Origin of the sequence: Skermanella stibiiresistens SB22, assembly GCF_000576635.1 — a bacterium.
Taxonomy (GTDB): Bacteria; Pseudomonadota; Alphaproteobacteria; order Azospirillales; family Azospirillaceae; genus Skermanella; species Skermanella stibiiresistens.
Genome location: NZ_AVFL01000001.1, coordinates 114349 through 575721, shown reverse-complemented (window position 1 = coordinate 575721; position 461373 = coordinate 114349). Strand labels below are relative to the sequence as shown.

Here is a 461373-nt window from a genome sequence, read left to right as displayed (position 1 = left end):
CAGCCCCGTCCAGGTCGACATGGCGAAATACGCCATGGTGCCGTTGACGCCGACGGTGACGAGGAAGAACGCGACGAAGATCCAGGGATACCACCATCCCGGCGCCCGCTTCCGCTCGGGGGCCCGCTGGGGCGAAGATCCGGTCGCGGCGCCGAGGGTTTGGGCATGTCGCTGGTCTAGGTTGGTCACGGTGCTCATGGCGTCCTTGTGACGGTTTGCCGATCGGGTGCCGGGGATTGGCCGGTCACTTGTCCGGCCCGATGAAGACGGAGTTGTAGTTCGCCTTGTCCGAGGTCCGCTTGTCGGTCAGCGTGAAGGTGACCGGGGTTGACGTCGCCTTGAGCGCGTCCGGATGGGTCCTGACATAGATGCGGTAGGTCGCCACCGTGTCGGGCTTGGCGGTCAATTCGATCCGCTCGAGCCGTTCCTCCTGGCCGATCACCGACAGCGTGGCGTCAGGCACTCCCGTCAATTGGAGGCTGTAGTCCTTGGCGTAACGCGTCATGTTGGAGATCTTGAAGGTATAGCCGTTCCGGATGTCGCCATCCGACAAGGCGACGAACAGCGGCGCCCGGTCGCGCAGCACGCTGATGTCCAGCTGGGGACGGAAGATCAGGCCGGCCGCCATCAATCCCATCAGCACCACGATGATCAGGCCGTAGATGATGGTGCGCGGCCGGATCAGCTTGACCCTGGTCTTCTCGCCGCAGGAGCGGGCGACCTGATTGTTGTGGGTGTCGAAGGTGACGAGGTTCAGCGGACGGTCGATCTTCGCCATGATATCGTTGCAGGCGTCGACGCACAGGCCGCAGCCGATGCACTCCATCTGCAGGCCGTCGCGGATGTCGATGCCGGTCGGGCAGACATGGACGCAGGCCTTGCAGTCGATGCAGTCGCCCCGGCCCTCCCAGGACTGGTCCTTGCGCTTGGCGCCCCGCGGCTCGCCCCGCCAGCCCTCGTAGGTGACGATCAGGCTGTCCTCGTCGATCATGGCGCTTTGGAAGCGCGGCCACGGGCACATATAGGTGCAGACCTGCTCCCGCGCCCAGCCGCCCAGCAGATAGGTGCTGCCGGTCAGGAAGCTGATGAAGAACAGCGACTGGCTGTCGAGGTCGAGCCGCAGGAGGCTGGAGACCAGGGTCGGCGCGTCGGTGAAGTACATCGCCCAGGCGCCGCCGGTCAGGAAGGCGATGACCAGCCAAGCCGAGTGCTTGGAGACCTTCTTGAGCAGCTTCTGTCCGGTCCAGGGCGCCTTGTCCAGGCGGATGCGCTCCGACCGGTCGCCCTCGATCTTGCGCTCGACCCACATGTACAGGTCGGTCCAGACGGTCTGGGGGCAGGCGTAACCGCACCAGATCCGGCCCGCCAGCGATGTCGCCAGGAACAGCCCAACGGCGGCCATGATCAGCAGGCCGGTCAGGTAATAGATCTCCTGCGGCCAAATCTCGATGAAGAAGAAGTACAGGCGTGGGCCGCTCATGTCGACCAGGACCGCTTGGTCCGGCGCGGTCGGTCCCCGGTCCCACCGGATCCAAGGGACGATGTAGTAGATGCCGAGCAGGACGACGACGGCCGCCCATTTGAGGTTTCGGAACTTGCCGGTGACCGATCGGGGATAGACTTTCTCACGCTCCTTGAAGAGCGACTTGGGAGCCTGCTCCTCCGCGGTGCCGTGGGTTTGGGTCGTCGTGCTCATTCCGTATGCCTCGGGGTCTGCGTAATCATCTCCGCCGGCGCGGGGGCCGCGGATGACATCGGCACTCTGCGCCGCCCCCGCCCCCCTCGGCATTGCGATACATCAAAGCCCGGCGGGGATATTCCGTAGCTCTCAGGGAGATGTGGGCGCCTCGGCCCACCACCCCCTCCGGAATCGACCCACTCCCCCTTTGAAGCCTACCTGCCTTCCCACACCGGCGGGCGCTTCGCCAGAAAGGCGTCGATGCCCTCCTCCGCGTCACGGGCCAGCATGTTCCTGGTCATGACGTCGCTGGCATAGGCGTAGGCGTCGTCCAGGGTCATCTCCAGCTGGCGGTAAAAGGCCTCCTTGCCGATCGCCAGGGTCAGCGGCGACTTGGACGCGATCTGGGTGGCGAGACCAAGGACGGTCGCGTCCAGATCGGCCTCCGGGACGATCTGATTGACCAGCCCGAACATAACGGCGTCACCGCCGCCGATCATGTCGCCGGTCAGCAGCATCTCCATCGCGTGCTTGCGCCCGACGGCGCGCGACAAGGCCACCATCGGCGTCGAACAGAACAAGCCGATGTTGACCCCCGGCGTCGCGAAGCGGGTGTTGTCCGCCGCGATCGCGAGGTCGCAGGTCGCGACCAGCTGGCATCCAGCCGCCGTGGCGATGCCATGGACGCGGGCGATCACCGGCTGGCGCAGGCGGGTGATCGTCAGCATCAGGCGGGAGCATTGCCGGAACAGCGCTTGGTAGATCTCCTGTCCGGGATTGGCGCGGATCTCCTTGAGGTCGTGCCCGGCGCAGAACGCCGGGCCGGCGCCGGCCAGCACCACCACCTTGATGGCGGGATCGGCGCCGATGTCCTCGAGTTCCTCGGTCAGCAGGGTCATCAGCTCCATGGAGAGCGCGTTGCGCGCCGCCGGCCGGTTCAGCGTCAGCGTCACCACGCCGTCGGCGACCTCGCGCAGCAGGATCGGCTCGGCGGTGGTTCCGGTGGGCTGGGCTGTCATGATGGCGTTCTCCCGGTGTCGTTATCCATTGAGCGTGACGCGCATGGGAAACCATGCGACACCAGGATTCAAGCCCGGCCTTTGAACAAAGACATGACGATGGGGAACGACCATGGGTCCATTGGAGAGTGACTCGGCGATCGCGGCGGCGGAACTGGAGACCTTGATCCGCGAGGGCGTGCCGCTGGTCGGCAGCTATGGCGTCGTGGTGGAAAGTGTCGGCGCCGGAACGATCCGGCTGCGGATGCCATACCGCGAGGATTTCGTGCGGCCCGGCGGCACCGTCACGGGGCCAGCATTGTTCGGACTGGCCGACGTGGCGCTCTACGGCGCTGTGCTCAGCCTGATCGGCCGGGTCGAACTGGCGGTCACAACCAGCATGACGATCAACTTCCTGCGCAGGCCCGGACAGCGCGCCGTGATCGCGGAGGCGCGGGTGCTCAAGCTGGGCAAGCGGCTGGCCTATGGCGACATCCTGCTCTATTCCGAGGGCGAGGATGATCCGGTCGCCCATGTGACCGGCACCTACAGCATCCCGCCCGACCGGAAGCCGGTGACGATGCTGGCCTGATCCCGCCATGAACGGGAACGAAATCGCGGTATCCGGATACCCGTGCGTGAAACCATTGGAAATTTCCGTTTTCCCACAAGGGGTTAACTGTCGCGGTATCATGATACCGCAGCGCTAAATCACTGCTATCACGACGCTTTTGCGGTTGACTCCCAGCACTCGCCCCCGTAGAACACCGGCCAACTTCGGCACGGGAGTCCCGCTCTCATGCCGTAACCGGTATTTCTTGAGAGAGTGGCAATGAAGACCCTGTCCCTGAAGCCGTCCGAAGTCGAGAAGAAGTGGTTCATCATCGACGCGGAAGGCCTCGTACTTGGCCGTATGGCCAGCATCATCGCGAACATCCTGCGCGGCAAGCATAAGCCGTTCTACACCCCGCACGTGGATTGTGGCGACAACATCATCGTCATCAACGCCGAGAAGGTCCGCCTGACCGGCAACAAGCGCAATGACGACATGTTCTACTGGCACACCGGCTATCCCGGCGGCATCAAGGGCCGTTCCAAGGGACAGATCCTGGATGGCAAGTATCCGGAGCGGGTGGTCATCAAGGCCGTCGAGCGCATGGTTCCGCGCGGTCCGCTGGGCCGCAAGCAGATGGGCAACCTGAAGGTCTATGGTGGCGGCGCCCATCCGCATGAAGCCCAGCAGCCGGAGGTGCTGGACGTCGGCGCCATGAACCCGAAGAACAAGAGGATCGCATAACCATGGCGCAGGTCACCACCACCCTTGCCGATCTGAAGAACCTGACCGGCGGCGCCTCCTCCTCGGTCACGGCTGTTTCCGCCGAAGCGGCGGCTCCCGAGCCGAAGATCGACGCGCAGGGCCGGGCCTATGCCACCGGCAAGCGCAAGAACGCGGTCGCCCGCGTCTGGATCAAGCCGGGTAGCGGCAAGGTCGTCGTCAACGGCCGCGACATCGGCGTCTATTTCGCCCGTCCCGTGCTGCGCATGCTGCTGAACCAGCCGTTCGAGATCGTCGCCCGCATCGACCAGTACGACGTGATGTGCACCGTCGCCGGCGGCGGCTTGTCCGGTCAGGCCGGTGCCGTCCGTCACGGCATCTCCAAGGCGCTGACCTACTACGAGCCGGCCCTCCGGTCGCCCTTGAAGGCCGCCGGCTTCCTGACCCGCGACGCCCGCGTCGTCGAGCGTAAGAAGTATGGCCGCGCCAAGGCCCGCCGTAGCTTCCAGTTCTCGAAGCGCTGATCGGCACCAAGGCTCGCATTTTCGGTTATACTGCGGCAGGGCGTCCCGATCGGGGCGCCCTGTTCGTTTTCATGCATATCCTGTTCCCCATCGTCCTTCCGTCTCCGTCCTTCGCGTTTGGGAGTTCGTACCATGCCCGAAACAATCGACCGGGTCCGTATCGCCATCCTGGGAGCCAGCGGTTATACCGGCGCCGAACTGGTCCGCATGCTGGCCCGCCACCCCGCGGCGGATCTCCGCGTGCTGACGGCGGAACGGCAGGCCGGCAAGCCGCTGTCGGACGTCTTCCCGCATCTGGGCTATCTCAAGATGCCGGATCTGGTCAAAGTCGACCAGGTCGACTGGTCGGAGATCGATTTCGTCTTCTGCGGCCTGCCCCACGGCACCACGCAGGAGATCATCGCCGCCCTGCCCCACACCCTGCGGATCGTCGACCTGTCGGCCGATTTCCGGCTGGCGGACGCCGCGACCTATGCCGAGTGGTACGGCCATGAGCACCGCGCGGTCGAGCTTCAGCGCGAGGCGGTCTACGGCTTGACCGAGTTCAACCGGCAGGGTGTCCGCGCCGCCCGGCTGGTGGCCAATCCCGGCTGCTACCCGACCGCGACGCTGATCCCGCTGCTGCCGCTGCTGCTGGACGGGTTGATCGAGAGCGAGGACATCATCGTCGACGCCAAGTCCGGCGTCAGCGGAGCTGGGCGCGACGCCAAGCAGCAGAACCTGTTCTGCGAGGTCAGCGAGGGCATGCACGCCTATGGCGTCGGCCACCATCGCCACATGCCGGAGATGGAGCAGGAACTGAGCTTGGCGGCCGGCAAGCCGGTGACGATGGCCTTCACCCCGCACCTGATCCCGATGAACCGCGGCGAGTTCGTCACGACCTATGTCAGGCTGGCCGGCGGCAACACGGCGGACGACCTGCGCGCCGCGCTGGCCGCCCGTTTCGAGAACGAACCCTTTGTCCAGGTGCTGGGCGCCGGCGTGGTGCCGCACACCAAGCACGTGCGCGGATCGAACCAGATCCACATCTCGGTCTTCCCGGACCGGCTGAAGGGCCGCGCCATCGTGCTGTCGGTGATCGACAATCTGGTCAAGGGCGCCTCCGGCCAAGCGATCCAGAACATGAACGTGATGCTGGGACTGATCGAGACGATGGGGTTGGAGCAGGCGCCGCTGTTCCCATAGCGTCGTCTGGGGCGCTCGGGGCTTGGAGGTCGGGGTGGGGCGAAGCGGCGCCCGACCCCCGTGGCCGACCCCCGTGGCCGACCCCCGTGGCCGACCCCCCCGTGGCCGACCCGTTAAGCGGCCTCAGCCCCGCCATTCCTCGCGTAGGATCGCGTAGAGCACGTGGTCGCGCCAAGCGCCGTCGATGCGGAGATAGCCGCGGGCGTAGCCTTCGTACTGGAATCCGACCTTCTCCAGCAAGCCGCGGCTTGGCGCGTTGGTCGGCAGGCAGGCTGCCTCTATGCGGTGGAGGCCAAGCTGGCCGAAGGCGAAGTCGAGGGTCAGGCGGGTCGCCTCGCCCATGTAGCCGCGCCGGGCATAGGTTTCGCCGACCCAGTAGCCGAGCGTCGCGGTCTGGGCGACGCCGCGCCGGATGTTGCTGAGACCAATGCCGCCTGCGACCCGGTCGGTGCGCCGTTCGACCGCGAGGAACCCATAGGCCTCGTCATCGCGCCACTCGATGATCTGGCGGCGCAGGCGGCGCAGATAGGCGGTGCGGGCCAGGGCGTCGGCCGGCCATGTCGGTTCCCAGGGTGTCAGGAAGGCGCGGCTGCGCTCACGCAGATCGGCCCACTCCTGCCAATCCCGCGCGAGCGGGGGACGGATCGACACCCTTTGCCCGTCCAGCCTGACCGCCGGCGGACTGATCAGACCGTTCCTCAGTAATCCGATCACGGCTTGGCGCCATCCCCCGGATGATTCTTCCATCGCCGCCGCACGGCGTCAGGACAGGCGCGCGGCGATCCGCTCATAATCCTCAAGCCCCTCCAGCGGCCCCAAAGCCGTGACCGTCGGAGCCTTCTGGCGCAAGCGTAGGGCGACCCGGCGGACGGCGGCGGCATCGACGGCGTCGATCTTCTCGACCATCTCGGGAACGGGGATCGGCCGATCGAAGATCACCATCTGCTGACCCAGCTGCTCGCAGCGGGACATGGTGCTTTCCAGCGCCATCAGCATGCCGGCCTTCAACTGGGCGCGGGCGCGTCGCACCTCGTCGTCCGTCACGTCCTCCGCGACCTTGCACAGTTCGTCGCACATCACCGGAACCAGTTCGCCGACCTTGTCGGGTCCCGTGCCGGCGTAGACGCCGAACAGCCCGCCATCCTCGTAGGCGCCGGAGAAGGTGTGGACGCTATAGGCCAGCCCGCGCTTCTCCCGGATCTCCTGGAACAGGCGGGACGACATGCCGCCGCCCAGCAGCGTCGAGAAGACGGAATGGGCGTAATAGTCCGGATCGTGGATGCCGACGCCATCGAAGCCCAACACGATGTGCAGCTGCTCCAGGTCGCGGTCCTCGCGGAAGTCGCCGCCGGTATAGCGCGCCGGGTCGAGCGCCGCCGGATCGACCGGGGGCGGAAGGTCGCGGAAGGTCTTCGACGCGGTCTCGACCAGCCAGTCGTGGTCGATCCGGCCCGAGGCCGCCAGCACCATGGTCCGGCCGGAATAGTTGCGGCCGATGTAATCCACCAGCGCGTCGCGCGGCAGCGCCCCGATGATCTCCGGCTGGCCTAGGACCGGGCGGCCGAGCGCCTGACCGGGGAAGGCGCAGGATTGGAAGTGGTCGAAGATGATGTCGTCGGGAGTGTCCTCGGCTTGGCCGATCTCCTGCAGCACGACGTCCCGCTCGCGGACCAGTTCGTCCTCGTCCAGCAGGCTGTGCTGGAGCATGTCGCCGATCACGTCGAGGGCGAGCGCTTGATCCTCCTTGAGCACCTTGGCGTAGTAAGCGGTATGCTCGCGGGTGGTGTAGGCGTTCATGTGGCCGCCGACCGCCTCGATCTGCTCCGAAATGTCGAAGGCGGTGCGGGTCGGCGTGCCCTTGAACACCATGTGCTCGACCAGATGGGCGACGCCGTTGACCTCGGCCCGCTCGTTGCGGGTGCCGACGCCGACCCAGACGCCCAGCGACGTCGTCTCCACATGCGGCATGGTGTCGGTGGCGACCCGCAGGCCATTGTCCAGTGTCGTGACCCGGATTGTGCTCATGCGACCCCCTGCCGGACGATCGTGCGGCGGACTTGGGATCGGACGAAGGATTGGACGGTCTTGAGATCGTTGGGCAGCACGGTAAGGCGCTCCTCGCGCTCGTAAAGGTCGGCCAGTCGGGGCGGCAGCGGCGGACGCACGCCGGTCGCCCGCTCGACCGCGTCGGGGAATTTGGCGGGATGGGCGCAGGCCAGCGTCACCAGGGGAACGGCGGGATCGAGATTGGGTTGCTCGGCCCGCGCGGCGGCGAGCCCCACGGCGGTGTGCGGATCGATCATCATGCCGCCGGTCAGGCGGCGGGTCTCCGTCATGGTCGCCTGGGTCAGGTCCTCGTCCACCTTGTGGCCGTTGAACAGCAGGCGGGCGCGGGACAGTTGCTCCGACGTCACGGCGAAGGAACCGCCAGCCCGGAACCGGGCCATGCAATCGGCCAAGGCAGCGCCGTCGCGGTCGTACAGGTCAAACAGCAGCCGCTCGAAGTTGCTGGAGATCTGGATGTCCATGCTCGGGCTGATGGTCGGTGTCACGGCCTGGGTCGACATGGTGCCGGTCGCGAAGAAGCGCGCCAGGATGTCGTTGGAGTTGGTCCCCACCACCAGCCGCTCGATCGGCAGGCCCATCGCCCGGGCGCCGTAGGCGGCGTAGACATTGCCGAAATTGCCGGTCGGCACCGCGAAGGACACCGGCCGATCCGGGGCGCCCAACTGGACGGCGGCGGCGAAGTAATAGACGATCTGGGCCATGATGCGGGCCCAGTTGATCGAGTTGACCGCCGACAGGTTCTGCTCGTCCCGGAAGGCGGTGTCGTTGAACATCGCCTTGACCAAGTCCTGGCAGTCGTCGAACGAGCCTTCCAGCGCGATGTTGTGGACGTTGGAGGAGAGCACCGTCGTCATCTGCCGGCGCTGGACCTCCGATGTGCGGCCCTTCGGGTGCAGGATGAAGATGTCGATCGCGTCGCGGTCGCGGCAGGCCTCGATCGCCGCCGAGCCGGTGTCGCCCGAGGTGGCGCCGACGATGGTGACGTGTTGCCCCTTCTTGGCCAGCACATGGTCGAACAGGCGGCCGAGCAGTTGCAGCGCCACGTCCTTGAAGGCCAGCGTCGGGCCATGGAACAGCTCCATCACCCAGGTGCTTTGGTCGAGCTGGACCAGCGGCGTCACCGCCGCGTGGTCGAATTCGGCGTAGGCCTCGCGTACCAGTTCGGCGAATTCCAGCTCGGTCAACCGGCCGCCGAGGAACGGCGCCATCACCCGAACCGCCAGTTCGGCATAGGGGAGCCCGCGCATGGCGCGCAACTCGTCGCGGGAGAAGGTCGGCCAAGTCTCGGGTACGTACAGCCCGCCGTCGCGCGCGAGCCCGGCCAGGAGGACCTCGTCGAAGGCGAGTGTCGGGGCGGCGCCCCGCGTGCTGATGTAGCGCAAGCTGTGAATTCTCCAAACCCGTGCCCGGCCAAGGTGCCTGGTACACTTGGCGCCCGGTACACTAGCGAGTGAGCCAGTCCCGGCGCAAGGGCCGGGGCCGTCTCCGTTGGACAGGTCAGCGAAACAAAAGACACATGGATCAGGTTGTTGCTGGGTATCCCGCCCCTATCCCAAGACCTGGAACCCGGCATGACTTATTACGAAACGACCCGCGACTCCACTGGCGGCTCCATCGGCTCCGGCATCGGCATGGATGCCGCCCAACGGGAGACCGAGGAGTTCCTGACGGTCCAGATGCCGTCGATCCTGTCGTCGGTCGAATACGACATGCCAAAGTTCGGCGAGGAGGCGCGGGTCCAGACCTTGGCCCATGTGACCAGGGCGCGGGTCGAAACCCGGCACGTGACCGGCACGTCGGACGCGGCGTACCTGATCCACGCGTTCGGCGAGGACCTGCTGATGAAAATGCAGCTGAACGTCCGCCGATTCGTGGTGCTGTATTCGATCCCGGTCCAGAAGCCGATCGGATCGAGCACCGTGGCGCCCCATTTCGAGCGATGGGCGACCGGGGCCAGCCACGCGGGATGGATGATCGGCTGGCGCGACGCGGCGGCCCCGACCGAACCGGACCAGCATTGGGTCGAGACCTATTGCTACGCCAACCTGGAACCCGACTTCCTGGTCAACGACCTGCACAAGCTGTACTGGCGGACCGACATCCTCCAGATGACCCGCTACTTCATGCTGGAGGCGATCCGGGCCAACGTACCGTTGTCGCCGATGCGGGCGGGCTATCGGATCTGAGGCGGATCACGGGAGACCGCGTCACAAACGGCCATCGACCACGCCACCGACCAGGTTGATGCCGAGCAGGCGCTCGCTGTCCAGCGCGTCGCCGGAGTCGGCTGGACGCAATGCCCGGCCTAGACCATCGAGCGCCGCGTTCCAGTCCCGCCGGATCCGGACGGCCTCGACGGCGTTCACGGCGGCGAAGCGGACTCTGTCACCCGGTCTCGCCTGGCCCAGCGACGCCAGATCCGGCGTGATGATGGTCGCGATCTTTGGATAGCCACCGGTCGGTTGGCGGTCGGACAGCAGCACGATCGGCTGGCGGGTGCCCGGCACCTGTACGCTGCCAGCGGCGATGCCGTCGGAGATGATGTTGAAGTCGCCCGTATGTTCGATCTCCGGCCCGCTCAGCCGATAGCCCATGCGGTCGGCGTCGCCAGTCACGGCGTAGGCGCCGCTCAGGAAGGTCTCGATGCCGGCTTGGGTGAAGTGATCATCCTGCGGCCCCAGCACCACCCGCAGGACCCCGCGCCGGGGCGGCAGGGCGGCGGGGTCCAGCGCCAGCGGCGGCCCCGCGGGTGGCGCGTCGGTCACCAGGGGCAATCGCGCGCCGGCGCGGAGCGCGGCACCATCGAGTCCGCCCAAGCCCGACCGGATATGGGTCGACAGGCTGCCGAGTTGCGGCCGGATGGCGAAGCCGCCGGACACCGCGAGGTAACCGCGCAGCGCGTCGGGTGCGGCGCCGATCCGCAGCCGCTGGCCCGGCGCCAGATCGAACCCCCGCCAGGGCGGTACGGGCTCGTCATCGAGGGTGAGCGGGAAGGAGCCGCCAGCGATGGCCAGCCGGAGCGTTCCGCCCTCGACCGCGTAGTCGCCACCCGACAGGGTGAACTCGATCGTCGCGGCACCGGGCGGATTGCCGACCAGCAGGTTGGCGGCGCGCAGCGATGGCACGTCCATGGCACCCGCCGCCGCGACGCCGAAGCGCTGCCAGCCGACCCGGCCGAGGTCCTGGAGCGTCGCCTGCGGGCCGGGCTGGATGACGATCAGGTCCGCCATCGGCTCAACTCCTTCCGCCGCTGGCGTGCGCTGCGTCCAGCCGGTCGAACTCGGCGGCGTCGATCCGGGTGAACCGGATGCGGTCGCCCGGCCGAAACAGGAACGGGTCCGCGCGATTAAGGTCGAACCCCCGGATCGGCGTGCGTCCCAGCAGGTGCCAGCCCGACGGGATCGGGGTCGAGCAGACCGCCGCCTGCATGCCGCCGATCGAGATGGTCCCGGCCGGAACCCTCATCCGGGGATCGCGCCGGCGTGGGGTGTGAAGCTCTGGCGGCAGCCCACCGAGATAGGCGAAGCCGGGAGCGAACCCGATCATGTAGACGCGGTAGTCGCCGGACAGGTGGAGCCTGACGACCTCCTCCGCCGTGACGCCGTGGTGGCGGGCGACATCCTCCAAGTCCGCGCCATGCTCGCCGCCATAGCAGACCGGGATGGTCCAGTCCCGACCGCCGGAGGCCTCTTTCACGTCTTGGGCGGCGGACCGATCCAGCCCCCCCAGCGCCCCGATCAGGTCGGCGTGGGTCAGGATATCCGGGTCGAACTGGATCAGCAGCGAGCGGTATGTCGGCACCGTCTCGACCACGCCGGGCATGGCGGCGGCGGTCAGGGCCGCGTCGAGCGCCAGCACCCGGGCGTTGATCCCGGCGTCGATCGCCTGCCCGAACTCGACCGTCAGCGCGGCGTCTCCTGCGGGCAGGAAGCGGGGCTCAGGCATAGCTCACCGGTTGGACATCTGGGTCGGCAGCCATGTCACGATGCCGGGAAACACCGTGATCAGGACGACGGCGAGCACCAGGATCAGGAAGAACGGCACGGCGGCCTTGGCGACGTAAAGGATGTCCCGGCCGGTCAATCCTTGCAACACGAACAGGTTGAAGCCCACCGGCGGCGTGATCTGCGCCATCTCGACCACCAGCACGATGTAGATGCCGAACCACAGCGTGTCGATACCGGCGGCCTGGACCATCGGCATCACCACCGAGGTCGTCAGGACGACCATCGAGATGCCGTCCAGGAAGCAGCCGAGCAACACGAAGAACACGGTCAGCGCCGCCAGCAGCGCCATCGGCGATAGGCCGAGGTCGTTGATGAACTGGGCCAAAGCCCTGGGTATGCCGGTGAAGCCCATGGCGACCGTGAGGAAGGCGGCGCCGGCCAGGATGAAGGCGATCATGCTGGACGTGACCATGGCGCCCATCAGGCTGTCGCGAAAACTGGTCCGCGTCAGCGTTCCCGATGCCGCCGACAGGATCAGCGCGCCGGCGACACCCAATGCCGCGGCTTCGGTCGCGGTGGCGATGCCGGCGTAGATCGAGCCGATCACGGCGGCGATCAGCGCCACCACCGGGATCAGCCGCTTCGACGCCCGCAGCTTTTCGCCGAACGCCATGTCCGGCCCGCCGGGTGGCGTGCGCGACGGGTTGAGCAGCGACCAGACCGCGACATAGCCCATGAACAGGGTGATCAGCAGGATGCCGGGCAGCACGCCGGCGATGAACAGCCGGCCGATCGAGACATCGGCCGCGACGCCGTAGACGATCATGATGATGGAGGGCGGGATCAGCAGTCCCAGCGTGCCGGAGCCGGCCAGCGAGCCGATGCTCATGCGGTCGTCGTAGCCGCGCCGCCTCAGCTCGGGCAGCGACATCCGGCCGATCGTGGCGCAGGTCGCGGCGGACGAGCCGGACACCGCCGCGAAGATCCCGCAGCCCACGATGTTGACATGCATCAGCCGGCCGGGCAGCCGGGCCATCCAGGGCGCCAACCCTTGGAACATGTCCTCGGACAGGCGGGTGCGGAACAGGATCTCGCCCATCCAGATGAAGAGCGGCAGGGCCGTCAGGGTCCAGCTCGCGCTGGCGCCCCAGACGGTCGTCGCCATGACCAGCCCGGACGGCGCCGAGGTGAAGAACACCATGGCGATCAGGCCGACCGCCAGCAGCGACAGCGCCACCCAGATGCCGCTGGCCAGCAGCAGCAGCAGTCCCGCGATCAGGACGGCGGAGAGGATCAGAGGGTCCAAGCGCGCGGCCTTCCCAAGTTAGGTCCCAGGGTTCAGGTGTCGGGGCCGGGAGAAGCCGTCGTCGCCAGCTTCTCGGACTCGAGCAACTCGCCCTCGGCGCCCTCGTAGCTGGGGTCGCCGCCCCGCGCCACCGCGACCAAATCGTCGACCAAGGCGACGCAGATCAGGACGAGGCCGATGGTCATGGTGCTCTGGGGTATCCAAAGCGGGATCGGCAACAGTCCCGGCGAGAGATCGCCGAAGGTGATGAACTCCCGGGTCATGTCGGCGCTGTAGAAGGCGAAGTAGCCGGTCAGCAGGCTGGCCGAGCCGAGGCACCACAACTCGGCCCAGCGGCGCGGTCGGCCATGCAACCGCTGGAGCACCAAGCTGACGCGGATGTGGCCGCCAACCCTGAGCGCGTAGGCCAGTCCCAGGAACGACGAAGCGGCCATGGCGAAGCCCGCCAAGTCGTCGGTCGAGGGGATCAGCACGCCGAACAGCCGGCCACCGATCTGGAGCAGGATCAGGACGCCGACGGCGACCAGGAAGAACGCCGCCAGCCAGCCGCACAGCTTGTAGAGGCCGTCCAGGAGGGTCCGCATCGACGCTTTCCCGCCGCTACTTCAACGCGTCCGCGATCTTGCGGCCGTCCGGACCGGCCTTTGTCACCCATTCCTCGATCATGGTGGAACCGACGGCGCGCACGTCCGTCATCAGGGCGTCGGACGGCTGGACGATGGTCAAGCCATTCTGGCCCATGGTCTTCTTGGTGTCCTCGGCGATCCGCTCGCTCTCCCGCCAGCCGCGCTCCTCGGCCTTGGCGGCGATCTCCAGCACGCGGGTCCTGACATCGTCCGGCAGGCGGCGCCACGCGCGCTCGCCGACCATCACGATGTTGCGCGGGTGCATCGCCGAGGTGTCGTAGTAGAACTTGGAGAACTCCCAAGCCTTGACGTCCACGCCGGTGGCCCCGGACGTGATCATGGCGTCGACCACGCCGGTCGCGAAGGCCTGCGGAACCTCGGCCTGCTGGACGGTGGTGGGAGCGGCGCCCAGCAACTCGGCCAGCCGCGCCGTCGCGGCGTTGTAGGCGCGGAACTTGATGCCGCGGAAGTCCGCGATCTTGGCGATCTCCCGCTTGGTGTAGATGCCCTGACCCGGCCACGCGACCGAATAGAGCAGCCTGATGCCCTGGTCGCCGAGGCGCTTCTCCAGCAACGGCTTCTGCGCCTCGTAGAGCTCGCGGGCCGCCGGATACCCCGCCGCGAGGAACGGGATGGCGTCGGCCTCGAATATTGGATCCTCGTTGCCATAGGCCGACAGCAGGATCTCCCCCGCCGGGACCTGGCCGGTCTGAACCGCCCGCTTGATCTCCGGCATCTTGAACAGCGAGGCGTTGCTGTGGAGCGTGATGTCGAGTTGCCCGTCGGTCGCTTTCCGGACCTCGTCGGCGAACCAGCGCAGCGTCTGGGTATGGAAGTTGCCATCGGGATAGGCGGTTGGCAAATCCCACTTGGTCTGCGCCCAAGCGGTCGCGGACATCATCAAGGTCGCGGCCATCGCGGCGGCGGTCACCAAACGTCGCATCAACACATCCCCTGTCGGTCTTCGTGAAGCCCTGATCCGCCTTTTTGGCCCTTGGGTGGGCTTCGGCGGTGCGGCATGATGCTCGCTTGTCGGGATGGGTCGGTCAAGGCCCTTGGGCCACGCCATCGGCTTCCGTCTTCCCTGGACGAATTACCTACAATAAATCGGACATACCGGATTTTGCCATTTCCGGATGGGCGTGGTAGTTCCCATCCAGCGGATCGCCAGCGGTTCGTTGGAGCGCGCCGGCGGAAATCCGGATGCTCCATGACACAAATGACCCCGTATATCGTTGAGCTTGATTGAAGCACCCAAGATATAGGGATTACCATACGGCTTGGGTCGGTCGCCCCTGTGGAGGCAAGATATGGACCATAAAACCCGTTTGATCGTCGCGGAGAATGATCCCCTGATCGCTTGGGCCGTGCGCTTCGGGCTGATGGACTTCGGCTACGAGGTCTGCGCCTGGGCCGACTCCGCCCCCGACGCGGTGCGGCTGGCGGAACTGCACCGCCCGGACGTGGCCTTGGTCGATGGCGGCCTGACGGCGCCCGGCGAGGGCGTCGACGCCGCCCGCGAGATCTCAGGCCGGCTCGGCATCACGGTGGTTGTCTGCCGCGGCAACGCGATCGACGGGATCATCGAGGCCGGCCGCGACGAGACGCCGGTCGGCTCATCAAGCTGGCTGACCAAGCCTTACCGGATCAGCGATCTGGATCGGCTGATCGCCGCCACGGCGCGGCATTAGGCAACCAAACCGTCCGCGATCAGCCGCTCCGCCTCGGCAAGGTCGTCGGGGCGGTTGGTGTTGAAGAAAGGATCGACCGGATCGGTGTCGAACTCGGCGACCGCCAGCCGATACCGCGCGGTCCAGACATCGACCTTGCGCAGGCCCTCCTCAACCATGGCGCGGCGCAGGTCGTGGCGCAGATGGACCGGCCACACCCCGAACACGGGGTGCTCCCGGCCATCCGAGCGGGCGCAGGCCATGTCGGCGCCGTCCCGCTCCACGGCGGCCAGCAGCCGTTCCACCAAGTCGGTCGGCTGGAAAGGCGCGTCGGTCGCGAAGCTGGCGACCCAGCGGGCGCCGGGCGCGTGCTCCGCCGCCCAGTCCAGCCCTGTCAGGACTCCCGCCAGCGGTCCGGCGTAGTCCGGCACCCCGTCGGCCACCACCTCCAGATTGCTCCCGGCGAAACGGGCGGGATCGCCGTTGGCGTTCAGGATCAGCGTCCCGACCTGCGGCCGGACGCGGTCGATCACCCGGTCGAGGATGGAGTGTCCCGCCAGGAGCCGGAGCGTCTTGTCGCCGCCGCCCATCCGGCGCGACAACCCGCCGGCCAGAAGCACCCCGATGACATCCGGTGTCCTAGTCGCGCTCATCGTCGCGGCTCCCCTTGCGGCGGTGGCTGGAGGGTTCGTCCTCCCCCGCCGTTGGAGCCAGATCGAACTCGATTCGATCCTCCCCGGCCAGGGCGACGAAGCGGCGGCCCCGCGCGCGGCCAATCAGGGTCAGGCCAGCCTCGCGCGCCAACTCGACGCCCCAGGCGGTGAAGCCGCTGCGCGACACCAGGATCGGGATCCCCATCTGGACGGTCTTGATCACCATCTCCGAGGTCAGGCGCCCGGTCGTGTAGAAGATCTTGTCCTCTGGCGTCAGGCCGTGGCGCCACATGTAGCCGGCGACCTTGTCCACGGCGTTGTGGCGGCCGACATCCTCCATGTAGACCAGCACCCTGTCCCCTTGCGCCAGCACGCAGCCATGGATGGCGCCGGCCTCCAGGTAGAGGCTGGGAGCGGTGTTGATCTTGCGCGTCAGGGTGGCGAGCCACGAGGTCTTGAGCCGCGCCGTGGTGGAAAGCCGGATATCGCCGAACTTCTCCATCAGGTCGCCGAACACGGTGCCTTGGGCACAACCCGAGGTCAGAGTCTTTTTCTTCAGCTTCTGTTCGAAATCGGTCGGCCGCTCGGTCCGGACCACCACTGTCTCGATCTCGTCGTCGTAGACGATGTCGGTGACGCGGTCGTCGGTCCGCAGCATGTTCTGGTTGAGAAGATAGCCCAGCGCCAAATATTCTGGATAGTCGCAGATCGTCATCATGGTGACGATCTCCTGTCCGTTGAGGAACAGGGTTAGGGGGCGTTCGACGGTGACGGAGGTCTCGATCGGGGCGCCGGTCTGGTCGATGCCGGTGACCCGCTTGGTCAGGCGCGGATCGGTCGGGTCCGGGCGGACCAGAAACTCTTCAAGGGGAGCATGTTCCATGGGGCGAGCCTAGTTCGGCCCCCCCCCTTCAGGCAAGCGCCACGCCGCCGTCGGCGTGGAAAATGGTCAGATGACGTCGAGCAGGAAGTGGGTCGCAACGCCGATCAGCGAAGCCGCGACCACGGCGATCGCGGTATACCGCTCGCCGACCGACCACCGTGCCCAATCCTTGCCGAAACTGTCCATCTTGGAAACCCCGTTACTCCCGCTCGACCGCCGTGCCATGACCATGCCCAAGAAAAACGTTGCCTGATGATAGATACATCAAATTCAGGCCAAGGTCGTTTCAACCAAAAGCCAGATGCTACACTTTCCCGTAACCTGGTGCCGCGTTGCAACATAGCCCATTCGGCTGACCCGTGACAGGGCGCAAGATGCCGCGGTGGCGCCTTGGTTCCTGTGACCCACATCACGGATCTATCCGGAAATGATGGATAATCGACCGAAAGTGACAGGATCGGGGTAGGCCGTGACGCGGCCGGCGGCGCTTGTGTGTCGACCCGAACATCTCTATTGAGTACTTCTGATAACAGGAACCCTTTGGCGGTCCCGCTTCGACGTGGGGCGCCCGGGGGTGCAACAGCGGATCGGCGCATGGGACTGAAGACTTCGCACATCATGATTCTGGCCGCCGCGGTCGTGGCGGCGGCCGGCTGTTCGAGCGCCGGTGGCGAGCCCTTGCCCATCCCCGGCACCAAGCCTCCTCCCGGTGCCGCCGACCAGTCCGCCCCGCTGACGCCCGATCCGATGGCGCAGGAAGCCGACTTCGCGACATGGCTGGCCGGTTTCCGGTCCGAGGCCCGCGCGGCCGGGATCAAGCAGGCGACCTTGGACGGCAGCCTGTCCGGGCTTCGCGTGCTGCCGGAGGTGCTGGCCTCCGATAGCAGCCAGCCGGAGTTCACCCGGCCGGTCTGGGCCTATCTCGACAGCGCGCTGAACGACACGCGGGTCAACCGGGGCCGTGACCAGTTGGGCGTCCAGCGCGGCCTGTTGGCGGGTGTCGAGAACGACTATGGCGTCCCGGCCGAAGTCGTCGTCGCGATCTGGGCGATGGAGAGCAATTTCGGCCAGAACATGGGTAGCTACAACGTGGTCGAGGCGCTGGCGACGCTGGCGTGGCACGGCCGCCGCGCCGATTTCTGGCGCGAGCAGTTGATCGAGGCGCTCCGCATCATCGACCGGGGCGACGCGCCGGGTGGCCGGCTGGTGGGGTCCTGGGCGGGAGCCATGGGCCATACCCAGTTCATTCCGACGACATACGCCAGCCACGCCGTCGACCGCGACGGCGACGGCCGGCGCGACCTGTGGACCAGCCTGCCCGACGTGTTCGGCTCGACCGCCGGATATCTCCACGACGTCGGCTGGCGCCCCGGCGAGGCGTGGGGAGCGGAGGCCGTGCTGCCACCGGGGTTCGATTATGAACAGGCGGACATGTCGGTCAGGAAGCCCATCGCGGAGTGGCGGAGGCTTGGCGTTCGGCAGGCTTCCGGGACGCGGCCCCTGCCCGATCAGGCCGACGCCTCGATCCTGTTGCCGGCCGGCAACCGGGGTGCCGCCTTCCTGGTGATGAACAACTTCCGCTCCATACTGCGCTACAACAACTCCAGCAGCTACGCGCTGGCGATCTCCTATCTCTCCGACCGGATGGCGGGCCGGCCCGGAATCCAGGGCGGCTGGCCGCGCGACGAACGCCCGCTCAGCCGCGACGAGCGGTTCGAGATGCAGCGCCTGCTGGGAGCGCGGGGCTTGCCGGTCGGCACGCCCGACGGCATCATCGGCGCCAACACCCGCTCGGCGATCCGGAGCTTCCAGAAATCCCAAAAGCTGCCAGCCGACGGCTTCGCGTCAAGCTCGCTGCTGGACCGCCTGCGGACCGCCGGTTCGGCGTCGTGATGACGGCGCCTTAGGGGATCAGCAGTTGCGCCTGCTGGGACGCTGAAGCGGGCGGCTGGGCGAACAGGGCGGCGCCGCGCAGGATGTCGAGCGCGCGGGTCAGCTGGTAGTCGACCGGCTTGGCTGGGTTCGCTTGGTCCGCGCCGCCCGTGGCGGATGACTGGACCGGCGTGACGCGGGCGGCGTCGACCAGCACGTCGGGCGTGATGCCGAGCGCCTGGATCGAGCGGCCCGACGGCGTGTAGTAGCGCGCCGTCGTCATCCGCGTCGCCCCGCGGTTCGACAGCGGCGTGATGGTCTGGACGGAACCCTTGCCGAAGGTCTGGCTGCCCAGGATCACCGCGCGCCGCTGATCCTGGAGCGCGCCGGCGACGATCTCCGACGCGGAGGCGCTGCGGCCATTGACGATCATGACGATCGGCTTGCCGCGGGCGAGATCGCCGGGGGTCGCCCAATAGTGCCGTTCCGATGGGGTGCTGCGGCCTCGGGTGGAGACGATCTCGCCCTGGTCGAGGAATGTGTCGCAGACCGAGATCGCCTGCTTGACCAAACCACCCGGATTGTCGCGCAGGTCGAGGACGTAGCCGGTCAGGCGGGGGCCCAGTTCCGCGTCCAGCGCCATCAACGCCTTTTCCAGGCCGGGCTGGGTCTGCTGGGTGAAGCCGCTGATCTTGATGTAGCCGACGTCGCCTTCACGGCGCCAGCGCACCGCTGGGCTCTTGACCAGTTCCCGCACCAGCGTCAGGTCGAAGGTCTTGCCCTCGGGACCGCGCTGGATGGTCAGCGACAGCGGCGTGCCGATGCCGCCGCGCATGCGGTCCATCGCCTCGGCCAGCGTGACGCCGCGCACCGGCTCGCCGTTGATGTGGGTGAACAGGTCGCCGGCCAGCACCCCGGCGCGGAAGGCAGGCGAGTCCTCGATCGGGGCCAGGACCTTCACCAACCCGTTCTCGACCGCCATCTCGACACCGACACCACCGAACTCGCCGTTGTTCTGCGCCTTGTTCTCGGTGTAGCGCTCGGCGTTGAGGTATTTGGAATGCGGGTCGAGCGAGGTCAGCAGGCCGTTGATCGCGGATTCGACCAGCTTTTCGGCGTCGACTTGATCGACAAAGCCACCGCGCAGCTGGGTGAACGCGGTCTTGAACAACTCCAGCGCCTTGGCCTGCGACGTCTCCTCGTCGGAGACGGAATTCGCCTCGACCGCCGCCTGCCCCCACGCTTGAAGCGGGGTGAACAGAAGCAGCGAGGCGCCGAGGGCGACGCGGGTCCGGCTCATGAGCGCATTCCTTATCCACGAGAACGCTGGGGCATGAGCCAAGCCTATCGAGCTTAAGGTTAAAATTTGGTGTGATATTGTGTCCGAGTCGTGATGGTTTCGTGGCGCGGTATTTCGGCCACGCGGGTGCGGGAGGCTCTGGAATTTTGATGGGTTGGAGCGGGTGGAGGCTCTTTCAACACAGATAAAGAGGATTGACTGGATGGACACAGATCGGACCATCCTGACGCACGCCTGCGAACCGGATCGGGATCGACGTCGTGGAATCCGTGTCCATCCTGTGAATCCTCTCCATCCGTGTTGAAGAATCTTTCACGGCGACGGCTGGAGCAAGGTCGATGCGTGAAGTCACTCCCGTCAAGTCCATGATCGCGTGATCCTTCTCCGGCGCTTGACCGCGGTCAAGTGGCCGGCCGCCAGCGCGGTCTAGGGTCCGCCAACCCAGCGGACAGCGGCGGATGAGGACGATTCCCGATCCCGACCCGCACCCGCTTACGGAAACGGCTTGATCCAGGAGTTCCCATGTTCTGTTACCAGTGCGAGCAGACCCAGCACATCGACGCCGTCGCGGGATGCCACTCCCTCAAGGGGACCTGCGGCAAGGACGCCGTCACCAGCGACCTTCAGGACATCCTGATCCACGCGGTGAAGGGGCTGGCGCAGGTCTCGCACAGGGCGCGCGCCCTGGGCGTGACCGATGCCGAGGTGGACGACTTCATCCACCACGCGCTGTTCACGACGTTGACCAACGTCAACTTCAATCCCGTGCGGATCGAACTGCTGATCCGTCAGGCCGTGGCGCTGCGCGACGGGCTGGGTGGCAAGGCCGCCGCGATGGCTCCCGTCGCCGTACCGCCCGGCCCCGCCCGCTACGAGCCGCCCGCCACCCACGCCGAGATGCTCGCGGAAGCCGCGTCCTTTGGGGTGCGCGCCGGGGTCGAGACGGTGGGCGAGGACGTGATCGGCTTGCGGGTGCTGGTGCTCTACGGGATGAAGGGAGTGGCGGCGTATTACCACCACGCCACCGTGCTGGGCTTCCGCGACCCCGCGATCGACGCCGGCATCGCGCGCATCCTGTCCGATCTAGCCGGCGACCCATCCGACATCGCGGAACTGCTGGCGCTGGCGCTCGACACCGGGACGCTGAACCTCAAGGTCATGGAGTTGCTGGACGCGGCCAACACCGGCACCTATGGCACACCGGAACCAACCGTCGTCCGCATGACGCCGGTCCCCGGCAAGGCGATCCTGGTCAGCGGCCACGATCTCGGCGATCTCGCCCGTATCCTGGAGCAGACCCGCGACACCGGCATCCTGGTCTATACCCATGGCGAACTGCTGCCGGCCAACGCCTATCCGGCGCTGAAGGCCCACCCGCATCTGGCCGGCAACTTCGGCGGCGCGTGGCAGGACCAGCAATCCGACTTCGCGGCCTTTCCCGGTCCGGTGGTGCTGACCTCAAACTGCCTGATCGAGCCGCAACGGTCGTACAAGGGCCGCGTCTTCACCGCCGGTCCGGTCGGCTGGCCCGGCGTGCGGCATATTGACAACGGGGATTTCTCTCCCGTCATCCAGGCGGCGAAGGCGTCGCCGGGTTTTGGCCAGAATGTCGGAGGTGGTGGTGATGGAGAGAGGACGATCACCATCGGCTTCGCCCGGGACGCCGTGATGGGTGTCGCCGGGACGGTAATCGACGCGGTCAAGAGCGGGGCGATCCGCCGCTTCTTCCTGATCGGCGGCTGCGATGGCGCCGCTCCCGGCCGCAACTATTACACCGAGGTGGCGGAGGCGGCCCCGGCGGACACCGTGATGCTGACGCTGGGCTGCGGCAAGTTCCGCATCAACGACCAGGATCATGGCACGATCGGCGGGACCGCTGACGGCATCCCGCGCCTGCTCGACCTGGGGCAATGCAACGACGCCTATTCCGCCATCAAGATCGCCATGGCGCTGGCGGACGCGTTCGAGTGCGGCGTCAACGACCTGCCGCTGTCGCTGATGGTCTCGTGGTTCGAGCAGAAGGCCACGGCCGTGCTGCTGACGATGCTGGCGCTGGGGATCAAGGGCATCCACCTGGGACCGACTCTGCCGGCGTTCCTGACGCCGACCCTGCTGGCGGTGCTCCAGGAGAGGCTCGATCTGCGCGCCAATGGCGAGGCGGCGGCCGATGTGGCCCGGGCGCTCGGACAGGCGGCCTGACATGAATGGGGCGAACGCGACGGTCGAATTCGGCGTGACCCTGAAGACGCGCGACGGCAGGTCCGTCGCGTTCGCCTGCGGTCCGGAAGAGCGCATGCTCGACGCGGCGGAGCGGCAGGATCTTTACCCGCCGGCGCAGTGCGGCGAGGGAAGCTGCGGTGCCTGCTTGGCCTATGTCGTGTCCGGCGAGGTCGAGCGGGAACCCAGCGGCCCCTCGGCCCTGCCCGACCGCGAGCGGGCGAAGGGCGGCGTGCTGCTGTGCCGCTGCCGTCCCCTGTCGGATGTGGAACTGAGCGCTCCCTATGACGCGGCGATGATCCGCTTCGAGCCGGAACCCGAGCGGGACGCGGTGATCGAGGCGATCGAGGTCTTGAGCGCGCCGATGCGCCGCCTCGTCCTGCGCCTGGGTCCGGGTCGCGATGGCGGAACGGGGGTGGACTTCGAGCCGGGCCAGTATCTGGAACTGACCGTTCCGGGCACCGACCTGACGCGGGCCTATTCCATCGCGTCCACGCCGAACTGGGATGGCCGGGTGGAACTGCTGATCCGGTTGCAGCCGGGCGGCCGCTTCGGCACTTGGCTGAACGAGACCGCGGCACCCGGCATGAGGCTCGTCGCGCGGGGACCTCGCGGCGCCTTCGTGCTGCGCGACCGCGGCCTCGATCCCCGCTGGTTCGTGGCGGGCGGCAGCGGGCTGGCTCCCGTCCTATCGATGCTGCGGCGGATGGCGGAATGGGGCGATCCGCAACCGGCGCGGCTGTTCTATGGCACATGGCGGCCCGACGAGCAGGTCTGCCAGGACGAGTTGACGACGCTCCAGTCCAGCCTGCCGGGATTGGAGATCGTCCGCACCGTCGCCAATCCGGGCACCGAACCGGGCGCCGAGCCGAACCCGTCATGGGCCGCCGGGACCGGCTCGGTGGTGAATGCGCTGAGCGCCTCGCTGGAGGCGGCGTCACGCCAAGGCGAACCTCTGCCCGACATCTATGTCTGCGGCTCGTCCGGAATGGTCGAGGCGATCCGCGCCGCCGCGGTCAAGGCAGGGCTGCCGGAAGACCGCGTATTCCATGAACAATGCGGTGGCGCGGTGGGATGAAGCCTTCCAGGTTTCCTTCGAAACGGATCGAACCAAACTGACGCACGGCCGCGTAGTGGATCGGGATCAACGTCGTGGAATCCGTGTCCATCCTGTGAATCCTCCTTATCCGTATTAAGAAAAACCTCGGCGGTTCCTCCACTCATGACCGCGGCTGGCCGGCGGCCAGATTTCACCACGGACGCGCCAAGTGGCGACCCTTTGGCCTCGTCCAGGCAACGGTCCGTATCCACCTGTTCACCAACCGTTGGAGTTTCATCCCGGAGCGTTGCCGAGATTATCAACACAACTTTCAGGATGTGACATTGGGACGATTGATTTACCTCTTCCATCTTCCTAAAAAGTGACACACATGAAGCGCGAACATGCGCCAACCGATTAGATTGCATTCACATGACAACCAAGTTGAACCAGGCTCTCATCGATGAGTTCACGACGCTCGTCGGCGACGACGGCATCCGGGACGTTTCGCATTGGACGCTGCCCAACGACGATATCCGCTTTGTGGAAGAAGTGGCACTGGCTGAGTTCGACGAACAGTTGGATGAAGCTTTCGCCGTCACCTCAACCGCCATCGATGGCATCGTCGGCGCGAAGAAGTGACACTGATGTTCGACGAGACGAATGACCTCGCCGAGTTGCCGGAGGATGACCAGCTTAAGCGGATCGTGCGTCGCTGCGCTTATCTTCAAGAGACATTTGAAAAATACAACTCCAGGCTCATCACCACGGGATTGACTGGCGCGACCATGAACAAGGTGCTGTTGATCAACTGTGTTGAAAGCTATTTTCTTGATATCAACCGATTAAAAGCTTTTCATGGAATGGAGCGCGCCGATCGCTTCAAGATCGCCGGCTATCTCCTGAAATGGCTCTGCAAAATCAAGCCGATCCAGATCGGTCCCCTTGGCGATCTTCCCGCCAACCTGCAGAAACGCGGACTTGTGGTGAATGAGAATTTCGCGCTGATCCATGCCCTGATCATCGCCAAAGTTGACAAGGCGAAGATCGAGCAGCGTCTCGTCACAAGCCTCCTTTACTCCGCTCATTATCGGGATCTCAATGGCGGCGTGATGGCCATGCAGATGGAAACGCTGGCGCGCGCTTATCCCCGCGCTTTTTAAGCCCGCCAATCACTCACGGAATGGCGAAGGCCCGTCACGGGAACGACGGCGGCTACCCCGGTCAGGCTGGCCGGGAGGGAACTTCCGCGCGGCGGGGGTGGTTGGGTCCGGCATGGAGCCCAAGGAACCCTTCGATATCGACGTGGTGTTCGAGCGGCTGCGGCGGGCGGTGGCTGGGTTGCCGCAGGCGGCGATGTTCGACCTGCGCGACCGGGGATACGGCACGCCATTCGAGCAGTTGGTCGGCAGCCTGATCTCAGCCCGGACCCGCGACGAGACGACCATCGAGGTCTGCTTGCGGCTGTTCGCGGAGGCTCGGACACCGGAGGATTTCGTCCGGTTGCCGGAGGATCGGCTGGTCACGCTGCTGTATGGCGCCACGTTCCCCGAGCCCAAGGCGCGCGACCTCAAGGCGATCGCCCAGCGCCTGATCGACGACCATCAGAGCCAAGTTCCCGACAACATGGCCGAATTGGTTTCATTTCGGGGAGTCGGCCCGAAGATCGCGGCGCTAACGCTGGCGGTGGGGTTTGGCCGGGCGGCGGTCGCGGTCGACGTCCATGTCCACCGCATCGCCAACCGCTGGGGCTACGTCGCCACGTCGGCACCGGAGCGCACCATGTCGGCGTTGGAAAAGTTGTTGCCGGAGCGCTACTGGATCGAGATCAACGAGCGGCTGGTGCCGTTCGGCAAGTCCGTCTGCGTGGCGGCGCGGCCCAAGTGCCCGACTTGCCTTCTGCTGTCGATGTGCCGACAGGTCGGCGTCGTCAATCCGCGCTGAGCGCTTCGTTGACGGCACTTTTCAGGTCCGCCCCGGTCAGCGGCTTGTGAAGCAGGCGGATGCCATCCCGCGCGGCGCGGAGGATCACGTCGGGTGCCGTATCCCCGGTCAGCAGGATGGCCGGGATCACCATGCGCCCGCGGATCTCCACGATGGCCTCGAACCCGTCGCCGTCGCCCAGGCGGTAATCCGAGATCACGAGATCGAACGCGGGCGGCTCGCCGCCGAAGCGGGCGCGAAGTTCCCGGAGACCGGAAACCTTGGTGACATCAAGGCCCCATTCCCGCATTTCGAGTTGCAACGCCGCCGCGATGATCGGATCGTCCTCGATCATCAGGACCGAACCGTGGCGCCGGCCTGGATTGTCCGGAGCGGACGTGTCCTCAAGCCTTTCCAGTCTGGCGGTGGCGGGCGCGCCGGGTACCCAGACCGAGAAGATCGAGCCATGGCCGACCCTGGAATTGACGCTGAGCCGATAGCCGAGCATGTCGGCGACCCGGCGGACCGTGGCGAGGCCGATGCCGAAGCCGGCGGTTGGAACGGTCGGATCGCCGCCCTGGTAATAATCCTCGAAGATGCGGCCGAATTGATCGGATGCGATGCCGCGGCCGGAGTCGTGGACGTCGATCCGGATCATGCCGGCGACGTCTCCGGTGGCTGGCTCCTCGACCACGTCCATCGAGACGCCACCGCGCGTCGTGAACTTGACGGCGTTTCCCATCAGGTTGCGGAGCACGACTTCCAGCAGCACGCGGTCGGTGAAGACCGCCACCTTTGTCGGTGGCACCAGAAGGCGGAGCCCCAGCGCCGTCACCTGGCCCTCGAACTCGCCGGATAGTCGTTGGAACAGATCGTCCAGCGCGAAAGCCGTCGGATTGGGCCGCACCACTCCGGCCTCCAGGCGCGCGATCTCCAGCAAGCCACCAAGCAGGCCGCGCAAGCCGTCCAGCGACAATCGAACCATGTCGGCCATCTCGATGGCGCCAGGATCGGTCAAGCGGCGGCTTAGCAAGTCCATGTACAGAAAGGCCGCGGTCACCGGCTGCCTCAGGTCGTGACTGGCTGTGGCGAGGAAGTGCGACTTGGCGCGATTGGCTTTCTCCGCCTCGTCGCGCGCGTGCCGCAGGACGTCCTCCGCATCCTTGAATGCGCTGACATCGGTGGAGGCGCCGCACCAAAGGGTTGAGCCGGTTGCCTCCTTGATCGGTAAGGCGCGGGTCTGGAACCAGCGGTAGCTCCCGTCGGAATGGCGCAGCCGGTGGGCGACCTCCAGGATGCCGCCGTCGGTGGCCCTGCTCCAAGCATCCTCGGTCGCCGCCTTGTCCTCGTCGTGGACGGGTTCCAGCCAGCCCCAAGCCAGCGCGTCATCCTCCCGCTGGCCTGTATAGGACAGCCACTGGCGGCTGGCCCAGGTCCAGTCGCCACCGTCGCGCGAGGTCCAGATCAATTGGGGGATCGCCTCGCTCAAGGCGCGGAAGCGGGCCTCGCTGGCTCGGAGCGCCGCTTCGGCCTTCTCACGCTCCGCCAGCCCGAACAAGGCTTGGGCATGGACCCGCTGGGCCAAATCCTTCGCCGCCGTCAACGACTCCAGGAGCCCAACCGCCCGAAGCGCCGTCGCGGCGGCGCGCGCCAGCGCCTCCAGCGCTGCGACCTCCCAATCCTCCGGATCGCGCCGTTCCGCCCAGTAGACGCCAATCGCGGCATCCGGGGCGTTCTGGCCAATCGGTACCATGACCAAGCTTTTGACGAAGGTGGATCGGTAGATGGACGAGGGTGTGCGGTCGTCATGTTGGACATCCGGCACGACGGCGGTTTGGCCGTGGAGCATCGCCCAACCCGAAACACACGTTTCCATGGGGAACGACTGGCCGCGCCACAGTGGGGCGATGGCGCGTTCGTCAACGTAGTCACACCGGTCGCCCTCGCGCATCACGATCGCGACGCCATCCGCGCCGCCGAGCGACCTGGCGGCGTCTCCCACCGCGTCCATCACGGCGTCGCGGGAACCGGCGGCCTGGATCCTCTCCATCGCACCGGCCAGATATCTCAGGCGGGCATTGCTTCTTTCCAGGCCATCCCCCTCCCTCGCGGTCATCCGCTCCCCACCGGTAATTTATCCGTTGGAGTCTTCAACAAGTGGGTGGCGAAAAAGGATCGGAAACAATCGGAGACTATTGTCAGCCAAATCGTGACGACTGGGAACTCAGTCGGCGTTCGCGAGCTTTTTCAAGGGGGCGAGCGGGTGGTGGTCGTTGATCACGCGCTTCAGCCGGTCGCCGACCACGTGGGTGTAGATCTGGGTGGTGGCGATGTCGGCGTGGCCCAGCATCTTCTGGACGCTGCGCAGATCGGCGCCGTGGTCCAACAGGTGGGTCGCGAAGGCGTGGCGCAGCACGTGAGGGCTGACCTTGCGCGGCTCGATCCCGGCATCGATCGCCAGTTCCTTGAGAAGCTGCGCGAAGCGCTGGCGGGTCAGATGGCCGTCCTCCGACGTGCGCGACGGGAACAGGAAACCCGCCTGCCGCTGCTCGCGTCCCGGCACCATAAAGGCCTTGCGCACCGGCAGATAGGCTGACAGGGCGTCGCGCGCCGGGTCGGACAACGGCACGATCCGCTCCTTGCCCCCCTTGCCCTTGACGATCAGGCAGCGGTTATCGCGGGCGATGCCTGTCAGCGGCAAGCCGACCAGCTCCGACACGCGGACGCCGGTGGCGTAGAGCACCTCCAGCAGCGCCACCAGCCGGATGCCGTCGGGGCCGTCGCGCCGCTGCGCCGCCGTCAGCAGGGTCTCGACCTCGACCTCGCTCAGGATCTTCGGCAGGGCGCGGCCCTGCTTGGGGCTGTCGATGGTCCCCGCCGGATCGTCGGCGCGCAGCCCTTCGGAGCACAGGAAGCGGTAGAACTGGCGCAACGCCGACAGGCGGCGGGCGATGGTGCGGACCGCCGTGCCGCCGTCGAGGGCGTTGAGGTGGTCGAAATAGCCGCGCAGGTCGTCCGTGCCGGCGCGGTCCAGCGAGGTTCCGCGGGTCGTGAGCCACGCGGCCGCGTCGATCAGGTCACGCTCGTAGGCCTGACGGGTGTTATGCGCGGCGCCCCGCTCCGCCACCAGCATGTCGAGGAAGGATTCGACGCGCGGCGAGGGAAGCGCCTTGGGTTTGCGGGGACGGCCGGGACGTGCCATGGGCATGCTTTCCGCTGGAATTAAGAAGAGCGCGGCAAATCAGCGCATGGGCGGCGGACCCGCCGATCAGCGCGGGAAGCGGTCGTCGGGAATGACGCGCTCCACCGTCTTCGAGGGGGCCGGCATATCCCATGTCGCGAGGAATGCGGCGCCGCCGACGACGACGATCAGGGCCAGGACGATGAGGACGCTGAGCAAGCGGGACATGATACCAGTCGAGGATGAGCCCGAGTATGGGCGATTGCGAGAACGAGCCACGGTGCTGTCAATCATTGATCTGGAGAAGATGAATTGCCTTGTGTTAAGGAGCACCATGGCCTTTTTTAGGCGCGTTCCCGACCCTTGGGCGGATGGGAATCCATGATGCGCTTACCACGAGAGGGCAACCGGATTTTACCCTGCCCAAAGGTTGAAGACACGATACTGTACCGATGGCATCGTCGCCGCGCAATATAACCTGTAGTCAATTCCAGCCGCGGAAGGTCGCGTCCGTTTCATGAACGCCCATCAGCCTGTCATCTCGTCGCGTTCGGCGGCGCCCCGTCTCGTGGTGCCAAGGACCGTGGTGCTGGTGGGCCTGATGGGGGCCGGCAAGACCAGCATCGGCCGCCGGCTGGCCGCGCGCCTGAACCTGCCGTTCCGCGACGCCGACAACGAGATCGAGACCGCCGCCGGCCGCACCATCGAGGAGATCTTCGAGCGGTTCGGCGAGGCCGAGTTCCGGGCCGGCGAGCGCCGGGTGATCGGCCGGCTGCTCCAGGATAACCCGCCCCACATCCTGGCGACCGGCGGCGGCGCCTATATGGACCCGGAGACGCGGGCCCTGATCCGCGATCACGGCATCTCGCTGTGGCTGCGCGCTGAGCTGGACGTGCTGCTGGCCCGGACGTCGCGGCGCAACAACAGGCCCCTGCTGAAGCAGGGCAACCCGCGCGAGATCCTGAGCCGGCTGATCGACCTGCGGCATCCCGTCTACGCCGAGGCCGACATCACGGTTGACAGCATCGACGCCCCGCCGGAGGAAACGGTCGAGCGCGTGCTGAGGGCGCTGGAGACCCATCCCGGCGTCCAAGTCACTGGCCGCGATTGAGCCGCCGCGGCATCCATTCCAAGGGGCCATTTCGTTTGAGGGATACTGACATCATGCGGGACATCGTCCGGGTCGACCTGGCCGAACGCGGCTATGACATCGTGATCGGTCCGGGAGTGATCGGCGAGGCCGGGGAACGCGTGTCCACCCTGATCGGCCGCCGGCCCGTCATCGTCGTGACCGACGACCGAGTGGCGCCACTGCATCTGGCGGCGCTGGAGGCCTCGCTGTCGGCGGCCGGCGTGCGGAGCAATGGACCAGCCATCGTCCTGCCGGCGGGGGAGAAGACCAAGAGCTTCGGCCAGCTTGAAGCCCTGCTGGATGACATCCTGGGGCGCGGCATCGAGCGCTCGACCGTGCTGGTGGCGCTGGGCGGCGGCGTGATCGGCGACCTGGTCGGCTTCGCCGCCGCCATCGCCCTGCGCGGTCTGGACTTCATCCAGGTGCCGACCACGCTGCTGGCGCAGGTCGACAGCTCGGTCGGTGGCAAGACCGGCATCAACACGCGCCATGGCAAGAACCTGGTCGGGTCGTTCCACCAGCCCCTGCTCGTGCTGGCCGACACGGCGGCGCTGTCCACCCTGCCGCCGCGCCACATGCTGGCGGGCTACGCCGAGGTGGTGAAGTACGGGCTGATCGACGACGCCGGTTTTTACCAGTGGCTGGAGGAGCACGGCGCCGCCGTCCGTTCCGGCGAGAGCGACGCGCTGGTCCGGGCCGTGACGGTGAGCTGCGCCGCCAAGGCCACCATCGTGGGTCAGGACGAGCGCGAGTCGGGGCGCAGGGCGCTGCTCAACTTCGGCCACACCTTCGGCCACGCGCTGGAGGCCGCCGTCGGTTATGACGACCGCCTGCTGCACGGCGAGGCGGTGGCGCTGGGCATGGGCATGGCGTTCGATCTGTCCGCCCGGCTGAAGCTGTGCGCGCCGGACGTTCCGGAGCGGGTGCGGGCCCACTTGGCGATGATCGGGCTGCCGACGCGGCTGGGCGATGTCGCCGGCGTCACCTGGGACACCGAGGAGTTGCTGGGCCATATGGCGAAGGACAAGAAGGTCGCGGACGGCAAGATCACCTTCGTGCTGGCGCGTGGGATCGGACAAGCCTTCACCGCGCGCGACATCGACGGCCATGAGGTGGCGGCGGTACTGGACGAGGCGCGCTGAAGGCGTTCCCAAAATGGTTAGACTTCGTAGTTTACGCAATTTTATGCCGAAAACTTGATTGAACGGCAAATCTTCCGAAATAGCGTGTATCGTCGGGAGCAACCTTCCGTCCCAGAGAGCCAATCCCGGAGCCATCCGGGAAAAGGACGCAAGGCGGTTGGCATCGCGACGAATTCAGACGCAGGTGGGGGAAGCATGCCGAAGCGCAGATTGATTCCGGGCGTGATCCGGGACCAGCACATCATTTCTTTCACACCAAGCGACACCGTTCGCGCGGCGGTCTCGACCATGGCCGAGCGCAAGGTCGGCGCGGTGCTCGTGATGGTCGATAGCGACCTGAAAGGGATCTTCACCGAACGCGACCTGTCGTTCCGCGTGGTCGCCAAGGATCTCGATCCGAACACGACGACGTTGTCGCAAGTGATGACCGCCGATCCGGACACCCTGCCACCGGACGCCATGGCGGCCGAGGCGCTCGACCTGATGCGCCAGCACAACTACCGCCACCTTCCGGTGGTCAGCGATGGGAAGCTCGTCGGCATCGTGTCGATCCGCGACCTCTACGCCGCCGTCCACGCCCAGTTGGAGCAGGAGATCCAGGAGCGGGACTTGTTCATCTTCGGTCAGGACTATTCGATCGGCGCCTGAGCCGGGGGCGGTCCGGATGCCGCATGCGACCTCCAGCCGCATGCGGCATCTTAGCGGACGTTTGACGCGGCGCCACCCAGCGCCACATACAGCTGTGACCCCCAAGGTTTCCCCCAGGGGGTGGCCCTCGCCAGCGCGGGGGAAGCTTCCGGAACAATAGAAGATTGGGTCACAGCCTTGTCGTCCGTCACTTATCCGGCGTCGCGGAACGCCGCGGCACCCGCCTTGGACGCGTCCCGGCAGCGGCACGCGCGCGCCATCGCCACGTGGCTGCTGATCTGCTGCGGCATGGTGTTCGCCATGGCGGTGATCGGCGCCGTCACCCGGCTGACAGAGTCGGGCCTCTCGATGGTCGAGTGGAAGCCACTGATCGGCATCCTGCCGCCCCTGACCGAGACCGAGTGGAACCGCGTGTTCGACCTGTACAGGGAGACGCCCGAATACCGCTACGTCAACGCCGGCATGGGGCTGGAGGAGTTCAAGCACATCTTCTTCTGGGAGTGGTTCCACCGCTTCTGGGGCCAGATGATCGGCTTCGTCTTCCTGCTGCCCTTCCTATGGTTCTGGGCGACCAAGCGGATCCCCAAGGGGCTGATGCCGACACTGGTCGGTCTGTTCCTGCTGGGCGGCCTGCAGGGTGGCATCGGCTGGTTCATGGTGGTCAGCGGGCTGGTCGACCGGCCGTCGGTCAGCCATTACCGGCTGGCGCTGCACCTGGGCGTCGCGTTCCTGATCTTCGCGCTGATGCTGTGGGTGGCGCTGGGCCTGCTCGATCCCAAGCCCGAGGGTAGCCGGTCCGCCGCGGCCCCGGCCTTGCGGCGCCACGCCGGACTGGCATTGGGTCTCGTGGCGGTGACGGCGGCCTGGGGCGCCTTCGTCGCGGGGCTGGACGCCGGCATGATCTACAACACTTGGCCGCTGATGGGTGGCCAGATCATCCCAAGCGACATGTGGTTCCTGAACCCGGCTCCGCTGAACTTCGTGGAGAACCACGCGGGCGTCCAGTTCACCCACCGCTGGCTGGCGATGGTGACCGGCCTGGTCGTGCTGGGGCTGTGGTGGCGCGCCGGCAAGGCGGATATCGGACCGCGAGGCCATAGGCTCGGCCAAGCGGTCGGCGTCATGGTGGTGGTCCAGATCGCCCTGGGCATAGCGACGCTGCTGACGGTGGTCGCGATCCCGCTGGCCGCGGTACATCAGGCGGGCGCCCTGACCCTGATCGCCCTGCTGGTCTGGTTCCGCCACGAGGTCAAGCGGAGTCGTTGGACTTCCCAAGGAAGCTGAGACGAAAGCGCGTTCCGCCGCCGGGGCCATCGCTGATCGTGACGGTCCCGGAATGCAGCTCCATCGTCTTGGCGACGATCGCGAGGCCCAGGCCGGCACTGCCGCGGGTCCGCGTGTCGCCTTGGGCGAAGCGTTCGAACAGGTCCTGACGCAAGGCCGGGTCGATGCCCGGTCCTTGGTCGCGGACTTCGATCACCGGCCCCGGACCGGCGGCGACGGTGACGACGGTGCCGGGCGGCGTGGCGCGCAGGGCATTGTCGACCAAGTTGCGGAGCGCGCTGGCGATGGCGTCGGCATGGCCTGGGATGATCACGCTTCCGCCAGGCTCGTAGTGGTTCTCGAACTCCAGTTCACGGCCCTGGTCCAGCGCCAGCGGAGCCAGCCGGCGCACCGTATCGCGCGCCGCCTCGGCCAGATCGACCGGAGCCGACGGCTCGGCGGCCAGTCCTTCCAGTTGGGCGACCCGCAGCAGCTGGTTGACCAGCCGCGACATCGATTGAACGTCGCGCTTGGCCGCCGCGGCGCCCGGCCCGCCCAACTCGTCCAAGTGAAGCGATAGGATCGCCAGCGGCGTCCGCAATTCGTGGGCGACGTTGGCGGTGAACTCTCGCTGGAACCTCAGGATCTCGTCGGCCCGGCCAAGCGCCGCGTTGATGGCGCTGACCAGCGCGTGGACCTCGCGCGGGAGCGATTCGCCGGCGTCGAGGCGAAGGCCGCCACGCCGCGCGTTCAGCTGGCGTGCCCGCTCGGCGGCGTGGGCCAGCGGTTTCAAGCCGCGCCGGACCGCGAAGACGTTGACCGCCAGCAGCAGCAGAGCCAACGGCGCCATGGGAACCACGACATGATCCACGACCTCGTGGGCCAGCACGCCCCAGGCGATATGGTCGGGATCGGCGGCGATGACGACGCAAATCAGGAGGTTCGGTTCGATCCGGTCGAAGCGCTGCGCAAGCACGCGGGTGTGGCCACCGGGGATGACGCGCCAGAACAAATCGGGCGCCGAGACCGGTTCGGGCAGCGGAACGGTGAACAGGCCGGCGTTCATCGCCCCGATCACCCTGCCGCCCCCATCGATCACTTGGAAGCCATAGGCGGTGGGATGGTTGCGGTAGCGGTCGGCGTGCTCGTCCGGCAGGGTCAGCGCGGGGCGGCCATCGGGACCGGGAGCGATGTGCTCGGCCAGCCGCTCCGCCTCGCGTGCCGCGACCCGGACGCCTAGACGGCTGCCGTCGAGGCCGTAATGCAGGGTGACCAGGATCAGCTGCGCCACCATCGCCAGCGCCGCGACGATGACCAGCCGCTTCGTGATCAGGTGGACGACGGAGCGACGCTGTCCCGACGGACCAAGCGCCAAGCGGCCGGTCATGATGGGCCAATCATGATGGGCCAATCATGATGGACGGTCATGAGGTGGGAACTCCGGGGCGCAGCAGGTAGCCGATGCCGCGGACGGTGTGGATCGCCACGTCGGCCCTGGCATCCACCAGCCGACGCCGGAGCCGCGAGACATGGGCCTCCAACGCGTTCGGCGTCACCTCGTCATCGAAGCCGTACAGGCTTTCCTCGAGGATGGACCGCGTGACCACCTGTCCCACCCGACGCAGCAGGATCTCGATCAGGTCGGCCTCCCGCCGGGGTGCGTCGAGCGGCTTGCCATCGACCGCGATCTGGCGCGTGGTGGTGTCGAACGAGACATTGCCCGCCGTCAGCACGGTGGACAGGCACGATCCGGGGCGGCGCAGCAGCGCCCGGCACCGGGCCAGCAACTCGTCCATCTCGAACGGCTTGACGAGGTAGTCGTCGGCGCCGGTGTCGAGCCCTGCGACGCGGTCGCTGAGGCCTCCGCGCGCGGTCGCCACCAGGACCGGGACGCCGCGGCTCCGGCGCCGGAAGTTCTTGAGCCACGCCATGCCGTCGCCATCTGGCAGGCCCAGGTCGAGCAGGATGAGGTCGTAGTCGGCGGCCGCCACGGCGGCGTCCGCCTCCTCCAGGCACGAGAAGGCGTCCACCGCGAAACCGGCGCGGGCCAGCCCGGCCGCCATCAAGGTGGATAACCTCTCATTATCCTCGACGAGGAGGAGCCTCATGCCCGTTTCCGGCCGGTGACCATGGACCACACCAGGTTCTCATGATGCCGCCGGCTTTCGTAAATCGCCGCGGCGGCGTGGAGCAACGCCAGCCATAGTATCGCATCGGCGGTGAATTCGTGAAGTTCCTCCACCCACTCGACACCCCAGAAGGCGTCCAGGGTCGCCATCCAGCCGGTGACGCTGACGGCGGCCAGCAACGCCATCAGCACCATCATCATGACCGCTGCGGCCGGATTATGACCCAATAGCCGGGGCTCCCGCCCCTGGACCAGGAGCTTGACGTAATCGGCCAGTTGGCGCACCCCCGGCACGAAGTCGGAAAAACGGGCATGGGGTGTTCCGACGAAGCCCCAGATCAGCCGGACAACCAGGACGGCCGCGACGGCGTAGCCAATCACCAAATGGGCCAAGTCGCCATCCTCGACGATGAAGAGGTTTGCGACGCAGCCCGCCGCCACCGTCCAGTGGAAGATCCGGACCACCGGATCCCACACCATGACGGTCGGTGGGGCCGCCGATGGGAGGGGTCCCGCCCGGTCCATCAGTCGATCTCCGCCTTGACGACCGCGGCGGTGACCGGGTTGAAATAGACCTCCGCCTTGTGGCCGTCCTTATCGTGGCCGTAGATCTCGTAGCAATTGCCGCTGGTGGTCTTGAAGGTCTTGATGTCCTTGTAGCCCAACTCCGCGATCTTTTGCTTCATGTCGGCTTCGGACAGCCACTTGTCCTTGGCCTCGCTGGTGCATTTAGGGCCGGCGAGCGCCGGGCCGGCGAGCAGCGCCAGCGTGAGCGCGGTGGTGGCGAGGAGGGTCTTGCTTGTCATGGTATCGCTCCGTTCCGAGGGGGCGGACCGGAGTGGTCCGCCGCCGTTGTTCGACGGATGCGACCTTAGGCGGCGGACCTGACGTCAATCTGACCAGTCTCAGCGGCCAGCCGAAATTCGTCAGTCCAATTGGACGTTGATGCCGAAGCCGATATATTCCAGCTTCCTGGAGTAGAACTGGCCGTTCGGGTTGGCGCCATTGTAGTACTCGGCCAGCAGCCGGATGCGCCGGGGTGCCAGGAGCGAGCTTTCGAGCTGGACGCCGGCTTGCAGCGACAGGTCCATGTCCCAGTCGGCCTCCTCGCGGAACTTCATGTCGGCCGCCGCCACCGGGCGGAGCAGGCCGCCGGCGTAGGTCTCGGAGCTCTCATATTCCAGCCCGGCCTGCGTTCCCCACGGCTCCAGGTCGGACGGTTCCTGGTCGAACAGGTAGCTGAGGCCGCCATAGACCCTGAACTCCTCGCCGATGTCGTAGGACACCAGCCCCTCGACCGCCTCGTAGCTGAGGTTGATCCGGCGTGAGCGGTCGATGCCCTCGCGCAGCAGGTACTCGTCGCCCAAATGCGAGCTTTGGTGATAGACGCGACCCAGGACCGAGAAGTCGCCGCGCCGGTAGGAGATCGGGATGCCGACGGTGTAGTCGGCGTTGATCAGGTCCATGCTCTCGCTGTTGAGGTCGAAGACCGAGAAGACGCTGGCCTGGAAGCCCACTTCCCACTGTCCGCCCAGCAGGCTGTTCCGATAGAGCGAGAACGTCTCGCCGAAGCTGACCGCTCCGGCGTGCTCGACATCGGGATCGTCAAGGTAATAGCGGTAAGCCGCCGCGAACCGCGGCCAGCGCGGATCGGCGATCAGGGGCTCGAACAGGTTGGAGCGAGGCAACACCTGTCCACCCTGGTCGGCCAGGACGGCGGTGGCGGGAGCCGCGGCCGCCGGAGGAGATCCCGCCACCGTCGCGGGTGGCGCCAGCCCTGGGGCCGCGACGGGAGGTGGCGGCACGCTGGCCTCGCGGACGGCGACGCCGGTGACACCGGGGATATCCGACAGCGCCGCGCGCAGGCGGGCACCCTCGGGCGTCGCCAACGTCTCGGCGTCGACCTGGACGACCCCACCCTTGACGGTGATCCTGGACGCGGAGACTCCGAATTCGCGCTGGAGCACCGCCGAGGCGTAGCCCGCGATGAACGCGTCGTCCGGAGCCTGCGCCTGGGCCGATGGCGGGATCGATAAGACCACCGTCAGTCCCCCGGTCAGTCCAAGGAAGGCGGCGAATCCTAGGGTGGACGCCGGGCGGCGGCGTCGGGCGGGGGTGTGGATCACGGGCTGTTCTTCTCCGGCTTCGGCGCGATCACCTTCCCGTCCTTGGAAGGCTTGTCGCGGCGGGGAAACGCGTGGCGAACCGGCTTGCTCCCGGCTATCCGGAAAAGTCACACGGAAAAATTCGGGGAGACGCGATCGGGGAAGGCATTACCGTCGCGCACGAAAAACGCCGCGATCCAGGGGATGCGGCGCTTTCGAGCGGACGTCGAAGGAACTGATCCGAGGCGTTCGATACTGGAACGCCTCGTGACGAGGCCTCAAGCGGCCTTTTTGACCTGGGCGGCTTCGCTGAACGCCTTGACCAACTGGTCGACGAAGGTCGGCAGTGTGTCGAGGCCATCGGCGGTGAGCAGGGCCTTGTCGATCGTCAGGGGCTCGTCGCTCCAAACGGCGCCGGCGGCCTCCAAGGCCTCGCGGACGGCCGGGGACGCGCTCACGGTGCGGCCCTTGATCTTCTGGGCGACGGCGATCAAGCTGACACCGTCATCGATCGCGGCGACCGGCTTGCCACCATCCATGAAGCCACCGATGATGCGGCGGACATGCGCGTTGCCGGCCAGTTTGGCGACGCTGCGCTCGCCACCCGGCAGGATCAGCATGTCGAAATCGGCCGCCAGAACCTCGACGACCTGCTGGTCGACCGGGAAGTAGTGCCCCCAGGCCTTGCCATGCCAACCGTTGACCAGACCCTGCTCCGGCGAGATCACCTTGAGAGTGGCACCGGTCTTGAGCAGGGCACGCTGGGGCTCGGTCATCTCGGTTTCCTCGAAACCGTTAGCCACCAGGATGGCGATGGTCTTTCCCGCGAGCGGCTGATCCATCAAAGCAATCCTCCATTGGTTGTGTCGTGTGTCATCCGGCGCCTTGGCCCTTCGCCAAGGGGGCGAGGGCAACCCGGCGGACCACCGTGGCAACCATGCGATCCGCGGCGAAGTCCGCTCTGAAGCGGCTCGATCCACCGGGCTCCTTTTCGAAACGGTTCGAAATTGGGCACGGCCAACGCGCGAGATGCGGATGCCTGTGAGACGGTCTCTCCCGAAGGGGGGGCGACCGTAGCCGGGGCGCGAAGGCACCGTCAAGCTTTTCGAAGCATGGAGGTTAAGTGGCGACTTTCCGGCCGCAAGTCAATGGCTAATTCCGCAGCGCAACCAAGCCGGCCGGAATGCATCGGCGGCGGTAGTGCCCCAATCCCGCCATGATCAACTGGTCCGCTTGGAACAGCGCCGTCTCCACCATGATTGACGGATTTGCTCCAGTGATTTCGCACATACGTGGTGCGCTCGCCGCGCATCCCTTTGAAGACGCTGACGCGGCGCGTCGGAGGGACCCAGTTCCCCGATCACCCCAAGGCTCGGCGGCGCCCCACGATATTTTCGAAAAATTTCTCTCAATATTGGCGCGACTTCCGCCTCAAGACTGATAATTTCCCACAAGTCACCCACCCAATATGCTTTATAAGGAAGCTGAACAGATTAGTCTCAATCGATAGTCCTGCTCATCAAGGCAGGTCCAAAATCAATCCCGCAACTTTTCCCAAATTTGTCCCACACGACAAAGTTTATTGGAAAAATGGCGATTATTCTGCAAAATTCCTCTTTGGAATGGATATGTCAATAACCACTTTGTGCCTTCTCTTGAGGCACGACAAATAAATTCTGGCGTTGCAGCATCCAATATGATCTTTGTTTGTTGATGACATCTGATGAAACCACGAACAGGAACCTGGCTCCGATGACGGTCCACGACAATCATGCCGCTCGACCCCTCGGTGTCGAGCGTTTCAACACCCCGTTCTACCGAATGCTGATGACGCTCGGCCTGTTCGGGCCCTCGCGCAAGGTCAACCGGTGGCTATACAGGGTCAAGACGCAGCGGCGCGCGTTGGCGGGACAAGGCTTGGTGCCGGAGCAGAAGCTGACGGCCAGCTATGTCGACGCCATCCAGCGCCTGCGCGAGTTGAACGGCGACAAGCCGATCGGCGACTATCTGGAATTCGGCGTCTGCTATGGCTCGTCCATGGCCTGCATGCACGATGCCCTGGTCCGCACCAAGACGGACGGTGTCCGCCAGTTCGGCTTCGACAGCTTCGAGGGCCTGCCCCCCGAGACCGACTTCCAAGACAACCAGATCTGGAGCAGCGGCCAGCTGGCCTCCTCGATCGAATTCGCCCACAAGCTGCTGACCCGCCGCGGCGTCGACTGGAAGAAGACCTTCCTGATCAAGGGCTGGTTCAAGGATACCCTGACGCCGGAACTGGTCCAGAAGCACGGCATGAACCATGTCGGCATCGCGATGATCGACTGCGACATCTACACGTCGGCCCGCGATTCGCTGACGTTCGTCGAGCCGCTGATCGGCGATCACGCCGTCTTCCTGTTCGATGACTGGCATGCTGGCGGCCTGGCCGAGCAGAACCTGGGCGAGAAGCGCGCCTTCGACGAGTTCCTGCGCCGCAACCCGGATATCAAGACGACCCAGCTTCCCGCCTACAACGAGAACTCGGCCGTCTTCCTGCTGTCGCGGGTCAAGGTCAGCCAAGACGCCTGATAAGCGGTCCGGCTGATCCAGCCGAGACTTTTTTCCATGACGCGCGCGGCGGCGATTTCGTGTAGATATCGCCGCCATGCGCGTCATCGTCCTTCTGGCCATAGTGGTCATCACCGTCCTGGGCAACTTCGCCCTCTGGTCGCTCCCCAATCGTCCCCAGCCGCTTGAGCCGCCGCCCGGCGGCAAGCTGCAAAGCGTGTCCTTCGCGCCGTTCCGCGATGGACAGAGTCCGCTGACCCGGGTCTATCCGACGCCGGAGCAAGTCGAGGAGGACTTGGCCCTCCTGAAGGACGAGGTCATGGCGGTCCGGACCTACACCAGCCGCGAAGGGCTGGAGAACGTCCCGCCGCTCGCCCGGAAATATGGCCTGAAGGTGATGCAGGGCTCGTGGATCGGCCCCAAGACCGACCTCAACGAGGAGGAGGTCTCGGAGCAGATCCGCCTCGCCAACACCTATCCCGACGTGATCGACAAAGTGATCGTCGGCAACGAGGTGCTGCTGCGCAACGACCGCACGGTCGACCAGCTGATCGAGTACATCCGCCGGGTCAAATCCCAGGTCAAGCAGCCGGTGACCTACGCCGATGTCTGGGAGTGGTGGTTGAAATACCCGCAGGTGGCGGACGAGGTCGACTTCATCACGATCCACCTGCTGCCTTACTGGGAGGACGTGCCGACCAGCGTCGAGGACGCCGAGCAACGGATCCTGGACGCCTATCGGGAAATCCACGAACGCTTCCCCGGCAAGCCGATCCTAGTCGGCGAGGTCGGCTGGCCAACCGCCGGCCGCTCGCGCGGGCCAGCCAAGACCGGCTTGGTCGACAAGGCGAAATTCATCAACCAGTTCGTCCGGATGGCCGAACGGGAAGGTTTTCAGTACAACATCGTCGAAGCCTTCGACCAGGGCTGGAAGTCGGCCAACGAAGGCACCGTCGGCGCCAACTGGGGCCTGTTCTCGACCGAACGGGAGCGAAAATTCGCGCTGGCCGGGCCGGTGGTCGAGAATCCTGACTGGCCGCGTCACTTCGTCCTGTCTAGCGGTCTGGCGATCCTGGCCCTGCTGGCGGTCGCCGTCAGAACACCGGGGCTGCTCGGCACCCTGCGGCCTGGACGGGCCTTGGTGCTGGCGGTCCTGACGCAAGGCATGGCCAGCGCCCTGGTGCTGGCGGCCCATGTCTGGTGGACGCAGACCTATTATCCGTTCGAAACGGTCCGCGCGGCGGCGCTGTTCGCGCTGGACGCCGTCCTGGCCGCCGCCATCACGGTGTCGGCGGCGCGGCTGCTGACCGACCCAGGCCGGACCAAGACCGGCGTGATGGCCGATGTCGGCGCCGCCGCCGCCTGGATCATGGCGGCGGTCGCCATCGCCGCGACGGCCCTGCTGGTGTTCGACGGACGCTATCGTGACTTTCCCGTTCCCGATTACCTGGTGCCCGGCGTCGCCCTGCCGGTGCTGGGAGTGATTCGCCTGCTGCTCCAGGGAGGCGGGCTGAGCGCCCTGACGGTGCGCGGCGCGCTCAGCGGCAAGGCGGGCTCGTCGGGCATGAGGCGGGCTGGGGCCAGCCGCGGCGCCACCGCCTTCGCCATTCTCCTGCCGCTGGGAGCGGTTGGACTCGTGATCACCGAGGGCGTCATCAACACCGAGGCGATGACCTGGGCGGGATTGCTGGTGTTAACGTCGATTCCCTTTGTCGCGGCGGCTTTGCTGCGTCGCAACGAAAAATCATTAACCAAAGGCATTTTATCAGCATCTCGTTAACCATATGAAAACCCGGCCCGCCCACCCTGTGCTCTCAACTTTGGAGTACAGGAGGGGCCGGGATGCCTCAGTGGATTACCTCGAAATTCCAGATCCGACCGATCGGCGCCCGGCTGCTCGCCGTCGCCATCGCCTTGGGTTGCACGGCCTCATCCCGGGCCGACCCCGTCACCGACCTCAACAGCGCCGTGCTGGCGGCGGGGCAGCAGACCCGCGCGGTGATCAACCGGTTGAACGACCTGCACGCCTCCCACGCCGGCGGAGCGCCCAATGGCGGCAACCGCGCCGAACGCCTCAGGCTGGAACTCGACGAGAAACAGGTGCCGCTGCCGGTGTTCTCCCGCTTCGTGCCGCCGGTCCTCCAGGATAGCCGCACGGGCCCCGTCGGCAGTTTCTTCAGCGGTAGCGCCCGATTGGCCCGGAAGGTCGGCCGTCACGAGCGCGGCGGCACCGTCCTGGAGACGCCGGGATTGACGGCGGGCGCCGACATGCGGATCGGCGAGAATGGCTCGATCGGCATTGCCGGCGGCTATGTCGCGACGGCGGAAAAGCTCTCGGGCCGCAGCCTCGCCCTCTACGGCGCCCACATGGTGAGTCCCGGCCTGACGCTGGACGCCATCGCCGGCACCGGCGACATGTCCTTCGCGACCGGCGGGGCGGACATGAAATTCGGCGGGATCGGCGCGCGGAAGGAGTTCGCGCTGGATGGCGGCGTCGTCCTGGCCGCCATGACCCGCTTCAACTACGCCGCCGCCGACGGTCGTTCCGCCAACGCGGACAGCGAGATGGTCACCGAGACCTTCGGCATGCAGGCCAGCTACCGCATCGACTATCTCTGGGGCAGCCTGATGCCGCGCGCCGGCATCGAGCACATCCAGGAATTGGGCGACGAGGCGATCCAACCGACGGAGACCAGCTTCCGCGTCGGCCTGACCGCCCAGCACCGCGACGGCGGCATCCTGACGATCGACCACTCCACCAACCAAGCCGGCTCCCACTCCTTCCGCGCGGCGCTGAAGGTCAAGTTCTGAGCGCCGTTCGATTGGGGGCGGTGAGTTTAACTGGATGGAACTTGGTTTGGAGAGTTCTCTTTAACACAGATAAAGAGGATTTACAGGATGGACACAGATTGGACTGAAGATGACCCAAGCACATGGATTTCAGATTAGCGTAAGATATGGATTATAATACTATTGCTAATATTATATATTCATCTATAGAAATGAACTATATCATATAACCAATTCTGAGAAATGTGCGGACGCTATTTTTTAATCTGTGTCCATCCTGTAAATCCTCTTTATCTGTGTTAAGAAAAACCTCCCCACACCTCAGCTTGCCGGGTGACGCACCCCCGATTGGGCGCGGCGGCATTCCGCCACGCCCGTCCTTCGACCATGCCGTCAGACCAGCGTGGCGGTCAGGGTGATCTCGGTCGCGGCGAGCGCCTTGGAGACGGGGCAGTTGGCTTTGGCGTCCTCCGCCTGGGCCTTGAAGCCTGCTTCGTCCAGGCCAGGGACCTCGGCTTCGCAGACGAGGTCGATCCTGCCGATGGCGAAGCCGCCCGGCGCCTTGTCCAGGTGGACCTTGGCCGTCGTCGAGACGCGTTCGGCCGGGTGGCCGGCGCTCGCCAGGGCGTTGGCCAGCGCCATCGAGAAGCAGCCGGCGTGGGCCGCCGCGATCAGTTCCTCGGGATTGGTGCCGGTATCCGATTCAAAGCGCGAGCGGAAGGAATAGGGGCCGTCCAGGGCGCCGCTCTCCGTCTTGATCCTGCCCGTGCCGTCCTTGAGGGCGCCGCGCCATTCCGCGTCCGCTGTCCGTACCGCCATGATGGTTCTCCGTTGAGGATGTTTTAGGGCTTCGCCCGTCCCTTGAAACACGCCGCGCGCGGATTGGGTCCGCGCCGTTTCATGATGTCGCGCCACACGATCCTCCTTGGCTGCGCGTCCTGGGAGGTTCATCCTCACGCCCTGTTCGTCCATCCGGGGCATCATGCGTCGCGGGCTGACCATCGCCTTTTATTTGGCGCAACTCCTGATCGCCACGATCTCACTGGCGCAGCCGGCGGGAGCGCAGAACGCCGCGCGGACGCTGATGCTGGTCAACGAGACCGATATCTATCCGCTGGGCCTGGACATGGAGGTGTTCGAGGACCCAAGCGGCCTGCTGACCATCGATCAGGTGGCGACGCCGGAATTCTCGCCGCGATTCGTGGCCGGGCGCGTGAACGAGCCGAACTTCGGCATGACCCGGTCGGCGGTCTGGGCGCGGGTCACCATCAACAGCATCCTGTCGGTCCACCGCGACTGGTTCCTGGTCTTCCGGCAGGCGATGGTCGATCGGGTGTCGGTCCACGTGCCGCGGCCCGATGGCGGCTGGACGGAGTTGAAGGGCGGCATCCTGGAACGGCGGAGCTATTTCCGCCTGCCCCACCGCTATCCCGTCTTTCCGCTGTCGATCCAGCCAGCCGACCAGCCGACGCTCTACATCAGGGTCGAGAACCGCAACACGCTGACGATCCCGCTGGTGATCCAGTCCGTCGGGTCGCTCTACGCCTACGACCGGTCGGAACAGCTGCTGTTCGGAACGCTGTTCGGGACGTTGATGACGGTGTGCGTCTATCTGTTCCTGATCTGGTGGGTGATGCGGGACCGCTCCCAGGTCCACCTGATCCTGCTGACGCTCTCGCTGACCCTCCACATCGCCTCGACCAGCGGGTTCCTGACCGAATACGTGACGCGCGGCCTGCCGTGGTGGACCAGCTATTCCCTGCCGTTGTCCGTGATCCTGACGATGATCACCGGCATCCTGTTCGCGCGCGACTTCCTGGCGGCCGACATCACCATGCCAGCGTTCGACACGGTGTCGCGCGTCCTACTCGCGGCGCTAACGGCGCTGGCCGCCGTGGCCGCGTTCGACCGGTTCCTGGCCAATTCGCTGCTGCCGTGGTGGGTGATCGGCATGGTGGCGGTATTGCCCATCGCCGGGTTCGGGGCGATCCGACGGAGGCTCGACGGCGCGCCGGTGTTCGTCACCGCCTTCGCCGCCCTGCTCGCGGGTGGCGTGGTCAACGCGGTGGTCGGTCTTGGGCTGGCGCCGGGCAATCCGCTGGCCTCCAGCCTGTTCGACATCGACGCCGCCGTATCCGCCATCATCCTCGCGATCGGCGTGGCCGTCCAATTCAAGGCGCGGCAGGAGGAGCGGGAGGGCGCGCTACGGCTCAGCAACGAGCGGTTCGCGCTGGCCGCCGAGGGAGCCAGCGCCGGCTTGTACGACTGGGACCTGGTGACCGGCACCGTCTATTACTCGCCGCGCATGGCCGGATTGTACGGCGGATCCGAGGATGACCTGGGATCGTCGGCCGACGCCTGGACGCGGCAGATCCATCCCAGCGACCAAGCGCGGGTGCTGCGGGCGTACCGCGCCTTCCTGAAGAGCCGATCGACCACGGTGTCCCTGGAATACCGCCTACTGACGCGCGACGGCAGCCAGCGCTGGGTGTCGACGACGGGGGCCGCCGTCCGCGATCCGCTGACCAACCGGGTGCTGAGGGTCGCGGGATCGACCGCCGACATCACGGGCAAGAAGCGCGCGGAGGAAAGCCTGCGGGCTTCGGAGAGCCTGAAGGCCGCCGTCATCACGTCCTCGCTGGACTGCATCATCACCAGCGACGCCACCGGCCGCATCATCGAGTTCAACCCGGCGGCGGAACAGACCTTCGGCCACAGCCGCGACGCCGTGATGGGCAAGCCGGTCGCCGAGATCATCATGCCGGGACCGCAGCGCGGCCGCCACGCCGCGGGCATCCGCGACTATCTCGACAAGGGACGGCGTCACCTGCTGGGCCGGCGGGTCGAGGTCGAGGCGATGCGCGCCGATGGCGGCGTGTTCCCGGTGGAACTGGCGATCAACGAGGTTCATTCCGGCGGACAGGCCGTCTTCACCGCCTTCATCCGCGACATCACCGACCGCCGGCGGGCCGAGGCGGCGCTGCGCGAGAGCCGGAGCGCCCTGGCGGAGAAAACCCGCTTCCTGGAGACCGTGCTCGACACCGTGGCCCAAGGGGTCAACGTGATGGACGACGACCTCAACCTGATGCTGGCCAACAACAGGTTCCTGGAGATGTATGGCCTGCCGGCGGCGCTGGGCACTCCCGGCACTCCCCTGGCCGCCCTGTTCCGCCACCAGATCGACCATCGGCCCGCCGGTTCGGGAGGGGCCGCCGAGGATCCGGACAAGCTCGTGGCGGAAGGTCTGGCCCATGTCCGGGGCTCCTCGGAGCGCCACCTGGAGGAGACCCGGCCGGACGGACGCGTGATCGAATTGTACCGCAGGCCGATGGAGGGCGGCGGTTTGGTGACGACCTATAGCGACATCACCCGGCTCAAGCGCGCCGAGCGGGAGGCCAAGGCCAGCGAGGCGCGGTTCCGCGCGATCCTGGAGGCGCACCCGGTGCCGGTCGTCATCACCTGGCTCGACGACGGCGGGCTGTTCTACGCCAGCCCGCGCACGCTGGAGATCTTCCGGCTGGCGGGAGGCGATGGGGACGCGGGAGAGGCGTGGCGCGCGGCGGATTTCCACGCCAGCGCCGCCGAACACGAGCGCGTCCGCGGTCATCTGCGCGAACACGGCCGGATCGAGTTGATGGAGGCCGCCATGCGCCGGCGGGACGGGCTGGTCTTCCCGGCGGCGATCTCCGCCCGGACCATCGAGTTCGAGGGCCGCATGGCCGCCGTCATGGGCATCCACGACCTGAGCGACAGCAAGCGGGCCGAGGCGGAGATCGAGCGCCAGCGCGAGGCGCTGGTCCAGTCCGAGAAGCTGGCGGCGCTGGGCTCGCTGCTGGCGGGCGTCGCCCACGAACTGAACAACCCGCTGTCGGTCGTGGTCGGTCAATCCGTCCTGCTGGAGGAGACCGCTCCGGATGAGGCTACGGAGATCCGGGCGCGCAAGATCCACCGCGCCGCCGACCGGTGCGCCCGCATCGTCAGGACGTTCCTGTCACTGGCCCGGCGCAGCCCGCCGGAACGGCAGCAAGTGGACTTGAACGAGATCGTCCAGGCGGCGGTCGAGTTGGTGACCTATTCGCTCCACGCGGATGGCGTCGAGCTGACGATGGACCTGCCGCGGGAACCGGCCCTGCTCTGGGGCGACGCCGACCAGTTGAACCAGGTGGTGACGAACCTGGTGGTCAACGCCCGGCAGGCGCTCCAGACGGCGCCCCGGCCCCGGCGGCTGGCGATCGCCGTCCGGCTGGACCGGGACGATCCGGAGGCGCCGACCATCCGCTTGAGCGTGGCCGACAACGGACCCGGCGTCCCGGCGGAAATCCGCACCCGCATCTTCGACCCCTTCTTCACCACCAAACCAGCCGGCATCGGCACCGGCGTCGGGTTGTCGATGTGCCACAACATCATCGACAGCCACGGCGGCACGGTGGAGTTGGACGAGACGCCGGGGGGCGGCGCCACCTTCGTGGTCACGCTAGCGGCCCACCGGTCGGCAACAGTCGGTTTCGCGGCGCCGGCCGGCGAGCTTCCGGCGGCGATGACGCCGCTGCGCCTGCTGATCGTCGACGACGATCCGGAGATCGCCCTGACGGTCGCCGAGATGTTGGCACCCGATGGCCACGACATCGCCATCGCCGAGAACGGCGCCGCCGCCCTGGCCCGGCTGGACGAGGAGCCGTGCGATCTGGTGATCAGCGATATCAGGATGCCGGAACTGGATGGGCCGGGCCTGTATCGCCAATTGGCGATCCGTCACCCGCGTCTGCTGAACAGGATCTGCTTCGTCACCGGCGACACCTTGAGCGAGGGCGTGCGCGACTTCCTGAACGAGACGGGCGTGCCCGTCCTGGAGAAACCCTATGAGCCGGCGGATCTCCGGGCCATGGTCGCCCGCCTGGTTGGGAAACTCGGTGAGTCTCAATAGATTCGGCGGGTCTCAATAGATGTTGAAGGGGAAGTAGCGGGCGTTGATGCGGAGGAAGGTGCCGTTGACCAGCAACTTGTCGATCACCCGGTCGATCCTCTCGACCAATTCGGTATCCTCCTGGCGGACCGCGATGCCGATTCCCTCATCCACGTAGACGGGATTGCCGGCCCAAGTGAAGCCTGCGCCGCGCGGCGTATTGAGGAAATGCCAGAGACCCAGACTGTCGCCCAGGACCAGGTCGAGCCCGCCGGAGATCAGGGCGTCGATCATCTCGCCTTGGGTCTCGAACAGGATCGGCGCCATGGCATGGCTGAAACCATGGAACAGGTGATCGACATGGGTGGTCCCGATGATGGCGCCGATCCGACGTCCCGCCAGCCCGGCGGCGTCGATCGTGACGGGCGCGTCGCGCGCCACCACGAACCGGATCGGGGTCGAGTAGTATTTGGTCGAGAACGCCACCAGCCGGCGACGCTCCGGCGTGATCGACAGGCTGCTCATGATGGCGTCGATCCTGCCCTCGCGCAGCGCCGGCATCAGGCGGCTGAACGGCAGGTCGACCCATTGGCAGGCGACCCCGAGATTGTCGCAGATCTGATTGCCCAGATCGACTTCGAACCCGGTGAGCCTACCTTCGGGCGTGAAATAGGTGAAGGGCGGGTAACGCGCGTCGGTGCCGATGCGGAGCGCTTCGCCCCACGCGGCACCGAAAGTCGTCGGCAAGAGGGGCAAGATGAGGCAGGCCAGCGAAGCCAGCCGGCGCCAGACCGGTCCCATCACCACGCGACGCCTCCGACAGGTTTCCACCGGATTGGTGCTGAGAAGCTTACCGATCGAAAGAGGTACCGTCAATCATGGCCACGACCTCCGCAGCACCTTCCTCTTCGCCTATCCCTGCCCCTCCAGTATCCCCATCAGCGCCTTCGCCGCGCCCTCGATGTCGGCCTTCAGCGCCGCCCGCGCCGCGACGCCGTCGCCGCGTAGCAGGGCGTCACGCATGGCGCGGTGTTCGACGTTGGATGCCCACCAGTTGCCGGTCGCGTTCAGCAAGTCGAAATAGGGGCCGATCCGCAGCCAGAGCGACTCGATGATCGACAGCATCGAATCCGACCCCGCCGCCCGGTAGATGATGAAGTGGAACTCCCGGTTGGCCGGCACGTAGCGCCGTCCGTCATAGGCGGCGTGGGCGGTCTCCATCTCGGTGATCAACTCACCCAGACGGTCCAGATCGGCGGCGGAGATCGAGCGCGCCGCCCATTCCGTGGCGACCCCCTCGATCTCGACCCGCACCCGCTTCAGATCCTCCAGCCGTTCGACGCTCAAGGGAGGAATGCCGACCGAACGGCCGGCCACCACCGTCAGCGCCTTCTCGGCGACCAGCCGGTGCATGGCCTCGCGAACGGGCATGGCGCTGACGCCGAAGGCGTCGGACAGGCTCTGGATGGTCACCGTCCGGCCCGGCTCGATGCCGCCGTTCAGGATCAGCTCCTTCAGTTCCCGATAGACGTGGTCCTGCACCGTTTCGCGGGAGACGGGCCGCAGGGGCAGGCTCTTGCCAACGGTCTTCGCGCTGGCAGCTCGCGTGGCGCCCTTTCGTGTGCTGGTCGTGACCGCCATGTCTTCGCTTTCGTCTCCTGAAGCCCGCGGGAGCCGCCTCCCCCAAAGCCTGATCACCATAGCTGTTCGGGGGAGGCGGTTGAAAGGGGCTTGCGTTGATCCGTGATCTTTGATTTATGATCAAAAGAACAAAACGGTCAACAACCGAACCAGCCGTCGATAGGGAGAAAACGACAATGACGCGTATCAGGAATTCGATCGCCGCGGCGTGCCTGGGCCTGCTGGCCACCGGCGCCGCCGTTTCGGCGCCGGGCGACGCCGCCGCCCAGGACAAGAAGCACAAGATCTTCCTGAGCATGAGCTACATCGGCAACGACTGGCAGGCCGAGGCGAGCAACATGATCAAGGCCATGGCCGCCCATCCCGACATGGCCGGCAAGGTCGATCTCCAGGTTCAGGTCTCCGGCCCCAACGCGCAGAAGCAGATCCAGCAGATCAACTCCATGGTCCAGGCCGGCGCGGAGGCCATCGTCGTCTATCCGATCTCGCCAACCGCGCTGAACCAGGTCGTCAAGAACGCCTGCGGCAAGGGTGTCGTCGTCATCGCCTATGACGCCGAGATCTCCGAGCCCTGCGCCTACAACGTCTCGATCGACCAGGAGGAGGCCGGCCGCGTCACGGCCGAATGGCTGGCCGAGAAGATGAATGGCAAGGGCAACATCATCGCCATCACCGGCGTCCCCGGAACCTCGGTCGACACGCTGCGCACCAAGGCGGCCAAGGCCGTGTTCTCCAAGCACCCGGACATGAAGATCGTCGCCGAGGCGCCCGGCATGTGGAGCCAGGCCGTCGCCCGCACCGAACTGTCCAAGATCCTCGCGACCCAGGGCTGGGACCGGATCGACGGGTTGTGGATGCAGGTCGGCTGCTTCACCGCCAACCAGATGCAACTGGAGGCCGGCATCCCCGAGGACAAGCTGAAGCCATGCGCCGGCGAGGGCTCCAACGGTGGCCGCGTCCAGATGCTGCCCGCCGGAACCGCGGTCGAGGGCGCCAACGGCGCCTACAAGCCGATGGGCGCTCCCCGCATCTCCTACGCGTCGCCGCCCTATTCCGGCGCCCTTGCCCTGAAGCTGGCGGTCAAGAAGCTGGAAGGCGGCGAGATCGCCAGGAACACGGTGCTGCCGCTGCCCGTCGTCACCAGCGAGACCGCCAAGCTGTGCGCCGAGGGCACCTGGACCGAGATGGCGAATGGCTGCAACGTCTTCCAGCCGTCCATCGTCAGCAACCCCGGCTGGTTCGCGTCGATCTTCTCGGCCGAGACGCCGGAAGTGGCCTTGCAGGCCGCCTTGGTCGGCCAGCCCGAAGCCAAGAAATAATCGATCCCACCCTTCTCCCCGCCCACAACCCCCCGGCACGGAGATCCCACGGATGACCGCAGCCATCGAGGCTTTGCGGATGGACAGGATCGTCAAGGCCTACGGCCCGACCGTGGCCCTTGACGGTGCCTCCATCAGCGTTCGATCGGGCGAGACCCACGCCCTGCTCGGCGAGAACGGCGCCGGCAAATCCACCACGGTCAAGCTGCTGTCCGGCCTGATCCGGCCGAACTCCGGGTCGATCCGGATCTTTGGCGACGAGGTCCACCTGAACCGCCCGACCGACGCGCATCATCATGGCGTCCAGACCGCGTTCCAGGAGATCAGCCTGGTGCGCGACCTGACCGTCGCCGAGAACCTGCTGCTGCCCAACGCGCCCACCGGCATCGCGGGGCTGCTCCGCCGCCGCCATGGCGAGGCGCTGGTCCGCGAGCACCTGGAACGGCTGGACCTGGGCGGCATCAATCCGCGCGCCGAGGTCGGCACGCTCGACCTACCGCAGCGGCAGAAGATCGAGATCGCCCGGGCCGTGTTCCGCCATCCCCGCGTGCTGCTGCTGGACGAGCCGACCTCAGCATTGTCCGGCCGCGACATCGACTGGCTCGGTGGCCTGATCGAGCGGCTGAAGGCGGACGGCGTCACCACCATCTTCATCTCGCACCGCATGGCCGAGGTCCGCCTGTTCTGCGACCGGTTGACCGTGCTGCGGAACGGCAAGGACGTCGGCTCCGGCGAGGTCTCCGAGATCAACGACGACGAGGTGATCCGCATGATCATCGGCCGTTCGCTGACCGCGACCTTCCCACCCAAGCCGCCGGTCAAGCCGCGCGACCCCGCCGCCGTCCCCGTCCTGAGCGGCCAGGGGCTGGCGACCGACGGCAAGCTGTCCGACGCCGGGTTCGACCTGATGCCGGGCGAGATCCTGGGCATCGCCGGCCTCCAGGGCATGGGCCAGCAGGACCTGTTCCAAGCCCTGTTCGGCGTCATTCCGCTGACGGCGGGCGAGATCAGGGTCGATGGCCGGCCGGTCACGCTGGCCTCGCCGCAGGATGCCATCCGGGCCAATATCGGCATCTCACTGGTGCCCGAGGACCGCAAGACCGAGGGGCTGTTCCTGCGGCTGGATGGCAAGTTCAACGTCTCGCTGCCGGTGCTCGACCGCTTCTCCCGCGCCGGCTTCATCGACGGCAAGGCGGAGAAGGCGGCGGTCGCCGAGGTGCTGGATCAGGTCGAGGTCCACCCCCGCGCGATCCACACCCCCAGCGGCGCCTTCAGCGGTGGCAACCAGCAGAAGATCGCCATCGCCAAGTGGCTGGTCGCCGGCAGCCGCACGCTCCTGATGTTCGACCCGACGCGCGGCGTCGACGTCGGCACCAAGCACCAGCTTTACGTGATGATGAGGAGCTTCGTCGAAGCCGGCGGTTCGGTCCTGTTCTATTCGACCGAGATCGCGGAACTGGTCAACCTGTGCGACCGCGTTCTGGTGATGTATGGCGGCCGCTTCGTGGACGAGTTGGAGGGCGAGGCGATCGAGGAGGAGCGGATCATGCATGGAGCCCTGGGCGGCTTGACCGGACGCGCGCGCGAGGTCGCGGCATGAGCGCCCAGACCCTCCACCACACTCCCACCCGACGCGGCGGCGGCATCGGCCCGGCGCTGACCCGCCACCGCGGCATCCTGATCGCCCTGGCCGTCTTCATCGCCCTGTTCCTGACGGTCGATCTGATCAGCCCCGGCCCGTTCAGCTATTTCGAATTCAGCTTCATGTCGGGCGGCGGCGCCACCTTGGCGCTGGCCGCCATGGGCCAGACCGTGGTCGTGCTGACCGGCGGCTTCGACCTGTCGGCCGGCGCCGTCATCGCCCTGGTCAACGTCGTGCTCGGCAACGGCATGGGGCCCGACATCACCTCGCAGATCCTGTTCGGCTTCGTGGCGCTCGGCATCGGCGCCGCCGTCGGCGCGGTCAACGGCTTCCTGGTTGCCTATCTGCGGATGCAGCCGATCGTCGTGACGCTGTCCACCATGTTCATCGTCCAGGGCATCACCCTGCTGCTGATGGACAAGCCGGGCGGAGCCATCGCGCCGGAATTCATGAGCTTCTTCGTCGGCGACGCGATCCCCGGCGTGCTGCCGGCCCCGGTCGTCTGGATCGCGGTCGCGGCGCTGGTCTGGACCCTGATCAAGTCGTCGCGCTTCGGCGTCGGCCTCTACGCCGTCGGCGGCGACGAGGAGGCGGCGCGCGCCGCCGGCTTGGCCACCGCCTGGGTCAAGTTCCGCGCCTATGTCGTCGCCGGCCTGTTCTACGGCGCCGCCGGAGCCTTCATCTCGGCCCAGACCGGCTCGGCGGACCCGCTGGTCGGCCGCTCCATGCTGCTGCCGATCTTCGCGGCCGTCGCCTTGGGCGGGACCGTACTGGGCGGCGGACGCGGCGGCGCCATCGGCTCGATCATCGGCGCCTATACCCTGATGATCGCGGTCAACATCCTGCTGGTGCTCAACGTCTCGGCCTATTACAGCTCGGTCGCGGAAGGCACCATCATCATCCTGGCGGTGCTGGCCGGCAGCCTCAACCGGCACTCGCCCCTGGCGACCTATATCCGCCTGGGCCTGCTGAAGCTGCGCGCCCGATCGAACGGCACGCTGGCCCGGGCCCATCCCGGCACCCCCAACCGTCCCCTGCTGCCCAAGGCGCGCAAGATGGACATGGGCGTGCCCGCCAGCTGGCTGGCGCGCCACCGCGACACGCTCCGCTTCATGGTGCCGGCCTGGATCGGCCTCGTCCTGGTCTTGGGTGTCACCCATCTGGTCTATGGCAACACGCTGACCAATCCCGGCTACTTCAACTCGCTGATCGTGCTGTCGTCGTTCCTGATCATCCTGGCCTTGGGGCAGGGAGCCGCGATCCTGACCGGTGGCCTGGACCTGTCGGTGCCCTGGATGATCACCCTGGTCGGCATCGTCGTGGCCGGACTGGTGCGCGGCGCCGACGACGCGGTCCTATGGGCGGTGCCGCTGGGACTGGCGCTGGGAACCGGCCTGGGAGCCCTGAACGGAGTTGGCATCGTCTTGTTCGGCCTGCCACCGATCGTCATGACGCTGGCCATGAACGGCATCCTGCAAGGCGCCGCCCTGGTCTATAGCGGCGGCACGCCGGATGGCTTCGCCTCGCCCGCCATGCGCTGGGTCATGACCGGCCATCTGTTGGGCGTCACACCCGCCGTCTGGCTGGTCGGCGTCTTCGTGATCGCCGCCGTCGTCCTGCTGGGCCGCACCACCTTCGGCCGCCGCATCTACGCCGTCGGCAACAGCCCGACCGTCGCCCGCCTCAGCGGCGTCGGCGTGGGAGGAACCCTGATCGGCGTCTATGCCCTGTCCGGTTTTTGCGCCGCCCTGGTCGGCATCCTGCTGGCCTGCTTCAGCGGCCAGGCCAGCCTGGGCATGGGCGACGAATACCTGCTGCCCTCGATCGCGGTCGTGGTGGTCGGCGGCGCCTTGATCACCGGGGGCCGCGGACATTATCTCGGCATGCTTGGCGGTGTCCTGCTGTTGATGGCCTTGTCGACGCTGCTCGCCGGCACCACGCTGCCGTCGTCGGTGCGCGACATCATCTTCGGCGCCGTCGTGCTGGGCGCCGTGCTAGCCCTCCGCGAGCGGTCGCACTGACCGCTCGCGGCCTAAACCAAGTCGAAGAAGAACAAAGTGGGGAGAAGACAATCATGACGGACTTCCGCGCCAACGGGCAGCGCGCCCTGGTCACCGCCGGAGCCTCCGGCATCGGCCTCGCGATCGCCAAGGCCCTGGTCGAGGCCGGCGCCAAGGTCCATGTCTGCGACGTGGACGAGGCGGCGCTGGCCCGCTGCCGCGAGACCCTTCCGGGCGTCACGGCCTCGGTCGCCGACGTGTCCGACGAGGCGGCGGTCGACCGCCTGTTCCAAGACCTGCGCGGCAGCCTGGGTGGCCTGGACATCCTGGTCAACAACGCCGGCATCGCCGGTCCAACGGCGGCGATCGAGGACATCGACCCGGCCGACTGGCGCCGCTGCATCGACATCGACCTGACCGGCCAGTTCCTGTGCGCGCGCCGCGCCGTTCCGCTGTTGAAGCAGGCGGGCGCCGGGGCCATCGTCAACATGTCGTCGGTCGCGGGCCGGCTCGGCTACGCCTTCCGCACTCCCTATTCAGCCGCCAAGTGGGGCGTCATCGGCCTGACCGAGAGCCTCGCCAAGGAGCTTGGGCCGTTCGGCATCTCGGTCAACGCGATCCTGCCCGGCATCGTCGCCGGTCCCCGAATCGAGAAGGTGATCGGCGCCCGCGCCGAGCAGGTCGGCGTTCCCTATGCCGAGATGGAACAGGAATACCTCCAGAAGGTGTCTCTGCGCCGCATGGTGACGGCGGAGGATGTCGCCGGGATGGTCGTCTTCCTGGCGTCGCCCGCCGGCCGCAACGTCTCCGGCCAGTCGCTCAGCGTCTGCGGCAATGTCGAGAACCTGTGAGGACATGACGATGAACCAACGGGCAACCATCCTGGGCTCCGGCCTGATCGGCCGTTCCTGGGCCATCACCTTCTCCCGCGCCGGCTGGCAAGTCGCGATGTGGGACCGCGAGGACGGCGCCGCCGAGGCCAGCCGCGCCATCCTGCTGACCCTGCTGGAGGATCTGGCGGCGGAGGACCTGCTGAACGGCCAGTCGGCCGCCGAGGTCGGCGCCCGCGTCCGTGTCACCAAGACCCTGGCGGAAGCGCTCGAAGGCACCTCCTGGGTCCAGGAGAACACGCCCGAGATCGTCGGGATCAAGCGGGAGGTCTGGGCCGAACTGGACGCCCTGGCACCGCCCGACGCGGTCTGCGCCAGCTCGACCTCCGGCATCGTCCCCTCCGCCTTCACCGAGGAGCTGCCTGGACGCGGCCGCTGCCTGGTCGCCCACCCGATCAATCCGCCCTACCTGATCCCCGCCGTCGAACTGGTTCCGGCTCCCTGGACCACGCCCGAGACGATGGCGAAGGCCGAGGAGGTCATGCGGGCCATCGGCCAATCGCCGATCGTGATGACCCGCGAGTTGGACGGCTTCGTGATGAACCGACTCCAGGGCGCCCTGCTGGAGGAGGCTTTCCGGCTGGTGGCCGACGGCTACTGCTCGGTCGAGGACGTCGATGTCGGCCTGCGCGAGGGGCTGGCGCTGCGCTGGTCGTTCATCGGTCCGTTCGAGACGATCGACCTCAACGCGCCCGGCGGCGTCCGCGACTACGTCACCCGCTATGGCGGCCTCTACGAGCGGCTGTACAAGTCGATGCAGCGCCGCGCCGACTGGACCGGTTCCGTGCTCGACACGGTCGAGGGCCAGCGCCGCGAGCGCGTTCCCAAGGAAGGCTTGGCCGACCGCCAGCGCTGGCGCGACCGGCGCCTGATGGCGCTGAGCCGGCACAAGCGCAAGGCCGCCCAGGATTTTGGCAATTAGGCTCATTCTGGAAACCGAGAAGAAAGCGACAGATATGGCAAAGGCCAACAAGGTCATCATCACCTGCGCCGTCACCGGCGCAATCCATACCCCGTCCATGTCGCCCCACCTGCCGGTGACGCCGGAGGAGATCGCGGATGCCGCGATCGGCGCCGCCGAGGCGGGAGCCGCGATCGTCCACCTGCACGCCCGCGACCCGGAGACCGGCAAGCCGGATCAGACGCCCGAGGCGTTCCTGCCGTTCCTCAAGGTGATCAAGCAGCGCACCGATTGCGTCATCAACCTGACGACCGGTGGTGCCCCCTACATGACGGTCCAGGAGCGGCTTCGCCCGGCGGCGGAACTTCAGCCGGAAGTGGCCTCGCTCAACATGGGCTCGATGAATTTCGGCCTGTACCCGATGCTGAACCGCTTCAAGGAGTTCCGCTTCGAGTGGGAGCGCCAGCACCTGGAGAACAGCCGCGACCTCGTGTTCAAGAACACCTTCAGCGACATCGAATACGTCATGAAGACCTGTTCCGAGAACGGCACCAGATTCGAGTTCGAGTGCTACGACGTCTCGCACCTCTATAACCTGGCCCATTTCCGGGATCGCGGGCTGGTAAAGGGTCCGCTGTTCGTCCAGACCGTGTTCGGCCTGCTGGGGGGCATCGGCCCGCATCCCGAGGACGTGCTGCACATGAAGCGCACGGCTGACCGCCTGTTCGGCGACGAATACCGCTGGTCCGTGCTGGGTGCCGGCCGCAACCAGATGCCGATCGCCGCGATGGCCGCCGCCATGGGCGCCAATGTCCGCGTCGGGCTCGAGGACAGCCTGTGGGACGGTCCCGGCAAGCTGGCCGAGAGCAACGCCATCCAGGTCAAGCGGGTGCGCGGCATCCTGGAAGGCTTGGGACTGGAGATCGCCACGGCCGCCGAGGCGCGCGAGATGCTGGCGCTCAAGGGCGGCGATCAGGTCGCGTTCTGAGGCCGGCGGCGAAAAATCGATCAAGGGGGAGGAAATCATGAGAATCGAAGTCGTGGTCGACGTCAAGACGACGCTCGGCGAGGGTCCGTTGTGGGACGTGGACGAGCAGCGCCTTTACTGGATCGACAGCAAGGATGGCCGGGTCTTCCGGGCGACCGAGGACGGCCGGGAGGTGCGCTGCTGGGACGTGCCGCAGAAGATCGGGTCGATGTGCCTCCGCAAGGGCGGCGGCGCCGTCGTCTCGCTCCAGCGGGGCTTCCACTTCCTGGACTTCAAGACCGGTGACGTCGAGCTGATCCACGACCCCGAGCCCGACAGCCCGAACAACCGGCTGAACGACGGCAAGGTGGACCGGATGGGCCGCTTCGTCGCGGGCTCGATGGACACCATGGAGGAGGGGCCGAACGCCAACCTCTACCGGCTCGACCCCGACCTCAAGGTCACCAAGCTGGACACCGGCATCATCGTCAGCAATGGCCCGTGCTGGAGCCCCGACGGCAAGATCTTCTACTTCGCCGACACGTGGTCGGAGGAGATCCGCGCCTATGACTACGACCAGGAGACCGGCGCCGTCTCCAACCGCCGCACCTTCACCTCGCTCAAGGGCCGGGGCGGCGGCGCCCCGGACGGCGCCACGGTCGACGCCGAGGGCTATGTCTGGTCGGCGCTGGTCTATGGCGGCAAGCTGCTGCGCTTCGCCCCCGACGGCTCGCTCGACCGCGAGATCGACATGCCGGTCAAGAAGGTCACCAGCGTGATGTTCGGCGGCCCCAACCTCGACATCCTCTACGTGACCTCGATGTCGAAGCAGCCGCTCCCCCGCTTCCCCGACGATCCCCAGCCCCGCGGCGCCCTCTTCGCGATCCACGACCTGGGCATCAAGGGCCTGCCGGAGTACCGCTTCGCCGGGTGATTGGTGGCTGGGCGAATGGCTCTGATGGCGCCGGACCGCGGCCCCGGTCCGGCGTTCTTCAACGAAGCTCCATTGGCCGTGTTTTGTTGGCGTGCTTGAAATGAGTGTCCATCCGTAGGTCGGATAAAGCGAGGCGGCATCCGACCTACGAAAACCTTGGATTCACCAATGCGGTTTGTGGCGTGTCGGCGCTTTTCGCTTTGGAAAAATCGGATTCCCGCGACATTTCAGGCGTGACGCGTCGGTGTTCCGCAGCGACGTGTATCGTGGCCGGCCTCCGGAGGAACGCTCCAGTGGAGTCACCTGACGTTCGTTGCCGTTGATACGAAAAAACTAGGGATCTTTAAAGTTTCCTGATTGAAGAAACAAATAACCTAGAAGCCGAATCAATCATTTCAAAACCGCACGTAATCGACATTATCGCCGCCCGTCCTCCTCATGATTGATATTTGTTAATTTTTTCCGAGACGAAGGTCGCTATTGGCGATCAGGTTTCGATCATTCTGGATGGTCTCGCATATAACATTGAACATCGCGCCTATGAGACAGGTCTTATTGTTTCGTGGAACATTAGGGTCTAATTGTAGGTAGTTCCGGTGGTTCTTTGATAATGCCACATCGGGGCGGTTCACCGCCCATCGACGCCCGCCCGGCAATCGATGGAGTCTTCACCAGACATCGCGGATTTTTCGAGCCGGGCCTCACCTCCAGCAAGTATGGGCCCATGAGCCGCGGCAACATCCTCTTCGCGGGACTTCTGGCATCCGCCGTCCTGTTGGGCTGCTCCACCACGGCCTCGCCAGCCTTCGCCAATGAGACGATCCGCATCGGCGGAACCGGGGCCGCGCTGGCTGCCATGCGCATCCTGGGCGCCGAGTTCGCGAAGCTGGATCCAACCGTCGAGGTCGAGGTGCTGCCGAGTCTCGGGACGGCGGGTGGCATCGAGGCGCTGGCCGAAGGCGTGATCGACATTGGACTGGCGGCCCGCGCTCTGAAGCCGGCGGAAGCCGCCAGAGGGATTGGGGAGGCCGCTTGCCTGACCACGGCACTGGTCTTCGTCGCGAACCACAAGCTCCGGGATCAGGATCCGCGGGACGGTATCAGGCGCGCCGATCTGCCCGCCTTGTTCCGGGACCCCCACGCCACTTGGCCGGATGGGGCTCCGTTGAAGATCATTCTCCGGGCGCGGTCCGGTTCGGAATATCCCTATCTCATCAAGGCCGTGCCTGGAATGGACGAGGCCTTGGACGACGCGCACCGGCGGCAAGGCATACCCGTCGGCGCCACCGATCAGGAGAATGTCGATATGGCGCTCCGGACCAAGGGGTCGCTGGCGATAACCTCGCTGCTTCAGGTCCGCGCGGAAAACCTGCCCCTGCGGCTGGTACGGCTCGATGGTGTCGCCCCCTCCGCCAAGACCCTGGCCGACGGCTCCTACCCATTTCCCTATCGGATCTGTCTGCTGCTGCCGGAACGGCCGTCGGCGGTTGGCCTGAAATTCGTCTCGTTCGTCACGTCACCCGCCGGACGGGAGGCGCTCGAAGCACTTGGGGGCGAGGAAGACAAGCCCTGATGGACGAGACGACCGTCTTCACCCAAATGGAGCGATCGGTCCGAAGACTGGCGCTCGTGCTTGGAATCATCATCGCGATCATCGTGCCGAGCGGCTACGGCCTGGTCGACTTTCGCGACCAAGTCGCTTACCGGCAGTTCCAGGCGCGCCTCGCGGCCCTCAAGCTGTCGGAATACGCGTATATACAAGGATCCGCGTGGCGCTTCGCCAAGAACCGCCTCGAGGAATTGATCGATTTCGTCATCCTGCCCGGCGACGACGTCCGTCAACTCGTCTTCGACCAGAAGGGAAACCTGATCTTCGCACGGGGAGAAAGCCCGCCCGGTCCAAAGCTGGTCCGTTCCCACGCCATCGTGATGGGGGCGGAGCCGGCCGGAACCCTGGTGGTGGAGGCCAGTCTGTATCCATTGATCAGCGAGGTGTCGATCCTGGCCCTCTTCGGCCTCGGCCTTGGCGCCGCCGTTTATCTGTCAGCCAATCTTTTGCCGTTGCGGGCCTTGCGGCGCGCGGTCGCCGAGCTGGAATCGACCCAGGAGAGCTTGCGCGGCCAGATCACCATCAATCAAGTAGCATTGACCACCGCGCGGGAGCAGACGATCGTCGCCGAGGAAACCGCGCAAGCCCTTGAAAGCGCGTTGCGGCAAGCCGAACTGGCGAATCGCACCAAGTCGGAATTCCTCGCCAACATGAGCCATGAACTGCGGACGCCGCTCAACGCCATCATCGGGTTTTCCGAAATGATGGTGGCACGGATCTTCGGACCGATCGGTGAATGCCACTATGCCGGATACGCCCAGGATATTCATGAGAGCGGAAAACTCCTACTGAACATCATCAACGACATCCTCGACCTCTCCAAGATCGAGGCGGGGCGGCTGGAACTGCGTCTCGAGAACATCGAACTCGGTGAGATCATCGAGCCCTGCCAGCGGCTGATCGCCGAGCGGGTCGAAATCGCCGACCTGCGGGTCGTCGTGGATGCCCAGGATTTGGAACGGCTCACCATCCACGCCGACCCGACGAAGCTGAAGCAGGTGTTACTGAACCTGCTGTCGAACGCCGTGAAGTTCACACCGCGCGGTGGCACCGTCACCGTGGCGGTAAGGCGCCTCAACGATGATTCGATTAGCTTGTCGGTCAGCGATACCGGCATTGGCATGACCGCGCATGATTTGGCGCTCGCGATGCAGCCATTCCGGCAGGTCGACAACTCGCACACGCGGAAATACCAAGGTACCGGTTTGGGGTTGCCGCTGGCCAAGGCCTTGGCCGAACTCCACGGCGGCCAATTGCGGGTCGCGAGCATGCCCGGGATCGGCACGACGGTGACGGTCCTGCTGCCCATCGCCGCCAAGGTGGCCGCCGCGGCATGACACCTTGGCCAGCCTCCCTCCTCAAGCTGTACGGCATCGCCCGGTCCGCCGTGATCTACCGGGCCAATCCCCTGCGCCACCGCGCCTCCAAGGCGTTCCACCGCCAGTTCCTGGGACCCGGCGACCTCGCCTTCGACATCGGCGCCCATTTGGGCGACCGGGTCGGGGCTTGGACCGCCTTGAGAGCGCGGGTCGTCGCGGTCGAGCCCCAGCCGCACCTCGCGGCGATCCTGCGCCGGCTCTACCAGCGCACCCCGGGCGTCACCATCCTGGCCGAGGCGGTGGGTGCCGCGCCCGGCACGGCGGAGTTGATGATCAACCGGCGCAACCCGACGCTGTCCACGCTGTCGGCCGACTGGGCCGCCGAGGTCGCGGCGTCGCCCCGCTTTCCCGGTGAGCGGTGGGACGAGCGGGTGACCGTCCCGGTCACCACGCTGGACGCGCTGATCGAGACCCATGGCGTGCCGCGATTCTGCAAGATCGATGTCGAGGGGTTCGAACGCGCCGTGCTCGACGGCTTGTCGCGCCCGATCGAATGCCTCTCGTTCGAGTTCATTCCCGAAACACCGGAGCGGGCACTCGCCTGCCTGGAGCGGCTGGCCGATCTTGGCGAGCACCGCTACAACGTGGCGCTGGGCGAGGAGCGGCGCTTGCTGTTCGAGGATTGGTGCGATCAGGCCGCGATCACGCGCTGGCTGGAGAGCCGCCGTCCCGCCGAGGGCTCGGGCGACATCTATGCCCGTCATGTTCCTTTTCGATCATCATGAGCGAAAAAATTTTCGTTTAACAACAATCCGAACTCAAAATTTTCGTTTGCAAAAGCACAAGCAGTCCGCATACCCTTCCCAAGACTAACGATAAGAACTCTCCGCACCCGGCGCAAAGCGGGGTCAAGGGGGAGTGGTCAGGGGAGGATGGTTGTCCATGTGCCGCCACGCGTGCGTTCCGGTTTACCACCGCCTTGGGTGGTGCCTTGATTGCCGGATCGGGCGCCCATGAGCCTCGTGCTGGACCGGATTTCCCGCGTCGTCGGCGGTGAGACCCATCTTCAAGATCTCTCGCTCACGCTCGAACCGGGCTCCCTCAACGTGTTGTTCGGTCCGACCTTGGCGGGCAAGACCTCGCTGATGCGGCTGATGGCCGGGTTGGACCGGCCGAGCGGCGGCAAGGTGCTGTGGCAGGGCACCGACGTCACTGGCCGCTCGGTGCGGACCCGCGACGTCGCGATGGTCTACCAGCAGTTCGTCAACTACCCGTCCTTCACCGTCTACGACAACATCGCCTCGCCGCTAAAGCTGGCCGGACTGCCCAAAGCGGAGATCGACCGCAAGGTGCGAGAATCCGCCGCCATCATGCATATCGATGGCTTGCTCGGCCGCCTTCCCGCCGAACTCAGCGGCGGCCAGCAGCAGCGCACCGCGATCGCCCGAGCGCTGGTCAAGGAGGCCGGCCTGCTGCTGCTCGACGAGCCGCTGGTCAACCTCGACTACAAGCTGCGCGAGGAGCTGCGCGCCGAGATGCGCGAGATCTTCAAGCGCCACCGCTCGATCGTCGTCTACGCCACGACCGAGCCTCTGGAAGCGCTGATGCTGGGCGGCACCATCGTCGTGCTCCACGAGGGCCGCGTCATCCAGACCGGACCGACGGTCGAGGTCTATCACCAGCCGGCCTCGCTGCGGGTCGGCCAAGTCTTCAGCGATCCACCCTTGAACCAAGTGGACGGCATGGTCGATGGCGCCGGTGTGCTGCTGGCCGATGGCATCCGGGTTCCCGCCGTCGGGCACTTGGCCGACCTGCCCCACGGTCGCTACCGCTTCGGCGCGCGCGCCAACCATCTCTCGGTCTTCCGCGCCCATGACGACGACATCCCGGTTCCCGGCACGGTCGAACTGGCGGAGATCAGCGGATCGGAGACCTTCATCCATGTCCACGGCAAGGGTTTCGCGTGGGTCGTCCAGCAGGAGGGCGTTCACTCCCTGGGACTGGGCGAGACGGTGACCGCTTGGATCAACCCGCGCCGGTTGTTCGCGTTCGGCGCCGACGGGCGGCTGGTCGCGGCCCCGCCGCGCCCGCGTCTCGGCATGGCGGCGGAATAGGGAAAGGGAGAGCCAGCATGGCACGCATCGAACTGCGCGGTCTCGCCCACGCCTACAGGCCGAATCCGAAAACCGGCGCCGACTACGCGCTGAAGCCGATGGAGCATGTCTGGGAGGACGGCGGCGCCTATGCCCTGCTGGGACCCAGCGGCTGCGGCAAGACGACCTTGCTCAATATCATCTCCGGCCTGCTTGTCCCCAGCGAGGGGCAGGTGCTGTTCGACGGCCGCGACGTGACCCGGCTGCCGCCGCAGGAGCGCAACATCGCGCAGGTGTTCCAGTTTCCGGTGATCTACGACACCATGTCGGTGTTCGACAACCTCGCCTTCCCCTTGCGCAACCGCAAGGTCGCCGAGAAGGAGGTCCGCGCCCGGGTCGAGGAGGTCGCGGACATGCTGGAGCTGTCGGCCGATCTCGGACGCCGGGCGCGCGGCCTGACCGCCGACCAGAAGCAGAAGATCTCGCTCGGCCGCGGGCTGGTGCGCAGCGACGTGGCGGCGATCCTGTTCGACGAGCCGCTGACCGTGATCGACCCGCAGCTGAAATGGCTGCTGCGCCGCAAGCTCAAGCAGATCCACGAGCGGTTCCGGCTCAGCCTGATCTACGTCACCCACGACCAGAACGAGGCGCTGACCTTCGCCCAGCAGGTGGTCGTCATGCATGACGGGCAGGTCATGCAGCTTGGCACGCCGCAGCAGCTGTTCGAGGTGCCGGCCCACACCTTCGTGGGATACTTCATCGGCAGTCCCGGCATGAACTTCCTGCCCTGCCGGTTCGAGGGCGGTTCGGCCGTGGTCGACGACATCCGCATTCCGCTCGCCCGCGAGGTGCTCGACCACGCGCCGCGGCACGGCGTGCCGCTTGAGATCGGCATCCGGCCCGAACACCTGCGCGTCAGCGCCTCCCAGGGCAACGGCGCGCTGCCGGCCGAGATCGCCTCGGTCGAGGATCTGGGCAACTTCAAGATCGTCACGGCCAAGCTCGGCCGCCACCGGCTCAAGGCCAAGCTGGACGAGGACGCGCCCGTCCCCGCCGAGCGCGGCTGGCTGACCTTCCCACCCGACCGCACCCGGCTCTACGCCGACGGCCGGCTGGTCGCGTGACGGAGGACAGGACACGATGGACAACCGCCCCCATGACAACAAGGCCTGGTTCCTGGTCCTGCCGGTCTTCCTGATCGTCGCGATCAGCGCGATCATCCCGCTGATGACGGTGGTCAACTACTCGGTCCAGGACATCCTGGGACCGTTCCAGCGGGTCTTCGTCGGGACCGAGTGGTTCGAGCAGGTCCTGAACGACGAGCGCCTGCACGGCGCCTTCCTGCGCCAGCTCGTCTTCTCCGGCTGCGTGCTGCTGATCCAGATCCCCCTGGGCATCGCCATCGCCCTGACCCTGCCGGCCAAGGGCTGGCGCTCGTCGCTCTGCCTCGTGCTGGTGGCGCTGCCGCTGCTGATCCCGTGGAACGTGGTTGGCACCATCTGGCAGCTCTACGCCCGGCCCGACATCGGCATGGCCGGCGTCGCGGTCAACGCCCTCGGCATTCCCTACAACTACACGTCCAACGCGTTCGACGCCTGGCTGACCGTGCTGATCATGGATGTCTGGCACTGGACGCCGCTGGTCATCCTGCTGTGCTTCGCCGGGCTGCGGTCGATCCCGGAGGCCTTCTACCAGGCGGCCAAGATCGACGGCGCCTCGGCCTGGGCGGTGTTCCGCCACATCCAGCTGCCCAAGATGCGCCGGGTCCTGACCATCGCGATCCTGCTGCGCTTCATGGACAGCTTCATGATCTACACCGAGCCGTTCGTCCTGACCGGCGGCGGTCCCGGCAACGCGACGACCTTCCTCAGCCAGTTCCTGGCGCAGATCGCGGTCGGGCAGTTCGACCTGGGTCCGGCGGCCGCCTTCTCGCTGATCTACTTCCTGGTGATCCTGCTGCTGTCGTGGGTCTTCTACACCTACATCACCCACACCGACCGGGAGGACGCGCGATGAACCCCACCGGAGTCGGCTTCAAGAAGCGCCACATTGGGCTGATCGCCTATTTCGTCTTCCTGCTGCTGCCGATCTATTGGCTGCTCGCCATGTCGGTCAAGCCCAACCAGGAGATCCTTGGCGGCTTCAGCCTGTTCCCCCAGACGATCACCTTCGCCAATTACGTGACGATCCTCACCGATCCGTCCTGGTACAACGGCTATCTCAACTCGATCCAGTACGTGGCGCTCAACACGGTGATCTCGCTGTCCGTGGCGCTGCCGGCCGCCTACGCCTTCTCGCGCTATCGCTTCCTGGGCGACAAGCACATGTTCTTCTGGCTGCTGACCAACCGGATGGCGCCGCCGGCGGTGTTCCTGCTGCCGTTCTTCCAGCTCTACTCCACCTTCGGCCTGATCGACACCCACATCGCCGTGGCGTTGGCCCACTGCCTGTTCAACGTGCCGCTGGCGGTCTGGATCCTGGAAGGCTTCATGTCCGGCGTCCCGCGCGAGATCGACGAGACCGCCTATATCGACGGCTACGGCTTTCCCCGGTTCTTCCTGACGATCTTCCTGCCGCTGATCCGGGCCGGCATCGGCGTCACCGCCTTCTTCTGCTTCATGTTCAGCTGGGTCGAGCTGCTGCTGGCCCGCACCCTGACCAGCGTCGACGCCAAGCCGATCGCCGCCACCATGACCCGCACCGTCAGCGCCGCCGGCATGGACTGGGGCCTGCTGGCCGCGGCCGGCGTGCTGACCATCGTGCCGGGCGCGCTGGTGATCTGGTTCGTCCGCAACTACATCGCCAAGGGCTTCGCCCTTGGCCGCGTCTGAGGAGGCGGCCCCATGGACATCGCCAGCGAACTCGCCACGGAGCTGGAGTGGATGGCCTGGACGGGTCCGACCGCCGCCTTCTTCGCCGGCATCGCGCTGATCCTGGCCGGCATGACGGTCTGGCAGACGGTGTCGCCCACGGTGGAGCGGCGGGGCTTCCTGCCGATGCCCACCACGCGCGGCGACCGGCTGTTCATCGGCCTGCTCGGCAGCGCCTATATCCACCTCGCCACCGTCGGCTTCACCGACCTGAACCTTTGGATCGCGTTCGGGCTGTCGCTGCTGTGGATGGCTGTGGTCATGAGGTTCGGGTGAACTCCCGTCCGGCTCACCCCGGGAGGTTCCGCCCGATCACGAGGACGATCACCACTGGACGATAACAACCAAGAACGGTTCGGAGGAAGCAATGTCGAAGACGGTGCGAACAAGCCTGATGGCCAGTACGGTGCTGGCGTCCTTTCTGACGCTCGCGGGAGCGCCCGCCTGGGCGCAGACCGCCGACCAGCTCAACGCCGCCCAAAAATGGATCGATCAGGAATTCCAGCCTTCCAGCCTCTCCAAGGAGGAGCAGCTGAAGGAGATGGAATGGTTCATGAAGGCTGCCGAACCGTTCAAGGGCATGGAGATCTCGGTCGTGTCCGAGACCATCACCACCCATGAGTACGAGTCGAAGACCCTGGCCCGCGCCTTCAGCGAGATCACCGGCATCAAGCTGAAGCACGACCTGATCCAGGAAGGCGACGTCATCGAGAAGCTGCAGACCCAGATGCAGTCGGGCCGCAGCGTCTACGACGCCTATGTCAACGACAGCGACCTGATCGGAACCCATTTCCGCTATGGCCAGGTGGTGGCGCTGACCGACTGGATGGCGGGCGAGGGCAAGGACGTCACCCTGCCGACCCTGGACGTCAACGACTTCATCGGCAAGAGCTTCACCACCGCGCCGGATGGCAAGCTCTACCAGCTGCCCGACCAGCAGTTCGCCAACCTCTATTGGTTCCGCGCCGACTGGTTCGCGCGGCCAGACCTCAAGGAGAAGTTCAAGGCCAAGTACGGCTATGACCTGGGCGTGCCGGTCAATTGGTCGGCCTACGAGGACATCGCCGACTTCTTCACCAACGACGTCAAGAACATCGACGGTGTGCGCGTCTACGGCCACATGGACTATGGTAAGAAGGACCCGTCGCTCGGCTGGCGCTTCACCGACGCGTGGCTGAGCATGGCGGGTGCGGGCGACAAGGGCATCCCCAACGGCTTGCCGGTCGACGAGTGGGGCATCCGGGTCGAGGGCTGCAACCCGGCCGGCTCCAGCGTCACGCGCGGCGGCGACACCAATGGCCCGGCCTCCGTCTACGCGCTGACCAAATACATCGACTGGCTGAAGAAATACGCGCCTCCCGAGGCCGGCGGCATGACGTTCTCCGAATCGGGCCCGGTCCCGGCGCAGGGAGCCATCGCCCAGCAGATCTTCTGGTACACCGCCTTCACCGCCGACATGACCAAGCCCGGATTGCCGGTGGTCAACGCCGACGGTACGCCCAAGTGGCGCATGGCTCCATCGCCCCACGGCGCCTATTGGGAGGAGGGGATGAAGCTGGGCTATCAGGATACCGGCTCCTGGACGCTGATGAAGAGCACCCCGCTGGAGCGGCGCAAGGCGGCTTGGCTCTACGCCCAGTTCACCGTCGCCAAGTCGACCTCGCTGAAGAAGACCATGGTCGGGTTGACCCCCATCCGCGAGTCGGATCTCCAGACCCAGGCGATGACCGACATGGCGCCCAAGCTGGGCGGTCTGGTCGAGTTCTACCGCAGCCCGGCCCGCGTGTCGTGGACGCCGACCGGCACCAACGTTCCCGACTATCCCAAGCTGGCGCAGCTGTGGTGGCAGAACGTCGCCGAGGCCGTGACGGGCGAGAAGACTCCGCAGCAGGCGATGGACAGCTTGGCCGAAGCCCAAGACGCCGTCCTGGCCCGGCTGGAGCGCGCCAACGTCCAGGGTGCGTGCGGTCCCAAGCTGAACAAGGTGCAGGACGCGCAATACTGGTTCGACCAGCCTGGCGCCCCGAAGCCGAAGCTATCCGACGAGAAGCCCAAGGGCGAGACCGTCGCCTACGACCAGCTTCTGTCGGCCTGGAAGCAGGGCAAGGTGCGGTAAGCGGTCGTCACAACACAACCACTCACGGGGCGGAGGGCGGACGGCGACGTCCGCCCTTTTCCGTTGGGAGGCCGATCGTCGCGGCTATCGCCGGAAATGGCCGAGCGCCATCAGCAGCCCACCGGCCACCAGCCCCCAGAACGCCGCGCCGATGCCGAAGAAGGCGACGCCTGACGCTGTCGTGACGAAGGTGACGATGGCCGGCAGCCGCTCATCCGTGTCGGCCAGCGCGCTGGTCAGGGCGCCAGCCAGGCTGCTCAGCAGCGCCAATCCAGCGACCGCCTGGATCAGCAGCGGAGGGGAGGCGGCGATGAAGGCCGCCGCGAAGGCGGCGAACAAGCCCAACAGGACATAGGCGACGCCGGCGGCGATGGGCGCCAGATAGCGCCGCGCGGGATCGGGATGCGCCTCGGGCCCGGCGCACAGCGCCGCCGTGATCGCCGCCAGATTGACCGCGTGACCGCCGAACAGGGCGGAGACCGCGCTGAACAGCCCGGTCGAAATGAAGATCGGGCCGACCTTGGGCTGATAGCCGTTGCCCCGCATCACCGCCAGTCCAGGCACGTTCTGCGACGCCATGGTCACGATGAACAGCGGCACGGCGATGCCGACGAGTGAGGCCAGGGTGAAGCTGGGCGCCACGAACACGGGGTTCGGCCAGATGTCGGCCAGCGCCTCCGCCGGGATCGGCGTCGCCACGAAGACGATCAGCGCCGTCACCACCACCGCCAGCGGCACCGCGTAGATCCTCGCGAAGCGCCAGCCCAGCGCCCAGGTGATGACGATCGGAAGCGCCAGTTCCGGCAATGCCCCGACCGCGCGGACGGGAGCCAGGCACAGGTCCAGCAGCACCCCCGCCAGCATGGCGCTCGCCAAGCTCATCGGGATCGAGACGACGGCGCGGCCGAACGGACGCCAGATGCCCGCCAGCGTGACCAGCAGCGCCGCGACGATGAAGGCTCCGACGGACACGGCGAAGCCGCCCTCCGGCACGCCGGTCGAGATCAGCAGGGCGGCGCCCGGAGTCGACCACGCCATGCTGACCGGCTGTCGGGTGACGATGCTGTGGACCGCTCCCAGCACGCCGGTCGCCAGACAAAGCGCCAGCAATCCCGACGCCGCCTGCGCCGGCGTGGCACCCACGCCCGCCAATCCCTGGAGGACGATCGGGAAGGAGCTGCCGAAGCCGACCACGGCGGCCAGCAGGCCGGCGGTCACGGGCTGTATCATCGACCGGCTGGCGATCATTTCCGACATGGCGGATATCCTCGGTCCGGCGGACAATGCCAGCCGATCAGGGTTGCGGTTCCAGGCCGGCCACCCTACCTGAAAATTGGATCCAATCAACATCTGGATATTGGATGAACCCACAGTCCGCTTTGGCCCCAGCCTCTTCCGATCTCGCCGACCTGATCGCGAGGACCCCGGCGCGCCACCGCACCGCCACCGGCTTCGTCGAGGCGACGCTGCGCGCGGCCATCCTGTCCGGCAGGCTGTCCGGGGGAACACCGCTTCGTCAGGAGGACTTGGCGGCGGCGTTCGGCGTCAGCCGCATGCCGGTGCGCGAGGCGCTGCGCCAATTGGAGGCCCAGGCCCTGATCGACTTCGTGCCGCACAAGGGTGCCGTGGTGACGGAGATCTCGGCGGCCGACGCGGCCGACACCTACGCGATCCGGCTGGCCCTGGAACCGGCGGCGCTGGCCCTGTCAATTCCGAACCTCACCGCCGACGACCTCGCCCGCGCCGCCGACCTGATCGCCGACATGGACGGCGAGCCGGATCCATCCCGGATGGGCGAGTTGAACCGGCGATTCCACATGTCGCTCTATGGCCGCGCCGGGCATCCCAAGCTGCTCGCGTTGGCCGAGTCGCAACTGGCGGCGTTCGATCGTTATCTCCGCTTCCACCTCGCCGCCAAGGGGCCGGAGCACCTGTCGCAGGAGGATCACCGCGCCATGCTGGCGGCCGCGGCCGAAGGCGACATCGGGCGGGCGACCGACGTGCTGCGGCGGCACATCGCGACCGCCGCCGACACGATCGCCCGCTTCTTCGCCGAGCGCTTGTCCGCCGAGAATCCGTTCGCGGCGCGCTGAAGGGCGCCTTATTCCGCCGCGATGTCGGCCCGCGCCGGCGGCAGGCTGATCCTGACCGTGGTGCCGGCGCCCTGGACGCTGTCCAAGGTCAGCGAGCCACCGTGCAGGTCGATGAACGACCGGGCCAGCGGCAGACCCAGGCCGGTGCCCTCGAACTTCCGATTGGTGGCGCCGTCGCCCCGGTGGAACGGCTCGAACACCCGCGTCAACTCCGACTCGGCGATGCCCAGCCCGGTATCGGTGATCTCGACCGCGAGGCCAGCGTCGCCCTCGCCGAGGTCGATGGGCGTCGCGGTCAGCCGGATGCTGCCGCCACGGGGAGTGAACTTGACGGCGTTTGACAGGATGTTCAGCAGCGCCTGCTTGACCAGGCGCTCGTCAGCCCACAAACGCGGCAGGGGTTCGCCCGAGACCACCATCTCGAACGCGATGTCGGCGGCGGCGGCGCGCGGTTCGATCAGCCGGACGACCGAGGACAGCAGCTGGCGGGTGTCGACCCAGTCGTGCGCCAGATGGATCCGCCCGGTCTCGACTTTGGCCACGTCCATGATGTCGGAGATGATCTGGAGCAGAAGCCGGCCACTGTCGTGGATATCGGTGGCGTATCCGACATAGCGCGCGCCGCTGATCGGGCCGCCGAGCGGACCGAAGGTCTGGTTCTGGAGCAGTTCGGAGAAGCCCAGGATCGCGTTCAGCGGCGTGCGAAGCTCATGGCTCATGGTCGCCAGGAACTCGGTCTTGGCCAGATCGGCGAACTCGGCGCGGTCCGCCCGATTGGTCGCTGCGCTCAGGTCGGCCGCCATCCGGTCGTTCCGTGCTTCCGACTCGAGGATCGCGGAGATCGCCGACTCGGTGCTGGAGAGCGCCTCCGCCGACAGGGGAGTGATGGCGCACACCAGGTCCAGGCCACCGTCGGCGATCCTGACATCCTGGCTGCCGGTGACGTCCATCAGGATCGCCAGCAGCGGCGCCAGCGCCTCGCCTGCCGGCTCGCCGCGCAGGGCGGCGCCCTGCGCGCGCGCGACGGCGGCCATGATGGTGTGATCGATGTTCCGGTCCGGTTCGCGTCTCACGGTCACGCGCGTTTCCGCCTTATCCCGGTTGGTTGTATCCCAGTTGGTCCTATCCGGCGGTTCGGCCGACCGGCGGCGCCCGAGATGCGAGCCCACCATCCGTCCGATCGCCCCAAGTTCGGCCGCCAGCCCAGCCAAGGGCAGCGCGGGATCGTGCCGAAGGCGCAGCCAGCCATGGTGCTGGCGGCCCGCCCGCAGGGGAACCAGATGCGTCCTTTCCTCGGTCGCGACCCAGCCCACGCCCGCGGTCGTTTCCAGTTTGCGCCAAATCTGAGAAGTAGTGTTGCCAAGCAGGAATTCGGCGCCGGACAATCCCGGTACACCGTCGAGCAAGGCCGCGATGGCGTTGAGCAGGGGTTCCGCGGTCGGCGAATCGTCCAATCCGCGCGCGACGCTCGAAATCCTGCTCAACGTCTGGGCGAAAACGACATCGCAAGTGGAAGCCGGCAGGGGCGCCGCAGTCGCGACGCGGGGTCGGCCAAGCCGCGCCAAGGATTCCTGCCTGAGAAATGCTCCCTGATGATCCTGGACATCCACTTCGTTTTGCACGCTGCCGTCTCCCAAGCTCGCCCCACGAAAGGACGATCAACCCGCCCGGATTAGATTATCGGTAAAAGTCTATTACCGCAGTCTTAACTGCGCACCATAGATTTGGATGAATTACTCGCCTATGAGCAAGCGATATTTTGGATTATCCCGCTAACGAAGCGCAGTATTATAAAGCTGGAATAATATGGTTCGATTTTCGCAAAAATTTCGTTCGAAAAACCTGTGGTTATCCTTACCGTGCCAAAGCGGTCCGCAGCCTGTTGGTCTGGTCATGGTCTCTGGCAAGTAAGGACAAGTCATCATGGAAGTTCCGCTGGAAATCGCCTTTCACAACCTCGACTCCTCAGCGAGCCTGGAGGCCCGCGTCCGCGAGCGTGTTGCCAAGTTGGAGAAGCTTTTTCCTCGCCTGATCGCCTGCCGGGTCGTCATCGAGGCGCCGCATAAACAGCACCAGAAGGGCAACATCGGTCGGGTCCGGATCGAGATGTCCGTACCGGGTAACGATCTGGTGGTCAGCAAGGAGCCGAACCGCGCGCGGGAGAAATTCGCCGATCCGGACATCCTCGCAGTGATGAAGGACGCTTTCGACACGGCCGAGCGGATGCTGAAGGACCATAAGGGAAAGATCTCGAACGACACCAAGACCCACGACACACCCATGCCTGGGCACATCATGAGGATCAACGCTCGAAGCGATTTCGGCTTCCTACGTAGCGCCGAGGGAACGCAACTCTGGTTCCACCGCAACTCCGTGATGAACGAGGACCTGGAGAACTTCTCGGAGGGCGATCCCGTCCATTATGTCGAGGTGATGGGTGAGACCGGCCCACAGGCCAGCAAGGTATGGCGCGTCACCAGCGAGCACCAACATGTCGGGCAAGATGGGGGTGGGGACGAACCGGCCTGAGCCCAACAACAAGCAGGGGCTTCCGGCCGGCCCCGTCTACTCTCCGCCCCAGCGGCCAGGGCCGAGATTAGTTGGAAGAGGCGCTCTGGTTCGAACCGGGCGCCTCGGCGACCTCGATCCGGACGCGGGCGGTGCCGTCGCTGGTCATGTCGAGCTTGTTGGCCGCCGCCTTGGAGAGATCGATCACCCGCTTGCCGGAATAGGGACCGCGGTCGTTGACCCGGACTTTGACGGTCTTGCCGTTGTCCAGGTTGGTCACCTTGACCACGGTATCCAGCGGCAGCGAGCGGTGGGCGGCGGTCAGCTTGTTCTGGTCGAAGCGGGTGCCGCTGGCGGTCTTCTTGCCATGGAAGCCGGGGCCGTACCAGGACGCGGTCCCGACCTGCCTGAACTTGTGCGACGGTTTTCCAGTCGAATGGGCGGTATCGAAAGTGAAGGGCAGGCAAACCGTAATGGCTAGCAGGGTGGCGATCAGGGTTTTCTTAAACGTCATCAGTCAATCCGACTATGGTTAATCCTGACAGACCAACAGTCGGCGCAGTCGATTTGTTCCAGTTATGGAAACTGTGGAACTTTGCCACGAATTGGACGTTTTGTGTCACTCACGTCCTGCTTTCGGAGCCAATCAATGCCCAACATCTTCGTCATCATCGGTGTCATCGTCGTCATCCTCGCGATCCTGTCCTTCCTGGGCCTGCGCTGAGCCCTGCGATGGCCGGGGGTACCGCCCAGGCGCCAAATCGAGCTGTTCCCCCGCGCCACGCAAGTGTCATTTGAGCCATTTCCACCACGGCCGGACTTGATCCCTGCCGCCTCCGCTCAAGGTGGGCGCCGCGTGACGCAGGCACCGTCCGTGGGAGGCGTGGCATCTGGGTAAGATCAGGTTCGCAACACCGAAACCATCCCCAATCAAGCCGAAAGCCGTCTCAGGTGCAGCGCCTTGAGGCAGCGGTCGATCCATTGGGCGGTCAGCTTCTCCTGGACTCCGTTCTGGCGCAGGCGTTCGTTAAGCCCAGCGAAGTCGACGCGGTCGAGGTCCTGGTCCTGTTTGAAGCAGGAGAACACCACCGTCTCGGCGCCGGTCACCGGGTCCTTGTGGGCCTGGAGGCATTGGGCGCAGATCTCCTTCATCATGCATTGCATGGGACTGTTGATCGAGCCGATCGCCACGTGGCCGGGCTTGAGATGGGGCGCCAGCACCGTGTGGCGGGCCAGCGCCACCGCGTGCATCATGCGGTCCGAGCCGATCGCGACGATGCGGTCGACCTCGTTCAGCGGGATGGCGGGAACACCCAGGCCGCCCTCGGCGTAGGCCTGGATGGCGCGGACGATGTTGCCGACGAAGCGGCGGTCGCCCGGACGTGTCGGCTCGAAGCCGGGAGCCTCGTCGGAGCACCAGACCACGAGGTCGGCCGCCGCTTCGATCTGATCGACCTTGTAGCGGTCGATCAGCTTCTTGTAGCCGGCGAAATAGACCACCCGGTTGCCCTTGGCCCGGCAGGCCTGTCCGATCGAGAACAGCACGGCGTTGCCCAACCCGCCGCCGACCAGACAGACGGTCTCGTTCTCGGGAATCTCCGTCGCGGTGCCGGTCGGTCCCATCAGGATCACCGGATCGCCGGCCTTCAGCAGCGCGCATAGGTCGGACGAGCCGCCCATCTCCAGCACGATGGTGGAGAGCAGGCCGTGCTCGCGGTCGACCGAGGCGCCGGTCAGCGCCAAGCCCTCCATCGCCAGCGTGGTGCCGTCCACCTGATGGGCCAGCGTCTCGAAGTTCTGCAGGCGGTAGAACTGGCCGGGCTGGAACCGGGCGGCGGCGCGCGGCGCCTTGACGACGACCTCGACGATGTTGGGTGTCAGGCGGACGACATGGTGGACGGTAGCGCGCAGGTCATGGTTGACCATGTCGATCACGGCGTCCGCCGGGACGGCGGTGGGCCGCAGGCGGGCCATCACGCGGGAGACCACCGGATAACCCTGCTTCGCCCCGCTCATGGCCTTGACCACGTTGCCGGCGAAGGAGGGGTGGAGGTCGCCGAAGAACGATACCGACCGGCCATCGGGATGCCGGCTCATCAATACGTGGACCGCTCCGGGCTTGCACGACCGCTCGGGCGTGACCGGGTGGCCGTCCTCGTCCAGCGCCTGGAAATAACGGCCATCCAGCTCGACCCAGTCCGGCTCCTCGCGCGCCAGCACCGTGTTGGGCTGGGTGCCCGCCGCGATCAGGATGGTGCGGGCCGGCAGCAGGACATCCTCGGTGGCGGGTGCCACCACGCCATCGGGTCCGGCGGCGTCATGGGTGACACGCAGCCCAGCGGCGTGGCCGAAGCGGTCGACCTCCACCGTGCGCGGGCTGACACATTCCAGGAAGCGGATGCCCTCGGCCAAGCCGTGCTCGACCTCCTCGTGGTTAAGGGTGTAGCTGGGCGCGTCGATCAGCCGGCGGCGATAGGCCACCGTGGCGCCGCCCCATTGGTCGAGCAGTTCCCGGATGCGGGGTGGATAGCCCTCGACGCGGGCGCGTTCGCGCTCGGCCCGGATGGCGCGGGCGTGGGCGATGAACTCGTCGGCGGTCAGGCCCTCCTCCTCCGACCAAGCCCGGCGGACGGCCTCCTCGCCGCGCTCGGCGGCCAGGGTCTCGAACCGGCGCAGGAACTTCTCGACCTGGACCGGGTAATAGGCCAGCGACTCGGTCGCCGTGTCGATCGCGGTCAAGCCGCCGCCGACCACCACGATCGGCAGGCGAACCTCCAGGTTGGCGATCGACTCCTCCTTGGCGGCCCCGGTCAGTTGGAGCCCCATCAGGAAGTCGGACGCCTGTCGGACGCCGCGCGCCAGACCGTTCCGCATCGGGATCACGGTCGGACGCCCGGCCCCGGCGCACAGCGCCACGTGGTCGAACCCGGCGGCGAAGGCGTCCTCGATCGTCAGGGTGCCGCCGAACCGGACGCCGCCGACCATGACGAACCGGCGCCGCCGCTCCAGCAGCAGCCGGATCATCTTCAGGAAGTTCTTGTCCCAGCGGACCGTGATGCCGTATTCGGCCACACCGCCGAACCCGGCCATGATCCGCTCGTCCAGATGGTCCTGGAGATGCTCGACGCGGTGGATCGGGCGGAACGGGACGCGGCGGCCCATCGGCAGCACGCCCGAGAGGTCGGCCGGCAGCGGCTCGATCTTCAACCCGTCGATGCCGACGACGGTGTGCCCGTCGTTCATCAGGTGATGCGCCAAGGTGAAGCCCGCCGGGCCAAGCCCGACCACCAGGACCTTGTAGCCGCTGTCGGGCCGCATATGGGGACGCCGGATGTCGAGCGGGTTCCAGCGGGTCAGCAGGCTATAGATCTCGAACCCCCACGGCAGTTCGAGCACGTCCTTAAGCGTCCGGGTCTCCGCCTGTGGGATATCGACCGGCTCCTGCTTCTGGTAGATGCAGGCCTTCATGCAGTCGTTGCAGATGCGATGCCCGGTCGCGGCGCATAGGGGATTGTCGACCACGATCATGGCCAGCGCGCCGATGGCGTGGCCCTGGGCCTTGACCGTGTGCGCCTCGGAGATCCTCTCCTCCAGCGGACAGCCGGTCAGGGTGACGCCGAACGGGCTGCGCTGGTACTGGCCGGTCTTGCGGTCGCGCAGCCCCTTGGAGCAGCTGTCCTTGTCCTGGGTGTGGCACAGGATGCAGTAATTGACTTCGTCCAGCGCGCCGATCAGGTCGGTGCCGGGATCGGTCAAGCCGAAACCCTGGCGCTGGCGCCGATGGTGCTCCGGCAGGCGCATCAGGGTGACGCCGCCGATCTCGGCCGCTTCCAACGGCACCAAGTGGTTGGGATCGGTCTTGCGCGGCACCTGGAACAGCACGCCATGGCCGTGCCGCGCCCTGCCCGCCTCCGAATGCAACGCCCACGCGGCATAGCGGGTGGCGAGGTCCAACTCGGCGGCGTGGGCCGGCTCGTCCTCGCTCCAAGCCATCACGGCCTTGGCGAAGGTCAGCTCGTCGAACTGGACGCCGATGCTGGCTTCCAGCGCCGCCGTCAGGGCGGCGCCATCGAACCCAGCCGCCTGTTCCGGTTTGTGCGCCTTGGCGGCGCGGCGCTGGACGAACAGCCGCTTGGCGGCGTAGAGGGGCGCCAGTTCGTGATGGCGGGCCGCGAGGTCGCCCAGAGCCCGCGAGATGCCGAACAGGCGGCCGATGAAATCGTCGACATGGGGCGCCAAGTCGATCAGCAGCGCGCTTTCCGTCGCTGGATCGAGACCGCCTGGACAAGCGCGCGCCGCCAACAGGCGGTCGCCCAGATAGCCGTCACCCTGGCCCAGATACTCGACGAACCGGCGGTCGAGCCTGACCAGCCCGGCATGCTCGTACAGATCGGAGAAGGTGAGGCCGAAGCCGAGGCTGAGTTCCGTCATGACTGGCGTGGCGCTCTTCCGCGCGGGCCGGCCGGTCATCCGGATCGGGACGCCGGCGGTATCCGGGGCAAGCCCACGTCCTCAAAGGAACCCGATACCCAATTTGTAACACGCCGCCGCGGTCACGCCACACCGAAAGCCAGGACCGAGTCAGGCCCGCGACGAGGGGACGCACCCGGTGGAGATCATTCGGCGACCATGCCCAGGAACTTGAATTGGGGGACGCGGAAGCGTCTTTCGGCGGTCCCGATGCCGCGGGGACCGCCGGCCCCGGTCAGAAGTTGCGGCGCGGGTCGCGGTTGAACTCCAGCTCCGCGGGCTCCAGCTGGAATCCCACGACGACGCCGTGGTTGGCGGCGGTGGCGCCTTCGGCCAGGGCTATGTGCTGCTGGAGATCCTCGACCGAGCCGCCGCGGCCGAGATTGGGGGAGAAGTCGATGGTGGTGTCGAACTCGCGCTTGGCCATGATCCGGCCGCTGGGGTCGGTGACCGCCACGAAATAGCGGTAGGCGCCCTGGGTGTCGCGGGTCGCGGGACCGCGCTCGGCCGCCAGCACCAGCTTGAGGTTGACGGTCACGCCGTCTGGGCCATATTCGCAGCCGCCGGAGTATTCGAGCACGGCGGCCCTGGACACGACGTCGGTCAGGTCGTGGCTTCCCCCCGCGCGGAAGCGGGTCACGTCGCGCGTCTGCTCCGGAATCGTGACGCGGGGGCAGGCCAGCGGAGGCGCCGTCGCCTCCGCGGTGGCGGGGGGCTTACCGCCGGCGCCCGAGCAGGCGGCCATCAGAGGTACGATGGCCGCCAGCGATACCGCGCGGGCTTTCCTGCCAAGCGTTCCTATATTACGGTCGGGTCCGAAAAACATCGCCACTTGATGACTCGCTTGTAGGTTTGTGCGGTGCGACTGTAGAGCATGGTATCGGCACCGCACAAGCCGGCCACACCATCCATCCCGCGACGGGGCGTCCCGGCGCGGGTTATCAGTGCAAGGTTGAATTATGTCCAGGCCTCTGACCATCCTGCTGGCCAGCCCGCGCGGCTTCTGCGCCGGAGTTGACCGCGCGATCCAGATCGTCGAAGTCGCGTTGGAGAAATACGGCGCACCGGTCTATGTCCGCCACGAGATCGTCCATAACCGCTTCGTGGTCGAAGGGCTCGAAGCGAAGGGCGCCATCTTCGTCGATGAGCTGGACGAGATCCCGGATGACGTGCCGGTCGTGTTCTCCGCCCACGGCGTGCCCAAATCGATCCCGGCCGAGGCCGAGCGGCGCAAGATGTTCTATCTGGACGCCACCTGCCCCCTGGTCAGCAAGGTCCACATCGAGGCCGAGCGCCACAGCGAGCAAGGCCGGCAGGTGATCCTGATCGGCCACGCCGGGCACCCGGAGGTCGTCGGCACCATGGGCCAATTGCCCAGCGGCGGCGTCGTGCTGGTCGAGAGCGTCGCCGACGTGGCGACGATCGAGGTCGAGGACCCAGGCAACCTCGCCTATGTCACCCAGACCACCCTGTCTGTCGATGACACCGCCGCCATCGTCGCCGCCTTGCAGGCCCGCTTCCCGGCCATCGCGAAGCCGCGCAAGGAGGACATCTGCTACGCCACCACCAACCGCCAGCAGGCGGTCAAGGCGGTGGCGCCGCGCGCCGACATGGTGCTGGTGGTCGGGGCGCCGAACTCGTCCAACTCGATGAGGCTGGTGGAGGTCGCCCGCAACCATGGCTGCGAGCGCGCCATGCTTGTCCAGCGCGCCGCCGACATCGACTGGGCGGCGCTGGAAGACGTCAAGGTGCTGGGTGTGACCGCCGGCGCCTCCGCGCCGGATATCCTGATCCAGGAGGTGCTTCAGGGTGCCCGCGACCGGTTCGACGTGACGATCGAGGAGATCACGCTGACCCGCGAGGATGTCGTGTTCAAACTGCCGAAGGTGCTGACCGCCGCCGCCGAGTGATCCCCCGGTCCGGATTTCCGCCCGATCGGGAGCGGAAATCCGGTGCCATCGGGACCAAAGCCCTAAAGCCCAGCGCCCTTCTGGGCGCCGCGGCGGAACAGGCGGGCCATGCCAAGGGATTCCAGGATGCCGCCGATGTCGAGGCGGGTTTGAGGCTCGGGCGGGTGGCCATTCGGGAACTCGGCCGCCTCGGCCCACAGATCGCCGACATAGGCCGCGTAATCCAGGGGCATCCGCCCGATCAGGCTGGACAGCACGGTGGCCGGAACGTTGGGCCCAGTCGCCAAGGTGATCCGCCGGCCCAGACCCATGATGAAGTCGTGATTCCCATCCGTGTCGAAATCCCCCGAACGCCCGATCCTCAACAGTTTGTCGACCTGATCGGAGATGTCGAGTTCGTCACCGGTGTCTTCGTTGACGAGAATCATGCGCCGCTACTCCAAGACTGACTAATTCACAGGAAGGATCGATATTTCACAACATACCACCGTTGAAAATCGGCACGCAGGAAACGCCTATATGTTAATTCCCCCCTTGTGACATTTCTCTATGCTTTCTGTGGACGTTTTCGCGTTGGCGGTAATCCGGAATGCGGCATCCACGCGGATGCCGAGGGAAAAGCCCTCAGACCCGCAGCCAGACATCTTCGATCACGATGTTCAGATCGCCCAAGCCCTTCAATCTTTGGATAAGCCGCGAGGTGAGCACTGTGCCCTCGGAAACCAGAACCAAGCCGGAGGGGACGGTGACATCGAGCGCGAGCACGCCGCCCGGCGCCACGTCGGTCAGCGCGATCCTGTACATGCCTCCATCCGGTGACGGTGGGGGTGACGGCGGCGGACGCACCGGCAAACCGCCTCTCGCCGGTGCCGGCTCATCGGCGCCGAACCGCGCGTCCACCATGGCGTACTCGCTCTCCGCGCGGATCGTTCGGACATCGTCGCCGAACACGCGGGCCAGACGCGAGGCCAAGGCTCCCTGGGAGACCGGCTTGACGATGAAGCCGTTGATGTCCAGGGCCATCGCCCGACTGACCAGTTCGATGTCGGAATGCCCGGTCAGCATCACGACGGGGAGATCGCGGCGGCAGCCATTGGCCCCCGACCGGATCTCCTTGAGCATCTCCAGCCCATTGACGCGCGGCATTTCGAGATCGGCGACGACCGCGTCGAAAGCCATGCGTCCACCCTCGAGCATCCAAAGGGCATCGGCGCCGTTCTCGGCCTGGAAGACGGCCTTGGCGCCGAGATAGCCAAGCAACCGCGCGACCAGCGCCCTGGTGAACCGCTCGTCGTCCACCACCAGGATCGATCGCTCCGCGAGGAGCGTGTTCGGTTTGACCGCCACGATCTTCACGCCATGTGAATGTAGCGGAGCACGAAGTCCTGGACGCCGAAAGCGGCGTCGCGCGCCTCGGCGTGGATCGCGTCGAGCCGGTCCCAATCGGCTTCCGGCGCGCCGCGCTCCAGCGTTTCCAGCAGCGACGCCAGCCCGGCGGCGGCGGCGTTGCGGGCGGCGCCCTTGGCGGCGTGGGCGACGGACTTGACCGCCTGCCGGTCGCGTTCCACCATCCGCTGGGCCAATCCGTCGAGCAGCGGCGGAAAGGTCTCGATGAAGAAGCCCAGCACCTCGCGCAGGATCTCCGGATCATCCAATCCGATGATCTCGGCGAGTTGCGCCAGATCCACGGCATCCCCCGCCGTGGGGCTCGGTGCCGGGGCGGAGGACGAGGTGGGGACCGGAGCCGGCGGATCGGAGGAAGGGGCGACATCGCCCAGGTCCAACGCCCAAAGACGGATGATCTCCGCCAGCTTCTCGATCCGCACCGGCTTGGCGGCGTAGTCGTCCATCCCGGCGTCCAGGCACTTGCGGGCGTCGCCTTGCAGGGCGTTGGCGGTCATCGCCACCACGGGCGTCCGGCGCCCCCGATCCTCCTCCCAGTCCCGCAAAGCGCGGGTGAAGGCGTAGCCGTCCATCTCGGGCATGTGGCAGTCGGTCAGGATCAGCGAATAACGCGTCGCCTTGGCGAGTTCGAACCCGATGGCGCCATTGTCGGCCAGATCGCAGTCGAGTCCAAGCTGGCGCAGTTGGCGCTGGGCCACCATCTGGTTCATCCGGGTATCGTCGATCACCAGGATGCGCAGCGTGGCGGCCCGTCCGGCCAAGCTGCCCGACAGCGCCCGCAGGTCCCTCACCGAACCATCCTCCGACGCCGCCTGTACGGCTTGGCCGGCCGCCGCGGCGACGCCATGGCGCAACTGGTCGCGGCGCGCCGGCTTGGGCAGGGACGCCACGAAGCCGGCGGCGTAGATCGCCCGGTTGAGGCGGGGGTCCAGCCGCGGCGTCATCAGCACCATGCGGGTGGACATCGGGTCGACCCGGCCGGTGAAGGCGCGCCATTGGTCCTCACCCGCCACCAGATCGATCAGGGCGACCTGGAAGGCGTGGCCCGCGCGCCGCGCCTCGGTGATGGCGGCGATGCCCTCCTCCACGCAATCGGCCAGTTCGACCTTGGCGCCGAAGTCGGTCAGCATGTGCGGCGCCGATCCCGCCGTCACGGCGTCATCGGTCACCACCAGCACCCGCAACCCCTCGGTGTCGACCGGTTCGGGTGGGATCGGCGGCCGCAGGATCTCGACGGGAATCGTGAACCAGAAGCAGGCCCCCTCCCCCGGCACGCCGTCGCATTCGATCGCACCGTCCATCATGTCGACCAGCTTGCGGCAGATCGCCAGCCCAAGTCCGGTGCCGCCGAACTTGCGCGTCGTGGTGCCATCCTCCTGGGTGAACGGCTCGAACAGCGAGGCCGCCTTTTCCGGAGCGAATCCGACGCCGGTGTCCGCCACCTCGAAGCGGAGCATCGGCTTGCCGTTCTCTTCGTCGAGGCGGCCGAGCGTCAGGGTGACGCCGCCCGTCTTGGTGAACTTGAGCGCGTTGCCGACGAGATTCATCAGGATCTGGCGCAGCCGCAGGGGATCGCCCAGCACACCAGCGGGAACCCGAGGGCCGACGGTCGCGGTCAGCCGCAAATCGCGCTGGCGAGCCTGGGACGAGAGCAGCGCCATCACGTCGCGGACGATCTGGACGGGCGAGACCTCGGTCTTCTCCACCTCCAGCTTGCCGGCCTCGATCTTGGAGAAGTCGAGCACATCGCCGATGATCTGGAGCAGCGTCTGGGCCGCCACGTCGGCGGAATGCAGCAACTCGCACTGCTCGACATCCACGTCGGTCAGCTTGAGCAATTCCAGGTTGCCGAGGATGCCATTGAGCGGCGTGCGGATCTCGTGGCTCATATTGGCCAGGAAAAAGCTCTTGGCGGCGTTGGCTCCCTCCGCCGCGCGCAGCGCCACATCCAGGTCGCGCCCCCGGCGCCGCGCCTGCTCGACCTGCCGCTTCATGTAGTCGATCGCGGTGCCGACCCCGGCATACCGTCCGTCCCGCGTTATGACGAAGCCGTTGATCAGCGTGTCCGGCGCCTCGGTGGCGATCCTCAGGCCGATTTCGTCCAGGCCAGCCTCGTGGTCGACCACCAGGGGGGCGCGCCACATCAGCGACTCGATAGGCCTGCGCTGGTAGAGATCGCGCATGAACGGCTTGGCGAGACTGGAGAGAAGGTCCGTCCTGCTGACCATGCCGACGACGCGCCGCTCCTCGTCGACGACGGCGAGCGCGGGCCACCGTGCGTCCTCCACCAGCCGCGTGACCACCGCCTCGCAAGCGGTCTTGCGGTGGATCGGTTCCAGCGACACCAGCACGTCCCCGGCCCGGAAGTCGCGCGGACGGGACTCGGGCTCCGGCATGGAACCGGGTTCGCCGTGGGAACTGGGCGGTTCGATCCGCGTATCCTGCCGTAGGTCTGGCAATTTCACTCTCTTTCGGGCGATCCCCATCGGAGGGTCGCGGGAGAAACCCGGAACATCACACTTTCGATTTTAGGCAAATCCGTTGCGCGTTCATGACATCAGCGTGAATTTCTTGAGCGGATATCCGGTCAAGGGGCATGCTTGACCGAAGGGGCATGCTTGACCCCCGTACCGAAAAGGGCTAGTTGCCGAACCGCCATGGCCGTCTACACCGAAGTCTCCGACGAAGACCTGAACGCCTTCATCGCCCAGTACCCACTGGGCGGGGTATTGTCCTGCAAGGGCATCGCGGAGGGGGTCGAGAACTCCAACTACCTGCTGGTGACGGAGACGGGGCCGTACATCCTGACCCTGTACGAGAAACGGGTGAACCGCGCCGACCTGCCGTTCTTCCTGGGCCTGATGGAGCATCTGTCGGCCAAGGGCGTCGGCTGTCCCGTTCCCCTGCATGGCCACGACGGCGAGGCGCTGCGCGAGTTGTGCGGCAGGCCCGCCGTGCTGGTGACCTTCCTCAACGGCATGTGGCCGCGGCGGATCGCCCCCTACCACTGCCAAGCCTTGGGCGAAGCCATGGCGGGGCTGCATCTGGCGGGTGCCGACTTCACCATGGCCCGGCCCAACAACCTGTCGGTCTCGGGCTGGCGCCCGCTTTTCGAGGCCTGCGCCGATCGCGCCCACGAGGTCAAGCCGGGGTTGGCCGAGGCGCTGGAGTCGGAGCTGGACCTGCTGGAGGCGCACTGGCCGTCAGCGACCGGTCCGGGCGCGCTGCCGTCGGGCGTGATCCACGCCGACCTGTTCCCCGACAACGTGTTCTTTCGGGGGCGGGCGCTGTCCGGCCTGATCGACTTCTATTTCGCCTGCACCGACCTGCTGGCCTATGACGTGGCGATCTGCCTGAACGCCTGGTGCTTCGAGCCGGATGGCGCCTTCAACGCGACCAAGGCGCGGCTGCTGCTGTCCAGTTACCGCAAGGTCCGGCCCCTGTCCGACTCCGAGTTGGAGGCGCTGCCCCTGCTGGCGCGCGGCGGCAGCCTGCGGTTCCTGCTGACCCGCCTCTATGATCTGCTGAACCATCCGCCCGGCGCCTTCGTGCAGCCGAAGAACCCGCTGGAATACTGGAACAAGCTGCGCTTCCACCAGCAGGTTCGCGGTCCCGGCGACTACGGACTGGAGTGAGTGGCATGACGGGAGAAGCGGGTGCCGAGGCCGGGGGACCCCAGGTGGTCGACATCTACACGGACGGCGCTTGCAGCGGCAATCCTGGACCGGGCGGCTGGGGCGCCATCCTGCGTTTCGGCGCGGTCGAGAAGGAGCTGTGCGGTGGCGAGCCGAACACCACCAACAACCGCATGGAGCTGATGGCAGCCATCCAGGCGCTGGAGGCGTTGAAGCGGCCGGTCAAGGTCCGCCTTCACACCGACAGCCAATACGTCAAGGACGGGATCACCAAGTGGATCCACAACTGGAAGGCCAGGGGCTGGCAGACCGCCGATCGGAAGCCGGTCAAGAATGTCGAACTGTGGCAGCGCCTGGACACCGCCAAGGCCGGCCATGACATCGAGTTCCACTGGGTGCGCGGCCACGCCGGCCACCCGGAGAACGAGCGCGCCGACGAATTGGCGCGGAAGGGTCTCCAGGAGGCGCGGCGGCGCTAGGGCGATGGCGCCCGGTGCGGATGGCGCGAGGCTGGCGGCCTAGTGTTTGGCCGGCTCCGCCTTGTCGTTTCTCATCATGTCGGCGATGGCCAAGGCACTGGGAACCCCAATGAGCACGAACGCGAACAGCAGTCCCATGATGTCACCCTTTCGATCAGGACAAGGTTTCAAGGCGGATAGCGCCCCACTATAACCTCGAATCGGCCGCGCGGTCTCGCCCAAGGCGACGGGATACCTCATTAAACCCCGGATTTTCCCGCCGTCAGAACTCCAGGTTGACCGCGATCAAGGCCACATAGCCGTCGCCGACCTCCGGGTCGTCGTCGTCGAAAAAGATCACCTCCGGGCCTATGGTCAGGCCGGGAGCCGGTTCGTAGGCGGCCCCGAGGCCGTAGATGTTTATCTTCCGGCCGGGCAAATCGACCTTCTGGTACTGCGCCGCCACACCCCAGTCGTCCGCCTCGTAGCTGACGCCGACGTTCCAGGATTTGGCATCGGGCTCGTCGGTCTCGATCAGGCTGTCGCCGTTGTCGTTATAGGCGCCCCCGATGGTGAAACCCTCGTAGCCGATCTGGGCGCCGGCACCCCAGGCGTCGAAATCCTCCGCGTCGGTCCCCTGGTTGGCGTCGCCATGGACATAACCGACACCCAGCACCAGCGACACCGGACCGATATCCCTCTTGTAGCCCGCGCCGGCCTCGATCAGGTCCTTGTAGAGGTTCTCGGCGTCCGGAGAGGTGGGCTTGAACCTGACGACGTCCTGCCCCTGGCTGTCGAACTGGGGCGTGTAGGAAACACCGGCTTGGAACCCGCCCAGCACGGGGCTCATATAGGTGATCTTGGTCGAGTCGGACGTGTCGGTCGGCAGCAGCAGGTCGTCGGTTTCGATCCCCGGCCCCGCGAAGTCGTACCAATCCTCCTCGATCTGGCCATTGCCGACGGTGGGCGCGTAGACGAACAACTGGTCGGAGGCGCCGTCGTGGTCGCCAAGCTCGATCCGTCCCCAAGTGCCGCCGACATAAACCGACGCCTCGTCGACGCTGATCCCTGCGCCAGCGCCGTCGCCGCCGTCGTTCTCGAACTCGATGTGGGCGCCGTACAGCAGGCCGTTGTCGGCCTTGCCATCGGCGCTGACATGGATCTCGACCTCGTTCTGGAATTCCCGGCTGGTGGCGCCGGGCGCGTCGCTGTCATATGTGGCCGCCCGGAACGTGGTGTAGCCGCCCAGCTTGACCGTCATCTGCGCCAGGGCGCCGTGGGAATGCGCCACCGCGAGAGCGGCCCCAGCCATCAACGCCGCTCTCAATGCCCTTGATCCCACTCTTGATCCACGCAGCATCCAACCACTCCGAATTTTTCGAAACTTTGATTTCACAAGTTCTGGAACGGAGTTTTGGCTACTGGTCAACGGCTGGCTAGAAGTGCAAAAGCCTAATTCAAGTTCTTCTCTACCCTGTGCCATATTGGCGACACGTTTCACGTTTCAGGCTTGGCGTTTTCCATGTCCTAGGGTGTCTCTGGAAAGGCGTTACTGTCACGCGATCGAAATATTCAATTTTCATCTTTGTCGTCATAATCCGACAAACGCTCAACACCGTACAAGCCACGGATTGTTGCTCCAACGTATCACATCGGAACTTCCCCACCGCCGCGGCGAAAAAGATGCGGCGCGGTTGGAAGGCTCTTGATATGAAAGAAAGGGTTACTTCTCGGGGAGTTCTGGAATGCGATTCGCGGGGCGTTGGCTGACGGGCTTGGGCGTGGCGGTCTGTACGTCCTTATCGGTCGCGGTGGTCGTTCCGGCACTGGCCGCCGATCCGACGGCGGCAGACGTGCAGTGGGCGCAAGGCATCCTCAAGGGCAAGGGCCTCTATTCCGGGCGCGCCAACGGCGACTTCAACGACCCGACCAAGGCGGCGTTGCGATCGTACCAGAAGTCGGCGGGCCTGAGGCAGACAGGGCAGCTGGATCAGGCGACCACGGCGCACATGCTGGCGGAACGGCAATCGGCGGCGTCACCGACCATGGGCAATCTCGCCGGACCGGGGGGCCGCCCCCAGCCGAGCAAGGTCAACCGCGACGCCGAGGCGCCGAAGCCGACGGCGGCTCCACGCATGGGTGTCGACACGCACGGTTCGCCGGAAGGCGAGCAGGCGCTTGGCGTGTTCGGCGGCCATGCCCCGGCGGGCGCGCCACGGGATAGGGCAAGGGATGGCGCAAGGGATGGGCCAAGGGAGGGATCTGGCGGGTCGGCCACGCGTGGAGCGTCCTCCGGAGAACCGGTGCCGCAAGCCGCTCCCCGCACCCGCGTCGACTCGGTCGGCCAGCCACCGCCCGACGGCATGACGGAGATGGCCGATCCGGCGGAAAGCGGAATCACCGTTCCCCCGTGGGTCCGCACCGGCGTGATCGGCGTGCTGGGCGCCAGCTTCGCCTTCGCCGGATTGAGCTTCTGGATGAGCGGGCGGCGACCGTCGCGAAAACAGCGGGGCAACTCGCCTGCCGAACCGATGGCCAGCCGGCGGGAACCCAGTTTCGACGGCGGCGGCGGTGCCGGCCGCGCTCCGGAATTGCGGGCGACGCGCCCGTCCTGACAGGCAGGCTCCCAGCGGCGGGACAAATCGCTGCACCGCAACATTTCCACTGGGTGGATTTGATGGGTGCGGCATAGCTTGCGGATGCATTCCGCAGTTGTGTCCGTTTGCCCGGGAACCAGCCTCCCCATGGAATTCTTGATCCTCTCGATCGCCGGCCTGCCCGCCGTGGCGCAGGTCATGCTGATGCTGTGCCTGGTCGCCGTGCTGGGTTTGACACTGGGCGAGGCGCGGATTGGCGGTGTCGGACTGGGGATCGGCGGCGTGCTGTTCGCCGGGATCGCCGGCGGCCATGCCGCGAAGCTGGCCGGTATCACGCTGGACGCGGCGATGCTGGATTTTGTCCGCGAGTTCGGCCTGATCCTGTTCGTCTACAGCATCGGCATCCAGGTCGGCCCCGGCTTCTTCTCGGCCCTCAAGCGGTCCGGACTGGCGCTCAACCTGATGGCGGCGGCCCTGGTGCTGATCAGCGTCCTGGTGGCGGTGGCGATCCACATGATCGGCGGATTGCCGCTGCCGGTCGTGCTTGGCCTGTTTTCCGGCGCGGTGACCAACACGCCGTCGCTGGGCGCCGCGCAGCAGGTGCTGAAGGAGGTCGGCGCCACGCCGGAGATGTTGGCGCTGCCGAGCCTGGGCTACGCGATGGCCTATCCCTTCGGCATCGCGGGCATCCTGATCACCATGCTGACGGTGAGGGCGCTGTTCAGACTGGACCCCGCCGCGGCGGCCAGCGCGTTCGAGGAACGGCGTCGGTCCGAGGTGGCGGCCTTGGAGACCATGAACGTCACCCTGCGCGACACCGGCCTGACCGGAAGGACGATCGGCTCGCTGACCGAGTTGGGCGTTTGCGGCGTGATCGTGTCGCGCATGATGCGGGATGGCAAGCTGCGGGTGCCACATGACGGCACCGCGCTCCGGCCAGGCGACATCCTGCATCTGGTCGGACCCAAGCCGGGACTGACGCGGATGCGGGCTATCCTGGGACCGGAGAGCGACCAGCCGCTCACCACCAAGGGAACCGACCTCTCCTGGGCCCGGGTGGTGGTGACCAATTCCGACGTCCTCGGAAAGTCGATCGCGGCGCTCAACATCCAGGACAGTTATGACGTGCGGATCTCGCGCGTGGTCAGGGCGGGTGTCGAACTGGTGCCGGACGCCGCCTTCCGGCTCCAGTTCGGCGACATCGTCAACGTGATCGGACGACCGGACGACATCCGGCGGGCCGCCGCCGCGTTCGGCAATTCCGAACGGCGGCTCCAGCAGGTCCATCTGGTGCCGATGTTCCTGGGCATCGTGGTGGGCATCCTGCTGGGCAGCGTGCCGCTGATGGTTCCGGGTCTGCCGGCGGCGCTGAAGCTGGGCTTGGCGGGAGGGCCGCTGATCGCCGCGATCGTGCTGTCCCGCGTTGGCCATGTCGGCCCGTTGGTCTGGTTCATGCCGCCGGTCGCCAACACGGCGCTGCGGGAGCTTGGCATCGTGCTGTTCCTGGCGGTGGTCGGGTTCCGGTCGGGCGACCGCTTCTTCGACATCCTGATCCATGGCGATGGCCTGACCTGGATGGCGTGCGGCGCGCTGATCACGATCATCCCACTGATGACGGTGGCCCTGTTCGCCCATCTCGTGAGACGGCTGAACTACCTGAGCCTGTGCGGCCTGCTGGCCGGGGCCATGACCGACCCGCCCGCCCTCGCCTTCGCGGGCGCCATGACACCGAGCGAGGCGCCCGCCCTGGCCTATGCCACGGTCTATCCGCTCGTGATGTGTCTCCGCATCCTGGCGCCCCAGGTGATGGTGCTGCTGCTCACCTGAGGGCGGTCACCGCAGTCCCTGGAAGAAGTCCATGATCGCCTCGCCGGTGCCGGGTGGCCACTGGTGGGGGTAGTGGCGGCCGCGCGAATTCAAGTCCTGGTGATGCGGACACCACAGCACCGGGTTCGAGGGGTCGTGATCGGCGAAACGCTCGCATTCGAACGAACCGACCTCGGCTGTTTCCGGCTCGTCGGCGCTTTGGCCGTTCTGCGCCACCAGGGTGTCGCGGGCGCGCTCACCCTCCGCGATCGGCACCAGCTCGTCAGCTGGATTGTGCAGCATCATCGCCGCGACGCCGCCATGGCACTGTGACGGCACGATCCCGCCGGCGACGCTCCCGACGCCCCGGATCCTGTCGCCCCGGGCACAGGCGAGGCTGTTGACGAACGACGCGCCCAGCGAGTGGCCCACCACGAAGACGCGGTCGGGGTTGACGCAGTAATCCCCGGCGAAGCGGGCGACGATGGCGTCGAACAGGGCGTAATCGCGGAGGCTCCCCGATTTGTCGCCCGGATCGGACCAGCTGAAGGTGCCGTCTGCTTGCCGCAATCCCAAGGGGTAGACGAAGATGGTTGGTTCGCCGCGCGCCTTCTCCAACCCGTAATAGCCCCTGACCTGGGCGTTGTCGTTGGTGCGGCCATGGAACGCCACGACCAGCCGGTTGGGTCGGTTGGGCAGGTAGTCCGCCGGAAGATCGACGATCAGGTCGCGCTGGCGGCCATTCACCTCGACATGCGCCGGTGCCTCCGCGGGGGGAGGACGTCCGCAACCGACCGAACCAGCCCCCTGGGCGCTGGCGCAGGCGCCCAACAGGAGGAAGAGGGGAAGCGCCAAGGGCAACGAGAAATGGCGGCGGGCCGGCATGGGCTGCTACTCCGGGGAGGCGGCGGAGCCCAGTTCATCGCCGAGCGAGCGGGCGATGTCCAGATGATCCCGCAGGGAGGCCAGATGATTGGCCGCGAAGGTCTTCAGCGACGCGTCGGCGCCCTCCTTCGCCTGCCGGTCGAACAGATCGATCAACGACCGCTGCGCGGCCATCTCGGCCTTGAGCCACGCCTTGTCGAAGGCGGCGCCGGACAGGGCCGACAGGTCTCCGGCGGGTTCGGACGGCGCTTCCAAGGTGGCCGTGTCGATGCCGGCGTCGCCGGCGAGCACGGACAGTTCCTCGTTGATCGGCCGCTGGTCCTCGATGATGCGCTCCGCGAGGATCCTGACGCGCCGATCGCCGGCCTTGGCGATAGCCCGCTCGGCCGTCTCGAGCCGCGCCAAGCCGGCGCGCGACACCTCCTCGACGAAGCGCGCGTCGCGCGCGGGATCGCCCGCCTCCGCCATGGCGGGGCCGGCCAAGAGCCAGCCGGTGAGCCAAACGGTCGATAGGAATGCCGCGGCGATGGGTTTCATGGTGCGAGGCTCATGGGGTGTAGGGCTCATGGGGTGCGGGGCTGATGGGGTGTGGGGGAACCAGTACGCTGAACAACGACGGCGTCCCATTGCTCCAATCCTCTCCCGGCAAGGGCGGATCCCCCCACGGAATTTTAATATTTACTGAGCAAACTATCCTTTCTGTCCATATGGTCTTTCCGCCCATTTGGATGCGTCTTTCACGACCGATTTTTGGTCAGCATGGGGAGATATGGTCGGCATGGGACCGCGTGACAGGTCCGGAGGCCAGCGCCGATCCACCGGCAAACGCTGGGCGGCCCAGGCTTTCGGAATGGCGATTTTTGGCCTGCTCAGTTTCATGCTCCTGTTCCAGATGCGCCAGGACCGCATGGCGGCTCTGACTACGGCCACGGCGACCGCCGACCGGCTCGCCCGCGTGCTGGAGGCGCACACCCGCGAAACGGTGTCCTCTGTTGGCGCCGTGCTGTCCACCACGGCACTCCACCTCGGCATGATGAACGACGCCGCGGCGCTCCAGCCGGAGCGGGTACTGGCCGTCCTGTCGGCCAATGTCCGCAGTTTGCCGTATCTCAAGGCGCTCACCTTCATCGGGGCGGATGCCCTGGTGGTCGCGTCGACGCATTCCAAGGTGGCCGATAAGATCGACGCCTCGTCGCGGGACTATTTCCAGAAGCACGCGGCCGGGGAGAGGGGCACCCTGATCGGGATCGCCACGCCCAGCCTGGTGACGCCACACCTGATCGTTCCGATCACCCAGCGGGTGGAAACGGCGGGCGGCGATTTCGCAGGCGTGCTGGTCGCGGTGATCGATTTCCGGTACTTCGAGGCGTTCTTCAAGACCCTGAGCGTCGGGGAGCGCGGGCTGGTGGCGCTCTACTCCGGCGACAACGCCATGATCCCGGAGACGCCCTTCAACGAGGCGAGGATCGATGCGGCCGTCCGGACCGACAGGCTGTTCGGCGCCGACGCGCTGGCCTCGGCGGTGGAGGGGACCTTCCGCGCGGAGACGCCGCTCGACGGCGTCGACCGGATCGTCGGCATCCGAGAAGTGGACGGACTGTTCCTCGGGGTGATGGTGGGATTGTCCGTCGACGAGGTGCTGGCCGGATGGCGCGATGGCACCCGGAGCCATGCCATCGTCTGGCTGGCGGCGGGCTGCGGCGTGGTCGGCCTGACCATCCTGCTGCTGGGACAGATGCACCGCCGCGATCGGGTAACCGAGGCCTTGCGGGCGGCCGGAGAGCGGCTCTGCCGTAACGAGCAGCATCTGACGCGGGCGCAGAACGTCTCCCGGATGGGCAGCTGGGAGCTGGATCCCGTGTCCGGGCAGCTCATCTGGTCGCCGATGATGTACAGGATCTTCGGCCAGCCCAAGTCATTCCGCCCGACCATCGGCGGGCTGTTCGACATCGTCGGCCCGAAGGCCCGCGATGGTCTCCAGTCGCTGCTGGACCGGGCCATCTCGGGCGTCGTCCCCTCGGCGCTCGAATTCGACGTGACGCGTCCAGACGGCGAGACGCGGCGGTGCCGCTGCAAGTGCGAGCCCGTGATCTCGACCGGAAACAAGACCGTCGCGATCGTCGGCACCCTCCAGGACGTCACCGAGCAGCGCCGCGCCGAGGCCGAACGGCTGGACTTGGAGCGGCAGCTGCAGCAGGCGCTCAAGATGGAGGCGCTGGGAACCCTGGCCGGCGGCATCGCCCACGACCTGAACAACGCGCTGGTGCCGGTCCTCGGCTTGACCGAATGCGTGATGGAGAACCTGCCGGCCGGCGGCGCCGAACGCGCCGATTTGGAACTGGTGATCGATGGCGCCACCCGTGCCCGCGACCTGGTCCGCCAGATACTCGCCTTCAGCCGCAAGGAGGCGCCGGAACGGGAGCCGGTCGACATCGCCAAGGTGGTGGATATGGGCTGGGAACTCCTGCTCCGCGCCCTGCCCTTCGGTGTCCGGATGGAACGCCGGTGCGCCGCCGGAGCCCTCGTCCTGGCCGACCACTCGCAGATCGATCAGGTCATCGTCAACCTGGTGACCAACGCCGTGCAGGCGATCGGCGACGGTCCCGGGACCGTGACGGTTTCGGTCACCGCCCAGCGGGACACAGCACCCGGAAAAGCGCGGTTGACCGTGGAGGACACCGGTCCTGGCATGGACGAGACGACCCGCTCGCGCGTCTTCGAGCCTTTCTTCACCACCAAACCGGTCGGGGAGGGCACCGGTCTGGGGCTGGCCGTCGTCCATGGCATCGTCACCAGCCATGGTGGCTCGATCGAATGCCGCAACCGCCCCGGCGGAGGCACGGTCTTCGACGTCTTCCTGCCGCTCTTCGAGACGGCTGTCGCCGAACCCATCCCCTGCGACTTCATCTAACCCGGACACCCCGTCCATCACACCGGCGGCGAAGCGCCGGTTTCCAAGAATGACACACGAACGCGAACCCAGCGAGGCGACATGACGACCAAGAAAATCCTCCTGATCGACGACGAGAAGCTGGTGCGCGTCACTCTGACCCGCATCCTGGTGCGGGCGGGCTACACCATCGTTGAGGCGGCCAACGGCGAGGAGGGGATCGCCGAGGTCGCGCGCTCCCACCCGGATCTCGTGATCTGCGATATCCTGATGCCGACAAAGGAGGGGATCGAGACGATCCGGGACCTCCGGCGCAGCCATCCGGATCTGCCGATCGTCGCGATCTCGGGCGGCGGCCGGCTTGGCTCCTGTGATTTCCTGCGCCACGCCGAGCAGTTCGGCGCGCGGGCGACGCTTCGGAAACCCTTCTCGCCCGAGGAAGTGCTGGGCGCGGTCGGCCGGCTGCTGGACGAGCCGGCCCCAGCTTTCAGCGAGGAGGCGTTCGCCGAAAAGGTCTCCGCTGGATAGCTCAGTTCAGCTTGAGGGCCTGCTTGACCGCCGGCAGGGCCGGTTCGCCGGCGCGCGTCGTGACGCCGTCGAGCCAGGCGGTGATCACCTGGGGATTGGCCGTCAGGTACTCGGTCGCGGCGACCGTCGCGTCCTGCTTCTTGCCTTCGATGCCCTCCATGATGGCGTTCTCCATCTCGGTGGTGAAGGCGAGCTGGCCGAACAGCTTGCCAGCGTTGGGGCACTGGCCGGCATAGCCCTTGCGCGACAGCGTGTTGATCGTGGTGCCGCCGTAATTCGCGCCGAAATACTCGTCGCCGCCGTCGAGATAGGCGATGTCGAATTTCTCGTTCATCGGGTGCGGCTCCCACGCCAGGAAGACGATCCAGTCATCGCGCCGGGCCTTGCGGGTGACCTGGGCCAGCATGCCCTGCTCGCTCGACGGCACCAGCGTCCAATCGCCCAGCCCAAAGGCCTTGGCCGCGATCATGCGGTCGATGTTCTGGTTGGCCGGAGCGCCGGGATCGATGCCGTAGATCTTGCGCTCGAACTTGTCCGGGAACTTGGCGAGATCGGCGAAGCTCTTGACGCCGCCGTCGGCGACGTATTTGGGCACGGCCAGCGTGAACTTGGCGTTCTCCAGGTTGGCGCGGACGAGGTCGGCGTCCTTGTTCTCCAGCAGCGGCCCCGCGAGATGGCTCTGCGCCGGCATCCAGTTGCCGAGGAAGACGTCGATCTGCCCCGTCTTCAAGCCCTGGAAGGTGATCGGCACGGCGATCGTCTCGACCTTCTGCTCGTAGCCGAGCGCCTTCAGCAGGATGCCGGCGACGGCGTTGGTCGCGGTGATGTCGGTCCAACCGGGATCGGACATGCGGACCACGCGGCAGCTGTCGGGATCGGCGGCCTTGGCCGTCGCCCAAGGCGCCGACGCCAGGAACCCGGTCAGCGCGACGCCGGCCGCCACCTGTGCCATCACTCGTAGTGCCTTCATCGATCGGTTCCTTTTCGCTTCTGTCATCGGGACAGGGGGTTGGTAAAGGCCCTCATCGGGGCCGGACCGGCGGAAAACGGGCCATAGCCTCCAGATCGTCGAGGTCGATATGGTTGCGCATGTATTGCTGGGACGCGTCGTCCACCGGCTGGTGATCCCAAGAGTGGCGGGCGCCCGCGCATAGGGCATCGTACACCAGCCGCCGCCGCCGCTGGCTCTCGACCACCTCGGCGCGCAGGGCGGCGAGATCCCAGCGTTCGGCCACCTCGGCTCGGTAGGCCGCCACCGCGTCCGCCAGTGCCGGCGCCTCGGCCAGGTTGACCAGTTCGTCGGGGTCTTCGGCGAGATCGTGGAACTGGTCGGGATCGACCGGCGAGTGGATGAACTTCTCCGTGCCGCGGCGGATCATGACGATCGGGGCGATGGCGCCCTCCGCCAGATACTCGCCGATCACCTCGTCGTGGCCTCCCGTGCCATTCAGGTGGGGCAGCAGGCTGCGGCCCTCGATCGGCGTGGCATAGGGAGGTGCGGTGCCGTCGTGGGCCAGTTCGACCAGCGTCGGCAGCAAGTCGATCGAGGAGACGGCATGCCGGACGCGGCGCGGCGCGAACCGTCCGGGAGCGTTGACGATCAGCGGGATGCGGCAGGCACCCTCGAAGAAGCTCATCTTGTACCAGAGCCCGCGCTCGCCCAGCATCTCGCCATGGTCGGACAGCAGGATGACGACGGTGTTCTCCGCTTGGCCGGAATCCCGCAACGCCGCCATCAGGATGCCGATCTGGTCGTCGATGAACGAGACGGCCCCGCAATAGGCCCGCCGCGCGGCGTGGACGTGGCGCTCCGTGATGCCCGAGTTGTCCATGTCGCAGACATGGCGCAGCCTGAGCGAATGCGGATCGAGCCGGTCGGGCGCCACGGCGACGCGCGGCGGCGTGATCTCGTCGTCGGTGTGGCGGTTCCAGTATTCCTCGGTGATGGCGTAGGGATCGTGGGGATGGGTCATCGACACGACCATGCAGAACGGCCGCTCGTCGCGTGCCCGCGCCATGTCGAACAGCTTGCGGCGGGCGGCGAACACGACCTCCTCGTCGAAGTCGAGCTGGTTGGTCCGGACGCAGGGGCCGGCCTCGGTGACCGAGCTCATGTTATGGTACCAGGACGGCCGATGCTGGAAGTCATCCCAGTCCGGTGTCCAGCCGTAATCGGCGGGATAGATGTCGGTGGTCAGCCGCTGTTCGAAACCATGGAGCTGGTCCGGTCCGCAGAAATGCATCTTGCCGGACAGAATGGTCTGATACCCGGCGTGACGCAGGTAATGCGCGAAGGTCGGGATGTCGGACGGGAAGTCGGCCGAGTTGTCGTAGGCGCCGATCGCAGACGGCAGGCGCCCGGACATGAAGACGTAGCGCGACGGCGCGCACAGCGGACTGTTGCAATAGGCACTGTCGAAGGTGACGCCACCGGCCGACAGCGCGTCGATGTTGGGCGTCCTCGCTGGCCCGCCGCCATAGGCCGCGAGCACGGCGGGGGTGAGCTGATCGGCCATGAGGATCAGTATGTTCGGCCGTCCCGCCATTCCCGCCACCATTCCAAAGATCTCCCTGTGCTGGACCCGTATCGGGTGTTAAGGCCGCGGCGGCGCCGATCGTTCCATCACGCTTCCCATCGCGCTTCCATTGAACCAACCGGAAGGGCAATCTGGCCAGCAGCCGCCCGGTCGCTAGAATTCCAGGCGAATGCGCTTCATGTGAAGCCCTGGTTTGATCATGATGGTATGAGGAGCGCTCATGTCGATCCGGCGTCCGCCGCTCCAGCCGCTGGCGTTCTTCGAGGCGGCCGGCCGCCACCTGAACTTCAGCGCCGCCGCGCGCGAGCTGGGCGTCACCCAGTCGGCGGTCAGCCATCAGGTCGCCTGGCTGGAGGCCGACCTGGGCGTGCCGCTGTTCCGCCGCCTGCATCGCGGCGTGGCCCTGACCTCCGAGGGCGCGCGCCTGTTCGAGGTGGTTCGGCGGGGCCTGGACGAGATCGACGGCGCGCTGAACGCCATCCGGGTCGGACGTGGCCGCCGGGTGCTGACGGTGGCGACCGACTTCGGCTTCGCGGCGTGGTGGCTGATGCCCCGGCTGGCGGAACTGCGCGAGCGGATGCCCGATCTGGAGGTTCGCATCGTGACCTCGCAGGACGCGATCGACATCCGGCGCGAGTCGATCGACGTCGCGGTGGCGTTCGGCACCGGGGTCTGGCCCGGCTGCGCCGCCCGCCGCCTGTTTCCCGAAACCGTGACCCCCATATGCGGCCCTGGCTTCCGCGACCGGATCGGAGAAACCGCCGACCCCGACCTGCTGGCTGGCCTGCCCCTGCTCCACCTGGAAAGCTCGGGCGGCGCCGCCTGGCTGTCGTGGCGCGACTGGTTCGCCCATCACGGCGTCAGCGGAAGGCGCCCCGCCGGACTGGACCTGACCTTCAACAACTACCCCCTGGTGTTGCAGGCGGCTTTGATGGGGCAAGGCGTGGCGCTGGGCTGGTCGCCCCTGGTCGACTCCCTGCTGCGCGGCGGTCAGTTGGTCGCGCTTGGACAGCCGCTGGAACGCGCCGACCGCGGCTACTTCATCGTCGAGGCCGGCGATGGCGCCGCCGTCTCCGGCCGCGGCGAACGCAACCGCGACCTATTCCGGAACTGGATCCTGGAGGAGGCGGCGCGGGAATGAGCGGCGGCCGGCTCCGGCGAATATCACGGATCAGACGGTCGGCTGTCCTTTGGGAACGAAACCATCGGACACACCGCCCCCATCGGCGGCCAGCGCGAGCCGGGCGAGGGCCGGGAGGGATTTGGCGCCCATCTTGCTCATGATCAGGGCGCGGTGGCTCTCGACCGTGCGCTGGCTGATGCCCAGATCGGCCGCGATGTTCTTGTTGGGGTGCCCCGCCAGCACCATCGCCATGATCTCGCGCTGGCGCGGCGTCAGGCTCGCCACGCGTTCGGCGGCGGCGGCCTTCCAAGCGGAGAGTTTGCTGGAGTCGCGGGCCTGCTCCAGCGCGTGCCCGACGCTGGCGAGCAGTTCGGCGGGCCCGACCGGCTTCCCGATGAAATCCGAGGCTCCGGCCTTCATGGCTTCGACCACCAGCGGTACGTCGCTGCCGCCGGTGATCATGATGGCGGGCAAACGGTCACCCCGGCCCATCAGCCGCCGAAGCAGGTCCAACCCCTTCATTCCGGGCAGGTAGGCGTCGATCAGGATGCAGCCGGGACGGCCGGGATGGTAGGCCTCGAGGAAGTCCTCGCTGCTCGGATAGTCCTCCACCGAATAGCCGCTCCTCTCCAGGACGTTCCGAAGGCTGTCGCGGACTTGGTCGTCGTCGTCCACGATGAAGATCACGGGTGCCCCGGAGGGCGCGGCGTGATGCACCTCGGCCGCCGCGGGAAGCCCGGCGAGCATGGTCTGGATGAGATGCGTCAACTCCAGCGGCTTGACCGGCTTGTGGAGCTTGACGCAGTTATTGACCGAGAAGTCGCGTAGCGTCTCCATCGATATGTCGCCGGTCAGGATCACGACGGGGATCTGTCCATGAAGCCTCTCCCGCAACAGCGCCGCGACCCGCAATCCCGTCTGTCCAGGCAGATTGTAGTCAGCCAGGATGAGGTCCGGCCGAGCCGATCCCCGCGTCACCAAGTCCAGCGCCTCGTCGCCATCGGCGGCCGTCGCCACGCCATATCCTTCGTCCCTCAGAAGGGTGCCGAGCAGGTCGCGCAGTTCGTCGTCGTCCTCGACCACCAGGATTGTGCCGCCACGGCGGCTGTTGACGGTGCCGGAACCGGGGTTTCGCCAGGGCGGGTCTCGCGGTGCCTTCGCCGCGGCTTTCGTGATCCCGACCTCGATGCCGAAGACCGAACCATGGCCGGGACGCGACCGGACGGTCACCCGGTGGCCGAGCAGCTTGCCCAATCGCTGGACGATGGACAGCCCGAGGCCCAGCCCGCGGCTTCGGTCGCGCGCCGGGTTGTCGATCTGATGATACTCATCGAAGATGGCTTCCAGCTGATCGGCCGGAATGCCGATCCCGGTATCCCAAATCTCGATCCGAAGGGTTCCGCCATGGCGGCGGCACCCGAGCAGCACCTTGCCCCGCTCCGTGTACTTGAACGCGTTGGTCAGCAGGTTGCGGATCATCCGCTCCAGCAGATGGGGATCGCCATGGATCGAGGCGCCACAGCGCACCACGCGGAGGCCGAGCGAGCGGTCATGGGCGAGGTAGCCGAACTCATCCCGCATCCGGTCGAGCAGATCGTTGATCCGGAAATCCGTGATCTCGGGTTGGATCGTGCCGGCGTCGATCTGGTTGACGTTCAGCAAGGCGTTGAGCATGCCGGTCATCGCGACCAGCGTCTGGTCCATCTGGGCCACGAGCTCCGTCGCCCGTCCACCCTCGACGCGCTTGGCCAGAAGTCCTTGAAGCAGGGCCAGCGTTTGCAGCGGCTGGCGCAGATCATGGCTGGCGGCGGCGAGGAAACGCGACTTCGCCACCGTCGCCTGTTCCGCCTGCCGCTTGGCGACGCCCAGGGCATCGGCCACCCGCCGCCGTTCACTGATGTCGACGAAGGTGATGACGACGCCCTCCACACCCTGGTCCCGTGTCCGATAGGGCAGGATGCGCCTTACGTACCAAACGTCGCCGGGCGCCTCCACCTCGCACTCGACCGGGATCAGCGTCCGCAGCACCGAACGGGCGTCATCGAGAAGGGCGTCGTCCTTGGCCAGCGACTTGAGATCGGCGAGCGGCCGCCCGACATCGCCGGGAATGACGCTGAACAGGGCCTTGGTTCCGGGGGTGAAGAAGCGGATGTTGAGGCCGCTGTCCAGGAACAGCGTCGCGACGTCGGAGCTGTACAACACGTTCTGCAAGTCGTTGGAGGTCGTCCTCTGCCGTTCCAGCGTCTCGTGGAGCTGTCCGTTCAAGGCGGTCAGCTCCTCGTTGAGCGATTGCAACTCCTCCTTCGACGTCAGCAATTCCTCGTTGGTGGACTGATACTCCTCGTTGACGGACAGCGCCTCCTCGTTGATCGCCTTCTGCTCCTCGCCCAGCATTTCGAGGTTGTGGATGGCTCCCTGGAGTTCCGACCGCGTGGTTTCCAGCTCGCGCTCGAGCTCGGCGACCCGGCCAGCGTCGGGCGGGACGCCGGAGTCGGTTTTTTCGTCCGCCCGCTTCGGCCCGTCGACGAAGCAGATCAACAGCAGATCCTCGCCCTCGCACGCGACCGGCCGCACGTCGACACTGAACGAATAAGTGGCGCCATCACGCTCGATTCGGCCGTCCCCCACGATGACGCGCGTGTTTTCCAGCCAAGCCCGCTGGACCGCGGCCCGCAGCTTTATCCGGACCCCCTCGCGCGCCATCGCCAGCACATCATGGAGGGGACGGCCCGGAGCCACCCTCAGGTAATGGTCGGTCCGGCCCAGGAAATACAGGCACTCGTACTTGCGATTGATCAGCACCGCCGCCGGCGCGTAGGCCTCCAGGACCAGTTTGCGGCAAAGCTCGGCGTGGACGTCCTGGCGATGGGGCGGCTGTCCCGCGACCGGACGGATCAACGACCTGACACCATCGCCGCCGCCCGCCGAAAAACGCAATTCCCCTGGACCGGCGCGTCCGACGCGGCGATAAAGGCGCTCCTGTTTGACGATCACCTCGAACCGGCCGCTGGTGTTGCCGATCGTCTCGGAACCGCCCAGCAGGAGGACGCCATTCTCCCGCAGGGCGAAGTGGAACAGGGCCACCACCTTGGCTTGGGCCTCGGGACCCAAATAGATCAGCAGATTGCGGCACGAAACCAGATCGAGGCGGGAGAACGGTGGATCCGCGAGGATGTCCTGCACCGTGAAGACGACTGCGCCACGCAATTCCGGCACCACGCGATAGCCGAAATCCTCCTTCGTGAAGAAGCGGGCGAGCCGCGCCGGCGACACGTCGGCCTCGATCGTCAGCGGATACAGGCCTTCCCTGGCGATGAAGATCGCGTCCGCGTCGACGTCGGAGGCGAAGACCTGGAGTTTCAGGTCCTTCCTGGTCTCAGCGATCCGTTCCAGGAAGAGCATGGCCAGGGAATAGGGCTCCTCCCCCGAACTGCATCCGGCGACCCAGACCCGCAGCGGATGGCCGAGCGCCTGGGCGTCGACCATCTCGGGTATGGTCTTCTCGGCCAGCAGGTCGAAGACCTTGGGATCGCGGAAAAATCCGGTGACGTTGATCAGCAGGTCCTTGGAGAGCAGATCGATCTCGCGGTGGTCGTTCCTCAGGATTTCCAAATACTGGTCCACGGCCCCGGCCTCGATCGGGGCCATCGCCATGCGCCGTTCGGTCCGCCGCCGAAGCGTGCCGTGCTTGTAGAGGGAGAAGTCATGGGCGGTTTTCGCCCGCAGGAGATCGATCACCGCCGGCAGCCAATCCTGGTTCCCGTCCGGCGATTCGCCCTCGGCCCTGTCGTGGGTGAGCGCCATCCCGTAGTCGAACCTCAGAAGCGCCTCGGGTATTCGGGCTGCTGGCAGGACGAGGTCCACCAGCCCCGTCAACATGGCGTTGCGCGGCATGCCGTCGAACTCCGCCTCGTCGGGATGCTGGACGACGACGAGGCCACCCCTCTCCCTGATGTCCTTGATCCCATTGCTGCCATCGGCCCCGGTACCGGAGAGGATGACGCAGATGGCGCGGTCGCGGCACTCGTCGGCCAGCGAACTCATCAGGAAATCGATCGGCAGGCGGGCGCCATGGCGGGCGGTCGGCTGTGATAGCCGCAGCGTGCCGTTCCGCACGGAAAGATAGGTGCCGGGAGGAATGACGTAGAGGTGATCCCGCTCGATCGCCATGCCATCGGCCGCCTGCATCACGGCCATCGATGTATGGTTTGCCAGCAGATCCACCATCATGCTCTCGTGGTTGGGATCGAGATGCTGCACCAGGATGAAGGCCATGCCGGTGGCGTCGGGCAGGGCGTCGAGCAATTTACCGCAGGCGTCGAGGCCCCCGGCCGAGGCTCCGATCCCGACGATGGAGAACCCCATCGGTGAAGTACCGGCCGGCGTGGAATCGGTTGGGGACTCGTTCTGAAGCGCTGGTGGCGGCGCTGGCCTGTCACCGCGTTCCGGAAAAGCCGGACCAGCTTGTGGACCGGATATCGCTGGCATTCCATCTCCGCTTGGCGAGTGCCGTCGCGGCTTGGACGACGACGATCATCGTCATCCCCCAACCCACTGTCACGATCGGCCCACGGTAGCTGGCTTATGGGATCCAATGATAGTCAATATGATCACCATAAGCATATGACTAGGTATAATCCGAACCTCCTTACGCGCGATCACGACCGGCTATCGTGCTTATGGGCGCTGTCTCGATGATCGCCCGATTGACGGATCACGTAATCGTAGGGGATGGAGAAGCAAAATGGAAAACGCCTCCTCGAGCGGCCTCCAAGTGCTCCTGGTGGAGGATGAGGCCGTGATCGCCATGCTCCTCGCCGAGGTCTTGTATGGAATGGGGCACCATGTCTGTGCGACCGCCACCACCGAGGCGGCGGCCGTGGCGGCGGCGGCCCGGCACAAGCCTGACTTGATGATCGTCGATGAGAAGCTGACCATCGGGAGCGGCTCCAGCGCCGTGGCCGAGATCATGCGGCATATTCAGGTTCCATACGTGTTCGTCAGTGGCGCCTTGCTGAGGAACGAGACCCTGAACCCGATGGCGGTGATCCTCCAGAAGCCTTTCACCGTCAACGAACTCGTCGGAGCGATCAAACGCGCCGTCGCCACGGCGGCTCCACCGCATCCCTGAAACGGACCGTTCCGGAGTCCGCCTCAGCGGCGCACCGGAAATGGCTCCGCCGTGGAATAGAAGCGTTCGTCGTATTTGACGGCGTGGTTGTAGGGGCGGAATAGGCGCATCGCGAGGTTTTCCATCACGCGCATCCTCAGCGAATGGGCGGCGATGGGATACCGCTTGTCGGCGTTGGCGGGGATCTCGATGGTGATGTCGCCCGTCTCCCTCCGGCCCGAAATCCTCCAGCCGACCTTGGGGAGGTCCAGGTCGTAGTCGGCGACCTCGACCGGCAAGGATCGCGCCGCGGCGTTCCAGAACGGTGAGTCCGGTGGCTGCACATACGCCATCACGAGCGAACGCAGGCCCCAGTGACAGCTGCCGGTGCCGGAATAGGGATCCAGGAAGCGGAGGTCGTCGCCGTAATAGCCTTGGGTCAACTGACCGTCGGCCAAGGCTCCCCTCTCCACGAAATGCCGCCACACCGCGTCGAGCGCCCGTCGCGCCAATCCCGGATCGACATGCCCGCCCGCCGCCGAGGCTTCGGCGACGATGGGGGCGGGGACCGCGGTTCGGTAGCAGACGCTGCGCCCCATGATCGGGATGCCCTTGGGGCTGATCAGGTGCAGGATGTTCGACGTGGAGGCTTCGAGCGCCTGGCCGATGAAATCGGCGTCGAAGGCGGGATCGATCATCCTGATCCAGGCCAGTTCGTAGCTGACGCCCCAGGCGTTGTAATAATCGATGCCTTCCGGGTTGTCGAAGAACCAGCCATGCCCCCGGTAGTGGGCGATGAAATCCTGGTAATGCCGGGTCGGGACCTCGACACCCTGGACACCCAGGTCCTTCAGCACCATTCCCACGATCAGGGGAAAGAAGTGCCAGTTGTTGTCGCGCACCTTGACCGTGATGAATCCGGCGAGCCACGCGCCGATCTGGTCCCGCTCGGCATCGGACAGCCGGTCCCAGATGGCGCTTCGGGTCAGCCAAAGGATGCGGGCGATGTCGGCGGCCTCGACGGTGCGCTGGTTGAAATTGGCGGGCTCGCCCCAAAAGACCTCGCTTTCCGGATCCGTTCCGGCCAGCAGCCCATCGCGCACCGTCCGAACCAAGTCGACGTCGCCGAACTCGCCGCCCAAGGACACCACGGGGTCGCGCCCGGAATGGATCCACGCGGCGAACAGGATGGCGGTCCTGGCGTAGCCTTCGAGACCATTGATCTCATAGCCGGCGGCGCTCGGCGCGCCGGGGTACTGGACCCGCTCCCCGGCATCCGAGACGTTTTCCATGTATCCCCTGAGGAAATACCGGAACAAGGCGTCATAGCGTTCTTCGACCGAGGCGTCGCCGTTCAGGAACGCCGTCCTCACCGCCAGATCGCGCGAGGTTGGCTCCTGATCGGCGTCCTCATAGCTCATCCAGCCGGATGTGGAATAGATATTCAGGAATGCGACATACAATCCAAAAAAAGCCACAAAGACGATGGTCGACAAGACAAACAAGGACTTCCTTGAAATTCGCCACTTCATGAGAGTGATAACCTTGATGACTCGACAAATTGGTCATCGGCATGAAATGCCAGGACGCATCCTGTCGATGACACGTCGAAGATTACACGTGGAGGCGGTCAGTCGCCTGTGAACACGGTTACAGCTGGGTGATAAATTGAAGGCGATATTGGGCGTGGCGGAGGATCCGAGAGAAGCTCGTTACCGATCCACCACCACGTCGCTGGTCGGCTTCGAGCAGCACAGCAGCACCTGACCTGCGTCGATCTCGCGCTGGCGGATGCCGCCGGCGTGCTTCATGTCGACCGCGCCGGAGACCAGCTTGCTCTTGCAGGTGCCGCACAGGCCCTTAGTGCAGGACGACGGCAGGCGCATGCCGGCTGTCCTGGCGGCGGTCAGGATGTTGGTGTCGGCGGCGCACTCGATGACGCGTCCGGTCTTGGCGAACTCGACGCGGAAGGTGCGGGTGGCCGGCATGGCGGTTTGAACCGGTGGGATCTGCGCCGGGGGCGGCACTGGCACGATGGCCGAGGCGGCGGCGGCGTCCGGCTGCGCTTCGGCCAGTTCCTCGAAGTTGAAGCTCTCCTCGTGATATCGGCCCATGTCGAAGCCGGCCTCGCGCAGCATGGCTCGCACCGCCGCCATGTAGGGGGAGGGACCGCAGGTCAGGATCGTCCTGTCCATCAGGTCGGGTGCGATCAGGCGCAGCATTGGCAGGGTCAGCCGGCCGCGGAAGCCGCTCCAGGTCCGCTCGCCCTCGGTCGTCTCGCAGACATGGGCGACCGAGAAACGCGGCAGGTTGCGCGCCATCAGGTCCAGCTCGGTCCGGAAGATGATGTCTGCGGGGCTGCGGGCGCTGTGGACGAACACGATGTCCCGATCCTGGGCCAAGTCGTGATACGTGCGGGCCATCGACATCAGCGGCGTGACGCCGCTGCCGCCGGACAGGAACAGGAACTTTGGCGCCGGATGGTCGAAGGCGGTGAAGTCGCCGAGCGGGCCGACCGCCCGCAATTCCATCCCAGGTTTGAGGGTGTCGTGCAGCCAGTTGGAAACCGTGCCACCCGGCACCCGCTTGACCGTGATCGAGATCAGGTGGCCACGCGTCGGGGCGGATGAGATCGTGTAGCAGCGGTTGATCACCTGTCCGCCGATCGGCAGGTCGAGGGTGATGAACTGGCCTGGCTTGTAGCGGAACAGCCGCGGCTCCCGCGCCGAGAAGACGAAGGTCTTGACGTCGTGGGTCTCGTCGCGGACTTGGCGGCAGACCAGGACATCGTCGATCTCCGCATCCCAGCCCGGCAGTTCCCGCGTCACCTGGGACGCGAGGGTGTCCTCCAGGGACTTCTGGAGAGTGGGAGCCTCGGTCGTCATCAGCATCACCCGTTTCCCTTGCCTTCCCCGTTAGGCGGCTGCGTTGTGGGCCGACATGCGGCCGACGTACCAATTCACGAATTTCTCGACCAGCATCTCTGTGTGCACCGAATAGGGGCCGGGCTCATAGGCGGGGCTGCGGGCTCCCGCTTGGGCGTAGCCGACCAACTCGCCGTCCTGGTTGTTGGTCGCGACCCAGACCGAGATGAGGTTGCGCAGGTCATAATCGACGCCCTCGACCGCGTCCTTGTGGACCAGCCACTTGGTCCGCAGCAGCGTGCGCTCCGGGCTGAGCGGCAGGACCGAGAAGGTCACGATGTGGTCGCTCATGAAGTGGTGCCACGAGTTCGGCTGGGTCCAGACCGACAGGCCGCCGAGCTTGGAGTCCTTGAGGTCGCCAAGCAGCTTCTTGCAGGCGACCTGCGTGTTCATGGTCTGGGATTCGCCATGCTGGTCGATCGGCAGGCGCTGCGCCCTGTAGCCGGTGACGCGGTCGTCCAGGTGGTCGATCTCGCGCGCCGCCATGCCGTTGGCCTCGCAACGCGCCTCCAGTTCGCATACCAAGCCGTCGTAGCGGGCGATCTGCTCGCGGCCGAGATCGTCGACCCCATCCGGCGAATAGCCGAAGCCATAGGCGAACAGCGGGATCGTCAGTTCGGGATGGTTGGCCGAGCAGTGGTAGCATTCACGATTGTTCTCCATCGTGAGCTTCCAGTTGCCCTCCTCGATCAGGTCGATCTGCTGGACCACCTTGGTGTTGGCGATGTCATGGGGCGCGATATAGGGCTCCAGGTCACGCGCCATGTCCTCGATGTCGGCGGGTGGTTCGTCGGCGAGGCAGATGAAGATCAATCCAGCGACGTTGCGCAGGTGGACCTTCTTCAGGCCATGGCACGCCGTCTCGAAGTCCGGGCCCATGTGCTCGGCGAACAGCAGCGAGCCATCCAGGCCATAGGTCCACTGGTGATAACGGCAGACGATGTTGCCGACCGTCGTCTTCTCGTCGTGGACCAGCCGGGCGCCGCGGTGGCGGCAGACGTTGTGGAAGGCGCGCAGCCCCATGTCGTCGTCGCGGGCGATGATGACGGAGGCGCGGTCGATGTCGATCACCATGCAGTCGCCCGGCTCCGGCACGTCGGGCTCGACGCCGACATAGATCCAGTGCCGCCGGAAGACGATGTCGAGATCCGCTTCGAAGATCTCCGGACTGGTGTAGAACGGCGCCTCCAGGCTGTGGCCCGGCTTCCGCCGCCGCAGCAGGCTCTCCAACGAGGCGGCAACCATAGTCGACATGGCAAAGGCTCTCCCACCGAATGGCCCGGATATCGAGGGGTCGGATCGTCTCCCCCGGCTATGGTTCGATGGTGCGATGGACGGCCTGTTCCCGCTTCCACAAATGCGTCATGTTTCTCTCAAACCGCGACATCCCGTGAATGACGGTATCCCTTGTATGACGACACGGCGGGACGAGACGATGATCGTTCGCGAGATCGACTGGCGTGATCCCGTCGCGGGTTTCGCGCCCTGGGCGGGCGAACCCTTCGCGGCCCTGCTCGACAGCGCCGCCGAGGGCGACGCGCGGAGCCGGTGGAGCTATCTGGCGGTCGAGCCGTTCCGCACCATCGTGGCCGGCCCCGATGGCGTCTCGGTGGACGGCGCCGTTGTGGACGGTGATCCCTTCACCGTGCTGGAACGGGAGCTGGCGCGGACCGGCGCGCCGCGGACGGCGGGACCGGCGCCGTTCGGCGGCGGGGCGGTCGGCTTCCTGGGATACGGGTTGGGCCGCCACCTGGAGCGGCTGCCATGCCGGCATGCCAACGACCTCGGCATTCCAGAGATGGCGTTCGGCCTGTACGACGTGGTGGTGACCTTCGACCACCGGGAGCGCCGGGGTTGGATCACATCGCTCGGCGGGGTGGCCCGGCTGGAGATGGTGGCGCAACGGCTGGGGACGGCATCTCTGGTGCCGCCGACCCAGGCGAATGGCACGTGGCGGGCCGACCTGACGCGCGCCGAGTACGAGCGGCGCGTCGGGCAGGTGCTCGATTACATCCAGGCCGGCGACATCTTCCAGGCCAATTTCACCGGCCGCTTCATCGCGGAGCGGCCCGCGGGTGTGAGCGGCTTCGATCTGTACCGGCGCCTGCGGGCGTTGAGTCCCGCCCCCTTCGCGGCCTATGCCGCGTGCGGCCCCCGATTGACCCTGGCGAGCGCCTCGCCCGAGCGGTTCCTGAGGCTATCCGCCGATGGCGCGGTCGAGACGCGGCCGATCAAGGGCACCCTGCCGCGCGGCGCCACCGCCGAGGAGGACGCGGCGAACGCGGCGGCGCTGGCGTCGAGCGTCAAGGACAGGGCCGAGAACCTGATGATCGTCGACCTGATGCGGAACGATCTGGGCCGCGTCGCCCGCACTGGCAGCGTGACGGTGCCGAGCCTGTGCGCGGTCGAGAGCTTCGCCAGCGTCCATCACCTGGTGTCGGTGGTCGAGGCGGAACTGCGCCCCGCCGTGGGCCCGGTCGACCTGCTGCGCGCCACGTTTCCCGGCGGCTCGATCACCGGGGCGCCGAAGATCCGCGCCATGGAGATCATCGACGAGCTGGAGGCCTGCCAGCGTGGCCCCTATTGCGGGGCGCTCGCCTGGATCGGCTTCGATGGCGCGATGGACAGCGCGATCCTGATCCGAACGCTGGTGGTGACGCCGGAGCGGATCGCCGCCCACGCCGGCGGCGGCATCGTCTCCGACAGCGTTCCGGCCTTGGAGTACGAGGAGATGCTGGTGAAGGTGGCGCCGCTCCTGGGAACCCTGGACTCGGGAGGAATGCCGTCGTGAAGGTCTGGCTGAACGGCGCGCTGGTCGCCGCCGCCGACGCCCGGATCGATCCGGCCGACCGGGGTTTCACGCTGGGCGATGGTTTGTTCGAGACGATCCGGGTGGCGGGAGGTCGGCCATGCCACCTGGAGCGTCATCTGGCGCGGCTGGCCGAAGGGGCGGCCACGCTGGGCATTCCCCTGCCCCATTCAACCGCTGAAATCGCCGCTGGCTTGGGGAGGCTGCTGGAGGGCAACGGCTTGGCGGAGGGGTCGATCCGGCTGACCCTGACTCGCGGCGCCGGGCCGCGTGGATTGCTTCCGCCCGCGGCGCCCAGCCCAACGCTGCTGGCGACCGCGGCGCCGGCCGCGCCATCGCCACCGCCCGCCCGCGCCGTGATCGCCAGCGTGACCCGGCGGAACGAACACTCGCCGTTGTCGCGGCTCAAGAGCCTGAACTACCTCGACAACATCCTGGCGCGGCGCGAGGCCGCCGACCGGGGCGCCGACGAGGCGTTGATGTTGAACACCCAGGGGCGCTTGGCCGAGGCGACCGTCGGCAATGTCTTCGTGATGCTGGACGGCGCGCTGATCACGCCGCCCGTCTCGGAAGGGGCCCTGCCGGGCATCGCGCGCGGGCTGGTGATCGAGCGGTTACAGGTTCTGGAACGTCCGGTGACCGTGGAGGAGCTTCATCGAACGGCCGAGATCGTCATCACCAACAGTCTAGCCGTCCGGGGAGTGGCGTCGCTCGAAGGGAAGCCCCTCATCATCGGCTCCCCCCTCATGACGGTGCTTGAAGCAACCAAACGGTGAAGTAGCGATACAGAGTTAAAACAAATATTGAAAATTAGATAAGGCTGTAAAACTCTTACATAGCACCCAATCAGTCATGATATGAATATAAAGTTCAACCTCAGTCGAACTCCCTAGTATTCGTCATGCCATAGTTGAATATGTGAACTAAGGTGAACACAGGGTGATTTGCTGGGCGCGGTTCTCGCGACGATTCCTTATTGAATAGGATTTCATAAATGACCGAAAAGCTTCCTGGCACCGATCTGGTTGGGTGGACCTATGATGTGTTCGGCGAATGTAGCGAACCGACATCGCGGCTGAAATGCGTCGTTCCAGTCATGGCGGCCTTCGAGGGCGCCTCGTATGACGCGGCGTCCGACAAGACGGTCACGATCGAGGGGTCGACATACTATTACCCGAGCATTTGCAGCTTCCTGCATGTCGACCAGTCCACCGTCTCGGTCGACTACGCCAGTTCATCGGCCGACATCGAGTTCGAGCTTGCGGCCAAACTGCATATCAAGGCGAAGCGCGGCGCCTTCTCGGGCACCATGTCCGCCAAATACTCCAAGGAGGAGTCGCGTCAGAGCGAAACGCAATACATCCTGATCACCGACAACTTCGATCATGGGCATATCGAATTGCCCAACCTGTCGCAGGCCAGCTTCGACCCGGCGTTCTGGACGGCGCTGAACGACACTTCGGTGTCGGCGAAAACGTTGTTCAAGACCTATGGCACCCACATCGTCACCGGATTGATCATCGGTGGCCATTTCCTCGCGAGCTTCCACGCCAGCAAGTCCGACTCGTATTCCGAGAGCACCTTCACCGCCGACGCCCAGATCAAGTACAACAGCTTGGCCGGCAGCGTCCGGGTCGGCGGTTCGATGGACACCTCGTCGTCGAGCACCATTGGCAAGGTCAACGTCTCCGACGAGATCAGCATCATCGGCGGCGACACGACCCAGACCGACTGGGACACTTGGTCGAAGACGGTCGCCGGCGACCCGGTCGCCGTCACGTTCACCTCGAACGGACTCACCCCGATTTGGAATTACTGCTCGAGTTCCTCGCGCGCCCAGGATCTCTCGACTCAGTTCGACGACCTCTACCGCCTGGTGCATTCCGGCGCCTCGACACGGGACTACGCGCCGCAATCCGACCACGCGACCAGCGGCAATACCTTTCTCGGCTGGGGCCTCGCCGATGTCCCGACGACCCAACTCCAGGCGGGCGACAGCACGGAATCGCTGGCGCTGACGGGCTTCGGCTGCCGCATCAACAGCAGCAGGCACGTCACGCGGATCGGCATCGAAATGACGGACATCATGTCCGGCAACAAGTATTACTTCGCCAAGGGTGACACGACGACCTTCAACATCAACGATTACGAAACCTTCGACACGGTGCCCAGCGGCACCGTCATGACCGGCATCGCCTTGCGCGAGGCCAACGAGAGACTGAACAACATGGCGCTTCACTATCAGGCGCTTGGCTTCATCGACTATGGATCGTCCAGCGAGGACAGCCATGTCGGCGACGTCGTCTCCATCCGGTACAAGAGCCACTCGGGCAGCACCGCCAGCTTCTCCGGCTGGGAACAAAACTACGTTCCCACCAATCCATCGGCCGGCTATGTCCTGACCGGCCTGGAGGTGGCGAGTTCGGACAAACATGGCGGCTTCTGCACATTGAACGTCCTGCGGACCAAGCTATCGCGCAAGATCGATCTCTGACGCGGGCTCGAACGGAGGCGGGGATGGGCGGCCATATGATGGCATGGCCGCCCGGACCTTCCTTCAGCCGGCCTTCATCTGGCCGGTGACCCAGTAGTTGATCCGCTCGGGGTTCTTGGCGATGTAGTTGTCGACCGCCTTCTCATAGCTGCTGCCCTGCGCCTCGAACATGATCGCCTCGACGTCGGCCAGCGGCAGCACCATGCGGCCGAGGAACTCGAACGCTTCCGGCTGATCCTGGTAGAAGCCCTTGCGGACCAGCTTGTTGACGCTCTCCAGGCCGCCCAGCGAGCCCTTGGGATCGTCCAGGTAGCGCAGTTCCGACTTGGCGAACATCCAGTGCGGGCTCCAGCTGGTGGCGACGATCCACTCCTTGCGGCGCTCCGCCCGCTCGACGCCGGCGAGCATGGCGGCGTCGCTGGCCGAGATCAGCTGATAGTCGGTCAGGCCGTAGTCCTTCAAGGCCTTCTCGGAGGCCTGCATCAGTCCGGCGCCTGGATCGATGCCCTGGATCTTGCTTCCGAGCTGCTTCTTGACCTCGGGCTTCTTGAGGTCCTCGATGCTCTTCAGCTCGGACTCGGGGATGTAGGCCGGAACCACCCAGCCGAGCTTGGCCCGGGTGTACATCGGGCCGAGATCGACCAGATCCTTGCCGACCTTGTCCAGGTAGGGCTTGTGGGTCAGCGGCTGCCACGACATCAGCATGGCGTCGAGCTTGCCGGTGGCGATGCCCTGATATTGGATGCCGATATCGGCCATGGTCATTTCGACCTTGTAGCCCATGCGGTCTTCCAGGACCTTCTTCGCCAGCTTGGTGACGGCCTCGGCGTCGGACCAGGCGGTCCAGCCGATGTTGATCTTCTTGTCGGCGGCGTGGGCCGGCGCCGACAGCGTCACGGCGGCGATGGCCGCGGCGAGGCACGAGGCCGTGGCGAGGTTCAGTGTCTTGGAGAAAAAGCCCATAGTCCGTAAGCCTCCTGTGTGTCTTCTGTTTCTTCTATTTTTCCCGGCGCTCAGCGCGTCGGGTTCGTGCCGGCTGCTTGGTTGGTGCCGCTTGGGGCCGGCATCACGCGCCGCAGGAAAGCCGGCATCGCGAACCGGCTCTTGGACGGTGCCGCCGCCCTGGCGCCGAAGCTCTGGGTGATGCGGTCGAGGATGATCGCGAGCAGCACGACGGCGAGCCCGCTCTTGAAGCCAAGTCCGATGTCGAGCCGCTGGATGCCCTGGAGCACCACGTTGCCGAGACCGCCGGCGCCGATCATCGACGCGATGACGACCATCGACAGCGCCAGCATCATGGTCTGGTTGATGCCCGCCATGATCGACGGACGGGCGTTGGGAAGCTGGACGCGGAACAGCAGCTGACGGTCGGTGCAGCCGAAGGCGCGGGCGGCCTCGACGATCTCGACCGGGACCTGCTGGATGCCGAGCGCCGTCAGGCGGACCGCCGGCGGCATCGCGAAGATGATGGTGGCGATGATGCCGGGAACCCGGCCCAGACCGAAGAACATGACCGCCGGGATCAGGTAGACGAAGGCCGGCATCGTCTGCATGAAGTCGAGTGTGGTCTTGGAGATGCTCTCGACCATCTTGCTGCGCGCCATCCAGACACCCAGCGGGATGCCGAGGATCAGGCTGAGCAGGGTCGAGGCCAGCACGAGGCCCAATGTCGAGACCGTCTCGGTCCACAGGTTCATCGACACGATCAGCAGCAGCGACACCAGCGTGAAGATGCCGAAGCGGATGCTGACCCGCCAGCCGGAGAACGCCGTCAGCAGGATCACCGCCAGCCAGACCGGCAAGGCTAGCAAGGCCCCGTCGATGGTGGCGCCGAAGCCGTCGACCACGGCGGCGATGCCGTCCAGGAAGGGCTGGAAGTTGTCGAGGATGTAGTTGACGATGTTCTCGACCCAGATATCGAGGGGGATCTGGAAGTCCATGGTCTCAGCCTTCCCGGTCCAGGGTTTTCAGCAGGGTCGAGGGCGAGATGACGCCGACATACTTGTTGTCGTCGTCGACCACCGGCACGGGGCACTCGGTCGAGGCCACGGTCCGCATCACGTCGTGCAGCGGCGCCTCGGCGTGGACGGGATCGACGTCGGGCAGGAAGGCGTGGATGAAGCGCGGTTGCCCCTCCTCGGTGATGGCGCGCTCCAGCGAGCTGCGCGACACGGTGCCCTGGTACTTGTGCTCGTGGTCGCGGACATAGCCGTATTCGTGGTTGCCCTCGTTCAGCTGCTCCAGCGCCGGCTGGAGCACGCCCGGCACCCGCATGACCGTGTTCTCCTCGTGGAAGCGCGCGACATCGCCGGCGCGCAGCACGCGCGACACGTCGACATTGCGGAAGAACGAGCGGACATAATCGTCGGCCGGGTTGCGCAGGATCTCGAACGGGGTGCCGACCTGGACGATGCTGCCGCCTTCCATGATCGCGATCCGGTCGCCGATCCGCATCGCCTCGTCCAAATCGTGGGAGATGAAGATGATGGTGCGCTTGCTCTCGCGCTGGAGCCGCAGCAGCTCGTCCTGCATCTCGGTGCGGATCAGGGGATCGAGGGCGGAGAACGCCTCGTCCATCAGCATGATGGTCGGGTTGTTGGCGAGCGCGCGGGCCAAGCCGACGCGCTGCTGCATGCCGCCCGACATCTCGCGCGGATAGCGGCCATGGTATTGGCCGAGCCCGACCTGCTCCAGGGCCTCCATCGCCGCCTCGTGACGCTTGGGCTTGGGCACCCCCGCGATCTCCAGCCCGAAGGCGGCGTTGTCCAGCGCCGTCAGGTGGGGCATCAGCGCGAAGGACTGGAACACCATGCTCATGTCCTTGCGGCGGACATCGATCAGTTCCTTTCGCGACATCTGGACAAGGTCACGGCCATCGAACACGATCTTGCCGGCGCTGGGTTCGATCAAACGGTTGAGCAGGCGGATCATGGTCGACTTGCCGGAGCCGGACAGGCCCATGATCACGAAGATCTCGCCAGCGCGGACCTGGAAGCTGGCGTCCTTGACACCGACCGTGACGCCCAGTTTCTTGAAGATCTCGTCCTTGGTGGCGCCCGCGTTCAACATGTCGAGCGCCGGCTTGGGATTGTCGGAGAAGATCTTGTAGACGTTGGAGACGTCGAGACGGACCTCCCCAGCCTCCGCCTGAGACTTCGCGTTCACCGGTCTGGTCGCCGGCCGGGGAGGCGGCGCCACTCCATTGGCTTTGGGAAATGATGGCAGCGGAGCCGTCGGTACGGGGTCTTGGCTATCGATGCCCTCGAACGCTGCTTTCATCACGTGATCCTCTTCCCTGTTTTTACATCGGTTACCTGCGACTCTACGCGTCTGCTTGGTTCGTTCAACTAATCATTCCCTGTTCGACCAGGCGCTCATGGCCAGGCTATCGTAGATGGCAGCCGCCGCCTCTTCCGGTGAAGGCTGGATCATCACCCTGCCTTGCCCCGATCGGGTTTCGGTCGCCGCTTTCATGCGGTCCAGCGCCGAGCCGCCGCGCCGGACGGCCATCAGCTTGGGTCGCGCCCGCCAAGGACGCGCGGCGCACTCCGTCAGGAACGCGTCGCCGATCGTTTCCAGCCCGCCAGAGGGCCGGACATCGATAACGCCCCGCCGGGCGCGGGCGAAGGCGCTTTGCCGGGCGGCTGGCGCCGAACCATGCAAGGTCGCGACCAGGGACGGCCCGGCGGAAACCAAGCGGCGGCCGCCGCGCGGCAGCGCCTGGGTGAGATCCACGCCATCGCCGGAAAACTCCAGTGCCACGATGTCCGGGACCAGCGGCCGTTCCAGGGCTTGTGCCACCAGATAAGGCACCATGCCACTGTCCTCGCCACTCTCGGCGACGGCGCCGGCCAGGATGATGGCGGGCGCCGTCGCGCGGAGACGCTGGATCAACGCTGGCACCGGGTCGACGCCGGGGGCCGTCTCCAGCACCTCCAGACGCTCGAGCCCCATGCCGAGATAGTCCCGGAGTGTCGGATCAGCCGGATCGCCGGCGTGGATCGCGTGGACGCCACGGGCGACGCCAGCCTCGACCAGCCGCAACGCCATTTCCAAGGCCTGGGCGTCGAGTGGCGCCCGGCGGGCGCGGCCCGAGGCCGGATGGCGGCCGATCGAGAGCAGGACGGTGACCTCGACCATCAGCGGTCCCCTCCGGTGCCGCGGCGTTCCCGCGCGTGGCGGATCAGCGCCGGGATGACGGCCTGGGCATCGGCGACGATGGCGAGATCGGCGCGCTTGATCATCTCGGCGTGAAGATCGGTGTTGACGGCGATGACGTGCTTGACCTCCGTGATGCCTTGCAGATGCTGGGGCGCTCCAGCGATCCCCAACGCGAAATAACACCGCGCCGTCACCAGGGTGCCCGAGGCACCGATCTGGCGTTCGCGCGGCAGGTGGCCCGCGTCGCAAACCACGCGGCTACCGCCGCGGGTCGCTCCAAGAACCTCCGCCAAATCGGCGAAGGCGGTCCAATCGGTCACGCCGTTGCCAGCGCCGAGAATGAAATCGGCCTCGGCCAGCGACAGCCGGTCGGGATCGATTTCCAAAGGGCGGGCGGACCGGATGCCCGGAAACGCCGATGGGATCGGCGCCGGTGCCGGAATCGGCCGCGCCTCGTGGCGGACCTCCTCCAGTGGCGGAACGGCGTCGGGTGCGATGGACATCAGCCGCGCCGGGGTCCGGCTGAACTCGGATGATCCACCACGGGCGCGCCGGCCCGCCTGGGTCGGGGTCAGTGTCTGAACACCCGGAAAAAGACGCTCGCCAGTTGCGGCCGCCACGCGGCGCGCCAGATCGGCGCCGCCGGAACCACTCTCGGCAAACAGCACGTGCCGCGGATCGAGAGCTTCCACCGCGGCCAGCACGCCAGCCGCGCGCCGCTCGGGGGAATAGCCGCGGAATAGTTCGAAGTCAACCTTCAACACCCGATCGGCTCCGGCGGCGTCCAAGCCGGAGGTGGCGGGGGCATCCGCCGCGAGCGCCACGACCGCCCCACCGCCGGCCCCTCCACCGGCATCCGCGAGGATGCGGCCGGCGGCGATCAGCTGCCGATCATGAGCGGTGATCTCGCCATCGGGCTGATCCAGGACGACCAGCACGAGAAAGGCCGGATCGTCGATCACGCGGATCGCGGGCCCCGTCTCGCCGATGGTTTCCGCTCGGCCCTGGTGGGCTTGGTGGGCCAGCGCCGCACCGCTCCAGTCGAAACGGCGGCGGGCTCCCACCTGGATCGCCGCCGCGGCGCGTTCGGCACGGGGGTCGCGGCGACGCCCGCCGCTAGCGGGGGCGGTCGGGGCGGCGCCGCGCGCGATCCGGCGCCGCGGCTGGTCCGACAGGGTCTGGGCCCGAAGCTCGGCCCGGGGATCGCGGCGCGTTCGACCCTTGGGCGGCGTCATCGGACCGACTCCGTCGCGGCCAGCACCAATTCGGCGATCTCGGCCACAATGGGGCGCGGCCCCACCACGCCTTCGAGCATCAGCGCGCAGTTGGGACAGGCGACGGCGACAATCGCGGCACCCGTGGCGCGGGCGTGGTCCATCCGGACATCGGGGATCCGCCTTTCGCCCGCGACATCGGTCAGCGGCGCCCCTCCCCCGCCGCCGCAACAGCTCGACCGCATACCCGAGCGTTCCATTTCCACGCGGGTGACTCCGATGGCGTCGAGCAAGGCGCGCGGCGCGTCGATCTCGCCATTGTAGCGGCCGAGATAACAGGGATCGTGGTAGGTGACGCCGCCCGCCGCTTGGGAAACCGCTTCGAGGCGGCCGTCCCGCAGCAGGTCGAGCAGGAAGGCTGTGTGGTGGATGACGGGAGCATCCAGGCCGAATGGCTTGTACTCGTTCCGCAGCGTGTGGAGCGCGTGCGGATCCGCCGTGACGATGTGGTTGAAACGATAACGGCGCAACGTGGTGACGTTGCGCCGTGCCAGATCCTGGAATGTCGCCTCGTCCCCCAGGCGCCGGGCGACATCGCCGCAGTCCAGTTCCTCCGCGCCCAGCACGGCGAAATCGACACCGGCGCGGCGGAGAAGCTGGACCAGCGCCCGCAGCGACCGCTGGGTCCGCAGTTCGAAGGCGCCATCACCGAGCCACAGCAACACGTCGCATTCCCGAACCTCGGCGAGCACGGGCAGATCGAGATCGACCGCCCAGTCCACCCGGCGCGACAACGGCCTGCCGCCAGGGTTGTCGGTGGCGCGAAGCTCGTCGAGGACACCGGCGGCCTTGCCCGGCGTGGCGCCCAACTCGAGGGTCTGGAACCGGCGCAAGTCGATGACCGCGTCGACGTGCTCGATCATCATCGGGCATTCCTGGACGCAGGCGCGGCAGGTGGTGCAGGCCCAGAGTGTGTCGGGATGGATCAACCCGCCGATGACCGGCTCGGCCGGTCCGCCATGGGCGGTGCCGATCGGGCGTCCGGGATGGCCGTGACCCGCGTAGGAAAGATCGGTGGCGCCGCTTTCCAACCCGGTCACGAGATCCTGGATCAGCTTCTTCGGGTTGAGCGGCAGGCCGGCGGCGTAGGCGGGGCAAGCGGTCTCGCACCGGCCGCACTGGACGCAGGCGTCGAACCCCAGCAGCCGGTTCCACGCGAAATCGACCGGCCGCTCGGCCCCCAGGTGCTGCGCCTCCAGGTCCAGCGGCTTGAGGGCGCTGTCGCGGCCGGCGCCATCGTGGAAACGGCTCGGCCGGGGATGGGCGACCAGATGGAGGGCGCCGTGGACCGCGTGCTTCAGGGGACCTTTCCAGACGCCAAGCACCAGTTCGGCGCAGCCCCAGGCCCCGACCAGCACCAGCGCCAAGGCCAGCCAGGACGGCAGGACGCCTCCGGCCGCCTGATCGAGCGCCACCACCAGGAAAGCCGTGGCGTAGGCCAGCAGGGCGAAAGGCAGCCGGCTGAACCGGCCGCCGGACAGTTCCGCCGGTTGTTTCACCCGGCGGCGCCAGCCAACCATCAGGCCACCCGCCAGCATGGCGGCGAGCGCCAGACTGAGAAGGCCCCAGACCGTCCAATGCCGCAATGCTGGCACCCCCAGCAGCACGATCAGCGGCAGCGAGGCGAGGAAACCGCCCGCCGTCAGCGCGTGGAACCGGGAATTGAACCGGTCGCGGGCGACCACCGCGTGGACATCGACCAGATAGCGGCGCGGCAGGGCCCTCAGCCCCGCCATCACGTCGACCGCCGCCGGCCGCCCCGCCCGCCAGCGCCGGGCCTGGATCAGGGCCAGCGCCAGGCCGGAGGCCAGCGTGGCGATCACGATGAGGGAGAGCGTCGTCGCGATCATGCCGGCGCTCACAAGTCCTTGCACAGGCGGGCGGCGTCATAGATCGCCGCATGGATGTTGCGGCCGGCGACGCCGTCGCCGATGCGGTAAAGGGCGGCGTGACCGTTGCCGCGGTGCGGCTGAGGTCGGCCTTCGACCAAGGCCCGCAAATCCATCTCGCCCCGGTTGGCCGAGCGCTCCTTGAGGTCGAGGAACAGGCCCTCGTTGGGCAGGGTGCCGAACTCGACCACGACCTGATCGACCAGCCGCTCCTCCTCCTCGTGGGTGAACTCGTTGCGCAGCACCGCGACCAGTTTGTTGCCTTCCCGATAGATCTCGGTCAGCTGCAGGTTGGGCGACATGACGACGCCCAGCTTGTACAGCTCGCGCAGGTGGATCGGCTGGTTGGTGGCCCCGACCTCCTCCGCGATCATGCGGTCGGCGGTCGCGATCTCGACCAGGGCGCCGCGCTTCGCCAGGAATTCGGCGCAGGACGAGGCGTGGTGCTGGCCGGTGCCGTCATAGAGCAGGATGTTGTCGGCCGGCTCCACGGCGCCGGTCAGCATGTCCCAGGTGGTGGCGGCCAGTTCGGCGCCCTTGACGTCGCCGTGGCTGGGATGGCCGCCGGTCGCCAGGATGACGACGTCGGGCTTCTCCGCCTCGATCATCGCGGGGGTGGCCTCGACGCCCAGGCGCAGGTCGGCTCCCAGCTTGGTCGCCTGCTGGGTCAGCCAGCGGGTGATGCCGGTCAGCGCCTCCCGCCATGTCGCCTTGGCGGCGATGGAGATCTGGCCGCCGGTCGCGGCGTTCCTCTCGAACAGGACGACGGAGTGGCCCCGTTCGGCGCAGACGCGCGCCGCCTCAAGCCCGCCGGGACCGCCGCCGACGACCACGACGCGCTTCCTCTCCGCCGCCTTCGGGATGACGTGCGGCATGGTGCGCTCGCGGCCGGTCGCGGCGTTCTGGATGCACAGCGCGTCGCCGCCGGCATAAATCCTGTCGATGCAATAGCCGGCGCCGACGCACTGGCGAATGTCGTCCATCCGGCCTTCCATCAGCTTTCGCACCAGATGCGGATCGGCGATGTGGGCGCGGGTCATGGCAACCATGTCGACATGGCCCTCCGCGACCGCGCGGCCGGCCGTGTTGAGGTCGGTGACGCGCTGGGCGTGGAAGACGGGGATGTCGACCTCGCGCTTGATGGCGCTGGGCAGGTATAGGAAGGGCGCCACCGGGAAAGACATGTTGGGCAGGATGATCGCGTGGGCCAGATGGTCGCGCGCCTGCCCGCCCAGGATGTTGGCGAAATCGATCAGCCCCCGCTCGGCGTAGGTCCGGGCGATGGTGACGCAGTCCTCGTGGGTCAGGCCGTCGTCGATCAGCTCGTCGCCGGACATCCGGATGCCGATGACATAGTCGTCGCCCACCGCCTCCCGGCACGCCTCGAACACCTCGATGCCGAAGCGCATGCGGTTTTCCAGGCTGCCGCCGTATTTGTCGGTGCGCTTGTTGACCGATGGACTCCAGAACTGGTCGATCAGGTGGCCGTGCGCCGCCGACAGCTCGAACCCGTCCAGCCCGCCCTCCTTGCAGCGGCGCGCGGCCGCGGCGTAGTCGGCGACGATCCGCCGGATGTCGGTGTCCTCCATCTCCTTCGGGATGGTCCGGCTGGCCGGCTCCCGCTTGGGCGAGGCGGACATGGTCGGCAGCCAGTTCTCGGTATCCCACTTGGTGCGCCGGCCCATGTGGGTTAGCTGGATCATCAGCGCCGCGCCATGGGCGTGGACGCGATCGGCGAACTCCTGGAAGAACGGCACCACGCTGTCGTCGGCGACCGAGATCTGGTTCCACGGCGCCGCCGGACTGTCGAGCGCCACCGACGAGGAGCCGCCGAACATGGTCAGGCCGATACCACCCTTGGCCTTTTCCGCGTGATAGAGCTGATAACGCTCCTTGGGCTTGCCGTCCGAGCCGTAGGATGGCGCGTGCGACGTGCTCATCACGCGGTTGCGGATGGTCAGGTGCTTGATTTTCAAGGGGCGGAGAAGCGCTTCGACGGGAGACATTTGCCTCGGTTCCCCATCATTGTTACAGTCTTGAGAATTCGCCGCGGCGGCCATCGCCACATGCCCTAGCGCGACAAATTTCCGTCAAGTTGCGACAAGGTGTCCAATGCCCCAGCCGCGACGTTGACGCGCTTGAGAAAACTGGCACCACGGCATACCAGCGCATGCTGGACAATCAGGCGCGGACACCACCCTTATGAATGATGACGACGAGGACGGTGGACGGCGTCTGATCAAGCGTCACGACCAGTTCGCCAAGTACCTGCTGGACCAGCCCGGTATCGCCGACGCCTTCCTTCGGGAAAGACTACCGGCGGCGGTATCGGCCAACCTGTCCGACGCGGTGGCGGTGGATCGGTCGGAGAGCTTCGTTGACGCCGCCTTGCGCGAGCGGCGCGGCGACAGGGTCTACAGCCTGGGCACCCGCGCCGGCGATCCGTTGCTGGCCTGGGCGGTGGTCGAGCACAAGAGCCAGCCCGATGGCAACGCGCTACCCCAGCTCCTCACCCATGTGAGCGGCGCCGCCGTCAAGGGCGCCGTCCGGCGCGTCTTGCCGGATGGCGGCGTCTGGATGGTTCCCATTCCCGTGTTCGCGATCATCCTGTACCATGGCACGCGGAAATGGTCGCTGCCGACCCGGCTCCTAGACGCCTATGGTGTGCCCGAGGGGATGACGGAGGCGGGGCTGCTCGATTTCCGCTATGTCCTGATCGACCTGGAGACGATTGCCGACGACGACTTGTCCCGGCATCCCGATCTTCAGGCCGGCCTGCTGGTGCTGAAATACGCGGGCCACGACGCCGACCCGCGCGAGACGCTGGAGCGTTTGCTGACCATCGGAGCGGGTGCCGGCCTGATGGTGGTCATGGCTTTGGTGAGATACTTGTTCCTGGCCGCGGACAGCCTGGACCGCGCGCATCTGAAGATGGTTCTGGGCCGCATCGTGCCGGAGGAGAGTGAAATGATCATGTCCAACGCGCTCCGCGAATACATGGCGGAGGCCCGTGCCGAAGGTGTCCTCGTGGGCGAGGCCAAAGGAAAGGCTGAAGGGAAAGCGGAGATGCTCCTCCGCCTGCTTGGTCGGCGCTTCGGTCCACTGCCGCCGGAGACGGCCAATCGGATACGGGCGGCTTCGATCGAGGAACTGGACCGATGGGCGGAAACGATTTTCGACGCGCGGACACTGGATGCGGTTTTCGCGGAAGTCCGTCAGCCAAACCATTGACCGCCAAGTAGCCGCTCGGCGTGACGGAAGCTTCGGACCGCATCGTGCCAGAGGAGAGTGAGATGATCATGTCCAATGCGCTCCGCGAATACATGGCGGAGGCCCGCGCCGAAGGTGTCACCCTCGGCAAGGCCGAAGGCAAAGCTGAGATGCTCCTCCGCCAGCTCAACCGGCGCTTCGGCCCGCCGTCATCGGAGGCGACGCTACGGGTGCAGGCGGCTTCGGTCGAGGAATTGGACCGATGGGCCGACACCATCATCGACGCGCCATCACTCGACGCGGTGTTCGACGACCTTCATTGACCGATGATCCCGCTTGGCGGAAAGCGGCGCGGGGGTTCCCGCGCCGCCGGATCTCACTCCGCCGCGGCGGCCAGGGCTACGTCCGCGTAGATCGGGAAGCGGGCGCACAGGGCTTGGACGCGCTCGCGCACCTGGGCCTCGACGGCGGTGTTGTCACCGGAGTTGCTGGCCGCCAGACCGTCCAGCACCTGGGTGATCATCTCGCCGACCTGGGTGAACTCCGCGACGCCGAAGCCACGCGTGGTCGCCGCCGGGGTGCCGAGCCGGACGCCGGAGGTCACCATCGGCTTTTCCGGGTCGAACGGGATGCCGTTCTTGTTGCAGGTCATGCCGGCCCGCTCCAGGCTCGCCTCGGCGGCCTTGCCGGTCAGGCCCTTGGGCCGCAGGTCGACCAGCACGATATGGCTGTCGGTGCCGCCCGAGACGATATCGACCCCCCCCTCGACCAGCCGGGAGGCCAGCGCCCGCGCGTTGTCCACGACCGAGCGGGCGTAGTCCTTGAACTCCGGCCGCAGGGCCTCGCCGAACGACACGGCCTTGGCGGCGATGACATGCATCAGCGGCCCGCCCTGGAGACCGGGGAAGACGGCCGAGTTGATCTTCTTGCCCAGGTCGGCGTCGTTGGACAGGACCATGCCGCCGCGCGGCCCGCGCAACGTCTTGTGCGTCGTCGTCGTGGTGACGTGGGCGTGCGGCACCGGGTTGGGGTAGACGCCGCCCGCGATCAGGCCGGCGTAGTGCGCCATGTCGACCATCAGCCAAGCCCCGACCTCGTCCGCGATCGTGCGGAACGCGGCGAAGTCGATGACGCGCGGATAGGCGGAGCCGCCGGCCACGATCAGCTTCGGCTTGTGCTCGCGCGCGAGGTCCCGCACTTGGTCGTAATCGATCAGCGCGGTGTCGCGGCGAACGCCGTACTGAACGGCGTTGAACCATTTGCCGGACTGGTTGACCGAGGCGCCATGGGTCAGGTGACCGCCCGCCGCCAGCGACATGCCGAGGATGGTGTCGCCCGGCTGGAGCAGCGCCATGAACACGGCCTGGTTGGCCTGCGCGCCGGAATGCGGCTGGACGTTGGCGTAGGAGCAGCCGAACAGCGCCTTGGCCCGGTTGATCGCGATCCGTTCCGCGACGTCGACGAACTCGCAGCCGCCGTAATAGCGCCGGCCGGGATAGCCCTCGGCGTATTTGTTGGTCAGGACGGAGCCCTGGGCCTCCAGCACGGCCGAGGAGACGATGTTCTCCGACGCGATCAGCTCGATCTGGTCCTGCTGGCGCCGGAGTTCATGGGCGAGCGAGGCGGCCAGTTCGGGGTCGCTGTCGGCGAGGGAGGTCTGGAAGAACCTTTGGACGGTGTCGGTCATTCGGCGGGGCCTTTCAGCATTCGATGAAGTTGACGGCGAGGCCGCCAAGCGAGGTTTCCTTATATTTCGTCTGCATGTCGGCGCCGGTCTCGCGCATGGTGCGGATCACCTTGTCCAGCGAGACGTGGTGCTGGCCGTCGCTGCGGAGCGCCAGTCTGGCGGCGTTGATCGCCTTGATGGCGCCGATCGCGTTGCGCTCTATGCAGGGGATCTGGACCAACCCGCCGATGGGATCGCAGGTCAGGCCCAAATTGTGCTCCATGCCGATCTCGGCGGCGTTCTCGATCTGCTCGGGCGTGCCGCCCTGCGCCGCGGCCAAGCCCGCCGCCGCCATGGAACAGGCGACGCCGACCTCTCCCTGGCAGCCGACCTCCGCGCCGGAGATCGAGGCGTTCCGCTTGTACAGCCCGCCGATGGCGCCGGCGGTCAGCAGGAAGGTGAAGATGCCCTCCTCGCTGCGGCCAAAGCAGAAGCGGTCGTAATAGTGCAGCACCGCCGGGATCAGCCCGGCCGCCCCGTTGGTCGGCGCCGTGACGACACGGCCCCCGGCGGCGTTCTCCTCGTTGACCGCGATGGCGTAGAGGCTGACCCAGTCCATGATCGCCATGGGATCGCGGAGTGAGGCTTCGGCCCTGCCGTTCAACTCGCGATGAAGCGCCGCGGCCCGGCGGCGGACCTCGAGCCCGCCCGGCAGCTTGCCCTCCTGCGCCGTGCCGCGGGCGACGCAGGCCTGCATGGCGTCCCAGACGCGGCGGAGCCCAGCGTCGATCTCGGCGTCGGTACGCAGAACCCGCTCGTTCTCCCGCATCATCGCGGCGATACCGAGACCCGAGTTCCGCGCCGCCGCCAGCATCTGGCTGCCGCTGACGAAGTCGTAGGGCACCGTGGGCGTGTCGGCGAGCCGCTCGTTGCGGAACATCTCCTCCTCGGTCACGACGAAACCGCCGCCGATCGAGTAGAAGATCCGCGTGTCGATCAACTCCCCCGCCGCATCCAGCGCGGTGAAGCGCATGCCATTGGGATGGCCGGGCAGCGTCTCGTCACGGTGGAGCGTCAGGTCGGTCGCCTCGTCGAACCCGATGGCGTGCCCGATGGCTTGGCGATCCCTCAGGGTGATCCGGCGGCCGGACTTGATGCCCTCCAGGATGCCAGGAATCCGGTCGGGATCGATGGTGTCGGGTTCGGCGCCGGACAATCCCAGCAGCACGGCGCGGTCGGTGCCGTGACCGACACCCGTCAGCGCCAGCGAGCCGAACAGTTCGGCGGTGACGCGGTGTGTCGCGTCGAGGACACCGCGATCGTCCAGCGCCGCGATGAAGGCGGCCGCCGCCTTCATCGGTCCGACGGTGTGGGAGCTGGATGGCCCGATGCCGATCTTGAAGATGTCGAAAACGCTGACCGACATGACCGCCTCCCCCTTGTTTGTTGGTAAAGTCCGTTAGCGCTGGTACTCCGCCATGGCGTCGCTCAGCCACATCCAGGTGTATTCGCTGAACGAGCGGCGCGGGTAGACGTCGTAGGTCGGGGTGTCGTCGATCTGGTGCAGGATGATCCCGGAGCGCGCCAGCAGGGTCTGGGCGCATTGGCCCGGCTTGAAGCTGGCGGGATGCAGATCCAGGGCACATCCCTTCATCAGGGTCTCGCGGGCGTTCGGACCGGAGAGCCTGAGCCGCGTCCTGTTGCCGGTCACATCCGTGACTGCGGCGTGCAGGTCGCCAAGCGCCTCGCGGAGACGGGCGACCAGGGCGGTCTCCACCCCGGGTGGCGTCACCAGCAGCCACTCGTCCGGCCCGAGCCACAGCACGGTGACATCGGCCGCCGAGGTCACCGTATTGGCGCTGAGCGGCAGGACGCAGCCGAGCACGCCGCCGACGGTGCGGACGAACTTGGGATCGGACGGCCGACCGCGCAGGTTGATCTGGCCAGGCGGCGTCAACTCGGCCAGCCGCGGACCGGCCGCCGGTGACAACGCCGCGACGGCCTGGGTGAAGCGCTCGGCGCCGCCGCGTCGGAGCAGGGTGTCAGCCATGGAGACGCACTCCCTCGGGATCGTAGAACACGGGCTTGGTGACGGCGCAGGAGACGGTCTTGCCACCCCCCAGCGGCGCGAAGATGGTCTGGCCCATCCGGTTGAAGCCGTCCGACACCAGGGCCAAGGCGATCGAGCGGCCCAGCGTGTCGCTGAAATAGCTCGACGTGACGTGGCCCAGCATCGGCACCGGCGCGTGGCCGTCGGCGATGGCGGTCAACTGGGTTCCTTCCGGCAGGACCTCGTTGGGGTCGTCGGTCAGCAATCCAACCAATTGCTTGCGGTCGCTCCGCGCCGTGTCCTTCCTGGTGTACGAACGCTTGCCGATGAAGTCGGCCTTCTGCTTCGACACCACCCAACCCATGCCGAGGTCCTGCGGCGTCACCGTCGCGTCGGTCTCCTGACCGACGATGATGTAGCCCTTCTCGGCGCGCAGCACGTGCATCGTCTCGGTGCCATAGGGCGTGATGCCGTGCTTTTCACCGGCCCGCATGATGTTCTCCCACAGGTGGAGGCCATGCTGGGCCGGCACGTTGATCTCATAGGAGAGCTCGCCGGTGAAGCTGATGCGGAAGATCCGCGCCGGGACGCCCGCGACCACCGCCTCGCGGTACGACATGTAGGGGAACGCCTCCGGGCTCAGGTCCAGGTCGGGCGCCAGTTCGGCCACCACCTCGCGGGCCTTGGGACCGGCGATCGAAGCGGTCGCCCAATGCTCGGTGACGGAGGTCAGGAAGACGCGGAGGTCGGGCCACTCGGTCTGGATATAGTCCTCCAGCCACTCCAGCACCTTGGCGGCGTTGCCGGTCGTGGTGGTCATCAGGAAGTGGTTGGGGCCGAGCCGCGTGGTGACGCCGTCGTCCATCACCATGCCGTCCTCCTTGCACATGACGCCGTAGCGGCACTTGCCGATATCGAGCTTCAGGAAGGCGTTGGTGTAGACGCGGTTGAGCAGTTGGGCCGCGTCGGGACCCTGGATGTCGATCTTGCCCAAGGTCGAGGCGTCGAGCACGCCGACCCCGTTCCGCACCGCGCGGCACTCGCGCCGGACGGCCGCGTGCATGTCCTCGGTCCCTTGGGCGTCCCCCTTCGGAAAGTACCAGGGCCGCTTCCACTGGCCGACATCCTCGAACGCCGCCCCGTGGGCGACGTGCCAGGAATGCATCGGCGTGACGCGGGCGGCGTCGGCCAGCTCCCCGACATCGCGGCCGGCCAGCACGCCATAGGTGGTCGGCGTGTAGGGCGGGCGGAAGGTGGTGGTGCCGACTTGAGGAATGGGGGAGGCCAGCGACTTCGCCAGGATCGCCAGGGCGTTGACGTTGGAGGTCTTGCCCTGGTCGGTGCCCATACCGGTGGTGGTGTAGCGCTTGAGGTGCTCGACCGACTGATAGCCCTCGCGGGACGCCAGCAGCACATCGGCGGCGGACACGTCGTTTTGGAAATCGACGAAGTGCTTGGCCTTGCCGTGACCGACCGGCGTGGTCGTCGGCACGATCCAGAGCGGGCGCAGCGGCTGCGGCGCCACCGAGGTGGCGGCGGGAACCGCCGGCGCCACACCATCGCCGTGACCGGCGGCCAGGGCCGCCTGGGCGCCGGTCGCGGCGCCCTCCGCCAGACACGCCGGAAGGTCGAAGGTGCCCTTGCACGATCCGGCCGACCGCTCGGCCTGGACCGAGACACCCGGAACGAAACACGAGAGTTCGTCGTCGTAGCGCAGCTTGCCGGTCGATTGCGAGAACAGGTGGACCGCCGGGTTCCAGCCGCCCGACATGGCGACCAGGTCGCAATCGATCCGGGTCGGAGCGCCGATGACGTCCTCGCCGGGACCGTTCATCATCATGACGTCGACGCCGGTGACCCGCTTCGACCCATGGGTCGCGGTGATCGCCGTGTTGGTCAGGACGCGGAAGCCGCGCCGCTTGGCCTCGGCCGCCAAGGGGCCGCCGGCGTGGCCGCGCAGGTCGACGATGGCGGCGATCTCGATGCCGGCGTCGTTCATGTCGAGCGCCGCGGCGTAGGCGCTGTCGTTGTTGGTCAGCACCACGGCGCGCCGGCCCGGCAGGGCGGCGAAGCGGTTGACATAGGTCCGGACGGCACCGGCCAGCATGATGCCGGGACGGTCGTTGTCGGCGAACACCAGCGGGCGCTCGTGCGAGCCGGTCGCCAGCACGACCTGCTTGGCCCGGACCTTCCACAGGCGTTGGCGCGAGATTTTCGGCGCGGAACCGCGCGGCAGGTGGTCGGTCCTGCGCTCCGCCAGGATCAGGTAGTTGTGGTCGTAATAGCCGGTCACCGTGGTGCGCGGCAGCAAACGGACCTCGGGGAAGGCCCTCAGTTCCTCGACCGCGGCGGCGACCCAGTCGGCGGCGGGACGGCCGTCGATCATCTCGCGGGTGCCCAGAAGGGAGCCGCCGAACTCGTTCTGCTCGTCGGCCAGGATGACGCGGGCTCCCGTCCGGGCGGCGGCCAGGGCCGCCATCAGTCCGGCTGGGCCGGAACCGACGATCAGCACGTCGGAATGGACATGCATCTTGTCATAGAAGTCGGGATCGGGCTCGGCCGGAGCCTTGCCCAGGCCGGCGGCGCGGCGGATCACCGGCTCGTAGACCTTCATCCAGAAGCTCTGGGGATGCATGAAGGTCTTGTAGTAGAAGCCGGCGACGAAGACCTTGGACAAGACGTTGTTGATCGAGCCGACATCGGTCTCGACGCTGGGCCAGGCGTTCTGGCTGCTGGCGGCCAGACCCTCGTGGATCTCGATCTGGGTGGCGCGCAGGTTCGGTTCGGTGCGGTTGCCGCGCTCCAGTTGGATCAGCGCGTTGCTCTCCTCCGACCCGGCGGACAGGATGCCACGCGGCCGGTGGTACTTGAAACTGCGGCCAACCAGATGGACGCCGTTGGCGAGCAGGGCGGAGGCCAGCGTGTCGCCCTGGTAGCCGCGATAAGTCCGGCCGTTGAAGGTGAAGGTGACGGGCCGGCTCCGGTCGATCCGGCCGCCGGTGGCGCCGCGGAAAGCGTCCTTTGTCATGACCGGCTCCCCTGCTTGGGTTCCTTGGCCTCGATCGCCTGTTCGGCGGCGGGCGTCGCGATCTCGGTGCCGCCCACTTGGCCACCCATCGGATAAACCCGCGTGATCTGGTTGGTCACGGTGTGGCGCTCGACGTTGAACCAGCGGCGGCAGCCGTGGCTGTGGACCCAACGTTCGCGGTGGGCGCCCTTCGGGTTGGTCCTCATGAACAGGAATTCGGCCCATTCGATGTCGCTGGTGCCGGAGGGGTCGGCCGGGCGGGTGCGGTGGGCCTCGCCGCCATAGCCGAACTCGGTCTCGTCGCGTGGGCCGCACCAGGGGCAGTTGATCAGGAGCATCGGGTGATCCTCTAGGCTCAGTGGGCCACGGCGGCGGCGCCGTGCTCGTCGATGAGATGGCCGGTGTTGAAGCGTTCCAGGCCGAACGGCGCGTTCAGCGCGTGCGGCTCGCCCCGGGCGATCGTGTGGGCGAAGACGAAGCCGGACCCCGGCGTCGCCTTGAAGCCGCCGGTTCCCCAGCCGCAATTGATGAACAGGTTGTCGACCGGCGTCTTCGAGATGATCGGGCTGGCGTCGGGGCAGACATCGACGATGCCGGCCCATTGGCGCAGCATCCGCAGCCGGCTGAAGATCGGGAACAACTCCAGCAGCGCGCCCATCTGGTGCTCGATCACGTGGAAGCTGCCGCGCTGGCCGTATCCCGTGTAGGCGTCGATGCCGGCACCCATCACCAGCTCGCCCTTGTCGGACTGGCTGACATAGACGTGGACGGTGTTGGACATCACGACGCAATCGATCACCGGCTTGACCGGCTCCGACACCAGGGCCTGCAGCGGGTGGCTCTCGACCGGCAACCGCAGGTCGGCCATGCCGGCCACGACGCTGGAGTGACCGGCGGCGACAATGCCGACCTTGCCGGCCTTGACGAAGCCCATCGAAGTGTCGACGCCGACCACCTTGCCGTTCTCGCGGCGGATGCCGGTGACCTCGCAGTTCTGGATGATGTCGACACCCCGGGCGCTGGCGGCGCGGGCGAAGCCCCAGGCGACCGCGTCGTGCCGGGCGGTGCCGGCGCGGCGCTGCAGGGTGCCGCCCATGATCGGGTAGCGGACATCCTTGGAGATGTTGATGATCGGGCAGAATTCCTTGACCTGCTCGGCCGTCATCCACTCGCTGTCGACACCGTTGAGGCGGAGCGCGTTGACCCGGCGCATGCCCTCCCGCACGTCGCCCAGGTTATGGGCGAGGTTGAGCACGCCGCGCTGGCTGAACATGATGTTGTAGTTCAGCTCCTGGCTCAGCCCCTCGTAGAGCTGGAGCGACTTCTCGTAGAGGGCGGCGCTCTCGTCCCACAGGTAGTTAGACCGGATGATGGTGGTGTTGCGGCCGGTGTTGCCGCCACCCAGCCAGCTTCGCTCGATCACGGCGACATTGGTGATGCCGTGCTCCTTGGCGAGGTAATAGGCCGTCGCCAGCCCATGCCCACCGCCGCCGATGATGACGACGTCGTAGCCGTCCGGTTTCGGCCGGTTGTCGCGCCACGCGCGGTCCCAATTCTGGTGATGGGACGCCGCGTTCCTAAGGAGGGAGAAAATCGAGTACTTCGCCATGCCATCCTCACCCTGTACCGTGGCGTGACCCTATCGCGGAAACGCGCCGGACCGCTAGAATGCGGCGGCCAATTCGGCATAACGAATGCGACACCACCCCGTTCAAGCCCGTCGGAAATCCATAGTAGAAACCGAAGATGACATCGACCACCACCCTCGCCCCGCCCGTACGGGCCGCCACCGGCCGGGCCACCCTGATCGGCGTTTCCGCCATCCTGATGTGGGCCCTGCTGGCGCCGCTGACCGCGCTGACCGGCACCCTGCCCCCGTTCCAGACGGTGGCGGTCGCCTTCGCGATCGGGGGACTGACCGGCATCTGCGGCACGCTGGCGGGCGGACGCTCGCCGCTCCGCGCGATGCGCCAGCCGCTGGCCGCTTGGGGCCTGAGCGTCGGTGGGCTGTTCGGCTTCCACTTCCTCTACTTCCTGTCGCTGAAATCCGCCCCTCCGGTCGAGGCGAACCTGATCAATTACCTGTGGCCGCTGTTCATCGTGCTGTTCTCGGCCCTGCTGCCGGGCGAGCGCCTGCGCTGGTGGCACGTCGCCGGCGCCATGGCGGGCTTGGCCGGCACGGTGCTGCTGGTGACGCGCGGCGGCGGCGTCGCGATCGAGCGCGCCTACGTGGCGGGATATGTCGCGGCCCTGGGGAGCGCCCTGATCTGGACCACCTACTCGCTGCTGAACCGCCGCTTCGGTCAGGTGCCGACCGACGCCGTCGCGGGCTTCTGCCTGGCGACGGCGGCTCTGGCGCTGCTCTGCCATCTGGCGTGGGAGGTGACGGTCTGGCCCGACGGCATCGTCGGGTGGCTCGCCCTCGTCGGCCTCGGCATCGGCCCGGTCGGTGCCGCGTTCTTCGCCTGGGACCACGGCGTCAAGCGCGGCGACATCCGGGCGCTTGGCGCCATCTCCTACGCCTCGCCGCTGCTATCGACGCTGCTGCTGATCGGCTTCGGACTGGCGCCGGGACATTGGACGGTTTGGGCGGCGTGCGGGCTGATCGTGGGAGGCGCGGTTCTGGCGAGTTGGGAGGTGTTCAGGCGGGGGTGAGGGGCGCAGCCATTTTCCCCGTCATTTCCGAAGGTCGATAGGTGCCATTCCCAACGGTCCCTCCCCCGGATCGCGCCTCAGGCCGCGAAGCGGATCGTTGACGATATTTCGTCGAGTGGCATGGAGAGTTGGCCCGATTGATCCCTCTCAAGAAGGCCAAGTTCCTCAAGCGCCACGACATCCTCGTGGACCCGTTTGACATCCCGGCCAAGTTCCCGTGCCAGCGCTCGGATACCGGCTACCGGTGCGCGCCGCAGGTGGCGCAGCAACTCGTAGCGCTTCGGCGTCAGAACCGCGCAAAGAGCGCTCCAATCCTCGAAATATAGCTTATCGGTCACCTCGATATCCCGCCCGGCCTCGGCGGCTTTCCAGGCATTGGCGACTTCGGACGCGGCCAGTTCCAGAGCGCCTTCCGTGACACGAATTTCCCGCTTGCCGCCATTAGTCTCCGACATTTTTCTTCCTCCACTCAGTCACGGCCGCCAGAAAGTCGCCAATCAAACCATCCACTCCCATGAGCTTACTAAACTAATAGTTGTACAATCACGCAATTTACCAATTCCCTAAACCGCTTTGGTAGTCCCAAGCGCGCTTGGCTCAGTACTCAATGCCCATGGTCGCACTTTTCTCGTTCATTGTTCAAGCTGACGGCACGCTACCCGCCTCACTCGAACAATCTTCGGTCCGGCGGCACCAGATCGCGGTCCAGCGCCAGCGCCGTCACGGCGCTCAGGCCCTCCGCCATCGCGGGAGGGCCCGGCGGCGGACCGTCGCGGCGCAGCCCGCTGGGGCTGACGCCGTAGACACCGCGGAATTGGCGCGAGAAGTGGGCGCAGTCGGAGAAGCCGGTCTCCTGCGCGATGTCGGTCACCGATCGGGTCGAGTTGCGCAGCAGCCAGTGACCGTAGCGCAGGCGCAGGATGCGGTAGAAGCTGTTCGGGCTCATGCCGGTCGCCTCGCGGAACAGCCGCTCGAACTGGCGGGTGCTGACGCTGAGCCGACTGGAGATTTGCTCGACCGTCAGCGGCGTGGTCAGGTTCTGCTCCATCAGGAGCAGGGCCCGGCGGACGCGGTCGTTGACGATCGCAGGCCCGCCCTCGACCGCCGTGGGCGGCTGGGGCTGCGACTGTCCGGCTGGCCGGGCCTTGTCGATCAGCATGATGTGCATGGTCTTCTGGGCGCAGGCGGAGCCCAGGTGCCGCTCGATAAGGAAGGCGGCGAGGTCGGCGACGCCCGCCCCTCCGGCGCAGGTGATACGGTCGCGATCGACCACGTAGAGCTGTTCCGCGACCGGCTGATGGTCGGGGAACTCCTCCAGATAGTCGCGGTAATGGTACCAGCTGACGCAGCAACGCCGATTGCGCATCAGCCCGGCGCGGCTGAGCACGAAGCTGCCGGTGCAGACCCCCACCAGGCCGACGCCCTGGGCGGCCGCCGTCCGCAGATACTCGACCGCCTGGGCGTCCAGTTGCGGACCGGCGTGGAGCAGCCCTCCGACCACCACGAGATAGTCGAACTGGCGTGGGTCCTGGAAAGCTTCCCAGCGCGCGACCGGGATGCCGCAGCTGGATTTGACCGGCTCGGGCGACGATCCCATGATGGTCCAGCGGCAGCGGATCTGGCGGCTGCCATCGCCGTCGTCGGCCGCCAGCCTCAGCGCGTCCATGAAGGTGGCGAGGGCCGTCAGCGTGAAGTTGTTTGTCAGGATGAAACCAACGGACAAGCCGCTCCGTCCGGGGGCGCCGGTCATTTCACGCCCGGTCATCTCACGGTGGCGTGCTGGCGCGCTGGATCGGTCAGCGGACGCAAGCGATGGCCGCTCTGGTCGTCACGCGGCGCCACGCCGAAGTAGTCGCGGTAGCATTTGCTGAAATGGGTGGCGGAGACGAAGCCGCAGCTGATCGCCACCTCCATCACCGACATCCGGGTCTGGAACAGCAGTTGGCGCGCCCGCTTGAGTCGAAGTCCCAGATAATACCGGGCGGGCGAGCAGTTCATGAACTTGCGGAACAGCCGCTCGACGTTGCGGCGCGACTGGCCGAGCTGATTGGACAGCGTCAGCAGGTCCAGCGGCTCCTCGATATTGGCCATCATCAGCTTGACCGCCGCGGCCAACTCCTCCCGCTCGATGCCGGGATCGGGCTGTATCGCCTCGCGCTGGCGGACCGAGCCCTGGCGGATCTTCTCGTGCAGCAGTTGTTCGGCGATGCCGACCGCCAGCTTGTCGCCATGGGCCGACGCCACGCGGTGGAGCATCATGTCCATCGCCGCCGTGCCGCCGGCGCAGGTGAAGCGATTGCGGTCGATGTTGAACAGCTCGCCGGTGGCGTCGATCTCCGGATAGGTTTCCGAGAACCCCGCCAGATTTTCCCAATGGATGGTGCAGCGATAGCCGTTGAGCAGGCCGGCCCGGGCCAGGATGTGGCTGGCGGTGCAGAGCGAGCCGAACTCGACGCCCCGCGTGGCGCGCCGGCGCAGCCAGGACAGCACGGTGCGATCGTCGTACCAGTGTCCATCGATGCCACTGCACACGATGATGGTGGGAAGCTCCGGCGCCGCGTCGATGCCGTGATCGACCGCGATGCGGAGCCCGCAGCTGGCTTGGCCGGACGCGCCATCGGGCGAGAGCAGCACCCAGCGGTACAGCTCCCGCCCGCTGATGTGATTGGCGAGGCGCAGGGGTTCCAAGGCCGCCGTGAACGCGATCAGCGAGAATTGGGGGATCAGCAGAAATCCCACTGTCTCAGGCGTGCTCACGACATGGCCCATAACGGGGAGACCTCTCAGGACGCGTGGATCACCGACTCATATGCGAAACAGGACATTCACCCCTGCGACAATCCCGAGGCAAGAGGCGCCGCGTGGATCATCCTAAAGCGTCCGACATCCCCGGCGCACCTCACCCCGCCGTCCGCCCGGCGGCCCATCCGGCCGTCCGCTCGGCGGCCCATCCGGCCGTCCGGTAGCTGGACGGCGCGTCCCGGTTGGCGGGAGCCCGTCGGACCGGCAGGTCGCCCGCCACATGGTACGGCACATCGGCTTGGGGCAGCGGCATCCGGCCCCGGATCACGTCGGCCAGCTTCTCGGCCATCATGATCGTCGGCGCGTTGAGGTTGCCGGTGGTGATCTGGGGCATGATCGAGGCGTCGATGACACGCAGCGCCTCGACGCCATGCACCCTGCCCTCGCCATCGACCACCGCCATGTCGTCGGTGCCCATCCGGCACGAGCACGATGGATGATACGCCGTCTCGCCGTGGTGGCGGATGAAAGCGTCCAATTCGGCATCCGACTGGCATTGCAGGCCGGGGCTGATCTCCCGTCCGCGGTAGGGGTCCAGCGCCGGCTGCGAGATGATCTCGCGGGTGATCCTGATCGCGTCGCGGAACTCGCGCCAGTCCTGCTCCGTGGACATGTAGTTGAACAGGATGCTGGGCGCCTCGCGGGGGTCGCGCGATTTGGCGTGGATACGGCCCCGGCTGGGCGAGCGCATGGACCCGACATGGGCCTGGAAGCCATGGGCGTCGACCGCGTTGGTGCCGTTGTAGTTTATCGCGACCGGCAGGAAGTGGTACTGGATGTTCGGCCACGCGAAGCTGGGATCGGAGCGGATGAAGCCTCCCGCCTCGAACTGGTTGCTGGCGCCGGTGCCGGTGCCCATGAACAGCCATTCGGCACCGATCGCCGGCTGGTTCCACCATTTCAGCGCCGGATAGAGCGAGACCGGCTGGGTGCACTCGTACTGGAGGTACATTTCCAGGTGATCCTGAAGGTTGGCGCCGACGCCGGGGATCTCGGCCACCAGCGGCACGTCCAGCTCCCGCAGCAGGGCGGCGGGGCCAAGGCCGGACCGCTGCAGCAATGCTGGCGAGGCGATGGCGCCGGCGCAGACCAGCACCTCGCGCCGGGCGCGCGCGGTGACCGGCTTGCCGTTCCGCAGATAGGCGACACCGACCGCGCGCTTGCCGTCGAATAGGACGCGGTCGCTCAGCGCGTGGGTCCCGATGGTCAGGCCGGGCCTGCCCTTCGCCATGTCCAGGTAACCCCGCGCGGTGCTGGCCCGGCGGCCTTCCGGCGTCACCGTCCTGTCCATCGGGCCGAAGCCCTCCTGCTGGTAGCCGTTCAGGTCGTCGGTGCGCGGATAGCCGGCCTGCACGCCCGCCTCGATCATCGCGTGGTACAGCGGGTTGTTGTGGGTCTTCGGCGTCGCGACCGACACCGGGCCGTCGCCGCCATGATACTCGTTGGGGCCGATGTCGCGGCTCTCCGCCTTCCGGAAATAGGGCAGGCAGTCGCGATAGCCCCAGCCATCCAAGTCGAACTGGTCGCGCCAAGTATCGAAATCCAGCGCGTTGCCGCGGATGTAGCACATGCCGTTGATCAGGGAGGACCCGCCCAGCCCCTTGCCCCGGCCGCATTCCATGCGCCGATTGTCCATGTGGGGCTCGGGCTCGGTCAGATAGGCCCAGTTGTAGCGCTTGCCCTGGAGCGGGAAGGCCAGCGCCGCCGGCATCTGGGTGCGGAAGTCCATGCGGTGATCGGGACCGCCCGCCTCCAGCAGCAGGACGCTGACGCCCTCGTCCTCCGTCAGGCGGGCGGCCAGCACGTTCCCGGCGGAACCGGCGCCGACGATGATGTAGTCGAACTCCTTGATCTCAGGCATCGTTCAGGTCCCTTCTGGACAGAGGGCGTATCGGGGATTTCCGGCGGACATTGGCCGGGTGTCAGAACACGGAGCCGTAGGCGCCCAGTTCGACCTGGATCGACTTGATCCTCGTATAGTGTTCGAGCGTGCCGAGGCCGTTCTCGCGGCCGATGCCCGATTGCTTGTAGCCGCCGACCGGCATTTCCGCCGGCGACTCGCCCCAGCCGTTGATCCAGCAGATGCCGGCCTCGAGTTGGTGGATGACGCGGTGCGCCGTGTTCAGGCTCTCGGTGACGACGCCGGCTGCCAGCCCATAGGACGTGGCGTTGGCGCGGCGGATCACCTCCTCCTCCGTCTCGAAGCCCAGCAGGCTCATGACGGGACCGAAGATCTCCTCGCGCACGATCGCCATGTCGTCGCGGCAATCGCTGAAAACCGTGGGCTCGACGAAGGCGCCCTTGTCGAACGGCGCCCCGGTGACGCGCGAGCCGCCCGCCAGCAGGGTGGCGCCCTCCCGGCGGCCCAGCTCGATGTAGCGGAGCACCTTGTCCAGATGGGCGAAGCTGGACAGCGGGCCGAAATTGGTGTCCGGGTCGAGCGGATCGCCCAACCGGACGCGGCGGACCCGCTCCAGCAGGCGGGCTTGGAAGTCCGCCATCACCGAGGCGTGGACGAAGACCCGCGTGCCGTTGGTGCAGACCTGACCGGAGCTGTAGAAGTTGGCCATCATCGCGATGTCGGCGGCGCGGTCCAGGTCGGCATCGGGGAACACGATCAGCGGCGACTTGCCGCCCAGTTCCATCGTCACCTCCTTCAGCGAGGAGCCACCGGCGGCCGCCATCACCTTGCGGCCGGTCTCGACGCCCCCGGTGAAGGAGATCTTCTCGATGCCGGGATGCTCGGCCAACAGGGCGCCGACACGTCCATCGCCTTGGACGACATTGAACACGCCGTCGGGCAAGCCGGCCTCGGTGTAGATCCCGGCCAGCTTGAGCGCGCTCAGCGGCGTGACCTCGCTGGGCTTGAAGATCATCGCGTTGCCGGCGGCCAGCGCCGGGGCGGATTTCCACAGCGCGATCTGGATCGGATAGTTCCAGGCGCCGATGCCGGCGACCACGCCCAGCGGCTCGCGCCGGGTATAGACGAAGGACGAGGCGCGGAGGGGGATCTGCTGGCCCTCGATCGCGGGGACGAGGCCGGCGTAATACTCCAGCACGTCGGCGCCGGTTACGATGTCGACGGCGCTGGTCTCGCTGAGCGGTTTGCCGGTGTCGAGCGTCTCCAACTCGGCCAGCGAGTCGTTGCGCTCGCGCAGGATCTCCACCGCGCGGCGGAGGACGCGGGAGCGCGCCATCGCCGTCATCGCCGCCCAGTCCCGCTGGCCCTCACGGGCGCTGGCGACCGCGCGGTCGATGTCGGCGGCCGACGCCATCTGGATCTCGGCGAGGATCTCGCCAGTCGCCGGATTGACGGAGGTGAAGGCGGCGCCGCTTTCGGCCGGGGTCGGACGACCGTGGATGTAAAGCTGCTGCTGTCCGAACCTCGCCATGGCGCTCTCCCCGTATCGCTTATACCGACCGTTCCAATTTCGATGAGTCCGATGTAATGGTTTTATATTGAACGTTCAACCAAAAAAGAATCCGGTATGGGGAAGGCCGCTTTGAACCGCGTGGCTGTCGAGGGGACCGGGATTCTCAGCCTTCTGTTTCCCTTACGGAAATAGCGCAAAATTCGAATGAATATCCCCGTCATCTTTCACGGATCCGGCGATCCCTTCATCGCGCGCAATGATTCCCGGAGAGTCCCGATCCTTCGGTATCAAGCCGTTAAACTTTGAGTCCCATAGTGGCTCGGCATCACGTCGGGTTACTTCATGTCCTTTTTCGACATCCTTTTCTCCCTCGCGCAGAGCGCCGGTCTGCTCGGTCTGATATTGGCGGTCCATACCAGCGTCCTGAGACGATTCGCGAAACAGCGTCGTCTCCAGTCCATGGCTTGCGGCCTGCTGTTCGGCTGTGGCGCCGTTTTGGCGATGATGGCGCCGATCCATTTCCTTCCCGGCGTCATGATCGACGCGCGAACCATCATGCTGGGCTTGGCCGCTCCCTTCGGAGGTATCCCCGCCGCGGTCTTGGCGGCCTCGATGGCCGGCGCCCACCGCTATTTCTGGACCGGCGGCGTCGGCGCCATGGCCGGGACCACCGGCATCATGGTCGCGGCCTTGGCGGGAATCGCGTTCACCCTGCTGTTCCGGACCTCGCTCGACAGGCTCCGGACGGGCCATTTCCTGATCCTTGGCCTGATGGTGTCGACCTATCTTCTCAGCGCCCTGCTGCTGCCATCCTGGCAGGACGGACTGCACACGGTCATGACGGCGGGCCCGCCCGTCGCGATCATGACGACGGGGGGCATCCTCCTGTTCGGCACCCTGCTGTCGCGGGAGCGGGAACGGCTGGGCAGCATCGAGGCGCTGAGAACCAGCGAGGCCAAGTACAGGGCGATCTTCGATTCTGCGGTGGACGCCATCACCATCATTGATCCGGAAGGAAGGCTGGTCGCGTTCAACCCGGCGGCGGAACGGATGTTCGGCCACGCCGCCGCCGACATGCTGGGGCGGGACATCGGCATCCTGATGCCCGGCCCCGAGGGCGCCCATCCTGGCGTCACGAGCTTTCGCGCCGGCATGAGCCGGGAGATCGAGGGACGGCGCCGGGACGGCGCGGTCTTCCCGCTCGACCTGTCCATCGCGGAGTGGGACTGCGGCGGCGAGCGACGGCACCTGACCGTGATCATGCGGGACGTCTCGGAACGCAACCGGATCGCCGCCGAACTCCAGCGCGCCAAGGAGGCCGCCGAACAGGCCAACCAAGCGAAAAGCGAATTCCTGGCGGGTCTCAGCCATGAACTGCGCAGCCCGCTCAACGCCATCATCGGCTTCGCCGACATGACCCGCAATCAGGTGGCCGGCCCCTTGGGCGACAAATGCTATCAGGAATGGGCGAGCGACATCTGCGAGAGCGGCCAGCACCTGCTGGAATTGATCAACGAGATCCTCGACCACGCCAAGGCGGAGGCCGGCAAGTTGACCCTCAACGAGGAGGATGTCGACCTGCACCGCGCCGTCGATTTCTGCACGCGCATGATGGAACCCAGAACCCGGAGGGCGGGTATCGACCTGTCCACCTCGCTGGCGTCGGACGCCCGCTTCGTCCGCGGCGACGAGAAGCGGATCCGGCAAATCCTGCTCAACCTGATTTCCAACGCCGTCAAATACACGCCGTCGGGCGGGCGGGTGACCGTGATCACCGACCTGGATTCGTTCGGCGGCGTGACGCTGTCGGTCACCGATACCGGGATCGGCATCGCCGAGAGCAACCTCAACCACATGTTCGAGTCGTTCTGGCGCGCCGACAACGTCAACCACCGCGATGTCGAGGGAACCGGCCTCGGCCTGCCGCTGACCCGGCGGCTGGTCGAGCTACACGGCGGCGTCATCAACCTCAGCAGTATTTTGGGCAAGGGCACAACCGCCACGGTCCGCCTGCCCCACCACCGCGTCGTGACCCGCCAAGCGGTCAACAGCCCCGCGCTCGTCTCGACGCGCCCGCTGACGATCCTGGTGGTGGAGGACGACGCCATCATCCGTCTGGCCACCAAGTCGCTGCTGGCGGAGTGGGGACACACCGTCGTGACGGCGGCCAACGCCAACGAGGCGCTGGTGGTGCTGCGGAGCGAACAGCCGATCGACCTGCTGTTCAGCGACATCGTCATGCCGCCCGGCATGAACGGCGCCGAATTGGCGTGGCTGACCGAGCGCCTGCGTCCCGGCATCGCCATCCTGCTGACCTCCGGCTTCGCCGGCCACGCCGTCGCCGACGAGGACGCGACCGGCCGCGGCTACACCATGGTCGCCAAACCCTATTCCACCGCCGAACTGCGGAAGAAGCTGACCCAGGCGATGCGTGAGAAGGACAGGAACCGGGAGGGTGACCGGGACGCCGCGCGCGGCGGGATCAGGAGCTTGGAGACCGGCGACGGCGGACCGGATTTGATGACGGCTTGAGAGCGCGCGGCTCCACTCGAACGCGCCCGTCCTCCGCGGGAAAGACCGCCGACCGCTACGCCACGGTCTCCGCCGCCGTTCCCAGTTGCGCCGCCAGATAGCCGCGCACGATGGTCCGGGCGGTCGCGGGATTCTCGGCGCCGTCCAGCGAGGCGCGCAGCCACAAGCCGTCGATCAAGGCGGCGAGACCCGTCGCGGCCTCCTCCGCCCTGCCGTTGGGCAGCAGGCGGCGGAGATCGTAGAGCAGATTGGAGCGCAGGCGGCGGGCGTTGACGCGCTGGAGCCGGGCCAGTTCGGGCACGTGCGGGACTTGCGCCCAGAAGGCCAGCCACGCGACGATGACTGGCCGGTCGAACTGGGCGTCGGCGAAATTACCGTCGATGATGGCCGCCAGGCGTTGTTCCGGCGTCGAGGCCGCCGACAGGCGCTCCACCACGTCACGGCGCAACTGTTGCAAAAGAGTTCGCATGGTCGCCTCAAGAAGGTCGTCCTTGCTGCCAAAATAATGATGTATGATGCCAGTGGATACGCCCGCTTCCTTGCTGATCCGCGATATGGTAGCGTCAGCGAAACCGTACCGGCTGATCGACGTGATCGTCGCTTCGATCAACTGTTGTCGGCGTATCGGCTCCATACCGACTTTCGGCATGAGTAACTCCCCAACTTTCGGCTTTATCCGAAGGTGAACTTAGCTTTTTTTAATTGGACGTTCAATCGAAATAAGGTAGATCTGTTCGGCATCACGGGCATAACCTGCGGGAGTTACCTGATGCCGACTAGCCCTCACAATCAAAAGTTTGGTTTCGCCGCGCGCGGCTTGACGCGCGCCTTGGTGTTGGCATTCACCGTCTCCACCGTGGCGCTGACGGCCGCCGCCCCCGCACCGGTCCTGGCGGCCGAGGCGGCCCAATGCAAGACGGTCCGGTTCGGCGATGTCGGGTGGAGCGATATCGCGGCCACCACGGGAACGGCGTCGGTCGTGCTCCAGGGGCTGGGCTACCAGACCAAGACGCAGATCGCGTCGGTGCCGGTCGTGTTCCTCGGGTTGAAGAAGAAGGACATCGACGTCTTCCTCGGCAATTGGATGCCGACCATGGAGACCTTCATCAAGCCCTATGTCGACGACAAGTCGATCGAGGTCGTGCGCGCCAACCTGGAAGGCGCCAAGTACACGCTGGCGGTGCCAACCTACGCGGCGGAGGGCGGGTTGCGGTCGTTCGCCGACATCGCCAAGTTCAAGGACAAGCTGGACGGCAAGATCTATGGCATCGAGGCCGGCAACGACGGCAACGTCATCATCGACAACATGATCAAGGGCGATGCCTTCGGCCTGAAGGACTTCCGGCTGGTCGAGTCGAGCGAGGCCGGCATGTTGAGCCAGATCAAGCGGGCGGCCCGCTCGAAGCAATGGGCAGTGTTCCTGGGGTGGGAACCGCACCCGATGAACAAGGCGATCGACATGACCTATCTGACGGGCGGCGACGATTGGTTCGGGCCGAACCTGGGCGGCGCCACCGTCTACACCAACGTGCCGACCGGCTATCGCCAGACCTGCCCCAACGTCGGCAAGTTCCTGGAAAATCTCGTGTTCGACCTGAACATGGAGAACGAGATCATGACCGCGATCATCGACGATCACCAGCAGCCGGAGGCCGCGGCGACGGCGTGGCTCAAGAACAACCCGAAGGTGCTGGAAACCTGGCTCGCCGGTGTCACCACCGCCGATGGCAAGGACGGGCTGGCGGCGGTCAGGAAGCACCTGAAGCTGACCTGAACACCGCGGCGGGCTTTGGGTCGGAGCCAAGAGGATCGACAAGGCATGGGATTTGTCGCAAAAAGGCAGGTCAAGCCTTGTGCGGGCGCCTAAACTTTAGTCGTTTGGGCGCTTAGCCAATCCTCTCCCGTCGCCATTGGATGCCGAGCCATGGACACCCGGTTCAACCCGACCCCGATCGAAACAGCGCCGCCCTCCCTGGAGAACGCCTGCGTGATCCTGCTGGGCGGCGGCCTCGCCGATTGGGTCGGCATGGCGGATTGGATGGCTTTGGCGGGCCAGGTCGGGCGTCAGCGCCCCGTGGTGATCGTTCCGACCGGCGGCCCCTTCGTGGACACGGTGCGCGAGGCGGAGGACATGTGGCGCCTGCAGCCCGGCGTCGTGCGCCGGATGACGCTGCTGGCGATGGACAGCTTCGCCCTGATGCTGCACGGCATCCATCCCGAGATCGCGACCGCCTTGAACGCGTCAGAGATGCGGGTCAACGCGTCCGCCGGACGGGCCAGCGTCTGGCTTCCGTCATCGCTGGCGGCGGCGCGGCCGGACCTGATCGAGGATTGGGACGCCACCTCGGACAGTCTCGCGGCTTGGCTCGCGGTGGACGTGAAGGCCGAGCGGCTGATCCTGGTCAAGGCGGGAGCCTGCCCGTGCCACGGTCCGGGAAACCCGTTCGCGAGCGGCGGGCCGGATACCACGGCGATGGTTCGCGATGGCCTGCTCGGACCCGACTTCCCGGCGTGGCGGAGGCGGTTCCAGGGTGCCGTGTGGTGTGTCGAACGGGAGCGGGTCGAGGAAGTCGCGGCGGCGCTGGAGCGGGGCAACGGCTTGGGATGCCCCTTGGCGGCGACTCCGTGGCGGAGCACTGACCAAGGGACGGGCCAAGGGATGACTTGAGGTCGGTCAGGTGGTGCGGCGATTCCGGGTCAGCTTGCGGCCGATGGCCCGGGCCAGCAGTCCCAGCACCCAGACGCCGAGCGCCACCGCGACGCTGACCGCCGTGACGAAGATCCATTGAGCCTGCCCGAAGCCGCAGTTGCAGACGTTGAGCAAGTACGCGAAGACCGCCCCGCCGCACAGCAGGGCGAAGATTGCGTTGATCAAGGCTGGTTCTCCGTCGCTCAGGCGTGGGCCGCGAGGGCGTAGACGCGAGCCTCGGTCTCGGCCAGCACCCAGCCTTCGACCGTGACGGTCCTGCCCGCCGCGAAATCCTCACGGACCCGGCCGCGCAGCCAGCCATGGACCTCGGCATCGCCGGAGGCAGCGAGGCGATCCCGCTCGCCGCCGAAGATCGCGTCGATCAAACCGGCCCGCGTCTGGGCCGGGGACTGGCACACCGCGGTGTCGCCGTGACAAGCCGCTCCCACCCGACGCACGTCGCGCGGGCTGGAGAACAGGCGGAGAGCGCTGTCCGCCAGATCGCGGTCGCCCGCGCGCTCCGGCAGGGCGAAGGCGCCGGCGGGCGCCGTCACGGCGGCGAGACCGCCGACGGCGGCGAGGCTCGCCAGGGCGGAACGGCGGGTAAGCTCGATGCGGTTGCTCATGCTGTCAACAGCCCCTTCAAATGTCCGGCCAAGCGGACGGAGAGCGACGTGATGGTGAAGGTCGGGTTCGATGTGCCGACGGTCGTGAAGACGGAATTGCCGACGACGTAGAGGTTGTCGACGCTGTGGACCTTGCAGTTGGCGTCGACCACGCCGTCGCGCGGGTCGGCGCTCATCCGGGTCGTGCCGGCGTGGTGGAAACCCCAGGTGTCGAAGCGCGACCAGACATTGGGATCGTCCGCCATCTCGATCCGCATCCGGCCGATGCCCAGGCGCCCCAGTTCCTCGCCCATGATCTCCATCGAGCGGACGACGCTGTGCTTCTCGATCTCGCTGGTTTCCCAGTGCAGGTTGATCCGACGCAGTCCCAGATTGTCGACTTGGTCGTTCAGGGTGATGCGGCTGTCGGGGTTGGGGACCTGCTCGACCTCCATCTTCAGCAGCCAGACGCTCGTCTTCGCCTCGGAGCCGGTGATCCGCCGCGCGAGGTTGCCGGCGACGTAGTCGATGTCGCAGATGACGTTGCCGACATGGACGTTGAAGTCGCGAACCCAGCCGCCACCGGAGATGAACTTCTTCAGCCCGTCACGGATCGCGGCCAGCGACCGGTCGCCCTGGGTGCGGATGCCGTCATAGGGCTCCATGCTGAACTGCGCGTTGCAGATCCGCTCGGCCCGGATGGTCGGCTCGCTCAGGTGCAGCGAACCTTCCACGTACTCGCCGGTCGGCATGCCGTTCCGCTGATAGAAGCTGAGGTCGGACGAGCCGTCGGATACCAGGATCATGCCCGGGCTCGACACCCGGTGCTCCATGAAATAGCGCCCGACATTGTCGTGCTCGTTGCCGATGCCCTTGTTGCGCACCTTGTTGGCGTTGAGCAGCATCCGCGGGTTCTCCATCCCGCCGCAGGCCAGCACGAAGTGGCGGGCGCGGAAGGTGGAGCGGTTGCCGGCGGCGTTGACGACCGTGACCTCCTTGAGGAGGTCGTCGGTCTCGCCCATCACCATGTCGACGACGCTGCTGTTGAGATAGCAGGTGACGTTGGGCGAGGCCTTGACGGCGTCGCGGTGGACCTCGCCGAAGCGGGTGCCATGGATCTGGGTGGCGCCGGTGTGGAACTTGTCGGGGTCGAACGGCAGCATGGGCAGGCCGGCGGTCTTGGACCAATGCTGGCCGTCGAACAAGGCGGGATGCAAGCCGATGATCTCGGCGGCGCGCGGGAAATGCGCCTTGACGTCATCCAGCGTGATCGGCCAGCCGCTGTGCGGGATCCAATCGCGCTTCTCGTAGTCGATCGGGTCGAGACTGCGGCAATAGCCGCCCCAATGGTTGGTGGTTCCCCCGAAATAACGCAGACGGCACGCGTCCAGATCGGCATACTCGATGCCGGACTGGGTGCCTTCGTAGTTGGGCTGGCCGTTTTCCGGATAGTCGAAGCCGCCCGCCTCGATGATGGCGACGCGGAAGGGAGCGCCGGTCAATTCCAGCGCCATCGTGATGCCGGCGGCGCCGGCCCCGATGATGCAGATCTCGGTCTCGATAACTTCGCCGGCGGGTATTTCGGCGCCTTCTAGGATCATATCTCTCAGTCCCTGGTCACGGCGAGCGGGAGCCTAGGTTTTCACCCTGGACGCGGACAATCGAGCAGGGTTGGTACTCCAAACGCCACAAATCAAAGGTAGAGCAACCGGCTCGGCCACCAACGTGTTTCCCCGGCACCGACGATTCAAGGAGACCCTCATGGCCCACATGGATACCGCCTTCGTGTTCGATCTGGACGGCACCCTGATCGACAGCGTCTACCAGCACGTGCTGGCTTGGCAGGAAGCTCTGGACGCGGAGGGGATCGAGCTTTCCGCTTGGCGCATCCACCGCAAGATCGGCATGAGCGGCGGACTGTTCACGAACATGCTGGTCCGCGAGACCCAGTTAGACATCAACCCCGAGTTGCTCGGTCGGCTGCGGAAGAGGCACGCCGAGGCCTACCACCGCCAAGCCGGCAAGCTGCGGGCCCTGCCCGGCGCCAAGGAGCTGCTGGCGCACCTGACCGGCGCCGGCATCCCTTGGACGATCGCCACCAGCGGCAGGATGGAGACGGCGGCGCCCGCCCTCGAGATCCTGGGCGTCGACCTGGAGCGGGTGAAGGTGGTGACGCGCGATCAGGTCAAATACGCCAAGCCGGATCCCGACCTGTTCTTGACCGCCGCCGAGCGATTGGGAGTCGACATCCAATCGACCATCGTGGTCGGAGACAGCATCTGGGACACCCTGGCGGCCCAGCGCGCCCGTGCCCTGAGCGTCGGTTTGCTATGCGGTGGCTATGGCGAGGACGAGCTTCAGAGGGCGGGAGCCTTCCGGGTCTACGAGGATCCGGCCGACCTGCTGAGGCACTTGGACGAGGTCGGCGGACGGCGCTGAGGGAAGGCGCGGGCGGCGGGAACAAGGAATGCCGACAATGCGTTCTTTCGGCCATGGAAAACTCCTATCCGTTGCCGCGCGAGACGCGGCGCCCGGCGCGGGCCAGGATCGCCCGCCAGCCGCTTGCCGCGAAGCTCCAGTCCCGTCCGCCGCGTGGCTTCGGCGCGCTTGACCTCGCCATCCGGAAATACTGCCTGGAAGACCCCGGCCCGATCGCCAACGCGGTCAAGATCGCCGGCCGCTACGGCATCAAGCGCCATGTCCTGATCCCGGGGTTCGCCCTGTGCTGGGTGGCCGGACGCAAGGCCGACCTGCCGGAGTTGGAGCGCGCCGGCAAGATCGGGCTGACCGGCGTGGTGGCGACGGCCCTGGTCGCCGAGGTGATCAAGCGGAGCCTGTGCCGCGCCCGTCCCTGCGATTGTGGCGACTCCGCCGAATGGGGCACCAAGGGCGCCCGTTCCTTCCCGTCGGGCCACGCCGGCAGCGCCTTCGCGGCGGCCACCGCCATCGCCTGCGTGGTGGAGGACCGCCGTGTCGGCGCTGGCGCGCTGGTGGCGGCGGGCGTGCTGGCGGGAGGCCGGGTTATCGCCGACCGGCACTGGGCCTCCGACGTGCTGGCCGGCGCCGCGCTCGGCACGGCGGTGACCGCGCTGGGAGCGTGGTGGATCACGCGGAAGGATATCGGCAGGTAGGGGGAAAAGTGGGGGGAGATGGTGTCCGCGGCGGGATTCGAACCCACGGCCCCAGGATTCATGCCACTTCGGCTTTCGCCGCCGCCGGGATCCCGAAAGCTCCCGGCGTTCGTGGTCTGGACTGTCCCTTCACCATGGGCCGAAGCCGACAGGTGCCGCCCGTCCAGTCTCTACACCTTCCCAGGCCTTTCGGCCGGGGCTTGGCTCGGGATTGGCAAGGTGTGCTGTGACACCGGAGCTTTCCCCGACTTTGAGCGGTTCCGCCGCGCGGTTTCCCATCGCGACGCCCAATTGAACTTAGGAATCCTGTGCTCTATCCTGCTGAGCTACGCGGACATTATCTCCCGCCGTCTGTCTAGCGGTTTTCACCCCCTGCGGCAACCGGCAAATCACCCGCTTCGTATCGACCGGGGGCGGTGGTCGTGCTATGTCGTTGACCATGAGCGACACCACGCAAACCGACCCCGTCCAGACGGTTTCCGATCAGCCGGAACCCGCGGCGAAGACCGTAGATGGCCTCTACCTCGTGGATGGCTCCGGCTTCATCTTTCGCGCCTTCCACGCCATCCCGCCCCTGACGCGGAGCGACGGCACGCCGGTCAACGCGGTGATGGGCTTCACCAACATGCTGATGAAGCTGCTGGCGGACCATCACGCCGAGGCGGTGGCGGTGATCTTCGACAGCAAGCGGCTGAACTTCCGCAACGAGTTCTACGCCGACTACAAGGCCCATCGGCCAGAGCCGCCCGAGGAGTTGAAGCCGCAGTTCGGCATCATCCGCGAGGCGGTCGAGGCGTTCTGCGTGCCGTCGATCGAGCTGGAGGGCTATGAGGCGGACGACCTGATCGCGACCTACGCGCGTTTGGCGCGCGAACAGGGGCGGCAGGTGACGATCGTCTCGTCCGACAAGGACCTGATGCAGCTGGTCACCGACGGTGTCGCCATGCTCGACCCGATGAAGAACAAGGTGATCGGGTTCGAGGAGGTCTTCGAGAAGTTCGGCGTGACGCCCGACAAGGTGGTGGATGTCCAGGCCCTGGCCGGCGATCCGGTCGACAACGTGCCCGGCGTGCCCGGCATCGGCATCAAGACCGCCGCCCAGCTGATCGGCGAATATGGCGACCTGGAAACGCTGCTGGAGCGGGCCGGCGAGATCAAGCAGCCGAAGCGCCGTCAAGCGCTGATCGACAACGCGGAACTGGCGCGCGTCTCCAAGCGGCTGGTCCAGTTGGACGATCAGGCGCCGGTGCCGACGCCACTCGATGATCTGAAGGTCCGCGAGCCCGACCATGAAAAGCTGCTGAATTTCCTGCGCCAGCAAGGCTTTCGATCGATCATCACTCGGGTCGAGAACGAGATTCGGGCCGACGGCAGGCTGGTCGATGGCGCCGCGGCGCCCTCCGGATCGACGCCCACCTCGGCATCCGCCACCGCTTTGCCAACCTCCGCGCCGGAGGTCAGGGCCAGCGCGCGCTTCGACGGCAAGGGCACCTACGAGTTGGTCCAGACGGTCGAGGCGCTGGACCGCTGGATCGCGGCCGCCCATGCGGCGGGTACGGTGGCGGTCGATACCGAGACCGACTCGCTCCACGCCTGCAGTTGCAAGATGGTTGGCATCTCGCTGGCGGTCGAACAAGGTGCGGCCTGCTACATCCCGGTTGGCCATGTCGGTCCCGACGGGGTGCCTGCGGAAGGATCGCTCGACCTCGCCCCCAGCGACGCGCCGCCGCAACTGCCGGTCGAAGAGGTTGTGGCGCGGCTGAAGCCGCTGCTGGAGGACCCGGCCATCCTGAAGGTCGGGCATAACCTGAAGTTCGATATCCAAGTGTTCGGCGGCCACGGCATCCGGCTGGCCCCGATCGACGACACCATGTTGATCAGCTACGTGCTGGAGACGGGCCTGCATGGCCACGGCATGGACGAGCTGTCGAAGCTGCACTGCGACTACACCCCGATCACCTACGATCAAGTGACCGGCACCGGCAAGTCGCGCGTGACCTTCGACCGAGTGGCGCTGGACAAGGCGACCGAGTACGCGGCGGAGGACGCCGACGTGACACTGCGCCTGTATCAGGCGCTGAAGCCGCGGCTGGTCCCGGAACGGCTGACCACCCTGTACGAGACGATCGAGCGGCCCCTGGTGCCGATCATCGCCGACATGGAGGCGGAGGGCATCCTGGTCGATTGCGATGTGCTGAAGGAGCTGTCAAAGGATCTGGCCTCCCGCTTGGCCGAGCTCGAGATAGAGATCCACCGCGTCGCGGGCCACACCTTCAACGTCGGCTCGCCCAAGCAATTGGGCGACGTGCTGTTCGGCGAGATGGGCCTGCAAGGCGGCAAGAAGGGCAAGACGGGGGCGTATTCGACCGACAGCGCGACGCTTGAGCCCTTGGCCGAGCAGGGCCACGACATAGTCCAGAAGGTGCTGGACTGGCGCCAGTTCTCCAAGCTGAAGAGCACCTACACCGATAGTCTGCAGCAGCAGATCGACGCCAAGACGGGCCGGGTCCACACCTCGTTCTCGCTGGCGATCACCACCACCGGCCGCCTGTCGTCCAATGATCCCAACCTCCAAAACATCCCGATCCGGACTGAGGAGGGCCGCAAGATCCGCCGCGCCTTCATCGCCAAGCCGGGCCACACGCTGCTGTCGGTCGACTATTCGCAGATCGAGCTGCGGCTGGTGGCGGAAATGGCCGGGATCGAGGCGCTGAAGCACGCGTTCCGCGAGGGCATCGACATTCACGCGATGACCGCCAGCCAGGTCTTCGGCGTGCCGCTGGACCAGATGACCGGCGACATCCGGCGCAAGGCCAAGGCGATCAACTTCGGCATCATCTATGGCATCAGCGGCTTCGGCCTGGGCCGCCAGCTCGGCATCTCGGCCGGCGAGGCGAACTCCTTCATCAAGACCTATCTGGAGCGATTCTCGGAACTGGCCGCCTTCATGGACAAGACCAAGGAGTTCTGCCGCAAGAACGGCTATGTGACGACCCTGTTCGGCCGGCGCTGCCACATCCAGGGGATCGCCGAGCGGAACCCGGCGCGCCGACAGTTCGCCGAGCGACAGGCGATCAACGCGCCGATCCAGGGCACCGCCGCCGATATCATCAAGCGCGCCATGGTCCGCATCCCGTCAGCGCTGGAGGCCGCCGGGCTGACCGGCCGCATGCTGCTCCAGGTGCATGACGAGTTGATCTTCGAGGTGCCGGAAGCCGAGGCTGCTGAAACCTCGGAGGTCGTGCGCCGGGTCATGGAAGGTGCGGCGAGCCTCGGCGTCCCGCTGGTCGCCGAGGCTGGCACCGGCCACAGCTGGGCCGACGCGCACTGATCGCCAGCGCGGGGGCCACGCGGTCCCCCGCGGGACGGCTCAGTTCGGCTTGGGACCGGTGAAAACCGCCTCGGCACTCGCCGCGTCCAGGATGCCGTCAGCCCAGGCGTTGAGTTCCGCGTCGCTGGCACCGAGCACACGATCGGCCATTGCGGGAGGCACCGGGCCGAAACGACGCCGCAACTGGCGCAGCAGGATGTCCGCCTTGCCTTGAGCCCTGCCCTCCGCCTTGCCTTCGGCTTTCCATTCCTCCGCCGCGATCGACATGATCCTCATCTCCTGGCCTGGAACGATCTCCCTCAAGGCGTCGCGCAGTATGGCGGCGTTGACCTCGTTGGGTTCGGTGAGAAGGTAGCGCACGACGGCCACCAAGTCATCAAAGCTGATCGCCAGGGCCGCGCGGCCCAACAGGACCAGCGTGTCGAACAGGTCGCCTTGGCGGGAGCCATGCTTGAGCACCAGCAAACCGGCTCGCAGCACCTTCTCGCGCGAGAGGCTGGCATCGTCGTCGCGGCCGATATCGGCCAGGAAGTATCGGAAATCCAGCAGATAGGGGCGGAGCGACTCGTCTCCCAAATCCATGCCGGCGGCGAAGTTCAAGGGTATCCGCCACTCGGCGTCGCCGTGGTAGACGACCAGCGGCAGGATCGGCGGCAGGGGCAGGAGGTTGCCGTCGGCGTCCTTGCCTTCCCGCTTATCCCACCACTGCCAGATGTTGGTTTGATAGCCGAGCAGCTGTAGCCTGATCCGAAGCGGAGGCCAGGACTTGTGCTCGATCAGCGTGTAAATGAAAGCCGCCCCACCATGGATGGTGCGGGCGCGGTAGAGCAGATCCGTCCTGTACTCGCGAAGCTCCCGGTCCACGAAGGTGCCGGGCTCCAGGACCGGATCGTCCTTCGTGAGAAGTCGGGCCACATCGGCGGGAAACCGCTCGCGGATCAAGGCTCCCGCGGTTTCCGGCCGTTCGAGCAGGCGTTTGAAGAATTGGTCATGGCGCTGGATCAGGCGCGTGGTCATGGGATGGGACCGCCGGTCGGGAGAGGAACATGCGGGAGTAGTCGCATGCCCGACCGGCGCCCTCCCAGCGAAGCCTCACCCGGCCCGCCGCGTCAAAAACGCTCTCAGGCCGCGACCGTGAACTCGGCCTCGGTCTTGGCCTTGATGTCCTCGACAGTCACGCCGGGGGCGATCTCGATCAGGGTCAGGCCACCGCCATTCTCATCGACCGAGAAGACGCCCATGTCGGTGATGATCATGTCGACCACGGCGGCACCGGTCAGCGGCAGGTTGCACTGCTTGAGGATCTTCGGCTCGCCGTCCTTGGAGGCGTGCTCCATCACGACGACGACCTTCTTGACGCCGGCGACCAGATCCATGGCGCCGCCCATGCCCTTGACCATCTTGCCCGGGATCATCCAGTTGGCGAGATCGCCATTGGCCGCCACCTGCATGGCGCCGAGGATCGACAGGTCGATGTGGCCGCCGCGGATCATGCCGAAGCTGTCGGCGCTGCTGAAGTAGCTGGTCTTGGGCAGCTGGGTGATCGTCTGCTTGCCGGCGTTGATCAGGTCGGGGTCCTCCTCGCCCTCAAAGGGGAAGGGGCCCATGCCGAGCATGCCGTTCTCGCTCTGGAGCGTGACCTCGATGCCGTCGGGAATGTAGTTGGCGACCAGGGTCGGGATGCCGATGCCCAGGTTGACGTAGAAGCCGTCGCGCAACTCCTTGGCCGCGCGCGCCGCCATCTCCTCACGGGTCCATGCCATTGTCTTGTTCCTCCCCTTGATCCGAATTCAGGCGCGCTTGCGGACGGTGCGCTGCTCGATGCGCTTGCCGGCGTCGGCCACGTTGATGATGCGCTTGACGAAGATGCCGGGCGTGATGATGTGGTCCGGATCGAGCTCGCCGGGTTGGACCAGGGTCTCGACCTCGGCCACCGTGACCTTGGCCGCCGACGCCATCATCGGGTTGAAGTTACGCGCGGTCTTGCGATAGACGAGGTTACCCTCGGTGTCGCCCTTCCAGGCGTGGACGACGGATAGGTCGGCGAACAGCCCCCGCTCCATCACATAGGTCTCGCCGTCGAACTCGCGGACCTCCTTGCCCTCGGCGACCAGGGTGCCGACACCAGTCTTCGTGAAGAAGGCCGGGATGCCGGCGCCACCGGCGCGGATGCGCTCGGCCAGCGTGCCCTGCGGGTTGAACTCGATCTCGAGCTCGCCGCCCAGGTACTGCTTGGCGAAGGTCTTGTTCTCGCCGACATAGGAGGAGATCATCTTGCGGATCTGGCGGGTCTCCAGCAGCACGCCGAGACCGACATTGTCGATGCCCGCGTTGTTGGAGATAACGGTCAGGCCCTTGACGCCCGAATCACGGATCGCCTCGATCAGGACCTCCGGAATGCCGCACAGGCCGAAACCGCCGGCCATGATCGTCATGTCGTCGAACAGCAGCCCCTCGAGGGCGCTCTTGGCGTCGGCGTAGACCTTCTTCATCCCTTTATCCTTGTCGATTATCGTTGTAAGCCCATCGCACCGGACCAGGGTCCGCTCGGCGCGCTTGCCCAGCGATCCCAGCGTCGATACGTTCGGCACCGTTGCCTCCAGGGGCCGTTGCTGCAAGGGATAGTGCGGTGCCGCATGCCCTGTCAATCCAGCGCATGCCGCGGCGGCACCCTCGCGGCGCCCTTTTCCCTTTATCGCGGCTCCCGATCCCCCGTCCCATACGTTCAAGGCGAGACCGGACACCATGCGTGAAAAATGCTCGATCTCGCGTTGACCTCAGCCGTGGCCTTGCTGGTGACGATCGATCCGATCGGCACCGGACCGGTCTTCGCGGCGCTGACCCGTGGATCGGATGACGCCCACCGCCGGCTGATGGCGGTCAAGGGGGTCCTGATCGCGGCCTGCATCCTGTTCGTCTTCGCCTTCGCCGGCAATTTCCTGCTGCGGGCCCTGGGCATCGGCCTTCCCGCGTTCCGGATCGCCGGGGGCATCCTGCTGCTGCTGCTCGCCATCGACATGGCCTTCGCGCGGCCGAGCGGGCTACGCAGCACGACCGAGCCGGAACAGGCGGAAGCCAGCCTGAAGGATGACATCTCGGTCTTCCCACTCGCCATACCGCTGATCGCGGGACCGGGAGCCCTGACCTCGCTCCTGCTGTTGATGGGCAGGACGGAGGGCGACATCCTGGGCCAAGCCGTGGTGCTGGGCGTCCTGGCGCTGGTCCTGCTGACCAACCTCGGCGTGCTGCTGGCGGCGGCCAAGGTCACCAAGCTGATGGGTGTCACGGGGGTCAACGTGGTCAATCGGATCCTCGGTATCCTGCTGGCGGCGCTGGCCTGCCAGTTCGTCATCGACGGAATCATGCAAAGCGGGATCGTCCGGACATGAATATTGCCCCCGACCATCATCCAGGCTCCTGGACCATCGGGTTCGACGGCGACGACACGCTGTGGCACAACGAGTCGATCTTCTCCATGACGCAGGAGCGGTTCCGGACCATCCTGGGCGGCATCGACGCCGCCGAGGTCGACCGCCGGCTGCTGGAGGCGGAGCGCCGCAACCTCGGCCTGTTCGGCTATGGCATCAAGGGCTTCGTCCTGTCGATGATCGAGACGGCGATCGAGGTGACCGGCGGCGAGGTCGACGCGCGCGACATCCAGACGCTGATCGATTGCGGCAAGTCTATGCTGGCACATCCGGTCGAACTGCTCGACGGCGTCGCCGAAACGGTCGAATACCTCGCCAACAGCCACCGGCTGGTGCTGATCACCAAGGGCGACCTGTTCGACCAGGAGAGCAAGATCGCGAGATCCGGCTTGGCGGACCTATTCGACCGGATCGAGATCGTGTCGGAGAAGGACCCGGAAACCTATCGCCGGGTGCTGGCGCGCCACGACATCGAGCCCGAGCGCTTCCTGATGGTCGGCAACTCCGTCCGCTCCGATATCCTGCCGGTGCTGGAGATCGGCGGCCAAGCCGTCCATGTGCCCTACCATATCACCTGGGCCCATGAGCACGTCGAGCCACCGGCGGAAGGCTATCGCCGGATCGAGGGCATGGCCGAATTGACCGGCGTGATCGCGGCGCTATGAACCGCGACGAGGATGGCCTTCCCGATCCCCGTCTGACGGGGCTGACCGCCGGCTTCGTGGCGGAGGTCCGCTCCCGCCTGGATGACGGCGATGTCGACCGGATTCGGGACTTGGCGGAACCGCTGGGTCACGCCGATCTGGCCGATTTGTTGGAATCGCTCGACACGCGCGAGCGGGGCCGGCTGGTCCAGGCGATCCGCGGCACATTCGATCCGACGGTCCTGACCGAGTTGGACGACAGCGTCCGGCTGGAGGTGGTCGAGCAATTCGACACGGTGGAACTGGCGGCCGCCATCGCCAACCTGGAGAGCGACGACGCGCTTTACCTGATCGAGACGCTGGACGACGTTCACCGGATCGCCGTGATGCAGGCGATGCCGGCGGCCTTCCGCGCGATCCTGGAACAGGGTCTGGCCTATCCGGAGTCCAGCGCCGGCCGCCTGATGCAGCGCGACGTGGTGGCGGTTCCAGGTTTCTGGACGGTCGGCGAGACGATCGACTTCCTGCGCCGCAGCCAAGGGCTGCCCGACGACTTCTACGATCTGTTCGTGGTCGATCCCGCCCATCGTCCCATCGGCACGGTCCCGACCAGCCGCGTGCTGCGCAACCCGCGCGAGACGCGGATCGCCGACATCATGGAGGATAGGGGCCTCGGCGTTCCCGCCGACATGGACCAGGAACAGGTGGCCGACATCTTCCGGCGCAACGACCTGGTCAGCGTGCCCGTGGTCGACGCCGCCGGGCGGTTGGTCGGCGCGATCACCGTGGACGACATCGTCGACGTGATCGACGAGGAGGCGGAGGAGGACCTGCTGGGACTGGCGCGGACCGGCGAGCGCGACATCTATGCCTCGCCGCTCCGCACGGCGCGGCGGCGCCAGAGCTGGCTGCTGATCACCCTGGTCAACACCATCCTCGCCTCGATCGTGATCTCCCGCTTCGAGGGGGCGATCCAGGAGATCGTGGCGCTGGCCGTCCTGATGCCGATCGTCGCCGCGATGGGCGGCAACGCCGGCATGCAGGTCATCACCGTGATGGTGCGGGCGCTGGCGGCGCGCGATCTGGTGGCCGGCGGCACGTGGCGCGTGATCGGCAAGGAGGTCGTCGTCGGCGTCATGAACGGTCTCGTCTTCGCGACCGTGATGGGCACCATCGCGACCCTGTGGTTCGGCGATCTGAGCCTGGGACTGGTGCTGGCCAGCGCCATGATGTTCAACATGGTCTGGGCCGGGCTCGCCGGGACGGTGATTCCCCTGACGCTGGACCGCTTCGACATCGACCCCGCCGTGGCGGCCGGTCCGTTCCTGACGACCACCACCGACGTGCTGGGCTTCTTCGTCTTCCTGGGGTTGGCCAGCACCTTCCTGCTGTGAGCCGCCGTCGGGGACCGGCGGCCTTCGCTACACGATGACCTTGTTGCGCAGCAGGGCCAGCATCGGGACGTCGCTCGGCCGGTTGCCGTATCCCCAGGTCTCGGCGAAGGGGCCGTGGTGGTTGAGATAGGCCGACACCCGCTGCGCCTTGATCGCGCGCACGCAGTTGCCGCCCTTCATGTGACCGGTGAGTACGCCATCCACCTCCTCCAGTCCGGTCGCGAGCAGATCGTCGACCCCAAGGTCCCGCAACAGCACCGGCATGTAGAGGTCGAGGGCGCCGGTCGCCACGACGACGCGGCGGCCGGCGTCCTGATGCGCCTTGAGCGCGTCCAGGATCGGGTTGTTCCAGCGGACCCATCCCGCCAGCCGTTCCGCCGCGGCCATCGCCTCGGCGACCGGCACACCCGCAAGGGTCTGGCGCAGCAGGATCGCCTTGGTCGATGTGCGGATGTCGGAGCCGAGTTGCCGTTTCATCGCGTGGAGTTGGATGGCGCCGTGCACGGCGCGCGCCAGCGACAGTCGGGCGCGGCGGCTCCCCACGATCTGCGACAGGAAAGGCAGCAGGCTGTCGCCGCGCACCAGGGTGCCATCGAAGTCGAAGAACGCCACCTCCCGGCGATCGTCTCCCGCATCCCGATTGGGACTTGGGGACGACGGCTCGCCGAACGCGGTCGGCCGAAGGAGGGCTTTGCCGGTGCTCACGGATCGGATCTCGGTCAAGGGGGAAATTCCCGGTCGATCAAATACTCCACTCTCCCAGATGGCTCAACCCCCACGGATCCGAACCACGATTAAGGATGGTCCGCACGATTATGGTAAACGACATGCAATCTTTGGTGACGCCGATTGTTGATGGAATACCCCGGTTTCGCGAACGTGAGTTGGCGAGGGGCGACCGGGAGAGAGAGGGAGGATCAAAGCCATGCGAATTCTCATCGTCGAGGACGAGGCGATCATCGCACTTTGCATCGGGATGACGTTGCGGGAAGCCGGGCATGACGTGATGGGGCCCGTGTCGTCCCTGAGCGCCTGCGCCAAACTGGCTGGTGACACGATGCCGGACCTGGCGTTGGTGGACATCAACCTGGAAAGCGGTGGCAGCGGCGTCGACGTGGCGCGGATGCTGATGGAACGCTGGGGCGTCATGTCGATCTTCGTCAGCGCCCAAGAGGTCGTGGCCCGACGCGCCCGCGACGCGGCGGTCGCCCATTTGAACAAGCCGTTCGACACCAAGACCCTGCTCGCCAGCGTGGATATCGCGGAGACCCTTCTCCAAGGCGTGATGCCGACCCGGGTGCCATTCGGGCTGGAACTGTTCGTCCAGCCGGGTGACCTGCGCCCGCTGCACTGAACGTGGCTGGCGTGGCTACGGAATTGGAAGACGGGGGAGCATGCCGATGGCGCGGTCGATGAGACGGGTCTACCAGACATTGCCGGTCGCTTGCCTCGCGGGTGGCGGGGCCTTGGTGATGGCGGGCGTGACGAAGGGCCGCTTGGCTGGAACGTTGATGCTGGCGGCGGGTGTGACATTGGCCGGCTTCGGGCTGTTCGGGATCAGGGCGCGCCAGGGCTGGCGCGAGGCCGATCGAATCCCCGATGTTGGCCGACTGGCGAATTTCGGACCCTTGCGTCCGACCGGCGAGATGGTCGATCCGACGGAGTCCAAGCGTTTCGCGGCGTTCGGCGACGGGGAACCAGTACCCGAGGGTTCCGGTGCAGGTTACGGAACGGTTAGATCCGCCGGACCGGAGAGTTTGCGCGACCGTGACCCGCGTCCGTGGGACAAGGTCGACGAGGGGCTGGACGAGACGTTTCCCGCCAGCGATCCCCCGGCCTACTCGCCCGGTACCGCCTGAACCGGTCCGGTCTGGGTGCCCGCGGCCGTGTCGAGGGATGTCCAGCGCTCCGTCTCCGCGTTGAGAACGGCTCCGAACAGCACGGCATAAGCCAGCATGTAGAGCCAGATCATCAAAGTGAGCACCGCGCCGGCCATTCCGAATGCCGTCTCGTAATGGGCGATCCGGCGGACATAGAGCGAGAACCCCACCGAGATCAGCATCCACAGGACCGACGCCGCGATGGCTCCCCAGCCGACCCAGCGCCACTTGGGGGAGGACCGGCTGGGCGCCACGCGGTAGCAGACCGACAAGGCGGCGACGATGATGACGCCGACGATGGGCCAGCGCCCGATCATCGCGGCGGTCATCCAGAGCGGTTGGTCGCCATTGGAGCCCAGGAGTTCCGGTCCGACGGTCATGATTCCGATCGAGGCCACCACCAGCACCGACGCCCCCAGTCCCAGCAGCAGGGCCAAGCCATTGAGCTTGAGGAATCCGCGCGTCTCGACCTCGTCATAGGCGTGGTTGAGCGCCGCGATCAGGGCGCGCATGCCGAACAAGGCGCTCCACAGCAGCATCACGATGGTGCCGGCCAGTCCCCATCCGAACCGATCCCCCGAGCCTCGGGCGGTCGCCATCAGGTCACCGAACAGCGTCCTCATCGCCTCGTCCGGCAGGATGACCTCCAACTGGCTCATGCGATGCTGGACATCGCCACCACCCCCCAGCAGGCCAAAGCTGATCACCAGCAACGCCAGCAGGGGAACCAGCGTGTAGAAGCCGAAGAAGGCGACACCCGCGGCCGACACCCAGATGGCCTTGTCCACCAGCCGGTACCACACGCGCTTCAAGATGCCCCACCAGCCCGCGTCCGGGATCGCGGCGGGATGGTCGGCGTGCTCACCCGGCCGGCCGGGAATGGGAATTTCAGTCATGGAATGAACATCGGCGGGAAATCGATAAGCGTCGCCCCATATCTATCCTCGACTTCCGTGAACTCAACGCCGCGGGTCATGGAGTTCCGCGAAGCGCGGACAGAAGATGACTTTCGAGCGGCGGCTGGAACAGTTTACGCCGATCTTGATTTCCCCTGGTTCGCGAAAATACGGGGATGTCGGTCGGTCTTCGCTGTTACTGGAAGCGGATAACCATTCAGGAGACAACAATGGCTGATCTTACGGGTATTCTCGGCACGATGCTCGCCACCGGCATGGGCGGCCACAGCCGCCGCGGTCCCTCGTTCTCGGCCTCTCCCTTCGGGATGGGCGGTGGGCTTGGTGGCCTGGGCGGCGGCGGAATGCGCGCCGGTGCCGGTGGCATGGATTTCAAGAACGTGGCGGGTCTCGGCGCCCTGGGTTACTTGGCCTACAAGGCGTTCCAGGAGCGTCAGGCCAATATGGGCCAGCAGGGTGGAAGCCACCAAAGCGGAGGGCGGCAGGGCGGCGGTTCCGGCGGGATCGGCGACATCATCGGCGGCATTTTCGGCGGCGGCCAATCCGGAGGCGCCACGGGTGGCGGACAGGGCGGCTCCCTCGCCGACAAGCTTGGCGGCATGTTCGGTCAGCCGCGTCAGGAACCCGCTCCGGAGGCGGGACAGGGCTATGGTCGCCCGCCCAGTCAGATCCCCTCGGGTGGCGGCGTGGAGCCGGCGAGCGCCTATCCCGATGTCGCGATGGACGACAACCGGGCGCTCCTGTTGATCCGCGCGATGATCGCCGCGGCCAACGCCGACGGCGAGATCAGCGCGCAGGAACGGCAGGGCATCATGGCGAAGCTGGACGAGGCCGGCGCCGGTCCGGACGAACGGGCCGTGGTGGAGCGTGAATTGGCCTCTCCCATATCGATGGACGCCCTGGTCCGCGAGGTCCGCGATCCCGAAACGGCCGAACAGGTCTATCTGGCGTCGGCCCTGGCGATCGAGCCGGATACCCAGGCGGAGAAGTCCTACCTGCAATACCTCGCCGCCCGCCTCAACCTCGACCCCCAACGGGCCGAGCAGTTGCACCAAGTCGCCTGACGCGGTCTTGTCGATTCGGGGAGGTCCGCCAACGGGCGGACCTCCCCCACTGAAACAACCAAGTGGTAGAGGCGACCATTGATGACCTCATTCCGGATGATGTTGCTCGCGGGTGTATTGGCCGTGACGGCGTGCGCCAACACGGCCGATAGCGACTTGGATGACGGACCGGAGATCGAGATCCCCGTGGGTGGCGAGACGGTCGAGTGACGGCTCCACCAATCATCCGGTGGCGCGTCGCTTGTGGGGTGCCGGGGCGGCGGCTAGTGTCAGTGCCGATACAGTGAAGAAGTCCATCATGAGGCAAAGCGTGACGCCCCGGCCCATCATAATCGACACCGACCCGGGACAGGACGACGCGGTCGCCCTCCTGCTCGCCCTCGCCGCCCCCGAGGAGCTTGAGATCCTGGGAATCACCGTCGTGGCCGGCAACGTGCCGCTGCCCCTGACGGTCAGGAACACGCTCAAGATCTGCGAACTGGCGGGTAAGCCGGAAATCCCCGTTTACGCCGGCTGCGCCCGGCCGATGATGCGCCGGAGCGTCACGGCGGAGCAGGTCCACGGCAAGACCGGCCTGGACGGCCCCGATCTGCCGGAACCGGTGATGCGCGTCAGGCCGGGGCATGGCGTCGACTTCATGGTCGATACGCTGATGGCGGCCCATGACGCCTCGGTCACCCTGTGCATGCTCGGGCCCCTGACGAATTTGGGCATGGCGCTGGTCAAGGAGCCGGCGATAGTCACCAAGATTCGGGAGGTCGTGCTGATGGGGGGCGCCTGGATGGAGGTCGGCAACGTCACGCCGGCGTCCGAGTTCAACATCCACGTCGATCCCCACGCGGCGCACAACGTGTTCGCCTCGGGCGTGCCGATCACGGTGATGCCGCTCGACGTGACCCACAAGGCGCTGACGACGCGCGAGCGGGTCGCCCGCTTCCGGGCGCTGGGCACGCCGGTGGGAACCGCCGTGGCCGACCTGCTGGGGTTCTTCGAACGGTTCGACGAGGCGAAGTACGGAACCGACGGCGCGCCTCTTCACGATCCTTGCGTGATCGCGTGGCTGCTGCGGCCCGACCTGTTCCAGGGCCGCCGCGTCGCCGTCGAGATCGAGACGGGGTCGGAGCGCACCATGGGCATGACCGTGGTGGACTGGTGGGGCGTCTCGGGCCAACCGGCCAACGCGCTGGTGATCAACCAGATCGACTCCGACGGCTTCTTCGATCTGCTGACCACGCGGCTGGCGTCGCTCTGAATCGGAAGGCCGTCAGCCCGCCGCCAGCGCCATGTCGGCCTGGACCGCGCGGCGCCGCACCGATTCCTGCCGGCTCAACTCGCGGCGGCGGATCACCTCGTAGAAGACGGCGCCCAGGATGGTCAGCCCGATCATGATGACCGATAGCGCGTTGACGGCGGGTGTCAGGCCTGTGCGGACCTTGGAGGCGATGTAGACGGTCAGCGTCGTGTCCAAGCCGCGCACGAAGATGGTCGTGTTGTAGTTCTCGAAGCTCTGCAGGAACGCGATGAAGGCCGCCGACAGGATGGCTGGCATCAGGTAGGGCAGCGTGATCCGGCGGAACACCTGGAGATGGCTGGCGCCGAGGTCGAGCGCCGCCTCCTCCTGCGTCAGGTCGAATCGTTGCAGGCGCGCCATGAACATCAGCATCGCATAGGCCGCGATGAAGCTGGATTGGGCGATCACGGTCAGGAAGATACCACCCTTGACGTCGAGCCAGCGGTCCCAGAACACCAGCGTCGAGATCCCGATGATGACGCCCGGTGTCAGCAAGGGCGATACCATGACGGCGTAGAGGACCGTCCGCGCCCGGCTGTGGAGCCGGTAAAGCAGGAGCGCCGCCGCGAGTCCGATCGGGACCGCCAGAGCGATCACTCCCAAAGCTATCAGGAAACTTGTCCACAGGGCTGTCCACATGGCCCCGTCGTTCCAAAGCACCTTGAACCAGTCCAAGGTGAAGCCAAGCCACGGAGCCACCGTGGGAAAGCGGCTGGTGTTGAAAGTCGCGGCCGTCATGATGATCAGCGGCAAGAACAGATAGCTGAAGAACAAAACGAGATAGAGGATGACGAGCGATGAGCGGATCCGATCGGCGGTCATGCCACGCTCTCCCGAACGATAATCCACATTTTTCCACACCTTCTCCAAACGACCCGGAACGGTCTTGGCCAAACCGCCGGTCACCGATATTCCCCGACGGCCAGCGCTGGATGGAAGCCTATCCGACCCGCTGTCCACAGGCTCCTTGGAACCGGACGAATACGGTTGTGACTAACCTTCGATAGCTACAATATATTGAAGCCATGGGCGCGCGTCTTTACCAAATGTTGAAGGTCATACCTATTATAACGCTTCCAACACCTTGGTGAAACTTGCATAATCCGGCCCTACCATTATCGACCGGTTGATTCCAGGCGGAGTATAGAATGCCGTTGCCCGAACTTCCGCATTATCCGGATGTCGTCAGCCTTATTCCGAACAGTGGCGTTCAGTTCCTGGATTTTGGTTTCAGCCTGATCGACGGCGAGGGCAAGAAGAACGCCAAGGCCCCGGCCGACTGGGGATTCTACGATCCCCATCCCGACACGCGGGTGAGCGCCCAGGAGCTGCCGATCCTGCTGCGGCGCGGCGCCGAGGAGATGACGCCCGGCCGCGAGGACTACGCGATCGACACCAAGCGGCTGCTCCAATTCGTCGAGCGGACATGGCTGCCGATCCCGCTGTTCCGGGAGGAGCCCGGCCGCTCCTTCCACCAGGGGCCGGTCAACTGGGCGCGGGCCTACTTGGTCCGGCTTGGCGAGCGCGACAAGGGAGGCAACGAGTTCCGCCTGGTGGTGGCGCTGGACACTGGCTTGATGGACGAATACGCCGACAGCGGCTATCTCGCCCCGTCGTCCGATGACGCCCGCAATGGCCGGCGCTTCTCGCTACCGGGGAAGACTGATTTCTATAACTTCCTGCTCAACCAGCCTTGGCTTCGCGATTGGCTGAACGAGCTGTTCAAGACCATGGTCGAGCAGGAGGAGAGCCGCCGGGCAAACCGGCGCGAGGTGGTGCTGTCTCCGGAGGAGATCCTGGACCGCATGAGCGGACCGAACGAGCCGCTGGCGCGCTACGTGGCGTTTATCGACCTGCTCAACCAGTTGGATTTCCTACCCAAGCTGCTGTTCAGCGATACGGTGACCGCCGCCAAGCAGGTCTTCGTCGATGTCGACATGGTGCTCGACCTCGGCAACTCCCGCACCTGCGGCTTGCTGGTGGAGGCGGAGCCCGACAGCAGGGGTGCCGACATCAACCGGGCGTTCCGCCTGGAACTCCGGGATTTGTCGCGGCCGGAGCAGATCTACGTCGACCCGTTCGATAGCCGGTTCGAATTCGCGATAGCGCGGTTCGGGCTCAACCACCACTCGCACCGCAGCGGCCGGGCCGACGCGTTCTCGTGGGCCACGATCGTGCGGGTGGGTCCCGAGGCCGTCCGCATGGCGGGATCCCGGCGCGGCAGCGAGGGCCGCACCGGCATGTCCAGCCCCAAGCGCTACCTCTGGGACGAGGAGCCGAGCCAGCAATCCTGGCGCTTCAACGGCCAGACGCTGGACGACGAATGGGAGGGCTTCGCGGCGCAGGGCGTCTTCGCCGGTCTGGTCAACGACGCCGGCAAGCCCCTGCACGCGGTGACAGCGGGGGAGGACGACCTGCCGACCCTGCTGGCGCGCTATTCCCGCTCCAACCTCGTCAGCTTCGCCTTGGCCGAGATCCTGCTCCAGGCGCTGGTGATGATCAACGCGCCGGCCCAAAGGCTACGCCGGCGCAACGCCGATCTGCCGCGCCGGCTGCGCCGCCTGATCCTGACGATGCCGACCGCCTTGTCACTGGCCGAGCGCGAATTGCTGCGGAGCAAGGCGGAAGCCGCGCGCGACCTACTCTATCTTTGCCTGGGACGGGCGGAGCGGCAGTTCGGCGACGAGCCGGGCAAGCTGGAGTGGATCGAGGGTCCGCCGCCGGAGATCATCCTCAAATGGGACGAGGCCAGCGCCACGCAGGTGGTCTACCTGTACAGCCAGATCGCGCTGGCCTTCTCCGGTGACGCCCGCGCCTTCATCCGCGCCGTGCGGGGAAACGGTCCCGCGGACGCCCAAGGGCACGGTTCGGAGGATGGCGACAGCCTGCGGGTGGCGACGCTGGATATCGGCGGCGGCACCACGGATCTGGTGATCACGGCGCTGCGGGCCGATGGCAAGGGCAGCAACGTCACGATCTTCCCCAAGCAGCTTTTCCGCGAGAGCTTCTCGCTGGCCGGTGACGACATCGTGCAGATGCTGGCGCGTGAGGTCGCGGTTTCGGCGCTGTCCCGCACGATCCAGCAGTCGATCGGCCGCGAGCGGGCGGAGGCGCTGGTCCAGGAGTTGTTCGGCGGCAACCGCGGCGACATGACCGCCGAGGAGCAGTTGCGCCGCCAGCAATTCGCCATGCAGATCGCGGCCCCCGTCGCGGTCGCCCTGCTGGGCGAGTACGAAGGATACGACCCGATCAACCCGCCCGCCGTCGAGACCCGCGTGCTGGGCGACTTCTTCCGCCCCGACGCGCCGCCGCCTCCCGGTCTGGTAACGTCGCTGGAGCGCGCGGTGACCGAGGCCGGGGCATCCGGGTTCCGGCTGATGGACGTGCCGATCCCGGTCGACCTTACCGAGGTGGACCGAATCGTCCGCAGCTTGGTCGGCGACATGGTCCGGGCGCTGACCGAGGTGGTCTGGCATTACCGGGTCGACGTGATGCTGCTGTCGGGCCGTCCGTCCCGCTTCCCCGCGATCAAGGACTCGATCATGGAGACCGGCGCCCTGCCGGCGCACCGGGTGATCGCGATGCACGAGTTCCGGGTCGGGCAATGGTACCCGTTCCGGAACCGGGAGGCGCGCATCTCCGATCCCAAGACGACGGCGGCGGTCGGCGGCATGATCTGCCTGCTGGCGGAGGGGCACCTGCACAACTTCAACTTCCGCAGCGACGATCTCTACGCCCGCTCGGTCGCGCGGTTCGTCGGCAAGGTCGAGGCCAACAACTCCAACAACCGGCTCCAGGCCCAGGACGTCTATCTGGCGGATCTGGACTTCGAGACGATCGAGGACCTGCCCGACGCCAAGTTCGAGTTCCGCGGCCCCTTGTTGCTGGGTGTCCGGCAATTCCCCAACCAGTGGTGGCCAGCGAGCCTGCTCTACATGATCGACTTCGCCGACGAGGAGGCGCGGACCCGGGCGATGCGCCGGACGCCGCTGCGGGTCCAGCTAAAGCTGGAAAGCACCAAGCGGCCGCGCGTCAAGCCGAACGAGCCGCCGGAGAAGGTCGTCAACGACCGGCTCGCCATCGGCGAGGTCGAGGACTGCGACGGCGGCGTGCTGAGCGGGCGGCAGCAGCCCCTGCGCATGCGGCTTCAGACACTGCGCAACCGCGACGGATACTGGCTCGACACCGGCATCCTGATCGACGTCTGAGAGCGGATCCCGGGGAAAAGACATGGACGACCAACAGATCCGCTTGAAACACGCCGCCGACCAGATCGCCGACACCGCCCGCGCGAGCAGGACATGGGTGGCGGAGACGCGCGGCGTTTCCGTCTCGGTCGCAAACGAGGCCGACAGCCTGATCACCGAGGCCAGACGGGTGGAAAGCGTCGCGCGCAAGCTGTCGCGCGCGGCGGAGCGCCGCATGTGCGTCGGCGTCTATGGCGCCAGCCAGCAGGGCAAGTCCTATCTGGTCTCGGTGCTGGCCCGGCCGCCAGGCAAGACGGGATTGCTGGCACGGTTCGGCTCGGACAAGCTGGACTTCATCACCGAGATCAATCCGTCCGGCGGCAAGGAATCCACCGGGCTGGTCACCCGCTTCACGGTACATCCCCCAGATGGTCCCGCCGACGCCGATTTTCCGGTCGATGTCCGGCTGCTGACCGAGACCGACATCGTCAAGATCCTGTCGAACGCCTTCCAGAGCGACTTCGACCAGAACAACCTGAAGATCGAACGGCCCCAGGGCGAGGCGGTGCGGAAGCTGGTCGCGGCCTGCGAGGGATTGCGCAAGGGCCAGCCCGTGGCCCGCCACCTGGACGACATCACGCTGTTCGACATCGGCGAGTATTTCGGCAAGAACTTCAGCAACCGCTGGCAGGAGCTTCAGCCGCTGGGATATTGGGAGCGGCTGGTCGAACTGGCGCCATTCCTGGACATCGCCGGACGCGCCAAGCTGTTCAGCGTGCTGTGGGGCGGCATCGACGACCTGACCGAGCTGTTCAAGACGCTGGTCGCGGCGCTGGACAAGCTGGGCCACGCCGCCGACGCGGTGACCCAGTTGACGGCGCTGCAACCACGCAATACCAGCATCATCGACGTGGCCGCGTTGAAGCGGCTGGGTCAGCCGGGCGATGCCAAGGATTTGCTGCGCCTTCGAGGGGTCACCGCCGGCAAGCTGGGCGAGGTGGTCGAGCTGCCGCGCGCCGTGGTGACCACGCTGGTCGCGGAGCTTCGGATAACGATCGACGAGCTGCCGTGGCCGATGAACGCCCACACCGACCTGCTCGACTTTCCCGGCGCCCGGTCGCGCTACAAGCTGGCACAACTGCCGGAGCGCGGCGCCACGGTGGGGGGCGCGGCAAGCGGACCCAAGGGGGCCGAGGAGGAGAGCCGCGAGGGTCTGGTGCTGGAACTGCTGTTGCGCGGCAAGATCGCGTACCTATTCCAGCGCTATTCCGAGGAGCGCGAGCTGACCGCCATGCTCCTGTGCATGGGCAACAAGCCAAACGAGGTCAAGGACCTGGGCTTCCTGGTGCGCCACTGGATCGACCTGACCCACGGCGCCACCCCCGAACAGCGTGCCCGCGCGACGACCTCGCTGTTCCTCGTCCTGACCATGATCGACCTCGAGTTCCAGGCCAAGGCCGGCGAGGACATCGACCAGAAATGGCAGATCCGGCTGCATACCTCGCTGCTGGAGCCGTACAAATACGACGGCTGGGTCGACAACTTCAACGGCAAGCCGTTCGACAACACGCTGCTGCTGCGCAACCCCAATTTCGATCAGGAATGGCTGGTCGAGTACAAGACCAAGCCCGGCTCGCCGGAACCGGAACGGCCGCTGGTCGAAGCGGCGCTGTCGCGGCGGAACGAGGCCCACCGCCAGAAGCTGGAGGATTCGTTCTTCGCCTCCGGTCAGGTCCAGCGCCATGTCCGCGACCCACGCGACGCCTGGGACGCGATCCTGAAGCTGAACGACGGCGGCGTCACCCACATCGTGGAGAGGCTGACCGCCGTGTCGGACCCGGCGCTGAAGAACGGTCAGGTCGAGCAGCGCCTGCGCGAGGGCGTGGCGCAGCTGCGGAACTCCCTGAAACGCTTCTATCACGGGGTCGACGAGGAGGCCCGGCGCGAGAAGGAGGAGGCTTTGCGGGCGCTGCGGAAGGTGCTGGTGACCGCCTTCCAGCGCAAGAAGTTCCGGGCATTCCCGCGGTTCCTGTCGTATCTGATGGTGAGCGAGCGGGATCTGCGCGAGATCGCCATCAACGTCGCGATGATGAAGGTCGAGCAGGTCGAGGAGGCACCGACCGAGGAGTTCGACATCTTCGGGAGCCCGGTCGCGGCGGCTCCGGTCCGCGTGGTGCTGGACGACCGTCCCGCCTTGTTCGCCCGCGAGCTTCATCGCCACTGGGTCGCCCGCCTGCGGCACCTGCCCCAGGAGGAGCCGCTTCTCCAGCATTTCGGGTTGGAGGCGGCCTCGGTTGGCGACTTGGTCGACCAACTGGTGATCGCCGCCGACCGCGTCGGAATGATCAACAAGGTGGCGGCCGCCATCCGGGCGGAGACGGCGCTGGCCGCGATGCGCTGGGACGAGATCGCCGACCGGCTGGTGACGATCGCGTCCAACGCGTTCAACGTCTTCGTCGCCGAGATCGGCTTCCACGACGTGCCCGTGGCCCAGCGCCCCGGCGTGCCGGAAGGCTCGCCCACGCCCAACCACAGGGTCTTCGAGCCGGCCCCGCCCGTCACGGGCGCCCTGCCCGTCCTGGGCACCGAGCCCCTGCCGCTGGAACAGCGCTATTTCATCGATTGGGGTGTGGCGTTTCTCCAGGCCGGCTTGGCCAACCTCAGTTATGGTGGCGGCCGCGAACTGGACGAGGCGACGAACCGGCGATTGGGCGATATCCTGTCACACCTCTCCGTCGACCGGCTGCTCGCGGGCCCGGTCAGGCCAGCATGACCCGCGCGAGGATTTTAGACCATGGCCGTTGACGTCACCCAACCGGCGGGCTCGGCGCCGGGCGCCGCCCTGATCCAGATCACCGGACGCGGCGCGATCGATCCCGGAAGCGTCCAACTCGCCATCGCCCAGCCCAACGGGCAGAAGTTCCTGCAGGACTATGGCGCCGGCGATCCCTGGGGGACGACCCGGATGTGGCTGTCCCCCGCCGGGGCGGAACTGGACGACAAGGGCATCCTCCGCATCCGGGTGGACGAACGGCTGACCTGGAACCTGCAGGCCAACGTGACCTACCTGCTGGCGCTGCGCGACAGGAACGGCGAGGCGCCGGGGGAGGAACGGCTGCGCTGGAAGGCGATCCGGCTGCCGTCGGAAGCGCCAAGCAAACCGGTGATCGAGGAGACGCCAATCCCTCCCCCGGTGGTGGAACCAGAACCTGTCGTGGTCGAGCCAATTCCTCCGGTGGTCGATGATCCGGTGATCGCCCGGCGCGAGACGCCGGTCGAGCCGGAGCCGCGCAACTGGCTGGTCCCCGCCTTGGCGGGCATCATCGCCCTGCTCGCGGTGGGCGGCGGCGCCTGGTGGTTCATGGCCGGCCAGCCGTCGGACCCCCTGGAACCGCCAATCGCGGAAGCCCCGCCGGAGACACCGCCGGCACCCACACCCACACCCACACCGGCGGCCCCGCTGACCACCGCCACCGCCACGGCTTTCCTGCGGACGACCCCCGATCCCGCCGGGGCGCTGGCCGAGGCGACGAAGTACATGGCGGAGGGCTCGCGCGACGCGGTCCAGGGCGCCCTGCTGCTGTACCGGCGGGCGGCGGACGGTGGCCAGCCGGAGGCGGCGACGGCGATAGGCGCCATGTACGACCCGGAAACCTTCTCGCCGGAGCGCAGCGCCGTACCGGCGCCGGATGCCGAGAAGGCTCAACTCTGGTACGAGAAGGCGGCGGACGCCAACGACGCCGAGGGGCTGTACCGGCTGGGCAAGCTGTATGTCAGTGGCCGTGTCGAGGGGCCGGGTATCTCGCCGGAGGCCGGCGTGCGGTCGCTTCAGAAGGCGGCCGGGCTCGGCCACGCCGGAGCCAAGACAGAATTGGAAAAACTGGGGCAGCCGCAATGATGCCGCGTTCGAAGGTGCTTTCCCGTGCGCGCGGCGTAGCGGCCTGTGCGCTGGCGATGGTCATCGGCTCCGCCACCGCGGCGCTGGCCTGCTCGCCGGCTCCCCTGTTGCAGCCGGGCAAGACGCAACTACTCGACCGCGTGCTGACGCGCCCCGGCGGCAAGCTCACGCCGGATGGGGGCGCGGAGAAGCAGGTGCCGGGCTTCAGCGTCCTCTATGTCTACGAGCGGGCTTCCGATGGGTCCAAGGTAAGGGTCGGCGCCAGCGCCGCCTGCAAGCCGGAAGGCTGGATGCCGGCGGAAGCGGTGGTGCCGTGGCGGCATACGCTGGTCGCCGCCTTCGCCAACCGCACCGGACGCGACCGGGTGCTTTTCTTCGGCGCGGAGGATGGCCTGCGCGGCCTGGTCGCGGCGAAGGACGCGGCGGCCCAGGCGGCCAAACTGACGGAAGCCGCCAAGACGGCGGGTCCCGGCCAGGGAGCCGCCGGTCCGCTGGTGTCGATCGAGCCGGAAACCGCCGTCGACATCAACAAGCAATTCTACCTGCTGCCGATCCTGGAGGCGAAGAGCCAGCGTTTCCCGACCGGCCGGCCCGTTCGCATGGTCAAGGTCGCCGCCGTGACGTCGCGCGACCAGGGGACGCCAACCGCCAATCCAACCGCGCCGGCCACCCAACCCGCGGCCCCGGCTCCGGCGATCCGGCAGAACTTCCGCACCGCCATCGTCTTCGTGGTCGACGCCTCCAACTCGATGCAGAAATACATCGATCGCACACGCGAGGCGGTCAACCGGATCTATGACGGCATCAAGGGTGCCCAACTGCAGGAGCAGGTGCGGTTCGGCCTGATCGGCTACCGGGACGATCCCAAGGCGGTCAAGGGCATCGAATACCTGACCAAGGTGTTCGTCGACCCCAACAAGGTCGAGACCCGCGAGGAATTCGACAAGGCGGCCGCCGGCTTGGCCGCCTCCAAGGTCTCCACCCGCGCCGTCGCCGAGGATGGCTACGCCGGGCTGGACGCCGCCCTCAACGCGATCGACTGGACGCCGTTCGGCGGTCGCTTCGTCGTTCTGGTCACCGACGCCAGTTCCCGAGATCCGAAAAGCGGCCTTTCGACCACCGGGCTCGACGCCAAGGCGCTGTCGATCACCCTGCTGGAGAAGCGGATCGCCACCATGGCGCTGCACCTGCTGACCCCCGAGGGCAAGGCCGACCACGACAAGGGGGCGGCTCAATACCGCGAGTTGACCACGTACCCAGGCCGGAAGCCGCTCTATTATCCGGTCGAGGCCGGCGACGTGGAGAAGTTCGGCGCGCGCGTCGACAGCCTCGCCGCCAGTCTGGTGACCCTGGTCCAGGCGGCGGAAGCCGGCGACGGCCTGACCGCCCCACCCCCGCCATCCAAGACCGCCGCTCCCAACAAGCCGGCCGACCCGATGGCGGAGGATATCGCGGCGATCGGGCACGCCATGCGGCTGGCCTATCTGGGCAGCGTCAAGGGCACCGCCGCCCCGCCGATGTTCGAGGCCTGGGCGGCGGACCGCGATTTCGCCAACGATACCGTGGCGAGCCTGGACGTGCGGGTGCTGCTGTCCAAGTCGCAGCTGTCCGACCTCCAGGCGACCGTGGGCGCCCTCTCCGAGGCCTACTCCAAGGGCCAAAGCGACCCCAGCGACCTGTTCAACCAGTTGCGGAGCGCCGCGGCCACGCTCAGCCGCGATCCAGGCAAGGTCGGCACCACCGACAACCGCGCGCTCAACCAGGCGCTGCTGGGCGAATACCTGGAGGGGCTGCCCTATACCAGCCGGGTGATGGCGATCGACCAGGACGCTTGGCTTGGCATGAACCCGGGCGAGCAGCAGGCACTGATCGACGATCTCCAGATCAAGGCCCGTCTCTACCGCCGGTTCCACGACGATGTCGGCAATTGGGTGACGCTGGCCGCCGGTGCTCCGCCGGAGGACGCGGTCTATCCCGTGCCACTGACGGCGCTGCCGTGACCGGCCCCCCCCTGCTTCTGCTCAACGGCGTCGAACGGACGCACCGGGCGTCCGATGGCGGCTTCCTGCTGTCGGTGCCCGAGTTGAGCGTGGCGGCGGGCGAGCGGGTCGTGGTGCTGGGGCCGAGCGGATCGGGCAAGAGCACGCTGCTCGACCTGCTGGCGTTCCTGGCGGCGCCAGACCGGGCGGAGACATTCCGGTTCAGCCCAGCTGGCGAGGACCATGACATCAAGGCGTTGTGGCGAAAGGGCGACCGCGCGGCGCTGACCCGGCTGCGCGCGGCCCACATGGGCTATGTCCTCCAGACCGGCGGGCTGCTGCCCTATCTGACCGTCCGCGAGAACCTGTTGCTGGCCCGCCGCCTGCTGGGACTGGAGGTGCCCGGCCCGGCCGACCGGCTGGCCGAGGCGGTCGGCGTCGGCGAATTGCTCCACCGGATGCCGGCCCAACTGTCGATCGGCCAGCGCCAGCGGGTGGCGGTCATCCGCGCGCTGGCCCACATTCCCCGCCTGATCCTGGCCGACGAACCAACCGCGGCGCTGGATACCGGCCTTGGCGAGCGGGTGATCGACACGCTGGTCGCCGTCACCGGCGCCATCGGCGCCGCCCTGATCCTGGTCACCCACGACGAGGAACTGGCCGGGCGCGCCCAGGGCAGGATCGTACGCTGCCGCGCCCTGCGGGATGCGGAGACACCCGGCAGCGTGGTGGCGGCGTGACCGACGAGACCCCCGCCTCCTCCCCTGTCCGGGCAAGCCGCATGGCGGGTCAGATGGTCCGGCTGGTGGTTTCCGACATGCGGCGGGACTGGGCCATGGCGGTCTGTCAGGTCTTCGCGCTGGCGGCGGTGCTGACGCCGCTGCTCGTCCTGTTCGGGTTGCAGCAGGGTGTCCTGGGCCAGATGCTACGCGACCTGCGGGACAATCCCGCCATGCGGGAGATCGTGCCGCGCGTGACAGGCGCCAACAGGTTCGATGCCGCTTGGCTGGAAGCGGCGCGACGGCGGCCGGATGTCGCCTTCGCGGTCGGCGACGCCCGCACCCTGGCGGCGGAAGTCGAGGCCACTCCCTTGGCCCGCCCCCTGGCCGAAGCCGTGCTGGGCGTGCTGGTTCCAACGGGACCGGGCGATCCGCTGGCGGCGGTCGCGGGTGAGCCTTGGGCCGCAGGGCTGGATCGCGTGGTGCTGTCGTTCGGCGCGGCGCGGGCGCTCCAGGCGAAGGCGGGCGACAAGATCCAGCTTCTGGTGCCGCGGCGCCGCGATGGGATGGACGAGACCCAGACCCATGTGGTCACCGTCGCCACGGTGCTGCCACCGGACCGGATGGCGGAGACGCGGAAGGCGATCCTGGTCGATGACCGGCTGGTGCTCCACGTCCAGCGCTACCGCGACGGCTACGCGGTGCCCGAATTAGGCTGGCCCGGCTTGGCGGCTCCGGCCGAGGCGCCGCGGTTCGAACGATTCAGGCTCTACGCCCGGACGATCGACGACGTGGCGCCGCTGACCGCGTGGCTGCGCGCCGATGGCGTCGAGCCGGTAAGCCGGCTGGACGACATAGCGCCGATCCAGGCGCTCAACACCAACCTGACCATGATCCTGACCGTGATCAGCGCCTTCGCGGCGGCCGGCTCGATCGTGGCGCTGGCGGCGACCCAGTGGAGCGGCGTGGAGCGCAAGCGGCGCGAATTGGCCCTGCTGACGCTGATCGGCTATGGCAGGGGGTGGCTGATCAGCCTGCCGCTGGTCCAGGCGCTTCTGCTGGCGGTGCTGGGATCCGGCGTCGCGGTGGGACTTTTCACCGCCGCCGCCGGCGTCATCAATTCCCGCTTTCCGGCGATCGGATCGGTGGCCGCCGCCTGCCGCCTCCAACCGGATCAACTGCTGTTGGCGGCGGCCATCACCTGCCTGCTCGCCATGGGAGCCGCCGTGCTGGCGGCGGCCCGCGTCACCCGGATCGAACCAGCCGCCGCCTTGCGGGACACCTGAACCATGAAGAAGCCAGCCATTTCCCTCCTCCCCCTGGCTGCGGCGCTGCTGTCGCTCTGGACCGCATCCGCCCTCGCGGCGGACACGCCTTGGCCGGAGGATCTGTACAACCCCGTTCCGGCCAAGGACGACCTGGTCCTGCCGATGCCGTGCGGCGGGGCCATGGCGTTCCGGCCAGTGGTCGTCCCGGCCAAGGACCTGCTGGACGACCGCCGGATCGCGGTCGGCGGCACGGCGGACAGCGTGGGCTACAAGGAGAACCAGCGGGCGGACTTCATCGCGGGCGGCTTCAGCGACCCGAAGGAAAAGGGCAAGCGCACCTATTACGTCGGCAAGTACGAGGTGACCAAGCTCCAACTGGCGGCCGCCAATGGACAATGCGCCGCTCCGGATGGCGATTCGCGCCTGCCCGCCGTTTCGGTGACATGGCGGGAGGCGGCGGATTTCGGCGACGCCTACACCGTCTGGCTGTTGGCGAACGCCAGGAAGGACATGCCGAAGGAGGCGGGACAGGCGGGCTTCGTCCGTCTGCCGACCGAGACCGAGTGGGAATACGCGGCGCGTGGAGGCGCCCAGGTCTCGGAAGCGGACTTCGCGGCGCCGCTGTTCCCGATGACCGACGCGTTGTCGGCCTACGCCTATTATGGCGGCGCGGAGTCCTCGAACAACGAGTTGCAGTGGATCGGCCTGCTCCAGCCCAATCCATTGGGCTTGCATGACATCCTGGGCAACGCGTCGGAACTGACGGCGGAGCTGTTCCGGCTCAATCGCCTGTCCCGCCTGCACGGCCAAGCCGGTGGCTATGTCGTGCGCGGCGGCGATTTCCTGACTAATGGCAACGCCATCCGCAGTTCGGCGCGCGACGAGTTCCCGCCCTATGACGAGCGGGGGCCGAGGCGTCAGAAGACGGTGGGCTTCCGGGTCGTCTTCGTGCCACCCGTCCTGCCCTCGCCCGAGCGGGTGCGCGAGGTCCAGAGCGTTTGGAGCAAGCTGCCGGAGACTACGGGAACCGGCACCCTGTCGGAACCGGTCCAGGACGATCCCCTGAAGGAGATCGCCACCCTCGCCGGCGCCGTGCAGGACCCGCAGGTCAAGCAGCGGCTGAAGGGACTGGAGGCGGTGGTCGCCGCCAACATCAAGACCCGCAACGACCAGCGCGACCGGGCGGCCCGAGCCAGCCTCAACCTCGCCACGTGGCTGGCCGGCAACCTACGGGTCGATACCCGCAAGATCCTGGGCCTGGAGGAGACGGCGGCTTTGGGCAACGACGCCGTCAGGGCACGGATCCCGAACGACATCAAGGCGTTGCGGGGCACGATCGGCTACTACCGCGACACTTTGCGCTACCTGCTGAACGACTATCCCAGAACCGTCCGCGAGGAGCAGGCCCGCGTCCTCCGCCAGGAGTTGGAGGCGCGCCAAGCGGCCGGACAAGCGGCCCTGGTCGCGGCCGTGACACGGGACAGCGAGGAATATCAACGTGCCGGCGATCTGCAGGCCGACCAAGTGGAGGGACAGCTTCGAAGGGAACTCTGCGCCGGTGAGGTCAACGCGCTGTTCCCAAGTGCCTGCCGGCCATTTCGCCGGTAACTTCAAGTAAACCCGGATGGCTCATTGTCGCTCCCGTTACAGCACCAACAAGAACCAGCCCATCCTAATTGGGCTCGCCAGAGACAGAGGCTCACATGAGGACCACCATCCGGTTGATCGCGCTCGCGGTTTCGCTCAGCCTCGCCGTGGCCGGCTGCGCCACGACGTCGGGCGGGACCGGCGGCCAGACGACCAGCGTCAGTTGCGACGACCCAGGCTTGTCCGGGGCAGAGAAGCAACTCTGCCTCGACAATAAGGAGTTCAACAACACCGTCCTGGGCGGCGCCCTGATGGGGGGCGCGATCGGTGGCGGCGCAGCGACGCTGGGCTGCTTGGCCGCGCGCGAGAGCCCGCTGAAATGCGCCTTGATCGGCATCGCGGTCGGAGCCGTCATCGGCGCCGCCGACGGATACGCCACGGCCAAGACGCAGGAGGCATCGAAGCAGAATGTCCGCACCATCGATCTGGTCACCGAGGACATCAGCCGCGACAATGAAAAGATGGCCTCGGCGCTGAAGAACAGCGAAGCCGTCATGCGCGAGAACCAGAACCGGCTGGCGGCGGCCGAACAGCAGCTGAAAACCGGCAGGATATCACTCAAGCAGGCGCAGGCCGAGAAGGCCAAGGCCGAATCGGGCAAGAAGCAGATCGAGACCATGCTCGCATCCATGGAGGAAGCCAGGAAGACCTATGGCGAAGCCCAGCAGAAGACTGGCCAGACCTCGCCCGCCTTCTCCAAGGAAATGCGCGACATGGAAAAGCAGATCGCCCAGATGCGTCAGCAGCGTGACGCGCTGAATCAGGCTATCACCACCAGCCGCATCGGTTGAGGGAGCGTCCCATGAAGACTTTGACCAAAAGCCTCGCGCACGGCCTCCTTCTGCTGTCGCTGGGGGGCTGCGCCGCCATGGAGACCTATGTCGGCCAACGCCAGGACAAATTCCAGGGTGGACCGGAGGCGCGGGTGCAGGCGGCGGAAAGCCGGCAGGCGGGAGTGCGCGCCACCAACACCTCGCTCCAGAAGCAGTTGGCCGATCTCCAGCAGCAACAGGCGTCGCTGAACCAGGATCTCCAGGCCACCAAATCCCAACTGGGTGACCTCAACAAGAAGCTTGCCAGCACCAAATCGGCCACGGCGGCGCAAAAACGCGATTACGACAAGCTGGTCGCCCGCGAGAAGCAGCTTCGCGCCGAACGGGACGCCTTGGCGAACCAGCCACCGCCCGACTCGGCGGTGGATGCCGCGGCGCAGTCCCTGAAGCTCCAGCAGATGCGGGACGAGCAGGAAGCGCTGCAACGTCAGATCAACGCCCTGCAGCAGGCGCTGTCCTAAAGACAGCCGATAGAGACCGAAGAGGCAAGGACCGGAATGAGAACTGGCACCGTACTGCTCCAGCGATCCACCGAGGGGTTGGAGCCGTATGGCGCCTTCAACCAGCCGGTCCACAAGAGCCACAGCCAGATCCGGACGGCCCTGCTCAACGAGTTGGGCCCCCTCTACGCCGACTACTTCCCCCGGCCTGACGCCGACCCAGATGGCCGGCGGATTGGCTGGCTGTCCCAGAAGGAAGGCAAGGCCGTCCGCTGGATCGACATGTCGCCCGAGGAGCAGGCCCGGCTCCAGCCGATCAAGAACCAAGTGCTGGACGGGCTGTCCGCCTATGTCGCGAAGCTGCGCGACACGCCCGGCAACTCGTCGCGCAACAACTTCTCCCTGGTGCTGGAGAAGGCGCAGGAGGCTCCCGGGCCAGAGTACCTGTACTTCGTCGGCGACCAGCCGATGCTGGCGTTCTGGGGCTTCAAGGGAGTGGGCCAACCCCACGGTGTCAATCCGCTGCGGCTGGCGCCGACCATGGTCCGGTTCGAGCCCACCGTACCGCCGCCGGTGATCCCGCCGGTGACGGGGGGCACGGGCATTCCGGCGGGTACGCCGCCCGCGGCCGTCGGCTGGCCCTGGTGGAAGTGGCTGCTGGTGGGGCTGGGCGCGCTGCTGTTCCTCCTGCTGCTGCTCTGGCTGCTGTGGTGGCTGTTCGCCCCGCGCTTCGGATTGCCGTCGATCCCGTTCATTCCAGGTCTGCAACAAGAGGAACCCACGCGCGATCCCCTGGTCCCCTTGGAAGAGGTTCCGGTGATGCCAGGCGTGCCCGGCGTCGTGGTTCCCGGTGCGCCGGGTGTGACGATTCCAGGCGTCGGCGTTCCGGGGGGCGAGATACCGGCACCCGGAGGAACAATTCCGGAAGGCACCAACCCGGTGCTTCCCGAAACCACACCTCCCATCGAACCGCCAGTGGCACCCCCAACCGAGCCGCCTAGTGACCCCACCGGGGGACAGATTCCACCGAACCTGCCGGAACTGCCTCCCCAGGGTGCGCCGGCCGGCACTCCCGGCACGCCGCTCGCCCTACCCGATGGCACCAATGTCGCGCCGGGTCCGGCCACGTTCATGCAAGGTGTCTGGCGCAGCCGGTCCGGCCTCCGCGATGGGCAGGGCCGCCCCTTGGAACAGCTCTACCGCTTCGACCAGAACGGCAAGGGCGAGGTGACCGTGCGTGGCCCTGGCGGCACCGCCTGCAAGGCCCCGGCCGAGGCTGTCGTCACAGCGGGCAAGGATTTGTCGATCCGCGAGGGTCAGACGCTGACCTGCGCCGATGGCACGACCATGAGCGGCGCGGAGACCAATTGCGGCAAGCGCCCGGATCAGACCGTCGGATGCTCCGGCAAGAACAAGGCGGACGGCAGCGAATTCGATGTCCGCATGGAAAAAGTGAAGTAGTGGGCATGGGGAGAACCAGGGCGTGACCGAACAGATCCTGGCGCGCGGTCAACTGTCCGACCATTCCGGTCTGGCTGTCTTCAACAAGCCCGTGTTCGAAAGCCACGCGCGACTGGTCGAGACGGTGCGCCAGCAATTGGGACAGCGCTACGCCGCGATCTTCGCGCGGCCCGATGTCCGACCTGATGGCGAGGTCGTCTGGTGGACCAGCCAGGAGGGGCCGATCCGGCGCTGGACCGAGCTTGGCGCGGAGGAACGCGCCCGGCTGGACCCGGCGCGCCTGGAGATCGGCGGCGCGCTGGAAAAGCTGGCGGCGGATCTCGGGCGGTCGGGCATCAATACCCGGCTTGGCAACATGTCCCAGATCCTGGCCGCCGCCCCGGAGATCCCCAGCATCGAGCACCTGTATGTCGTCGGCGACCAGTTCGCGCTGGCCTTCTGGGGTTTTCGAAGTGGTGCCGGCCCGATCAACGCCTTTGGACGCATCCCCGAACCCGTCGTTCCACCCCCGCCACCCCCCCTTGTCGCCCCCGTCGTGGCACAGGGCTTTCCATGGCTGAGACTGTTGCTGGGCGCATTGCTGCTGGCCCTGCTCGCGGCACTGTTGTGGTGGTGGTTCCTGGGGCGGACTCCCGAACCGGTGCCGGAACCCGTGGCACCTCCCGTCGTCCAGGAGCCGCCGCCTCCGGAGCCCGTTCCGCCACCACCCACGCCCGAGCCCGTTCCGGAGCCGACACCACCGCCACCGCCCGAGCCGGAGCCCGTCCCGCCCCCGCCCCCGGAACCCGAGCCAGCGCCGCCACCCGCCGAGCCACCTCACGCGGTCGTTCCGCTTGAGAAACCGAAGCCGCCGGCACCTCCGCCCGCACCCCAGGAGGCCGCCCTGCCGAAATGCCCGCAGGGGGTCAAGCCGAGCGACCAGCGGCACCTCGTCGTGGTGTTCGACCTGTCGCTCAGCATGAGCTTTCCGGCCGATGTCGATCCAAACCGGCTGAACAGGCTGGCCGAGCGGATCGAGCGCGGCGATCTGCTGGCCCGGTTCGAATTCGCCCAGCTTCAGGCGCAGTCCCGCGTGTCGCGGATCGACGTGGCGCGTTCCGCCATGGATGGATTGATCACGGGGCTGGAGCCGAATGTCGATGTCGGCTTGGTGACCGTCGGTACCTGTCCCTCCGCCGACATCGTCGGCGTCTATCCGCCCAACCAGCGCCAGCGCCTGCGCTCGATCATCCAGAACGCCGAACTGGTGCCGGAGACGCCCTTGGCGGATGGTCTGCGAAAGGCTGGCGAGTTGATCCAGCGGGGCGGAGGCACCGGCCTGATCGTCGTGATCTCCGACGGCGAGGACAGCTGCGGCCAGGACCCCTGCGCCACGGCGCGGCAACTCGCCCAGACGATTCCGGGGGTCAAGATCAACTTGGTGGATGTCTTCGGCTCGGGCGAGCGGAGCTGCATCGTCGGTCCATCGGGCGGCCGGATGTTCTCGCCAAAGTCGGTCAACCAGTTGGACGACCTGTTGGAAACGGCCACCAAGGAGGTCGACACCGCCAGCTGCCGCCCCTGACAGGATCACCGACGGGGGGCGGCGGTGGACGCCGCGTTACTTGGCGACGTCGGTCAATCCCACCTTGAAGAGCCTCATCATGCCCAGGATGAAGCCGACGCACAGCACCAGCAGGATGAAGGCGTAGGCGGCACCCTGGTTCCAGTTGCCGCCCTCGAAGAACCAGTTGTAGATGATTTCGGTGAACCAGCGGCTGCTGGGGCCGCCGAGCAGGGCCGGCACGGCGTAGCTTCCCGCCGCCAGCATGAAGGTCATGATGCAGCCGACCGCGATGCCTGGTTTCGCATGCGGAATGACGATGCGCCGGTGGATGCGCAGCCAGCCGCTCCCCAGGTCGCGCGCCGCCTCGATCTGGTTGCGGTCGAGCGATTCGATGGCGTTGTAGAGCGGGAACACCATGAACAGGATGTAGACATAGACCATGCCGACGATCACGCCGGCCGGGCTGCCCAGGAAGCGGATCGGCTGGTCGATCAGGCCAAGGCCGACCAGAGCCTGGTTCAGCGGTCCATTGAAGGCCAGGATGATGTACCAGGCGAAGGTCCGCAGCAGCTCGTTGATCCAGAATGGGATGACCAGCAGCAGGATCATCAGCGGCAACGTCTTCGGCTTCGCCACCTGCGCCATGAAATAGGCCACGGGATAGCACACCGCGAAGGTCAGCGCCGTCACCAGCGCGCTCGCCCAGATGGTCTGGAGGAAGATGCTCCGGTGGATGGTGTTGTTCCACAGGGTCACGTAGTTCTGGACCGTGTAGACATCGTCCGGACCGCCGACGCGGGACGGCGGCAGGCTTGGCCGCAGCGAGAAATCGATCATCAGCAACTGGGGCAGCACCACCAGCATGACCACCCAGAAGGCGCACAGCGCCACGATGACGGCGGTCAATACGGGACCGTAACGACGCAGCACCTCGCTCATGGCGCCCTCACTCGATATCGTCGGACGGTGGCAGGACGACGGCGTCCTCCGGGCGGAAGCTGACCCGCGCGGCCGCACCCTCCTCCCAGCCGGGGCCATTGCCCGCGTTGGCCGTCTGGAACACGATCGGACGGCCCTGGACCGGCTCCAGGAAGATGTTGACGAAAGCGCCCTCGAACTCCTGATGGCTGACCCGGCTGTCGATCACGTTGTTCTCCGCCGCGCCGTCGGCGGCCCGCACCCGCTCGGGCCGGACGAACAGGATGGCTTGATCGCCCTCCCTCAGGTCGCGCGGGTTGCGTCCTATCATCTTGCCGGCCGGCGTGTCGATCGCGGCCCTGCCGCCGGTCGCCGCGATGACGCGTCCGGTGAAGCGGTTCGTCTCGCCCACGAAGGAGGCGACGAAGGCGCTGGCGGGGTCGTCGTAGACCGCCCGTCCGTCGCCCACCTGCTGGAGCACGCCACGTGACATCACACCGATCCGGTCGGACATGGTCAGCGCCTCACCCTGGTCATGGGTGATGTAGATGAAGGTGACGCCGGTGCGCTTCTGGATGTCGCGCAGTTCGGACCGCATGTGCTGGCGCAACTTGAGGTCCAACGCCGACAGCGGCTCGTCCAGCAACAGGACCGCCGGCTCCACCGCCAACGCGCGGGCGATGGCGATCCGCTGGCGCTGGCCGCCGGACAGCTCCGTCACCTTCTTGTCCGCCGTGTCCGGCAGCGCCACCAGCTCCAGCAGCTGCTTGACCCGCTTGCGCCGGTCGGTTGACGCGACGCCGCGCACCTCCAGCCCGAAGCCGATGTTCTCCGCGACCGTCATCAGTGGGAACAGCGCGAGGTTCTGGAAGATCAGGGCGGTCGGGCGCTTGTTGGGGCCGATGCCGGCCATGTCCTTGCCGCCGATCCGGATGGCGCCGGAGGTCGGTTCCATGAAACCGGACACCATCCGCAGGATCGTGGTCTTTCCGCAGCCGGATGGCCCGAGAAAGCTGAAGAATTCCCCCGCCGGAATGGTCAGGTTGACGTCGGAGACCGCCGTCAGCGCGCCGAAACGCATGGTGACGTGGTCGAGTTCGATATCCTGGCTCATGGAACCTCGTACTTGGGAATCCCGCCCCGGCGCTTGTCATAAACGCCGGGGCGGGCTCCGGTCTTCACGCCGCCAGGAAGCGGTCCTGGTACTCGTTGCGGATCGAGACGTACCACGCCTCCTGGATCGGCCACCACCACAGCTTGTCCAAGGCGTCGCCCGGATAGGCCGCCGCGAAGAACGCCTTGTTGAAGTCGCTGAGATGGGCCTCGGCGCCCTTGGAGGTCGTGTTGATGCTGGTGTGGTTGGAGTACATGGCGCCGGCTTCCGGCGTGTAGTACCAGTTGATCCATTCATAGGCCTGCGCGAGGTTCTTGGCGCCCTTGGTGACGCAGAAGCCTTCCATCCAGGCCAGCGCCCCTTCCTTGGGAGCCAGGAACTTGACCGGCAGCTTCTCCTTGCCGAGGCTGGCGGCGGAACTGTCCCAGGTCTGGCCGATGACGCAGCCATTGGTCCGGAAGGCGCCCTGCGCCTCGTTCTCGTTGGACCAGAACTGGCCGACCGACGCCTTGTTCTCGCTGGCCACCTTGATGATGGCGTCGAAGTTGGCGCGCGCCTTCTTCTCCTCGGTGAACTGCTCGCGCACCGGATGGGGCAGCTTGCCCTGGGATTCCAGCCACAGCGCGATGCCGATCAGGCTGGAATGGCCACGCACGGTGACCCGGCCCTTGTATTCCGGCTTCCACAGGTCGCCATAGCTGGCCTCGCCGTATTTCAGGTTGGCGGCGGAGCCGTCATAGGCGATCGCCTCGGTTCCCCAGTCGCTGGGCGCCAGATAGCGCTTGCCGGCGACCACGCCGCCCATCCCGGCTGAACCCTTGACCGCCGAATCGATGCAGCCGTCGAACTTGACCTTGGACTCGTCGAGCGGCTGGACCAGTTCGTACTCGACATAGTTGGGCACGCGGTCGACGGTCGGCATGATGATGTCGAAGCCGGCCCCGCCCGACGCGCGCAGCTGGTTGAGCAACTCGTCGTTGGTGGCGTATTCGGTGAGGCTCGGCTTGATGCCGGTCTTCTTCTCGAAATCGGCCAGCATCTCGGGCGAGATGTAGCCGGACCACGCGAACACCTTGAGCTCGCCCGACGCCGCCCGGGCGATGAACGGACCGGCCGCCGCGAGGGTACCCGCCGCGGCGGCGCCCTTCAGCAGGGTACGGCGGGTGAAGGCCTTGGCGGCAAGCTGGGTCGCCCGGCTGGACATTTTTTCCAATGCGTCAGTCATGTCTCTTGTTCTCCCAGAGCGGTTCTCGCCACGTCGTTCCTGATCCGTGGCCGCCGGACTATGCGCCCAGTGGCACTCGGGCGGCAATTTCAGACGCCGTGGTTTAGTAAATTTTCATCAATGTGTCATGGCTTCCCGCTGGCGCGCAAGCCACTGAAAGGCAATCATATCAGACCCTTTCGACTGTTCCGGGAACTGCCGATGGCCGTCCGTCCGCTCCGCAATGTCCTGTTGATCGTCGCCGACCAGTGGCGCGGCGACTGCTTGTCGGCACTGGGTCACCCTTGCGCGCGAACGCCCAACCTGGACGCGCTGGCATCCGAAGGGACGCTGTTCCGCCGCCATTATGGGCAAGCCAGTCCTTGCGGTCCGGCGCGCGCCTCGCTGCTGACGGGCATGTACCTGCAAAACCACCGCTCCGTCGCCAATGGCACGCCCCTGGACGCCCGCCACACCAATCTGGCGCTGGAGGCTCGGCGGTTCGGCCACGCTCCCGCCCTGTTCGGCTACACCGACACCTCGCCCGACCCGCGCGGCCGCGATCCGGGAGATCCCGCCTTGCGGAGCTACGAGGGAGTGATGGCGGGCTTCGATCCCGTCTGCTCGCTGACCGAATCGATCGAGCCCTGGGCCGAGCATCTGCGCGCCCGGGGGTACCTGGTTCCCGAGCCGGCGCGGGCGATTTATCGCGCGGCGGAGCCGTTTGGCCCGGCGGCGTACCGGGCGGAGGACAGCGACACGGCCTTCCTCGCCGATCGCCTGATCGGATGGCTGAAAGGCGGCGAGGGGAAGCCGTGGTTCGCGCTGGCCGCCTTCATCCGGCCGCATCCGCCCTGGGTGGCGCCCGCTCCGTACCACGACCTGATCGACCCCGCGACCACGCCGCCCGCGGCGCGGGCGGTGGATTGGACGGCCGAAGGAAAACAGCACCCGTGGCTGGCGTGGCACCTCGCCCGTCAGAAGACGGATTGCTGGATGGAGGGGGAGGCGGTGGACCCGCGCGTCCTCGACGCCGCGACCCTGGCCCGCCTGCGGGCCACATATCATGGTCTGATCGCCGAGTTGGACACCCAAATCGGCCGGATCATCGATCACCTGAGACAAACCGGCGCGTTGGACGACACTCTGGTGATCGTCACCTCCGACCACGGCGAGATGCTGGGCGAGCACTGGATGCTGGGCAAGAGTGGCTATTTCGACGAGGCCTATCATGTGCCCCTGATCATCCGCGACCCGGATCGGCTGGGCGGCGGCGTGATCGACGCCTTCACCGAGCATGTCGACCTGATGCCGACCATCCTGGACTGGCTGGACGGAACGTCACCCACCCATCCGCCCGCCCAGTGCGATGGCCGGTCGCTGGCGCCGCTGTTGTCGGGGGCTGTCCCGGCGGACTGGCGGAGCCACGCCCATTGGGAATTCGATTTCCGCGACGTCATCGGCGGGGAAACCGAACGCGCCCTGGGACTGCGGCCGGGGCAGTGCGTCCTGAACGTGCTGCGTGGCGAACGGTATAAGTATGTCCACTTCGCGGCGCTGCCGCCGCTGTTCTTCGATCTGGCGGAGGACCCGGGACAGTTCCGGGATCTCGCCGCCGATCCAGCCCACGCGGCACTGGTCCGCGACCACGCGCAGGCGCTGCTGTCATGGCGGATGGAGAACGATGAACGGGTTCTGGCGAATACCCTGCTGACCGCCGATGGAGTCTTCAGCCGCGGGGAGACCCGAGGTCCGGACATGCCAAAGGGGGCCGAAAGCCCCCTTTGATAGTTTGATCTCCGACGCAGTCCGCGTGAGCGGCACGACCCCATTAAGTGGCCTCGGCATCGAAGTGCCAGAGGTTTAGACCGGTCCCTGGACGGCGTCAAGAGGGTTTCGACATAACCCCATCAACCCGCTGGCCCCGATCTCCGACCTCAGATGTAGTACTGGGCCAGCGGCGTGAAGCCGTTGAAATTGACCGAGGCGTAGGTCGTGGTGTAGGCGCCCGCCGCGTGGATGCGGATGCGGTCGCCGATCGCCAGATCGACCGGCAACCGATAATCCGACTTCTCGTAGAGCACGTCGGCGCTGTCGCAGGTCGGCCCGGCCAGGATCACCGAATCGGTCTCGCCGTCGCCATCGCGGTTGGTGACGATCGGATACTGGATCGCCTCGTCCATCGTCTCGGCCAAACCGCCGAACTTGCCGATGTCCAGGTAGACCCAGCGGCGGTTGTCGTTGGCCGACTTGGTCGAGATCAGCACGACCTCGCTCTCGATCACGCCGGCGTTGCCGACCATGCTGCGGCCCGGCTCCACGATCGTCTCGGGGATGCGGTTGCCGAAATGTCGTCGCAGCGAGTCCAGGATGGCGTTGCCATAGGCCTCCGCTTCGGGCACGTCCGTCCGGTAGCGGGTGGCGAAACCACCGCCCAGGTTGACCATGCTCAGCGTGATGCCCAGCGCTTCCAGGTCATGGAACATCTCGGCCACGGTGCGCAGCGCGGTGTCCCACTGGGTCGGGTCCTTCTGCTGGCTGCCGACGTGGAACGACACGCCATAGGGGACGAGACCCTTGCCGGCGGCGGCGATCAGCAGGGCGCGCGCCATGTGCGGGTCGCAGCCGAACTTCCGCGACAGCGGCCATTCGGCGCCCTCGCCCGAGGTCAGGATGCGGCAGAACACGCGGCTGCCGGGAGCGGACTGGGCGATCTTGTCCAGCTCGCCGATGCTGTCGAAGGCGAACAGGCGGACACCCAGCTCGAAGGCCCGGGCGACGTCGCGCTGCTTCTTGATCGTGTTGCCGTACGAGATGCGGTCCGGCGTGACGCCGGCGGCCAGCACCATCTCGATCTCGGGAACGCTCGCGGTGTCGAACGACGAACCGCGCGCGGCGAGCAGCGACAGGATCTCGGGCGCGGGATTGGCCTTCACCGCGTAATAGATCTTCGCGTCGGGCAAGGCTGCCGTGAGCGACGTGAAATTCTCATCCACGATGTCGAGGTCAACCACCAGGCACGGAGTTGCAGGCTGCCGCTCCGCGAAAAAACGAGCAATCTTCTCGCTCATCTCAGTCTCCCGAGAACCAGAAAGGAGTTATGTGATGGGGTTTTGCAGTTCGGTCGGGCCGCCGTCCGCGTCACGCGCGGACCAAGCCCTCAGACCTGTTTAGGGCCTGTACACGATCGACCGGAAGTCGTGGGATGAGACGGATGGGCGTGCGGCCCACCGACAACAACATGAAACATCGTATCCTCCAAGACGCCGCCTTGCTTAAGGGACGGTCGGGGGTTACACGTTCGTCGTTGCATAACCCCACTTGGAAGAACCGTGGGGGCCAGGGGCACGTGCTAGCGCGGAGCGATCTGATACACCGAAACCTCCCCGCGCAAAAGGATAAAATCAACCATCGGGGAAAAAAGTTTCAGGGGCGTATCATCTCCGCCCCCGAGGTCGATTTAAGCAGGCCCGGCGCGGCTTTCAAGCCGAGCGGGCGTGGGCCGCGATCCGCTTGGCGGCCTCCTCGATCAGCCTATCGGATGCCGCCAGGGAGATTCTAAGGTGTCCGACGGCGCTTGGACCAAAGCCATCGCTGGGCAGGACCGCGACTCCATGCCGCTCCAGCAGTCCTTGGGCGAACTCGTCCGACGCTTGGCCGGTCCCCCGGACGTCGAGCAGCACGAACATGCCGCCTTCCGGACGCGACGCCCGCAGGCCGGGAACGCTTTCCAACAGGGAAACCATGATGTCGGCCCGGCGCTGGTAGGCCGCCGCCATCGCCGTCACCTCCGGGCACTCGTTGGTCAATGCCGCCAGGGCTCCGGCCTGGATGAAGGGAGGTCCGCCATAGAGCATGCACAGGACCAGCCGGGTCAGGTGCTTGGCCAGTTCGGGCGGTCCGACGATCCAGCCGAAGCGGAAGCCCGGCACGGCATGCGACTTGGACAGGCTGGAGACGACCACGGTCCGCTCCGCCATGCCCGGCAGGCTTCGTGGACTGACATGCGGCCCGGCATAGGCGAGATCGGCGTAGACCTCGTCCGACAGCAGCCATAGGTCGTGACGCCGGCAGAAATCGGCGGTGGCCTCGACCTCGGCGCGGGTCATGACGGCGCCGGTCGGATTGTGCGGGCTGTTCAACCACAGCACACGCGTACGTGGCGTCACCACGCGTTCCAAATCGTCCAGATCAAGGTGGAAGCCGCGCTCGGGACGCAGCGCCACATTGACGACGGTGGCTCCAGCCGCACCCGCGACCGCCTCGTAGGTGGCGTACATCGGCTCCGGGACGATCACCTCGTCGCCGGGACCCGCCAAGCACCGCATCGCGCAGTAGAGCCCCGCCTGGGCACCGGGCACGACGACGACATCGTCGGCTTCCGTCGGGGTGCCGGTCCGCGCTTGGTGGCGCGCGGCGATGGCGGCGCGGACATCCGGATGGCCCGCGATGGGGGAGTACGTCGTCTCTCCCGCCCGGAGCGACGCGACCGCCGCGTCGATCACGATGGCGGGTGGCGGCAGGTCGGGGTCGCCGACGGTCAGCATGATGACGTCCCGCCCCTGCCGCACCAGCTCGCGGGCGCGCCAGTGGATGCTCCAGGCGTCGGAGCCCTTGCCGGAGATCCGGTCGACCAGGGGAGAGAACCGCATCGTTACCGCTCCTTCGCGGAAAAATAAACTGGGAGGTCTGGCGGCGACTCATAGCGGCACGCCGGCTCGCTTGCCAAGCCCGACCGGAAGCGGGACACTCCGCGCCCGGACTTCGATCCGGCAAATCAACCCGACGACAACCCAAGCCGTAAGGCGGTCGGACAGGAGAAGGCTTCGTGACGCTGGACCCCAATAAATCGAGGAATCGCCCTCTGGAAACCCCCGCCGGATACCGTGCCCTGGACGATGTTGGTCTACCGGCCTATCTGGCGGCGATTCCAAACGTCGCCGACAAGCTGGGAGGCGCCCCGGCGGAATGGCAGGTCCGCGAAGTCGGCGACGGCAACCTGAACCTGGTCTTCATCGTGACCGGCCCCCGGGGCGGAGTCGCGGTCAAGCAGGCGCTGCCCTATGTCAGGCTGGTGGGCGAGAGCTGGCCGCTGCCGCTCAGCCGGGCCTTCTTCGAGCACGAGGCGCTGGTGGCCCAAGCCGCCGCGGCGCCGGCCCAGACACCGGCGATCCACCATCACGATGCCGAGATGGCGCTGACGGTGATGGAGTTGCTGCGACCCCACGTGATCATGCGGAAGGGTCTGGCGGCCGGCATCCGCTATCCGAAATTCGCCCATGACGTCGCCCATTTCATGGCGCACACGCTGTTCCACACCTCCGACTTGGCGCTGCCCGCGGCGGAGAAGAAGCGCCGGATCGCGGTGTTCTGCGGCAATACCGCATTGTGCAAGATCACCGAGGACCTGATCTTCACCGATCCCTATCGCGTGGCGGAGCTGAACCACTGGACCTCCCCCCAGCTCGACGGGATCGCGGCGGAGTTCCGCGCCGATACGGCGGCCAAGGCGGCGGTGTCGGAGTTGAAGGGACGGTTCCTGATCCACGCCGAGGCGATGATCCATGGCGACCTGCACACGGGGTCGATCATGGTGACGGCGACGGAAACCAAGGTGATCGACCCGGAGTTCGCCTTCTACGGCCCCATGGGGTTCGACATCGGGGCGGTGATCGGCAACCTGCTGCTGGCCTTTTTCGCCCAGCCGGGCCACGCGACAGCCGCCGACCCGCGGGAGGATTACGGCCGCTGGATCCTCGATCAGGTCACTCAGGTCTGGACCAAGTTCGAGGGCATCTTCCTGGGACTGTGGCGCGATGACGCGACCGGCGACCTCTACCCCGCCGACCTGTTCGCCGATCCGGCGGGACAGGCGGCGCTCCGCCGGGTCAAGGCGGATTACATGGAGCGCCTGTTCTCCGACTCGATAGGATTCGCCGCCGCCAAGATGATCCGGCGCATCCTGGGCCTCGCCCATATCGAAGAGCTGGAGACCATCGCCGACGCCGACCTGCGGGCCGATTGCGAGATGCGGGCGTTGCGGCTGGCGCGCGACATGCTGGTCAACCGGGGCGCATATCGCAGGATCGGCGACCTCACCGCCGCGGCCGCGACGCATGGAAGGGGTGGATACGGGAAAAAGTAGTACCCCTTCGGAGAAGAAACCTGTTGCCGCCGCGTAACTCCCTCAGCGGAAACGAATTTCTCCGCACGGGCCGGGCCGGGTGCCGGGGTGGCATGGTCAAGCCCTTGGCGTGACATCTAATTTCCGCCACTTTCGACACCTATATCAGACCCATGCGAAGGGCCCCTACAGCGCGGCCACACAAGGCCGACGATCAGCCCTTCACACTGGCGTTCCCCATTCAGGGAGCGTCACCAGCCTGGCCCCGGCTGGATCTACCGGCCACCGCATGAGCCCCCTGCGGTGGCCGTTTTCTTTTCCGCGACACGCTCCGCCGAAATTGCTTGTTGGTTCGAAGTTCCATACATTGGACCCCTCAATGTATGAAACTCTGGTCATCACGCATGCGCCTCTCGACCGTGTTGGGCACCGATGAGCTGGAAAGCCTGGGCAGGCTCGGCCGAACGGTCCGTCTGGCCCGTCTCCGACGCAACCTGTCGCAGGATGACCTCGCGTCGCGCATGGGCGTCAGCCGGGCCTCCGTGGTGGCGCTCGAGAAAGGGACGCCCGGCGTCGCCTTGGGAATCCTGCTCAAGGCCCTGACCGTGCTCGGCTACACCGAACGCCTCGGCGAGTTGCTGGCCAATGACCCCCTGGGCGAGGAGATGGAGTTGGTCACCGGACGGAAGCGCGCGGGAGCGAAGGACGATGTGGCGGACTTCTAGGGCCGTAGCCTGGCCGTGATCAGGCCACGGGCGGCCGGGCCGCGGCGATGAAGCGGCGGGCCAGCGCGTGATAGAGCGGGACGGGGCAGACCATGCGGGAGACGCCATAGGCGATCATCGCCGACGCCATCAGCGGCACGACCATGCCATGGTTACCGGTCATCTCCATCACGATCACGAAGGCGGTCATCGGTGACTGGGTGACGCCCGCGAAATAGCCGACCATGCCAAGCATCACCATCGCGGCCACCGGCACATGCTCCATCAGCGGCGTCAGCGCCGAGCCGATGCCGGCGCCGACCGACAGGCTGGGGGCGAACAGCCCGCCGGGGATGCCGCTGACCGAGGAGACCGCCGTGGCCGCCAGCTTGGCCGGCGCGTACCACCAGGGCAAGTCGGCGGTGCCATCGATCGCCATGCGGGCGGCGTGGTAGCCGGTGCCGAAGGTCAACCCTCCGGCGGCCACGCCGATCACCGCGATGATCAGGCCGCAAGTGGCGGCGAAGGCCACGGGCCGGCGCGTCGCGACCCCCTTCAGCCAGACCGGCAGCAGCCGGCCGGCCTCGATCACGGCGCGACTGAACAGCCCGCCGGCCAAGCCGCCGACGACACCGCAGGCGAGGACGCCGATCCAGGCTCCCGGCTCGTCCAAGGTCACCAGGGTGTGGCCGAAATATTCATAGTTGCCGGTCACCGCCAGCGACGAGATGCCGGCCAGGATCACCGCGACCATCACCAAACCGCTGGCCCGGCTCTCGTAGCCGCGCGCCATCTCCTCGATCGCGAAGACGATGCCGGCGAGCGGGGTGTTGAACGCCGCCGACACGCCCGCCGCCGATCCCGCCAGCACGAGGCCGCGCTGGCCAGCCAGTCCCGCTACAGTGCCGCAGGCGACCATCAGGGCGGCGCCGACCTGGACGGTCGGACCCTCGCGTCCGATCGAGCCGCCCCCCGCCAATCCCAGCAACGTCAGCAGGATCTTGCCGATCATCGTGCGGGGCGCCAGCAGCTTGCGGCGGCTCTCGGGATCGGTCAGGTGGCGGGCGGCGATGGCTTGGGGAATGCCGCTCCCCTGCGAATTGGGAAACCAGCGGACCGTCGCCCAGGCCGACAGGCCGAACATCAGCGGCGAGAGCGCCAGCGGCAGATAGGGCCAGCGCCCGACCACGGCGTCGAAGGCTTCCTGGACATGGTCGGCGGCCAGGGCGAAGCCGACCGCGACGAGGCCGATCACCAGAGCGCCCAGCCAGAAGACGAGACGCTGCCGCCAGGACGTCGCCGATAGCCAGACATGGCGGGCGCGGCGGGAACGGATCTTCACCATGACATCAAATTACAGCCGCGTTCAGACATCCAGGTCGATCAGCACCGGAACGTGGTCCGACGGCTTCGGTTCCCAGCCGCGCGCCTCGCGCAGCACCTTGTGATCGCGCAAGGCTCCGGCCAGTGGGGGAGTGACCCAGATATGGTCGAGCCGGCGGCCGCGGTCGGCGACCGACCAGTCCTTGGCCCGGTAGCTCCACCAGGTATAGAGCTTCTGGCCTTCCGGCACGAAATGGCGGACCGCGTCGACCCAGCCGATCGAGTCCCGCATCGCGTTGAGCCGGTCGATCTCGGCCGGCGTGTGGGAGACGACGCCGAGCATCTGCTTGTGCGACCAGACATCGTGTTCGAGTGGCGCCACGTTGAAGTCACCGACCATGACCATTGGCCGATCCGCCGTCCGCTCCGCCGGCCACCACGCCGTCATCTCGTCCAGGAAGCGCAGCTTGTGCTCGAACTTGACGTTGACGGCGGGGTCCGGGACATCGCCGCCCGACGGGATGTAGACGCTGTGGATCTCGATGCCGCCGACCTCGGCGATGGCGTGGCGGCAGTCCTGTTTCTCGCACCAATGCTGGACGCATTGGCCGGAGATCGGGCGGAGCGACAGGATCGCGACGCCGTTGTAGCCCTTCATGCCATGGATCAGGGTGTGGACGTATCCCCGTTCCGCCAGCGGCGCCAGCGGGAAGGTCTCGTCGACCGTCTTGGTTTCCTGGAGGCAGATCACGTCGGGGCGGTGCTCGTCGATCAGCCGCAGCAGGAGATCCAGCCGCAGCCGGACGGAGTTGATGTTCCAGGTGGCGATACGCACGGGAGACTCGGGGATGGTTCGAGGGTGAGGGCGGATGGCGCCGCACCATACATCATGGAGGCATTCGCGGGAAAGCGCCGGTGCCGACGTGAAATCCCTTGAATGACCATCCATCCCTACCATCTACCATCCATGTGGATGGTTAGAGGATGGAAGAGAGATGGCAGGCAACGTACAGGACATCAGGTCCAAGCAGACCGACAGCGAGAAGATCACGATCAATCTCGGCTATGTCGACCTGGGACACGTCGATCTGCTGGTGCGTGAGGGGTTCTACTCGAACCGCACCGATTTCATCCGGACGGCCATCCGCAATCAAATCGAGCGGCACTCCGATGTCGTCCGGCAGGCGGTGACGCGATCGAGCGTGGATCTCGGCCTTCGGCACTTCAGCCGGGAGGACCTGGAAGCGGCGCGGGACGCTGGTCAGGTGCTCGAGATCCGCGTCCTGGGCCTCGCCACCATAGCGAACGACGTCACGCCGGAACTGGCGCTGGCCACCATCTCCTCGCTCACCGTGCTGGGAGCGCTGCACGCCAGCGCCGCCGTCAAGGCGGCCCTGGCCGACCGAATCAAATGACGTCCCCCTTCTTCAAAGCCCAGAAAGCCAAAGACATGACCAACCTACTGTCCCCCGGCATGGCCGAGGCGATGCGCTTGACCAGTGCCGGTCAGCTCACCGAGGCGACCGCCCTGATCCAGCGCCTGCTCCAGGGCGGTGACGCTCCCGCTCCGGAGTCCGACGGCGCCAAGCCCAATCCCCCGACGGGTCCGGGTTCCGGACCGGGCACCATCATCGACATGGAGCCGGTGTCTCCCGGCGCGGCGGCGTTCCGGTTCGACGCCAAGCCGGCGAGCCGCCCGCGCTCTCCCCACCGCGCCGTTCCGCTGACCGGCCTGGGCGAAACCCTGCGCGGCCTCGCCGCGCGGTCGATGCCGTCCGGTTTGAATTTGGGTGGGATGGGTCTCGATGGCCTCAACTTGGGTGGGATGGGCCTACGCCCCGCCTCGGCTCCCCTGCCCGACGGCGCGTCGTTCGAGACGCTGTCCCACACCAACGCCGCCGGTACCCGCTCCTATAAACTGTACATTCCGGCCAAGCGGGCGGCGGAGCCGATGCCGCTGATCGTGATGTTGCACGGCTGCACCCAGTCGCCCGACGATTTCGCCGCCGGCACCCGGATGAACGAACTCGCCGAGGAACATGGTTTTCTGGTGGCCTACCCGGCCCAGCCGTCATCGGCCAACCCCCAGAAATGCTGGAACTGGTTCAAGCCGGAAGACCAGCGGCGCGACCACGGGGAGCCCTCGCTGCTCGCCGGCATCGCCCGCCAGATCATCGGCGACCACCCGGTCGACCCCAGCCGCGTCTATGTCGCGGGGTTGTCGGCCGGTGCCGCCACCGCCGCCATCCTGGGTGCGACATATCCCGACGTGTTCGCGGCGGTCGGCGTGCATTCCGGCCTTCCAGTGGGTGCCGCGCGGGATATCCCATCCGCCTTCGCCGCCATGGGGCAAGGCGGTTCGGGAGGCGGCGCCGTCACTCGCTTGGTTCCGACGATCGTCTTCCATGGCGACAAGGACATGACGGTCAATCCGCGCAACGGCGACGCGGTGGTCGCCCAGTCGACGGCGGCGGCCAAGGGACTGAAGTCGACCGTTGAGCGGGGCAACACGCCGAACGGCCGTGCCCACGACCGTACGGTCCTGACCGACGGCTACGGCAGGACGGTGTCCGAGCTGTGGACGATCCACGGCGCCGGTCACGCCTGGGCGGGCGGCAGCGCGTCCGGCACCTACACCGATCCGAAGGGACCGGACGCCTCGCGCGAGATGCTGCGGTTCTTCCTGGAGCACCGCGTCACCGCCGCCTGACGGGGCCGCCTGATTGTTGGAGTCGCCTGACCGGACCGGGTCAGGCGACCAGGCGAAGGGCGACGATGGTCACGTCGTCCTTGAACGGCACGCCGCCCGCGAAACCGGCGGCGTCCTCGCGCAGGGTCGAGCTGATGAGGGCGGCCGGTGCCGCGATCAAGGCGTCGAGCGCAACTTTCAGCCGCTGTTCGCCATAGGCGCCGCCGCCGGCATCCGTCGCCTCGACCAAGCCGCGCGTGTGGACCACCAGTCCGTCGCCGGGTTGCAACGACACCTGACCGCCTACCGGTCCTTCGAAGGAAGCATCACCGGTCAGCGGCGGCCCGCGCTTGCCGGCGAGCGGCAAGACTCCCAGCATCTGGCTCAACACCACCGGTGTAGGCATGCCGGCGTTGGCGTGACGCAGGGGTCCGCCAGCCTGAAGGACGCCGATGAACAGTGCGATGGACCGGCCATCTTCGCTCCCCTCGGCCGGATCGGACGCCAGTTCGGCACCGATTTGGGTGATCAAGGCCGCCGGATCGAGCGGAGCGCCACCAGACGGATCGAAGCGGTCGGCCAAGACGCGGACCAATGCCCGCACCCGCGCCACCGTCAGCAGTGCCGCGATGCCCGTTCCCGCCACGGTGCCGACCACAAAGCCGGTGCCGCCGCCCAGCACGGGAAAGACGTCATGGAAGTCGCGGCCTTGCCCGCCGCCCCGCGACGCCTCCGACAGCACGGCGCCCTCCGCCGGAAATCCGGGCCCGGACCGTGGGAATGCCGGCAGCGCCAAGGCCGCCCGCAATCCAAGCGCCGCCGACTCGTCCAGGGCGTCGCGCCGCTTGGTGGCGGCCGACTCCCGGCGGAGGCGCTGGCGTTCCAGACAGGCGTCGACCCGCTGCTGCAACTGCATGACGTTGAACGGCTTAGCCAGATAGTCGCTGGCCCCCATTTCAATACACTGGATCGTGTCCTCCATGTTGGTGATGGCGGAGATCACGACCACGGGAGTGTTGGCAAGCAAACCTTCCTTCTTCAAGCGGCGAACCACCTCGGTGCCGCCGATGCGCGGCAGGCCCAGGTCAAGCAGGATCAGGTCGAACGTGTTGGCCTTGGCGAGGTCGAGCGCCTGCCGGCCATCGTTGGCCACGGTCAGTTCGGTGAATCCGGCCTTCCGCAGGTAAAGCTCGATCAACTGCTGGCTGAACTCGTCGTCCTCTACGACCAGCAGGCGCTCGGGCCGGGTGGCGGCTATGGGCTGGGCCATGAATGTGAACCTCGATGGGGTGGCATGACCGGCGTCCCTGACGTCCACCGCGTGGGGCGGCACGCCGCGGCTCCGGAGATGATAAAGGGAAAATTCAATATGTCATGCAACCATACAAGATTATCTGGATAGTCACACAACCCAAGTTACTCAGAATTCTAAGTGATATTCCGTATAGGATCAACCATCATGACAAAAACTCTTCCCAATCGATACTTCCCATGGAATGCAACCATGATAAAGGTTCGCCATACGGTGGGGCGGTCAGGTGGTTGACGCCGTTCCGGAAGAGCTGGAAAGGGGATACGAGCGATGAAGCGACTGAGATTGGGAATCGCGACGCTGGCGAAGGCCGTTGGCATGTCCGCCGGCGTTGGGGCCGGCGTGATGGCGGGCGCCATGGCTGGCATCTTGATCGGAACGACGGTGGGCACCACCGCCGCGATGGCTGGAACCGTGCTCGAACGAAGCCTGCCATCGCCCACGCTGGGCCGCGATTACCGCTTCACGGTCTATTTGCCAGATGGCTACGGTGAATCTTGCCTGTCCTATCCGGTGCTCTACCTGCTGCATGGCGCCAATGGCGACGAGCATGACTGGCTGAACAAGGGCAAGATCAAGCCGACCCTCGATCGGCTGATCAACGACGACGCCATCACTCCGATGATCGTCGTGATGCCGGGACACAAGCAGATGTGGTGGGTGGACGCCAACGCGGAGAAAGCCGGCACCGTGCTGATGAAGGAACTCCTGCCCAGGATCGAACAGGATTTCCGCATCGTGGAAGGCCGCGCCGGCCGGATGGTGGCGGGCCTCTCGGCCGGCGGGCAGGCGGCTGTCCGGCTGGCCTTCGAGCATCCGGAGATGTTCGCCGCCGCCGCGGCACTGAGCCCGGCGGTCTACGAGCCCCTTCCCCCGTCCAACTCGTCGGCGATGAAGGACCCGCCGTTCCAGAAGGATGGCAAATTCGACGGCGAGGCTTGGGCGAAACTGAGCTGGCGCCCCCTGTTCGAAACGTACCGCGCCCAGCCGGTGGTGGTGCCGTTCTACATCAACAGCGGTGACATCGACCGATTCGAGATCCCGTATCACGCGGCCGCCCTGTTCCGCGAGCTTCACCGTCACCAGCCGGGCAACGCGATCTTCCGCGTGGTCGCCGGCGATCACGAGTGGCCGGTTTGGGCCAGCACGATCGGCGACGCGCTTGAATACATGTCGCCCCACGCCCGAACACCCATCGAGGCCGATCCGGCGCGGTGTGGCGCGGCCAAATGATGGGATCAGCGACTCGCGCGCGGGGGTGAGAGCGTCGGTGGCGGCGTCACGGGAAGGGAGACGCCGCCACCTCGCCTTCTACGATCGCCCATGGCGCCGCCCTGAACCTCATCGACGGTCAACCATCCCGCTTTGTCGCCAAGCCGGCTCGCGTCGGGACGTAAGACAGCGGGAGCGCTGGAAGCAACATTTTCCGTTCCCGCATGAACGCCCCTATAGGCACGCGTTAGGAGAGTATTTCCCCACCACCAACACCGAAAATCTCACTCCTCAAATCGGTAAGTTTACTATTTAGATAAAATCACTCTTTATTAACACGTCTAATCCCTCGTCGCGATTGGGCATCCGCGTCGAATTTCGCCTCTGGACACCGCCCGCACCCGAGCGGATCCGGGACGAGGAGCGGAAACGCCGGCAGCGCACCGCGAACACATATAGATCCAGCAAGGAACCGCCATGTCCGATTTTTTCACCCGGGCCCGCCATCATGCGCTGTACCAGATCCTGTCCACACCGGTACGCGCGTGGCCTCACCAGCACCTGTTCATCGAGGATGTGTTCCCCAAGGAGTTCTACGCCGAACTCCGCCGCCTGATGCCCGCTCCCGAAGCGTACGAATCCCTCTCCAAGACCGGCAAGGTCGCGGAAGGGGATTACGACATGCGCGTGGGCTTCCTATTGAAGGATGACCATCTGGCCCGCGTGCCGACGGATGTCGCGGCTTTCTGGACCAATCTGTTCAACGAGGTTTTCAACAAGGAGTTCGCCGACGCGCTGCTGGCACGGCACGCGCCGGACATCGCGGCCCGTTTGACGCGGGAAGGGGCGGCGTGGCCCGATCCGATCCGCAGGGACATGATCCTGGTGCGGGATTCCAGCTCGGACGGCGTCAAGATCCACACGTCCGATCCGTCGAACCTGCTGACGCTTCTGTTCTATCTGCCGGAAGACGACCGCCACGTCGAGTGCGGCACCACGCTTTACCTGCCCAAGGACCGCGGCTTCCACTGCTGGGGCGGCCCCCATCATGACTTCGAGGGCTTCGATCGCGTCGCGACGATGCCTTACAAGGCCAACTCGCTATTCATGTTCCTCAAGACAGACGACTCATTTCACGGGGTCGAGCCGATCCGCATTCCCGACCTGCGCCGGGATCTGCTGCTCTTCTACATCAAACGCTGATCCGGCTAGCCAAAGGGCCAGCCGGCGTTTCGACGCCGGCTGGCCCGATGACATGCCCGAGAGGCGGTCAGTTCTCCAGGACGGCGTCGGCCGGAGCCGTCACGCCATGCTTGCCGGCGGCCGCCTTGGAGATGAAGAACTTCGGAGTTGGCAGCACGACGGGCAGGCTGCCGGCGTTGCCGCCTTGCAGCACCTTGGCGACCAGTTCCGCGGACGCGATGCCCATGTCGGCGACCGCCGGGGTGTAAGCCGCCAGCCAGCCAGCCTTGACAAAGGTCTGGGTACCGCCGAACAGCGGAACGGTGGCACCGACCGCGGTCTGGATCTCACCCGCGACGGAGGCGAGGAAGTTGTCGGCACCGGCATAGACGGCATCGACCTTGACCTTGCCCGAAGTGATCTCCGCCAGCACGTCCTGGAGGGAGGTGTTGCCGGGGGTGACGCGCCGCGAGGTGACGTTGACGCCGTGCTTCTCGGCCCAGGACCGCACTTCGTTCTCGATCAGGTTGGAGTTCGGCTCGCGCGAGTTGAACAGGACGAGCAGGGTGCGGATCGGCTTCAGCTTGGTGAAGGCGTCGAACTGATCGGCCATCGGCACGCCGTTGGTCACGCCGGTGATCGAGCCGCCGGGCTCCTTCAGCGATTTGACCAGCTTGGCCCCGACCGGATCGAACACGATGTCGAAGACGACCGGGATGCGGTCGCGGATCACGCCGGTGGCGACCTGGGTGGCGACGGTCCCATAGGAATAGGCTACGTCGAAGGATTTGCCCGCGATATCCGCTTCGAGACCCTGCATGCCCGCCGCGAGCGTGCCGCGGTCCTGGTTGGCGTTGATCTCGCGGTAGGTCGCCTTGATACCCAACTCTGCGAGCTTGGCCTGGAACGCCTTCTCGGAGTCGGTGATGCCCTTCCACAATACAAGCAGCACATTCTTGTCCTGAGCCGCCGCGGGAGCGACGGAGAGAGGCAGGGCGACAGCCGCGGCCAAGAGGGCGGCAAACAGGAGTCTCGCCTTCATAACGCAACCTCCAACATCATATAGTTGTATTTACTTTTACCATAAGTCGCATCGACTGTAACTGTGTTGCTATTATGGAGCAATTCAAAAATGCTCTTCTCGAAAAAAAGGTTGTAAGTTATAAAATTATATTCTAAATTTAACTTAGAATTTTGCGCGATAGAAGTCCTTCTTGGTTGTGCAACTCATGCATCCGTCCAATTCTTCGAGCGACACGACCGAAAATCCTCCACCTGCGAATGCTGATTCCGATACGCGGATGGATCGAGTCTCCCCGGCTGGAAGAAGAAACCATGAACTCCGCATGATACGCGCGGCGTTCTTCCTCTTCATCGCCGCGGACGCCTTTTCCAGCGCCTTCCTGCCGGTCCACGCGCGCGGCCTGTCGGCGGCATCGCCCATGATCATCTCCGGGATATCGCAAGGTTTCGCGAGCGGCGCCCCCATTTCGGCCTTCTGGTTGATGGTCGCGGCGGCGCAGTTGACGGCGGGTTTCTGGGAACGGGGGCGGGATCATAGAACGCTGCTGTTGGGCGCCATGCTGATGTCGAGCGCGGCGCTCGCCATGGCGGGAATCGCCGGCACCATCGAAGGACTGATCCTCTGGCGCGCCATGGGCGGCTTCGGCTATGGCGTCGCGATGATGCTGGTCCAGGACCGCATCCTGCGAACGATGGGTCCCAAGGCGAGAACCCAGGCTTCGGGCAATTACCTGAGCGCCTTTTTCGCCGGAACCATCTGCGGGACCTTCGCGGGGAGTGAGATCGCCGGTTTGATTGGATACTCCGGAACTTTCCTGGCGGCGGCGGCGGTCAGCGGCTGCGCCGTCGTTCTCGCCACGTTCGTGAGCGCCCATCGCGAAACCAAGGCCCGGCAGCCGTTTCAGCCCCTTGTTTTGCTGCGAAACCCGGCTTTCCTGGCGCTGGCGGTGCTGGCCGCCGTTCCGTCGCGTCTGCTGATCGCGGGATTCCTCTATTTCCTGGTGCCGCTCCACCTGCATGACGCCGGTCTGAGCCCGGCGGAAACCGCCCGGGTCGTCATGATCTACTCCTTGATCCTGGCGACGACGACGCTGGCATGGTCACGCCTGATCGACCGCATGGGCAGGCCCCTGCTGTTCACCGTTCTGGGATTGGCGGCGTCGGCCGCCGCCATGCTTGTGATCCCGATCGGGCCGCCGGGCATCTGGGGCGCGATCGCCGCCGTGGCCCTGCTGGGGATGTCGCAGGCGATGGGCATGTCGCCACAGGTGACGGTGCTGTTCCAAGTCGCCCGATCGGAGATGGACCGTTTCGGCGCCACGCCGGTGCTCGGCATCTACCGGGTGTGCGAGCGGGTCGGCCTGTTCGCCGGTCCGCTGGTGGCGGCTTGGCTGATGGGCGATCACGGCTATGAGGGGACGATGGTGGTGCTGGGCGCCATGGCGGCGATTTCCGTATTCGCGCTGCTCGCCGCCTTCGCCATCGCGGGAGCCCTCCATCCACCACCAGACCCCGACGAGCGCGGCGCCCAGGTGGCGCCAGAACAGGAGACGGTCGCATGATTTCCGGTATCGACGATCCTCTCGCGGTCATTCCCAGCGGTTCCGGCTCGGACACCGGCTCCTCCCTCATGTCATGGGGCGACGCCATGACATGGGAGGAATACGAGTTGCTGGCCCTCCGCACGGCGGCTCCGTTCGAGGGCAAGTTCGACCTATGCTACTTCAACTACATCCACCCCAAGCGACTGCAGGGCCATTGGCCGGCGCATCAGGTCAAGGACACGCCGATCCGAGTCGCCTACACCGACTGGGGCGATCCGGACGGTCCGCTGGTGATCTGCGTGGGCGGCATCGCCAACACGGCCCGGCGCATGGATTATCTGGCGCTGGACCTTTCCCGTCACTTCCATGTCGTCTGCCTGGACTGGGTCGGGCGCGGCATGAGCGGCTGGATGCCGACCCAGGGCGACTACACGCTGGAGACGAACGTCGAGTCGATGATCCAGCTGCTCGACCATTTGGACTGTTCACGCGCCAGCATCATCGGCTCCTCGCTGGGCGGCAGCGTCGCGATGGCCTTGGCAGCGCGCCATCCCGAAATGGTCGAGAGACTGGTGCTCAACGACATCGGCTTCCACATGCCGGCCGAACGGCGCCGGCGCCGGGCCGAGGCGGTCGCCCGCCACTACGCCTTCAAGCGCCCGGCCGACCTGTACCGGCGGCTCGGCGCGTCGGCCAAGAACGAGGGGCCGGTGACCGAGGACGAATTGCTGCACAACACCTATTTCCAGACCCAATGGTCCGACGGCCACGGCGGCCGGATCTACCGCCACGACCCCCGCGCCTTGCAGGCCTACGCCGAGGACGCGCAGGTCAGCCTGGACCAGCGGGAGGATTGGGACAAGCTGTCGCTGCCCATCCTGGTGCTGCGGGGCATGGTGTCCGACGCGCTGCTGCCCGAGACGGTGGAGGAGATGATCACCAAGCCGGACGTGACGGCGGTGTTCGTCCCCAACACCGGGCACACGCCGTCGCTGAGCGATGCCAACCAGATCCACTTCCTGCGCGAATGGCTGCTGGGACGGGGACCGGACGCGCACTTCACCTGCCTGAACCCTCCTTCGACGCCGCGCCACCTGTTCGGCGCGGCGCCACCGCCGCCTCCACCGCCGCCTCCCCCACCGGCGCCCGGAGCCTGACCACGTGGGAGCGCGGGCGGCCCCCTACCAGACCGCGCGGGCCGACGCCGAGCGGCCGGCCGCCCTGGATTCCGGCGGCCAGGGCGAGGTCTCCGGCGTCGAGGGGCTGCGGCTCAAGATCGACTCGGTGCTGGGCAACCTGCCCGGCCACGACCTGACGGTCGAGAGCGATACTCCGGTCGAGCGGATCGAGGAGCTGTTCGCCGCCCACACCACCCTGCCCGGCATCCTGCTCAGCCGCGGCGGACGCCACGCCGGCATGGTGCCGCGCGGCCGGTTCACCGAATGCCTGGCGCGGCCGCTGGGCCGCGAGTTCTACGCGGGCCGCCCGATCTCGCAGCTGGTCAGCACCGAGCGGATCCAGACGTTGCGCATGGACAGCAACGACCGGCTGGAGATGGCGGCCCAGATCGCGCTGCTGCGCCCGGCGGGCCAAGCCTACGAGCCGGTCGTCGTGGCCTTTCCGGACGGTCGGCACTGCGTGCTCGACATGCAGGTGATCCTGCTCCAGCTGGCCCGCTTCTACGATATCGCGACGACCCAGAACCGGGGCCTGCTGGAGAACGTCCAAGCCTATGCCGGGCGCCTGGAAAGCACGCTGGACGACCTGCGGCGGACCGAGGAACGGCTGGTCCTGGACATCCAGGTGCGCGAGCGGACCGAGCAGCATCTGCGCGACAACCGCATCCGCCTGCTGCGCCAGACCACGGCGCTGCAGGAGATCGCCAAACTGGACGCGATGCGGCTGTCCGACTTCGACCGCGCGATGACCAACATCACGGGCGTCATCGCCATGACGCTGCGGATCGACAGCGTCGGCATCTGGATGATGGACGAGACGCCCGACGGTCCAGCCCTCACCAAGGTGGCCCAACACCACGCGTGCCGGGCGGCGGCGGGCGACGAGACGGGCGCCGGCACGCTGCCGCTGAACGACTATCCGCTCTACCGCACGGCGCTGATGCGCGACCGCTCGCTGGTCGTGGCCGACGTCGAATCCGACATCCGCGTCGCGGAGTTGCTGGACCCGGTGCTGCACCCCTCGGGCGTCACCTCGCTGATGCATGTCTGCGTCCAGGTCGAGCAGCGGCAAGTCGGCGTGGTGCGCTGCGAGCACCGCGGCAAGCCGCGCACCTGGGCCGACGACGAGGTCAACTTCGTCGAAGCCGCGATCAACTTCGTGGCGCTGGTCACCGTCGGGCGCGAACGCAAGCAGGCCGTGCAGGCGCTGCACGACAGCGAGCTGCGCCTGCTGCACCTGCTGGAGACCAGTCCCGTCGGCGTCTGCATCATCGATCGCCAGGGCCGCATCCACTTCTCCAATCCCAGCCTGTGCGCCCTGTTCGGCCGCTCGCGCGACGCCCTGTTGACGACCGACTTCGCGGGATTGTACCTGGATCCGGAACGGCACGGCGAATGCCTGGAGATCTTCGACGCCGCCGCCTGCGTGCGGGGCGTCGAGACGGCGTTCCGGCGGTCGGATGGCGAGATCCGCTGGACCATCATGTCGTGGGAGCCGTCGGTGCTGGACGGTCGCGGCGTCATCGTCGTGTGGCTGTTCGAGATCACCGGCCTGAAGGAGGCCGAGGACGACCTGCGTCAGGCGAAGGAGGAGGCCGAGGCCGCGACCCGCGCCAAGTCGACCTTCCTCGCCACCATGAGCCACGAGATCCGCACGCCGATGAACGGCGTGCTGGGCATGCTCGACATCCTCAGCCGCAGCAAGCTGGACAGCGACCAGCGGCGCTCCGTCGCGGTGATCCGCGAGAGCGGCGTGTCGCTGCTGAGCATCATCGACGACATCCTGGACTTCTCCAAGGTCGAGGCCGGACGCCTGGACCTGGAGCAGGTGCCGATGACGCTGACCGACACGGTCGAGGGAGTCGCCGCCACCCTGACCCCGGCGGCTTGGCAAAAGGGATTGCGGATCGTCACCTTCATCGATCCGGCCATCCCCCGCTGGCTGATCGGCGATCCCATGCGGCTGCGCCAGATCCTGTTCAATCTGGTCGGCAACGCCATCAAATTCACCGCCACCGGCTCGGTCACCCTGAGGATCGACCTGATCGCGATCCGCGACGGCCGCGCCGAAATCCGCGTGCGCGTGATCGACACCGGCATCGGCTTGACCGATGAACAGGCCGCGCGGCTGTTCCAGCCGTTCACCCAGGCGGAAAGCTCGACCACGCGTCGGTTCGGCGGCACCGGACTGGGGCTGTCGATCTGCCGCCTCCTGGCCCAGCTGATGGGCGGCGGCATCGGGGTGGACAGCGTGTCCGGCAGGGGCAGCAGCTTCCGGGTCGAGTTGTCGCTGCCGGTGGTCGAGGGGGCCTGGACCGAACACTCCATGGGCTTGGTCGACCTCACGGGGATCACCGTGGCGCTGGTCGTGCCCGAGGAGGACGAGCGCGAGGTCGTGACCCGCTACCTGGAAGCTGACGGTGCCGTCGTCGCCGGGTTCGGCGACGCGGCGGGCGCCACCGCCTGGATGCGCGCCAAGCCGCATTCCCCGGCCCCTTTCCAGGGCATCGCCAAGTTCCACGCCGGCCAGCCGACCGTCGCCTTGCTCGACGCTTCCGTGGCGCCCGCGGCGTTCCCCTTCCCGGCGGTGCCGCGCGTCAAGCTGGCGGTCGACGCCCGTCCGTTCCGGCGCGGCGGGCTCAACCGGATGGTCGCGATCGCGGCCGGCCGGCTGGACGAGAACGGCGGCGACCAGCCCGACGCGGGGATGCTCGACCATCCGGTGCTGCTGGATCCGGGCGGTCCGATCCTGGTCGCCGACGACCACCCGATCAACCGCGAGGTGATCGTGCTCCAGTTGGCCCAACTCGGCTGCGAGGCCGACGCGGTCAACGACGGTGCGGAGGCCCTGATGGCGATGGGACGGCGGGAGTACGTTCTGTTGCTGACCGACTGCGACATGCCGGTGCTGGACGGATTGCAGCTGACCATGGCGATCCGCGCCCAGGAGGCGACGGAGGCCGGAGCCTTCCGCCGCCGCCTGCCGATCGTCGGCATCACCGCCAACGCCCACGCCGGCGACGTGGAGCGCTGCATCTCCGGCGGCATGGACGACTGCCTGACCAAGCCGGTCGAGACCGCCCGGCTGGGCCGCGCGCTCGCCCGCTGGCTGCCGGAGGCGGAACCCAGGGAGGAGGACGGCGGGGGTGGCGCCGGCGGAATCGCCGATGGGGTCGGGAAAGCCGGGGGTGACGCCCATGGTTCGCCGGCCGACGCGGCGACGGAGCCGCCGGCCGGAACCCCGGAGGAACCGCCGATCGACACGCGCGGCTTCCGTGAACTGCTGGGCGACGATCTCGAGGCGATCGGCGGCCTGCTCAAGCGATACCTCCAGGCCAGCGCCCCGGTCCATGACGAGCTGGCGGCGGCGATCGCGTCGGGCCAGCCGGCCGATGTGGTCAAGCGGCACGCCCATAAGCTGAAGGGCGCCTCCGGCATGGTCGGCGCCGCGACGCTGGCGGGAGTTTGCCAGGACCTGGAGAGTGCCGGAGCGGCCGACGACAGGGCGGCCATCGCGGCGGCGGGCTCGCGGCTCGACGCCGAATGGAACCGAGTCGCCGATTTCATCGAACGCTTCTGATTTCCAGCGAAGGAGACACCGGATGGCCGATCACGGCGCCGAAGAGACCACCACCGCCGCGGGCGTCCTGCTGTTCATGCGGCACGGGGAGACCGAATACAACCGGCGCAAGGTGCGTTGCGGCGGCGATGTCGACATCCCGCTCACGGAGCTGGGCGAGGCCCAGGCCCTCGAGGCCGGCTTGTCGCTGCGCGCATCCGGCGTATCGATCGACACGATCATCGCCAGTCCACTCATCCGCGCGAGGCGCACCGCCGAGATCGTCCGGGACGCCGCCGGCCTGGCTTGCCCGATCGCCTTCCACGACGGCTTGATCGAGCGCCGGCTGGGCGACTGGAATGGAATGGATATCGGGGCGACCCAGCCGATGCTGGACGCCGGCGAGCGGCCGCCCGGCGGCGAGGACGAACCGGAGTTCCGTCGGCGCATCGGCCTGACCCTGGCCGAAATCCTGGAATGGGGACACGCACTGCCGTTGCTGGTCGGCAGCAAGGGCGTGGCGCGCGTCCTGTCGCTGGCCCTTGCGGCGGATCAGCGCGGCCCGGCGCGCAACGCGGAGGTCATGCGCCTCGGCCCTCCGGCCGAAGGCTGGCGTGATCTGCTTGGAATCTGATGGAATCCAGCGGCGAGGCGCGGCGGAAATGAGGCTGAGCCATGCGTTACACGGACCGTCTAATAATTGAAACATTCAATTTGTTATATTAAAATTTCATTCGCAGTTTCATGTTTATGTTCTCCCAGGAGACGTCACAGGCCGCCGCAGCGCGTCCGGCGAGCAAAAGGATTGATGGAATGCTGGGCTTCTACAATCGCAGTTTGACGGTCAAGGTGATCGTGCCGATCATCATACTGCTGACGGTGATCGCGCTCGGCACCATGGTGGGCGTCGCCTTCATGAACATGACCAAGGCGCATGGCGCCCTTTCCGAACGGGCCCAGATGGTGACCAAGGTCCTGGTTGGCGGAGCCGGCGAGGCCGTGTGGAACATGGATGTCGGCGCCGCGGAGGCCACACTCGCGGCTCTCGAGTCGGATCCCGACTATGTCGGCAGCACGATCTCGGACAAGGACGGACGGGTCTTCGCCAGCCATGGCGTCACGGATGGCGAAGCCGGTGACAACATCGTCCAGCGCGCCAACATCGTCCGCGGCTCTGGCGACCGCGAGGAGACGATCGGCTCGGTCGAGGTCAGGCTGTCCCAGCAGCGGATCTACGACGATATCCGGAACCAAACGCTGATCATCGCCGCCGTCTGCGCCATGGCGCTGATCGTGGTATGCGGCGTCCTGGTGCTGATCGTGCGCGGAGTGACCCTGCCGATCGTGGAGATGACCTCGGTCATGACACGGCTGGCTTCGGGACATACCGAGGTCGAAGTGCCCGCGACATCACGCCGCGACGAGATGGGCCGGATGGCGGCCGCCGTCGTGACCTTCCGGGAGAACGCGATCGAGAAGGCCCGCCTGGAGGCGGATCAGGTCCGGTTGCGCGCCGAGGCGGAGGTCGAACGCCGGCGGGCTCTGGCTTCGGTCGCGGAAAGCTTCGACGCCGATGTCGGGCAACTGTTGGCGCGGGTCAACAAGACGGCGGGCGAGATGAGCGCCTCGGTCGGCGATGTCGCCGCCAGCGCCGGGGACAACGCCGGCTTGAGCCGGGAGGCGGCCTCCGCCGCGACGGAGGTCACGGCCAACGTGGAGACGGTGGCCGCCGCGGTCGAGGAGTTGGCGGCGTCGATCAGCGAGATCTCGTCGCAGGCCCACGCCTCGAACAACGTCTCGGGCGGCGCCAACGAGCGCGTCACGGGCACCGTCGAACGGATGCGGAGGCTGGTGGAGGACGCCAACCAGATCGGCAACGTGCTGACTCTGATTTCAGATATTGCCGGACGGACGAACCTGCTGGCGCTCAACGCCACGATCGAGGCGGCGCGGGCGGGCGAGGCCGGCAAGGGCTTCGCCGTCGTCGCCACCGAGGTCAAGAATCTGGCCGGCCAGACCGCCAAGGCGACGGACGAGATATCCAAGCTGGTCGGGGCGATCCAGGCGTCGACCGGTCACGCCGCGCGGGAGATCGACGGCATCGCCGGGGTGATCGTCAGCATCAGCGAGATCAGCGCCTCGATCGCCGGCGCCGTCGAGGAGCAGAACGCCGCGACCGAGGAAATCAGCCGTGCGGTGCAGCAGGCCGCGGGAGGCACCCAGCGGTTGCGCAACCACATGGAAGGGGTGGCACAGTCCGCCCAGCGGAACGGTCAGGCGGCCAAGGTGCTCCATGACGGCATCCGCAGCCTGGAAAGCGGTTTCCACGGGGTCCAGACACAGGTCGACCACTTCGTCGACCGGCTCAAGGCGGGCTGATAACGACTGATCGTCGAAGTCGGGAAATCCGCGACGGAGACGCCCGGCCAGGGGGCGGCCGGGCGCTGAAGCTCCGTTGCGGGAGCCCGGATGCGGCAGGGGAGACCGAGGACCGGGCGATTGCCTCCAGGGGAAGAGGCCTCACTTCCACCAGCAAGGTGGCCGAAGGGCGGCTCCCGACCAATGCGCCATAGGCTTGTCTGCCATGCTTTTTTGGCAAGCCTTACCCCTGCGACATGGTAGTGGTTGCAAGGCGCGTACAAGGTGGGATACGAGGACGCGATCACCCTCATATTTTAGGGATATCCAATCAGCCGTACCCAGGGGCGAATCATAGGGCTGGCGTCGGGTTTCGGTTCGGGATCCGGGGACGCATCGCCGCCTTGACGCGCCAATAGCCAAATCGAGGGAGCGAACTTGCCTGACACCGCGAGAGAACAAGTCCTGAAGCGCCCGCGCGCACGGGACAACCGCCAGCCGAAGCTTGCCCTTGGTTTGCTGCCGGAACTGGTCGGCTATAACCTGCGCAAGGCTCAAATCGCCGTTTTTCAGAACTTCCAGAACGCGGTGGCGCCCCATGACATCACCCCGGGGCAGTTCGGCGTCCTGATCCTGATCCGCGAGAACCACGGGTTGAGCCAGTCCGAATTGGGCAACGCGGTCGGCATCGACCGCTCGACCATGGTCGCGGTGATCGACCGGTTGGAAAGCCGCGGCTGGGTGGTGCGGGCCCCCTCGCCCAACGACCGCCGGTCCTACGCGCTCGAACTGAGCCCCGCTGGCAGCGTGCTGATCGAGGACCTGATTCCCCGTGTCCGCGCCCACGAGCGCGCCATGGCGAAGGACCTGAACAAGGCGGAGCAGGCGACCCTGATCGACCTGCTGAACCGGGTCGCCAAGGCGGTCTGACCGTCCGGCCGCCTCAAAGGGCGGCGCGGCTGGCGGCCCGATCGGCGCACGCCGTCCCGAACGCTCGGAAGATCGCGGAGCTGTCGGCGCATTCCCAGAAGCGCCATTCCGGATGCCATTGGATGGCGAGAGCGAAGCTGGCGGCTCCCGTGACGCTGACCGCCTCGACCAGCCCGTCGGGCGCCACCGCCTCGACGCTCAAGCCGTCGGCCACGCGGTCGATCGCCTGGGCGTGGATCGAGTTCACCCGGATCTCCGCGGCACCCGTGATCCGGGCGAGAACACCGCCAGGCGTAAGGCTGACCGGGTGGACCTTGGCGTATTGCTCTTCGACCGGCCGTTCATCGTCGGCCCGGTGGTCGAGCTTACCGGGCAGTTCCTGGACCCGCTGATGCAGCGTGCCGCCTAACGCCACATTCAATTCCTGGATGCCGCGGCAGATCGCCAGCAGCGGAACGCCGGCCGACACCGCCGCCCGGATCAGCGGCAGGGTGGTGTCGTCACGCTCCGGATCGTGCAGGGTTCCGGCCACGCTGGAGGGTCCGCCATAGCGCGCCGGCTCCACGTTCGACGGGCTGCCGGTGATCAGCAGTCCATCGAGCCGCCCCAGCAGGTCGCCGATGTCGAGCGAGGCGCCGAGCGCCGGGATCACCAGGGGCAGCGCGCCGGCACCCTCGGAGACGGCGCGGACATATTTATCGCCGGCGATGTGGAAAGGATGCGCGCCCATTCGGCGGACACACGCTGGTATGCCGACGAGCGGGGTCGGCCCGGTCTTGGCGATCATGGGAAACTCTCCTGGGACAACGGTCCTGCATGGGAGCCGTCGACGCACGCGACTCGGAAATGGCACATTACCGGATCATAACGCGAACAGGGTCCGAATCAGGAACCAAAACGGAATGACCGGTCCGTCACGTCCGCATGTTCAGCAAGTCGCGCGTCATCTCGTCGGTGGTCCGGACAACCGACAGGTTGGCCGAGTAGGCACGCGACCCCAGGATCTGCTGGGACACCTCGGCGCCGTAGTCGACGTTCGGCACCCCCACCATCCCCTGGGAGTTGGCGTCGGACGACGACGGGTCATATTCGGCGACGATCGGCGAGGACAGCGGCTTGACGCCGGAGCGCACTCCGGCCCCTTGACCGTCCCCCGTCCGGACATCGCCCTGCGTGGCGGCGACCGGCACATAGGGCGCCCGTCCCTCCGTGACCCCACCCTTGCCGGGGAGCGCGCCGGTGACGCGCGCGTTCGCGACGTTTGACGCGCTCGCGTCGATCCGCCGGGTTTCCGCCGCCAAGCCCGAGAATGCGATACCAAGAGTGCCGTTCATCGCCGCCACCAATTCAAACCTTATCGATGATACGCCCGAACCAGACCTTGCCACAAGATCGGGCCACAAGATCAGGCTGGCCCGGAAATCCTCAGGCGCGCGGCAGGCTGACGGTGAAGACCGCGCCGCGCCCATGGTCGCCGTCACTCCGGTTGCGCGCGAAGATCTCGCCGCCATGGGCGTCGACGATCTGCTTGGAGATGCTCAGGCCCAGGCCGGAATGGGTCCCGAACTTCTCGCCGGCCGGGCGTTCGGTGTAGAAGCGGTCGAAGATCGCGTCCAGCTTGGTTTCCGGGATACCGGGACCGTCGTCCCCCACCGTCACCTCGACCCGGTCGCCCGTCACGGCGGCGCTGACCGTGACGACCCCATCGGGTGGCGAGAACGACACGGCGTTGGCCATCACGTTCTGGAACACCTGCACCAGACGACTCTCCAGGCCGGGCACGGTCAGGTCGCCGCCAGCGGGCAGTTCGAGCTTGATGCGGGGAGCCGAACGTTCCGCCGCCGTGGTCTGGTGGATGTCCGCCAGCATCCGCAGCATCCGCCCGATATCCACCGGCTCCGACTCGGCCCGACTCAGTTCGGCGTCCAACCGGGACGCGTTGGAGATGTCGCTGATCAGCCGGTCCATCCGGTGGATGTCATCCTCGATGATCGACATCAGCCGGCGCTGCTGGTCGGGATCGCGCACCCGGGCGACGGTCTCGACGGCGCTCCGCAGGCTGGTCAGCGGGTTCTTGATCTCGTGCGCGACATCGGCCGCGAAACTCTCGATCGCGTCCATCCGCTGCCACAGCGCCGCCGTCATGTCGCGCAACGCGCCCGACAGGTCGCCGATCTCGTCGCCGCGGCGGCTGAAGTCGGGGATCTCGTGATGCCGGCCATGACCGCGCCGGACATGGTCGGCCGCCACCGCCAGCTTGCGGATCGGCCGCGCGATCGTTCCCGCCAGATAGAACGACAGCAGCACGGTGACCGCCAGCGCCACCGCGAACACCTTGAGGATGTCGAGCCGGACCGAGCGGATCGCCGCGTCGATCTGGGCGCCGCCGCGCGACAGCATGACCGCTCCCAGCACCTGCTTGAACCGCTGCACGGGGACCGCCACCGTCAGCATCATGCCGTGGTCGGGCGTGGTCCAGACGCTGGCGCCGATATCCCCGGCCAGCGCCCTGACGACGTCGGCGTAGCGGTTGGCCTCCTGGACGGGGCCCTCGCGGAACACCGGGAACTTGTCGCGCGACGGCAGCGCGTTGACGATCTTGTCGTACAGGTCGATCGCGAAGCGGGCGATCGGTCCTCCTTGAATAGGCGGCGGCAGTTCCTCGATCTGGACGACGCCGCCGGGGCCGATCAGCACCCGGCTATCGGCCACCAGCATGCCGGACGGATCGAACAGGCGGGTCCGCGTGTCGGTCGTCTCGACCAGCCGCCGGACCATCTGGCGCGCCAGATCGTGCGACAGCTCGTTGGTCTCGTCGCCGCCCCGCGTGATCGCCGCCTCGCCGATGGCGCCGGCGAAGATCCGCGCCTCGGTGCTGAGCGCCTCCAACTCGCTTTCGATCAGCCTGTCCTGATAGCGGCCGAGATAGAGCAGCCCTCCCACCAGGATCGCCAACGCCAGCACGTTGACCGCCAGGATCCGGAGCGTCAGCGGCGACAGCGCGCGGCGAAAGCGGCGCACCGTCAGACCGTCGCCGGAACGCCCCCCCTCCCGGCTGGCTGCATCCACCGCCGGTCGCGCCGGCCCCTTCGGCTGGGACCGGAAAACCGAGCCGCCTTCAGGCATCACGGTATCGATAGCCGACGCCGTACAGGGTTTCGATCTGGCCGAAATCGTCGTCGATCGCCTTGAATTTCTTGCGCAGCCGCTTGATGTGGCTGTCGATCGTGCGGTCGTCGACGTAGATGTGCTCGCCATAGGCGGCGTCCATCAGTTGGTCGCGGCTCTTGACGTGTCCGGGACGCACCGCCAGCGCCTTGACCAGCAGGAACTCGGTGACGGTCAGCTCGATCGTTTGACCCTTCCAGGTGCAGGCGTGGCGCGCCGGGTCCAGCACAAGATCGCCGCGGGTGATCACGGCGCTCGGCTCACCGCCGGTCTTGTCCTGCCGCATCTGCTCCCGGCGCAACAGCGCCCGGATGCGCTCGATCAGCAGGCGCTGGCTGAACGGCTTCTTGATGTAGTCGTCGGCGCCCATGCGCAGTCCCAGCACCTCGTCGACCTCGTCGTCCTTGGATGTCAGGAAGATGATGGGCAGGCCGCTGACCTGCCGCAGGCGCGACAGCAGTTCCATGCCGTCCATGCGCGGCATCTTGATGTCCAGCACGGCCAGATCGACCGGCTTGGCGGTCATCCCGCGCAACGCCTCGTCGCCGTCGGCATAGGTTCGGACCTCGAAGCCCTCGGCTTCCAGCGCGATCGACACCGACGTCAGAATGTTGCGGTCGTCGTCAACCAGCGCGATCGTTTGCGGCAACGCGCGTCTCCTCTACACCTCGAAGTGGAGCATCCGTCGGGATGCGGAAAATCCCTCTTCCGCTCCCGCACTGTGGTTTGCCAATATGGCACTATTGCGGCGCGAAAAAGGGTGTTCGAGCCCTGGAAAATGGTGGGTGTCCTCGATGAATACCAGTTCCGGGAATGCCGCCATCCCAGCCCGGGGGCCGAACCCGGGTCCAACCCCGGCCGAAGTGGCGCGCCGCGTGATGCGGTCGGCCGACCGCGCGACCCTGTCGACCGCCCAGCGCGACGCGGGTGGCTGGCCGTATCCCTCGCTGGTGCTGGCGGCGCTCGACCTGGACGGCTCACCCCTGCTGCTGATCTCGGACTTGGCCGACCACACGGCCAACATCAAGGCCGACCCGCGCGTCGGGCTGCTGTTCGACGGGACCCAGGGATTGGCGGAGCCGCTGACCGGCCCGCGCGTGTCGGTGCTGGGCCGGGCGGAGCGCAGCGAGGACCCGCGTCATCGTGTCCGTTTCCTGGCGCGGCATGAGAGCGCATCCTTCTACGCGGGATTCGGCGACTTCTCCATCTACCGGATCGCGGTGGAGCGGGCGCATCTGGTGGCCGGTTTCGGCCGCATTCACTGGATCGCCGGCGAGGACCTCCTTTTTCGCCTCCCAGATATCGAGACACTGGCATTACGGGAGCCGGATATCGTAGAGCATATGAACGAGGACCACGCCGACGCGGTCGCGCTGTACGCGACCGCGCTGCTTGGGCAGGGCGAGGGCGGCTGGAAGCTGACCGGCGTCGACCCCGACGGATGCGACCTGCGTCTGGAGGGGAGGACGGCCCGGTTGGCCTTCGATCGTCCCGTGTTCGACGCCGAAAGCGTTCGGGCGGAACTCGTGAGGCTGGTCAAGCGGGCGCGCGACCGGCGAGGGGAAACGCCGGGCTGACCCATACGGGTCAGACGCACCGGCCAAAACGTAAACCCGGTCCGCCGGATAGAAAAAATAATGTGGAGAGAATCACCGTGAAGCAATTCGGACCGACCATCAGCAGCAATGGCCTCGACTATCTGGGCCTGGCCGGCTTGAAGGCCGCGCATTGGAATTACAGCGTCGCCTCCCTCTATGAGCAGGCGCTGACCCGGGGCGAGGCGACTCTCGCCAAGGGTGGGCCGCTGGTGGCCATCACCGGTCAGCACACGGGCCGTTCGCCCAACGACAAGTTCATCGTCCAGGAAAGCTCGACCAGCGGCGACATCTGGTGGGGCAACGTCAACAAGCCGATCACCGAGGAGCAGTTCGACCGCCTGCATGGCCGGGTCGCGGCCTATCTCCAGGGCCGCGAGGTGTTCGTCCAGGACCTGTACGCCGGCGCCGATCCGGAATACCGCCTGCCGGTCCGCATCGTCACCCAGCACGCCTGGCACAACCTGTTCGCCCAGAACATGTTCATCCGCCCGTCCGCCCAGGACCGGAAGGATTTCGCGCCGGAGTTCACCGTCCTCCAGGTGCCCGACTTCAAGGCCGTGCCGGAGCGCGACGGCACCCGCTCCGACGTCTTCGTCCTGTGCAACTTCGCGAAGCGCCTGATCCTGGTCGGCGGCAGCTCCTATGCCGGCGAGATCAAGAAGGGCATCTTCAGCGTCATGAACTACCTGCTGCCGGCCAAGGGCGTGCTGCCGATGCACTGCTCCGCCAACATCGGTCCGAAGGGCGACACCGCCGTGTTCTTCGGCCTGTCCGGCACCGGCAAGACCACCCTGTCGGCCGACGGCAGCCGCACCCTGATCGGCGACGACGAGCACGGCTGGTCGGAAACCTCGGTCTTCAACTTCGAGGGCGGCTGCTACGCCAAGGTCATCAAGTTGAGCGAGAAGGCCGAGCCCGAGATCTACGCGACCACCCAGCGGTTCGGCACGATCCTGGAAAACGTCGTGATGGACCCGGAGACGCGCGTGCTCGACTTGGACGACGGGCGCTACACCGAGAACACCCGCGCCTCCTATCCGCTCGACTTCATCCCGAACGTCAGCGACACCGGCATCGGCGGCATTCCCCAGAACATCGTGATGCTGACCGCCGATGCCTTCGGCGTGCTGCCCCCGATCAGCAAGCTGACGCCCGATCAGGCGATGTACCATTTCCTGTCCGGCTACACCGCGCGCGTCGCCGGCACGGAAAAGGGCGTCACGGAGCCGCAGGCGACCTTCTCGACCTGCTTCGGCGCCCCCTTCATGCCGCGTCACCCGGCGGTGTACGCCAAGCTGCTGGGCGAGAAGATCGCCAAGCACGGCTCCAACGTCTGGCTGGTCAACACCGGCTGGACGGGCGGCGCGTACGGCACCGGCAAGCGGATGTCGATCGGCCACACCCGCTCGCTGATTCGCGCGGCGCTGGAAGGCGGCCTGGCCGACTCGCCGCACCAGCCCGACCCCAACTTCGGCCTGTTCGTCCCCGAGGCCTGCCCGGACGTTCCGCCGGACGTGCTCCAGCCGAAGAACACCTGGAGCGACAAGCGGGCCTATGACGAGACCGCGCAGGAGGTCGCCAAGCGCTTCGAAGCCAACTTCAAGCAGTTCGCCGACGAGGTGACCCCCGGCGTCCGCGACGCCGGCATCAAGGCGGCGGCGTGACCCCAGCCGGGTGACCGGCTGAGCGACCGACCATCGTGGCAAGGAACAGGGCCGGGGAGCGTCGCTTCCCGGCCTTCCTCTATGACTAAAGTCGCCAGCCGCGCAGGGTGCCCATCCGCTCTCGACCTACGGCTACGCCTACAATTCCGCCAGTTGGTCTCGTCATAACTTTCCTGGCAGCTCCTTCCTGTCCTAACCCCAGCGGAGTGTCTGGAGTTTTTGCCATGAGCATGCTGACGATACATTTGGAAGACGATACCGCGGAGCGGCTGACGACATTGGCACATGCCCGAGGAGTCAGTCTAAACAGCCTCATCGAGGAAATGAGCCTCCAGGCATTGGCGGCCTGGAATACGGAACAGCGTTTCCATGAGACCGCGGCGACCGGGAACATCCAACAAGCGCTGTCGATCCATGACCGTCTTGACGGACGATCGGCCGAATAGCCGACCATACACGGCGGAACAAAATACAGCCGGCACGTGTTCGTGGAGCAATGCAAACAATTCCGAAGGTTGCTCCATGTTTTCCATGACCGGTTCCACTCTTCGACGCGTCGCCCTGGGTACGTTCCTGGTGCTGGGTGTTCCGGCACTCGCGGCCTGCGATAACGAAGGTCCGGCGGAACGCGCCGGCGAGTCGATCGACAACAGCGTCAGCAACGCGGCCAAGCAGACCGGCCAGGCGATGGAGAATGTCGGCAACGCCATCCAGGACAAGAGCCGGGAAGTGCGCGACGGCAACTGATCGGCTTCCGCCAGCTAGCTCTGGCTAGCCGGCCCAGGCCCCAAAAACGTGAAAGCCCGCCATACGGCGGGCTTTCTTGCGTTGGGGCTCCGGCGTGTTCGCCCGCCGGGCCCTTGATACGGTCAACGCGTCATTTGGGAGCCAGGACCATGATCATCTGACGGCCTTCGAGCTTGGGCATCTGCTCGACCTTGGCCATCTCCAGGAGATCGTCGCGCACCTTGACCAGCACGTTCATGCCAAGATCCTGGTGAGCCATCTCACGACCGCGGAAGCGCATGGTGACCTTCACCTTGTCGCCCTCCTCAAGGAACCGACGGGCGCTGCGCATCTTGACGTCGTAATCGTTGTCATCAATGTTCGGCCTCATCTTGATCTCCTTGACCTCGATGATCTTCTGCTTCTTGCGCGCCTCGTTGGCCCGCTTCTGCGCCTCGTACTTGAACTTGCCATAGTCGAGGATCTTGCACACCGGCGGGTCCGCATTCGGGGAAACCTCGACAAGGTCGAGCCCGGCCTCTTCCGCGGCGATCAGGGCGTCGCGAATGGACACGACTCCAACCATTTCGCCGGCGGCATCCACCAAGCGGACGGAGCGAACATTGATTTCCCGATTGACCCGCGGCCCATCACGGGACGGTGTGGAGTCGGCATTTGGTCTGGCTATGGAATAGTCTCCCTCGTTGTGACCGGCGCCTGGTGCCTCGGTGGTTTCCCGGGCGGGTGCTCAAAACCCACCCGGGACCAGGCGTCCGGAGTTGTCTTCGATCCCGGCCGCGAACGGCCGGCCCTGAATCGCTCCAGGGTTAGAATGGTGATTCCGGGGCAAGATCGCCAAGAGGCGACCTCGCTTCGGCCACAATTGTATTGACAGCGGCGTCGAGAGCAAGAACTTCCTGATCCTTGCCGCCGAGACGACGTAATGCCACAGCCCGCTCCTCCGCCTCGCGCTTGCCGACGACGACCATCAGCGGGACCTTGGCGAGGCTGTGTTCTCGGACCTTGAAGTTGATCTTCTCGTTCCGCGTGTCAAGCTCGACCCTGATCCCGGCGCGGCGAAGTTCGTTCGCCACCTCGGCGGCGTAGCCGTCCGCCTCGTTGGTGATGGTCGCGACCACCGCCTGCAGCGGCGCCAGCCACAGCGGGAACTTGCCGGCGTAATGCTCGATCAGCATGCCGATGAAGCGTTCCATCGAGCCCAGGATGGCCCGGTGGAGCATCACCGGCCGATGACGCGCGCCATCCTCGCCGACATATTCCGCGTCCAGCCGCTCCGGCAGCACGAAATCGACCTGCAAGGTGCCGCACTGCCAATCGCGGCCGATCGCGTCGCGCAGCACGAACTCCAGCTTCGGGCCATAGAAGGCGCCCTCGCCGGGGTTCATGGTGTACGGCAGACCAGCCGCCTCGATCGCCTCGCGAAGCGCGGCCTCGGCCCGATCCCAGACGTCGTCGGTGCCAGCGCGGGTGGCCGGACGGTCGGAGAACTTGACCGACACGTCGGTGAAGCCGAGGTCCTTGTAGACGCTCAGCAGCAGGTCGCAGAACGCGATGCTCTCCGCCGTGATCTGGTCCGGCGTGCAGAAGATGTGGGCGTCATCCTGGGTGAACGCCCGCACCCGCATGATACCATGTAGGCTGCCCGACGGCTCATTGCGATGGCAGGAGCCGAATTCGGCCATCCGCAGCGGTAGGTCGCGGTAGCTGGTGATGCCCTGCTTGTAGATCTGGACATGGGCCGGGCAGTTCATCGGCTTCAGCGCCAGGACCTTCTCGTCGTCGGCGTTGGCCGTGAACATGGCCTCCCGGAACTTCTCCCAGTGGCCCGACGCGACCCACAGGGCACGGTCGATCAGCTGCGGCGTCTTGACCTCGATGTAGCCGGACCGCTGCAAGCGGGAGCGGACGTAGTTCTCCAAAGTCCGCCACAGGGTATAGCCCTTGTCGTGCCAGAACACGCTGCCGACCGCCTCCTCCTGGAGGTGGAACAGATCCATCTCCCGGCCGAGCCGGCGGTGGTCGCGCTTCTCGGCCTCCTCCAGCTGGTGGAGGTGGGCCTTCAGCTCCTTCTCGTCGCGCCACGCCGTGCCGTAGATGCGCTGGAGCATGGCGTTGCGGTGGTCGCCGCGCCAATAGGCTCCCGCCACCTTCATCAGCTTGAAGCCCTGGCCCAGCCTGCCGGTGGACGGCATGTGAGGCCCGCGGCACAGGTCGAGCCACTCGCCCTGGCGGTAGACGGAGATGTCCTCCGTTCCGGGCAGGTCGCGAATCAGCTCGGCCTTGTACTTCTCGCCCCGGTCCTCGAAGAAGCGGATCGCCTCGTCGCGGTCCCAGACCTCGCGCTCGAACCGGGCGTCGCGCCCGACAATCTCGCGCATCCGCGCCTCGATCTTCTCGAGGTCGTCAGGCGTGAACGGCTCGTCGCGCGCGAAGTCGTAATAGAATCCGTTGGCGATCGCCGGGCCAATCGTGACCTGCGTGCCGGGATAGAGCGACTGGACGGCTTCGGCCATGACATGGGCGGCGTCATGGCGAATCAGGCCGAGGGCATCCACGTGGTCGCGGGTGACGATCTCGACGGCCGCATCCGCGGTGATGCCGGTAGTGAGGTCGCGCAGATCGCCGTCGACCTTGACGGCGATCGCGTCCTTGGCCAGCCGCTTGCCGATCGACTCGGCAATCTGCAAGCCCGTCACCGGGGCATCATAATCGCGCACGCTGCCATCCGGCAGGGTGACGGCGACTTTCTGGATTTGTTCAGCCGTCTGCATCGTAAAAAGCAATCATCCGAAGGAAGAGAGCGCACTCTATGCGCATTGCCGGTCGAGTCAAGCTTGGCGGGCCTTTCCGCTGGCCGAAGGGCCTATTCCCCGCCTGCCGGCCCTGGCTCCCCACGACTGGCCTGACGTTCCGCCAGCAACTCGCCATAGACCGCCAGAGTGTCCCGGCACATGCGATCGCGGGTGAAGCGGCTGTTGACATAGGCCATGGCGCGCTCGCCCAGGATCTCCCGCTGCCCGGCGTCGAGCGACAGCGCGTCGCCCAGGGCGTCGGCCAGCGCGTCCGGGTCGTTGGGCGGCACCACCCAGGCGGTCTCCCCGGCCACCACGGTCTCACGCACGGCGCCGTGGTTGGTGACGATCACCGGCCGGCCCATGGCCTGCGCCTCGACGATGACCCGGCCGAACGCCTCCGGGTCGCTGGACGCGGAAACCACCACGTCGGCCAGCATATAGGCCGCCGCCATGTCGTCGCAGTGATCGACCAGCCGGACGACGCTCCCCAAACCCAGCCGCTTGGCTTGCGCCTCCAACTCCTGGCTGTATCCCGTGCGGCCCTGGTCGGAGCCGACCATCAGACAGCAGACATCCTGGCGGCCCAGCTTGGCGAGCGCGTCGATCAGGACGGTCTGCCCCTTCCAGCGGGTCAGCCGGCCCGGCAGCATGATCACCTGATGGCCGTCGGGCAGCCGCCACGCGCGCGCCAGCTGGATCACCCGCTCCGGACTGACCTTGTCGGGGGAGAAGCTGTTGGTGTCGATGCCGCGGTGGATGACCCGGATGGTGTCGGGATCGATCTGGTAGCTGGCGAGGATATGGTCGCGGATGAATTCCGAGATGGCGATCACCCGGTCGCCGCGCGCCATCACCGAGTTGTAGAACCGCTTCGACTCGCCCTTGAAGTTATAGGGCGCGTGGAAGGTGGTCATGAACGGCACCCCCGTCCGCCGCGCCGCCGCCAGCGCGCTCCAGGCCGGCGCCCGGCTGCGGGCATGGACGATGTCGACGCCGTGCTCGCGGATGATCCGGCTCAGCCGGTTGACGTTGCGCCACATGACGAGCGGGTTCTTGCTGTCGAGCGGCAGCGTGATGTGCGGCACGCGCCAGCGCTCCAACTCTCGCGCCATGGGACCGCCGGCCGACGCCACCAGCGGCGTTCCCCCCGCGTTGCGGAGCGCCGCCGCCACGTCGATGGCGCCCCGCTCCGCCCCGCCCGTCACCAGCGCCGGCAGCACCTGGAGCACGACCGGACGCCCGGGAGCCTTGGCCGGCGCGGATACCGGCGCGTCCCGATCCGGCCCGAGGTTCCGGCTCGAATCCGCCCCCAGGTCCAGGTTGCCGTCGTGGCCCGCCGTGGTAGTGTTCTTTGCCCCGCTCATGGAATCTTTCGATATGACCGATCTGACCGCATCGCCTGAAAATACCTTGGCGCGTGAAGGCGCCACCATAGCCTATCGACGCGTGGAAGGAAGCACTCCCGGCGTCATCTTCATGGGAGGCTTCAAATCCGACATGACGGGGACCAAGGCGGTTGCCCTGGAAAGCTTCTGCCGCGACCGCGGCGCGGCCTTCGTCCGGTTCGACTATCAGGGCCATGGGACGTCGAGCGGCCGGTTCGACGAGGGCTCGATCGGGTTGTGGGCGGCCGACGCCCTGGCGGTGTTCGACCAACTGACGAGCGGCCCGCAGATCGTGGTCGGTTCCTCCATGGGCGGCTGGATCATGCTGCTGACGGCCTTGGCCCGCCCCGACCGCGTCGCGGGACTGGTCGGCATCGCGGCGGCCCCCGACTTCACCGAGGACCTGATCTGGTCCACACTGGACGAGGACGACCGCGCTACCCTGCTGGAAACCGGCGCGCTGCTGAAGCCCTCGGACTATGGCGACCCTTATCCCTACACCCGCCGCCTGATCGAGGATGGCCGTGACCATCTCCTGCTGCGCGCGCCGATCCCGCTGACCTGCCCCACCCGCCTGCTGCACGGCATGCGCGACGCCGACGTGCCGTGGCGGACCAGCCAGCGGATCGCCGAGCGCCTGGCGGGCGACGATGTCAGGATCACGCTGATCAAGGACGGCGACCACCGCCTGTCGCGCGACCAGGACATCGCGCTGTTGTGCCGCACCGTCGGCGATCTGCTGGACGGCGTCAGAAGCGGGAGTGGTTGTGGGAGCGGGACCGCGAGCCGGAGTGGGAGCCGGAGCGCCTGATCGACCCCAGCGCCAGCAGGACGATCCCCGGCACCGCCAGGACCAACGCCGCCGGCCACAGCAGGATGGTGACCAGCGCCGGGTCCCACAGGCTGGGCGACAGGTAGCGCTGCACCACCGCCTGCGTCAGGTTGAGGCTGCCGGGATGCAGGCCGTACCACAGCTCCCCGGCGGCGGTCAGATGAAGGCCGCCCTCGACCCCGGCGATCTGGCTCCACCGCCACAGATCCCACCCCAGCGCCGCCAGCCCCGCCACCAGCAGGACCGCGCCAATCACCCTCAAGACGACCACTCCACCCTCACGCCTGATTGTCACCACCAACCAACATGCGCCGCCGCCCCGCCGGACGCAACGGAGCCCCCGTTCACATTAGTGGGAGCCGACGTGAACGAATCACTTGAATCCTCCCCCGCGCTTCAGTATCTATCGCCGCCTTACGGAGGGGTGGCCGAGTGGTTGAAGGCGCACGCCTGGAAAGTGTGTATACCAGAAATGGTATCGCGGGTTCGAATCCCGCTCCCTCCGCCATGAGCCCTAGCGCCTTCTAAAATGCTGATTTGTAAGGGTTCTTAAAAGGGCTTTTCGGGGGCTGGGGTGACACGTTTCCCTCTGCCTCTATCGCCTTCAGCACCATCATGTCGCGCTGGGCACGACTTACCGAACACGAGAAAGCCCATCATGCACCCGAGGGGAGCCGGGAACATGACAAGCTTCTTTTTTCATGTCTCTGATTGCGCTGGTGACGTTGAGTGGTAAGAGCACCTATCATAACCCTAGCCGCCAACATCTAAGCAGTTGATTTTATTGCGTGAACGCAGGTTATGTTAGACGCTCTAAGTGCCGCCTTGACTAGACTGACTTTCTAGATCGTGAGACGCTGCAAGGGTCGGGCTTGAGAGCAAACAAGACAGTTGGACAGCTGTATCCAGAGCAGTTGCGACTTGACCTAGCGCCCGCATCCTCGTTGAAACTTCAGCGCCTCCAGTCCCGCGCGCCCCCATCCCGCAGGATGGCGTTCACCGAATCCAGCACCGTATCCTCGGTGACCGGTTTGATCAGGATGTCCGTGGCGTATTCGCGGCCTTCCAGCGGCGCCCGCTGGTAATTGCCGGTGATGAAGATGACGGGCACGCCGATCGGACCCAGTTCGGCGGCGACCGAGATGCCATCGATGATGCCGCCAAGGTCGATGTCGATCAGGGCCAGGCTGGGCAGGTCCTGATAGGCCAGTTCCAGCGCCTTCTCCGCGGTGTAGGCGGGGCCGACCACCTCGTAGCCGGCGTCGATCAGCATCTCCGTCCACCCCATGGCGATCAGGGGATCGTCCTCGCAAACCAGGATGCGAGGGCTCGCGGTGCGTTCCGCGCTGGGTGCGGCCTTCAAGGCGGCGGACATGGGCGGCTCATCCTGCAAATCGTTTCCAGGATGGTGACATAAACTTGATTAAGGAATTACTGAGGTCAGGCCAATTCGGGAACGGATGGCTCCGGCACGGATGGCGATCTCGCGCGTTCACCGCTGGACCTCTCCCAGCCAGCCGGAGACAACCCCACCAGAGACATCGCCGCCGCCATGAAGCTGAACCCCATGATCGTGGTCGGAGCCATCCTGCTGAAAGCCGACGGCGCCGTCGCCGAGGTGGTTCCGATGCGGCTCCGCGTGCTGAACGGCATCTGCCGCCAGCTGATGGCTCCCGGCTTGTACCGCAATCAGGAGGCCGATGGCCGCCGGCTCCTCCAGAGATTGCTGGCCCGCGACGGCAAGGCCTTCGTCCTGGAGGTCGTCACCGGCGTCCTGCTGACGGCGCGGCTGTGCGATCAGGAGATCAAGCCCACCACCGGAGCGGTCATCGCGGTGGTGGGTCCTGGAGGCGCCGACGAGGCGGCTCGCGTCAGGATCTTCGCCGCCCCGTTCGACCACGATCTGGAAAACGAGGATGAATTGGCGGCACTGGTCGCCAGCATCCCGCCGATCGTTGACCCCGCGGTGGCTAGGACGCCGAAAATCCCTGACGGCTAGGTCAGTTCTCGGGCACCTTCGCCAGGAACGCTCCCAGCTCGTCCGCGTAGAACCGCGCCATGGCGGTCGTGCCATGGCCGCGCGTCTCGTCGCTGGCGGGAATCAGGAACAGGCGGCCGTTCTTGACATGGGTCATCGCCAGTTCGGTGACGCCGGTCTCCGGCGGATTGCGCTCGTCGTCGGCGGCGTTGATGAAGAGCAACGGGGCGGTGATGCGCTCCAGCAACTGGGTGGGGTTGTAGCCGCCCGAGGACTCCCAGGCGTAGATGAAGTCGTTGGCGTCGGCGTTGAAATTGACCGCCAGCCGGTCCTCGACCATCTTGTCCGCCATCGCGCGGGTCGGGGCGAGCATCTGATAGGCCAGCGTGCCGCCGCTGGTGGCCGTGGCGTAGAAGACATTGGCCAGCCTCATCGATTTCGGCTGCTCGGCGTAGTCGCCGTTGGCATAGCCGGGGTCCTGCCGGATCATCTCGATCATCAGCCGCCGCAGCATCCAGTTGCGGGCCGCCATCTCGGTCGGCTGCGAGGCCATCGGCACCAGCGCGTCCATCGCGTCGGGATACTTGCCGCCCCAGATCCACGTGTGCATGCCGCCCATCGAATTGCCCATGACGAGGCGCACACGCTTCAGCCCCAGTCCCTCGGTGATCAGCCGGTACTGCCCGTCGACCATGTCCTCGGAACTGTATTTGGGGAACTTGGCCCGCAGCCCGTCCGATGGCTTGGAGGATTTGCCGTGCCCGATCGCGTCGGGCAGGATGATGAAGTATTTGCGCGCGTCCAGCGGCTGGCCGGCGCCGAACAACTCGCCGGCGAAGTCGGGCGTCAGCATGCTGGCGCCGGAGCCTCCCGTGCCGTGCAGCATCACGACCGGCTGGCCGGTGGGCTCGCCGATCGTCCGGTAGTGCAGCCGCAGTTCCGGCATCACCTCGCCGGTGTGGAACCGGAAATCCTTGACGACGTAGGTGGCTTCCTTCGGCGCCGGATAGTCGGCGGCGTGGGCGGTGGTGAACAGCGCGGTGAACAACAGTGCCGCCGCCGCGGCACCCATCAACGTTCTCAGGCTTGTCATGGCGTCCTCCCTTTTTTCCCGATGCGGGTTTTTTCTGCCGCGGAACCGGACTGGAAATTGCCCGGTTCCGCGGCGGCCCATCATCGTCTGGCGGGGAGGACCGCACAAGCCGGTCCGTCAGGTCGCTACGTCAGGGCTTGCCTGGGTGGGGCGGGTTCCGACACCGAGGCGAGCGTTGGCATGGCGCGCGGTTCGGATGGGGTCCCGAAGTCCCTGGCCATGCCCCGTGCCGCCTGGATGCCCTTCGGGAATCCCGAGCGGTCGCGGTAGGAGCGCCGTTCGCCCCGACCATACTCATGCCTGGAGCCCAACGCCCGCGCGCCGATCACGTCGAGCGCCGTCACGCCGAGCACCATGGCCAGCGCCAGTTGGACATTGTCCCGCTTCGGGTTGTCCCGCCCCATCGCCGCCGTCAGGGTGGCGATGTCGAGGGCGTCGCCGGCCACGCGGCTCCACAGCCCCAGCCGTTTGTCCACCGACAGCGAGACGATGCCGGTGCCGATCTCCCGGGCGCCGAACGCCCGCACGATGGCCTCTTGCCCCTCCATGCCGAGCGAGCGGGTGATGCGCCTTGGCGCGATCAGTCCGGCGAGACCAAGGCCTATGCTGAACCAACCGAGCCCCTTGGCCAAGCGGTCGGAGGAGCCCAGCGAACTGGGACCGGAGCGGATGACCTTGGGGTCGCCCTCGGACCGGGCGATGTTGGAAAGATAATTCATGACCTTACTCCCAAATCTCATGGTCCGGATCTCAGGGTTTCAGGACGACCTTGACGCAGCTGTCCTGCTTGTCGCGGAAGACCTTGTACATCTCGGGGCCCTCCTCCAGGCTGACGGTGTGCGTGATGACGAAGGACGGATCGATCTGCCCCTCCTCGATGCGGCGCAGGAGGTCGTCGGTCCAGCGGTTGACGTGGGTCTGGCCGGTGCGGATGGTCAATCCCTTGTTCATCAGCTGCCCCATCGGGATCTTGTCGACCAGCCCACCGTAGACACCGGGGATCGAGATCACCCCGGCTGGCCGGCAGACATAGATCATCTCGCGCAGCACGTGCGGCCGGTCGCTCTCCATTCCCACCATCTGCTTGGCCCGGTCATAGACCGTGTCGGGCAGCGAGGGCGTCACATGCGCTTCCAGTCCCACGGCGTCGATGCACTTCTCCGGCCCCTCGCCGCCGGTCAGCTCGTTGAGGCGTTCGACGACGCTCTCCTCGTCGAAGTTGATGGTGATGGCACCGCCGGCTTCGGCCATTTCCAGGCGCTCGGGCACGCGGTCGATCGCGACGACCCGCTGGGCGCCCAGCAGGACGGCGCTTCGGATCGCCATCTGCCCGACGGGACCACAGCCCCAGATCGCCACGGTGTCGGTCGGCTGGATGTCGCATTGGACGGCCGCCTGCCAGCCCGTCGGGAAGATGTCTCCCAGGAACAGCAGCTTCTCGTCCGGGATGCCGTCGGGCACCTTGATGTGCGTGGCGTCGGCGAAGGGAACGCGGAGGTATTCGGCCTGTCCTCCGGGATAGCCGCCGGTCAGGTGGGTATAGCCGAACAGACCGGCGGTGGCGTGGCCAAACACCTTGTCGGCCAAGTGCTTCTTGCGGTTGGAGTTCTGGCAGACCGAGAAATTGCCGCGCTTGCACTGGTCGCACTCGCCGCAGATGATCGTGAACGGCACGACGACCCGGTCGCCCTTCTTGAGATGGCCGTTGACGCCACTCCCGACCTCGACGACCTCGCCCATCATCTCGTGGCCCATGATGTCGCCGGGCATCATCGCCGGGATGAAGTTGTGGAACAGGTGCAGGTCGGAGCCGCAGATCGCGCAGCTGGTCACCTTGACGATGGCGTCGCGCGGATGCTCGATCTCGGGGTCCGAGACGGTGTCGTAGCGGATGTCCTCCTTGCCGTGCCAGACCAGGGCCTTCATGACTTTGCCTCCCTATCGATGTGGATGCGGTGAACTTGGCCTCGGAGCCGCCGGAAGGCCCCGAGTCCCCTCCCCGTCCCATGGGAAACACCCTCAACGGGCCCACTCACCCATCATCCCCCCACTCGATGGGTATAAACCTTCCGGTCGGAAGGGCCGGAGCAAGGCTTTGGTACGGATGTCGATCGAATGAGCATTCGCCAGTGATTTCAGGCTCGGTTACGATGTGACCGTAAGTGGCAAAACAAGAACAGTCCCAATGGGAGGAATCGAGCCATGAGCAGTCCGTTATCGGCCATCCGCGGGGTGGCCGCGGCCTTGGTCGTCGCGTCCATCACCTTGTGCGGCGTCACGTCCATTTCCCAGGCGCAAGAAAAGGTCAGGGTCGCGTTCCTGGTCAAGAACCTGGGCAACCGCTTCTTCGACGCCGTCCGCGACGGCGGGACCGAGGCCGCCAAGGAGCTTGGCAATGTCGAGATCATCTATGTCGGGCCGACCTCCGCCACCGCCGAGGGGCAGATCGAGATCATCAACTCGCTGATCGCCCAGCGGGTCGACGCCATCGCCATCTCGGCCAACGACACCAACGCCCTGATCCCCGCCACCAAGCGAGCCATGCAGCGCGGCATCCGCGTCGTCTCTTTCGACAGCGCGATAGCGCCCGAGGGCCGCATCATCCAGGTCGATCCTTCCGAGACCAAGCTGATCGGCGCCAAGCAGGTCCAGATGATGGCCGACGCCATGGGCGGAGAGGGCGAGTTCGCCATCCTCAGCGCGGCATCCACCATGACGAACCAGAACAACTGGATCGCCGCCATGAAGGACGAGTTGAAGGACCCGAAATACGCCAAGATGAAACTGGTCACCACCGCCTATGGAGATGACCAGTCCGACAAGAGCTATCGCGAGACGCTGGGCCTGTTCAAATCCTATCCCAACCTGAAGGGCATCATCTCGCCGACCTCGATCGGCATCGTCGCCGCCGCCAAGGCGGTGACCGACCAGAACCTGGTCGGCAAGGTCCACGTGACGGGATTGGGGCTGCCATCCGAGATGAAGGCCGCCGTCGAGGCCGGGGCCACCAAGTCCTTCGCGATCTGGAACCCGATCGACCTCGGCTACACGACCACCCAGATCGCGTACAATCTGGTCAAAGGCACCGTCAAGGGCGTGCCGGGCGACGAGGTTCCCACCGGCCGCATGGGCAAGGTCAAAGTCGGGGAGAACGGCGTCGTCGTCATGTCGGAGCCCTTCACCTTCGACAAGTCGAACGTCGCCGAATACGCCAAGGTGTTCTAGGTGCCAGGATACTTGGAGTGACGGAGATGCTGGCGCTGGCCGGGGTCTCCAAGAGCTTCCCCGGTGTCAAGGCGCTCGACGATGTCCGCCTGGAGCTGCGGGCCGGCGAGGTCATGGCGCTGGTCGGGGAGAACGGGGCCGGCAAGTCGACATTGGTCAAGATCCTGACCGGGATCGAGAGGCCGGACGCGGGCGGGATCACCATCGATGGTTCCCCGGTCTCGTTCGGCTCGCCCCACGACGCCTGGCTGGCGGGCATCACCGCGATCCATCAGGAGACGGTGATGTTCGACGACCTGACCGTCGCCGAGAACATCCACATGGGCCACCACCCGACCCTGGGGCGTGGCCCGTTCCGCCGGTTCGTCGACTGGCGGGCCATGAAGGCTCGGACCCGCGCCGTCCTGGCCCGGCTGGAGGTGGACATCCAGCCCGACACCGTGCTGCGCGACCTGACCGTGGCGCGCAAGCACATCGTCGGCATCGCCAAGGCGCTGTCGCACGACGCCCGCATCGTCATCATGGACGAACCGACGGCGGCCCTGTCGCAGCACGAGATCGCCGAGCTTTACAAGATCGTCGGCCAGCTCAAGGCGGCGGGCAAGGCGATCCTGTTCATCAGCCACAAGTTCGACGAGATCTTCGCCATCGCCGACCGCTGGACCGTGCTGCGCGACGGGCGGTTCATCGGGGCGGGCGCCATCGGCGAGGTCACGCGCGACGAGCTGGTGACCATGATGGTCGGCCGCCGGTTGGATCAGGTTTTCCCCAAGATCACGGTCCCGTTGGGCGAGACGGTGCTGGAGGTCAACGACCTGTCCCACCCGACCGAGTTCGACGGCATCGGTTTCAAACTCCGCCGGGGCGAGATCCTGGGCTTCTACGGGCTGGTCGGCGCCGGGCGCAGCGAAGCGATGCAAGCCTTGTTCGGCATCACCAAGCCAAGCCGCGGCCGGGTCAGGATCGCCGGCCGCGACGTGGTGGTGCGCAACCCGTCGGACGCGATCCGCGCCGGCATCGCCTATGTGCCGGAGGACAGGCAGGTCCAGGGCGCCATCCTGCCCATGGGCATCACCGAGAACATCACCCTGCCGGTGGTCGACCGGGTCAACGGCGGTCCCGTGCTGCGTCCGGCCCGGGAGCGCGCGGTCGCCCGCCGGTTCGGCGAGCGGCTGGCGGTCAAGGCGACCCATTGGGACCAGCCGGTCGGCACCCTGTCGGGCGGCAACCAGCAGAAGGTGCTGATCGCCAAATGGCTGGCGACCAACCCCGCCGTGATCATCCTGGACGAGCCGACCAAGGGCATCGACGTCGGGTCCAAGGCCGCCGTCCACGAGTTCATGGGCGAGTTGGTCCGGAGCGGACTGGCGGTGATCCTGGTGTCGTCGGAACTGCCGGAGATCATGGGCATGTCGGACACCATCATCGTCATGCACGAGGGCCGCATCCGCCGCCGGTTCAGCCGGGCTGAGGCGACCGCCGAGGCGATCGTCACGGCGGCGACGGGAGGCGGCTGACCATGAACCCATCCACGCACTCCTCAAGGCCATCCCTGGCCAGCCTCGCCAAGCGCCGCGAGATCGTGCTCCTGGTGCTGATCGTGGCGCTGCTGGCGGCGGTCGGCGCCCGGGCGCCGGTGTTCCTGACGCCCTCGAGCCTGGCCGACGTGCTGACCGACACCGCCATCCTGCTGATGCTGGCCTGCGGCCAGATGGCGGTGATCCTGACGCGCGGCATCGACCTGTCGGTGGCGTCGAACATGGCCTTCACCGGCATGTGCACCGCCCTGCTGTCGAAATACCACCCGGAGCTTCCCATCGTCGTCACCCTGGCGCTGGCACCCCTGATCGGGTTCTGCCTGGGCGCCATCAACGGCGCACTGATCGCCTGGGTCAAGATACCGCCGATCGTGGTGACGCTGGGAACCTTGAGCGCCTATCGCGGCATGATCTTCGTGCTGAGCGGCGGCGCCTCCGTCGTGACGCACGAGTTCAGCCGGCCGTACCTGGATTTCCCCCGCCAAACCCTGTTCGGCGTGCCGGCCCTGCTGTGGATCGCGGCGCTGGTCTGCGCCGGCATGGCGGTGTTCCTCACCCTCGCCCGGACAGGACGATCCCTCTACGCCGTCGGCGGCAACCCGCTGGCGGCGCGCTATGTCGGCATCGGGATCGAACGCTGCCAGTTCCTGGTCTACTGCCTGTCCGGGACGATCGCCGGACTGTGCGGCTATCTCTGGGTCTCCCGCTACGCCATCGCCTTCACCGAGGTGGCGTTCGGCTATGAGCTGACGGTGATCGCCGCCTGCGTGATCGGCGGCGTCAGCGTCGCGGGCGGCATCGGCACGGTGTCGGGATGCCTGCTGGGCGGCTTGTTCCTGGGCATCATCGGCAACGCCCTGCCGGTTATCCAGGTCTCGCCGTTCTGGCAGATGGCGATCTCCGGTCTCGTCATCCTGTGCGCCGTCATCGTCAATTCGCGCGGCGAGGCCCGCAAGGGCAAGTTGATCCTGCGGGACCGCTCCCCCAGCGAGCCCCAAATCCGGCCGGAGACCGCCTGATGACATCGCTCCGCTACGAGGTCGCCGACCGCAAGAGACCGGCCGCCCTGGATTTCTGGCTGCGTTGGGAAGTCCTCCTGCTGGTCTTGCTGGCGGCGGTGATGGTGGTCAACAGCCGGCTGTCGCCGTGGTTTCTCGACTACTACAACCTGATGGATTCAACCTTTAACTTCAGCGAGAAGGCGATCATGGCGCTGGCCATGACGCTGATCATCGTGACGCGCGACATCGACCTGTCGGTCGCCTCGATCATCGCGCTGGCCTCGGTCCTCATGGGGTTGGCGGCGCAGGCTGGCGCCGGCATCCCGCTGCTGGTCGTGATCGGGCTGGCGACCGGGTTGCTGGCCGGATTGGCGAACGGGCTGATCATCACCCGGTTCCAGATTCCCGCCATCGTGGTGACCATCGGCACCATGTCGCTGTTTCGCGGCATCGCCTATGTCGTGCTGGGCGACACGGCGATCACGGCCTATCCGGCGGGCTTTTCGTGGTTCGGCCAGAGCTACCTGATGTGGTCGATCCCATTCGAGTTCGCGCTGTTCCTGGGGCTGACCGCCGTATTCGGCTTCGTGCTGCACTTCACCACGACGGGGCGGCGGATCTTCGCCATCGGCAACAACCCGACGGCGGCGCGCTTCTCCGGCATTCCGGTCGACCGCTACCGGCTGGCGCTGTTCGCGCTCAACGGTCTGATCGCCGGCTTGGCCGCGATCCTGCTGACGTCGCGGATCGGCAGCACGCGGCCCAACATCGCGGCGGGCTGGGAGTTGGAGGTGATCACCATGGTGGTGCTCGGCGGCGTCAGCATCGTGGGCGGCTCGGGCACCATCTCCGGCGTGTTCATCGCCGTGTTCGTGCTGGGCATGATGACGTTCGGCTTGTCGCTGATGAACGTACCGGGCATCGTGATGAGCGTCTTCGTCGGAACCCTGCTGATCGCCTCCATCGCGGTGCCGATCCTGATCCGGCGGGCGCTGCGGCGCTGAGTTAATCAAGAAGCGCCAACAAACAATCGGAGGAAACCAATGAACCCGACGGCGACGCGGCGGCTGGGCCGCACCGATGTCCAGGTGACCCAGTTCGGCTTCGGGACCGCCCCGCTGGGCGACCTGTTCACCCGGGTGACGGACGAACAGGCGGCGACCGTCCTGGAAACGGCGTGGGACAGCGGCATCCGATATTTCGACACGGCGCCCTGGTATGGCCGCGGACAGAGCGAACACCGGGTCGGGCGGTTCCTGTACAGCCGTCCGCGCGACCAATTCGTCCTGTCGACCAAGGTCGGACGGGTGTTCAAGGCGCCGCGCCGGCGTGAGGCTTTCGACACCGGTTTCTGGGCCGGCGGGCTACCGTTCGATCATGTCTTCGACTACTCGTATGACGGCGTCATGCGGTCGTTCGAGGACAGCCTGCAACGGCTGGGGATGAACCGGATCGATCTGGCGATCATCCACGACCTCGACTTCCGGCATCATGTCCACGCCGAGAAGGTCTCGGCATACATGGCCCAGCTCGCCACCGGCGGCTGGCGCGCGCTGGAGGAGTTGCGCGACGCCGGCGTGATCCAGGGCATCGGCTGCGGCATCAACGAGCTTGGCATGATGCCGCGCTTCCTCGATCTGTTCGACCTGGACTTCTTCCTGGTGGCGCTCCGCTACACCTTGGCCGACCAGGACACGCTGGAGCGTGAACTGCCCTATTGCGTCGAGCGGAACGTCGGCGTCGTGATCGGCGGCGTCTTCAATTCCGGCATCCTGGCAAGCGGGGCGGTTCCCGGCGCCAAGTACGATTACGAGGACGCGACACCGGAACAGATGGACCGCGTCAGCCGGCTCGACGCGGTGTGCCGACGCCATGGCGTGCCGCTGGCCGCAGCTGCCCTCCAGTTCCCCCTGGGACATCCGGCGGTGGCCTCGGTGATCCCCGGCGCCGTGGCGCCGGAACAGGTCACCGCCAACCTCAAGCATTTCCAGCATCCGATCCCCGCCGACCTCTGGGCCGAGCTGAAGCACGGGAAACTCCTGCGCGGGGACGCGCCGGTGACCTGCATTGCGTGAACAACAACCCCCGCCCGGTGGTTTGCGGCCGATGATGGCCATACCTTAGCTGTCCAGTATGTCCCCCATCACGGCCCCCGAATCACGGTCAAGGATCCGAACCCATGGAATATCGTCAGCTCGGCCGATCCGGTCTGAAGGTGTCGGCGTTGACGCTCGGCACGATGACCTTCGGCGGCAAGGGCAACTTCGCCAAGACCGGCAACACCGATATCGCCGGCGCCAAGCGCCAAGTCGACATGTGCCTGGATGCCGGGGTCAACTTCTACGACACGGCGGACGTCTACTCCAACGGCGTATCCGAGGAGATCCTGGGCGAGGCTGTTGCTGGCAAGCGCGACCGGCTGCTGATCACCACCAAGGCGCGTTTCCCGATGGGCAAGGGGCCGAACGACCGCGGATCGTCGCGCCATCACCTGATCGAGGCCTGCGAGGCCAGCCTGAAGCGGCTGCGCACCGACCACATCGACCTCTACCAGCTTCACGAGTGGGATGGGCTGACCCCGCTGGAGGAAACGCTGGCGGCACTGGACGATCTCGTCCGCGCCGGCAAGGTGCGCTATGTCGGCGTGTCGAACTTCTCGGGCTGGCACCTGATGAAGGCGCTGGGAATCACCGAGCGGGACAAGCTGGTCCGCCCGATCTCGCAGCAGATCCATTACACGCTCCAGGCGCGCGAGGCGGAATACGAGCTGGCGCCGATCGCGGTCGACCAAGGCGTCGGCATCCTGGTCTGGTCTCCCCTGGCCGGCGGGCTGCTGTCCGGCAAGTATCGGCGCGGCCAGCCAGAACCCGAGGGCACGCGGCGGGCCAACGAATGGACCGAGCCACCCGTGCGCGACATCGAGACGCTATACGACATCGTCGAGGTTCTGGTGGCGGTCGCCGAGGCGCGCGGCGTGACGGCGGCCCAGGTGGCGCTGGCCTGGCTGCTCGGCCGGCCCGGCGTCGCGTCCGCCGTGATCGGCGCCCGCACCGACGAGCAATTGGCGGATAACCTCAAGGCCGCCGACCTGACCTTGTCCCAGGAGGAGCGCTCCCGGCTGGACGAGGTCAGCCTGCCTCCCCTGCTCTACCCGTACTGGCACCAGGCCCGCACGGCATCCGATCGCCTATCCCCGGCCGATCGCGTCCTCATCGCGCCGCACTTGAAGGCATGAGCGCCGCCACTTCCGCGGCGGAGGGCGCCGGCGGCCTGTCGCCGGCGCTGACCGTCGCCTGCGCCGTGACCAGCGGCGCCATGGTCGCCAACCTCTACTACGCCCAACCGCTGATCGACCTGATCGCCCCGGAACTGGGGTTGAGCGAGAACCTGTCCGGCTTGATCGTGACGCTGACGCAATTGGGCTATGGCGCCGGGTTGATGCTGATCGTCTCGTTGGCCGACCGGGTCGACAACCGGCGCCTGATCCTGACCACGCTGGTCTGCGTCGCGGCGGCGCTGGCGGGGGTGGCGCTCTCGGCGTCGACGCCGGTCTTCCTCGCCACCGCCGTCGCGGTCGGTTTCTGCTCGTCCGGCGCCCAAGTCGTGGTGCCCTTCGCGGCGTCGCTGGCGCCAGAGGCGAGGCGGGGGCGCACCATCGGCAACATCATGGCGGGGCTGCTCGCCGGCATCATGCTCGCCCGCCCTTTCTCCAGCATGATCGCCGACATATTCGGCTGGCGGGCGGTGTTTTGGGTCTCGGCCGGGTTGATGGTGGCGCTGACCCTCTGGCTGTACAAGGCGCTTCCCTCGGGCGGCCCAGCCCAAGGGCGTCAGAAGAGGGCCACCAGTTATCTCGGCAACCTGCTGTCGATGGGCCGCATCCTCGCCACGACGCCGGCGCTCCAGCGCCGGGCGGCCTACCAGGGCGTCCTCTTCGCGGTCTTCAATGTCTTCTGGACGGCGGCCCCGGTGATGCTGGCGCGCGATTTCGGCTTCAGCCAGCGCGGCATCGCCCTGTTCGCCCTGGCCGGAGCCGGGGGAGCCCTGGCGGCGCCTCTGGCCGGACGGCTGGGTGACAGGGGTCACGTCTGGGCCGGCACGGCGGTGGCGCTGGTCACCGTCATCCTCAGCTGCGTGCTGTCCGGCTGGGCCGCCGCGATCCACTCGGTGGTGGCGCTGGCCATCTTCGCGGTGACGCTCGACGCCGCCGTCCAAGTCAACCAAGTGCTCGGGCAGCGGGTGATCTATTCACTGGCCGGCGAGGCGCGCGGGCGGATGAACGCCCTCTACATGACGATCGTCTTCCTGCTGGGCGCGGGTGGATCGTCGCTGGCGACGCTGACCTACCACCACGGCGGCTGGTGGACCACGATGCTGGCGGGAGCCATCCTGACCCTGGCAGCCTTGGCGTTCTTCGCCACCGAGCGGCGCCGTCCGGCATAGATCCCGGCGATGGCGCCATTCCAGCGCCATCGCCGACCCAATCATGGTTCCGCCATATCACCCGATTATAAACGCGCGTTAACCATTGTCGGGTATTCATCTGATCGGCAGTGAATTCGTAAGGTAAACAAGGCAATTCGTGAATGCGGCAAGATCAGCCACGCGCGCCCAAGCGGCTCCCTCCCCTCGCCCATCTCCTCGTCTGGGTCTTCCTGTCCTGGATAACGCTGGCTCCAGCCTTCGCCCAGACCCCCGCTCCCCCTCCGGACGACGCGCTCAACGCTTACACCGCCGATCTGGAGCGGGTGCAATCCAGCGTCGAGGCGGTGGGACAGGACGACGCCGCCTTGGCGAACCTGCGCGCCGAGACCCTCCGCATCCAGGACGCCACCGAACTGCTGGCGCAGGAGCAGACGCCGCATTTGACGGCCGTCGATGCCCGCCTGAAGGAATTGGGGCCCGAACCAGGCGCCGACGTCCCTCCGGAAAGTCCGGAGGTCCAGGCCGAGCGGGCCAACCTGTCGCGCGAACGGGGTGAGATCGACGCCCGGATCAAGCGCGCGCGCCTCCTGTCGGTTGGAGCATCCCAAGCCGGCGACCAGATCACCGCCAAGCGGCGGGCCTTGTTCGACGACAAGCTCTGGCAACGGACCAACACGGTGCTGGCTCCGAGCTTCTGGATGGACCTGAACAGGAGCCTGCCGCGCGACACCGCGCGGGTCCAGGACTTCTGGAACGCCAATGTCAGGTCCTTCGTCGAGGTCGCCACCCCCCGCAACATCGCCGTGCTCGGCGGGGCGTTGGTCCTGGCCGTGATCCTGATGGTGCCGGCGCGGCGCTGGCTGGAGGCATCCGCCCGGCAGCTCGCGATCGGCCAGATGCCGGCGAACCGGCTCAGGCGCTCGGCGCTGGCGATATGGTTCGTGGTCACCACGGTGCTGGCTCCTTCGCTGGCGGCGATCATCCTCTACGCCGCCTTCAAGTCGGTGGGGGCGCTGACCGACGACGCCGAGCAGCTCGCCTGGATCGCGGCCACCATGGTGTTCGTCGTCTCGTACATCACGGGTCTGGGACGCGCCATCCTGATGGACCGCGGGTCCTGGCGCCTGGCGCCGGTTTCCGACGAGACCGTCCAGCGCATCCGCCATTTCCCGTTCCTGATCGGCCTGGTCGCCGGATCGGGCACGCTGCTGGAGCAGTTGAACACCCTGATCGGCGCCAGCCTGGCGACGACCATAGCCGGGAACGCCCTGATCTCGCTGGTCACCGCGCTGACGATCGGCGCCATGATGTGGACGCTCACCCGCATCCGGCGGAAGGCGCTGGAGGCGCAGGAGGGCGAGGCGCCGCCGCAGGCGCTGTTCTGGGGCCTGGTCACCGTCGCGGTCTGGCTGATGCTGGCGGCCACATTCGTCTTCTCGCTGGGTGGCTATGTCGCCTTGGGCGCCTTCATCGTCCGTCAGATCACCTGGCTGGCGATCATCGGCGCCAGCGTCTACCTGCTGATGCAGTTCGCCGACGACTTCTTCACCAGCGTCTTCAGCGGCGATGGTCCGATCGGCCGGTTCGCCCACACCATGATCGGCATCAACCGCGGCGCCGTCGATCAGGTTGGCCTGCTGCTGTCGGGCCTGACCCGCATCGTCATCCTGTTCCTGGCGGTCGCGGCGACCTTGGCGCCATTCGGCGCCGGGACCGGCGGGCTGCCGGGACGGTTCAACACGGCGGCGGCCGGCTTCAAGGTCGGCGAGGTCACCATATCGCCGGGCGCCATCCTGGGCGCCGTCGCCATCTTCATCCTGGGCATCACCATCGTCCGGGGCGTCCACGGCTGGCTGACCGACAAGTTCCTGCCCAAGACGGCGCTGGACGTGGCGGTGCGGACCTCCGTCAGCACGACGTTCCGCTACATCGGCCTGATCGTGTCGGCGGCGGCGGCGCTCGGCTACGCCGGGCTGAACCTGGGCAACGTGGCGCTGATCGCCAGCGCCCTGTCGGTCGGTATCGGTTTCGGCCTCCAAGCGATCGTGCAGAACTTCATCTCCGGCCTGATCCTGCTGGCGGAGCGGCCGATCAAGATCGGCGACTGGATCACCGTTGGCGACGCCGAGGGCGATGTCCGCAACATCAACGTGCGGGCGACGCAGATCGAGTTGACCGACCGCTCGACCCTGATCGTCCCGAATTCCGAGCTGATCACCAAATCGGTCCGCAACAAGACGCTGACCAACTCGATCGCGCGGCTTCAGATGAAGTTCTCCGTTCCCTCCGACCATGATCCGGTGGCGGTCCGCGACCTGCTGCTGTCCGCGATGCGGGCGCACCAGAACGTGCTGGGCGATCCCGGTCCCGCCGTCTTCATCGATGGGGTGGACGACGGCAAGGTCCTCTACAACGCCATCGCCTTCGTCTCGTCGCCGCGCGGCGTCTACTCGACCCGCAGCGCCTTGTGGTTCGACGTGTTGGCACGGCTGCGGGCGTCGGGCATGCGGCTGTCGGCGTGATCGGTCGTTCGCCAATGGCAACTTTATTGCGCCAATGACATCCTGAGGTTAATATAGTAAAAACCTGAGGTGGACAAACCAGGCTTGGGATGATGTTCGGTAAACTGGAGCTATCCCGCGTCTATGGCATCGATGAGGCGACCGTGACGGATGACACGGTCTTTCTCACGCCCAAGGTGGCTTCCCTTTACGCGTGGTGGCGTCAACTGGCGGTGGACCGGCTGCCGCTCCGCCGCGAGTTCGACGTGCTCGACCACTGGCATTTGATACGCGAGCTGTTTCTCGTGGAAGCGCTGGCGGACGGGCAGTTCCTGATGGCGCTGGAAGGCGAAAGGGTGATCCAGTTGTTCGGCGTCAACAACTCCGGCCAGTTGATTTCCGAGGCCACCGGTCTTGGAAATTTCGGCCACGCGATCCACGACTACTACACGGGGCTGGTCAGGGACCGCGTTTGCCGGCGCTGCGTCGGAAACCTGGAACGCGTCAACAACCGGGGCTGGATCGAGTTCGAATCGATCGATTGTCCGCTGTCGCGCGATGGCGACCGGGTCGATTTCATCATCGGCGTGATCGACGTGGTCGACCAATCGGCGATCCCCGATCCCGCGAAAATCAACTCCAAGGAAGTCACCCGTCGGGAGGGAGGAACCTGGCTCGGCAAAACCGGTTGATCCACAAACAACTTAGTGGAGATCGCCATGAGCCTGGGCACCATTCTGCTGATAGTCCTGATCCTGATGCTCGTCGGTGCGCTGCCCTCATGGAACCACAGCCGTTCCTGGGGCTATTTCCCATCGGGCGCCCTGGGCGTGGTCGTCATCGTGATCATCATCCTCCTCGTGCTGGGCCGTATCTGACCCGGCCCACGGCAAATCGAAGCCGCGGGACTGGGATGCGTTGACGGGCTGGAACTTCCAGGGTGCCTCGCACCATTTGCGAAGGGCCAGCCCGTGATTCCACGCCGACGAGAACCTCAAATCGTCACGTGGAAGCCTAGGGACTGCCAGTGGATTGAACCCTGATCAGGACCTCCCGTAGTGACCGAGCAGCTTTCGGCATCCGAGGCGAACACCTCCCGCGGCACCTTCCTCTCGATCTACCCGTCGATCATCCTGCCGATGTTCCTGGCGGTGATGGACCAGACGATCATCTCGGCCGCCCTGCCGGAGATCGCGGCGTCGCTCGGGCACGTCCAGTACATATCGTGGGTCGTCGTCGCCTATCTCGTGGCGAACACGATCGCTGCGCCGGTCTATGGCCGGTTGGGCGACCTGTTCGGACGGCGGAAGCTGATGCTCGGCGCCCTGATCCTCTTCACCGGAGCCTCCGTCCTCTGCGCCTTGGCGCCCCGGATGGAGTTGCTGGTCATGGCGAGGCTGCTCCAGGGACTGGGCGGCGGCGGATTGATGACCCTGACGCAGGCGCTGGTCGGCGAGGCGGTCCCGCCACGCGAGCGCGCCCGGTTCCAGGGCTATCTGGCGGCGGTCGCCGTCTCGGCCAACGCGCTGGGACCGGTGGCCGGCGGTTATCTGACCCAGCACCTGGGCTGGCAGTCGATCTTCCTGATCAACCTTCCGCTCGGCGCCCTGGCGTTCCTCCTGGTCCTGCGGCTCAAGCCAAACCCCGGTCTCGGCGGGAAGCGGCCGTTCGACGTCAGGGGACTGCTCTACCTGTCGATCTTCGCGTCCTCGACCCTGATCGGCTTCAGCCAGGCGCAGGACTTGACCGCCGGGGCCGGTGTGGAGTTTTCCGTCCTGATGGTGACCGCGGTTATCGCCTTGATCCTGCTGATCCGGCACGAGGACAAGGCCGAATATCCGCTGCTGCCGATCAAGCTGCTGCGGAAGCCCACGATCTGGCGGACCGACGCCCTGGCGGCTTGTCATGGCGCCACCTTCGTCGCCCTGATCACCTTCATCCCCCTCTACCTCAGGGTGGTGCGGGGTGTCACCGTCGGCGAGATCGGCTTGCTGGTGCTGCCGTTGAGCGTCGGCGTGGGGCTCGGCTCGCTGTTGACCGGGCGGGCGGTCAGCCGAACCGGACGGACCGCCATCTTCCCCTCGATCGGACTTTCCTTGGCGACCATGGCGCTGGTCGTCCTGGCCATCGCCGGCGACAAGGTGGGGACCACGGCTCTGTCATGCCTTTTGGGGCTGATCGCCGTCTTCATGGGCACGGTCATGGGTGTCGTGCAGGTGACGGTGCAGGGAGCGGCAGGTCCCCGCGTGCTGGGCGCGGCGGCGGCCTCGGTCCAACTGTCCCGCTCGATCGGCGCCGCCTTCGGAACCGGCATCGTCAGCCTCGTGCTGTTCGCAGCCATCGCGGCGCACGACACCGAGATCGCCCGGCTGTTCCATGAGTTGATCCAACGTGGTCCCGACATGCTGGCGACCCTGCCCCCCGCCGTGCGGATCCACCTTCAGGAGGAGATCCGGGGCGCGTTCTTCGCCGCCTTCCTGACCATCGCGGGCTTCGCGGCGCTGGGCACCGCGCTGGCCTGGTCGATTCCCGTCCGGCGGCTGTCGGAGTGATCCCGGACGATCGGCGTCAGACGGCCAAGCGGTCGCGGTGCCGTGACAGGACCTCCTCCGGGACAATGCCCCGGCTGGTCAGGTCCTCCACCGACTTGAAGGGGCGGCTGTCCAGGATGCGCTTGGCCCGTGCCTTGCCGACATGCTTGAGGCTGACCAGTTCGGCGAAGGACGCCTTGTTGACGTTGATCGTGTCGGTCGACGCCGCCAGGGCCTTCCGCGTGGCTTTGGCTTGCGTGCCTGTCGGCTTGGTCCGCTTGGCCGCCGGCTTGACGTCGCTGTCCTCGGAATCGCCGCCCAGCGTGTTGTAGGCGACGGCGGCACCGATCGCGCCCACGGCGACGGCGGCGACCGCCCCGATCACGGTTTTCTTGTCCAATTCCATTTTTCATCGCTCCTGATGGCTTTAACAACCATAACAAGATTGATGGATGGAAAGTTCCACACTGGGTTCGCCATAACCCTCAAGCGGGTGCTAAACTTGGCTGGCGTTGGAATTGGATGGCCGCCCGCTTGACGAAGTCGACCACGCGCCGCTCGAACTCGAAGCCTTCGCGGGTGAAGCAATACCTTGGCAGGTGCCAGACATAGCCCTCGCGGGGATAGTGGATATCCATGACAGTGACCCTCGGGTCATCGATGGTCGCGGAAGGGATGATCTCCGCCCCATGGGGCCACGTCCTGAGGCAGACCATCAGCTTGTCGTCGACGCTCCAGCGCGACTTGACGGCATTCCAGAGTTGGGTGATGTGCTGGCCGGTCGACGCCGTCGGGGATCGGCTGTGAAACACCAGGACGGTCGGCGCTTCCGAGGCCATGACGGCGCGGAACTGCTTGAGGCGGCGGGTGTAGATATCAATCAAGGGTTGGAAGCCGTCTTCCGTGTAGGTGGGGCCGGTCTCGTGGTTGAAGCTGACCTTGACCTTGTGGTTGCTGATGAAGTTGTATTTCTCGACGAATCCGAGGTTTTCGGGATCGAGATAGCCCTCGAAGTCGGTCTGGAAAAGCTTGATCGTGCTGGTGATCGGGTGGACCGACAGGTCGAACGGGCCGGATTTCTCCCCCAGTTTGGCGAAGGGCTTGACGCCCCACTGCGTCAGGATGGTCCGGCTGAAGCAATCCTCGCCGATCGAGACGAACTGGATGCCTTGGAAGTCCTTCAGGTTCCTCCTCCGCTCCCCGACCTGCTCGAGCATCATGTCGAAATAGTCCCGGACCAGCGCCGCAGCGCCATCCCCGGCGTCCCGAACGACGTCCTCGTCGGCTGGCGAGACCGAAAAACTCTCGCGCGCAGTGAGGGCGAAGAAGTGCTGCAATGACCGCTTGAGGTTCGCGTCAACATAATCGTTGGAGAACTTCTCATTCCTGTAGTCATTCAAGTCCATTCTTTATCTCCATATTAGGAGTAAATCAGTACACCGCCACCCATTCCAGATAGCTTGAAAAGTAAATGCGTAGTTCGTTGTAATCGAATGCGTTAAAAATTTGTTTAACGCATGAGCTTTGACGCCGAACCCGACCGCGCTCCATGACGGATGACATGGACGGCGCCGAAGGCGACCATCAACGCCAAGCCGTACCAAGTGACCGCGTAGACCAAGTGATTGTTGTGGAAGGCGATTACCGTCATGCCGCCGACCGGCTGTTCCGGTCCGCTGGTCGCCGCGTCGGCGTCGATGAAATAGGGTGCCACAGCGGTCAGGCCGCGCGCCGCCGCGATGGCGGCGACATCGCGCGAGTACCAGCGGTCGGCCGCGGGATCGTTCGACCGCAGCGCCGTCCCGCCCGGTTCGGAGATCCGGAGCAGGCCGGTGACCGTCACCTCCCCAACCGGCTCCCCCGCCCTCCGCGTGGCGGGGTCGCGCCGATCCTGCGGCACGAAGCCGCGGTTGACCAGCACCAGCGTACCATCCAAGGCGCGTAGCGGCGTCAGCACCCAATAGCCGGCGCCAAGAGCCGTGGAGGCCACCACCTGGGCCTCGAGGTCATGCAGGAAGACGCCGGTCACGCGAACGTGCCGGTATTCATGGCCTGCCGCCGTGACCAGCGGCCACTCCAGACGGTCGGGTGCCGCCACGGCGGAGGCGTGGACCCGCGCCTCGACCCGCTCGATCAGGTCGAGCTTCCACGACCGGCGCTCGACCTGCCAAGTGCCCAGCGCCGCCAGCACGCCGAACACCAGCGCCGCCGCGACGCCGATGCCGATCAGCGACGCGGTCGAACGCCGTCGCCCGGGCGCGCCATCCCCCTCGGACACGACGGCCCGTCAGGGCATGTTGCGCATGTGCTCCGGCGACATCGGCATCATGTTGGCGTCCAGGTGGGACATCACCCACAGCGAACCGGCCAGGGTGATGACCACCAGGATGGCGGTGAAGATCAGCGCCAGCACCGTCCAGCCACCTTCCGACTTCGAGTTCATGTGCAGGAAGTAGACCATGTGGACGACGATCTGCACGAAGGCGAAGATCAGGATGACGACGGCGCCGACCTTTGGGTTGCGGAAGACGTCGTAGATCACGATCCAGAACGGGATGGCCGTCAGCACCGCCGCGAGGACGAAACCGATCAGGTAATCCTTGAAAGTCCCGTGACGGCTGCCGGAATGGGTGTGCTCGTCCGCGTCGTGATGCTCGCTTTCGGCCTGCGCGCTCATGCCAGAAGGACTCCCATCAGATAGACAAAGGTGAACACGCCGATCCAGATCACATCCAGGAAGTGCCAGAACATGCCCAGGCACATCAGGCGGCGGTGGTTTTCCGGTATGAACCCATGCATCGGCAACTGGAACATCAGCGTGACCAGCCAGATGATGCCGAAGGTGACGTGCAAGCCGTGGGTGCCCACCAGCGCGAAGAACGCGGACAGGAAGGCGCTGCGCCACGGCCCGGCGCCTTCCGAGATCATGTGGTGGAACTCGTAGAGCTCGATCCCCAGGAACGCCAGGCCGAACACCCCGGTCAGCCCAAGCCAGAACAGCGTCAGCCCCATCCGCCGCTTCTCCGCCTCCAGCATCGCCACGCCATAGGTGATGGAGGAGAACAGGAGCAGCGCCGTGTTGAGCGCCACCAGCGGCAGGTCGAACAGGTCGGCCGGCGAGGGACCGGCGGCGTAGCGGCGGCTGAGCACGCCGTATGTCGCGAACAGGACCGCGAAGATGAGCGCGTCGCTCATCAGGTAGATCCAGAATCCCAGCATGGTCCCGCTCTCGGGATGGTGACCATGCTCGTCCGTGTCGTAGAAGACCGGGGCTTCCGCCCCGGCATCCAATTCGGCCGGCCTGTTCTCCGCCAGTCGGTTTTCGGTATGTGCCGTCATGATCCCGCCTACTCCGCCGCGGCCATCGCGCGGGCGCGTCTGGTCTCGGTCCTCATGACCTCCTCGGCCGGGATGTAGTAGTCCCGCTTGTAGTTGAAGGTGTGCGCGATCGAGGTCACCAGCAGCCCGATCGCCGCGACGGCGGCGAGCCACCAGATGTACCAGATCAGGGCGAAGGCCAGGACGGTGCTGAACCCGGCGAGGATCACCCCGGTGGGGGTGTTCCTCGGCATGTGGATCGGCCGGTAGCCATCCCTCGGCGCGGCGTGGCCGCGGCGCTTCATGTCCCACCAGGCGTCCAGGTCGTGGATGACGGGGGTGAACGCGAAGTTGTAGGCGGGCGGCGGCGACGACGTCGCCCATTCCAGCGTCCGCCCCTGCCAAGGGTCACCCGTCACGTCGCGCAGCTGGTCGCGCCGCAGGATGCTGACGACGATCTGCACGATGAAGCTGGCGATGCCCAGCGCGATCAGGCAGGCGCCGAGGGTCGAGATGATGAACCAGATCTGGAGCGACGGGTCGTCGAAGTGGTTCAGCCGGCGCGTGACGCCCATCAGGCCCAGCACATACATCGGCATGAAGGTGACGTAGAACCCGATCAGCCAGAACCAGAACGACGTCTTGCCCCAGAAACTGTCGAGCTTGAAGCCGAAGGCCTTGGGCCACCAGTAATTGATGCCGGCCAGCAGGCCGAAGACCACGCCGCCGATGATGACGTTGTGGAAGTGGGCGATCAGGAACAGCCCGTTGTGCAGCACGAAGTCGGCCGGCGGCACCGCCAGCAGCACGCCCGTCATGCCGCCGATCACGAAGGTCACCATGAAGCCGATCGTCCACAGCATGGGCACCTCGAACCGGATGCGGCCCCGGTACATGGTGAACAGCCAGTTGAAGATCTTGGCGCCGGTCGGGATCGAGATGATCATCGTCGTGATGCCGAAGAAGGCGTTGACGCTGGCTCCCGAGCCCATCGTGAAGAAGTGGTGCAGCCAGACCAGATAGGACAGGATCGTGATGACCACCGTCGCGTAGACCATGGAGGCGTAGCCGAACAGGCGCTTGCCGCTGAACGTCGAGACGACTTCCGAGAAGATGCCGAAGGCGGGCAGGATCAGGATGTAGACCTCGGGATGGCCCCAGATCCAGATCAGGTTGATGTACATCATCGGGTTGCCGCCGAGATCGTTCGTGAAGAAGTGCGTCCCCACGTAACGGTCGAGCGTCAGCAGCGCCAGGGTGGCGGTAAGGACCGGGAACGCCGCGACGATCAGGACGTTGGCGCACAGCGTGGTCCAGGTGAAGACGGGCATCTTCATCATGGTCATGCCCGGAGCCCGCATCTTGACGATGGTGGCGATCAGGTTGATCCCGGATAGCGTCGTGCCGACACCGGCGACCTGCAATCCCCAGATGTAGTAATCGACCCCCACGCCTGGGCTGTAGTCGGCGCCGGACAGCGGCGGATAGGCCAGCCAGCCAGTCCGGGCGAACTCGCCGACGAACAGCGAGAGCATGGTGATCGCGGCGCCGCCGGCGGTCATCCAGAAGCTGAGATTGTTGAGGAAGGGGAACGCCACGTCGCGGGCGCCGATCTGGAGCGGCATGATCAGGTTCATCACGGCCGTGATCAACGGCATCGCGAAGAAGAAGATCATGATCACGCCATGGGCGGTGAAGACCTGATCGAAGTGGTGCGGCGGCAGATAGCCCTCGTTCGGGCCGAACGCGATGGCCTTCTGGGTCAGCATCATGATCGCGTCGGCGAAGCCCCGCAGCAGCATGATGATCGCCAGGATGCCGTACATGATCCCGATCTTCTTGTGATCGACGCTCGTGAACCACTCGTTCCAGAGATAGCCCCACTTGCCGAACCACGTCACGGCACCCATCAGCGCGATGCCGCCCAAGGCGACGGCGATGAAGGTCGCGATCAGGATCGGCTCGTGATAGGGGATGGCTTCCCAGGTCAGCCGGCCGAAGAGGATCTGAGCCAGATCAGGATTTGAGAACATTCAATCCACTCGTTCCGAGGATCGCGGGGCGGGAATGGCGGGCCATTCGTCGCCGGCGCTATTCGTTGGTCTTGTTGTTCAACTGCGCGGGCGCCGAGCCATCGGGCGCGTTCGGCATGGCGTGGCCTTGATGCGCGTCGGGTCCGGGCTGGGGCTGGTTGGTCTCCGGCGCGTTCGACTTGGGGCTCATGCCTTCGGGCTGGACATCGTTGTCGCGCGGCGCACGGCCCGACGCGGGATAGGTGGCGCCCGGAGCCTCATGACCTTCCTGCATGCGGAGGTTGTCGTACTGCAGGCGCTCGCGGTTCCCGTGGCTTTCCAGGCCGGCTCCGCCCATGGCGTCGATGTGGTGCATCTCGCTCATGCACATCTTGCCCGGCGTCACGCACATGTTGAGGACGGCGTCGTAGAGCCCGTTCTCGACCGACGCGAAGTGCTGGACGGGTGTCCGCTCGCTCGGCTTTTCAAGCTCCAGGTAGCCGGCCCGGTCGAGCGGCTTGCCGCCCTCCTTGACCTTGGCGACCCATTGGTCGAAGCCCTGCTGGGACATGCCGTGGAAGGCGAAGTTCATCCGCGAGAAGCCGGCGCCGCTGTAGTTGGCCGAGAAGCCGTTGTAGACGCCTTCCCGGTTGATCACGGCGTGGAGCTGAGTCTGCATCCCGGCCATGGCGTAGACCTGCCCCGCCAGCGCCGGAATGAAGAAGGAGTTCATCACGGTCGCCGACGTGATCTTGAACGAGACCGGCACATCCACCGGCGCCACCAGTTCGTTGACGGTCGCGATGCCCTGCTCCGGGTAGAAGAACAGCCATTTCCAATCGAGCGCCACCACCTGGATGTCCAGGTGCTTGACGTCCGGTGGCAAGGGCCGCGAGGCGTCGAGCCGCGTCAGCGGCCGGTAGGGATCGAGCGTGTGGGTGGCGAGCCAGGTTATGGCACCCAGCGCTATGATGATCGCCAGCGGGGCCGACCAGATCACCACCTCCAATTGGGTGGAGTGGTGCCAGTCCGGGTCGTACACCGCGTCCTTGTTGTCCGCGCGATAGCGCCGCGCGAAGACCAGGGTCAGCACGATGACGGGCACGATGATCAGCAGCATCAGCACCGTGGACATGATGATGAGGTTGCGCTGCTGTATCGCCACGTCGCCGGACGGGTTCATGAGCACGGTGCCGCACCCGCTCAGCAGGATCGGCAGAAGCAGGGCCGCCACCGCTCGGAGCGGAGCCGCTGATCGCCGCCCGGCTGAATCTCGGTTGGCCGGGTTTCGGTTGTTAAATCCTTGACGCATTCCGCTATCCAGGGGCACCTCGGCGCTCCAACTGCGTTTCGTTCGGTATTCGTCCGGCGAGAAGACCTCGAGCCTTGCTTTTAACGGCTTCAACGGGCGGTGACGGTCAAGGATCCGCTGGAAACTCCCGCCTGGGATCGATTTTCCACCGGTTGAACCAGGGAAACCAAGCCTTGTCCTCTCGCGTCCCCAATCGGCGTCCCGAGGCTTGACCTTGACGCCTTTGACGAAGGACGACGGCGTGATAGCATATTAGCGTATGCTGGGCCAGCGTCGAGATTCATTCCGCACTGGCGAAGGAGGGAGTTTAGCGGTTTCCATGAGTGTTAATAACGGCGTGTCCAACTCGGCACCGCTCGAGCGAGACGCTCGCCTGGTGTCGACAGACCACAAAGTCGCGCCCGAGGAGATCGCGCTCGGCGTCGTGATCGGGCGCACGGCGGAGTTCTTCGACTTCTTCGTCTACGGCATCGGCTCGGTCCTGGTCTTCCCCAGCCTGTTCTTCCCGTTCGTCGATCCGCTGACGGGAACCATTTATTCGTTCATGGTCTTCTCGCTGGCGTTCATCGCCAGGCCGATCGGCTCGATGATCTTCATGACGGTCGACCGCCTGCACGGGCGCGGCGTCAAGCTGACCGCGGCCATGCTGATGCTGGGTTTCTCCACGGCGGTGATCAGTTTCCTGCCCGGCTACGACCAGATCGGCGCCGCCAGCATCTTCCTGCTGGGCGTATGCCGCGTCGGCCAGGGATTGGCGCTTGGCGGCGCCTGGGACGGCCTCTCCTCGCTGCTGTCGTTGAACGCGCCGCGCGGCCGCCGCGGCTGGTACGCCATGATGCCGCAATTGGGGGCCCCGCTGGGCTTCCTGCTGGCGAGTGGCTTGTTCGCCTATTTCGTCATCAACCTGACGGCCGAGGACTTCCTCGGCTGGGGCTGGCGCTATCCCTTCTACGTCGCCTTCACGATCAACGTCGTGGCATTGTTCGCCCGGCTGCGGCTGGTCGCCACGGACGAATTCGTGCGGCAGCTTGAATCCCGCGAGCTGATGCCGGTCAGCGTCGCCGACATGTTCGCGGCCCAGGGGCGGTTCGTGCTGATCGGCGCCTTCGTGCCGCTCGCCAGCTTCGCCCTGTTCCATCTGGTGACGATCTTCCCGCTGAGCTGGGTGACGCTGTTCTCCGACCGGTCGAGCGGCGGCTTCCTGCTGGTGCAGTGCGCCGGGGCGGCGGTCGGCGCCGTCGCGATCGTCATGTCGGGCATCATCGCCGACCGCATCGGCCGCCGCCCCCTGCTGGCGATCTGCGCCGCGCTGATCGCCGTGTTCAGCGCGGTGACGCCGTGGCTGCTGGGGGGTGGCTCGACCGGCCAGACCGCATTCATCGTGCTGGGCTTCGGCTTGCTGGGCCTGTCGTTCGGCCAAGCGTCGGGCGCCGTCACCTCCAACTTCTCCAGCCAGTACCGCTACACCGGGGCCGCCTTGACGTCGGACCTGTCCTGGCTGATCGGCGCCGGCTTCGCGCCGCTGGTGGCGCTTGGCTTTTCCAGCCGCTTCGGGCTGGGGTGGGTCAGCGTCTACCTGCTCTCGGGAGCGGTCTGCACCCTGGCCTCGCTCCTGTTCAACAAGCTGGAGACGCAGGAGTCGTCGTCGGGCCAGCGGGTCCGTCCAGCATCCCGCTGATCCCGGCAATCAGGCCGGCACGGTCCGCCGCGTCTCGTCCAGCCGACGGGCCAGCTGTTCGGCGAACTTGGCGGTGGCGACAGGCAGGGTGCGGCCCCTCTGCTGCCCCAGGACCAGCGGACCATGGGCCAAGTCGATGTCGCTCAGCGGCAGCACGGCGAGGCCCGGGTCCGTCTCCTCGACCGGAGCGCCGATCTCGATCTGGAACGTCACCACCTCGCCCGAGCGGGCGAGGTTCCGGAGCATCTCGAACGAGTTCGATTCAAGCTCGACCGAGAGCTTGGTCGAACTGACGGCCAGCAGGTCGTCCAGGATGGCGCGGGTGCCGAAGCTGCCATCCGGCAAGGCGATCGGGTACTGGGCGCAATCGCGCAGGCGCAGGACGCTCTTGCCCACCAGCGGGTGATCGGCTGCGACGATCGCCACGATCCGCTGCCCCAGGGTCACCAGCGGCTGGAATTCCGCCGCCTTGCGCGGGCTGAAGATGATCGCGAGGTCGGTCTCGAAGTCGCGCAGCATCCGGATCGCAGAGCCCTGGTCGACCACCGTGATCTGGAAGCTGACCAGCGGGAAGCGCGCGCGGAACGCCGATATCTCCTTCGGCAGGAAGGAGTTGACCAGCGCTTGGCTGCACGCGATCCGGACATGGCCGCGCCTCATTCCCGACAGGTCCTCGATATGGGAGCGGACCCGCTCCAGGTCGGCCGCCTGGGTCCGAACCCAGCGGATGAAGCTTTCCCCGGCGGCGGTCAGCCGGATGCCGTGGGCCGAGCGTTCGAAGATCGCGGCGCCCAGATCCTCCTCGACATCCTGGATGCGGCGCTGGAGCGCCGACGGCGTGACGTTCAAGTGCTCGGCCGCCTTGCGGAGCGAGCCGAACCGCGCCGCCTCCTCGACATAGCGCCAAATCCGCATGTGCCTCATGGAGCCATTCCCTAGTGTGTATACTTTCCGGCATCACCATAGCGAGAAAACGGCGTTTGAGGTGAATCGCCAAGCCTCCTAGCCTCTCCGGCAGATCAGGATCCTTCTTCAGGAGAGACAGGCCCATGCGTGACACCCTCGCCAGATGGCCCATCGTTTTCGCGGCGGCCTTGGCCGCGACCTTCGCGATGGCCGGAGCCGCCCAGGCGCAAACCCCGGTAAAGCTGGTTCTCAACTGGAAGTACCAGGGACCGCAGGCGCTGTTCTTCATCGCCGAGGACAAGGGCTACTTCAAGGCCGAGGGGTTGGACGTCACGGTCGACCAGGGCGAGGGTTCGGCGGCGTCGATCACCAAGGTCGCGACCGGCGCCTACGAGTTCGGCTTCGGCGACGTCAACGCCTTGATCACATTGGCCTCCAAGTCGCCGGACGAGGCGCCGCTGACCGTCTACATGATGTACAACACGCCGCCCTTCACCATCGCGGTCAAGTCCGACAGCCCGATCAAGACCGCCAAGGACCTGGAGGGCAAGACACTGGGCGGCCCCGCCAACGACGGCGCGCTGAAGCTGTTCCCGGCCTTCACCCAGGTGGCGGGGATCGACGCCTCGAAGGTCGAGATCACCAACATGCAGGCGAACCTGCGTGAGCAGATGCTGACGCGCGGCCAGGTTGACGGCGTGTTCGGTTATGTCAACACGATCGCCTTCAGCGCCAAGAGCGCCGGGATGAACCCGGACAAGGACTTTCGCTTCATCAATTACGGCGACTACGGGATGGACCTGTATTCCAACGCGATCGTCGTCTCCAAGCCCTTCGCCAAGGCCAATCCCGAGGCGGTCAAGGGCTTCGTCCGCGCCATCAACAAGGCCACCAAGGACATGATCGCCGATCCCGCCGGCTCGGTGGACGCCGTGATGAAGCGCGAGCCGCTGCTGAACAAGCAGGTCGAGATCGAGCGCACCATCGCCACCCTCAAGATGGAGATGAACCATCCCGAGATCGCCAAGGTCGGCCTGGGCGACGTCGACCCCGAGCGCCTGAGGCGGGCGATCGACATGGTGGTCAAGGCCAACGGGCTGGAGCGGACGCCGGACGCCGCGACCATCTTCACCGACGCCTATCTGCCGCCGCTATCCGAGCGCCCGACCAAAGTCGTCAACTGAGAAACGCGGAAACCAGCATCATGGAACTCGGTTTGCGGGGACGCGCCGTCATCATCACGGGTCCCGCCAAGGGAATGGGCGAGGCCGTCACCATGGCCTTCGCCGGCGAGGGCTGCCGGCTGGCGCTGATCGGGCGCGACACCGCCGCGATCGAGCCGGTCGCCGAACGGGCCCGCGCCCTGGGCGTCGAGGCGATCGTCATCGCCTGCGACATCACGGACGAGGTCCAATGCGCCGCCGCCGCCGAGCGCACCGTCGGCGCCTTCGGACGGATCGACGTGCTGGTCAACGTGGCGGGCGGCTCCGGCCCGGTCGGCAAGACCGGGTGGGAGACCACGCGCGACGAGTTCGACGAGATCGTCGAGCTGAACATGACCGGTTGCTTCAACACCATGAGCGCCGTGATGCCGACCCTGATCCGCCAGCGTTACGGCAAGATCGTCAATGTCGGGGGCACCTTCGGCATGCGCGGCCGGGCCGGACGGATGGCCTATTCAGCGTCCAAATGGGGCCTGCGCGGCATCACCAAGTCCTTCGCGCTGGAGGCCGGTCCCCACAACGTCAACGTCAACTGCGTGGCGCCCGGCATGGTCGAGGGGCCACGCTTCCGCGGCAAGGTGGTGCCGGAGATGGCCCGCCGGCTCGGCATCACCGAGGACGAGGCGGCCGAGCGCCACGCCGCCGATTACGCCCTGAGACGGGTCTCCACCGGGGAGGACGTGGCCCAGGCCTGCCTCTTCCTCGCCAGCGACGCGGCCCGCCAGATCACCGGCGTCGATCTGCCGGTCGATGGCGGCTGGGCATCCCTCTAAGCGAGAAGAAACAAGACCATGGAACCGAACCGCACCCCCACCCCCGCCTCCTCGCCGGTCGATCTCGTCATCACGGGCGGCACCATCGTCACCGACCAGACCAGCTTCAAGGGCGCCGTGGCGATCCGTGACGGCAAGGTCGTCGCCGTCGGCTCCGACGACACGATGCCCGAGGCCCGCGAGACCTTCGACGCCACCGGCCTGCACCTGCTGCCCGGCGCCATCGACGCGCATGTCCACTACCGCGAGCCCGGCTACACCCATAAGGAGGACTGGCGCACCGGGACGGCGGCGGCCGCGATGGGCGGCGTGACCACGGTGTTCGAGATGCCCAACACCAACCCGCCGACCGCCACCGTCGAGGCGTTGCGGCTGAAGCAGAAGGCGGCGGAGAAGGCCTATGTCGATTTCGGCCTCTACGGCCTGCTGGCCGAGGACAACCTGGACCAGTTGGAGGCCCTGATCGAGGGCGGGGTCGCCGCCTTCAAATGCTTCATGGGCAACACGTTTGGCAACCTGCCCTCCCCGTCCACCGGCGCCATGCTGGAAGGCTTCGAGATCATCGCGCGCCATGGCCTGCGCATCTCGCTGCACGCCGAGACCGCGTCGATCATGGCGCTTCGTCAGAAGAAGCTGATGGAGGCCGGCCGCACGGACCCGCTGGCACATCTGGCGTCGCGCCCGGCCGTGGTCGCGACCGAGGCGGTTTCCCGCGCCGCCGTCCTGGCGGAATGGACGGGTGCCCGCATCCACATCCTGCACATCTCGTCGGGCGACGAGCTGCGCCCGCTGCGCGACGCCAAGGCGCGCGGCGTCGACATCACCGGCGAGACCTGCCCGCACTACCTGCTGTTCGACGAGAACGCCTACACCGATCTGGGCCCGATCATCCGCGTCAACCCGCCGGTCCGCGAGAAACATCATCAGCGGGCGCTGTGGGAAGGATTGAAGGACGGCACGATCGACATGATCGCGACCGACCACGCGCCGCACGACCCCGAGGAGAAGACCCGCGAGGTCATCTGGCGCGCCGATTGCGGCTTCCCCGGCGTCGAGACCCAGATGGCGCTGATGCTGACCCAGGTGAACGCCGGATCGCTGTCGCTGACCGACTATGTCCGCCTGTCCTCGACGGCTCCCGCCAAGGCGTTCGGCCTGTTCCCGCACAAGGGCGCGCTGGTCCCCGGCTCCGACGCCGACATCGCCATCGTGGATCTGGGACGACGCGAGACCATCCGGGCCGAGGCGCTGCACTCGCGCGGCAAGATCACGCCGTTCGAGGGCTTCGAGGTCGTCGGAGTCCCGGTCCACACCCTGGTGCGCGGCCGCTTCGTGATGCGTGACCGAAAGCTGATCGAGGAGGCCACCGGCTGGGGCCTGTCGGTTACCCGGGTCCAGGCGATGCCCAAGCCGGAGCCGCGCCATGTCGACGAGACCACGGCGGCGATCACGGGCGGGAAATCGGGACAAGCCGGCTCGTCCACCCAGGAGGCCGCATGACGACCAACCCCGTCCCCTTCGCCCGCGTGGCGCCCATCCCAACGGCTCCTCCGGCGCCGCCGCCTCCCGAGCCCCAGCGGAAGCTGTTCATCGAGTTGGAGAAGGTCACCGTCTCCTATGGCAAGGGCGAGACCGCGACCCAGGCGCTGGCCGAGGTCTCGCTGCGCGCCGGCGAGGGTGATTTCATAGCCCTGGTCGGCCCTTCCGGCTGCGGCAAGTCCACCATCCTCAAGCTGGTCGGCGACCTGCTGAAGGCCACGAGCGGCAATGTCTTCGTTGCGGGCCGCGAGGTCGGCGCCCAGGACGTGCGGATCGGCATGGCCTTCCAGAACCCGACTCTGCTGCCCTGGCTGACCATCCGCGACAACGTCATGCTGCCGCTCAAGATCGTCCAGCCGTTCCGGGCGGACTGGCGCCAGAAGCGGAAGACCGAGTACCGCGACCGGGCGGAAGCCCTGCTCGCCAAGGTCGGCCTGAAGGATTTCGGGTCCAAGTTCCCGTGGCAGCTGTCGGGCGGCATGCAGCAGCGGGCGTCGCTGTGCCGCGCGCTGATCCACGATCCCAACCTGCTGTTGCTGGATGAGCCGTTCGGCGCCCTGGACCAGTTCACCCGCGAGGAGCTGTGGGGCATCCTCCAGACCTTGTGGATCGACACCAAGCCGACCGTGCTGCTGGTCACCCATGACCTGCGGGAAAGCGCCTTCCTCGCCAACCGCATCGTGGTGATGAGCGCCAGGCCCGGCCGCATCCTGGTGGACGAACCGGTGGCGTTCGCCCGACCGCGCACGATCGACACCACCTACGAGCCCGGTTTCACCAACCTGACCCACAAGCTGCGCACGCTGATCGTCGAAGCGCGTGGCGCGGCGGGAGCGACGTGATGACCAGCGTCAAGACCGAGAAAATCGCCTCCGCCGCCCTGATCGTCGGCGTCTTCATCGTCTGGGAGATCGCCTGCCTCGTCTTCGGCATCAGCGAGTTCGTCCTGCCCCGGCCGACCCAGATCATCTTCACGCTGGTCGACCGCTGGCCGGCGCTGATGCCGCACGCGGTCCAGACGCTCTACACCACGCTGGTGGGATTCGCTCTGGGTGTCTCGGCGGGCGTGCTGATCGGGATGCTGATCGGTTCGTCCCGGCTGGCCTACAACGTCGCTTTCCCGCTGCTGGTGGGCTTCTCGTCCATCCCCAAGGTCGCGGTGGTGCCGATTTTCGTGCTGTGGTTCGGGTCCGGCACGGTGCCGGCGATCCTGACCTCGATGATCATCTCGGTGTTCCCGGTCGTGGTCAACATGGCGACCGGCCTCGCCACGACCGAGCCGGAGCTGGAGGACGTGCTGCGCACGATGAAGGCGACCAAGCGGGATATCCTGCTGAATATCGGCCTGCCCCGGGCGATGCCCTACCTGTTCGCCTCGCTCAAGGTCGCGGTGACGCTGTCCTTCGTCGGCACCGTGATCTCCGAGACGGTCGCGTCCAACAAGGGCATCGGCAACATGATGCTGATCGCGTCGTCCAACTTCAACGTCCCGCTGGTCTTCGCCGGGCTGTTCATCCTGGCGGGGCTGGGCATCGCCCTCTACGTGATCTTCTCGCTGATCGAGCGCCGCGTCACCGGCTGGGCCAACCGCAAGACCGAATTCGCGATGGGCTGAGGCCCCGCACACCCTTTGGAGACTCCCTCATGCTGAACCTTACCCGCCGGGCGGCGCTCCTGGCTGGATTCGTCCTGGCCGCGGCCCCCCTGTCCATCGCGGTCTCCACCCCGGTTTCCGCCCAGGACCGGACGCCGATCCGCTTCACCCTGGATTGGAAGTACCAGGGCATCCATTCCTGGTACTTCGTGGCCCAGGACAAGGGCTATTTCCGCGACGAGGGCCTGGACGTCACGATCGACCAGGGCGAAGGCTCCGCCGCGACCATCACCCGAATCATGTCGGGCGCCTATGACGCCGGGTTCGGCGACATCAACGCGGTGATCCAGCAGGCGGCGCAAAAGCCGGCCGACGCCCCGGTCATGGTCTACCAGCTCTACAACAGGCCGCCCTTCTCGGTGCTGACCAAGGCCGACAGCGGCATCGCCACCATCAAGGACCTGGCCGGCAAGAAGGTCGGCGGACCGGCGGGCAGCGCCGCGACCCGCCTGCTCCCGGCCCTGCTGGACCGGAACGGCGTCCCGGCCGCGTCGGTCGAGGTGCTGAACATGCAGCCGAACCTGCAGGAGCAGATGCTGATCCGGGGCGAGGTCGCGGCGTCGCTGGTCTTCAACGTGACCAGCTACGTCAACCTGATCCAGCAGGGACAGGACCCCGACAAGGGATTCCGCTGGATCGACTACGCCGACAACGGGCTCGACCTCTATTCCAACGGCGTGATGGTCTCCCAGAAGCTGGCGCGCGAGAAGCCGGATGCCGTCAAGGGCCTGGTGCGGGCGATCAACCGCGCCGTCAAGGACGTGATGGCCGACCCGGCTACGGGCGTCAAGGCGGTGACGGCGGTGGAACCGCTGATCGACGGCAAGAGCGAACAGCGCCGCATCCTGTTCGCGATGGACCGGCTGATCGTCTCGCCGGAGACGAGGGCGATCGGCCTTGGCGACGTGGACGACGCCCGGCTCGCGCGCTCGATCGACGTGATGGCCCAGGCTTACGAGTTGTCCAGCAAGCCCGTCCCCGGCAAGGTGTTCGACCGCTCGTTCCTGCCGCCGCTCGACGACCGCCGCGTGCCCGCGGCGACCAACTGAGGACCACCATGAGCCCCCCTCCGCCCAGCCGCCTGATCGACTGCGCCAGCATCCTCGAAGGTCCCGACCACAAGCCCGCGGGGTCGCGGCGGCTAACGCTGGCGGGCGGTCGGATCGCAGGAGTGGACGCGTCGCCAGCCGGTGCCGGCGATCCGCTGTTCGCCTTGCCCGTCCTGGTCAACGCCCACGACCACGCCCGTCCGGTGCGGTCGAGCTCCTTCGGCGCCGCCGGCAAGCCGCTGGAACTGTGGCTCCAATACCTGGCGCTACTGCCCGCCGTCGACCCCCACCTCGCCGCCGCCGCCTCGCTGGGCCGGAGCGTGCTGGGGGGAGCCGGCGCGGTCATGGTCCACCACACGCGGACCCAGGGGCTGACCGCCTTGCCGGAGGAGGCCGCCGAGGTGGCCCGCGCCGCGCGGGAGATCGGTGTCCGGATCGGCTTCGCGGTGGCGATGAAGGACAGGAACCCCCTGGTCTACGGCCCGTCCGAGGATCTGCTGGCGCTTATGCCGGAACCCGCGCGCGGCGAGATCGCCCGGCGCGCCGGGACCACTCCGATGCCGGTCGCCGACCAGATTCGGCTGGTGGACGAGGTCGCCGCCGCGGCCGCTGGCGAGTTGGTCGATGTCCAATACGGTCCCACCGGCGTCCAGTGGTGCTCGCCCGACCTGCTCCGGGCGGTGGCGGAGGCCTCGGGTGCCAGCGGACGGCGCGTCCACATGCATTGCCTGGAGACGCGATACCAGCGGGATTGGGCGGACGCTCATTTCCCCGGCGGGATGTTCCGGTTCCTCAAGGAGATCGGCCTGTTGTCGCCCCGCCTGACCCTGGCCCACTGCACCTGGGCGCGGCCGGACGAGCTGGAGCTGATCGCGGAATCCGGCGCCACCATCGCCGTCAACTCCGGCTCCAACCTGGGCATCCGATCCGGCATCGCCCCGGTCGCCGAGATGGTGGCGCGCGGCTGCAAGGTCGCGATGGGCCTGGACGGCTTGACGCTGAACGAGGACGACGACGCGCTGTGCGAGATGCGCCTGACCAACGCGCTGCATCGCGGCTGGGGCTTCGAGACAGCAATGACCGAGCGACAAATGCTCCGGGTGGCCGTCCTCAACGGACGCGCCGCCGTGACCGGCCGCGACGATGGCGGAGTGATCGAGCCGGGCCAGCCGGCCGACCTGCTGCTGCTCGACACCGGCGCGCTGGATGACGACCGGCTGGTGCCGGACCTGTGCCCGAGCGGGTTGCTGTTCGCGCGGGCCGGCGCCCGGCACATCGCCGAAGTGATCGTCGCCGGCAAGACGATCGCCCGGCGCGGCGAGGTGCTGGGCATCGACCACGACGGCGTCCAAGCGGAGCTGCTGGCGCGCCTGCGCCATGGCATGGGGAACAGCGCGGCCCTCCAGGCGGCCCTGCCGGAATTGGACCGGGCGATGTCCCGCCACTTCTCGGCGCCGCCATGCTGCTGACCTAGACCATCACACCCTCGCCCCGGAAAAGATCATGACATCAGCACCCACTCCCATGGTCGCCGTCCATCGCGTGGCGGCCTCCGGTCCCGACGACGTGTCGGGGCTGACCCGGCTGGTCGACAGCGGCGCCTTGGACCCCGCCGGCATCGTCGCCATCCTGGGCAAGACGGAAGGCAACGGCTGCGTCAACGACTTCAGCCGCGGCTTCGCCACCCAGAGCCTCGGCCTGTTCCTGCGCGACCATGTCGGGGCCGAGGCCGCCGCCGAGGTCTGCCTCGTCATGTCGGGCGGCACGGAGGGTGCCCTGTCGCCCCACTGGATCGTGTTCGAGCGGAAGTCGGCCGGTCAACTTTCCTCAAGCGGTTCCGCCCTCGCCCCATCACTCGCCATGGGAAGCGCCATCACCCCGCCCCTGCCTCCCGAGCATCTGGGTCGGCTGGCGCAGGTCGGGATGGTCGCCCAAGGTGTCCGCGACGCGATGGGACGGGCGCGGATCAACGATCCCTCGGCCGTGCATTTCGTGCAGATCAAGTGCCCGCTGCTGACCTCCGCCCGGGTCGCCGAGGCGGAGGCGCGCGGTCACGCCACCACCACGCGCGACACGCTGAAGTCGATGGGCCTGTCGCGCGGGGCCAGCGCCCTGGGCGTCGCGGTCGCCTTGGGCGAACTGCCGCTGGATGTCATCTCGGAAACCGCCATCGGCACCGACATGGGCCTGTGGTCGGGCCGCGCCAGCACCTCGTCGGGTATCGAGATCATGGGCCACGAGATCCTGGTGCTGGGGATGAGCCCGGACTGGACCGGCCCCTTGGCGATCGACCACGCCGTCATGGCCGACGCCGCCGATGTCGAGCCGGTCCGCGCGGCCTTGGACCGGCTGGGCCTAGGCCAGCCCGGACAGCTCGACGCGGCGGCGCGGGGCCGCGTCAGGACCGTGCTCGCCAAGGCGGAGGCGTCCCGCACCGGCACCGTGCGGGGGCTGCGCCACACGATGCTGGACGACAGCGACATCTCCGCGACCCGCCACGCCCGCGCCTTCGTCGCCGGCGTGCTGGCCGGGGCGACAGGCATGACCGACCTGTTCGTGTCGGGCGGCGCCGAGCACCAGGGTCCCGATGGCGGCGGTCCGGTGGCGATCATCGTGGAGCGTGCCTGAGGCGCGGCGCCATGCTAAGGACTGGGCCCAGTCACCCATGACCAATAACGGAGGAAGAAAAGACATGGAAAACTTGAAGGTCATCGTCAACAAGGACATCGTCTTCGACGCCCGCCTGGAATTGGCGGCGGCGCCCAAGACCTGCGAGGCGTTCATCAAGCGCCTGCCCTTCAATTCGCAGATCGTCCATGTCCGCTGGAGCGGCGAAGGCGTCTGGATCCCGCTCGGCGACTATGATTTCGGCGTCGGCTACGAGAACCACACCAGCTATCCCGCTCCCGGCCAGATCCTGCTCTATCCCGGCGGCATCAGCGAGACCGAGATCCTGCTGGCCTATGGCGGCGTCCAGTTCGCCAGCAAGATGGGCCAGCTCGCCGGCAACCACTTCATCACGCTGACCTCCGGCCTGGAGCGCCTGCCCGAGATCGGCAAGCTGGCCCTGTGGAAGGGTGCCCAGAGCATCACCTTCGAACAGGCCTGAAGCCTCGGGCGATCACCGCAACTCCACGGTGACGTGCGCCAATTCGTGGACGGGGGCCAGCCGTGACCGGATGACCTCGCCATCGGTGGCTCCCGAGCCCGTGACGCTGACGATGGCGGCGTGGGCTTCCGGTCCCACCCGCCAGACATGCAGGTCGGTGATCCGCACGTCGCCCGGCGCCTCGACATGCTGGCGAACCTCCGCCTCAAGCTCGGGATCGGTGGTGTCGAGCAGCACGGCCGCCGTGTCGCGCATCAGGCTGAAGGACCAGCGGGCGATCACGACCGCGCCGACGATCCCCATCAGCGGGTCGAGCCAGACCCAGTCCAGGTAGCGTCCCGCGATCAGCGCGACGATCGCCAGGACCGAGGTCAGGGCGTCGGCCAGGACGTGGACATAGGCGGAGCGCAGGTTGTTGTCCTGGTGCCGGGCACCGGCCCCGTGGTGGTCATGGCCGTGATCATGCCTATGGTGATGCCCGTGATGGTGGCCGCCCGACAGGAGCAGCGCGCTGGCGATGTTGACCGCCAGCCCGAGAACCGCCACCAGGGTCGCCTGACCGAAGGCGACGGTCGTCGGTTCCAGCAGCCGGACGACGGACTCGAAGGCGATGCCGACCGCCACCAACCCCAGCACCAGGGCCGAGGCGAACCCCGCCAGATCGCCGACCTTGCCGGTGCCGAAGCTGAAGCGGCGGCTGGTCGCGTGCCGCTTGGCGTAGGAATAGGCACCCGCCGCCACCGCCAGGGCACCCGCGTGCGTCGCCATGTGGAAGCCGTCCGCCAGCAGCGCCATCGAGCCGAACACGGCGCCCGCGACGATCTCCCCGACCATCATGACGGCCGTCAGGCCGACCACCCACAGGGTGCGCCTCGCGTTCTCGTCGTGCGCGCCGCCCAGGAAAACGTGGTCGTGGGTCAGGCCTTCGGTCCCGGATCCCATGCTCATCGCTCAGCCCATCCATCGTGTCATTTGTTGTAGCGGCGGATCACGGCGACCAGTTCCTCCGCCCCGGCGGCCCGCTGTTCGTCGGTCAGGCCGGGCTTCGCCACGTGCTCGCGCAGGTGGTCCTCGACGATCTCGTCCATCAGCCCATTGATGGCGCCCCGCGCGGCGGCGACGCGCTGGAGCGTGACCGAGCAATCGGCCTCCTCCATCAAAGACCGTTCGATCGCCTCGACCTGCCCGGCGATCCGCCGGACCCGATTGATCAGTTGCTGCTTGTTCGCGGTGGTGTGTCCCATACCCTACCCCAGTATAGTATATGGGACGTCCTGACCAGGGGAAATCCAATCCGGCGGATTGGTCTCACACCGACAGGTGATGCAGCGGCAGCGCCGTCTCGTACCGGACCTGCTTCAGCGCGAAGCTCGACTTGATGCTGGAGACGCCGGCCACCCGGGTCAGGTGGGTCTTGAGGAAATACTCGTACGCCGCCAGATCCGGCACGACGACGCGCAGCAGGTAATCGGCCTCTCCGGTCATAAGGTAGCATTCCACCACCTCGGGCCGATGCCGGATCGCCTCCTCGAAGGCGTCGAGCCGTTCCTCGATCTGCTTCTCCAGGGTGACGCTGACGAAGACGTTGACCGGCAGATCGACCGTCGCGGGATCGACCAGCGCCACATAGGTCCGGATCACGCCGCTGTCCTCCAGCGCCTTGACCCGGCGCAGGCAGGGCGAGGGCGACAGGCCCACGTCGGCGGCGAGATCGTTGTTGGCGATCCGCCCATCCTTCTGGAGCCGCGCCAGGATCTTGCGGTCGATCAGGTCCAGCCGGTGCTTTGGCATTCGGTTGCTCCATCAGCCTCATTCCCGGCAGATCATGCCACAAATCGCGCGGTGGCGCGGCCACTTCGCAACCAACTGCCGGGCGGCGGATGTTAACGTCGCAGCCTGTCCCCATACTGGAAGCGAAAACGACAATGGTTGACACAACGACCATCACCACCGGAACCATCGGGAACCGCGCCGACATCGACACCGTGGATTACCTGCGCGCGCTGGAGCGCAAGATCCTCTGGCTGGCCTCGTGGACGATCCACAACGCCAACCATGTCAGGCCCAACCTCGACGGTCTCAAGGTAGGCGGCCACCAGGCGTCGTCCGCTTCCATGGCGACCATCATGACCGCGCTGTACCTCTCCGCCTTGCGGCCGGAGGACAGGGTCGCGGTCAAGCCGCACGCCAGCCCGATCTTCCACGCGATCCAGTACCTGATGGGCAACCAGACGCGCGAGAAGCTGGAGAACTTCCGGAGCTTCAAGGGCGCCCAGAGCTATCCGTCGCGGACCAAGGATATCGACGACGTCGATTTCTCCACCGGGTCGGTCGGCATGGGCGTCGCCCAGACGCTGTTCTCGTCGCTGGTCCAGGATTACCTGAAGGCCCACGACTGGGCCACCGACCTCCCCGAGGGCCGCATGGTCGCCTTGCTCGGCGACGCCGAGATGGACGAGGGCAACATCTTCGAGGCCTTGCTGGAGGGTTGGAAGCATGGCCTCCGCAACACCTGGTGGGTGGTCGACTACAACAGGCAGAGCCTGGACGCGGTGATCCGCGAGGGCTTGTGGGAGCGGCTGGAAGGCATCTTCCGCAACTTCGGCTGGGATGTCGTGATCCTGAAGCACGGCGAGCTGATGCTGGAGGCCTTCAAGGAGCCCGGCGGCGAGACGCTGCGGGCCTGGATCGACAGCTGCCCCAACCAGCTCTATTCGGCGCTGACCTTCCAGGGTGGCGCCGCGTGGCGGAAGCGCCTGCTCGACGATCTGGGCGACCAGGGTCCCGTGTCGCGCCTGATCGAGAGCCGGTCGGACGACGAGTTGGCGCGTCTGATGGGCAACCTGGGCGGCCACGACTTGCCGTCGCTGCTGGCCGCCTTCGAGAACGCCCGCAAGCACGACCGGCCGGTCTGCTTCATCGCCTATACCGTCAAGGGCTTCGGCCTGCCGCTGGCGGGCCACAAGGACAACCACTCGGGACTGCTGACGCCCGCTCAGATGGACGCGTTCCGCGCCGCGCAGAACATCCGGCAGGGCCACGAGTGGGACCGCTTCGAGGGCTTGGGCATCGGTGAGGACCAGCTGGCGGCCTTCCTGGACACCGTCCCGTTCTTCCAGAAAGGCCGCCGCCGCTACACGGCACCGACCATCCCGGTGCCGGACACGCTGGTCGTGCCGTCGCAGCGGTCGCTGTCCACGCAGGCTGGCTTCGGCCTGATCATGAACGAGCTTGGACGCGACGGCGGCGGCTTGGCCGACCGCATCGTCACGACGGCGCCGGATGTCACGGTCTCGACCAACCTCGGATCGTGGGTCAACCGGCGCGGGCTGTTCGCCAAGGAGGCGATGGCCGACCTGTTCAAGAAGGAGCGGATCCCCTCGACCTATAGCTGGGAGTTCTCCCCCGACGGCCAGCATTTCGAACTGGGCATCGCCGAAGCCAACCTGTTCACCATGCTGTCGGCGCTCGGCCTGTCCCACTCGATCTTCGGCGAGCGGCTGCTGCCGATCGGCACCGTCTACGACCCCTTCATCTACCGGGGCGCCGACGCGATGAACTACGCCTGCTATCAGGATGCCCGCTTCATGCTGGTGGCGACGCCGGCCGGCGTGACGCTGGCTCCGGAAGGCGGCGCCCACCAGTCGATCGGCACGCCCCTGGTCGGCATGGCGCAGGACGGTCTCGCCTATTTCGAGCCGGCCTTCGTGGACGAGCTGGGCGTCATCATGCGGTGGGCCTTCGACTACATGCAGCGCGACGGCGAGGGACAGCCGGACGAGCGGAACTGGCTGCGCGACGAGACCGGCGGGTCCGTCTACCTGCGCCTGTCATCGCGGACGGTCGAGCAGCCGAACCGGACGATGACTCCCGACTTCGCCCACGACATCATCGACGGCGCCTATTGGCTGCGCCCGCCGGGGCCGAACTGCCAAGTCGTCGTGGCCTACACCGGCGCCGTGGCGTCCGAGGCGATCGAGGCGGTCGGCTTGATGGCCGAGGACCGGCGCGATGTCGGACTGCTCGCCATCACCTCCGCCGACCGGCTGCACGGCGGCTGGAGCGCCGCCCAGCGGGCGCGGGAGCGCGGCCAGACCAACGCCGTGTCCCATGTCGAGCGGCTGCTCGGCGGCGTGCCGCCCCATTGCGGCATCGTCACGGTGATCGACGGCCACCCCGCCACGCTGGCGTGGCTGGGATCCGTCCAGGGACATCGGACGCGGGCGCTGGGCGTCGAGCATTTCGGCCAGACCGGCACCATCGCCGACCTGTACCGGCATTTCGGCATCGACGCGCAGGGCATCGTGCTGGCGGGACAGGCCTTGGCGGCGGGTAGGCCGATCCGGCACCTGCACACCATAACCGCCTGATCCGACCAACGTCGGGTCAGCGTCAGGACGGCGCGTCGGCCAGCAGATCGGCCAGACGCGCCGCCGCCGGGATCATGCCGAACACAAGGGCGGGTTCGATGGTTTGGGTCCTGCCTTCCGCGACGAACGGCAGATTTCGCCACAGCGGGTTGCAGTCCAGCGTCGATTTGGCGCCCGGCGGCACCGGCTCGATCACCACCAATCGGGCGTCGGGCGTCTCGGCCAGCGCCTCGATGCCGACGGTGGCGAACCCCCACGCGTTGGTCGGTCCCGTCCAGGCGCTCCGCAGCCCGCCGCGCTCCAGCACCTCCTTGGGCAGGCTGCCGTCGCCATAGACGCGGACGTGCCGCGCGTCCATGAAGCTGACGACAAGGACGGGAAGCTCCGAGCCGCCGCCCATTTCGGACCCGACGCGGGAGAACGCCGCCTCGGCGTCCGCGACCAGCTCCTCGCCCGCCGCCTCGCGGCCGAGCAGGCGGGCGAGGTCGCGGGTGGCTTTGAGCGCGTTGTCCCACGGCCTCCTGTCCGCCGTGAAGGTCGTGAAGTTGACCGTCGGGGCGATCCGCTCCAGCCGGGCGCGCAATTTCTCCTGCTCGTCGGCGATCAGGATCAGGTCGGGCGCAAGGGCGCTCAGCAGTTCCAGGTTCGGCTCCATCCGCAAGCCGATATTGACCACATCCGGATCGAGCGGCGGCCCGCCGACATACCGGTCGTAGACGGTGGCCTCCGGCACCGCGATCGGGGGCACGCCCAGCGCGATCAGGGTATCGACCAGCCCCCAGTTGAGCGCCACGATCCGGCGCGGCGGCTGGTCGGCCGCCGCCACCGATACGGACCACGCGGCGAGGATCAGCGCCGCGACGATCCCGGCGACCCGGCTCACCAGCGGTACCGCACGCTGCCGATCACCGTTCGGCCGGCGTCGCGATAGCAATAGGCCGACGAACAGGTGACCTTGGTCTCGTCCAGCAGGTTGGTGGCGTTGACCTGGAGCCGAACCCCCTCCAGCTTCGGGCTGACCGCGTCGAGATCGTAGTGGACCGCCAGATCGACCAGGGTCCGCGCCTCGTTGTCGATGGTGTTCCGGTCGTCGCCATAGCTGGACCCGGTGTAGCGCACGCCGGCTCCAAGCCCGAATCCCTCGGCGAAGCCCGACATCACCTTGTAGTCGGCCCAGATCGACGCCGTGTGGAACGGGGTGCTGGACAGGGTCTTGCCCGTGGTCCCGGCGGCGCCCTCCTCGATCTCCAGATCGGTGTAGGCGTAGGAGGCGATCAGGTTGATCCCGTTGTCGAGTGTCGCCGTTCCCTCCAGCTCGAACCCGCGCGAGCGCAACCGGCCGCGCTGGACCTCGGTGTTGACGCCGTCGACCACCTCGAAGAACACGCCGTTCTCCTGCTCGATGTCGAACAGCGACGCCGTGATCATGGCGTTGCGGTTGGGCACCTGGAACTTGACGCCGATCTCCTTCTGCTCCGCCGTGGTCGCCTTGAACGCGGCGCCGTCGGGCCCGGTGCCGACATTGGGGGTGAACGAGGTCGAATAGCTGACATAGGGCGCCAGCCCGAAGCCCGTCTGGTACGACAGCCCGGCGCGGCCGGTGAATTCGTGGTCCGACTGGTCGCGCGTCGAGCGGCCCCCGGTCGTGAAATCGGGCGAGGTCGTCTCGGTCGAGACCCAATCCTGGCGGGCGCCCAGTGTCAGCGACCAGCCGCCGAGCTTCAGCTGATCCTGGAGATAGACGCCGGTCAGCCACTGCTTCTGCCCGCCGGAGAAACTGGCGTCGGGCGAGGCGATCGCCTGCGCCCCGTAGTTCCGGGTGACGGCGTCCAGATCGGGCGCTAAGCCGAAGCCGCTGCTCTGGTCGTATTTGACATAGCCGACATCGACCCCGGCCAGCAGCGTGTGGCGAACCGGCCCGGTCGAGAAATCCGCCTGCCCCTGGGTGTCGACCACGACCGTGTCGACATCCTCATAGCCGAGCCCGGTGGCGCGGCCGAAGACATCGCCCTCCCGCCCGGTGATGTAGACGTATTGCTGCTTGGTATCGAGATGGCCGTAGCGGAAGTTCTGGCGGACGGTGAAGGTCTCGTCGAACCGGTGCTCGAACTCGTAGCCGATCCGATGCTGGCGCTGCTCGAAATCGTTGAACCGGGGGTCGCCACCGAAGTAATCGGTGATGCCGTTGGCGTCGTTGTAATAGGCCGCGGTGCCGCCGGTCGTGGCGTCCATGAACTCGCCGAGCAGCGTCAGCGTGGTGTCGTCACCCGGCTTCCACGTCAGGGCGGGCGCCAGATAGACGCGGTCGTCGGGTACCGCGGCAAGCTCGGTGTCGCTGTCGCGCAGCAGGCCGGTCATCCGGAACAGCAGGTCGCCCTTGGCGGTCACCGGGCCGGAGAAGTCGAAATTGGTCTGATAGCGGTCGTGGTTGCCGGCCTGGACCTCGATCTCGTTCAGCGCCGTCTCGGTCGGCCGCTTGGTGATCAGGTCCACCAGTCCGCCGCCATTGCTGGCGCCGTACAGCATGGACGCCGGACCCTTCAGGATGGTGATGCCCTCCAGTCCATAGGGTTCCGTCCGGAAGATGCCCGACGGACTGTTGTACTGGCGCAGCCCGTCGCGGAAGATGCCGTTATAGGTGGCGGGAAAGCCCCGGACGAAGAACGCGTCGTAGCGCGGGTCGAAGCCATAGGCGCCGATCCGGGTGCCGGGCGTGTAGTTCAACGCGTCGGACAGGCTCTGCGGATTGCGGTCGTCGAGCTGTTGCTGGGTGATCGTCGAGATCGATTGCGGCACCTCCATCAGCGGGGTGTCGGTCTTGGTCGCCGTCCTGCTGGACTTCGCCACGTATCCGTCGCTGTCGATGACCTCGCCACCGGCGCCTTGCCGTTCGATCACGATCGGAGGCAGGGTGACCGCCGCCGGATCCTCGGTCGTCTGGGCCCCCGCCGGATGGGCCGCCGAGACCATCAGCAGCGGTACCGTCAGAAACCTCCTCATCGACCCATCCAAGCCCGCATGGCACTTCCCCCGTCCCTGTCACCCCATCAAAGCCGGCGCATCCGCGCCAGCGCGTTCGGGCAACTCTTAGAGGGCGAACCCAGTTAATGCAAATCATTATCAATCGCATTGTCGGGTTAACCCGGTGGGAAAAGCTTTCCGCGGCCCTGGCACGGCTAGTTCCTCATCAGCTTTATGGCGACGGTCAAACTCCTCCTCGACCTCGGCGATGCGCTGGAGGGTGACGCCGTGGGTGGAAGCCGTTCCACGCCGGTCCTGGACGCCTTTTTACGCTGGCTCTAGACGCCTTTTTACGCCAAGCCATTCACTTTGGCGGCAAGCCAATGACGATACGGTCAACAGCTATCTCGACATCCTGACCAAGCCCGGCATCGTCCAACTCCTCGGTGCCTGGACATCTACGAGCACTCGACTTCGGCGATCCGTTCTCAACCGTAGGTCGGGTAGAGCGAAGCGGCACCCAACAAGCAGGCGAGTTGGTGTCGGGTGCCGCTTCGCTCTACCCGACCTACGGCCACTATTCCGTCAGCTTGTTTTTTTCATAGACGAGAAAGGCAGGGAAATCGACATCGTCGCCCAAGCCCCCCGAACCGCGTTCTCGTTCGTCGTCTATCTCGGGGAGCGTCTTCTATCCTTTGGCCCCAACCGCATAGCGCTGCCGTTGTCGATGTTCTGGTCGTTCCCGACGTGAAGACAGATGGTTTGGCGTCGCCCCGACAAGGATCGCGCGGATCGGCAAAACCGGAGAACCTGTCAGCGCCCTCGGACTTTGTGACGCCGGTTGAATTCCTCCTCGACCTCGGCGGTTCGCTGGAGGATGACGCCGTACCAGCCGAGCCCCCGATAGGTCTCGTATCCGGGTGTCAGGGCGAAAGCGACGATCGTGCCGTCGTCGGCCTCGTAGTGGCCCATGTCGCGCCCCTCGGTCCGCAACGGATAGCTGCCCTGGAGGATGTAGCGATCGTCGGAGGCGGCGATGATCCGGTGTTGGGCGTTCAGGATCAGGCACTTGGTCCGACCCTCGCGCTGTTCGTCCGCGGTCAGGCGGATGCCGTTGACCACGCTCCGGGCCTGCGCTTCCCAGTCGAAGAAGATCCCCAGCACGCCAAGGGGACGGCCATTCTCCTCCCCTCCCTCGCGGACGGCCGCGGCGTAGATCGCCACCGCGCTGCCGCCGAGCTGGTCGGACCGCGCGATGTCCGCGACCGTGAACTCCGTCCCGTCGCGCGTCGCCAGCGCATCCTTGAACCATGCCTGTGACGCCACCGAGGTGCCGACGACGCCAGGATAGCGTTCAGGCCTGCCATTGGCGACCACACGCCCGGTGGCGTCGGCGATCCAGAGGTCGAGATAGACCGTGTAGGAGGACAGGATGACACCCAGCCTCTTGGAGGCGAAGGCGCTCCGCCCGGACCCGGAGCCCCGATCGGTGCCGGCCAAGCAATCGACCACGGCGCTGTCGGTCGCCCACCACCGGACATCGCAGGAGCGTTCGTAGAGATTGCGGTCGATGATGTCGATCATGTTCAGGGCGAGATCGGCCAACCGGTTGCCCCGCATGGACGAGACAAGCCCCTCGCCCAGCGACTTCAGGCGAGTGGCGCTGGTGACCAGCTGCTCGCGGAACTCCTGGGTGACGCCCTCGATCTGATGGCTGATCGCCTGGACCTCCGACGCCACGACGCCGAAGCTGCGGCCGGCGTCCCCCGCGCGGGCCGCCTCGATCTTGGCGTTCAGGGCCAGGATCTTGGTGCGGCTGGTGATGCCGGCGATGACCCGGGTCTTCTCCGTCGCGATCTGCGACACCTCACCCGCCAATTGGATGATGGTTTCGGGCGACGTCTCATCGGCTTCGTCGGGACCAGAGGAAGTGGTGAGCGTTTTCCCTGTCATTTCCGGTCCGATCCTCGATACGCGCGGTAAGTGCTCTCGAGGAACGGATCATCAAGGGAAAAGCTGAACCATCAATTAAATCACAATTAATAAAAAGACTTAAGCCAATGAGGATAGGAATGGAGCGGTTGTGAAACCAGTGCCGGGAACTGGCGGGGATCGCGCGACCCCCGCCAATCCACTCAAACCGGCGTCATTGCTTCGGCAAGGCGTAAGCGATGACGCTGTCTCCCGCCTTGGTGCCTAGCGAGCCGTGGCCACCGGCGACGACCAGCAGGTATTGTCGGCCATCATCGCCCAGATAGGTCATCGGCGTCGCCTGACCGCCCGCCGGAAGGCGGCTTTCCCACAGCTGCTCACCGGTGGTGACGTCGTACCCCCGCACGTAATAGTCGATCGTGCCGGACAGGAAGGCGACGCCGCCCGCGGTCGTGATCGGCCCCCCAAGGTTGGGCACGCCCATCCGGAACGGCAGCGGCAAGGGCGAGGCGTCGCGCACCGTGCCGTTCTTGTGCTTCCAGAACAGCTTGCCCGTGGTCAGGTCGGCCGCGGCGACATAACCCCAGGGCGGCGCCTGGCACGGCAGCCCGAGGGCGGAGACGAACGGGCCGAGCTTGATCGCGAACGGCGCGCCGAAATTCTCGTTCAGCGACGGCAGGCCGTGTTCCGGCGCGCTTCCACCCTGCACATAGGTGGTGGTGTCGTCCGCCCGGGGGATCAGCTGGGAGACGAAAGCCAGATATGTCGGCGTGGTGAAGGCGATCTGGCGCTGGGGATCGACCGCGACGCTTCCCCAGTTGAACACGCCGAAGTTTCCGGGATAGACCAACGAACCCTGGAGTGACGGCGGCGTGTATCGGCCCTCGTAGCGCAGCCGCTTCAAGGAGACGCGGCAGGCCAGTTGGTCGAACATGGTGGCGCCCCACATGTCCTTGCCGGTCAGGGGCGGCGGATCATAGGACAGGGCGGAGACCGGCTGGGTCGGCGCGGTGTGGTCGCCCTCGGCGGCACCTTGGGGAGCGGGCTTCTCGGTCACGGGCAGGACGGGCTCGCCGGTGCGGCGGTCGAGCACGAACAGTTCGCCCTGCTTGGTCGGCTGGACCAATGCCGGGACCGTCCGGCCGTTGACCGTCAGGTCGATCAGGCTGGGCTGCGCCGGGACGTCGTAGTCCCACAAATCGTGGTGGACGGTCTGGAAGTTCCAGCGCACTTGCCCGGTCGCGATGTCGAGCGCCACGACCGAGGACGAGTATTTCTCCACCGCCGGGCTGCGCTTGCCGCCCCATTGGTCGGGCGGCTGGTTGCCGAGCGGCACGTAGACCATGCCGAGGTTCTCGTCCACGGCGGAGATCGACCAGCTGTTCGGCGAGTTCGGCGTGTAGCTCTCGCCCGGCCCGATCGGGGCCGTGGCGTCCGGATTGCCCGAGTCCCAATTCCACACCAGCGCGCCGGTCTTGATGTCGAAGGCGCGGATGACGCCCGAGGTCTCGTTGACCGAGACGTTGTCCAGCACGGTGCCGCCGACGATGATCAGGCCGCGGGCGACGACGACCGGCGAGGTCGAGTAGTACGAGCCTGGGTTGACGTTCGGCATGTTGGTCCAGAGGTTGATCTGGCCCGTGCCGCCGCCGAACCCGCCGCAGACGGCGCCGCTGTCGGGGTTCAGCGCGATGATGCGGCCGTCCGCCGTCGGCATGAACAGCATGGCCGGGCAGTCCGCCGTCGTGGCGGCGCCGGACGACGCCGCGACCGGCAGGTCCAGCTTGGTCGAGCCGCCGGGCGCCGCCGTGGTGCCGGGAGCGGCTTGGTCGACGGTTTCCCCGGTGATGGGAGTGTTGGCGGGAGCGGCCTGCGCGGCCGCGGCGTCCCCGGCCGTCACCTGATGATAGGACAGGCCGCGGCAGGTCAGGTGCTGAAGCGCCAACTCGCCCCGGATCTTCGGATCGTAGCGCCAGATCTCGCGTCCCGTCGTCGCGTCCAACGCGATCACGTTCTGGTGCGGCGTGCAGAGGAACAGCCGATTGCCGATCTTGAGCGGCGTCACCTCGAAGGTGGTTTCCTCCGGGTCGCCGGGACGGCCGCGCATGTCGCCGGTCTGGTAGGTCCAGGCGGTCTCCAGGCGGGAAACATTGGCCGGCGTGATCTGGTCCAGCGGCGAATAGCGTTGGGCGTGGCCGGTGCGGCCATAGGCGTGCCACTCGCCAGCCGGGATGCTGGCCGGGTCCGTGTCGACCGCGGCGCTGGCGGGGGCCGGGACGGTGCCATCGATCCGGTGGGGATCGGTGAACCACGAGACCGCGGCGACCCCGAAGCCCACGACCAGCACCGCCGTCAGGGCCAAGCCGGACCCGCGCAGGGCGGAAACGCCGCGGGAATTGCTCCGAACATCGCTTCGGCCGTCCCCCAGGCGGCGGGTGACCCACGGGGTCAGCAGGATCAAGCCGACCACGAAGATGACGGCGCCGCGCGCCGCCAGCGGCCACCAGTCGAACCCAACCTCCCAGAGCGACCAAGCCAGCGTGCCGGCCACCAGCAGGGCGTAGACCAGCAAGGACGCCGGCCGCGCCCTCAGGAGCAGGACGCCGGTCAGCAGCAGGGCCAACGCCGCGATGGCGTAGTACCAGGAACCGCCCAGGGCGATCAGCCAGACGCCGCCGACCGCCAGGGCCAAGCCCATCAGGATATTGAGGATTCCCGCCCCGATCAGGACGGGGCCCCGCCGTTTGCCATGCATGGTGTCACCTCGGAACTTCGAAAACCGTTCCGGTAACCCGCCGGGCGGCGCGTTGGTTTCGCCCGATGCTGTTTGGCTGCCATGCGGCATGAGCGTGCGGGAACAAAAAAAAGCGGGACCCCGAAGGGCCCCGCCAGTTGGTGGTTGTTAGGATTTCCGAGTGGATCAGGGTCCGACGTTGAAGGTGAGCTTGCCGTTGGTGAGGAAAGCATCCCAATTGTTCACCGTGTCCACGCCCGCCAGGATGATGATGTTCTGCGTGACGACCGCCGTCGCGTCGGAGTCATACATCACCATCGTGCTGCCGTTCGTGATGCCATCGGTACTCTGGTCGCCAACGGTGAACTTGCCGCTGACCGCGTCGTATTGGCCGGTGACCAACTCGATCGTGTTGTCGTCGAGATTGTTGTCACCGTTTGCGAGCGACAAGGTCATCGAGGAGAAGTCCAGGTTATCGAACTGGTCCAAATCCAGGATGGTTTCGCCATAGAACTCGTCACCCTGGGAGGGGTTGGTGCTGAGCCCTTCGGAAAAGCCCCGGGTGAAGATCGAAGCGTCCCCGGCCAGGTAGACGAACGTGTCCTCGTCATCGCCGCCTGACAGGATATCGGCTTCGACACCGCCCGTGATGATATCGTCGCCGTCACTGCCAAAGATGTGATCGACGCCGGCCGATCCCACGATGGTGTCGGCCAGCACGCTGCCGTTGATCGCCTCGATGCCGGTCAGATCCGCGCCGGAGAAGTCGACCGAGCCAGCTTCGCTCAACGTCAGTGCGTCGTTGACGCCGGCGGTGCCGGTGAAGCTGGTGAAGCTGTTGAGCTGCGCCGCCGTCGCCGTCACCTGATTGCCCAATATGGCATTGGAGAGCTGCAAGGTCTCGAAGCCGGAGATGTCGATCCCGGACAGGTCGACCGCCCCGGTCTCGGTGATGTGGAGGATGTCTCCAACGTTGACCGATCCGTTGATGCCTTCCAGACCAGTGGTGGTTCCGATGTTGACGGTGCCGGCCGTGGAGAGCGTCAGGGTGTCGTTCGTTCCTCCCAAGCCGGTCAGTTCCAGTCCAACCGCCTGTGCGCCCGTCAGGGTCACTTGGTTGCCAAGGCCGGTATTCGCGAACTCAAGTGTCTCGAAGCCCGTGAAGTTCACGCTCGATAGGTCGACCGAGCCAGCCTCGGTGATCTTGAGGGTATCCCCGGCGAGGATGGAACCGGTGATCGTCTCCAGCGCGGCGACGTTGGACAGGTTGACCGTGCCGGCCGTGGAGAGGGTCAGGCTATCGGCCGTCCCACCCAAGCCGGTCAGTTCGAGGGCGGTCGCCTGGGCGCCCGTCAGGGTCACCTGACTGCCAAGGCCGGTGTCGGCGAACTTCAGTGTCTCCACGTTGGAGATCGTGACGGTCGACAGATCCACCACGCCAGCGGCACCAAGAGCGATGGTGTCGTTGTCGGCACCGCCGTCGATGGTTTCGGCCAAGCCCGAGATGTGGGCCAGGGTCGAGACGCGGAACGTGTCATCACCTGCACCGCCCGACAGGATGTCCGCGTCGGCGCCGCCGTCGATGACGTCATTGCCGGAGCTGCCGGTGATGGTGTCGACACCGGACGAGCCGCCGATGGCCTCGATGCCCGTCAGGGTCTTGCCAGCGAAGCTCACCGTGCCGGCCGCCGACATCGTCAGCGTGTCGTTGGTGCCGCCAAGGCCGGTGAAGGAGGTGAAGCCGTTGAGCTGGGCCACCGTCGCCGTCACTTGGTTGCCGGTGCCGTTGTTGACCAAGGTCAGCGTCTCGACGCTGGTGATGGTCGCCAGCGACAGGTCGACTGCGCCAATCGTGTTGATGACGATGCTGTCGGTGCCGGTGCCGCCGTCGACGGTTTCCGCCAGACCCGAGATGTCGGCCACCGACATCGAGAACTGGTCGTTGCCATCGCCGCCGGACAGGATGTCCGCCGACAAGCCACCGGTGATCGTGTCGTTGCCATCGCTGCCGCTGATGGTGTCGACGCCGCTCGTGCCGGTGATGGTGTCGTCGCCCAACGAGCCGTTGATCGCCTCGATGCCGGTCAAGGTCTTGCCGGCGAAGCTGATCGTCCCGGCCGCCGCCATCGTCAGGGTGTCGTTGGACCCGTTGCCGGTGATGGTCGTGAACCCGTCGAGCTGGCTCACGGTCGCCGTCACCTGGTTGCCGGTGACGCCGCCGGCCAGCGTCAGCGTCTCGACGCTGCTGATGGTCGCCAGCGAGAGGTCGAGGGCGCCAGCCTCGTTGACGACGATGCTGTCGGTTCCGCTGTTGCCGTAGATCTGCTCGGCCAAGCCCGAGATGTCGGACACCGCCGCCATCACGAACTGGTCGTTGCCGTCGCCGCCGGTCAGGTTATCCGTGCCGGCACCGCCGGTGATCGTGTCGTTGCCCGCACCGGCGTCGACCGTGTCGTTGCCCGCCCCGGCGTTGATCGTGTTGCTGAAGGTGCCGAACGCGGTGATCGTGTCGTCGCCGCCCAGCGTCGTGATGCTGGAACCGTTGGTCGTCGTGACCGTCACGTCGATATCGACCGCCGCATCCATCGGGGTGTAGTTGTAGGTGGTGATGGTGAGGTCGCTCGTCTCGCCCGCCGTGGCTCCCTGGACCGTCAGCTTGCCGCCCGAGAACTGGACTTGACCGTAGGTCGCGTCGGTGCTCCCCACCGCCATCGTGAAGGCGCCGGTCACGTTGCCGAAGTCGACCGCCACGCTATCGACGCCGGTCTGGAAGCTGTCGATGAAGTCCTCGTTGGCCGAGCCGACGTCGGTGACCATCGAGTACCGGAACCGATCGGCACCGGCACCACCGTACAGGGTATCTTGGCCGCCAGCACCGGTGATGACATCGTCACCATTGCCGCCGCTGATCTCGTCGGCACCGCCGCCGCCGGTCAGTTGGTCGTTGGCGCTGCCGCCGGTGATATCGACCGCGCGGTTCGGATCGATGCTGTCGAGGGCGATGACCACCGAGGCGGTCATGTTGGCGGCCCAGAGCTCCGTCCGTCCATTGGCGATCAGGTTGGGAGCGCCGATGCCGGTCAGGCTGACCGATTGGTTGCCGGAGAGATAGACGTGCTCGAAACCGGAGAAGGTGTTGTTGTCGACCACCAGCGAGTAGGGCGCGGCGTTGTTGTTCAGCACCAGGAAGTCGTCGCCATCGCCGCCGACCAGGGTGTCGCCGTTGGACAAATTGGCGACGGTCCCGGTGATCGTCTCGTCGCGGAGCGAACCGGTGATGATGTCGGCACCGGAGGTCAGGGTCATCGAGGTCGGATAGATGACGAAGTCGGACTGGTCGAGCGTGTAGGTGCCGTCCAGCACGATCCGGTGGTTGATCGTGTCGTCGATCGCCTGTTCGATGCCGACGATCGTCTTGCCGGCCAGGCTGCTCGTGTCGATCGTGACCCGCTCACCGAAGGCCTGCAGCAGGTTGGCCAGGGTGACGGTGTTGATGCCGGCCAGTTCGGTCGCCCTCGTCATCAGCAGGTCGCTGATGTCGATCTTGTCGGTGCCGCGGACGAAATCGGTGATCACGTCGGCGGTGACCGCCTGCGACCCCGTGTCGCCGATCGCGACCACGAAGACGTCGACGCCAGCGCCGCCGGTCATGGTGTCGGCGCCGGTGCCGCCGGTGATCAGGTCGTTGCCGGCCCCACCGTTCAGCGTGTCGTTGCCCACGCCGCCGAAGATCTCGTCGCTGCCGACACCGCCAGTCAATGTGTCGGCTCCATCGCCGCCCCTCATCTGGCCGCGGCTGTAGTCGGTGCCTTCATAGACCAGGGTGGCGTTGATCGCGCCGTCGAAGGCGTTCTCGTCGTCGTTGGAGGCCGAGGCGTTGATGTACTGGACCGCGCTGGTCAGGCCGGTGATGTTGACCTGATCCGTGGCGAGACCGATGCCGGCGCCGTCGGAGATCTCGATGGTGACTCCCGAGCCAGAGATGTTGCTGGCGTCGAGCGTCGTCGTGATCGCCGTGAGCGAGGTGCTGTCGACGTCGAAGCGCAGCATCTCCACCGAGTCGATCGTCGGCGCGATGGTCGCCCCGTCCAGCAGGTTGGCCCGCAGCGTGTCCGAGTTGGAACCACCGGTGATGACGTCGCCAGCCCCAAGCGTGCTGGTCGTGCCGTTCGCGGTGTCGAACAGGAAGGCGGTGTTGCCCCAGTAGCCGCCGGTCACTTCGACCTCGTTCGCCGCGTCCAATTCCACCGTCAGCGTGCCGTCGTAGCTTTCCGCGTCGATCGTGGTGACCGAGGCGCCCAAGCCGGTGAGCGTCGTCGTGCCGTCGCCATCGAGGGTGATGGTGTCGAGCGACGAGATGTTGGAGGCGTCGAAGGTCGAGGTGTTGCCGACGCCCATCAGGGAGAAGACCTCGATGTTGGTCAGGGTCGGATTGACCAGACCAGCCGCGAGATCGGCCATGACGGTGTCGTTGCCAGCGCCGCCGTCGATGTTGTCGCCGTTGCCCAGGGTGGTGCCGAAGCGGAAGGTGTCGTCGCCCTCGCCGCCAACGACGTTGATCGAGCTGGTGACGTTGGCGAAGTTGGCGTCGAGATCACCGGTCAGGCTGCCGGCGTTCAGGCTGGTGAGATTGGCGCCGTTCTCGAAGTCGGTGATCGTGAGGTTGGCGACGCCATTGATCGTCAGCGATTGGATGCCGGTGCTGGCGTCGAGGTCGATGACGCTGTCCGTACCGGACGCCGTCAGGGTGACGTCCTCGATACCGGTGATCCGGAGATCGCCGCCTTCCGCCGACAGGTGGTTGTCCGTCAGGACGGGCGAGGCCACCGAGAAGGTGTTGGAGCCGTTGGCGACCGCCGTGATCGTGACCTGGCTGCCGCTGGCCGAGGCGTTGACATCGACGAGCGCGTCGATCGCCGCGGCCACCGCCGTCGCGATCTGGGTCGAGGTCATGCCCGCCGTCAGGGTGACGAGGATCGGCACGCCAGCGACCGTCAGGCCGAAGGTATCACCCGCTGAGGTCGCGACCGCCGGGTTGTAGAAGCTCAGCGTGCGGATGTGCGGAGCGCTGCCACTGCCCGTCTGGGAGACGTTGTTGATGTAGGCCAGCGGAGTGTCCGACGTGGCGATCAGCCCGGAGACGGTGGCGCTGAGCTGGTCGGTGCCGGCACCGCCCGCGATGACGTCACGCTCGTCGATCGTACCGGTGATCGTGAAGCTGTCGTCGCCGCCGGCGGTGGCGAGGTTCAGGCCGTCGTCCGTCAGGCTGCCGGCGGTGACGCTGACGTTGCCGGTCACGGCGGTGGCGACCAGATCACCGGTCAGGCCGGTCACCGCGTAATCGGCGGCGCCGGTCAGGGTCAGCGTCGACGTGGCGGCGAGCGCGGTCGCGTTGACCGTCACGGTGTCGTTGGCACCGAGCGAGTCGATCGTGGTGGCGGCGGAGCCCGTCGCGAGGGAGACGGCGCTGTCGACGGTGTTGTCCGCGACCGTGACCGTCAGGGTGCCGGTCAGCTTGGCGGCGTCAAGATCACCCGTCAGGTCGGTGACGACCAGGTTGGAGGCGCTGGGGTTGGCGATCGTCAGGAGGGTGTCGTCGGCCAGCGTCGTGGCATCGACCGTGACCGTGTCACCGACCTGATCGGCGGTCAGGCTGAGCGCGCCGGAGCCGGTCGTGATGGTGACGTCGTTGTCCACGCCGTTGTTGGCGGTCGTGACCGACACCGTTCCTGTCGAGCCGGAAGCGTCGAGATCGGCGGTGAGGCCAGTGACCGTGAAGCTGGACGAACCGGACAGTTCGACGGCCGTGTCGTTCGCCGCGAGGGCGGCGGCCACGGTGACGGTGCGGCCCGAGCTGGTGACGCTGGTTTCCCCCGCACCGGCGGTGACGGTCAGGGCGCCGGTGCCGGCCGTCGTCAGGGTCAGATCGCCAAGACCGGTCAGGGCGCTGGCGTCGACCGTGGTGACGCCGGTTCCGACGTTGAGCAGGGAGGTGTCGTTGGTGCCGGTCAGCGTGACCTGAACGCCGGTGCCGGTGACGTTCGCCATGTTGACGCTGGCGCCGTCGGTGGTGGTGGTGAACCCGATGTTCTCGACATCGGTGATGCTGGCGGGGGCGATGGAGCCCGCTCCGAGCGTCGCCGACAAGCTGTCGGTCCCGGCACCGCCGGTGACGCTGTCACCATCGCTCAGGCTACCGGACGCGAAGGTGAAGCTGTCGGCTCCCTCGCCGCCGGTCAGGGCGATGTCGTTGTTGGTGGTGATCGTCACGTTGATGGCGCCGGCGACACCAGCGGCGTTGATCGCCTTGATGTCGGCGTCGTCGATGTTGGAGACGGTCAGGATCTCGCCAGCGTCGACCGCGTCGACGTTGATGGTGATGTCGTTGCCATCGTCCGCGTCGGTCGGGCCGCTGGAGACGCTGATCGCGTTGAAGGTCGCGGAGGCGCCCGTCGCCAGTTCGAGATTGATCGTCTCGACGTCGGTGATCGTGGCGCTCACGTCGACACCGTCGACGATCGCAAGGGCATTGAACACGTCGAGGCCGGCGTTGCCGTCGATGGCGTCGCCGTTGCTTAGGGTGCCGGCGGTGAAGGTCACCGTGTCGGCCTCTTCGCCGCCGTTGACGGTCATGCTGTTGGCCGCGGTGACCGTCAGGTCGATGGCGCCGGCCACGCCGGTCGCGTCGACCGCCATGATGTCGGTGTCGGTGACATTGGTGATCGTCAGCGTCTCGCCAGCCGAAACCGCGTCCACGTTGATGGTGGCGTTGCCGCTGCTGGTGACGTTGGCGGCGCTGAAGGTCGCCGAGGCGCCGATCGCCAGTTCGAGATTGATGGTCTCGACATCGGTGATCGTGGCCGCGATGGTCGCACCATCGGCGATCTGACGGGCGTTGACGGTGTCGAGACCGGCGGCGCCATTGATGACGTCGTCGGAGCTGAGCGTGCCGCTGTTGAAGGAGACCGTGTCGTCGCCAAGCCCACCGGTGACGGTGAGGCCGTTGACGGCCGCGGCGGTCAGGTTGATGGCGCCGGCGACACCGCTGGCGTCGACCGTCTTGATGTCGGCGTCTTCCAGGCCCGTCAGGGTCAGGGTGTTGGCGGCGGTGACGGTGTCGATGTTGATGGTGATGTCATCGCCGTCGTCGGCGTCGGTCGCGCCGGCCGTGACGTTGGACAGGCTCAGCGACTGGCTGAGGCCGGCCTTCAGGTTGATCTGCTCGATGTTGGCGAGCGCCGGCGCGTCACCGGAGTCGGTCGGGTCGAGGACCGCGAACAGGTAGTCGCGGCCGCCGCCGCCGTTGAGGCTGTCGGCGCCATCCAGCGTTCCGACCTTGGTCGGTGAGACCAGTTCATAGTCGACCGAGTCGCCGAACACGTCGATCCGGTTGCCGACCGGTGGGGTGCTGTCCAGGGTGTAGGCGTGGACGTCCGCGACACCACTCGGCAGATCGATGTTGGTCAGCTCGGTGATGGAGCCGACGACGCTGATGACGACCTGGGCCGTGGCGGAGTTGTGGCCGTCCGCCGTGGTGAAGCTGTAGTCGACCGTGCGGCTGCCGTCGGGCTGCTCGACGCTGTTGTCGACGTCGAAGGTGATGCCGTGAAGCACCGCTTCGACATAGGCCTCGGTCACGTCGGCGTTGTCGTCGAACGTGATCGTCAGGGGCTGGCCCAGGGTGCCGCCGCTGACGCTGCCGATGACGCGCTCGACACCGCCCACCGTCACCGACAGGAAGTTGCCGAAGCGGGTGACCGCGCCACCACCGAAGCCGAAGGTGATGTCGGAGGATTCGCCGTTGGTGATTTCGACCGTCAGCGTCGAACCGCGGACGGAGGTGCTGCCCAGGGTCAGGCCAGCGGCGGTGCCGACATCCAGCAGGACGGCGGGAGCGGCGGCGCTGAGCAGGCGGTCGTCGGCGGTGCCGAGGCCGGTGATCTCCAACGCCGACTCGGTGACGATGGCGTCGAAGGTCTGGGTCGTGGTGGCGCCATCTCCGTCGTTCAACGCGACAGTGATGACGCGGTCGGTGGCGGCGGCGGCGCCGTCAAGGCTGACCTCGACATGCTTGATCAGTTCGGCCATCCGGGCCGCGGTGGCGTTGGCGTTGAGCGAGATCGCCAGCGGCTGGCCAGCGCCGTCCGATGTCCAGGTGCCGACGACGACGTCGCTGACGCCCTCGGTCATCACGACATAGCGGCCGGCGAAGCGGACGCCCGAGGTGAGCAGGAGGCTGTCGGTGGCGGTATCGGAGGAGATGGTCAGCGAACCGCCGTCGAAGTTGGCGCTGTCGCTGTCGGTCACGGTGACCGCAGTGCCCTGGTCGATCCGCGCGACGCCACCGAACCCGGCGACGGCGATGCCGTCCAGGTTGGCGAAGACCGGAGCGTCGTTGGTGTCATCGACGTCGGTGACGCCGACGGTCAGGGCCTGGACCGCCGATGTGACGCCGTCGCTGACGCCGACCTGGAGGGCGTAGCTGGTGACGGTCTCGTAGTCGAGGTTGGCGGCACCGGCCGCCGTCAGGGTGACGACACCGGTCGCCGCGTCGATCGCGAAGTAGCCGGCGTCGTTGCCGGACAGGAACGAGTAGCTGACAGGGCCCTGGGCGTCGCTGCCGGCCACGGTGGCGACGATGGCGCCTTCCAGCGCGTCCTCGGCAACGGTGCCGTTGCCAGTCGCGGCGACCGTCGGGGCCTCGTAGTTCAGGAAGGCGTTGCCGTTGAAGGCGCCGCGGACGTTCAGCAAGTTGATCTCGGTGCCGTTGGCCAGCGTGACCAGCGTGTCGTTGCCCGAGCCGATGTTGTCGAGATCGACGCCGCTCTGGATCTGGACGTTGCCGGAGCGCAGTTCGGCCTCGACTTGGGCCGCCGTCAGCACGAGCCCACCCGCGCCGGTCAGGGAGATGTGGTCGGTGCCGACGACGAAGTCGGTGATCGTGTCGGCGCCATCGTTGGCGGCGCTGTCGACCGAATAGTTGAACACGTCGACGCCGTCGCCGCCCGTCAGCAGGTCGTTGCCGGCACCGCCCTCGATGATGTCGTCGCCAAAACCGCCGCGGATGATGTCGTCGCCGTCGCCGCCGATCAGCGTGTCGTTGCCGGCACCACCGGCGATGTCATCGGAGCCGCCGCTGCCATAGATGGTGTCGTTGCCGTTGTTGCCCTGAAGCACGTTGCGGACACCCGGAACACCGTCCACGTCACCGCGCTCGTCGATGATGTCATCGCCGTCGCCGCCCGAGATGACGTCGGCGCCAGCGCCACCGTAGATGGTGTCATTGCCTGAACCACCGTAGATGCGGTCGTTACCGTCACCGCCGCTCAGGATGTTGGCGTTGAGCGGGTTCGTGTCACCGCGCTCGTCGATGATGTCGTTCCCGGCATCACCATAGATGGTGTCGCTGCCGAGATAACCCGATAGCGTATCGTCCCCGTCGTCACCATGGATCGTATCGGCGCCAGCGCTGCCGTACACGCGGTCGTTGCCTGAACCACCATAGATTATGTTGATGCTCGAAGTGGCGGTATCACCACGTTCGTCGATGATGTCGTTTCCGGCGTCACCGAAAATGGTGTCGTTGCCGAGGAAACCAGCGAGGATGTCGTTACCGTCGCCGCCTTGGATCGAGTCGGTCCCGCCACTACCGTAGATGCGATCGTTGCCGGCGCCACCGGTCAGAAGGTTGACGCTCGAAATCGAGGTATCGCGGCGCTCGTCAATGTTGTCGTCACCGTCGCCACCATGGATCTCGTCGTTGCCAAACCCGCCAAGGATCGCGTCGTTGCCTTCGTCGCCATAGATGATGTCGTCGCCGTCGCTGTCGAAGATCTTATCGTTGCCAGCGCCGCCGTGTATGACGTTGCGGCTCGACGAGGAGGTGTCGCCACGCTCGACGATCGTGTCGTCACCGGCGCCACCAAAGATTTCGTCGTCGCCCAAGCCGCCGAACAGGTTGTCGTCACCGTCGTCGCCATGGATGGCGTCGTTGCCGGCGCCGCCGTAGATGCGGTCATTGCCTTGACCACCCCGCAACGTGTTGCGGCTCGCCGCCGACGTGTCGGTGCGCTCGTCGATCAGGTCATTGCCGGCGCCGCCGGAGATGATGTCGTTGCCGAGGCCGCCCAACAGCGTGTCGTCCCCTTGGCCACCCAAGACGGTGTCGTTGCCGGCCTGACCCAATATCCGGTCGTTTCCGGTGGTCCCGCCGAGCAGATCGCCTTGGGCCGAACCTTCCAGCCGTGACAGGGGCGCGTCGCCCGTGGTGACCCGATTATCGCCGAAACGAATGATGCCGAATTGGGTGTCGTGCTGAATCAGCGTGTTGACCGATCCAACAGCGCCGAACGACAGGGCTTCGAGAGTCGCGCCGCTGATGGTGAGCGACTTGGAGCCGACCGTGATCCTAACATCCGCACCATCTTCGACGATGGTCAGATCCGACGGTTTGATCGGGTTCGCTTCCGAATTGGAAACGAAGTCCAGCTCAAGCGGATCCGACGTAAGTGAGAGGTACGGGATCGTTGTGCCGCTAACAAGAGAACTGAGTTTACGTGCCATACCTATCTCCAAGCTCCGCTATATGGGAGCTTCCAGGTGTCGAGAAGTTCTTGTTAGGTGGAGAGCCTGCTAGCAGAACGCCGCAAACGCTCTTGCATTTCGCTAAGTATCTGCGTTGAGCCAGTCAGTAACGTTGGAGCAACAAAGCACATACTTATTAAGAAAATCCTTCTGAACCGTTGGATTTTTCTAATGATTTTCCAGCTTTTTGAAGCATATGACATTCGTACTAGCAGATGGTACTTGCCAGTGTTTCTCGCCTTTTTTGACCATAGCGAGCATTGAAGCATTCATTTTAGCGATGGGGCCAATGGCGCCCGCGAAGGGCGGGAAGAGCCCGCCGAGCTTCGGCACGGAAAGTCCGTTCCACATCGATCCGATTTCCACTGCGTTTCCCCGTAAGAATTAACTCTAAATGGGTAACGATCCCCGGTATACCAGAGTATGGTGCCCCGGTGTCAAGAACTTTCCGCGTTGGATGATTTTTTCCTAAACGGCAACAATAGCGACTCCAGCCTCTCGCGTGGAAGTACCAAGCATTTGATATAAAATGTTTTTTTGACGAATGTGGGTTTGCTGTCCGGAATTCGCGAGGGGCCATCGAACTAGAGGATACCCGCTAGCGCGGCCGTCATGATGCCCATGCAATTGTATGGATAGATGCTTTCGCTGTTGTCGATGCGGCGGGTTGGCTGGCGCACCTCCTATCGTCAATTCCTTGTTAACCTTAATTTGTGATTATGCGGCTGTTCATTTGCGCCTCTTCTTCGAGGAGGGCAGTCACGGCGCGCTGTCGATCCAATAGAGCCATTCATGCGCGCATGCCCGCGCTCAGGATCGAAACCGCTGGGGGAGAACAACTAGTTGATGCGGGAGAGACGGATGATCACGAAGATACTTGTCGCCAGCGATTTCTTGATGACGAAAGAGAGGGAGCAGTATTCCAATCGGCGTTGGTTGCGGGACATACTCACCCGCCCCGTCGAAAGAGCGACAGGCATCAAGCCCGCGAGCGTGTCATCCTCCTTGACGCAACCTGATCTAATTTCCCGTGCCAGTTTCTTTGAGCACAGTGGCATTGAATTAGATGCCGATGCATTGCAGTTTTGGTACGACTGCGACTTAGTAAATGAAGAATCCGTTAATTATCTTAAAAATTTCATTAAAGAAGATTCCCTGATCATAGGTTATGAGCTTTCGCTTCAGACAAGGACAGTTTTGACGCGGATGGGTGTCACTTACATTGACATGTGGCTTCATCCGATCCGCTTCATGGACGATATTTTGTTTGCCTTCAATACGAACAATGAGGCGATCAGAAACCGGCTGCAAAGATACAATTTGTCAGAAGACCATTTTCATCTGTACGCGGATCGCCTACGCATCCAATCCTATAAAGGCTTCAAACGGTCTGAGCCGGAACTGCCTCCTGGAACAGCGCTCTTCGTCGGTCAGCTGATGGAGGACAAAGCGGTTTGCCGCGATGGAACCATGCTGAACCTGCTCAGTTTTAAGGAACAGTTCGAAACATTGCTGAACGACCATCCTCGGGTACTTTACAGCCGCCATCCACACCTTAAGAAAGGTGACGAGGAAATCGTCGCGTACCTAAAGGGCCAACGCAAGGTGCGGATCAGTGATATCCCCGCCTATGATCTGCTGGCTAGCCCACGCGTCACCAAAGTGATGGGTATTTCAAGCTCCGTCATTCTCGAAGCGAAGTACTTTGGGAAGCAAATCGAATTTTTGTTTAAGCCAATCATCAGTATCTCAGACACTATTGGAGAAGAAAACTACGCCAGTGTTTACCAGGAGTTCGTCAGTCCCAGCTTTTGGGCCGACATCTTGGAGCCGGTCATGGAGACGCAAAATTGTCCACGGGTCACCTTCCTCGATTCGAAGGACAAGGTTCGCGACATGCTCAATTTCTACTGGAGCTATCGCGAGATTGACAAGGTCGAGGCGATGCGCCAACGACAAGTTCAGTTGCAGCAGCAGGTCAGCGGCTTGGTCAAGAACATGCCCAAGGTGAGCCCAGCGGCGACGTCCAAGCCAGTCTCGGCTCTCGCGAAGGCGACGACCGGGGCGGTCAAGAAGACGACGCCAGCCAAGCCCCGGCTTGAGGTGCTCGGCGTTCAGGCAGATCTCGATAAGTTGGTGGCCAAGATGGCCGACCATGATGTCATCTCCTTCGACCTTTTCGACACGCTGGTGGAGCGTCCGCTGGAGCGCGCCGATGACATTTTCGTCCTAATGGCCCCGAAGGTGGCCGCGATGACGGGTGGGGTCATCGACGATTTCGTCGAGGCTCGAAAAATGGCTCGCGACATGGCTAAAAAGGACGCGGTCGGCGAGGAGGTGCCGCTGGACTTGCGCTACCGGGCACTTGCCTCGGCTCGAGGGCTCGACATGGAAATGGCCGAACGAATGCTGGCCCTGGAAGAGGAGACGGAACTGGCGGTCTGTGGGCCCAAGGCATTCGGACAACTCGCCTACGAGGCGGCACTCCGCCTTGACAAGAAGGTCGTGATCATCACCGACACCTTCTTCTCACAATCATTCATCGATCGCCTACTGGAGGCGAGCGGCTACACGAGACACCAAAAAGTCTACGTGAGTTCCACGATTGGCCTGCTGAAGCATACCGGCTCGCTATTCAAACACGTCATCGATGACCTAGCGGTCGTTCCAGGCAAAGTGCTGCACATTGGAGACAACCCGAGAGCGGACATCAAGATGGCCGAGTCGCATGGCATCATCGCGTTCCACGTGCCGGCGACGCCGCAAATCTACAGTTCGGAGTCGCCCACGGCGCCAGCCATGCGCTTCGCCGACCGCATGACACAGGGTTGCCTCCGAGGCCTCGCCGGACAGGCCTGGGCCCGCCTCGACCGTCCGTTGTCACGTAGCCACACCTTCGGCGATCCCCGGCTTTTCGGCTTTGCGGTCGCGGGTCCCCTCTTCATGGGCTTCGCCCATTGGGTACTGGATCAGGCGAAACGTGACGGCGTGGAGACGATCCATTTCTTGTCTCGCGACGGCGCCATCGTCAAGCGATGCTATGACCTGCTTGCAGCCCATGACAAGGAAGCGCCGACCGCCAAATACACCTACGCCTCGCGGCGCGCGATTCATACGGCGTCATGGAGAACCCCCGACGATCTGGTCGCGGCATTGGGAACCAACTTCTCCCCGACTTCCTTGGAAACCCTGCTGACGAACCGCTTCGGCATCCAGCCCGATGACCTGCCGACGGCGGTGTGGGGTGAACATGGCATGGCGGGACCAGGTGCCCGTATCAGCTTCGTTGGCGACCAGGAGAAACTGGCGGCGTTTTTCAGCGATCCGCGGGTGGCCGATCCCATCCTGGCGAATGCCGCTGAGGAACGTGAAGCCTTGCTGGCCTACTACGGAAACCAAGGTCTCAAGGAAGGCGGTAAAACGGCCATCGTCGATATCGGTCATTTCGGAACGCTGCAGAAAGGAATGGCGAAACTTCTCGACCGGGATCTGGGAGGATACTACTTCACAACCTTCAAGGGAGCCTCTGAAGGGTTGGCCAAGGTGGGACTCACCGCCCGCGGCTATGTTGGGGAGGACCTGGACCCGGCGGACAAGACGCATCCGTATGCGCGCGACATCCTGATGTTCGAACTGCTGTTCCTCAACGATCATGGTAGCCTGCTCCGGATGCGTCAGGGCGACGAACACCTTGAACCGGTGTTCCTTCCCACCGATGGCGAGGAGAAGCGGATTGGTCTGGCGCTCGCCGTCCATGAGGGCGCTGTTGATTTCGTCCGCGTCGCGTGCGCCAAGTTTGGCGACGACGTGCGAAGGATCTCCCCTTCCGGTCCAGAGGCCATCGCCGCCTACGCCTCGCTGATCAAGTCCCCAGCCCGACAGGACGCGATGCTGTTCGAAGGCGTGGCGTTCGAGAACAAGTGGAGCGCTCGTAATGTCCAGTACATCATCGCGCCGGTCGAAGAAAAAAATGGACGCGTGGCGGCGAGCCTCTGGGCGGATGGGCTACAAGCGCTTGGTTCGGATATTCCGACGGAGCTTGAACTCCCGCGTTGGTGGGAACCCACGCTGATGAGGTTCCTTGGTGAACGAAAGTACCGGAAGTTTCGGCGATCCCCTGAAAAGTTCTTCGAAGACAGCCACTGGCCGCTGGCACGGCGATTGGGAAAATTGGTAACCCGCCAACTCGTCCATTCCTGACTCAACGCGCTCGGCCCCCGCGGATCTTGTTAACGTTTTATTTACCATGATTATCCATTGATGGGTCCCACCTCGCTCTTCAGTCGCGACGGCACTCCGCGAACAGTGGACGGAATGATCGGTTACGACTTTTCGAGGCTATGTGAAGGCGGCGGATCACGAGGACGATCATGGTGCTGGTCGATGGATAATCAGCAGGGATTGGCTAAGAATGAAGCCTGAGACGAAGGCACAGCTGGAAACATTGGGCGTTTCCTTCAGCGGCACCACGGGAGCGGATGTTCATTTCGGATTTGGAGCGACAAGGTCCTTGTTGCTCGAGGCGCCCTGTCAACTACGCCCCGGCAAATTCGACGTTGACCGGATCGGTGCCTACACCTACCTGGGTGGCGGCGCGACGGTTTTTCGGCACATGGCGACGATAGGCAGGTTTTGCTCAATCGCCAGCAACATCATCACGGGCCAAGTCGAGCACCCTCCATATTTCCTGTCGGCCCACCCCATGTTTCAAGGCGGTTGGGAGACGACCTGGCCTGAGATCAATGGCTTCTATCAGGACAACGCTGACACCATTCAGAAGTCCAGTTCGACCTATCTCGACGAACAGCAGAATAGGTTTGGTAAGATCCGCGTCGGCAACGACGTCTGGATTGGCGAAGGCGTTTTCCTGCGTCGTGGGATCAAGATCGGTGACGGCGCCATCATCGCCTCACGATCCGTCGTCGTCAGTGACGTCCCACCTTTCTCGATCTTCGGAGGCATTCCGGCGAAGCTGATCCGTCTACGCTTCGATGTGGAAATCGTGGTGGAGTTGAAGCGGCTCCGGTGGTGGGACTACGGGTTGTCGGCACTTGCCGGGGTGGATTTCACGGATATTGAGCAAGCCGTCCAACGCATTGATGACAACATTCGGACCGGTAGGGCGGAACCTATGATTCCAAGGCTGGTCCGTGTTCACGCCGATGGGTCGGTGACCCGTGAATCGGAGACGGGCGAGACAGTCCCCATGGCCAACACGAGCCCGCCAACACCCACAATGGCTGACAACATCGCACGGCTTCCGGAGAAGGCGCTCTGAGCGGCGTCGGAAAGTCGCTCGGCCGACCCCCGGAAGTCTACTCCCCGCGATCAAGCCAGATCCGCCGACGAGCGCTGCTTCTCGCCGTCACCGCGGCGTTCTGCGTCGGTGCGTTGCCTCACTTTCCAGAAGCGGCCGGGCTCTCGGTCACAGCCACGCTTGACGATCTCCGCGCAATCGATCCAGCCGATACCACGGCGGTTTGGGTGTTGGGACATGGCCGGACCGGCGACGGTGGTGCCGGCCTGTTCACTTGGGACGCAGTCCTGTCGGAACCGGATGATAATGGCATGATCATCCTCTCCCGGAAGGCCGCTAGCGGTCGCTGGCGCCGATCCAATGGGGGACCGTCGATCGAGGCGGCTTGGTTTGGGGCAAAAGGGGACGGCGCGACCAACGACACGGTGGCCCTCAAAGCCGCGCTTGGCGCGGCTAGACGGAGTGGCGGACAAGTCAGGCTTGGGCCAGGTATTTTCAAGCTCAACCAGACATTAGAGATCAGTTCCAGGGTATCGCTTGTGGGCGCGGGACGCGGCATCACCACGCTTGGGTTGATGCCGAATAGCGATTGCGATGTCGTGGCGACGGTGGATTTCAAGCGGCGATCCAAAACATCGGGGCTGTCCGAAGCCCCGTGGGGCTTCGCCATAAAGGACCTTACCATCGACGGTGGCTATCTGGACGGTAACTGGAACGCCAGTGAGGCGAACGTCACCAATCGGGTGGGGTCTGGACTCAAGATATTCGGGCGTTCTTTCGAGATCGACGTCGAAGTCAACAATGTTGCGGAACACGCGCTTCACTGCGAAGGGTATGGGCCACGTGGCGCCTCGGACGTTCGGTCCGTGATCCGATTGAATGGGCGCGTCGCCGGACGCGAGGGTGTGATCTTCCGGGGACCGGGAGACATCGCCATCGAGGAACTGGTATTCGGCCTATGCGGCATCCTTCCCAGACCCCGGGCGGATAAGGAGGCCGTTCCGTCGACCCAGTTCCCCGGGGAGCAAGTCGACGGCTTGGTGATCGATGGTTCGAAGCCGTTCGAAGGAAACGTCGAACTGGGCCGCGTTCACATCTACGCGTGCTTCGGCGGCACCGGCTTCCGCACCAGAGGTGGCTGCAGGATCGAGGCGCGGCACGTAACCTCGGAGAGTAACTTGGGCGGCGTGTCGCTTTCGTCATCGACCCATGGCTTCATCAGCGGCTTGGCCGTTAGAAACAATGGTCGCCATCATCCGAACCGCACGGGAACTCCCCCTGCGCCCCTACCCGGTGCGAGGATCGACTGCCGAAATGGCTTCATGATCAGTGCCTGCGGTATTTTTCGCTCGATCGTCCGCGAGTCCCTCGAAGGCTGGCCTGGACTGCTGATCACCGGCACGGGTAATTCGATAACAGTCCACCATCAGAATAGCACCAATCCCAAGACCGGGACCGCCTACTCCGGGCCGGCTATCGTCGTGGAAGGCGATCTCAACACCGTGAGCGGTACGATTCATGACGTCGTGGGCGATGCGGCGATCATCCGCGGCAATCTCAATACCATCACGTTGGTGGTGAACGGATGCACCGGCGCCGCGCTGAGGCGCGAGGCCCGCCGGGACGGCGACTTGAGCAGAGGTGAAGGCAATAACCTCGAAGCCGTCTTCTCCCGGTGCGGCACAGGGTTTCAGTCCGATGGATCCGCTCGTGTCGAGCGCGTGGCGCTGGTGACGACCGATAGGATGCGCCAAGCCGACGCCTTTAAAGGGTCCCCAGCCAGCAGCGCCGGGCAGAAGTGGGAGTTGACCGACACACCTCCCTGACATCCCTCGATGCGAGGATAGGCTCCCGTTCAGCGAAGCCAGCCGCGCGCCTCGATCAGTTCCTCGGTGCGGCGGACCACCGTTTCCATGTCGGCACCCTCGGCCCGCCACGCGTCCCGCGCGCGGGACAGTTCGTCCAGATGGTCTTCCCAATCGGGCTGGAACAGGTTCTCGAGATAGCGGCGCAGGCGTTGCGCCAGACCGGGGCTCCTGCCGCCGGTCGAGATCGACAGCAGCAGGTCGCCGCGCCGCACCTGGGACGGCGTGTGGAAGTCGCACAGGTGCTTGACGTCCTCGACATTGACCAAGCGGCCAAGCGCCCTGGACCGCGCCGCGATGTCGGCGGCGGTCGTGGGATCGAGATCGACGACGTAGATCACCTGGAACGCCGCGAGATCCTCGTCGGTCGGCAGCCGGCGCAGCAGCCGCTCTCCCGCCAGCGCCGCCAGCGCCGGATCCGGCTTGTCGGAGAAGACCGTCAGCCGGTTCGCCCTGGCTTGGTCGAACTGCGCCAGCCGCTTGATCGTCAGTTTCCCGGTACCGACCAGAGCGACCGAAACATTGTCCAGATCCAGGACGATTGGAAACACTAGTCAGCCTCCACCAGCGCGGACGCGTCTCCCTGCGAAACAGGGGCGTCGGGCTTGACCAGCGCCGTCGCCCGCTCCAAGCCGAGACGGTTGAGGAAATCGCCGAAACCCTCGCCCTGGTCCCGCTGGGCCGCGAATTCCGCGAACAGCGGTGCCAGGGTCTCGGGCACGTCGTCCTCTGGAACACGGTCGAGCAGCTTCCAGTTCAACCGGGTACACTCGAAATCACCGCCGACATAGAGCGAGAAGTGGCCAGGCATGCGGCCGACCAGTCCGATGTCGCCGGCATAGGGCCGGGCGCAGCCGTTGGGGCAGCCGGTGATGCGGATGCTCAGGCGTTCCTGCGCCAGGCCATAGCGCGCCATCACCTCGGCGATGCTGTCGATCATCGGGGTGCGGATGCGCTCGGCCTCGGTCAGCGCCAGACCGCAGGTCGGCAGCGCCGGGCAGGCCAGCGACCAGCGGTGGACCGGCAACAGCTCCTCCGGGAACTGGACGCCGGCGGCGCGGAGCGTCCGCTCGATCTCAGCGCGATCCGCGTCCTTGACGTCGGCCAGGATCAGATCCTGTGTCGGCATCAGGACCAGGGCGGGCTGGAAGCGGCCGACCACGTCATGCAGCGCCGTCCGCAGCTTGACGGTGTCGGTGTCCTGGATGCGGCCGCTCGGCACCGGCAGGCCCAGATACCACAAGCCGTCGCCCTGCTCATGCCAGCCAAGGTGATCGGCGACCTGGAACGGTGGCATCGGGCGCGGATCCTCCAGGACCCGGCCGAACACGCGGTCCATCTCAGACTTGAACCAGGGCAGGCCACGGTCGTCGATGGTGTATTTCAGGCGGGCATGACGACGGTTGGTCCGGTCGCCGTGATCGCGCTGGACGATCACGACGGCCTCGACCGCCTTGATCAGGTCGTCCGGCTCGACGAAGGCGACGAAGCTGGCCAGCCGGGGATAGGTCTTCGGCTTGTTGTGGGTCATGCCCAGGCCGCCGCCGACCGCCAGATTGTAACCGGTCAGGGTGTCGCCGTCGAACAGCGCCACGATGCCCAGGTCGTTGGTCAGCACGTCGACCGAGTTGTCCTCGGGCACGCCCAGGCCGATCTTGAATTTACGCGGCAGGTACGTGGTTCCGTAGATCGGCTCGACCTCGGGCTCGCCCAGCACCTTCTCGCCGTCCAGCCAGATCTCGTGATAGGCCCTGGTATGCGGCAGGAGATGGTCCGATATGCGCTTGGCGTCGGCCGCCAGCCGCTCGTTGATCGGGCTCCGCACGGGAGCCGGCAGGGAGGTGACGTTCCGGACCACGTCGCCGCAAGCACCCAGCGTGGTGATCATGGTCTGGTTGATGTCGGCGATGGCGCCCTTCAGGTCCGACTTGACGACGCCATGGAACTGGATCGCCTGCCGGGTCGTGATGCGCAGGGTGTGGTTGGCCCGCCGCCCCGCAAGATCGTCGAGATCGAGATACTGTTGGGCGGTCAGGCGGCCCGCCGGGATCCGGGCGCGGACCATGAATTCCCACTTCTTCTCCGCCTTCGCCTGCTTCAGCTCGGTCGCGGAGTCGCGGTCGTATCCCTGGTAGGTCCCGTGGAATTTCAGGAGGTTGTATTCGTCCTCGGTGAACTTGACCAGATCGCTGTTCAGCGTCTCGGCGATGCTGCCGCGCAACAGCGCGCTCTCCTGCTTGACGTCCTCGACGTGGGCAAGCTTGGGAGCGGCGGGGACTTTTGCCTTGGGGAGCTCTGGAGACTGTGACATGGCGACTGACGCTTTAATCCATGCGTGAGAGAGGGCACGGGGGAAGCGGTCTCCGTGCGGTTCGAGGATATAAGGTGTAATAATTTCCCAATTCAACACAGAATTTCCGTGTGGATAGTATGAATGACTCATTGTCGCATGTTAAAACCGTTGCGGGATTTCCGCAGGTTCGCTAATGTGCAATAGCGAGCTTAAATACAATAACGTTTTGTGGATTGAGTTTCGGACATGGACGGATTGGCGACATCCCACATTGTGAACGACCTCGACGCGTTGCGGGAGCGGTACGCGGGTCTTTCCGGCGCGGACCTGCTGCGGCCGCTCATGACGACCGAATTCCGCGGGCGCGTGGCGCTGGTCTCGTCCTTCGGAACCGAGGCCGCCGTCCTGCTGGCGCTGGCCGCCGAGGTCGATCCCGGCATCCCGGTGATCTTCCTGGACACCGGCAAGTTGTTCGGCGAGACCCTGCGCTATCGCGATACCCTGATCAAGCGCCTTGGCCTGACCGATGTCCGCACGATCGAGCCGGACGCCGTCGAGCTGAAGGCCGCCGATCCGGAGGGGTTGTTGTGGCAAACCCAGCCCGACGCCTGCTGCCATGTCCGCAAGACCGTTCCACTGAACCGCGCGCTGGCTGGATTCGACGCCTGGATCACCGGGCGCAAGCGATTCCAGGCGACCACCCGCGCGGCGCTGGCCGATATCGAGCTGGACGTCGATGGCCGTCACAAGATCAACCCGCTGGCGTCCTGGACACCGGAGATGATCAAGGCCGAGTTCGAGCGGCGCGATTTGCCGCGCCATCCGCTGGAGGCCGACGGCTTCCTGTCGATCGGATGCATGCCCTGCACCGACCGCGTGGCGCCCGGCGAGGACGCCCGTTCCGGCCGCTGGGCGGGCTTGGGCAAGACGGAATGCGGCATCCACCTGAGCGCGGTGCCGCGTCAGGTCTCGATCGCCTGAACTCCACCCCCATCACATACGCCAGCCCCCTGAAACACCTATCATGACACGGTGGAACTTCGGACGATGACGACCGACCTCGACCAACTGGAAAGCCAGAGCGTCTACATCCTGCGCGAGGCGTTCAACAAGATCGACCGACTGGCCGTGCTGTGGTCCATCGGCAAGGACAGCAACGTCCTGCTGTGGCTGGCGCGCAAGGCGTTCTTCGGCAAGGTGCCTTTCCCCGTGGTGCAGCTCGACACCGGCATGGAACTGCCGGAGGTCTACGAGTTCCGCGACATGGTGACCCGCGATTGGAACCTCGACCTGCTGGTCGAGCAGTGCCCGCCGGAAAGCGAGATGGACCCGACCCTGCCGCCGGCGACCCGCGCCGCCGCGCGCAAGACCGAGGGCCTGAAGGCGCTGCTGCGCCGCGAGCAGTTCCAGGGCATCATGGTCGGCATCCGCCGCGACGAGCAGGCGACCCGCGCCAAGGAGCGGGTGTTCAGCCCGCGCGCGCTGGACGGCGCCTGGGACTTCAAGGACCAGCCGGCGGAGTTCTGGGACCACTACAAGACCCGCTTCGCCGAAGGCACCCATGTCCGCATCCACCCCCTGCTGCACTGGACCGAGCTGGACATCTGGCGCTATTCCAAGCGCGAGGGCATTCCGATCGTGCCGCTGTACTTCGCCCGCGAGGGCAAGCGCTACCGGTCGCTGGGCGAGAAGAACATCACCTTCCCGGTCGACAGCCACGCCGCCAACATCGACGAGATCATCTCCGAGCTGGAGGTGACCCGCGTGTCGGAACGCGCCGGCCGCTCCATGGACAATGAGACCGAGGACGCCTTCGAGCGCCTGCGCAGCTCCGGATACATGTGAGATGCCGGCCAACAGCGAGATTTCAGACGTGATCACCGCAGCCCAGCGCCGCCAGGCGCGCATCGTCATCGTCGGCCACGTCGACCATGGCAAGTCCACCCTGATTGGCCGCCTGCTCAACGACACCCAGAGCCTGCCCGACGGCAAGGTCGAGGCCGTGCGCGAGATGAGCCGTCGGCGCGGCATGCCGTTCGAATGGTCGTTCGTGATGGACGCGCTCCAGGCCGAGCGCGACCAGGGCATCACCATCGACACGACCCAGATCCACTTCAAGACGGCGCGCCGGCCCTATGTGATCATCGACGCGCCGGGCCACACCGAGTTCCTGAAGAACATGGTGACCGGCGCCGCCAACGCCGACGCGGCCCTGCTGGTGATCGACGCCGGCGAGGGCGCCTTGGAGCAGTCGCGGCGTCACGCCTATCTGCTGCATCTGCTGGGCGTCAAGCAGGTCGCCGTGATCGTCAACAAGATGGACATGGTCGACTTCTCGCGAGAGCGGTTCGATCAGGTCGCGGCCGAGATCAAGGCCTACCTCGCCGACATCGGCGTGGCGCCCGGCGTGATCCTGCCGATCTCCGCCCGTCATGGCGACAACATCGCGTCGCGCAGCGAGAACTTGGCGTGGTTCGACGGCCCGACCGTGATCGAGGCGCTGGACGGCTTCCTGCCGGCCGCACCCGAGGACGAGCTGCCGTTGCGCCTGCCGATCCAGGACGTCTACAAGCCGGACGAGCGCCGCATCCTGGCGGGCCGGATCGAGACCGGGCGGCTGCGTGTCGGCGACACGCTGCACTTCTCGCCGATCAACAAGACCGCCAAGGTGGTCACGATCGAGGCGTGGAACGCCGCGACGCCGATCACCGCCTCGGCCGGCCAGTCCATCGGCATCACGCTGGACCAGCGCATCTTCGTCGAGCGCGGCCACGTCGCCAGCCTCGCCTCCGAGCGCCCGATCGAGGCGCACCGCCTGACGGTACGGCTGTTCTGGCTGGCCTCCCAGCCGTTGCAGACCGGCAAGGCCTATACCCTCAAGCTGGCGACCGCCGAGCACCGCGTGACGGTCGAGCGGATCGTCGAGGTCGTCAACATCGACGACCTCAGCGTCCGGGCCGCCGATACGGTCGGCCGCAACGAGATCGCCAACGTGGTGCTGCACAGCCGCAGCCTCGTCGCGGTCGATCCCGCCGTCGACCTGCCGCGCACCGGCCGGGGCCAGTTGCTCGACGGGCACGACGTGGTTGGTGGCTTCATCGTAACCCAGGCCGACGCGGTCGCGGAGCGGAACCTGCACAAGGTCGAGCACGCGGTGACGCCGGACGAGCGCGCCTTCGCCAACGGCCATCGCGGCGCCGTGCTGTGGCTGACCGGCTTGTCCGGAGCCGGCAAGTCGACCCTGGCGATGGGGCTGGAGCGCATCCTGTTCGAGCGCGGCCGGCAGGTCTACGTGCTGGACGGCGACGGCGTGCGCCAAGGGCTGAACGGCGATCTCGGCTTCTCGCCGACCGACCGGTCGGAGAACATCCGCCGCGTCGCCGAGGCCGCCCGGCTGTTCGCCGAGGCCGGCATGATCGTGGTGACGGCGCTGATCTCGCCGACCCGCCAGGACCGCGCCAAGGCGCGCGCCATCGCCGGCGACCTGTTCAACGAGGTCCACGTCAAGGCCGACCTGGACACCTGCGAGGCCCGCGACCCCAAGGGTCTCTACCGCCGCGCCCGCGCCGGCGAGATCAAGGAGTTCACCGGCGTCTCCGCCCCCTACGAGGAGCCGGAAGCGGCCGAACTGGTGGTCGATACGGCGGAGCTGGGCATCGAGGAGGCGGTCGCCGAACTGGTCCGCCACGCCGAACGCGTCACCGCCCTGAAGCACCCGAGCGACGCCGTCCAGGGACGGGGCGACGGGATTTAATGAAGCGCTGGCCTAATGGATCCATATCTCTAATACCGATCCATTCTCCACAAGTTAAAACGTAGTCACTTGTAGGTCGGATAGAGCGCAGCGGCAGCCGACATCACTCCCGAAGCGCCTGTTTGTCGGCTTCCGCTGCGCTCTAGCCGACCTACGGCAAAGTGATTACTGTTCAGCCGAACATGCGGCCGAAGCGGGTGAGCGGCGCCAGATCGACGCCGGTCGGGCGCAAGGCCGCCAGGGTGCCGATGGCGGTCGAGTCGAGCGTGGGGATGCCGGTTTCCCGCTCCAGCTCCGCCATCAGCCCAAAGCCCGGCAGGTTGGTGCTCCAGAACAGCACGGCGTCCGGCTTGGCCGCCGCGACGGCTTCGAGCGCCAGTCTCCGCAACTGATCCGGCGGGACCAGGGCCGCCTGGAAGTTGTCGGTGATGCCAAGGGTCGGTCCCGTCACCACCGTGATCCCCTCGGCGCCGAAGCGATCGGCGATCCGCTCCCCTTCGGCGGCGCTCCCCTGGGACAGCAGGGCGATCCGCTCCAGTCCCAGCGACCTCAGCAGTTCCAGCGTCGCCAGCGCCGTCGTCGTGGCGGGTAGACCGGTCCGCTCGGTGATCATGCCGCATAGCCGGCGGTCCGGCTCGAAGCCGAGGCCGGCGCCGCGCGTGGCGTTCCAGCAGATTGATCGGACCCTCGCCTGGGACAGCATGACCGCGGCGGCCTCGAAGGGCGGCAAGTCGTAGCCATCCGCCGGATGACCGCCATAGGGTACCCGGGTGAAGCAGGCGTCCACTTCGGACAGGACGGCGAGCATGGCCAGGGTGACCCGCTCGACCACGCGGTTGGACGAGGGCAGCATGATGCCGATGGCATGGGCGGCGGGGGTGATGCCGTGGGTTGACGTCGTCATTGGCCGCGTACCACCAGAGTGCGCTCGGACGCCCAGCGAGCGGTCCAGACCTCCCCCGGCTGGGGGTTCGATTGGACCGTGTCCTCGATCGGCAGGGACGCCACGAACTCTCCACCGTCAGGCATGGCGATCCAGACCGACAGCAATTGTCCCTTGAAGACGGTGCGCAGGACCGGCCCGCTGATCGCGTTGGCCTCCCCCGCCGGGACGGCGCCGGGGGATAGCCTGACGCTTTCCGGGCGGATGGCGACCATCACGGCGTCCTTCGCCGTCAGGTCGTTCGGGACGGCGCTGGCGAACAGCCGTCCGTCGGCACCCTGCAGCAGGGTCAACCCGCCGCTCTCGCCGCTGATGACCGCCGGCAGGAAGTTGGAGGTGCCGATGAAATCGGCGACGAAGCGCGAGGTCGGCCGTTCGTAGACGGTGCGGGCCGGCGCCGCCTGCTCGATCCGACCATCCCGCATGACGGCGATCTGGTCGGCCAGCACCAGCGCCTCCTCCTGGTCGTGGGTCACCAGGATGGTGGTCAGTCCCAGGCTGTTGCACAGCTGGCGCAGTTCGATCTGCATCTCCTCCCGCAGCTTCTTGTCCAGCGCGCCGAACGGTTCGTCGAGCAGCAGCACGCGCGGGCGGTACACGATGGCGCGCGCCATCGCCACCCGTTGCTGCTGGCCGCCCGACAGCGCCGCCGGCATGCGGTCCTCGAAATTGCCCAGACGGGTCAGCCGCAGGGCCTCCCGCGCCCGCTCCGACGTTTCCGCCTTCGAAACGCCGCGCATGGCCAAGCCGAAGGCGACGTTCTCCAGGACGGTCAGGTGAGGGAACAGAGCGTAGTTCTGGAACAGCATGCCCAGGTTGCGCTTGTGGACCGGCAGCCCGACGACCGACCGGCCGTCGATGGTGATGTCGCCCGAGGACGGTGCCACCAGCCCCGCGATCATCCGCAGCGTCGTGGTCTTGCCGCAGCCCGACGGCCCCAGCAGCGCCAGGATCTCGCCGCCGGACGCCGTCAGGTCGACGTCGTTGACGACGGTGAGATCGCCGTATCTCCGGGTGATCCGGCTCAGCCGAACCTCGGCTCCGCGGAATTCCGGATCTTTCGCGAATGTGGCCGCCAACGCCGTCATGCGAATGCCTCCCTCAAACTGTTGATCGACTGGTTCAGACGGCGAAGATGCCGTTCATCTTCTCGGTCCAGGCGGAGCGGTTGGCGTTGATGAATTCCCAGTCCGGGGTGAACAAGCCGCGCTTGTCCATCTCCTCGACCGGATAGGCCAGGTACTTCAGCGTCTCGTTCGAGAACTCGATGCCGGAGACCGGCGGCGCCGTGAAGGCGTATTCCGAGAAGGCCTTCTGCACGGCGGGCTCCAGCATGCGGTTCATGAAGGCGACCGCCAGATCCTGGTTGGGGCCGTTCTTGACCAGCACTTGGCAGTTGTTGCCGGCGAAGCTGCCCTCCTTCGGGAAGCTCATGGTCACGGGAGCGCCCTTGGCGGTGTAGGGATAGACGTATTTGGACAGTTCCAGCAGGCCGATATCCGCCTGCCCCTGCGCCACCTCGTTGGCGGCCTGCGGGCCGTTGTCGAACAGGTTCTGCACGTTGGCCTTGATCTCGGCCACCTTGTCGAAGGCGCCGTCGATCTGGTACTGCGCCTCGGCGAAGGGCTTGCCGGTCTTCAGCGCCGCCGCGACGATCAGGAAGAAGACCGACGGCGTGTTCTTGGGACTGACCAGCTTCAGCTTGCCGGCGTATTCGGGGCCCCACAGGGCGGCGTAGCTGTCGGGCGGCGTCACCTCGGTGTTGTGGAACAGGCCGGCGACCGAGATCGCCAGGGCCGAGCCCCAGCCGTCGAAGCCGAAGCGCGGATACAGGTTGGCGAGGGCCGGCATGTCGGACTTGGGCAGTTCGGCGATCAGGCCCTCCTGCTTGCAGATCGGGATCGCCACGTCGTCGATGAACATCACCGAGAACTTCGGATTGTCCTTGGTCGCCCGCATCTTGCCGACATTGGCGAGGGTGAAGCCCTCCTCCGCGACGATGCGGCAATCGAAGTCCTTCTCGAAGGCTGGGATGATCCGCTTCTTGACGAACTCGCCCTGCGATCCGCCCCAGATGCCGATCTGGATCTGCTTGCCCGCCGCCCAGGAATTGCGGCTGTACACCAGGGGAGCCGCCAGCCCCGCGGCGCCAAGGGTCAGCTTGCCGAAGGTCCGGCGTGTCATCACGGTCATGGGGGTGCTCCTGGGAATGGGGGGGAGGAAGTTCAGCTCGCGAGCCGGGCCAGGCTGATGCCGAAGACCTTCTCGATGACGAGCACGAGGAGAAGCGCGAAGAGGATCATCAGGGACGAGATCGCCGCGATGGATGGGTCGAACGACCGCTCGATCACGGTGTAGAGGTACAGCGGCACCGGGAAGTGGTCGCCGTCGGCCAACCACATGGAGATCGGGTAATCGTCGAACGAGACGATGAAGGAGAAGATCGCTCCCGCCAGGATGCCCGGCCGGACCTGCGGCCAGATCACCCGGGTCGCGACCACGTGGGGCGGCGCTCCCATGATCGCGGCGGCGTCCTCCAGGTTCCGGTCGACCAGCACGAAGCTGGCCGACACCGACCGGATCACATAGGGCAGGCAGATCACCGTGTGGCCGATGATCAGTTGCGCGAAGGTCGCCCGCGAACCCAGCAGCGAGAACAGCTGGAGCAAGGCGACGCCGGTGACGATCAGCGGCACGATCAGCGGCGACAGGATCAGGCCGAGGATGGCGTCCTGTCCCGGCAGCCGATAGCGGGTCAGGCCGGCGGCGCAGGGGATGCCAAGCGCCAGCGAGATCGCCGTCACGATGGCCGCCAGTTCCAGCGAGAACAGGAAGCTGCCGCGCGCCTCCGGGTTGGCCAGGACCTCGCCGTACCATTTCAGCGTGAAGCCGCGCGGCGGGAAGACGATGTAGGCGGTATCGGAGATCGACATCAGCAGCGGCACGACCAAGGGGGCCACCACGATCAGCAGGATCACGCCGACGATCGCCTTGAGCCAGGGGCTGACGGTCGCGGTCATCGGGCACCTCCCGCCCAGCGCGCGAAGCGCCGGTTGACGATCTTGAGGAAGACGAGGTTGGTGATCAGGACCATGGCGATCAGCAGCGTCGAGATCGCGGCGCCGAACGGCCAGTCGTTCAACGTCAGGATCTGCTGTTCGATCAGCGTGCCGAGCAGCGGCGAGAAGTTGCCGCCCAGGATCTGCGGCGTCACATAGGCGGCGGCGCTCAGCGAGAAGACCAGCGACACGCCGACCGCCAGTCCAGGCAGGCTGAGCGGCAGGACGATCCTCAGGAAGCAGGACAGCCGCGAGGCGCCCGCCACCCGCGCCGCCTCCTCCACCGAGCCGTCGATCCTGCCGATGGCCGAGGCCAGCGGCATCACCATGAAGGGCAGATAGACGTGGACGCAGGCGATCAGCACCGCCCATTCCGTATAGAGCAGCACGGGCGGGCTGGCGACGCCGACCGACTTCAGCAGGTAGGCCAGCGCTCCCGTCTTGTTCAGGATGGTCTGCCAGCCATAGGAGCGCACCACCACGTTGACCAACAGCGGAGCGATGATGGTGATCGTCACGACACGGGCCATCGTCGGGCCACCCCGCGCGATGGCTATCGCCAGCGGATAGGCGAACAGCGCCCCGATCAGGCTGGTCAGCACGGCGATGCGGATGGTCCGGATCAGGATGCGAAAATACAGGTCGGTCGAGAACAGCCGGACATAGTTCTCGAGGGTGAAGCCCTCGACCATCACTCCGTCGACGCTCCGCGACGTCAGGCTGAGCGTCACCATCGACAGCACCGGCCAGAGGAACCAGACAGCCAGGAACAGGACGGTCGGTGCCACCAGCAGATAACCAGTCAGCCGCCCTCCGGTAATCGCGGCCCACAGGCGCGCCATCCCCGTGTCGTCGGGCGCCGCCGTCAGGGCCGGGTTGACGGCTTCCAAACCAGGCATCCGGATGTCCTCCCCTCGAAGGTGAAGCGTTCGGTCATGCGGATGATCCGGTTGTTCGGCATTGCCGTCCAGCGCAGCTTGGGCAATTAATCATTCGAGAAATTAGAATGGAGGCTCCGATGCGCGGCTCGCTGGTCCCGGCCTCGCTCCGCTACGCCGATCAGGTCGCCCGCTCCGGCTCGATCCAACGGGCGGCCAAGGAGCTGAACATCGCCGCCTCGGCGATCGACCGGCAGATCCTGCTGCTGGAGCAGGACCTCGGCGTCGCCCTGTTCGAGCGCATGCCGCGTGGCATGCGGCTGACCCCCGCCGGCGACGCCCTGATCACGCTGGCGCGGCGCTGGCGGGCGGACGAGCGGCGCGCGGCGGCGGAACTCCAGCAGCTCCAGGGCATCAACCAGGGCAACGTGCGGCTGGTCGCGATGGACAGCCATGTCAACGGCTACCTGCCCAGCTTCATCAATCGGCTGGCCGAGGAGCACCCCCGCATTTCGCTGGAGGTCGAGATCGCCAGCCCGGACGACGCGTTGACCGAATTGCTGGCCGGCAACGTCGCGGTCGCCGCCGTCTTCAACCTGTCGCCACGCCGCGACATCCACATCCTGTGGAGCGCCGAGCTGCCGTTCGGCTGCGTGGTGGCGCCCGGCCACGAACTCGCGGGCGCCGGAACGATCAGCCTCCAGCAGGCGGTGGCCTATCCGATCGCCCTGCAGAGCAAGGCTCTCCAGATCCGCCGCTATCTGGACGCCCGCTACGGCTGGCTGTTCACCGACACCCAGAAGAGCGTCGTCACCAATTCGCTCCAGCTGGTCAAGATGCTGGCCAAGGGCGGCCGACACATCGCCTTCACGTCGGAACTGGACGCCGCACCCGAGCTGATCGAGGGGTCGCTGGTCTTCCTGCCGGTCCGCGACAAGGGGGCGGAGCCGCAGACCGTCAGCATCGCGATCGACGCGCGGAAACCGCTGTCCAGGATCTCCCGCATCGTCGCCGACGCCTTGACCGAGAGCATCCGGCGGTGTCTGGAGGAGGCGCGGCGCGGCGCCGGGACTTGAGGCGATCGGCGACTACCGCGCCCGCCAGCGTTGGGTGACGCGGAGCAGACCACCGGTGGCGGTGGCGTGGATCAGCTTCACCGCGGCGGAGGTGTAGACGATCATCATCGCCATCGCGGCGGCCGGGGCGATGTCGCCGGCGTCGTCCATGTTGAGCACCGCGATCGACGCCAACGTCGTGTCGGGCGAATAGAGGAACACGACGCCGGAAACCGTTGTCATGGCGTTGATGAACAGATAGATGCTGATACCCAGGATCGCCGGCAGGCAGACCGGCACCGTCACGCGGAGAAAGGTGGTGTAAGCGGGAATCTTGAGCGAGGCGGAGACGCTCTCGAACTCCGGATCGATCTGCTTCAGCGCGGTCACCGCCGTCAGGTGGCTCACGGTATAGAAGTGGGCGATGCTGTTCATCACCAGGATCGCCAGCGTGCCGTACAGGAAGCTCAAGGGATTGCCGGCGGGATTGAAAAAGAAGATGTAGGCCAGACCCAGCACCAGTCCCGGCACCGCCATCGGCAGCATGGCGAGCAGATGGCAGGCGGTGCGCAGCGGCCCGGCGCCGCGGCTCTTCTCGATCATCCAGGCGCCGGTGAAGATCACGGCGGTGCCGATCACCGCCGTCCAGCTGGCCATTTTCAGACTGTTCCAATAGGAGCCCCAACCGCCGCCGTCCATCAGGTCGAAGCTGTAGTGGCGAAGGCCCAGTTCCAGATTGTAGGGCCAGAACTTGACCAGCGACGCGAAACCGGCCATCCCGAGCATCGCCAGCAGGACGAGGGCGACCGCGGCGCAGACCGCGAACAGGGTCCAGTCGCGCAGCGGTTCGGCGCTCGGCCGAAAACTCACGGCCCGGCCGCCGAGCTGCGAGACCTGCCGGCGCTGGATGATGCGATCGACGGCGAAGGCCAGGATGGCCGGGATCAGCAGCACGGCGCTGACGACGGCGCCCATTTGGAAGTTCTGCTGCCCGACGACCTGCTTGTAGACATCGGTCGCCAGCACGTCGTAGGAACCGCCGATCACCTTCGGCACGCCGAAATCCGTCATCACCAGGGTGAACACGACGAAGCCGGCGCTGACCAGCCCATAGCGGGCACCCGGCAGGGTGACGGTCATGAACCGGCGGAACCGCGTGGCGCCCAGGCAGTCCGCCGCCTCGTAGAGCCGCTGGTCGGCGACCGCCAGGGCCGTGGTCAGGATCATCAGCGCGTGGGGGAACGTGTAGAAGACCTCGCCCATCACGATCCCGATCGGACCGTATACAGACCAGCCCATCAGCCAGTCGCGGATGACGCCCTGGTTGCCGAACAGGTAGATCAGCGAGATCGCGGGCAGCAGCGACGGCGCCAGCAGGGGAATCATCGCCACCGCGCGGAATAGCCCGCGGCCCGGCATGCGGCTGCGGGTCAATCCATAGGCGTAGACGAAGGCCAGCGCCAGCGTGATGGCGGTGGTGACGCCGGCCACCGTCAGGCTGTTCAGGATGGACCGCACCAGCACCGGATTGGACGCGTAGGCGCTGTAGTTGGCCAGTCCGACGAAGGCGCCGGAATGGTCCTCCAAGCTTTTGGACAGCATCGACCACAAGGGCAGCACGATCGTGATCGCCAGATAGAGCCCCAGCACCACCAGCCCGGCCCGCATCACCCAATCGTCCCATCCGGCCTTCTGCCGGACGATCCCGACCGGCGCCGACACCACCAGATCGGTTCGCGTCATCCCCTGCCCGGTCACGGGGACGCCCCTTGGACGAAGACCCGGATCCGCTCCGGCGGGACCGCCACCATCAACTCGGCCCCCCGCGCGACGTCGAGGTCGCGGACGGCGTTGGACGAGAGATCGGCGCGCAGCTCCAGCGCCGGACCGGCGCCCATAGAGCGTTCCGTCAGCGCCGCGCGCCAGATGCCGCCCAGGAACTCCAGTTCGCCGACATGGGCGCTGAAGACGTTCGCGGCGTGCCCACCGATATCCCGCACCTGGATGTCCTCCGGCCGAACGCCCAATGTCACCGGCGTGCCGGGCGGCAGGTCGTCCAGCTCGCCGGTTTCCAGTTCCAGCGCGCCGACGCGGACCCGGCCCGGACCGGCTGTCAGGGCCGGGATGAAATTCATGTGGCCGATGAAGTCGGCGACGAAGCGGCTTGCCGGATGGCGGTAGATGGTCAGCGGCGTGCCGACCTGTTCGATGCCGCCCTGGTTCATCACCACGATGCGATCGGCCATGGTCAGCGCCTCCTCCTGATCGTGCGTGACCATGATGGTGGTGACGCCCAGCCGCCGGTGCAGCCGCACGATCTCGGTCCGCAGGCGCTGGCGCACGCGGGCGTCCAGCGCCGACAGCGGTTCGTCGAGCAGCAGCAGGCCGGGACCGATCGCCAGGGCGCGCGCCAAGGCCACGCGCTGCTGCTGTCCACCCGACAGCTGCCCGGGGAATTTCGGCCCGGCGTCCGGCAGCCCGACCAGTTCCAGCAGGTCGGCGACCCGGCGGGTCCGCTCGTCCCGAGGAATCTTACGGCTTTCCAGCCCATAGCCGACGTTGCGGGCGACTGTCAGGTTCGGGAACAGCGCGTAGGATTGGAAGACGATGCCGAAATCGCGGGCGCTGGCCGGCAAATCCGACACGTCGCGGCCACCCTGCTCGATCCTGCCGCTGGTCTGGACGTCCAGGCCGGCGATGGCGCGCAGCAGGGTGGTCTTGCCACAGCCCGACGGACCCAGGAAACAGACGAACTCGCCGCGGAAGATCTCCAGCGACACATCCTTTAGCGCCTGGAATGGACCAAACGACTTGGTGATCCGCTCCAGGCGCAGATAGGGCTCGGCGTCCGTCATGACGGCCGCCTCCCCGCTCAGCTCTTGGGCTCCGTCTTGCCATCGAACCGCTTCTGCCATTCCGCCAACAGACGCTCGCGGTTGGCGGAGACCCAGGTGAAGTCGTTCTTGATCATCGACTGGATCAGCCCCTCGGGATAGCCGGCGATCGGCTTGGCGACACCCGGAAGCGCCACGACCGAATAGGCCTTGGCGTAGATCTCGTTGGCTTCCCGGCTGACCGACCAGTCGGCCAGCGCCTTGGCGGCTTCCATCGACTTGGTGCCCTTGACGATGCCGAACGACTCCAGGTCCCAGCCGGAACCCTCGCTCATCACCAGCACCTCGACCGGCGCCCCATCGGCCTTGACCTTGGCGCCGCGATAGTCGAACGAGATGCCGATCGCGTATTCCCCGGCACCCGCTTGGCGGCACGGCTTGGAACCGGAATGGGTGTAGGTCGCGATGTTATCGTGCAGCCGGGTCATGTAGTCCCAGGCCTTCGCCTCGCCCATGGTCTGGACCCAGGCCGAGACCGACAGGAAGCCGGTGCCCGACGAATTGGGGTTCGGCATGGCGATCTGGCCCTTGTACACGGGGTCCGCCAGATCCGCCCAGCTCCTCGGGACCGGCAGGCCGCGCTTCTTGGCTTCCACCGTGTTGAAGCACACCGCCGAGATCCAGACCCGCTGGCCGATCCAGGCCGGCGGTTCGGCCGGATCGCGCAAGGCCTTGTCGATCTGGTCCAGACCCTTCGGCGCGTAGGGGGTCAACATGCCGTCGTCGGCCAGCAGCTTCAGGCTGGTGGCGGCCAGGCCCCACACGATGTCGGCCCGCGGGTTGTCCTTCTCCGCCAGGAGCTTGGCGGTGATGATGCCGGTCGAATCGCGGACCCACTTGATCTCGATCTCGGGGTTCCTCGCCTCGAACGCCTGCTTGAAGCCGGCCAGTTCGTCCGCCTCGACGGCGGTGTAAACGGTCAGGGCGGTCTTGGCCTGGGCCGGAGCGTCGGCGAGCGCCGTGAGGAGAAAGGCCATGCCGAGCGTGGCGGCGCTGAAAAGACGCGTCATGGTGAAGGGGCGGCCCATGGTCCGGGAACTCCCTGGCTGGCTGAGAGGGTGTATGAGCTTGTTTTTTTCTTGCCCCGACGATTGTTTCGCCGCGACCGTTGGAGCCGACACTAGCGGTTTCGCGTTACGGTTTAATGATACGGGCCGACTCTTCAGGCTCGGATTCAAACGGATTTAGCCGCTTCTCTTTGCCGGTTCGTCGGTGCAGAGTGCGGCGCGGGGCTTCTGCCTGGCCATGGAGGAAATGACCGCATGATGACTAAGCCCTATGACGGACCGGTTCGCGCGGTCATCTTGGATTGGGCCGGCACGGTGGTGGATTTCGGTAGCCGCGCGCCGATGGGCGTCTTCGTCCAGGCCTTCGGCACGGTTGGCGTCACCATCTCGGTCGCGGAGGCGCGGGTTCCCATGGGACTGCCCAAGTGGGATCACATCAAGGCGGTCGGCGCGCTGCCGGAGGTGGCGAAGCGCTGGGAAGGCGTCCATGGCCGCCCGATGACCGACGCCGACGTCGACGACCTCTACGCCCGCTTCCTGCCGATGAACGTCGCGGTGGTCGCCGACCACGCCGATCTGGTGCCGGGCGCCCGGACGACCATCGCCGATCTCCGCGCGCGGGGCGTCAAGATCGGCTCGACCACCGGCTATTCCAGGCCGATCATGGACGCGCTGATCCCGGCCGCCGCCGCCCGGGGCTACGAGCCGGACTGCGTCGTCTGCGCCGGGGACCTGCCGGCCGGGCGCCCGACCCCGCTGATGTGCTATCAGAACATGATCCAGCTGAACGTCTGGCCGTCGGCGGCATGCGTCAAGGTGGACGACACGGCACCCGGCATCGAGGAGGGCCGCAACGCCGGCATGTGGACCGTCGCGGTCGCCCTGACCGGCAACGAGATGGGTCTGGCGGTCGAGGAATTGACGGCCTTGTCGGAAGACGAGTTGAAGGTCAGGCGGACCGCCGCGTATGATCGGTTGCGCGCCGCTGGCGCCCATTACGTCATCGACGGGATCGGCCAGCTGATCCCAGTGATCGAGGACATCGAACGCCGGCTCGCCCTTGGAGCCGTTCCGTGACTGGGGCCATGACCGACACCGTTTCAGAGATCCTCGACCTGTTCCGCGCCTCCGGTGGCCAAGCCTATTTCGGCGAAGCCATCAGCCAGACCGAGCACGCGCTCCAGACCGCCGCGATGGCGGAACAGTTCGGCGCCCCACCCCATCTGGTGGCGGCGGCGCTGCTGCACGATGTCGGCCATCTGCTGCATGGACTGGGCGAGACCATCGCCGACGAGGACATCGACGGCCGGCACGAGGCGATCGGCGCCCGCTGGCTGGCCGACCGCTTCCCCGAGGATGTCTGCGCGCCGGTCCGCCTGCACGTCGCCGCCAAGCGCTACCTGTGCGCGGTCGACCCCGCCTACGCCGCGGCACTGTCCCCCGCGTCCAGGCGGAGCCTGGAGCTGCAAGGCGGGCCCCTCACCGAGGATCAGGCCGCCCGCTTCATCCTGGGCCGCTTCGGACCCGACGCGGTCCTGGTGCGGCGCTGGGACGACAAGGCCAAGGTGGTGGGCGCCGTGACGCCGGGGCTGGATTTCTTCAGGCCCTATCTGGCCGCCTGCGCGATGCGGCGTGATTGAGGCTGGGGTGACGATCACCCTTGCGGATCGAGGCGGTGTGTAACCAAGCGCCTGACCGGTCACCGCTCAGACATCGACGACCCTGACCCCATCGCCGACCCGCAACCCCAGCGCCGCGTCGGCCCGCCCTTGGTTGACCGCGATCTCGGCAAGACCGTTGGAGTTCTCGTACCAGAGCGGTTCGCCGACCGGCACCGAGCCGAAGGTGCGGCCGCGCGCGACCCGGCGGCCCGCGACCTCCAGCACGGCGTCCGATGCCAGCATCGAGGCGCGGAGACCGGTCATGACGTTGCCATAGACGTCGATGTAGACGACGCGGGCGAGGTCGTCGGGCCAGTCGGGGCGGCGGACACCCTTCGGCGCGACGGGTGTTCCAGGCACCGGTTCGCCGCGCGCCAGTCTGGCGGCGACCGGGGCGAACAGGTCGCGGCCGTGGAAGCTGGCCGACAGCCGCTCCGGACGCCAGTCGATCGTCCACACCTCCACCGGGGCCTCAATCTCCGCCGCGACGGCGCGGCGCATGACCAGTTCGAACAGCCCGTTGCCGGGCCCGACGAACCAGCGGCCATCCGCCCGGACGACCAGGGGCGGACGATCGGTTCCCACGCCCGGATCGACCACGCCCAGCAGCACGCCGCCCCGTGGCACGGCCTCGCGGTAGGCCCCCAGCAGATAGGCGCCGAGGAAGGGGTCGAAGGCCGGCGCGTCGGCGAACAGGTCGATCACCGGGACGCCCGGAGCCTGGGCCGCCAGCACCGCCTTCATCTGCCCGGTGTAGGGGCCGGCCAGCCCGAAGTCGGTGAACAATAAGATCATCGCGTCAGCATCCTTCTGGATCATACGAAGAGATATGCTTGTAAAAGGAAAAGCACACGGCATATCACTTAACAAGGATTGCGAGTTTTCAAATAAATAAAGGGACATGTCAATATGAACACCTGTTCAATGTCCAACATCCCAAGGGAATACCGGCCATGAAGCGGGTTCTCTTCGGATGGTTTTTTCTGGCGGCGACACTTTTGGTGGCGCTTCCGCATCCTGTCCGTGCCGCCACTCCGTTCACGGTGGTCACGACAACCTCCCAGGTCGCCGATTTGGCACGCGCCATCGCCGGCGACCGCGCCGAGGTGGGCAGCCTGATGGGCGAGGGCGTCGATCCCCATACCTACAAGCTGACCCGCTCCGACGTGGCGCGGATCGCCGGGGCCGATATCGTCCTGTACAGCGGCCTGCATCTGGAGGGGAAGATCACCGACGCGTTGACCCGCATCGCCGGGTCCGGCAAGCCGGTCCACGCCGTCGCGGAAGCGATCCCGTCCGACCTGCTGTTGACACCCGCGGGCTTCGACGGCAACCCCGACCCGCATGTCTGGATGGACGTCAAGCTGTGGACCCGCGCGCTGGACGCGGCGCTGGAGGCCCTGGTGGCGTTCGATCCCGCCGGAGCCGACCATTACCGCGCCAACGCCGCCGGCTTGGCCGAGCGGTTCGGTCGACTCGACGCCTATGCCCGATCGGCGCTGGCCAGCATCCCCGAACAGACGCGGGTCCTGGTCACCGCCCACGACGCCTTCAACTATCTGGGCCGCGCCTATGGCCTGGAGGTGCGCGGCATCCAGGGAATCAGCACGGAGTCGGAGGCTGGCCTCCGCGAGATCGAGGCGCTGGTCGACCTACTGGTCTCCCGCCGGATCGCGGCCGTGTTCGTCGAGACCAGCGTTTCCGAGCGCAACATCCGGGCCTTGATCGAAGGTGCCGCCGCGCGCGGCCACCGGGTCGAGATCGGCGGCGCGCTCTATTCGGACGCGATGGGCGCGCCCGGCACCCATGAGGGGACCTATGTCGGCATGATCGACCACAACGTCACGACCATCGCGCGCGCCCTGGGCGGCGATCCCCCATCCGGCGGCTTCGAGGGCCGGCTGACGGCTGCCTCTGCGGATGTGGGGGAGAAGTGAGCGCCATGCTTTTCCCCCACTCCGCCCCATCCATCGCCGAAACCGCCGCGACCCCGCCGCTGGAGGTGCGCGGGCTGACCGTCGCCTACAACAGGAAGCCGGTTCTATGGTCGGCCGACTACACGGCGCCGGCGCGTGGCCTGATCGCCATCGTCGGACCCAACGGCGCCGGCAAGTCGACCTTCATCAAGGCGTGCCTGGGGTTGGTCCCGGCGGTCTCGGGCACCGTCAAGGTCCATGGCGGACCGGTCGCCAAGCGGCGCGCCCTGATCGGCTACGTGCCGCAGCGGGAAACCGTCGATTGGGACTTCCCGGCCTCGGCGCTGGATGTCGTGGCGATGGGCCGCTACGCCATGATCGGCTGGTGCCGCCCCGTCGGCCGGGCCCACAAGGAGGCGGCGCGGGCCTGCCTGGACCGGGTTGGCATGGCCGACTTCGCCGACCGGCAGATCGGCCAGCTATCCGGCGGACAGCAGCAGCGCGTCTTCCTGGCCCGGGCGCTGGCGCAGGAGGCGCGGGTCTATTTCATGGACGAGCCGTTCGCCGGGGTCGACGCCGCGACCGAGCGGGCGGTGATCCAGGTGCTGCGCGATCTCGACCACGCCGGCCGCACGGTGATCTGCGTCCATCACGACCTCCAGACCGTGGCCGACTACTTCGACCACGTCCTGCTGCTCAACACCCGGGTGGTCGCCGCCGGACCCGTCGCCACCACGCTGAACGCCGAGACCCTGCGCCAGACCTATGGTGGCCGGCTGGGACCGGGGGACGTTCCCATGGCCGGGCGGGACCGCGCGCCCGATCCAGGGCGGGACCTCGCTCCACTCGAGCGGGGCGTGGCATGAACCCAGCCGATGTCATCGCGACCCTGACGCTCCAGGCTGGCTTCAACTCGGCCGTGGTGGTCGCCGGCACCGCCTGCCTGGGGGTGGCGGCCGGCGCCATCGGCGGCTTCATGCTGCTGCGGAAACGGGCGCTGGTCAGCGACGCCCTCAGCCACGCGACCCTGCCCGGCATCGCCCTGGCGTTCCTGATCGCGACAGGACTGGGGCTGGAAGGCCGCAGCCTGCCGGTCCTGCTGACGGGAGCCCTGGTCAGCGGCTTGGCCGGCGTGCTGGCGATCCAGGCCATCACGCGCCACACCCGCCTGCCCGAGGACGCCGCGATCGGCGCCGTGCTCAGCGTCTTCTTCGGCGTCGGCGTGGTGCTGCTCAGCCATATCCAGACGCTGGCGACCGGCAACCAGGCGGGGCTGAAGACCTTCATCCTGGGCCAGACCGCCGCGATGAACCAGGGCGAGGCCTTGGCGCTCGGCGCGCTGGCGCTGGCGGCGCTCGCCGCCGCCGGCCTGCTGTTCAAGGAATTCCGGCTGCTCTGCTTCGACCCCGATTTCGCGGCCGGGCAAGGCTGGCCGACCCGGCGGATCGATCTGGCGCTTATGGGCCTGACCACGCTGGTGACGGTGATTGGCCTCCAAACCGTCGGGCTGATCCTGATCGTGGCGCTGCTGATCGTGCCCGCCGCCGCGGCCCGGTTCTGGACCGAGAGGCTATGGGTCATGGTGCTGGTCGCGGCGGCGCTGGGAGGGGCGAGCGGCTGGATCGGCGCCAGCCTGTCCGCCCTGGTGCCGCGCCTGCCGGCGGGCGCCGTGATCGTGCTGGTGGCCGGCGCGCTGTTCCTCGTCAGCTTCCTGGCCGCCCCGGCGCGCGGAGTCGTCGCGACCGCGCTGCGCCAAGCCCGCCTGCGGCTGGCATACGCCGAACAAGCGGCGCTGGCGGCCCATGAAGCGGGCCATCCACTCGATGCGTCACCCGCGATCATGGCGTGGCTGCGGCTGCGCGGACTGGCGGCGGATGGCGTCCTGACCGAGCGCGGCCGGGCCGCCGCCAGCGCCGCCGACCGGAACCGCCGGCTGTGGGAGCGCTTCCTGATCCGCTACCCGACCCTGATCCCGGGCCAAGCCAATTGGGGCATCGATCCAATCGACCGCGTGCTGCCCGCCGACATGGTGCGCGACTTGGAAACCGGCCCGGCCGGGATGGCGCATCGGGAGATCGCGGGATGATCACCACCCAGGAATTCCTCCAGATCGACCTGCCCGCCATGACGGCCGCCGTGTTGGCCTGCGTCTGCTGCGCGCTGGTCGGCAATTTTCTGGTGCTGCGGCGCCAGAGCCTACTGGGCGACGCCATCAGCCACGCGATCCTGCCCGGCATCGTCGCGGGTTTCCTGATCACCGGCACGCGCGCCGGCCTGCCGGTGATCCTGGGCGCCCTGGCGGCGGCGGTCATCGCGGGCGTGCTGATCGAGGCGGTGCGCCGGTTCGGCCGGCTGGACGGCGGGGCGGCGATGGGTGTCGTCTTCACCGTTATGTTCGCCGGGGGCGTCGTCCTGATCGAGCAGGGCGCGGCCCGCGCGGTCGATCTGGACGCCGACTGCGTGCTCTATGGCCAGTTGGAGGCGATCCTGTGGCTGGCGCCCCAAACCTGGGCCGACTTGGCCGATCCGGCGGTCTGGGCCGACCTGCCGCGTCAAGTGGTGACGCTGGCGCTGGTGACGCTGCTGTGCGTCGTCTGTGTCGTGGCCTTCGCAAAGGAGCTGGCGATCACCTCGTTCGATCCGGCGCTCGCGACCACGCTGGGGATTCCGGCCGGCCTGTTCCACCACGCGGTCGTCGTGCTGGTCGCCATCGCGGCGATCGCCTCGTTCGAGGCGGTCGGCTCCATCCTGGTGGTCGCCATGCTGATCTGCCCGGCGGCCACCGCGCGGTTGCTGACCGACAGGCTGCCGGTCCAGCTCTGGCTCAGCGTCGCGATCGGCGGACTGACGGGAGCCGGTGGCTATCTGCTGGGTGCCTTTGGTCCTTCGATCCTGGCCGGTGGCCCCGCCGACGCGCTGAACGCGGCCGGCATGATCGCCACGCTGGCGGGAGTGCTGCTGACGGCGGCGATCCTGTTCGCCCCGCGCCATGGCGTCCTGGCGCGGAACAGGCCGCGGCATCGAGGCGCCGCTGGTCACCAAATGGGCAAGGATGTTGTCTCGGATGCGGTGACCCATTAGGGTGAGGGCGCCGGTGATCCGGTGGCGACACACCGGGCGAACTATGACCAGGAAAGCAGCCGAGCAGACCCCGCACCCTGACCCGCCCGCTGGTCGGCATCCCAAAAGGATGCGGCGGTTCGCGGTGCAGATCACCGCCATCGTGACGCTGACGCTTGGGGCGACCCTGCCGCCATCGAGCGCCGGCATGGGCATGGTGGCGATCAAGATCGTCTGCGCCGCCGCCCTGATCGGGCTGGTCGTGGAACGGCTGGCCGCCAGCGAGCGCCGGGTCAGGGTGGCGCGGGCGGCGGAACGGCGGACCGACGCCGCCCGGCGGATGCTGGCCGACGCGATCGAGGCCTTGCCACAGGGCTTCGCGATCTTCGATCAGGCCGACCGGCTGGTCATGTCGAACCGGCGTTACCGGGAATCGGCCTTGCCCGCCCAGGGGATGCCGCACCAGTCGACCGGGTCCGCCCCACCGGGGGAGCCCCCATCCCTGGTCGAAGGCGTCCCCTCCTTGGCCGAGTCGCCCGATCCGGATCTCGACGGTGGCCACCCACTTCCCGACGGACGCTGGCTCAGGATCGATGGCCGGCGAATCGACGGCGGCTATCGGGTGGCGGTCAGTGTCGACGTGACCGAGGCCAAGCGCCGTCAGGCCGAGCTGGGACGGCGCATCCGGCTGCTCGACGCCGTCCTCAACGCCTTGCCGCAGGGGATCTGCCTGTGGAGCCCCGAGGCGCGGCTGATCGGCTGGAACGCGAAGCTGGGCGAACTGCTCGACCTGCCTCCGGATTTGCCATTGGCTGGCCTGCACCTGGCGGAGTTCACGGCACTCCTGTCGAGCCGGGGTGAAGCGGAGCTGGACGGCGTTTCCCAGGCCCCCGATGGCCTACCCGCCAGCCGGGAGACATCGCGGCGCGATCATGTGCGGCATGACGGCCATGTGCTCGACGTCGTTTCCGTGCCCATGGTGGATGGCGGGTGGCTGGTCGGCTACGTCGACGTGACGGCGATCCGCCGCGCCGAGCGCGACCTCGCCGACCGGGAGGAGCGCTTCCGCCGGTTGTCCGGCGCGACGTCGGAAGCCGTGCTGATCCATGACGGCGGCGTCGTGATCGACGCCAATGACGCGGCGGCCGTCCTGTTCGGCCAAGCCGTGGGAGAATTGATCGGCTGCCCGATGGACCGGCTGGTGGCGCCCAAGGACTGGGTCGGATCGCGCGATGGGCTGGATAATGGCCCCCCGGCGGAAGCCGGACCGAGCGCCGCGGAAGCCGGACCGAGCGCCGCGGAAGCCGGACCGAGCGCCGCGGAAGCCGGACCAAGAGCCACGGAAGCCGGACCGGGCGCCGCGGAACCGGAACGTCGGCGCGCTTGGTTCCTGCGTCACGGCGGCGACCGGATCCTGTGCGAGGTTTCCCGGCGCGAGGTGCCCTGGCGTGATCGGGCCGCCAGCGCCTTGACGTTGCGCGACATCACCGAGTGGCACGACATCGCGGGCCAGTTGCGGGTGGCCAAGGCGAAGTCGGAGGAGCGGAGCCGCGCCTTGTCGGATTACCTCGCCGCGATCGGCCGCGAGATCAGGCCGGCGCTGAACGGCGCGCTGGTGATGGCGGGGACATTAACGGAAAGCCGACTGGCTGAACCCCAGCGCTCCCAGGCCCTGGCGATCCGGGAAACGGTCGAGGCGCAGGTGGCGGCCTTGAGCGGTATCCTGGATCTCGCCCGGCTGGAGGATGGCCGCCTCCGGCTCGAGGATCAAGCCTTCGACCTGGTCGAAATGGTGGAAGGCGTGGTCGACACGCTGGCCGGGGTCGCCGCGGCGAAGGGAATCGACGTGGTGACCAGCGTTCCCTCCACCCTGCCCGCGACCTTGCGCGGCGATCCGCAGCGGCTGCGCCGGATCCTGGCGACGCTGGTGGGTAACGCGGTCAAGTTCACCGAGCAAGGTGGCGTCTCGCTGACCATCATGGCGCTGGAGAGTGGGCCGGCGACGGTGGCGTTGCGCTTCGAGGTGGCCGACAGCGGCATCGGGATACCGGCCGTCGCCCAGGCCCAGGTGTTCGATGGATTCAGCCATGGTGGCACGGGCCCACCCCGCCGCCATGGCGGTGGCGGTTTGGAACTGGCGGTCGCCAATCGTCTCGTCACGCTCATGGGCGGCACCATGGGATTCGAGAGCGCGGCCGGGATCGGCAGCCGGTTCTGGTTCGCGGTGCGGTTGACGCGCCAAGCCGACGGCGGGCGATCGCCCGTCGCCGCCGCGCCCCTGGCGGGAAGGCGCATCCTGCTGATCGAACCCAATGGCGTCAGCCGCGAGGTGCTGACCCGGCAATTCACCGCCTGGGGAGCCTTGGTCCGGGGAACGGCGGCTGCCCGCACCGCGCTGGAACTGATCGAAGCGTCCAGGGCCAGCCCTCCCTTCGACACCACCGTGGTCGATGCCGCCGTGACCGACCTGCCGATCACGACGCTTGCCCGTCGGCTGCGCGACGCCGGCGTGGTCCGCTTCATCCTGCTGGCGGGGATTGAGCGCCCAGGACGCCCAATCCCCACCTCCTGGCCCGCTTGCGAGGCGGCGGGTTTCTCGGCGGCGCTGCGCAAGCCAGCGCGCCAAGCCTCCCTCCTCGCGGCATTGGCTGGCGAGACGGTGATCGAACTGCCTCAATCCGATGGGAAGGCCGTCCCGGCCGTTCCCTCCATCGGAAGCGGCGAGGCCGATGGGGTTGACGGGACATCCGGCCTGGAAGGCGACACGTTGCCGCCCGACGCGCCGCGCCTGCTGCTTGTCGAGGACAGCGTGACCAACCAGCTGGTCGCCAGCACCCTTCTCAAGGTCGCGGGCTACCGGGTGGATATCGCGTCCAACGGGCTGGAGGCGGTGGCCACCGTCCGGCGCGCGCCATACCTGCTGGTCCTGATGGATATCGCCATGCCGGAGATGGACGGCATCGCGGCGACGCGGGCGATCCGCGCCCTGCCGGCGCCCGTCGGCGATATCCCGATCATCGCGATGACCGCCAACGCCATGGTGGGAGACCGCGAGCGTTTCCTCGATGCCGGCATGAACGACTATGTGCCCAAACCGATCGAACGCCTCCACCTGCTGGAGACGATCGCCCGCTGGCTACCCGCCGCCTCGCCCGAAGCAACCAGCACCGGCTCCGGCGCCGATGGCGACTTGGGAAGAAGGGATCGGCGGGGGCATGAGCCGGGCCGTGCGCTCCCGCCGGATCTGCTGGACCTTGGCGTGCTCGATCAGTTGAAGAACGACTTGGACGAAACCATCCTGCCCGACCTGATCCACGCCTTCCTGTCGGAGGCCCGCGGCCGTGTCGAGCGGATCCTTGAAGGCCCCCTGCCCGTGGTGGCGCGGGAGGCCCATACGCTGAAAAGCTCCGCCGGCACCTTCGGCGCCGCCCGCTTGGCCGAAACGATCCGGGCGATCGAGCGCGCCTGCCACGCCGACGACGGCGATACCGTCCACCGTCTGAGCGCCGAGGTCCCGGCATTGCTGGAAGCCACCGCCGACGCCTATGACGCCCTCGGCCTGACCTCCCGGACCTGACAACCCGGATTTGACGGTCCAAACCGAGTCGGTGGGCCTTGTAGGCCAGACCGGAGACATACCCCTTTCGACATCTTTCGAATTGCGGAAAGTCGGAGCCATCCTAACCCTTTGAAAGGCAGATGGCTCGGATTTTATAAGTTATTGTCCAAATTCACTTCAACGAACACTTTGGATGCTTGGATCCGCGCGTCTTTGTCTTATCGATCGCGCTGCCAAATCCTTAACGAAAAGTAACTTTTACTATGAATCTCTCCCCCGAAATCCTGATGAAGGCGCTCGACGCCAGCGATCTCGCCCACACCATCAGTTCGTTGAAGGGGGACATGCCGCTGATTCACGCCAACAGGGCCTTCATGGAGTTGACGGGCTACCGGCGTGACGAGGTGATCGGCCGGAACTGCCGTTTTCTCCAGGGCCCGTTGACCGAGCCCGGCGCGGTGGCCCGGATCCGGCGCGGCATCGCCGCTCGCGAGACCTTCCAGGTCAACCTGCTGAACTATAGGAAGGACGGCGCGACCTTCGTCAATCATCTCTACATGGCGCCGGTTTTCGACGCCGCGGGCGAGGCCACGGCTTACATCGGCATTCAGTCCAACGTCACCCGCCTGCGTCAGCGGCTCCAACTCGAGCATGAGCGGGAGAAGCTGGCGACGCTCGGCCGTCTGACCGCCGGGTTCAGCCACGAGATCAAGAACGCGCTCCAGCCGATCCGGCTGATGACCGAGGTGCTGGAGGATTGGGAGAGCCTCGGTCCGGAGAACATCCGGCGATCCCTGGCGACCCTGCGGACCAACCTCGACATCGCCCTTCAATTGACCACCGACGTGCTCGGCATCGCCCGCAACGCCCCGCATCAGCCCGGCGCCATCCCTTTCGAACCCGCTCCCGTGTCGGCCCTGATCGAGGAAACCGCCGAATTCATCGCCGGAATCATTCCCGACGCGATCCGCCTACGTATCAACCCGAACTTCGGCGATGACCGAGCGGACGACGCGGCGTTGCTCGGGATCGCTCCCCGCCACTTCAGGCAGGTGGTCGGCAATCTCGTGGCCAACGCGGTCGACGCCATGGATGGCCGCGGCGATCTGGACATCGACTGGGGTCGCGCCGTGGTCGGTCCCCACGAGGCCGAGACCCTTGGCTTGGCGCCAGGCGACTACCTGCGGATCGATGTCAGGGACACGGGCCGCGGCATGGACGAGGACCGTCTCGGCGAGTTGTTCGAAACCTTCTTCACGACCAAGCCGCGCGATCAGGGGAACGGCCTCGGACTGGCCGTCAGCCTGTCGATCGCGCGGGAAGCCGGCGGGACGATCACGGCGTCCAGCCGGCTCGGCCTTGGCAGCGTCTTCTCGATCCACCTTCCGATCATCCAGACATCATAGGGATTCCGATGGCTCACATATTGCTGATCGAGGACATGGCGGGCGTCCGGGACGCCCTGGATGTCGTCCTGACCTTCGCGGGGCACAGGATCGACACCGCGCGCGATGGCGAGGAGGGCCTGGCGAAGGTCAAGGCCGGTTCCCACGACCTCGTCATCTGCGACATCGTCATGCCCCGCAAGGATGGCACGACGGTGATCATCGAAGCCAAGGCGGCGCGGCCGGCCTTGCCGATCCTCGCGGTTTCCGGCGGCGCCGGCGGCGTCACCGCCAAGCAAGCCCTCCTGGTCGCCGCCGCGACGGCGGACCGCACGCTCGAAAAGCCCTTCTCCCGCGACGACCTGCTGACGGCGGTTCGCGAACTCCTGCCCTCCAACACCTGACCCCCAACATCTGACTCAAGGGACCGGCGCCATGCCCGACTTCATCCGCGGCCTCAAGATCGGCTTCCGCATCCACACCCTCACCGCGCTATCGCTGGGATTCCTGTGCGTCGTCTCTCTCGTCAGCCTGACCAGCATGGTCAGGATCGGCCACGAACTGACCCAGGTCGCCGACCGGGACATGCCGATCAGCGACCTGCTGCGCCAGATCACGACCCACCAACTGGAGCAGGCCGTCCTATTCGAGCGGATGCTGCGCGAGGGCGAGGTCAGCGTCGCGGAGAACCGGCTGGAGCAGGTGGTGGCCCAGTTCGAAGCCCTGTCCCACAAGACGGACGAGGAGTTCATCAAGCTGGAGACGATGATCGCGGACGCGCGGTCGACAGCCGAGGGCACCGCCGCGATGAACGCCCTGGTCGCCCGCGTCGCGTTCATCAAGGAGAGGCACGAAGCCTATGAGAAGGGAGCGGAGGCGATCCTGGCCCGCATCCGGGAGCAGGGCGTCCGGACGGCGCCGACCACCATCACCGCGCTGATGACGGCGGCGGAGGAGCTCGAGAGGAACCAAACCGACCTGGACGAGGCGATCATCGATCTGCTCGAAACCGTCTCGGTCTCGACGGACGAATCGGTGACGCGCGCCCGCGACGACGAGGCCCGGGCGACCACGATCATCGCGGTCCTCTCCGGCGTCATCCTGGCACTGGCCGCGACCCTGTCGATCCTGATCGCGCGCGGCATCACCCGGCCGGTCGGCAAGCTGACCCACGCCATGACCGATCTCGCCAACGGTAATCTCGAGACGGAAATCGTGACGCCGTACTTCCGCGACGAGATCCAGGAGATGTCGGCGACCATGAAGGTGTTCCGGGCCGGGATGGCGAGGGCCCGCGAGCTGGAGGAGATCCAGCGGGTGGAGCGGGCCAAGCGCCAGCGCCAGGCCGAGGAGCTGAGCCAGCTCGTCGGCATCTTCGGCGCCAGCATCGGTGCCGTCTTCAGCCGGATCGTCTCCTCCTCGACCGCCATGGTCGACGAGGCCACCGTCATGACCCGCCAGAGCGGCGACACCCTCGGCATGGCGGACGAGGTCGCCAGCGAAGCCACCCGATCGTCGGAGAGCGCCGGCACCCTGGCCAGCGCGTCGGAGGAGATGCTGGTCAGCGCCCAGGAGATCGCCCGGCAGATCGAGAAATCCGCCGACGTGGTCAACAGGGCGGTCGCCGCCGCCGGCAACGCGCGCGACGAGGTCGGCCGCCTCCAGGAGACGGCGGAACAGATCGAGCAGGTCGTCGAGCTGATCCGCAACATCTCCAAGCAGACCAACCTGCTGGCGCTGAACGCCACCATCGAGGCCAGCCGCGCGGGTGACGCCGGCAAGGGGTTCGCCGTTGTCGCGGCCGAGGTCAAGCAACTGGCGACCCAGACGACCAAGGCTACCGAGGAGATCGGGGCCAGGATCAGCGGCGTCCGCAAGGTGTCGACCTCGTCGGCCGGCGCCATCACCGAGATCACCGACTTGATCGGCGAGGTCAACAGCTACATCTCGGGCATCGTGTCGGCTGTCCAGGAACAGGACGCGACCCTGCACGAGATGGTCCGCAACATCGACTTCGTGGCGCGCAGTTCCGGAGCCGTGTCCGGCAGCGTCGTCGGCATCAAGGAACAGGCGACGACGGTCGGCGAGAGCGCCGGCGGCGTCAGGCGCTTCGCGACCGACCTCAAGGATGAATCGTCGAGCCTCAGCCGCGAGGTCGAGACCTTCCTGAAGGCGATGCGCGGCACCAACACCGACGACGACACCTTCGCCACCCATGCGATCGACCGTCAGGCCGAAGCGACCGGCGGCGACGGGTCGGGAGCGGTGGCATGGCGGGGACGGGTGAGCGAGATATCCAGCGCCCACGCCCTGTTGTCACCCGCCCTGCGCGGCACGCCGGGCGAGTTGATCAGGATCAGCATCGACGGCTTGCCGCGTGATCTGCTGGCCCGCGTCGCGCTGAGCAAGGATGGCGGGACGGTGATCCAGTTCCCCCTGGACCTGGATCACCTGCAACGGATGCGTTCCCATATCGCGGGCATCGCGGCGACCGGCATCGCGGCGCGGAAACCGGCGGCGTGACCTTGGGTGTGGGGACCCGGCGAATTTCCCCGGGTTGAAATGAAGGGAGGAGGAAGACCGTCGCCTTCCTCCTCCCTTTCACGATCCTGAAGATCGATTCCTTGAAGTGACGCCGGGACGATCAGTCCACCAGACTGATGTTGACCGCGGCTTCCTTGCCATTATTGCCGCGCGCCAGTTCATAGCTGACCTTCTGGCCCTCGTTGAGGCCACGGATACCGGAGCGTTCCAGCGCGGAGATGTGGACGAAGACATCCTTCACGCCGTTCTCGGGAGCGATGAATCCATAACCTTTGGTAGAATTGAACCATTTAACCGTGCCAGTCGCCATGACTGTGACTCCTTGGTCGTCCTAGGCTAACGCGGTCGGCAATCCCTGGTGATGCAGACCTTGGTGCCGGGCCGGAACCCGGTGTCGTGATCGATGGTGAAGTAGTCCGCCCCCGGCATTTGTTGCGACGCAGCGAAGACCCGAACCATGGATTACTTGAAAATACGCTAACGAGTCGGATTGTTTGGCACAAGCACAGAGTTCATGGATATGTCATTTTCCCGAATAGGGTACGGGTTGGCATGATTTACCCGTGCCGAAAGGACATGACTTCACACCAACGAGGAACCAACTACCGTTGCCCCCTTCGATTTCAACAATACCGGAAAAATGAGGATTCGAAGATTTGACGGGGCTGGGGTTAGGCCCGGCCTTCGGCTTCCCAAGCCATCCGCTTGCGGTAGATGGTCGAGGCGCTGATGCCGAGTTGCGCCGCGGCCCGCGGGATATTGCCGTCGCAAGCCGCGATGGCTTCCTCGATCGCCTCCTTCTCGACCAGCCACAAGGGCCTGATCGGACGCGGCCCCGGAGACACGGGATAGGCATCGGCCACATGCGCCACCACCGGCTCCTCGATCGAGGCGGGCTGATACCGGTGCGACGGCTGGGGCTGGAGGGCCAAATGCTGGTTCAGCGGTGACGGCAGCATCGCCGCCGTGACCTCCTCGCCGTCGTGGAGCACGACGACGTTGCGGATCACATTCTGAAGTTGCCGCACGTTGCCGGGCCAGTGATAATCGCGCAGCACCTGCTCCACCGCCGGGTGGAAGCGCCTGAACCCCTTGCCCTCCTCCGCGGCGTAGTCGCTGAGGAACTGGCGGGCGATGTCCAGGACGTCGTCCTCCCGGTCTCGGAGCGGCGGCAGGTGGACCGGAATGACATGGAGGCGGTAGTAGAGATCCTCACGGAAACGGCCATCCTCGACCTCCCGCAGGGGATCGCGGTTGGTGGCGCACAGGATGCGCAGATCGACCTTCTCGAGCCGCGTGCCGCCGACCTTCTGGAACGTTCCGGTCTGGATGAAGCGCAGCAGCTTGGTCTGGAGGCCAAGCTCCATCTCGCAGATCTCGTCCAGGAACAGCGTGCCTCCATCGGCCCGCGCGGCGGCGCCCTCGCGGTCGGCCACGGCCCCCGTGAAGGATCCCTTCACATGGCCGAAGATCTCGCTCTCCATCAGCTCCTTGGGAATGGCGCCGCAATTGATCGCCACGAAGGGCTTGTCCTTGCGCGGGCTTTGCCGGTGGATCGCCTCGGCGCAGACCTCCTTGCCGGTGCCGGACTCGCCCGTGATGAACACGGTGGCGCGGCTGGCGGCGGCGCTGTCGATGATCCGGTAGACCGCCTGCATCGGGAACGAGGCCCCGATGAAGCCGTGGTACTTGCCGCGCGCCAGCTCGTCGGTGAAGGTGTCGACCAGCTGCGCCAGACGCAGCCGCTCGACCGCGTTCCGAACCGTGACCAGCAGCCGGTCGGCGGTGAAGGGCTTGACGACGAAGTCATAGGCGCCGTACCGCATCGCCTCGACCGCCAGGTTGACCGAGGCGTGGGCGGTGATGACGACGACCGCCGTGGGGATCTGCTGACCCGAGACATGCTTCAGGATCTCCATCCCGTTCATGTCGGGCAGCTGGAGATCGAGCAGGACGACCTGGGGGGCCGACTCCCGAATCGCTTCGAGAGCCGCGGCACCCGTCTCCACGACCTTGACCGTGAAGGCGGCCTTCTTCAGATATTCGGCGTAGACACGAGCCAGGGAGGGAGTGTCTTCGACCAGCAGAACCTTGGCGTTGACGATGATTTTCCTGTCCCGAATGTAACATTGATACAATCCATCCTACCCGATGTCGCCAAACCGGAGCAACTTTCCGGTGGTGCGACAGGATGAACAGCACGACCATGGGGGTGACCCGAACGGGAGGCGGCACCCCGGCCGTCGATCGGACGCGGTCGGACAAGCCGCCGCGACGGTCGTGAAAAACGCCGATTCACAAGGCGAACCAGGAGGAAAAATGCGTCTATCCAATAAAGTGGCGATCATCACCGGCTCCGGATCCGGCTTCGGCGAGGGCATCGCCCGGACTTTCGCCCGCGAGGGCGCGAAGGTCGTGATCAACGATCTGGAGGAGGATCGGGGCCGGCGGGTGGCCGACTCGATCTCCGACGGGCATGACGGCGCCGCCTTCTTCTTCAAGGCCGACGTCACCGACGATGGCGCCGTCGCGGCCATGGTCGCCGCCGCCGTGGACCGCTTCGGCGGGCTCGACATCATGGTCAACAACGCCGGCTACACCCACCGCAACAAGCCGATGCTGGAGGTGACCGAGGCCGAGTTCGACCGCGTCTACGCCGTCAACGTCAAGGCGCTGTTCCTGGCGGCCCGCCATGTCGTCCCGGTGATGGAACGGCGCGGCGGCGGCGTCATCATCACGACCGCCTCGACCGCCGGCCTGCGGCCCCGCCCGGGCCTGACCTGGTACAACAGCTCCAAGGGCGCCGCGATCGTCGCCACCAAATCCATGGCGGTCGAATTGGCGCCCTTGAAAATACGGGTCAACGCGCTGTGCCCCGTGATCGGCGACACCGGCATGGTGGCGGACTTCATGGGCGAGGACACGCCGGAGCGGCGGCGGCAGTTCGTGGCCTCGATCCCGCTGGGCCGGATGAGCCGGCCCGACGACATCGCCAACGCGGCGCTCTATCTGGCGTCCGACGAGGCGGAATTCATCACCGGGGTGGCACTGGAGGTCGACGGCGGACGTTGCGTATGACGATGCCCCACCTCTCGTCCGCCCCCAGGAGAACGGATCGGTGACTTCCGACACCGCCAAAGACGCGGGAATACGCCGGATCGCCGAGCTGGAGGAGGCGCTGCGGCTGGAAACCGCGGCGCGCCTCCAGGCGGAGCGGTCGTCCGACGAGTGGCGCAACCGCTATGACGCCGCCGTCATGGCGGCCGGCCACGTGTTCTACGATTGGGACACCCGGACCGACGCGATGGCGTGGGGCGGCGGCTGCGAGGCGGCCTTGGGCTGGACGCCGGCGGAGTTGGGGGAAGGAGGGCTCGCCCACACGGTCGAGCTGATCCACCCCGACGACCGCGAGGCGTTCAGGCTCGAGCTGGAGCGGGTCAGGGCCACCCGGGCATCCTTCCACATGGAGTACAGGTTCCGTCACAAGGACGGCCACTGGGTCATCGTGCAGGACGATGGCAGCTTCTTCTTCAACGACAGGGGCGAGCCGATCCGCATGCTGGGGTTCCTGGTCGACATGACCGAGCGGAAGGCGACCGAGGCGGCGCTGCTGGGCCAGACGGCCGCGCTCGACGCGGTCATCGAGAGCATTCCCGACGCCGTCTATGTCGGCACCGCCACCGGTATCGTCCGGTGCAACCGGCGGGGGCTCGAGATGCTGGGCCTCGACAGCGTCGAGCAGCTCAACCACCCCGTCCCCGAACTGGCGGCGATGATCCAGGTCCGCGACGCCCGAAGCGGCGAACCGCTGCCCGTGGAGGAACAGGCCTTCGTGAGGGCCCTGGCCGGGGAGCGCACGATCCGCGACGTGCTGGTCCGCAACGCCAAGACCGGGCGGGACGTGGCGCTGCGCTCCGCCGCGGCGCCGATTCGGCTGGGTGATGTCCTGCTCGGCGCCGTCGCGATCAACACCGACGTGACGCAGGCCAGCGAGGACCGGCGACGGTTGCTGGAAAGCGAGCTGCGGCTTCGGCTGGCGGTGGAGGCGGCCGACCTCGGCACCTGGGTGATCGACCCCGAGACCAGATCGGTGGTGGCGTCCGACCGCTGCAAGGCCATGCTGGGACTAACGCCGGACGCTCCGCTCGTCATCAACGCCAAGTTGGAACTGATCCACCCCGAACACCGCAAGGCGGTGGCCGCGGCCCTCAAGCGGGCGTGCGATCCGAACGGCGACGGCCTCTTCGACATGGAATTCCGGGCGCTCTGGCCGGATGGTTCGGTCCGCTGGATCGCGTCGCGGGGCCGCAGCCAGTTCGGCGAACTCGGCGGCGTCCGCAAGGCGGTGCGAATCGATGGCACCGTGCGCGACGTGACGCGGCGGCGGCGGGCCGACGAACATCAGCAGACCTTGCTGGCGGAGCTGAGCCATAGGGTCAAGAACACGCTGGCGATCGTCCAGGCGATCGCGTCGCAGACGCTGCGGCGCAGTTCGACCATGGACGACTTCGTCCAGTCCTTCACCGGCCGACTGGGCGCGCTGTCGCGGGCGCATAGCCTGCTGACCGACCAGAACTGGGAGGCCGCCCACCTGCCCGATCTGGTCGCCCAGACCCTGGAGCCCTATCGCGCCAACGGCACGGCGATCCGGCTGGACCTCCAGCCCGTGGCGCTCAATCCGGCGGGTGCCGTGGCGCTCGCCATGGTGTTCCACGAACTGACCACCAACGCCGCCAAACATGGCGCGCTGTCGGACGCCAGCGGCGCCTTGTCGGTCGAATGCGGCGTCGAGATCTGGCCAGCGGGCCGCCGGCTGGTCGCGCGCTGGGAGGAGACGACCGTCCGGCGGGACGATCCGCCAACGGGACGCGGATTCGGCATGACCTTGATCGAACGGACGATCGTCGGACAACTGGAGGGTGGGATCGAATTCGACTGGCGTCCCAACGGCCTGTCCTGCCGGATGTGGCTCCCCTGGGAAGCAGTCGCCGGTCCTTGACGGACGCCAGGGAGCAGTGGTTTTCCGCCTACAGCCAGCCCTTGCGGCGGAAATACAGCAGCGGCAGGATGGCGGAGATGACCATCAGGATCAGCGCCAGCGGGTAGCCCCAGGGCTTGTCCAGCTCCGGCATGGACTCGAAGTTCATGCCATAGACGCTGGCGATCAGCGTCGGCGGCAGGAAGACCACGGCGACCACCGAGAAGATCTTGATGATGGCGTTCTGTTCGATGTTGATGACGCCCAGCGTCGCGTCGAGCAGGAAGTTCGTCTGCTGGCCGAGATAGCCCGCGTGCTCGCCCAGCGAGCGCAGGTCGCGGTTCAAGCTCTTCAGCAGGGCCCGCTGCTCCTTGTTGAGCCGGCCGACGCCGACCGTCGCGAGATAGGCCACCAGCCGGTCGAGACCGGCCAGGCTCTCCCGCACCTTGTTGGTGACATCGCCGATCCGGCCGATGTCGCGCATCACCTCGCGGAGCGCGTCCGGCTTGCGGGCCGCCTCCTTCGACTTGGCCGGCAGCGGATCGTCGAACACGCGGCGCCCGATCCCGTCGACGCGCGAGCCGATCAGTTCCAGCACATCGGCCGCTCGGCCAACCACGGCGTCGAGCAGGCCAAGCAGCGCGTTCTCCGGCCCGGCCAGCAGCTCCGGCTGGCGCTGGAGGCGACCCGCGAAGGTGTCGACGCTCTTGGGTTCGACATAGCGCACCGTGACCAGATGCGTCGGCGTCAGGATGAACGTCAGGACGCCCAGCCCGGGATGCTCGGTATCCGACTTGGTGATCACCGGCGTGGTCATATAGGCGCTGCCGTTCTCGAAGTACAGGCGGCTGGAGACCTCGATCTCCCGCATCTCCTCATGGGTCGGCAGGTCGATCTTGAGGAAGCGGGCAATCTCGCCGCGCTCCTCCTCGGTCGGGTGCAGCAGGTCGATCCACACGGCTTCGTCCGGCAGCCCCATGCCGAGTTCCAGCGGTACCCGGAAGCAGCCGGTCCCGCCCCGGCCATAGGCGATGATCATGGTGCCGCCGTGTCCGCCTCCGGTACCGATCCGGGCAGCGGCACGCCGTTCTGGCGGCAGGTCGCGGTCAGGGTGTTCAGCAGCAGGCAGGCGATCGTCATCGGTCCGACACCGCCCGGTACCGGCGTGATGGCGCCCGCCACCGTCATCGCCTCGGCGAAATGGACATCGCCGACCAGCCGCGTCCTGCCCTCGGCGGCGGCGGCCGGATCGGCATGGGGCACCCGGTTGATGCCGACGTCGATCACGGTGGCGCCCGGCTTGATCCAGTCGCCGCGCACCATCTCGGGCCGCCCGACTGCCGCCACCAGGATATCGGCGCGGCGGCACTCCTCGGGAAGGTCCTGGGTGCGCGAATGGGCGATCGTGACGGTGCAGTCGGCCGCCAGCAGCAGGCTCGCCATCGGGCGGCCGACGATGGTCGACCGGCCGAGCACCAGGGCGCGCTTGCCCCGGAGGTCGTCGCCCAGCACGTCCCTCAGCAGCATCATGCAGCCGAGTGGCGTGCAAGGCACCATGCCGGGCAGGCCCAGCGCCAGCCGGCCGGCGTTCTCGACATGGAAGCCGTCGACATCCTTGGCCGGATCGATGGTGGCGATCACGACGGCGGGGTCGATCTGGGCCGGCAGCGGCAATTGCACCAGGATGCCATTGACGGCGGGATCGCGGTTCAGCTTTTCCACCAACGCCACCAGGGTCGCCTGATCGGTGGTGTCCGGCAGCTTGTGCTCGAACGAGCGCATCCCGGCGGCGACCGTCGCCTGCCCCTTGCTGCGGACATAGACTTGGCTGGCCGGGTTCTCGCCGACGAGGACCACCGCGAGACCAGGCACCAAGTCCTGGCCGCCCTTGGCGCCGGTGGACCGGAGGTCGGCGACCTGGAGGGCGAGACGGTCGCGCAGGTTTTGGGCGAAGGCCTTGCCGTCGATGATGCGTGCCTGGCTCATGATTCGGATCTTCCAGACGGGTCGTTTTGGATCGGCGGGGATGGCGCCGGCGAGTTCAGCCGTGCCATCAGGTCGGCGGTATCCCCGGCGACATGGAGAACCTTGTTCCGGTCCGTGGCCCCGGCAACCAGGGTGATGGAGGATTTCGCCACCTTCCACTCCTTCGCCAGCAGCTTGACCAGCGCCTCGTTGGCGCGGCCCGCCTCGGGAACCGCGGTGACCATCACCTTCAGCGCGGCCTGTGGCTGCCCGGCGGCGTCGAGTCCCGCGGCGATCCCACCCACGGCGTTCCTCGAAGCCTTCGGCGTCAGGCGGATCGCGACCGTGATCCCGCCAGCCGCCGGCTTGAATGGGGTCACACCAGGAACGCGTACTCGCGCAGCAGGTTGCGGATGAAGAAGATCAGCAGGATCAGGATGATCGGCGAGAGGTCCAGCCCGCCCAGGTTGGGCAGGACGCGACGGATAGGCCCCAGCACCGGCTCGGTCACGCGGTACAGGAAGTCACCGATCACATAGACCGCGCGGTTGCGGGTATTGACCACGTTGAAGGCGACCAGCCAGCTCAAGATCGCGGATGCGATCAGGATCCAGACGTAGAGCCCCAGGATGGTGTCGATCAGCAGGAATAAAGATTGCATGGTCTACCGGGCCGCAGGACAAAAAAATGCGCTGCACCCTACCCTTACGCCCCCCGACAGGCAAGCGCCGCAAGCCGCGTGTCGGGACTTCATATTTCCTTTCGCCTCCCGAGATGATCCAACGACGTCGGTTGACGCGATTTTTCCAACCGCCGCGGCCGGTCGCGGACACCGCCATATCTCCCGAGCGGGCCGTTGGGAGAACCGCCAAACCTCGGCGAGACCCGCACCCGTCAACAAGGCGGAAAAATGCTCCAAAGACAGCCCCAACCACGCCCGAGGCTTCGCCTCGCCATCCAGTGGATCGGTCGTGGCGTCCACGCCAGCACCTCTCGCCACTCGGAGCGAACCTCGCGCGACGCCAGCTCCGTGAAGGAAAACCCTTGGCAATCTGACCCAAACCGAGCGGGTAGAATGCCGCACTTGACAAAAAACACCCATTGGTGTTAATCAAAAAGTCTGGAATATGTATAAAATTACCTAACTCTAAAATGTGCGTCTTTGAAGTCGCCGCCAACTGTCATGACGATGAGAAGGATGTTTTATGTCTTACGCGCGCGCCCATCTTGATGAGGCTGTGTCGATCGCCCAGCAATTGAATTCTGAAGACATTGAAAAGATCGCCGATCTCCTGTCCGATGTCCGCCAATCCGGCGGACGGTTGTTCTTTTTAGGCGTCGGCGGCAGCGCTGGCAACTGCGGCCACGCAGTCAATGACTTCCGTAAAATCGTCGGGATCGAGTCCTACGCGCCCACCGACAATGTCTCGGAACTGACGGCGCGGACCAACGACGAGGGCTGGGATAGTGTTTTCGTCGAATGGTTGAAAGTCAGCCGCCTGAAACCCGTCGACGCCTTGTTCATACTGTCCGTGGGTGGCGGCAACCTCGAAAAGAATGTCAGCCCGAACCTGGTCTCCGCCTTGAAGTACGCGAAGGAGGTCGGCGCGCGCGTGGTCGGCATCGTATCACGCGATGGCGGCTATACCGCCCAGTGCGCCGATGCCTGCATCGTGATTCCCGTGGTCAATCCCGAGACGATCACGCCTCACGCCGAGGCTTTCCAGGCCGTCATCTGGCATTTGCTGGTGTCACATCCGAAGCTGAAGGCCAAGCAGACGAAGTGGGAATCGGTGCGGTGACCTCCGATCTTCGGAGTCAGGCATCCTGTCCGAGACGGACAGCCGTGTTCCTGGACCGTGACGGGGTCCTCAACAAGGTCCGCATGAAAGGTGATGTGCCTTGCCCTCCAGCGGATCTGAGCGACCTGGAAATACTCCCCAATGTCCCGGAGGCATTGCTCTCCCTTCGGCAGGCAGGGTTCCGCCTGATCGTCGTAACCAACCAGCCCGATGTCGCTCGCGGAACAACGCCTCGTGAATCCGTGGAAGCCATCAACCAGTACCTGCTTTCACACCTCCCGTTGGATTCGGTCGAGGTTTGCTACCACGACGATGCCGACCACTGCGATTGCCGCAAACCCCGACCTGGCATGCTCACCGGTGCCGCAGAGCGATATGGCATCGACGTGACAAGCAGCTTCATGGTCGGTGATCGGTGGCGCGACATGGAGGCCGGTCGCTTGGCCGGGTGTTCGACCATCCTTGTCGGCGTCGGTTACAAGGAGGGCGTGCGCGGCGAACCCGACAAGGCCGCAAGTTCTCTGCTGGAGGCCGCCCAGTGGATCATTCAGCAGCATACCAGTAGGAACATTCGATCATGAAGACCGTTGCCGATTTGAGCGTGGAGATTTTTGCCGATGGTGCCGAGAAGGCAGGCATGCTGGAAATGTACGCGAAGCCCCATATCAAGGGTTTCACGACCAACCCCACGCTGATGCGCAAAGTCGGAATTTCTGATTATAAGGCGTTCGCTCTCGATATTCTGTCCGCGATCCCAGACAGGCCAATTTCGTTCGAGGTCTTTTCGGATGAATTCGATGAGATGGAACGACAGGCTCGGGAGATCGCCTCCTGGGGCAAGACCGTCAACGTCAAGATCCCGGTCACCAACACCTGCGGCGAACCCTGTTATCCGTTGATTCGGCGCCTGACCGATTCCGGTGTCTCGCTGAACGTCACGGCCTTGACGACTCTGTCGCAAGTGCGTGACGTGGTTGCAGCTGTCACAGGCGGGGCCCCCTGCTATATCTCCGTGTTCGCTGGTCGCGTGGCCGACACGGGCGTCGATCCCGTGCCGATGATGGCCGCCGCCGTCGAAATCCTGAAGACCGCTCCCAATACCCAGCTGATTTGGGCAAGCCCGCGCGAACTGCTCAACGTGTATCAGGCGGACGCCGTCGGCTGCCATGTGATCACGGTGACTAATGACATTCTCAAGAAGCTGTCACTGGTCGGCAAGGACCTTCAACAGTACTCCCTTGAAACCGTCAAGATGTTCCACGATGACGCGTTGGCCGCCAACTTCAAGATCTGAATTGACGCGAGTGCCTTCGGAGCTTCGCCGACGTTCATAAATCCAAGGCACCCCTGGAAAAGCCAGGGGTGCCTTGGCGTGGGCCGCAAGGCTCAGCCCAGGATTGATCGCCGTCCTTCCTCGGTGGCGACCAAGGTCACATCGCCTCCTTCGAAGGCGAGCTTAGCCCAGCCTCGTGCCTTCAGTACTTGAGCCGCGGCGTCGCCCATGACATGAAACGGCGCCTCACCATCATAGTCGGTGACGACGGTACGCATCAGATCTTCTGGCCGGCGCCCGCCGAGGGCGGCGGACAGATCACGGCGAACCTGTTCGATCTCATCGGCACTATCGGGATGGCACTGGGCTTGGGCCATGTTCAACTCTCCGTTCAGCTTCTTACGCTCGTTTGGGTGTAAAAAAGTATAATCGAAGCGAAGACCCTGAAGTTTCGCTAATAAGTATTAATTAACATGGATTAAAACTTAATGCATAGTCCCTTGATCTTCGCCTGTGGGATCCTCTGTTGAATACCGGAATTGAACTCCTGAGGTTTCAGCTTCCAGCACCATTTGCGGGTTCTAGCAGGGTGCGCTAAAGCCGTCATCCGACAGATTCAATTCGCCCCAGCTTCCTGGGCCAAGGATTGAACCGCTTGCTGGGTGCACCCCGCTGGAGGACCACATTTCCGCCCACCATGAGTGTTATGGGGGTGTGATGGGCAAGCATCAGCCGAAAGCCAAGATGGCCACTGAAGGTGACGCCGCTCCGAAGTGGCCGCAGTTGTGTGTTTGTTTCCCGATACGGGAGGATCGGAATGAGACCGGAGATCAACAGGCTCTCCCGATCCCCGCTTCGCGATCGCGACCAGTGCGGGGTCGCGATCGGCTGTGGGTTCACAGAATTGGTCTGTCTTCAGGCCGACAACGCCGGCAGCGCCCGGCCAGTGCCACCGCCCGGCTTCCAGGCGATAACTCCATAATCCTGAGGTCCATAGAAGAAATAGTTGAACTCGTTCAGGATGGGCTGTTCGTAGTATCGATTGACGTTCGGATGCGGATGCAGGTTCTTGACCTCGGTACGGACGAAGCCGCGCGCTTCGAGCATGCTTTCGACCATCGCGCTAGGCATTGGTTTCAGATGAGTTGGATCGGAATAGAACGAGTTCGTCGCCACGAGGATGTTGGCCGGATTCGGCGTTTCGAACAACAGCATGCCGCCCGGCTTGAGCACCCTCAACGCCTCGTCAACCAGCGCGATGAAGCTTCGGAATGGCAGATGTTCGATGACGTGGAATGCGGTGATGGCCGATAGGCTGGAACTCTTCATCTCCCGAAGATACTCAAGTCCATCCGTCTGCCTGATATTCAGGTCAAGGCTCTTGCAGAAACTCACCATCGCCTCGTTCAGGTCGACGCCAATCGCTTGAATTTGATGTTCTTCCAGGAGTCGAAGCCATTCACCGCGCCCGCAGCCGATATCCAACACCGGCGCGTGAGCGGTCTGCACCACGGCGCGCAGCACCTCAGGGATGTAGACTCCCAAACGAGCCTGAACATCCTCACGCGTGCCGCGGAACCGGTCCTCGAAGTTCAGGTAGACGGTATCCAGCATATGGTCGCCAGCGGCGGCAAGTTTCTGAAGCTGATTCTCGTCGAATGGTTCGGGCAATCGGCGCCGGGCCTCGTCCAGCAGCATGGTGAGGCGTCGCTCCTGGTCCAGAAGGCTGATCCGGTAGCGCGCGAACTGAGATCCCATCTCGTTGACATCGGTCCGGGTTTCGCTCAGCAGCTTGAGATCCGCTTTCGAGTCGATCCGAGCCGCCTGCTCCGCTTGACGGCTGGCGACTTCGGCCACAGCATCCCCACGCGCGGCCTCGCGGTCGAGCTTGGTCACGAGATCGGCCAACTCGGAAACAAAGGCACCGATCCTGCGTTCGAATTCGGCATGCTCTGATTTCGTGAAGCTCGCCGTCTCGCTCGCCTGCAACTTGCCGCCGATATCCAACGCATGGGCGGCAAAGCTCTCCGACAACTTGGCCACCCGGTCCCGGTGATCGTTGTCGATTTCCAAGAGCCGACCCGAGAGCGTCTCGTCCAGATGGTTGACCCTATCCTGAATAGCCCGTTGGCCCGACTCGGCATGCCGGCCGACCGCTTCCAAGCCATCACGGTGGTTGGCATCGATCAGTGCCAACTTGTCGGCGAGATCGCTTGACACCCCGTTCAAGAGGTTTCTGTATCCCGTATCGAGTTCGGCCAAGCGGTCGACGAACGCGGTCGACAACGCTTCGAGCCGGTCACGCAGTTCCGTGTCGCGTTGAGCCAATTCGATCCTGAGGCCGCTGTCGAGATCGGTGATGCCGTCCTTGAGAAGCACCTGGTCATTGCGCACGAACTCGTCCATTTCCGCCAGCGCCGCCAAGCGGCTATTGGTTTCGGCCGCCCATGAGGCGACTTGGTCGCGCAGCATCCCATGTTCGTCGCCGAGCCGCCGCAGGGCAGCCAAGGAAAGGGCCAATTCGCTGCCGAAGTCCGTCCTAAGGTTGGCCAGCCGGTCTTGATGCTCGGCATTCAATAGGGCGATCTGCTTGTGGAAGACATCCTCGAGATCGGCGACGCAGTCCTCCAGGACCTTATGATCATTCCGGGCGAGTTGGTCAGCGTGGACCAAGGCCGATAGCTGGTCCACCGTTTCAGACGACAAGGTCCCGACTTGGATTCGCAATGATTCATGCGCTTCTTGAGCTTGCCGCGCCGCCATGGCGAACAGCACCAACTCGCGGCCGAGGTTTTCCTCGAATACGGACATGCGCTCCCGGCAAACGGCGTCCAGTTCGGTGATTTTCCGACGGAGGCCATCCTCCAGGTCGCTTAGGTTTTTCTCGAGTACGGACAGCCGCCCCCTATGAAGGGCATCCAAGTCGCAGATCTTCTGATGGAAACCATCCTCAAGGCCGCCCATGCGATCCTCAAGGATCATCTGGTCATTGCGAACGAGTTGGTCGGCATGGGCCAGGGCCGACAGCCGGCCATCCGCTTCAGACCACCAAGCATGCGATTGGTCCCGCAATGCCGACAGATGGTCGGCGACTTGGGACGACCATTCACCAAATTGCTTCTGAAGTTGTCCATGCTCGCCCGCCGCGATTCGGGCGGCCGTATCCAGGGAGGTCAACCGTTCCGCGAATGCGGCGTGATCGGCCCGGATCGCGTCGAGCTTCTCGGACCACAAGGGAAGTTCCTCGGACTGTGCGGCGATCCTCGCTTGGAGGATCGCGACCTCATCCTTGCCCGCCTTGGCACCATCGACTTCCACCAGAACAGCTTTGAGACTTGAGATTTCGTCAAGGATCGCGCGCCTATCCTCGTCGATCCGGCGGCCCTGCGCGGCCAATTCGCCCCTAAGCGAAGCAATCCCATTCTGGTGATCCGAACTCACCGCCTTCATCGATTCGATGGATCGCTGTAGCTTGTCCAAGTCGGCGTCAATCTTGCGCAAGACGGCGCCAACCTCCTCACCAACCATTTCCTGAAGCCCTAGGACATCGAGAACGGAATGGCGCACATGGGCGTCAAGCCGCTGTAGCACCTGGGCGATCTTGGGAAGGTAAAAAACGGAGATGAACAGCCTTGCGGCGTAGCCGATCACCGGCACCTTGTAAATTTGACTTGCCGCTGAACGGAACCAAAGGCCCTGTATCTTCACATGGGGACTCTGAGATTTATACTTTTGTCTCAGAGTGATCACGACATCGGTTCTGCTTGCCGCACCACAGCGCAGAAGCTCGAGAAAGTGTTCCACCACCGCCGCGTCCGGTTCCGCCTGGGATAGGGCACGGCAGGCGTTCAAAACGAAGTCGATATCATCATGTTCCAGGAGCTCGGCGAGGCGGTACCGATCCTTGATGACCAAGTCAGGCTTGCGGAGAGGCCGTCGCACCGAAGGAGGAATTGCAAGTGGCTGTCGCATCATGGGCTCCAACGTCATTGCGGTCGAGCCGGTTTGGACGTGATCGCCTGACTTCGGAATGACCAGGGGAGTGCTCCCGGTTGCTTCTGTTTCAGCATCATGAAGATCGAGCATGTCCATTCCTGAGGCGTGCGTGGCAATGAAAAACCTGATTCAGACGGGGGTGGCTTCGGCGATGCGTCTCTGGAAATAGGTCTTCATGAAGGTACTGGCGCCGTCGTCCAGCCCTTCGAACCGCATCTCCGCTCCTCGATGCGCCATGCCGGCCGAGGTGGCGTTGGCGTCGGCGCGCCGTTGGACAGCGGCGTCGATATACCGGGCCGCGACGACGTCGGGCATACAATGCTTGATCGCATATTCGCGGGCGGCTTGGCCGAGCGTGGACCTATGGGCTTCATCATCGGCCAATCGGAGCAGGGCCTGCTCCAACTCCTCGGCTTCGCCGATCCCCACGCCGATCTTGTGGACGACGTTGTCCGGAAGTTCCGAGAACCAGGCATGATTGGAGACGATCGAAGGTATGCCGTAGGACATCGCCTGGATCAGGGTCGCGGATGTCTCTCCCATGCTTGGGAACCGCAGGTTCACCAGTATGTCGATTGATCTAAGCAGGCGATTGAAACCGTTCTCATCCACAAAACCGGTCAGTATGACGTTGTCCCCTACGCCCCACCTGTTGATCTCGGAATGAACATCGCCGCCTTCACCGACAATGAGGAGTTTGAAACGATTGCTCCGCCTGGAGAGGCGCTTCAAGGCATCGAACACAATCGGCATGCGCTTTGGAGGACCAATGAAACCGAATGAACCGATCAGTATGTCATCCGGCTTCACGCCCAGCTCCGCTCGAACCGTCAAAGGATCGATTCGCAGGGTTGCTTCGACCATGTCGGGATACATGAGGAGCGGAGCCACGGTCACGTGGTTTCGGAAGCCGGCGGCACGAACGATGGCGGCCGTTGTTTCGCTATGGACGATCACCGACTTCGCCGAGTCCAGCACACGCCGCAGCATCGGATAGCGTTCCGGCTGATCATAACGCAGCACGTTGAAATCCACGCTCTCCCGCTCGATCGCGAAAAACTCGGACATTCGTGTCGCACCATAATTGTACATGAATTCCCGCAGCATTCCGCCGCGATCCAAACCAGCAATCAAGTAATAAAGCACGGCATCATGCAGTACGACCGTACCAGAAACTTGAATCAACGCTTTGTAAATACTGAGATGATAATATGGATTGTTTCCCAGATGATAAATCACATTATCGTAACCTGGCAGGGTTAGCAAAAGTTCTGGTCGAGCCACATAGTCGAAAACCCGCTGGGGAAAAATGGGAGATTGGCTGGGCGGCGGATCGAACAGATCGACGCCAGCCTGCCTCGCCAAAGCCGGCACCAAATGGTGCGAATAAGTGGCGATACCCGTTTGCTTGGGCAGCAGCGGAGAAAAATAGGCGAGTTTCACGCGAGCAGCCTTTCGATGACGATATCCCAATTGATGGCCAACGCATCGATGGTGTGCCGGCCAGCGGCTCCCAGCGCGCGCGCGCGCCTCGGCTCCCTGGCGAGGGTACGGATGGCGTCGGCGATCGCCAGCGGGTCGGGAGGTATGATCAGGCCATTCTCGCCGTGCTGGACGAATTCCAGCGGTCCACCCGAGTCCGGGTGCGTGATCACCGCCTTGCCCGCCAGAAACGCTTCCAGCGTGACATAACCGTAATCCTCGTCGTACACGCCGTTGTAGACGGCGAGACAGTTGGCGAACAGGTCGATCTTCTCGGCCTCCGTGACGACGCCACGAACGACCACCCGGTCTCCGCCGATGCGCTTCGCGGTTTCGACCATCTGGTGCCCATAGGCGCTGTCGGTCGAGCCGATCAGCACAAGCTTGACCGAGGGAGGCAGATGCTCGAAGGCGTCGATGATGAGGTGCTGGCGCTTGATCTGGTCGAACCGCCCCGGCGCGAGGACATAGGGCTCGAAGCTCCCACACCGAAACCGCTCCGCATTGGCCGGCGGGTGATAGAGAACCTCCGACTCGATCCCGTTGTAATGGCGAAGCCGATCGGTCACCTTCCGGGCGATGGTATATATGGCATCGTGGGCCGGCAGGAGTCGCTCGTCCCAACGTTGGATCTCGCCGGCGACCATACGCCCCTCGGCATCATGATGGAGGTCGCCGAAGGGCGTTTCGAACAGGTCATAGGCTTGGCGATGCTGATGCAGCACCCAAGCCACCTTGCTCCGGTGCTCGACATGGTAGGCTGGGAACTTGAGGGTCACGACACGGTCGATCGGCATGCCGTTGACCTCGGAAAGGTCGACCATGCGCGCCATCAGCATGTGGTCGAGGATGCGTGTCGGCGGATACCATTTGAAGGGGATGCTGACGATCTCCGCGTCGATCCCCCGCGCCACCAGCTCCCCCCGCAGACTTTCGGCCAGAATTTCGGCGCCACCCCTGATGAACGGCACCTGCACCGTGGCGATCGCGACCTTCATGCCAGTTCCTCGAAAACGGGCGCGAGGGCGTTTATGAAAAGGTCGGCCGTCACCGGCTTGGTGAAGCGGCTTAGGACATTGCGCCGTCCCTTGGCGATGACGTTCCGGCGGAGGCGCTCGTTCGTGCATACGTCATGAATCATGCGTGCGAAGAACGCATAATCCTGAAAGGAGCGAGGTGGGTCGAGCAGGATCTGCCCAAGACCGGCGGTCTCGCCAATCGCGGTGGAATTCACGGAAACGACCGGCAGCCCGCTCGCCTGGGCTTCTATGATGGGTACGCAGAACCCCTCATGCTCGCTGGTACAGAGAAAAAGGCTGGAATCGGCGAACAATCCGCGCAGGGTTTCGGGGCTCACCTGTTCGAGGAACTCGATATGGTCCAGCACGCCCAGCTCGGCGGCATGATTGACAATTCGCTCCCGGTACCCGAGCAGGTTCTCATCCTGGCCGCCGACGATCCTCAGCTTGATGCCAGGCCCGATCGTCAGCAGATACGCATGAATGGTGTTGATCAGTATCATATGTCCCTTGTTCGGCGCGATCCGCCCCACGAACAACACGGTATAAGGAACTGCCGGCAAGGGTCTGGCCGCATGATCGCTCATCATGGTGTTGACATGGGTGAAGGGTGGCACGATGGTGATCCGCTCGGGATTGGCGCCAGCTTCAACCAGTTCCGTCGCGTTGAAAATCGAGTCCGCCATGAAGCGATGCGGGCGATCGAACAAGGCGACCAGCCGCGCCGTCTGCTCACGTCCAGTGGCGCACATCGACCAATAATTCGGGGAATAATCGGCGAAAAAATCCGCAGGCGTTATATTATGGTACTTCATAAGCAAACGGGAAGGAGATAGGCGAAGCAAAGTCTCGCCTTTCTCCCAGATGATGCTGTGATGATAGATCAATATCGCGAAGTCGTGCCATTTTATCGCTTCGTCCACAGTCATCGTGCGCCCCTTCGCGAGGGTCACGTCATCGAAGTGTTCCCCAATCAGGACAACTTCAAAGCCACATTCCGTCAAAACATCGAACATACCGTGGATGTCATGGCCAATCGCATCACGGGCAATGATGTTACGGTGACAAATTCCAATTTTCATAGCGTTACCCGACAACGGATTGGATGACAAATCAGCTGAATATGTAAATCTTCAACGCCTATATTTTTCGACAAGCGTAATATTGAATATACGACTCCTCGACCCAAGATACTATTGGACTCCCCAGCACGAAGTCCTCATAAGAAAAAATGCCGGTTCTCGCCGTCGTGGGCATATGGCACACCCCATACCGATGCACGATCTCGAAACCGGAGGTGGTTAGCAGGGACGCCAGATGATCCGGATCATACTCGATGAAGTGTTCCGGATGGATGAACTTCAACCCGGCTGTCGCGGCATGAATATTGGTGATCCGGCCATTCGGTGTATCGAGGCAGAACATTCCGCCTGGTTTGAGGACCCTGTTCACCTCGGCGCACATGCGCTGTCCGTCGGCTTCACTGACATGCTCGATGCTCTGGCCGGACCATACCAAATCAAGACTTCCGTCGGGGATCGTGGTCAGGTTCACCATGCTGCCATAATGGACAACCACCTCACCCGGCCCGGAATAGGCTTGCACCTTGATTTGCCCATACGCGGTATGACGCTGCTCATCCGGCAGATCGACCATGACGAGCCGATCGAACTTATGCGGATATCCCATATGATAGATGGGAGCGTTGGCGCCACCCAGGTCCCCGATCTCCGCGGCGGGAGGCAGGTGAGTTCGAATGAGCTTACAACGCGCCTGATGTATATAGTACAAATGGTCCTTGGCTGCCCGCGTCACGGAACGCTGGAGAAATTCCTGTGACAACATCAGAGACCTGAGCAAGTCCTCGATCCACCTCTGACCAAGAGCGACCTTCATCTCGGCTTGGCGAATCGCTTCCGGTTCAGGCAGTCGCCCCAAGGTCGCTAGATATACAGTCTCGATCTTCTCACGGGCACTGGCTCCGAAATGATTCTTCGTTCCAAATGGTCCAACCATGGTCCTTCGCCTGTCCAGTTCATCCGCGGGCAACCACCCAGATGGACCTAGACCATATAGCCTAGGTTTACCTAATTTGATAGAGGTCGATTTCGGTGTTGACTTGGCTCCGCACTCTTAACTTCAGGCTCCGCACCTGCTCGGAAGCGAACGCTATGAGCGTCGTAACCAAACGTCATCGTGGTGGCATAGATCGAAAGATTTACCGACAGATCGAACATGGGCAAAGTTAGTAAAAATTTTATGAAGATTTTTTTTCCATGCCTGTCGCTTCCCAACTGGGGTTCCAAGCTGATGCCTAACGACCTGATCGGGGTCGCGTCACGGTATGGATTTCAATACAGCGGTTTCCGGGCCTTTCGCCGACTCCGGTTGGCTCGGGATCGCAGGCATCTCACCACAATATTTCATTGCATATCTTTGACAGTTGCACACTCTCATATCCAGTGCTAAAGATATATGCTTAATGGTCTAAACGTGCGTGATTTAGGTAACTTGATAGGTAGATCGCCTGACTTCGAACGGATTTATGACATGGGGGCCGACAGCCTCGGGAGTTACTTGCCAATGCCTCTCATTAATCTTAGAATGCCGCGCTCATATTTTAAAATAATCTTCGCAATTGCACTGATTTTTGGAGTATCATTTCTCCATATATTTTGGAGCGGTGCACCAATTAATGGCCCATTCATTTTCGGTGATGAAGCTAGTTATTTTGAGATTTCAAGAAATATATATGAAAAATTTTCCTTCTTCCCAGACGATCAATATAATCCTTTATACCCGGCTCTGATAGCCCCATTATTCTCTCTAGGCAATACCGCTGATGCCTATGAGCTAATCAGAGTAATAAACGCGGTGGTTTTTTCAAGTATTTGCATCCCGGTTTATCTATTCTGTCGGGCGTTAGATTTTAGCGAACTTAACAGTCTTGCGATGTCAGCGCTGACCGTAATCTTGCCTGCTTCGGCTTATGCGCATCTGGTGTGGGCAGATCCGCTGTTCTATCTCCTCACTGCCATGTGCATGTTGTTTACCCTGAAGTTCTTTCAGACCACTTCCGCGGCATCGGCGGCACTCGCGGGTTTGTCACTCGGCCTGCTGTTCCTGGCAAAACAATATGGATTGTTCTTCAATGCTAGCGCCATCGTGACAACGATGATCGCCATCGCGACAGTCCATCATAAGCGGCCCGCCTATGTCCGAGGATTGGCCCTCCTCATCCTCGGCATGGCGCTTACGATAGGGCCGCTGCTGATCCGCAACATCATCGCACATCAAGCGAACCCCCTGGGCTACAGGTCACATTTCGATACATATCTCCAGACAATAATGACCCTCGGGTGGGATGGCGGCGCCAAAGCCTTGGTCAATACTGGCTTCTATCAGATTTCCGGATTGATCTTCGGCACCTACGGTTTGCTTCTGTATATGCTACTCGGTGCGCTTTTCCGCAGCCGCGGTTTCTCTCGCGGCGTCAATTTGATCAGCGCCTTTCTGGCTATAGCCACAGGGGGAATCCTGATCATTTCGACCGTCCATATGCTGAGCTACGATCTGGCGCATTTTCCGAATGGCCGATATTTCGCCTCCTTCACCCCGTTCATCATTATCCTGGGATTTCGAATGTTGACTTGGCCCGGCGGACGGGAGATCGCCCCCTCGTGGGTGATCGTCGGTGGGGTGCTTGGGTTGACGGGCCTGCTCTACGCCTACACCCCACTGAGGGCATTGGTGGCTTTGAGTTTGGTCAACAATGCCGAATTGTCGTTCCTGAACTGGTTCATCAACGGTGTCGGTTGGTTGTGGGTTATGGACGCGTCAGCGACCGAAGCTCAGCGCGTGATCGTGGCCGCGTTGCTTTTCTTCCTCATGCTTGTCTTCGGATTGGCCAGGCGTCAGGTCCAGCCGGTCGCTTTGGCGGTTCTAATGGGTTTGGCTCTGTTCCAGAATTACCACTCACACAGGTTGATCGGATTGCTCTCGTCATCCCAGTGGTCGCACAACGACATTTTCCGGTTTGTGGTTGGAGCTCGTGATCAAGGCCTGATCACTCGGTTCGACAACGATCTGAAGGGTTCCAATCTTTCGTTCCACAGTCGATTCTGGCTGGGCGCGCCTGAACCCATCTTCATTGATCCCGCCGCCGCCATGCCGTTGACCAAGATAGAATTCGGCAGGCGATCGGGGAGTTCGGCGACCGACACCGTTGTCAGCCTGCTGGGTGGTGGTGGTGGAGATGCCGTTGAGGTCGAGACCGCGAACATCAACGGCCTGAAAGCCCCAGGATCGGATGAGCTTGGCCGCTGTCTGACGGAGGATACCATGCCCTTTGTGGCTACAGGCTCCACAACGGCGCACTTCTCGTTTCCCGTAATCCCAGGCAGCTACATGATCACCGTCCAGCCTGGGACGACCACCGAATGCGCGCAAGGTCCCGTGAAATTCCAAACTTTTGTGGATGGCGCGAAATTTGGCGGCGTGGCGCCTTGGAACATAAATTCGGGAGGATTGAAGGCCGAAGTCCAAGCCCATTCAGAAATGATTTCGATTGATCTTGCCCCAGCGTTTGGAGCCGTTTGGGCGGCCGCGGCGATAGAGATAAGGCGCCTCGACCCACCAGCGATATCAGCAGGGGAATCGGCCGACCTATTTGTGACACGACGTAAACTACCATTGGAGATCGCCACACGATCGGCTGATCTGTTCGTCTACAGAGTCGAGGCAGGAAAAACGGCAACCCGCTCCGAGAAACCCTCATCCTTCCATCGGTCGAGCGGTAACCCCTGATTGGCGCCATAAGAAAGGTTTGGTTAAGCCATTTGATATATGCATCCGCCAGTCCATTGGTCCCACCGCGGTCTCGTGGTCACTTCCATCATCTTTCCAGGATACCATGCCCTTCCTCCTCCTCCGCCCAGCCGTCGTGGCATTCCTGGCATTCGCCGTCTCCGTCACGATGATGGCGCTCTTTCTGGGCGGCGAGGCGAGGGGTCGAATGGAATGGCACGTGATGCCAGCCCAAGCATGGGGAGTTCCCGCGGAACTGGCGGCCCGAGGCATTGTCCCGCTTTACCATCGGGACGGCGAAGTCGGATGGGATGGCCAGTTCTATTATTATATGTCGAATGATCTTCTCGCCACAACCGACGCTTCCCTGCATATCGATACGCCACCTTATCGTTACCAGCGGGTCGGTCTCTCGCTGACGGCCTATGCCTTGTCGATCCTGACTATCCAGGACTGGGTGTCGCCCTTCACCTACTATCTCGCGAACCTCCTGCTGGTGGTGACCGCGACATATGTGCTCGCCGCTTTCCTTGTCGGCCGCCGTCTGCCGGTCTGGCCAGCCCTGCTGTGGAGCCTCTCCGCCGGCGTCCAGGTCACCTTGTTGAACGGACTGCCGGACGCGGCCGCCGATGCGTACATGATCATGGCGATCGTCGCGTTTCTCAGCGGCCGATGGCTGCTTTATGGCTTGGCTATCAGCATGGCCGCCCTGTCCCGCGAGATCTATGTCTCGGTGGCCTTCGTTCTGTTCGTCCACTTCGTCATGTCGACGGGAACGGTGACCGGCTGGCGCGTTTGGTTGAAGGCCAACTGGGAGAAGTTCCTGTTCCTCGCCCTGCCCGGCGCGGTCTTCATCTTCTGGCAAGCCTATGTCACGAACCGCTTCGGCATCGCTCCGCACAAAGCCGCGGGGACCGTGCTGGCCCCGCCGTTGGAGCAGGCTTGGTTCATGCTGCGGACGGCCCTCAGCGGCGAACATCCAATGTATGGCACGTCGTACCGCGAAGCGGCTGGCATCGTTTTCTTCCTGGGCATCCTCTTCGCCTATGCGGTGACCGCGATACGCATGATCGCCCGAAGGACTGGAGGAGCGGCGAGTCCCTTGTTCGCCGTGGTCATCGCGTTCATCCCGGCCACGCTCCTGTACCTATGCTTCGATGAAGTCGTGATGAAGCATTACAGCGGTTATATGAAACCCGCATCGATATTCCTTGTCCTGATCCCGCTTCTTTTTCTGCTGACCCAGAACAAGATGCCGGCCTTCATGAGCATGTTCCTGATCGCCTCGATCGCCCTATCTATGAACATCTTTCTCAGGGACCGCATACTACACGGGCCGTCGACGCTGGCTGAAAATTCCATCTATTCGGCCGCCCAAACGGTTCCCGCCCAAGCGGCATGCCTGCCATCACCAGCGGATTACCAATCCAGCCTCAAGTTGATCGGCATCGAAAGCTTCCATGGTCAGGACATCTTTCGCCGTATCGCCGGCAATCCCCGTGTCATGACGCTGATTCTCGATGTCACGAACCGGAGCACGCACGCGCTTCCAGTCTCCCAAGGCCTTGGTTCGGTCAGGCTGTCTTATCACTGGCTATCGAAGGACGGCAGCACCGTGGTCAGGGACGGCCTGCGCAGCGTGCTGCAAACCGCGCTGGAGCCAGGTGAAACCCGGACCCTGAAGATCAATGTCGAATTCACCGAAGGTTCCCCGGATGCGATCCTGCGCTTGTCGCTGGTTCAAGAGGGGTGCGCGTGGTTCTATCTGGCTGGCGATCCTGGTTTCATCGACATTAAGTTCCTGCGTTTCCAAGGGCTTTCCGACAAACACCAAGTTGCGGCGCTACCGCAAGCGAATCAGTGATGCCGGGTGAGCTTCAGGATCGATGTTTGGATTGACGGACAATATCAACCTGATCTTTCCCTATCCCGTTTTTGCAAATGGGAAACTCAACAAAACGAGATACGCAAGCGATAGCAGTTATTGATAATCACAATCCATATAGAAACATACGTCCTGCTCCGTAAATTTTGCGGTAATTTCATTTACTCCGGATTGTCGAATTCTCAACTTCTCTATGATTATCGCAGGCGACACAATGAAGATAATCACAATCGCAACAAGTTCATATTTTCGGCATGTCCAGAGACTTTGTCTTTCACTTGCCAAAACAAACAAATCCCGCGGTGTGACCATCTTCTGTGACGACGTCGACGCCATGGCTGACTTGGCGAAGCTCGACCAAGTCAGCGTCGAAGCCTTGGACGCCATCAAGACCCTGGGCGTCAAACGCGCCAAGTTCGAGGCTTACGCCCGGGCGGCGGCGCGGGGGGCGTTCCTGTATCTGGACGCGGACATCGTCGTGCTGGATGACATTTCCGAACTGGCTGGAGTCGATAGGATCGCGGTCTGCCCCGACGATCTTTCGGGATGCCAAGGGATCCAGAACAAGCGGTTCCCGTGGCGTGGCAACCCGGCGCTGGAACGGACCTCCTACTTCAACTCGGGGGTCATCGCGGTGCCGGCCGGCAAGGCCGCCTTGTTCGCCGACATCCATCAGGCGAGCCTGGATGAGGAATGCTGGCAAGCCCACATCGAACCAGGGGTTCTCTACGACAACCACTTCCTGGTGGCGCGGCTGCTGTTGCGGGATGAGCCCCTGTTCGAGCTGGATGCCGAAATCTACAACTGGCAGGGCCTGCGTGACAACGACTTCACTCCAGTGGTCGAACGCCGGGGCAAGCGACTGGTGAACCGCGCCAATCCGGCGAAGTGGCTGAAGATAGCTCATTTCGCCGGAGTCGCGGAACCTGACGATTTCCTGTTCGCGATCGATCCCGCGATCGGCAGCGCCATCGCCCAGGCCGCGACCGAGCCGGCCCGCTCGTCGGTCGAGTCCCCCCTCGTCATGCTGCTGGCCGGCCTCGCTCCCCATTTCGACGAGCCGCTGCCCGATCCCCACACCAGCGTCCTGGCCCGACATCTCATCGCCGAACTGCGGGAATTGACCCGCACCGGCCTCGCCAAACCCTACGAGGGTCGCGGTTCCTATCTGCTGGACCGCACGGCGATGCTGTCGCTCGCCTACTCCGTTCCCACCAGCAAGGTCCGCTGGAACGGCCTCCAGTGTGGTGGCGCCTATTTGACAGGACCGGAATACGCCTTCATCGAGGATATCGTCCAGCGCCATGGTATCCGCACCGTCATCGAGATCGGCGCGGGCGAAACCTCGATCCTGTTCAAGCGTCTGGGGGTCGATGCCCTGTCGATCGACGCCACCGAGGGACCGTGGCTCTGGCGCGCCCAAGAGGCTGGATGCCGCGCCATGCGGATCGGATTCGACACGAGCGAGCGCCTGTTCGACGGTGAGGCGCTGGAGCGGGCCATCGGCGGCTTCTCCCGCGAGGTCGACCTCGTCTTCGTGGATTCCCCGGTCGGCACCCTCAACCGCGCGGGTGTTCTGGATCAGATCCTCAGCCACGTCTCGACCAAGCGGGTTCTCTTCCACGACGCGATGCGGGATGGCGTCAACCTGTTCCGCCACATGAACAGGTACGGCTTGAGCGTCGCCGGCATGCTGGAGTCCGATCGCGGCATGGTGCTCTGCTCGACCGGCGGCGAGATCGCGGCGGTCCCCAACGGGCATCCCGCCGACATCATCATCGACCAGCCGGATTTCCGCCTGACCACGACGGACCTGATGATCGCCGTGGCCCCCGGACAATCCTTCGAGATTGCCGTGGAACTCGTCAACCAGAGTCCGCGGACGTTGTCGAGCGATTTTGTCCACCCCGTCATGCTCTCCTATCACTGGCTCAACGCCGACGGGACGATCCACCTGTTCGACGCGCCGCGCACGCGGCTGCCCTTCGATCTGCGCCGGGGCGGGAGGGCGAGCATTCCCATGACCATTGTCGCCCCGACACAATCCAGCATGTTCCGCCTGGAGATCGACATGGTGCAGGAAGGGGTTGCCTGGCTGGGTGAGCGCCATCCGGCCGGCAAATGCCAAGTCAAATGTCTGGTGGACCCCAATGCCGCTTCGGCGGCCCAGGGAAGGCTGCCACACTTCGTCGAGTCCGAATTCGCGGATCTCTGGTCCAGGTTCCGCGATCGGACCATGGTCCCGTGGAGCGTGCTCTATTCGGCCTATCGGGCGGCGCGCCACGTGGCGGAGGCCGGCATCCCGGGCGATATCGTGGAATGCGGCGTGTGGCGTGGTGGTTGCGCCGCCGTCATGGCGGAAGCCTTGGCACTCGCCGGCGTCACGGATCGACGGGTGCTGCTGTTCGACACCTTCGCCGGCATGACGGAACCTGACGAGCGCGATTGGATGGTGGGGGCGCCGGAGAAGCAGGCGGCGCCGATCTATCGGGCCCGCCGCCAGGAGGGTTTCACCGATTGGGCATTCGCCACCCGCGACGAGGCCGTCGCGACCCTGCGGGAAACCTCATACCCGTTCCACAACTTCGTCCTCATCAAGGGCGCCGTCGAGGAAACCATCCCCACCAAAGTACCGGACCTCGGCGATATCGCCGTTTTGCGCCTCGACACCGATTTCCATCAATCGACCAAACATGAGCTTGAGCATTTCTACCCGCGTCTGGTTTCCGGCGGCGTGCTGATCTGCGACGACTATGGCTGGTGGAACGGCGCGCGCCTGGCGTTCGACGAATACATGGCCGACAACAAGCTGCGGCTGCTGCTGTCGATCGATCCGTATTCCGGCGCGGCGCTCGCCATCAAGCCCTGAAACCTGTCATACCGCCGCCGCCGCGCGCAGGAAGTCCTCCGTCTCCTTCAGCCCTTCGTGGGAGCCGATCTCGTAGAAGCGCTGCTGAACCTCGTACCCCGCGAGCAGGCCCTGGTCGCAGAGCGCGCCGTAGACATCCGCCAGATCGAAGGCCTCTCCCTCGGCGTGGTCCATCAGCACCGCCGCGTCCATCACCCCCAGTCCATAATCGATATGGGCCATCTCGGGAACACGGGCCTTCTTGCTGTACAGCGCGATCCGCCCATCGGAGAAGACCACGTTGCTGGTGTCCCATCGGCTTTCGTTCCGATAGACCGTCATCAGCGCCGGCATGCCGGATGCGTCGAGGGCGGCGGCGACCGGCGCGAATGGAATGTCCAGGTAGCTGTCGCCGTACATGACGAGGAACCGCTCGCCCAGCAGCGGGAGCGCCTTTCGCAGCGCGCCCCCAGTCCCCAGCAGTTCCGGCCAGTCCACCGAGTATGAGACGGCGAGACCGAAGGCGGCGCCATCGCCGACGAAGTCGACGATCCGCTCCGACAGGAAGCCGGTACAGATCACGACCCGCGAGACGCCCTCACGCCGAAGCAAGCGAAGCTGATGGGCTATGAAGGGCTCGCCGGCGACTTCGACCATCGCCTTCGGAACCGTATGCGTGATCGGCCGCAAGCGGGTCGCGAGTCCGCCAGCCAGCAATGCCACCGGAGGCATCGCGCACCCCGTCGAAGCGCCGGGCGTCATTGGATGACGACCTTGCTGCCTTCGAAGTCGAAGCGGAAACGGACCTCGGACAGTCCAGCCCCGAGCATCGCGTGGCGCAAGCGCACCTTCTCCTCGGTGTAGAACATCAGAAAGCCGCCGCCGCCCGCGCCGATCAGCTTGCCGCCGACGGCACCGTTGTTCATGGCCAACTGGTACCACTCGTCGATATGCGGATTGGACATGCTGCCGGAGCGTTTTTTCTTGTGCTCCCAATGCTCATGCATGAGCCTGCCGAATTCGTCCAGCCGGCCCGCCTCGAGCGCCTCCTTGCTACGGAAGCCGAGTTCCTTGACGAAATGCAGGTTGTCGACCATCGACTTGTCCTCGGTCTTGGTCTTCTTGTCCTGCTCTTCCAGGATCGACGACGCTTTGCGCGAGAATCCGGTGAAGAACAACATAAGATTGTCTTCGAGGTTGGATAGGATTTCGCCGCTCACCGCCAGCGGCCACGCGTCGACCTTGCCGTCCTTGTTGAACTTGAAGCAGGTCACTCCGCCATAGGCGGCGATGTACTGGTCCTGCTTTCCGATCGGCTCGCCCAGCCGGTCGATCTCGATGTGGCAGGCTTGTTCGGCCAGTTCCATCGGATGCACCAGGTTCTTGCGGTGGCAGTGCAGGCCCTTCAGCAGGGCGGTGGTGAAACTGCCCGATGAGCCGAGTCCCGTGCCGGCCGGAATGTCGGCCATGCTCGCCAGTTCCAGGTAGCGGCCGTCCATGCCGACCAGCTTCAGGGCTTCGCGCACGATCGGGTGCTGTAGCTCGTCGGGGGAGGCGACGCGCTCGACCTTGGCGTATTTGACGATCAGGTCCTCGACGAAGGTCTGGTGGACCGTGATGTAGACGTAGCGATCGATCGCCGCCGCGATGAGGAAGCCCTCATGGTCCTGGTAATAGGACGGCAGGTCGGTACCACCGCCTCCCAGCGTGATGCGCAGGGGACTCCGGGTGATGATCATGGCTTGGTCCCTTGATAGACCTTCCCGACGATGTCGAGGTTGGCGTAAGCGTCATGGATGTCGCCGATCGGACGGCGGCCTTCGGCCAGCGCGGCCAGGAACTCTTCGAACTCCAGGTTCCAGGACCGGTCCGCGAAGGGAAATTCCCAGGAAGTCGTTTCCGGTGGCCCCATCTCCGGCAGCATCTGGTGGAAGGTCAGCTTTTCGGTGCCATAGCTGCCGCCCAGACCTTCGATGTGGAGTTTGCCGGTACGGCCGTAGATCTCGAATGAGAACAGGTTCTTCCACTCGGTCCAGGTGGCGTGAAGCCAAGCGACCTGCCGTTCGGCCGTTTGCAGGGTGAGAAAGCAGTTATCCTCGACCGGCGCGTCCCAAAAGAAGTTCGGCGTGACGCCGAAGACTTCCGTGAAGTCACCCAGGAACCAGCGCGACAGGTCGATCAGATGGGACCCTTGGTCGATCAGCTCACCGCCGCCGGAGATCTCCGGGACGAAGCGCCACTCCTTCTCATAGCCGACCCGGCCGCCATGGCCGTACCGGCCGCGGATGAACATCAGCGGTCCCATCACGCCGCTGTCCACGATCTCGCGCGCTTTCAGGAAGGCCGGATGGAACCGGTGGTTGAAGCCGACCTTGATCACCGCGCCAGTGCGCCCGCTGGCGGCGATGATGGGCTCCAGCTCGGCCGCTGTCCGGCCGGCCGGTTTCTCGACCAGCACATGCTTGCTTGCCTCGGCGAGCGCCAGGGTGATCGGCGCCAGCATGTCATGCGTGGTGGCGACCACCACCAGATCGACTTTGTCGGACTCGACGAGATCCCGCCAGCGGGTGGTCGCGCGGGTGTCATCACCGGAGCGGACCAACGCTTCGGCGCGCGCCAAGTCCAGATCGGCGGCCAGGGTGACCGGATGCCCGGCATCCCGCGCGGCCTTGGCGCGCTTTTGGCCGATGAAGCCGCAGCCGATGATCCCGATACGCATCCGGCCATCCCCTTCGGTGTTGTCGAACATCACTGCCCGTCCCAATTCTGGCCACGATCCTCGGGGGTGATGCGGCGGAGCGTATAAATGTCGCTCTTCGCCAAGTCCTCGGCCCGCTCGTGCAGCGTCGCCCAAGGGTCCCATACGGCCGCGAGCAGACGGCCGCTGATGCCGTCGCTGGCGGCCGATCCGAGGTAGACGCAGAGATCGGCGCCCTTTTCCAAAGGTGCTCCGCCCTCGTCGCGGATCCTCACCATCCGCGCATGGAACGAGGCGCCCACCCGATCCGGCCCGGCATCGACCACCTGATCCATCAGCCGGGTCGCGAGCGCGCCGGGAGCGATGGAGTTGACGTCGATGCGCGCGTCCGCGACTTCGAGGGCCAGTGTTTCGGTGAAGCGGACCACGGCGGCCTTGGACGCGGCGTAGGCGCTGACCCGCGGCAGCGGGCTCGTGGCGCCGCCGCCCGACAGGTTGACGATCTTGCCATAGCCAGCAACCCTCATGTGGGGAACCACCGCGCGGCAGGGGTAGACGGTCCCCATCAGGTTGATCTGGATGGCGGTCACCCACTCTTCCCAATCGATCTCCTCGATCGCACCGAGCGGACCATAGACGCCGGCGTTGTTGACCAGGATGTCGATCCGCGGAAATTCCGCCCCGGCTCGCGCGACGAGCGCGTCAACCTGATCGGGCACGGCGACGTCGGCGGTCTGGATCAACACCCGCTGCCCCGGAGCCAAGTCGGAAGACAGCTGTTCCTGGACGGCGCGGAGCGAGTCCCCGCCGCGGGCGCAGAGCAGCACGGAGGCCCCGGCCGCGACATACTGTCTGGCGATGACGGCGCCCAGGCCCTGCCCGGCGCCCGTGATGATCGCGCAACGGTCCGTCAGCGGTTTTGATGTGTGCGGCATTGAAATTTCCGGCATCAGGGTTTTCCAATGGTGGCGTAGTGAATCCGGACGTCGGTCGCGAAGTCGCGCGGCAGGAAACCGTTCTGATCCAGGATGACGGCCTCGCGCATGCGGGCGACGACACTGGCCACGCCGAGCGATTTGAACTCCGGCCATTCCGTCGCGATCACCAGGGCGTCGGCCCCTTCGACCACGTCGTCGGCCGAGGCGGCCAGGGCGACGACTGGATGAAGGTCGGGCGGCAAGTCATGGACGGCGGGATCGAACGCGCGGACCTTGGCACCCCGTTCGGCCAAGCCGCGGCATAACTCGACGGCGGCCGAGCGGCGCAGCGTGTCGGTGCCGGGCTTGTAGGTCAGCCCGAGCAACGCCACCGTTCGGCCGGTCAGATCGCCGAAGTGGTCGGTGATCCGGCGGAGCGCCCAGTTCCGGTGCTGCTGGTTGCTTGGCAGCACACCGCCGAGCAGCGGCAGGATCAGTCCATGTTCGCTGGCGAGTTCGTTGAGAAAGGTGACGTCCCGCGCCAATGTGCCGCCGGCGAACGCGCCGCCCGGCCGGACATAGGCTTTCGGCCCGATGCGCGGCTCGCTGCGCATGCCGGCTTCGACTTCGAAGGCGTCCGCGCCGACCCTTTCGCAGACCGTCGCGACCTCGTTGATGAAGGTCACGCAGGTCGCGAGGAAGGCGTTGATGGCATGCTTGACCATTTCCGCCGATTCGACCGACAGCCAGATCAGGTTGTCGCAGAACCTGGCGGCCACCGGCTCGATGACGGTCCGGGCGTGATCGGGATCGACGCCAAGGATGATGCGCTCGGGTTGGGTGAACACCTCGATCGCCTTGCCCAGCCGGAGATTCTCCGGTGAGTAGGCGAACGCGACCCGACGGCCGCCGGCCGCTTGCTCGAAGGTGGTCTTCAAGCCTCGTGTCGAACCGACCGGCATCTGGGACGAGATCAGCACGACCGCACCATCCTTCAGGTGCGGGAACAGTCCGGCGACACGCGTCCGGACATAGTCCACGTCGGCGCGATCCTCGTCATCCACGGGAGTGTCGTGGGTGACCCAGATAAAGTCGGCGTCACTGACGGCCGCGGCGGCGTCGGTGGTGAAGGACAATGTGCCGGCGCCCAGTCCCGCCGAGACCAGAGCTTCCAATCCGGGCTCGAACAACGGAGGGCGACCCGCCGACAAACCCGCGACCGTGGCCGGATCAAGGTCGAGGCCGACGGTGTCGAAGCCCGCTTGGGCAAGACAGGCGGCGGTGACGGAACCCAGGTGCCAGAGGCCGAATACACAGATCCTCATTGCCGGCTCTCCAGTACCCACTGGTTTTCCCGGAGCCATTGCAGCGTCCGGACGATGCCGTCGCGAATCGTCAGCTTGGGTCGCCATCCCAGGTCGCGGATGCGTGTCGTATCGAGGAAGATGAAGGGGCTATCGCCGATCCAGCCGCGCTCACCGCCTGCGTAGACGAGCCGGGGTTCCAGGCCTAGATGGGCGGTGATCCAGCCGATCGAGTCGTTGACCTCGACATAGCCGTCCTGGCCCAGGTTGAGGACGTTGACCTTGTCGGCCGCCTTGTCGACAGCCAGCAGCATGGCGTCGACGCAATCCTGGACATACATGTAGGACTTGCGCTGCCGGCCATTGCCGAGCACCGGCAGCGTCGTCGGATCGGCCAGCAACTTCTTGTAGAAGTCGAAGACGTGACCGTGGGTGTAGCGCTCTCCCAGCACCGAGACGAACCGGAAAATCCAGGCCTGGAAGCCGAAGCCCTCGCAGTAGGCGGCGATCATGCCTTCGCCCGCCAGCTTGGAGGCGCCGTACAGCGACGTCTGGATCGGGAAGGAGGCGTCCTCGGAGGTCGGGAATACCTTGTGCTCGCCATAGATCGAGCCGGTCGAGGAGAAGCCGATCCGCTTCACGCCATTGGCCCGCATCGCCTCCAGCACGTTGAAGGTGGCGATCGTGTTCTGCTCCAGGTCCCGCCGGGGATGTTCGGTCCCGAATCGGACATCGGCGTTGGCCGCGAGGTGGAAGACGATATCGGCTCCGGCCATCGCCTCGGTCAGCCTCGACATGTCCAGAAGGTCGCCCTCCACCAGGGTGAACGAGGGATGGGCCAGCGAACCGTCGATGAATTGCCGGAATCCGGTCGAAAAGTTGTCGTAGCAGGTCACCCGATGGCCGGCCGCCAAAAGGCGGTCGCACAGGTTGCTACCGATAAACCCGGCGCCGCCGGTCACGAAGGCGTGCATATCTTCACCATTCTCGCTTGGTTCTGAAAAAGGCATGGCGATGCCATGATTTTCGTCAGGGGGTTTGGCCGATGCCCGCGGCCGTCACGGCCGTCAATTTCCGGAAAGTCGGCCGCAACAGCCACAAGACCGCTCCGGGTAACGCGCTGAGCATCACGACGAAACCATAGGTGATCGAGATCGCCAGGGCTTCGGGGGTGGGCATCCCGCCGATCGCGCCCAAGGTCGCGACGACCACGACTTCGCGACCACCCCAGCCCAGGTAGAGGAACGGGATGTTGTTCACGAAGACGATCAGCGGGGTGAACACGAACAGGACGATTGGATCGGCCGGCACGTTCATGCTGACGGCGATCAGCCAGAGGACAAGGCCGATGCAACCCGTGAACATCAAGGCGATGGCCGCCTGGGGTACCAGGAAGCCGGCGTGACCGAGCAGGTTGCCCAGCCCGGCGATGCCGTCCAGCACCGCCGCGACCGGCCGCCATGGTACCTGGAGCTTCGCCCGGCCGGCCCAGACCAGCAGCAGGAAAGCGCAGATGCCTCCGGCCCAGAGCAGCGTCTGATAGGTGAGCAGATCGCTGTCGATGTCGACGACCGGCAACGCCATGGACACCACCAGCCCGCTGAACACGATGCCAAGCGCCCCGACGATGCGGTCGTAGATGACCACCCGGATCGCGTCACCGACCGGCAAGTCGAAGCGCAGCTTGACCATGGCGACCCGCGCGACGTCGCTGAGCGCGGAGATCGGCGCGCCATGGGCGATGAACAGGCTGACGAAACTGATCCGCGCCAAGGCGACGAAGTCGACCGGACGCCCGCCGACATGCTCGACCAGACCCTGGAGCCGGAGTGTCGCCGCCAGCACCACCAGCCCCATGACGCCGATCACGGTCGAGAACCACACGGGATCGAGCCTGCCCCAAACCGCGACCATGGCGCCGAAATCCAGATGGGATGCCATCCACCAGAACAGCAGGCCGAAGATCGCCAGACTATTGACCAGGGCGAACCACTTGTTGGCCAACAAGCGCCGCATCACGCCCCCTTGGTCGCGCTGGCGCTAGCGCTGGCGACCGAGGAGCGCGTGGCCGATGAGGCGGGTGCCCAGCCCTTTTTCAGGGATACGAAACGATACTTGAAGCACGCCCGGAACCAAGTGAGGGGATCGCGGAAGAACGTGACCTTCTTGCCCTCGGTGAAGGACCGGGAGTGATAGTTGACCGGGATTTCCAGGGGCGTGTAGCCGCTGCGCACCAGCTTGGCCATCAGTTCCCAATCGAAGTCGAAGCGGTTGCACTCGAACTCGATGCCGCTGATGCATTCGCGGCGGAACACCTTGTACATGGTGAAGGGGTCGCGCAGCTTCTGGCCATAGACGACGTTGAACAGGGTGGTGAAGAACAGGTGGCCCAGGTTCATCACGTTGCCCAGCGCCACCTGATCGCTGAACTGCCGGATCTTCCAGACATGTCCGCCCTTGCCGTGGCGAATGCCAAGCACGAAGGCGGAGCGATAACTGCGCAGCGGCTCCAGCAGCATATCATAGTCATCGATATCGTATTCCAGGTCGGCGTCCTGGATCAGGATGAAGTCACCGGTCGCGTGACGCAGGCCGGTGCGGACCGCGTGCCCCTTGCCCCGCGGCTTTTCCTCGAAGACGACCTTCACCTTCGGGTGCGAGGCGAAGGACTGGACCTGCTCGCGGGTTCCATCGGTCGAGTTGCTTTCGACGACCACGACCTCCATGTCGAGCCCCTCGATCGTCTTCGCGAGAAGCCGCTCCATCACGGTGGTGAAGGTGCCGCGCTCGTTGAAGACTGGCATCACCACCGACAATTTCTGGCGCCGCCGTACCGGTGGAACCGTATCGCCGCGCCGGGCCATCACGTTCACGCCACTGGCGACGATGCCGATATGGGTCGAGCATAACGACTTGGGCAGCAGGCGGCGCAGGAAACGGCCCGCCGGCGTGATCACGGGAACCGGAAATCGCTCGAAGTGCTGGATGATGTATTCCGGGCTGAGGATCTTGCGGCCACCGGAGAGCGCGATGCTTTCGAAACCGGATTTGAACAGCAGGGATTCGATGCTCCGCCGATCGAAGTAAAACAGATGCTCAAGCTTGAACTCGACCCACCGCTCCTTCATCGCCTTGGCTGACCAGCTGTCCAGGCTCGGCACCGCGACGAAGATCACGCCGCCGGGTTTCAGCAGGCGGCGGACATGCGACAGGAATGCGCCGGGATCACGCGTATGTTCGATCACGTCGGCCATGATGCAGATATCGAAGCTTTCCGCCGGGAGATCGACGGTTTCGATGAAGCCCTGATGGACGGCCGGTGAACCGAGTTTGTCGTTGGCGGTTGCCACCGCGCTCTCCGACACCTCGACCCCGGTGATTTGATAGCCTCGGGACTGGGCCTCGATCAGGAAGTTTCCGAGACCACACCCGATCTCGAGCAGGGACATGTTCCCGCGCTGCTGGGCGTCGAGTCCGAGATAGCTTTCCACCTCGTCAAGATATAGGGCGGCGGTCTTCCTCTTCAGGCGGTCGACCTCGATTTGAAAGCCCTTTTCCTCAAAATTACTTTCTCTGTCGGCACCAAGAAAGTAGCTTGAAGAATAGATCGCCTCCAGTTCCAGATCCGTGGGCTGTGGATTCCGCATCACGAAACCGCAGTCCGTGCATCCGACGATCGCGCTGCCCTCGTGGGTGAATTGATAATCAAGCTTCTTGCTATTACATATTGGGCAGGCATCCAAGGACAGCACCGGAAGCTGCGACAGGGCGTTCATCCAAGAGTCTCCGAATTAATTAGGCAAGAAGCACGAACGTTCTTATACGCATACGTCTTTAGATTTAGTAAATTTGGATTAAAGCTTTAGGGTAGGTAGCGAAAGAAAATCAAGGGGTCAATAGGAATAATTTTTACCGGCTCTCCTTGTGGTTTCCCGCGGCGATCCTGGTCGAGCGGCGGCACCGATCCCGAAATCCCCTGGATCCGCGGCTCTTTGGCACCCCATCAACTTTGCCCAGGAGGATCCGCCTGGGACAAGTCGCCCTCATTTCGCCCGGATCGAGTCGCGGATCCGGTTCGATGGGTTTCGCTTGACATCAAGATTGCCTAGTTCTAAAGCCATACAACTTAGTGATTAATCTTTTGGATTTAATTTAAAGGTTGAATGAGATGAGCGCATTCAAGGCGATCAAAAATCGAATATTGGCTGCGGCGGCGACCGACAAATCGGCCAGCCGTTACGAGGGATGCATTGATGGCGTTTCAAACCGAAATGTGCTCGGTTGGGCTTGGCAGACTGGCAATTCCGATCCGCTAGTCGTGAATATCTACTCGGGCGATACCCTGATCACCTGGGGAACCGCCAACTTGTTTCGTGAGGATTTGAAGGTTGCGGGTAAAGGGGAAGGAAAACATGGGTTCGATATACCCCTGCCCCTGGATATCGACACCAGCACCCTCAGGTTCGTGATCGAGGGCGGGGATGAAATCGGCCACAACCTCTTCCAGGCATCGCTGCCAGCGGGTTCTCCCCGCGGGAAAATGGATCCTGCGGGAAAACCCACCGTCTGGCTTGAAATCACCGATCTCATCCACTACCTCCGGCACCATAAAACCGTATCCGGCATCCAACGGGTCCAGTGTGAACTGGTCCGCCTGATCGTGGCCAGCGGCCGCTTCCGTATCCGTTTCTGCATCACCACCGAGTCGAGCACCGCCTATTACGAAATCCCGTTCGTGAGCATCGAGACGCTCCTCAACAGGCTGGACGCGAACTCTTCGATTCCGCTGTCGGAATGGGCCGGCTACACATCGAGCTTGGCGGACACGTCGCGGCTGCGTGATGCCGACATCGCCAGCGGAGACATGTTGTTCCTGCTGGGCGCGTTCTGGAACTTTCCCGACGCCATCCACCTCATCAACAGCTTGCGTGAATCCGGTGTCAGGATTGGCGTCTATATCTATGATCTGATACCGCTCTACAATCCCGAGTATTGTGACCGGCAATTGGTGCGGATGTTTGTCAGTTCCTTCGCGATGCTGTCCCAGATCGTGGATCTGGTCTTCACCATCTCGCAATATACGGCGGACGACGTCACCCGCTTCTACCGCGAACTCGGGCAGAAGCCCAGGACCATCAAGCCGGTTCTGCTCGCCCACGAGATGCGCGGTGGCGGAGTGGGCGCTGGCGTCATGTCGAGGCGCGGTTCCCTCGCGGAGTCGGTGGAGGGGCCGTTCGTCCTTTGCGTGTGCACCATCGAGATCCGCAAGAACCACATCTACCTGCTGAGGATCTGGCGGGAACTCCTGAGAAAGCACGGCAGGGATCGTGTCCCCAAGCTGATCCTGGTTGGGCGCCGGGGCTGGAGGGTCGATGATTTCTTCGCGCAGCTCGAAGGCACCGATTATCTCGGCAACCACATACGGGTGCTCCACGATATCAGCGACTCCGACCTTCAATCCCTCTACCAGAACTGCCTGTTCACCGTCTTCCCCAGCTTCTGCGAAGGCTGGGGTCTGCCCGTCGGTGAGAGCCTGGTATACGGGAAGATTTGCATCGCCTCGCAAACGACATCCATTCCGGAGGTCGGCAAGGAGTTCGCGATATCCATCGATCCGGACAATGTCAGCGACGGCCTCCAGACGATCGAGCGCTACATTTTCGATGACGCGATGCGCGACAAAGCCGAAGCCAATCTTCGGAAGCGATTTCGCCCGAGAAGCTGGCAAGATGTCGCGACGACCTTTCTCGACGAGCTGGACGGATTTCTCCGTGAAACGGGTTCCGACCAGCGTCCCGCCCCCGCCGGCTTCGTCAAGCTGGGTGATCTCGCCCGCCTACGCCGCCACGATATCCCAGCCAGCATGGAGGACTTGACCTTCAACCATCCCGGCCGGCACCTCGTATGCTCCAAGGGATGGCACAAGCCCGAGCCCTGGGGCCGGTGGATGAACGGTCGCTTCTCGACGATCTCGCTCTCGTTGGATGCCACGAAACCCATCCCACCGCGCATCCGCGTCTATTTGGAGATGGTGGTTCCGGACGAAATCGACTCCCCCAGACTTCGGATCGTCAGCGCGTGTGGCGCGGTGCGTCAGGCTCACCCGAAGCGGTCGGGTGCCTTCTTCGTCTCGATCGACTGCGCCGCCGTACAAGCCGGCTCGGCCTCCCCTGGGATCAAGCTATCCCTTCATATCGACCGGGATCACCTGCTCCCCGAGCCTGACAATCGGAGATTGGGGTTGGGAATCCGGGCCATCGGGATCGTGGATCCGGACAATGTCATGCAGCGCCTGGAGTTCATGGAGAGTCTCCTGCTGGGATCGCAATAACGAGATCCCGCCTCGATCCGAGATTCCGTCCTTGATGGAGGCCGGGCATCAGCGATGGTCCCGGCCTTCCCGCCTGCCGACCGGGAATGAGTGCGCCCCTCGACAGGTTGGCACCACGCTTGCCAGGTTGTGATTGGTTGCCACGGCGTTTCAAGATATCAGGCGCCAAGACCGGTTCCCTCGCGGTCGAGCCACCATCGCGAGGCGCCTCTCCCCAAATACGGTTCCCACCGTGTGAGCGGCGACAGCAAAGTTAACGGATCACTCATGCTTTTTGGTCAAACATTCCGCTTCGGCGCCGGATTCATCTCAGCTTAGGCGATCATAATACAACGCACCTCATGAATAGACTGCCATGCGGATTACAGACCTCGACATCACCGATGTGAAGATGATCGTTCCGAAGAAATTCGGCGACGCACGAGGATATTTTTGCGAAACTTATAGTAAACAGGATTTTGCCGAAGCCGGCATCGAGGAAGTATTCGTACAGGATAACCAGTCCTTTTCCGCCTCGCACGGCACGGTGCGAGGCCTTCATTTTCAAGTCCCGCCCTTCGCCCAAAGCAAGCTGGTCCGCGTCCTGCGGGGCAGCATCCTGGATGTCGCCGTGGATCTTCGTCACGGCTCGCCGAGCTACGGCGACTACGTCTCCGCCGTGATCAGCGCGCGGGAAGGAAATCAAATCCTCGTGCCCATTGGCTTCGCACATGGTTTCTGCACGTTGGAGCCTGACACGGAGGTCTTCTACAAGGTTTCCGCCCCCTATTCACCGGCACATGACCGCGGCGTCTCCTGGATCGACAAGGACATCGCGATCGACTGGCCGGTGAAGCCCGCCGACGCGGTGCTATCCGCCAAGGATCTGGCGCTTCCCCCCCTGGCCGGCCTGCCCGACCGCTTCATGCCGCCACAGTGACTTCTGGGCCGCTCCCGATCATAGGATATCGAGCGATGAAGCCAGTCCCCACCAGCGTCGCCGGCCCCCATCAACCGCCGGAAGCCGGCCGCGGCATCGTGAACCAGGGTGTTCAGGCGGCCGCGCGGACCATCCTGGTATTCGGCGGCCAGGGGCAGGTGGCGACAAGCCTGCGTGAGGCCGTCCTGCCAGCCGGCTGGATCGTCCGCACCGCCGGCCGCGCCGAGTGTGACGTCACCGTCCGGCGGGACGTGGACAGGATCGTCGCGGAGAGCGGCGCCGCCGTCGTGATCAACGCCGCGGCCCATACCGCCGTGGATCGGGCCGAGAGCGAGCCGGAAGCGGCCATCGCGGTCAACCGGGACGGAGCACGCCACATCGCGGAGGCCTGCGCCCGCAGGGGCGCGCCGCTGATCCACCTGTCCACCGACTATGTGTTCGACGGGCGGGCCGTTGGCCACGCCTATCGCGAGGATGATCCGATCGCTCCCGTCAGCGTCTACGGCGCCAGCAAGGCGGAGGGCGATCAGGCCGTGCGCGACGCGACGTCGCGCCACGCCATCGTCCGGACGGCGTGGGTCTATGGCGCGCATGGCCAGAACTTCGTCAAGACCATGCTACGCCTGGGACGGGAGCGGCCCGAACTTGGCATCGTCGCGGACCAGCACGGCTGCCCGTCGGCCGCCGCCGATATCGCCGACGCGCTGGTCGCCATGGCGGTGCGCATGGCGGAACCCGGTGCCAGGGCCGACCTCCACGGCACCTTCCATTTCACCGGAACGGGTTCGACCACGTGGTACGGCTTCGCCCAGGAAATCTTCCGGCTCGCCGCCCGCCATGGCCATCCGGTCCCGGTCCTGCGACCGATCACCACCACCGACTACCCGACTCCGGCCGCGCGCCCCGCCAATTCGGTGCTGGACTGCTCCCGGCTCCGCGCCACCTTTGGCATCGCCGCCCCGCCTTGGCGGGACAGTCTCGCGACCTGCGTGGCGCGGCTTTGCGAGTCGTCCGTCGGGGCATTGCCATGAAGGGCATCATCCTGGCCGGCGGCTCCGGCACCCGGCTGCATCCGGTTACCCTGGTCATCAGCAAGCAGCTCCTGCCGGTCTATGACAAGCCGATGATCTACTATCCGCTCAGCACCCTCATGCTGGCGGGCATCCGCGAAATCCTGATCATCACCACGCCGCACGATCAGGCGCGGTTCCAGGAATTGCTGGGCGACGGCAGCCAATGGGGCATCGAGTTGAGCTACAAGGCCCAGCCGTCGCCCGACGGGCTGGCACAGGCCTTCCTGATCGGCCGCGACTTCATCGGTGGCGACGGCTGCGCGCTGATCCTGGGCGACAACATCTATTACGGCCATGGATTGTCGAAGAAGCTCCAAGCGGCGGGAGATGGCGGCAAGACGGGCGCCACGGTGTTCGCCTATCTGGTCGGCGATCCCCAGCGTTATGGGATCGTCGAATTCGATGGTTCCGGCCATGCCACCCATATCGAGGAGAAACCCGCCAAGCCGCGCTCGAACTGGGCGGTGACCGGCCTCTATTTCTACGACAACCAAGTCGTGGACATCGCCGCGTCGGTCACGCCATCGGCTCGCGGTGAGCTGGAGATCACCTCGGTCAACGCCGCCTACCTGGAGCGCGGCCAGCTTTCGGTCGAACAGCTCGGCCGGGGCTTCTGCTGGTTCGACATGGGCACCCATGAGTCCCTGCTGGAAGCCGGCGAGTTCGTCCGCACCATCGAGAAGCGCCAGGGTCAGCGAATCGCCTGCGTCGAGGAGGTCGCCTACCGCATGGGCTTCATCGACGGTCCAAAGCTTCTGCGGCTGGGCGAAGCGCTGGGCAAGAGCGGTTACGGCAAATACATCCTCTCCCTGCTGGAAGGCGCCGCCGCCTGAGCCGTGGCGCTGGCCGGCTTTGGCCAATGGGCGTTCCGCAACTCACCGACGCGCCGGATGGTCCGGTACCGACCCCTCTCGCTTCTGCCGGCCCGATTTGGTAATTCATTCGTTGACGCGAGAACTTCCGGTCGCGGGTGAAGACGGTTACCGAACGAGGTCGATCATGGACAACATCGGACATCACCGCGAAAGCCCGAGAACAAGATGGTGAAGGATCGGCCATGCTGACACATCGAAGAGAGGCCGGCGAGCCGCCTAGTCGCGTGGTGGTGCTTGGCGCGGCCGGTTTCGTGGGTGGCGCCGCGGCGCGCCACATGGAGGCCGCCGGGATCCCCGTCCTGGGCCTTGGCCGCGTCGAGATCGACCTGCTCGCGGTGGATGCCGCCGAGCGGCTGGCGGTCGTGCTGCGTCCGTCCGACACATTGGTCGTCACCTCGGCCCGCGCGCCGTGCCGGACGCCCGCCATGCTGGTCGAGAACACGCGCATGATCGAGGCGGTCTGCCGGGCGGTCGAGACGAAACCACCAGCCCATCTGGTCTATGTGAGTTCCGACGCCGTCTATGCCGACCAGTCGGTCCCCCTGACCGAGCGATCCTGCGCCGAACCCGGCTCGCTCCACGGCGCCATGCATCTCGCGCGCGAAATCATGTTGAAGGCCACCTATCCCGGTCCCCTGGCGATCCTGCGTCCCACCCTGATCAACGGCACCGCCGATCCTCATGATGGCTATGGTCCCAACCGCTTCAGGCGCCTGGCCCTGGCTGGCGAGAACATCGTCCTGTTCGGCGAGGGGGAGGAAATGCGTGACCATGTCTCGATCGACGATGTCGCGGAACTGATCCACCGGATCGTGCTGCGGCGAAGCCATGGCGTGCTGAACGCCGCCACCGGCCAGACGATGTCATTCCGCGAGATCGCGGAGCGCATCGTGGCGCTGACCCGATCGCCAGTGCGGATCATCGGCACGCCGCGCCAGGGACCCATGCCGCACAACGGCTACCGGGCGTTCGATATCGCCGGGTGCCGCGAGGCGTTCCCCGATTTCGCCCCTACCGGTATCGCCGAGGGACTTGGACGTACCTGCCGCGCGCCATAGGCGGCCCCAAGCCCCGGCTTCCCCAATATCAATCCCGATTGGAACAGACCATGGCTGAAGTTGACATTTTGGCGAGATTGCCTCGCACGAAACGCGATGTCACCGCCCGTGCCACCGCCAAGTCTCCCGAGGTCATCGCCATCTCGCGGCAGTACGGCAGGGAGTATTTCGACGGCCCGCGTGAGTACGGATATGGCGGCTTCCGCTATGACGGCCGCTGGCTGCCGATCGCCGAGGACATTGTCGCCCATTTCGGCCTGAAACCCGGCGACCGCGTGCTCGACGTCGGATGCGCCAAGGGATTTCTGGTCAAGGACTTGATGAAGGCCTGTCCTGGTATCGAGGCGTTCGGCATCGATGTTTCGGAATACGCGGTCGTCAACTGCGAGCCGGAAGTGGTCGGGCGGTTGCACATCGGCAACGCCGACCGGTTGCCGTTTCCCGATGGCAGCTTCGACGCGGTGATTTCCATCAACACCATCCACAACCTGGACCGGGATGGCGTGCTGCGGGCACTTCGGGAGATCCAGCGACTGTCAGGCGGCAAGGCTTTCGTCCAGGTCGACTCCTACCACACCGAGGAACAGCGGCGGGTCTTCCTGGACTGGGTGCTGACCGCGAACTTCCACGATTATCCCCAGGAATGGGTCAAGCTTTTCGTGGAAGCGGGCTATACCGGCGATTATTATTGGACGATCTGCGAATAGTCCCCGCGACCGACCCTCAGGGGTGCCCGAGGCCCCGCCGTGGCGGCAGCCCGCGGGCGTGATGATCCAGGCCCGCCGCCACGACGGCGGCGCCATCCAGCATCCGGTAGGGATCGATCACCGTGCGGCCTTTCATGACTCTCGCGAGTTCCATTGGCGCGAGCCGGGCGAATTCCGGCCAGGGCGTCATGATGAATAGCACGTCGGCCCCCTCCGCCGCGGCCATGGCGGACCGCGCTCCGACCGCTCCCGACGCCATCGCCGCCGGCACGACCGGGTCGAAGGCGTGGACCTCCAGGTCCCGCAGACGCTCGATCAGCGAGAGAGCCGCCGAGTTCCGGGTCGAGTGGGTGTTTTCCTTGTAGGCGAGGCCGAGTACGGCCACCCGGAGTTTGCCCCCCTCCGGATGGGTTTGGCGGAACTCCCGCCAAGCCCAAGCCTGGTGATGCAGGCTGTTGGTCACGAACCCCCGGATCGTCGAGGCTTCGGTGCCATGGCGCGTGGCGAGATCCAGGACGGTGGCGAGGTCGCGTTCGATGTTGCCGCCGGCCAACCCCAGACCGGGCGTGAGATAGCTGTGGGGACCGATGCGGCGGTCGAGCCGGAGGGAAGGCACCACCTCGGCCCAATCGGCGCCGACCCGCTCACTCAACTCGGCGAGCGTGTTGGCCACGCTGACCGAGGCGGCGAGACAACAGTTGATGGCGATCTTGGCCAGTTCGGCGCTTTCGTAACGCATCGGGAGCACCGGACAGTCGAAGCGGCCGAGGTAGGATGCGAGTGCCGCCGGCATCGGCGCCGCCGGATCGGCCAATCCGATGATGAAGCGTTCCGGCCGCGACGCGCGCTCGACCGCGCGGCCGAACACCAGGGTTTCGACCTGATAGACCAGGCGCTCCGGAGCCATCGGCACGCCGCGCGTGAAGCCGGGCGGAACCTGGCAGAGCACCACCAGGACGGCGTGTTCGGCCAGAGCCGGGATGACCCGCCCGATCAGCGCCTCGATGCCGGTGAGGTCGCTGCGCTGCTCGTCATCGGTCGGCACGTCGGTGGCGATGTAGACCAGATCGCATCGCCCCAGTTCGTCCAAGTCGCTGGTGACGGTCAGACGTTCGGCGTGATCCCGGAAAAGGCCGTCCAGGTCCGGTTCCGCGACTGGCAGGTTCCCCGCGCGGATATCGGCCACCGCCGCGGCATCGGCGCCATGGGCGATGACGGTGAAGCCCTTGGCGGCGGCGGCGGCGGCGGAAACCAAGCCGAGATGGGTCAGGCCGGCGAAGCCGATGACCGGACGCTTCATGTCCCGTGTCCTTCCAGCGCTTGGACGGCGAGGTCGTCCAGGATGGCGTTGATGACCCTGTCGTTGCCCATGTTGCCGGGACCACCCGTTTCACAGAGCCGCTTGAAGTGGGCGTATTCCAGAGTCCAGGTCGGATCGGACCGGACCACCGTGATCGCATCCTCGGGCGGGCGGCCGCTCGGCAGGACGCGGTGGCGGCGGGTGAACACCGATGGCCCCCACTTGCACAGGCTGTCGATATGCGCCGAGCCGTTCTCCGCGAGGATGTCGCAGGTGAACTGGTTACGCCAGTTCAGCAGCGACATCTCGATCTCGAACACGATCATCCCGCGCGCGCCCGCCACGACATGGTCGAAGGCGCGGTTCTCGAACCGGCTGGCCGACCAGATCCGGAACGGCGCATCCAGATCGCCGAACCAGAACAACAGCGTATCCAGCAAATGCGAACCAAGATCCGGCAGCACCCCGGCTCCCTGATCGCGCCAAACCGAATCGCGGACGTCGCGCGCCGTGCCGTTGCCGTAGGATAGGCGGCACCGGTAGACGCGCCCCAGCTCGCCCGATCGGATCAGGCCCGCCATGCGCTCGAAATGCGGTTCGAACCGGTGATTGTAGGCGGTGTAGCACACCGCGGCGTTCGCCCGCGCCAGCGCGTCGAGCCGCGCCAAGCCGCCAGCGGACGCGAACAGGGGCTTCTCCACCAGCACATGCTTGCCGTGACCGAGCAGCCGTGCCAGCAACTCCAATTTCGGGCCGTCGGGCGTGCAGACCAAAGCGGCGTCGAAGCAGTCGGGTGGCACATCCTCGATGCGCCGCCAGTCGGCATCGGGCGCCACCGGATCGACCGTTCCGACGGCGTCCGCGCCGGCGACCTTCAAGCGCTTGCGGCCTTGATTGCCAAGCCCGACGACGATGATCCGCATGACGTCCCGCTCAGCTCCTGAATTGACAGGCGTTCTCGACCGTGTCGATCCGGGCCAGCAACCCGGCCGGGGTGATCGGATGATTGCCATCGACCTCGCATTCCAAGGCCGCCGCCATGGAGCCCAGGATGCTGGCGACCACCGTCGAGCCGGACGCCAGCATGGACAGCGTCGCGTAGGCCAGCAACGCGTCGCCGGCGCCGACCGCGTCGACCACCCGGTCGACGAAGCTGTCGACCACGAAGAAACTGTCGATCGCCTCGTGATTGGGGTTGCGGCAGGTCAGCACGCCTTTTTCGCCGAGCTTCAGGATCAGCATCCGGCATCGGGCGGTATCGTAGATTTCCGAGGCGAGCGGCCGGATACCGGAATCCTGGTCACCCAGCGCGAAGCGCGCCTCGCGCTCGTTCGGGGTGATGAGGTCGAAGCCCTGGAATTCGGTGATGTTGCCCCACCGGCTGGCGACCTGGCTGTCGGCCACCTTGAATACCCCATCCGCGATGGCGCCGGTCAGGAACGGAATGGTGCGGCGGTTGAAGACGCCATGGCGGAAATCACTGAACACCACCGCATCGGCTGGCTCGGTGCGGATGGTCCGAACCAGCCGCTCGACGATCTCGTCGGAAATCGAACGGTTGTCCAGCGTGTCGATCTTCAGCAGCCGGTAGCCGCCGGCGACGATGGCGTTCTTCTGGGTGGTCGGCCGCGTGGCGTCGACGATGGGCTGGCACCGCACTCCGGCCCCGGCGAGATCCTCGAGCACGAAGTCCTTGAGCGCGTCGTCGCCCAACACGGTCGAGAACACGACCTCGGCTCCGGCCGCCCGCAGATGCTTGGCGACGATGCCGGCCCCGCCGACGAAATCCTCCCGCCCCTGATACAACACGCTCACGGTCGGCGTCTTGGTCTGGCCGCCGATCATCGCGGTCTGGGTATAGCTGTCGACGATGGTGTCGCCAACCACATGGACCCGCAGCCCCCGCAGCCGTTCCAGCGTGCCGCGTAGATCGTCGAAGGTCAGCCGCTCGCCGTCCATCAGGGTCAGCAGCTTGTCGTATTTCAGGCTAGGCGGCTGCAAGTCGATCAGCCTCGAGGACGACAGGACATGATCGCCCGGTGTGAAGATCACCTCCCCGCCATACCCTTGCACCAGCTCCACCTCCTCCTGGGTCTTCGGCGGCAGGCCGCCCGAGACATACTCGTAGCCCTTGGCGTAGAAGTCCGGCTGGAGCCGGTCCAGGGTGCGGAGCGGCTTGGCCTCGGGATCGATGATGACGTAATCGACGAACTCGAAGGCGGCGAGGTTGAGGGCGCGCAGTTCCTGCGGCACATGCGGCCGGTACAGCCCCTTGGAGATGTGACGGTCGGCCGTCAGGCTGGCGACCAGGATGTCGGCCTTGCCCTTGGCGTAGAGCAGATGGCGCAGATGGCCGGGATGCACCACGTCGAACACGCCATGGCACAGGATGACCTTGCGGGCGCGCGGCCAGGGTCCCAGGATCTCGCGCAACTCATCCAGGGTCTTGACCTTGTGGTCGTATTTCTCCGACAGGGCGGACAGCTTACCGGTCATCGGGTTCGCCTCCCAGGCAGGTGAACCAGGTCCGGGTCGCCGTGGCGATCGCCTCCGGATCCCAAAGCGGGGCCTCGCGCCAATAGTCGATGTTGTCCAGCACGCGGCGCACGCCTTCCTCGAAGGACACGCGGGGCTTCCAGCCCAACTCGGCGGTGATGCGGGTGATGTCGGCCCAAGTGCTGTCCGGCTCGCCCGGCCGCTTGGGTATATGAACGGCGTTCCCGCCCAGCAACTCGACCAGTCGGTTGACGGTCTGGGGATCGCCGGCGCCAAGATTGTAGACCCGCCCGACCCGCTCGGTCTCGGCCGCCGCCAGGAAAGCCGCCGCCACGTCGCTGGCGTACAGGAAGTCCCGGCTTTGGGTCCCGTCGCCGACGACGGTGAACGGCCGTCCGGCCAGCTTCTGGCGCAGGAACACGCCGAACACCGCCCCATAGGCGCCAGACGTGCGCGAGCGGATGCCATAGGCGTTGAAGATCCGGATCACGTTGACCGGCAGCCGATAGACTTGCCGCCAGTGCAAGGCGGCTTGCTCACCCTGGTACTTGCTGAGCGCGTAGGGGTAGAGCGGTTGGATCGGGTGGTCCTCGGTGGTCGGCGTGGACGCCAGCCCGTAGCAAGAGGACGACGCCGCGTAGACCAGTTTGGCGACCCCGGCGGCGCGGGCGCATTCCAGCACCCGCACCGTGCCGAGGACATTGGTCGACATATAGTCGTCCGGCCGTTCGATCGACGGAACGATGTCGCCGATGCCCGCGAAGTGGAAAACGTGACGGGCACCCGAGAACAGCCGGTGACCGGGTTCCAGCGCCCGTATGTCGATCTTCTCGAAGGACAGGTTCGGATCGGCCGAGTGGTGGGCGATGTTGGCTTCCCGCCCGCCCACCAGGCTGTCGATCACGCGCACGGCGAAGCCGCGCTCCAGCAACAGGTCGACCATATGGCTGCCGATGAAGCCGGCGCCTCCGGTGACGACCGCGATGGGCCGGGCCACGGAAATGGTGCCGGCGTTGCGGGTGGGTTGGGCGCTCATGCCGCGTGCAGCTTCTTCATGGTCCGGATGTTGTAGTACCGGTCATCGCTCATGCTGTCGGGCAGAAGCCCGTCCTGAAAGGCGCGGCACAGGTCGCGCACCGCGTCCTCGACGGTGTGGCGCGGTCGGAAGCCGAGCACCCGGCTGATCTTGTCGGAATTGATGTGGTAGGAGCGGAGGTCGTCCGACGGCGTGGTGACGATCTCGATGTCACCCTTCTCCGGAAACAGCTCCTGAACCACCCGCCGGACCAGTTCCGCGATCTCCATGATCGTCATGTTCTGTGTGCCGCAATTGAAGGTCTCGTTCGCGACCAAGTGGTCGGGGGCCGACAGCAGCAGCGCGCACAGGTCGACATAGTCCTGGACATGGAGGTTGGGTCGGAGTTGCGCGCCACCGAAGACGGTGATCCGGCCATTGGTCAGGGCATGGTTGGTCAGGATGTTGACGGACAGGTCGAGGCGCTGGCGGGGGGCGTAGCCGCACACGGTGGCGGGGCGGAAGATGACGCCAACGAACGAGTCGTCCGTATGCTTCTTCAGCAGCGGCTCGCACATGCCCTTGTACTTGTTGTACAGGGTGAGCGGCAGCAGCGGATGGTCCTCGGTCACGTCGGGGGCGTCGGACACCCCATAGACCGAACTGCTCGAGGCGTAGACGAACCGTTTGACGCCGGCGTTCTTGGCGGCGATCACGATCGGCTCGAAGGCGTCGAAATTGATCGTGGTGGACAGCCGCTCGTCCAGTTCGAAGCTGGCGTCGTTGGAGATGCAGGCGAGATGCAGCATCGCCTCGTGCCCTTGCAGCGCCGCCGCGAGCTTGGGGGTATCGCGGATATCGCCCCGCACGATGGTGAGGTTCGGATGCTCCTTGGGCAGGAAGCGGTCGCCGAAATACAGGATGTCATAGACGGTGACCCTGTATCCCAACTCCAGGAGCCGCGGCACGAGCAGGCTGCCGCAATAGCCAGCGCCGCCCGTTACGAAGACCGAATCGAACCTTCCGCTCATGACCGCTTCTCCCGGATCCCGACGACTAAGGCCAGCGGCCATGGAAACGGCCGCCGATACCGTGTTAAAGCGCGGCGCGGGTTGCGTTTTGGTTAACGCGCCCTTTCCGTTTGCTGAAAATTCGTATCACGCGCCAGAAGGGCCATCATTCCGCGGCAAGCCGGAGGCGATCGAACGGCAACCGGCGAACGGGCGCTTTGGGAGTGTCGTGCGACCAGGGGCGTGGGGCGCCCCGGACTTACCAGCGTTCGGCCAAGTCACGAAGAAGGTATTCGGCGCGGTTACGCCACGTGTGGTAGGCCATGACATGGCGATGTCCAGCCTCGGCGATCCCCACCCTCCAAGACTCGTCGCGCAGGGCCTTGGCGGCGACCTCCTCGATCGCGTCGAGATCGTAGGGAATGTAATGCTCGTGGGGTGTGAAGTGGCTCTCGATGCCGCTCGGTTTGGTATCCCACAGGGACCGGTTGACCAGCAAGGGCATGCCGCATCCCATAACTTCCATGACGCGCATGTGCATGGTGACCGGGCCGTTGTGGACGTTGACGCGCGTGCGGCAGATGGTGTCGGCGAGGCTGCTCGGACGACTCAGCGTGCCGTAGTAATAGGGATTGAATTCAGGCCACTCCGCCCATTCGGGATTGCCGAAGAAGCCGATATCCCGGGAGACCGTGAGCAACCCGTCGGCGACCCGCTTGCGGTCCTTGAGGCGGATCATGTACTCGTCGATCACGTAGCGGATGTTTTCCGGTATGCTCCTCCGATCGATGCCGTATCCGCGCTTGGCGAAGAATCCGACGATGAATTCGTCGACCTGACGGTTGTCCTGCTTCCAATGCTGAAGGTCGGAAGCCATGAACTCGTCGACCAAGTCGCCGATCCTGCCGATCGGCTGGCCATCGACCTGGATCTCCGTATTCAAGGTATTCGCCCCCAGGGGGCCATACATGTGTCCTATTACGGTGAAGTCGAAAAAAGGGTCGAGCCGCCGCGGATGGAATGTGGTTGGATCACAGGCTGGCAACAGATGACCGAAGCGCTCGGGCTCCAAATGCTCGAACCCCGTGAGTATGGGATCGGTGACCATATAGACGGCGAAACTGCCCGTCGCGTTTTCCGTCACCCGACGCCCATGGACGATATGGTTGAAAACCCAGGCGACGTGCCGGACCGGCTCATTGAAGTTCGTGATCTGGTCGCGGAAGCGATCGATTTCCAGAACGACGTCCGGCTTGTAGTTGTCGACGAAGCACGCGAGGTTGGGTCCCGACAAGGGCGGCCACGACACGAAAGCCTGGACGCCGAGTTGCTCCAGCCCGCGCTTCAAGCCCATCGTCACGCTGATGTAATGATGATCTGGTATCGAGAAGATCGCGACACGTCTTATCGGCGACATGAATAATTCCATTCCGAGACTTGAGGCCGCGTCTACCGCGCCGGATCGATCCGTTTGCCGCAGCAAAGCGCGAAGATGTAGTGCGCCATGGCGTGATAGCCGGTGTGCAGGACCTCGTCGTTCATGGCGAACATGAACACGTTGGTGAAGTGGCGCGCCATCAGCGCCTTGAGCTCGCGCTGATCCTTGCAGTTGACGTGACCCTCACGGCTGTGGGCCGAGGCGTGGGCTTGCGACTGCAGCGAAGGCATGCCGATCACGAGCGTTCCCGAGGGGGTCAGCGGCTCGATCATGTGACGCAGGAACACATCCTCTTGCTCGGCCGGGATATGTTCGAGCACGTCGAGCGCGTAGGCTCCGTCGAAACTGCCGGCGACAGGCCCGGCCATGATGTCGTGCAGGAGGCAATCGATCGGCCATTTCGGCGACAGGGTCGCGCGCGCCGATTCGATGAAGGCGGGATCGAAGTCGACGGCCGTCACCCTTCCAACCGACTGGGCGACGACGCGGGTGGCGAAGGCGTCGCCACACCCGACCTCGAGGGCATGCCCGCTCCCCTCCAGCATCTTGGCCACGAACTTGTATCGGGCGAACATGAAGGCGAGACGCTTGGGATCGTCGTGGTACGCCCAGCTCGTCATGTATCCCATTTTCTGAAGCCCCACCTCCCGCATCAGCTGGATGGCCGGTTGGTATTGCGGCTCGCCGCCATCACGCGTGCTCATGGCGCGCCTCTCCCGCGTCGTCCCGCCGCCGGCCGCTGATCCAGCGCGGCGAGGATGTTTTCAAGCGTCAATCCATGGGACGCCAGCACGTCGGCATGGCTGCCGTGGACGTGGGTGAACTCGTCCCGCAAGGCGAAGTGGTGGAGCCGGGTGTCGGCGTCCATGTCCCAGGCGATCCGTTTCACCATGGGTCCGAGGCCGTTCTGGCACGAGGTTTCCTCGATCACCACCACGCGGCGGTAAGACGCCAGGATGGCGCGCAGCCCCGCCGAATCGAGCGGCTTCAGCGTGTGGACGGACACCAGGGAAGCCGGCTCGCCCCGCTCCGCCAGCGCGTCAGCGGCTTGCTGGGCCAGCCGCATGATGCCGCCATGCGCCAGGATGCAGGTTTCGGCTCCGGGGACGCGGCGCAGGAAGCGCAGCTTGCCGAACAGGAACGGATCGGGCGCGTCCCGGGTGAGCACCGGTTCGCCCGCCTTTCCCAAGCGCATGTAGATCGGGCCGCCCGTTTGGACCGCGCAGTGGCGGGTGGCGGCCTCGACCTCGAGGGGGTCGCACGGTGATATCACGGACAGGTTGGGGATGCCGCAGGCGATCGCCACGTCCTCCTGGGCGTGGTGGGTGCCACCCAGGACCGAATAGGCGACACCGCCGCCGATGCCGACGATGGTGACCGGCAGGTTTTGGTAGGCGAGATCGTTCCGCACCATCTCGAACGGACGGTAGAGCGCGAAGGTGGCGATCGTGTAGGCGAAGGGGCGCAGACCGCGCATCGCCATGCCGGCGGTCATGCCGATCATCACCTGCTCGGCCACCCCGGTGTTGACGAAACGCTCGGGAAAGGCGTCCCGGAACTTCTGGATGCTGCCGGCGGGCGAGATGTCGGCCACGACGATGCAAAGCCGCGGGTCCCGCTGACCCAGTTCGTGGAAGGTGTCGGCGAAGCTATTCCTCATGATCCACCACCAGGCGCGGTGCCCCCGCCTGACCCAACCTCCCGAAGCCCCGCCTTGGCGATCCTATATTCCTCGGCGTCCGGCGAGCGGTAATGCCAGATCGGAACATTCTCCATGAAGGCCACACCCCTGCCCTTGATGGTCCGGCCAACCACGAAGAAGGGAACACCGCCGCGCCGCGACTGGAAGGCGTCCACCAAGGCACCCGCGTCATGACCATCGACGGAGGCCACCTCCCAGCCGAAGGCGGCGATCTTGTCGACGATCGGATAGAAATGCGGATGCGTCTCGCTGGTCCGCCCAAGCCCCTGGAAATCGTTGAGATCGAGCAGGCAGACGAGATTGTCGAGTCCCAGGTTGGCGGCCATCATCAGGGCTTCCCAGACCGACCCTTCCTGCATCTCGCCATCGCCGACCAGCACGAAGACCCGCCGGTCCTCGCGCTTCAGCTTGTCCGCGTAGGCCATGCCGAGGCCGATCGCCAAGCCATGCCCGAGCGAGCCCGTGGAGGCCTCGATGCCGGGGGTCCCGTAATCGGGATGACCGCCCAGCCGGCCCTCGGGTTTGCAGTTCAGTTCAAGATCCTCGGATGACAGGACGCCGAGCCTCTCCAACACGGCGTACTGCGCCATGCAGCCATGACCCTTGGACAGGATGAAGGTGTCCGAACTCGCGCCATTTCGATCGCGTCGCATCAGCCCGAAATAGATCGCGTCCACCATCTCCAGGCAGGAGAAGGCGGGGGCGATGTGCATGGCGGCGAGATTGCGCGACAGGTCGAGGATGCGATGGCGGAGTTCCAGGCAACGGCGCCGAGCCGCCGCGACATCGAACCGACCATCCCGCGGCGGGACCGACGCGGTCGGCGTATCGGTATCGGACACGAGCATGGACGCCTATCCCCGCATGACGTATTGCGTTGGCCAAGTCTTCAGCGCGTCGAAGTGGCGCTTCCCCCAGTCGACCATCTCGGCCAGCCCATCCTCCCAGCCGATCTCCGGCTGCCAGCCGGTGTCCCGGCGAATTGCCGACGAATCGAGCCAGTAGCGGCTGTCCTGGCCAAGGCGATCCTCGGTCATGTCGCACAGCCGCTCGAAGGGGATGTCCAGCGCCTCGGCGGTCAGCTCGACCACCCGGCGGATCGAGGTCGGCTGTTCGGGGCCGCAGTTGTAGACGGTGCCCAACGGAGCCTTCTCGCACACCATGTGAATGGCGCGGGCCAGATCGCGCGCGTGGAGATAGGACTTCTCCGCGCGGCCACCGCCATGCAGCGGCAGCTTTTCGCCTTTCAGGCCGCAGACCACCGCCTTGGGAATGACCCGATGCAGAAGCTGCCCCGGGCAATAGGCGTTGGAGGGCCGGATGATGTTCATCGGCAGCTTCAGGAAACGATGCACCGAGATCAGGTAGAGATCGAACGCCGCCTTGGAGGCGGCGTAGGGGCTGGTCGGCTTGATCGGGTCGTCCTCGGTGGCGGGATGGTCGCACGATCCATAGAGTTCCGACGTGCCGATCTGGATGAAGCGTTCGACATAGTCGCGCTTCATCAGCTCCTCGGTGAAGCGCACGAGACCCATGCTGTTGGTCTCGAAGAAGCGCCAGGAATTCTTCCAGGAGACGGCCCCTTCGCCTTGGGCGGCGAAGTTGATGATGATCTCCGGACGCTCGCGGTCCAGTAGCTCGAACAGGAGATCGAGTTCATAGGTCACGTGCCGGGCATGGTATTCGTAGTTCGGCCGGTCCTCGATCCCGAGCGAGAAGGGAGCGGGCCGTAGGGGATTGCGTCCGACCCCGATGACCTTCCTGGGTTCCGCGTGGTCGAGAAGATAGAACGCGGTGTGGATACCGAACGAACCACCGCCACCCAGAACGACGTAAGTCTTGCCCATGCTTCCCCCGACAACGGTTCGCGCCGGATCGGCCCATCGAACCAGAAGAATTAGACTTAAGTATTAACCACTATGTTGAAACCGATATTAACCAATCGGTTCAGACCAAGCAAGTTCCGTCTCGTCCCGGTACCGCATCGACTCCTCAACGGGCCGAACCTCTTCCGATTTGAGGGAGCGGGCCAGGATCAAGGCGACGGCGGCGGGCAGCGTCGCGACCACGGCGTCGGGCCTCTCAGGGCACCCTTCGCGATAGCCCCGGTCGATGAGGATGGTGAAACAGCCGGCTTGCCGGCCGGCGGCGACATCGCTCCACCGGTCACCGACCATGTAGCTGATGGACAAGTCGATACCGTGGCGCGCGGCGGCGTCGCGCAGCAGGCCCGGTTTCGGCTTGCGGCAGGAACAGCCTTCGGTCTGGCCATGGGGGCAGACTAGGATGTCGTCCACCGGCGCGCGGCGGCGGAGCCGGTCGTTCATCGCCGCGACGATGGCCGGATCGACCAGCTTGTTGCCGATGTCGGGCTGGTTGGTGACGACGATGGTCGGGAAGCCGGCCCGCCGCAGCGTCGCCACGGCGGCGGCGGAGCCGGGCAGTAGCCGGAAGTCCTGGAGCCGCCGGGGAGCGAAAGCCTTGCCATCGCGCACCAGCGCGCGATTGAGCACGCCGTCGCGGTCCAGGAAAACGGCCGCCCCACCCGTCACAGGCAGGTCCCTGGTTCCGGCAGGGGGTTGAATTCGTGCTCCATGAGAAGAACAGACCCATCCCAACACTTCACGAGGATCCCACGATTCGACACATCCAGCACCCGGCCCGGCTCCAGGTTGGCCGGAGCTGGCGGACCAATCCCGGCGCGCCACACCTTGACCGGAGAGCCGCCGGCCTGGCAGTGGGCGCCGGGATAGGGATGGCTCAAAGCCCTGACGAGGTCGAAGATCGCCTTGGCGGACATGCGCCAGTCGATCTCGCCGTCCCGCGGGCCACGCTTCCGCCAGACGGTCGCGCGGCCGTGATCCTGGGGCACCGCCACGGTGGTACCGGCTCCAATCCCGGCCATGATGTCCCCGATCTGGACGAGGGCGGTTTCGGCCACGCGCGCGTAGAGTGTCCGCGCGGTGTCGTCGGGGTGGATGATGACCGGGCGCTGATCGAGGATCGGTCCGGTGTCGGCGCCTTCATCCATCAGAAAGAAGGTCGAGGCGGTTTCGGACAATCCCAGCGCCAAGGCCCAGATCAGGGGATGACGGCCGCGGTTGTTCGGCAGCGCCGCCGGATGATAGCCGATCACTCCCTTGGGCGGGATGTCGAGCACGGCCTTCGGCAGCAGCCGGGACCAGCCGACGCAGCAGATCACATCGGGAGAGAGATCGCGGAGGAAATCCGCCATCGCCGCCGAGTTCCCGTCATCCGCGAAGTGGATGGGGCAATCCGCCTCCATCGCCAGATCCGCCAGGGATCGGAAATCCGCGTTGAACGGGGAGGCCTCGCGGGTCACGACACCGACGGGTACCGCCACGCCCGACGTCAACAGGCGGCGCAGCAGGGCGTGGCTGAGCTCGACACATCCGATGAAGGCGAAGCGCGGACCCATGTTCACTCCAGCAGGGCCCAATCGATCGGCGCGCCCGCCGCCACGGCGACGGCCGTCCGGCGACCCAGCAGATAAGGCAGGACGGCGGGCGACAATCCCGTCCCGGGCCGCTTCGCGGTGATATCCGCCGCCGTGAGCAGGGTGCCGGCCGACAGGTCCCGCGTGGCCACCAGGCTCTTGCGCATGGTGGCGCGGGTTCCGGCCTCGCTCGGCCGCGATTTCTTCACGCCATCGCCCAGCGCCCGCTCCACCGTGCGGATGCCGGTGATCAGGTCGGCCAATTCGGCGGGTTCCAGCGAGGCGGGGTGATCCGGACCCGGCAGTGTCCGATCGAGCGTGAAATGCTTCTCGATCATCACGGCACCCAACGCCACAGCCGCCAGGGCCACCGCGACGCCCTCCGTATGGTCGGAATAACCGACCGGGAGGTAGAAGGCGGCCGTCATGGCCGCCATGGCCCGCAGATTGGCCTCGACCGGATCGGCGGGGTAGTTGCTGAGACAGTGTAGCAGGATGACATCGGTACAGCCGGCCGCCGCGATGTGGGACACCGCCACCGCGACCTCGGCCATGTCGGCCATGCCGGTGGAGAGGATGATCGGGCGCCGCTTGGCCGCGACGTGAGCCAGGAAAGGCAGATTGGTCAACTCGCCCGACGGGATCTTGAAACCGGCGACATCGAGACCGTCGAGCAGATCGGCGGCCCGCTCGTCGAACGGGGAGGACAGGAAGAGGATACCGCGCTCCGCGCAGTGGCGTTGCAGCCGCACATGCGCTTCGGCGTCCAGTTGCAGCCGGCGGAGCATCTCGTGCTGGCTTTCCACCGTCCCGGTGGTGACCTTTTGGTAAGCCGCTTTCGGCGCGTCGACGGTCGCCAGGCGATCGGCGTCGAAGGTCTGGAATTTGACCGCGTCGGCGCCGGCTTCGACCGCGGCGTCGATCAGCCGAAGCGCCATGTCGAGATCGCCGTTATGGTTGACGCCGGCTTCGGCGATCACGAAGCAGGGCATGCCCGAGCCGATCCGGCGGCCCGCGAGTTCGACGGTCGTCATGTCATGTCGTCCATTGCCTGCGTCGTTCCTCGAGGGTCGCCGCTCGGAAACAGGTCCGAACCCTGGAGATCATGGAAGCGTTTTTCGATCAACCCACGGCCGAGCGGGGCATCACGCAGCACCCGGACGATCCGTCCCGCGGCATGGCCGTCGCCATAGGGATTTTCCAGGCCGGCGAGGCTGGTCCGGAAACCGGGCTCCAGCGCTTGGGCGATGCCCGCGGCGATCTCCCCGCTCGTCACGGCGACATCGATGACGTTGCGGGCGCGCACCCGGCCGCGCTGACGCGTGCCGATATTGACGACCGGCAGGCCGAAGCTGGGCGCCTCGATGATGCCGCTGGAGGAATTGCCCACCATGGCGGCCGCGTGGGTCATCATGGAGAAGTAATCCTGGCTTCCCAGGTCGCGCACCGCCATCGCCTCGGGGTGTTCGGCGACATACCGTTCGATGGCGCCCATCACGGTTCGACCAGAGGTATCGGCGTTCGGGAACGTGAACAGCGTCGGATGCCGCAAGCGATCGAGAGCGGTCAGCAACTCGCCGATCTGACGCGCGGTGTCACCATATTCGAGCGTGACGGGGTGGAAGGTGACCAGCAGGGGTCGTGGCTGGAGGGCGATGCCAAGACGGGCCGCCAACTCGATGGCGTTGGTCGGCTGATGGCCGCGGATCGTGTCCAGACCGGGCGCGCCGGTCACGAACACCCGGTCGGGCCGCTCGCCCATCTGGACGACGCGGTTCCGGTATGTTCGCGTGCTGACCAGATGCAGATGGCTCAGCTTGGTCAGGGAATGGCGGATCGGATCGTCGATCAGGCCCTCGGTCAATTCGCCACCATGGATGTGGGCGATCGGCAGGGCGAACGGCAAGGCGGCGATGGCGGCCGAGAACATTTCGTAGCGATCGCCCAACAGGAGCAGAATATCGGGCCGTTCACGGCCGAAGCATTGGGAAAAGCCGGCCACCCCGAGCGAGATCGATTTCGCGATGGCTTCCGGCGTGTCGGAGGCGAGCAGCGTCTCCACCCGTTCCGTGATGGGAAAGCCGTCGGCGTGGATTCGCTCCACGGTGTCCCCGAAAGTTGCCGACAGGTGCATCCCGCACACCATCAAGCGCAAATCCAGATCCGGTTCCGCCTGGATGGCTTTCAGGACCGGCCGGTAGATGCCGTAATCGGCCCTGGAGCCGGTGACAACCGCGATCGATCGCCTCGCCATGGGAAGGCTCCTCACGCCGGAACGGCGGCCATGGACGGGATCAATCCCGGTCCGCTCGGAAGATTGACCAAGCGCGTGGCCCGGTCGCGCGCGACCGGGAAGCCCGCTCCCGCGACCGGCGCCGCGGCGAACATCCGAAGTTCGGGCAGCGGCCGCCAGCAGGGGCGGGTTTGGATGCCCGAGGCGTTGGCCCGCTCCAGAAAGTCCCGAGCCAGCGCCTGGGTATCGAACAGGACGCCGTTGAGCCAGTAATTGCTCCTCGCGTGGTCCGGTTCGCGCAGGAAGGCGGCGCCCCTGACATCGGCCAATACCTCCTCGTAGAGGGTGGCGAGATGGCGTTTGCGGGCGACGAACCCGTCGAGCGATTCCAATTGCGCGCAACCAAGCGCCGCGTTGAGATTTGGCATCCGATAATTATAGCCGACCTCGTCGTGGTCGTATTCCCAGCCATGGGGAATCCGCGCGGTGGTGCCGAGATGCTTCAATCGGCGCGCCAAGTCCGCGTCATCGGTCAGCAGGGCGCCGCCGCCGCCGGTCGTCAGGGTCTTGTTGCCATTGAAGCTGAGCATCGCCACGTCGCCCAGCGAGCCGCAAGGGCGCCCGCGATAGGAACTGCCGAGCGCCTCAGCCGCGTCTTCCACCACGGGTAAGCCATGTTCCGCGCCAATCGCCAGCAGCGCATCCATGTCGGCTGGATGGCCGAACACGTGGACCGCCACCATGGCAGCGACCCGGCGCCCACTGGCCCGGTGCCGCAACGTGGCGCCGTGACCTTGGCATTCCGTCTTGAGAAATGCCGAGACGGTGGCGCCATCGAGCGCCAGGGCCGTTTCGTCCACATCGCAGAAGACCGGTTCGGCACCACAATGGACGATGGCGTTTGCGGTGGCGACGAAGCTGATGGCCGGGCAAACGACGAGATCGCCCGCCCTCACACCGAGCGCGTGGAGAGCCAGGTGCAGCCCGACGGTGCCATTCGCGGTCGCCACCGCGAAGCTCGCGCCGCATCGGGCGGCGAGTTCCCGCTCGAAGCGGTCGACATAGGAACCCACCGACGAAACCCAACCGGTATCGATGCAATCCTTGACGTAGCGCCACTCGTTGCCTTGGAAACAGGGTTCATGGAGCGGGATCGAACCGCTCAGGCCAAGACGATCCCGGTAGAACGCGATCAAGGCCTCGGTCGGATCGGTTTCCCGACTCCCCATCCCACCGACGCCCACGGCAAGCGCTCCGCTCAAGCCCATTGGGCACTGGCTTCCGCGAAGGCCGGCCCGACCCGCTTGCTCCTCGCCTGATCGTATTGTTCGGGAGTTCCGATGTCGATCCAGTCCTCGTGGATGGGGAAGCTGCCGACCCGCATCTCGTTCTCGAGCAGCATGTTCACGACATCCGGCATATCGATCCGAACGCCGCCGCCGATCAGGTCGAGCACCTGTGGCGACAGGATATAGGCTCCGGCATTCACGAACAGCGTGAATTCCGGCTTTTCCCTCAATGATAGGACACGGCCGTCGGCGATCTCCGCGACGCCATAGGGCATCACATAGGTTTCCCGTTTCGTGGCCATGGTGATGACGTTGTCTTCGACACCGTGAAACCGGCGCATCTCGCCCAGGGGCACGTCGGTCAGGAGATCGGCGTTGATGACCAGGAAGGGGGCCGATGGTTTCACTGGCAGCAGGCTGAGCGAACCGGCCGTTCCCAGCGGTTCCTTCTCGATGATGAAGTGGACCTTGTCCTGATAGCGCGGAACCGCCTGGATCGTGTCCATGATCATCTGACTTTTATAGCAAAGGGTCAGATAGATCTTCGTGAAGCCATCGCTCAACAGTCGGTCGAGCATGATGAACAGGATGGGTTCGCCGCCGATCCGCAGCAAAGGCTTGGGGGTATGCTCCGTCAGCGGACGCAGCCGGGCGCCGAGACCGCCCGCCATGACCACCGCGACGACCTCGCTCGGGCATACCAAATGATGCATGAATTCGCGGATGAACCGAATGTCGACCAAGTGCCCGTCGCCATCCACGATCGGGATCTGGAAGCATCTTGTCCGCTCGATCAACTCGATGATCTCGGCATTGGTCATGCCGACCCGCCCAACGACTGGGTTGGTGCTGATCATCTTCTCGATCGGATCGTTCAGGCTGAGCTTGTCCAGAATGGCGTAACGAATATCGTAGTCGGTCATCACACCGATGAATCGGCCGTCATCATCCACCGCCAGGAGGATCTTCTCCGCCGCTCTGGTCATGAGTTCGATCGCCTTGATCAAAGGCGTGTCGGTTCGAACGATCAGGGCTTCTAAACGGTGATTGGCCATCGCACCGGGAACAGTTTCGACCTACGACATTCGTGACGGGTGGACCTGTCCGCTGTCATGGCAGCTTGGCCGAACAGCCGATCCCGTCACCACGAGGCCCACAGTGTCACCGCCTGATGGTTTCGAATTAATTAAGAAAAGCTGGAGCCGGATTAGTCACAGGATCTCGCGGACGGTCATGAAGGCTTCGGCGGCGGCACAGCCGGCGGTGCCGCCGCGGAATGCCGCCAAGGCCCGGATCGTCGTCTCGCTGCGTGGGAACGGAAACTCCGCCATTTCGCTCTCGTAGAACCGCATCGCCGCGATCTTGCCATCGAGATGAGGCGTGATGTCGATGAACAGGTTGGGCTGGAAGGCCGGCATTCCGGGCGCGATCTGAAATTCGGTTTCCGAAGGCGTCTCATAGACCCGAACCCGGCGGACGGTGGGTTGGCGAAACCATTTGGCACACGCGGCACAGGCGTCGAACACGACGGCGTGGTCGCTGTGGATATCGCCCCGGAACGGTAGATAGAGGGTATCGGCGCCGATGGCGCGGACCACCTCTCCGATCCTTCCGACCAGTTCGGCGCGTGGAACCGTGTCGAGCCGGGCTGTCGGAAAGCCCAGGCCATGGACATCGTTGAAGCCGTAGTGGCTGGCGACCGCGTCGATTTCCCCTCGGCGCGCCGCCAAACGCTCGGCCGGCACTCCAGGTCCGGGCGTCATCTCCGTGACGATCAGCCAGTGGATGGAGTCACCTTCCGCGCGATGACGGAGCAGCGCGCCGCCACAGCCAAGGGTCTCGTCATCGGGATGGGGGGCGACCGCAAGGACGCGACTCATGGCGGACTCCAGGTTCTGATGGCCCATTTCAGGCGAGCCATGTTCATCGAAAGGGAATGGACGCCATCACACGGCGTAGGATCTGGCCCGGCCCGGCCGGCGTTCCGCCGCTGTCCGGAACCAGTCGACGGTCCGTTCGATCCCCAGGCGGAACCCGTCCGCACCGCCGTATCGCGGTCGCCAGCCGGTCAGCCGGATGGCCTTCGCGTTGTCCGCCCAAAGACGCTCGACCTCGCTTCCGGCGGGGCGGACGCGCTGTTCGTCCAGGATCACCTCGACCGGCTGGCCGACGACCTCGGCGATGATGTCGAGCGTGGCGCCGATTGAGACCTCGAAGTTGCTCCCGATATTGACGACCTCGCCGATGGCCCCTTCGGACCGCGCCACGGCGATGAAGCCTCGCGCCGTGTCCTCGACGAAATTGAAGTCGCGGGTTGGGGTCAGGGACCCCAGGCGTATCGAGGTCGCTCCGGCCAGCAGCTGGTTGATGATCGCGGGGATCACGGCGCGCGCCGACTGGCGGGGCCCATAGGTGTTGAACGGCCGGATCACCGATACGGGCGTGCCGAAGGACCGGTGATAGGATAGGGCGAGCTGATCCGCGCCGATCTTGCTGGCGGCATAGGGCGATTGCGCCGCCAGCGGATGCCGCTCGTCGATCGGCACGTATTGGGCCGTGCCATAGACCTCGCTGGTGGAGGTCTGGACGATCCGGGAAACCCCGGCGTCCCGAGCCGCCTGCAAGACGTTGAGCGTGCCCATCACATTGGTCTCGACATACTGCGCCGGCGCCACATACGAATAGGGAATGCCGATCAGCGCCGCCAGATGCATGACCGTGTCGCGGCCGCGGACCGCTTGGGCGACCGCCCACGGATCACGGATGTCACCCGCCACCACCTCGACGGAAGCCAGCAGGTCCGGCGCGATGTCGTCAAGCCAACCCCAGCCGCCGAGCGAGTTGTAATGCACCTGGGCTCGGACGTCCCACCCTTCGCGGACCAGCGTTTCGACCAGATGGGAACCGATGAAGCCCCCGGCTCCGGTCACGAGAACCTTTCCTGTCATCGTCGCCCCTCCCTTCGTCCGCGCCGGCCCCCGGTGACTTGCCAGTCCCCGAGGTCCGGCGCACCCCGGAAGCCGGCCTGGATTGGCAACGAATGTCAACACTCATCGCGCTCAAACCGCCGGGCAGGGACATCCATTCGAGGTGACTGGCCGATCACACCTACCCCATCTCGACTGATGGAAAAACCATACCCCGACAGGAATATCACGTGAACCTGGATCAAACAGGCGTGACGTCAGGGGTTGTTCATATTTTCTTAAGCATATGGTTCGAACATTTCATATTTTCCGCGATTGTACCGGAAAATGGAAGACCGTGACTTGGAAATCCGTGGCTGTGGCATTGGCCTCCCAGTGAACTTGGCAGTGAATCCGGCCGCGGCATCCGTCGCGAAACGGATCTTCAACTCGCGGATATCACGACGTGGCGGAAACGGGGACAGACAGCGTGACCGGAACTATTTACGTTATCGCCGAGATGGCATACTCGCACGACGGTTCGGTCGACTTGGCTGAACGGATCGTCCGCGATGCGGCTTCGGCCGGTGCCGACGCCATCAGCATCCATATCACCCACATGCCGGATTACATGGTGCGGGACTATGGCACCGGGGCCGGGCGCGTCTCGGCTGGCAAAGAGACCAGCCCCATCTACGACTATCTGTGCGACATCAGCCTGTCATTCGATCAATGGGAGCGGGTCGCCGCCGTCGCGCGCGAGGTCGGGCTCGATCTGGTCATCATGCCCAACGATGGCCCCAGCCTCGATTTCGCGGTGACCCTGTCCCCCGACGCGCTGGTCGTGCCACCGGCCTGCTTCGAGGAGCACGACTTCATTGACGCGGTCGGCCGCCAGGGGACGCCGATCTATCTGCGCGTCGGCGGCGCCACCCTGGGCGAGATCGAGTCGGTGATCGAGCGGCTTCGCGCGACCGGCGCCGGCGCCATCACCTTGCTCTACGGTCATCAGAACTATCCGACCAGCATCGCGGACACCAGCCTCCGCTTTCTCGAATGCCTGCGGAACAGCTTCGGCCTGCCGGTTGGCATCGCGGATCACGTCGACGCCGACGACGACTTCGCCCTCATGGCTCCGCTGCTCGCGATCCCGCTCGGCATCACCTGCATCGAGAAGCACATCACCCATGACCGCGCCAAGCGCGGCGAGGATTTCGAGTCGGCCCTGAACGGGGACGAACTCGCCCGGCTGGTCACGCTGGTGCGCAAGGCCGAGATGGCGCTCGGCGTGCCCCACGCGGCCGGCCTCGACGCCTCGTCGCGCAAATACCGAGGCAACGTCCGCAAACGCCTCGTGGCGGCCCGCGCCATCGCCGCTGGCGAGACCATCACCGCCGACGCGCTGATCGCCAAGCGATCCGACGCTGGGGTTTCCCCGGCTCACAAGGCGCTCTTCGTCGGCTCCACCGCCCGCACCGGCATCGCGGCCGATCAGGGCATGGCGTTCGACCTTATCGTCGGGGCGGCCCCATGAGGGTGGGGATCCTCCTGTCCGTGCGCGAGAAGGCGACCCGACTGCCCGGAAAGGTGCTGAAGCCGCTGGGAGACGGCAACGTCACCCAGTTCCTGCTGCGCCGGTTGAAGGAGTCCCGAAGGGCCGACGCGATCATCGTGGCGACGTCGACGGACCCGCGGGATCAGGTGCTGTGCGACATCGCCGCCGCCGAGGGTGTCGCCTGCTTCCGCGGCAGCCTGGACGACAAGCTGGTGCGCTACCGCGATGCCTGCCGGATGTTCGACCTGGATTTCGCCGTCGTCGTGGACGGCGACGATCCTTTTGTGTCGATCGACCACATCGACCGCCTGATCGCCCACGCGGAAGCGGCGCCCATCGATTTCGTGACGTTCGACGGACTGCCCTTGGGCGCCACCGGCTTCGGTCTCGCGGCGTCGGCGCTCGAACGCGTCTGCAAGGACCGTCCGGAGTCCAACACCGAAGTTTGGGGAAGCCTCTTCCTCGGTGATCCGGCCTTCGCCTGCGGCCGGATCACCGAGACGGATGACCGATACCACCGGCCCTGGTTGCGCATGACGCTCGATTACGAAGAGGACTACCGGTTGTTCAGGGCGGTCGTCGACGGCCTGTCGGCCCAGGGACTCGCTCCCACCTTTTCGAACATCATGGTTTTTCTCGCCGATCATCCGGAGATCGCCCAGATCAACCAAGGCGTGCAGCAAGCCTATGAGACCCATTTGCGGTCATCGGAAATCAGCGCGGAAATCGGCGCGGACGCGAGGATCGGAGCATGAGGTTTCTCATCGTCGGCCTTGGTTCCATGGGTAAGCGGCGGATCCGCTGCCTGAAGAGCCTTGGTTTCGAAACCATCGTCGGCTATGACCCGCGCGCCGACCGGCGGACCGAAGCGGCCGAGCGGTACGGGGTGGAGAAGATCGCGGACTGGGCCGCCGCCGCGGCGCTGCCAGTGGACGCCTGGATCATTTCGACGCCTCCCGACACCCATGTCGATTACGCCTTGCGGGCGACCGAACGCGGCATCGCCTTCTTCACCGAGGCGAACGTCACCGATCCGCGTTCTGGCGAATTGATCCGCCGCGTCGCGGAGGCCGGGACGGTCGGCGCCCCGTCCTGCACCATGCGCTACTTCAAGGGGCCCCTGCGGATCAAGGAATTGGTCGCGGCCGGCGTGATCGGCCGGCCTTTGATCTTCACCTATCAATGCGGCCAGTATCTTCCGGATTGGCACCCCTGGGAGAGCTACAAGGACTTCTACGTGTCGAAGCGCGAGACCGGCGCCTGCCGGGAAATCGTGCCATTCGAGCTGGCGTGGCTGACCGACGTGTTCGGTGAGGTCGAGACCCTGTCCTGCCTCAAGGACAAAGTCGGCGACATCGACTGCGATATCGACGACGTCTATCAGATGCTGCTGCGCTTTCGGACGCGCGTGGTCGGGCATCTTCTGGTGGATGTCATCGCCCGGCCGGCAGTGCGCTGCTTCCGCCTCAATGGCACGGAGGGGACCATCGAGTGGGACCATACGCTCAACCGCCTGCGCGTGTTTCGGGCGTCCGAGAACGCATGGACCGACGAGGCGCTGACCGACGCCACGGTCGAGCGGGGTTATATCCACGCCGAGGAGCCCTATGTCGCGGAGATGGCCGACTTCGTGGCGGCGGTCCGCCGCGAGCGGCCGTGGCCCTTTCCGCTCACGGATGACGAACGCGTTCTCGACCTGCTGGTCCGCGCCGAAGCCAGCAGCCTTGACGGCCGGCATGTCTGACCGGGAGCGTCCGATGACCCAACCCACCGCGAACCCCGCCCACGCCGTGATCCCCGGTGGCGCCCACACCTATAGCAAGGGCGACGACCAGTTCCCCGCGACCGCGCCGCGCTTCCTGGAGCGGGGCGATGGTGCCCATGTGTGGGATGACCGGGACCGCCGATTCCTCGATTGGACCATGGGCTTGCGGACCATGACCCTGGGTTATCGCCACGCCGCCGTCATCGAAGCCGCCGTGGAGCAGATCTGGAAGGGCTCCAATTTCGGTCGTCCGTCGCGGATCGAGATGGAGACGGCCGAGGATCTGCTGGCCCTGTTGCCCAGCGCCGACATGGTCAAGTTCGGCAAGAACGGATCCAACGTCACCACGGCCGCGGTGAAACTGGCCCGCGCCCACACCGGACGCGACCTGGTGGCGATCTGCCTGGATCATCCATTCTTCTCGTTCGACGACTGGTTCATCGGCGCCACGCCCTGCCACAGCGGCGTGCCCCAGGCGATCCGGGATCTCACCGTCGGCTTCCGCTACAACGACCTGGACAGCGTGCGTCGTCTGTTCACGGAACATCCGGGTCGGATCTCCGCCGTGATCATGGAGGCCGCCACGAGCGAGCCGCCACGGGACGGCTTCCTGCACGCGGTCCGTTCGCTCTGCCGAGACAACGGGGCCCTGTTCATCCTGGACGAGATGATCACCGGGTTCCGCTGGCATCGGGGCGGGGCCCAGGCGTTCTACGATCTGGACCCCGATCTCAGCACCTTCGGCAAGGGCATGGGCAACGGGTTCGCGGTTTCCGCCCTCGTCGGCAAGCGCGAGATCATGGAGCTTGGCGGCATCGGCCACAAGCGGCGGCGCGTCTTCCTGATGTCCACGACGCATGGCGCGGAAAACCACGCGCTGGCCGCCGCGCGCGCCGTGATGCGCGTCTATGGGGAACAGGATGTGATCGGGCACATGTGGCGCGTGGGCGCCGCCTTGATCGAAGGACTCAACGAGGCCGCGCGGAACTCCCGTGTCTCCGATCATTTCACCGCCTTCGGCTATGCCTGCGGTCCCCAATTCGCCTGTCGCGACCGCGATGGCGCGATCTCGGCGCCGATGCGCACCCTGTTCCTCCAGGAGATGGCGCGCCATGGCGTGATCATGAACTACGTGGCACCCAGCCTGGCCCATGGCCCGGCGGAGGTGGACGTGACCTTGGAGGCGGCGCGCCGGGCACTCGGCGTCTACGCCCGGGCATTGGAGGGCGATGTCGGAAGCCTGCTGGAGGGACCGCCGCTCAAACCGGTTTTCCGCGAGTACAATTGATGGCGGAAACCTCGACCACGCGGGACGAGGCGATACGCGATCTCCGCGGACTCTTGGCCCGACTGCAGGACGCGCCGCACGACTCCACGCTGTGGGCGGCTCTGCCGTCGATGCTTTCAGGATACCCTGAACTGGCATGCCATCTTGGCACCAAAGCCTTTGAACTCGGTCGCTTGACCGATGCGGAGTTGTTGTATCAGAGGTCGCTCACCGAGGCGCCAGACTTCCTGGAAGCGCACCTCAAGTTGATCGACCTGCTGGAAGCGGGCAACCGTCTGAGCGAAGCCGAGACAGCCTGTGGCGCGATGGTGCGGGCGGTCCCTGTCGTTCCATCCATGCTGCTGCGGCTCGCGCGAGCGCAGACTTCGGTGATGCGGTACGACCGGGCCATCGAGACTCTGGATGCCCTTCTCGAACTGGATCCACTCAATCCCGAAGCCTGGCTGCTGATGGGCGAAGTCGCGGCCAATTCATATGATCGCATCGATCTGGCAGTGTCGGCTCACGATCGCGCGGTCGAACTGGCGGGTTCCGATATCGAGGTTCTGCTGAAAGCGGCGCGGTATTTCCGATACAACCGTGACTTCGAGAGAGCGGCGGGGCTGTTCCGGCGCATGGTGGAACTGGATGGAAGAGTTACGTTCAGGCCGGATTTCTGTCGGGATTACGCCGAGTGCCTACGCGAGACCGGACATGCGGACGAGGCGCTCCGGATTGCCGCGCTGGGATTGGAGATATACGGGAAGATGAAGCGGGAAGCCCCCCATGAAACCTGGGAATGGCTTTCCGTATTGCAGGCCGACATCCTGCTCCAGGCGGGAGTCCGCGACAAGGCGGCCGAAGTGCTGCGAAGCATTCCGATGCTTCGCCCCACCAGTGGATCACCATATGGCAGGAGCGACTATTTACCCGATACCGGCGCCCGTTTGGAGCGCTTCAGGCGGATCGTTGAAAACCGTGACGTGGTGGTCGCGCTTCAGGGCCCGTCTCTCGCGATGCTGGAGGAGCGCATCGATGAATTGGCCGACTTGGACATCCGCTATGCCACGGTCAGCATATTTCCGCCGGTGGAGGATCGTGTCCTAGCCCGGATAGGACGACAGGTGGACATCCTGTCGATCTTGAATATGGCCGTCACCCGTAGCTGGTATGATGAACTGACGGCATTTCTCACGAGGACAACACCCAATCTCCTTATCACTCAACCTTATGCGCTCGGCACACTCACCGAGCATGGAACCACGCAGGCGGAGTTCCTCGCCCGCTACGACGAGCGGCTGCTTTACGCACCGGCGAACGCTGGACCAGGCTTTCCAAGCCGTCCCCTGCATGTTCATGCGAGCAATACTCTCTCAGGCTTTCTGCCCGCCCTGGTCATGGGGCGCCCCCGCCGCATTTTCATTTTCGGCGCGGATGGTGGTGGAAGCCCGGAGGTCTCGCGGCGCCCCTATTTCTTCTATGCCGATATAAATACGGATGAGACGGAGGTGGCAGAGGACTTCCTGACCCGACCTGACATGATCGACTACCGCGGCCGGCCCGATCGATTGAATGAGGTGAACCGTCGACTGATGGTCGATGCAATCAATTGTGATAAGTTCCTTGATTTATCCTTGATGACCTTGCGTGAATCTTTGGGCGTGCCAACTCCGCCGATTTACAATGTCTGCCCGCATAGTGTCTATGGTCTATTTCCGCGAATCAACGTGGACGAGGCTATCGCCATGCTCACGTCTGGTCCGAATGGCTCATAGGAACGCCTGGAAGGCATGCGCAATCTTCATCCAAAACCGCCGGTAGCCCAGGCGGGTGCGGAGTATCTGCGGGGATGCCCCGTATCGGGCAAGTCGAGTAGGACGAGGGAATGAACACGGCCATCAAGTTCAATGACATCCATTGCCAGAAGAACCGGAGATCGATGATCAAGGTAATGGAGAAGACAACCAGTACGGCATAGATGGGATCGCGATGCCCTAACCTCTGGAAGACAGACTCTGTCTTGGGCATCGAGATTTTCAGAGGTCGGAATTCTCCGGCTGTCGAGCCGGGCATGGGAAATGGAACCAACGAAAAGCTGAGGACGCCAATGACGAAGCAGCAGGACACCAGGGCTTGGATGGCAGCCGCGACGAACGAAAAGATCCTCGACTACCATCGTCGACAGTTCAAGCAGCCTTACCGCAGCACCGTCGGATTCTGCGACTGGCTGGAAGCCGAGGGCTTGCTTGGTGCGGAGAGCGCCCAAAACGTGCTCGACATTGGGTGCGGGATGGGTGCGAACTCTTATTATCTGGCAAACCGCTTCTCCTCCCCAACAGTCGGGATCGATATCAACCCAGATTTGATTTCTCTCGGCAACAGCATGATGGACGAACAAGATGAGTCGCGCTGTAGCCTGGAAATCGGTGACATCTACAAATTACCGAATTCCTTCGTCAATCGCTTCGATGGCCTGATCAGCTTTCAAGTGGTGTCGTGGTTGCCATCGTTTGAGGAGCCCGTAGCCGCGATGGCGCGGCTTTGCCCGTCATGGATCGCGATGAGTTCTCTTTTCTTCGAGGGGGAGGTTGCGGCTACTGTCCAGATCCAGGACTACACTTCCCCTGTCGAGGGTAAAGACCATTCGGCTTCGTATTACAATGTTTATTCTCTAACGCGCTCGCGACGCTTCCTGGCGGAGTTGGGATACGGGGACTTCCGGTTCCAGCGGTTCGAAATCGATATCGATCTCGACAAACCAAAGGATGGGGGCATGGGAACCTACACCGAGCGCTTGGTCAACGGGCAGCGCCTGCAGGTTTCCGGACCGGTGCTGATGAGTTGGTACTTCGTCGCGGCACGGCGTGACATTGTGTAGCCTAGATGCCTCGAGAGCGGAGTGCGTCCCAAACATTGGCTGCGAATAATGCGACAGGGGCCAAGTTCGAACTTTTGGGTCAAGCATGTGGTTGAATAACGACACATCCGCCTCACGCTTGTCCCGCCGGCTCTTCATTACACGCTTTTCAACCGTGCGCTCGCCTGATCCGCTTGATGTCATCTCAGGATAGTCGACCCATGGACGGATCGATCAACAGTGACGCTGTCTGGCGCGGGCGTCTGCTGAAACAGGCCGTTCCCCATGGTTCACGGCATTTTGGCGCCGCATGCTGGTGCTCAAGTCCATGAGCACACATTTGCCAAATCAACTGGCGATCGTTTAGGCATATACCTTCGAATGATTTTCCCGATCAACTGGGTCATTCCAGACCGTGCAATTGCCACACAAGGAAAAATGCGATTTCTGACCTGCCAGATGTAAATCACGGCGCTCATTGGCCACCTTGCTCCGCCAAAGTTCGGCGATGCTGCTGGAACCGATGTTGCCAAGGGGGTATTTATTATTGTAGTCGACATTGCAGAGTGGCACATCGCCATTGGCGAAGATCACCATCAGGGACCATAGGGCGACGCAGGGCAATTCCGGCTGATAGCTCTTGGATACTGGCTGATAGCCGGCGAGTTGATCACCCCAATTGTGGACATTCAAATAGTATAAGCGGTCGATCTCCGTCATTTTCGGCGCCCAGAATTCCCTGTACTCCGGCCATTCGTCCTTGTTGGCTTCCTGGCGGATCATCCGCATCCAGATGCTGGTGGAAGGGCGAATACGGTTACGCAACTCGATGAAGCGCAATGCGTTCTCCATCACCTCATCGAAGTCCAGGCGAACACGGATCTTTTCGAAAATCCCTTTGTTCAAACTGTCGATGGACAGCACGATCTCATCGAGCCCAGCTTCGAGCAGCTCGCGCGAGCGCCGTTCGTCGAGGAGGGAAACATTGGTCGAGATCCCGACCTGCCGGATGCCGCCCTCTTTCAAAATCGCGATGCGCTTGGCCAGTTTTTTATCGAGCAGCGGCTCACCATCGCGAAACAGGCTGACCCGCTTGATTTGACCCGCGTGCCGGCTCAGTTCCCCGGCTATCTTGGCGAACAACTCATCCTTCATGACCGGTGAATCGCGCTGCCAATCCGCGATCGTGCACATGGGGCACCGGGCATTGCACGCGTTGACCGTTTCGATCTCAAAGTATCTTGGAAACTGGAGAATGTCGTCATACCGCTCGTTGGAGCTGATGCGTTTGACAAGATACTCCTTCCCAAGATCGGCGTTCACGCTTGGTCCTTTCAAGGATGATGAGTTCAAATTCCCGCCACGACTCAGGCATGGAGTGCATTTCAGTTATCGAATATCAATCCAGCCACCATTCAGATTTGCTGAAACTTCTTTACATATGGTTAACATATCTTTAAATTCGCCCCCGAGTGACCGGTAAAGCTTGTCTGGATTTAGAGAAGAATTCAGGGGTCGAGCTTCCGCGAACGCTATGTCACGCAAGCTGCAAGGGACGACATTCGCCTTGACAGGGTGATCACCCCGGATGGCGTCGAGAAAGATATCAAGCAAATCGAGCCGGCTCAAAGCACGTGGTCCGCAGACATTGAACAGGCCGGTTCGACCACTTTCAGCCAACGAAACCAGAGCTCTGACGACATCGTCCACGGAGACCGGTGAGAAGACCTGATCGTGCGCGCACCTGATGATATTGCCGGCATTGATAGCCTCGATCCATTCTCCGAACAGGCTGTGTGTCCCAGTGTCGGTCCCGACAACTTTTGAGAGGCGCGCGATTAGCCAGGGCTCTTGGCGCCCCTTGAGATAAGTCTCGATCTCGGCTTTCTGGGATCCGTAAACCAGTATGGGGTTTAGCGGAGAATCTTCCGTGTATCCGCCTTCGGTGCCGTCGAACACGGCGTCACTTGAAGCGTAGACTGGCGTGATGCCTTCCTCGATCAGGTCGTCGATCATCCGCTTCATGCCATCCACGTTGACTTGGCCAGTCGCGACGGGAGCACGGGCGCAAAGATCCATGGTCGTGATGCCGTGCAGCAGGAACGCATGGGTGAACTCATGGCCCTCGCGGAGGAGCGAGTCTCGGAGACGCATCGTCCCACCGTCAAATTGAACACCACCGCTTATCGGTCGATTGTTGTAAAGGGCTACGGCACGTTGGCCCAGGCGCGCGGCAAGGTGGCGGCCGACGAAGCCCGATGCTCCGGTGATCAGGTAAGTTGGAGACCGCATGACACCTCTCGATCCTTCTCCATCTGGCAGTCGACGACCTACCATTTCCATCCTCAAGGGCGATGGACGTTCCCGGACACGCGGAGAGTCGATCAACCTCGGCGCGGTGTCAGCGGTGCGGCGGGAACACCGGCGACCCGCAGACCATCAGGCACATCGCGCGTCACCACGGCGCCAGCGGCGATCAACGCGCCGGCACCAATCCGTCGGCCGGGTAGCACGGTGGCGCCCGCACCGACAAAGGCGCCCGCACCGACCCACACGGCGGCCGTGAGTGTGGCGTTTGGCCCGACATGGGCATGAGCGCCTACGAAGCAGTCATGATCAACCACGGCCCGGGTGTTGATCAGGGCGTAAGCCCCAACCGAAGCCCCAGGCTGTATCACCGCACCCGCCATGACTTGAACCCCCTCGCTCACCTGGACCCCCGCAGCCAGATAGGCCATCCGATGCACGACCCTGGCGAAGCGATAACCTTGGTCGGAGAACCTCTCGTGAAGGCGCCGCCGCCCATCGGTCGAGCAGGCGCCCCCCACTCCGATCGTCAGATATCCCGCCGTCGGCGCGAAACGATCCGCCAGACCCTCATCGGTACCGAGGTAAGGAAGGTCGGGGAAGTTGCGTGCCGCTGCGGCCGCATCGCGCTCGGTGACGCCAGCGATCACGAAGCCGGCGCTTTCAAGCGCGTCACGGACGACTTTGGCATGGCCTCCCGCCCCAACGATGACGACCGGTCCAGTCAGGTCACCAGAGGTAGACTGCATTTCCGACACATCGCCATCTGATGATACTCACCGGCTCCATGAAGCCGGCGAACGTTTCTGTAGTCCGGTCCATTCCAGATGTCGTGGAGGCGCTGACCGCGCCAATTGCCAACCACCACCTCGTCCTTGTCATCGACGCAGCAAATGGTGACATTGCCATTATACTTGAGGAACATACGCTGGAAAGGTTGAGCGCACCAGAAACCCGGGACTGGAGGGTACTCACTTTTATGGTCCTCGTCGCGCTCCGTGTAGAAGCCATAGCCGATCGCATCGACCAAGTGCTTCCACATGATCTTCAAGCCCTCGAATTGCTCGATCCATATGGGCTCCTTGTACATGACCATCGACAAACGGACTTGGACATGCGGGTAGCTATCATTGCGTAGACGCACGAACGAGTAAACGTTATCGATAACCCGGCCCAACGTGGTGCCGACGCGCCGGTCCTCGAACAGGTCGGGAGTCACCGCATCGAACGAAATGAACATGTTGTCCAATCCCGCATCGAGGAGTTGAGCCGCCCGGTCCTTGTTCAGCAGTGAAGCGTTGGAGTTCATCATGACATCGAGCACTCCCTTCCGCTTGGCGTAGGCGACCTGCCAAACAACGTCCTTGTGGGCGAGCGGTTCTCCCAGATAGTTGAGCTTGATGCTGTGGACACCATGCTCGACACCTTGATCGATGATCGAGGCGTACTCCTCGCGGGTCATCATGCCAAGTTCCGAGAATGTACCTTGGTCGACATGGATGGTCCGCGGGCACATTGGGCACCGCAAATTGCAGATATTAGTGGTTTCGATGTCCAGATGCAGAGGAAAGTCGAGTTCGACCTTGCCACGCGGCACCTCATCCCACTTCGTGCGATAGTCAAAATAGGCCGCCGGACGATGCCGCTTCCACTCGTCCCGATAGACTATTTCGCTGTAAGTCTCATTAGGATTAAAATCGTAAGCGGTGGTCGGGTCTTCCGTCCCATCACCCATCTGGTCCTGGTTGACCTTCGACTCGGTCACTATACCTTTCCCTTCCCAAAGGTTGTCGTGGGAATCATAGGACTGGACCTTTACGATTTGATTACCTTACGTCCGCCCATCCGGATCGAGAACAAGAAGGTTCGGTGTCGATCCCAATGGTCGATCGGCAACCTATAATTGTAGGATTCGGCATCACAATCACCCGGCTAAACGAAGCCTCGCATGGGATACGCCGAATTCACGTCATGAAGCCAGTTCGGCTGCCAGTGGTGTGGCGGCGCTCGCCAGCTCACGGATCCACCAAAGCTGGCGCTCGCTCATCGCTTCGACTCGCGCATCCCAAACAGGGAAGCCGCATCGGAGTGGGTTTCAGTGGGATGTTAAGCCCGGCAATGTCAGGAAAGTGGCGGACCCGATACGATTCGAACGTACGACCTCTGCCTTCGGAGGGCAGGATGCATGTTGATGTTCGCATGGTATTCGTTAAATTTTCACTCTCTGTTCGTTGATAGATGAAGTTCGGAATGGTTAAATTGCGTTCGTTGCGGGATGTTACGGGGATTGACGAGTGCTATCTTAGCGCCTTCACTGCACTCGACAGATAGTCTGGCGAGTGATGGCCGTAGACGCGCCTGATTGTCTCCTCGCTGGTCCCGGTCCAGCCGGCGACTTCCCACAGCGGCACTCCAGCGCCCAACAGATACGTGATGGCCGAATGCTTCAGCAGGTGGCTGAAAACGTTTCCAAGCCCGGCGACACGGCCGGCCGTCGCCAAAGCCTTTTTCGGATCGCGCACCGGACGACCTTCAAACTCGATCACGTATCGCATGGTCCTACGCCGCGCCAGCTTCAGAAAAGTCATCAGCCGACCTGGAATTGGGATCGCACTCCGGCGCTTATTGGTGCGCCGCGCGCTCCCTTGGAAGTCAATTATGCCTCGCTCCAAGTCTACCCACCCGCCTAAGGAGTTCGGCTGCCACTGGAGTTCCAAGATCGCATTCCGGCGTGCACCCGTGTAGAAAGCGATTAAGATATAGAGCGTCAGATGCGTGCGGCTGCGCGCGGATTTCCGAGCCGCCCAAAGAAGCCGAGCTATGTCCGATCGGGATAGATGTCTGTCACGTGGCACGCCCTTCTCCGGCAGCCAGACCGTCGGCGGGTTGATCAGATGACCTTCTTCATTGCAATACTTCAAGGCGGCACTAAGCATCACCAACTCGCGCCGCACAGTAGCATCCGAAAGGGTGCGGGCAGGTGGTGGGAGCCTGCCGCGCGCGGTTTGCTCGGTGACACGTTCGGCCTCACGCGCCGCAAATCGGTCGCGGCGGAATCGCATGTACTGGCGCACCGTCTCACCTTTGATGTCGCTGACCGCTAGCTCGGCCCAGAATGGCAGCAGCGCGTCGATTGCGTAGCCGATGCGGGCCGGGGCCGCCGTTTGCGGAGCATGCTCGCGGCCGTAAATGTCGAGCACATCAGCAACACTCATTTGGTCTGGACGGCGGGGGCCATTGGCTTGGTTGGCGGCTTTGGCAGCGTCGGCGCGTGCTTCGAGGAAGGCACGGAAGCACCCTTCAGCAACGCCGATGTCTGGCGTACCCGTGCTGCGCTCGCACTTTCTGCCGGCGTCTGACCAGACGATGTAGAAACGGTATTCGGTGAAGCCACGCTTGGCTTTGGCACCGAACCGGGTGTCTGGGCCGTAAAGTTCGAGACGTGGGCCCTTGTAGGCGCGGGGCATTTTGCTCGCTCCAGATAAGTAATGATATCAGCGCCAGTTACCAGCACGGTACGACCGATTTTGGATGCCCTGAGTCTGCCTGTGGCGATAGCCTGCCGCAAAGAGCGCGTTTTGATGCTGGAGTGAATCAAAGGCGCTGCTTCGGCTAGGCTGTAGATCCGATCCGGATCAATCTGCGTAGCCATCAGGACATCTCCTCTACCACTATAAGACGTGCTTTGAGGTTGCTCATAAGAACTGGATTGATCTCGATGCCTTTATACAGCGAGAGGCTTTGTAAATCGCATTCCGCTCGATCATTAGCAGGTTTGGGTGAAAGGCCGCTATAGGCCAACGGCTGCTCACGTGTGAACAAGCAAGGCCGATGCGAAAGGTCATTAAGACAAGAGTTTTTTGCACTCACTGGAGACTCCTTCAAAATTCGCGGAACTGTCTTAAGCAATGTGACTGAAAATTGGTTAAAAAAATGTTAATATATCCTTTCTGAAAAAAGACTTGACAGTAATGATTAAAGTTGTAATCAGAAATAAAATACTTCAATTTTTGCTTTTGGAAATTAAATATATAAAATTGCCAAAAATCAAATATTCGAAATAATGATTATTATATTATTTGGCTAGGTGAAATTTATAGACCGATTATAATTGCTCGCGGGCTTGGTCAGACAGCGAGGATATTCTGGCCTCTCAGGGGGCGAGCGATTGCCTGATGGGCGGAGAAGCCGTTGAGGCGGCCTGTGCCGATGACCGATCGGATCAGGACATGGATGTCGGCGCCCCAAATGAGCAAAAGCCATTGGTGACTTTGCGAAAGATAACGCTGGGGCAGAGTGCCCAATCAGCCGCGTTGTTGGTCGGCGGTACATCGCGGTCGGTCATGAAGGTAAAGAATTGGACGCGCCTGCGTTTGGTCTGCCGCTGCAGTTCGACCCCGGCCGCGGTCACCGCCGGCATCGCCAGCAGACGGTCGAGGCGGCGGTCCGCCGTGGCGCGGTACTGGGCCAGAGTGCTGACCTTCAAGGTCTTCCGCCGCCGACCGACGGCGATCACCCAGCACAGTAGGCAGTGCAGGGAAGGCGCGAAGCACGGCTCTCCGGCATCAACCGCACACTGGACGCCGCGCAGGACATGGGCTAGGCAATCCTGCTGGGTTTCGGCGTGCTCCTGCTGATCACCCCAGCAATCCGATATCCAGCAGCACGGCCGGTGCCCCTCCAGCACGTCGGTGACGACGTCGCGGCCGCGCGAGGTGCGGATGCAGTGCGGAACAGCGGTGTCGCTGACCAGGACCCATTCCCAGCCCATCCGGGTGCCGAGCGTGTCGGTGGTCAGCCGGGCGCCGGTTTCATCGCAGTCGATGACCGTGGCGGAGCGTAGCCGCCCGACGATTGCCGCTCCGGCGCGTTTCAGGACCCGGCTGGAGCGGCGCAGAGCATTAGCGATTGCCCCCTCGCTGATGAACAGGCCGAACAGGTCCGCCATCAATCCGGATAGCCGGTCGTAGCCGACCGCATGGTGATGGTGCAGGTAGGCCAGCATCGTCACCACCAACGGGCCGAAAGGCGAGCCGGCCGGCATCGTCGTGGGCGCCTCGCCGCGAACCCGCCGGTGACAGCCGGGGCAGCGCCGGCCGAAGATCCGCACCCGCGTGACCACCGACCGGATCGGCAGCAGGTCGATGTGGTCGTAGGCGTGGTGAAAGTGCTGGCCTTCGGTGCTCAGTGCCGTCCCGCAGTGCGCGCAGATTTGGGCATGGCAGTCTGGTCGGGGTCGGTCGCCAGAGCCCGCTTCACTCCCAGGGCTGACGCATGAAGTTTCTTACGGGCGGGACAGGAGCCGTTCATGGTATTCCGCCAAGGCTGCCGTCAGCTCCCTAGCGGCCCAGCGAAGGGCGCCTGGCTCGTGGCCGGAGAAGCCGAGCATCAGTCCGTGGAACGGCGGAGCCTCAATGAACATCGGGCTGACCGGCCGGACGATGAGGCCACGCCACGCCGCGGCTGTCGATACGGCGAGGTCCGATAGGCCCGGACGCAGTCGGGCCAGCAGCTTCATTCCTTGGTCCGGGGCCTCGATCTCCATCCAATCGGAAAGGTTGTCACGCAAGGCTTCCACGAGCGCATTCCGCGCTGTCAGGTACCGCTGCCGCATTCGGCGCAGGTGCGGGGCGAAATGGCCTTCTTCCAGGAAATCCGCCACCACCTCAGTCTGCAGGGCGGCGGGGTGCCAGTCGGATAGCAGCCGGGCGGCGAGCACGGGCTCCAGCAACTCCCGCGGCACCACGGCATAGCCGAGGCGCAGCCCAGGAAACAGGGCTTTGTTGAAGGTGCCGATGTAGATGACCCGGCCGCCCTCGTCGATGCCCTGCAAGGACGCCAGCGGCCGTCCGGCGTAACGGAATTCACTGTCGTAGTCATCCTCCAGCACCCACGCCCCGCTTCGCCGCGCCCACGCCAGGAGCTCCAGGCGCCGTGCCATGGATAGCACCACGCCCAGCGGATACTGCGACGACGGCGTGACATAGGCCAGCCGGGCCTGCGGCGACGCGGCGATGCCGGCCGCCACGTCCATCCCCTGCGCATCGACACGGATCGGCACGACGCGGGCATGGGCGGCGGCCAGTGCCGCGCGCACCGCCGGATAGCAAGGGTCCTCCAGCCAGACCCGATCGCCCGGTTCGATCAGCACGCGCAGCATCAGGTCGATCGCCTGCTGGGCGCCGGTAGTTACCACCACCTGTTCGGGTTCGCAGCGCACCGCCCGGCTGGTGCGCAGATAGCTGGCGATGGCCTGGCGCAGCGCCCACGGTCCTGCCGGATCCGTATAGCCCAGCCACGCCGGGTCGGGCCGTTGAAGACGCCGTAGCGTCAGGCTGCGCCAGACCTTCAGGGTGCGTTCGTCCAACGTGCAGCGGCCGGTATTGAAGGGGGCGGGCCCGAACGGTCCGGTATGCGCCTGCGCGCCGGCGAAGCGGTGGCTAGCCGGCGGGACGGGCGGCGACGGGGCGCTGGCCACCGCTGGGGGCGACGCCGGCACCTCCGGCAGGTCGCGCGACACGAAGCTGCCGGCGCCGACCCGCCCCTCGATGAAGCCCTCGGCCAACAACTGTTCGTAGGCGACGACCACCGTGTTGCGGGCAACGCCGAGCCGGTCGGCCAGCGTCCGGGTCGGCGGTAGCCGGGCGCCCGGCGGGATGGCGCCGGCGAGAATGCTGCGGCGCAGTTCCAGGTAAAGCTGGCGCAGCACGGGCACCGGACTGTCGCGGTTGAGCGGTACCAGCATCAGGTCGGAAAGGTCGGCACCCATCAGGATTGGTCCAGTCATCACGCGCAGAATTGGCCCTCGCACCAGACCAATGCATAGAGTTAAATCGCTGTGCTGTCCACTTCTACTCGGAGGTCAGAACGGTGCCCGATACCTATCCCATTACCGTCCGCAATCGGGTGAAGCGCCTACACGAACGGGGTCGCTACGACCACGAATCCGTGCACGGCATCCTCGACGCTGCGATGCTTTGCCACATCGCCTACGTTATCGACGGCCAGCCTTATTGCACTCCGACCGCCTTCTGGCGCGAGGGCGCACATCTCTACTGGCACGGCTCCTCGGCCAGCCGCATGTTACGGACCCAAAGGGACGGGCTCGCGGTCTGCCTGACAGTAACGCACCTGGACAGCCTCGTGCTCGCCCGCAGCGGGTTCAACCACTCAGTCGATTACCGGTCGGCGATGTGCTTCGGAACAGCGCACGTCGTCGATGATCCTGCGGCGAAGGCCCAGGCGCTCGACGCCATGATCGATCGCTTCTATCCCGGCCGGGCCGCCGAACTGCGCCCGATCACGGAGCAGGAACTGAAGGCGACGATGGTCGTCAGCATGGAGATCGAAGAGGCCAGCGCCAAGGTCCGCAGCAAGGGCATCGGCGACGACGAGGCGGACTACACGCTGCCGATCTACGCTGTCCGCTTCCCGGTCACGCAGGTGATCGGCGCCGCCGAGCCCTGCCCGCGGTTGTCGGCTGGTGTCGCGGTTCCGCTCGGCTTAGCCGGCTTCACCCCTGGCCGCCGCCTGGACGACATCATATTGGAGAGCCACCGGGCGACCGTCCCGAGAGAGAGCAGGTAACTGGACGAGCATGGACGAGGGCGAAGCGGATCTTTCGAGCTGGAGCGGTGCTCCTAAACCACAGCGCATCGTGCTCGACGGAATCTATGCGCGTCTGGAGCCACTCGATCCGGCCCGACATGCGCGCGACCTCTTCCACGTCGCGCAGGAGGAAGGGGTTGAGGAACGACACCGCTATCTGTTGGATGCGGCGCCCCAGGAGCGACGCATGAAGTCACCCAGACAGTAGAGAAAGCATGTACTCGTCATTCCAGGCAGCCTGCTTGCGACGGGCCCGCATGCTGATCCGGGATGTTCGGTCGCGACCAATGAGGTTGATGGCGATCTTGCGCAGGACGGCCAGATTGCGAGCTGCCGTGCGATTCCGGACACGGCTGTCGTCCTCGCGGAACGTGACATCCAGGATCCAATGGAGCCCATTTTCAATCGTCCAATGCCGGCGGATCGCCTGAACCAGCACGGTGGGATCATCGCGGCAGCTTGACAGGAAGTAGCGGATCTCGGCTTCGACCTTGCCGGAGCCATTGACCCCGCGGATGGTTTCCACCGCCAGCACGGTGCGCAGCCCGGACCAAGTGTCCAGCGCCTTCAAGTCGGCAGCCTCCGGGCAGACGAACACGTGCCGGCGGACCAGACGACCATGACTGTCATCGAAGGCATCGAACACCGGCTTGGTCGTGGCACCGCGGGCGAAACAGTGCTGCTCGCAACACTCCTTTACCGCCCGGAACGCTTTGCTGTGATTGGCTTTGAGCACCAGCAGGTAATTGGCGCCCCGCTCCAGGATCCGGTCGGCGATTGCCTTCTGGTAGCCCATGGCATCCAACGTTACGATGCAGTTCTTCAAGGACAGCGTTTCGAGCAGCGATGGGATCGCGGTGATCTCGTTCGACTTGTCATCGACCTCACGCTGGCCGAGTGCCAGCCCCTGCTCGCTGGCTCAGGCACTGACCAAGTGCAGTGGCCCCTGGGCCCGGCCACGGTCAAAGGATCGGCGTAGGGTCTTGCCATCAATGGCCACGACTTCCCGATCGAAGACCCCGGCAAACATTCGGGCCCAATCGCTGAAGCAGGCCTCGAAAGCATCCGGGTCGATCAGCATGAAGACGCGCCGGAAGGTGTCGTGCGAAGGAATGCCGTTGGCCAGGGTCAGAAAGGATCGCAGCCAACCCACCTTGTTGCGACCGTAAAGCGCGATATCGTCCCAGCTCTTCGCGCACGCGATCACCGCACACACCGCGATGACGAGGATGTCGATCAGCCGATGATCGACCTTGCCGGCACATCGAGTATCCTCGAGCGCTGAAAAGTGCTCGACCAGTTTCTCGACCGACATCGCCATTATCCCTTCGTTGATGAAGGGAAAACTGTAAAGCCCCGTTACGCCGTCAAATCTCACCAGCCCATTTCATGCGTCGCCCCTGGCGTCACTCCCAGACCATCGCGCTTGCGCCGGAGCTTCTTTGGGCGCGGGGCCGATTGCCCTTCTGGCTGGACAAACCACCGAAGTTGAAGCGTTCAACATTCCTTAGGACACGTTAAAATTTTGTATACGTTTGGAGCAGTCTCCACCGCGTGTGATTGATGTAATCAGGGCACAATGCACCGGACTTATCGTCAATAGCGAAACTTGTATTTCTACGAGGACGCTATGACACACTACACTACTACGCGTGGCCGTAAAACTCCTGCATGGGCTCAAGCCCAATGTTACATAGGCACCACTGAAGCGTTCGCGTTGGCAGGTGTCTCCCGCCAAACTGTCTTTAACTCGCGCGTCCGCTGCGGCATCGACCAGCGAGTCGCCGGCACTTGGCGCATCGACTGTGCGAAGCTGTCGCCGTTCTTGAAGGCTGATGTGCCAGCAAACGCGGCAGAATGAACAAGGGGCCGTCGATCCCCACCGACAGCCCCTTACCCAGTTCCTGACCACTACTTATCCGAAGCGACCGAAACAGCTCACTTACAGATAGCTGTTATAGGGTCTTCACCAATTTCGGGCAAGTACGGTGCGCGATTCTCCCCAAAATCGCTAGGAATCGGCCGGTCGGCATAGGTGAGGCTCGACGTCTCCGTAAGGAGCGGGAGAGTACGGACGTGAGCGATATTCAAGCCATCAAGACCCAATTCGACATCCTCGATGTCGCCCGGAGCTACGGATTGCCTCTCAAAAGATGCGGCGGAGTCCATGAATGCAAATGCCTTTTCCATGATGACAGGACCGCGAGCCTTAAGTTCTACAGCGACCACTTCTACTGCTATGGCTGCAAAGCCAACGGTGATGTGCTCGACCTGATGGCTCGTTGCGAGGACATGGATCTTCGCGATGTCATAAAGCGGGAACGCGCAGCTCTTGGAAACCAGACCCCCGCATTCCGTGGAAAGCTCAACGCCATTCGCGCTGCAAATGCCAAGGCCAAAGACAAAGGAGTATTTCCCGGAAAGCCGGTAATCCCTGCGCCCAAAGGCATCAAGGCCGCGCTGAAGGGCCAAGATGGCTGGACCACTGTCATCCTCAATCCATTGAATAAGGAAAAACCGTTCTCCAAACTTCCCATCGATAGCCTGCATGACTATCGCCTCGTGGACGGCAGTCTGTACGGCTACGTGATCCGGACGCCCAAGAGAGATGGAAAGAAGCTTACTCCTTCCGTCTTGTGGTTGACCGGCGTCACCATGCCGGATGGTTCTGTGCGCGAGGGCTGGACTTACAGCAGCTTCCCCTCCCCCAGGCCACCCTACGGCCTTGATGGACTTGCCGCTCATGCAGCTGCCAACGACACCAAACGTGTTGTTGTGATGGAGGGAGAAAAGAAAGTCGATCTGTCCCGTAAGATTTTGGCTGACCTCGGCTACGCTACAGTCGGCTGGTGCGGCGGCGCCAATGCCGTTGGCAAAACGGACTGGACTCATCTTAAGGGATACGCAGTCTTCCTGTGGCCAGACAACGATGGTCCGGGCTTCGGCGTCATGGTCGAGTTGGCTTTCAAGCTTCAGGAGCTCGGCTGTGACGTTTACATCCTGAAGCCTCCGAAAGGGAAACGCAAGGGATGGGACGCCGGCGACGCCGTACAACCGGAACCCGATGCGGATGGAAGCGTCGAAGACGCTTGGAGCCTAGATCAGTTCGCGGACTTCCTGTCCATGGCCACACCTGCGCGCGCATTCATCGAAATCTACGAGAAATCACTTGCTCCAACGGATGACGCCGGCGAATCGACAGTAATTCAGGAGCCAGCCATCGAGCCCGTCAAAGAGGAGGTGCTCGTCGTTGAGGCGCCGGCTCAGGAGCGCGAAGTGCTGACAGTCCAGATCGTGCTCGAGAGGACAGCTGAGGATATCGGCTATCCCTATGGCGATGACATCCTAGACTGGATCATCGATCTACAGGAGACTAATGGTGGCGACGCTCAGCGGCTGATGACCGGAATCAAACGGATCGGCGTATCCCAACGCCAGCTAATCAAGGCGGTGGATAAACGCGTTGAGAAGCGCACCAAAGAGCGCAAGAGCAACATCAGTGAAAGTGAGAAGAAGGCGAGCGGCGATCTCGCCATCATCAACGAAATTTATGGCAAAACCTATCCGCTTCCAAGCTACGTGAACCTTTATCCGTTGATCTTCAAGCCTCTCGGCGACGGGGGCAGGATCTGGGTGCACGAAGTCAAAGGTGAGAAGCATGACCCTTTTTACCGGCCGTTGACCACGCCAGTTGCCGTTACACACCGGCTAAAGTTTGTCGATGATGACGGCAGGACCGGCCTGCGGATCGCCTATGAGGACATGGATGAGGACGCCCCTAGGCGCTTCTTCGATATTTACCGCTCCACCTTGGCCGATACGAAGCAGGTCAAAACTGAATTACTTGACAGAGGTATTGGCATCAGCTCATCGAACATGGGCACCGATTTCCTCATCAACATGCTGAGCATGGCGCAGCCGGCAGACGTGATCAGGACATATTCGAAGACCGGATGGCACATGGATATAGCCACGGGCGAGCCTCTGTTCATCTGCCCCTCGGGAGAGGTCATCACAGGCTCCGAGAACGCCGGCAGAACATATGATTTGAGCGTTCGGGCGCTGATGCACGACACCACCGCCGGCACGCTCGAGGGATGGAAGCAGGCGATCCACAAGATCGCCCTTCTTGAGGGCGTTCCTCATTGGCTGCTGGGTATCGCCGGCGTCGGCGCAGGCTGCCTAGTCAATCTAACTGGCCTCTCAACCGGATCGTCAATCGCAACATGCGGGCTAGCAGTGAGTGGCGAAAGCAGTCGCGGTAAAACAATCCTGATGCAGATCAGCGCCAGCGGTCACACGAGCATCGTGATTGGGGAGGGCTTGGTCCAGACGCTCAAGGGGACTGAAAATTCAATGGAGTTGCTGGCCAGCCGCGGCAACGGCACTGTGATCACGTTCGACGAGCTTGGCCTGGCAAAGGGCGATGTGATCGGTCGCCTGATCTATATGCTAGCCGGCGGCCAGGGTAAGGTTCGCATGCGCGCGAACCTGAACATGGCGGATCCCATCAAGTGGCGGAGCTTCGGCTTCCTTACTGGCGAGATGTCGATCGCGGAAAAGATGGCCGACGATGATGAGATTCTGCATCCCGGCATGCTGGTCCGATTCGCAAATATCAGTGTTACTGACACGAACGGCAAGGTCGATCCGGCAGTCGTAAAGGAGATCGAGGATGGCCTGGAGAGGAACCGCGGCAATGCGGGCCCAGCTTTTGTCCGGGGCCTGATAGAGGCCGGCCTGCACAAGAATCCAGACGAGGTCAAGAGGCTGATCACCACTGCGGCTGGCGAGTTGAGTGGCGGCACCTCCGGCATTGCGACGCGTTCCGCCATTCCTTTCGCAGTGCTGTCGGTATCTGCCGATTTCATGTTCAAGTTCGGGATTATTGACCAGGTGATACGCAATAAAATCAAGCAGGCGATCCTGTGGGGATGGTCCCAGCACAGCAAGTCGTCGAGCATGAATCCGACTTCTGAGGCAATCGACAATCTTCAGACATGGTTGGCCGGAAATTGGAACAGCGCCGTCGTCGCTGTGGGTAATGGAGCGAAACAGACCCGCGAGGGGTACGCGCTTTATAACAGGGAGACCGTCTATATTCCTAAGCAGTTCCTTCGTGAAATGTCCGGCGGCCGTTGTTCGGAGAACGATCTCAGTACCGAACTACTCAAACGCAAAATCATCGACGCCAGCCAGGTGGAGAAGGGTCGCAAGCAGTGCCGGTACATCGCGGGCCGGGGAAAGGTGGCTCCCCATTATCCGATCAGCCGTAAGGCTCTCGGTCTGGATAAGATGATGAACTTCGGCTTGCTTGACGACGGCGAGGACGAGGCTCCCGCGCAGCGCGCGTTCAAACTGGTCGCCACCGCAACGGAGCAGCTCGACGCCGCACTCCCGTCGAGGATCAAGGATGGGCGCGTCAGCGTGACGTTGAGGGGCTACTGGAGCGTCAAGGACAGCCTGATCAAGGGCATGTTGGAGGAGGCCGATGTCAGTGCCGAAATGCGCTTCCTGGAGAGCTTAGCGAAGACCTGCAGCGTGACGGCACCTTCGAAGGTCCTGGAGGGCCACGTGAGATGGTCTGAGGAGCCGGAGGAGGACGACACCATCCCCTTCCCTTGATCGCAGAAGAACGTCCATTGGGGGAGAACAGGCCGCGTCTCACGCGGCCTGTTCTCCTATCTGCGCTAGGAGGAACAGCGTTTCCCAGATTTCCCCACGCGCTCTCCAGAAAGGCTGCCGGTAAGATGTCGATTCGACAGCGTTTCCTCACTTTACTCATATTTCCCATCCACAGAAAGGGGCTGAGAAATCTGAAGATGAAAAATAAACAAGCCTAGTTCAGGCCGTTTGAAATGAACAACCCACCTTGTCACAGCTTTTGGTAGCGTTCTGGAGGTTTCGGCGGGTTTTGTTAAGCTTGGTTCCAGGGAAGCTATGATGATCGATGACGATGCTGGGGAGGGAGCCATGGCGCGATCTGCTGAGCCCATCGTGGTGAGTGCGGTTGAACGCGAGGGGTTGGACCGTTTGGTTCGGGCTCATTCGACGCCGCAGCAGGTGGCGCTACGCGCGCAGATCATCCTGTTGGCGGCCGAAGGGGATCGGCAATCAGGAGATTGCTCGCCGGCTGGGTGTTACGGTTCAGACAGTCCGGTGCTGGCGACGGCGTTGGGACGACGAGCCTCATCCGGCGCTGGCTGACCGGCTGGCCGATGCATCGCGTTCGGGGACGCCGCCAACGTTCACTGCGGAACAGATCTGCGCCATCGTGGCCCTGGCCTGCGAGCCTCCGGACGCCAGCGGGGTGCTGATCACACACTGGAGCCAGAGCGCACTGGCCCGCGAAGCGATCAAGCGGGGCCTGGTCGAGACGATCTCCCACGGCTCGGTCGGGCGTTTTTTTAAAGGGAGGCTGATCTCCAGCCTCATCGCGTGCGCGCCTGGCTGACGCCGGCACCCAATCCGGCTTTCGACACCAAGTGCGCCGACATCTGCGCGACCTACCACGCCGCCAAAACAGCGGCGATGGCCGGGGTGCGCACCGTCTCGCTCGACGAGATGACCAGCATCAGGTTCTGGAACGCAGTGCGCCGGGCTTGCCCCTGCGTTCGGGCGCCGTTGAACGGCGGGAGTTCGAGTATGTCCGTCATGGCACCCAGACCCTGATCGCCGGGTTCGACATGACGACCGGGCAGGTGTTCGGTCAGATCGGCGACCATCGGTGCGAGAGCGACTTTGCAGCCTTCCTGGAAAGCATGCTCGATGGTGCCGCACCCGATATGTTCAATGATAGATCGTGGCGGACAACCCGAAGATCCACCTGTCCGAGAGCGTGGTGCGGATTGTCGCCCGCCGCTGCGGCGTCACCCAGGACTTGGGGCAGAAACACAAGCGCGGCATTCTAAAGTCGCGCGCCAGCCGGGAAGCCTTCCTACGCGATGCCAATCACCGCATTCGCTTCCATTTAACCCCAAGCATGCCTCCTGGCTCAACCAGATCGAACTCTGGTTCTCCACCCTTGCCCGCAAGGTTCTGCGCCGCGGATCCTTCACCTCGGCCCAGGATCTCAAAGACAAGATCAACAGCTTCACCGCCTTCTTCAATAAAACCTTCGCAAAGCCATTCCAGTGGACCATGAGGGGAAAACCTCTGTCGATGTGATCCTCGGCCGATGGATAATCGATTTTCATCGGGATGAACTAGGTAGGGTGCAAGGTGGTTCAAAACCCTGGGAAGGTAAAGTGATGCGCTCTTGCTTTTCCCCATCGATTTCCCATTCATTCCCCAGCAGCTGGCGTTGTAAGTGTCTGATTGTGTTTGATTTACCCATTTTCCCCAAATTACCCGTTCCAAAAAATAAACTTCGCGCGATCTTACTCATTTTAAGCCGACCTGCCTCCGGCCATTCCGCCTGCCTTTCAAATTTTCATTGCTATCGATTTCCGGAACCTGTTTTTCGAGGCAGGTAATTTGGGGAGAGTGGGGAAACCCGTCCAGGGATTGGGTTATGAGGTCATTCTGCTTGGGGAACCCGTGGGGAATCTCTGGAGAGAACTCCGGAAATGCCTTAATGCGCAACTTAGAGTTAGCTACGCTTGTTGTTCTGCTGACATCGGCGTGCCAACTGAACTGTTATTTCTCTGGAAATAGTGAGGGTTGAGATGAAAAAGCGCGGACCGGGTACACGGAGAACAAACAAGGAAGTGACGGCGCTTTCCGTTATGGTTTCGGGATTCCAGGCTGGTTACGCGGATTACCAGGGCGATCGTGAGCCCCGCCTTCAACCACCGGCGGAAGTTCCCGACAGCATGGCCCATATCTGGCGCGAGGCCTATAGGAGTGGCTGGATGGAGCTGGCTGCCGAGGATGTTCCGCACTGCTAAGCGGGACTCGCTGCGACAACCAGTACAGCAGGTCACCAAATTATGATTTTCTGACCTATTGTCTTGCTGTCGTTCCCGAGCTCTCACGCTTGGAGAGCTTAGCTCTCAATCCGCAGGCTGACATTGAGAGTTCATCTTTCAAGCCATGAGAGATGGATCCTTACTGAGACGCCGCTCAATGAGATTTCGCCTGACCTTCCTTCGCGTTCTTGCCCCGGTTCCGGCAGCCATCCTCCAAGTCGGCCGGGTCAATCAGCATCCCGTACTTGTCGGCCACAGCATTCAGAAATAGCTCAACCTCAAGGGTTTGATAGTTAAAGTTGATCCAGCGTAGGCCGGAATAAATTCCAAGATGAGGTTGGTTATGAGCTTGGCCGGCGTTGATCGGGAGCGGTCAACTGCCTCATGTCGCCGACGCTTGGCATGCCCTTTGGTCGAGCCTGCTGAAGTGCTGTCTCCCTCTGCCGTACGATCTGCCCTTGTTGAGGCTGTGGTTGACCTAATTGGAGACTCGGTGTGACGGATCGAAATGACCTGGATCGGAAGCGATCTTCATCTCGCCATAGGGGTCTCACGGTCTGAACATCTCCCGTCTGCCGACCATGGACACGCATGTCCGAAGCAGGGGAATTATAGGATTTTCCTGATTATCTCCATGGCCTCACCGGCCTGGATTCCTCCGAAGCTCGGCATGGTCTCGCGCACGAGATCACCACGTGGACTGTCTTCCAGCAGGTGCTCGACGAGCTCCGCCGGCGGCAGGTCGAGGAGATCCCGCCACATCGCATAGTATGGAGCCTGGTGTGGGTCCGGGTCCATGAAGCGTTCCAGGTGCCCCCGTGCGACGTCGATTAGGCTGGGATCCAGGAGGATTCGCCTGCAGATCTCCTCAGTCAAGGCGTAAGCCCTGCACTCGTGCCGATCGTAGAAGGTGGTTTTTCATCGCGGGTCATGCCTCCCTCCCAACAAATCCATAATGGCATCATCGAAGCCACCTTCGAATCACTCTATAAAAATCAATTTTCGAGCTGTCTGTCGGAGCAGGCCTATGCCAAACTGACCGAAGGCCTGTCAGCTTTACCTTCTGACTCCCTCGGCAACGGCAGCCTGTCTGCGTCGGATCTCGTCAGGCCAAACCATCTTGATGTAAGCCAGCACGGCCCAAATCTCTTCATCGGTCAGTACTCCGCCAAACGACGGCATATCGCTCTCGTACCCAGCTGGAGCGAAGGCAGCAATACCCTGCTTGGTGATGCCGAACAGGACCTCGTCCGGATGATGCCAAGTGTGCCCCGTAGTGTCGTGCGGCGGCGCGGGCATCTTCCCGTCGGGCTTCCTCGACTGCCAGTTCGGCTGACCCTCCAGGTTGGTTCCGTGGCACGACGCGCAGTGCTGGGTATAGACGGCCTTGCCCAGCGCCACCTGGGCGGCATTGGTCGGATCGGCCCGGTCGCCGCCCGGTATCAGGATCCAGGCGACTGCGCCTCCGGCGACGAGGAGCGCCAGTGTGGCACTCCACATCCATATCACAGATCGATGCCGCTTCATCCGATCACGAACACCTGCGGTTCGTCGCTGTCGCCGAAGGTGACGAGTGGCCTTATCCTTGGTCCTTCCATGCCCAGTGAGCCGGCCGGTATGCCGAGCAGCGAGTTGCCCCAGATGGCAGAGTAATCTGCCAGCAGTCGCTTGACCGCCGAGGCGGGGACGTGGCTCTCGACCACGTGGCCGTCGATCAGCATCATGCGGCAGCCGACGAGTTCCATCTGGAAGGCCTGACCGTCACGCGGGGTATCTCTCATTATGGCCTCCCGAAGTAAGCCTGGACGGCGTAGCTCTTCATCATCCGGTGGCTATTGAAGTAGCTTCCGATCTTGGACAGGGATTGTTTCATCATCCAAATCCACCGATCCCTGTCGCCGTAATAGAGGGGAAGCACGGTGCGCTCCAGCTTGACGTAAAGCTCCTCGGCGTCGTCACCTGCCGTGCCGAGTGCAGTGTCGCCGATCGCCCAGCCGGTCACACCCTCAATGCACGCTTCCAGCCACCAACCGTCAAGCGTGCTGAGACACAGGACACCGTTCAACGCTGCTTTCATGCCGCTGGTCCCGGACGCTTCGAGGGGCGGCAGCGGGGTGTTCAGCCAGATGTCCGAGCCGGAAACCAGAGCGCGGGCGAACTCCATGTCGTAGCCGGGAACAAACGTTATCGGGATGTCGCCTGCGAGGTCGCGGATGTGGCCGTGCATCTCCTCGATCAGCTGTTTGCCTGGTTCATCCCGCGGATGCGCCTTGCCCGCCATAACCAGCTCGAATGGGAACAAACGACTGATCGAACGCAGACGTTCAAGGTCAGAGAACAGAAGGTCCGGACGCTTATAAGCGGTCATGCGCCTCGCGAAACCGATCAAAGGCCGATCGGGCGTCATCGCCACTCCCGTCCTGCGCTGTATCTCGTCAAGGAGGGCGTGCTTGGCCTCCTGATGCGCGGCCCAGACCTCGGTATTTGGCAACTGGTCCGCCCGGACAAGAAGCTCGGGTTCGAGGCCCCAACCCGGCACGGCTCCATCGAGGAGGCGGGCGAGGCCAGGGTGAACCCAGGTGGCGGGGTGAACTCCGTTGGTGACGGCCGAGATCCGATAGCCTGGGAACAGGTGTCTCGTCGTTTCCGCATGTCGTCGCGCGACGCCGTTGACGTAGCCGCTCAGGTTCAGAGCCAGCCTGGTCATGTTCAGGTGATCCGGACCGCCCAGCAGCCGCAGCTGATCGACGTGAATGAAGTCGCCAAGGACGCGTTTGACGTCCTCGTAGTCGAAACGGTCATGTCCGGCCTCGACGGGTGTGTGAGTAGTGAACGCGCATCGTGCCCGTACATGAGCGACATCGAACAGGCACTGCGCGCATAGGTCCTGGTCGGATGGTGTATCGGATGGGCAATCGTCAGGGTTTTCATTGGCGACCGGATTGGGGATTTTTCGAAGAAGCTCCACGGCTAGGAGCGCTGCATGGCCCTCATTGAGGTGGTAGAATTCGATCTCGAAGCCCAGAGCGCGCAGCATGCGAGAGGCGCCGATGCCCAGGACAGCCTCCTGCTTCAGCCTGTGCACGGCATCGCCACCGTACAGCCTGTCGGTGATCCGACGGTCATCGGCGTTGTTTTGATCGACATCGGTGTCCAGCAGGATGACCGGGATATCGCCCCCCAGGGGGCTTTCGACGACATGGAGCCAGGCGCGGGTCCACACCAGCCGACCCTCGATCTCGACTGCGATCATCGCATCGAGCGGGACCGCCCAGTCCGCTGGAATCCATGGGTCCGGATGATCGACCTGCCGACCGTCCGGAGCGATCTCCTGCCGGAGATAGCCCTCTCTGCTCACCAGGGTAACGAGAACCACGGGCAATTCGAGGTCCGCGCACGAACGCGCCACATCCCCAGCCAGGATGCCCAGGCCGCCGCTGTAGGTGTGGATCTCAGGCTTGATCGCGATTTCCATGGAGATATAGGCAATCCGGGAACGTTCCATAAATGGATCCAGGCCAGTCATTGCTTTTCTCTCTTACAGAAGCGACGCGGACGACCGATACACAGCCGGATCAGGCGGAGAACCGATCGCCCGGTCAGGTCTAGAGCTTGACCGTTCGCAGGCGCAGAGCGTTGCCCACCACGGATACCGAACTCAGGGCCATGGCCGCGGCCGCGATGATGGGCGACAGCGTCCACCCGAACAGCGGATAAAAGACGCCCGCGGCGATCGGCACGCCGAGCGCGTTGTAGACGAACGCCAGGAACAGGTTCTGGCGGATGTTGCGCATCGTCGCCCGGCTCAAGGTCCGCGCGCGGGCGATGCCGGCGAGATCGCCCTTGACCAGGGTGACGCCAGCACTCTGGATCGCGACCTCGGTGCCGGTGCCCATCGCGACGCCGATGTCCGCTTCCGCCAGCGCCGGGGCGTCGTTGACGCCGTCGCCAGCCATCGCCACCACGCGGCCCTGCGCCTTCAGGCGCTTGACGACCTGGTTCTTGTCCTCGGGCAGAACTTCGGCCTCGACGTCATCGATGCCGAGCTTGCGGGCCACCGCCTCGGCGGTGGTCCGGTTGTCGCCGGTCAGCATCACGATCCGGACGCCGTCGGCCCGCAGCGTCTCCAGCGCGTGCGGCGTGCTCGCCTTGATCGGATCCGCGACCGCGATCACGCCGCCGGGCCTGCCGTCGATCGCGGCGAACAGGGCCGTGGCGCCCTCGCGCCGGAGGTCGTTGGCGCGCGCCTCCAGATCGCCGAGGGTGATGCCTTGGTCCTGCATCATCCTCGCGTTGCCGAGGGCCACCGTTCGCCCGCCAACCTTGCCGACCACACCCTTACCGGTGACGGAGTCGAAATCGACGACATCCTCCACTGGCACGCCCCGCTCCTTGGCGGAGGCGACGATAGCCGCGGCCAGGGGGTGTTCGCTGGACCGTTCCAGGCTGGCCGCCAGCGACAGGACGGTTGCCTCGTCCATACCCGAGGCGGCGACCACCGCCGTCACCTGGGGCTTGCCCTCGGTCAGCGTGCCGGTCTTATCGACGACCAGCGTGTCCACCTTCTCGAATCGCTCCAGCGCCTCGGCGTTCTTGATCAGCACGCCCGCAGTGGCGCCCTTACCGACACCAACCATGATCGACATGGGGGTGGCGAGACCCAGTGCGCAGGGGCAGGCGATGATCAGAACCGACACGGCCGCGATCAGTCCGTAGGCAAAGGCGGGGCTCGGTCCCCAAATCGCCCAAGCGATAAAGGACAGAATGGCGATGGCCATGACGGTGGGGACGAACCATCCGGCAACCACGTCGGCGAGCCGCTGGATCGGCGCCCGGCTGCGCTGGGCTTCGGCGACCATGGTCACGATCCGGGACAGCATGGTGTCCGCACCGACCTTGTCGGCGCGCATCACCAGGGATCCTGTCTGGTTCACTGTGCCGCCGATCACCTTGGAGCCAAGTTCCTTCGCGACCGCCATGGACTCGCCGGTCACCATGGATTCGTCCACGGCGCTGCGCCCCTCCAGCACCTCGCCATCGACGGGCACGCCTTCTCCGGGGCGGATCCTCAGCCGGTCACCGACATGGACGGCCTCGAGCGGCACCTCCTCATCCTCGCCGCCGGTTCGGATGCGGCGCGCCGTCTTCGGCGCCAGGTTCAGCAAGGCTTTGATGGCTCCCCCGGTCTGCTCACGTGCCCGAAGTTCCAGAACCTGCCCGAGCAGCACCAGCACGGTGATCACGGCCGCTGCCTCGTAGTAGACCGAGACCAGCCCCTCGGCATTGCGGAAGCCTACCGGGAAGATGCCTGGCAGGAAGGTCGCGACGAGGCTGAACAGGTAGGCCACGCCCACGCCGAGTGCTATCAGGCTGAACATGTTCAGGCTGCGGTTCACGAACGACCGCCATCCGCGCTCCAGCAACAGCCAGCCCGCCCACAGGACCACCGGCGTTGCCAGCAGGAACTGGAGCCACAGGGATGTCTGAGGAGAGATCAGGGTGTGGAGCCCGAGGCCTGGCAGATGGGCGCCCAATTCTAGGAGAACCAGCGGCACCGTGAGGGCGGTTCCAATCCAGAACCGCCGGGTCATATCCACGAGTTCGGGATTAGGCTCGCCCTCGACACCGCCCGTGACAGGCTCCAGGGCCATGCCGCAGATTGGGCAGGTGCCTGGTCCCTCCTGGCGGATCTCCGGGTGCATCGGGCAGGTGTAGATAACCCCCGGCTTCGGTGCGGGATGCCCCGCCTGCTCCGGAGCGGCCGGTTTGGCCGCTGGCTTCAGGTACTGCTCCGGATCGGCGGCGAACTTGTCGCGGCATCGTGCCGAGCAGAAGTGGAAGGCTTCATTCCCATGCCGTGCTTGGTACTCCGTTTGTTCGGGATCCACCGTCATGCCGCAGACGGGGTCCTTCACCGTCGCTTGGTTCACGTGACCGGCTTGGTGCGCAGTATGGTGATGAGTATGGTCATGATGTTCATGGCCTCGATGCAGGTCGGTCATTGCCGCTCCTTATCAGATGCTTGATGCTGGCGGCCTGGGCTGGATGCTGTCCTCTCAGGCCGTCGAACGCTTGCTCTAGCCTCCACCTTCCAACGATTGGTAGGTCAACAGGATTTGCGGGGACGATCTGATCGACGTCAGGACTGCAGCGGCTTCCATGTTTTGCCGCCGTCCCGACTGGCCAGGATGACGTTCTTGTCGGTCACCGCGTAGAGCCTCTCGGGATCGGTAGGATCGGACGCGAAGTGCAGCAGGACGGATTCGCCGAAACCGCTTCCGACCGTCTGCCAGGCCAAACTCGGCTCGGTGGTCCTGAGCAGGCCGACACCGACCTGGAACGCGTAGACCGTGCCATTCGCGGCCGTCACGACCATGGTCGCCGGTCGCTGGACCAGGGAGGCGGCTTGCCAGGTCCTGCCCGCATCACGGCTGATCATCAGGCCGCCGCGGGTGGCAGCGTAGACTGTGTTCGGGTCCTTCCCGGATGCAGCGAGGTCGAATATGTCAGCGGGTGGCTTGCCCGCCATCTCCCAGGTCTTTCCGCCGTCATGACTGACCTGGACGCTCCCATAGTGGCCGTACAGGATGTTCGGGTCGGCGGCGCTGACGTCCATGGAATGGAAGTCAACAGGGCCGTTAACGCCTGCGGAAACCTGGCTCCAGGTCCTCGCGCCATCGCTTGAGGACAGCACGCCCAGGTTGCCGCCCCGCTCGGGATGGCCGCTGGCGAAGAACGATTCGGGTCGGGCCGGGTTGGGCGTGAAGCCCATGTAGTCGTTCCGATTGTCGGATACCCGGGTCGCCGTGCCATCCGGGTTGGTCAACCAGACGCCATGGTGGGAGGCGAGATACAGTCGTGACGGATCCGTCGCATCGACGGCGATTCCATGCAGGTGGGAAACCTCCGACAGCCTAACCGTTTCGGCGGCCCGCACCGGCCCGGCGAGAGCGGCACCGAGGAGCAGGGCCCCCGTTGCCGCGGCCAAAGCCCTGACAAACAGCCTGCGCTGCACATTGATCATGGTCGATTTCCTTATTTGTTTCGGGCCGCGGAACCGTCCCAGCGGTTCCGTTGGGTACAGCTTCGTACCGTCACAGTGGGTCATGTCCGGATCCCTGCGGGATGACCGGGCTTCAGGACGCTCCGTCGGATATGCCGGAAGCCGAGTCCGGGAATGACCAGCCACTGGGCAAGTGGCGTCAGGCCGGTTCCCAACCAGGGCAGTGTCGGCATCTGTTCCGAGTAGGCCCAGGATCGGCGGATCTCGATGTTGAGCCACTCGCTGAACACGGTGTAGCCGAGGCCCAGGATGACCGTCATGGCCGTGACGGACAGAAAACCCTCGCGCGGCCAGGCTGGTCGTCCGCCGACCAGGAGCGCCAGCATCAGCGACATGGTTGCGATCAGTATGTCCCCGCCCGTGCAGTGGACGGCGGCGAAGACGATTTCTGCCGCCGTACCGGTCTGCCAGAGCGTGTAGAGCGGCATGTGAGCGAATTCCCAAGTGAGATTGCCCAAGGCAATCACCACCAGGTACCGGCGGATCGCCGAAAGCCAGTCATCCGGAGGCATCCACACACCGCTCATTTGCCGAAATCCCTAGGCACCCGCAGCCCCGCCATGTCTCGGTCCAGCGGCATTCCGACCACCGAGACGTGGAAGCCAGGCGGGGGTGACGGCGGCGTAGCGCTCGTATTCGGCTCCGAACGCCCGGGCGGCTTCGCGCTCCTCGGATCGGGCCAGACGCACGTACATGAGAACGAGCAGCGGGAACATCGCGAGCGTCAGGATGGTCGGCCACTGGAGCAGGAAGCCGAACAGAATGGCGATGAACGCGACGTATTGGGGATGCCGAACATAGGCATAGGGACCCGTTGCAGCAAGCCGATGGTGCCGCTGGGCCTCGAGGAGAACCTTCCAGGCGGCCGAGAGCAGGATGAAGCCGCCCAGGATCACCAGGTTGCTCAGGATGTGGAGGGCGTTGAAGTGCGGATTGCCCTCCAGGCCGAAGATGGTTGACCACAGGTGACCGGCATCGTGCGACAGCAGGTCCAGACCCGGATAGCGAGTCTGGAGCCAGCCCGAGAGCAGGTAGACGGTCAGCGGAAAGCCGTACATCTCGGTGAACAGGGCGACGATGAAGGCACTGAAGGCCCCGAAGGAGCGCCAGTCCCGCGACGATTGCGGCTTGCCGAAACTAAAGGCGAAGATGATGAAAATGGCCGAGTTTAGGATGACCAGCATCCACAGGCCGTAGGCCGGGGCATCGTGGGTCATGGCGAGCCTCCTTGGTCCAGGTCGGTGCTATCGCTCCGGCTCTTGTGACCGCTGTGTCCATGCCCACCGTGCATGAACAGGTGCATCAACGGGCAGGCTGCCAGAAGCAGCCACGGCAGCGCTCCAAAAACGTGCGCCGTGTGCTCGGTCAGCAGGAAGAAAGCCGCCACCGCCAGAAAGCCGAGCAGAACGAAGCCGCTCCTCGAGCGCCACCATGAGCTTTCCGGCCTGTGCGTCTTGGCATTCTGATTGGCATAATCGTGCGTCATGATTGCCTCCCTTGGCGGGTCACATCATTCCCATGGGGCCGGAAAGGAGCTGGTCGGCGATCTTTCGCTGCTCTTCGGTCAGTGAGGCATAGAGGGGCTTGGCGGCAGCCTCCAAATCGTTGAGGCTGTTCAATCGCGCTGAAAGTGACTTCTGCTGGAAGGCAAGGCGCTCCGGCCATGAGGACGGCATGCCGCCTTTTGTCATCTGTTCATGCATCGATTGGTGAGTCCTGGCGCTCTCCCGCAGGGTATTCGCGAAGGCATCCCACTGTGGTTTCTGAGCGTCCGTGATCCTGAGTTCCGTCTTCAGGAAAGCGATCCGGCCCTCGACATGCTCGAAGGGCATGCCCATGCCGTCCTGCCGGCCCATCATCATTTGGCGCATCATGGGCATCATCTGCCCCATGTTTCCCATCATTCCCATGTCGCCCATCATGTTGGTCTGACCGCGCGGCTGCTGAGTGCCTGGTTGGACAACCATGCCGCTGCCCATGCCTTGGCCGGTCACGGGGGCGTTGCCGGCTTGACCCGCATTCGGCACTTCCTGGGGCTGTGCTGCGCCAGTGCCGTCGGGATGGTGGGAGGTATGGTCCTGATCAATGGTTTGTGCCTGGGCAGCCGCCATCATGGCGACCAGCGCGAAAACCGGCAGCATTGTACGGGTGAGAAACAACATCGTGTCCTCCGTCTGTCATCTGGGTCGAGACTGCCCCGAACGAACTCCACAAGGAGCGCCGGGGAGACGAGTTACAGCCACATGGACCGGGTCCGATATCCTTGACCAAACCGAAAAGCAGGTTGGGCGCGGACGGACTCGTGGCGTCAGATGATCAGACGTGGAGGACGCTGGGCGGGAGAGCTGCCGATACCCTCGGGTATGATGGGAGTGGGGAGATGGTTGGACATGGCCAGGCGCGGGACGATTACCGCGACAGCATCCGTGATCAGGCCGCCGTGCATAGTGGCGCACTGCGCCACGCTACAGCAGACGCTGCCATCAAGGAGACCCTCATCGGCACAAGGAGCCTGATCCTGGTCACGGACGGCAGTCGTTTTGTCGGCTGTCACGGCCGTCGCATGCTCGTGCGGAGCCATGGACCGGTCATGAGGCACCAGGATGGCGTGGTTTGGGACAGCGTAGACGAGCAGCATCGCCAGCATAAGCAGGCTCACCACTCCCGTCCTGAACGTCGCCGACGATCCACGCCACATGGCGATGACTTTCATTCCCACTCTGGTGAAGGTGCCGCAGGTTCAGGCACCAGCCGCTCCGACAGGTTAAGACGACGAACCGGCACATGCAATATTACGGCGTTCCGGGACAACCGCATTGATCGAGATCAAGAAAGCGGTTGAGGGTGCTGCCTGTGCTTGAACCAGCCCTACTACTCACCTCGGCATCGACCGGTACGTTACGCCATTGGGGCCATGTCCCACTGCAAAGGTTGTCAGGACTTCCCGTGTCGCGGTGTTGATCACAGAGACGGTGCTGTCCACGATATTGGTGACGAGGACGACGGCCCCGTCATCGCTCATGCTGACACCATGCGCCCCTTTCCCGGTGCGGATGGTGTCGATGACGCTGCCGGCAGCCACGTCAATCACTGAGACGGTATCGGCAGGTTCGGCGTCCGTGCCCTGGTTGGCGGCGTAGACGAAACGTCCATCTGGTGTGGCGTGGACCTGGATCGGGTTCCGCCCGACCTTGATCGTTCCAATCAGGGTACGGGCGGCGGTATCAACCACGGCGACACGGTTTTCATCGCGCAGCGAGACGTAGACGCGGCTGCCGTCCGGGGTGAAGCCGACCTGAACCGGCGTGGTGCCGACCTGAATCCGCGCCACTTCGATGAGGGAACCAGTATCAATGACGGACAGGCTGCCGTCCTGAACGTTGGCGACGTAGACCTCGCGCCCGTTCGGGCTCATCCGAAGCCCGTGCGGATAGCGGCCGACTGCGATTGTTTTGACGACCGACATTCGGGCAAGATCCACCACGCTGACGGTGTTGTCTCCGGCGTTGGTCACGAATGCCCGCCGACTTTCCGGCCCAGGGACGACATGGGCCGGATGGGCGCCGACGCTGATAGTCTCGATGGGACCTTTGGCTAGGAAGGCCGCATCGAAGACCAGCAGCCGCCCCCTGGTCTCACCCGCATCATGTGCGGCTTTGTCATGGCCGTGTCCGTGACCGTCAGCGACCGCGGCGCCGACCGCCAGAAGCCGGGTGCCGTCCGTCGTGATCTGGACGTTGTGCGGCGAGATCGGGATCGGGATCGTCGTGACCCGGGTGGTGGCGAGATCGATCGCGCTGATGGAGTTGCCATGCTCGTCGGCAGTGTAAACGAAACCTCCTCCTTCGATCACCCTGGGTGTTTGTGCGTGGGCTGTGCCGACGGAAAGCGTCGCCATGACTACCGCGACAAGTGGAAGCAGGATCAGTCGTCTGACTTCATGGTCGCGGCTGAGGAGCGTCCCTTTTGCGTTGCGAGAACATTGCGTAAAGTTGATGCTCATGATCATCCTGTTCAAGTTCGCTCGGGCCCGATACTCGACGGTTGTCATCATACCGGTAGCCGTGTGGTGGTGATCCCGAACGGCTTCCCTGCGGAGGTGCCGGGGATTAGAAGGCTATGGCCACGAGGGCTGGGTCCGACGTCCGCTGCCGAACTTTGGCGCGGGCGGACTCGTGGCGTCAGATGATCCGGCGAGGAGGGCGCAGGGCGGGAGGGCTGCCGACGCCCTCGGACATGGCGGGAGCGGGCAGATCGCTCGACAGTACAAAGCCTGGGATGAGCGTCTCGACAGCACCCGCGAGCAGGCCAGCATGCATGGTGGCGCACTGCGCCACGCTGCAGCAGACGCCGTCGTCGAGGCGGTCCGCATCGGTGCAAGGGACCTGGTCGTGCTCAAGGACGGCAATGGGTTCGTTGGCCGTCGCGGTCACCGCGTGCTCGTGCGGGGCCATGGGCCGGACATGAGACACCAGGCTGGCGTGGCTCGGGGCGGCGTAGACGAGCAGCGTCGCCAGCATCAGCAGGCTCGCCATCCCCGTCCTGAACGTTACCCACGACCCGCGCCACATGGCGATTAATTCCATTCCCACTCTGGTGATGATGCCATTGAGCAGACACCAAGCGCTCCGTCAGGCTTATGCGACGGGTTGGCATCGACAACATGATGGAGGTTTGGAGCAGCTGCCTTGATCATGATCAAGGGAGCGGTCCATATTTCATCCTGCTTCCGAGGTTCTGCCTCCGGGACAGTCAGGAGACCCATGGGAGCGTAATCAAGGCGCGCAGCCCGCCGGACGCGCGGTTTTCCAGGACCAGATCGCCACCATGCCCCCTGATGACCGATCGGGCCACCGTCAAGCCGAGACCGAAGCCGCCGGTCTCTCTATTGCGGGACTCCTCAATACGGTAGAACGGGTTGAACACCGTCTCCAATTCACTGTCGGGAATGCCCCGGCCCTCGTCGTCGATCGAGATCACCAGACGGCCCGGCAAAGTCTCCAGGATTACGGTGGCGGAGGCGCCATAATTGACCGCGTTCTCGATCAGGTTCGCCAGGGCGCGCTTCAGGCCGATCGGACGACATCGCATCGTCACTCCGGTCGGACCCTGAAAATACGCCGGGCGGCCCGCATCGGACAGGTTGTCGCAGATGGTCGCCAGCAGCGCGCTGATATCGACCACCTTGGTCTCTTCCCGACCTCCGTCGTCCCTGAGGAATGACAGCGTGGCCGACACCATGGCCTCCATCTCGTCCAACTGGGCGAGGATGCGGTCGCGCTCCTCCCCCTCATCGATGAATTCCGCGCGCAGCCGGATGGTCGTGATCGGGGAGCGAAGATCGTGGGAGATGGCGGCGAGCATCTGCGTCCGATCCGTTACCAGGGTGCGGATCCGGCCCTGCATCTCGTTGAAGGCCATGGCCGCCTCGCGCACCTCCTCCGGCCCATGGACCGGCAAGGGCGGCGCGGTTACATCGACTCCGAGCCGCCGCGCCGCGTGGGCTATGCTCCTGAACTCGGCGGTGCAGACACGGACCAGGTAGAGGGAGACGGCCAGGATGGCAATCGACATCAGCGTGGTAGGGACGATGAAATGCCGGTCCTGCCTGCCCAGGGTGCTCAGTGCCGTGGCTCGGGCGTTGATCCAGCTTCCATCGGGCAGCCTCGTCGATACCAGCAGGACGTGGTCGGCACCGTATCCCTTCGCCGCGTAGGCGACGCGCAGGCCGTTGCCGTCGATCCCGGGAACCAGCTGCTGCAGGCGGCGCTCCAGCATGTCGAGTCGGTCATCACGGGCGGACGCCTCCTCGACCAACGGAATGGCGCTCCAATGGGCGGTCAGCCCCCGGCCGGACAGGGAATGGGCGGCGGTCTCGCGCTCCTCTGGCGGCAGCGTCATGACAGCCTGCTTCACCGCCGCGATGCGCTCGGCCGCGACCCGCTCATCGGCCAGGTCGGCCTGCTGCGACAGATAGGAGCGGTACCAGACCATACTGAGCAGGTGCGACAGGGCCAGTGCTACCAGCAGGATCGTTACGGCACGGCCAACGATAGTGTCCGGTACCAGAGAGCGCAGAACCGACCTCATCCTCGCCATCATGCCCGCTCGACATCGGCGGTCAGGACATAGCCGGATCCTCGTATGGTCTTGATGAGCGGGCTTGGTGATACGTCGTCGCCCATCTTATGCCTGAGACGGCTGACCTGGACATCGACGCTCCGGGCGTAACCGTGGATACGGTTTCGCACGAGCTCCAGCAACTGGTCGCGGCTCAGCACCTGGCCAGGCCGTTCCAGAAAAGCGAGTAGCAGGTCGTACTCGGCGCCCGTGAGGGCGACTAGGGCTCCGGGCGGGGATGTCAGCTCCCGCCGGACGAGGTCCAGGGTCCATCCGGAAAACCGGTACTCGTGTGGCATCCTGACGACGCCGGGATTCGAACCGGCCGTACGGCGAAGGACGGCCCTGATGCGGGCAAGAAGCTCCCGGGGGTTGAACGGCTTCGGGAGATAGTCGTCCGCGCCCACCTCCAGGCCGACGATGCGGTCCGTGTCCTCGCTCATTGCCGTCAGCATGATGACGGGAACATCAGGTTTCCTGGCCTCGGGCGATCGAAGTTCACGGCATAGTTTAAGCCCGTCGTCCCCAGGTAGCATCAGATCGAGAACGACGAGGTCGAAATGATCCGCCTGGAGCGCCCGCCGCATTTCGGCTCCATCCCGACAGGCGGTTGATCGAAATCCATGCCGTTCCAGGAAGCGGCCGAGCAGATCCCGGATTTCCTGATGGTCGTCAACAATAAGGATGTGGGCTGCGCTTTCCATGACATCTGGATAACACCTGGGTGGGCGCTCTGATGCAGGTGATTTCGCTTCAAAGAGTTTCTGTCTGTTACGAAGTGTTACAAGTGAACCTGCGCGCGAAACGGCTGGACGATGTGGAATGTTTGAAGGGCACCAACCAGATGAGGCAACCGACGTGGACATAGCCAGGTACCCAGATCCTCTTGAGGGGAGTACCTGCACCAGGGCATGCCCTTATTGAAAGCATCCTCAAATTCGGGTGCTGGAGTCACCTACATGCTCTGCCGCGCCTTTATTACGGTTGAAGGGACGAGAGCCATGCTGGATCAAGTCTTCGTCAAACATTGGGAGAATGTGATATGCTAGTTCGCGAGATGATCGGAACGCATCCCGACGTAAAAGGCAGCATCAATGATGCCCTGATCCGCTGCATCGAGGAATGTTACTCCTGTGCCCAAACCTGCACCTCGTGTGCGGATGCCTGCCTCGCTGAAGATATGGTCAAGGAACTTCGCCAGTGCATTCGGCTCAACCTTGACTGTGCGGATATCTGTGCGGCCGCTGGATCCATCGCGACACGCCGTACGGGGTCCAATGAAGAACTGATCCGCTTGACGCTGCAGGCCTGCGCGACCGCTTGCCGCCTGTGTGGTGCTGAATGCGACAGCCATGCATCGATGCACGAGCATTGCCGGATCTGCGCGGAATCCTGCCGACGCTGTGAGCAGGCCTGTCAGGCAGCACTTCAGAGCATGGCTGCCTGATCAATTTAAACGACCCTGCGGAGCCGTTCTCCTCGGGGTTGCTCATCCGAGAGAAGACCTCACCAGAACGAACTGCGCGACGGCGGACGAGGTCTTCTTCGACATGATCGTCACCGGTATGAGTGTGCCGCACCAGCGGAATCAATGGACAGGAAAGTATGGATCAAGTTTGGCAAGCCTTTTACACCGGGGCCGGCATGCTGTGGCAGGCGCTCTGGGCACTCATCTTCGGCTACATCATTTCCGCAGGCATCCAGGTACTTGTCAGCCGCGAGCAAATGGGCAAGGCGCTCGGCGAGCGCGGGCCGAAGCAGGCGGGCCTGGCGTCGCTCTTCGGGTTCATCTCGTCGTCCTGCTCCTTTGCCGCCCTGGCCGCTTCGCGCTCGGTCCTGGTGAAAGGCGCGCATCCGGTCAACTCGTTGGCCTTCCTGATCGCCTCGACCAACCTGGTAATCGAACTCGGAATCGTGCTCTGGGTGCTGCTGGGCTGGCGGTTCACGCTTGCCAATATCCTGCTTGGACTGCTGATGGTGCTTTACGCCTACCTGCTCACCGCCCTTTGGTTTCCGTCCGGGCTGGCCGAGGAGGGCAAACGCCACGCCGAAAAGGCTCAGCAGAGCGAAGGCATGGATATGCAGCACGACGGGGGGCAGGGCTCCTGGCGGCAGAAGCTGACCTCGCACGCGGGCTGGAGGCAGATTGCCCACGCATTCTTCATGGAATGGGCGATGGTCTGGAAGGAGATCCTGTTGGGCTTCACGGTCGCCGGCTTCATCTCCATCTTCGTGCCGCAGGCATTCTGGGATTTCCTGTTCGTCGGAAATTCTGAAAACCCGTCTTTCTGGGCCGTAGTCGAGAACGCCGCCATCGCACCCGTAGTTGCCTTCTTCACGTTCATCGGCTCCATGGGCAACGTGCCACTCGCTGCCATGCTGTGGTCGAAGCAGGTATCGCTCGGGGGCGTGATGTCATTCCTCGGCGCCGACCTGGTGGCGGCGACCGTCGTCTGGATCCACGGGAAATACTATGGCTGGAAATATGCCGGCTACCTGTCGCTGGTCATGTACGTGTGCATGGTCGCCGCGGGCATCACGGTCCACTATCTCTACGACCTGACCGGACTGACACCCACGGAACGCCCGTCGCTGCAGGAGATGGTCCGGTTCGCCATCGACTACACGTTCTTCCTGAACCTGGCTTTCGGAGCCGCCGCGGCCTGGCTTTTCTATCTGCATTTCACCGGTGGCCACGGCCAGCAACACCAGGAGCATGGCCAGGAACATCAGGGGCGTCCCGCTCACGAAAAGGCCTGAGCGGACACCGGAGGGATTTTCATCCTTCAGGAATGGGAAAATCAATGAGTGAGGATCTCATGGAGAGCAAAAAAGGCACTGCCAAGCAAAGCACCGGCGAGAATTTTGAACGGCAATCCGGCCCACAGGAGCCGCGCCGCGCCGGGCGAAGCAGCGCTGCTGAAATCCAGAAGGCAAGCGAAGACATGAAAGGAGCGCCCGCTGATCGGGACACAGCCGCCCGGGAAGTTGAACTCGATCAGACACCCGGGAAAACATAGTCGCTGTCGGACGATACAGCGCTGTAATAGTTGTGCCCGTGCCTAATAGATTTGGAGAAGAGTCCAAGTTCGTTCGGGGACATCGTCTGCCTCATCTGCCTCAATGACCAGGACGCTCTCCGCTGAGTGGCCATTCGGCACTATCCCCGTTCTCACACCCGTTGTCGCCTGTGGCCGCTGTCGCTCATGGCCCATGCTGTACCCCCTGGTGCCATGACGGTGGAACCGGGTCGGAGATGTCTTGCTCTGTGAGACTTGGATAGCACGTGTAGACAAGCCATCGCAGAAAGATGGCAGAAAGTGATGGAGATGGACAATCGGAAGAGAACCGTGGGGCTCGCCGCTACTGCCGGTGCCGTTGGCATTTTAGCATTGCTCGGGGTGGCCGGCTTGTTCGTCGTCTACACCGGAGCGTTTAATGTCGCCGCGACGGAAGAACACACCTCGTTCACCCGGTGGGCGTTCGACACCACTTTCCACAACTCCGTCGAAAGCCGCGCTGCGGACATTGCCGTGCCCGAAAGCCTTTCGCCGGATATGGTGAAGGCCGGCGCAGGCTCCTACAAATCGATGTGTCAGCACTGTCATGCCGGGCCGGGCGTCGAGCGATCCGCATGGGCGAGCGGCATGCGACCGAGACCGCCCCACCTTGCGGAGGAGGCGGCCGAGTGGGAGCCGGAGGAGATATTCTGGCTCGTCAAACATGGAGTGAAGATGTCCGGAATGCCGGCGTTTGGACCGACCAATGACGACCGGGCGCTCTGGAGCATCGCCGCTTTCGTCAAGGAATTGCCGGCCATGACGCCCGAAGAATATGCGGCGCTGGGTGGCACGGGCTCCGGCAGCGGCCATTCGAATTGACTTCAAGGCGCGCCAAACAAGGAGAATGAGCCCAATGGAGATGTCGTACTGGCGCTTCGCCGCTATGATTGTGACTTCGACCGTCGTTATGTACGGTTTGATGTACCTAAACACCTATTCGTTCGAGCATGTCTTCTGGAGCGAGACCCGCGCCTGGATGGCTCTCGTCATGGGCGCGACCATGTCCATCATCATGCTCGGGTACATGCTGGGCATGTACAGGAAGCGGGCGATCAATCTCGCGATTTTCGGGGGATCCATCGTGGTGTTCGCCTTTGCGCTCTGGATCGTGCGCAGTCAGGCGACGGTGGATGATGTCGATTACATGAGGGCGATGATTCCACACCATTCGATCGCGATCCTGACGAGCGAGCGTGCGCAGATCACCGATCCGCGGGTCCGTAAGCTCGCGGACGAGATCATCGAGGCGCAGGAGCGCGAAATCGCGGAGATGAAATATCTTGCCGCCGATCTGGAGGCGCGGGACTGATGGGTAAGTTGACTTCTCGGGTCGGGCTGGGACCTTTTCTGACGATACTGATCCTAGTACTGCTTGCTGGATGTAATCGGAACGATGCACCGGACGACGATCTGGAGGCCGTGCAAGCGCCCGAGATCGCCAGGATGGTGCCCGCGGAGGAAGCACTCGCGGGGGCGGAGATCCCTAGCCTCGACCCCGCCACGATGAACGACGCGCAAGTCCGCAACGCGGTCGGCTCGGGATCCTACTGCCAATTCCGGTACACGACTGCAGGCAAGCCGGTTCTGGCGGTAAACATGCCCCTCGGTGGAGGACCGGGTAGCGGAATCATCAAGTTGAACGGGAACCTCGTCGCCTTGGAACCAGAACCGATCGACGGCAGCGGCAACGAGCGGAGTGGAAAACTCTCTTTGGCTGCCGATCCAATCCGAATGACTGTTCTGCCTGATCCCGGAGAGAGCGGCGAAAATCGTGACGGCGTGCGGCGCCAAGAGGCGAACATGATCTTCGAGGTCGGGCAGACCCTCAAAGTCGGGTATCGCGGTTATCTGGACTGTGCGTCCCACCCGCCGCCGGAATCCCCGTCACACTGATTGAAAGCCCACTCCAGACCTGACGCCGATGCCGCTGAATTCCCGCGCATACAGAAACAAACCGACTCAGTGCCATGACCATCGGCAGGACAGTGACGGCAACTCGCTCGGTTCGGCGGTGAAAGGATGGGCAGCCTAGCATTGATTTCTCGGTGACATCGTGGACCGGACCACAGCGGAGCGTGAGCAGCTCCGAAGAAAAATCTTGACCTTCCAGCAATGGGAAACCCGAGGCTGAGACCATTATCCAAGGAGGAGGAGATCATCATGCTGAAGCTCAAAGTCGAGGGGATGACCTGCGGCCACTGCGCCCAAACCGTTACCAAGGCGGTCGAGGCCGTGCCCGCGGTCGAACGTGCCGTTGTGGATTTGAAGGCCGGGGAAGTCGCGGTCGAAGGGAATGCCGACGAGGCGACTGTCCGCCGAGCCATCGAGGACGCGGGATATGATGTCCGCGATGCGGCGTGACACATAGTAGCGGGGATGGGCTGAAGCGATGTCACGGACCTTCAGTCCCTTTCTCCCTCGCCCTGCAGGCCAGCATCGCGGGCGACATGACCGTGCCTATCGACGGCATCTGCTGTTTGTATAACCATAATCCCAGGGAGAGACGATGATGATCGGTCACCTACGGCGCATCAGCATCCTTGCCGCACTGGCGGCCGGGCTGGCCGCTTGTTCCAGCGGCCCGGCCGAGCAGTCGAGGACAGCCGCCCCGACCAGCCCGAGCGGCACTATGAACCACTCGGGCATGGGCCAGATGGATCAAGCTCAGATGATGCAGCACTGCCGCGCCATGATGCAGGGCGGAGGGTCCGGTACGATGCAGGGTGGCGGCATGGCCCATGGTGGCGGTGCCGCGAATGCGGGCGGTATGGGCCAGATGGATCAAGCCCAGATGATGCAGCATTGCCGTGCCATGATGCAGGGTGAAGGGGGGGCCGAACCTACCCGGTAGGATCTTTCCGTACACCAAGTTCCGCGCCATTACGAGTCCGGGAGGCGGCCAGCGTGAGCAATCGCGCTGGCCGTTTTCGTCCGCTTGGCAGCTCCTCTGGAATTTGTCACCGGTGAAACATTCGATCAAGAAAAGCCCTTGACCTTCCAACGGCTGGAAGGCCCATCTACATGTGCAGTTAGAGAGAACAGGAGCCGTTCATGGCTTATGCAACTGCAAGGGAACCGGTCGCGCCGCCGGAGCCGGCAGCGTCCGAGATCGATATCGGGATCGGTGGTATGACCTGCGCGTCGTGCGTGGGTCGCGTGGAGAAGGCCATCCGCAAGGTGGAGGGCGTCACGGACGTGTCCGTGAACCTCGCGACCGAGAGGGCGCGCGTCGCCTTCACCGATCCCAGGCCGAGTACCCAGGGCGTCGTCGATGCCATCGCCAGAGCGGGCTATGAACCCGCCGTGGCCGAATTCGACCTCCGGGTTCAGGGCATGACCTGCGCATCCTGCGTCGGTCGGGTCGAGAAGGCGCTGAAGAGGGTGCCGGGCGTCTCCGACGCCGCCGTGAACCTCGCCACCGAGCGTGCGCATGTCACCGGACACGGCATCGACGCCGCCTCCCTGGTCGCCGCGATCGAAAGGACGGGTTTCCAGGCTGCTCCGGTCACCCGGGACGAGGCGGCCACCGGAGCGCCGGACGAGGCGCAGGTGCGTAGCCGCCGTGAACTTCGGCACGTCCTGATTGGTGCCGCGTTGTCGCTTCCCCTCGTCGCCGGCATGATCGGCGACTTGGCCGGCTACCCCATGATGCCGCCGGGCTGGGTCCAGTTCCTGCTGGCCACGCCTGTGCAGTTCTGGCTGGGCTGGCGCTTCTACAAGGCGGCGTACAAGGCCGTGCGGGCGGGCACCGGCAATATGGACCTGCTGGTCGCCATCGGCACCACCGCCGCCTGGGGCCTCAGCGTCTATATGCTGCTGACCGCGCACCAGGCACACGGCATGCCGCACCTCTACTTCGAGGGTTCGGCCGTTCTGATCACCTTCGTGCTGCTGGGCAAATTGCTTGAGACCCGCGCCAAGGGACAGACGGCCGCGGCAATCCGCGCCCTGATGGATCTCCGGCCGGACACCGCCCGGGTGCGCCGGAACGGCACCGAGGTCGAGGTGCCGGTCGATCAGGTGAAGCATGGCGACGTCGTGGTCGTCCGTCCCGGCGAGCGCATCCCGGTGGACGGCCGGGTGGTGGAGGGCACCGGCAGCGTCGATGAGTCCATGCTGACCGGCGAGCCGCTGCCGGTCGAGAAGGCGGCCGACGCCAAGGTCACCGGCGGTTCCATCAACGTGGACGGCCTGCTGGCTGTGGAAACCACGGCGGTCGGTTCCGAGACCATGCTGTCGAAGATCGTGCGCATGGTCGAGGGAGCTCAGGCATCAAAGGCGCCGATCCAGCGGACAGTGGACCGGGTCAGCGCGGTGTTCGTGCCCATCGTCCTCATCATCGCCGCGGTCACTTTCGCGGCCTGGTGGAGCGTTTCGGGCGATGCGGAAACCGCCATCATCACCGCCGTCTCGGTGTTGGTCATCGCCTGTCCCTGCGCGCTGGGGCTCGCTACCCCGACGTCGATCATGGTCGGCACCGGCGCTGCGGCGCGCCACGGCATCCTGATCAAGGACGCCGAGGCCCTGGAGCGGGCACACGCCGTCACAGCCGTCGCCTTCGACAAGACCGGCACGCTGACCGAAGGTAAGCCTCGGGTGACCGACATCATCCCGGCGGAGGGCCTGGATCGCGCCGCCCTGCTTCGGCTGTCCGCCTCGCTCCAGCAAGGCAGCGAGCATCCGCTGGCTCGCGCGGTTCGTGAGCTGGCCGAGGCGGAGGGTATCGCTCCGGCTGCCCTGACCGACTTCAAGGCATTAGCCGGGCGCGGCGTGTCCGGTTCGGTCGAGGGACGCTCGGTGCAACTCGGCACCAGGCGTCTGATGGCGGAGAGCGGACTGGAGGATGACGTTCTGGGGGCCAAGGCGGCGGAGCTGGAAGCGTCGGGCCGGACGGTTTCCTGGTTGGCCGAGATTGCTCCTGAGAGACGTGTGCTGGCGCTGGTGGCGTTCGGCGACACGGTGAAGCAGGCGGCTCGCGAGGCCGTCCGGGCGCTGCACGAGAAGGGAATCGAAGCCGTTATGGTCACGGGCGACAGCAAGGGCGCCGCCGAGGCCGTCGCGCGGGATCTGGGCATCGATCGGGTCTTCGCCGAAGTCCTGCCGGGCGACAAGGCCGACGTGGTGGCGACTCTCAAGCATGAGGGCAAGGTCGTGGCAATGGTCGGTGACGGCATCAACGACGCCCCGGCGCTGGCGGCCGCCGACATCGGCATCGCCATGGGAACCGGTACCGACGTGGCGATGGCGACTGCGGGCGTGACCCTGATGCGTGGCGACCCGGTGCTGGTCGGCGGCGCGATCGACGTGTCCCGCCGCACCTATGCCAAGATCCGCCAGGGCCTGTTCTGGGCCTTCATTTACAATCTCGTCGGCATTCCGCTGGCGGCTATGGGATTCCTAAGCCCGGTGCTGGCAGGTGCCGCCATGGCGCTGAGTTCCGTCAGCGTCGTCCTCAACGCGCTCACGCTGCGCGGCTGGAAGCCCCGGGGTACTTGAGGAGTAATGGTCATGAACATCGGTCAGGCGGCCAAGGTGTCCGGCGTGAACGCCAAGCTCATCCGCTATTACGAGAGCATCGGGTTGATTCCCGAGGCGGATCGAACCGCCTCGGGGTACCGGGTCTACACCCCGCACGAGGTGAACATCCTACGGTTCGTGAGGCGGGCCCGCACGCTAGGATTCAGCATCGAGCGCATCCAGCAGCTCGTCGGCCTGTGGCGCCACAGGGACCGGGCGAGCGCCGAGGTCAAGCGGATCGCTCTCGACCATGTCGCCGAGCTCGAAGCCAAAATTGCCGCGATGCGGGCGATGAGCGACACGCTGCAGGAACTTGCCGACGCATGCCAGGGCGATCACCGCCCGGACTGCCCCATCCTGCGGGATCTCGAGAGCTCCGCCCCTCGATTAGCACAGGGGAATGGCCGCCCTCGATTCAGGGCGGCAGCGGGTGCGGACCAAACTTCATGATCGCTGTGAGAACTTGTGGATCAAGCTCCAGGGGCGGTCACGCCGCCCCCGTCAAGGATGGGATTGAAATGCAACCCGTAGAAGTCTAGATGCTCTTGCGATTGCTATGATTGATGCATTACGGTGCGGCATTCGGGCGCGGCCCTTGGATATGGGATTGGCAATAGGCATGCGGTTCACGCGCTTTCTAGCGGCTGTGCTGTTCGGCCTCCTCCTCGGTTGGGGAGGTTTGGCCATGCCTGAGGCCGCGATGGCCGACATGCTCCACCACGGCGTTCCCCTGGGCGAAAAGGCTGCGACCGACTGTAACGAGCAGCCGGGGCAGTCTGGCCATGGCGATCACAAGGACCAGGACGAGCACGGAGACGACTCCGAGCTCGCGCACCGAGGGTGCTGCGTGATGACTTGCGGTGGCCTGTCGGCTTTGGAGCCCGCCGATCTCCAGGTAAAGCCCATTGAGTGGATGCCCGCTCGTTTGCAGATTGTCAGCGACGACTTGCTCAGGAAGCGCTCCGTGCTCCCCTTGCGCCGCCCTCCCAGGGCCGCGGCCTGAAGCCCTTGCCCGCCTGCGTGAGCAGCGCGGGCAAGAGGCTTCGTAGCGCTCCTCCCCCTTAGCGGGACGCGCTGCAATCAGCGCATCGATCCAGCTGACCGGGAACGGTTGACCCGCGACGCCTGAGCCGCGCACGCCTTCCGCGCGTCTGCGCCTTACCGGGTCGCCGGCTTCCTTCCCAGTTGCCCAGATTCCCTGAGCTATTCGGTCGCTGCCCTCACTCCTTGCCGTTCCGGCCGTCCCTGGCCGGAAGCTGCACCCTTTTCGGCTTCTTCCCGCATCGACGGCGGAGCCAGAGATAGAGGACACCCAATATGCGTTTGAGCACCCACACCCTGGGCGCCGTCGCCGCCCTGATCACCAGCACCGGTCTCCTTGTATCACCGGGGCTGGCGTTCGCAGCCCCCGGCGAGGCTGGTCACAAGCACGATACTGCCGCAATCGGCGAACCTGCCAAGGCTACCCCCAAGACGCGCACCATCCAAATCACGATGGGCGACAACTTCTATGAGCCGGAAACCATCCCGGTCAAAGCCGGCGAAACTGTTCGCTTCGTGATCAAGAACACAGGCGAGTTCCTGCACGAGTTCAACATCGGCACGACCGCGATGCACGCCGCCCATCAAAAAGAAATGGCCATGATGGTGGACCACGGCATGCTCTCCGCGACCGGCGTGGATGTGAAAAAGATGAAGATGGACCATTCCACGATGCCGGGGATGGGTCATTCCATGAAGCACGACGACCCCAACAGCGTCCTCGTGGAGCCCGGCCAGACCAAGGAACTGGTCTGGAAATTCACCAAGCCGGCCACCCTCGAATTCGCCTGCAACATGCCCGGCCACTACGAGTCCGGCATGGTCGGCAAAGTCAATTTCCAGCGCTGAGGGAGGTCAGCATGCACAAAACACTACCTGGCCTCTCGCGCCGCGACGCCCTCAAGTTCGCCGGAGCGGTAGGCGTGGCGGGTGTCGTCACGGTCTATCCTGGGCGCCGCGTCTTCGCGGCCTCGGACCGGTCGTTAGACTTGGCAGTCGAACGAACCCGCATCACCATCGACGGCGAAACGAGCAACGCCATCTCCATCGGCGGCTCGATCCCGGCGCCCACGCTGCGCTGGCGTGAGGGGCAGGAGGTTGTCATCCACGTGACCAACCGGCTGGATGAGGGGACTTCCATTCACTGGCACGGGCTGCTGCTCGAAGGCGTGATGGACGGCGCGCCGGGCTTCAACAATTACCGGCCGATCGGCCCTGGCGAGACCTACACCTACCGCTTCAAGCTGCGCCAGGCCGGCACCTACTGGTACCACAGCCACTCCGCCTCGCAGGAGCAGGAGGGTATGTACGGCGCCATCGTGATCGAGCCCGCCGGGCGCGATCCCGTCCGGGCCGACCGTGACTACGTGGTCCTGCTGTCCGACCACACGCCGGAGAACCCCGAAAACGTCCTGCGCAAGCTCAAGGTCAGCGAGGGCTACTACAACAATAACAGGCGCACCCTGGTCGATTTTTTCCAGGACGCCAAGCGCGACGGCCTGGGCGCCACGATCAACGATCGGCTCGCCTGGGGCGAGATGCGCATGGACGCCACCGACCTCGCCGACGTGACCGGCTACCAGTTCCTGGTCAACGGCAAGGGGCCGCTGGATAACTGGACGGCTGTCTATAATCCGGGTGAGCGGGTGCGTCTGCGGATCATTAACGGTTCGGCCATGTCGATCTTCGACGTCCGAATCCCTGGACTGCCGATGACCGTGGTTTCTGCCGACGGGCAGAACGTGGTGCCGGTGAAGGTCGATGAGTTCCGCTTTGGCGTTGGGGAAACTTACGACGTCATCGTCATGCCCACGGAAGATAAGCCTTTCACCTTCTTCGCCGAATCGATCGACCGCACGGGCTTCGCCCGGGCGACGATCGCGACCCGCGAAGGGATGGAAGGCGAGATCCCCGAGCAGCGTCCACGCGCCATCCTGACCATGGCCGACATGGCGATGGCTCCCGGCATGGACCACGGTAGCATGGCGGGCATGGATCATGGCTCGATGGCCGGCATGGACCATGGCAACATGCCCGGAATGGACCATAGCGCCATGCCTGGTATGGATCACGGCTCGATGCAGGGCATGGATCACGGCTCGATGCAGGGCATGGATCACAGCAACATGCCTGGAATGGACCACAGCGCCATGCCGGGCATGAGTCACGGTGCTGCGGGAAGCAAGGATCAGGCGGTGGGCTGGGCCGACGCAGGCACGCCTCCCGGTGCCAAGGCGCTCTCCTACGCCGACCTGAAGGCACTTGTCAGGAACAAGGATCTACGTGAGCCCACTCATGAGATCGAAGTCCAGCTGACGGGCATGATGTCGCGCTACATCTGGACCCTGAACGGCCAGAAGTTCGATGAGGGAGCCTCGATCCGGGTGGCCTATGGTGACCGTGTCCGCATCCGTTTCGTGAACACGACCATGATGGCCCACCCGATGCACCTGCACGGGATGTTCGTGGAGCTTGAGAACGGTCAGACGGATCGGATGCCCAAGAAGCATGTCGTGCTCGTCCCGCCGGGGCAGGTCACGACGGTGCAGTTGACCGCGGACGAGCCCGGGGAGTGGCCCTTCCACTGCCACCTCCTCTACCACATGGCCTCGGGCATGATGACGCGCTTCATCGTCGAACCCCACACGGCAAGCCTCTGATCCAGGAACGACGGATGACAACGACAACAAGGGTCCCGCACAGGACCGCACTGATGGCCGGGGCCATCCTGCTGGCGCTTTCAGTAGTCCCGGCCTGGGCCGCCGAGGAGCACTCGGCTGAGCAGTTCCATGAGGAGCCGCCGATCCTCGGAACGCTTCTCATCGACCGGTTCGAGCACCGCTGGAGGGACGGTGAGAACTCGATCGACTGGGATGTCCAGGGCTGGGTCGGCGGGGACACCAACAAGGTCTGGTTCAATGCCGAGGGTAGCAAGCCCGTCGATGGAGATGTGGAAGAAGCCGAGTTCCAGCTTCTCTACAGCCGCATGACGTCGGAGTTCTGGGACGCGCAGATCGGCATCCGGCACGACGTGCGGCCGCAGCCGCAGACGACCTACGGCGTGATCGGGTTCCAGGGCGTGGCACCGTACTTCTTCGACGTGACCGCCCAGCTCTTCGTCAGCGAGGATGGCGATTTCAGCGCCCGCCTGGAGGCTGAGTACGACCTCCTGATCACGCAGAAGCTCATCCTACAGCCGGTGGCAGAGGTGAACGTCTCGGCACAGCGGGTACAGGAACTCCATATCGGCCCGGGCTTTAACGACATCGAGCTTGGCCTGCGCCTGCGCTACGAGGTCGTCCGGGAGTTCGCCCCGTACATCGGCGTGAATTGGGAGCGCAAGCTCGGCGAGACGGCGGATATCGCCCGCGATCACGGCGAGGATCCGAGCGACCTGTCCTTAGTTGCGGGCGTGCGGTTCTGGTTCTGAGCATTGGCAGGCCGACTACCATGCGGTAGTCGGCCTGCTTGTGGGCGGCGTCGCCCACAAGCAGCTTCGTGGAGTGTGTAAAGCTGTCACCCAGCACAGAGCCCTTTCCAAACCGGTGATGCCATGTGCGGCTGCAGAACATCAGGACCTCTCCGGTTCATTCCCTGCTTATGCCCGGCCGCACCGCCGCTATTCCTTTACTGAAGTCATTTCAGCTGCTCGGTTCGGAAGTCTGCGAGAAGGCGGGTGGGTGTACCTGAACCCAGGTTGCCGGCCCGGAACCATACCTACCCAGCACATCGTCAATCCACTCGCGGAAAGGCATCAGCTTTGTCAGTCCAAACCTGTGGGAGCAAAGCCGGGGCTCGTAGCTCAGGAGGCTGCGGCTGACCGAAGCCGACACGCCCAATCCACCAGACGGAAGCATCTCCAACAAAGGCGCGCCGGAATCCCCATCGCATACTGCAACCTTCCTGTCGCTCACGAGGAGCTCCGTGACGCCCCAATCCCAGGCTGGCGACGTCAACAACGCGTCGTGGAGAAAGCCACCGTGTTGGGACTCATTGTATGAGGTTGTTCCATATCCCGCGACGGCGGCTCCGACTAGGCTCCTCCAGTAGGAACCCGTATCGACGTCCAACAGCGATACCGGTCGGTATGGGGCCGGAGCCAGTCCGCCAAGAATAGCAAGGGCAAGGTCGCCCCGGTCAGACGGCTTGCTTCGTCCGTCAGCCCATAAAGGAGAGGGTTCAAAGTGCGAAATGGGCAAGGAGGTGCGGCCGGTGAGGTGCCCCACCACGTGGGTTTCGAAGATGATGGTGATGGCGCTTCCGGTATCTCCACAGTGCGCATCCGTAAGAACGGCCGTTCGCGACACCAGGACCCCCGTGCATAGGTGCGAGTTCTCTGCGTTATAAACGGCCACCACGCTGTTCGCGATGACCGTGTTTTTCAGCGTCCTGCGCCCGCCCTCTACCGCATCGGCGGTCCAGGTATAGGAAAGCCATACCAGTGCAAATACCAAAACAGAGATGCGCCTCATGGTCAGCCACTCCGGGGACCTTGCCCGCTAGACGGCTCAGCGATACGCCAAGGATGATATACCGCTCGCAAAGGTATCACTAGGCCAGTTGCAAGCAGCCCAGGTGATCATGATCTGCGAAGATTTAGGCCGGGCGGGTCAAAGTCACCGTTTCTCTCTCATCCGGACGATCCACCTTATAGGTTCGAGGCAAACCCCTGTTCCATGACGACCGATCGAAGGGATGGAGTCAATTTACCTCCGAGTGCACGGCACTGGAGCGTCAGGCTTCCGCTTAATTCTCGGCTCGTATGGGGCGTCAGAGTGCGGTGAAGGCCAAATGGTTGATGGTCGTCATTTCTTTTGGCGGAAGGTGTCGTGACAGCCTGAACACTCCTGCCCGACAGCCTTGAATTCCGTTCCCAGCTGGGCCTTATCGCCCGAGGCGGCCGCGGCCATGAGCTCCTCTACAGCGGCATCGAAGCGACGCATGCGTGCGTCGAATTCCTCCCGGTTGGTCCAGACGGCGGGAGTGGCCTCGGAATGATGGCCATCGCTGCCTGGCGGGAACATGTGCATCACATGCTCGCAGTGCTGGTGCATGGTCTCGGCAAGGTGCTGTGCAGTCTCCTGATCGAAGACCGTTTTGCCCGTCACCATGGCGCCAAGGGCCTTCATGTGCTGGCCCATCTGCTTCATGACGTCCATCCGCTGGGCCACCACTCCGGTCGCGCCCTCGTGGGCAGTCGCCGCACCGACCAAGGGGAAGAGGAAGGCTAGGGACACCGCGGCGATACGCCGGCGGGAGGCGATTAACGGCAGCAGCATGGCGAATTGCTCACTGGAAACTGAAGGGCACTGCAGTAAAGACGTATAACCCGCGGTTTTATTCAATGTGTGGGATAAGCTGTTCGCCAAGTCAGCGGGCGTGGGTGCCGTGTCCCTCCTGTCCGTGCTCCCCGCCGTACCCCCGAGCCTGTGTATAACGCTGGGCTTGTTCCGGCGTCAGCACCTCCATCATTGCCAGGTGATACCGGAGGTGAGCGGCTCTCAGCGCACCCTGCGTCACTCCGATCGCGCCAGTCGCCGTCTCGAGGATCACAGGTGTGACCGCCTTTTCGGCGAACAGCCGTTCCAATTCTGTTTCCTGCTGGATCAGGCGTTCACCCAAAGGTACGACCTCTGACTTCATGGCCTCGAACAAGGCTTTTGTACTCTCGCGCTGAACAGGGCTGAGCATGAGGGCGTCGGCATTCTCCAAGGTATGCGCAGGACCGGGATAGCCGTTCAATTCGGCTGGGAGCGCGTAACCCATGCCGCGGCCGGCCCGCAGATCGGCGATCTGCTGGTCGGAAAGCGCCTTAACGGGACGGGATTGGAGATGGGCATAGGGCTGCTGCGGTGTGTGGGTCACCTGCGCGGATGCGGCACCCGAAAGGCCAAGCGTAGTGATTGCGAGGCAGGCACTGAGGGCAAGGGCTTGAAACATGCGCGATCTCCTGCAGACACCAGCAAATCCTTTCTCGACCAAGGCGGATAGGCAAGCGTCAACAGACCTTGCTCGACAACAATGCCAGCCTAGTGACGACCAAGCTTCAGCTCTCCCAGGACCATTTTACGTGGTACCGGCCCGGATTTGCTCCACTGGCAACGCAGACCGTCGGCAAGTCAGCGCCGGTTCTGCTCACGAAGGATTCGGGCCATGCGCCAGCAGCCGATGCTGTAGTACACGCAGCCAGCCCCACCCAAGACAACCATGGGAATGCTGAGGGCTAGCGCGACCAAAGATGGAAAATCCAAATCCATAATCCCGACGCTCCTCTGTGGTGCGTAATTTCCATGTTGTCGTCAGATCGTGAGCGCGGTCAACAGCCAAGTGACTTTCCATATACTTGTGGATCTACCCCTATCAATAGACAAGTCTTGGAGAACTGATGGCTTGCCTGCAATGCATCGAAACTAGACCATATGATAGGCTTCTTTTCCCTTGATGTTCTTGATTTGTTTTGGCAAAAGAGTCAAAGTTATTGACTCTCAGGAGGATCGAATGTCCGGGGACAACGCTCTATCGCCGGAAGATGTGCGCGCATTTCTGTCCATTTGGCGGCTTCCCCCGGCAGAGATGACGCCTGAGCACATGGCCGGGGCGCGTGCTGCGGTTAGAATAACGATCGAAGATGTGCCAGACTTCTCAACCGTCCTGGGTCTCGGACGGGGCGGGCTCAAGGATGAAAAAGGTGATCTGCCGCTTCTGCCGATTGCTGGTAAGGTCGGCGACCTGTTTGGCCAATCCGCAGGTGATCTCCTGCGCGATCTCCGGGGGACATGCCTTTTTCTCTATTTCCTGGAAAACAAGGACGACCACATCGCCGAAGCTCGTCTGGCATGCGCTCATCTCGATTGGTGGCTGGCCCATCCCTGTGTTCTCAATGAGTATGATCTTCGCATTCGAATCGGAAGGTTCCGCCCGTTGTTTGCTTCAATCCTCAGGGCGGACACGCCGGCAAGCGTCGCCATTCAACTGGATCTCATACCGGGTATCGCAGATCCGGAAAACCCCGAGAACGGGGCAGTGATCGCGATGCTGGAAGATGCCGGTTGGTTGTCGCCCAACCCGGTCGGCGTGATAGGTTCGCTGCTGTACGAACTGCCGAAGCCACCGCCTTCGATGGTCGTGCTGCGCTCGGCGTTGCGGGTAAGCGAGGTGGGAGCAAAGAAGGTATGGAAGGAGTTCGAAGGTTATGAGGCGCTGTCCGGTTTGACCCATCTTGCCGCCATGCCGGACCCGGACGAGTACCGCACCGACCTAAGATCCGCGTTTCCGTGGTGCTCTGAGATCATTGATGACATCGCGGGCGAGCTGTCGCTGGCCGCGCGTCTCGGCCGTCCGCATTTCGCCCTGCCGCCGCTTCTTCTTGTCGGACGCTCCGGCGTCGGCAAGTCAAGGCTTGCGCGCTGCATGGCCGGATATGCCAGAGTGCCGTTCACTCAGCTCAGCGCTGGAGGTGCGTCTGACAGTCGAGCTCTTGCGGGAACTGCTCGGGGGTGGGCCTCGGCTTATCCTTGCCTCCCCCTGACGATCATGAGGACCTACAACATCGCAAACCCTCTGCTCTGCGTCGAGGAGATCGACAAGGCGGCGGACAGTCGGCACAACGGCCGGATTTCCGACGTACTCCTGACGATGATCGATCCGGCGACGGCGCGGCAGTACTACGACGAGTGCCTTCAGATGCCGGCCGACCTGTCCGCGGTGTCCTGGGTCCTGACAGCCAACAACGCCGAACGAGTCGATCCGCTGCTTCGAGCCCGCTGCCGGGTGCTAGAAGTGCCGCGCCCGCGACCAGAGCATTTCGGCGTGATCATGACCGGAGTGACCGAGGATGTCGCCCTGGAGTTCGGCGTTGCGGTTTCGGATCTGCCGGAGCTGCCGGGAGAGATTGTCGAGTCGATGCGTTCGGGTTTTGCCGCCGGCGATCTCAATGCCCGGCAATTCGCAGTGCTGCACCGGCGTGCCCTGATCGCTGCGGCACGGGCGGAGAAGCTTGCCCGCAACTGATCGAGAGGAAGGAATGGGCATGCTGGTGATCGAGCAGTATAGCATCATCCACATACCGCTAACAGGTTGCGTCGCGATCGGCCTCTAAGATGGCGTTGGCGGGGGGAGGTGCGGATGACCTGAACTTAGTTCCTTACTGATGCCAACCGCGCATCTGCTACCCTGAGATGCAGTAAACGTTATTAGGGATTGTCGCGATTATGAAACTATGTTTTACAGTTTATGCCTGATTGAAACGACTTCCTGTCTCTCCGTATAGCTCTCCCTTTGACATTGTTAAAATGTGAGAGAAAATATAAAGCATGGCTTTAGAGCCAGGGTGACGCCAGCACTCTGGATCGCGACCGCAGTGCTGGTGCCCATCGCGACGCCGATGTCCGCTTCAGTCGGCGTTGGGGTGTCGTTGACGCCATCGCAGGTCAGTGTGACGAGCCATGGGCGGTATGGTTTCCGTGATCCGCCACCTGGGCCCTGAACCAGGCGTGGAGCGCTCGGACGACGGCTGTATTGCCGGAGGTGAAATGGATCCGTGCTCCGCGATCAACCTCTTCGTATTCAGCGTGCAGCTGATCTCCGGCACGGCTCAGCTCTTGGAGGCCCGGCATGTCAGTCCCGTGGATTGCGGCCGGGCTGCGGAAGTCTCCCTTTGCGAACGCTGCAGCTTCTTCCTTCAGGTGCTGCCGGATCAACGCAATCTGATCAGGTGCGCCATCCTTGGAGATTACGGTCTGCGTGCCCCCATCCGCCGAACCAGCGAAGACATGGGTGCTACGGTCGAGGTCGAAGGGCATCACCCTTACACCCCGCGCGGCGACATCGGCTTGCCGTAACGGATCGACCGCCGCTGCCTGGTTCTCCGGATAGTGTCCGTACTGGTCGGATTGAGCGCATCCAGCGCTCCCGCAACAAGCTAGTATCAGTGCGAGTACAGTTGAACTTTGCATGTCAGCACCTCCTGCTTCCCTCCATAGCCTGATGCGCCTTAAATGCGTATGATCTCGATCATATGTCGAGCGTCGAAGACGGAAGTGCGATGGACTGGATTGAAGAGATCGAACGAGGACGAACCGTTCATCTCGAAGCTGGCGAAACAGCCTTTCGACAAGGCAACCCGGTATACGCGGTGTTTCGAGTGAAGAGCGGTCGAGTACGTCTGACCCGCACTTTGGAGAACGGCGCGACTCTGGCTCTCCACACCGCCCGAGCCGGGGATACCTTCGCGGAAGCTGCGGTGTCTGCCGACGCTTATCATTGTGACGCCGTTGCGGACGTGAGATCCGAGCTAGTGGCTTTTCCCATTCAACACCTCCGTGAACGGCTCTCCAGCGACCCTCAAACCGCCCTTTCATTTGCGATGTTCATGGCGAGCCAAGTCCGCACCCTTCGAGCTCGTCTGGAGCTTCGCAACATCCGTTCGGCGAAAGAACGTCTGCTGGCCTGGCTCGAGTTGAACGGGGCGGGAGTGCCGCTGAGCGTACCGACGGATCAGCCTTGGACGGAAGTCGCGGCGGACATCGGCCTGACGCGAGAAGCGTTGTATCGGGCGTTGGCCGATCTCAGCCGTGCGGGTGCCATCCGAAGAGAGAACGGTCGAACGATCCTGCTGCGCGAGCAGTAGAACATGAGCTGGAGAGGATGGTGCGGGCGGTCGGATTCGCACCGACATTTATTGCTGCGGCGGATTTTGGGTCATCAGTGCCTAAGACAGGATAGCCGCGAACGTGTGGTTAGCCGATCCCTCGGACAGTCGCCAGAGGCTGGCACCGCATGATCGGCGCCCTCCTAGCCAGCCCAGATGTGCCGTGGACGCGCAGCATGCCGCTCCCATTCAATTCTTCCTGGATCGATTAGAACGACTGCACCTTCGGCTAGTGGGAGATCCTGCTGGCCTGCTGCAAGCGGCCGACTCTGCGTCAGACATGGCAGTACGGCGTCATCATGGCAAAGGTTCAGGGCTGGAAGGTGGGTTTCGATATCATTCACTTCCAAAGCAAACCGGTCGGTCTGGTTCTGGTTCAGACCAGGAAATGGCTGCCTTTCCTCACGGCATGCCGCATCTACCGCAACCCATTGTGGATCTATGACGAGATCCCCGGCGAGATGCTGAAGCTCGTGCTGGGAATATTCCGGCAGCGTTATCAGTTGCGCCGTGGCTGGCTCCTGATGTTCCACCCCGACCTTCGCGATGTCCTGCAGCTCAGCCTCAGCACGCGAAATCGATTCGCCGGCGGCGACTCAGGGCTTCGGAAGCAGGGGTTCGATGGCCTTACTGAACGTATCAAACGATAGCACCCCCTTGTAGGTCTTGCCGTCGATCACGAAGGAGGGCGTCGATTCTACCCCGTGCTTCTGCTCGCCCTCGAAGCGGGACTGGACAATGGAGTCCTGAAGCGCCCTGTCGGCGCGGCAGGCGTCGTAAGACTGGCGGGATAACCCGGCGAGGGCACCGATACGAGCCAACGGCTCGATCGGGTCCTTGGCGTGCGACCAGTCGTCCTGTTTGGCAAAAAGCAGCGAGAGCACCGGAAAGTACCGTTCCGGCGGCAGGCACCGCGCCATGGTCGCGGCCTCGAGCCCGACCCGGTCGAGCGGGAAGTCGCGGTAAACGATACGAACCTTGCCGGTATCGATGAGCTCCTTCTTCACCTGCGGCAGGACTTCCGTGTGAAAGGCTGCGCAGTGGTGACAGGTAAGCGAGGCGTACTCGATCACTTCGACCGGCGCATCCGGGCTCCCCAGCACGCGGGGTGCTGTGGCGGTTTGCGGAACGGCTGGCGTTTGGGCAAGGGCGGCGCTGGAGAGCAGGCACGAGGCCGCCAGGAAGATGGCACGGATGGTTCGGCTCAGAGGCATCGATTAACTCTCCATGGGGCTGATTGATTTACCAGGTTCTGGCGACAGATTTTGGCCCGTTTCCTGGTTCATGACTTTTCCAGCAGGAGGCGGATTTTGCCGGCGGCGACCTCCGGCTTCTCGTGGATGTCGAGGGTTGAGCGCGGACGGCCTTGGTCGTCCAGCAGCAGCATTGTCGCCGTGTGGTCCATGGTGTAGCCCCCGTCATCCTGGGGAACCTTGCGGGAGTAGGCTCCCAGGCTCTTGAGGGCGGCCGAAATCTGATCCGGGGCGCCGGTCACGCCAATGATCCGCGGATCGAAAAGGTCGGTGTATTCGGCCATGACGTCGGTGGTGTCCCGCTCCGGATCAACCGTCACGAACAAGGGGCGGACCGCCTCCGCCTGTGGGCCGAGTGCCTGGAGTGTGCCGGCCACATAGGACAGCGAGGTCGGACAAACGTCGGGGCAGTGCGTGAAACCGAACACCACCAGGGTTGGCTTGGTCCGCAGGTGATCGGGCGTGAAGGCGCTGCCTGTCTCGTCCAGGAGACGCCAGTCAGCTCCCTCGGCCATTGGACGACGGGTTCGACCAAGCTCTCGCGCCATGGCTCGCCGCGCGGCACGACCAGAATCAGGAGGGTAGCCGAAACGGCAACCGCGCCGACGAGTGCCCACAGGAAAAAGCGGAGGTTTCTCGGGTTGACCACGGCATCCTCACTCCGGTCCCATGGCACCAGGTTTGCCAACCTTGACCGGGATCTCGACCTTTCCGGCCTTCTCGAAGGTGATGGTCAGCGGGAACTGCTGACCGAGTCTCAGGCCGCCCCCAAGGTCCATCAGCATGATGTGCGTCCCACCGGGCTTCATCTCCAGCGCGCCACCAGGCGGGACGCTGAGCGGGCCGGCTTCGCTCATGCGAGAGACGTCGTTTTCCTGTCTTGTCTGGTGAGCCATGGCATGGCTCGCCACCGGCGTTTCCATGGACAGGATACTATCGGACTCAGGGCCAGTGTTTCTGACCGACAGGTAGGTTGCGCCGGTTTTGGCTGACGGTGTGGTTGCCCGCGCCCAAGCCTGCTCGATAACAAGGTCACCGACCTTTGCCATTTCGGCATGTGCTGATGCGACGAAGGCAAGAACCAGCGCGGCGGCGCCAGCGATGACGGAGTGCTTTGACATCACAGATCCTGGGAGGAGAGGTGGTTGGCATGCACCGGTTCGGGCTGGGCATTTGACCAGCGGAGTAGCCGCAGAGCGTTGAGGGTAACGAGCACGGTGGCCCCGGTGTCAGAGAGAATGGCGAGCCATAGATCCGTCACGCCAAGCAGCGTGGTGACAAGGAACACCGCCTTGAGGCCGAGGGCGACCACCACGTTCTGGTGGATGTTCGTCATCGTCGCGCGGGACAGAGCTATGAGGTCGGCAACACCCTCCACCCGGTTGCCCAACAAGGCTGCATCGGCTGTTTCCAATGCTACGTCGGTGCCGCCGCCCATGGCGATGCCGACATCGGCTGCCGCCAGAGCGGGGCCGTCGTTGATGCCGTCACCGACCATCGCGACCGGCGCCTCCGCCTTCAGGACCGCGATCTCGTTCAGCTTGTTCTCGGGCAGAAGGCCCGCTTTGACCTCGATGCCGAGCTTCCGTCCAATGGCCTGTCCGGTCCGGATATTGTCGCCGGTCAGCATGATGCTGCGGACACCGAGGTCCCGAAGTGCCGCGATGCCCCGCAAGGCGTCGGGCCGCGGCTCGTCGCGCAGTGCGATCAGGCCCACCGGCTGGGCGTCGGCCAGGACCACGACTACGGTCTTGCCCTCGTCCTCCAGCGCGGCGATGCGGTCGGCGGAGATGCCTTCCAGGCCGCACCGTTCCGCCGCGTGGCGCGGCGAGCCGACCTCAACAAGTTTCCCGCCGACGATGGCCTGCGCCGCGCGTCCTGGAAGGGCCTTCTGCTCGCGTGCTGGGCGCAGCGGTACGCCGCCGCCCGCCGCGCAGTCCAGGATGGCCCGCGCGATTGGATGACTGGAGCCGTTCTCCACGGCGGCCACCATCCCGAGCAGGGAGCGGTCGGTTCCCGTCAGCGGCACCAGGTCGGTCACCTGCGGTCGTCCCTGTGTCAAAGTCCCGGTCTTGTCGAAAGCGATGGCGCGGACCCGGCCGATCGTCTCCAGGGCGGCACCGCCCTTGATCAGCAGGCCGCGCCGCGCGCCGGCGGCAATACCGGAGGTGATCGCCGCCGGTGTGGAGAGAATCAGGGCGCACGGGCAGCCGATCAGCAGCAGCGCCAGGCCGCGATAGATCCAGGTATGCCAGTCGGCTCCGAAGGCGAGCGGCGGGACCAGGACCGTCAGCACCGCGACCAGGATGACAAAGGGCGTGTATCGCCCGCTGAACCGCTCGATGAAGCGCGCTGTCGGCGCCTTGGCCGCCTGGGCTTCCTCGACGAGGTGGATGATGCGGGCAATGGTGTTGTCGGAGGCTTCCCGTGTCACCCGGACCCGCAGGGCGCCGGTCGCGTTGATGCCGCCCGCGATGACCGGTGAGCCGACCTGCTTGGGTACGGGAACCGACTCTCCGGTGACCGGAGACTCATCGACATCGGACTCGCCATCGATCACCTCGCCGTCAGCCGGGACACGGTCGCCGGGCCGAACGAGCACCACTTGGCCGATCTCCAGGCGTGACGCTGAAACCTCACGGGCGACATCATCCTCGATCACGAGGGCGGTGCGCGGTACGAGTGCCGCCAGCGCCTTGATGCCGGACCGGGCCGCGCCCGCCGCGAGACCCTCCAGGAGTTCGCCGACGGCGAACAGCAGAACGACGATCGACGCCTCGGCCGTCTCACCGATGATGAGTGCTCCCGCGGTGGCGATCGACATCAGCATCTCGATGCTGAACGGGGAGCCGGCGCGGGCCAGCGCCAATGCTCGGCGGCCGAACACGGCCAAGCCTACGAGGGCAGCTGGGACAAGGGCATAATCTTCCAGGTCCGGAATGAGCCACGAGACCAGGAAGCCCGCGGCGACGAGCATCCCGATCAGGCCGGTCAGCCGGGCCTTGGGTGTCGTCCACCACGCCTGTCCCGCAGGATCTCCGACGCCGGTGTCAGTGTCACCTTCGGTCATCACCTGGATGCGGTCCATGTCCTCGACGCCAAAGCCGAGACTGCGGATCGTGCTCTCCAGCCGCTCACGGGGCGTCGCGGCCTCGTCGAGCCGAAGCTTCAGGACCTGGGAGTGATAGCTCAGGCTGACGTCCTCGATGCCTGAGAGGCGCCCGACGGCCGTTTCGATCTTGGTCGCGCAGCTTGGGCAGTCCATGCCCGTCACTTTATAGCGGAGAGCGCTTTTGCCCTCGGCCACTGCCTGCCCGATGCGGGCCTCGTCCAGCATGATAACCCCCCATGAACATCAGAAGGCGGATGCCGCCGCCGTCTGAGTGTGATAAACATGGACCCTGTAGCAACTACAGGGTCAAGGGGTCATGTCGGAAAAAATGACGTCCGTCGATCATACGATCGGTGCACTGGGCAAGCTGACCGGCGTGAACATCGAGACCATCCGCTACTATGAGCGGATCGGCCTGCTGCCCGGTGCGGCGCGTAACTCGGGGAACTACCGGATTTATGACGACCGGCACGTCCGGCGGCTGACGTTTATCCGCAAGGCGCGCGACCTTGGATTTCCGATCGAGACGGTGCGCCGGATGCTGGCCCTGTCGGACCAGCCGGACCGGCCCTGCGGCGAGGTGGATGCTCTAGTCGTCGAGCAGATGCACGAGGTCGAGCGCAAGATCGCGGATCTGGAGCGGCTCCGGGCGGAACTCGACAGGCTGGCCCATCAGTGCCGTGGGGGGTTGGTATCGGACTGCCGGATCATCGAAGCGCTGTCACCATAAAGGGATGTCACCTAAAGCGGTTGGGGTGTTCACTTAATTTTTCAGCTTAAAGTAAAAATATGACGCACCCTTCAAGGCAGTCAGGCCTTCCTGACGGCCACTACCCACTCAGAGGCTTGGACCGTCAGGTGCCTATTGCCCGCTCAGCTATCTGCGAACTCCAAGAGTGACCCAGTATTCACGTGGCACGCAGATGCCGAGATCGGTGCGGAAGCCCTCGTGGAAGGCAATGAAGTCACGCTTCAGTTCCGCCTGGCGCGCGTCATCAAGCGAGGCGACCAGCGATTTCGTCGGCCCGTAGCCGGTCGAGAACGTCTCCCACGCAGCTTCGCCGCTCAGCTCGCGGTAGTAGGAGGTGCCCTTCTCAAACTTCAGGTCAAACGCCTGCCCCAGCAGCTCCTGGATGCGCTCGGTGCGGCCCCACTCGAAAGGCGAGGACGGTGCCGGCGTGGGCGGTGGCGGCATGTACGGCTTCATTACCAGGAACATCTTGAACAGGTTGCTGTCGGACAGCCAGGTAGTGAGTGCAATCCGCCCGCCCTGGCGGCAGACGCGCGCCAGCTCGGCCGCTGCCGCCTCCGGGCGCCTGGCGAACATGATGCCGCAGGTCGAAATCACCGCATCGAACTCGCCATCCGCGAAGGGTAGGCGCTCAGCATTGTAAGTGCCGGGTGAATACTCCTCAGATCGGGCGGATGAACATTCCCCAGGCTGATGCAACGGCACGGTTCCGGAGCAGACGCTCTGGAGCCGTGTAGCCGCCCCTGGCTCATAATCCCCTCAGTCGATTGAGGGAGAGCATGGGTGGTCACACTTGGGGAACTCGTCATGATTCTTGATCTCGCCCGCCAGGGATTGAGCGTGTCGGCAATCGCGCGCCGGACCGGCCTGGATCGCAAGACCATCCGCAAGTACATCGCCAAGGGGCTGGAACCGCCCGCCTACACGCCACGCCCGCTCCGGCAGACCCTTGTCGGTCCCTTTGAACCTTATCTGCGAGAGCGTCTCCAGACCTTCCCGGAACTCAGCGCCCGACGCCTGCTCCGGGATATCCGCGCCCTCGGCTATCAAGGCGGCTATACGGTGCTGAAGGATTTTCTGCGTACCGTCCGACCCAAGCCCGAGGTTCAGTTCGAGCGCCGGTTCGAGACGCCGGCCGGCAAGCAGGCGCAGGTGGATTTCGCCTTCTTCAAAACCGTATTCACCGACCAGCCCGATGTCGAACCGATCGTGTGGCTGTTCTCGATCGTGCTCGGCCACAGCCGCATGATGTGGGCCCGGTTCGTCGCCCGCCAGGATCTGCCGACCGTGCTCCGGTGCCACATCGCCGCCTTCGAGGCATTTGGCGGCGTGCCGGAGCAGATCCTATACGACCGCATGAAGACCGCCGTGCTCGGAGAGGTCGAGGACCCCGACCAGCCAGCCAGAGGGATCGCCTACAATGCCAAGCTCCTGGATCTGGCTGCCCATTATGGTTTCCTGCCAAAGGCCTGCAAGCCCTATCGGGCAAAGACCAAGGGCAAAGTGGAGCGGCCTTTTCGCTATGTCCGGGAGGACTTCTTCCTCGCCCGCACCTTCCGCAATCTCGACGATCTGAACGTCCAGTTCGTCCAGTGGCTGGATCAGGTTGCCAACGTTCGTCTGCACGCCACCACCCAGCGTGTCGTCATTGAACATTTCGCCGATGAGCGCGCTCACCTCAAGGCACTGCCGGCCGGCCCCTTCAACACCGTGCTGGCGCTCGAACGCCGCATCACCCGCGACGGCATGGTTTCCGTCGCCGGCAATCTTTACTCCGTGCCTGACAGCACCCGCCGGCGGACGGTCGAGGTGCGGATTACCGCCGGCGCGGTCAACATCCTGGAAGACGGCACGCTGATCGCCTCCCATCCGGCACAGGAAGGTCGCGGCCAGCGCCGGATCGCTCCAGGCCATCGAACTCAACCTCCGCCATCCAACAGCAGAACCACCCGCGAGGAAGCCAAGCCTGACCACGAACCCCGCGGTGCCACGGTGACACCCCGGTCGCTGGCTATCTACGACGCCATCGGCCGCCGTCTCGCCAGCCAGCAGGGCGCCCCATGACCTCCCTCGATCCGGCGGCCAGCCCCGCCACGCTCGACCGCATCCGCCGCCACCTGGTCGGTCTCAACATGCCGCGCGCTTTGGAGGTGATCGAGCACATCCTGCGCCGGATCGAACGGGGCGAGATCTCGGCCCTGGAAGCCATCGACACCCTGCTGGGCGAGGAGTTGACCCTGCGGGAGGGGCGACGCGTCCGGTCCGCCCTGAAGATGGGCCGGCTGATCAATATCAAGACCCTCAGCGGGTTTGACTTCTCCTTCCAGCCCTCGCTCGATCGCGACCGCATCATGGCGCTGGCCCAGCTCGACTTCGTCGATCGTCACGAGGCGGTTCATTTTCTCGGTCAACCCGGCTGCGGCAAAACCCATCTGGCCCTGGCCCTTGGTGTCGAGGCGGTCAAGTCCGGTCGTTCGGTCTACTTCGCCACCCTGGCCGACATCGTCAGTTCGCTCGCCAAGGCGGAGCGGGAGGGCACCCTGCGCGAACGTCTGCGCTTTCTGTGCCGGCCCCAGTTGCTGATCGTTGATGAGATCGGCTACCTGCCTGTCATCTCCGGGGGCGGTAATCTGTTCTTTCAACTGGTAAATGCCCGCTACGAGCGCGGCGCCATGATTTTGACCTCGAACCGCGGCTTCGCCGAATGGGGCGATGTTTTTGGCGGCACCGTCGTCGCCACCGCGCTGCTCGACCGCCTGCTTCACCATGCCGTTGTCGTTCAGATCGAGGGCGCCAGCTATCGCCTCCGCCGTCACGCCGATTTGATCCCGGACAACACTCGCAACCGCCCGATCAACACCTCGCAACCTCAACCACGCCGCCGGGGACGACCACCGAAAATGACCTCCACTCAGACAGACACCGATCTATAACCTGACAAACCGTCTGGGGATTTTTCGCCCGGCACATCTGAGGAAGCTTCATCCGCCCTTTACACAGCATCGCCCACGCGGTACTCGATCTCCAGCCCTTCGGCCTCAGCCCGCTGCGTCGCCGTGGCCACCAGGTCGGCTCCCAGATCGACCCCGATCACCTTGGCACCCCGGCGGGCCACCAGCCGCGACGTCCAGCCGGTGCCCGTCGCCAGATCCAGGACGCGCTCGCCGGGCTGAGGATTCAGGCGCAGCACGCAATGCTCGATGGAGTCCGCGATGCCACGGCTGATCTCCTCATAGCGCTTCCCGCCCGAGTTCCAGACGCTGGCCGGCTTCTGATTATGGGGCTGAATTTCGTCTGCCATGAACGTGTCCTTCCCTGAATGTATTAGCTTAGGCACGGGCGGTCTTCGCCCGTGTGATCCGCCGGCGCGACACGCCCAGCCAGATCAAGGCGAACGCAGCAAGAGCGAGCCAGGGCAGCAGGGCCGTATTAAGCCCCTGCCAGCCAAGCCGCTGCAATAGGGCACCGGCCCCTAATGAACAGGTCAGACCCACCGCGAAAATGGTGAGGTCATTGGCCGCCTGCGCCCGCGCCCGCTCGGCCGGCGTATAGGTTTCCGTCAGCAGCGTGGTGCCGCCGATATAAAGGAAGTTCCATCCCACCCCGAGCAGCACCAGCGCGCTGGCGAAGGAGCCAAAGCCGGTCCCGGTCAACGCCATGACGATATGGCCGGCGAGCAGCGCCACGCCAGTCAGCATGATGCGCAGCACGCCGAAACGCGCGATCAACGAACCGGTGAAGAACGAGGGCAGGAACATGCCCAACACGTGGGCCTGAATCACGCGCGAGGCGTCTGCCAGATCGTGATGGTGGTGGACCATCGCCAGCGGCGTCGCAGTCATCGCCAGGATCATCACGCCGTAGCCAGTGGCGGCCCCGAAGAGCGCCACCCGGTAAGTCGGCTGGGCCATGATGGCCTGTAGCGGCCGGGCGGCCGGTCCGGTCGTCTCGATGTGTAGCGGCGGCACCCGCAGGCCGAGCAGAACCCCGGACGCCAGCAGGCTGACTACCGAGAGAATAAGGAACGAGCCGGCATATTCCGCTGACAGCAGCGGCCCACCCCAGCGTCCGAGTTCCGGGCCGGCCAGCGCCGCCACGATGCCACCGGCCAGGACGAAGGAAATGGCACGCGGCCGGAAAACTTCGCTCGCCACCTCGGCGGCGGCGAAACGGTAGAACTGCGCGAAGGCCTGATACGCCCCGATCAGGAAGGTGCCAAGACCGAGCAGTGCCAGCGAGGAGAGCCAGATGCCGGCCGCTCCCACCACGCCGCCGAGCACGCCCAGCAGCGCCCCCAGGATGAACCCGGCTCGCCGTCCCTGACGGGCCCCATCAATGACGCGGCAGACCAGGTGACCGTCGCCGTACCCAGGAACATCGTTGCGATCGGCGCGGTTGCCGGCCAGGGCTCGGGCGAAACCTGTGCACCGGCGAGAGCACCGACTGTCATGACCAGCACCGAAGCAGTTTGAAACAGCGCCTGCGCGCACGCCAGCAACAGGACGTTACGCCGCTCATGGGTCGCAGCGCTCATAGGACCATCTCCCGCAGAGTGGTGTGTGATCGGCCATCATTTCGCAACGGCTGCGTCAGCAGGCGGTCCAGGCGCAGCTCGGCGGGATCACGAAAGGCCTCGATGCCCAGCGTCATGCCGTCATGCCCGGCCTTGGGTGCTGTGCGATAGGTGCCAAACAGCCGGTCCCACCAAGGCAGGTTGAAGCCGTAGTTGCTATCCGTTTCGTGCCGCAGGATGGAGTGGTGCACCCGGTGCATGTCGGGAGTCACCATGAACCAGCGCAGCACTGGCTCCAGCTTTGCAGGCAAGCGGACATTGCTGTGGTTGAACATCGAGGTGGCGTTCAGCAGCACCTCGAAGATCAACACAGCCAACGCCGGCGCGCCGAGCGCAACCACCACGGCAATCTTGATCACCATGGACAACACCACCTCAATGGGGTGGAAGCGCAGGCCGGTCGTCACGTCGAATTCCAGATCGGCATGGTGCATGCGGTGCAGCCGCCAGAGTAACGGCACCGCATGGAAGGCGATATGCTGGCCGTAGATGGCTAGATCAAGCACCACCACCGCCGTCACGACTTCCAACCATACCGGCAGGCTGACTTGGTGAAACAGGCCCCAGCCACGTTCCTCGGCCAGCAGCGCGACACCTACCGCCGCCATCGGAACCATCAGGCGCACGGCCAGCGTGTCCACCACGACCAGGCCGAGATTGCTCGGCCATCGGCGGAAACGGCCAATCGCCTGGGGTCGGCGCGGTGCCCAAAGCTCCCAGGCGGCCATGAGCGCGAACACGCCAGCGAAGGCACTGAGGCGAATTAATGGTTCATAGGAAAGGACGCTGTTTGGCATAGCCACTTCCTTGTCCTACGCAAGATCGGTACACTGCGTTGGACAGTCATTGTTCAATCAGAGAATTGAACGTTCTCGTATGGTCCCATACCCATGTCAAGCCAAGACAGCCCGAAGCGCGCAGCCCTCACCAATTTGGCCGAAATCGCCAAGGCGCTCGGTCATGCTCACCGTCTCGACCTCCTGGAACATCTGGCGCAGGGCGAACGCAGCGTGGACGCGCTTGCAGTGCGTACCGGGCTGTCCTTTGCCAACGCCTCCCAGCACCTCCGGCACCTGCGGCAGGCGGGCCTGACAGCGTCACGGCAGGAGGGCAAGCACGTGATCTACCGTCTCACCGATGAGCGCCGGGTAATTGCGCTGCTCTCCGCACTACGGCACATGGGGGAACAGAACATGCCTGGGCTACGAACCGTACTGGCCGAGCGCTTCTATGTGCTGGATGACGTGGAGCCGGTCACGCGCGCCGAACTACTACGCCGCGCCAGTGGAGGCGAAGTAACGGTGCTGGATGTGCGGCCAGGCGACGAGTTCGCCGTCGGTCACTTGCCGGGCGCGATGAATATTCCCCTTGCCGAGTTGGAGCGCCGGTTGGCGGAGCTGCCGTCCGACCGTGAAGTGGTCGCCTACTGCCGGGGACCGTATTGCGTCCTCTCCTTCGAAGCCGTGGCCGCGCTACGGGCACGTGGATACCAGGCCCGCCGCCTGGAAGACGGTTATCCCGAGTGGCACACCGCCGGCCTGCCTGTCGAGCATTCAACCCACTAAAGAGGTTGAAGAGGGCGAGGCGCAGTGACGCTGCAGAATACCACCTGCCTGATTGCGGGAGCACACGCTGGCATATCCAACTTATAAGTGCGCACTCACAGACACTCCTTCGGTACTGAATCCGACGCAGGATCGAGAGTCTACGCAGTGATTTTAGTTCAAATGTCGTGGATCACCTGCGATGTCGTTCTGTCTGGCCCCGTTGGTCCTGCTACCGCAGCAGGCGCCACATCCGCCAGCAGCCAAGCCCGTAGTAGAACCATCCGGTACCGCCGGCGATAAGCATCGCCGAGCCGAACTGAAACGCCAGGAGTGCGACCGCGAGAAGATTTTTGTGGACGCTCGAGGCATTTCGATTCCCGGCAAGCCAGTTTAGCGGGCCAGCCTCGTTGGTGGCTTGAGGTTTCCCTCCGCCCGAACGCCATATCGGCATGATCGAGGTGCACTTGTCATCCCTGTCGCGGGTCAACGAAATCGGCTTCGCCAGAAGCACTACCATCATTACGCAGCTGTCGAGGTGGCGTTGGCTGCTCAATGCGCCAGATGATGTTGTCAACATCGCCGGCACCCGCGCTGCAGCAGACCAGGTTGAGTCTGGATCTCTTTGGAGCTTGATGTCGCCCGCCATATGAGTGGGCCGGAATGGACGCTTCAGATTTAACGCAGGGCATTGTAGCGCACGACGCTGCAGGCCGCGTACGATTACCGGAGTCAACTGTCCAAACATCGACGGCAGGGCGTCGCATGTTCTCGAATCTCTTACTGGCCGGCAGAGGCAACTCTGCCGGTCAGACCTATGTGCTACTTCCCCTTGGCCGGCCGCTGGGTCAGCGCCGATGCTGCGGCGGATTTTGCCGCCTTGGAGGATTTTGGATCACGGAGAACTTTGGAGGCTGCGGTTGCAGCCTTCGCAGAGGTGACTTCGCCTTTGCCTTTAGCCATTTCGATATTCCCTCAAGAACGTCTACATATCGGCCCTTACCAAGATCAGCATACCAGATAATGGGAGGTAACGGTAGATGGGAAATATCGGAAAGTCTGGTCACGATGTGTGGGTTAAATCTAAAGGGACTCTCCATGCAAGCAACTTGCCGCGAGCTCATGAGCGCGCTGAATACATCAATTTGAGGAAACTCCTTATGGCTGCGTCGCGTCGTTGATGTCGGATCCCTGGAGCAAATTGTGATCCGGAGCCTGTGGATCGGGATCGTTCCGGATTTTGTGGTCCTGATGTGGCAAACCAGGCTATGTCGCATGCACATCGCGCACAGCTTCGGGAAAAACCCGATCAACGCTACTACGCGGAAGGGATGATGCTTGAGTTCGAGTTCCTGCGCTGGATGGTTCATCGGGTCGGGTGTCCCTTCTGCAGCAAAGTGTATAATCGATGACGCCGTCTCCGACCCCGAAGCGCCGACGCCCTGCAAGGCGTATGGCCAGAAGAGCGAATGTCTGCCTGTACCGCGTAGGTAGGAAAACATTACGCTGGGGCGCCGATGCGGTCCTTTGGATTTTTGCTGCCGTTGCGCTGGGAATGTGGGTCCTGTCCTTTCAGCAGGAAGACGCCCGAGCCTCTGTGACCGCGACGGCCGCCGCCGTGCCTGCGGCCCTGGCGGCCATCCTTTGGTCGATCCGTCAGCATCAGAAGACGACGCGCCAGCAGGAACGGCAGCGCGCCCTGGACTACGCCACAACGCAGTCCGGCTTCTATCTTGAGAATTGGCGGGATGGCGTGGGCAATGCCTACAGCCTGCTGGCAGACGGCAACAAAAATCGTGTGACCTGGATCTCGGCCGCACGCATCCTGGTCCGCTGCAAACAGATCGAAAGCGGCATCACCGAACCCCATCACCAGGCAATCCTTGAGCGCCTGAAAGACGAATACCGGCGCCCTTTTTCGATGGTTCTGGGCTATGAGAACCCTGGAGTGACAGCCTCCTTCTTCTACGGCGCGCCGGCCGACCTGCCGACAGATACGGCGGCAATCCTTTCGATTCCGGACAGCTTCCGACGCTTGGCACTCGCCGAAGCCTCGGTTCAAATCGTCTGGGAATTCGCCCACTACCCCGAAGACTACCAGGATCTGATCCGCGACACCGAGTTCACACCTAGGCATAAAGGCAGGATGTGGTACTCATACCCCGACCTATGCGAATGGCTCATCCATATTGACAAGTACCGCTCGGATGGAAGGATGCTGCATACCTTGCCCGAAGAGCGACGACCAATCAGTAATCTTTATCCTGAAGCGCCCGAAATGGCTGCCAAGCGCAGTAACCGGATGCGCTATCGAATTGCGCAGAAGCGATTGGAGAGCAGGCGTTTCAGGATCCAGCCTAGGCTTTTGACTGGCTGCGGAGATCTCTGAAAAGGTGTGTAAATTCTGGAAAATCGCAACAACATGTTGATATTCGTGGCCTGATATCCGGATCTGCGATATCGGCCACTCCTTAGTGCTTCAGCAGTGCCGCTCATTCGTTCTGTTTGACAAGGGGAGGATATGCTGATGCCCAACACCCCTTCTTGCCACCAACTTCGTCCCAATCACCGGCATCAAAAAACCAATGATGGACCGGTGGGCAAGTTTCTGACAATGGTCGCTTTGCCCTCGCCTTGTGGAACGCAGTTTTGAAGATCGATTGAAGACGATGGTCATGGCAGTGAACTCGGCCCGGACCAGGAAGATACCGTTGAAGTAAAGGGTGACTTCACTCTCCGTTCCCAGGTTCGTTTCGATAGCTACCAAGAGCGCTCTAAACCCTAGTAGGTTTTAGGTTGTAAAAGATAGTCAGGCTTATCAGGCTTCAGACACAGAAAAGGAGCAGAACGACGGTTTGTGGTCAATCTCCTAGTCTCATTCATACCTGTGGAATGTCTGCATCAGGTGCAGGAATCTGCAAGGCTGTGGCCAGCTTTTGCAGAACTGGGCCACAGAAAAGTCCGCGACGGCGGAAAGCCTCCGGGGTCCATTCGAGCAGGAACAGCCGCGACCGCTCTCCATACAAGAAGTACGTACCTTGCAGAAAATAGCAGGGCTTCTCGCACCATGGCGGAGCATTTCCGCCCGCCAACCGCGCCAAGTGCTCAGCCATGCCACCAACATGCGCGCGCAGCATACTATTATTCAAATCTTCTGGCTCGTCATCATACACAGCAGTTGGCACGACTAAGTGGCCGTCACTCCACTCGGCTACTTCAATCAGATGGTCTATGAATTCCTTCATGGCTGCTGGGTATCCTGCGCCTGCTATAACTAGGCGGGACATGCATGCGAGTGACGTAGGGGCGGGCATGAACCTAAGGCGTATGTCTGGCGTAATATCCATGAGGATGAAGTTGGTTGAACCAGCGTAAACGACAAGCTCTGCATTACGAGTGTGGCAGAGTGGTGATCTCGGCGCTTGAATGATGTTGTCATGACGCTATCAGCCAATAGGAACACAAGGTAAAGTGTCTCCAAATGGTCTCACTAAAAAGGTCCATCTGGTTCACCTTGAAGATAGAATAAGCCGCTTTCGCGCTCGCAATCAAATCTCAACCTGTGATTACAATCATATATTTTTGTTATGTTGAGTCCTTGTACCAACGTCGGCTCGGCTGAGGTTATCGACAATCCCGAACACGAGTGAGATAGCTGATGAATGGGCAAGAGAATGAAATACAGCGAGCGGTAGTGATTCGCCACTTCATGAAACCAATTGTAAGAAGAACAGAATTTGTTCTAAAATCAGTTTTTCCGAAAGATGTTGTTCAAATCGAACTACTCGCCAAGATGCTTATGGAAAATCAACAAGCTTCTTGGTGGATCAATAATGGGAAAGATATTTTATGCCCATTTGAATCAGCACAGTGTTTTTCATTTAGTTCCGCATTATCAAATTGCTTGGTTTGTGCGACAATCATGATTGCAGACCATACGTCATTAGCCATCCTCTTGGATGAGCCTGTAAAACAGATCGACTCAGCGCGCTCAGATGAGCTGGCTTGGTTAAGCATCATTGAAAAAGCCAAAACCCAAGTCTGGCTATCTAACAAGGATTTGGGATCAATTTGAGGTTAGGAACTTTCGGGAACATCGCATACGGCGTAGCGATGATGGTCAAAAACGCCTCCTAAAAAGCCTTATCATGAATGGGTCATGCTTACATTCTTAAGACTATGTTCAGCTTGGCGCATTATACCGGGATAAGATCATGAGTAACATCATCAAGCAAGCCGAGTGCAACGACACCGTCGATGCCGGTTCTATAGATATCATAGCTGCTGTCCTGCAGGACATGGGGTATGTAAAATTTACTATCAGCGCTTCTAAAGGTACTCCCATGCTTTCGCGGGCTCGAGCGACGCGGATCGCACTCGCCCTAACAGCCAATCTGCAGCAAGATGGCCCATATGGGACGGAGGTCCTGTCATGATGTTTATCTAGTGACCGTTTACAGGTTATAAAGCGAAGCGACTATTCACCGTAATCTCGGATTTCTGGATTACCTTGTTGCCTAACCGAGAGGAGCATTCAACCATCTCCGCCGTCATGTGCCAATTACAACGCCGTGCGCTAAATCTGAAACACCTACAGCGGCGTTCTCGCGTTGCTGGGCGACATCACGCTCCAAAGTGATCCAGATTTAACGCAATCCGCTGTAAATGTCCAGGAACAGCCGGATCCCATTCTGGGACACTAGCAGGCTGGTGATCCAGCTCAACCATCTACTAACTCCAAATGTAGATTTGCACTGTCAAGGATGTTGTTCCACACGTCAAGATTAGCGTGAGGTCTAAAACTTCTCTCATAGGTGAGTGCGGTGGCTTGTTCAGCCAGTGTCATTCTAACTTAGGGTGCTAGAAAGATCAGGCACCGCGGCTCGCATCGCGTCGAGCATCAGCTTGTCCAAGCTGACCCGTTGCAGGGGAAAGCGGTCGAGCAGGACGCGTTCGGCATCCAGGAAGCGCCGCGCGTCCACGGTCAGGGCCATGAAGCCACCCGTGCGGAACGCATAGGTCAGCTTTTCCTCAAGCGGCTGCGCCACGACGACTTCCGGCGTCTGATCGACCGCCGGTCCCTCGGTCATGTGGCGATGAAGCGAACTGACGCCGGTGGACATCCCAAGCGCCGCCCGGTCGGCGTAGTAGCCGGGTCCCTGGCCGCCGTCCTGCCAGACCCGCCCGGCGCCGGCCTCCGCTAGCAGGGCGTCCAGCGCCGGCCGGCGCGGCAGCGGGGCCGCCTCCGGGTAGCGCCAGCGCATGCGCTCGCGTAGCTGATCCTCGGTCAGCATGGGGGGGCCGAGCAGGGAACCCAGCGCCAGCCGCAATGCTCGTTCCGGCGGCATGCCGCGCAGATAGATCTCCTGGCGGCTCGACAGCGCGGCATCGCGCGACGTCGCGACGGCCAGCGTCAGCAGCCGGGCGGGCTTGGCCGGGGTGGAGCCCTCCGGCCAAGCCCAGACGCTCGAACTCCTCCATCGCGCGCTGCGGTGCCAGCGGTGGGTCCTGGCGCGCCAAGGCATCGGCCTCGCGGCCCAGCGCATGAGCGTGGATCGCAAGCTCCAGGCTGTCGGCGACCAGCGGCGCCGCGTCGTCCTCGAACAACTGGAACCGGGGATCGACCAGGGCGCCCTCGGCATCTGCGGCGGCACGGACGACGGCGCCGGCCAGTCTCAGCCGCTCGTCCTCCGCCGCCATCGCCGAGCCCCGCATCGCAAGGACCTGACATGCCAGCTCGGTGGCGGTTATGACGGCGCCATGGGCATTCAGCAAGGCGCGGATGTCTTCACGCAATGCCGTCAGAAGCGGCTGCTTGTGCCAGCGTTCACGCCCCTTGGCTAGGGCGGTGACCACGGCGGTCCGGGCCATGCCGCAATGGCTGCCGACCTGACCGATCGTCGGCCATTCACGCGGCGGGTCGGTCGCCTCCAACCCCAGGAAGACAGCCAGCGCGCGGTCTTCCGCCGTCTCGTCGCCCAGCGCCCGGCGCGGGATCAGAACTTCCGCCAGCCGATCGACGGTGGGGACGCCCGCCGGCGCCGTTCCCGGTTCGGACGGCGCCGGGGCGCCTGGCACCAGATCGGGACGGAGTTGCGCCAGACGCTTCGCCTTCTCGCGGATCTCGCGGCAGATTCGGTCGCCGACGCCGGTCAGATAGCGCAAGGTGCGCCGGTGTACCGCAAGCAGGTCGCGCACGGTATGGATACCCACGCGGTCGAGCACGTCCTGCGCTTCGATCCCGTAGCCCAATTCGGAGATCGAGGTCTGCGCCGTGGTCCGGCGGGCGACGGCGTCGAAGCCGGCATCCTCGATCTTCTCCAGCGCCGGCTGGTCGAACACGTGCCGCCATGCGCGCTGCATGTCCTCGGCATTGTCGAACCGTTCGCGCGCGTCGCTGCGTAGCGCCTTGGTGAAGAAGCCCGTCAGCCCGTCGCGGAGATGCGGGTCGAAGCGGTCGGCCTCGATCACGGCTTCGGCGCCGACTGCGGCGGGATCGCTATGCTCGTCGCTCCAGGACGGGATGGTGCCGGTCAGCATCTCGTACAGCGTCACCGCGATGGCGAAGCGTTCGGCGTTGAGGTCCCAGCGCAGCGGCCGCCGCAGCGACAGGAAAGGGTCGAGATAGGGGCGCGTTCCCGCCTAGATATTGTCCGGCGAGGTCCGCGTCAGCGAGAAGTCGAACAGGATGAGGCGCTTGCGCTCCTTGCCCTCGGTGATCCCGATATTGTCCGGCTTGATGTCGCGGTGGGCGACACCCTTTTCCTCCAGGTGATCGACAGCACTCAGCAGTTCCTCGCCGAACCGCCGGATCAGGTCCAGCGACAGCCGTTCCTCGCGCCGGAGGTGGTGGGCCAGCGTCTGCCCGTTGACGTGCTCCATCAGGACCGCCATCCGCCCGGCCACCGTCAGCGTACACCGCATGTTCACGACGTTCTGGTGATGGAGCTTGGCCGGTGCTGCCCCTTCCGCCTGGAGCCGGTCGTTGTTGGCGGGGTCCAGCGCCACCTTGAGCACCAGTTCCTCTTCCGTCGGATCATCATCCGACTGCCGCCATCGTCGTGCCGAAGTGATCGTCCCGCGTCTTTAAACACCCAATTCGTTGACGCCATAAGGATAGATTTTTTGATGGCTAGCACGATCCTAAGGAAGGCTCCAGCGCTTGCTGACACCTGACGGGGGCGCTTCGCCCATCGTAGTGGGATTTTAGCGGGATGTTAGACCCGGAAAAGCCGGGAAAGTGGCGGACCCGATACGATTCGAACGTACGACCTCTGCCTTCGGAGGGCAGCGCTCTATCCAGCTGAGCTACGGGTCCAGCGACACGGCGGGGACCATAGCGCATGATGATCGTCCGCGCAAACGCCAATCACGATTATTCACGCGCGATGAAGAGCCCCATGCCGTTCCTCGTCCTCTCAAGGAACGGATGCCATATCCCGACGAAGCCACGGACCATCGGGGCACCTCCTGCCCGCCGGGCAACTACGATGGAATGAGGCTCCATCGGAGATTTTCTCCTGTCCGCCCAGCGATTCGCCTCGGGAAACGCCCAAACCGCCGACACCAGGGTTGATGTCGGAAGCTTGGTTCGCGCAACCCCCGAGAGGAGGCGCCACCATGATCAGGAGGGGGAAGATGAAGCGGCGCACAGGATACTCCAGCGTACAGTGTAAGTAGTCGTTGCCACGATCATATCAAACGATCGAGGCCACGACTCGCTATCGGAAGAATCCCGGCGGTGCGAAAGTATTAGGCGTGTCCACAGCGCCGTCACTAACGGCGCTGTCATGATGAGTACTCAGATGGCCAGATTAGTTTCGATCAGGATCGTGTCGCCGTCGAAGCGGGCGGCGTGCCAAGTGTCGGACGGGAAGTGGAACACGCTACCTGGCCCGAAGGCGTGCGAGCCCTGTTCCGTCTCCAGCGTGCCGGACCCGGAGACCACCTGCACGAACTGCTCGTGGGAATGGCTGTGACGCCCGGCTTCGGTCCCGGCCGGCACCCGAACCATGACGAGCGACGCGTGCGAACCGGGTATGACCCGCTTCGCCACTCCCGATGCCGAGATCTCCTCGGCCACGTCGTCCCAAGAAACGCAGTGCTGGTTCATCATGCCCCCGGAATTGGATGCCCGTCGATGGAAGCAAAACAGTGGAATCAAGCTGGAAGTTGCGGAACGCGCGGCTACCGGGCCGGATCCCCGCCGGCGGCTTCCGCGATGTGCCTGAGCTTGTCGGGATTGCGGGTTATGTATATGGCGGTGATGCGCCCGCTCTCGATCTCGAGCGCGGTGGTCTGCAGGACATCGTCGCGCTCGCGGCTGAGATAGCCGGGTAGCCCGTCGATCCACAAAGGCCGGATGAACGCGGCGGGCCGTGCGGTGAGCTTGCGGTGGAGTCCGGCGAACAGGCGCGCAACCCGCTCGATGCCGATGATGGGGTTGAGAAAGGCGAGCACCTTGCCGCCGCCATCCGCCCTCATCACCACGTCGTTGGCCAAGATGGCGCGGAGACCCGCCATGTCGCCGGTCGACGAGGCGGTGAAGAACGCCTGGGCGAGGTGATCGCCTTCCTCGCGCCCAACCTTGTATCGGGGGCGCGCCTCGCGGACGTGCTTCCGCGCCCGCACGGCGAGCTGGCGCACGGCGGCGGGGTCGCGCTCGAGCGTGCCGGCGATCTCGTCCAGTGGCTCACCGAACACGTCGTGCAGCAGGAAGGCGGCGCGCTCCAGCGGAGAGAGCCGTTCGAGCGCCAGCATCAGCGTCAGCGTCAATTCGTCGAACCGGATCTCGTCGTCCTCCGGTTCGGCGATCGGCTCCGGCAGCCACGAGCCGACATAGGTCTCCCGCCGGGCGCGGGCCGATTTCAAGGCGTCGAGGGCGAGCCGCGTCACCGTCCGGCTGAGAAAAGCCGCCGGTTCGAGCACGGTGGCCTGATCGACCCGGCACCAGCGCAGCCAAGCGTCCTGCACGATATCCTCGGCGTCGGACCAGGAGCCGAGCATGCGGTACGCGAGACGCACCAGCCGTGGCCGGTGCGTCTCGAACGAGTGGACCCCGCCGTCAGGCGCGGTCACGGGCGCCATCCGCCGGATGGGCGGCGCGGAAGCCCACTTGCAGCCGGTTCCAGGTGTTGATGGCGCCGATCGCCAGGGTCAGGTTCACTTGCTCCGCTTCCGTGAATTCGGCCTTGAGCAGGTCATAATCCGCGTCCGGCGCGCCGGTGTCCGCCAGTCTGGTCAGCGCCTCGGTCCATCCGAGCGCCGCCCTCTCCCGCGCGCTGTAGAAAGTGGACTCCCGCCAAGCGCTCAGCATGTAAAGCCGCATCTCGGTCTCGCCATGCTTTCGCAGGAAGGTCGCGTGCATGTGGATGCAGAAGGCGCAACCGTTGATCTGCGAGGCGCGCAGCTTGACGAGTTCGAGCAGATCGTGATCGAGCCCACTGGCGCCAAGGGCCGCTTCCAGCGCCATCATCGCCTTGATCGCCGCGGGAGCGGCCTTGTGGGGTTCCGCCAATCGAGGTGTCATCGTCGTCTCCATGGGTTTGGCATTGTGGGATGGGGGGATCCGATCCGTTGACGGGATGGCGCGGAGGAATGTGACATCGCGCGCGATTTTCTTGTTTCGCGCGACCAAGATCACCGGCCGATCGGCGTCGTCAGTTCCGTCTCGCCGGTGTCGACCACGAACACGGCGAGCAGGCGAGCGGGCTCGGTCTGGCTCGCGTTCCCGCTGACGGCATGGCGGTCCCCCGGCATCTCGGAGAAGCTCTCCCCCGCCCGATATGTCACGACCGGCCCGTCGTTGACGGCACCGCGGATGGCGCCTTCCAGCACGGTCGCGTAGATGAAGGCGGAACTGGCGTGGGTGTGCGCCGCCGAGGATCCGCCGGGGCCATACTCGACCAGCACGCCCTTGATGCTTTTCCCCGGCACGTTGGGAAGCGCGTGGTCGTAGACCAGCGTCACCTTGGAGTTGTTATCATGGGCGGAGTTCGTGTCGTGGGCCGCGGCGGCGCTGGTGCCAACGAGCACGATGGCCAGCGCGTGGAGGAAGCGTCTCATGGTCAACTCTTTTCCAGTCCTGAAGTGAAGTGGCGCGGGGCCGGCGGAGCGCCGGTCAGCCCCAGGCCCGCGACCTGCGGATCCAATCCTCGAAGCCGTTCGACCCGAGGCGAGGTTCGCCGCCGGGCATCAGCGAGCGGTCATCCAGGCGGGCGCCGAAATAGCGGGCCTCGATGTCGCCGACGACCTGGCGCGGATCCCTGATCGCCTTGAAATAGAGCGCGACCAACTCGCTCAGGCGGCCGCTCCGGGCCGGCGATCTCGATGGTGCCGTTGACGGGCTCGGCCAGCGCGACCCCCGCCATGGCGGCCGCGACGTCATCCGAGGCGATCGGCTGCACGGGGGCGGGCGACAGCCGCACGATATCGGCCCCGGCGCCCGGCTGGCCGCTCGACTTGGTACCGGGCCGCGCGCCTGACTGGATTATGCCGGCGAGGAACTCGAAGAACTGTGTCGATTGGACGATGGTGTGGGAGGGATGCCGGAGGCCCTGACCAGCCTCTCCCGCGCCAGCTTGCCCCGGCAATAGCCACTCTCCTGGAGCCGCTCCGTCCCGACCACGGGACAGCGCCCCGTGATGCCCAATCTTCGCCGCGGCTTCCGCCGCGAGCGGGTGGCGCCCCCATGTCTCGAAGAAGTCGAGGACCACCTCGTTCTCGAGGGAGGGTGAATTCACCAGATCCAGCACCACCCGCGCCCCGGCCAGCGAAGCCGCCAGCCCTTCCCCGGTGATGGTGTCAATCCCGGTGGCTGGCGACGCCGCCACCACCTCGTGGCCGGCGTCGCGCAAGATCCTGACGGTCTTGGAGCCGATCAGCCCGGTCCCGCCAATGACGACGATTTTCATGGTTCATCCTGAATGATGGGAAGCGGCGTCCGTGCCGCTTCGATGACAGGACGAGATAGAACATCCCCGTGTGACATGGAGGTTCGTGAAATTCTGGGCGCTGGGAGCCGTGCTGAGATCACGCGGCGGTTCCACTTCGGCGAGCCTGTCGCGGAAGACACGAAGTCGCTGGACGATCACCGTGATGGCATTGGCCGGAACCGACTTCTGGTAAGTCCAGCCCTTTCCGGACCTGAGGCCAGAACCGCCGCCTTACGGGTCGATAAACTGCGCTCCATCGAGGGAACACGCTGGCATGACGGAGGACGTTGGCGAGACGATCGGCCCGCGCTGCTCCGAATTGCTCCGCCGCGCCTCAGTCGAAGCCGGGATGGTCGACACCTTGGTCGTCGATTGCCGACCGGCTCAGGCCTCGTCCTGCAATCTTCCATAGACGGTGGAGCGCCGGCTGAACAGGCTGGCGGCATCGCCCTGGAACCGGCCGCACTCGTTCCGCGGCACCAGTGGCAGGATGCGGAGCGTGGTCAGCCCTAGGGCCGGATCCGAACCGGCGCCGACCCAATCATCCCATAGGTCGCAGACCGGACGCCAGCCGTCGAGCAGCCAGCCCAGCCGGTCGACCGACTGCTTCAAGCTGGCGCTCCGGACGTCCCAGCCCGCGAGCAACGCCGCCGGTGCCGCGATCTCCGCGTCGATCCGCTGGATCAGGTCCCCGCCGACCGCCAGGGTCAAGCGCGCGATGTCCGCGATCAGCGCCGCCGCGTCTCCGCCAGCGCCTTCGACGCGGGCGGTGAACTCCCCCACCCTGCCGAACAAGGTTCGCAACGGACCGCGGCCGCCAGCGGCGTCCACTCCCAGCGGAAGCGTCAGTGACGCGGTTTTCTGGATGCGCTCGAACGCCGCGTCGGGATCGGTTCCCAGGTTCAATCCCGCCAGGGTGGCCCGGGCGGCGGCCTTGCCGGCCGGCGTGCCGAGCGCCTCCGCGGTCATGGCGGCCGATTCGGCGGCCGGCACCAGACGACGCAGGATATCGCAGGTCGTCGCCATGGAGATCTCCGCCCGGTCGGCCAGCATGTCCTCGGCCTCTTGGAGCGCCGTCTCCCCAGCGAGGCCGCTGCGCGCGACCCGGTAGGCCGCGATCTGTACCCGCTCCGGCGTCACCGCCTTGGTCGTCAGGATTTCCGCGTGGAGCGTCAGGTCATGAAGGTTCAGGCCGAGCAGGTCGGGCAGCGAACGCCACGCCAGCACATAGATGCCGCGCCCGCCGGAAAAGCCATAGACCAGCACCTCGAGCTCGTCCCGCGCGTTGCGTCGGACGCGGGCATTGGCGAGATCGGGCTTCTGGAACGGTACCGTGGCCCCCCTCTCCTCGAAGGTCGCCGGCACATAGTCACCGGCGAGGCGGGTCGTGAAAGGGGGAGCTGTCTCGGTCATGGTGGTGGTCTCGTTCTTGACGGGCGCCACCATCATGCGCCCGATCCCGTTTACGAATTCATTCTGACGGGAGCGCAACAGGACCTGACGATCTCCGACAGGAAGGCCTCGCGGGTCTTGGGCGCCGGGCGGCCGGTCGCGTCGACGAAGGCGCCTTGCAGGAAGGACAGGACGCTTTCCTGCGGACACAGCGCCTCGAAGGCGTGGGCGGCCCGCGCCGCTACCCGCAGTGCGCGGTCGGCCGAGCCTCCACCCGGCGGATCATTCGCTGGCGCACCACTCCCGGGTGCCGCGTCCGGCATCGCCTCGATCGGTGGCCGGGCCAGGGTCGCGATCCGTTTGCTCGTGGCCGCCACCAGCCGTTCGACCGCCTTGCCGCCCATGTCGGACAAACCGGCTCCGGAACAGACCTCGCGGGCGACCGACAGCAGTTCGACGGTCGAGGTCAGGGCCGTGACGAACTCTTGTTCGTCGGATGTCCGCGGCATCGTGGTCAGGCGGACGATCATCTGGTCGACATTGGGCATCAGCTTGTCGTTGATGACGGTCTTGACCTCGCCGGCCAGCCGGTCGGCGGCGGCGGTCCCCGTGCGCCCCATCGGCTGGGCGCGCAGCACGGCGAGCCGCTCGGCCGCCGGGCGCAAGCCGCGGGCCAGCGCCGCCGGATCCAGCTCCTGGGCGCCCTCGTCCGAGGTCTCGACACCCAGGTCCCGGCGGGCGTCGTCCAGCGTGCAGCGGACGATGTCGGACAGGACGCGCGAGACCTCCTGCGATTTCTCGCGGCTCAGCGCCTCAGCGAACTTGGGAAAAGCCTTGCGGGTCGCAGGACAGCGCGCCAGCGCCAGCAGGAGCACCTGCATGGCGAGCGCGTCATGGGTGCCGATGGTCAGGAAGTCCGACACCGCGGCCGGGATCCGGCCCTCCATCAAGTGGCGCTTGATCCGGTGCAGGTAGTGGCGCAACCCGATCGCCGTCTCCATCTCGGGAACGATATCCCAGATGCCGGGATGGATCCGCTTGCCCACCGAGGCGATCGCGGCGTTGCCAATCGCGGCGACGCGCATCGCGGAGAGCGTGCTTCGAGCCGCGTCGAACAGGGGGTGGTCGAGGGCCGCCAAGTCCAGGCGGGCTGGCAAGGGAAACTCCGCCGTCGGCCCGCGCAGCAATTCGGGGACGGTCGCCGGCTTGGTCAGCAGGCGCCAGAACGGCATCAGGATCCGGCGGGGGATCAGCGCGTTGGGCCGCACCCGGGGGTCGCGATCGGTCAGTAGATCCTCGAACGGCAGGCAGAACAGCCGCATCGGGGTGATCACCTTGGGCAGCCGCGTCGTCCGCAGCCTTGGCCGCAACGCTCCTTCGAGAGCGGTCCTGGCTGGTGACAGCGGCAATTCGGTCGAGTACCGGTGTATCCGCTCGATCGTCCGAACCGGCAGGGTGGCGATCTCCTCGGCCGTCGGCAGGACGACCTCGAACCCCGCGTCGGGGCTGGAGCCAGTCTTGGAATCCGTCCTCGTGGTCCATCCGGGGACCGCCGCGTTCGCAGTCATCGCGCCCCAGCCCTCCCTGAACGTCGCCACCTCATGCCTACACCTTCGATACGTTCCCCTTCAACCGCGCCGACGATCATCCCCAGCTCTCGGTGACGCCCTGCCGCCGGCCTCGGACACGCGGCGCGCTGGCCGGCGGCGCCAGTTTCGAGGCCCAGACCGGCGTCGGGGCGGCTTTGCCGAACAGCCAGCCCTGCCCCAGGGTAACGCCGATGCCGCGCAGGAAGTCGCCCTGCTCCATCGTTTCGACCATCTCCCCGACGGTGACGATCTCGAGGTCGCCGCAAAGCCGAACCAGACCGCGCAACAAGGTGTCGTCGCGGCGCGATCCACCGATGCGCTTGATATAGGAACCGTCGATCTTGACGCCGGTGACCGTCAGCGCCTGGAGGTACTGGAACGAGGCGGCGCCCGCGCCGAAATCATCGATATAGACGTCGAAGCCGCGCCGCCTGATCTCCTGGATCACCCGTTCGGCCCGCGCCAGGTCCTGCAAACGGGCGCTCTCGGTGACCTCCAACGACAACCGGCCCGCCAAATCCCTGTTGTCGTCGAGCGAGGCCAGCAGCAGGCGGATGAACAGGGCGTTCTCCAGCGACTTGCCGGACATGTTGACGGCCAGGCGCAGGGGTTGGGCAGCGGGGCAGCGGCGGTCCTCCGCGCGGATCGCGGCGATGGAGCGGGTGAACACCGCGAAATCGAACTTCTCGATGACGCCGATCTCCTCGGCGAACTGGACCTTCTCGAACGGGCTGGAGCCGTCGGTGAAGCGAGCCAGCACCTCGAAGTGGTGCAACGCGTTGGAGGCCAGTTCGACGATCGGCTGGAACGACAGGTCGAACTTCTCCTCGCGCACGACCTCCGCGAAGTCGTTCATCCGCTCGATGGCGCTGTCGACCATCTGCTCGAAGGCCTCGGTCGCCGATCCCGGCAAGGCCGCGTCCAATCCCATCGCGGAAAAGCGGTTGACCGCGAATCGGACCGCCTGCAAAAGCTCGTCCGGTTCCAGGCCCTTGTCCGAGAGATCCAGGTTGTGGGCGCTGATGCCGAGATCGAAACCGTTGCGGGCTCCCTCGGCGGTGATGGCCGCCAAACCCTTCCGCAGGCTGGCGTCGTCGCCACCATGGGCGACGCCGAAACGGGTCTCGCTGAGCTGTGTCGCCGCGTTCTCGGCCACGGCCGCCCCCCGCAGCACGGTGTTGATGCGCTGAACCACCGTCTGGCACAGGGCGGGGTCGCGTTGCGCCAGACTGGCCAAGCCGGGGGCGTCGAGCAGGGTCAGCTCCGCTCCCGCCTCCCCCGCCTTGCTGGCGGCCGCCATGAATTCCTCGATGTCGGCCAGCGGCTTTTCCGCGCCATCGTTGGCGGGAAGCGCCGTCAGGACACAGGACAGCCACTCCTCGGGGCCCGCCAGCCGGCAGGCGCTGAGAGCGGCGCGGCGCGGCGGCTCGTTCCGCCTCTCCGGCACCGATGTAGCCGCCATGCGGACCGGCAGGGGTCCGCACCGGCCCCGCGGTCCCAGCGCCTCGACCATGGACTGGATCGCGGCGTGGTCCGCCGGATCGAACAGATCGAGCCAGTTGCGGCCGCGCAGCGAGTCATCCCGTTGATCCGTCAGGGTCAGCGCCGCTCCCAAAGCGAACCTGACCTCACCCGCGGCGCCCACCTCGATAAGAAGGTCGGCGGCGGCGAAGGCGAAAGAGATGAATCTCTTAATCTGGCTGCTCATTCGGCGGACTCTGTAAATCGGCGTCGCAATGTCTTTACGCGATCTTACTTTCACCCGCGTAAGAATCGTGAAAATCTTGATTAGATACTTAGTTATATAACATTTTGTAAAATTCTTACGATCCGACAATAAGCCTGTCTCATTTCATAGCCGAGCACTGCTTAGGCAATAGTTTAACAATTTCTTTCATTGGCTGAATATATCCAAGCCTTTGTAATGTCCCGCTTTCTTGTCCCTGAGGATGTCATGGGTTTGGAAGAAATAAAAAAAACCGCTCTAGATTCGGAAAGTCACGAGAGAAGATTAGCTGTTTTCAATCTGACAACAGCTGATATCGATCTAATTCGCGACCAAAAAGACTTCGCGGAAAACCGTTTGCCGTCACTGCTGGAACAATGGCACGTCCGGTTCTCCGCTTGGCCGGAAATGCAGTCGGCGTTGGCCAATCCCACCGTCCATGCCGTCCGGGTCGAACATTGGGTGCGTGCCGTTTCCGGAAGGATCGATGCCAATTTTCCGGATTCGGCGAAGCGGCTGGCCCGTGCCTTCTTCGACAACGGCGTGCCCGGCTACGCCGTCGCCATCTGCCACAATACCGTGATCAATGGCATCGTCGAGGAATTGGGACTCGACATCGGCCGGCGCGGTGTCGCCTCGCTGTTCGGCGCCGCCGAAGCCTCGCGGAAGCTCGCCTTGCGCGGCGCCCTGACCAAACTGGCTTGGATGGACTTGGAACTCCTGCTGGAGACCTATGCCGAGGCCGAGCGGGACAATAGGACGAAGGCGCTCCAGGCGATGGCGGAAACCGTCGAGCGGGAAGCCCGGTCCGCCGTCGAGCGGGTCGCCACGCACACCAGCGGCATGGCGCGCGACGCCGAGGGCATGGCACTGTCGGCCGAGCGCGTCGGTCACAACTCCCGGAGCGTCGCGGCGGCGGCCAATCAGGCGCTGATGAACGCCCAGACCGTCGCCAGCGCCACCGAACAGTTGGCGGCGTCGATCGGCGAGATCACCTCCCAGGTCGCCCATTCCGGTGTCGTGACCCGTCGCGCGGTCGAAAGCGGCGAGCGGACGCAGATAACGATCCGCTCGCTGTCCGAGACGGTCGGCAAGATCGACGAGGTCGTCAAGCTGATCAACGCCATCGCGGGACAGACCAACCTGCTGGCGCTGAACGCGACGATCGAGGCGGCTCGCGCCGGAGAGGCCGGCAAAGGCTTCGCGGTCGTGGCGCAGGAGGTCAAGAACCTCGCCACACAGACGGCCCGCTCGACCGAGGAGATCACCCGCCAGATCAGCGAGATCCAGAACGTCACCGCGGTGGCGGTAGGAGCCGTCGAGGAGATTGGCCACACCATCGGCGAGATCGACCGGGTCTCCAGCGCGATCGCGGCGGCCATGGAGGAGCAGGCGGCCGCCACCCAGGAGATCAGCCGGAACGTCGCCGAGACGACGGTCGCGGCCCAGGAGGTCTCGAACCGGATTTCCGACGTGTCGAGCGAGGCGACGAAGACGGGAGCCCAAGCCGCGGATGTCAAAGCCGGGTCCAGCGAGGTCGCCGTCAGCATCGAGGACCTTCGGCGCATCCTGGTCCGCGTGGTCCGCACCTCGACCGTCGAAGCCAACCGGCGGCGCGAGGCGCGGTTCACGGTCGATGAACCCTGCGTCGTGGAGTTCGGCTCGGAACGCCGAAACGCCCGGATGGCCGACCTGTCGCATGGCGGGGCCATGATCGCCGGTATCTCCGACGTCCAGCCCGGCACTCCGGGGGTGCTGACGCTGGACCGGCGCGGCATGCGGGTCCGCTTCACCGTGCTCAACACCGACCGTGGCGCCCTGCATATCGTCTTCAAGCCCGAGGATATGGCGGATCCCCGATTCGACGCCGCTTTCGAGGCGATCACCCAGGGACTGAAGCCGATCGAGGCCGCCGCCTGATCGCCTGAGGGTCGGCACTTGGATCAGGCCACGGCGGCGAGGCGGCCGGGATCGATCAGGACCAGCCGTCCCTTGCTGAATTCCAGCAATCCCTCCTGCCGCATCCGCTTCAGGGTGCGGCAGACATGGACGGGCGTCATGCCCGTCGCGTCGGCGATATGCGTCTGGTTGATCGGCAACCACACGGCGGGATCGTCACCCCCCTCGATCGCGCGGACCCGCTGGTGCAACTCGACCAGCAGGTTGGCGACGCGCCCGCGGGCGCTCTGCTGCCCCAGGGCTCCGACATGGTTCCAGGCCAGCATCGCCTCGCGGGTGACGGCTTCGGCATAGTTCATGGCGAAGCGCGGCGAACAGGAGCATTCCTTGAAGAACATGGAATGCTCCATCCCGCACAGCCTGACGGCGGTGATCGCCTCCGCGCCATAGGCCATTCCGGTCGCCTCGCTCCCCTCGAACCCG

Annotated in this window: 393 protein-coding genes, 2 tRNA genes and 1 pseudogene (2 of these 396 cut by a window edge); 188 read left to right on the top strand and 208 right to left on the bottom strand. The window is 65.2% G+C overall.

The features are described from left to right. The 3 genes from N825_RS02470 to N825_RS02460 all read right to left on the bottom strand — a co-directional run. Positions 1 to 198, bottom strand: partial view of a FixH family protein gene (locus tag N825_RS02470; RefSeq protein ID WP_051511428.1) — the 5' portion only. Its footprint begins 366 nt before the window's first position; the window shows 198 of its 564 coding nt (coding positions 1–198); its start codon is at positions 196 to 198; its stop codon lies beyond the left edge, outside the window. A 46-nt stretch (positions 199 to 244) separates the two neighbouring features. Beyond that, positions 245 to 1696, bottom strand: coding sequence for a cytochrome c oxidase accessory protein CcoG (gene ccoG, locus N825_RS02465; protein WP_037446175.1), 1452 nt, complete (start codon positions 1694 to 1696; stop codon positions 245 to 247). A gap of 197 nt (positions 1697 to 1893) precedes the next feature. Next, on the bottom strand, positions 1894 to 2697 hold the full coding sequence (locus tag N825_RS02460; RefSeq protein WP_037446173.1) for an enoyl-CoA hydratase: 804 nt from the start codon (positions 2695 to 2697) through the stop codon (positions 1894 to 1896). Between the two features lie 112 nt (positions 2698 to 2809). Here N825_RS02460 and N825_RS02455 point away from each other — a divergent pair, with 112 nt between their 5' ends. The 4 genes from N825_RS02455 to argC all read left to right on the top strand — a co-directional run bounded on the left by N825_RS02455 (position 2810) and on the right by argC (position 5661). Continuing rightward, entirely contained in the window at positions 2810 to 3268 is a 459-nt protein-coding gene (locus N825_RS02455; protein ID WP_037446171.1) for a PaaI family thioesterase, read from the top strand. A 240-nt stretch (positions 3269 to 3508) separates the two neighbouring features. Then, the gene (gene rplM / locus N825_RS02450; RefSeq protein ID WP_037446169.1) at positions 3509 to 3973 is read left to right on the top strand and encodes a 50S ribosomal protein L13; all 465 of its coding nucleotides are present in this window, start codon (positions 3509 to 3511) and stop codon (positions 3971 to 3973) included. A gap of 2 nt (positions 3974 to 3975) precedes the next feature. Continuing rightward, positions 3976 to 4476: a 30S ribosomal protein S9 gene (gene rpsI / locus N825_RS02445; protein WP_037446167.1), complete on the top strand. Its 501-nt coding sequence runs from the start codon at positions 3976 to 3978 to the stop codon at positions 4474 to 4476. Positions 4477 to 4608: 132 nt separating this feature from the next. Continuing rightward, positions 4609 to 5661 carry an N-acetyl-gamma-glutamyl-phosphate reductase gene (gene argC / locus N825_RS02440; RefSeq protein WP_037446165.1) on the top strand — a complete coding sequence of 351 codons (1053 nt, stop codon included), beginning with the start codon at positions 4609 to 4611 and terminating at the stop codon, positions 5659 to 5661. A gap of 123 nt (positions 5662 to 5784) precedes the next feature. On the opposite strand, the gene N825_RS02435 is transcribed toward argC, so the two are convergent. Genes N825_RS02435 through thrC form a run of 3 tightly spaced genes read right to left on the bottom strand, consistent with a single transcriptional unit; the run spans position 5785 to position 9110 of the window. Then, complete coding sequence (locus N825_RS02435; protein ID WP_037446635.1) at positions 5785 to 6375, bottom strand: GNAT family N-acetyltransferase; 591 nt, start codon at positions 6373 to 6375, stop codon at positions 5785 to 5787. A gap of 48 nt (positions 6376 to 6423) precedes the next feature. Next, entirely contained in the window at positions 6424 to 7686 is a 1263-nt protein-coding gene (locus tag N825_RS02430) for a M16 family metallopeptidase (RefSeq protein WP_037446163.1), read from the bottom strand. Next, complete coding sequence (thrC, locus tag N825_RS02425; RefSeq protein WP_037446161.1) at positions 7683 to 9110, bottom strand: threonine synthase; 1428 nt, start codon at positions 9108 to 9110, stop codon at positions 7683 to 7685. The genes N825_RS02430 and thrC overlap by 4 nt, the downstream gene beginning before the upstream one ends. A 189-nt stretch (positions 9111 to 9299) precedes the next feature. On the opposite strand from thrC, the gene N825_RS02420 reads away from it, so the two are divergent. Continuing rightward, a complete protein-coding gene (locus tag N825_RS02420; RefSeq protein WP_051511427.1) occupies positions 9300 to 9914 on the top strand; it encodes a hypothetical protein in 615 nt (204 codons plus the stop codon). 21 nt (positions 9915 to 9935) lie between these two features. Here the strand turns inward: N825_RS02420 and N825_RS02415 are convergent, their stop codons facing one another. From N825_RS02415 to N825_RS02395, 5 genes are read right to left on the bottom strand one after another with little or no spacing between them, the layout of a single operon-like run. Then, positions 9936 to 10958 (bottom strand): 5-oxoprolinase subunit C family protein, encoded by a 1023-nt coding sequence (locus tag N825_RS02415; protein ID WP_037446159.1) that lies wholly within the window; start codon positions 10956 to 10958, stop codon positions 9936 to 9938. A gap of 4 nt (positions 10959 to 10962) precedes the next feature. Next, the gene (pxpB, locus tag N825_RS02410; RefSeq protein ID WP_037446158.1) at positions 10963 to 11673 is read right to left on the bottom strand and encodes a 5-oxoprolinase subunit PxpB; all 711 of its coding nucleotides are present in this window, start codon (positions 11671 to 11673) and stop codon (positions 10963 to 10965) included. Between the two features lie 3 nt (positions 11674 to 11676). Continuing rightward, positions 11677 to 12981, bottom strand: coding sequence for a TRAP transporter large permease (locus N825_RS02405; RefSeq protein ID WP_037446156.1), 1305 nt, complete (start codon positions 12979 to 12981; stop codon positions 11677 to 11679). A gap of 32 nt (positions 12982 to 13013) precedes the next feature. Beyond that, positions 13014 to 13565, bottom strand: coding sequence for a TRAP transporter small permease (locus N825_RS02400; RefSeq protein ID WP_037446155.1), 552 nt, complete (start codon positions 13563 to 13565; stop codon positions 13014 to 13016). Between the two features lie 16 nt (positions 13566 to 13581). Then, positions 13582 to 14550, bottom strand: a complete 969-nt coding sequence (locus N825_RS02395; protein WP_037446153.1) for a TRAP transporter substrate-binding protein — start codon at positions 14548 to 14550, stop codon at positions 13582 to 13584. Between the two features lie 367 nt (positions 14551 to 14917). Here N825_RS02395 and N825_RS02390 point away from each other — a divergent pair, with 367 nt between their 5' ends. Next, the gene (locus N825_RS02390) at positions 14918 to 15298 is read left to right on the top strand and encodes a response regulator (RefSeq protein ID WP_037446151.1); all 381 of its coding nucleotides are present in this window, start codon (positions 14918 to 14920) and stop codon (positions 15296 to 15298) included. Here N825_RS02390 and mobA read toward each other — a convergent pair. Beyond that, the gene (mobA, locus tag N825_RS02385) at positions 15295 to 15930 is read right to left on the bottom strand and encodes a molybdenum cofactor guanylyltransferase MobA (protein WP_037446149.1); all 636 of its coding nucleotides are present in this window, start codon (positions 15928 to 15930) and stop codon (positions 15295 to 15297) included. The two genes, N825_RS02390 and mobA, sit on opposite strands and share 4 nt — an antisense overlap. After that, a complete protein-coding gene (gene fdhD, locus N825_RS02380; RefSeq protein WP_037446147.1) occupies positions 15917 to 16813 on the bottom strand; it encodes a formate dehydrogenase accessory sulfurtransferase FdhD in 897 nt (298 codons plus the stop codon). Before fdhD ends, mobA begins: the two co-directional genes overlap by 14 nt. A gap of 594 nt (positions 16814 to 17407) precedes the next feature. On the opposite strand from fdhD, the gene N825_RS02375 reads away from it, so the two are divergent. After that, complete coding sequence (locus N825_RS02375) at positions 17408 to 18706, top strand: lytic murein transglycosylase (RefSeq protein ID WP_037446146.1); 1299 nt, start codon at positions 17408 to 17410, stop codon at positions 18704 to 18706. Between the two features lie 10 nt (positions 18707 to 18716). Here the strand turns inward: N825_RS02375 and N825_RS02370 are convergent, their stop codons facing one another. Beyond that, entirely contained in the window at positions 18717 to 19985 is a 1269-nt protein-coding gene (locus N825_RS02370) for a S41 family peptidase (RefSeq protein WP_051511426.1), read from the bottom strand. Between the two features lie 522 nt (positions 19986 to 20507). On the opposite strand from N825_RS02370, the gene hcp reads away from it, so the two are divergent. The 5 genes from hcp (at position 20508) to N825_RS02345 (ending at position 25185) form a co-directional block, all read left to right on the top strand. Further along, a complete protein-coding gene (gene hcp, locus N825_RS02365; RefSeq protein WP_037446145.1) occupies positions 20508 to 22184 on the top strand; it encodes a hydroxylamine reductase in 1677 nt (558 codons plus the stop codon). 1 nt (position 22185) lies between these two features. Continuing rightward, on the top strand, positions 22186 to 23280 hold the full coding sequence (locus N825_RS02360; protein WP_037446627.1) for a 2Fe-2S iron-sulfur cluster-binding protein: 1095 nt from the start codon (positions 22186 to 22188) through the stop codon (positions 23278 to 23280). Positions 23281 to 23673: 393 nt separating this feature from the next. Next, positions 23674 to 23883, top strand: a complete 210-nt coding sequence (locus N825_RS02355; RefSeq protein WP_037446143.1) for a hypothetical protein — start codon at positions 23674 to 23676, stop codon at positions 23881 to 23883. A gap of 5 nt (positions 23884 to 23888) precedes the next feature. Beyond that, positions 23889 to 24404 (top strand): hypothetical protein, encoded by a 516-nt coding sequence (locus N825_RS02350; RefSeq protein WP_037446142.1) that lies wholly within the window; start codon positions 23889 to 23891, stop codon positions 24402 to 24404. A gap of 112 nt (positions 24405 to 24516) precedes the next feature. After that, complete coding sequence (locus N825_RS02345) at positions 24517 to 25185, top strand: endonuclease III domain-containing protein (protein ID WP_037446141.1); 669 nt, start codon at positions 24517 to 24519, stop codon at positions 25183 to 25185. Here the strand turns inward: N825_RS02345 and N825_RS02340 are convergent. The 3 genes from N825_RS02340 to N825_RS37680 all read right to left on the bottom strand — a co-directional run bounded on the left by N825_RS02340 (position 25172) and on the right by N825_RS37680 (position 28573). Then, positions 25172 to 27280, bottom strand: a complete 2109-nt coding sequence (locus N825_RS02340; protein ID WP_037446140.1) for an ATP-binding protein — start codon at positions 27278 to 27280, stop codon at positions 25172 to 25174. The two genes, N825_RS02345 and N825_RS02340, sit on opposite strands and share 14 nt — an antisense overlap. A 108-nt stretch (positions 27281 to 27388) precedes the next feature. After that, positions 27389 to 28366 carry a site-specific tyrosine recombinase XerD gene (gene xerD, locus N825_RS02335; RefSeq protein WP_084164187.1) on the bottom strand — a complete coding sequence of 326 codons (978 nt, stop codon included), beginning with the start codon at positions 28364 to 28366 and terminating at the stop codon, positions 27389 to 27391. Between the two features lie 66 nt (positions 28367 to 28432). Continuing rightward, entirely contained in the window at positions 28433 to 28573 is a 141-nt protein-coding gene (locus N825_RS37680) for a hypothetical protein (protein WP_198038147.1), read from the bottom strand. Between the two features lie 289 nt (positions 28574 to 28862). Here N825_RS37680 and N825_RS02330 point away from each other — a divergent pair, with 289 nt between their 5' ends. The 4 genes from N825_RS02330 to N825_RS02315 all read left to right on the top strand — a co-directional run bounded on the left by N825_RS02330 (position 28863) and on the right by N825_RS02315 (position 32551). Beyond that, positions 28863 to 29456: a shikimate kinase gene (locus tag N825_RS02330; RefSeq protein ID WP_051511424.1), complete on the top strand. Its 594-nt coding sequence runs from the start codon at positions 28863 to 28865 to the stop codon at positions 29454 to 29456. Positions 29457 to 29509: 53 nt separating this feature from the next. Continuing rightward, positions 29510 to 30619 carry a 3-dehydroquinate synthase gene (gene aroB / locus N825_RS02325; RefSeq protein WP_037446139.1) on the top strand — a complete coding sequence of 370 codons (1110 nt, stop codon included), beginning with the start codon at positions 29510 to 29512 and terminating at the stop codon, positions 30617 to 30619. A 195-nt stretch (positions 30620 to 30814) separates the two neighbouring features. Continuing rightward, a complete protein-coding gene (locus tag N825_RS02320; RefSeq protein WP_037446138.1) occupies positions 30815 to 31267 on the top strand; it encodes a CBS domain-containing protein in 453 nt (150 codons plus the stop codon). Between the two features lie 177 nt (positions 31268 to 31444). Next, positions 31445 to 32551 carry a COX15/CtaA family protein gene (locus N825_RS02315; protein WP_157618939.1) on the top strand — a complete coding sequence of 369 codons (1107 nt, stop codon included), beginning with the start codon at positions 31445 to 31447 and terminating at the stop codon, positions 32549 to 32551. Here N825_RS02315 and N825_RS36130 read toward each other — a convergent pair. The 6 genes from N825_RS36130 to N825_RS02285 form a co-directional block, all read right to left on the bottom strand. Continuing rightward, positions 32517 to 33917 (bottom strand): sensor histidine kinase, encoded by a 1401-nt coding sequence (locus tag N825_RS36130; RefSeq protein WP_157618938.1) that lies wholly within the window; start codon positions 33915 to 33917, stop codon positions 32517 to 32519. The genes N825_RS02315 and N825_RS36130 overlap by 35 nt on opposite strands. 37 nt (positions 33918 to 33954) lie before the next feature. Continuing rightward, on the bottom strand, positions 33955 to 34638 hold the full coding sequence (locus N825_RS02305) for a response regulator (protein ID WP_037446137.1): 684 nt from the start codon (positions 34636 to 34638) through the stop codon (positions 33955 to 33957). Further along, a complete protein-coding gene (locus N825_RS02300) occupies positions 34635 to 35183 on the bottom strand; it encodes a cytochrome b/b6 domain-containing protein (RefSeq protein WP_037446136.1) in 549 nt (182 codons plus the stop codon). The genes N825_RS02305 and N825_RS02300 overlap by 4 nt, the downstream gene beginning before the upstream one ends. Then, positions 35183 to 35464 carry a PepSY domain-containing protein gene (locus N825_RS02295; protein WP_037446135.1) on the bottom strand — a complete coding sequence of 94 codons (282 nt, stop codon included), beginning with the start codon at positions 35462 to 35464 and terminating at the stop codon, positions 35183 to 35185. The genes N825_RS02300 and N825_RS02295 overlap by 1 nt, the downstream gene beginning before the upstream one ends. A gap of 120 nt (positions 35465 to 35584) precedes the next feature. Beyond that, positions 35585 to 36784 (bottom strand): DUF1207 domain-containing protein, encoded by a 1200-nt coding sequence (locus N825_RS02290; protein WP_051511422.1) that lies wholly within the window; start codon positions 36782 to 36784, stop codon positions 35585 to 35587. Positions 36785 to 37041: 257 nt separating this feature from the next. Further along, the gene (locus tag N825_RS02285; protein ID WP_037446134.1) at positions 37042 to 37605 is read right to left on the bottom strand and encodes a DJ-1/PfpI family protein; all 564 of its coding nucleotides are present in this window, start codon (positions 37603 to 37605) and stop codon (positions 37042 to 37044) included. Positions 37606 to 38515: 910 nt separating this feature from the next. Here N825_RS02285 and N825_RS02280 point away from each other — a divergent pair. The 3 genes from N825_RS02280 (at position 38516) to N825_RS02270 (ending at position 42121) form a co-directional block, all read left to right on the top strand. Further along, a complete protein-coding gene (locus tag N825_RS02280) occupies positions 38516 to 39331 on the top strand; it encodes a TylF/MycF/NovP-related O-methyltransferase (RefSeq protein WP_037446133.1) in 816 nt (271 codons plus the stop codon). Positions 39332 to 39407: 76 nt separating this feature from the next. Next, positions 39408 to 41090 (top strand): glycoside hydrolase family 17 protein, encoded by a 1683-nt coding sequence (locus N825_RS02275; RefSeq protein ID WP_037446132.1) that lies wholly within the window; start codon positions 39408 to 39410, stop codon positions 41088 to 41090. 62 nt (positions 41091 to 41152) lie between these two features. Beyond that, positions 41153 to 42121, top strand: coding sequence for an autotransporter outer membrane beta-barrel domain-containing protein (locus N825_RS02270; RefSeq protein ID WP_037446131.1), 969 nt, complete (start codon positions 41153 to 41155; stop codon positions 42119 to 42121). Between the two features lie 372 nt (positions 42122 to 42493). Here the strand turns inward: N825_RS02270 and N825_RS02265 are convergent, their stop codons facing one another. Beyond that, complete coding sequence (locus N825_RS02265) at positions 42494 to 42919, bottom strand: OsmC family protein (protein ID WP_037446130.1); 426 nt, start codon at positions 42917 to 42919, stop codon at positions 42494 to 42496. A gap of 163 nt (positions 42920 to 43082) precedes the next feature. Between N825_RS02265 and N825_RS36125 the strand changes: the two genes are divergently transcribed. After that, entirely contained in the window at positions 43083 to 47024 is a 3942-nt protein-coding gene (locus N825_RS36125) for a PAS domain S-box protein (RefSeq protein ID WP_051511421.1), read from the top strand. Positions 47025 to 47036: 12 nt separating this feature from the next. On the opposite strand, the gene N825_RS02255 is transcribed toward N825_RS36125, so the two are convergent. Next, positions 47037 to 47804: a transporter substrate-binding domain-containing protein gene (locus N825_RS02255; RefSeq protein WP_051511420.1), complete on the bottom strand. Its 768-nt coding sequence runs from the start codon at positions 47802 to 47804 to the stop codon at positions 47037 to 47039. Positions 47805 to 47915: 111 nt separating this feature from the next. Next, a complete protein-coding gene (locus tag N825_RS02250) occupies positions 47916 to 48644 on the bottom strand; it encodes a GntR family transcriptional regulator (protein ID WP_084164181.1) in 729 nt (242 codons plus the stop codon). Between the two features lie 176 nt (positions 48645 to 48820). On the opposite strand from N825_RS02250, the gene N825_RS02245 reads away from it, so the two are divergent. The 16 genes from N825_RS02245 to N825_RS02170 all read left to right on the top strand — a co-directional run bounded on the left by N825_RS02245 (position 48821) and on the right by N825_RS02170 (position 67304). Beyond that, a complete protein-coding gene (locus N825_RS02245; protein ID WP_037446129.1) occupies positions 48821 to 49963 on the top strand; it encodes a sugar ABC transporter substrate-binding protein in 1143 nt (380 codons plus the stop codon). A 52-nt stretch (positions 49964 to 50015) separates the two neighbouring features. Beyond that, complete coding sequence (locus N825_RS02240) at positions 50016 to 51563, top strand: sugar ABC transporter ATP-binding protein (protein WP_037446128.1); 1548 nt, start codon at positions 50016 to 50018, stop codon at positions 51561 to 51563. Then, a complete protein-coding gene (locus tag N825_RS02235) occupies positions 51560 to 53626 on the top strand; it encodes an ABC transporter permease (protein WP_037446127.1) in 2067 nt (688 codons plus the stop codon). The genes N825_RS02240 and N825_RS02235 overlap by 4 nt, the downstream gene beginning before the upstream one ends. Positions 53627 to 53679: 53 nt before the next feature. Next, positions 53680 to 54456: an SDR family oxidoreductase gene (locus N825_RS02230; RefSeq protein WP_037446126.1), complete on the top strand. Its 777-nt coding sequence runs from the start codon at positions 53680 to 53682 to the stop codon at positions 54454 to 54456. Positions 54457 to 54466: 10 nt separating this feature from the next. Then, positions 54467 to 55417 (top strand): 3-hydroxyacyl-CoA dehydrogenase, encoded by a 951-nt coding sequence (locus N825_RS02225; RefSeq protein ID WP_037446605.1) that lies wholly within the window; start codon positions 54467 to 54469, stop codon positions 55415 to 55417. Between the two features lie 34 nt (positions 55418 to 55451). Next, the gene (kce, locus tag N825_RS02220) at positions 55452 to 56384 is read left to right on the top strand and encodes a 3,5-dioxohexanoate:acetyl-CoA acetone transferase (RefSeq protein WP_037446125.1); all 933 of its coding nucleotides are present in this window, start codon (positions 55452 to 55454) and stop codon (positions 56382 to 56384) included. Positions 56385 to 56421: 37 nt separating this feature from the next. Beyond that, positions 56422 to 57297, top strand: a complete 876-nt coding sequence (locus N825_RS02215; protein WP_037446124.1) for an SMP-30/gluconolactonase/LRE family protein — start codon at positions 56422 to 56424, stop codon at positions 57295 to 57297. 724 nt (positions 57298 to 58021) lie between these two features. Then, positions 58022 to 58870: a PstS family phosphate ABC transporter substrate-binding protein gene (locus N825_RS02210; protein ID WP_037446123.1), complete on the top strand. Its 849-nt coding sequence runs from the start codon at positions 58022 to 58024 to the stop codon at positions 58868 to 58870. Then, complete coding sequence (locus N825_RS36120) at positions 58870 to 60243, top strand: sensor histidine kinase (protein ID WP_051511419.1); 1374 nt, start codon at positions 58870 to 58872, stop codon at positions 60241 to 60243. The genes N825_RS02210 and N825_RS36120 overlap by 1 nt, the downstream gene beginning before the upstream one ends. Next, positions 60240 to 61010 (top strand): FkbM family methyltransferase, encoded by a 771-nt coding sequence (locus N825_RS02200; RefSeq protein ID WP_037446122.1) that lies wholly within the window; start codon positions 60240 to 60242, stop codon positions 61008 to 61010. The genes N825_RS36120 and N825_RS02200 overlap by 4 nt, the downstream gene beginning before the upstream one ends. 228 nt (positions 61011 to 61238) lie before the next feature. Further along, a complete protein-coding gene (locus N825_RS02195) occupies positions 61239 to 62339 on the top strand; it encodes an ABC transporter ATP-binding protein (protein ID WP_037446121.1) in 1101 nt (366 codons plus the stop codon). A gap of 17 nt (positions 62340 to 62356) precedes the next feature. Further along, complete coding sequence (locus N825_RS02190; protein WP_037446120.1) at positions 62357 to 63442, top strand: ABC transporter ATP-binding protein; 1086 nt, start codon at positions 62357 to 62359, stop codon at positions 63440 to 63442. A gap of 16 nt (positions 63443 to 63458) precedes the next feature. Continuing rightward, positions 63459 to 64334 carry a carbohydrate ABC transporter permease gene (locus tag N825_RS02185; protein ID WP_037446119.1) on the top strand — a complete coding sequence of 292 codons (876 nt, stop codon included), beginning with the start codon at positions 63459 to 63461 and terminating at the stop codon, positions 64332 to 64334. Then, the gene (locus N825_RS02180; RefSeq protein ID WP_037446118.1) at positions 64331 to 65149 is read left to right on the top strand and encodes a carbohydrate ABC transporter permease; all 819 of its coding nucleotides are present in this window, start codon (positions 64331 to 64333) and stop codon (positions 65147 to 65149) included. Before N825_RS02185 ends, N825_RS02180 begins: the two co-directional genes overlap by 4 nt. Positions 65150 to 65161: 12 nt before the next feature. After that, the gene (locus N825_RS02175) at positions 65162 to 65464 is read left to right on the top strand and encodes a DUF2160 domain-containing protein (RefSeq protein ID WP_245612975.1); all 303 of its coding nucleotides are present in this window, start codon (positions 65162 to 65164) and stop codon (positions 65462 to 65464) included. A 91-nt stretch (positions 65465 to 65555) separates the two neighbouring features. Beyond that, positions 65556 to 67304, top strand: coding sequence for an ABC transporter substrate-binding protein (locus N825_RS02170; protein ID WP_245612974.1), 1749 nt, complete (start codon positions 65556 to 65558; stop codon positions 67302 to 67304). 84 nt (positions 67305 to 67388) lie between these two features. On the opposite strand, the gene N825_RS02165 is transcribed toward N825_RS02170, so the two are convergent. After that, on the bottom strand, positions 67389 to 68561 hold the full coding sequence (locus N825_RS02165; RefSeq protein ID WP_037446117.1) for a benzoate/H(+) symporter BenE family transporter: 1173 nt from the start codon (positions 68559 to 68561) through the stop codon (positions 67389 to 67391). 104 nt (positions 68562 to 68665) lie between these two features. Between N825_RS02165 and N825_RS02160 the strand changes: the two genes are divergently transcribed. Beyond that, entirely contained in the window at positions 68666 to 69397 is a 732-nt protein-coding gene (locus N825_RS02160) for a GntR family transcriptional regulator (RefSeq protein ID WP_051511418.1), read from the top strand. Positions 69398 to 69405: 8 nt separating this feature from the next. On the opposite strand, the gene N825_RS36115 is transcribed toward N825_RS02160, so the two are convergent. After that, a complete protein-coding gene (locus N825_RS36115) occupies positions 69406 to 71019 on the bottom strand; it encodes a sensor histidine kinase (RefSeq protein ID WP_157618935.1) in 1614 nt (537 codons plus the stop codon). 301 nt (positions 71020 to 71320) lie between these two features. On the opposite strand from N825_RS36115, the gene N825_RS02150 reads away from it, so the two are divergent. Beyond that, positions 71321 to 71926: an HPF/RaiA family ribosome-associated protein gene (locus tag N825_RS02150; protein WP_037446116.1), complete on the top strand. Its 606-nt coding sequence runs from the start codon at positions 71321 to 71323 to the stop codon at positions 71924 to 71926. Between the two features lie 67 nt (positions 71927 to 71993). Here the strand turns inward: N825_RS02150 and N825_RS02145 are convergent, their stop codons facing one another. The 3 genes from N825_RS02145 to N825_RS02135 all read right to left on the bottom strand — a co-directional run bounded on the left by N825_RS02145 (position 71994) and on the right by N825_RS02135 (position 77207). Continuing rightward, on the bottom strand, positions 71994 to 72419 hold the full coding sequence (locus tag N825_RS02145) for a septal ring lytic transglycosylase RlpA family protein (protein ID WP_051511416.1): 426 nt from the start codon (positions 72417 to 72419) through the stop codon (positions 71994 to 71996). 416 nt (positions 72420 to 72835) lie between these two features. Further along, positions 72836 to 76375, bottom strand: coding sequence for an FAD-dependent oxidoreductase (locus N825_RS02140; protein ID WP_051511415.1), 3540 nt, complete (start codon positions 76373 to 76375; stop codon positions 72836 to 72838). A 235-nt stretch (positions 76376 to 76610) separates the two neighbouring features. Beyond that, positions 76611 to 77207: a hypothetical protein gene (locus N825_RS02135; RefSeq protein ID WP_157618934.1), complete on the bottom strand. Its 597-nt coding sequence runs from the start codon at positions 77205 to 77207 to the stop codon at positions 76611 to 76613. A gap of 127 nt (positions 77208 to 77334) precedes the next feature. On the opposite strand from N825_RS02135, the gene ispH reads away from it, so the two are divergent. Continuing rightward, positions 77335 to 78285: a 4-hydroxy-3-methylbut-2-enyl diphosphate reductase gene (gene ispH / locus N825_RS02130; protein ID WP_037446114.1), complete on the top strand. Its 951-nt coding sequence runs from the start codon at positions 77335 to 77337 to the stop codon at positions 78283 to 78285. Positions 78286 to 78347: 62 nt separating this feature from the next. Here ispH and N825_RS02125 read toward each other — a convergent pair whose 3' ends face one another. The 3 genes from N825_RS02125 to N825_RS36105 all read right to left on the bottom strand — a co-directional run bounded on the left by N825_RS02125 (position 78348) and on the right by N825_RS36105 (position 82085). Beyond that, positions 78348 to 78713 (bottom strand): hypothetical protein, encoded by a 366-nt coding sequence (locus N825_RS02125; protein ID WP_037446113.1) that lies wholly within the window; start codon positions 78711 to 78713, stop codon positions 78348 to 78350. Positions 78714 to 78909: 196 nt separating this feature from the next. After that, the gene (locus N825_RS36110; protein WP_198038146.1) at positions 78910 to 79632 is read right to left on the bottom strand and encodes a response regulator; all 723 of its coding nucleotides are present in this window, start codon (positions 79630 to 79632) and stop codon (positions 78910 to 78912) included. Between the two features lie 5 nt (positions 79633 to 79637). Continuing rightward, a complete protein-coding gene (locus N825_RS36105; RefSeq protein WP_051511412.1) occupies positions 79638 to 82085 on the bottom strand; it encodes an ATP-binding protein in 2448 nt (815 codons plus the stop codon). A gap of 261 nt (positions 82086 to 82346) precedes the next feature. Here N825_RS36105 and N825_RS02110 point away from each other — a divergent pair, with 261 nt between their 5' ends. Together N825_RS02110 and rnhA are read left to right on the top strand one after the other, a co-directional pair. Beyond that, the gene (locus N825_RS02110) at positions 82347 to 83324 is read left to right on the top strand and encodes a homoserine kinase (RefSeq protein WP_037446112.1); all 978 of its coding nucleotides are present in this window, start codon (positions 82347 to 82349) and stop codon (positions 83322 to 83324) included. Positions 83325 to 83329: 5 nt separating this feature from the next. Further along, on the top strand, positions 83330 to 83803 hold the full coding sequence (gene rnhA / locus N825_RS02105; protein ID WP_051511411.1) for a ribonuclease HI: 474 nt from the start codon (positions 83330 to 83332) through the stop codon (positions 83801 to 83803). A gap of 262 nt (positions 83804 to 84065) precedes the next feature. Here rnhA and N825_RS02100 read toward each other — a convergent pair whose 3' ends face one another. Continuing rightward, complete coding sequence (locus tag N825_RS02100) at positions 84066 to 85094, bottom strand: porin (protein ID WP_037446111.1); 1029 nt, start codon at positions 85092 to 85094, stop codon at positions 84066 to 84068. 433 nt (positions 85095 to 85527) lie between these two features. On the opposite strand from N825_RS02100, the gene N825_RS02095 reads away from it, so the two are divergent. Together N825_RS02095 and N825_RS02090 are read left to right on the top strand one after the other, a co-directional pair. Further along, positions 85528 to 86397 (top strand): peptidoglycan-binding domain-containing protein, encoded by an 870-nt coding sequence (locus N825_RS02095; RefSeq protein WP_037446110.1) that lies wholly within the window; start codon positions 85528 to 85530, stop codon positions 86395 to 86397. Positions 86398 to 86526: 129 nt separating this feature from the next. Continuing rightward, positions 86527 to 88206: a putative transporter gene (locus tag N825_RS02090; RefSeq protein ID WP_051511410.1), complete on the top strand. Its 1680-nt coding sequence runs from the start codon at positions 86527 to 86529 to the stop codon at positions 88204 to 88206. Positions 88207 to 88212: 6 nt separating this feature from the next. Here N825_RS02090 and N825_RS02085 read toward each other — a convergent pair whose 3' ends face one another. Continuing rightward, a complete protein-coding gene (locus N825_RS02085; protein ID WP_037446109.1) occupies positions 88213 to 89070 on the bottom strand; it encodes a CE1 family esterase in 858 nt (285 codons plus the stop codon). Positions 89071 to 89076: 6 nt separating this feature from the next. Next, on the bottom strand, positions 89077 to 89607 hold the full coding sequence (locus tag N825_RS36100; RefSeq protein WP_051511409.1) for a DUF4142 domain-containing protein: 531 nt from the start codon (positions 89605 to 89607) through the stop codon (positions 89077 to 89079). Positions 89608 to 89848: 241 nt separating this feature from the next. On the opposite strand from N825_RS36100, the gene N825_RS02075 reads away from it, so the two are divergent. Next, positions 89849 to 91981, top strand: a complete 2133-nt coding sequence (locus N825_RS02075) for an ATP-binding protein (RefSeq protein ID WP_198038145.1) — start codon at positions 89849 to 89851, stop codon at positions 91979 to 91981. 81 nt (positions 91982 to 92062) lie between these two features. Beyond that, the gene (locus N825_RS02070) at positions 92063 to 92488 is read left to right on the top strand and encodes a response regulator (protein ID WP_051511408.1); all 426 of its coding nucleotides are present in this window, start codon (positions 92063 to 92065) and stop codon (positions 92486 to 92488) included. A 1-nt stretch (position 92489) separates the two neighbouring features. Here N825_RS02070 and choX read toward each other — a convergent pair whose 3' ends face one another. Both choX and betC read right to left on the bottom strand, forming a co-directional pair. Then, positions 92490 to 93458 (bottom strand): choline ABC transporter substrate-binding protein, encoded by a 969-nt coding sequence (gene choX, locus N825_RS02065; protein ID WP_037446107.1) that lies wholly within the window; start codon positions 93456 to 93458, stop codon positions 92490 to 92492. 52 nt (positions 93459 to 93510) lie between these two features. Continuing rightward, on the bottom strand, positions 93511 to 95046 hold the full coding sequence (betC, locus tag N825_RS02060; protein ID WP_037446106.1) for a choline-sulfatase: 1536 nt from the start codon (positions 95044 to 95046) through the stop codon (positions 93511 to 93513). 199 nt (positions 95047 to 95245) lie between these two features. On the opposite strand from betC, the gene N825_RS02055 reads away from it, so the two are divergent. Next, positions 95246 to 96166: a choline sulfate utilization transcriptional regulator gene (locus tag N825_RS02055; protein WP_037446105.1), complete on the top strand. Its 921-nt coding sequence runs from the start codon at positions 95246 to 95248 to the stop codon at positions 96164 to 96166. A 30-nt stretch (positions 96167 to 96196) separates the two neighbouring features. On the opposite strand, the gene N825_RS02050 is transcribed toward N825_RS02055, so the two are convergent. Continuing rightward, positions 96197 to 100513, bottom strand: coding sequence for a chemotaxis protein CheB (locus N825_RS02050; protein WP_245612973.1), 4317 nt, complete (start codon positions 100511 to 100513; stop codon positions 96197 to 96199). 379 nt (positions 100514 to 100892) lie between these two features. On the opposite strand from N825_RS02050, the gene N825_RS02045 reads away from it, so the two are divergent. Next, entirely contained in the window at positions 100893 to 101279 is a 387-nt protein-coding gene (locus N825_RS02045; RefSeq protein ID WP_037446104.1) for a response regulator, read from the top strand. Positions 101280 to 101302: 23 nt separating this feature from the next. Here N825_RS02045 and N825_RS02040 read toward each other — a convergent pair whose 3' ends face one another. The 3 genes from N825_RS02040 to N825_RS02030 form a co-directional block, all read right to left on the bottom strand. Continuing rightward, positions 101303 to 102679 carry a DUF2264 domain-containing protein gene (locus N825_RS02040; protein ID WP_198038144.1) on the bottom strand — a complete coding sequence of 459 codons (1377 nt, stop codon included), beginning with the start codon at positions 102677 to 102679 and terminating at the stop codon, positions 101303 to 101305. Positions 102680 to 102970: 291 nt separating this feature from the next. Then, complete coding sequence (locus tag N825_RS02035) at positions 102971 to 104149, bottom strand: FAD-binding oxidoreductase (protein WP_245612972.1); 1179 nt, start codon at positions 104147 to 104149, stop codon at positions 102971 to 102973. A gap of 24 nt (positions 104150 to 104173) precedes the next feature. After that, the gene (locus N825_RS02030; protein ID WP_037446102.1) at positions 104174 to 105436 is read right to left on the bottom strand and encodes an aromatic ring-hydroxylating oxygenase subunit alpha; all 1263 of its coding nucleotides are present in this window, start codon (positions 105434 to 105436) and stop codon (positions 104174 to 104176) included. A 157-nt stretch (positions 105437 to 105593) separates the two neighbouring features. On the opposite strand from N825_RS02030, the gene pabB reads away from it, so the two are divergent. The 3 genes from pabB to N825_RS02015 all read left to right on the top strand — a co-directional run bounded on the left by pabB (position 105594) and on the right by N825_RS02015 (position 109485). Beyond that, positions 105594 to 106973: an aminodeoxychorismate synthase component I gene (gene pabB / locus N825_RS02025; RefSeq protein ID WP_051511406.1), complete on the top strand. Its 1380-nt coding sequence runs from the start codon at positions 105594 to 105596 to the stop codon at positions 106971 to 106973. Next, positions 106970 to 107767, top strand: a complete 798-nt coding sequence (locus N825_RS02020; RefSeq protein ID WP_037446101.1) for an aminotransferase class IV — start codon at positions 106970 to 106972, stop codon at positions 107765 to 107767. The genes pabB and N825_RS02020 overlap by 4 nt, the downstream gene beginning before the upstream one ends. A gap of 218 nt (positions 107768 to 107985) precedes the next feature. Further along, positions 107986 to 109485, top strand: coding sequence for an MAC/perforin domain-containing protein (locus N825_RS02015; RefSeq protein WP_037446100.1), 1500 nt, complete (start codon positions 107986 to 107988; stop codon positions 109483 to 109485). Between the two features lie 63 nt (positions 109486 to 109548). On the opposite strand, the gene N825_RS02010 is transcribed toward N825_RS02015, so the two are convergent. The 7 genes from N825_RS02010 to N825_RS01980 form a co-directional block, all read right to left on the bottom strand. Continuing rightward, positions 109549 to 110448 carry a glycine betaine ABC transporter substrate-binding protein gene (locus N825_RS02010; protein ID WP_037446099.1) on the bottom strand — a complete coding sequence of 300 codons (900 nt, stop codon included), beginning with the start codon at positions 110446 to 110448 and terminating at the stop codon, positions 109549 to 109551. A gap of 50 nt (positions 110449 to 110498) precedes the next feature. Beyond that, positions 110499 to 111425, bottom strand: coding sequence for an ABC transporter permease (locus N825_RS02005; RefSeq protein ID WP_051511405.1), 927 nt, complete (start codon positions 111423 to 111425; stop codon positions 110499 to 110501). A gap of 4 nt (positions 111426 to 111429) precedes the next feature. Further along, the gene (gene proV, locus N825_RS02000) at positions 111430 to 112764 is read right to left on the bottom strand and encodes a glycine betaine/L-proline ABC transporter ATP-binding protein ProV (protein ID WP_084164168.1); all 1335 of its coding nucleotides are present in this window, start codon (positions 112762 to 112764) and stop codon (positions 111430 to 111432) included. A 72-nt stretch (positions 112765 to 112836) separates the two neighbouring features. Then, a complete protein-coding gene (locus N825_RS01995) occupies positions 112837 to 113625 on the bottom strand; it encodes a hypothetical protein (protein ID WP_037446097.1) in 789 nt (262 codons plus the stop codon). Next, positions 113625 to 114881, bottom strand: coding sequence for an electron transfer flavoprotein subunit alpha/FixB family protein (locus tag N825_RS01990; protein WP_037446096.1), 1257 nt, complete (start codon positions 114879 to 114881; stop codon positions 113625 to 113627). Before N825_RS01990 ends, N825_RS01995 begins: the two co-directional genes overlap by 1 nt. Then, a complete protein-coding gene (locus tag N825_RS01985) occupies positions 114878 to 116770 on the bottom strand; it encodes a (Fe-S)-binding protein (RefSeq protein WP_037446549.1) in 1893 nt (630 codons plus the stop codon). Before N825_RS01985 ends, N825_RS01990 begins: the two co-directional genes overlap by 4 nt. A gap of 8 nt (positions 116771 to 116778) precedes the next feature. Then, complete coding sequence (locus N825_RS01980; RefSeq protein WP_037446095.1) at positions 116779 to 118815, bottom strand: NADH:flavin oxidoreductase; 2037 nt, start codon at positions 118813 to 118815, stop codon at positions 116779 to 116781. A 196-nt stretch (positions 118816 to 119011) separates the two neighbouring features. Between N825_RS01980 and N825_RS01975 the strand changes: the two genes are divergently transcribed. Both N825_RS01975 and N825_RS01970 read left to right on the top strand, forming a co-directional pair. Further along, a complete protein-coding gene (locus N825_RS01975) occupies positions 119012 to 120040 on the top strand; it encodes an Rpn family recombination-promoting nuclease/putative transposase (RefSeq protein ID WP_037446094.1) in 1029 nt (342 codons plus the stop codon). A 62-nt stretch (positions 120041 to 120102) separates the two neighbouring features. Then, positions 120103 to 120342: a DUF4351 domain-containing protein gene (locus N825_RS01970; RefSeq protein WP_037446093.1), complete on the top strand. Its 240-nt coding sequence runs from the start codon at positions 120103 to 120105 to the stop codon at positions 120340 to 120342. Between the two features lie 53 nt (positions 120343 to 120395). Here N825_RS01970 and glyA read toward each other — a convergent pair whose 3' ends face one another. From glyA to N825_RS01940, 6 genes are read right to left on the bottom strand one after another with little or no spacing between them, the layout of a single operon-like run. Next, entirely contained in the window at positions 120396 to 121706 is a 1311-nt protein-coding gene (gene glyA / locus N825_RS01965) for a serine hydroxymethyltransferase (protein ID WP_037446092.1), read from the bottom strand. A 13-nt stretch (positions 121707 to 121719) separates the two neighbouring features. Continuing rightward, a complete protein-coding gene (locus N825_RS01960) occupies positions 121720 to 123111 on the bottom strand; it encodes an L-serine ammonia-lyase (protein ID WP_037446091.1) in 1392 nt (463 codons plus the stop codon). Positions 123112 to 123144: 33 nt separating this feature from the next. Continuing rightward, positions 123145 to 123735, bottom strand: a complete 591-nt coding sequence (locus N825_RS01955; RefSeq protein WP_037446090.1) for a sarcosine oxidase subunit gamma — start codon at positions 123733 to 123735, stop codon at positions 123145 to 123147. After that, entirely contained in the window at positions 123728 to 126763 is a 3036-nt protein-coding gene (locus tag N825_RS01950; RefSeq protein WP_037446089.1) for a sarcosine oxidase subunit alpha, read from the bottom strand. The genes N825_RS01955 and N825_RS01950 overlap by 8 nt, the downstream gene beginning before the upstream one ends. Continuing rightward, positions 126760 to 127101, bottom strand: coding sequence for a sarcosine oxidase subunit delta (locus N825_RS01945; protein WP_037446088.1), 342 nt, complete (start codon positions 127099 to 127101; stop codon positions 126760 to 126762). The genes N825_RS01950 and N825_RS01945 overlap by 4 nt, the downstream gene beginning before the upstream one ends. Positions 127102 to 127118: 17 nt before the next feature. Continuing rightward, positions 127119 to 128372 carry a sarcosine oxidase subunit beta family protein gene (locus N825_RS01940; RefSeq protein WP_037446087.1) on the bottom strand — a complete coding sequence of 418 codons (1254 nt, stop codon included), beginning with the start codon at positions 128370 to 128372 and terminating at the stop codon, positions 127119 to 127121. Positions 128373 to 128509: 137 nt separating this feature from the next. On the opposite strand from N825_RS01940, the gene yddG reads away from it, so the two are divergent. Next, positions 128510 to 129418 (top strand): aromatic amino acid exporter YddG, encoded by a 909-nt coding sequence (gene yddG / locus N825_RS01935; protein WP_051511404.1) that lies wholly within the window; start codon positions 128510 to 128512, stop codon positions 129416 to 129418. Positions 129419 to 129495: 77 nt separating this feature from the next. On the opposite strand, the gene N825_RS01930 is transcribed toward yddG, so the two are convergent. The 5 genes from N825_RS01930 to betB all read right to left on the bottom strand — a co-directional run bounded on the left by N825_RS01930 (position 129496) and on the right by betB (position 135612). Next, positions 129496 to 129873, bottom strand: coding sequence for an HVO_A0114 family putative DNA-binding protein (locus N825_RS01930; protein ID WP_037446086.1), 378 nt, complete (start codon positions 129871 to 129873; stop codon positions 129496 to 129498). Between the two features lie 209 nt (positions 129874 to 130082). Further along, positions 130083 to 131141, bottom strand: a complete 1059-nt coding sequence (locus N825_RS01925) for a GlxA family transcriptional regulator (protein WP_245612971.1) — start codon at positions 131139 to 131141, stop codon at positions 130083 to 130085. A gap of 38 nt (positions 131142 to 131179) precedes the next feature. After that, on the bottom strand, positions 131180 to 132175 hold the full coding sequence (locus N825_RS01920; protein WP_245612970.1) for a GlxA family transcriptional regulator: 996 nt from the start codon (positions 132173 to 132175) through the stop codon (positions 131180 to 131182). Positions 132176 to 132317: 142 nt separating this feature from the next. After that, positions 132318 to 134081 (bottom strand): choline dehydrogenase, encoded by a 1764-nt coding sequence (gene betA / locus N825_RS01915; RefSeq protein WP_051511403.1) that lies wholly within the window; start codon positions 134079 to 134081, stop codon positions 132318 to 132320. A 61-nt stretch (positions 134082 to 134142) separates the two neighbouring features. Then, positions 134143 to 135612 (bottom strand): betaine-aldehyde dehydrogenase, encoded by a 1470-nt coding sequence (gene betB, locus N825_RS01910; RefSeq protein WP_037446084.1) that lies wholly within the window; start codon positions 135610 to 135612, stop codon positions 134143 to 134145. A 324-nt stretch (positions 135613 to 135936) separates the two neighbouring features. On the opposite strand from betB, the gene N825_RS36095 reads away from it, so the two are divergent. Then, positions 135937 to 138126, top strand: coding sequence for an ATP-binding protein (locus tag N825_RS36095; RefSeq protein ID WP_051511402.1), 2190 nt, complete (start codon positions 135937 to 135939; stop codon positions 138124 to 138126). 55 nt (positions 138127 to 138181) lie between these two features. On the opposite strand, the gene betI is transcribed toward N825_RS36095, so the two are convergent. After that, a complete protein-coding gene (gene betI / locus N825_RS01900; protein ID WP_037446083.1) occupies positions 138182 to 138775 on the bottom strand; it encodes a transcriptional regulator BetI in 594 nt (197 codons plus the stop codon). A gap of 120 nt (positions 138776 to 138895) precedes the next feature. Here betI and N825_RS01895 point away from each other — a divergent pair, with 120 nt between their 5' ends. After that, positions 138896 to 139900 carry a choline ABC transporter substrate-binding protein gene (locus N825_RS01895; protein WP_084164167.1) on the top strand — a complete coding sequence of 335 codons (1005 nt, stop codon included), beginning with the start codon at positions 138896 to 138898 and terminating at the stop codon, positions 139898 to 139900. 150 nt (positions 139901 to 140050) lie between these two features. Further along, a complete protein-coding gene (locus N825_RS36090; RefSeq protein WP_051511401.1) occupies positions 140051 to 140794 on the top strand; it encodes an amino acid kinase family protein in 744 nt (247 codons plus the stop codon). A gap of 6 nt (positions 140795 to 140800) precedes the next feature. Here the strand turns inward: N825_RS36090 and N825_RS01885 are convergent, their stop codons facing one another. The 3 genes from N825_RS01885 to N825_RS01875 are packed head-to-tail and all read right to left on the bottom strand — an operon-like array spanning position 140801 to position 143021. Further along, positions 140801 to 141001 carry a hypothetical protein gene (locus tag N825_RS01885; RefSeq protein ID WP_037446081.1) on the bottom strand — a complete coding sequence of 67 codons (201 nt, stop codon included), beginning with the start codon at positions 140999 to 141001 and terminating at the stop codon, positions 140801 to 140803. Positions 141002 to 141018: 17 nt separating this feature from the next. Then, a complete protein-coding gene (locus tag N825_RS01880; RefSeq protein ID WP_037446080.1) occupies positions 141019 to 141441 on the bottom strand; it encodes a hypothetical protein in 423 nt (140 codons plus the stop codon). Next, complete coding sequence (locus N825_RS01875) at positions 141438 to 143021, bottom strand: FAD-dependent oxidoreductase (RefSeq protein WP_037446079.1); 1584 nt, start codon at positions 143019 to 143021, stop codon at positions 141438 to 141440. The genes N825_RS01880 and N825_RS01875 overlap by 4 nt, the downstream gene beginning before the upstream one ends. A 160-nt stretch (positions 143022 to 143181) precedes the next feature. On the opposite strand from N825_RS01875, the gene N825_RS01870 reads away from it, so the two are divergent. The 3 genes from N825_RS01870 to polA all read left to right on the top strand — a co-directional run bounded on the left by N825_RS01870 (position 143182) and on the right by polA (position 147882). After that, positions 143182 to 143859, top strand: a complete 678-nt coding sequence (locus N825_RS01870; protein ID WP_037446078.1) for an HAD family hydrolase — start codon at positions 143182 to 143184, stop codon at positions 143857 to 143859. 53 nt (positions 143860 to 143912) lie between these two features. Then, positions 143913 to 144551: a phosphatase PAP2 family protein gene (locus N825_RS36085; RefSeq protein WP_051511400.1), complete on the top strand. Its 639-nt coding sequence runs from the start codon at positions 143913 to 143915 to the stop codon at positions 144549 to 144551. A gap of 439 nt (positions 144552 to 144990) precedes the next feature. Beyond that, the gene (gene polA / locus N825_RS01860; protein WP_037446530.1) at positions 144991 to 147882 is read left to right on the top strand and encodes a DNA polymerase I; all 2892 of its coding nucleotides are present in this window, start codon (positions 144991 to 144993) and stop codon (positions 147880 to 147882) included. A 39-nt stretch (positions 147883 to 147921) separates the two neighbouring features. Here polA and N825_RS01855 read toward each other — a convergent pair whose 3' ends face one another. From N825_RS01855 to N825_RS01845, 3 genes are all read right to left on the bottom strand, one after another. Next, entirely contained in the window at positions 147922 to 148899 is a 978-nt protein-coding gene (locus tag N825_RS01855; RefSeq protein WP_037446077.1) for an Rpn family recombination-promoting nuclease/putative transposase, read from the bottom strand. 104 nt (positions 148900 to 149003) lie between these two features. Further along, a complete protein-coding gene (locus N825_RS01850) occupies positions 149004 to 149645 on the bottom strand; it encodes a CoA transferase subunit B (protein WP_037446076.1) in 642 nt (213 codons plus the stop codon). Positions 149646 to 149672: 27 nt separating this feature from the next. Then, complete coding sequence (locus N825_RS01845) at positions 149673 to 150473, bottom strand: CoA transferase subunit A (RefSeq protein ID WP_425423702.1); 801 nt, start codon at positions 150471 to 150473, stop codon at positions 149673 to 149675. Between the two features lie 180 nt (positions 150474 to 150653). Between N825_RS01845 and N825_RS01840 the strand changes: the two genes are divergently transcribed. The 3 genes from N825_RS01840 to mgtE are packed head-to-tail and all read left to right on the top strand — an operon-like array spanning position 150654 to position 153348. Beyond that, entirely contained in the window at positions 150654 to 151271 is a 618-nt protein-coding gene (locus N825_RS01840) for a MarC family protein (protein WP_245612969.1), read from the top strand. Continuing rightward, on the top strand, positions 151268 to 151975 hold the full coding sequence (locus N825_RS01835) for an HAD family hydrolase (RefSeq protein ID WP_037446073.1): 708 nt from the start codon (positions 151268 to 151270) through the stop codon (positions 151973 to 151975). The genes N825_RS01840 and N825_RS01835 overlap by 4 nt, the downstream gene beginning before the upstream one ends. Beyond that, complete coding sequence (gene mgtE / locus N825_RS01830; RefSeq protein ID WP_051511399.1) at positions 151972 to 153348, top strand: magnesium transporter; 1377 nt, start codon at positions 151972 to 151974, stop codon at positions 153346 to 153348. Before N825_RS01835 ends, mgtE begins: the two co-directional genes overlap by 4 nt. 27 nt (positions 153349 to 153375) lie before the next feature. Here the strand turns inward: mgtE and N825_RS01825 are convergent, their stop codons facing one another. Beyond that, positions 153376 to 154053, bottom strand: a complete 678-nt coding sequence (locus N825_RS01825; RefSeq protein ID WP_084164230.1) for an HAD family hydrolase — start codon at positions 154051 to 154053, stop codon at positions 153376 to 153378. A 220-nt stretch (positions 154054 to 154273) separates the two neighbouring features. Between N825_RS01825 and N825_RS01820 the strand changes: the two genes are divergently transcribed. Together N825_RS01820 and N825_RS01815 are read left to right on the top strand one after the other, a co-directional pair. Continuing rightward, a complete protein-coding gene (locus tag N825_RS01820) occupies positions 154274 to 154702 on the top strand; it encodes a response regulator (protein ID WP_037446072.1) in 429 nt (142 codons plus the stop codon). 46 nt (positions 154703 to 154748) lie between these two features. Continuing rightward, entirely contained in the window at positions 154749 to 155207 is a 459-nt protein-coding gene (locus N825_RS01815) for a hypothetical protein (RefSeq protein WP_157618932.1), read from the top strand. Here the strand turns inward: N825_RS01815 and N825_RS01810 are convergent. Next, positions 155186 to 156124: a YihY/virulence factor BrkB family protein gene (locus N825_RS01810; RefSeq protein WP_037446070.1), complete on the bottom strand. Its 939-nt coding sequence runs from the start codon at positions 156122 to 156124 to the stop codon at positions 155186 to 155188. The two genes, N825_RS01815 and N825_RS01810, sit on opposite strands and share 22 nt — an antisense overlap. Positions 156125 to 156354: 230 nt before the next feature. Here N825_RS01810 and N825_RS01805 point away from each other — a divergent pair, with 230 nt between their 5' ends. From N825_RS01805 to N825_RS01800, 3 genes are all read left to right on the top strand, one after another. Further along, entirely contained in the window at positions 156355 to 157206 is an 852-nt protein-coding gene (locus tag N825_RS01805) for a tellurite resistance TerB family protein (protein WP_037446069.1), read from the top strand. Between the two features lie 81 nt (positions 157207 to 157287). Next, entirely contained in the window at positions 157288 to 157416 is a 129-nt protein-coding gene (locus tag N825_RS40725) for a hypothetical protein (RefSeq protein WP_281174345.1), read from the top strand. 88 nt (positions 157417 to 157504) lie between these two features. Continuing rightward, entirely contained in the window at positions 157505 to 158458 is a 954-nt protein-coding gene (locus N825_RS01800) for a nucleoside hydrolase (protein WP_084164227.1), read from the top strand. Between the two features lie 12 nt (positions 158459 to 158470). Here the strand turns inward: N825_RS01800 and N825_RS01795 are convergent, their stop codons facing one another. Continuing rightward, positions 158471 to 159319: an ABC transporter permease gene (locus N825_RS01795; RefSeq protein ID WP_051511398.1), complete on the bottom strand. Its 849-nt coding sequence runs from the start codon at positions 159317 to 159319 to the stop codon at positions 158471 to 158473. A 326-nt stretch (positions 159320 to 159645) separates the two neighbouring features. Here N825_RS01795 and N825_RS01790 point away from each other — a divergent pair, with 326 nt between their 5' ends. From N825_RS01790 to N825_RS38630, 11 genes are all read left to right on the top strand, one after another. Further along, positions 159646 to 162705: a virulence factor SrfB gene (locus N825_RS01790; protein ID WP_037446067.1), complete on the top strand. Its 3060-nt coding sequence runs from the start codon at positions 159646 to 159648 to the stop codon at positions 162703 to 162705. A 22-nt stretch (positions 162706 to 162727) separates the two neighbouring features. Further along, on the top strand, positions 162728 to 165457 hold the full coding sequence (locus tag N825_RS01785) for a virulence factor SrfC family protein (protein ID WP_037446066.1): 2730 nt from the start codon (positions 162728 to 162730) through the stop codon (positions 165455 to 165457). A 21-nt stretch (positions 165458 to 165478) separates the two neighbouring features. Next, on the top strand, positions 165479 to 166582 hold the full coding sequence (locus N825_RS01780) for a tetratricopeptide repeat protein (protein ID WP_037446065.1): 1104 nt from the start codon (positions 165479 to 165481) through the stop codon (positions 166580 to 166582). Beyond that, positions 166579 to 168582, top strand: a complete 2004-nt coding sequence (locus N825_RS01775; protein WP_157618931.1) for a vWA domain-containing protein — start codon at positions 166579 to 166581, stop codon at positions 168580 to 168582. The genes N825_RS01780 and N825_RS01775 overlap by 4 nt, the downstream gene beginning before the upstream one ends. Next, complete coding sequence (locus N825_RS01770) at positions 168579 to 169301, top strand: ABC transporter ATP-binding protein (protein WP_198038142.1); 723 nt, start codon at positions 168579 to 168581, stop codon at positions 169299 to 169301. Before N825_RS01775 ends, N825_RS01770 begins: the two co-directional genes overlap by 4 nt. Next, a complete protein-coding gene (locus tag N825_RS01765; RefSeq protein ID WP_157618930.1) occupies positions 169298 to 170566 on the top strand; it encodes an FtsX-like permease family protein in 1269 nt (422 codons plus the stop codon). The genes N825_RS01770 and N825_RS01765 overlap by 4 nt, the downstream gene beginning before the upstream one ends. Before the next feature lie 3 nt (positions 170567 to 170569). Beyond that, positions 170570 to 172156 carry a formylglycine-generating enzyme family protein gene (locus N825_RS01760; protein WP_051511396.1) on the top strand — a complete coding sequence of 529 codons (1587 nt, stop codon included), beginning with the start codon at positions 170570 to 170572 and terminating at the stop codon, positions 172154 to 172156. 95 nt (positions 172157 to 172251) lie between these two features. Continuing rightward, positions 172252 to 172986, top strand: coding sequence for a hypothetical protein (locus N825_RS01755; protein WP_037446062.1), 735 nt, complete (start codon positions 172252 to 172254; stop codon positions 172984 to 172986). A gap of 11 nt (positions 172987 to 172997) precedes the next feature. Continuing rightward, complete coding sequence (locus N825_RS01750) at positions 172998 to 173489, top strand: hypothetical protein (protein WP_037446061.1); 492 nt, start codon at positions 172998 to 173000, stop codon at positions 173487 to 173489. A 36-nt stretch (positions 173490 to 173525) separates the two neighbouring features. Further along, complete coding sequence (locus tag N825_RS01745) at positions 173526 to 174929, top strand: hypothetical protein (protein WP_157618929.1); 1404 nt, start codon at positions 173526 to 173528, stop codon at positions 174927 to 174929. Between the two features lie 22 nt (positions 174930 to 174951). Next, positions 174952 to 176493, top strand: a complete 1542-nt coding sequence (locus N825_RS38630; protein WP_051511395.1) for a VWA domain-containing protein — start codon at positions 174952 to 174954, stop codon at positions 176491 to 176493. 36 nt (positions 176494 to 176529) lie between these two features. On the opposite strand, the gene N825_RS01735 is transcribed toward N825_RS38630, so the two are convergent. From N825_RS01735 to N825_RS01725, 3 genes are all read right to left on the bottom strand, one after another. Further along, positions 176530 to 177414, bottom strand: coding sequence for an ABC transporter permease (locus tag N825_RS01735; protein WP_037446059.1), 885 nt, complete (start codon positions 177412 to 177414; stop codon positions 176530 to 176532). A 7-nt stretch (positions 177415 to 177421) separates the two neighbouring features. Beyond that, positions 177422 to 178507, bottom strand: coding sequence for an ABC transporter ATP-binding protein (locus N825_RS01730; RefSeq protein WP_037446058.1), 1086 nt, complete (start codon positions 178505 to 178507; stop codon positions 177422 to 177424). Between the two features lie 64 nt (positions 178508 to 178571). Beyond that, entirely contained in the window at positions 178572 to 179732 is a 1161-nt protein-coding gene (locus N825_RS01725) for an extracellular solute-binding protein (protein ID WP_084164159.1), read from the bottom strand. Positions 179733 to 179933: 201 nt separating this feature from the next. Here N825_RS01725 and N825_RS01720 point away from each other — a divergent pair, with 201 nt between their 5' ends. Further along, positions 179934 to 181499 (top strand): alkaline phosphatase family protein, encoded by a 1566-nt coding sequence (locus tag N825_RS01720; protein WP_051511452.1) that lies wholly within the window; start codon positions 179934 to 179936, stop codon positions 181497 to 181499. A gap of 149 nt (positions 181500 to 181648) precedes the next feature. Here the strand turns inward: N825_RS01720 and N825_RS01715 are convergent, their stop codons facing one another. Next, positions 181649 to 182782: a type III PLP-dependent enzyme gene (locus N825_RS01715; RefSeq protein ID WP_037446057.1), complete on the bottom strand. Its 1134-nt coding sequence runs from the start codon at positions 182780 to 182782 to the stop codon at positions 181649 to 181651. A gap of 411 nt (positions 182783 to 183193) precedes the next feature. Beyond that, a complete protein-coding gene (locus N825_RS01710; RefSeq protein WP_037446056.1) occupies positions 183194 to 184363 on the bottom strand; it encodes a pyridoxal phosphate-dependent aminotransferase in 1170 nt (389 codons plus the stop codon). 176 nt (positions 184364 to 184539) lie between these two features. On the opposite strand from N825_RS01710, the gene mtnK reads away from it, so the two are divergent. Together mtnK and N825_RS01700 are read left to right on the top strand one after the other, a co-directional pair. Continuing rightward, a complete protein-coding gene (gene mtnK, locus N825_RS01705) occupies positions 184540 to 185856 on the top strand; it encodes an S-methyl-5-thioribose kinase (protein WP_245612968.1) in 1317 nt (438 codons plus the stop codon). 383 nt (positions 185857 to 186239) lie between these two features. Continuing rightward, positions 186240 to 186560: a helix-turn-helix transcriptional regulator gene (locus tag N825_RS01700; protein ID WP_037446055.1), complete on the top strand. Its 321-nt coding sequence runs from the start codon at positions 186240 to 186242 to the stop codon at positions 186558 to 186560. Between the two features lie 19 nt (positions 186561 to 186579). Here N825_RS01700 and N825_RS01695 read toward each other — a convergent pair whose 3' ends face one another. Then, entirely contained in the window at positions 186580 to 187884 is a 1305-nt protein-coding gene (locus N825_RS01695; RefSeq protein WP_037446054.1) for a chloride channel protein, read from the bottom strand. Between the two features lie 21 nt (positions 187885 to 187905). Then, entirely contained in the window at positions 187906 to 188697 is a 792-nt protein-coding gene (gene xth / locus N825_RS01690; protein WP_037446053.1) for an exodeoxyribonuclease III, read from the bottom strand. A 160-nt stretch (positions 188698 to 188857) separates the two neighbouring features. Between xth and N825_RS01685 the strand changes: the two genes are divergently transcribed. Both N825_RS01685 and N825_RS01680 read left to right on the top strand, forming a co-directional pair. Beyond that, the gene (locus tag N825_RS01685; protein ID WP_037446052.1) at positions 188858 to 189277 is read left to right on the top strand and encodes a CopG family transcriptional regulator; all 420 of its coding nucleotides are present in this window, start codon (positions 188858 to 188860) and stop codon (positions 189275 to 189277) included. 35 nt (positions 189278 to 189312) lie between these two features. Continuing rightward, positions 189313 to 190572 (top strand): extracellular catalytic domain type 1 short-chain-length polyhydroxyalkanoate depolymerase, encoded by a 1260-nt coding sequence (locus N825_RS01680; protein WP_037446512.1) that lies wholly within the window; start codon positions 189313 to 189315, stop codon positions 190570 to 190572. Positions 190573 to 190612: 40 nt separating this feature from the next. Here the strand turns inward: N825_RS01680 and N825_RS36080 are convergent, their stop codons facing one another. Beyond that, complete coding sequence (locus N825_RS36080; RefSeq protein WP_051511393.1) at positions 190613 to 191821, bottom strand: response regulator; 1209 nt, start codon at positions 191819 to 191821, stop codon at positions 190613 to 190615. A gap of 312 nt (positions 191822 to 192133) precedes the next feature. Here N825_RS36080 and N825_RS01670 point away from each other — a divergent pair, with 312 nt between their 5' ends. Together N825_RS01670 and N825_RS01665 are read left to right on the top strand one after the other, a co-directional pair. After that, positions 192134 to 193096, top strand: coding sequence for an alpha/beta hydrolase (locus N825_RS01670; RefSeq protein ID WP_245612967.1), 963 nt, complete (start codon positions 192134 to 192136; stop codon positions 193094 to 193096). Between the two features lie 456 nt (positions 193097 to 193552). Beyond that, positions 193553 to 194278 carry a hypothetical protein gene (locus tag N825_RS01665; protein WP_037446051.1) on the top strand — a complete coding sequence of 242 codons (726 nt, stop codon included), beginning with the start codon at positions 193553 to 193555 and terminating at the stop codon, positions 194276 to 194278. Positions 194279 to 194345: 67 nt separating this feature from the next. Here the strand turns inward: N825_RS01665 and N825_RS01660 are convergent, their stop codons facing one another. Beyond that, on the bottom strand, positions 194346 to 195299 hold the full coding sequence (locus N825_RS01660) for an ABC transporter substrate-binding protein (protein ID WP_037446050.1): 954 nt from the start codon (positions 195297 to 195299) through the stop codon (positions 194346 to 194348). Between the two features lie 304 nt (positions 195300 to 195603). On the opposite strand from N825_RS01660, the gene N825_RS01655 reads away from it, so the two are divergent. The 6 genes from N825_RS01655 (at position 195604) to N825_RS01630 (ending at position 204849) form a co-directional block, all read left to right on the top strand. Beyond that, a complete protein-coding gene (locus N825_RS01655) occupies positions 195604 to 196842 on the top strand; it encodes an MFS transporter (protein WP_037446049.1) in 1239 nt (412 codons plus the stop codon). Continuing rightward, positions 196839 to 197981 (top strand): alpha/beta fold hydrolase, encoded by a 1143-nt coding sequence (locus tag N825_RS01650; protein ID WP_051511392.1) that lies wholly within the window; start codon positions 196839 to 196841, stop codon positions 197979 to 197981. Before N825_RS01655 ends, N825_RS01650 begins: the two co-directional genes overlap by 4 nt. A 4-nt stretch (positions 197982 to 197985) precedes the next feature. After that, on the top strand, positions 197986 to 201582 hold the full coding sequence (locus N825_RS36075; RefSeq protein ID WP_051511391.1) for an ATP-binding protein: 3597 nt from the start codon (positions 197986 to 197988) through the stop codon (positions 201580 to 201582). Positions 201583 to 201604: 22 nt separating this feature from the next. Further along, on the top strand, positions 201605 to 202195 hold the full coding sequence (locus tag N825_RS36070) for a histidine phosphatase family protein (protein ID WP_051511390.1): 591 nt from the start codon (positions 201605 to 201607) through the stop codon (positions 202193 to 202195). Between the two features lie 179 nt (positions 202196 to 202374). Continuing rightward, positions 202375 to 203940 (top strand): methyl-accepting chemotaxis protein, encoded by a 1566-nt coding sequence (locus N825_RS01635; RefSeq protein WP_037446048.1) that lies wholly within the window; start codon positions 202375 to 202377, stop codon positions 203938 to 203940. A gap of 417 nt (positions 203941 to 204357) precedes the next feature. Further along, entirely contained in the window at positions 204358 to 204849 is a 492-nt protein-coding gene (locus N825_RS01630) for a MarR family winged helix-turn-helix transcriptional regulator (RefSeq protein WP_037446047.1), read from the top strand. A 13-nt stretch (positions 204850 to 204862) separates the two neighbouring features. Here N825_RS01630 and N825_RS01625 read toward each other — a convergent pair whose 3' ends face one another. The 4 genes from N825_RS01625 to N825_RS01610 form a co-directional block, all read right to left on the bottom strand. Next, entirely contained in the window at positions 204863 to 205636 is a 774-nt protein-coding gene (locus tag N825_RS01625) for a gamma-glutamyl-gamma-aminobutyrate hydrolase family protein (RefSeq protein WP_037446046.1), read from the bottom strand. 127 nt (positions 205637 to 205763) lie between these two features. Beyond that, positions 205764 to 206183 carry a flagellar basal body rod protein FlgC gene (locus tag N825_RS01620; protein WP_037446484.1) on the bottom strand — a complete coding sequence of 140 codons (420 nt, stop codon included), beginning with the start codon at positions 206181 to 206183 and terminating at the stop codon, positions 205764 to 205766. A 91-nt stretch (positions 206184 to 206274) separates the two neighbouring features. Next, positions 206275 to 207975 (bottom strand): stimulus-sensing domain-containing protein, encoded by a 1701-nt coding sequence (locus N825_RS01615; protein WP_084164155.1) that lies wholly within the window; start codon positions 207973 to 207975, stop codon positions 206275 to 206277. Next, complete coding sequence (locus N825_RS01610; protein WP_037446045.1) at positions 207968 to 208666, bottom strand: response regulator transcription factor; 699 nt, start codon at positions 208664 to 208666, stop codon at positions 207968 to 207970. The genes N825_RS01615 and N825_RS01610 overlap by 8 nt, the downstream gene beginning before the upstream one ends. A 145-nt stretch (positions 208667 to 208811) precedes the next feature. On the opposite strand from N825_RS01610, the gene N825_RS01605 reads away from it, so the two are divergent. The 4 genes from N825_RS01605 to N825_RS01590 all read left to right on the top strand — a co-directional run bounded on the left by N825_RS01605 (position 208812) and on the right by N825_RS01590 (position 212026). After that, the gene (locus N825_RS01605; RefSeq protein ID WP_037446044.1) at positions 208812 to 209594 is read left to right on the top strand and encodes a HugZ family pyridoxamine 5'-phosphate oxidase; all 783 of its coding nucleotides are present in this window, start codon (positions 208812 to 208814) and stop codon (positions 209592 to 209594) included. A gap of 77 nt (positions 209595 to 209671) precedes the next feature. Beyond that, entirely contained in the window at positions 209672 to 211279 is a 1608-nt protein-coding gene (locus N825_RS01600) for a phosphoenolpyruvate carboxykinase (RefSeq protein ID WP_037446043.1), read from the top strand. A 224-nt stretch (positions 211280 to 211503) separates the two neighbouring features. Then, a complete protein-coding gene (locus tag N825_RS01595; protein WP_037446042.1) occupies positions 211504 to 211725 on the top strand; it encodes a ribbon-helix-helix domain-containing protein in 222 nt (73 codons plus the stop codon). Positions 211726 to 211810: 85 nt separating this feature from the next. After that, positions 211811 to 212026 carry a hypothetical protein gene (locus tag N825_RS01590; protein WP_037446479.1) on the top strand — a complete coding sequence of 72 codons (216 nt, stop codon included), beginning with the start codon at positions 211811 to 211813 and terminating at the stop codon, positions 212024 to 212026. 130 nt (positions 212027 to 212156) lie between these two features. Here the strand turns inward: N825_RS01590 and infC are convergent, their stop codons facing one another. The 3 genes from infC to N825_RS01575 form a co-directional block, all read right to left on the bottom strand. Continuing rightward, a complete protein-coding gene (gene infC / locus N825_RS01585; RefSeq protein WP_037446041.1) occupies positions 212157 to 212693 on the bottom strand; it encodes a translation initiation factor IF-3 in 537 nt (178 codons plus the stop codon). Between the two features lie 139 nt (positions 212694 to 212832). Continuing rightward, the gene (gene thrS, locus N825_RS01580) at positions 212833 to 214797 is read right to left on the bottom strand and encodes a threonine--tRNA ligase (RefSeq protein ID WP_037446040.1); all 1965 of its coding nucleotides are present in this window, start codon (positions 214795 to 214797) and stop codon (positions 212833 to 212835) included. Positions 214798 to 214889: 92 nt separating this feature from the next. Then, positions 214890 to 216185 (bottom strand): glycosyltransferase family 4 protein, encoded by a 1296-nt coding sequence (locus N825_RS01575; protein WP_084164153.1) that lies wholly within the window; start codon positions 216183 to 216185, stop codon positions 214890 to 214892. Between the two features lie 13 nt (positions 216186 to 216198). Between N825_RS01575 and N825_RS01570 the strand changes: the two genes are divergently transcribed. After that, on the top strand, positions 216199 to 217017 hold the full coding sequence (locus tag N825_RS01570) for an alpha/beta hydrolase (RefSeq protein ID WP_051511448.1): 819 nt from the start codon (positions 216199 to 216201) through the stop codon (positions 217015 to 217017). Here N825_RS01570 and N825_RS01565 read toward each other — a convergent pair. Continuing rightward, positions 216956 to 217294: a hypothetical protein gene (locus N825_RS01565; protein ID WP_245612982.1), complete on the bottom strand. Its 339-nt coding sequence runs from the start codon at positions 217292 to 217294 to the stop codon at positions 216956 to 216958. The two genes, N825_RS01570 and N825_RS01565, sit on opposite strands and share 62 nt — an antisense overlap. Before the next feature lie 162 nt (positions 217295 to 217456). Between N825_RS01565 and N825_RS01560 the strand changes: the two genes are divergently transcribed. Next, a tRNA-Ser gene (locus N825_RS01560) sits at positions 217457 to 217546 on the top strand. Positions 217547 to 217990: 444 nt separating this feature from the next. On the opposite strand, the gene N825_RS36065 is transcribed toward N825_RS01560, so the two are convergent. Then, on the bottom strand, positions 217991 to 218413 hold the full coding sequence (locus N825_RS36065; RefSeq protein ID WP_063833598.1) for a response regulator: 423 nt from the start codon (positions 218411 to 218413) through the stop codon (positions 217991 to 217993). Positions 218414 to 218590: 177 nt separating this feature from the next. On the opposite strand from N825_RS36065, the gene N825_RS01550 reads away from it, so the two are divergent. Next, on the top strand, positions 218591 to 219037 hold the full coding sequence (locus N825_RS01550; RefSeq protein ID WP_037446039.1) for a hypothetical protein: 447 nt from the start codon (positions 218591 to 218593) through the stop codon (positions 219035 to 219037). Between the two features lies 1 nt (position 219038). Here N825_RS01550 and N825_RS01545 read toward each other — a convergent pair whose 3' ends face one another. The 3 genes from N825_RS01545 to N825_RS01535 form a co-directional block, all read right to left on the bottom strand. Beyond that, positions 219039 to 220109, bottom strand: a complete 1071-nt coding sequence (locus tag N825_RS01545; RefSeq protein ID WP_198038140.1) for an alpha/beta fold hydrolase — start codon at positions 220107 to 220109, stop codon at positions 219039 to 219041. A gap of 125 nt (positions 220110 to 220234) precedes the next feature. After that, the gene (locus N825_RS01540; RefSeq protein ID WP_037446037.1) at positions 220235 to 220828 is read right to left on the bottom strand and encodes a hypothetical protein; all 594 of its coding nucleotides are present in this window, start codon (positions 220826 to 220828) and stop codon (positions 220235 to 220237) included. A gap of 31 nt (positions 220829 to 220859) precedes the next feature. Next, on the bottom strand, positions 220860 to 222035 hold the full coding sequence (locus tag N825_RS01535) for a zinc-dependent alcohol dehydrogenase (protein ID WP_037446036.1): 1176 nt from the start codon (positions 222033 to 222035) through the stop codon (positions 220860 to 220862). Positions 222036 to 222311: 276 nt separating this feature from the next. Here N825_RS01535 and rhaS point away from each other — a divergent pair, with 276 nt between their 5' ends. The 11 genes from rhaS to N825_RS01480 all read left to right on the top strand — a co-directional run bounded on the left by rhaS (position 222312) and on the right by N825_RS01480 (position 235351). After that, complete coding sequence (gene rhaS / locus N825_RS01530) at positions 222312 to 223334, top strand: rhamnose ABC transporter substrate-binding protein (RefSeq protein ID WP_037446035.1); 1023 nt, start codon at positions 222312 to 222314, stop codon at positions 223332 to 223334. A 26-nt stretch (positions 223335 to 223360) separates the two neighbouring features. After that, positions 223361 to 224851, top strand: a complete 1491-nt coding sequence (locus N825_RS01525; RefSeq protein ID WP_037446034.1) for a sugar ABC transporter ATP-binding protein — start codon at positions 223361 to 223363, stop codon at positions 224849 to 224851. Between the two features lie 2 nt (positions 224852 to 224853). After that, positions 224854 to 225891, top strand: coding sequence for an ABC transporter permease (locus N825_RS01520; protein ID WP_051511386.1), 1038 nt, complete (start codon positions 224854 to 224856; stop codon positions 225889 to 225891). Next, complete coding sequence (locus N825_RS01515; protein ID WP_051511385.1) at positions 225891 to 226877, top strand: ABC transporter permease; 987 nt, start codon at positions 225891 to 225893, stop codon at positions 226875 to 226877. Before N825_RS01520 ends, N825_RS01515 begins: the two co-directional genes overlap by 1 nt. A 39-nt stretch (positions 226878 to 226916) precedes the next feature. Beyond that, positions 226917 to 227948 carry an aldo/keto reductase gene (locus tag N825_RS01510; protein WP_037446033.1) on the top strand — a complete coding sequence of 344 codons (1032 nt, stop codon included), beginning with the start codon at positions 226917 to 226919 and terminating at the stop codon, positions 227946 to 227948. 104 nt (positions 227949 to 228052) lie between these two features. Beyond that, a complete protein-coding gene (locus tag N825_RS01505; protein ID WP_037446032.1) occupies positions 228053 to 229108 on the top strand; it encodes an aldo/keto reductase in 1056 nt (351 codons plus the stop codon). Continuing rightward, positions 229105 to 230316 (top strand): MFS transporter, encoded by a 1212-nt coding sequence (locus N825_RS01500; RefSeq protein ID WP_037446031.1) that lies wholly within the window; start codon positions 229105 to 229107, stop codon positions 230314 to 230316. Before N825_RS01505 ends, N825_RS01500 begins: the two co-directional genes overlap by 4 nt. A 143-nt stretch (positions 230317 to 230459) precedes the next feature. Continuing rightward, complete coding sequence (locus tag N825_RS01495; protein WP_051511384.1) at positions 230460 to 232820, top strand: DUF3772 domain-containing protein; 2361 nt, start codon at positions 230460 to 230462, stop codon at positions 232818 to 232820. 89 nt (positions 232821 to 232909) lie between these two features. After that, the gene (locus tag N825_RS01490; RefSeq protein ID WP_037446030.1) at positions 232910 to 233491 is read left to right on the top strand and encodes a PAS domain-containing protein; all 582 of its coding nucleotides are present in this window, start codon (positions 232910 to 232912) and stop codon (positions 233489 to 233491) included. A 27-nt stretch (positions 233492 to 233518) separates the two neighbouring features. Next, on the top strand, positions 233519 to 233677 hold the full coding sequence (locus tag N825_RS37665; protein WP_037446464.1) for a DUF3309 family protein: 159 nt from the start codon (positions 233519 to 233521) through the stop codon (positions 233675 to 233677). Between the two features lie 180 nt (positions 233678 to 233857). Beyond that, positions 233858 to 235351 carry an MFS transporter gene (locus N825_RS01480; RefSeq protein WP_051511383.1) on the top strand — a complete coding sequence of 498 codons (1494 nt, stop codon included), beginning with the start codon at positions 233858 to 233860 and terminating at the stop codon, positions 235349 to 235351. A 16-nt stretch (positions 235352 to 235367) separates the two neighbouring features. Here N825_RS01480 and N825_RS01475 read toward each other — a convergent pair whose 3' ends face one another. The 7 genes from N825_RS01475 to cyoA form a co-directional block, all read right to left on the bottom strand. Further along, positions 235368 to 235736 (bottom strand): ComEA family DNA-binding protein, encoded by a 369-nt coding sequence (locus tag N825_RS01475; RefSeq protein ID WP_037446029.1) that lies wholly within the window; start codon positions 235734 to 235736, stop codon positions 235368 to 235370. Between the two features lie 79 nt (positions 235737 to 235815). Next, a complete protein-coding gene (locus N825_RS01470) occupies positions 235816 to 236736 on the bottom strand; it encodes a DUF1796 family putative cysteine peptidase (protein WP_037446028.1) in 921 nt (306 codons plus the stop codon). Positions 236737 to 236840: 104 nt separating this feature from the next. Further along, positions 236841 to 237608, bottom strand: a complete 768-nt coding sequence (locus N825_RS01465; RefSeq protein WP_084164151.1) for an SURF1 family protein — start codon at positions 237606 to 237608, stop codon at positions 236841 to 236843. 9 nt (positions 237609 to 237617) lie between these two features. Beyond that, positions 237618 to 238007 (bottom strand): cytochrome o ubiquinol oxidase subunit IV, encoded by a 390-nt coding sequence (cyoD, locus tag N825_RS01460; protein ID WP_037446027.1) that lies wholly within the window; start codon positions 238005 to 238007, stop codon positions 237618 to 237620. Then, positions 238004 to 238669, bottom strand: coding sequence for a cytochrome o ubiquinol oxidase subunit III (gene cyoC / locus N825_RS01455; RefSeq protein ID WP_051511382.1), 666 nt, complete (start codon positions 238667 to 238669; stop codon positions 238004 to 238006). The genes cyoD and cyoC overlap by 4 nt, the downstream gene beginning before the upstream one ends. A gap of 8 nt (positions 238670 to 238677) precedes the next feature. After that, the gene (gene cyoB / locus N825_RS01450) at positions 238678 to 240681 is read right to left on the bottom strand and encodes a cytochrome o ubiquinol oxidase subunit I (protein WP_037446026.1); all 2004 of its coding nucleotides are present in this window, start codon (positions 240679 to 240681) and stop codon (positions 238678 to 238680) included. 58 nt (positions 240682 to 240739) lie between these two features. Next, positions 240740 to 241894 (bottom strand): ubiquinol oxidase subunit II, encoded by a 1155-nt coding sequence (gene cyoA, locus N825_RS01445; RefSeq protein WP_037446025.1) that lies wholly within the window; start codon positions 241892 to 241894, stop codon positions 240740 to 240742. 454 nt (positions 241895 to 242348) lie between these two features. Here cyoA and N825_RS01440 point away from each other — a divergent pair, with 454 nt between their 5' ends. After that, the gene (locus N825_RS01440; RefSeq protein WP_342666002.1) at positions 242349 to 243650 is read left to right on the top strand and encodes an MFS transporter; all 1302 of its coding nucleotides are present in this window, start codon (positions 242349 to 242351) and stop codon (positions 243648 to 243650) included. A 9-nt stretch (positions 243651 to 243659) separates the two neighbouring features. Here the strand turns inward: N825_RS01440 and N825_RS01435 are convergent, their stop codons facing one another. Beyond that, positions 243660 to 244574, bottom strand: coding sequence for a LysR family transcriptional regulator (locus N825_RS01435; RefSeq protein ID WP_037446024.1), 915 nt, complete (start codon positions 244572 to 244574; stop codon positions 243660 to 243662). A 125-nt stretch (positions 244575 to 244699) separates the two neighbouring features. Between N825_RS01435 and N825_RS01430 the strand changes: the two genes are divergently transcribed. The 9 genes from N825_RS01430 to N825_RS01390 all read left to right on the top strand — a co-directional run bounded on the left by N825_RS01430 (position 244700) and on the right by N825_RS01390 (position 253903). Further along, positions 244700 to 245740, top strand: coding sequence for an ABC transporter substrate-binding protein (locus N825_RS01430; RefSeq protein ID WP_051511380.1), 1041 nt, complete (start codon positions 244700 to 244702; stop codon positions 245738 to 245740). Positions 245741 to 245760: 20 nt separating this feature from the next. Then, on the top strand, positions 245761 to 246552 hold the full coding sequence (locus N825_RS01425) for an SDR family NAD(P)-dependent oxidoreductase (protein WP_037446023.1): 792 nt from the start codon (positions 245761 to 245763) through the stop codon (positions 246550 to 246552). Positions 246553 to 246570: 18 nt separating this feature from the next. Beyond that, positions 246571 to 248052: an allantoinase AllB gene (gene allB, locus N825_RS01420; RefSeq protein WP_051511379.1), complete on the top strand. Its 1482-nt coding sequence runs from the start codon at positions 246571 to 246573 to the stop codon at positions 248050 to 248052. Beyond that, complete coding sequence (locus tag N825_RS01415; RefSeq protein WP_084164145.1) at positions 248049 to 248933, top strand: ABC transporter ATP-binding protein; 885 nt, start codon at positions 248049 to 248051, stop codon at positions 248931 to 248933. Before allB ends, N825_RS01415 begins: the two co-directional genes overlap by 4 nt. Then, a complete protein-coding gene (locus N825_RS01410; RefSeq protein WP_037446022.1) occupies positions 248933 to 249706 on the top strand; it encodes an ABC transporter permease in 774 nt (257 codons plus the stop codon). The genes N825_RS01415 and N825_RS01410 overlap by 1 nt, the downstream gene beginning before the upstream one ends. A 29-nt stretch (positions 249707 to 249735) precedes the next feature. Further along, positions 249736 to 250794, top strand: coding sequence for an ABC transporter substrate-binding protein (locus N825_RS01405; protein ID WP_051511378.1), 1059 nt, complete (start codon positions 249736 to 249738; stop codon positions 250792 to 250794). Positions 250795 to 250802: 8 nt separating this feature from the next. Next, on the top strand, positions 250803 to 252263 hold the full coding sequence (locus N825_RS01400; protein ID WP_063833583.1) for an amidohydrolase family protein: 1461 nt from the start codon (positions 250803 to 250805) through the stop codon (positions 252261 to 252263). Between the two features lie 34 nt (positions 252264 to 252297). After that, on the top strand, positions 252298 to 253422 hold the full coding sequence (gene atzD / locus N825_RS01395) for a cyanuric acid amidohydrolase (protein ID WP_084164143.1): 1125 nt from the start codon (positions 252298 to 252300) through the stop codon (positions 253420 to 253422). Between the two features lie 64 nt (positions 253423 to 253486). Next, complete coding sequence (locus N825_RS01390) at positions 253487 to 253903, top strand: DUF3830 family protein (protein WP_037446020.1); 417 nt, start codon at positions 253487 to 253489, stop codon at positions 253901 to 253903. A gap of 12 nt (positions 253904 to 253915) precedes the next feature. On the opposite strand, the gene dmeF is transcribed toward N825_RS01390, so the two are convergent. The 3 genes from dmeF to N825_RS01375 form a co-directional block, all read right to left on the bottom strand. After that, positions 253916 to 254851, bottom strand: a complete 936-nt coding sequence (dmeF, locus tag N825_RS01385; protein WP_037446019.1) for a CDF family Co(II)/Ni(II) efflux transporter DmeF — start codon at positions 254849 to 254851, stop codon at positions 253916 to 253918. Positions 254852 to 254871: 20 nt separating this feature from the next. Continuing rightward, the gene (locus N825_RS01380) at positions 254872 to 255147 is read right to left on the bottom strand and encodes a metal/formaldehyde-sensitive transcriptional repressor (protein WP_037446018.1); all 276 of its coding nucleotides are present in this window, start codon (positions 255145 to 255147) and stop codon (positions 254872 to 254874) included. A 64-nt stretch (positions 255148 to 255211) separates the two neighbouring features. Next, entirely contained in the window at positions 255212 to 255694 is a 483-nt protein-coding gene (locus tag N825_RS01375) for an Lrp/AsnC family transcriptional regulator (protein WP_037446017.1), read from the bottom strand. A gap of 134 nt (positions 255695 to 255828) precedes the next feature. Here N825_RS01375 and N825_RS01370 point away from each other — a divergent pair, with 134 nt between their 5' ends. After that, positions 255829 to 258273: a transketolase gene (locus N825_RS01370; protein ID WP_084164141.1), complete on the top strand. Its 2445-nt coding sequence runs from the start codon at positions 255829 to 255831 to the stop codon at positions 258271 to 258273. 22 nt (positions 258274 to 258295) lie between these two features. On the opposite strand, the gene N825_RS01365 is transcribed toward N825_RS01370, so the two are convergent. The 5 genes from N825_RS01365 to N825_RS01345 all read right to left on the bottom strand — a co-directional run bounded on the left by N825_RS01365 (position 258296) and on the right by N825_RS01345 (position 276463). After that, positions 258296 to 259156 carry an iron-siderophore ABC transporter substrate-binding protein gene (locus N825_RS01365; RefSeq protein ID WP_051511376.1) on the bottom strand — a complete coding sequence of 287 codons (861 nt, stop codon included), beginning with the start codon at positions 259154 to 259156 and terminating at the stop codon, positions 258296 to 258298. After that, complete coding sequence (locus N825_RS01360; RefSeq protein ID WP_051511375.1) at positions 259153 to 261273, bottom strand: TonB-dependent siderophore receptor; 2121 nt, start codon at positions 261271 to 261273, stop codon at positions 259153 to 259155. The genes N825_RS01365 and N825_RS01360 overlap by 4 nt, the downstream gene beginning before the upstream one ends. Positions 261274 to 262047: 774 nt before the next feature. After that, a complete protein-coding gene (locus tag N825_RS01355; RefSeq protein WP_051511374.1) occupies positions 262048 to 263187 on the bottom strand; it encodes a methyl-accepting chemotaxis protein in 1140 nt (379 codons plus the stop codon). Between the two features lie 193 nt (positions 263188 to 263380). Further along, entirely contained in the window at positions 263381 to 265921 is a 2541-nt protein-coding gene (locus N825_RS01350) for a glucose/quinate/shikimate family membrane-bound PQQ-dependent dehydrogenase (protein WP_051511373.1), read from the bottom strand. A 165-nt stretch (positions 265922 to 266086) separates the two neighbouring features. Next, entirely contained in the window at positions 266087 to 276463 is a 10377-nt protein-coding gene (locus N825_RS01345) for a cadherin domain-containing protein (RefSeq protein WP_037446015.1), read from the bottom strand. 882 nt (positions 276464 to 277345) lie between these two features. On the opposite strand from N825_RS01345, the gene N825_RS01340 reads away from it, so the two are divergent. The 3 genes from N825_RS01340 (at position 277346) to N825_RS01330 (ending at position 283567) form a co-directional block, all read left to right on the top strand. Beyond that, positions 277346 to 280684: an HAD family hydrolase gene (locus tag N825_RS01340; RefSeq protein ID WP_157618928.1), complete on the top strand. Its 3339-nt coding sequence runs from the start codon at positions 277346 to 277348 to the stop codon at positions 280682 to 280684. A 211-nt stretch (positions 280685 to 280895) separates the two neighbouring features. Further along, positions 280896 to 281762 carry a CatB-related O-acetyltransferase gene (locus tag N825_RS01335; RefSeq protein WP_063833581.1) on the top strand — a complete coding sequence of 289 codons (867 nt, stop codon included), beginning with the start codon at positions 280896 to 280898 and terminating at the stop codon, positions 281760 to 281762. 290 nt (positions 281763 to 282052) lie between these two features. Next, a complete protein-coding gene (locus tag N825_RS01330; RefSeq protein WP_157618927.1) occupies positions 282053 to 283567 on the top strand; it encodes a glycosyl hydrolase family 28-related protein in 1515 nt (504 codons plus the stop codon). A 29-nt stretch (positions 283568 to 283596) separates the two neighbouring features. Here N825_RS01330 and N825_RS01325 read toward each other — a convergent pair whose 3' ends face one another. Together N825_RS01325 and N825_RS01320 are read right to left on the bottom strand one after the other, a co-directional pair. After that, complete coding sequence (locus tag N825_RS01325) at positions 283597 to 284157, bottom strand: precorrin-2 dehydrogenase/sirohydrochlorin ferrochelatase family protein (RefSeq protein ID WP_037446012.1); 561 nt, start codon at positions 284155 to 284157, stop codon at positions 283597 to 283599. Then, positions 284157 to 285917 carry an NADPH-dependent assimilatory sulfite reductase hemoprotein subunit gene (locus N825_RS01320; RefSeq protein WP_051511372.1) on the bottom strand — a complete coding sequence of 587 codons (1761 nt, stop codon included), beginning with the start codon at positions 285915 to 285917 and terminating at the stop codon, positions 284157 to 284159. Before N825_RS01320 ends, N825_RS01325 begins: the two co-directional genes overlap by 1 nt. A gap of 228 nt (positions 285918 to 286145) precedes the next feature. On the opposite strand from N825_RS01320, the gene N825_RS01315 reads away from it, so the two are divergent. The 3 genes from N825_RS01315 (at position 286146) to cysC (ending at position 289653) form a co-directional block, all read left to right on the top strand. Further along, entirely contained in the window at positions 286146 to 286880 is a 735-nt protein-coding gene (locus N825_RS01315; RefSeq protein ID WP_051511371.1) for a phosphoadenylyl-sulfate reductase, read from the top strand. Between the two features lie 66 nt (positions 286881 to 286946). Then, positions 286947 to 287744, top strand: coding sequence for a sulfate adenylyltransferase subunit CysD (cysD, locus tag N825_RS01310; RefSeq protein WP_037446011.1), 798 nt, complete (start codon positions 286947 to 286949; stop codon positions 287742 to 287744). Position 287745: 1 nt separating this feature from the next. Further along, complete coding sequence (gene cysC / locus N825_RS01305; protein WP_051511370.1) at positions 287746 to 289653, top strand: adenylyl-sulfate kinase; 1908 nt, start codon at positions 287746 to 287748, stop codon at positions 289651 to 289653. A 172-nt stretch (positions 289654 to 289825) separates the two neighbouring features. On the opposite strand, the gene N825_RS01300 is transcribed toward cysC, so the two are convergent. The 5 genes from N825_RS01300 to N825_RS01280 are packed head-to-tail and all read right to left on the bottom strand — an operon-like array spanning position 289826 to position 294554. After that, complete coding sequence (locus N825_RS01300; RefSeq protein ID WP_051511369.1) at positions 289826 to 290557, bottom strand: maleate cis-trans isomerase family protein; 732 nt, start codon at positions 290555 to 290557, stop codon at positions 289826 to 289828. Next, on the bottom strand, positions 290554 to 291684 hold the full coding sequence (locus tag N825_RS01295) for an ABC transporter ATP-binding protein (RefSeq protein WP_051511368.1): 1131 nt from the start codon (positions 291682 to 291684) through the stop codon (positions 290554 to 290556). Before N825_RS01295 ends, N825_RS01300 begins: the two co-directional genes overlap by 4 nt. 34 nt (positions 291685 to 291718) lie before the next feature. Further along, on the bottom strand, positions 291719 to 292789 hold the full coding sequence (locus N825_RS01290) for an ABC transporter substrate-binding protein (RefSeq protein ID WP_037446010.1): 1071 nt from the start codon (positions 292787 to 292789) through the stop codon (positions 291719 to 291721). Positions 292790 to 292821: 32 nt separating this feature from the next. Then, positions 292822 to 293616, bottom strand: coding sequence for an ABC transporter permease (locus tag N825_RS01285; RefSeq protein ID WP_037446009.1), 795 nt, complete (start codon positions 293614 to 293616; stop codon positions 292822 to 292824). Then, entirely contained in the window at positions 293613 to 294554 is a 942-nt protein-coding gene (locus tag N825_RS01280; RefSeq protein ID WP_037446008.1) for an ABC transporter permease, read from the bottom strand. The genes N825_RS01285 and N825_RS01280 overlap by 4 nt, the downstream gene beginning before the upstream one ends. A gap of 119 nt (positions 294555 to 294673) precedes the next feature. Here N825_RS01280 and N825_RS01275 point away from each other — a divergent pair, with 119 nt between their 5' ends. Next, positions 294674 to 295609: a LysR family transcriptional regulator gene (locus N825_RS01275; RefSeq protein ID WP_037446402.1), complete on the top strand. Its 936-nt coding sequence runs from the start codon at positions 294674 to 294676 to the stop codon at positions 295607 to 295609. A gap of 12 nt (positions 295610 to 295621) precedes the next feature. Here the strand turns inward: N825_RS01275 and N825_RS01270 are convergent, their stop codons facing one another. Genes N825_RS01270 through N825_RS01260 form a run of 3 tightly spaced genes read right to left on the bottom strand, consistent with a single transcriptional unit; the run spans position 295622 to position 299510 of the window. Beyond that, positions 295622 to 297331: a putative 2-aminoethylphosphonate ABC transporter permease subunit gene (locus tag N825_RS01270; protein WP_037446007.1), complete on the bottom strand. Its 1710-nt coding sequence runs from the start codon at positions 297329 to 297331 to the stop codon at positions 295622 to 295624. Positions 297332 to 297342: 11 nt separating this feature from the next. Next, positions 297343 to 298443: a putative 2-aminoethylphosphonate ABC transporter ATP-binding protein gene (locus tag N825_RS01265; protein ID WP_037446006.1), complete on the bottom strand. Its 1101-nt coding sequence runs from the start codon at positions 298441 to 298443 to the stop codon at positions 297343 to 297345. Positions 298444 to 298460: 17 nt separating this feature from the next. Beyond that, positions 298461 to 299510: a putative 2-aminoethylphosphonate ABC transporter substrate-binding protein gene (locus tag N825_RS01260; protein WP_245612966.1), complete on the bottom strand. Its 1050-nt coding sequence runs from the start codon at positions 299508 to 299510 to the stop codon at positions 298461 to 298463. A 234-nt stretch (positions 299511 to 299744) separates the two neighbouring features. Here N825_RS01260 and phnX point away from each other — a divergent pair, with 234 nt between their 5' ends. Continuing rightward, positions 299745 to 300566: a phosphonoacetaldehyde hydrolase gene (gene phnX, locus N825_RS01255; protein ID WP_245612965.1), complete on the top strand. Its 822-nt coding sequence runs from the start codon at positions 299745 to 299747 to the stop codon at positions 300564 to 300566. Then, on the top strand, positions 300563 to 301129 hold the full coding sequence (locus N825_RS01250) for a phosphonate degradation HD-domain oxygenase (RefSeq protein WP_245612964.1): 567 nt from the start codon (positions 300563 to 300565) through the stop codon (positions 301127 to 301129). The genes phnX and N825_RS01250 overlap by 4 nt, the downstream gene beginning before the upstream one ends. Before the next feature lie 66 nt (positions 301130 to 301195). On the opposite strand, the gene N825_RS01245 is transcribed toward N825_RS01250, so the two are convergent. Then, on the bottom strand, positions 301196 to 301945 hold the full coding sequence (locus N825_RS01245) for an SAM hydrolase/SAM-dependent halogenase family protein (protein WP_037446398.1): 750 nt from the start codon (positions 301943 to 301945) through the stop codon (positions 301196 to 301198). A 158-nt stretch (positions 301946 to 302103) separates the two neighbouring features. Here N825_RS01245 and N825_RS01240 point away from each other — a divergent pair, with 158 nt between their 5' ends. The 8 genes from N825_RS01240 (at position 302104) to N825_RS01205 (ending at position 313593) form a co-directional block, all read left to right on the top strand. Continuing rightward, positions 302104 to 303087 carry a metal ABC transporter solute-binding protein, Zn/Mn family gene (locus N825_RS01240; protein WP_037446004.1) on the top strand — a complete coding sequence of 328 codons (984 nt, stop codon included), beginning with the start codon at positions 302104 to 302106 and terminating at the stop codon, positions 303085 to 303087. A 5-nt stretch (positions 303088 to 303092) separates the two neighbouring features. Further along, positions 303093 to 303932, top strand: a complete 840-nt coding sequence (locus tag N825_RS01235; RefSeq protein ID WP_051511366.1) for a metal ABC transporter ATP-binding protein — start codon at positions 303093 to 303095, stop codon at positions 303930 to 303932. Further along, entirely contained in the window at positions 303929 to 305152 is a 1224-nt protein-coding gene (locus N825_RS01230; protein ID WP_051511365.1) for a metal ABC transporter permease, read from the top strand. The genes N825_RS01235 and N825_RS01230 overlap by 4 nt, the downstream gene beginning before the upstream one ends. Beyond that, positions 305149 to 306147 carry a metal ABC transporter permease gene (locus N825_RS01225; RefSeq protein WP_051511364.1) on the top strand — a complete coding sequence of 333 codons (999 nt, stop codon included), beginning with the start codon at positions 305149 to 305151 and terminating at the stop codon, positions 306145 to 306147. The genes N825_RS01230 and N825_RS01225 overlap by 4 nt, the downstream gene beginning before the upstream one ends. Before the next feature lie 109 nt (positions 306148 to 306256). Next, positions 306257 to 309703, top strand: coding sequence for a PAS-domain containing protein (locus tag N825_RS01220; protein WP_037446003.1), 3447 nt, complete (start codon positions 306257 to 306259; stop codon positions 309701 to 309703). A 245-nt stretch (positions 309704 to 309948) separates the two neighbouring features. Then, positions 309949 to 311091, top strand: a complete 1143-nt coding sequence (locus N825_RS01215) for an ATP-binding protein (RefSeq protein ID WP_037446002.1) — start codon at positions 309949 to 309951, stop codon at positions 311089 to 311091. A gap of 8 nt (positions 311092 to 311099) precedes the next feature. Beyond that, positions 311100 to 311474: a response regulator gene (locus N825_RS01210; protein WP_037446001.1), complete on the top strand. Its 375-nt coding sequence runs from the start codon at positions 311100 to 311102 to the stop codon at positions 311472 to 311474. Between the two features lie 31 nt (positions 311475 to 311505). Beyond that, on the top strand, positions 311506 to 313593 hold the full coding sequence (locus N825_RS01205) for a methyl-accepting chemotaxis protein (RefSeq protein WP_037446000.1): 2088 nt from the start codon (positions 311506 to 311508) through the stop codon (positions 313591 to 313593). Between the two features lie 121 nt (positions 313594 to 313714). On the opposite strand, the gene N825_RS01200 is transcribed toward N825_RS01205, so the two are convergent. Both N825_RS01200 and N825_RS01195 read right to left on the bottom strand, forming a co-directional pair. Beyond that, a complete protein-coding gene (locus tag N825_RS01200; protein ID WP_037445999.1) occupies positions 313715 to 313924 on the bottom strand; it encodes a cold-shock protein in 210 nt (69 codons plus the stop codon). Between the two features lie 361 nt (positions 313925 to 314285). Continuing rightward, positions 314286 to 315752, bottom strand: coding sequence for a sigma-54-dependent transcriptional regulator (locus N825_RS01195; protein WP_245612963.1), 1467 nt, complete (start codon positions 315750 to 315752; stop codon positions 314286 to 314288). 181 nt (positions 315753 to 315933) lie between these two features. Here N825_RS01195 and N825_RS01190 point away from each other — a divergent pair, with 181 nt between their 5' ends. Continuing rightward, the gene (locus N825_RS01190) at positions 315934 to 316692 is read left to right on the top strand and encodes an SDR family oxidoreductase (RefSeq protein WP_037445998.1); all 759 of its coding nucleotides are present in this window, start codon (positions 315934 to 315936) and stop codon (positions 316690 to 316692) included. 40 nt (positions 316693 to 316732) lie between these two features. Continuing rightward, positions 316733 to 318613 (top strand): PAS domain-containing protein, encoded by a 1881-nt coding sequence (locus N825_RS36060; RefSeq protein WP_051511363.1) that lies wholly within the window; start codon positions 316733 to 316735, stop codon positions 318611 to 318613. 28 nt (positions 318614 to 318641) lie between these two features. Here the strand turns inward: N825_RS36060 and N825_RS01180 are convergent, their stop codons facing one another. The 4 genes from N825_RS01180 to N825_RS01165 are packed head-to-tail and all read right to left on the bottom strand — an operon-like array spanning position 318642 to position 321218. Beyond that, positions 318642 to 319631 carry a magnesium transporter CorA family protein gene (locus N825_RS01180; protein WP_037445997.1) on the bottom strand — a complete coding sequence of 330 codons (990 nt, stop codon included), beginning with the start codon at positions 319629 to 319631 and terminating at the stop codon, positions 318642 to 318644. Further along, positions 319628 to 320578 (bottom strand): bifunctional methylenetetrahydrofolate dehydrogenase/methenyltetrahydrofolate cyclohydrolase FolD, encoded by a 951-nt coding sequence (gene folD, locus N825_RS01175; protein ID WP_051511362.1) that lies wholly within the window; start codon positions 320576 to 320578, stop codon positions 319628 to 319630. Before folD ends, N825_RS01180 begins: the two co-directional genes overlap by 4 nt. Then, the gene (locus tag N825_RS01170) at positions 320575 to 320937 is read right to left on the bottom strand and encodes a DUF167 domain-containing protein (protein WP_051511361.1); all 363 of its coding nucleotides are present in this window, start codon (positions 320935 to 320937) and stop codon (positions 320575 to 320577) included. Before N825_RS01170 ends, folD begins: the two co-directional genes overlap by 4 nt. Then, entirely contained in the window at positions 320934 to 321218 is a 285-nt protein-coding gene (locus N825_RS01165) for a YggT family protein (RefSeq protein ID WP_037445996.1), read from the bottom strand. Before N825_RS01165 ends, N825_RS01170 begins: the two co-directional genes overlap by 4 nt. Before the next feature lie 544 nt (positions 321219 to 321762). Here N825_RS01165 and N825_RS01160 point away from each other — a divergent pair. From N825_RS01160 to N825_RS01150, 3 genes are read left to right on the top strand one after another with little or no spacing between them, the layout of a single operon-like run. Further along, positions 321763 to 322359, top strand: a complete 597-nt coding sequence (locus N825_RS01160; RefSeq protein WP_037445995.1) for an SIS domain-containing protein — start codon at positions 321763 to 321765, stop codon at positions 322357 to 322359. A 44-nt stretch (positions 322360 to 322403) separates the two neighbouring features. Next, entirely contained in the window at positions 322404 to 322940 is a 537-nt protein-coding gene (locus N825_RS01155) for a D-glycero-alpha-D-manno-heptose-1,7-bisphosphate 7-phosphatase (protein ID WP_037445994.1), read from the top strand. Further along, the gene (locus N825_RS01150) at positions 322937 to 323653 is read left to right on the top strand and encodes a transaldolase (RefSeq protein WP_037445993.1); all 717 of its coding nucleotides are present in this window, start codon (positions 322937 to 322939) and stop codon (positions 323651 to 323653) included. The genes N825_RS01155 and N825_RS01150 overlap by 4 nt, the downstream gene beginning before the upstream one ends. Positions 323654 to 323745: 92 nt before the next feature. Here the strand turns inward: N825_RS01150 and N825_RS38625 are convergent, their stop codons facing one another. The 6 genes from N825_RS38625 to N825_RS01120 form a co-directional block, all read right to left on the bottom strand. Further along, positions 323746 to 324009, bottom strand: coding sequence for a hypothetical protein (locus N825_RS38625; RefSeq protein ID WP_157618926.1), 264 nt, complete (start codon positions 324007 to 324009; stop codon positions 323746 to 323748). Between the two features lie 538 nt (positions 324010 to 324547). Then, on the bottom strand, positions 324548 to 327718 hold the full coding sequence (locus N825_RS36055) for a methyltransferase domain-containing protein (RefSeq protein ID WP_198038139.1): 3171 nt from the start codon (positions 327716 to 327718) through the stop codon (positions 324548 to 324550). 39 nt (positions 327719 to 327757) lie between these two features. Continuing rightward, positions 327758 to 329071: a glycosyltransferase family 4 protein gene (locus tag N825_RS01135; protein ID WP_157618925.1), complete on the bottom strand. Its 1314-nt coding sequence runs from the start codon at positions 329069 to 329071 to the stop codon at positions 327758 to 327760. Next, positions 329068 to 330108, bottom strand: coding sequence for a glycosyltransferase family 4 protein (locus tag N825_RS01130; protein ID WP_037445990.1), 1041 nt, complete (start codon positions 330106 to 330108; stop codon positions 329068 to 329070). Before N825_RS01130 ends, N825_RS01135 begins: the two co-directional genes overlap by 4 nt. Continuing rightward, the gene (locus tag N825_RS01125) at positions 330105 to 331211 is read right to left on the bottom strand and encodes a glycosyltransferase family 4 protein (RefSeq protein WP_037445989.1); all 1107 of its coding nucleotides are present in this window, start codon (positions 331209 to 331211) and stop codon (positions 330105 to 330107) included. The genes N825_RS01130 and N825_RS01125 overlap by 4 nt, the downstream gene beginning before the upstream one ends. A 58-nt stretch (positions 331212 to 331269) precedes the next feature. Then, a complete protein-coding gene (locus tag N825_RS01120; protein WP_084164133.1) occupies positions 331270 to 332145 on the bottom strand; it encodes a methyltransferase domain-containing protein in 876 nt (291 codons plus the stop codon). Positions 332146 to 332679: 534 nt separating this feature from the next. On the opposite strand from N825_RS01120, the gene N825_RS01115 reads away from it, so the two are divergent. The 3 genes from N825_RS01115 (at position 332680) to N825_RS36050 (ending at position 339689) form a co-directional block, all read left to right on the top strand. Further along, positions 332680 to 334935, top strand: a complete 2256-nt coding sequence (locus N825_RS01115) for a hypothetical protein (RefSeq protein WP_157618924.1) — start codon at positions 332680 to 332682, stop codon at positions 334933 to 334935. A gap of 106 nt (positions 334936 to 335041) precedes the next feature. Continuing rightward, complete coding sequence (locus tag N825_RS01110; RefSeq protein WP_037445986.1) at positions 335042 to 336799, top strand: hypothetical protein; 1758 nt, start codon at positions 335042 to 335044, stop codon at positions 336797 to 336799. A 355-nt stretch (positions 336800 to 337154) separates the two neighbouring features. After that, the gene (locus tag N825_RS36050; RefSeq protein WP_198038137.1) at positions 337155 to 339689 is read left to right on the top strand and encodes a TylF/MycF/NovP-related O-methyltransferase; all 2535 of its coding nucleotides are present in this window, start codon (positions 337155 to 337157) and stop codon (positions 339687 to 339689) included. 6 nt (positions 339690 to 339695) lie between these two features. Here N825_RS36050 and N825_RS01100 read toward each other — a convergent pair whose 3' ends face one another. From N825_RS01100 to N825_RS37500, 8 genes are read right to left on the bottom strand one after another with little or no spacing between them, the layout of a single operon-like run. Then, entirely contained in the window at positions 339696 to 340400 is a 705-nt protein-coding gene (locus tag N825_RS01100) for a nucleotidyltransferase family protein (protein ID WP_037445985.1), read from the bottom strand. 26 nt (positions 340401 to 340426) lie between these two features. Continuing rightward, positions 340427 to 341407, bottom strand: coding sequence for a GHMP family kinase ATP-binding protein (locus tag N825_RS01095; protein WP_037445984.1), 981 nt, complete (start codon positions 341405 to 341407; stop codon positions 340427 to 340429). Next, on the bottom strand, positions 341404 to 342417 hold the full coding sequence (locus N825_RS01090) for a Gfo/Idh/MocA family protein (RefSeq protein WP_198038136.1): 1014 nt from the start codon (positions 342415 to 342417) through the stop codon (positions 341404 to 341406). The genes N825_RS01095 and N825_RS01090 overlap by 4 nt, the downstream gene beginning before the upstream one ends. Continuing rightward, the gene (locus N825_RS01085; RefSeq protein ID WP_037445983.1) at positions 342417 to 343301 is read right to left on the bottom strand and encodes an SDR family NAD(P)-dependent oxidoreductase; all 885 of its coding nucleotides are present in this window, start codon (positions 343299 to 343301) and stop codon (positions 342417 to 342419) included. The genes N825_RS01090 and N825_RS01085 overlap by 1 nt, the downstream gene beginning before the upstream one ends. Positions 343302 to 343315: 14 nt before the next feature. Beyond that, entirely contained in the window at positions 343316 to 344608 is a 1293-nt protein-coding gene (locus tag N825_RS01080) for a UDP-glucose dehydrogenase family protein (RefSeq protein ID WP_051511358.1), read from the bottom strand. After that, the gene (locus tag N825_RS01075) at positions 344605 to 345561 is read right to left on the bottom strand and encodes an NAD-dependent epimerase/dehydratase family protein (RefSeq protein WP_037445982.1); all 957 of its coding nucleotides are present in this window, start codon (positions 345559 to 345561) and stop codon (positions 344605 to 344607) included. The genes N825_RS01080 and N825_RS01075 overlap by 4 nt, the downstream gene beginning before the upstream one ends. Before the next feature lie 55 nt (positions 345562 to 345616). After that, positions 345617 to 346603 carry a lysylphosphatidylglycerol synthase transmembrane domain-containing protein gene (locus tag N825_RS01070; RefSeq protein WP_037445981.1) on the bottom strand — a complete coding sequence of 329 codons (987 nt, stop codon included), beginning with the start codon at positions 346601 to 346603 and terminating at the stop codon, positions 345617 to 345619. Continuing rightward, positions 346603 to 348363 (bottom strand): glycosyltransferase, encoded by a 1761-nt coding sequence (locus N825_RS37500; protein WP_063833579.1) that lies wholly within the window; start codon positions 348361 to 348363, stop codon positions 346603 to 346605. The genes N825_RS01070 and N825_RS37500 overlap by 1 nt, the downstream gene beginning before the upstream one ends. A 392-nt stretch (positions 348364 to 348755) precedes the next feature. Between N825_RS37500 and N825_RS36045 the strand changes: the two genes are divergently transcribed. From N825_RS36045 to N825_RS01035, 6 genes are all read left to right on the top strand, one after another. Continuing rightward, positions 348756 to 350918: a glycosyltransferase family 4 protein gene (locus N825_RS36045; RefSeq protein ID WP_084164128.1), complete on the top strand. Its 2163-nt coding sequence runs from the start codon at positions 348756 to 348758 to the stop codon at positions 350916 to 350918. A 355-nt stretch (positions 350919 to 351273) separates the two neighbouring features. Further along, positions 351274 to 351837, top strand: a complete 564-nt coding sequence (rfbC, locus tag N825_RS01055; RefSeq protein WP_037445980.1) for a dTDP-4-dehydrorhamnose 3,5-epimerase — start codon at positions 351274 to 351276, stop codon at positions 351835 to 351837. Positions 351838 to 351872: 35 nt separating this feature from the next. Next, a complete protein-coding gene (gene rfbD / locus N825_RS01050) occupies positions 351873 to 352868 on the top strand; it encodes a dTDP-4-dehydrorhamnose reductase (RefSeq protein WP_084164126.1) in 996 nt (331 codons plus the stop codon). Beyond that, a complete protein-coding gene (gene rfbA / locus N825_RS01045) occupies positions 352865 to 353743 on the top strand; it encodes a glucose-1-phosphate thymidylyltransferase RfbA (RefSeq protein WP_037445979.1) in 879 nt (292 codons plus the stop codon). Before rfbD ends, rfbA begins: the two co-directional genes overlap by 4 nt. A gap of 224 nt (positions 353744 to 353967) precedes the next feature. Beyond that, positions 353968 to 354843, top strand: a complete 876-nt coding sequence (locus N825_RS01040) for an NAD-dependent epimerase/dehydratase family protein (protein WP_037445978.1) — start codon at positions 353968 to 353970, stop codon at positions 354841 to 354843. Positions 354844 to 354893: 50 nt separating this feature from the next. Further along, complete coding sequence (locus N825_RS01035) at positions 354894 to 355550, top strand: class I SAM-dependent methyltransferase (protein WP_037445977.1); 657 nt, start codon at positions 354894 to 354896, stop codon at positions 355548 to 355550. Positions 355551 to 355566: 16 nt separating this feature from the next. On the opposite strand, the gene N825_RS01030 is transcribed toward N825_RS01035, so the two are convergent. The 18 genes from N825_RS01030 to N825_RS00945 all read right to left on the bottom strand — a co-directional run bounded on the left by N825_RS01030 (position 355567) and on the right by N825_RS00945 (position 374438). Beyond that, positions 355567 to 356850, bottom strand: coding sequence for a nucleotide sugar dehydrogenase (locus N825_RS01030; protein WP_051511356.1), 1284 nt, complete (start codon positions 356848 to 356850; stop codon positions 355567 to 355569). Continuing rightward, positions 356847 to 357773 carry a Gfo/Idh/MocA family protein gene (locus N825_RS01025; RefSeq protein ID WP_037445976.1) on the bottom strand — a complete coding sequence of 309 codons (927 nt, stop codon included), beginning with the start codon at positions 357771 to 357773 and terminating at the stop codon, positions 356847 to 356849. Before N825_RS01025 ends, N825_RS01030 begins: the two co-directional genes overlap by 4 nt. A 10-nt stretch (positions 357774 to 357783) precedes the next feature. Beyond that, positions 357784 to 359346: a PfkB family carbohydrate kinase gene (locus N825_RS01020; RefSeq protein WP_037445975.1), complete on the bottom strand. Its 1563-nt coding sequence runs from the start codon at positions 359344 to 359346 to the stop codon at positions 357784 to 357786. Continuing rightward, positions 359336 to 360382 carry an NAD-dependent epimerase/dehydratase family protein gene (locus tag N825_RS01015; RefSeq protein WP_051511355.1) on the bottom strand — a complete coding sequence of 349 codons (1047 nt, stop codon included), beginning with the start codon at positions 360380 to 360382 and terminating at the stop codon, positions 359336 to 359338. Before N825_RS01015 ends, N825_RS01020 begins: the two co-directional genes overlap by 11 nt. Continuing rightward, entirely contained in the window at positions 360379 to 361392 is a 1014-nt protein-coding gene (locus tag N825_RS01010) for an NAD-dependent epimerase/dehydratase family protein (protein ID WP_037445974.1), read from the bottom strand. Before N825_RS01010 ends, N825_RS01015 begins: the two co-directional genes overlap by 4 nt. 238 nt (positions 361393 to 361630) lie before the next feature. Then, the gene (locus N825_RS01005) at positions 361631 to 362788 is read right to left on the bottom strand and encodes a glycosyltransferase family protein (RefSeq protein ID WP_198038135.1); all 1158 of its coding nucleotides are present in this window, start codon (positions 362786 to 362788) and stop codon (positions 361631 to 361633) included. A 32-nt stretch (positions 362789 to 362820) separates the two neighbouring features. Further along, positions 362821 to 363513, bottom strand: coding sequence for a class I SAM-dependent methyltransferase (locus tag N825_RS01000; protein ID WP_037445972.1), 693 nt, complete (start codon positions 363511 to 363513; stop codon positions 362821 to 362823). Further along, positions 363510 to 364469, bottom strand: coding sequence for a transketolase family protein (locus N825_RS00995; protein ID WP_037445971.1), 960 nt, complete (start codon positions 364467 to 364469; stop codon positions 363510 to 363512). The genes N825_RS01000 and N825_RS00995 overlap by 4 nt, the downstream gene beginning before the upstream one ends. After that, a complete protein-coding gene (locus N825_RS00990) occupies positions 364466 to 365359 on the bottom strand; it encodes a transketolase (RefSeq protein ID WP_051511354.1) in 894 nt (297 codons plus the stop codon). Before N825_RS00990 ends, N825_RS00995 begins: the two co-directional genes overlap by 4 nt. Before the next feature lie 6 nt (positions 365360 to 365365). Then, complete coding sequence (locus tag N825_RS00985; protein ID WP_037445970.1) at positions 365366 to 366358, bottom strand: GDP-mannose 4,6-dehydratase; 993 nt, start codon at positions 366356 to 366358, stop codon at positions 365366 to 365368. An 87-nt stretch (positions 366359 to 366445) separates the two neighbouring features. After that, positions 366446 to 367063, bottom strand: coding sequence for a D-glycero-alpha-D-manno-heptose-1,7-bisphosphate 7-phosphatase (locus N825_RS00980; protein ID WP_063833578.1), 618 nt, complete (start codon positions 367061 to 367063; stop codon positions 366446 to 366448). After that, the gene (locus N825_RS00975; RefSeq protein WP_037445969.1) at positions 367060 to 367950 is read right to left on the bottom strand and encodes a methionyl-tRNA formyltransferase; all 891 of its coding nucleotides are present in this window, start codon (positions 367948 to 367950) and stop codon (positions 367060 to 367062) included. The genes N825_RS00980 and N825_RS00975 overlap by 4 nt, the downstream gene beginning before the upstream one ends. Before the next feature lie 2 nt (positions 367951 to 367952). Then, positions 367953 to 369002, bottom strand: a complete 1050-nt coding sequence (neuB, locus tag N825_RS00970) for an N-acetylneuraminate synthase (RefSeq protein WP_037445968.1) — start codon at positions 369000 to 369002, stop codon at positions 367953 to 367955. Then, the gene (neuC, locus tag N825_RS00965; RefSeq protein ID WP_063833575.1) at positions 368999 to 370222 is read right to left on the bottom strand and encodes a UDP-N-acetylglucosamine 2-epimerase; all 1224 of its coding nucleotides are present in this window, start codon (positions 370220 to 370222) and stop codon (positions 368999 to 369001) included. Before neuC ends, neuB begins: the two co-directional genes overlap by 4 nt. A gap of 11 nt (positions 370223 to 370233) precedes the next feature. Next, complete coding sequence (locus tag N825_RS00960) at positions 370234 to 371430, bottom strand: LegC family aminotransferase (protein WP_037446345.1); 1197 nt, start codon at positions 371428 to 371430, stop codon at positions 370234 to 370236. A 29-nt stretch (positions 371431 to 371459) separates the two neighbouring features. Further along, positions 371460 to 372545 carry a sugar phosphate nucleotidyltransferase gene (locus N825_RS00955; protein WP_084164124.1) on the bottom strand — a complete coding sequence of 362 codons (1086 nt, stop codon included), beginning with the start codon at positions 372543 to 372545 and terminating at the stop codon, positions 371460 to 371462. A gap of 156 nt (positions 372546 to 372701) precedes the next feature. Then, on the bottom strand, positions 372702 to 373370 hold the full coding sequence (locus N825_RS00950; RefSeq protein ID WP_037446342.1) for a PIG-L deacetylase family protein: 669 nt from the start codon (positions 373368 to 373370) through the stop codon (positions 372702 to 372704). Positions 373371 to 373436: 66 nt separating this feature from the next. Next, positions 373437 to 374438: an NAD-dependent 4,6-dehydratase LegB gene (locus tag N825_RS00945; RefSeq protein WP_037445966.1), complete on the bottom strand. Its 1002-nt coding sequence runs from the start codon at positions 374436 to 374438 to the stop codon at positions 373437 to 373439. 448 nt (positions 374439 to 374886) lie between these two features. Between N825_RS00945 and N825_RS00940 the strand changes: the two genes are divergently transcribed. The 6 genes from N825_RS00940 to N825_RS00915 all read left to right on the top strand — a co-directional run bounded on the left by N825_RS00940 (position 374887) and on the right by N825_RS00915 (position 381861). Further along, positions 374887 to 375930, top strand: coding sequence for an N-acetylneuraminate synthase family protein (locus N825_RS00940; protein WP_157618922.1), 1044 nt, complete (start codon positions 374887 to 374889; stop codon positions 375928 to 375930). Continuing rightward, positions 375927 to 376706, top strand: a complete 780-nt coding sequence (locus N825_RS00935; RefSeq protein WP_084164122.1) for a cytidylyltransferase domain-containing protein — start codon at positions 375927 to 375929, stop codon at positions 376704 to 376706. The genes N825_RS00940 and N825_RS00935 overlap by 4 nt, the downstream gene beginning before the upstream one ends. Beyond that, positions 376703 to 377695 carry a Gfo/Idh/MocA family protein gene (locus N825_RS00930; RefSeq protein WP_037445962.1) on the top strand — a complete coding sequence of 331 codons (993 nt, stop codon included), beginning with the start codon at positions 376703 to 376705 and terminating at the stop codon, positions 377693 to 377695. The genes N825_RS00935 and N825_RS00930 overlap by 4 nt, the downstream gene beginning before the upstream one ends. A gap of 13 nt (positions 377696 to 377708) precedes the next feature. After that, positions 377709 to 379004 (top strand): glutamate-1-semialdehyde 2,1-aminomutase, encoded by a 1296-nt coding sequence (locus N825_RS00925; RefSeq protein ID WP_037445961.1) that lies wholly within the window; start codon positions 377709 to 377711, stop codon positions 379002 to 379004. After that, entirely contained in the window at positions 379004 to 380758 is a 1755-nt protein-coding gene (locus tag N825_RS00920; protein ID WP_037445960.1) for a tetratricopeptide repeat protein, read from the top strand. Before N825_RS00925 ends, N825_RS00920 begins: the two co-directional genes overlap by 1 nt. Positions 380759 to 381090: 332 nt before the next feature. Next, positions 381091 to 381861 carry a class I SAM-dependent methyltransferase gene (locus N825_RS00915; protein WP_037445958.1) on the top strand — a complete coding sequence of 257 codons (771 nt, stop codon included), beginning with the start codon at positions 381091 to 381093 and terminating at the stop codon, positions 381859 to 381861. A 342-nt stretch (positions 381862 to 382203) separates the two neighbouring features. Here the strand turns inward: N825_RS00915 and N825_RS00910 are convergent, their stop codons facing one another. The 7 genes from N825_RS00910 to pdxR all read right to left on the bottom strand — a co-directional run bounded on the left by N825_RS00910 (position 382204) and on the right by pdxR (position 390916). Further along, a complete protein-coding gene (locus tag N825_RS00910; protein ID WP_063833573.1) occupies positions 382204 to 383163 on the bottom strand; it encodes a radical SAM/SPASM domain-containing protein in 960 nt (319 codons plus the stop codon). A 66-nt stretch (positions 383164 to 383229) separates the two neighbouring features. Next, positions 383230 to 384132 carry an SDR family oxidoreductase gene (locus tag N825_RS00905; protein ID WP_198038134.1) on the bottom strand — a complete coding sequence of 301 codons (903 nt, stop codon included), beginning with the start codon at positions 384130 to 384132 and terminating at the stop codon, positions 383230 to 383232. A gap of 92 nt (positions 384133 to 384224) precedes the next feature. Then, positions 384225 to 384896, bottom strand: coding sequence for a NeuD/PglB/VioB family sugar acetyltransferase (locus tag N825_RS00900; protein WP_037445956.1), 672 nt, complete (start codon positions 384894 to 384896; stop codon positions 384225 to 384227). Continuing rightward, entirely contained in the window at positions 384872 to 385912 is a 1041-nt protein-coding gene (locus N825_RS37660) for a radical SAM/SPASM domain-containing protein (RefSeq protein WP_084164117.1), read from the bottom strand. Before N825_RS37660 ends, N825_RS00900 begins: the two co-directional genes overlap by 25 nt. Positions 385913 to 386444: 532 nt before the next feature. Next, positions 386445 to 387614: a tyrosine-type recombinase/integrase gene (locus N825_RS00885; RefSeq protein WP_051511351.1), complete on the bottom strand. Its 1170-nt coding sequence runs from the start codon at positions 387612 to 387614 to the stop codon at positions 386445 to 386447. Positions 387615 to 388369: 755 nt separating this feature from the next. Then, complete coding sequence (locus N825_RS00880; RefSeq protein WP_157618921.1) at positions 388370 to 389191, bottom strand: IS66 family transposase; 822 nt, start codon at positions 389189 to 389191, stop codon at positions 388370 to 388372. Between the two features lie 240 nt (positions 389192 to 389431). Continuing rightward, the gene (gene pdxR, locus N825_RS00875) at positions 389432 to 390916 is read right to left on the bottom strand and encodes a MocR-like pyridoxine biosynthesis transcription factor PdxR (RefSeq protein WP_037445952.1); all 1485 of its coding nucleotides are present in this window, start codon (positions 390914 to 390916) and stop codon (positions 389432 to 389434) included. Positions 390917 to 391017: 101 nt separating this feature from the next. On the opposite strand from pdxR, the gene N825_RS00870 reads away from it, so the two are divergent. Continuing rightward, positions 391018 to 391734, top strand: a complete 717-nt coding sequence (locus tag N825_RS00870; protein WP_037445951.1) for a pyridoxamine 5'-phosphate oxidase family protein — start codon at positions 391018 to 391020, stop codon at positions 391732 to 391734. Between the two features lie 10 nt (positions 391735 to 391744). Continuing rightward, a complete protein-coding gene (locus tag N825_RS37655) occupies positions 391745 to 391963 on the top strand; it encodes a hypothetical protein (RefSeq protein WP_198038132.1) in 219 nt (72 codons plus the stop codon). Here the strand turns inward: N825_RS37655 and N825_RS00865 are convergent. Then, positions 391949 to 393070: pseudogene (locus N825_RS00865) on the bottom strand (ISAs1 family transposase). The gene N825_RS37655 and the pseudogene N825_RS00865 overlap by 15 nt on opposite strands. Before the next feature lie 761 nt (positions 393071 to 393831). Between N825_RS00865 and N825_RS00855 the strand changes: the two are divergent. Beyond that, the gene (locus N825_RS00855; RefSeq protein ID WP_084164115.1) at positions 393832 to 397380 is read left to right on the top strand and encodes a DUF927 domain-containing protein; all 3549 of its coding nucleotides are present in this window, start codon (positions 393832 to 393834) and stop codon (positions 397378 to 397380) included. A gap of 379 nt (positions 397381 to 397759) precedes the next feature. Next, complete coding sequence (locus tag N825_RS40955; protein ID WP_157618920.1) at positions 397760 to 398209, top strand: helix-turn-helix domain-containing protein; 450 nt, start codon at positions 397760 to 397762, stop codon at positions 398207 to 398209. 52 nt (positions 398210 to 398261) lie between these two features. On the opposite strand, the gene N825_RS39610 is transcribed toward N825_RS40955, so the two are convergent. After that, a complete protein-coding gene (locus N825_RS39610) occupies positions 398262 to 398480 on the bottom strand; it encodes a hypothetical protein (protein WP_037445946.1) in 219 nt (72 codons plus the stop codon). 43 nt (positions 398481 to 398523) lie between these two features. Between N825_RS39610 and N825_RS37650 the strand changes: the two genes are divergently transcribed. Continuing rightward, complete coding sequence (locus tag N825_RS37650) at positions 398524 to 398922, top strand: transposase (protein WP_198038130.1); 399 nt, start codon at positions 398524 to 398526, stop codon at positions 398920 to 398922. 1352 nt (positions 398923 to 400274) lie between these two features. On the opposite strand, the gene N825_RS00840 is transcribed toward N825_RS37650, so the two are convergent. From N825_RS00840 to N825_RS00770, 15 genes are all read right to left on the bottom strand, one after another. Beyond that, positions 400275 to 400541, bottom strand: coding sequence for a hypothetical protein (locus N825_RS00840; protein WP_037445944.1), 267 nt, complete (start codon positions 400539 to 400541; stop codon positions 400275 to 400277). Between the two features lie 180 nt (positions 400542 to 400721). Further along, entirely contained in the window at positions 400722 to 401165 is a 444-nt protein-coding gene (locus N825_RS00835; RefSeq protein WP_037445943.1) for a c-type cytochrome, read from the bottom strand. A 23-nt stretch (positions 401166 to 401188) separates the two neighbouring features. Next, on the bottom strand, positions 401189 to 401446 hold the full coding sequence (locus N825_RS00830) for a DUF411 domain-containing protein (RefSeq protein ID WP_084164113.1): 258 nt from the start codon (positions 401444 to 401446) through the stop codon (positions 401189 to 401191). Continuing rightward, entirely contained in the window at positions 401446 to 403191 is a 1746-nt protein-coding gene (gene glgP / locus N825_RS00825; RefSeq protein WP_037445942.1) for an alpha-glucan family phosphorylase, read from the bottom strand. The genes N825_RS00830 and glgP overlap by 1 nt, the downstream gene beginning before the upstream one ends. A 79-nt stretch (positions 403192 to 403270) precedes the next feature. Further along, positions 403271 to 405595, bottom strand: coding sequence for a heavy metal translocating P-type ATPase (locus N825_RS00820; RefSeq protein WP_425423700.1), 2325 nt, complete (start codon positions 405593 to 405595; stop codon positions 403271 to 403273). Positions 405596 to 405804: 209 nt separating this feature from the next. Further along, positions 405805 to 406689 (bottom strand): F510_1955 family glycosylhydrolase, encoded by an 885-nt coding sequence (locus N825_RS00815; RefSeq protein ID WP_037445939.1) that lies wholly within the window; start codon positions 406687 to 406689, stop codon positions 405805 to 405807. Between the two features lie 80 nt (positions 406690 to 406769). Beyond that, the gene (locus tag N825_RS00810) at positions 406770 to 407255 is read right to left on the bottom strand and encodes a hypothetical protein (protein WP_051511346.1); all 486 of its coding nucleotides are present in this window, start codon (positions 407253 to 407255) and stop codon (positions 406770 to 406772) included. A gap of 12 nt (positions 407256 to 407267) precedes the next feature. After that, positions 407268 to 407945 carry a methyltransferase family protein gene (locus tag N825_RS00805; RefSeq protein WP_037445938.1) on the bottom strand — a complete coding sequence of 226 codons (678 nt, stop codon included), beginning with the start codon at positions 407943 to 407945 and terminating at the stop codon, positions 407268 to 407270. Then, positions 407942 to 408214, bottom strand: coding sequence for a DUF2933 domain-containing protein (locus N825_RS00800; RefSeq protein ID WP_051511345.1), 273 nt, complete (start codon positions 408212 to 408214; stop codon positions 407942 to 407944). Before N825_RS00800 ends, N825_RS00805 begins: the two co-directional genes overlap by 4 nt. 19 nt (positions 408215 to 408233) lie before the next feature. Continuing rightward, complete coding sequence (locus N825_RS36035; protein ID WP_051511344.1) at positions 408234 to 408890, bottom strand: Spy/CpxP family protein refolding chaperone; 657 nt, start codon at positions 408888 to 408890, stop codon at positions 408234 to 408236. A 146-nt stretch (positions 408891 to 409036) separates the two neighbouring features. Next, positions 409037 to 409441 carry a hypothetical protein gene (locus tag N825_RS00790; protein WP_037445937.1) on the bottom strand — a complete coding sequence of 135 codons (405 nt, stop codon included), beginning with the start codon at positions 409439 to 409441 and terminating at the stop codon, positions 409037 to 409039. Between the two features lie 162 nt (positions 409442 to 409603). Next, positions 409604 to 410737, bottom strand: coding sequence for a YVTN family beta-propeller repeat protein (locus tag N825_RS00785; RefSeq protein WP_245612961.1), 1134 nt, complete (start codon positions 410735 to 410737; stop codon positions 409604 to 409606). Positions 410738 to 410909: 172 nt separating this feature from the next. Further along, a complete protein-coding gene (locus N825_RS00780) occupies positions 410910 to 411263 on the bottom strand; it encodes a hypothetical protein (protein WP_157618918.1) in 354 nt (117 codons plus the stop codon). A gap of 217 nt (positions 411264 to 411480) precedes the next feature. Beyond that, positions 411481 to 412818, bottom strand: a complete 1338-nt coding sequence (locus N825_RS37490; protein ID WP_037446317.1) for an ATP-binding protein — start codon at positions 412816 to 412818, stop codon at positions 411481 to 411483. 8 nt (positions 412819 to 412826) lie between these two features. Continuing rightward, positions 412827 to 413552 carry a response regulator gene (locus N825_RS00770; RefSeq protein WP_037445933.1) on the bottom strand — a complete coding sequence of 242 codons (726 nt, stop codon included), beginning with the start codon at positions 413550 to 413552 and terminating at the stop codon, positions 412827 to 412829. Positions 413553 to 413890: 338 nt separating this feature from the next. Between N825_RS00770 and N825_RS37645 the strand changes: the two genes are divergently transcribed. The 10 genes from N825_RS37645 (at position 413891) to cueR (ending at position 421877) form a co-directional block, all read left to right on the top strand. After that, the gene (locus N825_RS37645; protein WP_084164105.1) at positions 413891 to 414295 is read left to right on the top strand and encodes a four-helix bundle copper-binding protein; all 405 of its coding nucleotides are present in this window, start codon (positions 413891 to 413893) and stop codon (positions 414293 to 414295) included. Positions 414296 to 414453: 158 nt separating this feature from the next. After that, on the top strand, positions 414454 to 415608 hold the full coding sequence (locus N825_RS00765) for a permease (RefSeq protein WP_063833571.1): 1155 nt from the start codon (positions 414454 to 414456) through the stop codon (positions 415606 to 415608). A gap of 44 nt (positions 415609 to 415652) precedes the next feature. Continuing rightward, on the top strand, positions 415653 to 415868 hold the full coding sequence (locus N825_RS38620) for a hypothetical protein (protein WP_157618917.1): 216 nt from the start codon (positions 415653 to 415655) through the stop codon (positions 415866 to 415868). 303 nt (positions 415869 to 416171) lie between these two features. After that, positions 416172 to 416729: a c-type cytochrome gene (locus N825_RS00760; protein WP_037445931.1), complete on the top strand. Its 558-nt coding sequence runs from the start codon at positions 416172 to 416174 to the stop codon at positions 416727 to 416729. A gap of 34 nt (positions 416730 to 416763) precedes the next feature. Next, complete coding sequence (locus N825_RS00755) at positions 416764 to 417219, top strand: DUF305 domain-containing protein (protein ID WP_037445929.1); 456 nt, start codon at positions 416764 to 416766, stop codon at positions 417217 to 417219. Beyond that, on the top strand, positions 417219 to 417803 hold the full coding sequence (locus tag N825_RS00750) for a DUF6692 family protein (RefSeq protein WP_037445928.1): 585 nt from the start codon (positions 417219 to 417221) through the stop codon (positions 417801 to 417803). Before N825_RS00755 ends, N825_RS00750 begins: the two co-directional genes overlap by 1 nt. Positions 417804 to 418070: 267 nt before the next feature. After that, a complete protein-coding gene (locus N825_RS00745) occupies positions 418071 to 418271 on the top strand; it encodes a heavy-metal-associated domain-containing protein (protein WP_037446313.1) in 201 nt (66 codons plus the stop codon). A gap of 148 nt (positions 418272 to 418419) precedes the next feature. Further along, the gene (locus tag N825_RS00740; RefSeq protein ID WP_157618916.1) at positions 418420 to 418761 is read left to right on the top strand and encodes a hypothetical protein; all 342 of its coding nucleotides are present in this window, start codon (positions 418420 to 418422) and stop codon (positions 418759 to 418761) included. 200 nt (positions 418762 to 418961) lie between these two features. Next, complete coding sequence (locus N825_RS00735) at positions 418962 to 421406, top strand: heavy metal translocating P-type ATPase (RefSeq protein WP_037445925.1); 2445 nt, start codon at positions 418962 to 418964, stop codon at positions 421404 to 421406. A 12-nt stretch (positions 421407 to 421418) separates the two neighbouring features. Continuing rightward, positions 421419 to 421877, top strand: a complete 459-nt coding sequence (gene cueR, locus N825_RS00730) for a Cu(I)-responsive transcriptional regulator (protein WP_084164212.1) — start codon at positions 421419 to 421421, stop codon at positions 421875 to 421877. 187 nt (positions 421878 to 422064) lie between these two features. Here cueR and N825_RS38615 read toward each other — a convergent pair whose 3' ends face one another. Next, positions 422065 to 422238: a hypothetical protein gene (locus tag N825_RS38615; RefSeq protein ID WP_157618915.1), complete on the bottom strand. Its 174-nt coding sequence runs from the start codon at positions 422236 to 422238 to the stop codon at positions 422065 to 422067. Between the two features lie 506 nt (positions 422239 to 422744). Here N825_RS38615 and N825_RS00720 point away from each other — a divergent pair. The 3 genes from N825_RS00720 to N825_RS00710 are packed head-to-tail and all read left to right on the top strand — an operon-like array spanning position 422745 to position 425898. Further along, the gene (locus tag N825_RS00720) at positions 422745 to 423317 is read left to right on the top strand and encodes a cupredoxin domain-containing protein (RefSeq protein WP_037445923.1); all 573 of its coding nucleotides are present in this window, start codon (positions 422745 to 422747) and stop codon (positions 423315 to 423317) included. Between the two features lie 11 nt (positions 423318 to 423328). After that, positions 423329 to 425128, top strand: a complete 1800-nt coding sequence (locus N825_RS00715) for a copper resistance system multicopper oxidase (protein WP_037445922.1) — start codon at positions 423329 to 423331, stop codon at positions 425126 to 425128. Between the two features lie 53 nt (positions 425129 to 425181). After that, positions 425182 to 425898 carry a copper resistance protein B gene (locus N825_RS00710; RefSeq protein WP_037445920.1) on the top strand — a complete coding sequence of 239 codons (717 nt, stop codon included), beginning with the start codon at positions 425182 to 425184 and terminating at the stop codon, positions 425896 to 425898. A 211-nt stretch (positions 425899 to 426109) separates the two neighbouring features. On the opposite strand, the gene N825_RS00705 is transcribed toward N825_RS00710, so the two are convergent. The 3 genes from N825_RS00705 to N825_RS00695 all read right to left on the bottom strand — a co-directional run bounded on the left by N825_RS00705 (position 426110) and on the right by N825_RS00695 (position 428408). Next, positions 426110 to 426940, bottom strand: coding sequence for a trypsin-like serine protease (locus tag N825_RS00705; RefSeq protein ID WP_084164103.1), 831 nt, complete (start codon positions 426938 to 426940; stop codon positions 426110 to 426112). Positions 426941 to 427273: 333 nt separating this feature from the next. After that, positions 427274 to 427747: a c-type cytochrome gene (locus N825_RS36025; protein ID WP_051511342.1), complete on the bottom strand. Its 474-nt coding sequence runs from the start codon at positions 427745 to 427747 to the stop codon at positions 427274 to 427276. 91 nt (positions 427748 to 427838) lie between these two features. Next, complete coding sequence (locus tag N825_RS00695; RefSeq protein ID WP_051511341.1) at positions 427839 to 428408, bottom strand: periplasmic heavy metal sensor; 570 nt, start codon at positions 428406 to 428408, stop codon at positions 427839 to 427841. 558 nt (positions 428409 to 428966) lie between these two features. On the opposite strand from N825_RS00695, the gene N825_RS36020 reads away from it, so the two are divergent. The 4 genes from N825_RS36020 to N825_RS38610 all read left to right on the top strand — a co-directional run bounded on the left by N825_RS36020 (position 428967) and on the right by N825_RS38610 (position 432767). Next, positions 428967 to 430478, top strand: coding sequence for an AAA family ATPase (locus N825_RS36020; protein ID WP_198038128.1), 1512 nt, complete (start codon positions 428967 to 428969; stop codon positions 430476 to 430478). A 443-nt stretch (positions 430479 to 430921) separates the two neighbouring features. Continuing rightward, positions 430922 to 431308, top strand: coding sequence for a hypothetical protein (locus tag N825_RS00680; protein ID WP_157618913.1), 387 nt, complete (start codon positions 430922 to 430924; stop codon positions 431306 to 431308). A 203-nt stretch (positions 431309 to 431511) separates the two neighbouring features. Continuing rightward, positions 431512 to 432096, top strand: coding sequence for a Crp/Fnr family transcriptional regulator (locus N825_RS00675; protein ID WP_063833593.1), 585 nt, complete (start codon positions 431512 to 431514; stop codon positions 432094 to 432096). Positions 432097 to 432416: 320 nt separating this feature from the next. Beyond that, entirely contained in the window at positions 432417 to 432767 is a 351-nt protein-coding gene (locus N825_RS38610) for a hypothetical protein (protein ID WP_157618912.1), read from the top strand. Here N825_RS38610 and N825_RS00670 read toward each other — a convergent pair. From N825_RS00670 to N825_RS00655, 4 genes are all read right to left on the bottom strand, one after another. After that, positions 432714 to 433331 (bottom strand): DsbA family protein, encoded by a 618-nt coding sequence (locus tag N825_RS00670; protein WP_037445912.1) that lies wholly within the window; start codon positions 433329 to 433331, stop codon positions 432714 to 432716. The two genes, N825_RS38610 and N825_RS00670, sit on opposite strands and share 54 nt — an antisense overlap. 68 nt (positions 433332 to 433399) lie before the next feature. Next, a complete protein-coding gene (locus tag N825_RS00665) occupies positions 433400 to 433885 on the bottom strand; it encodes an SCO family protein (protein WP_051511338.1) in 486 nt (161 codons plus the stop codon). Between the two features lie 141 nt (positions 433886 to 434026). After that, a complete protein-coding gene (locus N825_RS00660; RefSeq protein WP_037445911.1) occupies positions 434027 to 434491 on the bottom strand; it encodes a copper chaperone PCu(A)C in 465 nt (154 codons plus the stop codon). Continuing rightward, complete coding sequence (locus tag N825_RS00655; RefSeq protein ID WP_051511337.1) at positions 434491 to 436707, bottom strand: heavy metal translocating P-type ATPase; 2217 nt, start codon at positions 436705 to 436707, stop codon at positions 434491 to 434493. The genes N825_RS00660 and N825_RS00655 overlap by 1 nt, the downstream gene beginning before the upstream one ends. 91 nt (positions 436708 to 436798) lie before the next feature. Here N825_RS00655 and N825_RS00650 point away from each other — a divergent pair, with 91 nt between their 5' ends. Then, the gene (locus N825_RS00650; RefSeq protein ID WP_245612960.1) at positions 436799 to 437212 is read left to right on the top strand and encodes a MerR family transcriptional regulator; all 414 of its coding nucleotides are present in this window, start codon (positions 436799 to 436801) and stop codon (positions 437210 to 437212) included. A gap of 147 nt (positions 437213 to 437359) precedes the next feature. Here N825_RS00650 and N825_RS40720 read toward each other — a convergent pair whose 3' ends face one another. After that, positions 437360 to 437938 carry a class I SAM-dependent methyltransferase gene (locus N825_RS40720; RefSeq protein ID WP_198038127.1) on the bottom strand — a complete coding sequence of 193 codons (579 nt, stop codon included), beginning with the start codon at positions 437936 to 437938 and terminating at the stop codon, positions 437360 to 437362. Positions 437939 to 438016: 78 nt separating this feature from the next. On the opposite strand from N825_RS40720, the gene istA reads away from it, so the two are divergent. Further along, a complete protein-coding gene (gene istA, locus N825_RS00640) occupies positions 438017 to 439297 on the top strand; it encodes an IS21 family transposase (RefSeq protein ID WP_037445910.1) in 1281 nt (426 codons plus the stop codon). Next, on the top strand, positions 439294 to 440166 hold the full coding sequence (gene istB / locus N825_RS00635; protein ID WP_037445908.1) for an IS21-like element helper ATPase IstB: 873 nt from the start codon (positions 439294 to 439296) through the stop codon (positions 440164 to 440166). The genes istA and istB overlap by 4 nt, the downstream gene beginning before the upstream one ends. A gap of 59 nt (positions 440167 to 440225) precedes the next feature. Here istB and N825_RS00630 read toward each other — a convergent pair whose 3' ends face one another. The 3 genes from N825_RS00630 to N825_RS00620 all read right to left on the bottom strand — a co-directional run bounded on the left by N825_RS00630 (position 440226) and on the right by N825_RS00620 (position 442603). Next, a complete protein-coding gene (locus tag N825_RS00630) occupies positions 440226 to 440534 on the bottom strand; it encodes a class I SAM-dependent methyltransferase (protein ID WP_084164095.1) in 309 nt (102 codons plus the stop codon). Between the two features lie 28 nt (positions 440535 to 440562). Then, positions 440563 to 441513, bottom strand: a complete 951-nt coding sequence (locus tag N825_RS00625) for an MFS transporter (RefSeq protein WP_198038126.1) — start codon at positions 441511 to 441513, stop codon at positions 440563 to 440565. A gap of 250 nt (positions 441514 to 441763) precedes the next feature. Beyond that, the gene (locus N825_RS00620; RefSeq protein WP_037445906.1) at positions 441764 to 442603 is read right to left on the bottom strand and encodes a sterol desaturase family protein; all 840 of its coding nucleotides are present in this window, start codon (positions 442601 to 442603) and stop codon (positions 441764 to 441766) included. Between the two features lie 93 nt (positions 442604 to 442696). Between N825_RS00620 and N825_RS00615 the strand changes: the two genes are divergently transcribed. Beyond that, entirely contained in the window at positions 442697 to 443371 is a 675-nt protein-coding gene (locus N825_RS00615) for an ArsR/SmtB family transcription factor (protein ID WP_037445904.1), read from the top strand. 211 nt (positions 443372 to 443582) lie between these two features. On the opposite strand, the gene N825_RS00610 is transcribed toward N825_RS00615, so the two are convergent. Next, entirely contained in the window at positions 443583 to 443999 is a 417-nt protein-coding gene (locus N825_RS00610; protein ID WP_157618911.1) for a hypothetical protein, read from the bottom strand. 804 nt (positions 444000 to 444803) lie between these two features. Here N825_RS00610 and N825_RS00605 point away from each other — a divergent pair. Continuing rightward, a complete protein-coding gene (locus N825_RS00605; RefSeq protein WP_157618910.1) occupies positions 444804 to 445739 on the top strand; it encodes a hypothetical protein in 936 nt (311 codons plus the stop codon). 490 nt (positions 445740 to 446229) lie between these two features. Here the strand turns inward: N825_RS00605 and N825_RS38605 are convergent, their stop codons facing one another. After that, the gene (locus N825_RS38605) at positions 446230 to 446595 is read right to left on the bottom strand and encodes a hypothetical protein (protein WP_157618909.1); all 366 of its coding nucleotides are present in this window, start codon (positions 446593 to 446595) and stop codon (positions 446230 to 446232) included. A gap of 413 nt (positions 446596 to 447008) precedes the next feature. Between N825_RS38605 and N825_RS38600 the strand changes: the two genes are divergently transcribed. Both N825_RS38600 and N825_RS00600 read left to right on the top strand, forming a co-directional pair. Beyond that, positions 447009 to 447425: a hypothetical protein gene (locus N825_RS38600; protein WP_157618908.1), complete on the top strand. Its 417-nt coding sequence runs from the start codon at positions 447009 to 447011 to the stop codon at positions 447423 to 447425. 139 nt (positions 447426 to 447564) lie between these two features. Next, the gene (locus N825_RS00600) at positions 447565 to 447786 is read left to right on the top strand and encodes a hypothetical protein (RefSeq protein ID WP_037445898.1); all 222 of its coding nucleotides are present in this window, start codon (positions 447565 to 447567) and stop codon (positions 447784 to 447786) included. Positions 447787 to 448197: 411 nt separating this feature from the next. Here the strand turns inward: N825_RS00600 and N825_RS38595 are convergent, their stop codons facing one another. The 9 genes from N825_RS38595 to N825_RS00550 form a co-directional block, all read right to left on the bottom strand. Next, positions 448198 to 448398: a hypothetical protein gene (locus N825_RS38595; RefSeq protein WP_157618907.1), complete on the bottom strand. Its 201-nt coding sequence runs from the start codon at positions 448396 to 448398 to the stop codon at positions 448198 to 448200. Beyond that, positions 448382 to 449905 (bottom strand): hypothetical protein, encoded by a 1524-nt coding sequence (locus N825_RS38590; protein ID WP_157618906.1) that lies wholly within the window; start codon positions 449903 to 449905, stop codon positions 448382 to 448384. Before N825_RS38590 ends, N825_RS38595 begins: the two co-directional genes overlap by 17 nt. Positions 449906 to 449992: 87 nt before the next feature. Then, positions 449993 to 450424, bottom strand: coding sequence for a protein kinase domain-containing protein (locus N825_RS00580; RefSeq protein ID WP_084164093.1), 432 nt, complete (start codon positions 450422 to 450424; stop codon positions 449993 to 449995). A gap of 167 nt (positions 450425 to 450591) precedes the next feature. Then, a tRNA-Arg gene (locus tag N825_RS00575) sits at positions 450592 to 450668 on the bottom strand. Between the two features lie 483 nt (positions 450669 to 451151). Further along, the gene (locus N825_RS00570; RefSeq protein ID WP_211098366.1) at positions 451152 to 451466 is read right to left on the bottom strand and encodes a cupin domain-containing protein; all 315 of its coding nucleotides are present in this window, start codon (positions 451464 to 451466) and stop codon (positions 451152 to 451154) included. 71 nt (positions 451467 to 451537) lie between these two features. Continuing rightward, on the bottom strand, positions 451538 to 452428 hold the full coding sequence (locus tag N825_RS00565; RefSeq protein ID WP_037446289.1) for a sigma-70 family RNA polymerase sigma factor: 891 nt from the start codon (positions 452426 to 452428) through the stop codon (positions 451538 to 451540). Then, entirely contained in the window at positions 452415 to 452879 is a 465-nt protein-coding gene (locus N825_RS00560) for a carboxymuconolactone decarboxylase family protein (protein WP_037446287.1), read from the bottom strand. Before N825_RS00560 ends, N825_RS00565 begins: the two co-directional genes overlap by 14 nt. A gap of 110 nt (positions 452880 to 452989) precedes the next feature. Then, positions 452990 to 453415 (bottom strand): cupin domain-containing protein, encoded by a 426-nt coding sequence (locus tag N825_RS00555; RefSeq protein WP_037445889.1) that lies wholly within the window; start codon positions 453413 to 453415, stop codon positions 452990 to 452992. A gap of 140 nt (positions 453416 to 453555) precedes the next feature. Continuing rightward, complete coding sequence (locus tag N825_RS00550; protein WP_245612959.1) at positions 453556 to 454263, bottom strand: SDR family oxidoreductase; 708 nt, start codon at positions 454261 to 454263, stop codon at positions 453556 to 453558. 295 nt (positions 454264 to 454558) lie between these two features. Between N825_RS00550 and N825_RS38585 the strand changes: the two genes are divergently transcribed. After that, positions 454559 to 454696, top strand: coding sequence for a hypothetical protein (locus tag N825_RS38585; RefSeq protein ID WP_157618905.1), 138 nt, complete (start codon positions 454559 to 454561; stop codon positions 454694 to 454696). Here the strand turns inward: N825_RS38585 and N825_RS00545 are convergent. The 3 genes from N825_RS00545 to N825_RS00535 form a co-directional block, all read right to left on the bottom strand. After that, positions 454669 to 455733, bottom strand: a complete 1065-nt coding sequence (locus tag N825_RS00545) for a hypothetical protein (RefSeq protein ID WP_037445887.1) — start codon at positions 455731 to 455733, stop codon at positions 454669 to 454671. The two genes, N825_RS38585 and N825_RS00545, sit on opposite strands and share 28 nt — an antisense overlap. Positions 455734 to 455747: 14 nt before the next feature. Then, a complete protein-coding gene (locus N825_RS00540; protein WP_157618904.1) occupies positions 455748 to 457244 on the bottom strand; it encodes a hypothetical protein in 1497 nt (498 codons plus the stop codon). 76 nt (positions 457245 to 457320) lie between these two features. Next, complete coding sequence (locus tag N825_RS00535) at positions 457321 to 458973, bottom strand: sensor domain-containing phosphodiesterase (protein WP_037445885.1); 1653 nt, start codon at positions 458971 to 458973, stop codon at positions 457321 to 457323. A gap of 216 nt (positions 458974 to 459189) precedes the next feature. On the opposite strand from N825_RS00535, the gene N825_RS00530 reads away from it, so the two are divergent. Continuing rightward, positions 459190 to 460911: a methyl-accepting chemotaxis protein gene (locus tag N825_RS00530; RefSeq protein WP_084164079.1), complete on the top strand. Its 1722-nt coding sequence runs from the start codon at positions 459190 to 459192 to the stop codon at positions 460909 to 460911. A 23-nt stretch (positions 460912 to 460934) separates the two neighbouring features. On the opposite strand, the gene N825_RS00525 is transcribed toward N825_RS00530, so the two are convergent. Then, positions 460935 to 461373 carry the 3' portion of a Crp/Fnr family transcriptional regulator gene (locus N825_RS00525; protein ID WP_037445883.1) on the bottom strand. Its footprint extends 293 nt past the window's final position, so only the last 439 of its 732 coding nucleotides appear in the window; the start codon falls outside the window, past its right edge — the gene reads right to left on this strand; it ends in the stop codon at positions 460935 to 460937.

Coding starts and splice junctions, on each gene's coding strand:
- ccoG (WP_037446175.1), bottom strand. CDS start 1,696: ATGAGCACGACGACCCAAACCCACGGCACCGCGGAGGAGCAGGCTCCC.
- N825_RS02460 (WP_037446173.1), bottom strand. CDS start 2,697: ATGACAGCCCAGCCCACCGGAACCACCGCCGAGCCGATCCTGCTGCGC.
- N825_RS02455 (WP_037446171.1), top strand. CDS start 2,810: ATGGGTCCATTGGAGAGTGACTCGGCGATCGCGGCGGCGGAACTGGAG.
- rplM (WP_037446169.1), top strand. CDS start 3,509: ATGAAGACCCTGTCCCTGAAGCCGTCCGAAGTCGAGAAGAAGTGGTTC.
- rpsI (WP_037446167.1), top strand. CDS start 3,976: ATGGCGCAGGTCACCACCACCCTTGCCGATCTGAAGAACCTGACCGGC.
- argC (WP_037446165.1), top strand. CDS start 4,609: ATGCCCGAAACAATCGACCGGGTCCGTATCGCCATCCTGGGAGCCAGC.
- N825_RS02430 (WP_037446163.1), bottom strand. CDS start 7,686: ATGAGCACAATCCGGGTCACGACACTGGACAATGGCCTGCGGGTCGCC.
- N825_RS02420 (WP_051511427.1), top strand. CDS start 9,300: ATGACTTATTACGAAACGACCCGCGACTCCACTGGCGGCTCCATCGGC.
- N825_RS02415 (WP_037446159.1), bottom strand. CDS start 10,958: ATGGCGGACCTGATCGTCATCCAGCCCGGCCCGCAGGCGACGCTCCAG.
- pxpB (WP_037446158.1), bottom strand. CDS start 11,673: ATGCCTGAGCCCCGCTTCCTGCCCGCAGGAGACGCCGCGCTGACGGTC.
- N825_RS02400 (WP_037446155.1), bottom strand. CDS start 13,565: ATGCGGACCCTCCTGGACGGCCTCTACAAGCTGTGCGGCTGGCTGGCG.
- N825_RS02395 (WP_037446153.1), bottom strand. CDS start 14,550: ATGCGACGTTTGGTGACCGCCGCCGCGATGGCCGCGACCTTGATGATG.
- N825_RS02390 (WP_037446151.1), top strand. CDS start 14,918: ATGGACCATAAAACCCGTTTGATCGTCGCGGAGAATGATCCCCTGATC.
- mobA (WP_037446149.1), bottom strand. CDS start 15,930: ATGAGCGCGACTAGGACACCGGATGTCATCGGGGTGCTTCTGGCCGGC.
- fdhD (WP_037446147.1), bottom strand. CDS start 16,813: ATGGAACATGCTCCCCTTGAAGAGTTTCTGGTCCGCCCGGACCCGACC.
- N825_RS02375 (WP_037446146.1), top strand. CDS start 17,408: ATGGGACTGAAGACTTCGCACATCATGATTCTGGCCGCCGCGGTCGTG.
- N825_RS02370 (WP_051511426.1), bottom strand. CDS start 19,985: ATGAGCCGGACCCGCGTCGCCCTCGGCGCCTCGCTGCTTCTGTTCACC.
- hcp (WP_037446145.1), top strand. CDS start 20,508: ATGTTCTGTTACCAGTGCGAGCAGACCCAGCACATCGACGCCGTCGCG.
- N825_RS02360 (WP_037446627.1), top strand. CDS start 22,186: ATGAATGGGGCGAACGCGACGGTCGAATTCGGCGTGACCCTGAAGACG.
- N825_RS02355 (WP_037446143.1), top strand. CDS start 23,674: ATGACAACCAAGTTGAACCAGGCTCTCATCGATGAGTTCACGACGCTC.
- N825_RS02350 (WP_037446142.1), top strand. CDS start 23,889: ATGTTCGACGAGACGAATGACCTCGCCGAGTTGCCGGAGGATGACCAG.
- N825_RS02345 (WP_037446141.1), top strand. CDS start 24,517: ATGGAGCCCAAGGAACCCTTCGATATCGACGTGGTGTTCGAGCGGCTG.
- N825_RS02340 (WP_037446140.1), bottom strand. CDS start 27,280: ATGACCGCGAGGGAGGGGGATGGCCTGGAAAGAAGCAATGCCCGCCTG.
- xerD (WP_084164187.1), bottom strand. CDS start 28,366: ATGGCACGTCCCGGCCGTCCCCGCAAACCCAAGGCGCTTCCCTCGCCG.
- N825_RS37680 (WP_198038147.1), bottom strand. CDS start 28,573: ATGTCCCGCTTGCTCAGCGTCCTCATCGTCCTGGCCCTGATCGTCGTC.
- N825_RS02330 (WP_051511424.1), top strand. CDS start 28,863: ATGAACGCCCATCAGCCTGTCATCTCGTCGCGTTCGGCGGCGCCCCGT.
- aroB (WP_037446139.1), top strand. CDS start 29,510: ATGCGGGACATCGTCCGGGTCGACCTGGCCGAACGCGGCTATGACATC.
- N825_RS02320 (WP_037446138.1), top strand. CDS start 30,815: ATGCCGAAGCGCAGATTGATTCCGGGCGTGATCCGGGACCAGCACATC.
- N825_RS36130 (WP_157618938.1), bottom strand. CDS start 33,917: ATGACCGGCCGCTTGGCGCTTGGTCCGTCGGGACAGCGTCGCTCCGTC.
- N825_RS02305 (WP_037446137.1), bottom strand. CDS start 34,638: ATGAGGCTCCTCCTCGTCGAGGATAATGAGAGGTTATCCACCTTGATG.
- N825_RS02300 (WP_037446136.1), bottom strand. CDS start 35,183: ATGGACCGGGCGGGACCCCTCCCATCGGCGGCCCCACCGACCGTCATG.
- N825_RS02295 (WP_037446135.1), bottom strand. CDS start 35,464: ATGACAAGCAAGACCCTCCTCGCCACCACCGCGCTCACGCTGGCGCTG.
- N825_RS02285 (WP_037446134.1), bottom strand. CDS start 37,605: ATGGATCAGCCGCTCGCGGGAAAGACCATCGCCATCCTGGTGGCTAAC.
- N825_RS02280 (WP_037446133.1), top strand. CDS start 38,516: ATGACGGTCCACGACAATCATGCCGCTCGACCCCTCGGTGTCGAGCGT.
- N825_RS02275 (WP_037446132.1), top strand. CDS start 39,408: ATGCGCGTCATCGTCCTTCTGGCCATAGTGGTCATCACCGTCCTGGGC.
- N825_RS02270 (WP_037446131.1), top strand. CDS start 41,153: ATGCCTCAGTGGATTACCTCGAAATTCCAGATCCGACCGATCGGCGCC.
- N825_RS02265 (WP_037446130.1), bottom strand. CDS start 42,919: ATGGCGGTACGGACAGCGGACGCGGAATGGCGCGGCGCCCTCAAGGAC.
- N825_RS36125 (WP_051511421.1), top strand. CDS start 43,083: ATGCGTCGCGGGCTGACCATCGCCTTTTATTTGGCGCAACTCCTGATC.
- N825_RS02255 (WP_051511420.1), bottom strand. CDS start 47,804: ATGGGACCGGTCTGGCGCCGGCTGGCTTCGCTGGCCTGCCTCATCTTG.
- N825_RS02250 (WP_084164181.1), bottom strand. CDS start 48,644: ATGGCGGTCACGACCAGCACACGAAAGGGCGCCACGCGAGCTGCCAGC.
- N825_RS02245 (WP_037446129.1), top strand. CDS start 48,821: ATGACGCGTATCAGGAATTCGATCGCCGCGGCGTGCCTGGGCCTGCTG.
- N825_RS02240 (WP_037446128.1), top strand. CDS start 50,016: ATGACCGCAGCCATCGAGGCTTTGCGGATGGACAGGATCGTCAAGGCC.
- N825_RS02235 (WP_037446127.1), top strand. CDS start 51,560: ATGAGCGCCCAGACCCTCCACCACACTCCCACCCGACGCGGCGGCGGC.
- N825_RS02230 (WP_037446126.1), top strand. CDS start 53,680: ATGACGGACTTCCGCGCCAACGGGCAGCGCGCCCTGGTCACCGCCGGA.
- N825_RS02225 (WP_037446605.1), top strand. CDS start 54,467: ATGAACCAACGGGCAACCATCCTGGGCTCCGGCCTGATCGGCCGTTCC.
- kce (WP_037446125.1), top strand. CDS start 55,452: ATGGCAAAGGCCAACAAGGTCATCATCACCTGCGCCGTCACCGGCGCA.
- N825_RS02215 (WP_037446124.1), top strand. CDS start 56,422: ATGAGAATCGAAGTCGTGGTCGACGTCAAGACGACGCTCGGCGAGGGT.
- N825_RS02210 (WP_037446123.1), top strand. CDS start 58,022: ATGAGCCGCGGCAACATCCTCTTCGCGGGACTTCTGGCATCCGCCGTC.
- N825_RS36120 (WP_051511419.1), top strand. CDS start 58,870: ATGGACGAGACGACCGTCTTCACCCAAATGGAGCGATCGGTCCGAAGA.
- N825_RS02200 (WP_037446122.1), top strand. CDS start 60,240: ATGACACCTTGGCCAGCCTCCCTCCTCAAGCTGTACGGCATCGCCCGG.
- N825_RS02195 (WP_037446121.1), top strand. CDS start 61,239: ATGAGCCTCGTGCTGGACCGGATTTCCCGCGTCGTCGGCGGTGAGACC.
- N825_RS02190 (WP_037446120.1), top strand. CDS start 62,357: ATGGCACGCATCGAACTGCGCGGTCTCGCCCACGCCTACAGGCCGAAT.
- N825_RS02185 (WP_037446119.1), top strand. CDS start 63,459: ATGGACAACCGCCCCCATGACAACAAGGCCTGGTTCCTGGTCCTGCCG.
- N825_RS02180 (WP_037446118.1), top strand. CDS start 64,331: ATGAACCCCACCGGAGTCGGCTTCAAGAAGCGCCACATTGGGCTGATC.
- N825_RS02175 (WP_245612975.1), top strand. CDS start 65,162: ATGGACATCGCCAGCGAACTCGCCACGGAGCTGGAGTGGATGGCCTGG.
- N825_RS02170 (WP_245612974.1), top strand. CDS start 65,556: ATGTCGAAGACGGTGCGAACAAGCCTGATGGCCAGTACGGTGCTGGCG.
- N825_RS02165 (WP_037446117.1), bottom strand. CDS start 68,561: ATGTCGGAAATGATCGCCAGCCGGTCGATGATACAGCCCGTGACCGCC.
- N825_RS02160 (WP_051511418.1), top strand. CDS start 68,666: ATGAACCCACAGTCCGCTTTGGCCCCAGCCTCTTCCGATCTCGCCGAC.
- N825_RS02150 (WP_037446116.1), top strand. CDS start 71,321: ATGGAAGTTCCGCTGGAAATCGCCTTTCACAACCTCGACTCCTCAGCG.
- N825_RS02145 (WP_051511416.1), bottom strand. CDS start 72,419: ATGACGTTTAAGAAAACCCTGATCGCCACCCTGCTAGCCATTACGGTT.
- N825_RS02140 (WP_051511415.1), bottom strand. CDS start 76,375: ATGACCGGCCGGCCCGCGCGGAAGAGCGCCACGCCAGTCATGACGGAA.
- ispH (WP_037446114.1), top strand. CDS start 77,335: ATGTCCAGGCCTCTGACCATCCTGCTGGCCAGCCCGCGCGGCTTCTGC.
- N825_RS02125 (WP_037446113.1), bottom strand. CDS start 78,713: ATGATTCTCGTCAACGAAGACACCGGTGACGAACTCGACATCTCCGAT.
- N825_RS36105 (WP_051511412.1), bottom strand. CDS start 82,085: ATGCCGGAGCCCGAGTCCCGTCCGCGCGACTTCCGGGCCGGGGACGTG.
- N825_RS02110 (WP_037446112.1), top strand. CDS start 82,347: ATGGCCGTCTACACCGAAGTCTCCGACGAAGACCTGAACGCCTTCATC.
- rnhA (WP_051511411.1), top strand. CDS start 83,330: ATGACGGGAGAAGCGGGTGCCGAGGCCGGGGGACCCCAGGTGGTCGAC.
- N825_RS02100 (WP_037446111.1), bottom strand. CDS start 85,094: ATGGCTGGGGCCGCTCTCGCGGTGGCGCATTCCCACGGCGCCCTGGCG.
- N825_RS02095 (WP_037446110.1), top strand. CDS start 85,528: ATGCGATTCGCGGGGCGTTGGCTGACGGGCTTGGGCGTGGCGGTCTGT.
- N825_RS02090 (WP_051511410.1), top strand. CDS start 86,527: ATGGAATTCTTGATCCTCTCGATCGCCGGCCTGCCCGCCGTGGCGCAG.
- N825_RS02085 (WP_037446109.1), bottom strand. CDS start 89,070: ATGCCGGCCCGCCGCCATTTCTCGTTGCCCTTGGCGCTTCCCCTCTTC.
- N825_RS36100 (WP_051511409.1), bottom strand. CDS start 89,607: ATGAAACCCATCGCCGCGGCATTCCTATCGACCGTTTGGCTCACCGGC.
- N825_RS02075 (WP_198038145.1), top strand. CDS start 89,849: ATGGGACCGCGTGACAGGTCCGGAGGCCAGCGCCGATCCACCGGCAAA.
- N825_RS02070 (WP_051511408.1), top strand. CDS start 92,063: ATGACGACCAAGAAAATCCTCCTGATCGACGACGAGAAGCTGGTGCGC.
- choX (WP_037446107.1), bottom strand. CDS start 93,458: ATGAAGGCACTACGAGTGATGGCACAGGTGGCGGCCGGCGTCGCGCTG.
- betC (WP_037446106.1), bottom strand. CDS start 95,046: ATGGTGGCGGGAATGGCGGGACGGCCGAACATACTGATCCTCATGGCC.
- N825_RS02055 (WP_037446105.1), top strand. CDS start 95,246: ATGTCGATCCGGCGTCCGCCGCTCCAGCCGCTGGCGTTCTTCGAGGCG.
- N825_RS02050 (WP_245612973.1), bottom strand. CDS start 100,513: ATGGGGTTCTCCATCGTCGGGATCGGAGCCTCGGCCGGGGGCCTCGAC.
- N825_RS02045 (WP_037446104.1), top strand. CDS start 100,893: ATGGAAAACGCCTCCTCGAGCGGCCTCCAAGTGCTCCTGGTGGAGGAT.
- N825_RS02040 (WP_198038144.1), bottom strand. CDS start 102,679: ATGAGCTATGAGGACGCCGATCAGGAGCCAACCTCGCGCGATCTGGCG.
- N825_RS02035 (WP_245612972.1), bottom strand. CDS start 104,149: ATGCTGATGACGACCGAGGCTCCCACTCTCCAGAAGTCCCTGGAGGAC.
- N825_RS02030 (WP_037446102.1), bottom strand. CDS start 105,436: ATGTCGACTATGGTTGCCGCCTCGTTGGAGAGCCTGCTGCGGCGGCGG.
- pabB (WP_051511406.1), top strand. CDS start 105,594: ATGACGACACGGCGGGACGAGACGATGATCGTTCGCGAGATCGACTGG.
- N825_RS02015 (WP_037446100.1), top strand. CDS start 107,986: ATGACCGAAAAGCTTCCTGGCACCGATCTGGTTGGGTGGACCTATGAT.
- N825_RS02010 (WP_037446099.1), bottom strand. CDS start 110,448: ATGGGCTTTTTCTCCAAGACACTGAACCTCGCCACGGCCTCGTGCCTC.
- N825_RS02005 (WP_051511405.1), bottom strand. CDS start 111,425: ATGGACTTCCAGATCCCCCTCGATATCTGGGTCGAGAACATCGTCAAC.
- proV (WP_084164168.1), bottom strand. CDS start 112,764: ATGAAAGCAGCGTTCGAGGGCATCGATAGCCAAGACCCCGTACCGACG.
- N825_RS01995 (WP_037446097.1), bottom strand. CDS start 113,625: ATGGTCGAGGTCACCGTCCTGCTCTCGATCGGCCGCCATCCGGCCTCG.
- N825_RS01990 (WP_037446096.1), bottom strand. CDS start 114,881: ATGACGCCGCCCAAGGGTCGAACGCGCCGCGATCCCCGGGCCGAGCTT.
- N825_RS01985 (WP_037446549.1), bottom strand. CDS start 116,770: ATGATCGCGACGACGCTCTCCCTCATCGTGATCGCCACGCTGGCCTCC.
- N825_RS01980 (WP_037446095.1), bottom strand. CDS start 118,815: ATGTCTCCCGTCGAAGCGCTTCTCCGCCCCTTGAAAATCAAGCACCTG.
- N825_RS01975 (WP_037446094.1), top strand. CDS start 119,012: ATGAATGATGACGACGAGGACGGTGGACGGCGTCTGATCAAGCGTCAC.
- N825_RS01970 (WP_037446093.1), top strand. CDS start 120,103: ATGATCATGTCCAATGCGCTCCGCGAATACATGGCGGAGGCCCGCGCC.
- glyA (WP_037446092.1), bottom strand. CDS start 121,706: ATGACCGACACCGTCCAAAGGTTCTTCCAGACCTCCCTCGCCGACAGC.
- N825_RS01960 (WP_037446091.1), bottom strand. CDS start 123,111: ATGTCGGTCAGCGTTTTCGACATCTTCAAGATCGGCATCGGGCCATCC.
- N825_RS01955 (WP_037446090.1), bottom strand. CDS start 123,735: ATGGCTGACACCCTGCTCCGACGCGGCGGCGCCGAGCGCTTCACCCAG.
- N825_RS01950 (WP_037446089.1), bottom strand. CDS start 126,763: ATGACAAAGGACGCTTTCCGCGGCGCCACCGGCGGCCGGATCGACCGG.
- N825_RS01945 (WP_037446088.1), bottom strand. CDS start 127,101: ATGCTCCTGATCAACTGCCCCTGGTGCGGCCCACGCGACGAGACCGAG.
- N825_RS01940 (WP_037446087.1), bottom strand. CDS start 128,372: ATGGCGAAGTACTCGATTTTCTCCCTCCTTAGGAACGCGGCGTCCCAT.
- yddG (WP_051511404.1), top strand. CDS start 128,510: ATGACATCGACCACCACCCTCGCCCCGCCCGTACGGGCCGCCACCGGC.
- N825_RS01930 (WP_037446086.1), bottom strand. CDS start 129,873: ATGTCGGAGACTAATGGCGGCAAGCGGGAAATTCGTGTCACGGAAGGC.
- betA (WP_051511403.1), bottom strand. CDS start 134,081: ATGCCTGAGATCAAGGAGTTCGACTACATCATCGTCGGCGCCGGTTCC.
- betB (WP_037446084.1), bottom strand. CDS start 135,612: ATGGCGAGGTTCGGACAGCAGCAGCTTTACATCCACGGTCGTCCGACC.
- N825_RS36095 (WP_051511402.1), top strand. CDS start 135,937: ATGTCCTTTTTCGACATCCTTTTCTCCCTCGCGCAGAGCGCCGGTCTG.
- betI (WP_037446083.1), bottom strand. CDS start 138,775: ATGCCGAAAGTCGGTATGGAGCCGATACGCCGACAACAGTTGATCGAA.
- N825_RS01895 (WP_084164167.1), top strand. CDS start 138,896: ATGCCGACTAGCCCTCACAATCAAAAGTTTGGTTTCGCCGCGCGCGGC.
- N825_RS36090 (WP_051511401.1), top strand. CDS start 140,051: ATGGACACCCGGTTCAACCCGACCCCGATCGAAACAGCGCCGCCCTCC.
- N825_RS01880 (WP_037446080.1), bottom strand. CDS start 141,441: ATGAGCAACCGCATCGAGCTTACCCGCCGTTCCGCCCTGGCGAGCCTC.
- N825_RS01875 (WP_037446079.1), bottom strand. CDS start 143,021: ATGATCCTAGAAGGCGCCGAAATACCCGCCGGCGAAGTTATCGAGACC.
- N825_RS01870 (WP_037446078.1), top strand. CDS start 143,182: ATGGCCCACATGGATACCGCCTTCGTGTTCGATCTGGACGGCACCCTG.
- N825_RS36085 (WP_051511400.1), top strand. CDS start 143,913: ATGGAAAACTCCTATCCGTTGCCGCGCGAGACGCGGCGCCCGGCGCGG.
- polA (WP_037446530.1), top strand. CDS start 144,991: ATGAGCGACACCACGCAAACCGACCCCGTCCAGACGGTTTCCGATCAG.
- N825_RS01855 (WP_037446077.1), bottom strand. CDS start 148,899: ATGACCACGCGCCTGATCCAGCGCCATGACCAATTCTTCAAACGCCTG.
- N825_RS01850 (WP_037446076.1), bottom strand. CDS start 149,645: ATGGCATGGACCCGTGAGGAGATGGCGGCGCGCGCGGCCAAGGAGTTG.
- N825_RS01835 (WP_037446073.1), top strand. CDS start 151,268: ATGAATATTGCCCCCGACCATCATCCAGGCTCCTGGACCATCGGGTTC.
- mgtE (WP_051511399.1), top strand. CDS start 151,972: ATGAACCGCGACGAGGATGGCCTTCCCGATCCCCGTCTGACGGGGCTG.
- N825_RS01820 (WP_037446072.1), top strand. CDS start 154,274: ATGCGAATTCTCATCGTCGAGGACGAGGCGATCATCGCACTTTGCATC.
- N825_RS01815 (WP_157618932.1), top strand. CDS start 154,749: ATGGCGCGGTCGATGAGACGGGTCTACCAGACATTGCCGGTCGCTTGC.
- N825_RS01810 (WP_037446070.1), bottom strand. CDS start 156,124: ATGACTGAAATTCCCATTCCCGGCCGGCCGGGTGAGCACGCCGACCAT.
- N825_RS01805 (WP_037446069.1), top strand. CDS start 156,355: ATGGCTGATCTTACGGGTATTCTCGGCACGATGCTCGCCACCGGCATG.
- N825_RS40725 (WP_281174345.1), top strand. CDS start 157,288: ATGACCTCATTCCGGATGATGTTGCTCGCGGGTGTATTGGCCGTGACG.
- N825_RS01800 (WP_084164227.1), top strand. CDS start 157,505: ATGAGGCAAAGCGTGACGCCCCGGCCCATCATAATCGACACCGACCCG.
- N825_RS01795 (WP_051511398.1), bottom strand. CDS start 159,319: ATGACCGCCGATCGGATCCGCTCATCGCTCGTCATCCTCTATCTCGTT.
- N825_RS01790 (WP_037446067.1), top strand. CDS start 159,646: ATGCCGTTGCCCGAACTTCCGCATTATCCGGATGTCGTCAGCCTTATT.
- N825_RS01785 (WP_037446066.1), top strand. CDS start 162,728: ATGGACGACCAACAGATCCGCTTGAAACACGCCGCCGACCAGATCGCC.
- N825_RS01780 (WP_037446065.1), top strand. CDS start 165,479: ATGGCCGTTGACGTCACCCAACCGGCGGGCTCGGCGCCGGGCGCCGCC.
- N825_RS01775 (WP_157618931.1), top strand. CDS start 166,579: ATGATGCCGCGTTCGAAGGTGCTTTCCCGTGCGCGCGGCGTAGCGGCC.
- N825_RS01760 (WP_051511396.1), top strand. CDS start 170,570: ATGAAGAAGCCAGCCATTTCCCTCCTCCCCCTGGCTGCGGCGCTGCTG.
- N825_RS01755 (WP_037446062.1), top strand. CDS start 172,252: ATGAGGACCACCATCCGGTTGATCGCGCTCGCGGTTTCGCTCAGCCTC.
- N825_RS01750 (WP_037446061.1), top strand. CDS start 172,998: ATGAAGACTTTGACCAAAAGCCTCGCGCACGGCCTCCTTCTGCTGTCG.
- N825_RS01745 (WP_157618929.1), top strand. CDS start 173,526: ATGAGAACTGGCACCGTACTGCTCCAGCGATCCACCGAGGGGTTGGAG.
- N825_RS01735 (WP_037446059.1), bottom strand. CDS start 177,414: ATGAGCGAGGTGCTGCGTCGTTACGGTCCCGTATTGACCGCCGTCATC.
- N825_RS01730 (WP_037446058.1), bottom strand. CDS start 178,507: ATGAGCCAGGATATCGAACTCGACCACGTCACCATGCGTTTCGGCGCG.
- N825_RS01725 (WP_084164159.1), bottom strand. CDS start 179,732: ATGACTGACGCATTGGAAAAAATGTCCAGCCGGGCGACCCAGCTTGCC.
- N825_RS01720 (WP_051511452.1), top strand. CDS start 179,934: ATGGCCGTCCGTCCGCTCCGCAATGTCCTGTTGATCGTCGCCGACCAG.
- N825_RS01715 (WP_037446057.1), bottom strand. CDS start 182,782: ATGAGCGAGAAGATTGCTCGTTTTTTCGCGGAGCGGCAGCCTGCAACT.
- N825_RS01710 (WP_037446056.1), bottom strand. CDS start 184,363: ATGCGGTTCTCTCCCCTGGTCGACCGGATCTCCGGCAAGGGCTCCGAC.
- N825_RS01700 (WP_037446055.1), top strand. CDS start 186,240: ATGCGCCTCTCGACCGTGTTGGGCACCGATGAGCTGGAAAGCCTGGGC.
- N825_RS01695 (WP_037446054.1), bottom strand. CDS start 187,884: ATGGTGAAGATCCGTTCCCGCCGCGCCCGCCATGTCTGGCTATCGGCG.
- N825_RS01685 (WP_037446052.1), top strand. CDS start 188,858: ATGGCAGGCAACGTACAGGACATCAGGTCCAAGCAGACCGACAGCGAG.
- N825_RS01680 (WP_037446512.1), top strand. CDS start 189,313: ATGACCAACCTACTGTCCCCCGGCATGGCCGAGGCGATGCGCTTGACC.
- N825_RS36080 (WP_051511393.1), bottom strand. CDS start 191,821: ATGGCCCAGCCCATAGCCGCCACCCGGCCCGAGCGCCTGCTGGTCGTA.
- N825_RS01670 (WP_245612967.1), top strand. CDS start 192,134: ATGAAGCGACTGAGATTGGGAATCGCGACGCTGGCGAAGGCCGTTGGC.
- N825_RS01665 (WP_037446051.1), top strand. CDS start 193,553: ATGTCCGATTTTTTCACCCGGGCCCGCCATCATGCGCTGTACCAGATC.
- N825_RS01660 (WP_037446050.1), bottom strand. CDS start 195,299: ATGAAGGCGAGACTCCTGTTTGCCGCCCTCTTGGCCGCGGCTGTCGCC.
- N825_RS01655 (WP_037446049.1), top strand. CDS start 195,604: ATGATACGCGCGGCGTTCTTCCTCTTCATCGCCGCGGACGCCTTTTCC.
- N825_RS01650 (WP_051511392.1), top strand. CDS start 196,839: ATGATTTCCGGTATCGACGATCCTCTCGCGGTCATTCCCAGCGGTTCC.
- N825_RS36070 (WP_051511390.1), top strand. CDS start 201,605: ATGGCCGATCACGGCGCCGAAGAGACCACCACCGCCGCGGGCGTCCTG.
- N825_RS01635 (WP_037446048.1), top strand. CDS start 202,375: ATGCTGGGCTTCTACAATCGCAGTTTGACGGTCAAGGTGATCGTGCCG.
- N825_RS01625 (WP_037446046.1), bottom strand. CDS start 205,636: ATGATCGCCAAGACCGGGCCGACCCCGCTCGTCGGCATACCAGCGTGT.
- N825_RS01620 (WP_037446484.1), bottom strand. CDS start 206,183: ATGAACGGCACTCTTGGTATCGCATTCTCGGGCTTGGCGGCGGAAACC.
- N825_RS01615 (WP_084164155.1), bottom strand. CDS start 207,975: ATGCCTGAAGGCGGCTCGGTTTTCCGGTCCCAGCCGAAGGGGCCGGCG.
- N825_RS01605 (WP_037446044.1), top strand. CDS start 208,812: ATGAATACCAGTTCCGGGAATGCCGCCATCCCAGCCCGGGGGCCGAAC.
- N825_RS01595 (WP_037446042.1), top strand. CDS start 211,504: ATGAGCATGCTGACGATACATTTGGAAGACGATACCGCGGAGCGGCTG.
- N825_RS01590 (WP_037446479.1), top strand. CDS start 211,811: ATGACCGGTTCCACTCTTCGACGCGTCGCCCTGGGTACGTTCCTGGTG.
- thrS (WP_037446040.1), bottom strand. CDS start 214,797: ATGCAGACGGCTGAACAAATCCAGAAAGTCGCCGTCACCCTGCCGGAT.
- N825_RS01575 (WP_084164153.1), bottom strand. CDS start 216,185: ATGAGCGGGGCAAAGAACACTACCACGGCGGGCCACGACGGCAACCTG.
- N825_RS01570 (WP_051511448.1), top strand. CDS start 216,199: ATGACCGATCTGACCGCATCGCCTGAAAATACCTTGGCGCGTGAAGGC.
- N825_RS36065 (WP_063833598.1), bottom strand. CDS start 218,413: ATGTCCGCCGCCTTGAAGGCCGCACCCAGCGCGGAACGCACCGCGAGC.
- N825_RS01550 (WP_037446039.1), top strand. CDS start 218,591: ATGAAGCTGAACCCCATGATCGTGGTCGGAGCCATCCTGCTGAAAGCC.
- N825_RS01545 (WP_198038140.1), bottom strand. CDS start 220,109: ATGACAAGCCTGAGAACGTTGATGGGTGCCGCGGCGGCGGCACTGTTG.
- N825_RS01540 (WP_037446037.1), bottom strand. CDS start 220,828: ATGAATTATCTTTCCAACATCGCCCGGTCCGAGGGCGACCCCAAGGTC.
- N825_RS01535 (WP_037446036.1), bottom strand. CDS start 222,035: ATGAAGGCCCTGGTCTGGCACGGCAAGGAGGACATCCGCTACGACACC.
- rhaS (WP_037446035.1), top strand. CDS start 222,312: ATGAGCAGTCCGTTATCGGCCATCCGCGGGGTGGCCGCGGCCTTGGTC.
- N825_RS01525 (WP_037446034.1), top strand. CDS start 223,361: ATGCTGGCGCTGGCCGGGGTCTCCAAGAGCTTCCCCGGTGTCAAGGCG.
- N825_RS01520 (WP_051511386.1), top strand. CDS start 224,854: ATGAACCCATCCACGCACTCCTCAAGGCCATCCCTGGCCAGCCTCGCC.
- N825_RS01515 (WP_051511385.1), top strand. CDS start 225,891: ATGACATCGCTCCGCTACGAGGTCGCCGACCGCAAGAGACCGGCCGCC.
- N825_RS01510 (WP_037446033.1), top strand. CDS start 226,917: ATGAACCCGACGGCGACGCGGCGGCTGGGCCGCACCGATGTCCAGGTG.
- N825_RS01505 (WP_037446032.1), top strand. CDS start 228,053: ATGGAATATCGTCAGCTCGGCCGATCCGGTCTGAAGGTGTCGGCGTTG.
- N825_RS01500 (WP_037446031.1), top strand. CDS start 229,105: ATGAGCGCCGCCACTTCCGCGGCGGAGGGCGCCGGCGGCCTGTCGCCG.
- N825_RS01495 (WP_051511384.1), top strand. CDS start 230,460: ATGCGGCAAGATCAGCCACGCGCGCCCAAGCGGCTCCCTCCCCTCGCC.
- N825_RS01490 (WP_037446030.1), top strand. CDS start 232,910: ATGATGTTCGGTAAACTGGAGCTATCCCGCGTCTATGGCATCGATGAG.
- N825_RS37665 (WP_037446464.1), top strand. CDS start 233,519: ATGAGCCTGGGCACCATTCTGCTGATAGTCCTGATCCTGATGCTCGTC.
- N825_RS01475 (WP_037446029.1), bottom strand. CDS start 235,736: ATGGAATTGGACAAGAAAACCGTGATCGGGGCGGTCGCCGCCGTCGCC.
- N825_RS01470 (WP_037446028.1), bottom strand. CDS start 236,736: ATGGACTTGAATGACTACAGGAATGAGAAGTTCTCCAACGATTATGTT.
- cyoD (WP_037446027.1), bottom strand. CDS start 238,007: ATGAGCGCGCAGGCCGAAAGCGAGCATCACGACGCGGACGAGCACACC.
- cyoC (WP_051511382.1), bottom strand. CDS start 238,669: ATGACGGCACATACCGAAAACCGACTGGCGGAGAACAGGCCGGCCGAA.
- cyoB (WP_037446026.1), bottom strand. CDS start 240,681: ATGTTCTCAAATCCTGATCTGGCTCAGATCCTCTTCGGCCGGCTGACC.
- N825_RS01435 (WP_037446024.1), bottom strand. CDS start 244,574: ATGAGGCACATGCGGATTTGGCGCTATGTCGAGGAGGCGGCGCGGTTC.
- N825_RS01430 (WP_051511380.1), top strand. CDS start 244,700: ATGCGTGACACCCTCGCCAGATGGCCCATCGTTTTCGCGGCGGCCTTG.
- N825_RS01425 (WP_037446023.1), top strand. CDS start 245,761: ATGGAACTCGGTTTGCGGGGACGCGCCGTCATCATCACGGGTCCCGCC.
- allB (WP_051511379.1), top strand. CDS start 246,571: ATGGAACCGAACCGCACCCCCACCCCCGCCTCCTCGCCGGTCGATCTC.
- N825_RS01415 (WP_084164145.1), top strand. CDS start 248,049: ATGACGACCAACCCCGTCCCCTTCGCCCGCGTGGCGCCCATCCCAACG.
- N825_RS01410 (WP_037446022.1), top strand. CDS start 248,933: ATGACCAGCGTCAAGACCGAGAAAATCGCCTCCGCCGCCCTGATCGTC.
- N825_RS01405 (WP_051511378.1), top strand. CDS start 249,736: ATGCTGAACCTTACCCGCCGGGCGGCGCTCCTGGCTGGATTCGTCCTG.
- N825_RS01400 (WP_063833583.1), top strand. CDS start 250,803: ATGAGCCCCCCTCCGCCCAGCCGCCTGATCGACTGCGCCAGCATCCTC.
- atzD (WP_084164143.1), top strand. CDS start 252,298: ATGACATCAGCACCCACTCCCATGGTCGCCGTCCATCGCGTGGCGGCC.
- N825_RS01390 (WP_037446020.1), top strand. CDS start 253,487: ATGGAAAACTTGAAGGTCATCGTCAACAAGGACATCGTCTTCGACGCC.
- dmeF (WP_037446019.1), bottom strand. CDS start 254,851: ATGAGCATGGGATCCGGGACCGAAGGCCTGACCCACGACCACGTTTTC.
- N825_RS01380 (WP_037446018.1), bottom strand. CDS start 255,147: ATGGGACACACCACCGCGAACAAGCAGCAACTGATCAATCGGGTCCGG.
- N825_RS01375 (WP_037446017.1), bottom strand. CDS start 255,694: ATGCCAAAGCACCGGCTGGACCTGATCGACCGCAAGATCCTGGCGCGG.
- N825_RS01370 (WP_084164141.1), top strand. CDS start 255,829: ATGGTTGACACAACGACCATCACCACCGGAACCATCGGGAACCGCGCC.
- N825_RS01360 (WP_051511375.1), bottom strand. CDS start 261,273: ATGAGGAGGTTTCTGACGGTACCGCTGCTGATGGTCTCGGCGGCCCAT.
- N825_RS01355 (WP_051511374.1), bottom strand. CDS start 263,187: ATGACAGGGAAAACGCTCACCACTTCCTCTGGTCCCGACGAAGCCGAT.
- N825_RS01350 (WP_051511373.1), bottom strand. CDS start 265,921: ATGCATGGCAAACGGCGGGGCCCCGTCCTGATCGGGGCGGGAATCCTC.
- N825_RS01345 (WP_037446015.1), bottom strand. CDS start 276,463: ATGGCACGTAAACTCAGTTCTCTTGTTAGCGGCACAACGATCCCGTAC.
- N825_RS01340 (WP_157618928.1), top strand. CDS start 277,346: ATGATCACGAAGATACTTGTCGCCAGCGATTTCTTGATGACGAAAGAG.
- N825_RS01335 (WP_063833581.1), top strand. CDS start 280,896: ATGAAGCCTGAGACGAAGGCACAGCTGGAAACATTGGGCGTTTCCTTC.
- N825_RS01330 (WP_157618927.1), top strand. CDS start 282,053: ATGATCATCCTCTCCCGGAAGGCCGCTAGCGGTCGCTGGCGCCGATCC.
- N825_RS01320 (WP_051511372.1), bottom strand. CDS start 285,917: ATGTCACAGTCTCCAGAGCTCCCCAAGGCAAAAGTCCCCGCCGCTCCC.
- N825_RS01315 (WP_051511371.1), top strand. CDS start 286,146: ATGGACGGATTGGCGACATCCCACATTGTGAACGACCTCGACGCGTTG.
- cysD (WP_037446011.1), top strand. CDS start 286,947: ATGACGACCGACCTCGACCAACTGGAAAGCCAGAGCGTCTACATCCTG.
- cysC (WP_051511370.1), top strand. CDS start 287,746: ATGCCGGCCAACAGCGAGATTTCAGACGTGATCACCGCAGCCCAGCGC.
- N825_RS01300 (WP_051511369.1), bottom strand. CDS start 290,557: ATGACGACGTCAACCCACGGCATCACCCCCGCCGCCCATGCCATCGGC.
- N825_RS01295 (WP_051511368.1), bottom strand. CDS start 291,684: ATGACGGCGTTGGCGGCCACATTCGCGAAAGATCCGGAATTCCGCGGA.
- N825_RS01290 (WP_037446010.1), bottom strand. CDS start 292,789: ATGACCGTGATGACACGCCGGACCTTCGGCAAGCTGACCCTTGGCGCC.
- N825_RS01285 (WP_037446009.1), bottom strand. CDS start 293,616: ATGACCGCGACCGTCAGCCCCTGGCTCAAGGCGATCGTCGGCGTGATC.
- N825_RS01280 (WP_037446008.1), bottom strand. CDS start 294,554: ATGCCTGGTTTGGAAGCCGTCAACCCGGCCCTGACGGCGGCGCCCGAC.
- N825_RS01275 (WP_037446402.1), top strand. CDS start 294,674: ATGCGCGGCTCGCTGGTCCCGGCCTCGCTCCGCTACGCCGATCAGGTC.
- N825_RS01270 (WP_037446007.1), bottom strand. CDS start 297,331: ATGACGCGAACCGATCTGGTGGTGTCGGCGCCGGTCGGGATCGTCCGG.
- N825_RS01265 (WP_037446006.1), bottom strand. CDS start 298,443: ATGACGGACGCCGAGCCCTATCTGCGCCTGGAGCGGATCACCAAGTCG.
- N825_RS01260 (WP_245612966.1), bottom strand. CDS start 299,510: ATGGGCCGCCCCTTCACCATGACGCGTCTTTTCAGCGCCGCCACGCTC.
- phnX (WP_245612965.1), top strand. CDS start 299,745: ATGATGACTAAGCCCTATGACGGACCGGTTCGCGCGGTCATCTTGGAT.
- N825_RS01245 (WP_037446398.1), bottom strand. CDS start 301,945: ATGATCTTATTGTTCACCGACTTCGGGCTGGCCGGCCCCTACACCGGG.
- N825_RS01240 (WP_037446004.1), top strand. CDS start 302,104: ATGAAGCGGGTTCTCTTCGGATGGTTTTTTCTGGCGGCGACACTTTTG.
- N825_RS01235 (WP_051511366.1), top strand. CDS start 303,093: ATGCTTTTCCCCCACTCCGCCCCATCCATCGCCGAAACCGCCGCGACC.
- N825_RS01230 (WP_051511365.1), top strand. CDS start 303,929: ATGAACCCAGCCGATGTCATCGCGACCCTGACGCTCCAGGCTGGCTTC.
- N825_RS01225 (WP_051511364.1), top strand. CDS start 305,149: ATGATCACCACCCAGGAATTCCTCCAGATCGACCTGCCCGCCATGACG.
- N825_RS01220 (WP_037446003.1), top strand. CDS start 306,257: ATGCGGCGGTTCGCGGTGCAGATCACCGCCATCGTGACGCTGACGCTT.
- N825_RS01215 (WP_037446002.1), top strand. CDS start 309,949: ATGAATCTCTCCCCCGAAATCCTGATGAAGGCGCTCGACGCCAGCGAT.
- N825_RS01210 (WP_037446001.1), top strand. CDS start 311,100: ATGGCTCACATATTGCTGATCGAGGACATGGCGGGCGTCCGGGACGCC.
- N825_RS01205 (WP_037446000.1), top strand. CDS start 311,506: ATGCCCGACTTCATCCGCGGCCTCAAGATCGGCTTCCGCATCCACACC.
- N825_RS01200 (WP_037445999.1), bottom strand. CDS start 313,924: ATGGCGACTGGCACGGTTAAATGGTTCAATTCTACCAAAGGTTATGGA.
- N825_RS01190 (WP_037445998.1), top strand. CDS start 315,934: ATGCGTCTATCCAATAAAGTGGCGATCATCACCGGCTCCGGATCCGGC.
- N825_RS01180 (WP_037445997.1), bottom strand. CDS start 319,631: ATGATCATCGCCTATGGCCGGGGCGGGACCGGCTGCTTCCGGGTACCG.
- folD (WP_051511362.1), bottom strand. CDS start 320,578: ATGAGCCAGGCACGCATCATCGACGGCAAGGCCTTCGCCCAAAACCTG.
- N825_RS01165 (WP_037445996.1), bottom strand. CDS start 321,218: ATGCAATCTTTATTCCTGCTGATCGACACCATCCTGGGGCTCTACGTC.
- N825_RS01160 (WP_037445995.1), top strand. CDS start 321,763: ATGTCTTACGCGCGCGCCCATCTTGATGAGGCTGTGTCGATCGCCCAG.
- N825_RS01150 (WP_037445993.1), top strand. CDS start 322,937: ATGAAGACCGTTGCCGATTTGAGCGTGGAGATTTTTGCCGATGGTGCC.
- N825_RS38625 (WP_157618926.1), bottom strand. CDS start 324,009: ATGGCCCAAGCCCAGTGCCATCCCGATAGTGCCGATGAGATCGAACAG.
- N825_RS36055 (WP_198038139.1), bottom strand. CDS start 327,718: ATGCTCGATCTTCATGATGCTGAAACAGAAGCAACCGGGAGCACTCCC.
- N825_RS01130 (WP_037445990.1), bottom strand. CDS start 330,108: ATGAAGGTCGCGATCGCCACGGTGCAGGTGCCGTTCATCAGGGGTGGC.
- N825_RS01125 (WP_037445989.1), bottom strand. CDS start 331,211: ATGAAAATTGGAATTTGTCACCGTAACATCATTGCCCGTGATGCGATT.
- N825_RS01120 (WP_084164133.1), bottom strand. CDS start 332,145: ATGGTTGGACCATTTGGAACGAAGAATCATTTCGGAGCCAGTGCCCGT.
- N825_RS01115 (WP_157618924.1), top strand. CDS start 332,680: ATGGGGGCCGACAGCCTCGGGAGTTACTTGCCAATGCCTCTCATTAAT.
- N825_RS01110 (WP_037445986.1), top strand. CDS start 335,042: ATGCCCTTCCTCCTCCTCCGCCCAGCCGTCGTGGCATTCCTGGCATTC.
- N825_RS36050 (WP_198038137.1), top strand. CDS start 337,155: ATGGCTGACTTGGCGAAGCTCGACCAAGTCAGCGTCGAAGCCTTGGAC.
- N825_RS01100 (WP_037445985.1), bottom strand. CDS start 340,400: ATGCCTCCGGTGGCATTGCTGGCTGGCGGACTCGCGACCCGCTTGCGG.
- N825_RS01095 (WP_037445984.1), bottom strand. CDS start 341,407: ATGATCATCACCCGGAGTCCCCTGCGCATCACGCTGGGAGGCGGTGGT.
- N825_RS01090 (WP_198038136.1), bottom strand. CDS start 342,417: ATGTTCGACAACACCGAAGGGGATGGCCGGATGCGTATCGGGATCATC.
- N825_RS01085 (WP_037445983.1), bottom strand. CDS start 343,301: ATGCCGCACACATCAAAACCGCTGACGGACCGTTGCGCGATCATCACG.
- N825_RS01080 (WP_051511358.1), bottom strand. CDS start 344,608: ATGAGGATCTGTGTATTCGGCCTCTGGCACCTGGGTTCCGTCACCGCC.
- N825_RS01075 (WP_037445982.1), bottom strand. CDS start 345,561: ATGCACGCCTTCGTGACCGGCGGCGCCGGGTTTATCGGTAGCAACCTG.
- N825_RS01070 (WP_037445981.1), bottom strand. CDS start 346,603: ATGCGGCGCTTGTTGGCCAACAAGTGGTTCGCCCTGGTCAATAGTCTG.
- N825_RS37500 (WP_063833579.1), bottom strand. CDS start 348,363: ATGAACGCCCTGTCGCAGCTTCCGGTGCTGTCCTTGGATGCCTGCCCA.
- N825_RS36045 (WP_084164128.1), top strand. CDS start 348,756: ATGAGCGCATTCAAGGCGATCAAAAATCGAATATTGGCTGCGGCGGCG.
- rfbC (WP_037445980.1), top strand. CDS start 351,274: ATGCGGATTACAGACCTCGACATCACCGATGTGAAGATGATCGTTCCG.
- rfbD (WP_084164126.1), top strand. CDS start 351,873: ATGAAGCCAGTCCCCACCAGCGTCGCCGGCCCCCATCAACCGCCGGAA.
- rfbA (WP_037445979.1), top strand. CDS start 352,865: ATGAAGGGCATCATCCTGGCCGGCGGCTCCGGCACCCGGCTGCATCCG.
- N825_RS01040 (WP_037445978.1), top strand. CDS start 353,968: ATGCTGACACATCGAAGAGAGGCCGGCGAGCCGCCTAGTCGCGTGGTG.
- N825_RS01035 (WP_037445977.1), top strand. CDS start 354,894: ATGGCTGAAGTTGACATTTTGGCGAGATTGCCTCGCACGAAACGCGAT.
- N825_RS01030 (WP_051511356.1), bottom strand. CDS start 356,850: ATGAAGCGTCCGGTCATCGGCTTCGCCGGCCTGACCCATCTCGGCTTG.
- N825_RS01025 (WP_037445976.1), bottom strand. CDS start 357,773: ATGCGGATCATCGTCGTCGGGCTTGGCAATCAAGGCCGCAAGCGCTTG.
- N825_RS01020 (WP_037445975.1), bottom strand. CDS start 359,346: ATGACCGGTAAGCTGTCCGCCCTGTCGGAGAAATACGACCACAAGGTC.
- N825_RS01015 (WP_051511355.1), bottom strand. CDS start 360,382: ATGAGCGCCCAACCCACCCGCAACGCCGGCACCATTTCCGTGGCCCGG.
- N825_RS01010 (WP_037445974.1), bottom strand. CDS start 361,392: ATGAGCGGAAGGTTCGATTCGGTCTTCGTAACGGGCGGCGCTGGCTAT.
- N825_RS01005 (WP_198038135.1), bottom strand. CDS start 362,788: ATGTCGCCGATAAGACGTGTCGCGATCTTCTCGATACCAGATCATCAT.
- N825_RS01000 (WP_037445972.1), bottom strand. CDS start 363,513: ATGAGCACGCGTGATGGCGGCGAGCCGCAATACCAACCGGCCATCCAG.
- N825_RS00995 (WP_037445971.1), bottom strand. CDS start 364,469: ATGAGGAATAGCTTCGCCGACACCTTCCACGAACTGGGTCAGCGGGAC.
- N825_RS00990 (WP_051511354.1), bottom strand. CDS start 365,359: ATGCTCGTGTCCGATACCGATACGCCGACCGCGTCGGTCCCGCCGCGG.
- N825_RS00985 (WP_037445970.1), bottom strand. CDS start 366,358: ATGGGCAAGACTTACGTCGTTCTGGGTGGCGGTGGTTCGTTCGGTATC.
- N825_RS00975 (WP_037445969.1), bottom strand. CDS start 367,950: ATGGGTCCGCGCTTCGCCTTCATCGGATGTGTCGAGCTCAGCCACGCC.
- neuB (WP_037445968.1), bottom strand. CDS start 369,002: ATGACGACCGTCGAACTCGCGGGCCGCCGGATCGGCTCGGGCATGCCC.
- neuC (WP_063833575.1), bottom strand. CDS start 370,222: ATGGCGAGGCGATCGATCGCGGTTGTCACCGGCTCCAGGGCCGATTAC.
- N825_RS00960 (WP_037446345.1), bottom strand. CDS start 371,430: ATGGGGAGTCGGGAAACCGATCCGACCGAGGCCTTGATCGCGTTCTAC.
- N825_RS00955 (WP_084164124.1), bottom strand. CDS start 372,545: ATGGCCAATCACCGTTTAGAAGCCCTGATCGTTCGAACCGACACGCCT.
- N825_RS00950 (WP_037446342.1), bottom strand. CDS start 373,370: ATGAGTCGCGTCCTTGCGGTCGCCCCCCATCCCGATGACGAGACCCTT.
- N825_RS00945 (WP_037445966.1), bottom strand. CDS start 374,438: ATGACAGGAAAGGTTCTCGTGACCGGAGCCGGGGGCTTCATCGGTTCC.
- N825_RS00935 (WP_084164122.1), top strand. CDS start 375,927: ATGAGGGTGGGGATCCTCCTGTCCGTGCGCGAGAAGGCGACCCGACTG.
- N825_RS00930 (WP_037445962.1), top strand. CDS start 376,703: ATGAGGTTTCTCATCGTCGGCCTTGGTTCCATGGGTAAGCGGCGGATC.
- N825_RS00925 (WP_037445961.1), top strand. CDS start 377,709: ATGACCCAACCCACCGCGAACCCCGCCCACGCCGTGATCCCCGGTGGC.
- N825_RS00920 (WP_037445960.1), top strand. CDS start 379,004: ATGGCGGAAACCTCGACCACGCGGGACGAGGCGATACGCGATCTCCGC.
- N825_RS00915 (WP_037445958.1), top strand. CDS start 381,091: ATGACGAAGCAGCAGGACACCAGGGCTTGGATGGCAGCCGCGACGAAC.
- N825_RS00905 (WP_198038134.1), bottom strand. CDS start 384,132: ATGCGGTCTCCAACTTACCTGATCACCGGAGCATCGGGCTTCGTCGGC.
- N825_RS00900 (WP_037445956.1), bottom strand. CDS start 384,896: ATGCAGTCTACCTCTGGTGACCTGACTGGACCGGTCGTCATCGTTGGG.
- N825_RS00885 (WP_051511351.1), bottom strand. CDS start 387,614: ATGCCCCGCGCCTACAAGGGCCCACGTCTCGAACTTTACGGCCCAGAC.
- N825_RS00880 (WP_157618921.1), bottom strand. CDS start 389,191: ATGCCGGCCGGCTCGCCTTTCGGCCCGTTGGTGGTGACGATGCTGGCC.
- pdxR (WP_037445952.1), bottom strand. CDS start 390,916: ATGGGTGCCGACCTTTCCGACCTGATGCTGGTACCGCTCAACCGCGAC.
- N825_RS37655 (WP_198038132.1), top strand. CDS start 391,745: ATGGACGAGGGCGAAGCGGATCTTTCGAGCTGGAGCGGTGCTCCTAAA.
- N825_RS39610 (WP_037445946.1), bottom strand. CDS start 398,480: ATGGTCGCCGATCTGACCGAACACCTGCCCGGTCGTCATGTCGAACCC.
- N825_RS37650 (WP_198038130.1), top strand. CDS start 398,524: ATGGTGCCGCACCCGATATGTTCAATGATAGATCGTGGCGGACAACCC.
- N825_RS00835 (WP_037445943.1), bottom strand. CDS start 401,165: ATGTGGAGTGCCACACTGGCGCTCCTCGTCGCCGGAGGCGCAGTCGCC.
- N825_RS00830 (WP_084164113.1), bottom strand. CDS start 401,446: ATGAGAGATACCCCGCGTGACGGTCAGGCCTTCCAGATGGAACTCGTC.
- glgP (WP_037445942.1), bottom strand. CDS start 403,191: ATGACTGGCCTGGATCCATTTATGGAACGTTCCCGGATTGCCTATATC.
- N825_RS00815 (WP_037445939.1), bottom strand. CDS start 406,689: ATGATCAATGTGCAGCGCAGGCTGTTTGTCAGGGCTTTGGCCGCGGCA.
- N825_RS00810 (WP_051511346.1), bottom strand. CDS start 407,255: ATGAGCGGTGTGTGGATGCCTCCGGATGACTGGCTTTCGGCGATCCGC.
- N825_RS00805 (WP_037445938.1), bottom strand. CDS start 407,945: ATGACCCACGATGCCCCGGCCTACGGCCTGTGGATGCTGGTCATCCTA.
- N825_RS00800 (WP_051511345.1), bottom strand. CDS start 408,214: ATGACGCACGATTATGCCAATCAGAATGCCAAGACGCACAGGCCGGAA.
- N825_RS36035 (WP_051511344.1), bottom strand. CDS start 408,890: ATGTTGTTTCTCACCCGTACAATGCTGCCGGTTTTCGCGCTGGTCGCC.
- N825_RS00790 (WP_037445937.1), bottom strand. CDS start 409,441: ATGAAAGTCATCGCCATGTGGCGTGGATCGTCGGCGACGTTCAGGACG.
- N825_RS00785 (WP_245612961.1), bottom strand. CDS start 410,737: ATGATCATGAGCATCAACTTTACGCAATGTTCTCGCAACGCAAAAGGG.
- N825_RS00780 (WP_157618918.1), bottom strand. CDS start 411,263: ATGGCGAGCCTGCTGATGCTGGCGACGCTGCTCGTCTACGCCGCCCCG.
- N825_RS37490 (WP_037446317.1), bottom strand. CDS start 412,818: ATGAGGTCGGTTCTGCGCTCTCTGGTACCGGACACTATCGTTGGCCGT.
- N825_RS00770 (WP_037445933.1), bottom strand. CDS start 413,552: ATGGAAAGCGCAGCCCACATCCTTATTGTTGACGACCATCAGGAAATC.
- N825_RS37645 (WP_084164105.1), top strand. CDS start 413,891: ATGCTAGTTCGCGAGATGATCGGAACGCATCCCGACGTAAAAGGCAGC.
- N825_RS00765 (WP_063833571.1), top strand. CDS start 414,454: ATGGATCAAGTTTGGCAAGCCTTTTACACCGGGGCCGGCATGCTGTGG.
- N825_RS38620 (WP_157618917.1), top strand. CDS start 415,653: ATGAGTGAGGATCTCATGGAGAGCAAAAAAGGCACTGCCAAGCAAAGC.
- N825_RS00760 (WP_037445931.1), top strand. CDS start 416,172: ATGGAGATGGACAATCGGAAGAGAACCGTGGGGCTCGCCGCTACTGCC.
- N825_RS00755 (WP_037445929.1), top strand. CDS start 416,764: ATGGAGATGTCGTACTGGCGCTTCGCCGCTATGATTGTGACTTCGACC.
- N825_RS00750 (WP_037445928.1), top strand. CDS start 417,219: ATGGGTAAGTTGACTTCTCGGGTCGGGCTGGGACCTTTTCTGACGATA.
- N825_RS00745 (WP_037446313.1), top strand. CDS start 418,071: ATGCTGAAGCTCAAAGTCGAGGGGATGACCTGCGGCCACTGCGCCCAA.
- N825_RS00740 (WP_157618916.1), top strand. CDS start 418,420: ATGATCGGTCACCTACGGCGCATCAGCATCCTTGCCGCACTGGCGGCC.
- N825_RS00735 (WP_037445925.1), top strand. CDS start 418,962: ATGGCTTATGCAACTGCAAGGGAACCGGTCGCGCCGCCGGAGCCGGCA.
- cueR (WP_084164212.1), top strand. CDS start 421,419: ATGAACATCGGTCAGGCGGCCAAGGTGTCCGGCGTGAACGCCAAGCTC.
- N825_RS00720 (WP_037445923.1), top strand. CDS start 422,745: ATGCGTTTGAGCACCCACACCCTGGGCGCCGTCGCCGCCCTGATCACC.
- N825_RS00715 (WP_037445922.1), top strand. CDS start 423,329: ATGCACAAAACACTACCTGGCCTCTCGCGCCGCGACGCCCTCAAGTTC.
- N825_RS00710 (WP_037445920.1), top strand. CDS start 425,182: ATGGCCGGGGCCATCCTGCTGGCGCTTTCAGTAGTCCCGGCCTGGGCC.
- N825_RS00705 (WP_084164103.1), bottom strand. CDS start 426,940: ATGAGGCGCATCTCTGTTTTGGTATTTGCACTGGTATGGCTTTCCTAT.
- N825_RS36025 (WP_051511342.1), bottom strand. CDS start 427,747: ATGCTGCTGCCGTTAATCGCCTCCCGCCGGCGTATCGCCGCGGTGTCC.
- N825_RS00695 (WP_051511341.1), bottom strand. CDS start 428,408: ATGTTTCAAGCCCTTGCCCTCAGTGCCTGCCTCGCAATCACTACGCTT.
- N825_RS36020 (WP_198038128.1), top strand. CDS start 428,967: ATGTCCGGGGACAACGCTCTATCGCCGGAAGATGTGCGCGCATTTCTG.
- N825_RS00680 (WP_157618913.1), top strand. CDS start 430,922: ATGGTTTCCGTGATCCGCCACCTGGGCCCTGAACCAGGCGTGGAGCGC.
- N825_RS00675 (WP_063833593.1), top strand. CDS start 431,512: ATGGACTGGATTGAAGAGATCGAACGAGGACGAACCGTTCATCTCGAA.
- N825_RS38610 (WP_157618912.1), top strand. CDS start 432,417: ATGGCAAAGGTTCAGGGCTGGAAGGTGGGTTTCGATATCATTCACTTC.
- N825_RS00670 (WP_037445912.1), bottom strand. CDS start 433,331: ATGCCTCTGAGCCGAACCATCCGTGCCATCTTCCTGGCGGCCTCGTGC.
- N825_RS00665 (WP_051511338.1), bottom strand. CDS start 433,885: ATGGCCGAGGGAGCTGACTGGCGTCTCCTGGACGAGACAGGCAGCGCC.
- N825_RS00660 (WP_037445911.1), bottom strand. CDS start 434,491: ATGTCAAAGCACTCCGTCATCGCTGGCGCCGCCGCGCTGGTTCTTGCC.
- N825_RS00655 (WP_051511337.1), bottom strand. CDS start 436,707: ATGCTGGACGAGGCCCGCATCGGGCAGGCAGTGGCCGAGGGCAAAAGC.
- N825_RS00650 (WP_245612960.1), top strand. CDS start 436,799: ATGTCGGAAAAAATGACGTCCGTCGATCATACGATCGGTGCACTGGGC.
- istB (WP_037445908.1), top strand. CDS start 439,294: ATGACCTCCCTCGATCCGGCGGCCAGCCCCGCCACGCTCGACCGCATC.
- N825_RS00630 (WP_084164095.1), bottom strand. CDS start 440,534: ATGGCAGACGAAATTCAGCCCCATAATCAGAAGCCGGCCAGCGTCTGG.
- N825_RS00620 (WP_037445906.1), bottom strand. CDS start 442,603: ATGCCAAACAGCGTCCTTTCCTATGAACCATTAATTCGCCTCAGTGCC.
- N825_RS00615 (WP_037445904.1), top strand. CDS start 442,697: ATGTCAAGCCAAGACAGCCCGAAGCGCGCAGCCCTCACCAATTTGGCC.
- N825_RS00610 (WP_157618911.1), bottom strand. CDS start 443,999: ATGGCGGGCGACATCAAGCTCCAAAGAGATCCAGACTCAACCTGGTCT.
- N825_RS00605 (WP_157618910.1), top strand. CDS start 444,804: ATGGCCAGAAGAGCGAATGTCTGCCTGTACCGCGTAGGTAGGAAAACA.
- N825_RS38605 (WP_157618909.1), bottom strand. CDS start 446,595: ATGAAGGAATTCATAGACCATCTGATTGAAGTAGCCGAGTGGAGTGAC.
- N825_RS38600 (WP_157618908.1), top strand. CDS start 447,009: ATGAATGGGCAAGAGAATGAAATACAGCGAGCGGTAGTGATTCGCCAC.
- N825_RS00600 (WP_037445898.1), top strand. CDS start 447,565: ATGAGTAACATCATCAAGCAAGCCGAGTGCAACGACACCGTCGATGCC.
- N825_RS00570 (WP_211098366.1), bottom strand. CDS start 451,466: ATGATGAACCAGCACTGCGTTTCTTGGGACGACGTGGCCGAGGAGATC.
- N825_RS00560 (WP_037446287.1), bottom strand. CDS start 452,879: ATGACACCTCGATTGGCGGAACCCCACAAGGCCGCTCCCGCGGCGATC.
- N825_RS00555 (WP_037445889.1), bottom strand. CDS start 453,415: ATGAGACGCTTCCTCCACGCGCTGGCCATCGTGCTCGTTGGCACCAGC.
- N825_RS00550 (WP_245612959.1), bottom strand. CDS start 454,263: ATGAAAATCGTCGTCATTGGCGGGACCGGGCTGATCGGCTCCAAGACC.
- N825_RS38585 (WP_157618905.1), top strand. CDS start 454,559: ATGACGGAGGACGTTGGCGAGACGATCGGCCCGCGCTGCTCCGAATTG.
- N825_RS00545 (WP_037445887.1), bottom strand. CDS start 455,733: ATGATGGTGGCGCCCGTCAAGAACGAGACCACCACCATGACCGAGACA.
- N825_RS00540 (WP_157618904.1), bottom strand. CDS start 457,244: ATGACTGCGAACGCGGCGGTCCCCGGATGGACCACGAGGACGGATTCC.
- N825_RS00535 (WP_037445885.1), bottom strand. CDS start 458,973: ATGAGCAGCCAGATTAAGAGATTCATCTCTTTCGCCTTCGCCGCCGCC.
- N825_RS00530 (WP_084164079.1), top strand. CDS start 459,190: ATGTCCCGCTTTCTTGTCCCTGAGGATGTCATGGGTTTGGAAGAAATA.